This window comes from Bradyrhizobium sp. WBOS07 (assembly GCF_024585165.1).
GTDB lineage: Bacteria > Pseudomonadota > Alphaproteobacteria > Rhizobiales > Xanthobacteraceae > Bradyrhizobium > Bradyrhizobium japonicum_B.
The window spans coordinates 397,505-840,740 of sequence record NZ_CP029008.1 but is presented as its reverse complement, the minus strand read 5'-3'; the positions used below and the strand labels follow the sequence as shown (position 1 = coordinate 840,740).

At 65.1% G+C, this 443,236-nt stretch carries 438 protein-coding genes, 4 tRNA genes, 1 other RNA gene, 3 pseudogenes and 1 riboswitch (2 of these 447 cut by a window edge); of the genes and pseudogenes, 260 read left to right on the top strand and 186 right to left on the bottom strand.

The window, feature by feature from the left end:
* Positions 1-142: the 3' portion of a MarR family winged helix-turn-helix transcriptional regulator gene (locus DCM79_RS04010; RefSeq protein ID WP_257178741.1), read on the top strand. It extends 329 nt beyond the left edge of the window; 142 of the gene's 471 nt are visible here — the last part of the coding sequence; the start codon falls outside the window, past its left edge; it ends in the stop codon at positions 140-142.
* A gap of 51 nt (positions 143-193) precedes the next feature.
* On the opposite strand, the gene prfA is transcribed toward DCM79_RS04010, so the two are convergent.
* The 3 genes from prfA to DCM79_RS03995 all read right to left on the bottom strand — a co-directional run bounded on the left by prfA (position 194) and on the right by DCM79_RS03995 (position 5,129).
* Positions 194-1,279 carry a peptide chain release factor 1 gene (prfA, locus tag DCM79_RS04005; RefSeq protein WP_257178740.1) on the bottom strand — a complete coding sequence of 362 codons (1,086 nt, stop codon included), beginning with the start codon at positions 1,277-1,279 and terminating at the stop codon, positions 194-196.
* Between the two features lie 57 nt (positions 1,280-1,336).
* Positions 1,337-3,604 carry a phosphoenolpyruvate--protein phosphotransferase gene (ptsP, locus tag DCM79_RS04000; RefSeq protein WP_257178739.1) on the bottom strand — a complete coding sequence of 756 codons (2,268 nt, stop codon included), beginning with the start codon at positions 3,602-3,604 and terminating at the stop codon, positions 1,337-1,339.
* A gap of 268 nt (positions 3,605-3,872) precedes the next feature.
* On the bottom strand, positions 3,873-5,129 hold the full coding sequence (locus tag DCM79_RS03995; protein ID WP_257178738.1) for an aspartate kinase: 1,257 nt from the start codon (positions 5,127-5,129) through the stop codon (positions 3,873-3,875).
* Between the two features lie 149 nt (positions 5,130-5,278).
* Between DCM79_RS03995 and DCM79_RS03990 the strand changes: the two genes are divergently transcribed.
* The 3 genes from DCM79_RS03990 to DCM79_RS03980 all read left to right on the top strand — a co-directional run bounded on the left by DCM79_RS03990 (position 5,279) and on the right by DCM79_RS03980 (position 7,557).
* On the top strand, positions 5,279-5,746 hold the full coding sequence (locus DCM79_RS03990; RefSeq protein ID WP_257178737.1) for a PH domain-containing protein: 468 nt from the start codon (positions 5,279-5,281) through the stop codon (positions 5,744-5,746).
* A gap of 14 nt (positions 5,747-5,760) precedes the next feature.
* Entirely contained in the window at positions 5,761-6,528 is a 768-nt protein-coding gene (gene ubiG, locus DCM79_RS03985) for a bifunctional 2-polyprenyl-6-hydroxyphenol methylase/3-demethylubiquinol 3-O-methyltransferase UbiG (RefSeq protein ID WP_257178736.1), read from the top strand.
* A gap of 129 nt (positions 6,529-6,657) precedes the next feature.
* On the top strand, positions 6,658-7,557 hold the full coding sequence (locus DCM79_RS03980) for an EamA family transporter (protein WP_257178735.1): 900 nt from the start codon (positions 6,658-6,660) through the stop codon (positions 7,555-7,557).
* On the opposite strand, the gene DCM79_RS03975 is transcribed toward DCM79_RS03980, so the two are convergent.
* The 4 genes from DCM79_RS03975 to DCM79_RS03960 are packed head-to-tail and all read right to left on the bottom strand — an operon-like array spanning position 7,554 to position 10,028.
* The gene (locus DCM79_RS03975) at positions 7,554-8,036 is read right to left on the bottom strand and encodes a DUF1178 family protein (protein WP_257178734.1); all 483 of its coding nucleotides are present in this window, start codon (positions 8,034-8,036) and stop codon (positions 7,554-7,556) included. The two genes, DCM79_RS03980 and DCM79_RS03975, sit on opposite strands and share 4 nt — an antisense overlap.
* On the bottom strand, positions 8,033-8,911 hold the full coding sequence (locus tag DCM79_RS03970; protein ID WP_257178733.1) for a carbon-nitrogen hydrolase family protein: 879 nt from the start codon (positions 8,909-8,911) through the stop codon (positions 8,033-8,035). The genes DCM79_RS03975 and DCM79_RS03970 overlap by 4 nt, the downstream gene beginning before the upstream one ends.
* Positions 8,908-9,183, bottom strand: a complete 276-nt coding sequence (grxC, locus tag DCM79_RS03965; RefSeq protein WP_028139049.1) for a glutaredoxin 3 — start codon at positions 9,181-9,183, stop codon at positions 8,908-8,910. The genes DCM79_RS03970 and grxC overlap by 4 nt, the downstream gene beginning before the upstream one ends.
* Before the next feature lie 47 nt (positions 9,184-9,230).
* Positions 9,231-10,028: a ComF family protein gene (locus DCM79_RS03960; protein WP_257178732.1), complete on the bottom strand. Its 798-nt coding sequence runs from the start codon at positions 10,026-10,028 to the stop codon at positions 9,231-9,233.
* A gap of 199 nt (positions 10,029-10,227) precedes the next feature.
* Here DCM79_RS03960 and DCM79_RS03955 point away from each other — a divergent pair, with 199 nt between their 5' ends.
* Positions 10,228-11,097, top strand: coding sequence for a class I SAM-dependent methyltransferase (locus DCM79_RS03955; protein WP_257180687.1), 870 nt, complete (start codon positions 10,228-10,230; stop codon positions 11,095-11,097).
* A 110-nt stretch (positions 11,098-11,207) separates the two neighbouring features.
* On the opposite strand, the gene DCM79_RS03950 is transcribed toward DCM79_RS03955, so the two are convergent.
* Positions 11,208-11,618 (bottom strand): (deoxy)nucleoside triphosphate pyrophosphohydrolase, encoded by a 411-nt coding sequence (locus tag DCM79_RS03950; protein WP_257178731.1) that lies wholly within the window; start codon positions 11,616-11,618, stop codon positions 11,208-11,210.
* A gap of 132 nt (positions 11,619-11,750) precedes the next feature.
* Between DCM79_RS03950 and DCM79_RS03945 the strand changes: the two genes are divergently transcribed.
* The gene (locus DCM79_RS03945) at positions 11,751-13,103 is read left to right on the top strand and encodes a TadE/TadG family type IV pilus assembly protein (RefSeq protein ID WP_257178730.1); all 1,353 of its coding nucleotides are present in this window, start codon (positions 11,751-11,753) and stop codon (positions 13,101-13,103) included.
* A gap of 27 nt (positions 13,104-13,130) precedes the next feature.
* On the opposite strand, the gene argJ is transcribed toward DCM79_RS03945, so the two are convergent.
* Positions 13,131-14,390, bottom strand: coding sequence for a bifunctional glutamate N-acetyltransferase/amino-acid acetyltransferase ArgJ (argJ, locus tag DCM79_RS03940; RefSeq protein WP_257178729.1), 1,260 nt, complete (start codon positions 14,388-14,390; stop codon positions 13,131-13,133).
* 101 nt (positions 14,391-14,491) lie between these two features.
* Complete coding sequence (locus DCM79_RS03935; protein WP_028139043.1) at positions 14,492-15,418, bottom strand: peptidylprolyl isomerase; 927 nt, start codon at positions 15,416-15,418, stop codon at positions 14,492-14,494.
* 355 nt (positions 15,419-15,773) lie between these two features.
* Here DCM79_RS03935 and secA point away from each other — a divergent pair, with 355 nt between their 5' ends.
* Together secA and DCM79_RS03920 are read left to right on the top strand one after the other, a co-directional pair.
* On the top strand, positions 15,774-18,614 hold the full coding sequence (gene secA / locus DCM79_RS03930; protein WP_257178728.1) for a preprotein translocase subunit SecA: 2,841 nt from the start codon (positions 15,774-15,776) through the stop codon (positions 18,612-18,614).
* Positions 18,615-18,923: 309 nt separating this feature from the next.
* On the top strand, positions 18,924-20,411 hold the full coding sequence (locus DCM79_RS03920) for a sensor histidine kinase (protein ID WP_274069720.1): 1,488 nt from the start codon (positions 18,924-18,926) through the stop codon (positions 20,409-20,411).
* Here DCM79_RS03920 and DCM79_RS03915 read toward each other — a convergent pair.
* Complete coding sequence (locus tag DCM79_RS03915; RefSeq protein ID WP_257178727.1) at positions 20,362-20,772, bottom strand: response regulator; 411 nt, start codon at positions 20,770-20,772, stop codon at positions 20,362-20,364. The two genes, DCM79_RS03920 and DCM79_RS03915, sit on opposite strands and share 50 nt — an antisense overlap.
* Positions 20,773-20,940: 168 nt before the next feature.
* A pseudogene (locus DCM79_RS31765) lies at positions 20,941-21,069 on the bottom strand (MarR family transcriptional regulator); the annotation flags it as partial.
* 294 nt (positions 21,070-21,363) lie between these two features.
* On the opposite strand from DCM79_RS31765, the gene DCM79_RS03910 reads away from it, so the two are divergent.
* Positions 21,364-21,768, top strand: coding sequence for a DUF6006 family protein (locus DCM79_RS03910; RefSeq protein ID WP_257178726.1), 405 nt, complete (start codon positions 21,364-21,366; stop codon positions 21,766-21,768).
* Between the two features lie 46 nt (positions 21,769-21,814).
* On the opposite strand, the gene DCM79_RS03905 is transcribed toward DCM79_RS03910, so the two are convergent.
* Positions 21,815-22,258: a MarR family winged helix-turn-helix transcriptional regulator gene (locus DCM79_RS03905; RefSeq protein ID WP_257178725.1), complete on the bottom strand. Its 444-nt coding sequence runs from the start codon at positions 22,256-22,258 to the stop codon at positions 21,815-21,817.
* Positions 22,259-22,437: 179 nt separating this feature from the next.
* Here DCM79_RS03905 and DCM79_RS03900 point away from each other — a divergent pair, with 179 nt between their 5' ends.
* The 9 genes from DCM79_RS03900 to DCM79_RS03860 all read left to right on the top strand — a co-directional run bounded on the left by DCM79_RS03900 (position 22,438) and on the right by DCM79_RS03860 (position 32,539).
* Positions 22,438-23,622 carry a substrate-binding domain-containing protein gene (locus DCM79_RS03900; RefSeq protein ID WP_257178724.1) on the top strand — a complete coding sequence of 395 codons (1,185 nt, stop codon included), beginning with the start codon at positions 22,438-22,440 and terminating at the stop codon, positions 23,620-23,622.
* 165 nt (positions 23,623-23,787) lie between these two features.
* Positions 23,788-25,302: an amidase gene (locus DCM79_RS03895; RefSeq protein WP_257178723.1), complete on the top strand. Its 1,515-nt coding sequence runs from the start codon at positions 23,788-23,790 to the stop codon at positions 25,300-25,302.
* A gap of 36 nt (positions 25,303-25,338) precedes the next feature.
* Complete coding sequence (locus tag DCM79_RS03890; RefSeq protein ID WP_135171376.1) at positions 25,339-26,196, top strand: branched-chain amino acid ABC transporter permease; 858 nt, start codon at positions 25,339-25,341, stop codon at positions 26,194-26,196.
* A 4-nt stretch (positions 26,197-26,200) separates the two neighbouring features.
* On the top strand, positions 26,201-27,418 hold the full coding sequence (locus tag DCM79_RS03885; protein ID WP_257178722.1) for a substrate-binding protein: 1,218 nt from the start codon (positions 26,201-26,203) through the stop codon (positions 27,416-27,418).
* Between the two features lie 113 nt (positions 27,419-27,531).
* Positions 27,532-28,647 (top strand): branched-chain amino acid ABC transporter permease, encoded by a 1,116-nt coding sequence (locus DCM79_RS03880; protein WP_257178721.1) that lies wholly within the window; start codon positions 27,532-27,534, stop codon positions 28,645-28,647.
* Positions 28,637-29,368 carry an ABC transporter ATP-binding protein gene (locus DCM79_RS03875; RefSeq protein WP_257178720.1) on the top strand — a complete coding sequence of 244 codons (732 nt, stop codon included), beginning with the start codon at positions 28,637-28,639 and terminating at the stop codon, positions 29,366-29,368. The genes DCM79_RS03880 and DCM79_RS03875 overlap by 11 nt, the downstream gene beginning before the upstream one ends.
* Complete coding sequence (locus tag DCM79_RS03870; protein ID WP_257178719.1) at positions 29,361-30,056, top strand: ABC transporter ATP-binding protein; 696 nt, start codon at positions 29,361-29,363, stop codon at positions 30,054-30,056. Before DCM79_RS03875 ends, DCM79_RS03870 begins: the two co-directional genes overlap by 8 nt.
* 557 nt (positions 30,057-30,613) lie before the next feature.
* A complete protein-coding gene (gene bla / locus DCM79_RS03865; RefSeq protein WP_257178718.1) occupies positions 30,614-31,501 on the top strand; it encodes a subclass B3 metallo-beta-lactamase in 888 nt (295 codons plus the stop codon).
* A gap of 12 nt (positions 31,502-31,513) precedes the next feature.
* Positions 31,514-32,539, top strand: coding sequence for a DUF1254 domain-containing protein (locus DCM79_RS03860; protein ID WP_257178717.1), 1,026 nt, complete (start codon positions 31,514-31,516; stop codon positions 32,537-32,539).
* A gap of 172 nt (positions 32,540-32,711) precedes the next feature.
* On the opposite strand, the gene DCM79_RS03855 is transcribed toward DCM79_RS03860, so the two are convergent.
* The 4 genes from DCM79_RS03855 to DCM79_RS03840 all read right to left on the bottom strand — a co-directional run bounded on the left by DCM79_RS03855 (position 32,712) and on the right by DCM79_RS03840 (position 37,032).
* Positions 32,712-34,220 (bottom strand): murein L,D-transpeptidase family protein, encoded by a 1,509-nt coding sequence (locus DCM79_RS03855; protein ID WP_257178716.1) that lies wholly within the window; start codon positions 34,218-34,220, stop codon positions 32,712-32,714.
* A gap of 510 nt (positions 34,221-34,730) precedes the next feature.
* Positions 34,731-35,693: an acetyl-CoA carboxylase carboxyltransferase subunit alpha gene (locus DCM79_RS03850; RefSeq protein ID WP_257178715.1), complete on the bottom strand. Its 963-nt coding sequence runs from the start codon at positions 35,691-35,693 to the stop codon at positions 34,731-34,733.
* A 218-nt stretch (positions 35,694-35,911) separates the two neighbouring features.
* Positions 35,912-36,868 (bottom strand): site-specific tyrosine recombinase XerD, encoded by a 957-nt coding sequence (gene xerD / locus DCM79_RS03845; protein ID WP_257178714.1) that lies wholly within the window; start codon positions 36,866-36,868, stop codon positions 35,912-35,914.
* Positions 36,869-36,885: 17 nt separating this feature from the next.
* Positions 36,886-37,032: a histidine kinase gene (locus DCM79_RS03840; RefSeq protein WP_257178713.1), complete on the bottom strand. Its 147-nt coding sequence runs from the start codon at positions 37,030-37,032 to the stop codon at positions 36,886-36,888.
* A 187-nt stretch (positions 37,033-37,219) separates the two neighbouring features.
* Between DCM79_RS03840 and DCM79_RS03835 the strand changes: the two genes are divergently transcribed.
* From DCM79_RS03835 to DCM79_RS03825, 3 genes are all read left to right on the top strand, one after another.
* Positions 37,220-37,843: a shikimate kinase gene (locus DCM79_RS03835; RefSeq protein WP_257178712.1), complete on the top strand. Its 624-nt coding sequence runs from the start codon at positions 37,220-37,222 to the stop codon at positions 37,841-37,843.
* Entirely contained in the window at positions 37,840-38,982 is a 1,143-nt protein-coding gene (gene aroB, locus DCM79_RS03830) for a 3-dehydroquinate synthase (protein WP_257178711.1), read from the top strand. The genes DCM79_RS03835 and aroB overlap by 4 nt, the downstream gene beginning before the upstream one ends.
* Before the next feature lie 67 nt (positions 38,983-39,049).
* Positions 39,050-40,402 (top strand): hemolysin family protein, encoded by a 1,353-nt coding sequence (locus DCM79_RS03825; protein WP_257178710.1) that lies wholly within the window; start codon positions 39,050-39,052, stop codon positions 40,400-40,402.
* A 146-nt stretch (positions 40,403-40,548) separates the two neighbouring features.
* Here DCM79_RS03825 and DCM79_RS03820 read toward each other — a convergent pair whose 3' ends face one another.
* Positions 40,549-40,818, bottom strand: coding sequence for a BolA family transcriptional regulator (locus DCM79_RS03820; RefSeq protein ID WP_257178709.1), 270 nt, complete (start codon positions 40,816-40,818; stop codon positions 40,549-40,551).
* Between the two features lie 106 nt (positions 40,819-40,924).
* On the opposite strand from DCM79_RS03820, the gene DCM79_RS03815 reads away from it, so the two are divergent.
* Positions 40,925-41,557 carry a J domain-containing protein gene (locus DCM79_RS03815; protein ID WP_028139023.1) on the top strand — a complete coding sequence of 211 codons (633 nt, stop codon included), beginning with the start codon at positions 40,925-40,927 and terminating at the stop codon, positions 41,555-41,557.
* 178 nt (positions 41,558-41,735) lie between these two features.
* Here DCM79_RS03815 and DCM79_RS03810 read toward each other — a convergent pair whose 3' ends face one another.
* Positions 41,736-42,830, bottom strand: a complete 1,095-nt coding sequence (locus DCM79_RS03810; protein WP_257178708.1) for a citrate synthase/methylcitrate synthase — start codon at positions 42,828-42,830, stop codon at positions 41,736-41,738.
* Positions 42,831-42,909: 79 nt separating this feature from the next.
* On the opposite strand from DCM79_RS03810, the gene DCM79_RS03805 reads away from it, so the two are divergent.
* Positions 42,910-44,127, top strand: a complete 1,218-nt coding sequence (locus DCM79_RS03805) for a citrate synthase family protein (protein ID WP_257178707.1) — start codon at positions 42,910-42,912, stop codon at positions 44,125-44,127.
* Positions 44,128-44,550: 423 nt separating this feature from the next.
* Positions 44,551-45,057 (top strand): DUF6650 family protein, encoded by a 507-nt coding sequence (locus tag DCM79_RS03800; protein ID WP_257178706.1) that lies wholly within the window; start codon positions 44,551-44,553, stop codon positions 45,055-45,057.
* A 41-nt stretch (positions 45,058-45,098) separates the two neighbouring features.
* Here the strand turns inward: DCM79_RS03800 and DCM79_RS03795 are convergent, their stop codons facing one another.
* Both DCM79_RS03795 and DCM79_RS03790 read right to left on the bottom strand, forming a co-directional pair.
* Positions 45,099-45,317: a hypothetical protein gene (locus DCM79_RS03795; protein WP_257178705.1), complete on the bottom strand. Its 219-nt coding sequence runs from the start codon at positions 45,315-45,317 to the stop codon at positions 45,099-45,101.
* A gap of 73 nt (positions 45,318-45,390) precedes the next feature.
* Complete coding sequence (locus tag DCM79_RS03790) at positions 45,391-46,050, bottom strand: DedA family protein (protein ID WP_257178704.1); 660 nt, start codon at positions 46,048-46,050, stop codon at positions 45,391-45,393.
* Between the two features lie 313 nt (positions 46,051-46,363).
* On the opposite strand from DCM79_RS03790, the gene cobS reads away from it, so the two are divergent.
* From cobS to DCM79_RS03765, 5 genes are all read left to right on the top strand, one after another.
* Positions 46,364-47,347 (top strand): cobaltochelatase subunit CobS, encoded by a 984-nt coding sequence (cobS, locus tag DCM79_RS03785; protein ID WP_373568102.1) that lies wholly within the window; start codon positions 46,364-46,366, stop codon positions 47,345-47,347.
* A gap of 142 nt (positions 47,348-47,489) precedes the next feature.
* The gene (gene cobT, locus DCM79_RS03780; protein ID WP_257178703.1) at positions 47,490-49,391 is read left to right on the top strand and encodes a cobaltochelatase subunit CobT; all 1,902 of its coding nucleotides are present in this window, start codon (positions 47,490-47,492) and stop codon (positions 49,389-49,391) included.
* Positions 49,388-50,464, top strand: coding sequence for an esterase-like activity of phytase family protein (locus tag DCM79_RS03775; RefSeq protein WP_257178702.1), 1,077 nt, complete (start codon positions 49,388-49,390; stop codon positions 50,462-50,464). Before cobT ends, DCM79_RS03775 begins: the two co-directional genes overlap by 4 nt.
* Positions 50,465-50,762: 298 nt before the next feature.
* Positions 50,763-51,875 (top strand): NADH:flavin oxidoreductase/NADH oxidase, encoded by a 1,113-nt coding sequence (locus DCM79_RS03770; protein WP_257178701.1) that lies wholly within the window; start codon positions 50,763-50,765, stop codon positions 51,873-51,875.
* A 399-nt stretch (positions 51,876-52,274) separates the two neighbouring features.
* Entirely contained in the window at positions 52,275-52,682 is a 408-nt protein-coding gene (locus tag DCM79_RS03765) for a hypothetical protein (protein ID WP_257178700.1), read from the top strand.
* 253 nt (positions 52,683-52,935) lie between these two features.
* Here DCM79_RS03765 and DCM79_RS03760 read toward each other — a convergent pair whose 3' ends face one another.
* The 6 genes from DCM79_RS03760 to rpmB all read right to left on the bottom strand — a co-directional run bounded on the left by DCM79_RS03760 (position 52,936) and on the right by rpmB (position 59,344).
* A complete protein-coding gene (locus DCM79_RS03760; protein ID WP_257178699.1) occupies positions 52,936-53,187 on the bottom strand; it encodes a PilZ domain-containing protein in 252 nt (83 codons plus the stop codon).
* 506 nt (positions 53,188-53,693) lie between these two features.
* The gene (locus DCM79_RS03755; protein ID WP_257178698.1) at positions 53,694-55,022 is read right to left on the bottom strand and encodes a DUF2235 domain-containing protein; all 1,329 of its coding nucleotides are present in this window, start codon (positions 55,020-55,022) and stop codon (positions 53,694-53,696) included.
* Positions 55,023-55,135: 113 nt separating this feature from the next.
* The gene (locus DCM79_RS03750) at positions 55,136-55,819 is read right to left on the bottom strand and encodes a hypothetical protein (protein WP_257178697.1); all 684 of its coding nucleotides are present in this window, start codon (positions 55,817-55,819) and stop codon (positions 55,136-55,138) included.
* Between the two features lie 103 nt (positions 55,820-55,922).
* Positions 55,923-57,464 (bottom strand): hypothetical protein, encoded by a 1,542-nt coding sequence (locus DCM79_RS03745; RefSeq protein ID WP_257178696.1) that lies wholly within the window; start codon positions 57,462-57,464, stop codon positions 55,923-55,925.
* Positions 57,464-58,843, bottom strand: a complete 1,380-nt coding sequence (locus DCM79_RS03740) for a toll/interleukin-1 receptor domain-containing protein (RefSeq protein WP_257178695.1) — start codon at positions 58,841-58,843, stop codon at positions 57,464-57,466. Before DCM79_RS03740 ends, DCM79_RS03745 begins: the two co-directional genes overlap by 1 nt.
* Before the next feature lie 189 nt (positions 58,844-59,032).
* Positions 59,033-59,344 (bottom strand): 50S ribosomal protein L28, encoded by a 312-nt coding sequence (gene rpmB / locus DCM79_RS03735; RefSeq protein ID WP_257178694.1) that lies wholly within the window; start codon positions 59,342-59,344, stop codon positions 59,033-59,035.
* Positions 59,345-59,759: 415 nt separating this feature from the next.
* Between rpmB and DCM79_RS03730 the strand changes: the two genes are divergently transcribed.
* Together DCM79_RS03730 and DCM79_RS03725 are read left to right on the top strand one after the other, a co-directional pair.
* Positions 59,760-60,677: a sulfite exporter TauE/SafE family protein gene (locus tag DCM79_RS03730; protein ID WP_028134026.1), complete on the top strand. Its 918-nt coding sequence runs from the start codon at positions 59,760-59,762 to the stop codon at positions 60,675-60,677.
* Positions 60,674-61,444, top strand: a complete 771-nt coding sequence (locus tag DCM79_RS03725; protein WP_257178693.1) for a TIGR02186 family protein — start codon at positions 60,674-60,676, stop codon at positions 61,442-61,444. The genes DCM79_RS03730 and DCM79_RS03725 overlap by 4 nt, the downstream gene beginning before the upstream one ends.
* A 168-nt stretch (positions 61,445-61,612) precedes the next feature.
* On the opposite strand, the gene DCM79_RS03720 is transcribed toward DCM79_RS03725, so the two are convergent.
* Positions 61,613-62,524, bottom strand: a complete 912-nt coding sequence (locus DCM79_RS03720) for a DMT family transporter (protein ID WP_257178692.1) — start codon at positions 62,522-62,524, stop codon at positions 61,613-61,615.
* A 112-nt stretch (positions 62,525-62,636) separates the two neighbouring features.
* On the opposite strand from DCM79_RS03720, the gene DCM79_RS03715 reads away from it, so the two are divergent.
* A complete protein-coding gene (locus DCM79_RS03715) occupies positions 62,637-63,500 on the top strand; it encodes a LysR family transcriptional regulator (protein WP_257178691.1) in 864 nt (287 codons plus the stop codon).
* 20 nt (positions 63,501-63,520) lie between these two features.
* On the opposite strand, the gene DCM79_RS03710 is transcribed toward DCM79_RS03715, so the two are convergent.
* Positions 63,521-63,754 (bottom strand): hypothetical protein, encoded by a 234-nt coding sequence (locus DCM79_RS03710; protein ID WP_257178690.1) that lies wholly within the window; start codon positions 63,752-63,754, stop codon positions 63,521-63,523.
* Positions 63,755-63,948: 194 nt separating this feature from the next.
* Here DCM79_RS03710 and DCM79_RS03705 point away from each other — a divergent pair, with 194 nt between their 5' ends.
* The 3 genes from DCM79_RS03705 to DCM79_RS03695 all read left to right on the top strand — a co-directional run bounded on the left by DCM79_RS03705 (position 63,949) and on the right by DCM79_RS03695 (position 67,516).
* Entirely contained in the window at positions 63,949-66,474 is a 2,526-nt protein-coding gene (locus tag DCM79_RS03705) for a glycogen/starch/alpha-glucan phosphorylase (protein WP_257178689.1), read from the top strand.
* A 65-nt stretch (positions 66,475-66,539) separates the two neighbouring features.
* Positions 66,540-66,674, top strand: a complete 135-nt coding sequence (locus DCM79_RS03700; RefSeq protein WP_257178688.1) for a hypothetical protein — start codon at positions 66,540-66,542, stop codon at positions 66,672-66,674.
* A gap of 26 nt (positions 66,675-66,700) precedes the next feature.
* Positions 66,701-67,516: an acyl-CoA thioesterase II gene (locus DCM79_RS03695; RefSeq protein WP_257178687.1), complete on the top strand. Its 816-nt coding sequence runs from the start codon at positions 66,701-66,703 to the stop codon at positions 67,514-67,516.
* A 212-nt stretch (positions 67,517-67,728) separates the two neighbouring features.
* Here the strand turns inward: DCM79_RS03695 and DCM79_RS03690 are convergent, their stop codons facing one another.
* The 3 genes from DCM79_RS03690 to DCM79_RS03680 form a co-directional block, all read right to left on the bottom strand.
* On the bottom strand, positions 67,729-69,345 hold the full coding sequence (locus tag DCM79_RS03690) for a phosphoenolpyruvate carboxykinase (protein ID WP_257178686.1): 1,617 nt from the start codon (positions 69,343-69,345) through the stop codon (positions 67,729-67,731).
* A 287-nt stretch (positions 69,346-69,632) separates the two neighbouring features.
* On the bottom strand, positions 69,633-72,221 hold the full coding sequence (locus DCM79_RS03685) for a CHAT domain-containing tetratricopeptide repeat protein (RefSeq protein WP_257178685.1): 2,589 nt from the start codon (positions 72,219-72,221) through the stop codon (positions 69,633-69,635).
* 79 nt (positions 72,222-72,300) lie between these two features.
* Positions 72,301-73,035, bottom strand: a complete 735-nt coding sequence (locus DCM79_RS03680; RefSeq protein ID WP_257178684.1) for a HugZ family protein — start codon at positions 73,033-73,035, stop codon at positions 72,301-72,303.
* A gap of 242 nt (positions 73,036-73,277) precedes the next feature.
* Between DCM79_RS03680 and DCM79_RS03675 the strand changes: the two genes are divergently transcribed.
* The 5 genes from DCM79_RS03675 to DCM79_RS03655 all read left to right on the top strand — a co-directional run bounded on the left by DCM79_RS03675 (position 73,278) and on the right by DCM79_RS03655 (position 77,380).
* Positions 73,278-73,979: a response regulator transcription factor gene (locus DCM79_RS03675; protein WP_008542552.1), complete on the top strand. Its 702-nt coding sequence runs from the start codon at positions 73,278-73,280 to the stop codon at positions 73,977-73,979.
* A 204-nt stretch (positions 73,980-74,183) separates the two neighbouring features.
* Complete coding sequence (locus DCM79_RS03670; RefSeq protein WP_257178683.1) at positions 74,184-75,980, top strand: sensor histidine kinase; 1,797 nt, start codon at positions 74,184-74,186, stop codon at positions 75,978-75,980.
* A gap of 26 nt (positions 75,981-76,006) precedes the next feature.
* Positions 76,007-76,531 carry an HPr kinase/phosphorylase gene (locus tag DCM79_RS03665; protein WP_257180685.1) on the top strand — a complete coding sequence of 175 codons (525 nt, stop codon included), beginning with the start codon at positions 76,007-76,009 and terminating at the stop codon, positions 76,529-76,531.
* Positions 76,532-76,664: 133 nt separating this feature from the next.
* A complete protein-coding gene (locus tag DCM79_RS03660; RefSeq protein ID WP_028134014.1) occupies positions 76,665-77,066 on the top strand; it encodes a PTS sugar transporter subunit IIA in 402 nt (133 codons plus the stop codon).
* On the top strand, positions 77,063-77,380 hold the full coding sequence (locus DCM79_RS03655) for an HPr family phosphocarrier protein (RefSeq protein ID WP_257178682.1): 318 nt from the start codon (positions 77,063-77,065) through the stop codon (positions 77,378-77,380). The genes DCM79_RS03660 and DCM79_RS03655 overlap by 4 nt, the downstream gene beginning before the upstream one ends.
* Before the next feature lie 124 nt (positions 77,381-77,504).
* Here DCM79_RS03655 and DCM79_RS03650 read toward each other — a convergent pair whose 3' ends face one another.
* Positions 77,505-79,130 carry a glycosyltransferase family 39 protein gene (locus tag DCM79_RS03650; protein WP_257178681.1) on the bottom strand — a complete coding sequence of 542 codons (1,626 nt, stop codon included), beginning with the start codon at positions 79,128-79,130 and terminating at the stop codon, positions 77,505-77,507.
* A 113-nt stretch (positions 79,131-79,243) separates the two neighbouring features.
* Here DCM79_RS03650 and lepA point away from each other — a divergent pair, with 113 nt between their 5' ends.
* Positions 79,244-81,055, top strand: coding sequence for a translation elongation factor 4 (gene lepA, locus DCM79_RS03645; protein WP_061022830.1), 1,812 nt, complete (start codon positions 79,244-79,246; stop codon positions 81,053-81,055).
* Positions 81,056-81,309: 254 nt separating this feature from the next.
* On the opposite strand, the gene DCM79_RS03640 is transcribed toward lepA, so the two are convergent.
* A complete protein-coding gene (locus tag DCM79_RS03640) occupies positions 81,310-82,119 on the bottom strand; it encodes a hypothetical protein (protein ID WP_257178680.1) in 810 nt (269 codons plus the stop codon).
* Positions 82,119-82,628, bottom strand: a complete 510-nt coding sequence (locus DCM79_RS03635; protein WP_257178679.1) for a Panacea domain-containing protein — start codon at positions 82,626-82,628, stop codon at positions 82,119-82,121. The genes DCM79_RS03640 and DCM79_RS03635 overlap by 1 nt, the downstream gene beginning before the upstream one ends.
* A 219-nt stretch (positions 82,629-82,847) precedes the next feature.
* Here DCM79_RS03635 and DCM79_RS03630 point away from each other — a divergent pair, with 219 nt between their 5' ends.
* Positions 82,848-84,278: a hypothetical protein gene (locus DCM79_RS03630; RefSeq protein ID WP_257178678.1), complete on the top strand. Its 1,431-nt coding sequence runs from the start codon at positions 82,848-82,850 to the stop codon at positions 84,276-84,278.
* 162 nt (positions 84,279-84,440) lie between these two features.
* On the opposite strand, the gene DCM79_RS03625 is transcribed toward DCM79_RS03630, so the two are convergent.
* From DCM79_RS03625 to DCM79_RS03615, 3 genes are all read right to left on the bottom strand, one after another.
* Positions 84,441-84,851, bottom strand: coding sequence for an SRPBCC family protein (locus DCM79_RS03625; RefSeq protein ID WP_257178677.1), 411 nt, complete (start codon positions 84,849-84,851; stop codon positions 84,441-84,443).
* Positions 84,852-85,044: 193 nt separating this feature from the next.
* Positions 85,045-86,133, bottom strand: a complete 1,089-nt coding sequence (locus tag DCM79_RS03620; RefSeq protein ID WP_257178676.1) for a tetratricopeptide repeat protein — start codon at positions 86,131-86,133, stop codon at positions 85,045-85,047.
* Positions 86,134-86,143: 10 nt separating this feature from the next.
* Entirely contained in the window at positions 86,144-87,388 is a 1,245-nt protein-coding gene (locus tag DCM79_RS03615) for a serine hydrolase (RefSeq protein ID WP_257180683.1), read from the bottom strand.
* Between the two features lie 250 nt (positions 87,389-87,638).
* Between DCM79_RS03615 and DCM79_RS03610 the strand changes: the two genes are divergently transcribed.
* Positions 87,639-88,853, top strand: a complete 1,215-nt coding sequence (locus DCM79_RS03610; RefSeq protein ID WP_257178675.1) for an MFS transporter — start codon at positions 87,639-87,641, stop codon at positions 88,851-88,853.
* 69 nt (positions 88,854-88,922) lie between these two features.
* On the opposite strand, the gene DCM79_RS03605 is transcribed toward DCM79_RS03610, so the two are convergent.
* Positions 88,923-89,504 carry a DUF1349 domain-containing protein gene (locus DCM79_RS03605; protein ID WP_257178674.1) on the bottom strand — a complete coding sequence of 194 codons (582 nt, stop codon included), beginning with the start codon at positions 89,502-89,504 and terminating at the stop codon, positions 88,923-88,925.
* Positions 89,505-89,776: 272 nt separating this feature from the next.
* Positions 89,777-91,939: an EAL domain-containing protein gene (locus DCM79_RS03600; RefSeq protein WP_257178673.1), complete on the bottom strand. Its 2,163-nt coding sequence runs from the start codon at positions 91,937-91,939 to the stop codon at positions 89,777-89,779.
* Positions 91,940-92,400: 461 nt separating this feature from the next.
* On the opposite strand from DCM79_RS03600, the gene mepA reads away from it, so the two are divergent.
* The 4 genes from mepA to modC all read left to right on the top strand — a co-directional run bounded on the left by mepA (position 92,401) and on the right by modC (position 95,860).
* The gene (mepA, locus tag DCM79_RS03595; RefSeq protein WP_257178672.1) at positions 92,401-93,345 is read left to right on the top strand and encodes a penicillin-insensitive murein endopeptidase; all 945 of its coding nucleotides are present in this window, start codon (positions 92,401-92,403) and stop codon (positions 93,343-93,345) included.
* A 340-nt stretch (positions 93,346-93,685) separates the two neighbouring features.
* On the top strand, positions 93,686-94,486 hold the full coding sequence (gene modA / locus DCM79_RS03590; protein ID WP_257178671.1) for a molybdate ABC transporter substrate-binding protein: 801 nt from the start codon (positions 93,686-93,688) through the stop codon (positions 94,484-94,486).
* A gap of 13 nt (positions 94,487-94,499) precedes the next feature.
* On the top strand, positions 94,500-95,195 hold the full coding sequence (gene modB, locus DCM79_RS03585; RefSeq protein WP_257178670.1) for a molybdate ABC transporter permease subunit: 696 nt from the start codon (positions 94,500-94,502) through the stop codon (positions 95,193-95,195).
* A gap of 2 nt (positions 95,196-95,197) precedes the next feature.
* Positions 95,198-95,860 carry a molybdenum ABC transporter ATP-binding protein gene (gene modC / locus DCM79_RS03580; protein WP_257178669.1) on the top strand — a complete coding sequence of 221 codons (663 nt, stop codon included), beginning with the start codon at positions 95,198-95,200 and terminating at the stop codon, positions 95,858-95,860.
* 127 nt (positions 95,861-95,987) lie between these two features.
* Here the strand turns inward: modC and DCM79_RS03575 are convergent, their stop codons facing one another.
* Positions 95,988-97,781, bottom strand: a complete 1,794-nt coding sequence (locus tag DCM79_RS03575; RefSeq protein WP_257178668.1) for a potassium/proton antiporter — start codon at positions 97,779-97,781, stop codon at positions 95,988-95,990.
* 206 nt (positions 97,782-97,987) lie between these two features.
* On the opposite strand from DCM79_RS03575, the gene DCM79_RS03570 reads away from it, so the two are divergent.
* The 4 genes from DCM79_RS03570 to radC all read left to right on the top strand — a co-directional run bounded on the left by DCM79_RS03570 (position 97,988) and on the right by radC (position 102,296).
* A complete protein-coding gene (locus tag DCM79_RS03570) occupies positions 97,988-99,304 on the top strand; it encodes a mechanosensitive ion channel family protein (protein WP_257178667.1) in 1,317 nt (438 codons plus the stop codon).
* Between the two features lie 198 nt (positions 99,305-99,502).
* The gene (gene map / locus DCM79_RS03565) at positions 99,503-100,327 is read left to right on the top strand and encodes a type I methionyl aminopeptidase (protein ID WP_257178666.1); all 825 of its coding nucleotides are present in this window, start codon (positions 99,503-99,505) and stop codon (positions 100,325-100,327) included.
* Positions 100,328-100,500: 173 nt separating this feature from the next.
* A complete protein-coding gene (locus DCM79_RS03560) occupies positions 100,501-101,460 on the top strand; it encodes an MBL fold metallo-hydrolase (protein ID WP_257178665.1) in 960 nt (319 codons plus the stop codon).
* Positions 101,461-101,582: 122 nt separating this feature from the next.
* Entirely contained in the window at positions 101,583-102,296 is a 714-nt protein-coding gene (gene radC, locus DCM79_RS03555; RefSeq protein WP_257178664.1) for a DNA repair protein RadC, read from the top strand.
* A 5-nt stretch (positions 102,297-102,301) separates the two neighbouring features.
* Here the strand turns inward: radC and DCM79_RS03550 are convergent, their stop codons facing one another.
* The 6 genes from DCM79_RS03550 to DCM79_RS03525 all read right to left on the bottom strand — a co-directional run bounded on the left by DCM79_RS03550 (position 102,302) and on the right by DCM79_RS03525 (position 107,618).
* Positions 102,302-103,006: a tetratricopeptide repeat protein gene (locus DCM79_RS03550; protein WP_257178663.1), complete on the bottom strand. Its 705-nt coding sequence runs from the start codon at positions 103,004-103,006 to the stop codon at positions 102,302-102,304.
* 77 nt (positions 103,007-103,083) lie between these two features.
* On the bottom strand, positions 103,084-103,776 hold the full coding sequence (locus DCM79_RS03545) for a protease inhibitor Inh/omp19 family protein (protein WP_257178662.1): 693 nt from the start codon (positions 103,774-103,776) through the stop codon (positions 103,084-103,086).
* Positions 103,776-104,765 (bottom strand): 2-hydroxyacid dehydrogenase, encoded by a 990-nt coding sequence (locus DCM79_RS03540; protein WP_257178661.1) that lies wholly within the window; start codon positions 104,763-104,765, stop codon positions 103,776-103,778. The genes DCM79_RS03545 and DCM79_RS03540 overlap by 1 nt, the downstream gene beginning before the upstream one ends.
* Positions 104,765-105,583 carry an ABC transporter permease gene (locus tag DCM79_RS03535; RefSeq protein WP_257178660.1) on the bottom strand — a complete coding sequence of 273 codons (819 nt, stop codon included), beginning with the start codon at positions 105,581-105,583 and terminating at the stop codon, positions 104,765-104,767. Before DCM79_RS03535 ends, DCM79_RS03540 begins: the two co-directional genes overlap by 1 nt.
* On the bottom strand, positions 105,580-106,395 hold the full coding sequence (locus DCM79_RS03530; protein WP_257178659.1) for an ABC transporter ATP-binding protein: 816 nt from the start codon (positions 106,393-106,395) through the stop codon (positions 105,580-105,582). Before DCM79_RS03530 ends, DCM79_RS03535 begins: the two co-directional genes overlap by 4 nt.
* A 200-nt stretch (positions 106,396-106,595) precedes the next feature.
* Positions 106,596-107,618: an ABC transporter substrate-binding protein gene (locus tag DCM79_RS03525; protein WP_257178658.1), complete on the bottom strand. Its 1,023-nt coding sequence runs from the start codon at positions 107,616-107,618 to the stop codon at positions 106,596-106,598.
* A 152-nt stretch (positions 107,619-107,770) separates the two neighbouring features.
* Between DCM79_RS03525 and DCM79_RS03520 the strand changes: the two genes are divergently transcribed.
* The 3 genes from DCM79_RS03520 to DCM79_RS03510 all read left to right on the top strand — a co-directional run bounded on the left by DCM79_RS03520 (position 107,771) and on the right by DCM79_RS03510 (position 111,318).
* Positions 107,771-108,577, top strand: a complete 807-nt coding sequence (locus DCM79_RS03520; RefSeq protein WP_257178657.1) for a creatininase family protein — start codon at positions 107,771-107,773, stop codon at positions 108,575-108,577.
* 139 nt (positions 108,578-108,716) lie between these two features.
* Positions 108,717-108,980, top strand: coding sequence for a hypothetical protein (locus tag DCM79_RS03515; protein WP_257178656.1), 264 nt, complete (start codon positions 108,717-108,719; stop codon positions 108,978-108,980).
* A 373-nt stretch (positions 108,981-109,353) separates the two neighbouring features.
* Entirely contained in the window at positions 109,354-111,318 is a 1,965-nt protein-coding gene (locus DCM79_RS03510; RefSeq protein ID WP_257180682.1) for a carbohydrate porin, read from the top strand.
* 224 nt (positions 111,319-111,542) lie between these two features.
* Here the strand turns inward: DCM79_RS03510 and DCM79_RS03505 are convergent, their stop codons facing one another.
* Positions 111,543-113,618: a methyl-accepting chemotaxis protein gene (locus tag DCM79_RS03505; RefSeq protein ID WP_257178655.1), complete on the bottom strand. Its 2,076-nt coding sequence runs from the start codon at positions 113,616-113,618 to the stop codon at positions 111,543-111,545.
* Between the two features lie 241 nt (positions 113,619-113,859).
* On the opposite strand from DCM79_RS03505, the gene DCM79_RS03500 reads away from it, so the two are divergent.
* A complete protein-coding gene (locus DCM79_RS03500; protein ID WP_257178654.1) occupies positions 113,860-115,155 on the top strand; it encodes a hemolysin family protein in 1,296 nt (431 codons plus the stop codon).
* Positions 115,156-115,218: 63 nt separating this feature from the next.
* On the opposite strand, the gene DCM79_RS03495 is transcribed toward DCM79_RS03500, so the two are convergent.
* From DCM79_RS03495 to DCM79_RS03485, 3 genes are all read right to left on the bottom strand, one after another.
* Positions 115,219-115,458, bottom strand: a complete 240-nt coding sequence (locus DCM79_RS03495; protein WP_257178653.1) for a PilZ domain-containing protein — start codon at positions 115,456-115,458, stop codon at positions 115,219-115,221.
* 94 nt (positions 115,459-115,552) lie between these two features.
* A complete protein-coding gene (locus DCM79_RS03490) occupies positions 115,553-117,250 on the bottom strand; it encodes an FMN-binding glutamate synthase family protein (RefSeq protein WP_373568110.1) in 1,698 nt (565 codons plus the stop codon).
* Positions 117,251-117,581: 331 nt separating this feature from the next.
* Complete coding sequence (locus tag DCM79_RS03485) at positions 117,582-118,355, bottom strand: ferredoxin--NADP reductase (protein WP_028133978.1); 774 nt, start codon at positions 118,353-118,355, stop codon at positions 117,582-117,584.
* A gap of 384 nt (positions 118,356-118,739) precedes the next feature.
* On the opposite strand from DCM79_RS03485, the gene DCM79_RS03480 reads away from it, so the two are divergent.
* Positions 118,740-119,543, top strand: a complete 804-nt coding sequence (locus DCM79_RS03480) for a RimK family alpha-L-glutamate ligase (protein ID WP_257180680.1) — start codon at positions 118,740-118,742, stop codon at positions 119,541-119,543.
* 370 nt (positions 119,544-119,913) lie between these two features.
* Here DCM79_RS03480 and DCM79_RS03475 read toward each other — a convergent pair whose 3' ends face one another.
* A complete protein-coding gene (locus DCM79_RS03475; protein WP_257178652.1) occupies positions 119,914-120,114 on the bottom strand; it encodes a hypothetical protein in 201 nt (66 codons plus the stop codon).
* Between the two features lie 549 nt (positions 120,115-120,663).
* Between DCM79_RS03475 and DCM79_RS03470 the strand changes: the two genes are divergently transcribed.
* The 4 genes from DCM79_RS03470 (at position 120,664) to DCM79_RS03455 (ending at position 125,633) form a co-directional block, all read left to right on the top strand.
* Positions 120,664-121,665, top strand: coding sequence for an NADP-dependent oxidoreductase (locus DCM79_RS03470; protein WP_257178651.1), 1,002 nt, complete (start codon positions 120,664-120,666; stop codon positions 121,663-121,665).
* 153 nt (positions 121,666-121,818) lie between these two features.
* Positions 121,819-122,676: a cysteine rich repeat-containing protein gene (locus DCM79_RS03465; RefSeq protein ID WP_257178650.1), complete on the top strand. Its 858-nt coding sequence runs from the start codon at positions 121,819-121,821 to the stop codon at positions 122,674-122,676.
* A gap of 195 nt (positions 122,677-122,871) precedes the next feature.
* Positions 122,872-124,023 carry an FAD-dependent monooxygenase gene (locus DCM79_RS03460; protein WP_257178649.1) on the top strand — a complete coding sequence of 384 codons (1,152 nt, stop codon included), beginning with the start codon at positions 122,872-122,874 and terminating at the stop codon, positions 124,021-124,023.
* The gene (locus tag DCM79_RS03455) at positions 124,020-125,633 is read left to right on the top strand and encodes a benzoate-CoA ligase family protein (protein WP_257178648.1); all 1,614 of its coding nucleotides are present in this window, start codon (positions 124,020-124,022) and stop codon (positions 125,631-125,633) included. The genes DCM79_RS03460 and DCM79_RS03455 overlap by 4 nt, the downstream gene beginning before the upstream one ends.
* Before the next feature lie 147 nt (positions 125,634-125,780).
* Here DCM79_RS03455 and DCM79_RS03450 read toward each other — a convergent pair whose 3' ends face one another.
* Together DCM79_RS03450 and maiA are read right to left on the bottom strand one after the other, a co-directional pair.
* The gene (locus DCM79_RS03450) at positions 125,781-126,293 is read right to left on the bottom strand and encodes a MarR family winged helix-turn-helix transcriptional regulator (protein WP_257178647.1); all 513 of its coding nucleotides are present in this window, start codon (positions 126,291-126,293) and stop codon (positions 125,781-125,783) included.
* A complete protein-coding gene (gene maiA, locus DCM79_RS03445; protein WP_257178646.1) occupies positions 126,283-126,915 on the bottom strand; it encodes a maleylacetoacetate isomerase in 633 nt (210 codons plus the stop codon). The genes DCM79_RS03450 and maiA overlap by 11 nt, the downstream gene beginning before the upstream one ends.
* A gap of 204 nt (positions 126,916-127,119) precedes the next feature.
* Between maiA and gtdA the strand changes: the two genes are divergently transcribed.
* The gene (gene gtdA / locus DCM79_RS03440; protein WP_257178645.1) at positions 127,120-128,160 is read left to right on the top strand and encodes a gentisate 1,2-dioxygenase; all 1,041 of its coding nucleotides are present in this window, start codon (positions 127,120-127,122) and stop codon (positions 128,158-128,160) included.
* 124 nt (positions 128,161-128,284) lie between these two features.
* On the opposite strand, the gene DCM79_RS03435 is transcribed toward gtdA, so the two are convergent.
* From DCM79_RS03435 to DCM79_RS03420, 4 genes are all read right to left on the bottom strand, one after another.
* Complete coding sequence (locus tag DCM79_RS03435; RefSeq protein ID WP_257178644.1) at positions 128,285-129,103, bottom strand: ABC transporter permease; 819 nt, start codon at positions 129,101-129,103, stop codon at positions 128,285-128,287.
* Positions 129,096-129,869: an ABC transporter ATP-binding protein gene (locus tag DCM79_RS03430; protein WP_257178643.1), complete on the bottom strand. Its 774-nt coding sequence runs from the start codon at positions 129,867-129,869 to the stop codon at positions 129,096-129,098. Before DCM79_RS03430 ends, DCM79_RS03435 begins: the two co-directional genes overlap by 8 nt.
* Positions 129,870-130,155: 286 nt before the next feature.
* Positions 130,156-131,160, bottom strand: coding sequence for an ABC transporter substrate-binding protein (locus DCM79_RS03425; RefSeq protein WP_257178642.1), 1,005 nt, complete (start codon positions 131,158-131,160; stop codon positions 130,156-130,158).
* A gap of 32 nt (positions 131,161-131,192) precedes the next feature.
* Positions 131,193-132,557 (bottom strand): FAD-dependent oxidoreductase, encoded by a 1,365-nt coding sequence (locus tag DCM79_RS03420; RefSeq protein WP_257178641.1) that lies wholly within the window; start codon positions 132,555-132,557, stop codon positions 131,193-131,195.
* A 111-nt stretch (positions 132,558-132,668) separates the two neighbouring features.
* Between DCM79_RS03420 and DCM79_RS03415 the strand changes: the two genes are divergently transcribed.
* Together DCM79_RS03415 and DCM79_RS03410 are read left to right on the top strand one after the other, a co-directional pair.
* The gene (locus DCM79_RS03415) at positions 132,669-133,553 is read left to right on the top strand and encodes a LysR family transcriptional regulator (RefSeq protein WP_257178640.1); all 885 of its coding nucleotides are present in this window, start codon (positions 132,669-132,671) and stop codon (positions 133,551-133,553) included.
* Between the two features lie 211 nt (positions 133,554-133,764).
* Positions 133,765-134,022, top strand: a complete 258-nt coding sequence (locus tag DCM79_RS03410) for a hypothetical protein (protein WP_257178639.1) — start codon at positions 133,765-133,767, stop codon at positions 134,020-134,022.
* A 3-nt stretch (positions 134,023-134,025) separates the two neighbouring features.
* Here DCM79_RS03410 and DCM79_RS03405 read toward each other — a convergent pair whose 3' ends face one another.
* The gene (locus DCM79_RS03405) at positions 134,026-134,829 is read right to left on the bottom strand and encodes an enoyl-CoA hydratase-related protein (RefSeq protein WP_257178638.1); all 804 of its coding nucleotides are present in this window, start codon (positions 134,827-134,829) and stop codon (positions 134,026-134,028) included.
* A gap of 164 nt (positions 134,830-134,993) precedes the next feature.
* Here DCM79_RS03405 and DCM79_RS03400 point away from each other — a divergent pair, with 164 nt between their 5' ends.
* On the top strand, positions 134,994-135,968 hold the full coding sequence (locus tag DCM79_RS03400; protein ID WP_257178637.1) for a ketopantoate reductase family protein: 975 nt from the start codon (positions 134,994-134,996) through the stop codon (positions 135,966-135,968).
* A gap of 3 nt (positions 135,969-135,971) precedes the next feature.
* Here DCM79_RS03400 and DCM79_RS03395 read toward each other — a convergent pair whose 3' ends face one another.
* From DCM79_RS03395 to DCM79_RS03385, 3 genes are all read right to left on the bottom strand, one after another.
* Positions 135,972-136,649 carry an alpha/beta family hydrolase gene (locus DCM79_RS03395; RefSeq protein ID WP_257180679.1) on the bottom strand — a complete coding sequence of 226 codons (678 nt, stop codon included), beginning with the start codon at positions 136,647-136,649 and terminating at the stop codon, positions 135,972-135,974.
* Between the two features lie 105 nt (positions 136,650-136,754).
* Positions 136,755-138,311, bottom strand: a complete 1,557-nt coding sequence (locus DCM79_RS03390; protein ID WP_257178636.1) for a long-chain fatty acid--CoA ligase — start codon at positions 138,309-138,311, stop codon at positions 136,755-136,757.
* The gene (locus DCM79_RS03385) at positions 138,308-139,045 is read right to left on the bottom strand and encodes a TetR/AcrR family transcriptional regulator (RefSeq protein ID WP_257178635.1); all 738 of its coding nucleotides are present in this window, start codon (positions 139,043-139,045) and stop codon (positions 138,308-138,310) included. The genes DCM79_RS03390 and DCM79_RS03385 overlap by 4 nt, the downstream gene beginning before the upstream one ends.
* A gap of 88 nt (positions 139,046-139,133) precedes the next feature.
* Between DCM79_RS03385 and DCM79_RS03380 the strand changes: the two genes are divergently transcribed.
* The 5 genes from DCM79_RS03380 to DCM79_RS03360 are packed head-to-tail and all read left to right on the top strand — an operon-like array spanning position 139,134 to position 143,192.
* Positions 139,134-140,315 (top strand): lipid-transfer protein, encoded by a 1,182-nt coding sequence (locus tag DCM79_RS03380; RefSeq protein ID WP_257178634.1) that lies wholly within the window; start codon positions 139,134-139,136, stop codon positions 140,313-140,315.
* A gap of 8 nt (positions 140,316-140,323) precedes the next feature.
* Positions 140,324-140,779, top strand: coding sequence for a MaoC family dehydratase N-terminal domain-containing protein (locus DCM79_RS03375; protein WP_257178633.1), 456 nt, complete (start codon positions 140,324-140,326; stop codon positions 140,777-140,779).
* Positions 140,776-141,186, top strand: coding sequence for a MaoC family dehydratase (locus DCM79_RS03370; protein WP_257178632.1), 411 nt, complete (start codon positions 140,776-140,778; stop codon positions 141,184-141,186). The genes DCM79_RS03375 and DCM79_RS03370 overlap by 4 nt, the downstream gene beginning before the upstream one ends.
* 19 nt (positions 141,187-141,205) lie before the next feature.
* Entirely contained in the window at positions 141,206-142,033 is an 828-nt protein-coding gene (locus DCM79_RS03365; protein WP_257178631.1) for an SDR family NAD(P)-dependent oxidoreductase, read from the top strand.
* Between the two features lie 13 nt (positions 142,034-142,046).
* Positions 142,047-143,192, top strand: a complete 1,146-nt coding sequence (locus DCM79_RS03360; protein WP_257178630.1) for an acyl-CoA dehydrogenase family protein — start codon at positions 142,047-142,049, stop codon at positions 143,190-143,192.
* 16 nt (positions 143,193-143,208) lie between these two features.
* On the opposite strand, the gene DCM79_RS03355 is transcribed toward DCM79_RS03360, so the two are convergent.
* Entirely contained in the window at positions 143,209-144,189 is a 981-nt protein-coding gene (locus DCM79_RS03355; protein WP_257178629.1) for a helix-turn-helix domain-containing protein, read from the bottom strand.
* A gap of 141 nt (positions 144,190-144,330) precedes the next feature.
* On the opposite strand from DCM79_RS03355, the gene DCM79_RS03350 reads away from it, so the two are divergent.
* Complete coding sequence (locus DCM79_RS03350; RefSeq protein ID WP_257178628.1) at positions 144,331-145,056, top strand: alpha/beta fold hydrolase; 726 nt, start codon at positions 144,331-144,333, stop codon at positions 145,054-145,056.
* An 88-nt stretch (positions 145,057-145,144) separates the two neighbouring features.
* Here the strand turns inward: DCM79_RS03350 and DCM79_RS03345 are convergent, their stop codons facing one another.
* The 3 genes from DCM79_RS03345 to DCM79_RS03335 form a co-directional block, all read right to left on the bottom strand.
* Positions 145,145-147,133, bottom strand: a complete 1,989-nt coding sequence (locus tag DCM79_RS03345) for a tetratricopeptide repeat protein (protein WP_257178627.1) — start codon at positions 147,131-147,133, stop codon at positions 145,145-145,147.
* Positions 147,134-147,197: 64 nt separating this feature from the next.
* The gene (locus DCM79_RS03340; RefSeq protein ID WP_257178626.1) at positions 147,198-148,337 is read right to left on the bottom strand and encodes an amidohydrolase/deacetylase family metallohydrolase; all 1,140 of its coding nucleotides are present in this window, start codon (positions 148,335-148,337) and stop codon (positions 147,198-147,200) included.
* Positions 148,338-148,627: 290 nt separating this feature from the next.
* The gene (locus DCM79_RS03335; protein ID WP_257178625.1) at positions 148,628-149,158 is read right to left on the bottom strand and encodes a hypothetical protein; all 531 of its coding nucleotides are present in this window, start codon (positions 149,156-149,158) and stop codon (positions 148,628-148,630) included.
* Between DCM79_RS03335 and DCM79_RS03330 the strand changes: the two genes are divergently transcribed.
* The 4 genes from DCM79_RS03330 to DCM79_RS03315 all read left to right on the top strand — a co-directional run bounded on the left by DCM79_RS03330 (position 149,121) and on the right by DCM79_RS03315 (position 154,423).
* Positions 149,121-149,651 (top strand): Ig-like domain-containing protein, encoded by a 531-nt coding sequence (locus DCM79_RS03330; RefSeq protein WP_257178624.1) that lies wholly within the window; start codon positions 149,121-149,123, stop codon positions 149,649-149,651. The two genes, DCM79_RS03335 and DCM79_RS03330, sit on opposite strands and share 38 nt — an antisense overlap.
* Positions 149,652-149,977: 326 nt before the next feature.
* A complete protein-coding gene (locus DCM79_RS03325) occupies positions 149,978-151,681 on the top strand; it encodes a type I secretion system permease/ATPase (RefSeq protein WP_257178623.1) in 1,704 nt (567 codons plus the stop codon).
* The gene (locus tag DCM79_RS03320) at positions 151,678-152,991 is read left to right on the top strand and encodes an HlyD family type I secretion periplasmic adaptor subunit (RefSeq protein WP_257178622.1); all 1,314 of its coding nucleotides are present in this window, start codon (positions 151,678-151,680) and stop codon (positions 152,989-152,991) included. Before DCM79_RS03325 ends, DCM79_RS03320 begins: the two co-directional genes overlap by 4 nt.
* Positions 152,992-153,808: 817 nt before the next feature.
* Positions 153,809-154,423 carry a transglutaminase-like cysteine peptidase gene (locus tag DCM79_RS03315; protein ID WP_257178621.1) on the top strand — a complete coding sequence of 205 codons (615 nt, stop codon included), beginning with the start codon at positions 153,809-153,811 and terminating at the stop codon, positions 154,421-154,423.
* A 46-nt stretch (positions 154,424-154,469) separates the two neighbouring features.
* Here the strand turns inward: DCM79_RS03315 and DCM79_RS03310 are convergent, their stop codons facing one another.
* The 3 genes from DCM79_RS03310 to DCM79_RS03300 all read right to left on the bottom strand — a co-directional run bounded on the left by DCM79_RS03310 (position 154,470) and on the right by DCM79_RS03300 (position 157,412).
* A complete protein-coding gene (locus tag DCM79_RS03310) occupies positions 154,470-155,471 on the bottom strand; it encodes a methionyl-tRNA formyltransferase (protein WP_257178620.1) in 1,002 nt (333 codons plus the stop codon).
* A gap of 1 nt (position 155,472) precedes the next feature.
* Positions 155,473-156,435 carry a hypothetical protein gene (locus tag DCM79_RS03305; protein ID WP_257178619.1) on the bottom strand — a complete coding sequence of 321 codons (963 nt, stop codon included), beginning with the start codon at positions 156,433-156,435 and terminating at the stop codon, positions 155,473-155,475.
* Positions 156,436-156,533: 98 nt separating this feature from the next.
* Positions 156,534-157,412: a 2OG-Fe(II) oxygenase gene (locus tag DCM79_RS03300; RefSeq protein WP_257178618.1), complete on the bottom strand. Its 879-nt coding sequence runs from the start codon at positions 157,410-157,412 to the stop codon at positions 156,534-156,536.
* A 273-nt stretch (positions 157,413-157,685) separates the two neighbouring features.
* On the opposite strand from DCM79_RS03300, the gene DCM79_RS03295 reads away from it, so the two are divergent.
* Positions 157,686-157,907, top strand: a complete 222-nt coding sequence (locus DCM79_RS03295) for a hypothetical protein (RefSeq protein ID WP_257178617.1) — start codon at positions 157,686-157,688, stop codon at positions 157,905-157,907.
* A 55-nt stretch (positions 157,908-157,962) separates the two neighbouring features.
* On the opposite strand, the gene DCM79_RS03290 is transcribed toward DCM79_RS03295, so the two are convergent.
* Complete coding sequence (locus DCM79_RS03290; protein ID WP_211417469.1) at positions 157,963-158,307, bottom strand: H-NS family nucleoid-associated regulatory protein; 345 nt, start codon at positions 158,305-158,307, stop codon at positions 157,963-157,965.
* A gap of 928 nt (positions 158,308-159,235) precedes the next feature.
* Here DCM79_RS03290 and DCM79_RS03285 point away from each other — a divergent pair.
* A complete protein-coding gene (locus DCM79_RS03285; protein ID WP_257178616.1) occupies positions 159,236-159,922 on the top strand; it encodes a response regulator transcription factor in 687 nt (228 codons plus the stop codon).
* Between the two features lie 42 nt (positions 159,923-159,964).
* On the opposite strand, the gene DCM79_RS03280 is transcribed toward DCM79_RS03285, so the two are convergent.
* Entirely contained in the window at positions 159,965-160,216 is a 252-nt protein-coding gene (locus tag DCM79_RS03280; RefSeq protein ID WP_257178615.1) for a hypothetical protein, read from the bottom strand.
* A gap of 349 nt (positions 160,217-160,565) precedes the next feature.
* Between DCM79_RS03280 and DCM79_RS03275 the strand changes: the two are divergent.
* Together DCM79_RS03275 and DCM79_RS03270 are read left to right on the top strand one after the other, a co-directional pair.
* Positions 160,566-160,844, top strand: a pseudogene (locus tag DCM79_RS03275) (hypothetical protein); the annotation flags it as partial.
* A 380-nt stretch (positions 160,845-161,224) separates the two neighbouring features.
* Entirely contained in the window at positions 161,225-161,497 is a 273-nt protein-coding gene (locus DCM79_RS03270; protein WP_257178614.1) for a hypothetical protein, read from the top strand.
* Between the two features lie 29 nt (positions 161,498-161,526).
* Here the strand turns inward: DCM79_RS03270 and DCM79_RS03265 are convergent, their stop codons facing one another.
* The gene (locus DCM79_RS03265; RefSeq protein ID WP_257178613.1) at positions 161,527-162,306 is read right to left on the bottom strand and encodes a Crp/Fnr family transcriptional regulator; all 780 of its coding nucleotides are present in this window, start codon (positions 162,304-162,306) and stop codon (positions 161,527-161,529) included.
* 603 nt (positions 162,307-162,909) lie between these two features.
* Here DCM79_RS03265 and DCM79_RS03260 point away from each other — a divergent pair.
* Together DCM79_RS03260 and DCM79_RS03255 are read left to right on the top strand one after the other, a co-directional pair.
* Positions 162,910-163,278, top strand: a complete 369-nt coding sequence (locus DCM79_RS03260; RefSeq protein ID WP_257178612.1) for a DUF2200 domain-containing protein — start codon at positions 162,910-162,912, stop codon at positions 163,276-163,278.
* A gap of 241 nt (positions 163,279-163,519) precedes the next feature.
* Positions 163,520-164,827, top strand: a complete 1,308-nt coding sequence (locus DCM79_RS03255) for a sodium:proton antiporter (RefSeq protein ID WP_257178611.1) — start codon at positions 163,520-163,522, stop codon at positions 164,825-164,827.
* Between the two features lie 142 nt (positions 164,828-164,969).
* On the opposite strand, the gene DCM79_RS03250 is transcribed toward DCM79_RS03255, so the two are convergent.
* Both DCM79_RS03250 and DCM79_RS03245 read right to left on the bottom strand, forming a co-directional pair.
* Positions 164,970-165,434: a carboxymuconolactone decarboxylase family protein gene (locus DCM79_RS03250; RefSeq protein ID WP_257178610.1), complete on the bottom strand. Its 465-nt coding sequence runs from the start codon at positions 165,432-165,434 to the stop codon at positions 164,970-164,972.
* 10 nt (positions 165,435-165,444) lie between these two features.
* Positions 165,445-166,164 carry an SDR family oxidoreductase gene (locus DCM79_RS03245; RefSeq protein ID WP_257178609.1) on the bottom strand — a complete coding sequence of 240 codons (720 nt, stop codon included), beginning with the start codon at positions 166,162-166,164 and terminating at the stop codon, positions 165,445-165,447.
* Positions 166,165-166,277: 113 nt separating this feature from the next.
* On the opposite strand from DCM79_RS03245, the gene DCM79_RS03240 reads away from it, so the two are divergent.
* The 4 genes from DCM79_RS03240 (at position 166,278) to DCM79_RS03225 (ending at position 171,400) form a co-directional block, all read left to right on the top strand.
* Entirely contained in the window at positions 166,278-167,168 is an 891-nt protein-coding gene (locus DCM79_RS03240) for a LysR family transcriptional regulator (protein WP_257178608.1), read from the top strand.
* Positions 167,169-167,374: 206 nt separating this feature from the next.
* Positions 167,375-168,817, top strand: coding sequence for a cytochrome ubiquinol oxidase subunit I (locus DCM79_RS03235; protein WP_257178607.1), 1,443 nt, complete (start codon positions 167,375-167,377; stop codon positions 168,815-168,817).
* Positions 168,814-169,824, top strand: coding sequence for a cytochrome d ubiquinol oxidase subunit II (cydB, locus tag DCM79_RS03230; protein ID WP_257178606.1), 1,011 nt, complete (start codon positions 168,814-168,816; stop codon positions 169,822-169,824). The genes DCM79_RS03235 and cydB overlap by 4 nt, the downstream gene beginning before the upstream one ends.
* A gap of 319 nt (positions 169,825-170,143) precedes the next feature.
* Entirely contained in the window at positions 170,144-171,400 is a 1,257-nt protein-coding gene (locus DCM79_RS03225) for a serine hydrolase (RefSeq protein ID WP_257178605.1), read from the top strand.
* Between the two features lie 19 nt (positions 171,401-171,419).
* On the opposite strand, the gene DCM79_RS03220 is transcribed toward DCM79_RS03225, so the two are convergent.
* A complete protein-coding gene (locus DCM79_RS03220) occupies positions 171,420-171,770 on the bottom strand; it encodes an AraC family ligand binding domain-containing protein (RefSeq protein ID WP_257178604.1) in 351 nt (116 codons plus the stop codon).
* A 182-nt stretch (positions 171,771-171,952) separates the two neighbouring features.
* Here DCM79_RS03220 and DCM79_RS03215 point away from each other — a divergent pair, with 182 nt between their 5' ends.
* Entirely contained in the window at positions 171,953-172,615 is a 663-nt protein-coding gene (locus DCM79_RS03215) for an SRPBCC family protein (RefSeq protein WP_257178603.1), read from the top strand.
* Positions 172,615-172,977 (top strand): helix-turn-helix transcriptional regulator, encoded by a 363-nt coding sequence (locus tag DCM79_RS03210; RefSeq protein WP_257178602.1) that lies wholly within the window; start codon positions 172,615-172,617, stop codon positions 172,975-172,977. Before DCM79_RS03215 ends, DCM79_RS03210 begins: the two co-directional genes overlap by 1 nt.
* 146 nt (positions 172,978-173,123) lie before the next feature.
* On the opposite strand, the gene DCM79_RS03205 is transcribed toward DCM79_RS03210, so the two are convergent.
* The gene (locus DCM79_RS03205; protein ID WP_257178601.1) at positions 173,124-173,621 is read right to left on the bottom strand and encodes a peptide deformylase; all 498 of its coding nucleotides are present in this window, start codon (positions 173,619-173,621) and stop codon (positions 173,124-173,126) included.
* A 79-nt stretch (positions 173,622-173,700) separates the two neighbouring features.
* Here DCM79_RS03205 and DCM79_RS03200 point away from each other — a divergent pair, with 79 nt between their 5' ends.
* Both DCM79_RS03200 and DCM79_RS03195 read left to right on the top strand, forming a co-directional pair.
* A complete protein-coding gene (locus DCM79_RS03200) occupies positions 173,701-174,285 on the top strand; it encodes a TetR/AcrR family transcriptional regulator (protein ID WP_257178600.1) in 585 nt (194 codons plus the stop codon).
* A gap of 87 nt (positions 174,286-174,372) precedes the next feature.
* Positions 174,373-174,951, top strand: coding sequence for a DUF308 domain-containing protein (locus tag DCM79_RS03195; RefSeq protein ID WP_257178599.1), 579 nt, complete (start codon positions 174,373-174,375; stop codon positions 174,949-174,951).
* Positions 174,952-174,968: 17 nt separating this feature from the next.
* On the opposite strand, the gene DCM79_RS03190 is transcribed toward DCM79_RS03195, so the two are convergent.
* The gene (locus DCM79_RS03190; RefSeq protein ID WP_257178598.1) at positions 174,969-175,430 is read right to left on the bottom strand and encodes a cupin domain-containing protein; all 462 of its coding nucleotides are present in this window, start codon (positions 175,428-175,430) and stop codon (positions 174,969-174,971) included.
* A 262-nt stretch (positions 175,431-175,692) separates the two neighbouring features.
* Here DCM79_RS03190 and DCM79_RS03185 point away from each other — a divergent pair, with 262 nt between their 5' ends.
* Positions 175,693-176,913: an MFS transporter gene (locus tag DCM79_RS03185; protein WP_257178597.1), complete on the top strand. Its 1,221-nt coding sequence runs from the start codon at positions 175,693-175,695 to the stop codon at positions 176,911-176,913.
* 22 nt (positions 176,914-176,935) lie between these two features.
* Here DCM79_RS03185 and DCM79_RS03180 read toward each other — a convergent pair whose 3' ends face one another.
* A complete protein-coding gene (locus DCM79_RS03180) occupies positions 176,936-177,322 on the bottom strand; it encodes an ester cyclase (protein ID WP_257178596.1) in 387 nt (128 codons plus the stop codon).
* Between the two features lie 55 nt (positions 177,323-177,377).
* Positions 177,378-178,250 (bottom strand): bifunctional helix-turn-helix transcriptional regulator/GNAT family N-acetyltransferase, encoded by an 873-nt coding sequence (locus DCM79_RS03175; RefSeq protein WP_257178595.1) that lies wholly within the window; start codon positions 178,248-178,250, stop codon positions 177,378-177,380.
* Positions 178,251-178,458: 208 nt separating this feature from the next.
* Between DCM79_RS03175 and DCM79_RS03170 the strand changes: the two genes are divergently transcribed.
* From DCM79_RS03170 to DCM79_RS03155, 4 genes are all read left to right on the top strand, one after another.
* A complete protein-coding gene (locus DCM79_RS03170; RefSeq protein WP_257178594.1) occupies positions 178,459-180,123 on the top strand; it encodes an acetolactate synthase large subunit in 1,665 nt (554 codons plus the stop codon).
* Positions 180,124-180,405: 282 nt separating this feature from the next.
* Positions 180,406-180,753, top strand: a complete 348-nt coding sequence (locus DCM79_RS03165) for a Lin0512 family protein (protein ID WP_257178593.1) — start codon at positions 180,406-180,408, stop codon at positions 180,751-180,753.
* 4 nt (positions 180,754-180,757) lie between these two features.
* Complete coding sequence (locus DCM79_RS03160; protein WP_257178592.1) at positions 180,758-181,450, top strand: GNAT family N-acetyltransferase; 693 nt, start codon at positions 180,758-180,760, stop codon at positions 181,448-181,450.
* A gap of 62 nt (positions 181,451-181,512) precedes the next feature.
* Positions 181,513-182,697 carry a serine hydrolase gene (locus DCM79_RS03155; RefSeq protein WP_257178591.1) on the top strand — a complete coding sequence of 395 codons (1,185 nt, stop codon included), beginning with the start codon at positions 181,513-181,515 and terminating at the stop codon, positions 182,695-182,697.
* 75 nt (positions 182,698-182,772) lie between these two features.
* On the opposite strand, the gene DCM79_RS03150 is transcribed toward DCM79_RS03155, so the two are convergent.
* Both DCM79_RS03150 and DCM79_RS03145 read right to left on the bottom strand, forming a co-directional pair.
* Positions 182,773-184,113 (bottom strand): RtcB family protein, encoded by a 1,341-nt coding sequence (locus DCM79_RS03150; RefSeq protein ID WP_257178590.1) that lies wholly within the window; start codon positions 184,111-184,113, stop codon positions 182,773-182,775.
* 111 nt (positions 184,114-184,224) lie between these two features.
* Positions 184,225-185,550 carry a TROVE domain-containing protein gene (locus DCM79_RS03145; RefSeq protein WP_257178589.1) on the bottom strand — a complete coding sequence of 442 codons (1,326 nt, stop codon included), beginning with the start codon at positions 185,548-185,550 and terminating at the stop codon, positions 184,225-184,227.
* Between the two features lie 1,004 nt (positions 185,551-186,554).
* Here DCM79_RS03145 and DCM79_RS03140 point away from each other — a divergent pair.
* A complete protein-coding gene (locus tag DCM79_RS03140) occupies positions 186,555-187,220 on the top strand; it encodes a DUF429 domain-containing protein (protein ID WP_257180678.1) in 666 nt (221 codons plus the stop codon).
* Between the two features lie 5 nt (positions 187,221-187,225).
* On the opposite strand, the gene DCM79_RS03135 is transcribed toward DCM79_RS03140, so the two are convergent.
* Entirely contained in the window at positions 187,226-187,438 is a 213-nt protein-coding gene (locus tag DCM79_RS03135; RefSeq protein WP_257178588.1) for a hypothetical protein, read from the bottom strand.
* 152 nt (positions 187,439-187,590) lie between these two features.
* On the opposite strand from DCM79_RS03135, the gene DCM79_RS03130 reads away from it, so the two are divergent.
* The 3 genes from DCM79_RS03130 to DCM79_RS03120 all read left to right on the top strand — a co-directional run bounded on the left by DCM79_RS03130 (position 187,591) and on the right by DCM79_RS03120 (position 189,306).
* Positions 187,591-187,737: a hypothetical protein gene (locus tag DCM79_RS03130; RefSeq protein ID WP_257178587.1), complete on the top strand. Its 147-nt coding sequence runs from the start codon at positions 187,591-187,593 to the stop codon at positions 187,735-187,737.
* A 114-nt stretch (positions 187,738-187,851) separates the two neighbouring features.
* Positions 187,852-188,541 carry a glutathione S-transferase family protein gene (locus DCM79_RS03125; RefSeq protein ID WP_257178586.1) on the top strand — a complete coding sequence of 230 codons (690 nt, stop codon included), beginning with the start codon at positions 187,852-187,854 and terminating at the stop codon, positions 188,539-188,541.
* A 156-nt stretch (positions 188,542-188,697) separates the two neighbouring features.
* Positions 188,698-189,306 carry a cysteine hydrolase family protein gene (locus tag DCM79_RS03120; protein WP_257178585.1) on the top strand — a complete coding sequence of 203 codons (609 nt, stop codon included), beginning with the start codon at positions 188,698-188,700 and terminating at the stop codon, positions 189,304-189,306.
* Positions 189,307-189,317: 11 nt separating this feature from the next.
* On the opposite strand, the gene DCM79_RS03115 is transcribed toward DCM79_RS03120, so the two are convergent.
* The 4 genes from DCM79_RS03115 to DCM79_RS03100 all read right to left on the bottom strand — a co-directional run bounded on the left by DCM79_RS03115 (position 189,318) and on the right by DCM79_RS03100 (position 192,725).
* Complete coding sequence (locus DCM79_RS03115; RefSeq protein WP_257178584.1) at positions 189,318-190,490, bottom strand: DUF305 domain-containing protein; 1,173 nt, start codon at positions 190,488-190,490, stop codon at positions 189,318-189,320.
* Positions 190,487-190,666, bottom strand: a complete 180-nt coding sequence (locus DCM79_RS03110; RefSeq protein WP_257178583.1) for a CsbD family protein — start codon at positions 190,664-190,666, stop codon at positions 190,487-190,489. The genes DCM79_RS03115 and DCM79_RS03110 overlap by 4 nt, the downstream gene beginning before the upstream one ends.
* A gap of 301 nt (positions 190,667-190,967) precedes the next feature.
* Positions 190,968-191,537 (bottom strand): hypothetical protein, encoded by a 570-nt coding sequence (locus tag DCM79_RS03105; RefSeq protein WP_257178582.1) that lies wholly within the window; start codon positions 191,535-191,537, stop codon positions 190,968-190,970.
* A gap of 12 nt (positions 191,538-191,549) precedes the next feature.
* Entirely contained in the window at positions 191,550-192,725 is a 1,176-nt protein-coding gene (locus tag DCM79_RS03100) for a zinc-dependent alcohol dehydrogenase (protein WP_257178581.1), read from the bottom strand.
* 152 nt (positions 192,726-192,877) lie between these two features.
* Here DCM79_RS03100 and DCM79_RS03095 point away from each other — a divergent pair, with 152 nt between their 5' ends.
* The gene (locus DCM79_RS03095; protein ID WP_257178580.1) at positions 192,878-193,660 is read left to right on the top strand and encodes an SDR family oxidoreductase; all 783 of its coding nucleotides are present in this window, start codon (positions 192,878-192,880) and stop codon (positions 193,658-193,660) included.
* Positions 193,661-194,098: 438 nt separating this feature from the next.
* Here DCM79_RS03095 and DCM79_RS03090 read toward each other — a convergent pair whose 3' ends face one another.
* Positions 194,099-194,578, bottom strand: a complete 480-nt coding sequence (locus DCM79_RS03090) for a response regulator (RefSeq protein ID WP_373568090.1) — start codon at positions 194,576-194,578, stop codon at positions 194,099-194,101.
* A 323-nt stretch (positions 194,579-194,901) separates the two neighbouring features.
* Here DCM79_RS03090 and DCM79_RS03085 point away from each other — a divergent pair, with 323 nt between their 5' ends.
* From DCM79_RS03085 to DCM79_RS03075, 3 genes are all read left to right on the top strand, one after another.
* Complete coding sequence (locus DCM79_RS03085) at positions 194,902-196,674, top strand: sensor histidine kinase (RefSeq protein ID WP_373568089.1); 1,773 nt, start codon at positions 194,902-194,904, stop codon at positions 196,672-196,674.
* Positions 196,674-197,417: a Crp/Fnr family transcriptional regulator gene (locus tag DCM79_RS03080; RefSeq protein WP_257178579.1), complete on the top strand. Its 744-nt coding sequence runs from the start codon at positions 196,674-196,676 to the stop codon at positions 197,415-197,417. Before DCM79_RS03085 ends, DCM79_RS03080 begins: the two co-directional genes overlap by 1 nt.
* Before the next feature lie 315 nt (positions 197,418-197,732).
* Entirely contained in the window at positions 197,733-197,933 is a 201-nt protein-coding gene (locus tag DCM79_RS03075) for a hypothetical protein (protein ID WP_257178578.1), read from the top strand.
* Positions 197,934-198,089: 156 nt separating this feature from the next.
* Here the strand turns inward: DCM79_RS03075 and DCM79_RS03070 are convergent, their stop codons facing one another.
* Positions 198,090-198,374, bottom strand: a complete 285-nt coding sequence (locus DCM79_RS03070; RefSeq protein WP_257178577.1) for a hypothetical protein — start codon at positions 198,372-198,374, stop codon at positions 198,090-198,092.
* A gap of 242 nt (positions 198,375-198,616) precedes the next feature.
* On the opposite strand from DCM79_RS03070, the gene DCM79_RS03065 reads away from it, so the two are divergent.
* Genes DCM79_RS03065 through DCM79_RS03045 form a run of 5 tightly spaced genes read left to right on the top strand, consistent with a single transcriptional unit; the run spans position 198,617 to position 201,308 of the window.
* Positions 198,617-198,826: a hypothetical protein gene (locus tag DCM79_RS03065; RefSeq protein WP_257178576.1), complete on the top strand. Its 210-nt coding sequence runs from the start codon at positions 198,617-198,619 to the stop codon at positions 198,824-198,826.
* Positions 198,826-199,026 carry a hypothetical protein gene (locus DCM79_RS03060; protein WP_257178575.1) on the top strand — a complete coding sequence of 67 codons (201 nt, stop codon included), beginning with the start codon at positions 198,826-198,828 and terminating at the stop codon, positions 199,024-199,026. Before DCM79_RS03065 ends, DCM79_RS03060 begins: the two co-directional genes overlap by 1 nt.
* Before the next feature lie 60 nt (positions 199,027-199,086).
* A complete protein-coding gene (locus DCM79_RS03055; protein WP_257178574.1) occupies positions 199,087-200,163 on the top strand; it encodes a flavodoxin family protein in 1,077 nt (358 codons plus the stop codon).
* Positions 200,160-201,059: an NAD(P)/FAD-dependent oxidoreductase gene (locus DCM79_RS03050; protein ID WP_257178573.1), complete on the top strand. Its 900-nt coding sequence runs from the start codon at positions 200,160-200,162 to the stop codon at positions 201,057-201,059. Before DCM79_RS03055 ends, DCM79_RS03050 begins: the two co-directional genes overlap by 4 nt.
* Before the next feature lie 60 nt (positions 201,060-201,119).
* Positions 201,120-201,308 carry a hypothetical protein gene (locus tag DCM79_RS03045; protein ID WP_257178572.1) on the top strand — a complete coding sequence of 63 codons (189 nt, stop codon included), beginning with the start codon at positions 201,120-201,122 and terminating at the stop codon, positions 201,306-201,308.
* A 9-nt stretch (positions 201,309-201,317) separates the two neighbouring features.
* Here the strand turns inward: DCM79_RS03045 and DCM79_RS03040 are convergent, their stop codons facing one another.
* On the bottom strand, positions 201,318-201,575 hold the full coding sequence (locus tag DCM79_RS03040; RefSeq protein ID WP_049820053.1) for a hypothetical protein: 258 nt from the start codon (positions 201,573-201,575) through the stop codon (positions 201,318-201,320).
* 286 nt (positions 201,576-201,861) lie between these two features.
* Here DCM79_RS03040 and DCM79_RS03035 point away from each other — a divergent pair, with 286 nt between their 5' ends.
* On the top strand, positions 201,862-202,236 hold the full coding sequence (locus DCM79_RS03035) for a hypothetical protein (protein WP_028135867.1): 375 nt from the start codon (positions 201,862-201,864) through the stop codon (positions 202,234-202,236).
* Between the two features lie 3 nt (positions 202,237-202,239).
* Here DCM79_RS03035 and DCM79_RS03030 read toward each other — a convergent pair whose 3' ends face one another.
* Both DCM79_RS03030 and DCM79_RS03025 read right to left on the bottom strand, forming a co-directional pair.
* Positions 202,240-203,541 carry a polysaccharide deacetylase family protein gene (locus tag DCM79_RS03030; RefSeq protein WP_257178571.1) on the bottom strand — a complete coding sequence of 434 codons (1,302 nt, stop codon included), beginning with the start codon at positions 203,539-203,541 and terminating at the stop codon, positions 202,240-202,242.
* Positions 203,542-203,720: 179 nt separating this feature from the next.
* Positions 203,721-204,494 (bottom strand): polysaccharide deacetylase family protein, encoded by a 774-nt coding sequence (locus tag DCM79_RS03025; protein WP_257178570.1) that lies wholly within the window; start codon positions 204,492-204,494, stop codon positions 203,721-203,723.
* Positions 204,495-204,610: 116 nt separating this feature from the next.
* Here DCM79_RS03025 and mgtE point away from each other — a divergent pair, with 116 nt between their 5' ends.
* The 4 genes from mgtE to DCM79_RS03005 all read left to right on the top strand — a co-directional run bounded on the left by mgtE (position 204,611) and on the right by DCM79_RS03005 (position 208,526).
* Positions 204,611-206,032, top strand: a complete 1,422-nt coding sequence (gene mgtE, locus DCM79_RS03020) for a magnesium transporter (protein WP_257178569.1) — start codon at positions 204,611-204,613, stop codon at positions 206,030-206,032.
* A gap of 255 nt (positions 206,033-206,287) precedes the next feature.
* A complete protein-coding gene (locus tag DCM79_RS03015) occupies positions 206,288-206,605 on the top strand; it encodes a DNA-binding transcriptional regulator (protein ID WP_257180675.1) in 318 nt (105 codons plus the stop codon).
* 162 nt (positions 206,606-206,767) lie between these two features.
* The gene (locus DCM79_RS03010) at positions 206,768-207,586 is read left to right on the top strand and encodes an aldo/keto reductase (RefSeq protein ID WP_257178568.1); all 819 of its coding nucleotides are present in this window, start codon (positions 206,768-206,770) and stop codon (positions 207,584-207,586) included.
* 49 nt (positions 207,587-207,635) lie between these two features.
* On the top strand, positions 207,636-208,526 hold the full coding sequence (locus DCM79_RS03005) for a hypothetical protein (RefSeq protein WP_257178567.1): 891 nt from the start codon (positions 207,636-207,638) through the stop codon (positions 208,524-208,526).
* Between the two features lie 1,073 nt (positions 208,527-209,599).
* Here DCM79_RS03005 and apaG read toward each other — a convergent pair.
* On the bottom strand, positions 209,600-209,992 hold the full coding sequence (apaG, locus tag DCM79_RS03000; RefSeq protein ID WP_028138966.1) for a Co2+/Mg2+ efflux protein ApaG: 393 nt from the start codon (positions 209,990-209,992) through the stop codon (positions 209,600-209,602).
* 202 nt (positions 209,993-210,194) lie between these two features.
* Between apaG and DCM79_RS02995 the strand changes: the two genes are divergently transcribed.
* The 3 genes from DCM79_RS02995 to DCM79_RS02985 are packed head-to-tail and all read left to right on the top strand — an operon-like array spanning position 210,195 to position 213,232.
* Complete coding sequence (locus DCM79_RS02995) at positions 210,195-211,445, top strand: OpgC domain-containing protein (RefSeq protein WP_257178566.1); 1,251 nt, start codon at positions 210,195-210,197, stop codon at positions 211,443-211,445.
* Positions 211,445-212,227 carry an SGNH/GDSL hydrolase family protein gene (locus tag DCM79_RS02990; RefSeq protein ID WP_257178565.1) on the top strand — a complete coding sequence of 261 codons (783 nt, stop codon included), beginning with the start codon at positions 211,445-211,447 and terminating at the stop codon, positions 212,225-212,227. Before DCM79_RS02995 ends, DCM79_RS02990 begins: the two co-directional genes overlap by 1 nt.
* A gap of 12 nt (positions 212,228-212,239) precedes the next feature.
* On the top strand, positions 212,240-213,232 hold the full coding sequence (locus tag DCM79_RS02985) for an SGNH/GDSL hydrolase family protein (RefSeq protein ID WP_257178564.1): 993 nt from the start codon (positions 212,240-212,242) through the stop codon (positions 213,230-213,232).
* A 115-nt stretch (positions 213,233-213,347) separates the two neighbouring features.
* Here DCM79_RS02985 and DCM79_RS02980 read toward each other — a convergent pair whose 3' ends face one another.
* Complete coding sequence (locus DCM79_RS02980; protein ID WP_257178563.1) at positions 213,348-214,535, bottom strand: O-succinylhomoserine sulfhydrylase; 1,188 nt, start codon at positions 214,533-214,535, stop codon at positions 213,348-213,350.
* Positions 214,536-214,610: 75 nt separating this feature from the next.
* Positions 214,611-214,690: riboswitch (SAM riboswitch) on the bottom strand.
* An 80-nt stretch (positions 214,691-214,770) separates the two neighbouring features.
* Here DCM79_RS02980 and DCM79_RS02975 point away from each other — a divergent pair.
* The 4 genes from DCM79_RS02975 (at position 214,771) to DCM79_RS02960 (ending at position 219,216) form a co-directional block, all read left to right on the top strand.
* Positions 214,771-215,907, top strand: coding sequence for a 2'-deoxycytidine 5'-triphosphate deaminase (locus DCM79_RS02975; RefSeq protein WP_155253806.1), 1,137 nt, complete (start codon positions 214,771-214,773; stop codon positions 215,905-215,907).
* Between the two features lie 104 nt (positions 215,908-216,011).
* Complete coding sequence (locus DCM79_RS02970; protein ID WP_257178562.1) at positions 216,012-216,428, top strand: PAS domain S-box protein; 417 nt, start codon at positions 216,012-216,014, stop codon at positions 216,426-216,428.
* A gap of 104 nt (positions 216,429-216,532) precedes the next feature.
* Positions 216,533-217,585 carry a hypothetical protein gene (locus tag DCM79_RS02965; RefSeq protein WP_257178561.1) on the top strand — a complete coding sequence of 351 codons (1,053 nt, stop codon included), beginning with the start codon at positions 216,533-216,535 and terminating at the stop codon, positions 217,583-217,585.
* Positions 217,586-217,779: 194 nt separating this feature from the next.
* Positions 217,780-219,216, top strand: coding sequence for an MATE family efflux transporter (locus tag DCM79_RS02960; protein WP_257178560.1), 1,437 nt, complete (start codon positions 217,780-217,782; stop codon positions 219,214-219,216).
* On the opposite strand, the gene DCM79_RS02955 is transcribed toward DCM79_RS02960, so the two are convergent.
* The 5 genes from DCM79_RS02955 to DCM79_RS02935 form a co-directional block, all read right to left on the bottom strand.
* Positions 219,213-219,692 carry a hypothetical protein gene (locus tag DCM79_RS02955; protein ID WP_257178559.1) on the bottom strand — a complete coding sequence of 160 codons (480 nt, stop codon included), beginning with the start codon at positions 219,690-219,692 and terminating at the stop codon, positions 219,213-219,215. The genes DCM79_RS02960 and DCM79_RS02955 overlap by 4 nt on opposite strands.
* Positions 219,693-219,804: 112 nt before the next feature.
* Positions 219,805-220,206, bottom strand: coding sequence for an SRPBCC family protein (locus DCM79_RS02950; RefSeq protein ID WP_257178558.1), 402 nt, complete (start codon positions 220,204-220,206; stop codon positions 219,805-219,807).
* A gap of 147 nt (positions 220,207-220,353) precedes the next feature.
* Positions 220,354-220,713 carry a VOC family protein gene (locus DCM79_RS02945; protein WP_028138955.1) on the bottom strand — a complete coding sequence of 120 codons (360 nt, stop codon included), beginning with the start codon at positions 220,711-220,713 and terminating at the stop codon, positions 220,354-220,356.
* 56 nt (positions 220,714-220,769) lie between these two features.
* Entirely contained in the window at positions 220,770-221,609 is an 840-nt protein-coding gene (locus DCM79_RS02940; RefSeq protein WP_257178557.1) for a helix-turn-helix transcriptional regulator, read from the bottom strand.
* 10 nt (positions 221,610-221,619) lie between these two features.
* Positions 221,620-222,198, bottom strand: coding sequence for a methylated-DNA--[protein]-cysteine S-methyltransferase (locus DCM79_RS02935; RefSeq protein ID WP_257178556.1), 579 nt, complete (start codon positions 222,196-222,198; stop codon positions 221,620-221,622).
* A 174-nt stretch (positions 222,199-222,372) separates the two neighbouring features.
* Between DCM79_RS02935 and DCM79_RS02930 the strand changes: the two genes are divergently transcribed.
* The 13 genes from DCM79_RS02930 (at position 222,373) to DCM79_RS02870 (ending at position 233,201) form a co-directional block, all read left to right on the top strand.
* A tRNA-Gly gene (locus tag DCM79_RS02930) sits at positions 222,373-222,446 on the top strand.
* A 117-nt stretch (positions 222,447-222,563) separates the two neighbouring features.
* On the top strand, positions 222,564-222,794 hold the full coding sequence (locus DCM79_RS02925; protein WP_257178555.1) for a type II toxin-antitoxin system HicB family antitoxin: 231 nt from the start codon (positions 222,564-222,566) through the stop codon (positions 222,792-222,794).
* Between the two features lie 132 nt (positions 222,795-222,926).
* Positions 222,927-223,031 carry a type II toxin-antitoxin system HicA family toxin gene (locus DCM79_RS02920; protein ID WP_257178554.1) on the top strand — a complete coding sequence of 35 codons (105 nt, stop codon included), beginning with the start codon at positions 222,927-222,929 and terminating at the stop codon, positions 223,029-223,031.
* A gap of 289 nt (positions 223,032-223,320) precedes the next feature.
* A complete protein-coding gene (locus tag DCM79_RS02915; protein WP_257178553.1) occupies positions 223,321-223,902 on the top strand; it encodes a helix-turn-helix domain-containing protein in 582 nt (193 codons plus the stop codon).
* Positions 223,903-223,926: 24 nt separating this feature from the next.
* On the top strand, positions 223,927-224,391 hold the full coding sequence (locus tag DCM79_RS02910) for a GNAT family N-acetyltransferase (RefSeq protein WP_257178552.1): 465 nt from the start codon (positions 223,927-223,929) through the stop codon (positions 224,389-224,391).
* Positions 224,392-224,489: 98 nt separating this feature from the next.
* On the top strand, positions 224,490-225,545 hold the full coding sequence (locus DCM79_RS02905; RefSeq protein WP_257178551.1) for a LacI family DNA-binding transcriptional regulator: 1,056 nt from the start codon (positions 224,490-224,492) through the stop codon (positions 225,543-225,545).
* 71 nt (positions 225,546-225,616) lie between these two features.
* Positions 225,617-227,074 carry a xylulokinase gene (gene xylB / locus DCM79_RS02900; protein ID WP_257178550.1) on the top strand — a complete coding sequence of 486 codons (1,458 nt, stop codon included), beginning with the start codon at positions 225,617-225,619 and terminating at the stop codon, positions 227,072-227,074.
* A complete protein-coding gene (gene xylA, locus DCM79_RS02895) occupies positions 227,071-228,393 on the top strand; it encodes a xylose isomerase (RefSeq protein ID WP_257178549.1) in 1,323 nt (440 codons plus the stop codon). The genes xylB and xylA overlap by 4 nt, the downstream gene beginning before the upstream one ends.
* Before the next feature lie 13 nt (positions 228,394-228,406).
* Positions 228,407-229,165 (top strand): ATP-binding cassette domain-containing protein, encoded by a 759-nt coding sequence (locus DCM79_RS02890; RefSeq protein ID WP_257178548.1) that lies wholly within the window; start codon positions 228,407-228,409, stop codon positions 229,163-229,165.
* On the top strand, positions 229,165-230,247 hold the full coding sequence (locus DCM79_RS02885; RefSeq protein ID WP_257178547.1) for an ABC transporter permease: 1,083 nt from the start codon (positions 229,165-229,167) through the stop codon (positions 230,245-230,247). Before DCM79_RS02890 ends, DCM79_RS02885 begins: the two co-directional genes overlap by 1 nt.
* A 95-nt stretch (positions 230,248-230,342) precedes the next feature.
* Entirely contained in the window at positions 230,343-231,275 is a 933-nt protein-coding gene (locus DCM79_RS02880) for a sugar-binding protein (RefSeq protein WP_257178546.1), read from the top strand.
* Positions 231,276-231,377: 102 nt separating this feature from the next.
* The gene (locus DCM79_RS02875) at positions 231,378-232,355 is read left to right on the top strand and encodes an aldo/keto reductase (RefSeq protein WP_257180674.1); all 978 of its coding nucleotides are present in this window, start codon (positions 231,378-231,380) and stop codon (positions 232,353-232,355) included.
* A 3-nt stretch (positions 232,356-232,358) separates the two neighbouring features.
* Complete coding sequence (locus DCM79_RS02870; RefSeq protein WP_257178545.1) at positions 232,359-233,201, top strand: amidohydrolase; 843 nt, start codon at positions 232,359-232,361, stop codon at positions 233,199-233,201.
* A 208-nt stretch (positions 233,202-233,409) separates the two neighbouring features.
* Here DCM79_RS02870 and DCM79_RS02865 read toward each other — a convergent pair whose 3' ends face one another.
* On the bottom strand, positions 233,410-234,639 hold the full coding sequence (locus DCM79_RS02865) for an ABC transporter substrate-binding protein (protein ID WP_257178544.1): 1,230 nt from the start codon (positions 234,637-234,639) through the stop codon (positions 233,410-233,412).
* A gap of 116 nt (positions 234,640-234,755) precedes the next feature.
* Positions 234,756-235,682: a class I SAM-dependent methyltransferase gene (locus tag DCM79_RS02860; protein WP_257178543.1), complete on the bottom strand. Its 927-nt coding sequence runs from the start codon at positions 235,680-235,682 to the stop codon at positions 234,756-234,758.
* 63 nt (positions 235,683-235,745) lie between these two features.
* Here DCM79_RS02860 and DCM79_RS02855 point away from each other — a divergent pair, with 63 nt between their 5' ends.
* The 5 genes from DCM79_RS02855 to DCM79_RS02835 all read left to right on the top strand — a co-directional run bounded on the left by DCM79_RS02855 (position 235,746) and on the right by DCM79_RS02835 (position 241,097).
* Complete coding sequence (locus DCM79_RS02855) at positions 235,746-236,783, top strand: ligase-associated DNA damage response exonuclease (RefSeq protein WP_257180673.1); 1,038 nt, start codon at positions 235,746-235,748, stop codon at positions 236,781-236,783.
* Positions 236,780-238,441: an ATP-dependent DNA ligase gene (locus DCM79_RS02850; protein WP_257178542.1), complete on the top strand. Its 1,662-nt coding sequence runs from the start codon at positions 236,780-236,782 to the stop codon at positions 238,439-238,441. Before DCM79_RS02855 ends, DCM79_RS02850 begins: the two co-directional genes overlap by 4 nt.
* Positions 238,442-238,709: 268 nt before the next feature.
* Positions 238,710-239,015, top strand: a complete 306-nt coding sequence (locus DCM79_RS02845) for a DUF6460 domain-containing protein (RefSeq protein WP_257178541.1) — start codon at positions 238,710-238,712, stop codon at positions 239,013-239,015.
* A gap of 18 nt (positions 239,016-239,033) precedes the next feature.
* Complete coding sequence (locus tag DCM79_RS02840; RefSeq protein WP_257178540.1) at positions 239,034-239,768, top strand: MBL fold metallo-hydrolase; 735 nt, start codon at positions 239,034-239,036, stop codon at positions 239,766-239,768.
* 3 nt (positions 239,769-239,771) lie between these two features.
* Positions 239,772-241,097 (top strand): MATE family efflux transporter, encoded by a 1,326-nt coding sequence (locus DCM79_RS02835; protein ID WP_257180672.1) that lies wholly within the window; start codon positions 239,772-239,774, stop codon positions 241,095-241,097.
* Positions 241,098-241,246: 149 nt separating this feature from the next.
* Here DCM79_RS02835 and DCM79_RS02830 read toward each other — a convergent pair whose 3' ends face one another.
* Positions 241,247-242,344 carry a quinone-dependent dihydroorotate dehydrogenase gene (locus tag DCM79_RS02830; protein ID WP_257178539.1) on the bottom strand — a complete coding sequence of 366 codons (1,098 nt, stop codon included), beginning with the start codon at positions 242,342-242,344 and terminating at the stop codon, positions 241,247-241,249.
* Positions 242,341-242,685 carry a DUF952 domain-containing protein gene (locus DCM79_RS02825; RefSeq protein ID WP_028138933.1) on the bottom strand — a complete coding sequence of 115 codons (345 nt, stop codon included), beginning with the start codon at positions 242,683-242,685 and terminating at the stop codon, positions 242,341-242,343. Before DCM79_RS02825 ends, DCM79_RS02830 begins: the two co-directional genes overlap by 4 nt.
* A gap of 213 nt (positions 242,686-242,898) precedes the next feature.
* Between DCM79_RS02825 and DCM79_RS02820 the strand changes: the two genes are divergently transcribed.
* The gene (locus DCM79_RS02820) at positions 242,899-243,552 is read left to right on the top strand and encodes a helix-turn-helix transcriptional regulator (protein WP_257178538.1); all 654 of its coding nucleotides are present in this window, start codon (positions 242,899-242,901) and stop codon (positions 243,550-243,552) included.
* 139 nt (positions 243,553-243,691) lie between these two features.
* On the opposite strand, the gene DCM79_RS02815 is transcribed toward DCM79_RS02820, so the two are convergent.
* From DCM79_RS02815 to DCM79_RS02795, 5 genes are all read right to left on the bottom strand, one after another.
* Positions 243,692-245,335: a lysine--tRNA ligase gene (locus tag DCM79_RS02815; protein WP_257178537.1), complete on the bottom strand. Its 1,644-nt coding sequence runs from the start codon at positions 245,333-245,335 to the stop codon at positions 243,692-243,694.
* Between the two features lie 198 nt (positions 245,336-245,533).
* A complete protein-coding gene (locus DCM79_RS02810; protein WP_257178536.1) occupies positions 245,534-246,469 on the bottom strand; it encodes a transporter substrate-binding domain-containing protein in 936 nt (311 codons plus the stop codon).
* A gap of 239 nt (positions 246,470-246,708) precedes the next feature.
* On the bottom strand, positions 246,709-247,299 hold the full coding sequence (locus tag DCM79_RS02805) for an SCO family protein (RefSeq protein WP_257178535.1): 591 nt from the start codon (positions 247,297-247,299) through the stop codon (positions 246,709-246,711).
* Positions 247,300-247,323: 24 nt separating this feature from the next.
* On the bottom strand, positions 247,324-247,518 hold the full coding sequence (locus tag DCM79_RS02800; protein ID WP_257178534.1) for a hypothetical protein: 195 nt from the start codon (positions 247,516-247,518) through the stop codon (positions 247,324-247,326).
* A gap of 110 nt (positions 247,519-247,628) precedes the next feature.
* Positions 247,629-248,147 (bottom strand): hypothetical protein, encoded by a 519-nt coding sequence (locus tag DCM79_RS02795; protein ID WP_028138924.1) that lies wholly within the window; start codon positions 248,145-248,147, stop codon positions 247,629-247,631.
* 265 nt (positions 248,148-248,412) lie between these two features.
* On the opposite strand from DCM79_RS02795, the gene DCM79_RS02790 reads away from it, so the two are divergent.
* The 6 genes from DCM79_RS02790 (at position 248,413) to DCM79_RS02765 (ending at position 255,292) form a co-directional block, all read left to right on the top strand.
* Positions 248,413-250,071, top strand: a complete 1,659-nt coding sequence (locus tag DCM79_RS02790) for an FAD-binding dehydrogenase (RefSeq protein WP_257178533.1) — start codon at positions 248,413-248,415, stop codon at positions 250,069-250,071.
* Positions 250,072-250,185: 114 nt separating this feature from the next.
* Positions 250,186-250,536 (top strand): RidA family protein, encoded by a 351-nt coding sequence (locus DCM79_RS02785; RefSeq protein ID WP_027575148.1) that lies wholly within the window; start codon positions 250,186-250,188, stop codon positions 250,534-250,536.
* Positions 250,537-250,646: 110 nt separating this feature from the next.
* Positions 250,647-251,012 (top strand): nuclear transport factor 2 family protein, encoded by a 366-nt coding sequence (locus DCM79_RS02780; protein WP_257178532.1) that lies wholly within the window; start codon positions 250,647-250,649, stop codon positions 251,010-251,012.
* 252 nt (positions 251,013-251,264) lie between these two features.
* Positions 251,265-253,850, top strand: coding sequence for a ligase-associated DNA damage response DEXH box helicase (locus tag DCM79_RS02775; RefSeq protein ID WP_257178531.1), 2,586 nt, complete (start codon positions 251,265-251,267; stop codon positions 253,848-253,850).
* A gap of 42 nt (positions 253,851-253,892) precedes the next feature.
* A complete protein-coding gene (gene pdeM, locus DCM79_RS02770; RefSeq protein ID WP_257178530.1) occupies positions 253,893-254,564 on the top strand; it encodes a ligase-associated DNA damage response endonuclease PdeM in 672 nt (223 codons plus the stop codon).
* 296 nt (positions 254,565-254,860) lie between these two features.
* Complete coding sequence (locus DCM79_RS02765; protein ID WP_028138919.1) at positions 254,861-255,292, top strand: hypothetical protein; 432 nt, start codon at positions 254,861-254,863, stop codon at positions 255,290-255,292.
* A 159-nt stretch (positions 255,293-255,451) separates the two neighbouring features.
* Here DCM79_RS02765 and DCM79_RS02760 read toward each other — a convergent pair whose 3' ends face one another.
* Together DCM79_RS02760 and pyrE are read right to left on the bottom strand one after the other, a co-directional pair.
* A complete protein-coding gene (locus tag DCM79_RS02760; protein WP_257178529.1) occupies positions 255,452-256,231 on the bottom strand; it encodes a DUF2865 domain-containing protein in 780 nt (259 codons plus the stop codon).
* A gap of 310 nt (positions 256,232-256,541) precedes the next feature.
* A complete protein-coding gene (pyrE, locus tag DCM79_RS02755) occupies positions 256,542-257,105 on the bottom strand; it encodes an orotate phosphoribosyltransferase (RefSeq protein WP_028138917.1) in 564 nt (187 codons plus the stop codon).
* A gap of 183 nt (positions 257,106-257,288) precedes the next feature.
* On the opposite strand from pyrE, the gene DCM79_RS02750 reads away from it, so the two are divergent.
* Positions 257,289-257,915, top strand: a complete 627-nt coding sequence (locus DCM79_RS02750; protein ID WP_257178528.1) for a glutathione S-transferase family protein — start codon at positions 257,289-257,291, stop codon at positions 257,913-257,915.
* Between the two features lie 171 nt (positions 257,916-258,086).
* Here DCM79_RS02750 and DCM79_RS02745 read toward each other — a convergent pair whose 3' ends face one another.
* The 3 genes from DCM79_RS02745 to DCM79_RS02735 form a co-directional block, all read right to left on the bottom strand.
* Positions 258,087-258,722 carry a LysE family translocator gene (locus tag DCM79_RS02745; protein WP_257178527.1) on the bottom strand — a complete coding sequence of 212 codons (636 nt, stop codon included), beginning with the start codon at positions 258,720-258,722 and terminating at the stop codon, positions 258,087-258,089.
* 246 nt (positions 258,723-258,968) lie between these two features.
* Positions 258,969-262,046 (bottom strand): DNA polymerase I, encoded by a 3,078-nt coding sequence (polA, locus tag DCM79_RS02740; protein WP_257178526.1) that lies wholly within the window; start codon positions 262,044-262,046, stop codon positions 258,969-258,971.
* Positions 262,047-262,240: 194 nt separating this feature from the next.
* Entirely contained in the window at positions 262,241-263,305 is a 1,065-nt protein-coding gene (locus DCM79_RS02735; protein WP_257178525.1) for an acyltransferase family protein, read from the bottom strand.
* A 202-nt stretch (positions 263,306-263,507) separates the two neighbouring features.
* Here DCM79_RS02735 and DCM79_RS02730 point away from each other — a divergent pair, with 202 nt between their 5' ends.
* From DCM79_RS02730 to DCM79_RS02715, 4 genes are all read left to right on the top strand, one after another.
* Entirely contained in the window at positions 263,508-264,824 is a 1,317-nt protein-coding gene (locus DCM79_RS02730) for a UDP-glucose/GDP-mannose dehydrogenase family protein (protein ID WP_257178524.1), read from the top strand.
* A gap of 156 nt (positions 264,825-264,980) precedes the next feature.
* A complete protein-coding gene (gene hrpB / locus DCM79_RS02725; RefSeq protein WP_257178523.1) occupies positions 264,981-267,455 on the top strand; it encodes an ATP-dependent helicase HrpB in 2,475 nt (824 codons plus the stop codon).
* 251 nt (positions 267,456-267,706) lie between these two features.
* Entirely contained in the window at positions 267,707-268,219 is a 513-nt protein-coding gene (locus tag DCM79_RS02720; protein ID WP_257178522.1) for a TIGR02281 family clan AA aspartic protease, read from the top strand.
* A 188-nt stretch (positions 268,220-268,407) separates the two neighbouring features.
* Complete coding sequence (locus DCM79_RS02715; RefSeq protein ID WP_257178521.1) at positions 268,408-269,907, top strand: phosphomannomutase/phosphoglucomutase; 1,500 nt, start codon at positions 268,408-268,410, stop codon at positions 269,905-269,907.
* Positions 269,908-269,944: 37 nt separating this feature from the next.
* Here the strand turns inward: DCM79_RS02715 and DCM79_RS02710 are convergent, their stop codons facing one another.
* The 5 genes from DCM79_RS02710 to DCM79_RS02685 form a co-directional block, all read right to left on the bottom strand.
* Complete coding sequence (locus tag DCM79_RS02710; RefSeq protein WP_257178520.1) at positions 269,945-271,414, bottom strand: methyl-accepting chemotaxis protein; 1,470 nt, start codon at positions 271,412-271,414, stop codon at positions 269,945-269,947.
* Between the two features lie 469 nt (positions 271,415-271,883).
* Positions 271,884-272,393, bottom strand: a complete 510-nt coding sequence (locus DCM79_RS02700) for an Lrp/AsnC family transcriptional regulator (RefSeq protein WP_126260215.1) — start codon at positions 272,391-272,393, stop codon at positions 271,884-271,886.
* A gap of 70 nt (positions 272,394-272,463) precedes the next feature.
* Positions 272,464-273,414 carry a sugar kinase gene (locus DCM79_RS02695; protein ID WP_257178518.1) on the bottom strand — a complete coding sequence of 317 codons (951 nt, stop codon included), beginning with the start codon at positions 273,412-273,414 and terminating at the stop codon, positions 272,464-272,466.
* Positions 273,415-273,420: 6 nt separating this feature from the next.
* Positions 273,421-274,359, bottom strand: coding sequence for an NAD(+) diphosphatase (gene nudC, locus DCM79_RS02690; RefSeq protein WP_257178517.1), 939 nt, complete (start codon positions 274,357-274,359; stop codon positions 273,421-273,423).
* A 10-nt stretch (positions 274,360-274,369) separates the two neighbouring features.
* Entirely contained in the window at positions 274,370-274,789 is a 420-nt protein-coding gene (locus DCM79_RS02685; RefSeq protein ID WP_257178516.1) for an HIT domain-containing protein, read from the bottom strand.
* A gap of 209 nt (positions 274,790-274,998) precedes the next feature.
* On the opposite strand from DCM79_RS02685, the gene ffs reads away from it, so the two are divergent.
* From ffs to DCM79_RS02660, 5 genes are all read left to right on the top strand, one after another.
* Positions 274,999-275,095, top strand: an RNA gene (gene ffs, locus DCM79_RS02680) — signal recognition particle sRNA small type.
* A gap of 95 nt (positions 275,096-275,190) precedes the next feature.
* Positions 275,191-277,005 (top strand): DNA polymerase III subunit gamma/tau, encoded by a 1,815-nt coding sequence (locus DCM79_RS02675; RefSeq protein ID WP_257178515.1) that lies wholly within the window; start codon positions 275,191-275,193, stop codon positions 277,003-277,005.
* Positions 277,006-277,031: 26 nt separating this feature from the next.
* On the top strand, positions 277,032-277,352 hold the full coding sequence (locus DCM79_RS02670) for a YbaB/EbfC family nucleoid-associated protein (RefSeq protein WP_212084247.1): 321 nt from the start codon (positions 277,032-277,034) through the stop codon (positions 277,350-277,352).
* A 1-nt stretch (position 277,353) separates the two neighbouring features.
* On the top strand, positions 277,354-277,956 hold the full coding sequence (recR, locus tag DCM79_RS02665) for a recombination mediator RecR (protein WP_028138898.1): 603 nt from the start codon (positions 277,354-277,356) through the stop codon (positions 277,954-277,956).
* Positions 277,957-277,983: 27 nt separating this feature from the next.
* On the top strand, positions 277,984-278,418 hold the full coding sequence (locus DCM79_RS02660) for a hypothetical protein (RefSeq protein WP_028138897.1): 435 nt from the start codon (positions 277,984-277,986) through the stop codon (positions 278,416-278,418).
* A 137-nt stretch (positions 278,419-278,555) separates the two neighbouring features.
* Here the strand turns inward: DCM79_RS02660 and DCM79_RS02655 are convergent, their stop codons facing one another.
* From DCM79_RS02655 to DCM79_RS02645, 3 genes are all read right to left on the bottom strand, one after another.
* A complete protein-coding gene (locus DCM79_RS02655; RefSeq protein WP_257178514.1) occupies positions 278,556-279,911 on the bottom strand; it encodes an MFS transporter in 1,356 nt (451 codons plus the stop codon).
* Positions 279,912-280,084: 173 nt separating this feature from the next.
* Positions 280,085-280,387 (bottom strand): GIY-YIG nuclease family protein, encoded by a 303-nt coding sequence (locus tag DCM79_RS02650; RefSeq protein WP_257178513.1) that lies wholly within the window; start codon positions 280,385-280,387, stop codon positions 280,085-280,087.
* 134 nt (positions 280,388-280,521) lie between these two features.
* Positions 280,522-281,721 carry a DNA recombination protein RmuC gene (locus DCM79_RS02645; RefSeq protein WP_257178512.1) on the bottom strand — a complete coding sequence of 400 codons (1,200 nt, stop codon included), beginning with the start codon at positions 281,719-281,721 and terminating at the stop codon, positions 280,522-280,524.
* Between the two features lie 171 nt (positions 281,722-281,892).
* Here DCM79_RS02645 and def point away from each other — a divergent pair, with 171 nt between their 5' ends.
* The 3 genes from def to truA all read left to right on the top strand — a co-directional run bounded on the left by def (position 281,893) and on the right by truA (position 284,340).
* Positions 281,893-282,420, top strand: coding sequence for a peptide deformylase (gene def / locus DCM79_RS02640; protein WP_257178511.1), 528 nt, complete (start codon positions 281,893-281,895; stop codon positions 282,418-282,420).
* Between the two features lie 140 nt (positions 282,421-282,560).
* The gene (gene fmt / locus DCM79_RS02635) at positions 282,561-283,484 is read left to right on the top strand and encodes a methionyl-tRNA formyltransferase (protein ID WP_257178510.1); all 924 of its coding nucleotides are present in this window, start codon (positions 282,561-282,563) and stop codon (positions 283,482-283,484) included.
* Between the two features lie 118 nt (positions 283,485-283,602).
* Complete coding sequence (gene truA, locus DCM79_RS02630; protein ID WP_257180934.1) at positions 283,603-284,340, top strand: tRNA pseudouridine(38-40) synthase TruA; 738 nt, start codon at positions 283,603-283,605, stop codon at positions 284,338-284,340.
* Positions 284,341-284,502: 162 nt separating this feature from the next.
* Here truA and dapE read toward each other — a convergent pair whose 3' ends face one another.
* From dapE to rpmH, 11 genes are all read right to left on the bottom strand, one after another.
* Entirely contained in the window at positions 284,503-285,669 is a 1,167-nt protein-coding gene (dapE, locus tag DCM79_RS02625) for a succinyl-diaminopimelate desuccinylase (RefSeq protein ID WP_257178509.1), read from the bottom strand.
* Positions 285,666-286,382 (bottom strand): DUF805 domain-containing protein, encoded by a 717-nt coding sequence (locus DCM79_RS02620; protein WP_257178508.1) that lies wholly within the window; start codon positions 286,380-286,382, stop codon positions 285,666-285,668. The genes dapE and DCM79_RS02620 overlap by 4 nt, the downstream gene beginning before the upstream one ends.
* Positions 286,383-286,406: 24 nt before the next feature.
* Positions 286,407-287,252: a 2,3,4,5-tetrahydropyridine-2,6-dicarboxylate N-succinyltransferase gene (dapD, locus tag DCM79_RS02615; RefSeq protein WP_257178507.1), complete on the bottom strand. Its 846-nt coding sequence runs from the start codon at positions 287,250-287,252 to the stop codon at positions 286,407-286,409.
* Positions 287,253-287,438: 186 nt separating this feature from the next.
* Positions 287,439-288,134, bottom strand: a complete 696-nt coding sequence (locus DCM79_RS02610; RefSeq protein ID WP_257178506.1) for a pyrimidine 5'-nucleotidase — start codon at positions 288,132-288,134, stop codon at positions 287,439-287,441.
* 192 nt (positions 288,135-288,326) lie between these two features.
* A complete protein-coding gene (locus DCM79_RS02605) occupies positions 288,327-289,313 on the bottom strand; it encodes a DUF1036 domain-containing protein (RefSeq protein ID WP_257178505.1) in 987 nt (328 codons plus the stop codon).
* 197 nt (positions 289,314-289,510) lie between these two features.
* The gene (gene argB, locus DCM79_RS02600; RefSeq protein WP_028138885.1) at positions 289,511-290,398 is read right to left on the bottom strand and encodes an acetylglutamate kinase; all 888 of its coding nucleotides are present in this window, start codon (positions 290,396-290,398) and stop codon (positions 289,511-289,513) included.
* Between the two features lie 165 nt (positions 290,399-290,563).
* The gene (locus DCM79_RS02595; RefSeq protein ID WP_257178504.1) at positions 290,564-290,929 is read right to left on the bottom strand and encodes a DUF423 domain-containing protein; all 366 of its coding nucleotides are present in this window, start codon (positions 290,927-290,929) and stop codon (positions 290,564-290,566) included.
* Positions 290,929-291,582: a ribosome biogenesis GTP-binding protein YihA/YsxC gene (gene yihA, locus DCM79_RS02590; RefSeq protein WP_257178503.1), complete on the bottom strand. Its 654-nt coding sequence runs from the start codon at positions 291,580-291,582 to the stop codon at positions 290,929-290,931. Before yihA ends, DCM79_RS02595 begins: the two co-directional genes overlap by 1 nt.
* 160 nt (positions 291,583-291,742) lie before the next feature.
* A complete protein-coding gene (gene yidC / locus DCM79_RS02585; RefSeq protein ID WP_257178502.1) occupies positions 291,743-293,617 on the bottom strand; it encodes a membrane protein insertase YidC in 1,875 nt (624 codons plus the stop codon).
* 16 nt (positions 293,618-293,633) lie between these two features.
* Entirely contained in the window at positions 293,634-294,035 is a 402-nt protein-coding gene (gene rnpA / locus DCM79_RS02580; RefSeq protein ID WP_257178501.1) for a ribonuclease P protein component, read from the bottom strand.
* Positions 294,036-294,061: 26 nt separating this feature from the next.
* A complete protein-coding gene (gene rpmH / locus DCM79_RS02575; RefSeq protein ID WP_008542748.1) occupies positions 294,062-294,196 on the bottom strand; it encodes a 50S ribosomal protein L34 in 135 nt (44 codons plus the stop codon).
* A 363-nt stretch (positions 294,197-294,559) separates the two neighbouring features.
* Here rpmH and DCM79_RS02570 point away from each other — a divergent pair, with 363 nt between their 5' ends.
* The 5 genes from DCM79_RS02570 (at position 294,560) to DCM79_RS02550 (ending at position 300,056) form a co-directional block, all read left to right on the top strand.
* The gene (locus DCM79_RS02570; RefSeq protein ID WP_257178500.1) at positions 294,560-296,053 is read left to right on the top strand and encodes a HAMP domain-containing sensor histidine kinase; all 1,494 of its coding nucleotides are present in this window, start codon (positions 294,560-294,562) and stop codon (positions 296,051-296,053) included.
* 285 nt (positions 296,054-296,338) lie between these two features.
* Positions 296,339-296,415, top strand: a tRNA-Arg gene (locus DCM79_RS02565).
* Positions 296,416-296,497: 82 nt separating this feature from the next.
* Positions 296,498-296,854, top strand: a complete 357-nt coding sequence (gene queD / locus DCM79_RS02560; protein WP_257178499.1) for a 6-carboxytetrahydropterin synthase QueD — start codon at positions 296,498-296,500, stop codon at positions 296,852-296,854.
* 367 nt (positions 296,855-297,221) lie between these two features.
* Entirely contained in the window at positions 297,222-299,087 is a 1,866-nt protein-coding gene (locus DCM79_RS02555) for an adenylate/guanylate cyclase domain-containing protein (RefSeq protein WP_257178498.1), read from the top strand.
* 66 nt (positions 299,088-299,153) lie between these two features.
* Entirely contained in the window at positions 299,154-300,056 is a 903-nt protein-coding gene (locus DCM79_RS02550) for a hypothetical protein (RefSeq protein WP_257178497.1), read from the top strand.
* 10 nt (positions 300,057-300,066) lie between these two features.
* Here DCM79_RS02550 and DCM79_RS02545 read toward each other — a convergent pair whose 3' ends face one another.
* The gene (locus tag DCM79_RS02545; RefSeq protein ID WP_257178496.1) at positions 300,067-300,837 is read right to left on the bottom strand and encodes an IclR family transcriptional regulator; all 771 of its coding nucleotides are present in this window, start codon (positions 300,835-300,837) and stop codon (positions 300,067-300,069) included.
* 121 nt (positions 300,838-300,958) lie between these two features.
* Here DCM79_RS02545 and DCM79_RS02540 point away from each other — a divergent pair, with 121 nt between their 5' ends.
* From DCM79_RS02540 to DCM79_RS02530, 3 genes are read left to right on the top strand one after another with little or no spacing between them, the layout of a single operon-like run.
* Positions 300,959-301,750 carry an enoyl-CoA hydratase/isomerase family protein gene (locus tag DCM79_RS02540; protein WP_257178495.1) on the top strand — a complete coding sequence of 264 codons (792 nt, stop codon included), beginning with the start codon at positions 300,959-300,961 and terminating at the stop codon, positions 301,748-301,750.
* A gap of 3 nt (positions 301,751-301,753) precedes the next feature.
* Positions 301,754-303,841 carry an acetate--CoA ligase family protein gene (locus DCM79_RS02535; RefSeq protein WP_257178494.1) on the top strand — a complete coding sequence of 696 codons (2,088 nt, stop codon included), beginning with the start codon at positions 301,754-301,756 and terminating at the stop codon, positions 303,839-303,841.
* A 22-nt stretch (positions 303,842-303,863) separates the two neighbouring features.
* Positions 303,864-304,889 carry a tripartite tricarboxylate transporter substrate binding protein gene (locus DCM79_RS02530; protein ID WP_257178493.1) on the top strand — a complete coding sequence of 342 codons (1,026 nt, stop codon included), beginning with the start codon at positions 303,864-303,866 and terminating at the stop codon, positions 304,887-304,889.
* A gap of 104 nt (positions 304,890-304,993) precedes the next feature.
* On the opposite strand, the gene DCM79_RS02525 is transcribed toward DCM79_RS02530, so the two are convergent.
* The 4 genes from DCM79_RS02525 to DCM79_RS02510 all read right to left on the bottom strand — a co-directional run bounded on the left by DCM79_RS02525 (position 304,994) and on the right by DCM79_RS02510 (position 306,918).
* A complete protein-coding gene (locus DCM79_RS02525) occupies positions 304,994-305,353 on the bottom strand; it encodes a BA14K family protein (RefSeq protein WP_257178492.1) in 360 nt (119 codons plus the stop codon).
* A gap of 127 nt (positions 305,354-305,480) precedes the next feature.
* Positions 305,481-305,744, bottom strand: coding sequence for a hypothetical protein (locus DCM79_RS02520; RefSeq protein WP_257178491.1), 264 nt, complete (start codon positions 305,742-305,744; stop codon positions 305,481-305,483).
* Positions 305,745-306,002: 258 nt separating this feature from the next.
* Positions 306,003-306,443, bottom strand: coding sequence for a nucleoside diphosphate kinase regulator (gene rnk / locus DCM79_RS02515; protein ID WP_257178490.1), 441 nt, complete (start codon positions 306,441-306,443; stop codon positions 306,003-306,005).
* A 10-nt stretch (positions 306,444-306,453) separates the two neighbouring features.
* Positions 306,454-306,918, bottom strand: coding sequence for a GreA/GreB family elongation factor (locus DCM79_RS02510; RefSeq protein ID WP_257178489.1), 465 nt, complete (start codon positions 306,916-306,918; stop codon positions 306,454-306,456).
* A 113-nt stretch (positions 306,919-307,031) separates the two neighbouring features.
* On the opposite strand from DCM79_RS02510, the gene DCM79_RS02505 reads away from it, so the two are divergent.
* Positions 307,032-307,223: a hypothetical protein gene (locus DCM79_RS02505; RefSeq protein WP_257178488.1), complete on the top strand. Its 192-nt coding sequence runs from the start codon at positions 307,032-307,034 to the stop codon at positions 307,221-307,223.
* Here the strand turns inward: DCM79_RS02505 and DCM79_RS02500 are convergent.
* Positions 307,215-307,541, bottom strand: coding sequence for a hypothetical protein (locus DCM79_RS02500; RefSeq protein WP_257178487.1), 327 nt, complete (start codon positions 307,539-307,541; stop codon positions 307,215-307,217). The two genes, DCM79_RS02505 and DCM79_RS02500, sit on opposite strands and share 9 nt — an antisense overlap.
* Positions 307,542-307,774: 233 nt before the next feature.
* Between DCM79_RS02500 and DCM79_RS02495 the strand changes: the two genes are divergently transcribed.
* Together DCM79_RS02495 and DCM79_RS02490 are read left to right on the top strand one after the other, a co-directional pair.
* Positions 307,775-308,440 carry a class I SAM-dependent methyltransferase gene (locus DCM79_RS02495; protein ID WP_028138822.1) on the top strand — a complete coding sequence of 222 codons (666 nt, stop codon included), beginning with the start codon at positions 307,775-307,777 and terminating at the stop codon, positions 308,438-308,440.
* A 13-nt stretch (positions 308,441-308,453) separates the two neighbouring features.
* Positions 308,454-309,497 carry a zinc-binding dehydrogenase gene (locus DCM79_RS02490; RefSeq protein ID WP_257178486.1) on the top strand — a complete coding sequence of 348 codons (1,044 nt, stop codon included), beginning with the start codon at positions 308,454-308,456 and terminating at the stop codon, positions 309,495-309,497.
* Positions 309,498-309,599: 102 nt separating this feature from the next.
* Here DCM79_RS02490 and DCM79_RS02485 read toward each other — a convergent pair whose 3' ends face one another.
* Positions 309,600-310,484 carry an MBL fold metallo-hydrolase gene (locus DCM79_RS02485; protein WP_257178485.1) on the bottom strand — a complete coding sequence of 295 codons (885 nt, stop codon included), beginning with the start codon at positions 310,482-310,484 and terminating at the stop codon, positions 309,600-309,602.
* A gap of 94 nt (positions 310,485-310,578) precedes the next feature.
* On the opposite strand from DCM79_RS02485, the gene DCM79_RS02480 reads away from it, so the two are divergent.
* From DCM79_RS02480 to DCM79_RS02445, 8 genes are all read left to right on the top strand, one after another.
* The gene (locus tag DCM79_RS02480; protein ID WP_028138816.1) at positions 310,579-310,911 is read left to right on the top strand and encodes a helix-turn-helix transcriptional regulator; all 333 of its coding nucleotides are present in this window, start codon (positions 310,579-310,581) and stop codon (positions 310,909-310,911) included.
* 20 nt (positions 310,912-310,931) lie between these two features.
* Positions 310,932-311,258 carry a rhodanese-like domain-containing protein gene (locus DCM79_RS02475; protein WP_257178484.1) on the top strand — a complete coding sequence of 109 codons (327 nt, stop codon included), beginning with the start codon at positions 310,932-310,934 and terminating at the stop codon, positions 311,256-311,258.
* A 149-nt stretch (positions 311,259-311,407) separates the two neighbouring features.
* The gene (locus tag DCM79_RS02470; RefSeq protein ID WP_257178483.1) at positions 311,408-312,187 is read left to right on the top strand and encodes a sulfite exporter TauE/SafE family protein; all 780 of its coding nucleotides are present in this window, start codon (positions 311,408-311,410) and stop codon (positions 312,185-312,187) included.
* A gap of 215 nt (positions 312,188-312,402) precedes the next feature.
* A complete protein-coding gene (locus DCM79_RS02465) occupies positions 312,403-314,574 on the top strand; it encodes an exopolysaccharide transport family protein (protein ID WP_257178482.1) in 2,172 nt (723 codons plus the stop codon).
* Positions 314,575-314,576: 2 nt separating this feature from the next.
* Positions 314,577-315,719, top strand: coding sequence for a glycoside hydrolase family 5 protein (locus DCM79_RS02460; protein WP_257178481.1), 1,143 nt, complete (start codon positions 314,577-314,579; stop codon positions 315,717-315,719).
* Between the two features lie 81 nt (positions 315,720-315,800).
* Entirely contained in the window at positions 315,801-317,357 is a 1,557-nt protein-coding gene (locus DCM79_RS02455; RefSeq protein ID WP_257178480.1) for a hypothetical protein, read from the top strand.
* Positions 317,358-317,462: 105 nt separating this feature from the next.
* On the top strand, positions 317,463-317,681 hold the full coding sequence (locus DCM79_RS02450; RefSeq protein ID WP_257178479.1) for a hypothetical protein: 219 nt from the start codon (positions 317,463-317,465) through the stop codon (positions 317,679-317,681).
* A 10-nt stretch (positions 317,682-317,691) separates the two neighbouring features.
* Complete coding sequence (locus tag DCM79_RS02445) at positions 317,692-318,150, top strand: hypothetical protein (RefSeq protein ID WP_257178478.1); 459 nt, start codon at positions 317,692-317,694, stop codon at positions 318,148-318,150.
* 55 nt (positions 318,151-318,205) lie between these two features.
* Here the strand turns inward: DCM79_RS02445 and DCM79_RS02440 are convergent, their stop codons facing one another.
* The 5 genes from DCM79_RS02440 to DCM79_RS02420 form a co-directional block, all read right to left on the bottom strand.
* A complete protein-coding gene (locus DCM79_RS02440) occupies positions 318,206-318,634 on the bottom strand; it encodes a hypothetical protein (RefSeq protein WP_257178477.1) in 429 nt (142 codons plus the stop codon).
* A 23-nt stretch (positions 318,635-318,657) separates the two neighbouring features.
* Positions 318,658-319,011, bottom strand: a complete 354-nt coding sequence (locus tag DCM79_RS02435) for a hypothetical protein (RefSeq protein ID WP_257178476.1) — start codon at positions 319,009-319,011, stop codon at positions 318,658-318,660.
* A gap of 58 nt (positions 319,012-319,069) precedes the next feature.
* Positions 319,070-319,573, bottom strand: a complete 504-nt coding sequence (locus DCM79_RS02430) for a hypothetical protein (RefSeq protein WP_257178475.1) — start codon at positions 319,571-319,573, stop codon at positions 319,070-319,072.
* A gap of 243 nt (positions 319,574-319,816) precedes the next feature.
* Positions 319,817-320,209: a hypothetical protein gene (locus tag DCM79_RS02425; protein ID WP_257178474.1), complete on the bottom strand. Its 393-nt coding sequence runs from the start codon at positions 320,207-320,209 to the stop codon at positions 319,817-319,819.
* A gap of 62 nt (positions 320,210-320,271) precedes the next feature.
* Positions 320,272-320,616 (bottom strand): DUF1236 domain-containing protein, encoded by a 345-nt coding sequence (locus DCM79_RS02420; protein WP_257178473.1) that lies wholly within the window; start codon positions 320,614-320,616, stop codon positions 320,272-320,274.
* 308 nt (positions 320,617-320,924) lie between these two features.
* On the opposite strand from DCM79_RS02420, the gene DCM79_RS02415 reads away from it, so the two are divergent.
* Entirely contained in the window at positions 320,925-321,128 is a 204-nt protein-coding gene (locus DCM79_RS02415) for a hypothetical protein (protein WP_257178472.1), read from the top strand.
* Between the two features lie 65 nt (positions 321,129-321,193).
* On the opposite strand, the gene DCM79_RS02410 is transcribed toward DCM79_RS02415, so the two are convergent.
* From DCM79_RS02410 to DCM79_RS02400, 3 genes are all read right to left on the bottom strand, one after another.
* A complete protein-coding gene (locus DCM79_RS02410) occupies positions 321,194-321,655 on the bottom strand; it encodes a DUF2846 domain-containing protein (protein ID WP_257178471.1) in 462 nt (153 codons plus the stop codon).
* Between the two features lie 100 nt (positions 321,656-321,755).
* Entirely contained in the window at positions 321,756-322,778 is a 1,023-nt protein-coding gene (locus tag DCM79_RS02405) for an LLM class flavin-dependent oxidoreductase (protein ID WP_257178470.1), read from the bottom strand.
* Between the two features lie 122 nt (positions 322,779-322,900).
* A complete protein-coding gene (locus DCM79_RS02400) occupies positions 322,901-323,365 on the bottom strand; it encodes a hypothetical protein (RefSeq protein WP_257178469.1) in 465 nt (154 codons plus the stop codon).
* A 521-nt stretch (positions 323,366-323,886) separates the two neighbouring features.
* Here DCM79_RS02400 and DCM79_RS02395 point away from each other — a divergent pair.
* Positions 323,887-324,150, top strand: a complete 264-nt coding sequence (locus tag DCM79_RS02395; protein ID WP_257178468.1) for a hypothetical protein — start codon at positions 323,887-323,889, stop codon at positions 324,148-324,150.
* A 316-nt stretch (positions 324,151-324,466) separates the two neighbouring features.
* Complete coding sequence (locus DCM79_RS02390; protein WP_257178467.1) at positions 324,467-325,882, top strand: phospholipase effector Tle1 domain-containing protein; 1,416 nt, start codon at positions 324,467-324,469, stop codon at positions 325,880-325,882.
* A 399-nt stretch (positions 325,883-326,281) separates the two neighbouring features.
* Here DCM79_RS02390 and DCM79_RS02385 read toward each other — a convergent pair whose 3' ends face one another.
* From DCM79_RS02385 to DCM79_RS02370, 4 genes are all read right to left on the bottom strand, one after another.
* The gene (locus DCM79_RS02385) at positions 326,282-326,569 is read right to left on the bottom strand and encodes a hypothetical protein (RefSeq protein ID WP_257178466.1); all 288 of its coding nucleotides are present in this window, start codon (positions 326,567-326,569) and stop codon (positions 326,282-326,284) included.
* A 443-nt stretch (positions 326,570-327,012) separates the two neighbouring features.
* Positions 327,013-327,651, bottom strand: coding sequence for a cation transporter (locus DCM79_RS02380; RefSeq protein WP_257178465.1), 639 nt, complete (start codon positions 327,649-327,651; stop codon positions 327,013-327,015).
* A gap of 115 nt (positions 327,652-327,766) precedes the next feature.
* Positions 327,767-328,450, bottom strand: a complete 684-nt coding sequence (locus DCM79_RS02375) for a class I SAM-dependent methyltransferase (protein WP_257178464.1) — start codon at positions 328,448-328,450, stop codon at positions 327,767-327,769.
* Between the two features lie 25 nt (positions 328,451-328,475).
* Positions 328,476-328,934, bottom strand: coding sequence for an Rrf2 family transcriptional regulator (locus DCM79_RS02370; RefSeq protein WP_257178463.1), 459 nt, complete (start codon positions 328,932-328,934; stop codon positions 328,476-328,478).
* A gap of 347 nt (positions 328,935-329,281) precedes the next feature.
* On the opposite strand from DCM79_RS02370, the gene DCM79_RS02365 reads away from it, so the two are divergent.
* On the top strand, positions 329,282-329,575 hold the full coding sequence (locus DCM79_RS02365) for a DUF718 domain-containing protein (protein WP_257178462.1): 294 nt from the start codon (positions 329,282-329,284) through the stop codon (positions 329,573-329,575).
* A gap of 15 nt (positions 329,576-329,590) precedes the next feature.
* On the opposite strand, the gene DCM79_RS02360 is transcribed toward DCM79_RS02365, so the two are convergent.
* The 3 genes from DCM79_RS02360 to DCM79_RS02350 form a co-directional block, all read right to left on the bottom strand.
* Positions 329,591-331,612, bottom strand: a complete 2,022-nt coding sequence (locus tag DCM79_RS02360) for a YgiQ family radical SAM protein (protein WP_257178461.1) — start codon at positions 331,610-331,612, stop codon at positions 329,591-329,593.
* Between the two features lie 344 nt (positions 331,613-331,956).
* The gene (locus tag DCM79_RS02355) at positions 331,957-332,637 is read right to left on the bottom strand and encodes a GntR family transcriptional regulator (protein ID WP_257180933.1); all 681 of its coding nucleotides are present in this window, start codon (positions 332,635-332,637) and stop codon (positions 331,957-331,959) included.
* Positions 332,638-332,646: 9 nt separating this feature from the next.
* The gene (locus tag DCM79_RS02350; protein WP_257178460.1) at positions 332,647-334,059 is read right to left on the bottom strand and encodes an FAD-binding oxidoreductase; all 1,413 of its coding nucleotides are present in this window, start codon (positions 334,057-334,059) and stop codon (positions 332,647-332,649) included.
* Positions 334,060-334,238: 179 nt separating this feature from the next.
* Here DCM79_RS02350 and DCM79_RS02345 point away from each other — a divergent pair, with 179 nt between their 5' ends.
* From DCM79_RS02345 to DCM79_RS02295, 11 genes are all read left to right on the top strand, one after another.
* On the top strand, positions 334,239-335,123 hold the full coding sequence (locus DCM79_RS02345) for a dihydrodipicolinate synthase family protein (RefSeq protein WP_257178459.1): 885 nt from the start codon (positions 334,239-334,241) through the stop codon (positions 335,121-335,123).
* A gap of 235 nt (positions 335,124-335,358) precedes the next feature.
* Complete coding sequence (locus DCM79_RS02340; RefSeq protein WP_257178458.1) at positions 335,359-336,540, top strand: PepSY domain-containing protein; 1,182 nt, start codon at positions 335,359-335,361, stop codon at positions 336,538-336,540.
* A 71-nt stretch (positions 336,541-336,611) separates the two neighbouring features.
* Positions 336,612-337,844, top strand: coding sequence for a rhodanese-like domain-containing protein (locus tag DCM79_RS02335; RefSeq protein WP_257178457.1), 1,233 nt, complete (start codon positions 336,612-336,614; stop codon positions 337,842-337,844).
* Between the two features lie 149 nt (positions 337,845-337,993).
* Positions 337,994-339,238, top strand: a complete 1,245-nt coding sequence (gene serA, locus DCM79_RS02330) for a phosphoglycerate dehydrogenase (RefSeq protein ID WP_257178456.1) — start codon at positions 337,994-337,996, stop codon at positions 339,236-339,238.
* Between the two features lie 81 nt (positions 339,239-339,319).
* Positions 339,320-340,981, top strand: coding sequence for a tannase/feruloyl esterase family alpha/beta hydrolase (locus DCM79_RS02325; protein WP_257178455.1), 1,662 nt, complete (start codon positions 339,320-339,322; stop codon positions 340,979-340,981).
* 48 nt (positions 340,982-341,029) lie between these two features.
* Positions 341,030-341,512, top strand: coding sequence for a MarR family winged helix-turn-helix transcriptional regulator (locus tag DCM79_RS02320; protein WP_257178454.1), 483 nt, complete (start codon positions 341,030-341,032; stop codon positions 341,510-341,512).
* On the top strand, positions 341,509-342,279 hold the full coding sequence (locus DCM79_RS02315; protein WP_257178453.1) for an enoyl-CoA hydratase: 771 nt from the start codon (positions 341,509-341,511) through the stop codon (positions 342,277-342,279). Before DCM79_RS02320 ends, DCM79_RS02315 begins: the two co-directional genes overlap by 4 nt.
* Positions 342,280-342,402: 123 nt before the next feature.
* Positions 342,403-344,484: a methyl-accepting chemotaxis protein gene (locus DCM79_RS02310; RefSeq protein WP_257178452.1), complete on the top strand. Its 2,082-nt coding sequence runs from the start codon at positions 342,403-342,405 to the stop codon at positions 344,482-344,484.
* Positions 344,485-344,615: 131 nt separating this feature from the next.
* Complete coding sequence (locus DCM79_RS02305; protein ID WP_257178451.1) at positions 344,616-345,554, top strand: dihydrodipicolinate synthase family protein; 939 nt, start codon at positions 344,616-344,618, stop codon at positions 345,552-345,554.
* 300 nt (positions 345,555-345,854) lie between these two features.
* Positions 345,855-347,255 carry a selenium-binding family protein gene (locus DCM79_RS02300; protein ID WP_257178450.1) on the top strand — a complete coding sequence of 467 codons (1,401 nt, stop codon included), beginning with the start codon at positions 345,855-345,857 and terminating at the stop codon, positions 347,253-347,255.
* An 83-nt stretch (positions 347,256-347,338) separates the two neighbouring features.
* The gene (locus DCM79_RS02295) at positions 347,339-347,932 is read left to right on the top strand and encodes a hypothetical protein (protein ID WP_257178449.1); all 594 of its coding nucleotides are present in this window, start codon (positions 347,339-347,341) and stop codon (positions 347,930-347,932) included.
* Here DCM79_RS02295 and DCM79_RS02290 read toward each other — a convergent pair.
* From DCM79_RS02290 to DCM79_RS02280, 3 genes are read right to left on the bottom strand one after another with little or no spacing between them, the layout of a single operon-like run.
* Positions 347,910-348,635 carry a DUF1045 domain-containing protein gene (locus DCM79_RS02290; protein ID WP_257178448.1) on the bottom strand — a complete coding sequence of 242 codons (726 nt, stop codon included), beginning with the start codon at positions 348,633-348,635 and terminating at the stop codon, positions 347,910-347,912. The two genes, DCM79_RS02295 and DCM79_RS02290, sit on opposite strands and share 23 nt — an antisense overlap.
* A gap of 18 nt (positions 348,636-348,653) precedes the next feature.
* Positions 348,654-349,847 (bottom strand): alpha-D-ribose 1-methylphosphonate 5-triphosphate diphosphatase, encoded by a 1,194-nt coding sequence (locus DCM79_RS02285; RefSeq protein ID WP_257178447.1) that lies wholly within the window; start codon positions 349,845-349,847, stop codon positions 348,654-348,656.
* A complete protein-coding gene (locus tag DCM79_RS02280; protein ID WP_257178446.1) occupies positions 349,844-350,503 on the bottom strand; it encodes a chloramphenicol acetyltransferase in 660 nt (219 codons plus the stop codon). Before DCM79_RS02280 ends, DCM79_RS02285 begins: the two co-directional genes overlap by 4 nt.
* A gap of 173 nt (positions 350,504-350,676) precedes the next feature.
* Here DCM79_RS02280 and phnC point away from each other — a divergent pair, with 173 nt between their 5' ends.
* From phnC to phnE (DCM79_RS02260), 4 genes are all read left to right on the top strand, one after another.
* The gene (phnC, locus tag DCM79_RS02275; protein WP_257178445.1) at positions 350,677-351,486 is read left to right on the top strand and encodes a phosphonate ABC transporter ATP-binding protein; all 810 of its coding nucleotides are present in this window, start codon (positions 350,677-350,679) and stop codon (positions 351,484-351,486) included.
* 73 nt (positions 351,487-351,559) lie between these two features.
* Positions 351,560-352,495: a phosphonate ABC transporter substrate-binding protein gene (gene phnD, locus DCM79_RS02270; RefSeq protein WP_257178444.1), complete on the top strand. Its 936-nt coding sequence runs from the start codon at positions 351,560-351,562 to the stop codon at positions 352,493-352,495.
* 73 nt (positions 352,496-352,568) lie between these two features.
* Entirely contained in the window at positions 352,569-353,453 is an 885-nt protein-coding gene (gene phnE, locus DCM79_RS02265) for a phosphonate ABC transporter, permease protein PhnE (RefSeq protein WP_257178443.1), read from the top strand.
* On the top strand, positions 353,450-354,295 hold the full coding sequence (gene phnE, locus DCM79_RS02260) for a phosphonate ABC transporter, permease protein PhnE (RefSeq protein WP_257178442.1): 846 nt from the start codon (positions 353,450-353,452) through the stop codon (positions 354,293-354,295). Before phnE (DCM79_RS02265) ends, phnE (DCM79_RS02260) begins: the two co-directional genes overlap by 4 nt.
* A 180-nt stretch (positions 354,296-354,475) precedes the next feature.
* Here phnE (DCM79_RS02260) and phnF read toward each other — a convergent pair whose 3' ends face one another.
* Positions 354,476-355,204, bottom strand: a complete 729-nt coding sequence (gene phnF / locus DCM79_RS02255) for a phosphonate metabolism transcriptional regulator PhnF (protein ID WP_257178438.1) — start codon at positions 355,202-355,204, stop codon at positions 354,476-354,478.
* Positions 355,205-355,323: 119 nt separating this feature from the next.
* Between phnF and phnG the strand changes: the two genes are divergently transcribed.
* From phnG to DCM79_RS02210, 9 genes are read left to right on the top strand one after another with little or no spacing between them, the layout of a single operon-like run.
* Positions 355,324-355,788: a phosphonate C-P lyase system protein PhnG gene (gene phnG / locus DCM79_RS02250; RefSeq protein ID WP_257180932.1), complete on the top strand. Its 465-nt coding sequence runs from the start codon at positions 355,324-355,326 to the stop codon at positions 355,786-355,788.
* 4 nt (positions 355,789-355,792) lie between these two features.
* Positions 355,793-356,401: a phosphonate C-P lyase system protein PhnH gene (gene phnH / locus DCM79_RS02245; RefSeq protein ID WP_257178436.1), complete on the top strand. Its 609-nt coding sequence runs from the start codon at positions 355,793-355,795 to the stop codon at positions 356,399-356,401.
* Positions 356,402-356,404: 3 nt separating this feature from the next.
* Entirely contained in the window at positions 356,405-357,508 is a 1,104-nt protein-coding gene (locus DCM79_RS02240) for a carbon-phosphorus lyase complex subunit PhnI (protein ID WP_257178428.1), read from the top strand.
* Positions 357,505-358,401 (top strand): alpha-D-ribose 1-methylphosphonate 5-phosphate C-P-lyase PhnJ, encoded by an 897-nt coding sequence (locus DCM79_RS02235; RefSeq protein ID WP_257178426.1) that lies wholly within the window; start codon positions 357,505-357,507, stop codon positions 358,399-358,401. Before DCM79_RS02240 ends, DCM79_RS02235 begins: the two co-directional genes overlap by 4 nt.
* A complete protein-coding gene (gene phnK, locus DCM79_RS02230; protein ID WP_257178424.1) occupies positions 358,394-359,191 on the top strand; it encodes a phosphonate C-P lyase system protein PhnK in 798 nt (265 codons plus the stop codon). Before DCM79_RS02235 ends, phnK begins: the two co-directional genes overlap by 8 nt.
* Before the next feature lie 22 nt (positions 359,192-359,213).
* Positions 359,214-359,912 (top strand): phosphonate C-P lyase system protein PhnL, encoded by a 699-nt coding sequence (phnL, locus tag DCM79_RS02225; RefSeq protein WP_257178422.1) that lies wholly within the window; start codon positions 359,214-359,216, stop codon positions 359,910-359,912.
* Between the two features lie 11 nt (positions 359,913-359,923).
* A complete protein-coding gene (locus DCM79_RS02220; RefSeq protein ID WP_257178420.1) occupies positions 359,924-361,081 on the top strand; it encodes an alpha-D-ribose 1-methylphosphonate 5-triphosphate diphosphatase in 1,158 nt (385 codons plus the stop codon).
* Complete coding sequence (gene phnN, locus DCM79_RS02215; RefSeq protein ID WP_257178418.1) at positions 361,078-361,674, top strand: phosphonate metabolism protein/1,5-bisphosphokinase (PRPP-forming) PhnN; 597 nt, start codon at positions 361,078-361,080, stop codon at positions 361,672-361,674. Before DCM79_RS02220 ends, phnN begins: the two co-directional genes overlap by 4 nt.
* A 24-nt stretch (positions 361,675-361,698) precedes the next feature.
* Complete coding sequence (locus tag DCM79_RS02210; protein ID WP_257178409.1) at positions 361,699-362,310, top strand: pyridoxamine 5'-phosphate oxidase family protein; 612 nt, start codon at positions 361,699-361,701, stop codon at positions 362,308-362,310.
* 229 nt (positions 362,311-362,539) lie between these two features.
* Here the strand turns inward: DCM79_RS02210 and DCM79_RS02205 are convergent, their stop codons facing one another.
* From DCM79_RS02205 to DCM79_RS02185, 5 genes are all read right to left on the bottom strand, one after another.
* The gene (locus DCM79_RS02205; protein ID WP_257178407.1) at positions 362,540-363,271 is read right to left on the bottom strand and encodes an SDR family NAD(P)-dependent oxidoreductase; all 732 of its coding nucleotides are present in this window, start codon (positions 363,269-363,271) and stop codon (positions 362,540-362,542) included.
* A gap of 82 nt (positions 363,272-363,353) precedes the next feature.
* Positions 363,354-363,857: a DUF6496 domain-containing protein gene (locus DCM79_RS02200; RefSeq protein ID WP_257178399.1), complete on the bottom strand. Its 504-nt coding sequence runs from the start codon at positions 363,855-363,857 to the stop codon at positions 363,354-363,356.
* A gap of 69 nt (positions 363,858-363,926) precedes the next feature.
* Entirely contained in the window at positions 363,927-364,709 is a 783-nt protein-coding gene (locus DCM79_RS02195; RefSeq protein WP_257178397.1) for an alpha/beta fold hydrolase, read from the bottom strand.
* 4 nt (positions 364,710-364,713) lie between these two features.
* Positions 364,714-366,009: an O-acetylhomoserine aminocarboxypropyltransferase gene (locus DCM79_RS02190; protein WP_257178395.1), complete on the bottom strand. Its 1,296-nt coding sequence runs from the start codon at positions 366,007-366,009 to the stop codon at positions 364,714-364,716.
* Positions 366,010-366,273: 264 nt separating this feature from the next.
* A complete protein-coding gene (locus DCM79_RS02185) occupies positions 366,274-367,065 on the bottom strand; it encodes an IclR family transcriptional regulator (RefSeq protein ID WP_257178393.1) in 792 nt (263 codons plus the stop codon).
* Between the two features lie 130 nt (positions 367,066-367,195).
* On the opposite strand from DCM79_RS02185, the gene DCM79_RS02180 reads away from it, so the two are divergent.
* The 7 genes from DCM79_RS02180 to DCM79_RS02150 are packed head-to-tail and all read left to right on the top strand — an operon-like array spanning position 367,196 to position 373,523.
* Entirely contained in the window at positions 367,196-368,161 is a 966-nt protein-coding gene (locus DCM79_RS02180; protein WP_257178391.1) for a tripartite tricarboxylate transporter substrate binding protein, read from the top strand.
* Between the two features lie 3 nt (positions 368,162-368,164).
* Positions 368,165-368,782 (top strand): flavin reductase family protein, encoded by a 618-nt coding sequence (locus tag DCM79_RS02175; protein ID WP_257178389.1) that lies wholly within the window; start codon positions 368,165-368,167, stop codon positions 368,780-368,782.
* Between the two features lie 53 nt (positions 368,783-368,835).
* Complete coding sequence (locus tag DCM79_RS02170; RefSeq protein WP_257178387.1) at positions 368,836-369,696, top strand: fumarylacetoacetate hydrolase family protein; 861 nt, start codon at positions 368,836-368,838, stop codon at positions 369,694-369,696.
* 3 nt (positions 369,697-369,699) lie between these two features.
* The gene (gene hpaH, locus DCM79_RS02165) at positions 369,700-370,503 is read left to right on the top strand and encodes a 2-oxo-hept-4-ene-1,7-dioate hydratase (protein ID WP_257178385.1); all 804 of its coding nucleotides are present in this window, start codon (positions 369,700-369,702) and stop codon (positions 370,501-370,503) included.
* Positions 370,504-370,527: 24 nt separating this feature from the next.
* On the top strand, positions 370,528-370,923 hold the full coding sequence (locus DCM79_RS02160; protein ID WP_257178382.1) for a RidA family protein: 396 nt from the start codon (positions 370,528-370,530) through the stop codon (positions 370,921-370,923).
* Positions 370,924-370,935: 12 nt separating this feature from the next.
* Positions 370,936-371,811 (top strand): amidohydrolase, encoded by an 876-nt coding sequence (locus tag DCM79_RS02155; RefSeq protein WP_257178380.1) that lies wholly within the window; start codon positions 370,936-370,938, stop codon positions 371,809-371,811.
* 29 nt (positions 371,812-371,840) lie between these two features.
* Positions 371,841-373,523, top strand: coding sequence for a tannase/feruloyl esterase family alpha/beta hydrolase (locus tag DCM79_RS02150; RefSeq protein ID WP_257178378.1), 1,683 nt, complete (start codon positions 371,841-371,843; stop codon positions 373,521-373,523).
* Between the two features lie 27 nt (positions 373,524-373,550).
* On the opposite strand, the gene DCM79_RS02145 is transcribed toward DCM79_RS02150, so the two are convergent.
* Entirely contained in the window at positions 373,551-374,558 is a 1,008-nt protein-coding gene (locus tag DCM79_RS02145; RefSeq protein WP_257178376.1) for an LLM class flavin-dependent oxidoreductase, read from the bottom strand.
* Between the two features lie 379 nt (positions 374,559-374,937).
* Between DCM79_RS02145 and DCM79_RS02140 the strand changes: the two genes are divergently transcribed.
* From DCM79_RS02140 to mdoH, 7 genes are all read left to right on the top strand, one after another.
* Positions 374,938-375,441, top strand: coding sequence for a Twin-arginine translocation pathway signal (locus DCM79_RS02140; RefSeq protein ID WP_257178374.1), 504 nt, complete (start codon positions 374,938-374,940; stop codon positions 375,439-375,441).
* 12 nt (positions 375,442-375,453) lie between these two features.
* A complete protein-coding gene (locus DCM79_RS02135; protein WP_257178372.1) occupies positions 375,454-376,104 on the top strand; it encodes a ferric reductase-like transmembrane domain-containing protein in 651 nt (216 codons plus the stop codon).
* Between the two features lie 106 nt (positions 376,105-376,210).
* Positions 376,211-376,684, top strand: a complete 474-nt coding sequence (locus tag DCM79_RS02130) for a cyclic nucleotide-binding domain-containing protein (protein ID WP_257178364.1) — start codon at positions 376,211-376,213, stop codon at positions 376,682-376,684.
* Positions 376,685-377,676: 992 nt separating this feature from the next.
* Positions 377,677-378,321 carry a GDSL-type esterase/lipase family protein gene (locus DCM79_RS02125; RefSeq protein WP_257180931.1) on the top strand — a complete coding sequence of 215 codons (645 nt, stop codon included), beginning with the start codon at positions 377,677-377,679 and terminating at the stop codon, positions 378,319-378,321.
* Complete coding sequence (locus tag DCM79_RS02120; RefSeq protein WP_257178361.1) at positions 378,306-379,433, top strand: acyltransferase; 1,128 nt, start codon at positions 378,306-378,308, stop codon at positions 379,431-379,433. The genes DCM79_RS02125 and DCM79_RS02120 overlap by 16 nt, the downstream gene beginning before the upstream one ends.
* A 392-nt stretch (positions 379,434-379,825) precedes the next feature.
* A complete protein-coding gene (locus DCM79_RS02115) occupies positions 379,826-381,331 on the top strand; it encodes a glucan biosynthesis protein G (RefSeq protein WP_257178359.1) in 1,506 nt (501 codons plus the stop codon).
* A complete protein-coding gene (mdoH, locus tag DCM79_RS02110) occupies positions 381,319-383,445 on the top strand; it encodes a glucans biosynthesis glucosyltransferase MdoH (protein ID WP_257178357.1) in 2,127 nt (708 codons plus the stop codon). The genes DCM79_RS02115 and mdoH overlap by 13 nt, the downstream gene beginning before the upstream one ends.
* A 230-nt stretch (positions 383,446-383,675) precedes the next feature.
* Here mdoH and DCM79_RS02105 read toward each other — a convergent pair.
* Positions 383,676-383,750: transfer RNA gene (locus tag DCM79_RS02105), tRNA-Thr, on the bottom strand.
* A gap of 317 nt (positions 383,751-384,067) precedes the next feature.
* On the opposite strand from DCM79_RS02105, the gene DCM79_RS02100 reads away from it, so the two are divergent.
* From DCM79_RS02100 to DCM79_RS02045, 13 genes and pseudogenes are all read left to right on the top strand, one after another.
* Complete coding sequence (locus DCM79_RS02100) at positions 384,068-384,256, top strand: hypothetical protein (RefSeq protein ID WP_257178355.1); 189 nt, start codon at positions 384,068-384,070, stop codon at positions 384,254-384,256.
* A gap of 24 nt (positions 384,257-384,280) precedes the next feature.
* Positions 384,281-385,987 carry an FAD-dependent oxidoreductase gene (locus tag DCM79_RS02095; RefSeq protein WP_373568143.1) on the top strand — a complete coding sequence of 569 codons (1,707 nt, stop codon included), beginning with the start codon at positions 384,281-384,283 and terminating at the stop codon, positions 385,985-385,987.
* 230 nt (positions 385,988-386,217) lie between these two features.
* On the top strand, positions 386,218-386,526 hold the full coding sequence (locus DCM79_RS02090) for an EthD family reductase (RefSeq protein ID WP_028138744.1): 309 nt from the start codon (positions 386,218-386,220) through the stop codon (positions 386,524-386,526).
* Between the two features lie 294 nt (positions 386,527-386,820).
* The gene (locus DCM79_RS02085; RefSeq protein ID WP_257178354.1) at positions 386,821-387,330 is read left to right on the top strand and encodes a hypothetical protein; all 510 of its coding nucleotides are present in this window, start codon (positions 386,821-386,823) and stop codon (positions 387,328-387,330) included.
* Between the two features lie 127 nt (positions 387,331-387,457).
* The gene (locus tag DCM79_RS02080) at positions 387,458-388,282 is read left to right on the top strand and encodes an alpha/beta fold hydrolase (protein ID WP_257178353.1); all 825 of its coding nucleotides are present in this window, start codon (positions 387,458-387,460) and stop codon (positions 388,280-388,282) included.
* A gap of 138 nt (positions 388,283-388,420) precedes the next feature.
* Positions 388,421-388,495, top strand: a pseudogene (locus DCM79_RS31760) (epimerase); the annotation flags it as partial.
* An 81-nt stretch (positions 388,496-388,576) separates the two neighbouring features.
* A complete protein-coding gene (locus tag DCM79_RS02075; RefSeq protein ID WP_257178352.1) occupies positions 388,577-389,026 on the top strand; it encodes a DUF2948 family protein in 450 nt (149 codons plus the stop codon).
* A 158-nt stretch (positions 389,027-389,184) separates the two neighbouring features.
* Positions 389,185-390,480, top strand: coding sequence for a histidinol dehydrogenase (hisD, locus tag DCM79_RS02070; protein ID WP_257178351.1), 1,296 nt, complete (start codon positions 389,185-389,187; stop codon positions 390,478-390,480).
* Positions 390,477-390,974 (top strand): UPF0262 family protein, encoded by a 498-nt coding sequence (locus DCM79_RS02065; protein ID WP_126260326.1) that lies wholly within the window; start codon positions 390,477-390,479, stop codon positions 390,972-390,974. The genes hisD and DCM79_RS02065 overlap by 4 nt, the downstream gene beginning before the upstream one ends.
* A gap of 6 nt (positions 390,975-390,980) precedes the next feature.
* Positions 390,981-391,448 carry a low molecular weight phosphatase family protein gene (locus DCM79_RS02060; protein WP_028138738.1) on the top strand — a complete coding sequence of 156 codons (468 nt, stop codon included), beginning with the start codon at positions 390,981-390,983 and terminating at the stop codon, positions 391,446-391,448.
* 158 nt (positions 391,449-391,606) lie between these two features.
* Positions 391,607-392,236, top strand: coding sequence for a Maf-like protein (locus DCM79_RS02055; RefSeq protein ID WP_126260329.1), 630 nt, complete (start codon positions 391,607-391,609; stop codon positions 392,234-392,236).
* A 138-nt stretch (positions 392,237-392,374) separates the two neighbouring features.
* Positions 392,375-392,557, top strand: a complete 183-nt coding sequence (gene yacG, locus DCM79_RS02050) for a DNA gyrase inhibitor YacG (protein ID WP_257178350.1) — start codon at positions 392,375-392,377, stop codon at positions 392,555-392,557.
* A gap of 173 nt (positions 392,558-392,730) precedes the next feature.
* A tRNA-Phe gene (locus DCM79_RS02045) sits at positions 392,731-392,806 on the top strand.
* A 70-nt stretch (positions 392,807-392,876) separates the two neighbouring features.
* On the opposite strand, the gene DCM79_RS02040 is transcribed toward DCM79_RS02045, so the two are convergent.
* Genes DCM79_RS02040 through DCM79_RS02030 form a run of 3 tightly spaced genes read right to left on the bottom strand, consistent with a single transcriptional unit; the run spans position 392,877 to position 396,204 of the window.
* Positions 392,877-394,094 (bottom strand): cyclopropane-fatty-acyl-phospholipid synthase family protein, encoded by a 1,218-nt coding sequence (locus tag DCM79_RS02040; protein ID WP_257178349.1) that lies wholly within the window; start codon positions 394,092-394,094, stop codon positions 392,877-392,879.
* Between the two features lie 3 nt (positions 394,095-394,097).
* The gene (locus DCM79_RS02035) at positions 394,098-394,886 is read right to left on the bottom strand and encodes a DUF1365 domain-containing protein (RefSeq protein WP_257178348.1); all 789 of its coding nucleotides are present in this window, start codon (positions 394,884-394,886) and stop codon (positions 394,098-394,100) included.
* Positions 394,887-394,890: 4 nt separating this feature from the next.
* Complete coding sequence (locus DCM79_RS02030; RefSeq protein WP_257178347.1) at positions 394,891-396,204, bottom strand: NAD(P)/FAD-dependent oxidoreductase; 1,314 nt, start codon at positions 396,202-396,204, stop codon at positions 394,891-394,893.
* Positions 396,205-396,372: 168 nt separating this feature from the next.
* Here DCM79_RS02030 and DCM79_RS02025 point away from each other — a divergent pair, with 168 nt between their 5' ends.
* Complete coding sequence (locus DCM79_RS02025) at positions 396,373-397,176, top strand: DUF1295 domain-containing protein (RefSeq protein ID WP_257178343.1); 804 nt, start codon at positions 396,373-396,375, stop codon at positions 397,174-397,176.
* A 140-nt stretch (positions 397,177-397,316) separates the two neighbouring features.
* Complete coding sequence (locus DCM79_RS02020) at positions 397,317-397,718, top strand: DUF2177 family protein (protein ID WP_257178341.1); 402 nt, start codon at positions 397,317-397,319, stop codon at positions 397,716-397,718.
* Positions 397,719-397,781: 63 nt separating this feature from the next.
* On the opposite strand, the gene DCM79_RS02015 is transcribed toward DCM79_RS02020, so the two are convergent.
* From DCM79_RS02015 to DCM79_RS02000, 4 genes are all read right to left on the bottom strand, one after another.
* On the bottom strand, positions 397,782-398,084 hold the full coding sequence (locus DCM79_RS02015) for a hypothetical protein (RefSeq protein WP_257178340.1): 303 nt from the start codon (positions 398,082-398,084) through the stop codon (positions 397,782-397,784).
* Between the two features lie 19 nt (positions 398,085-398,103).
* Positions 398,104-398,688: an RNA polymerase sigma factor gene (locus DCM79_RS02010; RefSeq protein ID WP_257178338.1), complete on the bottom strand. Its 585-nt coding sequence runs from the start codon at positions 398,686-398,688 to the stop codon at positions 398,104-398,106.
* Positions 398,689-398,766: 78 nt separating this feature from the next.
* On the bottom strand, positions 398,767-399,408 hold the full coding sequence (locus DCM79_RS02005; RefSeq protein WP_257178337.1) for a ChrR family anti-sigma-E factor: 642 nt from the start codon (positions 399,406-399,408) through the stop codon (positions 398,767-398,769).
* Complete coding sequence (locus tag DCM79_RS02000) at positions 399,405-399,950, bottom strand: sigma-70 family RNA polymerase sigma factor (protein WP_257180929.1); 546 nt, start codon at positions 399,948-399,950, stop codon at positions 399,405-399,407. Before DCM79_RS02000 ends, DCM79_RS02005 begins: the two co-directional genes overlap by 4 nt.
* Before the next feature lie 298 nt (positions 399,951-400,248).
* On the opposite strand from DCM79_RS02000, the gene DCM79_RS01995 reads away from it, so the two are divergent.
* The 4 genes from DCM79_RS01995 (at position 400,249) to DCM79_RS01980 (ending at position 403,490) form a co-directional block, all read left to right on the top strand.
* The gene (locus DCM79_RS01995; RefSeq protein ID WP_257178334.1) at positions 400,249-400,497 is read left to right on the top strand and encodes a hypothetical protein; all 249 of its coding nucleotides are present in this window, start codon (positions 400,249-400,251) and stop codon (positions 400,495-400,497) included.
* A gap of 294 nt (positions 400,498-400,791) precedes the next feature.
* Positions 400,792-401,478: an FABP family protein gene (locus DCM79_RS01990; protein WP_257178332.1), complete on the top strand. Its 687-nt coding sequence runs from the start codon at positions 400,792-400,794 to the stop codon at positions 401,476-401,478.
* Positions 401,479-401,499: 21 nt separating this feature from the next.
* Positions 401,500-402,210 (top strand): dihydrofolate reductase family protein, encoded by a 711-nt coding sequence (locus tag DCM79_RS01985; RefSeq protein WP_257178324.1) that lies wholly within the window; start codon positions 401,500-401,502, stop codon positions 402,208-402,210.
* An 8-nt stretch (positions 402,211-402,218) separates the two neighbouring features.
* Positions 402,219-403,490, top strand: a complete 1,272-nt coding sequence (locus DCM79_RS01980) for an NAD(P)/FAD-dependent oxidoreductase (RefSeq protein ID WP_257178323.1) — start codon at positions 402,219-402,221, stop codon at positions 403,488-403,490.
* A gap of 58 nt (positions 403,491-403,548) precedes the next feature.
* Here the strand turns inward: DCM79_RS01980 and DCM79_RS01975 are convergent, their stop codons facing one another.
* On the bottom strand, positions 403,549-403,857 hold the full coding sequence (locus tag DCM79_RS01975) for a hypothetical protein (protein WP_257178322.1): 309 nt from the start codon (positions 403,855-403,857) through the stop codon (positions 403,549-403,551).
* A 337-nt stretch (positions 403,858-404,194) separates the two neighbouring features.
* Between DCM79_RS01975 and DCM79_RS01970 the strand changes: the two genes are divergently transcribed.
* Both DCM79_RS01970 and DCM79_RS01965 read left to right on the top strand, forming a co-directional pair.
* Positions 404,195-406,036, top strand: a complete 1,842-nt coding sequence (locus DCM79_RS01970; RefSeq protein WP_257178321.1) for a long-chain fatty acid--CoA ligase — start codon at positions 404,195-404,197, stop codon at positions 406,034-406,036.
* Positions 406,037-406,112: 76 nt separating this feature from the next.
* Positions 406,113-407,690 carry an oleate hydratase gene (locus tag DCM79_RS01965; protein ID WP_257180928.1) on the top strand — a complete coding sequence of 526 codons (1,578 nt, stop codon included), beginning with the start codon at positions 406,113-406,115 and terminating at the stop codon, positions 407,688-407,690.
* A 46-nt stretch (positions 407,691-407,736) separates the two neighbouring features.
* Here DCM79_RS01965 and DCM79_RS01960 read toward each other — a convergent pair whose 3' ends face one another.
* The 4 genes from DCM79_RS01960 to DCM79_RS01945 all read right to left on the bottom strand — a co-directional run bounded on the left by DCM79_RS01960 (position 407,737) and on the right by DCM79_RS01945 (position 411,590).
* Complete coding sequence (locus tag DCM79_RS01960) at positions 407,737-408,330, bottom strand: hypothetical protein (protein ID WP_257178320.1); 594 nt, start codon at positions 408,328-408,330, stop codon at positions 407,737-407,739.
* 173 nt (positions 408,331-408,503) lie between these two features.
* Positions 408,504-409,844 carry a tetratricopeptide repeat protein gene (locus tag DCM79_RS01955; RefSeq protein ID WP_257178315.1) on the bottom strand — a complete coding sequence of 447 codons (1,341 nt, stop codon included), beginning with the start codon at positions 409,842-409,844 and terminating at the stop codon, positions 408,504-408,506.
* 16 nt (positions 409,845-409,860) lie between these two features.
* Positions 409,861-410,871, bottom strand: a complete 1,011-nt coding sequence (locus DCM79_RS01950) for an aldo/keto reductase (protein ID WP_257178313.1) — start codon at positions 410,869-410,871, stop codon at positions 409,861-409,863.
* 293 nt (positions 410,872-411,164) lie between these two features.
* Positions 411,165-411,590, bottom strand: coding sequence for a PaaI family thioesterase (locus DCM79_RS01945; RefSeq protein ID WP_257180927.1), 426 nt, complete (start codon positions 411,588-411,590; stop codon positions 411,165-411,167).
* A 63-nt stretch (positions 411,591-411,653) separates the two neighbouring features.
* Here DCM79_RS01945 and DCM79_RS01940 point away from each other — a divergent pair, with 63 nt between their 5' ends.
* Positions 411,654-412,280: a CoA pyrophosphatase gene (locus tag DCM79_RS01940; RefSeq protein ID WP_257178311.1), complete on the top strand. Its 627-nt coding sequence runs from the start codon at positions 411,654-411,656 to the stop codon at positions 412,278-412,280.
* A gap of 55 nt (positions 412,281-412,335) precedes the next feature.
* Positions 412,336-413,517 carry a hypothetical protein gene (locus DCM79_RS01935; RefSeq protein ID WP_257178310.1) on the top strand — a complete coding sequence of 394 codons (1,182 nt, stop codon included), beginning with the start codon at positions 412,336-412,338 and terminating at the stop codon, positions 413,515-413,517.
* Between the two features lie 121 nt (positions 413,518-413,638).
* On the opposite strand, the gene DCM79_RS01930 is transcribed toward DCM79_RS01935, so the two are convergent.
* Complete coding sequence (locus DCM79_RS01930; RefSeq protein WP_257178308.1) at positions 413,639-413,956, bottom strand: hypothetical protein; 318 nt, start codon at positions 413,954-413,956, stop codon at positions 413,639-413,641.
* A 192-nt stretch (positions 413,957-414,148) separates the two neighbouring features.
* Between DCM79_RS01930 and DCM79_RS01925 the strand changes: the two genes are divergently transcribed.
* From DCM79_RS01925 to DCM79_RS01905, 5 genes are all read left to right on the top strand, one after another.
* Positions 414,149-414,628 carry a hypothetical protein gene (locus DCM79_RS01925; protein ID WP_257178306.1) on the top strand — a complete coding sequence of 160 codons (480 nt, stop codon included), beginning with the start codon at positions 414,149-414,151 and terminating at the stop codon, positions 414,626-414,628.
* Between the two features lie 218 nt (positions 414,629-414,846).
* Positions 414,847-415,794 carry a TAXI family TRAP transporter solute-binding subunit gene (locus tag DCM79_RS01920; RefSeq protein ID WP_028138712.1) on the top strand — a complete coding sequence of 316 codons (948 nt, stop codon included), beginning with the start codon at positions 414,847-414,849 and terminating at the stop codon, positions 415,792-415,794.
* A gap of 159 nt (positions 415,795-415,953) precedes the next feature.
* Positions 415,954-418,074 (top strand): TRAP transporter permease, encoded by a 2,121-nt coding sequence (locus DCM79_RS01915; RefSeq protein ID WP_257178304.1) that lies wholly within the window; start codon positions 415,954-415,956, stop codon positions 418,072-418,074.
* On the top strand, positions 418,035-418,448 hold the full coding sequence (locus DCM79_RS01910) for a DUF1850 domain-containing protein (protein WP_257178302.1): 414 nt from the start codon (positions 418,035-418,037) through the stop codon (positions 418,446-418,448). Before DCM79_RS01915 ends, DCM79_RS01910 begins: the two co-directional genes overlap by 40 nt.
* Positions 418,449-418,538: 90 nt before the next feature.
* Positions 418,539-419,345, top strand: coding sequence for an SDR family NAD(P)-dependent oxidoreductase (locus DCM79_RS01905; protein WP_257178300.1), 807 nt, complete (start codon positions 418,539-418,541; stop codon positions 419,343-419,345).
* Between the two features lie 60 nt (positions 419,346-419,405).
* Here the strand turns inward: DCM79_RS01905 and DCM79_RS01900 are convergent, their stop codons facing one another.
* On the bottom strand, positions 419,406-420,176 hold the full coding sequence (locus DCM79_RS01900; protein ID WP_257178298.1) for a hypothetical protein: 771 nt from the start codon (positions 420,174-420,176) through the stop codon (positions 419,406-419,408).
* Positions 420,177-420,376: 200 nt separating this feature from the next.
* Positions 420,377-420,547 (bottom strand): hypothetical protein, encoded by a 171-nt coding sequence (locus DCM79_RS31815; protein ID WP_257178297.1) that lies wholly within the window; start codon positions 420,545-420,547, stop codon positions 420,377-420,379.
* 77 nt (positions 420,548-420,624) lie between these two features.
* Between DCM79_RS31815 and DCM79_RS01890 the strand changes: the two genes are divergently transcribed.
* The 5 genes from DCM79_RS01890 to DCM79_RS01870 all read left to right on the top strand — a co-directional run bounded on the left by DCM79_RS01890 (position 420,625) and on the right by DCM79_RS01870 (position 426,590).
* On the top strand, positions 420,625-421,389 hold the full coding sequence (locus DCM79_RS01890; protein ID WP_257178296.1) for a hypothetical protein: 765 nt from the start codon (positions 420,625-420,627) through the stop codon (positions 421,387-421,389).
* A gap of 170 nt (positions 421,390-421,559) precedes the next feature.
* Positions 421,560-422,951 carry a tetratricopeptide repeat protein gene (locus tag DCM79_RS01885; protein WP_257178295.1) on the top strand — a complete coding sequence of 464 codons (1,392 nt, stop codon included), beginning with the start codon at positions 421,560-421,562 and terminating at the stop codon, positions 422,949-422,951.
* A gap of 293 nt (positions 422,952-423,244) precedes the next feature.
* Complete coding sequence (locus DCM79_RS01880) at positions 423,245-425,149, top strand: propionyl-CoA synthetase (RefSeq protein ID WP_257178294.1); 1,905 nt, start codon at positions 423,245-423,247, stop codon at positions 425,147-425,149.
* A 232-nt stretch (positions 425,150-425,381) separates the two neighbouring features.
* Entirely contained in the window at positions 425,382-425,651 is a 270-nt protein-coding gene (locus DCM79_RS01875) for a hypothetical protein (RefSeq protein ID WP_257178293.1), read from the top strand.
* Positions 425,652-425,843: 192 nt separating this feature from the next.
* Positions 425,844-426,590 carry an OmpW family protein gene (locus DCM79_RS01870; RefSeq protein WP_373568100.1) on the top strand — a complete coding sequence of 249 codons (747 nt, stop codon included), beginning with the start codon at positions 425,844-425,846 and terminating at the stop codon, positions 426,588-426,590.
* Between the two features lie 87 nt (positions 426,591-426,677).
* Here the strand turns inward: DCM79_RS01870 and DCM79_RS01865 are convergent, their stop codons facing one another.
* Positions 426,678-427,373, bottom strand: coding sequence for a DUF1013 domain-containing protein (locus DCM79_RS01865; protein WP_028138702.1), 696 nt, complete (start codon positions 427,371-427,373; stop codon positions 426,678-426,680).
* A gap of 262 nt (positions 427,374-427,635) precedes the next feature.
* On the opposite strand from DCM79_RS01865, the gene ispH reads away from it, so the two are divergent.
* Genes ispH through rnhA form a run of 3 tightly spaced genes read left to right on the top strand, consistent with a single transcriptional unit; the run spans position 427,636 to position 430,055 of the window.
* Complete coding sequence (gene ispH, locus DCM79_RS01860) at positions 427,636-428,604, top strand: 4-hydroxy-3-methylbut-2-enyl diphosphate reductase (RefSeq protein WP_257178292.1); 969 nt, start codon at positions 427,636-427,638, stop codon at positions 428,602-428,604.
* Between the two features lie 6 nt (positions 428,605-428,610).
* A complete protein-coding gene (locus DCM79_RS01855; RefSeq protein WP_257178288.1) occupies positions 428,611-429,594 on the top strand; it encodes a homoserine kinase in 984 nt (327 codons plus the stop codon).
* Positions 429,591-430,055: a ribonuclease HI gene (gene rnhA / locus DCM79_RS01850; protein ID WP_257178286.1), complete on the top strand. Its 465-nt coding sequence runs from the start codon at positions 429,591-429,593 to the stop codon at positions 430,053-430,055. Before DCM79_RS01855 ends, rnhA begins: the two co-directional genes overlap by 4 nt.
* Positions 430,056-430,203: 148 nt before the next feature.
* On the opposite strand, the gene DCM79_RS01845 is transcribed toward rnhA, so the two are convergent.
* The 6 genes from DCM79_RS01845 to DCM79_RS01820 form a co-directional block, all read right to left on the bottom strand.
* Entirely contained in the window at positions 430,204-430,689 is a 486-nt protein-coding gene (locus tag DCM79_RS01845) for a peroxiredoxin (protein ID WP_028138698.1), read from the bottom strand.
* Between the two features lie 108 nt (positions 430,690-430,797).
* Positions 430,798-431,370 (bottom strand): DUF924 family protein, encoded by a 573-nt coding sequence (locus DCM79_RS01840; protein WP_257178284.1) that lies wholly within the window; start codon positions 431,368-431,370, stop codon positions 430,798-430,800.
* A 12-nt stretch (positions 431,371-431,382) separates the two neighbouring features.
* Positions 431,383-433,068, bottom strand: a complete 1,686-nt coding sequence (locus DCM79_RS01835) for a long-chain fatty acid--CoA ligase (protein WP_257178283.1) — start codon at positions 433,066-433,068, stop codon at positions 431,383-431,385.
* A gap of 187 nt (positions 433,069-433,255) precedes the next feature.
* A complete protein-coding gene (locus tag DCM79_RS01830) occupies positions 433,256-434,788 on the bottom strand; it encodes a D-alanyl-D-alanine carboxypeptidase family protein (RefSeq protein WP_257178281.1) in 1,533 nt (510 codons plus the stop codon).
* A 189-nt stretch (positions 434,789-434,977) separates the two neighbouring features.
* A complete protein-coding gene (locus DCM79_RS01825) occupies positions 434,978-436,774 on the bottom strand; it encodes a glucan ABC transporter ATP-binding protein/ permease (protein ID WP_257178279.1) in 1,797 nt (598 codons plus the stop codon).
* Positions 436,775-436,860: 86 nt separating this feature from the next.
* Positions 436,861-437,913 (bottom strand): ABC transporter substrate-binding protein, encoded by a 1,053-nt coding sequence (locus DCM79_RS01820; protein WP_257178278.1) that lies wholly within the window; start codon positions 437,911-437,913, stop codon positions 436,861-436,863.
* A 228-nt stretch (positions 437,914-438,141) separates the two neighbouring features.
* Between DCM79_RS01820 and DCM79_RS01815 the strand changes: the two genes are divergently transcribed.
* The 7 genes from DCM79_RS01815 to DCM79_RS01785 all read left to right on the top strand — a co-directional run.
* Entirely contained in the window at positions 438,142-438,501 is a 360-nt protein-coding gene (locus tag DCM79_RS01815; RefSeq protein ID WP_257178277.1) for a hypothetical protein, read from the top strand.
* 117 nt (positions 438,502-438,618) lie between these two features.
* The gene (gene hisE, locus DCM79_RS01810; RefSeq protein WP_257178276.1) at positions 438,619-439,023 is read left to right on the top strand and encodes a phosphoribosyl-ATP diphosphatase; all 405 of its coding nucleotides are present in this window, start codon (positions 438,619-438,621) and stop codon (positions 439,021-439,023) included.
* A 45-nt stretch (positions 439,024-439,068) separates the two neighbouring features.
* Positions 439,069-439,671 (top strand): YqaA family protein, encoded by a 603-nt coding sequence (locus tag DCM79_RS01805; RefSeq protein WP_257178275.1) that lies wholly within the window; start codon positions 439,069-439,071, stop codon positions 439,669-439,671.
* A gap of 46 nt (positions 439,672-439,717) precedes the next feature.
* Positions 439,718-440,254: a hypothetical protein gene (locus DCM79_RS01800; protein WP_257180925.1), complete on the top strand. Its 537-nt coding sequence runs from the start codon at positions 439,718-439,720 to the stop codon at positions 440,252-440,254.
* A gap of 35 nt (positions 440,255-440,289) precedes the next feature.
* The gene (locus tag DCM79_RS01795) at positions 440,290-441,690 is read left to right on the top strand and encodes an aspartate ammonia-lyase (protein ID WP_257178274.1); all 1,401 of its coding nucleotides are present in this window, start codon (positions 440,290-440,292) and stop codon (positions 441,688-441,690) included.
* A gap of 263 nt (positions 441,691-441,953) precedes the next feature.
* Entirely contained in the window at positions 441,954-442,922 is a 969-nt protein-coding gene (locus DCM79_RS01790; protein ID WP_028138687.1) for a nitronate monooxygenase family protein, read from the top strand.
* Positions 442,923-443,105: 183 nt separating this feature from the next.
* Positions 443,106-443,236, top strand: the start of a protein-coding gene (locus DCM79_RS01785) for a thioesterase family protein (RefSeq protein ID WP_257178272.1). Its footprint extends 643 nt past the window's final position; the window shows 131 of its 774 coding nt (coding positions 1-131); it begins with the start codon at positions 443,106-443,108; the stop codon falls past the right edge of the window.

The following is a 443,236-nucleotide window of genomic DNA, read 5'->3' as shown; positions in this document are numbered from 1 at the left end:
CGCGAGGCGCGTTCTCGTCAAACTGACGGCGAAAGGCGAGCAGAAGCTGCGATCGCTTTCGCGCATTCACCTGGACGAGCTGAGCGCCGCCGCGCCCGCCTTGGCCAAGATCCTGCGATCGTTCCGGGCCAAATCGCGCTGAAAGAGGCGCGCCAGACGAAGGCGCGTGGACTAAGGACGCTGACGTGCGGCGTCACGCCGCCGCGCCTTGTGCGGCGAGCTGCGCGGCCTGGTGCTCGGTGGTCAGCGCGTCGATCAACTCGCCGAGCGCTTCGCCTGCGATCACCTGCGGCAGCTTGTAGAGCGTCAGATTGATGCGGTGGTCGGTGACGCGTCCTTGCGGAAAATTGTAGGTGCGGATGCGCTCGGAGCGGTCGCCGGAGCCGACCTTCTCCTTGCGTTCGGCGGAGCGCGCGGCGTCGACGCGCTGCCGCTCGGCATCATAGATGCGCGAGCGCAGGATGTTCATGGCGGAGGCGCGGTTCTTGTGCTGCGAGCGGCTGTCCTGCATCATCACCACGATGCCGGTCGGGATGTGGGTGATGCGGATCGCCGATTCGGTCTTGTTGACGTGCTGGCCGCCGGCGCCCTGCGCGCGCATGGTCTCGATGCGCAGATCGTCGTTCTTGATGTCGACGTCGACGTCCTCGACCTCCGGCAGCACGGCGACCGTCGCCGCGGAGGTGTGGATGCGCCCCTGCGTCTCGGTGTCGGGAACACGCTGGACGCGATGCACGCCGGATTCGAACTTCAGCTTGGAGAAGGCGCCGCGGCCCTGCACCTCCGCGATGATTTCCTTGTAGCCGCCGACGGTGCCTTCGCTGGCCGAGATCACCTCGACCTTCCAGCCCTGCAGGGCCGCGAAGCGTTCGTACATGCGGAACAGATCACCGGCGAACAGCGAGGCCTCGTCGCCGCCGGTGCCGGCGCGGATTTCCAGCACCACGTTGCGATCGTCCATGGCGTCCTTGGGCAGCAGCGCCACGCGGATCTTCTGGACCAGCTCCTCGATCTTCGGCGCCAGCTCGTCGCGTTCGGCTTCCGCCATGGCCCGCATCTCGGCGTCGGTCGCGGGATCGGCGATCAGCGCCTCGGTGTCGGCGAGCTCCTTGACGGCGGAACGATAGGCCTTCACCGCTTCGATCAGCGGCGTGATCTCGGCGAGCTCGCGCGTGATCTGCACGTAGCGCTCGGAAGCCAGCTGCCCCAAGGATTCGGCCTCGAGCGAGGCGTGATGGGCAAGCAGGACGTCCAGTTTGGCTTCGGGGAGTGACGACATCGGTTCGGTCTCAAATGGCGGAAAGAGGCAAGGCGGCAGGAAGCGGCGACAGGCCCGCTACAAGGCCAGGCCTTCGGCCTCGGCAAATTCCGTCAGCTTCTGCCGGATCGAGACGCTGCCGGCCGGCGCGTCAAGCAGCGGGCCGAGCATGGCTTCGGCCTTCTTGGCGTCGACATCGAGCACCATGGCCTTGACCGGGCCGAGTGCGGTTGCCGACAGCGACAGCGAGCGATAGCCGAGCGCAATCAGCGCCAGCGCGCCGATCGGCTTCGACGCCATTTCGCCGCAGAGCGAGAGCGACTTCTTTGCGGCATGGCACTTGTGCGCGATCTGGCGCAGCGCGCGCAGGATCGGCGCCGACATGGTGTCGAAGCGTTCGGAGACCTTGGCATTGCCGCGATCGACCGCGAACAGGAACTGGAACAGATCGTTGGAGCCGACCGAGATGAAGTCGACTTTCCGCAAGAGCTCGTCGAGCTGATAGAGCAGGGCGGGCACCTCGACCATGGTGCCGATGTCGATTCGTTCAGGCAGCGTGTGGCCGTGCTGGCGCAAGTAAGTGAGCTCGCGCTCGACCAGCGCCTTGGCCGCGTCGAATTCGGCGACCTCCGAGATCATCGGAAACATGATGCGCAGCGCGCGGCCGCCGCCAGCGCGCAGCAGCGCCCGGATCTGGCCGCGCAACAGGCCGGGGCGGTCGAGCCCGAGCCTTATCGCGCGCCAGCCGAGCGCGGGATTCTCCTCGATCACCGCTTCCATGTAGGGCAGCGCCTTGTCGCCGCCGATGTCGAGCGTGCGGAAGGTGACGGGCTTGCTGCCGGCGGCATCCAGCACGGTGCGATAGAGCGCCAGCTGGTCGCTGGTGCGCGGCAGGCTCTGGCCCACCATGAATTGCAGCTCGGTGCGGAACAGGCCGATGCCGGCGCTGCCGGTGTCCTCGATATGCGGCAGGTCGATGGCGAGCCCCGCGTTGATCATCAGCTCGACCTTCTGGCCGTCCTTGGTGACGCAGGGCCGGTCGCGCAGCGCCAGATATTGTGCCTGGCGGCGCGCGCGGAAGCGCACGCGCTCGGCGAAGGCCGCTTCGACCTCCTGCGAGGGACGCACATAGATCGAGCCGGAGGTGCCGTCGACGATGATGGCGTCGCCGGGATCGGCGATGCCGGGCGCGTTCGGCACTTCGCCGACCGCGGGGATGCCGAGCGCGCGCGCCACGATCGAGACGTGGGAATTGGCGGTGCCTTCCTCCAGCACGATGCCGCGCAGGCGCTTGCGGTCGTAGTCGAGCAGCGCCGCCGGGCCCATCGCGCGCGCGATGACGATGGCGTTGTCGGGCAGCTGCTCGCGTGAGGGCGCGTGGTCCTGGCCGACCAGCTGCCGCATCAGACGGTAGCCGAGATCTTCCAGATCATGCAGGCGGTCGCGCAAGTAAGGGTCGGTCGAGCGCAGCATGCGCGCGCGGGTGTCGGACTGCACGCGCTCGACCGCGGCTTCCGCGGTGAGGCCGGTGGCGACCGCCTCGTGCAGCTTGTGCGACCAGCCCTGGTCGTTGGCGAACATGCGGTAGGCTTCCAGTACCTCGCGATGCTCGCCGCCCTCGGCGACGTCGCCGCGCTCCAGCATGCGGTCGAGATCGGCGCGCAGCTTGGCGAGCGCGGTGTCGAGCCGCTTGATCTCCTTCGGCAGGTCCTCGGCGATGTAGTCCTTGATGACGACGCGGGGCTCGTGCAGCACGACATGGCCGAGCGCGATGCCTTCCGACAGGATGGCGCCGACCTTCTGCGCGGAATGGCGCGCTGCGGGCTCCTGGCCCGGCTGCGCCAGCGCGGAGAGCTCGCCGGAGGCGATCAGCTCCGCCAGCACCATCGCGGTGGTCTGCAGCGCTTCGAGCTCTTCCTCGACATAATTGCGCTTGGCGCGGTTCTGCACCACCAGCACGCCGAGCGTGTTGCCGGCCCGCAGGATCGGCACGCCGAGGAAGGAATGGTAGATCTCTTCGCCGGTCTCGGGGCGGAACGAGAAGGCCGGGTGGCTCTGCGCGTCGCTCAAATTGAGCGGCGTCGCCTCGCTGGCGACGAGGCCGACCAGGCCCTCATGGGCGCTGAGCACGGTGTGGTGCACCGCCTCGCGGTTGAGGCCTTCGGTGGCGTAGAGCTCGAGCGTGTTGTCGATGCGCAGCACATAGACCGAGCACACCTCGGCCACCATGTTGGCGGCGATCAGCACCACGATCTTGTCCAGCCGCTCCTGGGCCGAGACCTGCTCCGCCATGGTTTCGCGGAGCCGTCTCAACAAGACGCGGGGACCTCCCGACGCGCTCCGCATGAACCGTCAATCTCCTCCGTCTGCCGGGGCCGAAAGGGGCCGCGGCTGCTCGCCCAGTATCCAGAAAAACAACAAGTTTGCTCGTCCGGCGCCGGCTCAGGCGGTTGCCTCAGCCGAATCAGCACCGCCTGAACTGGGGCACAGTTTCCGGCAGCCCACCCTGTTCGCCGTATAGCGAATTGGGGCTTGTTTTGCCAAGCAAAACGCCTGCCAAACGCGAAAGTGTGGACACCTCCGCGTTTGCTGCGACCGCTAAGAGAAAATTCGCCTAAGCTTGGTCGAGACCGTAGAGCGTGTGCAGCGTGCGCACCGCCAGCTCGGTATAGGCGGCGTCGATCAACACCGAGAACTTGATCTCGGAGGTTGTAATGGCCCGGATGTTGATATTCCGCCCCGCGAGGGCCGAGAACGCCTGGGCGGCGACGCCGGCGTGGCTGCGCATGCCGCTGCCGATCACCGAGATCTTGGCGACGTCAGTGGCGGTATCGAGCCGCGCATAACCGATCTTGCCCTTGGCGGCGGTAATCGTGTCCTTGGCGCGGGTATAATCTGCCGCCGGCACCGTGAAGGTGAGGTCGGTGGTCTTGCCGTCCTCGGACACGTTCTGCACGATCATGTCGACGTTGATGTTGGCATCCGCCAGCGGGCCGAAGATCGAGGCGGCAACGCCCGGCTTGTCCTCGATCTGGCGCACCGAGATCTGGGCCTCGTCCTTGGAGAAGGCGATACCGGTGACGACGTGGCTTTCCATGATCTCCTCCTCGCTGCAGATCAGCGTGCCGGGCGGCTGGTTGGCATGCGGGTCGATATCCTCGGGCTTGTCGAAGCTCGAGCGGACGAAGATCGGCATGTTGTGGACCATGCCGAGTTCCACCGAGCGGACCTGGAGCACCTTGGCGCCCTGCGAGGCCAGTTCCAGCATGTCTTCGAACGCGATCTTGTCGAGCCTCTTGGCCTTCGGCACGATTCGCGGGTCGGTGGTGTAGACGCCGTCGACGTCGGTGTAGATGTCGCAGCGGTCGGCCTTGACGGCGGCGGCGACCGCCACGGCCGAGGTGTCCGAGCCGCCGCGGCCGAGCGTGGTGATGCGACCCGTCTTGGGCTCGATGCCCTGGAAGCCGGCGATGACCGCGACCTCCTTGCGTTCCTTGAAGCGCTTGATGATCTCGCTGCCGTCGATGTCCTCGATCCGGGCCGAGGCATGGGCGTCGCTGGTCTTGATCGGAATCTGCCAGCCCTGCCAGGAACGGGCCTGGATGCCCATGCCCTGAAGCACGATGGCAAGGAGGCCCGAGGTGACCTGCTCGCCCGAGGCGACGACGGCGTCGTATTCGCGCGCATCGTGCATCGGCGAGGCCTCGGTGCACCAGGCCACCAGTTCGTTGGTCTTGCCGGACATCGCCGAGACGACCACGGCCACCTCGTGGCCGGCGTCGACCTCACGCTTCACATGGCGTGCGACGTTGCGGATACGTTCGATGTTGGCGACGGATGTGCCGCCGAATTTCATCACGAGGCGGCTCATGACGACGCGTGCATTCCTTCATAAGGATCAGTATGGTGGCCCGCACTGGACGGGCCTGGCGGACACCGACCGCGCGTATACAGAGGGGCGGGGCCGGGGGCAAGCGGGTTCCTGCTCCGGCCAATCCGGGCAATGGGTTAATCGAGGTCATGGCGCGCTATATCGACGAGATCCTGCAGCCGGGCGAGCGGGTGCTGTATTCGACCAATGCGCACTGGATCTTCTATCTTCCGGCCATTCTGGCCTGGGTCGTGGCCCTGGCGCTGTTCGTGTTGTCCCGGCAAACCATTGTCGAGGGGCTCATCCTGCTCTGTCTCGTCGCGTCCGGCCTGGTGGCGCTGGCCGCCCTGTACTGGACGGTGAAGGGCTGGTTCCATCGCTTCACCACCGAGACCGACGTCACCAATCTCCGAGTCGTGCACAAGACCGGCTTCATCAAGCGCCGCACCTTCGAAATGGCGCTGGACAAGGTCGAGAGCGTCGACGTCGACCAGACCATTCTTGGACGTATTCTCAACTACGGCGACGTGACGATTCGCGGCGTCGGCGAGGGCATCGAGACGATCAGGACCATCGCCTCGCCGCTCGCCTTCCGTAGTTCGATCACCACGCGGTAGGACCGCGCGCAACCATGAGCATGCAGCAAAATACTTCCGTCTCCGCCCAGCCGGGCTCGACCGTCGACGCCGCCGAGATCGCCAAATTCTCGAAACTCTCGGCGGAGTGGTGGGACCCCAATGGCAAGATGGCGCCGCTGCACCGGATCAACCCGCTGCGGCTCGGCTATATCCGCGATGCCGCCTGCCGCAAGTTCGAGCGCAATGTGCGCAGCCTCAACTGCCTCGCCGGCCTGCGCGTGCTCGACATCGGCTGCGGCGCCGGCCTGTTGTGCGAGCCGCTGTCGCGCCTCGGCGCGCAGGTCATCGGCGTCGATCCCTCCCAGAGCAACATCGCCGCGGCGAAGCTGCATGCCGACAAGAGCCATCTTGCCATCGACTACCGCTGCACCACGGTCGAGGAGATCGACCCGCGCGAACGCTTCGACATCGTGCTGGCGATGGAAGTGGTCGAGCACGTCGTCGACGTCGGCGTCTTCCTGAAGCGCTGCGCGGCGATGCTGAAGCCGAACGGCCTCATGGTTGTCTCGACGCTGAACCGCAACTGGAAGAGCTTCGCACTCGCCATCGTCGGCGCCGAATACGTCCTGCGCTGGCTGCCGCGCGGCACCCACGAATGGAACAAGTTCGTCACCCCGGACGAGCTGACGAAATATCTGCTCGACAACCGTCTCGTCATCACCGAGCAAACCGGCGTCGTCTACTCGCCCTTCGCCGACAAATGGTCGCTCTCGTCGGACATGGACGTCAACTACATGGTGGTCGCCGAAGCGATGGTGTGACGGCGCTCCTGCGTTCGCAGGGCCGACACTGAATTTGTGGCCAGAGCATCGCACCCATGACGCCCATGTGGTTGACCGCGGGAGCCTCAGCTTGCAGGTTGGCCGCAGTCATTTCCCGCTAGTGCCCCCATGCTCACCGTCGCCAGCCTCTGGATTCCCTTCACCATCATTGCTGCGCTCGGGCAGGTCGCGCGCAATGCGATGCAGCGATCGCTGACGAAGCCGCTGGGGACCTGGGGCGCGACCAATATCCGCTTCCTGTTCGGGTTTCCGTTCTCGGTGCTGTTTCTGGGCGTGGTTCTGGTTGCGACCGGCGACCATCTCGGCATGCCGCCGACTGTATTCTGGCCGTGGCTGCTGCTGGGGGCGCTGAGCCAGATCGTCGCCACCGGTCTGATGCTGCTCGCGATGAACGACCGCTCCTTCGTGGTGACGACGGCCTACCTCAAGACCGAGGCGATCCAGACCGCGATCTTCGGCTTCGTCTTCCTCGGCGATCACCTGACCTGGCTGAAGGTGCTGGCGATCGTGATCGCGACCATCGGTGTCGTCATCACGGCGCTGCGGCCGGGCGGCGAGAAGGGCTTTGCGGAATTGAAGCCGACCATCACCGGCCTGGTGGCGGCGGCGGCCTTCGCGCTCTCGGCGGTCGGGTTTCGCGGCGCCATCATCAATGTGCCCGGCGTCTCCTTCGTGACCGCGGCGTCGGTCACGCTGGTGCTCGGCCTGTTCGTGCAGACGCTGATCCTGACGATCTACCTGCTCTGGCGCGCGCCGGACGTGCTGCGGGGAATCCTCAATTTATGGCGGCCCTCGATGCTGGCGGGCTTCACGGGCGCCTTCGCCTCGCAATTCTGGTTCCTGGCGTTCGCGCTGACGGCCGCCGCCAATGTCCGCACGCTTGCTCTGATCGAGGTGCTGTTCGCGCAAGCCGTGGCGTATTATTCGTTCAAGCAGCCGATCGCGCCGCGCGAGCTTGCGGGCATCGCGCTGATCGTGATCGGCGTGGCGGTGCTGGTGGGAGCTTAGTTCCTGTCTTCCGGCAGCGCCGGCAGCGGCGAGACCTCGATGCCCTCGTCGATCAGCGATTTCGCCTCTTCCGGCGAGGCCTCGCCGTAGATCGGGCGGTGCTCCTTGTCGCCGTAATGCATCGCGCGGGCTTCGTTGGCGAAGCGCTCGCCGACATTGTCGGCGTTCTTGACGATGTGATCGCGCAGCTCCTTCAGCTTGGCGCGCAGCTCTTTCTCCTGCGCCATCAGCAGCGAGGTCGGACCTGACGGCGCGGCTTCGGGCGCGGGAGCAGCAATTGCTTCCGGCGGCGGCGTCGCCCGCCCGCGGCCCTTCTTGCCGACGATGCGCGGGGCCATGATCGCCTTCTCGACCTTGGCCGAGCCGCAGATCGGGCAGGTCACGAGCTTGCGCTTGACCTGCTGGTCATAGGCCGCCGAGCTCTGGAACCAGCTCTCGAAGTCATGGTCCCGGTCGCAGCGGAGCGCGTAGCGGATCATGCCGATCCCCGCACGAGGTGCAGATGGTCCGGCCCCGCCTTGGGGTCGGACACGCCGAAACGGCGGCCATGCTGGAGCGAGGGAATCGCGCGGCGCGCGGTCTCGACCTTGGCCGGATCGATCTTGGCCATGATGATGCCGGGCTCGACGTCGCCCTCGGCGAGGATCTCGCCCCAGGGATCGATGATCAGCGAATGGCCGTAGGTCTCGCGCTTGTTCTCGTGCAGCCCGGCCTGGGCGGCCGCGAAGATGAAGCAGCCGGTCTCGATCGCGCGCGCACGCAGCAAGATATGCCAATGCGCTTCGCCGGTCTTGCGGGTGAAAGCCGAGGGCACGGTGATGAAATAGGCGCCACTCTCGGCCAGCGCGCGATAAAGCGCGGGGAAGCGCACGTCGTAGCAGATCGTGAGGCCCACCCGGCCCCAGGGCAGGTCGGAGATCACCGCGGTCTCGCCCGGCTGGTAATTGGCGGATTCGCGGTAGCTCTCCCCGTCCGGCAGCTCGATGTCGAACATGTGGATCTTGTCGTAGCTCGCGAGCACATTGCCCTCGGGCCCGATCAGGAAGGAGCGGTTGACCGCCTTTTCGGCTGAGAAGCGCAGTGCCAGCGAGCCGACATGAAGATGGATCTTCAGCTCCTTGGCGAGCGCCCGGTAGGCCTTCAGCGAGGTGTCGTCTTCCTCGCTCTGCAAATGTTCGAACAGCGCCTTGCGGTTCAGCTGCATCATGTTGCTGACCTCGGGCGTCTGCACGTAATCGGCGCCGTTGGCTGCCGCCTGCCGGATCAGCCTGGTGGCCTGTTCGAGGCTCGGCCCCGGCATCAGGCCGGTGCGCATCTGCACCATCGCGGCGGTGAACGTGCGGTTCTCGCTCATGAGCTGGCCTTCACGCCTTCGAGCATGCCGTCGAGCTTGCCTTCGCGGTCGAGTGCATAGAGGTCGTCGCAGCCGCCGACATGGGTGCCGCCGATCCAGATCTGCGGGAAGGTCGAGCCCTGGCCGGCGCGGTCATACATCTCGGCCCGCCAGGAGGGGTTCTTGGCGACGTCGAATTCGGTGAAGGCCGCCTTCTTGCGGGTCAGCAGCGACTTGGCGGCGGAACAATAGCCGCAGCCCGGCCTGGTGTAGATCTCGACAGCAGCGTTCATCTCGTCTGGCGCTCTCATGTCATGAATTCATTGAATTATATGGGACTTTACCTGACCTCCACAACCCGGGCGAAGACCAGCACGTCGACCTGGGCGGCCTTGGCTCGCAGCAGGGCCCGCGCGCAGGCATCCAGCGTTGCGCCCGATGTCAGGACATCGTCGATCAGGACAATGCGGCGGCCCTGGACCTCAGCCTGACGGTCGGAAGATACCTGGAATGCGCCCTGCACATTGGTGGCGCGCTGGGCCCGCGACAGGCCGATCTGCTGCTCGGTCGCGCGCACCCGGCGCAGCACCTCGCCCTGCACCTTCACCCCGCTCTGCCGCGCGATGATGCGCGCCAGCGCCCCGGACTGGTTGTAGCGGCGGCGCCAGGCCCGCCGCCAGTGCAGGGGCACCGGCACCAGCATGTCGGCGCCGGCCAGCAGCTCGCCACCCGCCCGCGCCATCCAGCGCCCCATGGCGGGCGCCAGATCGGTGCGGTCCTGGTATTTCAGCGCATGTACCAGCGTGCGCGCGACGTCGTCATAGCGCACCGCTGCGCGGGCGCGCTGGTAGGCCGGCGGGCTCGCGATCGCCTCCATCGACAGCATGTCGGGGCCGGGATCATAGACGAAGGGAATGCCGAGCCGCGGGCAATAGGGCCGCTCGATGAACGACAGCCGCGCCCAGCACGAGGCGCAGACGCCCTCGCCGTCGACCGGCTCGCGGCAGGACACGCATAGCGTCGGCAGCGCGATGTCGAGCGCGAGCCGAGCTGCCCGCGACAGCACGTGACGGCCGGCCGCCCACGCGGCACGAACGGGCGCGGCGATGGAGCGGGTCGGGGCGGCGTCGGCTTCCATGCCGGGAGGCTAGCGTTGCCCCCCGGATTGCTCAAGTCATGGTCTCGTGCCCCGGACGCAGCGCAGCGCCTCCGGCGATGCGCTGCAGAGCCGGGGCCCAGAGAGCCGCGCGCACAGATCCATGGGTCCCGGCTCTGCGCAGCAGCGTTGCACGCTGCAGCGCGTCCGGGACACGAGAGAGGAGATTGCAATGTCCAGCATGATCGGCGTAACCAGCGGCATGGCGCCGACCCCGCAAATCCCGCCCGCATTGTTCGATCGCGCCCTGCTGCATGCGCGGCAGCGGCGTGCGCAGGCGCAGGGGCCCGTGAGCTTCCTGCTCGATCGCGTAGCGGAGGACATGTCGGACCGGCTGGCTGCGGTGATGCGGGAATTTCACGCGCCGGCCGATCTCTGGACGCCCGGTGAGGGGCTTGCGGATTTGCACGCGCGCCTGCCCTCGCTCCGGCACATCGCGCTCGACGCAGCCGGCGCGGAGAAGCTGCCGATCTCTCCGGAAAGCCTCGATCTCGTCGTCTCGGCGCTGGCGCTGCAATTCGTCAACGACCTGCCGGGCGTGCTCGCGCAGGTCCGCCGCGCGCTGAAGCCGGACGGGCTGCTGCTCGCCGCCATGATCGGCGGCGACAGCCTCACCGAGTTGCGGCAGGCGTTTGCCGCCGCCGAGGCCGAATGCGAGGGCGGCGTGTCGCCGCGCGTGGCGCCGTTCGCCGATCTGCGCGATATCGGCGCGCTGTTGCAGCGGGCGGGCTTTGCGCTGCCGGTCACCGACGTCGATCGCGTCGTGGTGCGTTACGCCAATGCGTTCGCCCTGATGCAGGATCTCCGCCGCATGGGCGCGGCCAACGTGCTCATAGAGCGGCGGCGCTCGCCGTCGCGGCGCGCGACGTTGCTGCGGATGGCCGAAATCTATGCCGAGCGCTTTGCCGATGCCGACGGCCGCATCCGGGCGACGTTCGACATCATCTGGCTCTCCGGCTGGGCCCCGCATGCGAGCCAGCAGCAGCCGCTGAAGCCGGGATCGGCGAAGGCGAGCCTGGCGGACGCGGTGAAGAAGGCGGGGAAAGAGTGACGTGTCCCGGACGCTGCAGCGTTCTTACGCTGCTGCGCAGAGCCGGGATCCAGTCTGCGGCTTCTGGGCCCCGGCTCTGCAGCGCTTCGCGCTGCGTCCGGGGCGCGCCGTCACATCAATAAATCGATCAAATGCGGGATCAGCGGAATGTCCGCCGGCGGCATCGGGTAATCGCGCAGCTTGTTGGCGCGGACCCAGGCCAGGGCCTGGCCCTCGCGGGCCGTCACGATCCCTTCCCAGCGCCGGCAGATGTAGAGCGGCATCAGCAGGTGGAAGCTCTCATAGGCGTAGCTCGCGAAGGTCAGCGGCGCGAGGCACGGCTCGGCGACAATGATGCCGAGCTCCTCGGAGAGCTCGCGGATCAGGCTCTGCTCCGGCCGCTCGCCCGGCTCACACTTGCCGCCGGGAAATTCCCAGAGGCCGGCCAGCGCCTTGCCCGCGGGGCGCTGCGCGATCAGGACGCGCTTGTCGGCATCCACGAGGGCGCAGGCCACCACCAAGGTCAGTTCGAGATCGGCCATGCCTGGATTGTCGCTCGCTGAGGTCGTTCGCAAGGATTCGTTAATCCCTTTGAGGGGACTGACTCCCATAAGTCATATTTAATCAACGGTTCCTAGAGTGGGAACATATTTAAACCAATCCGGGCCCATTTTATGCGCGCTGTGCTTCGCACCACCCTCCGCCGATTCCAACGCGATCGGCGCGGCAACATCGCGGTGATCTTCGCACTCGCCTGCGTCCCCCTGATCACGGCGGTTGGCTGTGCGGTCGATTATTCCCGCGCCACGCAGATGCAGGCCAAGCTTCAGGCCGCTGCCGACGCCGCCAGCGTCGGCGCGGTCGCCAAGGCATCGCCGGCCTTCAAGGCGGCGGGCACGATGAACTCGGACGGTGCGATCCCGGCGGGCGTCACCGACGCGAGGAACATCTTCAATGCCAACGTCGCCAATCTGACCGGCTATACGCTCGACAGCGTCACGCCGAAAGTGGTCAAGAACGGCTCGACGGTCACCTCGTCCGTCACGTTCAAAGGCACCATCAACACCATGTTCCTCGGCGTGATCGGCAAGTCCGCGTTGAGCGTCACCGGTTCGTCGACCGCGACGGCGAGCATGCCGCTCTATGTCGATTTCTACCTCTTGCTCGACAATTCGCCGTCGATGGGCGTGGCGGCGACGCCGGCCGACGTGACCAAGCTGGTCAACGCGACCACCGGCAACAGCTTCAAGCCCGATGACCAGTGTGCCTTCGCCTGCCACGACTACAATGATTCCAACAATTACTACAATCTGGCCAAGAGCATTGGCGTCACCACGCGAATCGACGTGCTGCGCAGCGCGACGCAATCGCTAATGGACACGGCTGCCGCGAGCCAGACCTATCCGAACCAGTTCCGCATGGCGATCTACGATTTCGGCGCGGCGTCCAAGACGATCGGCTTGCGTGCGCTCTTCCCGTTATCTTCGAATCTGTCGAGCGCGAAGACGGCGGCCGGCAACATCGACCTGATGGGCGTCTACGGTAACAACGACACCTATACCAAGGACCAGGACACACCGTTCAGCACCATCCTGCCGGCGATCGACAAGGAAATTCCCAATCCCGGAAGCGGCAAATCCAACGCGCCCCTGAAGTATCTTTTTTTCGTCTCCGACGGTGTCGCCGACGAAAGCAATACGGGTTGCCTGAAGCCGCTTTCGGGCTCGTCGCGGTGCCAATCGCCGATCAACGCCTCGCTCTGCAAGACGATGAAGGACCGGGGCGTCAAGGTGGCCGTGCTCTACACGACCTATCTCGCGCTGCCCACCAACAGCTGGTACATGAAATGGATCGATCCGTTCAATGCCGGCCCCTATGGCCCGTCGCCGAACAGCGAGATCGCGCAGAACATGCAGAGCTGCGCTTCGCCAGGGCTGTTTTTCGAGGTGAGCCCGACCCAGGGCATCTCGGACGCGATGAACGCGCTGTTCAAGAAAGCGGTCGCGGATGCCCGGATCTCGGGGTGATGCGGTTTTGCGGGTCAGCCGCGGAGCCTACGACCTGTAGTCCCCGTTGATCGCCACATATTCCTTGGTGAGGTCGCAAGTCAGCACGCGGTCGCGGCCCTTGCCGAGGCCGAGCGAAACCAGAATTTCGATCTCCGGCGCCTTCATCGCCTCCGACACTTGCGCCTCGTCATAAGAGGGATCGCGCGCGCCGCTCTTGGCGACGCGGATGCCGTTGAACGAGATCGAGAGCTTGTCGCGATCGGCCGGCTCGCCGGCCTTGCCCACCGCCATCACCACGCGGCCCCAATTGGCGTCCTCGCCGGCGATCGCGGTCTTCACCAGCGGCGAGTTGGCGATCGACATCGCGATCCTGCGCGCCGAGGCCTTGGTCTTGGCGCCCTCGACAATGATCTCGACCAGCTTGCGCGCGCCCTCGCCGTCGCGGGCGACCTGCTCGGCGAGGTTGGCGAGCACCTGGTTGAAGGCCTTGACGAAGGCTTTCAGGCGCGGATCGCTGGCGCGGCTGATCTTTGGTGCGCCGTGCGCGGCGGCAGCGCCGGTGGCGAAGGCCAGCAGCGTGTCCGAGGTCGAAGTGTCGCCGTCGATCGTCACCGCGTTGAAGGTGTCCTCGACACCGGCCTTGAGCAGCGCCTGCAACGCCGCCGGCGCGATCGGCGCGTCGGTGAAGATGAAGGACAGCATCGTCGCCATGTCGGGAGCGATCATGCCGGCGCCCTTGGCCATGCCGTTGATGGTGACCTTGGCCTTGCCGAGCTTGACGGTCGCGGTCGCGACTTTCGGGAAGGTGTCGGTGGTCATGATCGCCTTGGCCGCGGCGAGATAGTCGCCGGGCTCCGCGGTCTCGGCCAGCCGGCCGAGCACGCCGTCGAACTTGGTCGCATCCAGCGGCTCGCCGATCACGCCGGTCGAGGCCAGGAAGATCTCGCCCTCGCTGCACCCGACCGCCTTGGCGGCGATCTTCGCGGTCAGCGCGGTGGAGGCGCGGCCGGTCTTGCCGGTGAAGGCGTTGGCATTGCCGGAATTGACGACGAGGGCGCGCGCCAATCCTTTTTTAGAAGATCCGCCACCCTTCAGCTTGGCGCGGCACCATTCCACCGGCGCGGAGGGGCATTTCGATTTGGTGAAGACGCCGGCGACCGCGGTGCCCTTGTCCATCACCGCCAGCAGCACGTCGGTGCGGTTCTTGTAACGGATGCCGGCCTCGGCGGTCGCCAGGCGGACGCCCGCGATCACGGGCATATCGGGGACGGTCTTCGGGGCGAGCGGGGAAACGGAGGAGGACATCGCGGAGCGCCTTGGTGGGGTCTGGACATGCAGATGGCCGGGGGATCCCCGGCCATTGCGACGTTAGATACTATCGGCGTCCGCGAAGTGACAGCGAATTCTTACTTCTTCGCTGGCGGCGCCATCTTGCTGTCGGACGGCTTGGCCGGGTCGGCCGGTTTGGCATCGGACTTGGCGCCTGCCGCCGGCTGGTCCAGCCGCTCGACCTTGGCTTCGGTGCGCAGCTTGGCGACATACTCGGCCTGGGCCTTGCGGGTCACATATTGCTCGATCTGCGCCTTGACCTGCTCGAAGTCCGGCGCCTTGCGGTTGCGCTTTTCCTCGACCTTGATGATGTGCCAGCCGAACTGCGACTTCACGGGGTCGGAGACCTTGCCCGGCTCCAGCGCGAAGGCGACGGTGGAGAATTCCGGCACCATCTGCTCCTTGGTGAAGAAGCCGAGGTCGCCGCCATCGGCCGAGCCCGGATCCTTGGACTTCTTCTTGGCCAGCTCGGCGAAATCGGCGCCCTTGTCGAGCTCGGCCTTGACCGCCTTGGCCTCGTCCTCGGTCTCGACCAGGATGTGGCGGGCGCGCACCTCCTGCTCGCCGGTGATCTGCTTGGAGGCCTCCTCGTAGACCTTCTTCATGGCGTCGGGGGTGGTGGCGGCCTTGCCCTCATTGGCGAGCAGGCTGTCCATCAAGAGCCGGTTACGGGCGAATGCCAGGCGCTTCTTGAACTCCTCGCTGTCGGCGACCTTCTTGTCCTCGGCAGCCTTGCTGACGATCTTCATGTCGATCAGGAACGACAGGACGTTCTCGTCCTTCGTCGCGGGGTCCATCTGGGCGAGGCTCGGCCCTAGCTCCTCCTCGGCCATGGCGACGTCGCTCTTCCTGATTTCCGCGCCATTGACCTTCGCCAGCACCGGATCGTCGGCGGCCCGGAGCGGGCCCGCAAACGCCAGCGACAGCGCCAGGGCAAGGCTGCCAGCCAGGGCGGTCGCAAGGCGGAAACGCTGGCCGGTGGTTACCGGGAACGAGCTGGTCATGGAAAATCCTTATGTTGAAGCAGGGGGCTGCTCGAAGCGGGGCGGACACTCGCCCAATTCAGGGGGGCTTGGCAACGCGAAAAGTCTGTCAAAATGATGAATTAGCCGCAATGCGCCCGCCGTTGACAAGGCCCCGACCGGGCCATATCTCTGCCCGGTCGCGACCATGGCGATGGCGTTTATTTTGCTGCGTTTTTGGCCGTTGAACCCAGGCTTGCCCAATTCCCACCCATATGGCGGACGACCCCGCAGTCCGGGCCGACGGTGCCATCAGGCGTCACGGTGAGTTGATAGGCAGGCGGGTGACAACTTTCTCGGGCCCAACGCGGTTAAATCGCGAACACAGGAACTAGGCATGATCGGCGCGCTCGCCCGCAAGTTTTTCGGCTCCGCCAACGACCGGCGGGTGAAGGGATATCAGTCCCGCGTCAACGCGATCAACGCGCTGGAACCCGAGGTTTCCAAACTTTCCGACGAGGCGCTCAAGGCCCGCACCGCCGAGTTCAAGAAGCAGCTTGCCGAGGGCAAGACGCTGGACGATCTCCTGGTGCCCGCCTTCGCCACCGTGCGCGAGGCCGCCAAGCGTACCCTCGGCCAGCGCCATTTCGACGTCCAGCTGATCGGCGGCATGGTGCTGCACGAGGGCGACATCGCCGAGATGAAGACCGGCGAAGGCAAGACGCTGGTGGCCACCCTTGCGGTCTACCTCAACGCGCTCGCCGGCAAGGGCGTCCACGTCGTCACCGTCAACGACTATCTCGCCCGCCGCGACTCCGGCTGGATGGGCCAGATCTACGGCTTCCTCGGCATGACCACCGGCGTGATCGTGCACGGCCTCGACGATGCCGAGCGCAAGGCGGCCTATGCCTGCGACATCACCTACGGCACCAACAACGAATACGGCTTCGACTATCTTCGCGACAACATGAAGTACCGGCTCGAGGACATGGTCCAGCGCCCGCACTTCTTCGCCATCGTCGACGAGGTCGACTCCATCCTGATCGACGAGGCGCGCACGCCGCTGATCATCTCCGGCCCGCTCGACGACCGCTCGGATTTCTACAACACCATCGATTCGTTCCTGCCCAAGCTCGACAAGTCCGATTACGACGTCGACGAGAAGCAGCGCACGGTGACGCTGACCGAAGGCGGCATGGAGAAGATCGAGACGCTGCTGCGCGATGCCGGCCAGCTCAAGGGCGAGTCGCTCTACGACGTCGAGAACGTCTCCGTCGTGCACCACATCAACCAGGCGCTGCGTGCCCACACGCTGTTCACCCGCGACAAGGACTACATCGTCCGCGACGACGAGGTCGTCATCATCGACGAGTTCACCGGACGCATGATGCCGGGCCGCCGCTATTCGGAAGGCCTGCACCAGGCGCTGGAGGCCAAGGAGCACGTCCAGGTCCAGCCCGAGAACCAGACGCTGGCCTCGATCACCTTCCAGAACTATTTCCGCATGTACGAGAAGCTGGCCGGCATGACCGGCACGGCCGCGACCGAAGCGGACGAGCTGTTCGACATCTACAAGCTCGAGGTCGTGGAGATCCCGACCAATCTGTCGGTTGCCCGTCTCGACGAGGACGACGAGGTCTACCGCACCCAGCAGGAAAAATACCAGGCGATCCTCGCCGAGATCGAGCGCGCCAATTCGCGGCTGCAGCCGGTGCTGGTCGGCACGGCCTCGATCGAGAAGTCGGAAGTGCTCGCCGAGTTCCTCAGGAAGAACGGCTACAAGCAGATCGACTTCGGCAAGGAGCACGCCCTCGACAAGCTCTATGCGGCGGCCCGCGCCGGCAAGCCGGCGAAGCTGTTCGCGGTGCTGAACGCGCGCTTCCACGAGCAGGAAGCCTATATCGTCGCCGAAGCCGGCGTGCCCGGCGCGATCACGATCGCCACCAACATGGCCGGCCGCGGTACCGACATCAAGCTCGGCGGCTCCCTGGAGATGCGCATCCAGCAGGAGACCGCCGGGATCACCGACGAAGCCGAGAAGGCCAGCAAGATCGAGCAGATCAAGGCCGACATCGAGACCTTCCGCAATATCGTGCTGAAGGCCGAGGAGACCGTCGAGATCGAGCCGGCGAAGGGATCCAAGCCGGCCAAGACCGTGAAGAAGCCGGGCGGGCTCTACATCATCGGCTCCGAGCGTCACGAATCCCGCCGCATCGACAACCAGCTGCGCGGCCGCTCCGGCCGTCAGGGCGACCCCGGCCGCTCCAAGTTCTTCCTGTCGCTGGAAGACGACCTGATGCGCATCTTCGGCTCGGACCGTCTCGACAGCATGCTGCAGCGTCTCGGCCTGCAAGAGGGCGAGGCCATCATCCATCCCTGGATCAACAAGGCGCTCGAGAAGGCGCAGCAGAAGGTCGAGGCGCGCAACTTCGACATCCGCAAGAACCTGCTCAAGTTCGACAACGTCCAGAACGACCAGCGCAAGGTGATCTTCGACCAGCGCGTCGAGCTGATGAAGGACGAGAGCGTCGCCGAAACCGTCGCCGACATGCGCCACGCCTTCATCGACGATCTCGTCGCCAAGCACGTGCCCGAGCATGCCTATGCCGAGCAGTGGGACGTCGCGGGCCTGAAGGACGAGTTGAAGCGCGTGCTCGATCTCGACCTGCCGGTCGACGAATGGGCCAAGGAAGAGGGCATCGCCGACGAGGAGCTGCTCTCCCGCATCGAGACCAGGGCCGACGAGCACATGGCGGCCAAGGTCGCGCAATGGGGCCCCGACGTGATGCGTTACGTCGAGAAGACCATTTTGCTCCAGACCCTCGACCATCTCTGGCGCGAGCATCTGATCATGCTCGACCATCTGCGCCAGGTCATCGGCCTGCGCGGTTACGGCCAGCGCGATCCCTTGCAGGAGTACAAGACCGAGGCCTTCAATCTCTTCCAGGAGATGAGCGCTCACTTGCGCGAGGCGGTCACGGCGCAGTTGATGCGGGTCGAGATCGTCCCGCCGGAGCAGGAAGCCCCCGTCCTGCCGCCGATGGAGGCGCACAAGTTCGATCCCAACACCGGTGAGGACGAGATGGCGCTCGCGAGCGTCACGCTCGGAGCGCAGGCCTCCGACGCCGCGCTGCGCGATCCCAAGAACCCCGCCAGCTGGGGCAAGGTCGGCCGCAACGAGGATTGCCCGTGCGGCTCGGGGAAGAAGTACAAGCACTGCCACGGACGGTATGCGTAGCCGGGGACAGTCGGCCGGCTCGCCTTGGCGTTTCAATCGTGGCCCGGTCGGTGCTCTGGGCACGGCCGGAACTCCGATTAACATTTGTTGTTATGATGTCATCACCTTGTGGGTGTGCGCTCGCCCTCAAGGCGGGACAATGTTGTCCGCCGGTGCCTGACCGTGTGACGATCGGAATGCAAGTCGGGACGGCTTAACGTGGGGAGGCGGCCGCATGACGAGCTGTATTGCTCGACGATGGCTGCGCCGGAGCCGGGGTTAAGGCCGTTCATGAGTTCCTTAGACGATTTTCCGCTATCCCGAAATGAGATGATCGAGGCGCTTGACCTCGAAGGTCTTGCCGATGAAGCGAGCTTCGGTGAATTGACCCGCTTCACTGCGGCGCTGTGCGAGGCGCCGATCTGTCTGATCAGCGTGGTCGGGGACACGATGCAGCGCTTCGTGGTCAAGCACGGCCTTCACGTATCCGAGACGCCGCGGGAATCTTCTTTCTGCGCGCACGCCATGCTGGGGTCGGATCTGATGGTCGTGCCCGATGCTGCCGTGGACCCAAGGTTCGCGGACAATCCCTTGGTCACGGGCGATCCTTTCATCCGCTTTTACGCCGGTGCGCCGCTGCTGACGGATGACGGCTTTCCGCTCGGCTCGCTCTGCGTCATCGATCGCGCGCCAAGGCTTGGTCTGACTCCGTTGCAGGAGCAGGGCCTGCGTGTCATGGCCGGCCAGGTTGTGGGTGCGATGGGTCATCGCAAGACCACGAAGAGGCAGCAGGCCAGCGAGGCGGTTGCGAAGCAGGCGCTTTCTGAAACCGAGCGGAAGTTTCGTGTACTGGCCGACACCATGCCCCAGATGGTGTGGTCGACGCTGCCGGACGGGCATCACGATTACTACAATGCCCGATGGTATGAGTTTACGGGCGTGCCGGAGGGCTCGACCGACGGCGAGGGCTGGAACGGCATGTTTCATCCCGAGGACCAAGACAGAGCTTGGGAGCGGTGGCGGCATGCTTTGCAGACCGGCGAACCCTACGAAATCGAATACCGTTTGAGGAATGCCGAGGGCAATTATCGCTGGACCCTCGGACGCGCATTGCCGATGCGGGATGCCGACGGCAACATCACCCGTTGGTTCGGAACCTGCACCGACATCCACGAGCAGAAGCTGCTGATGGATCAGCGCGAGATGATCAGCCAGGAGCTGAGCCATCGCATCAAGAACATCTTCTCGGTGATCAATGGTTTGATCGGCCTGTCGACCCGTACGCATCCGGAGCTCAAGGGACTTGCGGACGAATTGCGGTCACGCATCATGTCGCTTGCGAAGGCGCATGATTTCGTGCGTCCGCACAGCGCCCGCTCGCGGCCTACTTCGACCCAGGCAACGCTGAAGGGTCTTCTGGAGCAACTCTTGTCGGCCTATCAGTCGGAGGCCAAGCGGGTGCTCATCACGGGCGATGATGTCACGATCGACGATCGCTCCGCCACCCCGCTCGCTCTGTCCTTCCACGAACTTGCAACCAACGCCGCCAAGTACGGCGCATTCTCGACGCTAGCAGGGCGCGTCTCCGTTGACGTCAGCGAAGCCGATGATGATGTCGTCGTTGCGTGGACGGAAATTGGCGGTCCGCAAATCAGGTCGGCGCCGGCGGCTGAAGGCTTCGGCTCCAGGCTGATCGCCTTGAGTATGTCCAGTCAGCTCGGTGGGAAAATCGCCTACGATTGGAGACCGGAAGGGCTCCGGGCCGTGGCTATGATTCCGAAGACGTCGATGAGCCGCCCGCAGCCGCAAAGAACGTGACGTCCGGAGAGCGCAGCGCTTCCGGCACGCCCGCTGCGTGCTGGACCGCCGTCAGGATCGCCTCATCACTAAAGGGCTTGCGGATGAAGCCGATTGCAGTGCCCGCCCTCGGCTCGATCTGCGCAGGATTTGCCGTGACGTACACGATCTTGGTGCCATAGTTCCGCGCAAGGTCCAGCGCGATCTGCGGTCCAGTCGAGCCGTCCCGTAGGTTGACATCTACCAGCGCAATTTGCGCCTGCGGACCTGCCTCCAAGGCCTCCTTGCGGTCCGTCGCGATCCCCGCGACGCGATAGCCTGCGTCTTCCAGAATGCGAGCGATGTCGCTGGCGACGAAAATCTCGTCTTCGACAATCAACACGGAAGGGGGCATCTGCTACGTCGTGCTGGGTTGAACAATCAGGAGCGGCTCGGCGGACGCGCTCTCCACGGCCGTATGAGCCGAGAACAACGTCAAGTTCCGCTTTTTGTTCCCGAGTCTCGGCGCTGTCAAGTTCCGCAACACACGCGCAGCTCTCTCTCCGAAGATTCAATTCGAGCTGTCGATCAAACTCTCCCGCAACCGCTTGAGCTCGCTGGTCGACTTGTCGCCGTAGCTCTCCAGGATGTGCTCCTCCTAGTCCACCGCGAGCGAGGTGAGCTTCTTGCACAGCGCCTCGCTGACACGCTGCCGAGGAATGCCGAACCGACATTCCAACGACAAGACACTTCGGTGCGACATGAACGCTCGGCACGGCCATCGTCGAATGCGCGGTTGAGCAAGGCGTGAAGCCCAGCATCGCGCGCAGCTGAAGGGCGTTCGGGCAAAGCGCGGGATCGTGTCTCGGAGAACCTGCCGGGCAAACCACCCCATCTTTGCCGTTGCTCTTTGTGAACTGGATCACCGCAGCAAAGCTCGATCCGTGTTCTGATCGAGACGCATCACGCGGCCCGACAAAATGGAGCCTGGACAATGTCTAAACGTGCGCTGCCAACTGCCTTTTGTTTTCTTGCATTCAGCTTTTACGCCTGCGGTTCGGCCCCTGCGAGCCAGGTCGCCGGATGGTGGGGCGGAACATGGTCTTGCAACATCGACGGCCGGCCGGCCCGGATGAAATGGGCCGCCGTTGACGACACTCAGACAAGCTGCGACGGCGACACTTGCACCAGCAGCTCGGGAGCACGCTGGGCAGGTAGCTTCTCAGACAATGGCTCGCGATGGGTGAAGTTGACAAATCCACGCAGCGGAACGAAGGGCGGCCTGTATTTCAACCATGCCGATGGCAATAAATGGTATTTAGCCAAACCGGTCAGCAACAAGGCCGCTGGCTGGACGACATGGAACGGCCAACGCTATCGCCTCTCGTGCTGGCGATGATGCAAATGCGGCGCCTGCTCATCTCAGCCTGGCCTCGAGGGCGAGCCTAATTGGAGCTGTCGATCAGGCTCTCGAGCAGCCGCTTCAACTCGCTGGTCGACTTGTCGCCGTAGCTCTCCAGGATGTGCTCCTCCTGGTCCACCGCGAGCGAGTTGAGCTTCTTGCACAGCACCTTGCCGCGGTCGGAGATGAACATCAGGACCTTGCGGCGGTCGTTCGGATCCTGCACGCGATAGACCAGCGTGTCCGAGACCATGCGGTCGATCATCTTGGTCAGCGTCGGATGGTTGAGCAGCACGGCCTCTGCGAGCTCGCCCATCGAATGGCCGTTGCCGTCCGACAGCACCTTCAAAATGCGCCATTGCTCGACGGGAACCCCCTCCTTGCTCAACCGCAGTTCGAGCTGCCGGTTGATTTCCCGGTTGGCTTGCGCGAGCAGATAGGCGAGGTGTTCGGTGATCGGGGAGTTCTGTTTCGGCGGTTTTGCCACGGCTGAGACTTCGCCTTGACCCAAATGAGTGAATGTCTTGCAATCGATGCTGCATCTATATGCACTTCAATTCTTGAATATTCAATATTTTCAAAATAGGATCATTGCCCAACAAAGGGGCGGAAGCCGCGGCCGCTCGAAGAATGTGCTTTCAGGTCTGGTCTCAGACAGGAGTTGGCGTGCGCGCGACGGTGAACTTCCCGGCTCACGGCGGCTCGGCGTTGCCGCCGTTCTTGCTGTTCAGGAATTTGTCGTCTTCGGCGGCGGATTTCGACCTGTCGCCATATGACGCCCACGTCATGAGGCGCCGCGGCGCGCGCAACAAGCTGCGCATCGGCAATTTCCTCACCTTCACCGGCTCGCCCGGGATCTGGGGGCCGACCTCCACCAACAGCGCGATGCTGGCGGTCGCCGAGATCAACAAGCGCGGCGGCATTCTGGGCCGCGAGCTCGAGCTGTCGATCTACGATTCCGGCGGTCCGATCGAGGAGGTGGTGCGCCGCGCCGAGCAGGCGATCGCCTTCGACGAGGTCGACCTGATCATGGGCTCGCACATCAGTGCCGTTCGCGTCGCGCTCCGCAAAGTCACCGGCAACCGCATCCCTTACATCTACACCCCGGTCTACGAAGGCGGCGAGCGCACGCCGGGCGTGATGGCGATCGGGGAGACGCCGCGCTGGCAGAGCCGGCCCTCGATCCACTGGCTCGCCGACGTCAAGAAGGCGGCACGCTGGTACCTGATCGGCAGCGACTACGTCTGGCCCTGGCAATCGCATCGCGCGGTGAAGCGCTACATCAAGGAGGCGGGCGGCCAAGTGGTCGGCGAGGAGTTCGTGCCGGTCGGCGAGGACAATCACGAGCCGCATCTGGCGCGCATCCGTGCGGCAAGGCCCGACGTGGTGCTGATCTCGCTGATCGGCACCGACAGCATCACCTTCAATCGCGCTTTCGCGGAGGCGGGCCTCGCGACGTCGACGCTGCGGCTCGCGGGCGCGATGGACGAGACCGTGCTGCTCGGCATCGGCGCCGACAACACCGAGAATCTGTTCTGTGCGTCCGGCTATTTCAACTGCATGGCTTCGCACGCCAACGACGAGTTCCTCAGCGGTTACCAGGCCATGTTCGGGGCCAACGCGCCGCCGGTCGGCTCCGTCGGCCAGTCGAACTATGAGGGGCTGCGCTTCCTGGAATCGGTGGCCCATCGCGCAGGCTCGCTGGCCTTTCGTCCGCTGCTCAAGGCCGCGCGCAACACCGTCTATACGGCCGGCCGCGGTCCGGTGACGCTGCGCGACGGCCGCGCCGAGATGCCGATGTATCTCGCCGAGGCCGACGGCCTCGACTTCAGGATCCTCAAGACGCTCTGAGCGGCCCCTGCCGACGCGCCGCAGCGGTGTCGCGAAATAATACTTGAAAAGGAAAATATTTCCGTCTCTAGTAACGGAGTGAAGCCGGTTGGCCCGCGCCCTGCAAGGTGCGAGCGAGCGGCTTCCGTCCAGTGCCAGGGATCAAGAAGCCTCAAGGAGAGCGCCGTGACAGTTGCCCTTCCCACGCCAGCCCAGCTCCGCAGTGTCGCCGAGCAGTGCGGCCTTTCGCTCACCGATGACGACGTCGCCTCGTTTCGCGGCCTGATGCAGGGTTCGATCGAAGCCTACAATCTCGTTGCCACGATGCCGGACGAGCTGCCGGAAGTGAAATATCCGCGCACGCCGGGCTATCGCCCCTCGGCCGAGGAGAACCCGCGCAATGCCTGGTACCGCAAGTCGACCGTGAAAGGCGCCGCCAGCGGCAAGCTCAAGGGCAAGACCGTGGCACTGAAGGACAACATCATGCTGGCCGGCGTGCCCATGACCAACGGCTCCTCGACGCTGGAAGGTTTCGTGCCCGATTTCGACGCCACCATCGTCACGCGCATGCTGGATGCCGGCGCGGAGATCAAGGGCAAGGTGCATTGCGAGCATTTCTGCCTGTCCGGCGGCAGCCACACCAACTCCTACGGAGCGGTGCACAATCCGCACAAGATGGGTTACTCCGCCGGCGGCTCGTCGTCGGGCTCAGGTGTCGTGGTCGCGCTCGGCGAGGTCGACATGGCGATCGGCGGCGACCAGGGCGGCTCGATCCGCATGCCGTCCTCGTTCTGCGGCACCTACGGCATGAAGCCGACCTGGGGCCTCGTGCCCTACACCGGCATCATGCCGATCGAGATCTATGTCGACCATACCGGCCCGATGACGGCGACCGTCGCCGACAATGCGCTACTGCTCGAGGTGCTCGCCGGCGACGACGGCTACGATCCGCGCATCAAGGCGCCGAAGGTCGAGGAATACACCAAGGCGCTCGGCCAGGGCGTCAAGGGCATGAAGATCGGCATCGTCAAGGAAGGCTTCGAGCAGCCGGTCGCCGAGGCTGCTGTCAATGAAAGCGTGCGCGAGGCCGCCAAGCGCTTCAAGGATCTCGGCGCCACCGTCGAGACGGTCTCGATCCCGATGCACCTGTTGGGCGGCGCGATCTGGACCCCGATCGGCACCGAAGGCCTGACCCAGACCATGATGTTCGGCGACGGCTACGGCCTGTCCCGCGGCGATCTCTATTCGACCTCGCTGATGGATTTCCATCGCGGCTGGCGCCGGCAGGCGGATTCGCTGTCCGAGACCACGAAGCTGTTCATGATGCTCGGCACCTACATCAACAACAATTTCGGTCCGCGCTTCTACGGCAAGGCGCTCAACATCTCGCGCCGGCTGACCGCCGCCTACGACAAGGCGTTCAAGGACTACGACCTGCTGCTGATGCCGACCACGCCGATGAAGGCGACCAAGCTGCCGGAGCCCAACGCCAGCCGCGAGGAATACGTCGCCCGTGCGCTGGAGATGATCTCCAACACCGCGCCATTCGACATCACCCATCATCCCGCGATGTCGCTGCCCTGCGGCATGGTCGACGGCCTGCCGGTCGGCCTGATGCTGGTCGGCCGCATGTTCGAGGAATCCACCATCTATCGCGCCGCCCACGCCTTCGAGCAGATCGGCGACTGGAAGAAGATGTGAGCGGAGCATCGATGCAGGTCGCCGGAAACGCCACGCATGGCTAACGCGTTCGTCGCAGCGTTCGAGATCCTGAGCTTCGGCGCGATCATCGTCCTGATCGTGCTGGGGCTCGGGATCATCGCCAGCATGATGGGCATCTTCAACTTCGCGCAGGGCGAGTTCGTCCTGCTCGGCGCCTACATCACCTATCTCGCCTACGCCAAGGGCATGCCGATCTGGGCCGGCATGGTCGCGGCGCCCTTCGTGGTCGGCGCGCTCGGCTTCGCGCTGGAGGCGCTGATCATCCGCCGCTTCTACGCCGCGCCGATCGTCGCCATGCTCGGCACCTATGCGCTCGGCCTGATCATCCGCGAATCCGTGCGCGGGCTGATCGGCGGCTTCTACCTCACCGTGCCCGAGCCGATCGGCGGCTCGATCGACATCGGCGCCATGCACATCTCGGCCTGGCGCTTCACCATCATCGTCATCACGCTCCTGGTGATGGCGGGCTGCTATCTGCTGCTGTCGCGCACCAGCTTCGGCCTGCGCATGCGCGCGACGCTGGAAAACCCCTCGCTGGCGCGGGCCTCGGGCATCTCCACGCCGCTGATGTACGGCGCCACTTTCGCATTCGGCTCCGCACTTGCGGGGCTCGCCGGCGCGCTGATCGTCCCGGTGTTCAGCCTCTATGCCGATCTCGGCCTGCGCTTCCTGATCCAGGGCTTTGTCGCGGTCATGGTCGGCGGGGTCGGCTCCTTCATCGGGCCGGTCGCGGGCGCCGGCGTCATCGGCACGCTCAGCGCCGCGCTGCCATGGATCATGGCGCCCGTCGTCGCCGACGTGCTCGTCTTCGTGCTCGCCATTGTCTTCATCAAATTCCGCCCGCAGGGCCTCATCGCTGGAAAAGGGGTTTAATCACATGTTCGATCGCACGCAACTCTCACGCCGTCGCTTCCTCTCCAATTTCGCCTTTGCGTCCGGTGCGGTCGCAACCGGGGTCGGCAGCTGGGTGATCCCGGCGCCCTGGGCCAATGCGGCCGAGGCCCCGATCAAGGTTGGCATCGCCACCGACCTCACCGGTCCGATCGCCTATGCCGGCAATGCCGACGCCAACGTCGCCAAGATGGTGATCAAGGAGATCAACGCCGCCGGCGGCCTGCTCGGCCGTCCGCTCGAGCTCTATATCGAGGATACCGCGTCGAACGAGTCGGTTGCGGTGGGTAACGTGCGAAAACTGATCCAGCGCGACAAGGTCGACATGGTGCTCGGCGGCATCACCTCGTCGATGCGCAACGCGATCAAGGATCCGATCGTGGCGCGCGGCAAGACGCTCTACATCTATCCGCAGCTCTACGAGGGCAAGGAGTGCACGCCCTATTTGTTCTGCACCGGGCCGACGCCGGCGCAGCAATGCGACGAGTTCATCCCCTGGCTGATCAAGAACGGCGGCAAGAAGTTCGCGCTGCCGAGCGCCAATTACGTCTGGCCGCACACGCTCAACGTCTACGCCCGCAAGGTGATCGAGGCGAACGGCGGCGAGGTCGTGTTCGAGGAATATTACCCGCTCGACCAGGTCGACTTCTCCGCGACCGTCAACCGCATCATCTCCAACAAGGTCGACGTCGTCTTCAACACCGTCATTCCGCCCGGCGTCGGCCCGTTCTTCAAGCAGCTCTACGAAGCGGGCTTCCTCAAGAACGGCGGGCGTCTCGCCTGCGTCTACTACGACGAGAACACGCTCAACATCAATCAGGCCGCCGAGATCGAGGGCCTCGCCAGCTGTCTCGACTATTTCAAGGTGCTGACCAAGGAGAACCCGTTCGACGCAAAAATCCAGGCGGCGTACGAGAAGGATTTCCCCGGCAACTTCCTGTTCGCGGCCGGCAGCGCCGCGACCGGCACCTATCGCGGCCTCAAGCTGTGGGAAGCCGCGGTCAAGGAAGCCGGCAAGATCGACCGCGAGTCGGTTGCCGCCGCGCTCGATCATGCCAAGATCGCCGAAGGTCCGGGCGGGCCTGCCGAGATGGTGCCCGGCAAACGGCACTGCAAGATGAAGATGTACACCGCGGTCGCCAAGGGCGGGAATTACGAGATCGTCGCCCGCAGTAGCGGCCTCGTCGATCCCAAGGAATGCTGATCTTCACCTCTCCCGCAGGGAGAGGTCGGATCGCATCGCCAGGCGCAATCCGACTTCTGCCCGCTGGGGAGAGGTGAACCAACGCGGACTGACTTCTCAATGCTTAACGTGGAATGCTGAGGCCGATGAGTGTGGTAAGAGAAGCCATCGCCACCGACATGGGCGACGAAGCGGGCGGTGCGATGGCTGAGGGCGCAGCGGCGGGGCAGGCCAGGGACCGCGTCAGGGCGGGACGGAAGATCCTGCCGATCGTCGAGGCCGTCGTGCTGGTCGCGGCGCTGCTCGCGCCGCTGGTGCTGCAGGATTATCTCACCGTGTTCGCGACGCGCGTGATCATCCTGGCACTGTTCGCGCTGTCGTTCGACCTGGTCTGGGGCTATGCCGGCATCATGAGCTTCGGCCAGGCGCTGTTCTTCGGCTCGGCTGGGTATGGCGTCGCACTGCTCGCGCGCGACCTCAACGTCACCAACATCTTCCTGGTGCTGCCGGCGGGCACGCTGATCGGACTTGCCTTCGCGCTGCTGCTCGGCGGCTTCCTGCTGCTGGGACGGCATCCCTCCAGCGTGATCTTCGTCTCGCTCGGCACGCTCACGGGCTCCTACGCCGCAGATCGGCTGGCGCGCGGCTGGTATTATCTCGGCGGCCAGAACGGCATCCCCTCGATCGCGCCGATGTCGCTGGGCAGCTACGATTTCACCGAAGGTCCGGCGTTCTATTATCTCGTGCTCGGCATTCTCGTCGCCGTCTACCTGCTCTGCCGCTTCCTGGTGCGCTCGCAATTCGGCCTCGCGCTGGCGGGCCTGCGCGAGAACGAGCAGCGCATCGCCTTCTTCGGCTACAAGGTGCAGCACCTCAAGGCGATCATCTTCACCATCGGCGGCGCTGTCGCCGGCCTTGCCGGCAGCCTCTATGCCTTCCACGAAGGTTTCGTCTGGCCCAACATGGTCGGCGTCGTGGTCTCGACGCAAGTGGTGCTCTACGTGCTGTTCGGCGGCTCCGGCACGCTGATCGGCGCCGTGATCGGTGCCGTGATCGTCGAGGGCGTCAGCTTCTGGCTCTCGGACAACTACCGCGACATCTGGCCGATCATTCTGGGACTGCTGCTACTGCTCGTGATCCTGTTCCGCCCGCTCGGCCTGATCAGCTTCCTCCTTGGCGAGCGCGAACGGGTCGGCAACTTCGGCGCGAGACCCAAGGAAAACGTCAAGGAGACGCGCGATGCTCCTTGAAGCCGCCGGCATCAAAAAGGTCTTCGGCAAGCTCACCGCGCTCGACGACGCGGCGCTCAGCGTCGGCGAGAACGAATTCCACGGCCTGATCGGACCCAACGGCTCCGGCAAGAGCACGCTGATGAAGTGCATCGCCGGCGCCGAGGTGCCGACGCAGGGCAAGGTCTCCTTCGTCAACACCGACATCACCGCGTATACGCCGACCGAGCGCGCGCGCGCCGGCATGAGCCTCAAATTCCAGATCACATCCGTGCTGCCGTCGCTGACGCTGTACGACAACATCCTGCTTGCGTTGCAGGCGCAGTCCTCGTTGTTCGACCTGGTGTTCTCGCGCACCAGGGGCGCGCTGCACGACCAGGTCATGACCATGCTGACGCAGTTTCGCCTGGCCGATCGCGCCTTCGAGGCCGCAGCCGCGCTGTCGCACGGCCAGCAGCAATGGCTGGAGATCGCGATGGCGCTCGCCGGCAAGCCCAAACTTCTTTTGCTCGACGAGCCCACCGGCGGCATGAGCCTGGAGGAGCGCCGCGTCACCGGCGAGCTGCTGCAGCCGATCAAGCAGCATTGCTCCCTCGTCATCGTCGAGCACGACCTCGATTTCATCCGCGACATCTGCGATCGTCTCACCGTGCTCGACCAGGGCAGGGTGCTGGCCTCGGGCACCGTGTCCGAGATCCAGGCCAACAAAGCCGTCCAGGAGATCTATCTGCGCCGTGCCTGAATTTTTGGACATCAAGCATCTCGACGCCGGCTATGGCCGGAGCCAGGTCCTGTTCGACGTCACGCTCGGCATTCCCTGGCGCGGCGGCGTCGCCGTGCTCGGGCGCAACGGCGCCGGCAAGACCACGCTGATGAAGACCATCGTCGGCGAGCTGCCGGCGTGGAAGGGCGAGGTCGCCTTCGACGGCCGCGACATCAGCCGCAGAGCCACCCAGGAGCGCGTCCGCGCCGGCATCGGCTACGTGCCGCAGGAGCATTCGGTGTTCGCCCGCCTGTCGGTGCGCGACAATCTCGCGGTCGGCTCGCTGGCGAAGAAGGATGCTTCGGCGGTCGATCGCGTGCTGACGATCTTCCCGAAGCTCGGCCAGCGCCTCGACCAGCCCGCCGGCACGCTCTCCGGCGGCGAGCGCAAGATGCTCGCGATCGGCCGCGCCATGCTGGGCGATCCCAAGCTGCTGCTGCTGGACGAGCCGACCGAAGGCGTCTGGATCGGCGTGATCGAGGAGATCACCGAGCGCCTGATCGAGCTCGCCAAGGAGATCGCCGTCATCATCGTCGAGCAGCATCTCGATTTGGCGCTCCGCGTCGCCGATTACGCCTACGTGCTCGACCGCGGCCGCGTCGCGCTGCAAGGCGAGGCGGGGCAGGTGCGGGGCAATCCGGAACTGATGCGGTATCTGGCGCCGTAGGACGTCGCGCGGTGTAAAGTGCGGGTACTCTCACTCCGACCTCAATTGTCATGCCCCGCGCAGGCGGGGCATCCAGTACGCCGCGGCCTCACGGTTTAATCACTGCTGTCTCTGGAATACTGGATCCCCCGCCTGCGCGGGGAATGACACGGAGGCTGCGGCGGCATCACGTCCTTGCTTCAATTGTCAGACAGCTGACGCGACATCGCGATCCCGCGGCGTCATTCGCCCGGGTTTTGCTTTGCTTCTGGCGCCCCAACAAAATCGGAAGGGCGCAGGGAAGGCCGGGTACCGGCTGGCACCCGCGAGCCCCTGTGCAATGATGCGTGGATAGACGCGCTCACAGGGGGAGACACAGGTGCAGCCCGATAGCCGGCCTTCCCTGCGCGCACCCGGTCGCGGGCTTTAACCGCTACAGCTCCGAAATACCTTCCATTAGCCATTATTCAGCTTATGCTTGAACAAGCGGATACCAATTCCGTGGGGTTGAAATGGCTTCGCCAACTCGAATTGGTGCAATTCTGAGCGCTGCTGCTCTTCTCGCATCGACGCATGCGATGGCCCAAGCGCTCCCTCCTGATCTGCCGACGAAAGAGCAACTGGCCAACAACAACAACCTCTTCATCACGCTGGCGAAGAAGGCGCTGAAATGGGAGGAGCCGGCCGAACCCGTCAGGATCGTTGGACCGATCTACTTCGTCGGCACCAAGGGACTGGGGGTTTTCCTCTTTACCACGTCCCAGGGCAGCATCCTGATGAACACCGGCATGCCGTCGTCGGGGCCGATGATCGTAGAGTCGATCCGCAAGCTCGGCTTTAAGCCGGAAGACGTCAAGATCATGATCAACGGCCATGCCCACATCGATCATGCCGGGGCCTTCGCTTTCATGAAGAAGCTGACGGGAGCGCAATTGGCCGTCATGAAAGACGATGTCGCAGCGATGGAGAGCGGCGACCGCGACGACTTCAAGTACGGCAACGATCTGACTTATGAAGGCGTGAAGGTCGACCGCGTCCTGCGCGACGGCGACACCGTCAAGCTGGGCGACGTGCTGCTGACGGCCTACCACACCCCTGGCCACACCCGGGGCGCCACCACCTGGATCGCGAACCTGGTCGTCGACGGCAAGGCCTACGTGGTGGCGTTTCCGGACGGCGCAGGCTTCAACCCCGGCTACCGCGTGGCGAAGAACCCTTCGTACCCCGGCATCACCGAGGACTACCGCAACACGCACCACGCGCTCGAGATGATCAAGCCCGACATCTGGCTGGCGCAGCACAACGAGTATTACGACCTGGAAGGCAAGCAGAAGCGGGCGGAGACCGAGGGCATCAACGCCTGGATCGATCCGGAGGGCTACAGACGCTTCATCGCCGGCAAGAAGCGCGCGTTCGAGGACGAGGTCGACGAGGAGCTCGGCGTCCCCAAGGCGCCGTCAAAGTAGGAGTCGTTGGCGATGAAATCTCCGCTAGGTCCGATATTTGCCCTGGCACTGCTGGCCGCTGCAACCGCGGCAATCGCTCAAGCTGCCAAACCCAACGCGGTCAACGTCCACAACTTCGTTCGGGCGGAGACAGACCTCTATTTCCGGAAGGCCGCAATGGACGACGGCGCCTTCGGCAAGCTCAGGCACCGGCGCGAAATGGCTTCGATCGACAAGCAGGATGTGGTGCGCATGAACCGCGACACGCTGTACTCCTCCGGCGTGTTCGACCTGGATGCCGGACCGCTCACCATCAAGTTGCCGGACGCCGGCAAGCGCTTCATGTCGATGCAGGTGGTTTCGCAGGATCACTACACGACCGAGGTGGCCTACGCGCCCGGCACTTTCAGCTACGACAAGACCAAGGTCGGCACCCGCTACGTCTACGTCATCATCCGCACGCTGGCCAACTCGGATGACCCTCAGGACGTGAAGGCCGCCAATGTTGTGCAGGACGCGATCGAGGTGCGGCAGGCAGGCATGGGCAAGTTCGAGGTGCCGAATTGGGACCGGGCTTCGCTGGCCAAGGCCAGGTCCGCGCTCGAAACCCTGGGCTCGTTGGGCAGCGTCGTCGATCGCTTCGGCAGGAAGGACGAGGTCGACCCGATCGACCATCTCATCGGCACGGCGATCGGCTGGGGCGGCAACCCGCGCTATGCGGCCGATTACCAGAGCTTCTACCCGCCGAAGAACGACGGCAAGACGGTCTATCGCCTCACGCTCAAGGACGTACCGGTCGACGGCTTCTGGTCGATCAGCGTCTACAACGGGAAGGGATTCTTCCAGAAGAACGAACTCGGCGCCTACTCATTCAACAACCTGACGGCCAAGCCGGATGCGAGCGGCGCCTACGTGATCCAGTTCGGCGGCTGCGGGAAGGCGACACCGAACTGTCTGCCGATCGTGGCTGGCTGGAACTTCACGATGCGCCTGTACAGGCCCCGCAAAGAGATCCTGGACGGAAGCTGGAAGCTGCCGGAGGCGCAACCGGCATCCTAGGAACGCGGCCTGCGGGCCGAATACGACATTTGATGCGGTTGCCCGAACAAACTTTACAATTTCCTCAGCGCCCGGCTCGCCGCCGCCAGCGATCTAGGATGAAGATCAAGCCATGTGAAACCGGACGCGGCCTCGGGGCCGCTGACACAGCGGGAGTAAGCCTCCCGCCCGCCTATTTCACCGCCGAGAACCGGCTGTCGAACGAGTTCGATGACACTATCGGCGCGGCGCCCATGATCTGCGTGGCTTCACCGGCACCGTCGCTCACCGACGGCTTCAGCGCCGGCCGCGTCTGGGCGAGGCGCGTGTCGGGCTTGGCCGGCTCGGCGGGCTTGGCGGCGGCAACAGTCGGCTTCGGCGCGTCCTTCGCGGCATCCTTCTTGTCGCTGCCCGGCACGAACCGGCTCACGGCGGCCTTCAGCCGCGACGCCGCGGTCGTGGGTGTCGTCGTCGTGGCGGCCGGGGCGACGGATGCGGTGGCCTGCGGCGGCGGTGTGGTCGCCGTGGTGTCGGATGCGCCGATGCCCATCTTGCGGCCGAGGTTCGAGAAGAAGCCGCCGGATTTCTCTTGAGGCTTTTCAGTCGTCGGGGCGGCCGAGGCGACGCGGGTGCTCGCGGGCACGGCCACCGGCTCTTCCTGCGGCGCCGGCGCCGACGCCACCGCGTCGAGGTTCGGCTTCGGCGGATTGACGTGGCTGGGGATCGTGCCAGGCGCCTTGGCCATCGCCAGCATCTGCAGCGTGGTGCCTTCGGCGCCCTCGGACAGGCCGGTCGAGCCTTCCGGAATCTTGGCGGCGAACACCTTGTTCATGCCGCCGTCGATGCCGGTGTTCATGCGCGCCACCGGCGTGCCCTTGGCGACGAGCTTGGCGTATTCGGCCTCGTCCTTGGCCTGCTTGCCCCGCACCGCGGCGACGATGTCCTCGGGGATGACATAGGCCGGGCATTTGGCCGAGGCGTCGAACACCGGGTCGCGCTTGGCGTCCGCCGGCTTCGCCGCGTCGAAGACGTACTTCTTCTCGCAGAAATCGACCTTCGGCTCCTGCCGCGTCACCTCGAAATGATCATAGCCTTCCTTGATCATCTTCCAGAACGGCATGTTCGGATTGTTGCGGTGCCTGGCCATGTTCACCGGCGTCATCTTGAACGGATAGGCCTGGAGCTGGAACGCCTTCTGGCCGCCGAAGAAGGATTCGCGGCCGAGCGAATAGATCTCCGCGATCTGCTCGTCGGTCATGGCGTAACAGCCGCGCGAGGAGCAGTCGCCGTGCACCATCAGCTGCGAGCCGGTGCGGCCCAGCGCCTTGTCGAACGCGTTCGGATAGCCGGTGTTGAAGGAGAGGTAATACGCCGATTGCGGATTCATCTGGCTCGGATTGATCGAGTAGAATCCTTCCGGCGCCTGGCGATCGCCTTCGCGCACCTTGGGGCCGAGGTCGCCCGACCAGCGGCAGATCGGATAGGTCTTGAGCAGCGCGAACTGGCCGGAGCGGGTCTGCTTCCAGATCTCGAGCTCGGCCTCCTGCTTGAACAGGCGCACCAGGATCGGCGATTGCAGATCCATGTCCTTCTCGGCCATCGCGGCGATCAGCTTCGGCGGCACCGGCTGATTGGCCTTGGCATTGGTCGCGAGCGAGACCTGGTCGGTGTTGCAGCCGGCCAGCAGACCGCCGGCCGTCATCAGCGCAACCGAAGCCAAGAGCGCGCGAGCAAGCGAACGAGAAATCAAGATGGACCCCACACCGTGCCGGGCATTGATGCGCGAACCCCAATTCGTTTGGCGCATGATCCGACCGGCGAACCGGACCCGTCGGTAACGGGCTTTTTCAGCTCACGCCCCAGCGCTTGTGCCCTGAAGCCATTGATTAAAATTCTAACCTCTGGGTCATGTGGTCGCAACCCGAGCGGGGATCACGAGGGCGTTGGCCCAAAGGTGTGGTCAACAGAGACTTAAACTGGGCCGGAACTTGGACCGTGCGGCCAGACCAGCACAGAGATCGCCGATTTGGGCAAAAAAAGGGTTAATGCGGGGTTACCGGCTCGCTCTTCACCTCCCCCGCTTGCGGGGGAGGCCGGGAGGGGGCTCGCGCCGCAATGGGAGTGTCGCGAGAGGAGACAACCCTCTCCCCAACCCTCTCCCGCAAGCGCGGGAGGGAGCGCACCGCCATTACGGCACCAGAATCGAGCCGAATCAGCCCAGTTTCCGGCCGATATCGAGGAATTTCTGCCGCCGCTGCTTGCGGATGGCGTCGCCGTCGAGGCCGCGCAGCTCGTCGAAGGCCTTGGCGATGGCCTCACCCGTGGTGGCGATCATGGCGGCGGGGTCGCGGTGGGCGCCGCCGACCGGCTCCTTCAGGATGTGGTCGATCACCCCGAAGCGGAGCATGTCCTGGGCGGTGATCTTCATGTTGTTGGCGGCTTCCTGCGCCTTGGTGCCGTCGCGCCAGAGGATCGACGACGCCGCTTCCGGCGAGATCACGCTGTAGATCGCGTGCTCCAGCATCAACACCCTGTTGGCGGTGGTGATGGCGATGGCGCCGCCCGACATGCCCTCGCCGGTGATGATGGCGACGTTCGGCACGCTCAGCGCCAGGCACGCGTCGGTCGAGCGGGCGATGGCTTCGGCCTGGCCGCGCTCCTCGGCGCCGATGCCGGGATAGGCGCCGGCGGAATCGGCGAGCGACAGCACCGGCAGGCCGAACCGCTCGGCCATCTCCATCAGCCGCACGCATTTGCGATAGCCCTCGGGCCGCGCCATGCCGAAATTGTGCCGGATCCGGCTCTCGGTGGAATCGCCCTTTTCCTGGCCCATCACGCAGATCGGCTCGCCGCGGAAGCGGCCGAAGCCGGCGACCAGCGCCTCGTCCTCGCCGAACTTGCGGTCGCCGGCGAGCGGGGTGAATTCGGTGATCAGGCCCTTGATGAAGTCGTTGAAATGCGGCCGCTGCGGATGCCGCGCCACCAGCGTCTTCTGCCACGGCGTCAGGTTCTGATAGAGGTCGGCCAGCGCCTGCGCCGCCTTGTCCTCGATCCGCCCGATCTCGTCAGCGATATCCGTGCCGGAGGCCGCCAGCGTCCTGAGCTCGTCGAGCTTGGAATCGAGCTCGGCGACCGGCTTTTCGAAGTCGAGATAGCTGCGCATCTGGTCTTGCATCAACTCAATATAGGGGGACGGGGCTAAGAGGCGAAGCGAGGTCGGGGCCGTGGGAAGAAGTGCAGCGTTGTCAATGGTTTGGCTTGTGCGCTCCTGGCGCGCCGCCAAATCATGCGAGAGGCCACGGCTCTTTCTGCGGAGATGTGGCCGAAGTCAAGGCGGTTTCATGGGTCGTCCCGGTCCGGCTCTCGTGTCCCGGACGCGCTACAGGGCAGTACCTACTTCTCCGCCAGCGGGTGCAGGTCGCGCACCAGGCTCTTCAGCCGCTCCTCGACCACATGGGTGTAGATCTGGGTGGTGGAAATATCGGTGTGGCCGAGCAGGGTCTGCACGATGCGCAAATCCGCACCATTGTGCAGGAGGTGGCTGGCGAAGGCATGGCGCAGCACGTGCGGGGACACCAGCCGAGCCTGCAGGCCCGAGGCGATTGCGAGCTCCTTGAGGTCGCGGGCGAAATGCTGCCGCGTCAGGTGTCCGCTCTCGCCGAAGGAGGGAAACAGCCATTTCGAGGCGGCCACGCTGTTTTTCTTGTCCGCCTTTGCAGCTTCCGTCGCCGCAAGGTAATCCGTCATCGCCTGCCGCGAGGCCTCGTTGAGCGGCACCAGGCGTTCCTTGTTGCCCTTGCCGCGCACCACGATCATGCGGGCATCGCGCTTGGCCGCCGAGCGCGGCAGCGCCACCAGCTCGGAGACGCGCAGGCCCGTGGCGTAGAGCACCTCGAGCAGGCAGTAGAGCCGCAAGGCACGCAGCCGTTTCGCCGGCGAGGCATCCTCCGCCTCGCTCAATTCCTTGGCGCGGCGAAGCATGCGGTCGACATCGGAGATCGACAGCACTTTCGGCAGGCCGCGGCCGCGCTTGGGGCCCGACAGGATCGCGGCGGGATCCTCGGCTCGGATGCGCTCGTTCAGCAGGAAGCGATAGAGATGCCGCAGCGCCGACAGCCGCCGCGCCACGCTGGTGGATTTGAAGCCGCGGCTGTCGAGATCGGCGAGATAATCGCGCAGCGTCTGCGTCTCGGCATCGGCAAAGCTGCGGCCGACGCGGCCGAGAAACTCCGAGAAATCGGTGAGGTCGCGGCGATAGGCGTCGAGCGTATTGGGCCCGGCGCCCTGTTCCGCCGCGAGCATGTCGAGGAACAGGCCGGTGAGCCTGGCGTCTGAGGGCTGGTTGCGCATGCCCGTCAGGCTAGCTCCTATTTCTTGAGAAATTTATCCGGCGGAATCGTCACCGTCATTTCCCGCGACTTGGGCGTGACGAAGTTGGCCAGTGCGAAGACCACGCCATAGACGATGCCGGCGAGCACGGCGACGACCGTCAGGAAGCGGAACAGGCTGGGCATCGGGCAAGGTCTCGGGAGAAGGTCTTGGAAGTAGGTCTTGGGCGGCCAAATTAACCAATGAAATCATCCAACATGTTCGCCGTTTCGTGGCAAGAGTCCTCTGGCGAGGCCCCTTCCGGGGTCGTATAGGTGGCCGAACCGGTGCCGCCTTGGGCGGCAGATCGAGCGGGATCCAATCGAGCAAGACATGTCCGACGCCGCGTTGCCGATACCAGCTTCGCCCGAAGCCGACATCCTGTCGGCGCTGGGATCGCGCTCGATCGTGCTCGTCGGTATGATGGGAGTGGGCAAATCCACCATCGGCCGTCGCATGGCGCTCAGGCTCAAGCTGCCCTTCGTCGATGCCGACACCGAGATCGAGACGTCGGCCCAGATGACCATCCCGGAGATCTTCGAGCGCCATGGCGAGGCCTATTTCCGCGACGGCGAGGCGCGGGTGATCGCGCGGCTGCTCGACGGCGGGCCGGTGGTGCTGGCGACCGGCGGCGGCGCCTTCATGCGCGAGGAGACGCGCAAGCGTATCGCGGCAAAGGCGGTGTCGATCTGGCTCAAGGCGGACCACGACGTCATCATGCGCCGCGTGCGCCGCCGCGCCGACCGCCCGCTGCTGCAGACCGCCGATCCCGAAGGAACCGTGACGCGCCTCCTCACCGAGCGCGAGCCGGTCTATGGCCATGCCGACCTCACCATCGCCTCGCGCGACGTGCCGCACGACAGGATCGTCGAGGAATGCATCGAGGCGCTGCGCGCCCATCTTTGCGGCGAACAGGCCGCTCCCCCATCTGCCGACGTGGCGAGTGCGTTGAGATGACTGCGCCGTTGAAACATTCCGATCCCGTCAAGGTCGAGGTCGCGCTGGAGAACCGCGCCTACGACATCGTCATCGGCCGCGGCGTGCTGGCTTCGCTCGGCGAGCGCGTGGCGCGTTTGCGTCCCGGCGTGCGCACCGCGATCGTAACGGATCGCACGGTGGCCAAGCACTGGCTCGAGCCGACCGAGGCCTCGCTCGCGGCGAGCGGCATTCCGACCTCGCGCATCGTCGTCGAGGAAGGCGAGATCTCCAAGACCTATGCCGGCCTGGAGAAGGTCAGCGAAGCCCTGATCGCCGCCAGGATCGAGCGCAACGATCTCGTCATCGCGCTCGGCGGCGGCGTGGTCGGCGATCTCGCCGGCTTTGCCGCGGCGATCCTGCGCCGCGGCGTCGATTTCGTGCAGGTGCCGACCTCGCTGCTGGCGCAGGTCGATTCCTCCGTCGGCGGCAAGACCGGCATCAACTCTCCGCAGGGCAAGAACTTGCTCGGGGCCTTCCACCAGCCGGTGCTGGTGATCGCCGACACCGCCGTGCTCGACACGCTGTCGCCGCGCCAGTTCCGCGCCGGCTATGCCGAGGTCGCCAAATACGGCGTGCTCGGCGACGAGGCCTTCTTCGCCTGGCTGGAAAAGAACCATGCCGACATCGTCAAGGGCGGCTCCGCGCGCGAGCACGCGATCGCGACCTCCTGCCGCGCCAAGGCCGGCGTGGTCTCTCGCGACGAGCGCGAGACCGGCGAGCGCGCGCTGCTCAATCTCGGCCACACCTTCGGTCACGCGCTGGAAGCGGCAACCGGCTTCTCCGACCGCCTGTTCCACGGCGAGGGCGTCGCGATCGGCATGACGCTGGCGGCGCAGTTCTCGGCGACGCTCGGCATGATCGGCGAGCAGGACGCCGCGCGCGTCGAGCGGCATCTGATCGAGGCCGGCCTGCCGACCCGCCTGCAGGACATCGCGGGCTTTGCGCAGGAAGGACTTGCCGATGCCGATGCGCTGATGGCGCTGATGGCGCAGGACAAGAAGGTCAAGCGCGGCAAGCTCACTTTCATCCTGCTGGAGGCCGTGGGACGCGCGGTGATCGCCAAGGACGTCGAGCCGACCTTGGTGCGCGATTTCCTGCAGTCGAAACTGTCGCAGTGATGGCGGGACCGTTCAGGCCGGCCGCCCGCGCAACGGCGGGGAATGCCGGAGCGGTTGCGAGGCAAACATGAATTCGATCTCGATCAATCTGCTGCTGGCGGTGCTCCTGCTCGCCGCCAACGCGTTCTACGTGGCGGCGGAATTTGCGCTGGTGAAGAGCCGCGGCTTTCGCGTCAAGGCCATGGTCGAGCAGAACTGCTTCGGCGCGCGCCTGCTGCAGACCATGATGGGAAACATCGAATCCTATCTCGCCTGCTGCCAGCTCGGCATCACCATGGCGTCGCTCGGTCTTGGCTGGATCGGCGAGCCGACCGTGTCGGCGCTGCTGAGCCCGATCCTCGAGCCGCTCGGTCTGTCGGAGGCTACGCTCCACTTCGTCTCGTTCGTGGCGGGTTTCCTGGTGTTCTCGTCGCTGCATATCATCATCGGCGAGCAGGTGCCGAAGACGCTCGCGATCAGGGAACCGATGCCGGTGTCGCAGTGGATCGCCTATCCGCTGCATGTTTCCTACCTGGTGTTCTATCCGCTCAGCTGGTGTCTCAACGCAGCGTCGAGCGCGATCCTGCGTCTGATCGGGGTCCAGGAGTTTTCGCAGCACGAGATCCTGACGGATTCCGAGATCGAGGGCCTGGTCGAGGAATCGGCCGTGCACGGCAAGATCGAGAGCGGCGAGGCCGAATACATTCACAACGTCTTCCGCCTCGGCGAGCTGGCGGTGTCCGACGTGATGGTTCACCGCACCGCCATGGTGATGATCAACGCCGACCTGCCGCCGGAGGAACTGGTGCGTGAGGTGCTGGCCACCGAATACACCCGCATTCCGCTGTGGCGCGACAAGTCGGAGAACATCATCGGCATCCTGCACGCCAAGGATCTGTTGCGGGCCATCCGCGCCTCGGAGGGCGACACCTCGCGCATCGACGTCACCACCATCATGCTGCCACCCTGGTTCGTGCCGGAAATGCGGCCGATCTCCCAGCAGCTCAAGGCGTTCCGCCGTCGCAAGACCCATTTCGCGCTCGTCGTCGACGAGTACGGCGAGGTCGAAGGCCTCGTGACGCTGGAAGACATTCTGGAGGAGATCGTCGGCGACATCTCCGACGAGCACGACGTGGTGGTCGCCGGCGTGCGCCGTCAACCCGACGGCTCGGTCGTGGTCGACGGCTCGGTGCCGATCCGCGATCTCAACCGCGCGCTCGACTGGCACCTGCCCGATGAAGAGGCAACGACGGTCGCCGGCCTCGTCATTCACGAGGCGCGCTCGATCCCCGACCGGGGCCAGAGCTTCACCTTCCACGGCTTCCGCTTCCGCGTGCTCCGCCGTGAGCGCAACCGCATCACCGCGCTCCGTATTTCGCCGGTCGCACGCGAGGCGGAGCTGGAAGAGGCGAAGCCGAGACGGGCGGGGACGTCGTTTTGACGTATGGCAACTGTCATCGTCCGCGAAGGCGGACGATCCAGTACGCCGCGGCGGCTCGCTTCTAGCCGCACTGTCTCGGAGTACTGGATGCCCCGCCCCCGTGCGCAATTGCGCACTAGGCGGGGCATGACAGCGGAGTTTTGCGGCTAGCCTTCCCCCGGCGCCTTGGCCTGGATCGCCAGCGCGTGCACGCGGCCGGCGAGTTCCGCGGCCAGCGCCGAATTTATCATGCGATGGCGCTCGACCCGGCTCTTCCCTTTGAAGGCCGCAGACACGATATAGACGCGGAAGTGTGTCTCACCGCCCGGCCGATGGCCGGAATGGCCCTCATGCAAATGTGACTCGTCGACGACTTGCAGGCTTTCCGGCGTGAAAGCTTCCTGCAACTTGTTGCTGATAGTGTCGCGCATAGCCATGTTGTGCCATTCGGGTGCGGAGATCTCGCCCCGTTAATTGCCGGGTTTGCGGCGAATTGCAATGTCAAGACTTGAACGTTTTTGCATTGCGTAGTCAAAGTCAGCCATGCCGATCGATTCATCAAAATTCTTCGACTCCATCCGCGTCAAGCCGCGGGGCAAGCAGCCGGACGTGAAGCCGCGCGACACCGCCGTCGGCTGCGAGTGGGCGGGGTGCCAGAACAAGGGCGCGCATCGTGCGCCCAAGGGCCGCGAGAACCAGCGCGAGTACTGGCACTTCTGCCTGGATCACGTGCGCGAGTACAACCAGAACTACAATTTCTTCTCCGGCATGAACGCCGACGCCGTCGCGCGCTACCAGAAGGATGCGCTGACCGGTCACCGCCCGACCTGGAAGATGGGCGCCAATGGCGGCAAGAAGGGCGCGGAAGCCGAGATCGACATGGCGTCCGATCCGTTCAGCATGTTCAGCGAGATCAACGGCCGCGCCAGCTGGCGCAAGGGCCCGGAAGCTGCGCCCAAGGCCGAGACGCGCAAGGTGATGAACGCCGAGCGCAAGGCGCTGCTGGTCATGGGCCTCGGCCCCAGCGCCACGCTCGCCGACGTCAAGACCAAGTACAAGGCGCTGGTGAAGCAGCACCACCCCGACGCCAATGGCGGCGACCGCTCCACCGAGGATCGCCTGATCGAGATCATCAAGGCGTATAATTATCTGAAGACCGTGGTGCGCGAGGCGTAAGCCTCTTCTTCCTTCTCCCCTTGTGGGAGAAGGTGGCGCGAAGCGCCGGATGAGGGGTTGCTTCCGCATATTCCAACTCATGAGGGTACTCGCGGAGAGAACCCCTCACCCGTCTCGCCGCTGCGCGGCGAGACACCCTCTCCCACAAGGGGAGAGGGGAAGAACGCTCAGCGATATCTCACGCCTCCGGCATCGCCCCGACATACGATGAGCTCGGCCGGATCAGCCGCCCGGTGCGCTGCTGCTCGCGCGCATGCGCGGTCCAGCCAGCGGCGCGTGCCACTGCGAAGATCGGCGTGAACGCCTGTCGTGGGATCGCCAGCGCATCGAGCAGGATCGCGGTGAAGAACTCGACATTGGTCTCCAGCGGCCGCTCCGGATTCTTCTTGCGCAGCGCGCTGCGGATATAGGCCTCGACCTCGCCGGCGAACGGCAGGTCGGCGCCATCAGCCGAGAGCCGCTCGATCGCCGCCTTCAGCACGTCGGCGCGCGGATCGCGCACGCGATAGACGCGATGGCCGAAGCCCATCAGCCGCTCGCCGCGGGCCAGCGCCGCATCGACCCACGGCTTGATCCGCTCGTTCGTGCCGATCGCGTCGAGCATTTCCAGCACCGGCTCCGGCGCACCGCCGTGGAGGGGGCCGGTGAGTGCGCAATAGCCAGCGGTGACGGCGGCGAACAGATCGGCCTGCGTGGAGGCCACCACGCGCGTGGCGAAGGTCGATGCGTTCATGCCGTGATCGCAGACCGTGACGAAATAGGCGTCGAGCGCGGCGACCTCGCGCGGTTCAGGCGATGTGCCGCGCAGCATGCGCAGCGTATCGGCGGCATGGCTCGCATTCGGGTCGGGTGCGACCGGATCGAGCCCCTTGGCGCGGCGGACCAGCGCGCCGGCGATCACCGGAAACGCGCCGACGATGGTGGCTTCATGCGCAAGGCCATGCTCGGCGCGAAGCCCCGCGACCGCGGCGCGAAATCCGTCGATGATGCCCATGCCGCGCGTGGGCGGCAGCAGGTCCGGCAGGCGTGCGAAGGCGCGCTCGCGCGCCGCGCCCAGGCTCGCGCGCACGTTGGCTTCGCTCAAGCCGGTCTTGCTGGCGCCGTTCCAGAGCCGTGCCGTGACGCCCTCGAAGCTCGACTGGCTCGCCAGCCGGCCGACATGCTCGCCGGCAATGATCAGCTCGCCGCGCTCGCCATCGACATGGCTCAGCACGGTCTCGGCCGCGGGAACGCCGTCCAACCCGATCTGGCTCTTGGTGAGGTGGATATTCATGGCCCAAATCTCCTGTTCACGGGAGCAGCTAAGGTCAGGCCTCTCGACACATTGATCAATCTTGATTACATCAATCAATATGAAAAATCCGGAAGGACTCTATCTCTCCGCTCGGGAGGCCGCGGCCGAGCTCGCGATCTCGCCGGCCACGCTCTACGCCTATGTCAGCCGCGGTTTGATCCGCTCCGAGCCGACGCCGGATTCGCGGAAGAACCGCTACCGCGCCGAGGATGTCCGGGCGCTGAAGGAGCGCCGGGTGCCGTCGCCGGAGCCGCGCGGCCTGCGCAGCTTCGATGCCGACCTGCCGGTGATGGACACCGAGATCTCGACCATCACGGAGGAGGGCGCGATCTATCGCGGCGTCAACTGCGTCGATCTCTCCGAGAACGGCACGCTGGAGCACGCCGCGACGCTGCTCTGGGATGTCTCCGACGTCGATCCTTTCGCCGCCGACAACCAACCTGAGCTCTCCGAGGAGATGCGTGCGATCGCCGCGGCCGCACGCCGCGCGGCGCCGATCGACCGCGCCATCGCCGTGTTCGCGCTGGCCGCCAGCGCCGATCCCCGCGCCTTCACCCGCGCGCCCGACGGCCGCGCCATGGTGGGCGCGCGCATCGTCCGGCTGCTGGTGGCGACCATGCTCAATGCCGAGCCCTCGGCCGAGCCGTTGCATCAGCAGGTCGCAACCGCCTGGGCGCCGGACCACAAGCATGCGCCCGACCTGATCCGCCGCGCCCTCGTCCTGCTCGCCGATCACGAGCTGAACGCCTCGACCTTCACCGCGCGCTGCGCGGCCTCGACCGGCCTCAACCTGTACGATGCCGTCATCGCCGGCCTTGCCGCGTTGAAAGGGCCGCAGCATGGCGGCGCCGGCGTGCTGGCCTCGCAACTCGTCAAGACGCTGATCGACCGCGACGTCGAGCCCATGGTGCGCGAGCGCGTCGCGCTCGGCGAGCGTTTTGCCGGCTTCGGCCACGGCGTCTACAAGCGCGGCGATCCGCGCGCGCAGTCGCTGCTGAACGCACTGACGCGCGCCGGCGCGCCGCGCAAATTCACCCGCGAGGTGCCGGAGCGCATCGCGGAAGCCACCGGCGAGTTCGTCAACATCGACTATGCGCTCGCCGTGCTCGTGCACGCCCTGCGCCTGCCAGGAGGCAGCGAGCTCGCTCTGTTCGCGATGGCCCGCAGCGTCGGCTGGATCGCCCATGCCAGCGAGCAATTGCAGTTCGGGAAGTTGATCAGGCCAAGGGCCAGGTATGTCGGGCCGGCGCCGGGGCGGAGGGTGGGGGGCTCCTGACCTCTCCAGCTTGCGAGCTTTTTACGTAAAGCTTGCTGATGCCCCTCTACAATCCTGACTCATTATTTCGGGGCCTTTATGAGTCGCCCTCGCTTCGTCGCCGTGAGACAAAGGGGTCTGATCGCGGTTGACGCCGCCCGGGCTCACTTAACATCGCGCTTCGGTATGTCGGTTCGACAGGCGTCGGCCGATGATGAGCATCTAGAAGCGCTTCTTAGAGACCCACCATGTCAACCAGACGAAACCGCCTAGTGGTGAGGATATTCCGGTTTGTCGAGGGGGAGGCCGAAGGCCCGCTCGGCATTTCGGCTTTCGTCATCATCATGCTGGCCGTACTCGGTTTGGCGGCCTGGGGGCTCCGTCCTTGATCGTCGACTTCTTCGTCGGAGGCGGGGTATTCTACCTCGGGTTGGAGGCGGAAGCATGAGAGCCAAACGCGCTAAGGTGCAGTCACAGTCGCTGGTCAGTCGCATCGCCGGTATTTCCGCGCTCGGCTTCGGGATGAGCTGGAAAGCCCCCGAACCGGAACGCGTGGTCGTACGGGACATCATCACGGCTCTTGAGGACAAGCGAGCCTTGTACTCGCAAGCCGTCTGGGAAGAACCCAGCCACGTCGTCCAATCACTCCTCAAAATCCGAGACGAGCTGACAAACGGCCTCAAGCGGGTCGGTGACAATTCACCTGCGAAAGACGCTTTGCGCATTATGCGAGCGTCATGCCGGGATTTCCTAACGCTCACCAGTGCAAAGGCTTACGAAAACGACCGAGGAATGATGCGAGGCGACTATATCTGGGAGCAGGAGCAGTTCTTCATTGAATTGGGAAAACTCCGTGCCGTCTTCGGCCAGCAGCTTGCGCTGCTCGGATACCTGTATGGTGTGGATATAGAAGAAAGCCTAGCAACTATTCTCCCACCGGAAGCGTCTTAGCGCCAAACACAAGCTTGCCAGAGTCGCCGGTCCCAACCACGTCACCGCGTTGCATCTGCATCAAACTCGGAGACCTGCTCGATCCACTGGAGCGCGTCGAGCTCGCGTTCGGAAGCGAGGCTGGCAACCTGCTTCGCCACTCGCCGCTGAACTGATCGCGAACGGGCATCGGCCAACACGAGGCGCACTTCGCGCAACTCCCTCGTGCGCCGCCGTTGGTGCACCATTTTCATCCTTTTTGCGGACGCGTCATCGGACATGTCCCCGGCGTGATGGGTTACACTGTATCGCATTATAGGTCCGGCGATAAGATGCAGGGGCTTCTTGATGCCGTTACCCCCGCGGCTTCGCCTCTGCGACGACGCCATTCTGCCGCCGGCGATAAATCCACACCGCCATCCCCAGGACGGCCGCCACCCCAACCACGGTCAGCATCCAGACGTGCTTGCCGACATGCCCATGATAATGCAACCCGGCATATTCGTGCAGCGCCGACACCGCCAGCACGCCCGGCAGCACATGGGCGGGCGCCCAGGCCAGGATCGCCGGGATGTTCACCGCGTAGAACCTCGCGGGCGTCATCCCCAGCGCGCCGGCCGTGACCGGCACGAAGGCACGGATCGGCGGCACGAAGCGGGCGAAGAACACGGCCCAGGTGCCGAAGCGGTTGAAGAAGCTCTCGCTCTCGGCGACCACGCGCGGGTAGTTGGTCAGCGGCCAGGTGTTGAGGATCTCGCGCTGGCGCCGGTGACCGATCCAGTAGGCCGAGCCGTCGCCGAGCACTGCGCCGAGCGCGGCCGCCAGCAACACCCATTGCAGCTTGAGTTCGCCGCCCGGCACCAACGCGCTCAGCGCCAGGATGATGGTCGAGCCGGGGATCACCGAGCCCACCACCGGGACGGCCTCGAGCAGCGCCGCCAGGAACAGGGTCAGATAGGCCAGCCACGGATGGGCGGAGACGAAGGAGATGAGGGGATCGAGAAAGGACGTCACGTCGTCTCTGGCGGGCTGGAGCACGGGGCTTTCCGACCCTACATAAGTAGGGGCGCGCGGCCAAAGCGCCATTCGCGTGGGCGGGTCACCCGCGAACCCGCCTGAATTTGGGCATGATTCGCAAGGCAGACCTCCAAAAACTGCGATCCTTGCCTATCTAAATGAAAAGACAACGGAACTTTGATTGGCGGGCGGGCTTCTGCCGGCCATCTGTCTCTGCTAGGTTGAGTTTCAGCACCCAGCCGCAGCCAACGTGCGAATAACCGGTTTCGGGACCGCCCGGGACCTCGGAGGATTGATGACGACCGCCGCCATGTCCAAAGTTGAGGAAGTTTCCGGTCTGCCCGACATGAAGGTGTCGGTGCGCCAGGTGTTCGGGATCGACAGCGATCTCGAAGTCCCCGCCTATTCCGAAGTCGATCCTCATGTGCCCGAAGTCGATTCCGATTACCGCTTCGACCGCGCCACCACGCTCGCCATTCTCGCCGGCTTTGCCCGCAACCGCCGCGTCATGGTGACCGGCTATCACGGCACCGGCAAATCCACCCATATCGAGCAGGTCGCAGCCCGCCTGAACTGGCCCTGCGTGCGCGTCAACCTCGACAGCCACATCAGCCGTATCGATCTCGTCGGCAAGGATTCCATCGTGGTCCGCGACGGCAAGCAGGTCACCGAATTCCGCGACGGCATCCTGCCCTGGGCGCTGCAGCACAACGTCGCGCTGGTGTTCGACGAATACGACGCCGGCCGCCCCGACGTGATGTTCGTGATCCAGCGCGTGCTGGAGGTCTCCGGACGCCTGACGCTGCTGGACCAGAACAAGGTGATCAAGCCGCATCCGGCGTTCCGCCTGTTCGCCACGGCGAACACGGTCGGTCTCGGCGACACGTCGGGCCTCTATCACGGCACCCAGCAGATCAACCAGGGCCAGATGGACCGCTGGTCGATCGTCACCACGCTGAACTATCTCAGCCATGACGAGGAGGTGGAGATCGTGCTGGCCAAGGCCAAGCACTATCGCACCAGCGAAGGCCGCGACATCGTCAACAAGATGGTGCGCCTTGCCGATCTCACCCGCAACGCCTTCGCCAACGGCGACCTGTCGACGGTGATGAGCCCGCGCACGGTGATCACCTGGGCGGAGAATGCCGACATCTTCGGCGATATCGGCTTTGCGTTCCGCGTCACCTTCCTCAACAAGTGCGACGAGCTCGAGCGTCCCCTGGTCGCCGAGTTCTACCAGCGCTGCTTCAACGCCGAGCTGCCGGAATCGGCGGTCAACGTGGCGCTGAGCTGAAGTTCTCTCGGTGTGTCGTCCCGGCGAACGCCGGGACCCATACCGCGTGATGTCTCGATTGAAACGACGCTGATAGTTTCCTGACACAAGAGCGGCCGGTGGTTATGGTCCCGGCGTTCGCCGGGACGACAGATAGGGTCAGATGACCACCTCCAACTCCAAATTCCGCAGCAGCAAGGAAGCGCCGACCGAGCCGTTCAAGCGCTCGGTCGCCTCCTGCCTGAAGGCGATCGCCAAGGCGCCGGAGCTCGACGTCTCCTTCGCCGCCGAGCGGCCGGGCCTCGCGCCCGGCAAGGCGCGGCTGCCCGAGCCGGCGCGCAAGATGACCAAGCGCGATGCCGCGATCGTGCGCGGCCATGCCGATTCCATCGCGCTCAAGCTCGCCTGTCATGACGCCAAGCTGCATCGCAAGCTGATGCCGGGCAATCCGCAGGCGCGCGGCGTGTTCGAGGCGGTGGAGCAGGCGCGGGTCGAGGCGATCGGCGCGCGCCGCATGGCGGGCGTGGCCAAGAACCTCACCGCGATGCTCGACGACCATTTCCATCGCGGCAAGTTCGACGAGATCACCGACCGCGCCGACGCCCCGCTCGCCGACGCGCTGGCGATGCTGGTGCGCGAGCGCCTGACCGGCATGGCGCCGCCGACCGCTGCGAAGAAGATGGTCGATCTCTGGCGTCCGATCCTCGAAGACAAGATCGGCAAGCGGCTCGACCGGCTCGATACGCTGGTCGAGGACCAGACCAGGTTCGGCGATGCCGTGCATGACCTCCTGACCGCGCTCGAGCTCGGCGACGAGCGCAACGCCGACAGCGAGGATGACGAAAACGACGACGAGAACCAGGACGGCGACAACGACCAGTCCGGCGCGGAAGGGTCGCCCGATTCCGATGCCGCGCAGGAGATGAGCGCCGACCAGGCCCAGGCGACATCGGAGGAGATGAGCGAGAGCGCGATGGAAAGCGCGCAGGCCTCGACCTCCGACAGCTTCGACGACGGCGAGCTCGGCGATGACGAGACGCCGGGCGAGGCGACGCGTCCAAACCAGCACGGCAAGAACGAGCCGCGCGGGCCGGAATACCACGCCTTCGCACCCAAATTCGACGAGGTGATCGCCGCCGAGGACCTCTGCGACCATGACGAGCTGGAGCGGCTGCGCGCCTATCTCGACAAGCAGCTCGCGCATCTGCAGGGCATCGTCGCCCGCCTCGCCAACCGCCTGCAGCGCCGCCTGATGGCGCAGCAGAACCGCGCCTGGGAGTTCGACCTCGAAGAGGGCATTTTGGACCCCGCGCGCCTGTCGCGCGTCGTCACCGATCCCTATCATCCGCTGTCCTTCATGCACGAGAAGGAGGCGACGTTCCGCGACACCGTGGTGACGCTGCTGCTCGACAATTCCGGCTCGATGCGCGGGCGCCCGATCACGGTCGCGGCCACCTGCGCCGACATCCTCGCGCGCACGCTGGAGCGTTGCGGGGTCAAGGTCGAGATCCTCGGCTTCACCACGCGCGCCTGGAAGGGCGGGCAATCGCGCGAGGCGTGGCTTGCCGCCGGCAAGCCGGCCAATCCCGGCCGCCTCAACGATCTGCGCCACATCATCTACAAGTCCGCGGATGCGCCGTGGCGCCGTGCGCGAAAGAATCTCGGCCTGATGATGCGCGAGGGTCTGCTCAAGGAGAACATCGACGGCGAGGCGCTGGACTGGGCGCACAAGCGCCTGCTCGGCCGGCCCGAGCAGCGCAAGATCCTGATGATGATCTCGGACGGTGCGCCGGTCGACGATTCCACGCTGTCGGTCAATCCCGGCAATTACCTCGAGCGGCACCTGCGCCACATCATCGAGGAGATCGAGACCCGCTCGCCGGTCGAGCTGATCGCGATCGGCATCGGCCATGACGTGACGCGCTACTATCGCCGCGCGGTAACGATCGTGGATGCCGAGGAGCTCGGCGGCGCCATCACCGAGAAGCTCGCCGAGCTGTTCAGCGAGACCGCCACGGCGCCCACGCAAGCACCCGCTCGCCCGCGACGCAAACTGCATTCGTGAGCACGCATTCATCCCGCCGCAGCTTCCTCGGGCTTGCTGCGGCGGGATTCTCCACTCTCGCAGCCTCCCGCATCGCGCTGGCGCAAGCTGCGGCCGAGCCGCCGCCGCGCCCGCTTCAGATCGAGAACGCCGTCACCGATCCGGTCAGCGTCGAGGTCAATGCGCGCGCCATTCCCAATTTCGAGCCGCGCGACCGCACGCGCACGCGCTTCGGCTCGCTGGAGTACCGCAGCGGCCTGGTGCTGACCTCGGCCTATCGCGGCTTCGGCGGCCTGTCCGGCATCCGGCTCGACGCCAGGGGCGAGCGCTTCCTCGCGGTCTCCGACCAGGGCGGCTGGTTCACCGGCCGCATCCGCTATGCCGACGGCAAGATGACCGGTCTCGACGAGGTCGAAGCCGCGCCGCTGTTAGGGGCCGAGGGCCGGCCGATCACCGAGAAGCGGCTGTGGTGGGATTCGGAAGCGATCGCGCGCGACGGCAGCCTCGTCTATGTCGGGCTTGAGCGCGTCAACCAGATCCTGCGCTACGATTTTGCCAAGGGCGGCACGCGCGCCCGCGGCGAGGTGATGCCGGTGCCGGCGGGCGTGCGCAAGCTGCCCTCCAACAAGGGGCTGGAGGCGCTGGTCGTCGTGCCCAAAGGCAAGGACCAGGCGCTCGCGGGCACCCTGATCGCCTTCTCCGAGCGCGGCCTCGACGCCGACGGCAATCTGACGGCATTCCTGATCGGCGGCCCCACGCCCGGGCAGTTCAGCGTGCGCCGCATCGACAAATACGACATCAGCGACGCCGTGCTGCTGCCTTCCGGTGAGCTGCTGATCCTCGAGCGCAAATTCTCCTGGTTCACCGGCGTCAACATCCGCATCCGCTCGATCCCCCTGAAGGCGATCGCGCCGGGCGCGCTGGTCGACGGCCCCGCGCTGTTCGTCGCCGATCTCGGCCACGAGATCGACAACATGGAAGGCATCGACGCCCACGTCACGCCCGAGGGCGAGACCGTGCTGACGCTGATCTCCGACGACAATTTCTCGATGCTGCAGAGGACGCTGCTGCTGCAATTCACGCTGGCCGAGTAGGGCACGCTGTCGTCCCGGGACGCGCGCAGCGCGAGCCCGGGACCCATACCCACAGGCGGAAGTTTTGCGATAACTCCGAGTGGGAGCTCGCTCCACGACTCCATCCTGTGGCTATGGATCCCGGGCTCGCGCGAGGCGCGCCCCGGGATGACGGCCGGAGTTCGCAGCGTCGCCTCGCCACCCAACGATTGCCGGAATGCATGCCGATGCGACCCGCCATTCCCGCGCCCCGCTGGCATTCCGCGCATCCGTCACTACACTGATCCCATCTCCCTCTCATCCCCCGGAACTCCCCCGCATGTCCGTCCTGTTCTCCCCGATCAAGCTGCGCGGCCTGACCTTGAAGAACCGCCTCGTGGTGTCGCCGATGTGCCAATATTCGGCCCATGACGGCGTCGCCAACGACTGGCACTTCACCCACATCAACAATCTCAGCCTGTCGGGCGCGGCGATGTTCTGCATCGAGGCGACCCATGTCGAGGCGATCGGCCGCATCACGCCGGGCTGTCTCGGGCTCTACAGCGATGCCTGCGAGGCCGCGCTCGCGCCGATCCTCGCCTCGGTGCGCAAGCATAGCTCCACCGCGATCGCGATGCAGCTCGCCCATGCCGGCCGCAAGGCCAGCAGCGCGCGGCCCTGGGACGGCGGCCAGCTGATTCCGGAAAGCCAAGGTGGCTGGCAGACGGTGGGCCCGTCCGCCGTGCCGCACAAGGAGGGCGAGGCCGCCCCGCTCGCGCTCGATGCCGCGGGCCTGAAGCGCATCCGTGAGGCCTTCGTCGACAGCACGAAGCGCGCCGCGCGCCTCGGCATCGACGCCATCGAGGTCCATGGCGCGCACGGCTATCTCATGCATCAATTCCTGTCGCCGATCTCCAACAAGCGCACCGACGAATATGGCGGCAGCCTGGAGAACCGCATGCGCTTTCCGCTCGAGGTGTTCGACGCGGTGCGCGCCGCCTTCCCCGCGGACAAGCCGGTCGGCATGCGGGTGTCCTCGACCGACTGGGTCGAGGGCGGCTGGGACCTTGCGCAGACCATCGCCTTCGCCAACGCCTTGAAGGCGCGCGGCGTCGACTGGATCGATGCCTCCTCCGGCGGCGTCTCGCCGCTGCAGAAGATCCCGCTCGGCCCCGGCTATCAGGTGCAGTTTGCAGAAGCGATCAAGCGCGAGACCGGCCTTGCCACCATCGCCGTCGGCCTGATCACGGAAGCCGGGCAGGCCGAGGAGATCGTCGCATCCGGGAAGGCCGACATGGTCGCGCTCGCCCGCGGCATGCTCTACGACCCGCGCTGGGCCTGGCACGCCGCCGCCGAGCTCGGCGGCGAGGTCGAAGCCCCGCCGCAATATTGGCGCTCGCAGCCCTCCACGCAAAAGGCGCTGTTCGGCAAAACCAATTTCGGGGCGCGGTAGCTTCTTCACCTCTCCCCGCTTGCGGCAGGGCAGTCGCAAATGGTGTGCACGATGCGGTGGCATTGGCAGTCGGCTCCCTCTCCCGCTTGCGGGGGAGGGCTGGGGTGGGGGCTGTCTCCGCACTGGGATTGCCAGGAACTGCGGAGGATGTCCCCGAGTGGTGAGAACCCTCACTCGCCGCGCGCGGGACGATGCTTTGCATCGCCCGGGGCGCGTCGGCCTCTCCCGCAAGCGGGAGAGGCGGAGCAAGCCCGCGGTCCTCGTGAAATCCATATGCGCGATGGCCCTGCCGCTTGCGGAGAGAGGGAGTTCACCGGCTGTATCCGTAACTCTCCTCAGCTTCCACGCCGCGTAAATCTGGCCTAACCTCCGTCTCACGATGCATCACGGAGGCCCGACATGCGTTATCCTGTCCGCAAAACGGCTCATATCTTCGAGCGTGTCGGCCTCGCGATGGCGGGCGCCGCGTGCGGGCTGTTCGTCGGCGCCTATGTCGGCGCCGCGATTCCGATGTTGACCACGCAGGGCTTCCTGCTGCTGATGATGCTGCTCGGCGCCGTCGGCTTCTATCTCGGCATCGACACGCCGCAGATGCCGTTCGACGACGCGCACAGCCAGATCGACGCCGCCGAATTCATGAGCTCCGCCGGCACGTTGTTCGCCACGCTCACTGCCTTCGTCTCCGTCGCCGTCATCGTGCTCCGGCTCGATCCGCACATGGGCTGGACCTGGCTCGTCTTCATCGGTTGGATCGCCGGCGTCGCCATGCAGATCATCGCCGGCGCCAAGGCCAGGATGCGGAAGTAGAGTATCTTCACCCTCCAGGGCAGGGCAATCGCATATGGGAGCGATTTCGCCTGTGGCCATCCTTCGAGACGCCCGCCGTTGGCGGGCCCTCAGGATGAGGACCAGGTGCGCGACACAAGTTTCAACGAGCACCAATGCTGCTTAGCCTCATCCTGAGGAGACCGCGAAAGCGGTCGTCTCGAAGGACGAGGCGCGCGCTCAGGTCTCGCAAAGCGCCATATGCGATAGCCCTGCCTTCCAGGGGAGGGTAAGCCTAAAACACCACGCCCACCCTTGTGCCGCGCTTCCAGGCGATGCGGCAGCGTTTCCTGGTGTTGACGTGCAGCAGCTCGAAGCGGTCGGGGATGTTGACCTGGCCGCCGAGATCGACGCAGGCCCCGCCGGGCGAATAGTCGATCAGCGTGCAGGGGATCACCGGCGCGCGCGCATCGGTGATGATCTTGGCCTGGCGCGACACCAGCCCGGCCGGCTTCACGCGGGCATATTTGCGTGGGAATTGCGGCACGTCTCCTCCAGCTCCGCTCGCGGCATGATCCGGAAAAGTGTGAAGCGGTTTTCCGGAAAGATCATGCCGAACCACAAGTTTCGTGGCGTGTTCGAGAGGCCATGATGGGCAGGAGATGATGCGATCAAGCTAAGCCGCGCGGGAGAATTTTAATGAAAAGTGTCGGCGACGGAAGAAAGCGAAGGTAGCGGGGTGCGGTGCGCCGCAGACACCGCTGTCGTCCCGGCGAACGCAGGGACCCATACCGCGTGATCTCTCGGTTATCCGTGGTTGGAGTACCGAACGTCGAATCTTCGCCAAACCACTCCCTGTGGTTATGGGTCCCTGCGCCCGTGCGCAATTGCGCACTAGGCAGGGACGACAGCTGAGGGTGTGGCACGAGCCTGCCTCAACCCGCCCTTTGCGAGCGCAGCGAAGCAATCCAGAACTGTATCCGCGGCGTTAGTCTGGATTGCTTCGTCGCAAGGGCTCCTCGCAATGACGCGGGTGAGAGCAGTGCGCTCCCATCACCCCGTCACGCTCTCCCCCGCCGGCTCCACCCGCGGCGGCACCGGCATCGGCACCGTCACGTAGTCCTTCGGCATGTTCACCGGCCGATACTCCGGCTCCACCGCCATCCGCTTCAGCACGCTCTCGTGCACATGCGCGCCGTCGGGAATGAGGCGCGGCTCGCAATCGGGGATGTAGAAGCCGAGCACCACCTTCCGCTCCGGCCACTCCCGGTACTTCGCGCTCTTCGGAATGTACTCCAGCAGCCGCCAGGCGGCCGTCATCGAATTGTGCAGCTCGCCGGTCTTGCCGGCATAGGCCGGCGCGACATAGTGAAACGGCGAGTTCTTGCGCGGGATGCCCCAGGCCAGCTGCTTGATGGTCGCGGGGTTGAAGTTCAGCCCCGCCTTCTCCGCCTCATCCAGCATCCACAGCAGCGGATATTTGGACTCGCCGCTCTCGGCCTCGGCATAGCCGCCGCCGACGTCGCTGTGCACGCCGGCGAACCACACCTGCAGGATGTCCTGCGGCACCTTCTTCTCATCAGGCACGTAGCGGTTGCTCCAGAACTCCTGCGGCTCCCAGTACTTCTTGAGGCGGAACATGCAGCGCCGCTCGTCGATCGCGATTGCCTGCCGGAAAATCCTGACGCTCGGGTTGCGCAGCGTGAAGGCGAGCTCCTCCAGGCTCGGCCAGAACAGCCGGTCGGCGCGCGGCACGATCACGCTCGCGACCGTGTCCCACACGCCGATGAAGTGGATGGTCGGCCAGCGCGTCGAGGTGATGCGCGCGAACTGCGCGGCGAGATCGAACGCGTCCTTCGGCAGCGGCCCGCTCTCGTCGAACGCGACGTCGCTGAGATCCTCGACGTCGTTGCCGCGCCCGGTGCCGGAATATTGCTTGTAGGCGACGAGGCCGCTCCCAGCGAGGTTCGCCTGCTCCGGCCTGATCAGGCCGATCTTGTGGATCAGCCCCGCCAGCACGCGCACGGTGTAGGCGCCGCGCGAAAAACCGAACAGATAGATCTTGTCGCCCGGCGCGTAATGCTCGACCAGGAAGCAATAGGCCGAGAGCACGTTGTCATCGAGCCCGTAGCCGGTGGCGAGCCCCAGCACCAGGTTGACGTTGGCCTTGAGGCGGTGCCACGTCGTCGGCTCCGTCACCGTGCCTACCCCGGGATCGTAAAACACCATCTGCCGCGGCTGCGTCCTGTCGGTCTTGCGCAGGCAGCGATACAGCTTCAGGACGTTGGAGATGTTCTCCGAGATCTCGTTGCCAGTGCCATCACAGCAGATGACGAGGTTCTTGGGGGAGGGGTGGGGGTCGGGGGTGTGCGCGGTGTCCATCGGATGCGCCTCGGGGGGATGCTACCGGGGCGAGTATAGCGGAAAATCGGGCTTAGGATAACGCTATGCTGGATTGGATGCTTCGAGGTCGTATAGCTTTCCTCGCTGACAACTTACACCGATTTCGAAAATGACAGTTCCGATCTAAGAATTTGTATTTCTGATAAGAAGGGCCTGACGTCGCTTGATGGTAAGGGAAGAATAAAGGTGAATTTGTTTCCAAGGCCGTTGAAAGACGTTCCGATCGAATACGCTTCAAGAGAGTCCTTGATCCAAACGCGATCATGGATGTCTTCCGTTTTGTAGATCCTCACTCTAATATCTCTGCGACGAAACATTTGGTTTAGTCGATCCGCAATATCCTTGTTTCGTACGCCCCGTTTCGAGAAAATCTCAACGGCTCTCAGCGTCTGCGGTAGAGCGCTCTCGATTCCATTCACATACTCTTCGGATGATATGCGTCCTGGCGAACTTAGAAGATAGGGATCACATATCGTCAAATGTCGAGCTCCGCCCAAGCTGTCGTTCAAGTGGGCTAAGGCCTGCTGTCTCGCGCCAGAGCCCAGCCCCACAATCAACTTTGCGTGTGCGTTGTCCTCGGTTTCGGCAAGCTGGCAAAATGGCCGATCAAGTCTACGAATTATACTGTCGAGCTTCTGATCTATCTCAGAGAGCCGTTGTGCCGAAATATGACGGGCGCCTTCAAGTATTTGGCTGGTGATCTCGTCGATCTCGCCATGTGCTGTTTCGTTGAGGAGATGCAAGAGAACGCGAATTACCTCGGCGCGGCTCGGCATATGAACTCCCATTTTTACGTGTCGCCCAAGTAGCTAAAATTCTGAGCGTAGAGTCGATCCAACGGAATTTGCTGCCAAGGTCGACTTAGATCAGCCCCTGCCGCTAGATGTAATATTTGAACGCTAGCTTGGGCTCACTTGTCTGGGGCGCCGCAAGGATCACTTCACCCACGGCATCGGCGAACCTTATGGTTACAGGCAGACGATCATTGTGCAGGCACGAATTGAAGTTGATCTTTGTAAGGCTCATCACGTCCTCAAGGATCGTTTCTAGTTCGCAATTTCCTCGCTGTCGTCTTACCAACAAGGGATTAGGTGTTTCGGGGCCCAGATAAGTATCGAGCCGGGGGGCGTATCCAGATGTCCAGACATAGGCCTCGCTTTCAGAAAGGAGTAGCGCCGTTCCCCGCAGGACTGGATACTTACCGGGCCTAAATAGCTTAAGCGCGTCTTGCGCGTCTGAGATTTGTACGCCGACGACATTGGTTTCGGGAGGCGCGCCACTAGCGAAGCCGCTCCATTCTTCGTCGGAGAAGTGAGATTTAGCGTGCAGGAATGATTCTTTTGGCGGTTGATTGTTGTGCTGATCGCGATATTCCTGAACCACCATTTCGATCAAGCGCTTCGCTGCTGGCTCGTCAATGTGGAATTGTTTTGTGTCCGAGTTGTACCAAGGACCCAATGCGCCTCTGAAGACGATGCCCTCGCCGCTTGAGAGGAACATCTGAGCTGCGCAGCAGGCGAAGCCGTCATCTGCTGTCGCTTCTCGCCTCTTGTACGCCAAGCCTACGTAGCATACGCCCTCTCGAACGCCGGCTAATTGCCAAGGTCTGCCTCCGGCCTTGTAATAGGATCCCGTCGTCAGTTTCCATGCAACGGTCGCGTTGTCCTCAATGCGTCTCTTTCGTTGACCATCGCTCCTTAGGAAATCGTCGGGTGTAAGAGTTGTCTCTCGAACAATTTGGGTCACTATCTTGGGAGACAAGAGTCGAGCTTTCAGTTGTCTCCTAAAGTGAGTTGCGTACTTGTAAACATCGGCTTCGGCCTCTTCCAACCCAAATAAAGTCGGCTGATTGTCAAGCTTTAATGCCTCCGCCCTTGAGATGCGGGTTTTGCCTGGAATCTTCTCCTTTGTTGGGATGCGAGAAAGTGGGCGGCCAAGGTCGTAAACTTCTTCGGGAATAACTACGAACCAAAAGCTCGGCGCATCTTCAATTCGGTCGCATCGGGCCACTAAGGCGTTCACATACAGATCCACTGCAGCTTTGATTGCTTCGTTTCGATTCGAAATTCTGAGCGCTTTAGAAAGCGCTGCAGAGTCGATAGTGTCGATTACTGTCTTCGGGTAAACAGGCCAGTTCGAGTTGAATGCCGCTGAGAATCCGGGAAACGGAATATGTTGAGGCTCGATCGCTTTAGCGCCCTTGCGGGGTGGTGGAATATCGACAAACCCGGCCACAGCTTTAGCCCAGCGCCCGAGCCGCTCAACCCCACTCTTCGTTCCTATCGCGCCATAATGAATACTGGGCCGTCCACCATCCACGGGGCCGTAGAGGTAAAGTCCGTCCCTAGGGTAGACTAAGGTCTGTCCGTATTTGAATTCTAATTGAGGTTCCGCAAGTCTGATGAGGTTCAAGGTTTTCATTAGTCAACCCCATCCCCTTCTTCGCTATCGTCTGTATCGTCGTCATAGTCAGTTAGCAGATCATCGTCCTGATCGTCTTGAAGTGCGTCGGACGGAGAGCTTATCCCAAATGGCGCTGTGAAAAGGTGAGGAGGAAGACTTAGACGCATGGCGTTTCCTTCGCCAAGTGCAATGTCTAGGAATTCTGCTCCATCGCTCATCCAATACCAGAACGCGAGAAGTAGATCTCGCCACTTGTCATTTCTCCATCCCTTGCAGAATGTGCGCCGCATCCGGTGTAGGCGACGGGTATCTCCAATGAGGTCAGAGCCATTTGAGGTAAATACTACTCGCCCGGTAACGCGGACGTGACGCAACGGATTGGTTCGCGCTATGCAATTGACGGCATAGTGCCAGTAAAAGCCTCGCTTCTCGGATCGGCCAACAAGCTGTCGCCTTCCCCTAAGCGAGTCCCACGCGAAAGTGTGTTGATCTAGCGTAGCGTGACGTGCGGTTGCCCACCACGCAAGTCGACCGCTGGCGTACTCAAATGACCTTAATCCCTTAGAACTGAAGTGAGCGTCGAGCGCTCGGCGAACTATGTCGGTAAATTTGGGACGGCAATCTTTCGGCGCGAGATGTTGCGAGTGCCATCCTTTGGAGAGAAACGTGTCTATGTCGCAAGTATCGATCACTTCGATGGGAAGGTTAGGGCCAAAGTACTCTTGCAACTGGTGCAGCGGTGCAAAGCTGAGAAAGCCACGGTTGTGAAGCGCGATGGGAAGCGGACAATCTGCTCGCGCCTTTTGTGCTGATCCTAGAGCGATGCCGCTTTTGAAATCGAAGAATGCAATTGACGTCGGCAAAGATGTTACTTTTAACCAATTGGAGACGAGTTGCTCAGGGCCGTTAGTTATGGATCTTGCATCTTTGAGCTGAAGGCTTTGCCAAGCCTTTGTCTCCTCTGGAGCGGTGTGCTTAGGAACGTTTGCTTCTTCGAGCAGCGGCAACAGTTCAGCGAGACCCTGAGCCCAACCCTTTTCGAAGTTTATGTACTGAGTCTGCGCAATCTGTAGCGGTGGTGGATAAGCAGCGAGCCGGAGCGGTACAATGAAGCCGCCATCCCCAATCTTTTTAGCGGTTTCGACCGCCAGATTAATCTCGTTCCGAACTCCTTGCTTTTGAATGCCGCCTGGCGTCGCAACGAGTAGAAAGCGCTTGGCGCGTTGTCGGATAGCGTCCTCGAGAATGCGTTCCCAATCGTCTCCGCCTTTGAGGCGAAGTATGTCGGCGAATACGTGATAGCCCAAAGCGGTTAGGCGCCCTCCGAGCCAAAGAGTGAAAGCGTTATCTTCAGGAGTAGCGTGACTAATAAATACAGAGTCACGGAGCGCCACCATCTGACGTCCTTTCGACCGCGAGCAATCTTGGGATTTTTGCGCGATTCGCGGGCAACGATCGATACCTTAGGTTGTCGCTCCCCAAAAACAAAAGCGGCCGGATCTTCCGATCCGGCCGCAACGCAAACTCTTACTCGGCTAAGCCTACGCCACGCGACGCAACCTAGCCCCCGCCCAATTCCGTAAAACTCAGCTCGCCTTCTTCGCCGGCGCGGTCGACGGGCCGACCTTCTTCTGGATGGCGCGCTTCAGCTCGAGGGCGCGCGGGGAGAGCGCGTCGGCGTTGGCCTTGAGCAGGTAGGCATCGAGGCCGCCATTGTGGTCGACGCTCTTCACCGCGTTGGTGGAGACACGCAGGCGCACGTTGCGCTCCAGGGCTTCCGAGATGAACGTCACGTTGACGAGGTTCGGCAGGAAGCGGCGCTTGGTCTTGATGTTGGAGTGGCTGACCTTGTGGCCGACGAGGGGGCCCTTGGCCGTCAGTTCGCAGCGGCGAGACATGGTAGAAATCCTTATGCTTCGAACCCCCAACGGGTGCGGCCGCCATTTTGGGCGCCACGGGGGCAAATTCTTTTGTCCTTGCAGGGAGCGGGCGGACGTATAGGGGGGAAGGGGCGGGCAGTCAAGGTTTTGGGCGGTCTTTTGGGCCGCCCCGGGCAGGGGTGGGGGCTCTCTCCTCTTGGGGAGTCCCACTGCGGAGATACCCTCTCCCCAACCCTCCCCCGCACGCGGGGGAGGGAGCGCAGATTTCGTTGTGGTGACGATCGCGATATCACCACTCACGCCTCCATTCACCACGCCGGAATTCTGGGGTCCCTCCCCGCGCCGAATTCCGCTATTGAGGGACGCGGCAATCGTTCCGACCGTCCGGCGGGCATTTGCGCAATCGTCCGTCTCGCCGGAGCGTGGCCCTTCGATGCAGCTTTATCTCCCGATCGCCGATCTTCCCGTCAACGTCTTGCTGGTGCTGGCGATGGGGGCCGCGGTCGGCTTCGTCTCGGGCATGTTCGGGATCGGCGGCGGCTTCCTGATGACGCCGCTGCTGATATTCATCGGCATCACGCCCGCGGTCGCGGTCGCCTCGGTCACCAGCCACATCGCGGCCTCCTCGTTCTCCGGCGCGCTGTCCTATTGGCGGCGTCGCGCGATCGATCCGGCGCTGGCGAGCGTCCTGCTCTGCGGCGGCGTGACCGGCACGGCGCTCGGCGTGTGGACCTTCACCCAGCTGCGTGCGCTCGGCCAGCTCGATCTGATGATCGCGCTCTCTTACGTGGTGCTGCTCACCACCGTCGGCAGCCTGATGTTCTCGGAAGGCCTGCGCGCGCTGATGCGGACCCGGCGCGGCGCGCTGCCGCCACGCCGCACGCACAATTGGATCCACGGCCTGCCGCTGAAGATGCGGTTCAAGCGCTCGAAGATCTATCTCTCGGTCATCCCGGTGGTGGTGGTCGGCATCGTGATCGGCTTCATCGGCGCCATCATGGGCATCGGCGGCGGCTTCATCCTGGTGCCGATCATGATCTATCTCTTGCGGGTGCCGACCTCGACGGTGATCGGGACCTCGATGGTGCTGACGCTGGTCACCATGCTGTTCGCGACCATGCTGCACGCGGCGACCAATCACCTGGTCGACGCCGTGCTGGCGCTGATCCTGATGATCGGGGGCGTCACCGGTGCGCAGTTCGGGGCCCGCGCCGGGCAGAAGATCCGCGGCGAGCAGCTGCGCCTGCTGCTCGGCCTGCTGATCCTCTCGGTCGGCATCCGCTTCGCGATCGAGCTGGTGATCCAGCCCTCGGACCTCTTCACCATCCGCGAGCTCGGAGTGAGCGGATGATGCGCACGCTTCTCGCCATCCTTCTCGTCCTGCTGCTCGGCGGCGCCGCACGCGCCGAGCGGCTGATCGTGTCGGTCTCCAACCACCGCGTCACGGTGACGCCGAACTATTCCGGCGAGGAGCTGGTGCTGTTCGGCTCGGTGGAGAAGGATGCGACGACGCCGGCGGACCGCACCGCCTACGATCTCGTCGTCACCGTGATGGGCCCACGCGCCGACATGGTGACGCGGCGGAAGGAACGTACCTTCGGAATCTGGATCAACACCGACTACCGTCAGTTCCTGCAGGTGCCGAGCTATCTGGCGCTGTTCGCCAACCGTCCCTTCGAAACGATCACCTCGCCCGAGATCGCACGGCGGCAGCAGATCGGGCTGAACAACGTCCTGCTGACGCAACGGGTCAGCGGCGACTTCGCCGACGTGGTGCCGAACGACGCGTTCCGCTCGGCCTTCATCCGCCTGCGTACCCAGCGCGGGCTCTATCGCGAAGACGGCAGCGCGGTCACGTTCCTGACCCCGACGCTGTTCCGGACCGGCATTCCGCTGCCGGCGGAGGTGCCGATCGGGACCTACGAGGTCGAGATCAAGCTGTTCGCGAACGGCGCGTTCATCGGCAAGACCGAGACCGCGTTCGAGATCGTCAAGATCGGCTTCGAGCAGTTCGTCGCCACGACCGCGCGGCACAACGGGTTCCTGTACGGCCTCGCCACCGTGGCGATGGCGCTGATGACGGGATGGATGGCGTCGATCGTGTTCAGGAAGGATTGAGGGCGCGTCACTCCGTGCGCATCCCTCTCCGCTCGTCATCGCCCGGCTTGACCGGGCGATCCAGTATTCCAGAGGCCTTCGTCGGAGAACTCGCTCACAACAACCGCCGCGGCGTACTGGATGCCCCGGTCGAGCCGGGGCATGACAGTTGAGGTTGTGGCGCCCTGCTCACGCCGACACCCTCGCCGGCCGCGTCACCAGATAGATGCCGAGCGCGACAGGAACGATGCCGAGCAGATCGCGCGCCTCGATGTGCTCGCCGAGGACGAGATACGCGAACAGCATGCCGAGCGGCGGCATCAGGAAATGATAGGCGCTGGCGGCGGTGGCGCCGCTCACTTTCAGCAGATGAAACCAGAGCCAGTAGGCCAGGATCGAGCCGCCGAGCACGAGGAAGGCAAAGGCGCCGATCAGGCTCGGCGTGACGTCAATGGCGTGGATGTCGGCGAAAGTGAGCGCGACCGGCGTCAGCACGATGCCGGCGACGACGTTCTGCACGCCGTTGCCGATCCACAGGGAGCCCTTCGGTGCGAGCAGCTTGAACAGGATCGTGCCGGCGACGAGCGAGGCCAGTGAGGCCAGCGTGAAGGCGATGCCGTGCAGGCTGTCGGTGCCGACCGACAGGCGGTGCCAGACGATCGCCGTCACGCCGACGACGCCGAGGACGAGGCCGCTTGCCTTGCGCCAGGTCATGCCTTCACCGAGCAGCAACGCTGCCAACGCGGCTGTGAATACCGGATTGGCCGAGACGATCAGGCCGCCGAGGCCGGCGGAGACCGATTGCAGGCCGGTGTAGCCGAGACCGAGATAAAGCGCGTTGTTGGCGATGCCGAGCACGGCGAAGATCGCGGCATCGCGCCAGGAGAGTGACCAGGCAGCGCCGCGGATCAACGTTGCGCCCAGGATCAAGATGCCGGCGAGCGAGAAGCGCGCGGCGAGCAGGATCAGTGGCGGGCAATGGGTGACGCCGATCTTGCCGGCGACGAAGGCGTAGCTCCAGAGCAGGCAGAACAGGCCGATGGCGAGCGGCAGCGTGTTGAAGCGGGTGCCTGGGACCGAAATCGAGGGGGCGAGCGACATGAGGGGCATTCTCGGGATGTTCTTGTTCCGGCCCTCGATCTAGGGACGCCGCTTGTCATTTGGAAATTAAATGATTAACTTCCGATCAGTTGATTTTCGAATGGAAGCGGCAATGCTGGATCTCGAGCTGCTGCGCAGCTTCGTCTCGGTGGTCGAGGCCGGCGGCTTCACCCGCGCCGGCGAGCGCGTCCACCGCACACAATCGACCGTCAGCCAGCAGATCAAGCGGCTGGAGGACGACATCGGCCAGGTGCTGCTGCATCGCGACGGCAAGAGCGTGCGGCCGACCGAGGCCGGCGAGCGGCTGCTCTCCTATGCGCGCCGTCTGCTCTCGCTGGCCGAGGAGGCGCGCGACGTGCTGCGCCGCCCGGGTGGCGAAGGCGCGGTCCGGCTCGGCATCCCCGAGGATTTCGCGGCGTACCGGCTGACCAAGCTGCTCGGCGCATTCGCGCGCTCGCATCCGGGCCTGCGGCTCGACGTGCGGGCCGACCAGAGCAAGCATCTGGCGCGCGATCTCGAGCGCGGCGAGCTCGACCTTGCGCTCTACAAGCGCGAGGCCGGCGCGAACGGCGCGATCGCGGTGTGGCCGGAGCGGGTGCACTGGGTCACCAGCAAGAGCCATCCCGTCGATGTCGACGTTCCCTCGGTGCCGTTGATCGGCTTTCCGCTCGGCTGCATCTACCGCGCCGGCGCGATCCATGCGCTGGAAAGCGCCGGCCGCGCCTGGCACACCGCCTATACCTCGTCGAGCCTCGCCGGCATCCAGGCCGCGGTCGCCGCCGGCATGGGGCTGAGCATCCTGTCGGAGATGTCGATCCAGTCCGATCACCGCGTGCTGACGGCGAAGGAAGGTTTTGCACCGATCAACAAGACCGAGGTCGCATTGATGGCTGCGCCGGATGCGAGCCCGGCCACGCTGCGGCTTGCGGATCGTCTCGCCGAATTTTGCGATGCGGTGCAGGCGAAGGCGGCTTGAGCCCGCTCGAGGTCAGGCGCTCAATTCGCCGCCGACAGCAGTTTATCCCCGCACGCATTCGCATAGAACTTGCCGCCGCATTGGCGCTTGATCGCAGCGCAGCGAGCCGCGGGCGACGCCTTTTGCGGGGCCGTGAAGCCGCAGCTGAGACCATCGGCGCTGCGGCCGGATTTGCCGGCGGCAAACGCCACGCCGGAGGCGCTGATGCAGAGGACGAGCAGGGCCGCAGTGGCGATGTCGATCAGCAGTCTCATCGTCGTCTCCTCTCCACACTGATGGCTGAATCTTTCGTAATCTAGCACCGAATCTGCGGTTTCTCCGTGCTCACCCGGGTTCCCAATTCGGCCCGTTCCTTGCATAAATTAGCGCCAGCGCAATGCACGGCCACCGGCGGCAGTTCTGGGTGCAAGGGCACGACGCGCAGATTGGTAAGAGTTCGACCTAGGAAATGACGGCTTTGCAGGATTCATCGTTCCAACCCAGTTTTCCGGCCCCGGGGCAGCCCATCGACGAACTCGCGCTGGCCGAGATCAAGGGCGCAATCCTGGCGAAGCTGCGGCTTGCCATCGGCAAGGATGCCGGCATGGCAACCAAGCACGACTGGTATCAGGCCGCAGCGCTCGCGCTGCGCGATCGCATCGTGCATCGCTGGCTCACCGCGGAGAAGCACAGCTACGACGCCGGCCGCAAGCGCGTCTATTATCTCTCGCTCGAATTTTTGATCGGCCGCCTGTTCAGCGACGCGCTCAACAACATGGGCCTTTTGAAGATCTTCGAGGTCGCGCTCGGCGATCTCGGCGTCTCGCTGCCGGAGCTGCGCAAATGCGAGCCGGACGCCGCGCTCGGCAATGGCGGCCTGGGCCGCCTCGCCGCCTGCTTCATGGAGAGCATGGCGACGCTGTCGATCCCCGCGATCGGCTACGGCATCCGCTACGATTACGGCCTGTTCCGCCAGATCATCAATCAGGGCTGGCAGCAGGAATATCCGGACGAATGGCTGAGCTTCGGCAACCCCTGGGAATTGCAGCGGCCCGAGGTGATCTACGACATCAATTTCGGCGGCGGCGTCGAGCATGTCGACGACAAGGGACGCGACCGCGCGATCTGGCATCCCGCCGAGACGGTGCAGGCGATCGCCTATGACACGCCGATCGTCGGCTGGCGCGGCCAGCACGTCAACGCGCTGCGGCTGTGGTCGGCGCGCTCGCCCGATCCGCTCAAGCTGGATGCCTTCAACAAGGGCGATTATGTCAGCGCCAGCGCCGAGCAGTCGCGCGCGGAGGCGATCTGCAAATTCCTCTATCCGAACGACGAGAGCCCGGCGGGCCGCGAGCTGCGGCTGCGCCAGGAATATTTCTTCGTCTCGGCCTCGCTGCAGGACCTGGTGAAGCGGCATCTCGCCTCCGACGGCCAGCTGCGCAGCCTGTCGTCCAAGGTCGCGGTGCAGCTCAACGACACCCATCCGAGCCTTGCCGTCACCGAGCTGATGCGCATCCTCGTCGACCTGCACAATTTCCGCTGGGACGAGGCCTGGAAGATCACCGTCGCCACGCTGTCCTACACCAACCACACGCTGCTGCCGGAGGCGCTGGAGACCTGGCCGGTCGAGCTGTTCGAGCGGCTGCTGCCGCGGCACCTCGAGATCATCTACCGCATCAACGTGCAGCACCTCGCGCTCGCCGAGGCGCGCTGCCCCGGCGACATCGACTTCCGCGCCTCGGTCTCGCTGATCGACGAGAAGAGCGGCCGCCGCGTGCGCATGGGCCAGCTCGCCTTCGTCGGCTCGCACCGCATCAACGGCGTCTCGGCGATGCATTCCGACCTGATGCGCGAGACCGTGTTCCACGACCTCAACCATCTCTATCCCGGCCGCATCACCAACAAGACCAACGGCATCACCTTCCGCCGCTGGCTGATGCTGGCCAACCCGAAGCTCACCGACCTGTTGCGCGAGAGCTGCGGCGAGGCCGTGCTCGACGATCCCACCCAGCTCGCGCTGATCGAGACCCGCGCAAGCGACGTCGAATTCCAGAAGAGGTTCCGCAGCGTCAAGCTTCACAACAAGACCGCCCTCGCCCGCCTGATCGGCGAGCGGCTCGGCATCAAGGTCGATCCGACCGCTTTGTTCGACGTGCAGATCAAGCGCATCCACGAGTACAAGCGCCAGCTCCTGAACGTCATCGAGACGGTCGCGCTGTACCAGGCGATCAAGGACGATCCCAACGGCAATTGGGTGCCGCGGGTGAAGATCTTCGCCGGCAAGGCGGCGGCGAGCTACCGCTACGCCAAGCTGATCATCAAGCTGATCAACGACGTCGCCGAGGTCGTCAACAACGACCCCGCGATCGCCGGCAAGCTCAAGGTCGTGTTCCTGCCCGACTACAATGTCAGCCTCGCCGAGGTGATCATTCCCGCGGCCGACCTCTCCGAGCAGATCTCGACCGCCGGCATGGAAGCGTCCGGCACCGGCAACATGAAGCTGGCGCTGAACGGCGCCATCACCATCGGCACGCTCGACGGCGCCAATATCGAGATTCGCGACCATGTTGGCGCCGAGAACATCGCGATCTTCGGCATGGAGGCCGGCGACGTGATGATCCGCCGCAAGCAAGGGCTCGACGCCTCCGACGTGATCCGCAATTCGCCGAAGCTGCAGCGCGCCATCAACGCGATCGGCGGCGGCGAGTTCTCGCCCGGCGATCCCGGCCGCTTCGAATCCATCGCGCACGCGCTGCGCTATCTCGACCACTACATGGTCAGCGCCGATTTCGATTCCTATTATGAGGCGCAGCGCGCGGTCGACGCGCGCTGGCAGGTGACGCCGGCCTGGACCCGCGCCTCGATCCTCAACGTCGCGCGCATGGCCTGGTTCTCGTCGGACCGCACCATCCGCGAATACGCCGAGGAGATCTGGAACGTGCCGGTGAACCCGACCACGCCGCTACTGCCGGACCTGCGGAACGTCGCAGGCTGATTTTCCGCGGCATGGAAGCGGGATTACCTGCGAGGTTATTTGCATCTCGCAAGGCGGATGATGATATGACTGCCATCATCCCCAAGGCGGAGTCGGTGAACCGACGCCGCCACCTCAAACGCCGTCATTGCGAGCGCAGCGAAGCAATCCAGAATCTTTCCGCGGAGACAGTCTGGATTGCTTCGCTGCGCTCGCAATGACGGGTGGGGCGACACCGAGGACTCCCATGCACGCCAAGCTCCCGCACCCCTTCGACGACGCGACCCGCATCACCGCGGGTGACAGCAGTTGGCAGGGACACACCAGCGACGATTACTGGGCCTTTGTCGGCCCGTTCGGCGGCGCCACGGCCGCGACGATCCTCCGCGCGCTGATCGAGCATCCGCAAGCCGCCGGCGATCCGCTCGCGCTCACCGTCAATTATTGCGCGCCGATCGCCAAGGGCGCGTTCGATCTCGACGTGCGGCTGGTCAAGGCCAACCGCTCCAGCCAGCACTGGTGCGTCGAGCTCAGCCAGGGCGGCGGCGAGGTCGCAACGCTCGCCACCGCGGTGTTCGCCGAACGGCGGCCGTCCTGGGAGCACCGGGTGGCGCAATATCCCGAGGCCAAGCCGTTCGAGGAGACCATGCCGTTCCCGAAGATCGCGGCGTCCTGGGCCAACCAGTACGAATTCCGTTTCGTCGAGGGCGAGATGCGGATCGGCCCGCAGCAGGCCGAGCCCGCCAGCACCTATTCGAAAATCTGGATCAGCGACCGCACGCCGCGCAAGCTCGACATGCTGTCGCTGACGTCGATGTCGGACGCCTTCTTCGGCCGCATCTTCCACGCAAGGCGCGAGATGGTGCCGTTCGGCACGGTGTCGCTGACGACGTATTTTCACACCGACAGCGCAGAGCTCGCGAGCGAGGACATCACCCGCGTGCTGGCGACGGCGGATTCCAAGATCATGCACAAGAGCTACGCCGACCAGAACGCCGAGCTGTGGTCGCCGAACGGCCGGCTGCTCGCGACCACGACGCAGATCGCGTATTTCAAGGCGTAGCTGTTTCTCCCCTCTCCCCTTGTGGGAGAGGGGGGCTCGCCGCGCAGCGGCGAGACGGGTGAGGGGTTCTCTCCGCGGGCACTTCTCTTACACCTGAGTTTGCGGACAGAACCCCTCATCCGGCGCTTCGCGCCACCTTCTCCCACAAGGGGAGAAGGAAAGAAAAAAGGGCGGCCCTGCGGCCGCCCTTGTGCATTCAAGGAAACGGAGCCTCACTCCGCCGCGAGCTTCACGTCCGGGGCTGCCGCACGCACGTCGGCGTCGACCTGGGCTTCGAACTTGGCGAAGTTCTTCTGGAACATGCCGACCAGCGCGCGGGCGGTCTTGTCGAACTCGTCCTTGTCCTTCCAGGTGTTGACCGGGTTGAGGATCTCGCTGGGCACGCCGGGCAGCGCGGTCGGGACCGCGAAGCCGAAATACTTGTCGGTGCGGAATTCGACGTTGCGCAAGCTTCCGTCGAGCGCGGCGGTGAGCAGCGCGCGCGTCACCTTGATCGGCATGCGCGAGCCGACGCCGTACTTGCCGCCGGTCCAGCCGGTGTTGACCAGCCAGCAATCGACATTGTGCTGGGCGATGAGGTCGCGCAGCATGTTGCCGTAGACGCTGGGGTCGAGCGGCAGGAAGGGCGAGCCGAAGCAGGTCGAGAATTCCGGCTGCGGCTCGTTGCCGAGACCGCGCTCGGTGCCCGCGACCTTGGCGGTGTAGCCGGACAGGAAGTGATACATCGCCTGCGCCGGCGACAGCTTCGCGATCGGCGGCAGCACGCCGAAGGCGTCGGCGGCGAGCATAACCACGTTCTTCGGCTGCGGCGCGCGGCCGGTGCGCGAGGCGTTCGGGATGAAGTCGAGCGGATAGGCCGAGCGCGTGTTCTCGGTCTTGGAGCCGTCGTCGAAATCCACGATCCGGGTGTCCTCGTCGAGCACGCAGTTCTCGAGCACCGCGCCGAAGCGGGTCGAGGCCGCGAAGATCTCGGGCTCGGCTTCCTTCGACAGCTTGATGCACTTGGCATAGCAGCCGCCCTCGAAATTGAAGACGCCGTTCGGGCCCCAGCCGTGCTCGTCGTCGCCGATCAGGGTGCGGTTGGGATCGGCCGACAGCGTGGTCTTGCCGGTGCCCGACAGGCCGAAGAAGATCGCGGTGTCGCCCTTGGCGCCGACATTGGCCGAGCAATGCATCGGCATCACGCCGCGCTCGGGCAGGTAATAGTTCAGCGTGGTGAAGACCGACTTCTTCATCTCGCCGGCATAATAAGACCCGCCGATCAGGACGATCTTGCGGGTGAAATCGATCGCGACCACGTTCTCCGAGCGGCAGCCGTGACGTTTGGGATCGGCGCGGAAGCTCGGCATGTCGATGATGGTGAGTTCCGGCACGAAGGTCGACAGCTCGATCGCCTCGGGGCGGATCAGGAGAGTGCGGATGAACAGCGAGTGCCAGGCGAGCTCGGTGAAGACGCGCGTCTTGATCCGGTAGGCCGGGTCGGCGCCGCCGTAGAGGTCCTGCGCGAACAGCTTCTTGCCTTCGGCGTGCTTGAGGAAATCTTGATAGAGCGTCTCGAACTGCTCCGCGGTGATCGACTGGTTGCCGGCCCACCACATCTTCTTGTCGGTGGTGGCGTCACGCACCGTGAACTTGTCCTTCGGGCTGCGCCCGGTGAACTCGCCGGTGTCGGCGCAGAGTGCACCGTCGGCGGACAGCACCGCCTCGCCGGCCGCGAGCGAGTATTGATAGAGTTGCGGCGCACCAAGATTCCAGTGAACCTGCTTGAGATTCTTTAAGCCGAATTTGTCGGCGCCGAAGGCACCGTTGCGCACGCCCGTCTCTTGCACGAAAAAATCCTCCTAGAACCCGCGACACCCTGCGCGACCAAGTTTGGACGCCATCGCAGTCACCGTGATGAATGGGCCATTCGGCCTCGGCTGAACGACCTAATAATCATGAACGCTGGCGTTGCCAAGCTGATCCCGCAGGATTTGGTTTATTCAAGGACCGCGCCAAACGTCGCGCATGTCAGCTCTGAGCAGGGGCAACCAGAAAACACAAATGATCGCGCAACCAAATGCGTGTTTGCGCGTTACGTCAGGTTATTGCGACGCACAATCCCTGAGGAATCGTTTCATTTTACCTCGCCTTCGCCGATCAGCGCGAACGGTCCCCACATGGCTGGGTAGGCGTTGCGCGGCGAAGTGGCGTCGTCGACAAACGTTAACATCGCGCGGCGCAAGGCTTCGGCACGACCGATCCTTGGTTCGTTCTTGAGCAGCTCGAATGTCGACGTGGTCAAGCGGGTGGCGGCCTCCGAATCCACGGCCCAATGCGAGACCAGGAGCGCGCGGGCCCCTGCGTAGAAGAACGAGCGCGCCAATCCCGACAGTGCCTCGGCGCCCGGCTTGTCGCCGGCGATGGTGTTGCAGGCGGACAGCACCACCCAATCGGCGTTGAGCTTGAGCTGCGCCACCTCGCTCGCGGTCAGAAGACCATCGTCGAACTCCGACGGCTGATCGGGAATGGACAACGCGAGGGAGGGCTCGGCCAGTCCCTTGATGTCGCCGGCGACGAGACCGTGGGTGGCAAAGTAGATGATGCCGTATTGAGCAAGCGCTGCACGCTTCAGCGTCGTCTCGCTGGCATCGCGCCCGAGATGGATGTCGGCCTTGGCCGCGCCGACGTCCCTCGCCACCGCGTTCAGCTCGTCGGCGGTATCGGGCAGTTGCGGCAGCGCCTGCGCCAGCCGCGCGCGATCGACGCCGGCGCCGCGCCAGAAATCGGTGTAGGCGATCGTCGCAATGCTGCGCGCGGCGACCTTGTCGCCGGCTGCGCGACGGTCGGCCGGCCCTTCGGCCGCGGGATTGAAGACGGGATCGCCGAAGCCGGTCATCGGCTTGACGCTCTGATCCTTGCGGGCAGAGGCACGCAGCGATTTCAGGGAGATCACCGACGGCAACACCGAGACGGCCTGACGCCGCAGCAGCCAGGCGGCATCGCGATAGCCCTCGAGCCGGTCCGGAATCGCAGCCTGCGGCTTCTCCGTCACCAGCAGATGAAACGGCAACGCCGTCAGCGCCGCCGAGGGCACCACCAGCAAATTGCGCTTGTCCTTCGTCAGCGCCTCGACCGGGCCGAGCAACGCCGCATGGAGCTCATGGGCCAGCGCAAGGTCGAACAGGCCCGACTTGCCGGAGGCATCGCGCGCCTTGCCGACATCCAGCCCCTTGCGGAAGGCGGCGACCTTCTGCGTCACCGCATCCGCGCCGAGCGGGATCTCCTTCCACTCGGCGCCCTCGCGCGTGATCGCGATGACATGGCTCTGCCTGTCGACGACGGAATAGATCACCATCGCTTCGTCCGCCGACAGCAGCGGCTGGATGTCCTTCACTGCCAGCGGCAGCGGGTTGGAGAGCGAGGCATAGTCGGGAAACTCGAGCGTGAGGGTCTTCTGCAAGCCCGCACGCTCGTTCGCGATCGTGGCGATCCGCGTGCGACTGCGCTGCTCGACCGCGCGGTCGCGCTGCGTAGATGGCTTCGACACCGCCGCGACGATGGCCTTGTCGAGCGCCTCGGACTCGGCGGCGAGATCCTGATCCTGGCGCACGAGCTCGGCGAGCCGGTCGCTGCCGGCGGCCATCCGCACCGCGAGCTTGTTCACGGCAGCGGCGGCGGAGGATTGCGTGCCGCGCTGGACCGCGGCCAGCGCCTTGTCGAGCGCCTTGTCGTCGGGCAGCAGATGCTGCTGCCGCGCGGACAGCAGGATCGGCAGCACGATGCGCAGCTGCGCGCGACCGCTGGCAAGCGTCTTGTCCGCGAGCGGCAAAGCATCGGCGGTGCGCCCGGAGACGTAGAGGAAATAAGCAAGATTGCCGGTCGAGATCAGGGTATCCGGATGGTCCGCCCCGAGCGCGCGTTCGCGGATGGACAGGGCACGGCGATAGAGCGGCTCGGCCTCGGCATAGCGCTGCTGATGCTCGTAGAGGCCCGCGAGATTGTTCAGCGAGCGCGCGACATCGGGATGATCGGCCCCCAGCACCTTCTCGCGGATCGCCAGCGAGCGCTTGATCGGCGCCTCGGCGTCGGCTTTGCGGTTGAGGTCGCGATAGACCTGGCCGATGTTGTTCAGGACGGTCGCGACCGCGGGATGCTCGGGCCCGGCGGCCTTTTGATAGATCCCGAGGGCCCGCTGGAATAGCGGCTCGGCGTCGGCCGGGCGCTGCTGCTTGGCGTAGAGCGTGGCGATATTGTTGAGGGACTGACCGACGTCGGGATGTTCGCGCGGCAGCGCTTTCTCGCGCACGGCCAGTGCACGCTTGAACAGCGGCTCGGCCTCTGCGAAGCGACTTTGCCGCTGATAGAGCGCGGCGAGATTGGTCAGCTCGGCCGCAACCAATGCGTTGTCGAGGCCGAGCGATTTTTCCATGAGCGCGATCGCGCGCTTGTAGAGCGGCTCAGCCAGATCGTCTCGCCCCTGAGCGGCATGGACCTGGCCGAGATTGTTCAACGCGCCGGAGAGATCGCGGCCGTTGTCCTTCTCGAGGCCAGCGACCATCGCCTGCGCGAGCGGCAGCGCCTCCGAATATTTTCCGGCGCGGATGAGCGCGCTGAGCCGCGCGCTCTCGGCGGCAAGACCCTTCTGCCCGAGGCAGGGGGTCACCAGCGATGCGGTGATCGCGAGCGCCAGACCTGCGACCAGCGTCAAACGACGACGTGTCATGAACCCCTCTCGCGGCCGACCTCGAACCATACCGGTGTTGGGTCGCCGCGGCGGAGGAGAGCGTTCAAAGCGTTGCGCTTCAGTCCATCTTGCTGCGCGCTTCGCCAGCAAGACGCACCAGCATCTTGCGCAGCGACGTGCCGTCGGTCACCCGCTCCGGGAAATCCAGCCGCAGCGCGATCTGGCCGTCCTGCATGTCGAGGCCTTCCGGATCGCAGCCGGTGCAGCGCCAATCACCCGCGCCGGCACCCAGGAGCTTCGTCGCATAGAGGCCCATGGTCTCCCGATGGTCGGCGTTCATATGCGCGACGGCGCCCTCCTCCGCCGCCAGCAGATCCTCGGCCCCGGTGAGATCCGTGAGAAACCGCTCGGGCTGGAGATCGACGATCCGGCCGAAACCGGCGACCAGATGGGTTCCCGTGGGGCGGATCCGGAAGAACGAGAAATCTTTAAAAGAAACAAAGTTTTCCGCCGACGGATGGGCATTGAGATACCGCCGCTGGAGCAGATCCCTTTCGGCCCCGGCCTGCTCCGCCCGGCCGGACAGCATGATCCGGGCGCCTTCCAGCGGATCGCCTTCCGCCCGCTCGTCCAGCATCAGCGAGACCCGGCTGTCGGCAAGGATATTCCTTGTATGCACGGCAAGGCTTGAGATCAGCAGAATGGGCGAGCCGTCGGGATGGCTGGCCAGATTGATCAGGGAACAATAGGGATCGCCGCTGCCGACCATCAGGGTTGCCAGCGCCCCCTGGCGCGATCGTCGCAGCAGGGATTTGGCGAGCTTTGCGGGGTCGAAATCAGGGGTCGGTTGCATCGGCTTTCTCGGCTCAGGTGGTTGCAAGGGAGGCCTTTTTTCGGGTAAACGGGGGCCTGGTTATGGGTCGACATGCGGCGAATCTGCCGTGTTTCGTGGAACTTGGTCACACTTCAGCCCAGCTTGCATTGCTCGGTGACAAGGTTCGAACGCCGACTTCGGCACCCATGTATGCGGCGCATCAGTGGATTGCTCGCCGTTTCAAGCCACGACCCAAAACGGAAAGCAGAAAGCAGAGGCTCATGCCCACAATCGCTTTGGTCGACGACGACCGCAACATTCTCACATCCGTCTCGATCGCGCTGGAAGCCGAAGGCTACCGCATCATGACCTACACCGACGGCGCCTCCGCGCTGGACGGTTTCCGCACCACCCAGCCTGATCTGGCCATCCTCGACATCAAGATGCCGCGCATGGACGGCATGGAGACGCTGCGCCGCCTGCGGCAGAAATCCGATCTGCCGGTGATCTTCCTGACCTCGAAGGACGAGGAGATCGACGAGCTGTTCGGCCTCAAGATGGGCGCCGACGATTTCATTCGCAAACCGTTCTCGCAGCGCCTCCTCGTCGAGCGTGTCAAGGCGGTGCTGCGCCGCTCGGCGCCGAAGGACCCGACCGTCGCGCCGAAGGAGAACGACGCCAAGGCGCTCGATCGCGGCCTTCTGCGCATGGACCCCGAACGGCATACCTGCACCTGGAAGAACGAGCCGGTGACGCTGACCGTCACCGAATTCCTGATCCTGCAGGCGCTGGCGACCCGGCCCGGCGTGGTCAAGAGCCGCAACGCGCTGATGGACGCCGCCTACGACGACCAGGTCTATGTCGACGACCGCACCATCGACAGCCACATCAAGCGGCTGCGCAAGAAGTTCAAGGTGGTCGACAACGAGTTCGAGATGATCGAGACGCTGTACGGCGTCGGCTATCGTTTCAAGGAAGCCTGAGGCGGCAGGCAGCTTCACGAACGGACTACGAGCATCGCCGGTTCTGATTGCATCGGGACCGGGATCGCTCCAGAGCGCGATGAGATCATCGTGCTCGGTTTGTTTCTCGAGCATGATCCTTTCGGAAAACCGCTGCACACTTTTCCGGATCATGCTCTAGAATGTGGGGACCTTCTCAACGCCGTCTGAACACGGGCGTAAGCATTGCTGGACCGAACGCAGCCTGATCCCAACCAGAGCGCCGGCGACGTCGCATCCGACGGCGTTCAGGAGCCATTTGCCGAAGCCAGGCCGCAGGGCTTCCGGCCGCTGAACTGGCTGAAGCGCGCCGGGCAGTTCTTCTTCGCGCTGTCCTTTTCCAGCCTCACCCGCCGCATCGTCTCGCTCAACCTCGCCGGCCTCGTCGCGCTGGTCGCCAGCATCCTCTATCTGTCGCAATTCCGCGCCGGCCTGATCGACGCGCGGGCGCAGAGCCTGCTGGTGCAGGCCGAGATCATCGCCGGCGCGATCGCGGCCTCGGCCACGGTGCAGACCAACGCCATCACCATCGATCCCGACCGGCTGCTCGACCTCAAGCCGGGCGAGACCTATGGCGGCCCGGACGAATATTCGCCGCTGGATTTCCCGATCAATCCGGAGCGGGTGGCGCCGGTGCTGCGCACGCTGATCTCGCCGACCAAGACGCGCGCCCGCATCTACGATCCGAACGGCAGCCTGCTGGTGGACAGCCGCAACCTCGAAAACGTGCTGCGCTACAATCTGCCGCCGCCGGCCGAGAAGCCCGGCATCGTCGAGCGCGGCATGGTCGCGGTCCGCACCTGGCTGAACCGCGGCGACCTGCCGCTCTATCGCGAGCTAGGGCCCGAGAACGGCAACGGCTATGCGGAGGTGGGCGATGCGCTCCAGGGCCAGAAGCGCTCGATGGTGCGGGTCAATGCCCGCGGCGAGGTGATCGTCTCGGTCGCGGTCCCCGTGCTGCGCTCGCGCGCGATCCACGGCGCCTTGATGCTGTCGACGCAAGGCGACGACATCGACCAGATGGTCACTGCCGAGCGCCTCGCCATCCTCAAGGTCGGCGGCGTCGCGGCCGCCGTCATGATCATGCTGTCGCTGCTGCTCGCGAGCACGATCGCAGGTCCGGTGCGCCGGCTCGCCGACAGCGCCGAGCGCGTCCGCCGCCGCATCAAGGCCCGCATCGAGATTCCGGATTTCACCCGCCGCCGCGACGAGATCGGCCATCTCTCGGGCGCATTGCGCGACATGACGAGCGCGCTCTACAGCCGCATCGAGGCAATCGAGATGTTCGCCGCCGACGTCGCCCACGAATTGAAGAACCCGCTGACCTCGCTGCGCTCGGCGGTCGAGACGCTGCCGCTGGCGCGCAACGAGACCAGCCGCGCGCGCCTGCTCGAGGTGATCGAGCACGACGTCAAGCGGCTCGACCGCCTCATCTCGGACATCTCCGACGCCAGCCGCCTCGATGCCGAATTGCAGCGCCAGGATGCGATCCCGGTCGATTTGCGCCGCCTGCTGACGACACTGGTGTCCGTCGCCAATGAAACGAAGCTCGGCCATGACGTCGCGGTCGAGACGCGCTTCGAGGGCCGCAGCCCGAGCGACACCTTCGCCGTCAGCGGCCATGATTCGCGGCTCGGACAGGTGGTCTCCAACCTGCTCTCCAACGCACAATCGTTCTCGGAAGCCGGCAACAAGGTGCGCCTCACCTGCCGCCGCGTGCGCTCCGAGATCGAGATCGTGGTCGACGACGACGGCCCCGGCATTCGCGACGACGCACTGGAGCGCATCTTCGAGCGCTTCTACACCGACCGTCCGCATCAGGGTTTTGGCCAGAACTCCGGCCTTGGCCTGTCGATCTCCAAGCAGATCGTCGACGCCCATGGCGGACGCATCTGGGCCGAGAACCGTGCCGGCCCGCCGGACGACGAGGGCATCCCGACGGTCGCAGGCGCGCGCTTCGTGGTCAGGCTGCCGGCGCTATGAGCCAGGGCCGATTGAACGACGGCGGCTTGAACGAGGGCGGCCCGAGCGTTCACGCCTCCGCGGTCAAGGTCGGGCCCGTGGCGGTGCTGATCCGCGGGCCCTCGGGCTCGGGCAAGTCGCGCCTTGCCTTCGATTTGATCATGGCGGGACGCGCGGGCGTGGTCGATAGGGCCGTTCTGGTCGGGGATGACCGTGTCCATCTGGCGACAGTCGGCGATGAAATTGAGGTCCGCCCGGCGCCGCGCCTCAAGGGCCTGATCGAGATCCGGGGCCTCGGAATCCGCGGCTGCGACTTCGTGGAGCATGCGACCGTCGGTCTCGTGGTAGACCTCGACGCCGCGGACGCCGAGCGCCTGCCGCCGCCCGAAGCCCTGAAAACCAGCATTTCTGGTGTCGAAATACCGCGAATTCCGGTGGGCCGCGACCATTCACCCCTCCCCTTGGTTGTCGCCGCCTTGACCACTACCAAGAGTTCATCTTCCGTTAACCCTTCAGGCGATTGTTTGAAGGGAAATGGTAACCATATGAACCCCACTATCGCGACCGAATAGACCGGCGCAGCTCCCCTCATCCATCCGTCTAGATTCAGGGAGATACGCAACATCCCCTCTTGCGCGGGGGCTCTGGATGGTCAAAGTGGCGCGTTCGTGCGGTGCACCAAAAGCGCCCGCGAGGAGTTTTCCGATGATTGGTCTAGTACTTGTGACCCACGGGCGCCTTGCCGACGAATTCAAGGCAGCGCTTGAGCATGTCATGGGCCCACAAAAGCAAATCGAGGCGATCACGATCGGCGCCGAAGATGATTCCGATCTGTGCCGAAGCGACATCATCGAGGCGGTTAACCGCGTCGATTCCGGCGACGGCGTTGCGATCCTCACCGACATGTTCGGCGGCACGCCGTCGAACCTTGCAATATCCTGCATGAGCCGGCCCAAGGTCGAAGTGCTCGCAGGCATCAACCTGCCCATGCTGGTGAAGCTCGCCAAGGTGCGCGAGGAGCGCACGCTGCCCGACGCGATCGCGATGGCACAGGAAGCCGGCCGCAAATACGTCACCATCGCCAGCCGCGTGCTCGCCGGCAAATGACCGGCGAGGCGTCACAAGCGGGGGCAGGCGTGCCCGCGGGCGCGATCTCCAAGGATCTCCTGATCATCAACAAGCGCGGCCTGCACGCCCGCGCCTCGGCAAAATTCGTCCAGGCGGTCGAACGCTTCGACGCGCAAGTGTGGGTGACGCGCGGCGGCGAGACCGTCGGCGGCACGTCGATCATGGGTCTGATGATGCTCGCCGCGGGACCCGGCACCACCATCACGGTCGCCGCCGCCGGCCCCGATGCCGAAGCCGCGCTCGCGGCGATCACCGAGCTCGTTGAAAGCAAGTTCAACGAGGAAGGGATTTAGCTCTCTCCAGCGCACGCAGTGCCGTAGGGTGGGCGAAGCGAAGCGTGCCCACGCATCTTTTCGCGACCGAGAGAGATCGTGGGCACGGCGCAAGTGCGCCTTTGCCCACCCTGCGACAGCTCGGTCATTTCCCCGGCGGTACGATGTAGACATTCCAGCTCATCGACGGGCCGGGCTTGCCGTGGGTGAAGCGGCGCGTGGTCATCACGATGCGCTCGGCGTTCGGCGCGGTCTCGGAGATCCATTTCTCGAACTTGGGCAGGCGTTCGTCGCTGGCATCGACCACGCCGATGAAGCCGTAGCGCTTGACGTCGTCGAGCGAGGTCAGCCCGGAGGCCCAGGCTTCGTTCGGCGTGAACGGGCTTGGGTGATCGGCACTGTAGAACACCATCGGCTGGATCGTCTCCATCGTGCCCGCAACGACGGCCCAGCGCGAGGCGAAGCGCGCGTGCCAGGCCTGGGTCAGCTCGCGCGCGAGCTCCGAGCGCGCGCCATAGGTCGCGGTGTTGCCGGCATTGGCCGTCATCTCGCGCGCGGCAATCCAGGGCGAGGCAATGAGCGTCGCGACGCTGAGCACGAGCCAGATCGCGGCGATGTTGAACAGGCTCGCGCTCTGCACGCGCAAGGTGGGGATCGCGACCAGCGCCAGCGGCACCAGGAAGAATAGCGAGATGCCCCAATCGGTCTTCATGTAGATGCTGAAGACCAGAGCTCCCAGCGGCGGGCCGAACGCGACGACGATCTGGATGATCCAGACGTTCAGCGCCTGCGAGACGTTGACGCCCGAATTGGCGCCGCGCCGCCACGCCCGCGTGACGATGCGCGCAGGCGCGCGCACCAGCAGCGTCAGCCACGGCGGCACCAGCGCCATCGCCAGCCCGGCGAGCGCCACCGGCAAGGCCAGCAAGCCGAAATTATGCAGGAGGTAGCCGGCGACGAGCTGATGCACCTGGCTCTTGTCCTGGAGGCTGTAGGTGTCGCCGGCATAGGTCAGCGGCACGAAATGCGCCTCGGCCAGCCACACGATGTGCGGGATCATCGCCAGCGCCATCGTCACGATCGCCACCCATGGCGCCGGCGAGAGCAGGAATCTCATCCGCTCCGGATGGATCAGCGCGGCAAGGCCGATGGCGCCGATCATGGTCAGCACCCAATATTTGGTCATCAGCGCCAGCGCGCCGGCGAGCCCGAGCAAGACGCCGGACTGCCAGCTCCGCTTCTCGAACGCGTTGAGATAAGCAAGCACCAGCAGCGGCAGCGTGACGAGCTGCAGCAGATCCGGGTTGTACTTGAAGCCCTTGAAATTGAAGATCGGGTAGAGCGCCACCATCACCACGACCAGGAAGGCGCGGCGCGCATCCACCACGCGCAAGGCCACCAGCCAGCAGATCACCATGCCGACGCCGACGGTCGCCATCGCCAGCGCATAGGTCGCCCAGTCCGCCGCCGGGAACGCGCTGAACCAGAGACCGGCCACCCAGCCCGACAACGGCGGGTGCTTGCCGTAGCCCCACAGGAATTTCTGGCCCCAGCCATAGGCTTCCGCGACGTCCATGTGAACATCCTGCGCCGCCTTGAGATTGATCAGGATGAAGGTCCAGAGCACCGCATGCAGGATGGCGAGCTGGATCACCAGCCACAATCTCGCCTCGGGGCGGACCGCGCAGGCCACCAACCAGGCCCGGACGCGGGTCAAGCTCAGGCGGGAATTCGCGCGCACCCTGTGGGTGGGAAGAGACGTGATCGACATGGGCCGTTGCTAGCGCGTTTTGGGCGATCGTGGAATCAGCTTGGCGTGAACAAAGGCCCTGAAATTACAGCAATATGGTTGCCGCACGGGGATGTGAGTGGTATCCCGCGCCCATGACGACCGTCCCCATTTCCAACATCCGCAATTTCTCCATCGTCGCCCATATCGACCATGGAAAATCGACGCTGGCCGACCGCCTGATCCAGATGACGGGCGGGCTCTCCGACCGCGAAATGGCGGGCAAGGAGCAGGTGCTCGATTCCATGGACATCGAGCGCGAGCGCGGCATCACCATCAAGGCGCAGACGGTGCGCCTGTCGTACCGCGCCAAGGACGGCAAGGATTACATCTTCAACCTGATGGACACGCCCGGCCATGTCGACTTCGCCTACGAAGTCTCGCGGTCGCTGGCGGCCTGCGAGGGTTCCCTGCTGGTGGTCGACGCCAGCCAGGGCGTCGAAGCGCAGACGCTCGCCAACGTCTACCAGGCGCTCGACAACAATCACGAGATCGTTCCGGTCCTGAACAAGGTCGACCTGCCCGCGGCCGAGCCCGAGAAGGTCAAGCAGCAGATCGAGGACGTCATCGGCATCGACGCCTCCGACGCGGTGATGATCTCGGCCAAGACCGGCCTCGGCGTCCCCGACGTGCTGGAGGCCATCGTCACCCGCCTGCCGCCGCCGAAGGGCGACCGCGACGCGACGCTGAAGGCGCTGCTGGTCGACAGCTGGTACGACGTCTATCTCGGCGTCGTCGTTCTGATCCGCGTCGTCGACGGCGTCATGAAAAAGGGCCAGCGCGTGCGCATGATGGGCACCGGCGCGGCCTACGACGTCGAGCGCGTCGGCTTCTTCACGCCGAAGATGCAGCAAGTCGACGAGCTCGGCCCCGGCGAGATCGGCTTCATCACCGCCGCGATCAAGGAAGTCGCCGACACCCGCGTCGGCGACACCATCACCGACGACAGGAAGCCTGTCACCGAAATGCTGCCGGGCTTCAAGCCCGCCATCCCCGTCGTGTTCTGCGGCCTCTTCCCGGTCGACGCCGACGACTTCGAGACACTGCGCGCCGCGATGGGCAAGCTGCGGCTGAACGACGCCAGCTTCTCCTTCGAGATGGAGACCTCGGCCGCACTCGGCTTCGGCTTCCGCTGCGGCTTCCTCGGGCTTCTTCACCTCGAGATCATCCAGGAGCGGCTGTCGCGCGAGTTCGATCTCAACCTGATCGCGACCGCGCCGAGCGTCATCTACAAGATGAAGCTCACCGACGGCAGCGAGCTCGAGATCCACAATCCCGTCGACATGCCCGACGTGGTCAAGATCGCGGAGATCCAGGAGCCCTGGATCGAGGCGACGATCATGACGCCCGACGAATATCTCGGCAGCGTGCTGAAGCTGTGCCAGGACCGCCGCGGTTCGCAGAAGGAGCTCACTTACGTCGGCTCCCGCGCCATGGTGAAATACGATCTGCCGCTCAACGAAGTGGTGTTCGACTTCTACGACCGCCTGAAGTCGGTCTCCAAGGGCTACGCCTCGTTCGACTATCATCTCACCGACTACAAGCCGGCCGACCTCGTCAAGATGCAGATCCTGGTCAATGCCGAGCCGGTCGACGCGCTCTCGATGCTGGTGCATCGCACCCGCGCCGAAGGCCGCGGCCGCGCCATGGTCGAGAAGATGAAGGAGCTGATCCCGCCGCACATGTTCCAGATCCCGATCCAGGCGGCGATTGGCGGCAAGGTGATCGCCCGCGAGACGGTGCGCGCGCTGCGCAAGGACGTCACCGCGAAATGCTACGGCGGCGACATTACGCGTAAGCGCAAGCTTCTGGAGAAGCAGAAGGAAGGCAAGAAGAAGATGCGGCAGTTCGGCAAGGTCGACATCCCGCAGGAAGCCTTTATTGCCGCGCTGAAGGTGGACAGCTGAGGCGAGGCTCGGCACGGTCGGTCCCCTCTTCGGGGTCAGCCAACAAAAATTGCGAAAACAACCCCATGCACAGTAGCCGCCCCCTTGGCGGCATTGCGCTTTTTCGAGTTTTGCGAATCCGATTTGACCCGTCGGGCGAAACAGGGGCATAATGCCATCAGCAGTCGTGATCGACAAACCGGAAAAGCACAAATCGACGGGTTGAAGCACCATCGAGAAACATACCGCGTCCAGAGTGAACAAGCTGGAGCGAACTATTTCTTATGGAAGAGATCTTCCAAAGAAGGGCCTACTTCATCGACCGCATTTTCGGCTTTCATCCTGTTCCTAAGCTCATCAATCTCGCTTTGGAGAATCGATCGCGCTTGTTCCCGGGCCAATGCAAATATCTCCACGCAATCGCTGAGCTCCGCTTTTGACAGCAAGTCGTAATCACCGCGGCGCCACAACTCTATCTCGCGACAATTTTCGTTTGCTTCCTCTTGCTTTCTAGCTTCGCTCTGCGGAAAAAACAGCACTTCGCCAGGTGACGCTTGATAGTCCGTCAAGGAGAAGAAAGCATCCTCATAAACTGTCATAAGGAGACGTCGCTGGAGCAACCGCAGTGGATTATTCGCCCATCCGCAGACGAACAGAGGAACGAACTTACCCTTCTCGCGAATGATTGAAAGCGGCGCTACCGGCACAAGCACATCCCTCGAAACGCGAAAGAATTCCTTCTCGAATTCAATCGGGTTTGACGACGAATACCTACGCGTCTCATCGTAGTCGAAAAACGCCTCGACCAATTGCTTATTCTGGACCCTGCCAGCCGGCGCCCCCTTGCTAGCGGCCACCTTGATAGCAGCGTCGAGCCCAATACCAAGTTCTAGCCTGTCCTTTATCGCACGGTAACCTGGTTGATAGCCGAAAGCCGGTTGACCTTTCGCAAAGCTAAGAATTGCTTTTGCGGTCGGTCGCACATCATCAAAAATAAACCGAACCCAGTTTGGCCCAGCAGGTGGAAAATCCAATTTCCGAAGAATTTTGAGACGCTTCACGATTTCAGCGCTGTATTCGATCATCAGTGCCTCGCAGCTTTAGCGTACCAACTCACGATCAGATCGTCTGATATTTGCATAGAAGGGTTCGCCTTGGAGCTATGATTCCAAACCTGATCCCAAGGCCCGCCAGCTTCATGCGACATTGACACGAGAGAACTAGCCGAAAACGCAACAAACTTCTGGCCTACTTCCTCTACGAATAGGCGCTCCTGTTCGGGCAAGAGCGCCTCACAAAGCTCCCGTTCACCCGTACGCGGATTGATTCGGTGAGCCCGCGCGTTGATCGGCTTATCACCACACGACTTAAACTCGCGATACAGCTCTCGAAATACTGGGCCATATTCCCATGCTTCAATCTTCGCTGAAACCAATGGCTTTCCAAATCGAGCAAGAAAGAAAGCATGCAGAAAGAAAACGATCTTATTGATGCTTAAGTTCGAGACCTGCCGACCGCGCTGATCAGCAAGATCTAAAACCAAATTTGCGATAGCACGGACATCATTAGACATAGCGCAGAATAGAATATTCACGTTTTGTTCGCAATAAGCCAAACGCTATTTTCCACTGATTCGGAGCATCGAGTCCTACCGACAAACGTACCCGCTCCGCCCCGCTCTTTAGCCCAATACTGGGGCCGCCCCCCACCAGACGTCCGTTAAACGATGCGATCGTCCAACTTCGCCAAAACAACTTGGAGTTACATCTAAAGGTCTGCTTTATTGTGGGCATGACAGGGAGGGAGACCGTCAATGTTGGACAAAGCTGGCCTACTAAAGGAGTTTGAGCTCTTCAGCGGCAACGGCGGCGGCATCGAAGCCTGGTTCTCGGAAACGATGCCCGACGTCGTTGCGAACCATCTCTGCAATTGCGAGGTGCGGAACATCCCTTTCGAAATCCTCAACCAGCTCCTAATTCTCTCGCACGAAGCCGGCATGTCCTACGGCTTTTTCAACTTTTACTTTCTGTCCAATCCGCACCCTGTTGGAGCCTATTGGTACGACCCAAAGAAGCTGCCTGAGTTCGACGAGAAGTTCTTAGAGGCTAGTGCAATCATCAACCTATCCCACCTGAAATGGGGATTGCACCGCCTCTACACCGATGGACTACTCTATTTCGGCAATATCCGCGAGTGTTACCGAAGCCTCCGAGGCCTTTCGAAGGCGCAGTTAGAAGACTTTTTCCGCGCCAGGATTCACGACACCAACGATCTCACGAGCCGCAGCGACTATCTGCCTTTAAATCACATCGCGAAAGACGAGCGATATTTGATCGCTGAGGTCGCTTGCAAGACATACGCGCCGGCGGACCGGTCTATGCCCTCGCTTCTCGAATACATACAGCGACGCTACGAACAACTCTCTGAAGCAGGACAGAAACGACTCACGGTAAAGAATCTAATCTCGGACAGTCGGTCACAAGAAGACAAATACGATGAATATCAGCTTTCGTTCTCGCTTGACGAAGCGATAGACAAAGAAGTTTCAAGCGCGGCCGATCTTGAGAAAACTATTGGGCCGCTTGTTGCCAAGTTCGAACGAGCTCGGGAAAATGCGTTGAAGAATACAAGCCTCTATCTTTCGATGATCTCTGACCTAGACGTGTATGTTGCTACTAGCATGCGCAATCGGGATGATTTCCGCACCATGGCAGAATTCTGCGAAGATGTATTTGGCGACCCCAAGATCAGCGCTTTGAGATTGAGATATTTCGATCCGACGATGAGCGCAGCTGACAACCACGAAGACAAGGGGCTAATCGAATGTTTGATGGTCAAATGCTCGAAAATGTTGATCTACAACGCCGGGAAATCTGACAGTTACGGAAAGGATGCTGAGGCCGCGATGGCCCTGAGCTTGGGCAAGCCCGTAATTTTCTTCTGCGATACGGAGACTAAGCAGAAATTGTTCAAAGACATTCATCCGCTCGCTCGCCTGATCAACTTCCACAACGGCGTCGCCGTTGGTTCGATTGTGATGGACGACCGACGCGAGGTCGCAGAGATGGTTCGACGCATCTTCTATAACGATATGGAGTTCCAACTGACTAAGAAGAAGGATGGATATTTCCTATTGCAAGAAAAACTCACTGGGTCGACGGTGAGGGTACAGTCAAACAACTCTCTCCTTCGCGAAACATTCTGGAACTACTACCATCGGGAGCCTCCCTTTCGGAGAGGGTGAATACGGCACCTCCGGCGACAACTTAGTTCACCATCATTTTCTCTCCACCCTTGCAGAAGGCAAATCGTACGCGCGTAGCCGCCCGCCTTGCTCTGCGGATGGTGGCAGCATCTCAGGGCGCGTGATGCCAGCAACGCATCAGCACGCACGCCGCCCGAACGATCACACTTTCTTCGCCTCGACGTACCTCGCGAAATTGTCGAGGATCGCCTGCCAGCCACTCCGCTGCTGCTCCTCCGAGTGCGTCGTCTCGCCATCGAAGACGACACGGACGACAACGCCCTTCGGGCCCGGCACGAATTCGACCTCGGCCCTCCGGTCGCCGAACGCATATTCGATCCGCTTGTGCTCGACGATCCCAGTGTAGGTGCCGGCGAAGTCGAAGCCCATGCTGCCGTCCTTTGCCTCCATCCGGGACGAGAAGGCGCCGCCTTCCCGCAAGTCAACCGTCGCCCTGGTCGTGTGCCAGTCGTCGGACGCCGCATTCCACTTCACGATGTCGGCTGGCGTCGTATAGGCCTGCCAGACCTGATCGATCGGGGCAGCTACGCTGGTTTCGACGGTGATCCTCATGGGCATTGCTCCAGTACGGCTTTGACGGCTCGAGTTGACGGAATCTCGTTTCATGTGCCGGGTCCATTCCAGCACGTCCGCGACGTGTCGACCCAAGGACGATCGAGACCGGCCCATGCCGACATGGTCCGGCGTCAATGTGCCAAAAAAGTTGGAGAAGTCGTGGTGTGGGCAAACGCCCTACCATCCTGGTTCAGATCGGCCTTGTCTTCGCTCGGATGGCCATCGACCGTTTCAGGACCTGCTGGGCATCGGCATGGCGGCCTTGGTACTTGTAGAGACCAGCGAGGTTATCCAGAACGCCGGCGAGATCCGGATGATTGGGGCCGAGGGTTTTCTCGAAAGTGGCCGCCGACCGCTTGAACAGCCGCTCGGCCTCCGCATTGCGGCCCTGACGCCCGTAGAGAGCAGCCAGATTGTTCTGTGCCTGCGCGATGTCGGGATGATCGGGGCCGAACGCCTTTTCGGTCACTGCCATTGACCGCTTCAGCAGCCGCTCGGCATCGGCATAGCGATGCCGATTAGTATAAGCGTCCGCCAAATTGTTCATCAGCACCGTGGCTTCGGGATCGTCGGGACCGAGCGCCTTCTGCAGCACCGCGAGGCCTCGCTTGAACAGCGGTATGGCCTGATCGTATCGGCCCTGATGGCTGTAGACGGCGCCAAGATTGCTCAACGCCATCACGATCGATGGATCATCGCTTTTCTCGTGAATTGCGATCGCCCGCTTGAGCAGCGGCTCCGCTTCGGCGTAGCGCTCTTCCGCGCGATAGAGATCGCCGAGATTGTTCAGCACCATCGCGACTTCGGAGTGATTCGGGCCTAGCGTCTTCTCCTCGATGGCCAGCGCGCGCTTGTACAGCGGTTCGGCAACGGCGTATTGGCCAAGATTGTAGTGGATCGTGCCGAGGTCGTTCAGCGGCGTCGCGACTTGCGCATCATCAGGGCCGAACTCCTTCTCGCGAAGGGCCAGCGACTTCTGCGCCAACGGCAGCGCTTCCATGTACTTCCCGGCCCGATAAAGCTGCTTCATCTGCCGGGTCAGCGTGCCCGCCTCGTCCTCCTCGGCATGGGATGGCGCGCCGAAGGACAGGCTCAAGGCGAGCGCCGTGACTGCAACACAGATGGATGCTTTCAGAGCCTTCATCGCGCCTTCCCTCGTCGCTGACATCAGGGACCTACGCGCCGTTGGTGCTCCCGGAAGCCGGACAGGTTCAATGCAGCCGCGGCTGTCTGACGCGACCGACCGCGCCGGGCGCGGCTGTATGCCATTGGCAGGCATCAGCAATTCATCAGTGCCCGAGCTGCTGAAGCACGGCGGACCATAGCGCCAGCGGCTCCCTGAGGCCACCGGGCTCGGTCGGCTTCTTGCGGACGGCGGTGTGCACCATGACGAGCTTGGAGGCGGGATCGACCAGGATGATTTGGCCGCGGATGCCGAGCAGGGCGAATCTGCGCTGCTCGCCGGGGAGGAGCCACACTTGATAGCCGTAACCGAGAAAGGGCGTGGCAACGCGCGGCGCGAGATGACCATCCTCTGGCCTGACGGTCGTTGCATCGAGCAGCCATTGCCGGGGGATCAGCTGCCGCCCCTCCCAGGCGCCGTCATGCGCGAGCAACCGGGCCAGGCGCGCATAGTCGCGCAAGATGGCGTTGAAGCAGCAAAAGGCGACCTCCTGCCCGCTGCCGTCGATCGCCCACGAGGCATCCGCTTCGGTGCCGATGGGATCCCAGATCCGGTCGTGGAGATAGTCGGCAACCGGCGTGCCGGTGGCAGCGCGCAGGACCAGGCCGAGGATTTCCGTTTCAACGCTGGCATAGTGCCATCTGGTCCCCGGCGGTGCGGTTCGGGTATTGAATTGCGCGACGATTGCGGCGGGGTCCTTCGGCTCGTCGACGAACAGGGCCCGCCCGAGCCGGGCGATGTCGTCCTTGCCGTCGTAGACTTCCGAGAACGCGACGCCCGACGACATGTTCAGCAGGGCACGGATGGATGTGTTTCCATATTCCGTTCCTGCAAGGCCGGGAACGTAGGTCGAGACGAGGTCGTCGATCGACTTGATCCGCCCTTCCGAGACCGCGATCCCGACCAGCATGGCCACCAGCGTCTTGGCCATGGATTGCGAGACAAAGCGGTGGCGGTCGGTCCGTGCATATTGATAGTGCTCGAACAGGATGGTGTCGTCCCGGGCGATCAGGAGTCCCGTTACTGGATTGCGCTTGAGATACTCCGCGATGCTCAGCCGCTGGCTATCGAAGCTATAGGCAATCGGCGGCTCCGGCGCGCGCTTGAATGACCAGGTCACCGCCGCGCGGCGAACCGGGCGCGAGCGATAGAGCTCGTCGTAATGGCTGTAGGCCCCGACCAGCTTGTCAAGCTGGGGGGCGCCCCCGCGTGTGCCGACCGGATAGCCCTCAGCCGCGCCGTAGAGCTCGGCATCCGGGCCGCTATCCGAAAACACCGGCCCCGGCTCGCGGGCGGAGCTGCGGCCGTCGTCTGCGCAGGCTGGAGATGCCGCGACCGCGGCGGCGAGCATGACTGACAAGACAAGCCCGCGGCAATTGCGCGGCCTGCAGAGCGCTTCCCATGTCATTGGACTTGCCTCCTCACGCGTTCTTGCGGATGCGTTAGTGAGAACAACAAAGCAGGCCGGTGGCGAGCGGCACGCTATCATGACGGGCAGGCGGTGTCAGCCGTGCGCCCGGCGCGCCTTGCTCTCCGGAAGCGGATGGGCCACCATCCCTCCACGCGCAGCATCAACAAGAGCAACAGCGCCGAGGAAACGCATGAGCAAGCCGTCACGCTTCGACTATGGCTGGGTCGTTGTCGCCGCAGGCGCGCTGATGACATGCGTCGGATTCGGCACGATGCTGTCGCTGGCGGTGTTCCTGCAGCCGATCTCGGACGCCATGGGCTGGTCGCGCGCCGGCGTGTCCGCGGCGGCGACGCTGGATTTCCTCTTCATGGGATTTGCCGCGTTCCTGTGGGGCGCGCTGTCGGACCGGTTCGGCACCCGCATTGTGGTTCTGGCGGGAAGCCTGCTGCTGGGGCTTGGCCTCGTCACCGCGAGCCAGGCGACCAGCCTGTGGCAGTTCCAGCTCTGCTTCGGCGTGCTGATCGGCATTGCCGCCGGCAGCTTCTATGCGCCGATGATGGCGCTGGCGAGCGCCTGGATCGAGAAGAACAGAAGTCTGGCCGTGGCGCTGGTTTCGGCCGGCATGGGCGTGTCGCCGGTGACGATCGCACCGGCTGCAAGCTGGCTCATCACGGCCTACGACTGGCGCACTGCCATGCTGGTGATCGGCTGTGCCGCCTGGGCGCTGCTGATCCCCGCCTGCTTTCTGGTGCGTCCGGCGGCGGCGGTCGACGCGAGCGCAGACGCGGCGCCGGAGGTCGAGCTGACCGCGGCGCAGGCGTTGCGCACGCCGCAATTCATCGCGCTGGCGGCGGCGCATTTCGCCTGCTGCGCGGCGCATTCCGGCCCGATCTTCCACATGGTCTCGTACGCGATGGTCTGCGGCATCGCTCCGCTCACGGCGGTGACGGTCTACAGCGTCGCCGGCGTCTCGGGCCTCGGCGGCCGCCTGCTGCTGGGCGCGCTGGCCGATCGCATCGGCGCCAAGCCGGTGCTGGTCGGCGGGCTCCTGGTGCAGGCGATCTGCATCGCGACCTATCTTGCGGTGGCGCTGCTCGGCGAGTTCTACGCGCTCTCGGTCGTGTTCGGCCTCGCCTATGGCGGGGTGATGCCGCTCTATGCCGTGCTGGTCCGCGAGTTTTTCGGCGCCCGCATCATGGGGACGGTGTTCGGTGCGGTGTCGGCCTTCGCCAGCCTCGGCATGGCGCTCGGCCCATGGGCAGGCGGGCTCGTGTTCGACAGCTTCCAGCAATACACGTGGCTGCATGCCGGCTCGTTCGCGATCGGCCTCGCCGCCGTCGCGGTGGCGCTGAGCTTCCCGACCAGGCGCGGGCCATCGCTCGCCCTCGGCCGCGCCGCGGCCTGATTTCAACGAGCGAGGACATCGCCAGTTTGCCTTGGCGGGCGGACGTCAACCCGCTTTCGCTTGTGCTCCTCATCCCAGATCATGAAGCGCCTTGCCAAGCGGCGGCCCCAGCCGAAAATCGGAAAAGGCGACCGCTAATCCCGACCGCTCCGGCGTGCAAGCCATGGGGCCAACGAGATAGGAAGAACTCTCCGCGAATGGCGCGAGCCGCATGAGAGGCCACATCTTTCCATCGGTCGAGGCCTGCAAACGAAGAACACCATGCGCAACCGTGACACGCAATCGGAAGTCACTGGCGTCGTGCTCATAGTGGGCTGTTACCCAGTCCGATTGCCCCGCAGTCAGCACGCTCGACAGCATGGCGCGCCCGTCCGAAAACTCGATCCCCGCCTTGAGCCAGCGACGTTCGTCTATACGCACCATCAGGCCCGCTTGATCGTAGAGCGCCTTGAAATCAGCCCGGATGCGAAGTTCGGCCGTGAACGCATCTCCCGTCTCAAAACCGAGGAAATGTCCGCTATCGCGGATAAAGCCGTAATGTGTCTCGCGCCAAAAGTCAGTGGCCTGGTCCGTTATCAGTTCAAGGAGGTTTTCCTTTTCGGACCATGACTTCGGCTCGTTCAACCAAGTGCCGCCAGACCTACCAAACATTCGTCGTGCTCCCTCTGAACCGGACGCCCCCTTGTCCAACAACCAAGCGCGCAGAGAAAGAATTTTGTGCTCGGCACATGGGTGGGGACACCTTCTCCTGGAGCACAACTCGGCTGGCCGACCTCAGGTCCGCCATTGTCGAAGGCTTTGCGTCAGCAAGCCGGCGTCATGAGTCCGCCCCTTGGTCGGACTTCGAGTTTCGGCCTCGTGTTGCGACGTTGGAGAAAGCGGCGCGTCCCTTTACATCGGCATCGCCAGGCGGCGACCGCCGCTCACGCCACCAGCGCGGCGTCATCGCCGTCGATGCCGCGCTGTGCGGCGAGCAGGCTGACGATCTCGACATTGGGCCGGGCCTTGCTGAACAGAAAGCCCTGGCCTTCGTGGCAGCCTTCCGCGCGCAGGCAGCTCAGCTCGGCTTCGGTCTCGACGCCTTCGGCGGTGATGGTGACGCCCAGGCCTTTGCCGAGGCTGACGATGGAGCGGATGATGGCCTGCGCCTCGCGATTGGCGCCGAGATCGCGAACGAAGGACTGATCGATCTTGATCTTGTCGAAGGGGAAGCTGCGCAGATAGCTGAGGCTGGAATAGCCGGTGCCGAAATCGTCCATCGAGATGCGCACCCCCAGCGCGCGCAAGGCATGCAGCGTCGCCAGCACCTGCGCGCTCTTTTCCAGGAGCAGCGTCTCGGTGATCTCGAGCTCGAGCCGGCGCGGCGTCAGGCCGGCCCCCTTGAGCGCCTCCGTGACCATCGAGAGCAGATTGCCGCTGCGGAACTGGAGTGGCGACAGATTGACGGCGACGCGGACGTCGTCCGGCCAGGCCGCGGCATCGAGGCAGGCCCGGCGCAGCATCAGCCCGCCGAGCGGATTGATCAGGCCGGTGTCCTCGGCGACCGGAATGAACTCGGCGGGCGAGACCATGCCGCGCTCGGCGTGCGGCCAGCGCACCAGCGCTTCGAAGCCGGTGATGCGGCCGCTCTGGAGGTCGATCAGCGGCTGATAATACGGACGCAGCACGTCGTTCTGGATCGCGTCGCGCAGCTCGACCTCGATCTTGCGGCGGCTCTGCGCTTTCGCATCCAAAGCGGCCTCGAAGAAGGCGAAGCTGCCGCGCGCGTCCTGCTTGGCGCGTGACAGCGCCATGTCGGCGCTCTTGAGCAACTTCTCGGAATCGTCGCCATCGCCCGGCGCCATCGCGATGCCGATCGAGGCGCCGATCACCACGGAATGACCGTCGAGCAGATAGGGATCGGCGATGGCCTCGAGCAGGCGCTTTGCCAGCCCGACCGCGTCCTCGGGCCGCATCAAGCCGCTCTGCACGATCGCGAACTCGTCCGAGTTGAGCCGCGCCAGCGCGTCTTCCTCGCGCAAGGTCGAGCGCAGCCGCTTGGCGACGCCGCGCAGCAGCTTGTCGCCGACCGCGTGTCCGAGCGTGTCGTTGACCGCCTTGAAATTGTCGAGTCCCAGCATCAGCAGCGCGACCTTCTCGGGGCTGCGCCGCGTGTGCAGCAGCATCTCGTCGGTCTGCTGGCGCAGCAAGGCGCGGTTGGGCAGGCCGGTCAGGGAGTCATGCTGGGCCATGAAGGCGAGCCGCGCCTCGGCGCGCTTGCGTTCGGTGATGTCCATCAGCGCCAGCAGCACCGCGGGCCGGTCGGCATAGGTCAATTCGCGGAAATAGATCGCAAGGTCGATCAGCGCGCCGTCGGCCTTGACGTGCTTCCAGGTGCGGCCGGCCTGCTCCTCGCTGGAACGATCGGCGGTCCAGGGCGGCTCGCTGTCGAAGGCCTGCAAGGAGCGGATCTTCAGCCGCTCGAACTCGGCGCGGCTGTAACCGTAATGCGCGACCGCGGCATCGTTGACGCCGAGGATGCGCTCGTCGTCCAGCGCGCAGACGATCATCGGGACGGGATTGCCGTCGAACAGCAGGCGGAACGAGGCTTCGCGCTGCTTCAGCTCGGTGATGTCGACGCGCAGGCCGACCACGCCGCCGTCATCGGTCAAGCGCTCGTCGATCAGAATGACGCGGCCGTCCGACAACATCTGCTCGTGCCGCGCGCCGGGCTGATAGAGTTTTTGCAGCCGCTCGGCGATCCACGCGTCCTCCTGGCCCACAGCCTCCGGGTAATCGCCGCGGGCAACGCCGATGCGCAGCGTGTCTTCGAGACGTGCGCCCTCTTCGAACAGATCGGCGGTCTTGCTGTAGATCTCCGCGTATTTCTTGTTCCAGAGGACGTAGCGGCCCTCGGCATCGAGGAACACGATGCCCTGCGGCAGGATGTCGATGGCCTGGCGCAGCCGCTCATGCGATTTGCGCGCGTCCGCGATCGCGGCCTCCGCCTCGGCGCGACTGCGCAAGACCTCGTCGCGTTCGGACAGGGGTCGCGGTGCGCATGCGAAGCGCGGCTTGCGCGGCGAGCGGCCGGCCCGGGCAGGCAAGCCTTGCCTTCGCTTTTTTGCTTTTCGAGACTTCAAACCCAACTTCACTCGTTCCCGTCGCGCCCGCCCGCGCAAGTCCTGAATGAAAAAGTCTTGGGGCAAGTGTCTGAAAAAAAAGTAATCTCGCCCGGCCGCGGTCCGCGCGATGCGGACCTTGCTGCCTGTTTGCGCGGCGTGGCTATGGCGGCAGGCGCGGTCACATTGTGTCTGGAGCCGCAATCGTTGGTCGGCCTGATGCAAAATTGCGCGCGCGCTTGTATCAGTTCCGAAATCAGGCGCGATTGCATGCGAGCCGCGGATTTTCCTCGCGCTGCGCACGAATTTTGGTCAATGCAGGATACGGTTATTGCCGCCTTAAGAAACCCGGCCCGAGACGCGATTTAACGAGCAGCGCCGAGCCGGCGGCCGGCTCCAGCCTCATTCTTACCCCTGATGCAGCATTGGGCTATAAGGACATCTGCATGAGTCGCCGCGGCATCATCCTCCTCCTGCTCTGGTTCGTCCCCCTGGCCGCCGGCACCGCGCTGGCCCAGGACAAGGGCAGCGTGAATCCGAAGCCGCTGCCGCCGCTCGCCAATCCGAACGACCCGGATCTGGCCGCCAAGGAGCTGTTCGCGCGCAAGCTGCTGCCGTCCAAGGGACCGGCCCATGTCATCGGCTCCTACACCAAGGGCTGCATCGGCGGCGCGGAGCAGATGCCGCTCAACGGCGATCACTGGCAGGTGATGCGGCTGTCACGCAACCGCAGCTATGGCCACCCCGAGATGATCGCGCTGATCAAGCGGCTCGCGGCCAAGGCGCACAAGGACGCGCGATGGCCGGGCATCCTGGTCGGCGACATCGCGCAGCCGCGCGGCGGCCCGGCGCTGTCGGGCCATGCCAGCCACCAGATCGGTCTCGACGCCGACATCTGGCTGACGCCGATGCCGGACCGCCGCCTCTCGCGCGAGGAGCGCGAAGACATGTCGGCGGTGATGATGGTGCGCCAGGACCGGCTCGACATCGATCCGAAAGTGTTCACGCCGGGCCATGTGCTGGTGCTGCGCGATGCGGCGCGGGAGCCGGCGGTGCAGCGCATCTTCGTCAACGCCGCGATCAAGAAGGCGCTGTGCCGCGAGGCCAAGGGCGACCGCGCATGGCTGTCGAAGATCCGCCCCTGGTGGGGCCACGACTACCATTTCCACATCCGCATGCGCTGCCCGGCCGGCGCCGGCGAATGCGAAGGCCAGCCCTCGCAGGCCGAGGACGAAGGCTGCAAGCCCGCCGATCTCGCCTATTGGTTCTCCGACGCGGTGCTGCACCCCAAGCCGCCGCCGGAGCCGCCAAAACCGAAGCCGCCGATGACGCTGGCGCAGATGCCGGCGGCCTGCAGGGCGGTGCTGCACGCGGGCGATGCGAAGCCGTAGGATACGCTGTCCCCTCGCCCACCGCTGTCATCCCGGGGCGCGAAGCGAGCCCGGGATCCATACCCCCAAGAAGTGGTCATGACGCGAGGCGGCCACTCCGAGTCTTCGCCAAACACAATCCTGTGGCTATGAATCCCGGGCTCGCGCTACGCGCGCCCCGGGATGACGCGCCCGGTTTGACCTTCCGACCTGGCCTGCTATCTTCGCTGCTGCGATATCCCACGCTGGCCGTAAGCCAAAGTGGAGCCGTGGAACGGCGCGTCCGCCCGTCGCATCTGACCCAATCAACGCCAGATTTGCGTGCGCCGCCTGCGCGCGCGAGCTCGCACGGAGCGCATCCATGTTTCGCCAGTCCGGACTTCTCACCGCCTTCGTGATCCCCGCCTTCGTGATCCTTGCCGCCGCCCCCCTCTCGCCGGCCGCAGCCGAGGACAAGACCATCACCGTGTTCGCCGCCGCGTCGATGAAGAACGCGCTCGACGAGGTCGATGCCGCCTACACCGCAAGGACCGGCGTCAAGTTCTCGGTCAGCTATGCCGCGAGCTCGGTGCTCGCCCGCCAGATCGAGCAGGGCGCGCCGGCGGACGTGTTCGTCTCCGCCGACACCGACTGGATGGATTACGCGATCGCCAGGAAGACCATCAACGAGCCTTCCAGAGTCAATCTGCTCGGCAACAGCCTCGTGCTGATCGCGCCGAAGGATTCCAGGATCGACAACGTCGCGATTGCCGGGGGCTTCGACCTCGCCAAGCTCGCCGGCGACGGCCGGGTCGCGACCGGCGACGTCAAGTCGGTGCCCGCAGGCAAATATGCCAAGGCGGCGCTCGAGAAGCTCGGCGCCTGGCAGGCAGCCGAAGCGAAATTCGCGATGGCCGAGAGCGTGCGCGCCGCGCTGACGCTGGTGGCGCGCGGCGAGGCCAATCTCGGCATCGTCTATGCCACCGACGCCAAGGTCGAGCCCGGCGTCAAGATCGTCGGCACTTTCCCGGCGGACTCGCATCCCGCGATCATCTATCCGGTCGCCGCGACCACGATCGCGAAGGCCGGGACCGGCGACTATCTCGCCTTCCTGCGCTCCTCGGTGGCCAAGTCCATCCTGGAAAAATACGGCTTCAAGTTCCTGGTTAGCCCGACAATCTGATATTCAGCACTTGATGTTCGAGATCTCTCCCGCCGAATGGACCGCGATCCTGCTCTCGCTCAGGGTCGCGGTCATCGCCACGCTGGTCGCGACGCCGTTCGGCATCGCGCTGGCATGGCTGCTCGCGCGCAGGGATTTCTGGGGCAAGTCGGTGCTGGATGCCGTGGTGCATCTGCCGCTGGTGCTGCCGCCTGTCGTCACCGGCTATCTGCTGCTCCTCAGCTTCGGCCGGCGCGGCCTCATCGGCGGCTTCCTCGCCGACCATCTCGGTATCGTGTTCTCGTTCCGCTGGACCGGCGCGGCGCTCGCCTGCGGCGTGATGGCGTTTCCGCTGCTGGTGCGCCCGATGCGGCTGTCGATCGAGGCGATCGACCGCCGGCTGGAGCAGGCCGCCGAGACGCTCGGCGCCGCCCCCTGGAAAGTGTTCTTCACCGTGACGCTGCCGCTGGCGCTGCCCGGCGTGCTCGCCGGCATGGTGCTCGGCTTCGCCAAGGCGATCGGCGAGTTCGGCGCGACCATCACCTTCGTCTCCAACATTCCCGGCGAGACCCAGACGATCTCGTCGGCGATCTATTCGCTGATCCAGACGCCGGACGGCGACGCCGCGGCGGGCCGGCTGGTGATCGTCTCGATCGCGCTGGCGCTGGGCGCGCTGATATCCGCCGAATGGTTTGCCCGCCGCGCCACCGCGCGACTGCACGGGAATTGACCATGCTGCGCGTCGATGTCGAGAAGAAGCTCGGCGAGTTCTCGCTTCAGGCGTCCTTCACCAGCGAAGGCCGCGTCATCGGCCTGTTCGGCGCGTCGGGCGCCGGCAAGACCTCGCTGGTCAACATGATCGCAGGATTGTTGCGGCCCGACCGCGGCACCATCGTGATCGACGGCGAAACCGTGGACGACATCGCGGCCGGAATCCACGTGCCGACGTATCGCCGCCGCATCGGCTACGTGTTTCAGGACGCGCGGCTGTTCCCGCATCTCGACGTCGCGCAGAATCTCGACTACGGCCGTCGCATGAACGGCCTAGCGCTCGATCCCGCCCAGCACAGGCGCATCATCGACCTGCTCGACATCGGCGCCCTGCTCGATCGTCGTCCCGGAAAACTCTCCGGCGGCGAGCGCCAGCGCGTCGCGCTCGGACGCGCGCTGCTGTCACGGCCACGCCTGCTGCTGCTCGACGAGCCGCTCGGCGCGCTCGACGAGGGCCGCAAGCTCGAGATCCTGCCCTACCTGGTGCGGCTGCGCGACGAGGCCAACGTGCCGATGGTCTATGTCAGCCACGACGCCGCCGAGCTGCGCCAGCTCGCCACCCAGATCGTGATGCTGAAGCAGGGGCGGGTGACGAGTTTCGGCGGGGTGAAGGTGCTGGCGTAGCAACTCCGTCGTCGTCCTTGCGATCGCTTTCGTAGGGTGGGCAAAGGCGCCCTTGCGCCGTGCCCACCAACTCTTTCGATCGCAACAAATGCGTGGGCACGCTTCGCTTTGCCACCCTACGGCGGCGTCAGACCCCCGCCACCGAGGCCCACATATCCGAGAGCTTCTTCCGCAGCGCCTGCGCGCGCGTCAGCGGCGGGGGCGTCTCGTCTTCTTCCGGCAGGCGCAGGCCGACGACGCTGACGCGGCCGCCGGAGATGCTCCGCGCGACCAGCACGATCTCGTCCAGCGGCAGCTCGGCGCCCTCCTTCGGCGCGTGGTCGAGATGGATGTCGAAAAAATCGGCGAGGGTCAGCTTGCCCTCGTCCTCGCCGATCCGGACGCCGTAGATCTCGGCGAGCTCGGCCAGCGTGTGCTCGCCGGAGACCATGAAGTCGCCGAGCAGATGCGGATCCGGCGCCGAGCTCGGCTGCATGTCGACGAAGAAGCGGTCGAGCGATTCGGCCTTCTCCGGTGGCGCCAGCAGATAGATGTAGTCGCCGGGCGCGATCGGATCGGCCTCCAGCGGCGTCAGGATGTTCTCGTTGCGGATCACCAGCGTCGGCTTGGACCAGGACGGGATCAGGCCGCGGCGGAAATACAGGCTCTTGGGCCGCACCGGATAGCCGACCAGCTGCTGCTCGAGCTGGCCGGGCAGATCCAGTTCGACGCGGCGCGGACCGCGCTCGGCGCGCGGCAGCGCCACGTGCAGCTTGCGCGCGGCCGGTGCAAGGGTCCAGCCCTGCAGCAAGAGCGAGATGATGACGACGACGAAGGCGACGTCGAAATAGAGATAGGCCTTGGACAGGCCGACCAGCATCGGGATCGAGGCCAGGAAGATCGCGACCGCACCGCGCAGGCCGGTCCAGGCGATGAAGATCTTTTCGCGCCAGTTGAAGCGGAACGGCGCGAGGCAGATGAACACCGCGATCGGCCGCGCCACCAGCATCAGCACCAACGCGACGGCGACCGCCGGCACGATGCTGTCCCCTAGCCGGCTCGGCGAGACCAGCAGGCCGAGCAGCACGAACATCACGATCTGCGCCAGCCAGGTCGCGGCATCGAGGAAGGCCACGACGTGGTTATGCGCGCGCGTCGGCCGGTTGCCGATGATGATGCCGGCGAGATAGACCGCGAGGAAGCCGGAAGCATGCATCATCTGCGCACCGCCGAAGATCACCAGCGCGGCCGTGGTCACGAAGGGTGCATGCAGGCCCTGCGGCAGCGCCACCTGGTTCAGCGCGATGACGACGAGGCGTCCGCCGATGAAGCCGACGATGGCGCCCAGCACCGCCTCCCGCATGAACTCCATCAGCACGTGGCCGGGCGAGCTCGAGCCGACCGAGATGTACTCGACCAGCATCAAGGTGAGGAAGATCGCGAAGGGGTCGTTGGTGCCGGATTCCGCCTCCAGCGTCGCGCCGACGCGCGGGCGCAGGCGCAGGCCCTGGGTGTGCACCAGCAGGAATACCGCCGCGGCATCGGTCGAGGCCACCACGGCGCCGACCAGCAGCGATTCCGTCCAGTTGAGATCGAGCGCGAATTTGGCGAACGGCGCCGTGATCAGCGCGGTCAGCAGCACGCCGGCGGTCGCGAGCACCACGGACGGCGCGAGCACAGTGCGGATGCTGGCAAAGCGCGTCCTGAGGCCGCCATCGAACAGGATCAGGGCCAGCGCCACCGAGCCGACCAGATAGGTGGTGCGGACGTCGTCGAACTGAAGCTGGCCGGGACCTGAATCGCCGGCGAGCATGCCGACCGCAAGGAAGACCAGCAGCAGGGGCGCACCGAAGCGGAGCGCGAGCAGGCTCGACAGGATACCGGCCATGACGAGGACGGCGCCGAGCAATATGGCGAGGCTGACGGAGTCGAGGGAAGCCATCCACCTTCCGGGTTAAAACAGCTGGAATGGCATCCTTATCGTCGGCAGACTCACGCGCCAACCCATTTTCTCATCTCGCGGCAATCTGCCCGTATTTTACGGCCTTAACGTCCATCACATGCCGGTGTATCGATGGCCCGGCCGTGCCCTTTGTGGGATTCTGCGGCTCCCTCGAATCAAATCCTCCCCGCTTGCCGACGAGACCGATGGACATGGACCTCAAGGACTTCATGGAGTTCGTGCAGACCACCGCGCGCAGCGTCGGGGCGGAGATCTCCTCGCCCTGGTTCTACCTGCAATTCGGGCTCATTCTGGCCGCCGCCGGCATCGCCTATGCGGCGGAGGCCGGCATCCGCAACCGGGTCGACATGACCGCGCTGACGATGCGCTGGCCGCTGCCGCTCCGGCACTTCGCCCGGGTAATGGTCTCCAGCGCCTCGACGGCGGTGTTCACCTTGCTCGTGATCGTCTCGCGCCTCGTGATGTACCACGCGACCTGGCCGAGCCGCTCCTATCTGCTGATGGTCGCCGCCAAGCTCGGGCTGGCCTGGCTTGCGATCCGGCTGCTGACCTCGGTGCTGCGCAATGCCTTCATCGTCAAGCTGGTGTCGATCACGGCCTGGTTCGTCGCCGCGCTGTCTATCCTCGGGCAGTTCGATGCGACCGTCGAGTTGCTCGATGCCTATGCGATCGTGCTCGGCGGCCTCCGGCTGACCCCGCTGCTGGCGATCAAGGCCGGCGCGCTCCTCCTCATCGCGCTCTGGGCCACCAACATCGCCAGCAATTTCGCCGAGAGCCGGATCAACGCGACCACCGACCTGACGCCGTCGGTACAGGTGCTGCTGGTCAAGATCATCCGCATCGGGCTTCTGGCCGTCGCCATCGTCATCGCGCTCGGCGCGGTCGGCATCGACCTGTCCGCGCTCGCGGTGTTCTCCGGCGCGGTCGGCGTCGGCATCGGTATCGGCCTGCAGAAGATCGTCGCCAATTTCATCTCCGGCATCATCCTGCTCGCCGACAAGTCGGTGAAGCCCGGCGACCTCGTCACCATCGGCGACAATACCGGCCGCATCAGCGCGATGAAGACGCGCTATATTTCCGTCGCCGCCGGCGACGGCCGCGAGTTCCTGGTGCCGAACGAGGATCTGGTGACGCAGAAGGTCGTCAACTGGACCTATACCGACAAGAACACGCTGGTGAAGATCGCCTTCGGCACCAATTACGACGCCGACCCGCGGCTCGTCTGCAAGCTCGCCGCTGAGACCGCCGCCGCTCATCCCCGCGCGCAGAAGGGCAAGCCGCCGAACTGCATTCTGACCGAGTTCGCGGAGGCCGGGATGAAGTTCTCGCTCACCCTTTGGCTCGCGGACCCCGACGGCATGGACACCGTCAAAAGCGACGTGATGCTGGCGCTGTGGGACGCCTTCAAGCAGGAGGGCATCCGGGTTCCCTATCCGGTCCGCGAAATCCGCATCCGCGGCGGCGCCCTGCCCGTGGAAACCACCGTAGAAGTCCCGAATTAGGTCGCTTTCGCCGCCAAGGCCGGTCAGGCTCTTGTTTTGACGCGTGTTCTTCACACGAACCGGTAGCCACTTCGCTCGAAAACACTCTGCCTCGGCTTGCATGAAGGCTCGCAATCATTAAATTGGGGCCTGAAATCAAGCCTTTCCGCCGATAATCGCGATCAGCCCGGACGACCGCCCAAGGAAGACTGCACAAGCATGAGCTACGTCGAAGCCACCGATACCTCGCTGCGCAAGACCGGACAGATCAAGCTGCACGGGCCGGCCGCCTTTGCCGGCATGCGCAAGGCGGGCGCGCTGGTGGCGAAGTGCCTGGACGAGCTCACCGACATCGTCGGGCCCGGCGTGCCGACCGAGCGCATCGACCAGTTCGTCCGCGACTTCGCCTTCAGCCACGGCGCCTATCCGGCGACGCTGATGTATCGCGGCTATCGCTATTCGACCTGCACCTCGCTCAACCACGTGGTCTGCCACGGCATGCCCGGCGACCGTCCGCTGAAGGAAGGCGACATCGTCAATATCGACGTCACCTTCATCGTCGACGGCTGGTACGGCGATTCCAGCCGGATGTACGCGGTCGGCCCGATCGCCCGCAAGGCGGAGCGGCTGATCGAGGTGACGTATGAGGCGATGATGCGCGGCATCGCCGCGGTGAAGCCCGGTGCCACCACCGGCGATATCGGTCACGCCATCCAGAGCTTCGTCGAGCCGCAGGGCATGAGCGTGGTGCGCGACTTCTGCGGCCATGGCCTCGGCCGCATGTTCCACGACGAGCCGAACATCATCCATATCGGCCGTCCGGGCGAAGGCGTGCAGCTCAAGCCCGGCATGTTCTTCACCATCGAGCCGATGATCAATCTCGGCAAGCCGCATGTGAAGATCCTCTCCGACGGCTGGACCGCCGTCACCCGCGACCGCTCGCTGTCGGCGCAGTTCGAGCACTCCGTCGGCGTCACCGCCACCGGCGTGGAGATCTTCACGCTGTCGGAGCGGCACGGCGAGAAGCAGATCGCGGTCGCGTAAGCGCAACCCTTGTTGCAAATCGCTCTCAATACAGCAGCCTGCCTGCGTCATCTTGCCGTTCCCCGCGTGACAATCGCCAGGGAATAGGCAACGCATCCCGGTGTCGAACCATCGCGGGCGTTTTCAACCGGTGTGAAGCGCCCTCCGAGGATTCACTCAAAGGGAGCACCACAATGTTCGAGGTTTCACGTCGCGATCTGGTCCTCGGGAGCACGGGGGCAGCGCTGGTCTTCGGTCTCCAGGGGCCCGTGTCCTTCATCGGTGCCGCCTCGGCACAGCGCGCCGCCGATAGCCTTACCTACAAGGTCGGTGACATCGAGGTGTTCAGCCTGCATGAGGGCTCGATCGAACGGCCGGTGACCGAGGGCATAGTCAAGAATGCCGGGCTCGACGACGTCAAGAAGGCGCTGACCGCGGCCGGTCTCGGACCCGACAAGATCGACAATCCCTTCACGGTCACCGCGATCCGTACTGGCGGCAAGGTCGTCCTGTTCGACACCGGTTTCGGCGGCAACGGTCCGGCCAGCGTCGGCAAGCTCGCCGGCAACATGAAGGCGGCCGGTCTCGATCCGGAGAAGGTCTCGACGGTGGTGATCTCGCATTTCCATCCCGATCACATTTCGGGTCTGTGGGTGAAAGAAACCAACGCGCAGGTGTTTCCGAACGCGGAAATCATGATGCCCGAAACGGAGTACAAGTTCTGGACCGATGCGGCCCTGGTGGAGAAGGTGCCCGAAGCCAACCGCGCCCACGTCAAGCGGATTCAGGCAACCTTCCCGACCTGGAAGAACATCAAGCAGTATGGCGACGGCGCCGACCTGGCGCCCGGCGTCAAGGCCATCGCCACGCCGGGCCACACGATCGGCCACATGTCATTCCTGGTGGCCTCCGGCGGGCAGCAGCTCTTCATCCAGAGCGACGTCACCGGCATCCACCAGCTGTTTGTCAGGAATCCCGGCTGGTTCTCCGGCTTCGACAGCGACGGACCGAAGGCGGAAGCCACGCGGCGCGCCTTCTTCGATCGCGTCATCGCCGAAAAGGGCATGATCGCCGGCTATCATTTCGGCTTTCCGAACGTCGGCACGCTGACCAAGGACGGCAACGGCTACGCCTTCGCCGCCGTCAAGGCCTGATCGCGCCGCACGCCCTGAATGAGGCGCCGCGTTCGCGCGGCGCCTTTTTTCTTTGCCATTGCCGGGTCATCACCCAACACTTCAGAGTTGCAAAAACCGCCCGGCGCGGCATGCTTGCGCCGATGCCACGCAAGAATGACCAGCCAGACGCTCCATCCGCCGACGCGCCGCATTATCACGGCCATCGCGAGCGGCTGCGCGAGCGCTTCTACAGCGCGGGCGCGGATGCGCTCAGCGATTACGAGCTGCTGGAGATGGCGCTGTTTCCGGCGCTGCCGCGGCGGGACACCAAGCCGCTGGCGAAGACGCTGATCAAAACCTTCGGCTCGTTCGCCGAGGTCGTGCATGCGCCGGTGGCGCGGCTGCGCGAGGTCGAGGGCATCGGCGAATCCGCGATCAACCAGCTCAAGCTGATTGCCGCCGCGGCGAGCCGCGTGACCAAGGGCGAGGTCAACAGCCGCAACGCGCTGTCCTCCTGGAACGAGGTGATCGATTATTGCCGCTCCAGCATGGCGTTCGCCGACAAGGAGCAGTTCCGCCTGCTATTCCTCGACAAGCGCAACCAGCTGATCGCCGACGAGGTGCAGCAGACCGGCACCGTCGACCACACCCCGGTCTATCCCCGCGAGGTGATCAAGCGCGCGCTGGAATTATCGGCGACCGCCTTGATCCTGGTGCACAATCATCCTAGCGGCGATCCCTCGCCCTCGCAGGCCGACATCCAGATGACGAAGGCGATCATCGACATCGCCAAGCCGCTCGGCATCGCCGTGCACGACCACATCATCGTCGGCAAAAGCGGACATGCGAGCCTGCGCGGGATGCGGTTGATCTGACCAGATCAGAACGCCTGGTTCTTGGCGACCTTCAAATGCTCTTCAGCGGCCCTGAACCCGCTGAACGCCTTGAGCGTCAAGGCGGTCGGTTGCGGCTTCCATTCGGCAACGAGCTTCTCGGCCTTCTCCAGCTCGGGCTTGGACAACATCGACGCCATCTCTTTCACATTCCTGGCCGGCGCCACCTTCGACAGCTTGAAATACGCATACGATAGGGACAAATCTCTCGGCGTCCCCTTGCCGGCCGAATAGGCGCGAGACAGGCTGAAGAGGGCCTCCGGAAGCTCCTGATCGGCAGCCGTCCTCCACCATTTCAGCGCTTCTTCCGAATTGCCTTGTCGGTCATACATCAGGGCAACGTCGTGCTGAGCGCGCGCATAGCCGGCCCTGGCGGACACGAGCTTGTATTTCAGTGCTTGATCCGCATCGCTTGCAACAATGCCGGCACCTTGCCCGTCATAATAACAACCGAGCTTATAGGCCCCCAGGGGGTCGTTGCCGGCGGCCGATTTCTGAAACCACTCGAATGCCTGGCTGCGGTCCTGCTGCGTGCCGATGCCATTGTTGTGCATCATGCCGACATGATACTGCGCCTCGGCATCTCCGCGATTGGCCAACGCGACCATCGCATCGAAGGTGCGCGTGTCATTCGCGCTGGCGGGCATCGCGAGCAGCAGAAGGCACGAAAAAGCCAGGGCAACGAGTTTCATGTCAAAGCCCGTAGAGTTTGAGCGCTTCCTGTCTTGGTCTCTCCAGATGCGAAAAAAGTTCGAACTCGGCCGACGCCCTACTGCCGCAGCATGATCAGGGGATCGGCGGTGTCGGGGACGCGGCGCCATTGCGCGTTGTCGTCGGCCTCGAACTGCCAGGCATCGCCCGATTTCGACATCAGGATGATCTGGCCGCGCTCGAGCCGCCATTGCGCCGGATTGAACTGGGCGATGGCGGCGTCGCATCTCGGCTTGAGGAAGACCTGGAAATTGTCGGGGCTCGCCTCGGTGTTGGTCAGCGTCAGCCCGCACACCGGCTGGCCGTTGCCGCGCACCATCGCCCAATCGCCGATCATCTGGTCCATCGACTTGGCCATCGAGCGGGCCGCGGCGAGATCCTGCAGGATGTAGACGCCCTCGCCCTGGCGCAGGCCCTCGAAGATGCCGGCCTCGACCTCGGTGAAGTCGATTACGGCTTCACCGGCCGCATCCTGCAGGCGCACGATGTCGAGGCCCCTGACGCTCCAGGCGACGATGTCCTTGGTGAAAGGCAGCGCGGTCTTGCAGGCCGGCTCCAGCTCCAGCTTGTAACCCTGGCCTGCGGCATCGCCCTTCATCGTGACGACGCAGGTCTTGCTGCGCTCGGTGGTCGAGAGCTCCCACTGCCCGGGCATCGATTTCTTCAGGCTCGCCGCATCCTGCGCATGCGCAACGCCGATCGCGGCCAAAGAGGCCGCGACGGCGAGTGCAACGGCCCGAAGACTTCGCATCAGCGTCCCTTGAACGGCGTTTCCGCAACCGGCGTCAACGGCGCCTTGCCTGAGAACCATGACTTGAGGTTGTCGACCACGAGCTGGTCCATCGCGTTGCGCGTCACCACCGAGGCCGAGCCGATATGCGGCAGCAGCACGACGTTCTGCATGGCCTTGAGCTCGTCCGGCACGTTCGGCTCGGCCGCGAACACGTCGAGGCCTGCTGCGAGGATGGTGCCCGATTTCAGCGCCTGAACCAGCGCCGGCTCGTCGACCACGGAGCCGCGCGCCACGTTGATCAGAACGCCGCGGGGGCCGAGCGCCTTGAGCACCTCGGCATTGATCATCTTGTTGGTCGAGGCGCCGCCGGGCACGATCACCATCAGCGTGTCGACCGCCTTCGCCATCTCGATCAGGTCGGGATAGTGCTTGTAGGAGACGTCCTTGGACGGGTTGCGCGAGTGATAGACCACCGGCACCAGCGAGGCATCGAGCCGGCGCGCGATGGCCTGGCCGATCCGGCCCATGCCGACGATGCCGACCTTACGGTCGCGCAGCGAGCCGACGCTGAGCGGATAGTTCTGCGTCTGCCACAGCCCGGAGCGAACGTAGCGGTCGGCCTTGATGAACTCGCGCAAGGTGGCGATCAGAAGGCCCATCGCGACGTCGGCGACCTCCTCGGTCAGCACGTCCGGCGTGTTGGTGACGATGATGTTGTGCTCGGCGGCGTATTTGGCATCGACGTGGTCGTAGCCGACGCCGAAGCTCGCCACCATCTCGATCTTGGGCAGTTGCGACAGTGCCCCCCTGTCGGCCCGCACGGTGTGATAGGTCACGGCGACGCCGCGGATCTTCTCGCGGATCGCCGGCGTCAGCCGTTCGAGGTCGCCGTGCGTCTCCGCCTTGTGCACGACGAAATGATCGGAAAATCCGTTCTCGAGGATCGGCCGCACCGGCCCATAGATCAGAAGGTCGATCTTTTCGGACGAAATCGAACCGGCAGCCATCAGTTTTCCTCTCCAAGCGCGCTCTCGTGCCAGCGCCGTAAAACGAGGTGCGAAACTAGCGCCAGCACCCCATAGATGACAATCCCGGCCAGCGACAACAGCAGCAGCGCTGCGAACATGCGGGGTATGTTCAATCGATAGCCTGATTCCGCGATCCTGTAGGCGAGGCCGGAGCCGGCGCCCGCGGTTCCCGCCGCGATCTCGGCCACGACCGCGCCGATCAGCGACAGGCCGCCTGCGATGCGCAGGCCGCCGAGAATATAAGGCAGCGCCGCCGGCAGCTTGAGGAAGCGCAGCGTCTGCGGCTTCGATGCGCCATAGAGCTGGAACAGGCCGGCGAGGTTGCGATCGACCGAATTGAGCCCGAGCGTGGTGTTGGACAGCACCGGAAAAAAGGCGACGATGAAGGCACAGACCACCACCGCCGTCTGCTGTTCCAGGTAGATCAGCAAGAGTGGCGCGATCGCGATCACGGGGGTGACCTGGAGCACGATCGCGTAGGGAAACAGCGAGTATTCCACCCATTTCGACTGGTTGAACAGCAGCGCCAGCGCGATGCCGCCGATGCTGGCCGCGACAAACCCTTCGAGCGTGGTCAGCAGCGTGGTCGCGAGCGATTGCGACAGCACCTGCCAATCCTTGATCAGCGTCAGAATGATGATCGAGGGCGCCGGCAGCACGTAAGGCGGGATCTCCTTGAGGCGGACCACCAGCTCCCAGGCGATGAGGCCGGCCGCGAACACGATGACGGGAAGCACCAGGCGCAGCGCACGCTGCGCGCCTCGCGGCCTGGAAATGCTCTCGGGCGGGACGCTCATAGCAGTGGCCGCCCCGAATAGGACGGCGCCAGCGCGCCGGAGACCCTGCGGCAATAGTCGCCGTAAGCGGTCGACGTGCGGAATTCCTCGCCGCGCGGCTCGACCGTCTCGATGCGGATATCGGCCTGGATGCGGCCCGGCCGCGCCGTCATCACCACCACACGCTGCGACAAATAGACGGATTCGAACACCGAATGGGTGACGAAGATGACGGTCTTGCCGAGAGCCCGCCACAGCGCGAGCAGATCGTTGTTGAGGCGGAAGCGCGTGATCTCGTCGAGCGCGGCGAACGGCTCGTCCATCAGCAGGATGTCGGGATCGGTGACCAGCGCGCGCGCCAGCGACACCCGCATCTTCATGCCGCCGGAGAGCTCGCGCGGAAAGGCATCGGCGAAATCGGCAAGGCCGACGCTGGCCAAGACGGCGTCGGCCCGCGCGCGCCCCTCGGCCTTCGCCACGCCGCCGAGCTTCAGCGGCAGCCGCACGTTCTCGCGCACGCTGGCCCAGGGCATCAGGGTCGGCTCCTGGAACACGAAGCCGATGCCGTGACCCGGCTGCAGCTCGCCCTCGCGGCGCGCCACCCGCACGATCCCGGAGGACGGCGCGCTGAGCTCCGATATCAGCCGCAGCACCGTCGACTTGCCGCAGCCGGACGGGCCCAGCAGCGAGATGAACTCGCCCTTGCGCACCGCGAGGTCGCACGGGCCGAGCGCCATCACGCCGTTGTCATAGGTCTTGGTCACGCCGCGCAGGCTGACGGCAAGAGCCGTCAGGCTGGCCTCGACGGCGGACGAGGTGATGCGCTCTACCATTGCGCGCAGGCTGCCGCGTTTCGGGCGTCCTTTACCTCTTCCCAATGGGGAGAGGTCGCGCCGCAGGCGCGGGTGAGGGGGAACAGGTCCCCCGAGAGAGCGTAACCCCTCACCCGCATCGCATCTGGCGATGCGATGCGACCTCTCCCTTCGGGAGAGGTGAGCCCGAGCCGCACCGGCGTGCCAAATCTCGACATGGGTTACGGCTTGTTCGGACGCAGCTCGAGGCCGACGCCCTTGTTGACGAAGCGGAGCGTGTAGGATTTGCGGAAGTCGAGATCCGCCTTCACGACGCCGGCCTTGACCATCTTGTTGAAGAACGAGCTGTAGCGCTCGTCGCTCATCGCGCCGATGCCTTTCTTCAGGGAATCGCCGGAATCGACGATGCCGTGCTCCTTCATCTTGGCGACGGAATAGGCGAGCAGATCGTCGGTCATCTCGGGGTTGAGCTGCTTGATCATGGCGTTGCCGGCGGAATTGTCCCGATAGAGGTAATTGTACCAGCCGACCATGGAGGCATCGACGAAGCGCTGGACCAGATCGGGCTTCTTCTCGACGATGTCGCGGCGGGTCTCGATCAGGGTCGAATAGGTGTTGAAGCCGTAGTCGGCCAGCAGCAGCACGTTGGGCTTGAAGCCCGCCGCCTTCTCGACCGCGAAGGGCTCGGAGGTGACGTAGCCCTGCATCGCGCTCTTGGGGTTGGCGATGAAGGGCTGCGGATTGAAATTATAAGGACGAACATTCTTCTCGCTGAAGCCGTATTCGGACTTCAGCCACTGGAAATAGCTGCCCATGCCCTCCTTGGAGACGAACAACGTCAGCGGCTTGAGATCCTCGAGCTTGCCGACCTTGGCGTCCGGCTGCGTCAGCATCACCTGCGGATCCTTCTGGAAGATCGCGGCGATGGTCACGACGGGGACGTTGTTGGCGACCGCGTCGAACGACATCAGCGTGTTCGCGGCCATGAAGAAATCGATCTTGCCGGCGATCAGCAGCATCCGGTTGTTCTCGTTCGGACCGCCGGGGACGATGGTGACGTCGAGGCCATATTTCTTGTAAGTGCCGTCGGCGACCGCCTGGAAGAAGCCGCCATGCTCGGCCTCGGCGACCCAGTTGGTGCCGAAAGTGACCTTGTCGAGCGTCTCGGCCCGCGCCGGTGCGAGAGCGAGGAGAGCGGCGAAGAGGCCCGCCGTGAGCGTCCGCCGCAGATGAAAATGGGTCATAATGGCACTCCGTCGTTCGCTTGAAGCCCAATCGCGTCTGGCTCATATGAGCGCAACGCGATAGAACCGCATGACATCAGGGGACGCGAGCCGGCCGGGTCCGCATCCCCTGATACCCAAATTACGTGACAAATTCGGGCAAAGAAACCTTGATGACGCCGTCCCGCGACTGGACCGAGATCCGCTGGGCCGGTGTGCCCCCGGCGGAGACGGCGCGCTGGATCGCGGTGCTGCCGCTGGCAGCGACCGAGCAGCACGGCCCGCATCTGCCGCTGACGACAGACGTGCTGATCGCGAACGCCTATCTGGCGCGCACGCGCGAGCTGTTGCCCGGAAGCGTCCCGGTGACGTTCCTGCCCGTTGAGCCGGTCGGGATCTCCACCGAGCATATCGACTATCCGGGCACGCAGACGCTGCCGACCGAGGTCGCGCTGAAGCGATGGACCGGAATCGGCGAGGACATCGCGCGGCGCGGCGTGAAGAAGCTCGTCATCATCACCAGCCATGGCGGCAACAGCGCGGCGATGATGCTGGTCGCGCAGGATCTTCGCGCGCACCAGAAATTGTTCGTGGTGACGACGTCGTGGTCGCGGCTGTCGGGCGCCGACAGGCTGTTTCCGGCGGAGGAAGTGCGCCACGGCATTCATGGCGGCGCGATCGAGACCTCGATCATGCTGTCGCGCTATCCCGATCAGGTGCGTCAAGCCGCGATCGCCGATTTTGCCGCGAGCAGCATCGCACTGGAAAAGCAATATCGCTGGCTCTCGACGCAGCGGCCCGCGCCGTTCGCCTGGCAGGCCCAGGATCTCAACGCCAGCGGCGCCATCGGCAACGCGACATTGGCCGAGCCGGCGAAAGGCGAGCAGTTGCTTGACCAGGGCGCGCGCGCCTTTTGCGAGCTGCTGAGCGAGGTCGATAACTTCGACGTGAACAGGCTCGCCAAGGGGCCCCTCGGCTAGCCACTATAATCCTGGAATCATTCAGGAAAGGTCTCGGCTCCGGCAGCGGATCTGCTGCTTTCGAACCGGACGCGAGGAGCCTCCGTCCAACTGGGCACGCGGGCCACAACGGACCGCCTCAACCCGGATGGAGTTTCTCATGTCGATCAAGACCAAGCTTGCCGCCGCCGCTCTCGCCACGCTCGCCCTGACCGGCAGCATCGTGTCCACCACCTCGCAGGCCGAAGCCAAGCAGCCCGGCTGGGTCTGGGGTGTGGGCGCCGGCATCGCCACCGCCGCCGTCGTCGGCTCCGCGATCGCCGCCACCAACGACCCCTATTACCACGGCTATCGCCGCTGCGGCTGGGTCGCCCAGTACAACGCCTTCGGCCAGTACGTCGGCCGCGTTCGTACCTGCTACTAATTTGAGTACCTGAGGCCGATCTCACGTGGATCCTGCGTCCGACACGGGCGCCTCATCCACCCCGTGTCGTGCCCGGGCGGGGTCATTCATGTTGAAGCCCGCTGGATTGTTGCAGTCTCGTCATACAGCGGTGCGATCCATCCTCGGGGGCGATCCAGATTTAGTTGCTATTGCGAATTAGTAGCAATAAGACTTGTCGCAGGGTCAGGAGCTTGGGACGAAGTCGGCTCGGGCCGGGGTCATCTCGGCGGCGCGCAGGCGCCCAAGACTGATGACAGGGCCGCCGCGAATCGGCAGGGATGTCGCGGTGGATGGATGACATTCGCGTTTGGGGGCGTGCGTTTTGACGTTGAGAGATCACCGCTACAGGACCTTGCGGACGGCCGCGGCGATTGCCTCGGGCGTGCTGGCTTTTCCCGCAACAGGCCGCGCGGCCGATCTGCCGCTCAAGGCGCCGGCGCTGAAGGCGGTCTACGACTGGACCGGCCTCTATATCGGCGCGCATGCCGGCGTCACCCGCGGCACGTCCGCCGCGACGCTGACCGATCCCACATTCGCAACCGACAACAACGTCTTCACCGGCGCGACCGGCGGCGTCCAGGCCGGCTACAATTGGCGCCTCGCTTCGGGCCTGCTGCTCGGCGTCGAAGGCGACATCTCCTTTCCGAATTATCTGCCCTCCAACCACGTCGTGTCGTCGACGGGGACCGCGCTGTCCTTCGCGGAGGAACGCTGGGACTATGTCGCGAGCCTGCGCGCGCGGCTTGGCTATGCCAGCGGCAATTGGCTGGTCTATGCCACCGGCGGCGCGGCCTTCACCGGCGAGCGCTTCCTCTCGACGCCGAACGGCGGCACTGAAGAGAAAGTGCTGCACACGCGGTTCGGCTGGACCGCGGGCGGCGGCGTCGAATACGCCTTCGCGCCGCATTGGACCACCCGGCTAGAATATCTCTACAGCAAATACGACAACGCCAGCGTCACCTTCCCCTCGGGCGGGCAATATTCCTCGTCGATGGATCTTCACAGCCTGCGGCTCGGCCTCAATCGCAAGATCGACTGGCCCGGCGTGCCGACCTACAATCCGAAGTCGGATGTGACCGACACCGAGTCCAGCCGCTGGGAGATTCACGGCCAGTCGACCGCGCTGGGCCAGGGCTACCCCGCGTTCCGCGCGCCCTATACCGGACCGAACAGCCTGCTCCCGTCGCCCGATTTTCAGCAGACGTGGAGCAATTCGCTCTATCTCAATGCGCGGCTGTGGGACGGCGGTGAGGTCTACTTCAACCCCGAGCTGCTGCAGGGATTCGGTTTCAACAACACGACGGGCGCCGCCGGCTTCCCCAACGGCGAAGCGCAGAAGTCCGGCTTCCCCTATCCGCACTTCAACGCCTCGCGGCTGTTCGTGCGACACACCTTCGGTTTCGGCGGCGAGCAGGAGCAGCTTGCCTCCGGCCAGCTCCAGCTCGCGAGCAAGGTCGATGTCTCGCGCCTGACCCTGCAGGTCGGCAAGTTCTCCGTGGTCGACGTGTTCGACGGCAATTCCTACGCGCACGATCCGCGCAAAGACTTCATGAACTGGTCGATCTGGGCCTCCGGCGCCTTCGACTACGCCGCCGACAAGCTCGGCCTCGGCTACGGCGCCACGGCCGAATTGAACCAGAAGCAATGGGCCCTGCGCGGCGGCTATTTCCTGATCGGCGCGGAATCGAACTCCAGTAATTTCGACATGAATGTCGGTCGCCGCGGCGAGTATGTGGCGGAGCTCGAGACCCGCTATTCGCTGTTCGGCCAGCCCGGCAAGCTGCGCGTGCTCGGTTTCGTCAACAGCGCCTTCTCCGGCAGCTATCGCGAGACGCTGGACAATCCCGCGTTCGGGGTCGATATCAGCCAGACCCGCCGCGGCCGCATCAAATACGGTTACGCGCTCAACCTCGAACAGGCGATCGCCGCCGACATCGGCGTGTTCGGCCGCTGGAGCTGGAACGACGGCCGCAACGAGATCATGGCCTTCACCGACATCGACCGCAGCCTGTCCGGCGGCGTCTCGGTGAAAGGCACGAGATGGGGCCGGCCCGACGACGTCGTCGCCATCGCCGGCGCCGTCAACGCGCTGTCGCAGGACCATCGCGACTTCATCGCCGCCGGCGGCCTCGGCCCGCTGATCGGCGACGGCCGGCTCAACTACCGCAGGGAACGCGTGCTGGAGACCTATTACGCCTATGCTCTGAACAAGAGCATCACGCTCACCGCCGACTACCAGCTGATCGTCAACCCCGCCTACAATGCCGACCGCGGACCGGTGTCGGTATTCTCAGGACGGCTGCACGGCGAGTTCTGAGCAGCGACTTGTGGCGCCATCTGAGCGCGCGCCTCGTCCTTCGAGACGCCTGCTTGCGCGGGCTCCTCAGGATGAGGCTACGCAACATCCGTGCTCGTTGAAACTGCAGCCGCACGCTCCGCCCTCATCCTGAGGGCCCGCCAACGGCGGGCGTCTCGAAGGATGGCCACGGGCGAGATCGCTCCCATATGCGATTGCCCTGCCCGCGAGCGGGAGAGGTGAAGCTACGCCGCGCGGATCGCGTCCAGGAACTTGCCGACCTCGACCTTGAGACGGCTGCTCTCGCCGGACAGCGATCTCGCGGACGTGAGCACGTTGGCGGAGGCCGATCCGGTCTGGCTGGCGCCGCGCTGCACGTCGACGATGCTGGCGGAGACCTGCTGGGTGCCGCGCGCGGCCTGTTGCACGTTGCGGGAGATTTCCCGCGTCGCCGCGCCCTGCTCCTCGACCGCCGAGGCGATCGCGGAGGCGATCTCCGACATGCGGGTGATGGTGTCGCCGATCGCCTTGATGGCGCCGACGGACTCCTCCGTCGCGGTCTGGATTCCGGAGATCTGCTGGCTGATCTCGCCGGTCGCCTTGGCGGTCTGCTCGGCGAGCGCCTTGACCTCGGAGGCGACGACGGCAAAGCCGCGCCCGGCCTCGCCGGCACGCGCCGCCTCGATGGTGGCGTTGAGGGCGAGAAGATTGGTCTGGCCCGCGATCTGGCTGATCAGCTCGACGACATCCCCGATCCGCCCTGCAGCCTTGGCGAGCTCGCCGACATGGTCGTTGGTCCGCCCCGCCTGCTGCACCGCCTCGCCGGCGATGCGCGCGGAATCCTGCACTTGGCGGCTGATCTCGTCGACCGACGAGGCCATTTCCTCGGCCGCCGCGGCAACGGTCTGCACGTTGGTGGAGGCCTGCTCGGAAGCGGCCGCGACGGTTGCGGTGACCTTCTCCGATTGATCGGCCGTGCTCGTCAGCGTGCCCGCCGATACTTCGAGCTCGGACGAGGCCGACGACACCGTGTTGATCACATCGCCGATCATGGCTTCGAACTCGCGCGCGATCTGATCCATGCGCTGGCTGCGCCGCAGCTTCGCCTCGGCCTCGGCCGCAGCAGCCTCGTCGGCGGCCTTCTTGGCGAGCAGCGAATCCTTGAAGTGCTGCAGCGAGCCCGCCACCTGGCCGATCTCGTCATCGCGGCCGGTCGTGGGAATCTCGACCTCGTGCCGTCCGGCGGCGAGCGTTCCGATCACGTCCGCGATCCGGCCGAGCGGGGTCACCACGCGCTTGCGCAGCATCATGGTCACGCCACCGAGCGTTCCGAGCAGGGCGAGCACGGCGACGCCGGCCAGCGCGAGCATCGCGAGGGCCCCGTTGCGCGCAGCCGTGGCGCGCTCGGCAGCTTCCGCAATCGCGGCATCGCGCACGCCGTAGAACATCTGGATGGCGGGAACGATGACCTTCGCCAGATCCTCGGCGGTCGCGCCGTACTTGCCGTCACCGCGGGCTGCAGGGAGCTCCTTGTCCACGGCAACCGCGGCTTGTCCGAAATAGGAGTCCGTTGCCGCCTTGAACGCGGCAATGATGCGGGCGGGATTACCGAGCTGCTCGATACCGGCTTCGATGCGCTCGCGGTCAGCCTCCACGCGTCCCTGCATGCGGTCCATCAGCGACAGCTCGGCGGCGTTGAGTGGGCGACGTGCCGACAGCGCCGGGGACAACGTGGCGGCGCGGCTACCAGCCGAAACGCGCAGATCCTGTGCGGTTCGCGCCAGGCCCAACAGCGCCGCAAGCGAGGAATCGGCGTTGATGACCTTCGCCTCGAGCCGGTTCATGACCGGTTCGATGTGGCCGATGACCTCGGCAACACCGGGAAGGAAGCCCTTGGTCGCGGCGCTGTCGCGCGCCGCCAGGGGAACGCCCATCGCGCGATCGGCGGCATTGGTGACCTCCTTCAGCCGCCGCGCCGCACGGTCGAGATTCTCCGCGATCGCGCCGCCGTCATCCAGCACCATGACGGCGCGCCGTGCGGCCTCGAAGCCCGCCTCGGCGGCTTTCGCAGCCTTCGTAGCAGCTTCGAGCTGTGCCTGCGTTGCGGCGCCTTCCTGGAAGATCGGTCCGATATAGGGGGCACGAAGGCTGGCGACATGCTGGCTGGCCATCAGCGTCGCACCAAAGGCATCGACGGTCTTGATGGCGTCGGAGCGGTTCGTGAAGATGCGTGTCTGCGGAATCAGCACCTCGGCGCCGAGGATGACTGCGAACACCGTCACCGTCAGCATCGACAGCGCAAAAAGTTTCCCGATTCGCATCTTGGGGTCTCCGAATAGATTTCTGCTATGGCGAAAACTTAGCTGCCGGCCATGAAGGGGGCGTTAAGCATCGATCCGTAGTTCCGCGGAGTGTCAGGGCGTCGCGGATGCCCCGGGGATTCGTCACCTATGGGTTCCGTCGGGCGGCGGATGCGGCAAGATTGACGGCATTTCCGCTCTGAATACCTATATCGAGGCAGGTGCCGTTCATGCGGCCACACTCCCTTACCTCGGAATCTCAATGCTCTCGGTCGAACTCGTCATCGTCGTCGTCCTGATCGTGATCAATGGCCTCTTGTCCATGTCCGAGCTGGCCGTGGTCTCGTCGCGTCCGGCGCGGCTGTCGCTGCTGGCGGCCAAGGGCGTGCGCGGCGCCGAGCGGGCGCTGACGCTGGCGGCCGATCCCGGCAAATTCCTCTCGACGGTGCAGATCGGCATCACGCTGGTCGGGGTGCTCTCCGGCGCGTTCTCGGGCGCGACGCTCGGGCAGCGGCTGACGCAATGGCTGCTCGAGCTCGGCCTCTCCAAGGGCATTGCCGACATCGTCGGGGTCGGCCTCGTCGTCACGCTCATCACCTACGCCACCCTCATCGTCGGCGAGCTGGTGCCGAAACAGGTGGCGCTGCGCGACCCCGAGAGCATCGCGGTCCGCGTCGCGCCGGCCATGCACGTGCTCGCGAAGGTCTCGCTGCCGCTGGTCTTTCTGCTCGACGTCTCCGGCAAGCTGATCCTCACCCTGCTCGGCCGCGGCGGCAAGGCCGGGGAAAAGGTCTCCGAGGACGAGATCCATCAGCTTGTCAGCGAAGCCGAGAATGCAGGCGTGCTCGAGCCCGGCGAGAAGGAGATGATCGCCGGCGTGATGCGGCTCGGCGACCGGCCGGCCGGCGCGGTCATGACGCCGCGCACGGAGGTCGACGAGATCGACCTGAACGCCCCGCCTGAGGAGATTCGCGAGATCATCGCCAACAGCCCGCACTCGCGCTTTCCCGTCTCCGACGGCGACCGCGACAAGCCGATCGGCGTGCTCCAGGCCAAGGACCTGCTGGTCGCCTATATGAACGAACGCAACCCCGACCTGCGCGCGCTGGTGCGCGAAGCACCCGGCATCCCGGCGTCGGCGGACGCGCGCGACGTGCTGACGATTCTGAGGGCCGCTCCGGTTCATGTCGGTTTCGTCTACGACGAATACGGTGGCTTCGAGGGCATGGTGACGGCCACCGACATCCTCGAGTCGATCGTCGGCGCCTTCCATTCCGAGGCGGGTCCGCCGGAGCCGGCCTATGTCAGGCGCGCGGACGATTCGCTCCTGATCTCCGGCTGGATGCCGGTCGACGAATTCGGCGATCTGCTCGGCATCGAATTGCCGCCGCACCGCTACAACACGGTGGCGGGCCTCGTGCTGCAACAATTCAGCGCGCTGCCGAACGCCGGCGATGCCTTCGACTTCGGCGATTGGCATATCGAGGTGGTCGATCTCGACGGGCGGAGGATCGACAAGATCCTGGCGAGCCGGTTGAGTGAGGTCGAGACGGGGTGAATTGAGCGATAGCGCGCGTGCGCGCCGATTTGGCCCCTGCGCGAGCTTACCTGAACACAACCCTCATCCGAACCTCACGCCGATCCGCTTCTCCTTGCGCCAGACCACGGTGCATGACAGATGCGCTGCATCCGCCGGAACGAACAGGATGAAGCGCTCGGGAATGCCGAGCGGGCTGGTGACGTCGAGCGCGGCGCCGGTGTCGGACAGGTTGCGCACGGTGCAGTCGATCGCGCCGCCGCCGAACTCGATCGATCCGGCCTTCAGCACGCGATGCCTTGCCTTGTCGCGCCGTTCGTCCATGGGCGCAATTTACACCCAAAGTTGAACCAACCGTTAAAAGCCCGCCGCGCTCCCGCCGCGTCTTGCGCACGCCGGTATCGCGGTGGGGCAACTGCTACAGCGCCGGCTGGAACGTGTCCGCCCGTGCCATCCGCCAGGCGTCGCTGAAGCGCGGGTCCGCGGTGCCTTCGAGCAGCTCGCCCGGACGCAGCTCCGGATAGAGCTGGGCAAAGGATCGCACCTGGGTCGTCGAGGTCCGCTGGCTGAAATGGATCGGGCGCAGCTGCTGCGGATGCTCAAGACCGGCCGCGGCGATCAGCTCGGTGAGCGAATGCAGCGTCGCGTGGTGATAATTATGCACGCGGTCGATCTTCAGCGGCACGTAGAGCGCGCGCGCGCGTGTCGGATCCTGCGTCGCCACCCCGGTCGGACAGCGGTCGGTGTGACAGCTCAGCGACTGGATGCAGCCGAGCGAGAACATGAAGCCGCGCGCCGAGTTGCAATAGTCTGCGCCGATCGCCATCGCGCGCGCCATGTCGAAGGCGGTCGCGATCTTGCCGGATGCCCCGATCTTGATGCGGTCGCGCGCATTGATGCCGATCAGCGCGTTGTGGACGAAACTGACGCCCTCGCGCATCGGCATGCCCAGATGATCCATGAATTCCAGCGGAGCCGCACCGGTGCCGCCTTCATTGCCGTCGACGACGATGAAGTCCGGGTAGATGCCGGTCTCCAGCATCGCCTTGCAGATCGCCAGGAATTCCCAGGGATGGCCGATGCAGAGCTTGAAGCCGGCCGGCTTGCCGCCCGAGAGACGGCGCATCTCGGCGATGAACTGCATCATGCCTGACGGCGTGGAGAACGCGCGGTGCGAGGCCGGGGAGATGCAGTCTTCGCCCATCGCGACGCCGCGGATCTTGGAGATCTCCTCCGAGACCTTTGCCGCCGGCAGCACGCCGCCGTGGCCGGGCTTGGCGCCCTGACTGACCTTGAGCTCGACCATCTTGATCTGGTCGTCGCTCGCGACGCGCGCGAACGCCTCGGGATCGAAGGTGCCGTCGAGATGGCGGCAGCCGAAATAGCCGGAGCCGATCTCCCAGATGATGTCGCCGCCCATCTCGCGGTGATAGGGGCTGACGCCACCCTCCCCGGTGTCGTGCGCGAAGCCGCCCTTCTTGGCACCGGCATTGAGCGCCCGCACCGCGTTGGGGCTGAGCGCGCCGAAGCTCATCGCGGAGATGTTGAACACCGAGGCCGAATAGGGCTTCTCGCAATCGGGACCGCCGATGGTGATGCGGAATTTTTCCTGGGCATGCGTCTTCGGCGAGACCGAATGGTGCATCCACTCATAGCCCTCGCGGTAGACGTCCTCCTGGGTGCCGAACGGACGCTTGTCGAGCTCCATCTTGGCGCGCTGATAGACCACCGCGCGGGTGTCGCGCGAGAACGGCATGCCGTCCTTCTCGCTCTCGAAGAAATATTGCCGCATCTCGGGCCGTATCTCTTCGAGCAGGAAGCGGATATGCGCGGAGATCGGGTAATTGCGCAGCACCGCGTGGCTCTTCTGCAGGAGATCGCGGACGCCGAGCAGCGTCAGCGCGCCGAAGATCAGGATCGGCACCAGCATGATGTCGAAGATCTTGCGGTCGGCGAGGCCGATACCGATCAGGAGCGCGGTGACGACCGCGCAGATCGTCAGCACGATGAAGCGCGGCGAGAACGGCAGCAGCAGGGTCTCCATGATCCCCTCTTCCGCCAGCGGCAGGCGTTTGGGGGCTTGCTGCGTCTTGTTGTCCTCGGCCACGATTCCCATCCTCTCGCCAGCATGAGGCGGTACGATACGCCTTCGCCTGTCATACGGATATGACGCGGCCCTTGTTTCAGGCTAGCGAATTCGGCCGAGACAAATCAATCAGCCTGACGGCCGGGTATTGCGGTGCAGCAGAGGGGGTGAATTGATGAGGGGCCTGGAACGGCCGCAAATGAGCCGTGTCCCGGGCAAGCGCAAGCGCAGACCCGGGACCCAGACTGCAACAGCACACGATGAGTGAGATGGGCCCCGGCTCTGCAGCGCATCGCACCGGACGATGCTTCGCATCGCCGGGGGCGCTGCACTGCGTCCGGGGCACGAGAGCGTGACGAGCTTACCGCTCGACGAACGCCTTCTCGATCACGAAATGGCCGGGCTTGTTGCCGCTGCCTTCGATGAAGTCGCGGCTCTCGAACATCACCTTCAGCTCCTCCAGCATCGCCGGGCTGCCGCACATCATGATGCGGTCGGTTGCGATGTCGAGCGGCGATTGCCCGATGTCGTTGAAGATCTGCTCGGAGCTGATGAGGTCGGTGATGCGGCCGCGGTTCTTGAACGGCTCGCGGGTCACGGTCGGATAGTAGACGAGCTTGTCTGCGAGCAGCTCGCCGAACAGCTCATCCTCGCGCAAGGTGGCGACGAGCTTCTCGCCATAGGCGAGCTCGGAGACCTGGCGGCAGCCGTGCACCAGCACGATGGACTCGAACTGCTCGTAGACCTCGGGGTCCTTGATCAGGCTCGCGAACGGGGCAAGGCCGGTGCCGGTCGAGAGCAGCATCAGCCGCTTGCCGGGAAGGAGGTTGTCGGTGATCAGAGTGCCGGTCGCCTTGCGGCCGACCAGGATGGTGTCGCCTTCCTTGATCTTCTGCAGGCGCGAGGTCAGCGGGCCGTCCTGCACCTTGATCGAGAAGAACTCGAGCTCTTCCTCGTGGTTGGCGCTCGCCATGCTGTAGGCGCGCAGCAGCGGCCGGCCGTCGACTTCGAGGCCGATCATGGCGAACTGGCCGTTCTGGAAGCGGAAGCCGGTGTCGCGCGTGGCGCGGAAGCTGAACAGCGTGTCGGTCCAGTGCTGAACGGAAAGAACCTTCTCTCGGTAAAACGCGCTCATGATTTTCGATATTCCGAATTATTGCGGTTTTCGGGCAACAGCGTTGCCCGGCCCCGAAAACAGGGCGGACACCATTGCCATGGCGGAGGATTTCGCGTGTGTGATCTACGCCATTGAGACCAATAATCAACCTCGTTTCGGCTGCAATTGATGCCGATCAAACCGGCATTCGCGGCGGAATTGGACCATCATTAATGAATCTGCTGCCTCGCCCGCCGGACAGGCAATTTCTTTTCCCTCCAGGGCTCGATTGCAGCACTTAATTTCCGTCGCGCTCGCGAGAATTTCATTAAGAATAGCTCTGATTTTCCGCGCGATTGACGCCGTTGCCCGCATTTTTGCGGCTTTCGGCGACGGGGAACGACAAGAGACATGACAGGCGATTTGGCAGGCGGCGAGCGAATCTTCGTGCGGGCGATCCGGCGCTATTGCGCGGACCACGGCATCGCCGTCGATGTCCGCGCCGGCGGCTGGCTGATCGCGATGCGCCGGGGCCAGATGCGCCGCTTCGCCTTCGGTTACGACATCGGCCTCAACAGCGCGATCGCGCACCGTCTCGCCAACGACAAATCGGCCACTGCCGAGGTGCTGACGCTGGAGCGCGTCCCCTGCATTCCGCACCAGCTCTTCCTCAATCCGAAGCTGGGCAGCAACGTGGTCGGCGCCGGCTGGCGGGAGGCCATGCTCGAGCTGCTTGGCGACAATCCGCAAGGGGTGGTGGTGAAGCCGAACGAGGGAACATCGGGCCGCTCGGTGTTCAAGGTGACGACCGAGGCAGAACTCGATCGCGCGGCCGGCGAGGTCTTCTCGATGAGCACCGGACTCGTGATCTCGCCCTATGTCGCGATCGAGGACGAGGTGCGTGTGGTGCTGCTGGATGACGCGCCGCGCGTCGTCTACAGCAAGCGGCGCGGCACGGATTGGCGACACAATCTCGATGCCGGCGCAAGGCCGGTGCTGCTGGAGGATGGCGATGTCCGCACGGCCTGCGTCAAGCTCGCGGCCGACGCCGCGCGCGCCATCGGCATTGTCTTTGCGTCGATCGACGTGGTTCGCGTCGACGGTGCATGGCGCGTGCTCGAGATCAATTCCGGCGTGATGATGGAGGCCCTGGCGAAGCTGCATCCGGAGCTGGTGCAAGCGACGTACGACGCGGCGCTGGACCGGGTGTTCGAGCCAGAGCACTGAGCCGCCAGCGCTGGCGCCGATATCCTGCGACAGCCAATCGGCAAAATGGAACGAGGCCCGGAGTACCGAGCCTCGTTACCCCGGCAACTGCATCGAGTTTCAGAGAGAGCCGCCAGGCTCCAAGACGTTATCGCACGTCCTGCTCGTGTCGGTTGCGCCAGCGCAAACAACAAAGAGATACGGCGGCGCGCACGCTGCAATTCTCGCAGGACCGCATCGGCCGCCGACAGGCTCCCGGCCCGCTAGATCAGGCAGGCGAGATAGACGACCGCCCCGCCGAGGACGACTGCGACGGACCAAAACGCCGGGTCAAACGGCTCGGTGGCAACGCCGCTCTCGATTCTGCTCACTCGCATCGCGGATCCTCGGGTCAGGGAGCGGCAACGATGGACAAACCGCTCAGAACCACCGGCTTGCCAGGCTTGAACACGGCGGTTCTCTCGACGGATACGGTTCTCGCGCTGGCGTGGAGGGAAACGGCAAGACCAGCGACGGCCGTAGCAACCAGCAGCGCGACGATGACGATCCTCGCGTGAGTGGCGCGGTCGGCGCTATAAATCGAATGATTCATTGGGCTCTCCGAACTCTGTTCCGCAAGGCATTGTTAAACGGAACCGCCGGGCCGCGCGATTGCGCGGCTTATCTTAGGGCGAGTCCCCTAAGTAGTCTGCCGGAGAGAATTCAACCTCCGAAGCTGTGCAAATCAACGTCGCACCGTCCGCTTCGCAACTAGAAATCCGCGGCTCCCATCTTTCGGACTGCGGACAGGAACGAAGCGCACCAATTGGCTCTGGCGATGCTCGTCCTCGCCTGCACGGCCGTGACAATGGTGGCGGGGCAGCTTTACATGCAGCAGCGCATGGAGTTGCGGACTTTCACGGCCAGACACGTGACGGCGCGATCGCTGGGTGTTTGGCCGGCTGCGGCGATGCGCGGGTGATGCAAGACCAGATTTCGTCGGCACGAGGCGGCCCTGGCGTCCAGCCGTTGGCAGGATGTTCCCGTTGTGAAATCGAACGCGGCGCTCTAGCCTTCGTGCGGCGCACAACACATGCGGCTCGCACGTCTCGTTTGCGGCGGCTGCATCAATAATCGTCAAGACATCAATGAGGAAAACGCCATGAGCGGCAACGCCAATCGCCAGATCCTGCTGGTCGAAAAACCCGGCGGCAAGCTCGGCCTCGAGCATTTCAAGATGATCGACGGCGCAATGCCGGAACCGAAAGACGGCGAGGCCCTGCTGCGCGTGCGGTACATTTCACTCGACGCCGCCAACCGCGCCTGGATGCACGGCGCGACCTATCGCTCCGCGGTCGAGGCCAACAGCGTGATGGCCGGCGGCGCCATTGCCGAGGTCGTCAGCTCGAAGGCGCCCGAGCTTGCGCCCGGCGACATCGTGTTCGGCGACACCGGCTGGCAGGAATATGCGGCGGTGCCGGCGAAGCATCTCACCAGGATGCCGAAGCTCGAACCGATGACGCATCTGCTCAGCGTGTTCGGCATCGCCGGCCTCACCGCCTATTTCGGCCTGCTCGAGATCGGCAAGCCCAAGGAGGGGGAGACCGTGGTGGTCTCGGCGGCGGCGGGCTCGGTCGGCTCGATCGTCGGGCAGATCGCCAAGATCAGGGGATGCCGCGTCATCGGCATCGCAGGCGGCGCTGAGAAGTGCAGCTGGCTGACCTCCGAGCTCGGCTTCGATGCCGCGGTCGACTACAAGGACGGCGCATTGTTCAAGGCGCTGCGTGCGGCTGCTCCTGATGGCATCGACGTCTATTTCGACAATGTCGGCGGCGACATTCTCGAAGCCTGCCTGCCGCAGATGAACAATTACGGCCGCATCGCCTGCTGCGGCGCGATCTCGCAATATGACGGCGTGCCCGCAGCGCACGGCCCGCGCGGCGTGCCGGGACTGATCGTGGTGAAGCGGCTGGTCATGCAGGGCTTCATCGTGATGGACTACATGAAGGAGAGCCAGCGCGCGCTCGCCGATCTCCAGGCGTGGGTCAAGTCCGGCAAGCTGAAGGTGCAGGAAGACATCATCGCCGGCCTCGAGAACACGCCGAAGGCGCTGATCGGATTGCTCGCGGGCGAGAACCGCGGCAAGCGCATGGTCAGGCTCTGACCACGCCGGCACATCGTCATCGCGCCGGCACAATCTGCTTGCGGTAGCGGCCGAAGCGGCCAATGATATCGCTCGCGAAGCATCACTCGCGACGATTGCGCGCGACCTTGATGAAGCGTCGAACAATATCGACAGGGGCAGGAATTCATCCGGATGGTCAACACGTTGAAACAAGTCGCAACGCGCAAGGCGTTGCTGGCGGCGGCACTGTTCGCAACTGCAACAGGCGCGTTCGCGCAGGCGCCGACCGACGCCCAGAAGAGCGCCATCAGGTCCGCGTGCCGCTCGGACTTCATGGCGCATTGCTCGAGCGTGACGCCCGGCGGCACGGAAGCGTTTCAATGTCTGCAGAAGAACGTGTCGAGCCTCTCGCCGGGATGTCAGACCGCGGTTCGCGCGATCGCTCCGCCGGCGGCGCCGAAAGCCGAGGCTGCTCCCACCCCGCCGAAGACCGAAGCTGCACCCAAGGAAACGGTCAAGGAAGCGGCCCCCAAAGCCGAGCCGGCGCCGGCACCTGCCGCACCGAAGGCTGAATCCGCTCCCGCTGCGAAGCCGGCCGCGGCGCCGAAGGCCGCCGCGCCCAAGCAGCCCAGCAGCGCGCAGCTTGCTGCGATCAAGAGCTCCTGCCGCAGCGATTATCCCAAGGTCTGCGCCAGCGTGCCGCCGGGCGGAACGGCCGCGCTCGAATGCCTGGAGAAGAACAAGGCGAAGGTCTCGCCAGCCTGCGAGAAGGCCGTCAGCGCTGCGACCGGCGCTGGCGCGGCGGCTCCCGCTGCGCCGCCGGGAGCCGCTGCAGCCGCGCCTGCCGCGGCGCCGACCGTGCTCGTGCTGCGCCCCTTGCGGCCGCGCGAACAGCTGTTCGTCGCCCAATCGGCCTGCGGCGCCGACATCCGCACCATCTGCGCCGGCGTCGAGGCCGGCGGCGGCCGCATCATTCAGTGCCTGGCCAGCAATGTCGCGTCGCTGTCACCGGCGTGCAGGGACGTGCTGGCGCGATTCGCGGCGCGATAGCTTGTCTGACCCGCGAATAGCCAAGCCGGCGCGGTTTGGCTATGATTCGGACTGACGGTTGGATGCGCGCAAAACGTGTGTCCGACGATGAGTTTCGGTGCCCGCGCTCGGCGGATAATTCCGCTGGCGCCGGACGCCGGAGCACATTAGTCTACCCCTAGATAGTAAGTATACTGTCAATTAGGGAGGCAGACGTTGCGGATCGCCGTGATTGGCGGGGGCCCCGCTGGGCTCTATTTCGCCTATCTCTGGAAGAAGCGTCACCCCGAGGATCAGGTCGACCTGTTCGAACAGAACCCGGCCGACGCGACCTGGGGCTTTGGCGTCGTGTTCTCCGACCAGGCGCTGGAATTCCTGCGCGCCGACGACCCCGAGACGGTCGACGCGATCGCGCCGCACATGGAGAGCTGGGAGAACATCACGCTGAACCTCGGCGGCGACAGCGTCGCCATCGACGGGGTCGGCTTCTCCTCGATCGGGCGGCTGGAGCTGCTCCGATTCCTGCAGCAGCGCGCGCTCGACGTCGGCGTCACGCCCCGCTTCGATACGCAGATCCACGCCATCGACCAGCTCCATGGCCACGATTTGATCGTCGCCGCCGACGGCCTGAACTCGCTGGTGCGCCGCGCCTATGAGGGCGATTTCGGCACCTCGCTGTCCTATTCCTCCAACAAGTTCGTCTGGTACGGCACCTCGAAGCGCTTCGACACGCTGTCGCAGACCTTCGTGAAGACCGACCGCGGCGCCTTCAACGCCCATCATTACCGCTACTCGCCGGCCATGAGCACCTTCCTGGTCGAATGCGACCACGCGACCTGGCAGGCCTATGGCTTCGCCTACAAGGACGTCGAGCAGTCCAAGGGCGTCTGCGAAGAAGTGTTCGCGGACACGCTGGGCGGCCATTGCCTCGTCTCCAACAAATCGGTTTGGCGCAACTTTCCCTGGGTCTGGAACGAACACTGGTCGTTCAAGAACATGGTGCTGCTCGGGGACGCCCTGCACTCGGCGCATTTCTCGATCGGCTCGGGCACGCGGCTTGCCATCGAGGACGCCATCGCGCTGGTCAAGGCGCTGGAATCGGATGCGCATCTTGCGACCGCCCTGCATCGCTACCAGGCCGCGCGCAAGCCGGTGGTGCAGAAGCTCGTCAATGCCGCGCGCACCTCGGCGTTCTGGTACGAGCACTTTGCCGAGCACATGAAGCTTCCGCTGATGGATTTCGCCTACAGCTACATCACCCGCTCGGGCCGGATCGACGATTCCCGGCTGCGCGCAATGTCGCCGGCCTTCATGGCCCGCTACGAGGCGGCCAGGGGTGATGGAAACGACGGCGGAGACGAGGCATGAGCGACGAGATTCGCGACCGGGTGCCCGCCGACAGCGCGGGAGCGCGCGAGATCGGCTTTGCCGTTCCCGAGCTCTACAACGCCAGCCGGGTGCTGTTCGACAACCTCGCCAAGGGCCGCGGCGACAAGCTGGCGCTGTTGGGCCCCGCGGGCACGCGGACCTATGCCGAGCTGTGCGCGGAGGCCTGCCGCTGGGGCAACGGCTTTGCTTCGCTCGGCCTGAAGCGCGGCGACCGCGTGCTGCTGTTCCTCGACGACACGCCGGCCTATCCGGCCGCGTTCTTCGGCGCGGTGCGCGCCGGCTTCGTGCCGCTGCTGATCAACACGCTGACGCCGCCCGACCTGCTGCAATTCTATCTCGCCGATTCCGGGGCGGAAGTTGCGGTGGCGGACGCCGAATTCTGCGCGCGCTTCAATGCGGAGGCCTGCAAGGACACCAGGCTGCATACGCTGATCGTCGCCAACGGCGCGGCGGGCGATCACGCGGTGCCGAGAGCGGTTGCGGCAGCCGACTGGCTGGCGCAATTCCCGGCCCAGCTGGCCGAAGTCTCCACGCATCGCAACGAGATGGCGTTCTGGATGTATTCCTCCGGCTCAACCGGCCGGCCCAAGGGCATCGTGCATCTCCAGCACGACATGGCCTATAGCGATCTCGCCTTCGCGCAGAACATCCTGAAGCTGACGCCTGACGACATCTGCTTCTCCGTGCCGAAGATCTTCTTCGCCTACGGCTTCGGCAATTCCGTCACCTTCCCGTTCTCGGCGGGAGCTGCAACGCTGCTGCTGCCGGGCCAGCCGAAACCCGCGGCGATCTTCGCAGCGATCGCGCAGCACAGGCCGACGGTCTTCTTCGGCCTGCCGACGCTGTATACGGCGCTGACCAAGGCCGAGGGCGCGGACAAGACCGACTTCTCGTCACTCCGCATGTCCCTCTCCGCCGCCGAAGTGCTTTCGGCCGAGGTCTTCAACGGCTGGAAGACGCTCACCGGCCTTGAGATCGTCGAAGGCCTCGGCTCCACCGAGGTGCTGCACATCTATCTCTCCAACCGGCCCGGGCAGAAGAAGCTCGGCGCCGCGGGCCTGCGCGTCCCCGGCTACGAGGTCGCGCTGCGCGACAAGGACGGTCGCGAGGTCGGCGACAACGAGGAAGGCATCCTGTGGGTCCGCGGCGATTCCAACACGCCGCTGTACTGGAATCGGCCGGACAAATCCGCCGAGACCATCCGCGAGGAAGGGTGGATCTACACCGGCGACCGCTTCGTCAGGGATGCCGACGGCTTCCACTTCTTCCGCGGCCGCGCCGATGATCTGATCAAGATCTCCGGCCAATGGGTCTATCCGCTCGAGGTCGAGCTGTGCCTTGCCGACCACCCCGATATCCGCGAATGCGCGGTGTTCGCCGCCGAACTGCCGGACCGCCGCATGACGCTGAAGGCGGTGGTGGTGATGAACAACCGCGCGGCCAACCAGGGTGAGACGACGCGGCGGCTGCAGGATTACGTCAAGGGCAGGCTGCTGCCCTACAAATATCCGCGCGAGGTCATCTTCATCGACGAGCTGCCGAAGACCGGCACGGGGAAGATCGACCGGCAGGCCTTGCTGCGGATGTGAGGCGGAGATCCACGCACTGCAATTGTAGGGTGGGCAAAGCGGAGCGTGCCCACGACTTCGGATCCGTTTGAGAGAGATCGTGGGCACGGCGCTTTGCGCCTTTGCCCACCCTACGAGATCTCGCGCTGGGCTCGCCGTGGCGCCCCCTCATCCCGTCTTGCCCAGATGCTCCAGCGCATCCTCGGCCCGCAGCGGCACGCGTGAGGCCTCGTTGTTGAGGTCGACGAGCTGCGACAGGAGCCCCATCAGCGTCTTGCGGTCCGCCGGCTTCAGCGGCTCCAGCATGCGCAGCTGGGCGCGCTCGACGGCGGGGATGATCTCGCGCAGGATCGCGGCGCCAGACTTGGTCAGATAGAGCAGCTTGATGCGCTTGTCCTCGGGCGCCGGCTTGCGCTCGACATAGTCCTTGGCCTGCAGCCGCTCGATCACGCTGCCGAGCGTGGAGCGGTCGAAGGCGATCACCGCCGACAGCCGAGTGGCGTCGATGCCGGGATGGGTGTGGATCGCGATCAGTGCCGCATATTGCACCGGGGTCAGGTCGAACGCCTTGCACTCCTCCATGAAGATCGAGACCGCGATCTGCTGCATGCGCCGGAACAGATAGCCCGGCGCGGCATAGACGGCGTCGATCGTGATCGGAGCGGCAGGCTTACTCGGCATCGGGCTGCTTCTCCGGCGCAGCTTCGGCGAACGCCGGCAGCGCCTTGGCGGCGGCTTCGGCCTCCAGCAGGCGCGGATAGGCCGAGACGTCGACGCCGAAACGGCGCGCATTGGCGAGCTGCGGCACGAGACAGAGATCGGCCAGCGTCGGCGCGTCGCCAAAACAGAACGGGCCCGGCTCGTCCTTGATCAGGATCTCGCAGGCCGCCAGGCCTTCGCGGTTGACCCAGGCGGCCCAGTCCTGGACCTTGTCCTCGGCCAGGCCGAGCTCGCGCAGCCGCGCCAGCACTTTCAGGTTCTGCAGCGGATGGGTGTCGCAGGCGATCGCCAGCGCAAACGCCCTCACCTTGGCGCGCTGCAGCGCATCCTTCGGCAGCAGCGGCGGACGGGGATGCGTCTCGTCGAGCCATTCGATGATGGCGACCGATTGCGTCAGCACCGTACCGGCATCGTTCTCCAATGCCGGCACCAGGCCTTGCGGGTTGATGGCGAGATAGGCGGGCGCGCATTGCTCGCCCTTGCGCAAATGATGCGGCAGATGCGCGGCCTTGAGGCCCTTCAGGTTCAGCGCGATCCGCACCCGATAGGCGGCGCTGGAGCGGAAATAGCCGTGCAGCTTCATTGGGACCCTCCCTCGTGATTTCTGTCATTCCGGGGCTCGCGCAGCGAGAGCCCGGAATCCATACTCCCGATCGTGGTTATGGATTCCGGGCTCGACGCTGGCGCGTCGCCCCGGAATGACAGCGACCTTGTAGGCCCTTAGCCACATTGACGCTACCCAGATCGTCAGTATACTGTCAATCAGCAAACGATCGGGAGCGCCGCCATGGAAGCCGTGACCAAGACGCCGGAACGCGAGGCGTTCTACAAGAAGATCGACGGCGAAAACCTCACCGCGCTGTGGACGGTGATGAGCGATCTGATCACGCCGGAGCCGAAGAGCGCCTGCCGGCCGCATCTGTGGAAATTCGACGTCATCCGCGACTACATGATCGAAGCCGGCAAGCTGATCACCGCCCGAGAAGCCGAGCGGCGCGTGCTGGTGCTGGAGAATCCCGGCTTGCGCGGTCAGTCCAAGATCACGACCTCGCTCTATGCCGGCGTGCAGATGGTGGTCCCCGGCGACGTCGCGCCTGCCCATCGTCACAGCCAGTCGGCGCTACGCTTCGTGCTCGAAGGCAAGGGCGCGCACACCGCCGTCGACGGCGAGCGCACCGCGATGGAGCCGGGCGACTTCATCATCACGCCGTCGATGACCTGGCACGATCATTCCAACGAGACCGACCAGCCGATGTTCTGGCTCGACGGCCTCGACATTCCCATGGTGCAGTTCTTCGACTGCTCGTTCGCGGAAGGTTCGAAGGAGGACCAGCAGAAGATCACCAAGCCCGCCGGCGACAGCTTTGCGCGCTACGGCCACAATCTGCTGCCGGTCGACGTGAAGCGCACATCGAAGACCTCGCCGATCTTCAGCTATCCCTATGCCTATACGCGCGAGGCGTTGGAGAAGGCCAGGACCAGCCAGGAATGGGACGCCTGCCACGGCCTGAAGCTGAAGTTCAGCAACCCCGAGACCGGCGATTTCGCGATGCCGACCATCGGCACCTTCATCCAGCTGCTGCCCAAGGGCTTCAAGACCGCGCGCTATCGCTCGACCGATGCCACCGTGTTCTGTCCGATCGAGGGCAAGGGCCGCAGCCGCATCGGCGATGCCGTGTTCGAATGGGGCCCGCGTGATCTGTTCGTGGTGCCGAGCTGGCAATGGGTGACGCACGAGACGGACGACGATGCGGTGCTGTTCAGCTTCTCGGATCGCCCGGTGCAGCAGAAGCTGGACCTGTTTCGCGAGGACCGCGGCAACGCGTGAGGGGTCTCGTGGCTCTCGTAGGGTGGGCAAAGGCGCACTTGCGCCGTGCCCACGTCTTCTCGTGATCGTGAGAGGTGGTGGGCACGCTTCGCTTTGCCCACCCTACGGCAGCGGTCAAGTTTCGCTACCGCCAGTGCAACAACCGCATCTCCAGCCAGCCGATCACCTTGCCGATCGCAAGGCCGAACACCGACAGGATGACGACGCCGGCGAGCAGTTGATCGGTCTGCATGAGATTGCCGGCCTGGAGCACGAAGGCGCCGATGCCGTATTGGGCGCCGATCATCTCGGCGCTGACGACGAGCAGCAGCGCGACGGAGGCGGTGATGCGGAAGCCGGCGAGGATCGCGGGCAGCGCGCCGGGCCAGATCACCTTGCGCACGATGGTGGCGAAGGGAACGTTGAAGCTCTGCGCCATGCGGATCAGGTTGCGCGGCACCGCGTCGACGCCGCTATAGACCGAGATCGCGGTCGAGAAGAACACCCCGAGCGCAATGGTCGCGATCTTCGGCTCTTCGCCGATGCCGAGCCAGAGGATCAGCAGCGGCAACAGCGCGATCTTCGGGATCGGGAACAATGCCGAGATGAAGGTGATGCCGACACTGCGCGCCAGCCGCGACAGGCCGATGGCGAAGCCGACGGCAACGCCGGCGGCGGTGCCGAGCAGCCAGCCGACGCCGATGCGCAGCAGCGAGGCGGACACATGCTGCCAGAGCGCCCCCGAGATCGCGAGCTGATAGATCGCCCGGACGATGGCAGCGGGCGTCGGCAGAAACAGCGCATTGACGAGCCCGGCGCTGCCGGCGGCCTGCCAGATCGCAATGACGAGGGCGAGCGCGATCCACCCGCCGTAGCGGCTGCTCGCGGGCACGAAGCCGGCGCCGCGGAAACCGACGCGCCGCGTCGCTTCGTCCTGTGCAGGGAGGCCCGCGCGATCAAGCATGCTGGACCTCGCGCTCGGCGTCGATCGCCTCGTTGCGGATCAGCGACCAGATCTGGGTCTGCACCGCCAGCAGCTTCTCGCGCGCGGCGGCTTCGCCGCGCTCGGTGCGCGTCATCGGCACGGTCACGACCTCGCGGATGCGGCCGGGCCTGCGCGACAGCACCACGATGCGATCGGCGAGCCGCGCCGCCTCTTCGAGATTATGCGTGACATAGACCGCGCCCATGCCGCCATCGGCGAGCAGGCGGACGAAATCCTCCATCAAGAGCTCGCGGGTCTGCGAATCCAGTGCCGACAGCGGCTCGTCCATCAGCAGGATGGCAGGTCTCACCGCCAGCGCGCGCGAAATGCCGACGCGCTGGCGCATGCCGCCGGAGAGCTGCTTCGGATAGGTCTTGCGGAAATCGGTCAGGCCGGTGCGGTGCAAGGCATCGTCGACCAGCGCGCGGCGCTGCGCCGCCGAAAGCTGGGCATGCAGCAGCGGGAATTCGACGTTCTGCTCGACCGTGGCCCAGGGCAGCAGAGCGAAATCCTGGAACACGAAGGTCAGCGGATTGAGGCTGTCCGCCGGCGGCGAGCCGCGCAATTCGGGCGCGCCGGACGAGGGCTGCAGCAGCCCGCCGAGGATCGACAGCAGCGTGCTCTTGCCGCAGCCCGAGGGCCCGACGATTGCTACCACCTCGCCGGCGCCGACGATGAAGGAGACGTCATCGAGCACGGCGAGATCGCCGAAACAATGGGAGATGTGGCTGGCGATCAGGTCCATGCAGTGGACCTGCTCTTTTCATCCTCCCCTGGAGGGGAAGGGTCGGCTCGCATGTAGCGAAGCGAAATGCGAGCCGGGGTGGGGTGACGGTCTATCCACGATTGCGCTGACAATGCCCGCCCTCGAACTTTCCGCGTGTGCTCGGGGCGAATGACGGACGGACCGCCGCCCTGGCTCACCCCACCCCGCTCGCGCCGGACGATGCTGCGCATCGTCGGTGCGATCGACCCTCCCCCTCCAGGGGAGGGTGGCAGGTTGCCCGTCGCGAGTGTCCGCATCGTCAGCATCAATCCGCCTTCACGAATTCCTTGGCGATGATCGCATCCGCGTCAAAACCCTTGTCGGCGAAGCCCTGCTCCTGCAGCCATTTGATCTGGTTGTCGACGTTCTTCACGTCGAGCTTGCCGTCGGGATCGATATAGGCGCAATTGCCGACCACCTGCTCGACCGGCAGATTGGTGTACTTGGCGATGATCTCGAGCAGCGGCTTGGTCTTGTCGTTGATCGGCGCGACACCGTCCTTCATCGCCGCCAGGATGACGTCGTAATATTCGCGGTCGGCCTTGGCCAGGGCGCCGAGCAGCTTTGTCACGAGCGCCTTGTTGGTCAGCGTCTTCGGCGAGGCGAACACCGCGCCCAGCTGCCAGGGCGTCTCGTCGCCGACCCAGCCCAGGAATTTCGCGCCGCCTTCGTCCATGAGCTTGCGCGCGGTCGAGATCGGCAGCAGCGCCGCATCGACGGTCTCGCCCTTCAGCGCCGCCGCCGCATTCGACAGCGATTGCAGCGGCACGATCTTCACGTCCGCGAGCTTGAAGCCGTATTTGTCGGCGAGCAGGCCGAGCGAATAGTGAAAGCTCGATCCGACCTGCGTCATCGCCACGCGCTTGCCGGCGAGGTCCTTTGGCGTCTTGAGGCCAGCCGCATAGGCGTTGTTGCTGGCGAAATAACCGATCAGGGGATAGCCCGCCTTCTCGCGGCTCATGCCGCCGATCACCTTCAGCGTGCCCTTGCCGGCGAGATTGTAGAGACCCGCGGTGAAGGCGGTGATGCCGAAATCGACGTCGCCCGAGGTGGTCGCGACCGCAATCGGCTGGGCCGCGTCGAAGAATTTCAGCTCGACCTCGAGGCCGGCCTCGCGGAAATAGCCCTTGTCCTGCGCGATGAAGACGGGCGCGGAGGAGGACAGGCGGAGCACGCCGATCCTGGCCTTCAGCGCGTCCTCGGCCCTTGCACCGCCCATCGCCGTGATCGCCAGAAGGCCCGCGAGTGCGAGCCGCGCCATTCCGATCATCCGTTTCCTCCGCTTTGTTCTCTTGCCGCCCGTCACAATCCTTCCGGCACCCTTTGGTCCCGGCCGATGAAGGCACCCTGTTGTTTCAACGTTTCCTGCAATTTTTCAATGGGGATTTCGCGTGGAATCCGGTTTCCTGAGAGCGCCAGCGCGGCGGCCGAGCCGGCGGCCTCCCCCATCGCGAAGCAGGCCCCGGACACCCGCGCCGCGGACTGGCCCTCATGGGTCATGGAGGCGCAGCGGCCGGCAACCAGCAGGTTGTCGACGCCTTCGGGCACCAGCATCCGGTAGGGTAGCTCGTTATAGCCGCGGGATTGCGGGATCGGCGGGAAGGTGAAGACGACGTCGCCGGACACATGGGCCTCGATCGGCCAGCCATTGACGCCGATGGAATCATCGAACGAGGCGCAGCCGAGCACGTCCCCGCCGCTGAGCTGATAGCCGCCCGTGATGCGGCGGGTCTCGCGGATGCCGAGCTGCGGCGGCAGGTCCACGATGTAGGACTTTTCGAAGCCCGGCACGGTGCGCAGGAACTCGAACGCGGCGAGCGCCTGCTTGCGACCCTCGATCTCGCCGCGGGTGAGATCGTCGGGCTCGACGCCATTGATGGCGTGGCCGTCCTCGCGCGCCACTTGCGTGAAGTTCACCCGCCATTCGATGCCGGACTTCTGCGGCCGCACGATCGCGCTCTTGCGCGGAAATTGATGCGTGCCGGCCGCAATGGCCTTCTCCATCAATTGCGGAATGGTCCGCCAGGCTTCGCCCGCCCGCGCAGGATCGATGCCGTTGAGACGGAGCATCATCGAGGGGTACATCGGATGACCGTGCGCATCGCCGATCTCGAACGGCGCGCCGGCCCAGACCGCGAGATCGCCGTCGCCGGAGCAGTCGATGAAGATCTCCGCGCGCACCGCCTGCCGGCCGGCCTTGGTCTCGACCAGCAGCGCGTCGATGCGGCTGCTGTCGCCCATCACGACGCCGGCGCCGAGCGCGTGGAACAGGATGTGCACCTTGTGGCTGGCGAGCAGCTCGTCGGCCGCGATCTTGTAGGCGGCGGTGTCATAGGCCTGCGCAAACACCTTGCCGAGGATCAGGTGCGGCGCGTTCAGGCCGTTCAGATGGTCGATCCGCGCCAGCAGCTCGGAAGCCATGCCCTGCACCAGCCGCCGGTGCTCGCCATGGACATTGCCATGCAGGCCGCAGAAATTGGTGACGCCGGCCGCCGTGCCCATGCCGCCGAGGAAACCGTAGCGCTCGATCAGAAGCGTCTTGCGCCCGGCGCGCGCGCTTGAAGCCGCCGCGACGATGCCGGCGGGACCGCCGCCGAGCACGACGACTTCATACTCGCCATAGAGCGGCACCTGTCGTGCCGGTTCTTCGATCGTCACGGCCCGCATGGCGCGTCCCTTCCCGGAATTCCTTGCTTGCGGGCGACTATGAATTAACGCGGAGCAGGATACAATCTATCAAAATATGCGATCAGCTTTCGTGAATCGAGAAAGGTCGACATGGACATCCTGGTGAATCTGCAGGCCTTCCTCGCCACCGCGGATTCCGCCGGCTTCTCCGCCGCCGCGCGAAAGCTCGGCGTCTCGACCTCGGTGGTCGCCAAGCGCGTCACGCAGCTGGAGGCGCGGATCGGCACGCCGCTGTTTCACCGTTCCACCCGGCAATTGCGGCTGACCGAGGCCGGGCAGCGCTACGTGCATCGCGCGCGCGGCGTGGTCACGGACGCCAACGATCTGCTTTCGCGCATGGGCGAGAAAGGCCACGATCTCGTCGATCACTTGCGCATCAAGGCGCCCACCTCGCTGACGGTGGCGCGGCTCGCCGATGTTTTCAGCGCATTCCAGACCCAGAACCCGAAGCTCAAGCTCGAGATCGTGCTGATCGATCGGCCGGTCGATCCCGTCACCGAAGGCTTTGACATCGCCATCGGCGCCTTCCCGCATTCCTTCGGCGGCGTGGTCGATGAGCCATTGTGCGCGCTGAAGCGGCTGCTCTGCGCCTCGCCCGCTTATTTGAAGAAGCACGGCACGCCAAAGCATCCGCGGGATCTGGTCGAGCATCGCTGCCTCAGCTTTCTGCCGACCGGCCCGGAATGGCTATTCGACGGGCCGCGCGGCCGCATCAGCATCCAGGTCAGTCCTCTGCTCTCCTCCAACGAGGGGCACGTGCTGGCGCGCAGCGCCATCGCCGGCAATGGCATCGCGCTGCTCTCACATTATCTCGTCGTCGATGCCCTGCACGACGGGACGCTGAAGCCGGTGCTTCGCGACTTTCCGATTCCGGAATTGTGGGTGAAGGCCGCAATCCCCGAGCGGCGCCGCAACGCGGCCGCGGTACAGGCGCTGCTGACATTGCTGAAGACGTCACTGGCGCGGTCGCTGTAGGCGGCGCCGCGTCGTATCACAGGATGGCGGTTGCTTCCGGACGATGGACCTGAGAGAAGGATCGCCAACCTCCGCTGTCATCGCCCGGCCTTGACCGGACGATCCAGTATTCCAGAGACGCCAAACGTCTACGGAAAAGCCACAGCGTACGGGTCGCCCGGTCGAGCCGGGCGACGACAAGCAACTTGGTTCACAAATGGATTCGACGCTTTTGAAATTCGCCCTCCCCGCCCTGCTCGCGCTCTCGCTCGCTGCGACTCCCGCCACTGCAATCGAGCAGAGCTGCCGCTTCATCCAGGCCAAGCCGGAACGCGAAGCCTGCTACAAGCGGCAGGAGGACGAGCTCGCGGCCAGGCGCAAGCCTGCGCCCGCGACCGACGCGAGCAACACGCTCGAAACGCTGCGCCAGATGCGGCAGGACGACGACGCCGTCTATCGCAGCATCAACAACATCTGCCGCGGTTGCTGACGTTCAGCTCTTACCACCGCCCCACCTCCCCGCCCGCTTCTCCGCGAACGAGGCCAGTCCCTCCGCCGCCTCCGCGCTCTGCCGCTTGAGCGAATGCAGCTGCACGAGCCGGGCGTAGGCGGCATCGTCCACCGCCATGCCGCCGAACGAGCTTTCCAGTGCGAGCTTCTTGGTCTCGGCCATCGCTTCCGGGCCGTTGGCGAGCAATTGCTCGACCACCTTGCTGCCGGCAGCTTCGAGCTCGGCCAGCGGCACCACCTCGTGGACGAGGCCAATGCGGCGGGCGTCCTCGGCGCCAAAACGTTCGCCGGTGAGCGCGTAGCGGCGGACCTGGCGGACGCCGATGGCGTCACAGAGCTGCGGGATGATGATCGCCGCGGTCAGGCCCCAGCGCACCTCGGTGATCGAGAACAGGGCATTGTCCGCGGCGATCACGACGTCGCAAGCCGCGATCACGCCGGTGCCGCCGCCGAAGCAGCCGCCCTGCACCAGCGCAACGGTCGGTATCGGCAGCGTGTTGAGCCGCTGCACCGCCTCGAAAGTCGCACGCGAGGCCGCTTCGTTCGCTTCGGCCGATTGCGGCCGAACGCCGTTGATCCATTTCAGATCGGCGCCGGCCTGAAAGTGCCTGCCGTTGCCCTTGAGCACGACGACGCGCAGGTGAGGCTTCGTCCCCAAATCGTCCATCGCCGCGAGCACGCCCGCGATCAACGCGCCGTCATAGGCATTGTTGACCTCGGGGCGGTTCAACGTAACGGTCGCAACCCCACGCTCATCGAGGGTCCACAGGACGGGGCTGGCAGTCATCGGCGATCCTCCGGTCGTTTGATTGGCGTGCACTATGGCCGAGGCGATGCGTCCCGATCCATATCTTTCCAGCGTGGGGCGGTCGCGCCCATCGCATGGCGGCTTGTGCCATGCTGCTACCCGGGTGGCGCCAAGGGATAGGCAAGGGACAGGACAGAATTATCATGCGCATCTGCATTTTCGGCGCGGGCGCCGTCGGCAGCCACATCGCGGTCCGGCTCGCCCGCGCCGGCCATGACGTTTCCTGCGTGATGCGGGGCGCGCATCTGGAGGCGGCGCGCGCAGGCGGCCTCAAGCTGAGGGTCGGCGATTCCGAGGTCGGCGCCAAGGTGAACGCGTCGGGTGATCCGGCCCAGCTCGGCCCACAGGACGTCGTGATCTCGACGCTGAAGGCGACCGCACTGCCCGGGCTGGTGTCCAGCATCAAGCCGCTGCTGCAGGACGATACCGCCATCGTGTTCGCGCAGAACGGCATTCCCTGGTGGTACGGCATCGGCCTGCCGCCGCGGCATCCGACGCCACCGGATATCTCCTTCCTCGACCCCGGCGGGCGCCTGCGCGCCTGCATCCCGAAGGAACGGATCATCGGCGGCGTCGTCTTCTCCTCCAACGAGGTGACCGCGCCGGGCGTCGTGCACAACCTCACGCCGGACCGCAACCGCCTCCTGATCGGCGAATGCGACGACCGTCATAGCGAACGCATCTCCAGGCTGCGCAATGTCTTCAACGACGCGCGGCTGGAATCGCCGCCGGTGGCTGATATTCGCGAGGCGATCTGGTCAAAGCTGCTGACCAACATGTCGCTGTCGGTGCTGTGCCTGCTTACCGGCCAGACCGCGCGTGGCGTGCGCGACGACCCCGCTTTCGCCGAGGTCATCCCGCGCATGCTGAACGAGGCCAACGACATCGCCCAGCATTTCATCCCCGAGGTCAAGCGCGTGACCCGCAGCGGCCCCGCCCCCAATCACAAGCCTTCGCTGCTCCAGGATTACGAGCTCGGCCGCGCCATGGAGATCGACGTGCTGGTTCGGGCGCCCGCCGCCTTCGCGCGCACCGCCGGCTTGTCGACGCCGACGCTCGACCTGATCGCCGCGCTGGCGATCCAGAAAGCGCGCGACAAGGGACTTTATGCGGCGTGAGCTTCAGGTGACTTGGTCGATCCAGGCCGCGAGCGTGTCCAGCACCTCGGTGAGCGCCTCGTCGTTGGTGCGGCCGGACTTCTTCAGCACCGCAAACGAGTGATCCCCGCCTTCGACCTGATGCAGCGTCGCCTTCGCTCCGAGCTGCGCGATGACCGGCGTGAGGTGGCCAAGATCGGCAAGCTCGTCACGCGTGCCTTGCAGGAATAGCATCGGGACGGTGATGCCGGCGAGATGCTCGGCGCGCTCGGAGGACGGCTTCTTCGCGGCATGCAGGGGGAAGCCGAGGAAGGCGAGACCTCTCACGCCTGGCAGCGGAGACTTCGACTGCGCTTGCGAGGTCATGCGGCCACCGAACGACTTTCCCCCCGCGACGAGCTTCGATTCCGGGCACAGCCGCGCCGCCTCCTCGACTGCCGCCCGAATGGCGGCATGCGCGACAGCGGGCTGGTCGGGACGCCCCAGCTTCTTCTCCATGTAGGGGAAATTGAAGCGGAAGGTCGCGATGCCGCGGTTCGCAAGCCCCTCCGCGACCCTCTCCATGAAGGAATGGCGCATATCGGCCCCGGCGCCATGCGCCAGCACGTAGCAGGCACGCGCACGGCCCGGCTGCCTCAGGATCGCAGAGACCGTGCCGATGCGTTCGATGTCAAGCTTGAGCTCGCGCGTCTCGACCAAGATTGGATGTTCCCGATGAGTCCCGCAAGAGATACCCGCGCGACCGCGATGTGGAAACATGAAACTTCGCACGCACCCACGGCGGCACGCCTTAACGCGTGGGAGCCGTCAGCTGACCCGCCGTTCCCGGCCTTCCCAGAACGGCCTGCGCAGTTCGCGCTTCAGCACCTTGCCGGCGCCGGACAGCGGCAGCGGTGCCTCGGTGATCTCGATGCTGCGGGGACATTTGTAGCCCGCAATCAACGTCTTCGTGAACTCGATCAGTTCGCCGGGCGAGACCTCGACGCCGCTGCGTCTGACCACGACGGCGTGGACCTGCTCTCCCCATTGCTCGTTGGGAATTCCGATGACGGCGCATTGCAGCACCGACGGATGCTGCGCCAGCGCGTTCTCGACCTCGACCGAGTACACGTTCTCGCCGCCAGAGATGATCATGTCCTTGACGCGGTCGACGACATAGATGAAGCCGTCCTCGTCCATGTAGCCGCCGTCGCCCGTATGCATCCAGCCGTCGATGACGGCGCGCGCGGTCTCCTCCGGCCGCTCCCAATAGCCCATCATCACGGTGTCGCCGCGCACCACGATCTCGCCGACGGCGCCTGCCGGCACGGGTTGGTCGTTCTCATCGACGATCCGCACCTCGCAGCCGAGCGTGGCGCGGCCGGCGCCGCGATGACGTCCCTTCCTGCGCCCCTCCCCGACATGCTCGTTCGCATGCAGCAGCGTCGCGATCGGCGACAATTCGGTCATGCCATAGGCCTGGGTGAAACGCACATGCGGCAGCGCGCGCGCGGCGCGGTCGAGCACCGCCTCGCTGATCGGCGAGGCCCCGTAGATGATGTGCTGGAGCGACGACAGGTTGTACTTTCCGATCGCGGGATGGTCGACCAGCATCTGGATCATCGTGGGCACCAGCAGCACGTCGGTGACACGCTCGTTCTGCATCGCAGCCATCACGCCTTCGGGCGTAAAACCCTGAACGATCACGTTGGAGCCGCCGGAGAGCAGCAGCGAATACATCGCCGCGCCGTTGGCGAGGTGAAACATCGGCGCCGCATGCAGATAGGTCGTGCTCGCCGGAAACAGTCCTTCGCCAAGGGCATTGAGCGCATTGGCCATCAGGTTCTGGTGGCTGAGCATCACGCCCTTGGACCGCCCGGTGGTACCGCCGGTATAGAAGATGCCGGCGAGATCCTCGCCCTTGCGCATGGCATCGGCAACGGGAGCACTGCCCGCGACCAGATCCTCATAGCTCTCCATCCCCGCCGGCACCACGCCGTCGTCGGCATAGACCAGATTCAGCGCGGGAATGGCCTGGGCAAGCTGCGCGCCAACCTGCGCGAAGGCCTTGTCGACCAGTAGAACGGAGGCACGGCAGTCGCGCAGCGCATCCTCGTTTTCGAGGGCGCTCCAGCGGATGTTGAGCGGCACGATCACGCCGCCTGCCCAGCCGGTCGCCAGATACAGCTCGAGATAGCGGTCCGAGTTGAATGAAAGGACGGCGACGCGGTCGCCGTCCGCGACGCCGCGCGTGCGCAGGCCGCCGGCCAGCCTGGCGACGCGTTCGCCGAGCTCGCCCCAGTTGCGCCGCCGCTGGCCATAGACCGTCGCCAGACCCTTTGGATTGATCTGCAGCGCGCGCCGCAATCCGTGCGTGATGTTCATCCCACTCTCCCTCCCGTTCGTTTCTTCCCGGTCGTTTTGCGTCCTGAGTTGCGCCGTTGCGGCGCTCTCGGCGTCTTCTTTGTCATCTGCTGCCGGCCCGCGGTCGCCAGGCCTTCCGTCAGCCGAACCGTGAACTCGTCGGCGATTTCGCTCGGCGACAGCCCGCCGTCACGGCGATACCAATGGCCGATCCAGTTGAGCGCGCCCGCGATCGCGAACGCTGCAAGCTTGGGATCGCACGGCCTGATCGAGCCGTCGTCGATGCCCCCGGAGATATACTTCCGGAACGTGGTGTCGATGCGCTTCTTGGCGGCACGTGCGACGGCGGCGTTCCGCTCGGCCAGATCGCGCAGATCGAAACGCACCAGGCTCGCGCCGAAATCGGTCGCCATCAGCGCGGCATAGGCGTGCACCAGCTTGCGCAGCTTGGACAGGCCCGAACCGCCGCCGGCGTTGATCTCGGTAATCACGCTGTCGACGAGCTCGGCGCCCATCGACCAGCATTCGAACAGGATCTCGTCCTTGCCCCGGAAGTAATTATAGAGCGCGGGCTTGGTGATGTTCAGCCGCTCGGCGACCTCGTTCAGCGTCACGCGATGATAGCCCTGCTCCAGGAACAGCTGCACGGCGGCGCGCAGCACCGCCTCGCGCTTTTCGTCGCGGGCGCGGCGGCGGCTCTCGAACGGCAGCCAAGGCGACGGCGACGAGGGCGGAACGGGCGGCGCGGAATCCATGCTGGCTCGGTTGACTCTCGTGGGCATCGACCGATATATTACCCATGGGTAATAAAAAGTCCAACGGGTAATTTATTGGGAGGAAGCGATGTCTGACGTCATCGTCGCAGGGGTCGGCATGATCCCGTTCGCCAAGCCGGGCGCCAGCGCGCCCTATCACGAGATGGGAACGGAGGCGATCAAGCTGGCGCTCGCCGATGCCGGCCTCGGTTACGACAAGGTGCAGCAGGCCTACGCCGGCTACGTCTACGGCGATTCCACCTGCGGGCAGCGCGCGCTCTACCATGTCGGGATGACCGGCATCCCCATCGTCAACGTCAACAACAATTGCTCGACCGGCTCCACCGCGCTGTTCATGGCGCGGCAGATGATCGCGAGCGGCGCGCTGGACTGCGTGCTGGCGGTCGGCTTCGAGCAGATGAAGCCGGGCGCGCTTGGCAGCGTCTACACCGATCGCCCGAGCGCGTTCGAGGAGTTCGACGCGGCTGCGGACCAGCTGATCGACGCGCCCGGCATTCCGCTGGCGCTGCGTTATTTCGGCGGCGCAGGCCTCAGCCACATGAAGAAATACGGCACACCGCTTGATGCCTTCGCCAAGGTGCGCGCCAAGGCGAGCCGTCATGCCAGGAACAATCCGCTCGCGCTGTTCCGCAAGGAAGTCACGGCCGAGGACGTCATGAACGACCAGGTGATCTGGCCGGGCGTGATGACGCGCCTGATGGCGTGCCCGCCGACCTGCGGCGGCGCCGCGGCCGTGCTGGTGTCGGAGCGGTTTGCGGACAAGCACGGCATCGGCAAGGAGGTGCGCATCGCGGCGCAGGCCATGACCACCGACACGCCCTCGACCTTCAAGGCCGGCGACATGATGCAGCTGGTCGGCTACGACATGGCTAAAGAAGCGGCGAGCCGCGTCTATGAAAGCGCCGGCATCGGGCCCGACGATCTCGACGTCGTCGAGCTGCACGACTGCTTCGCCCACAACGAGCTCATCACCTACGAGGCGCTGGGTCTCTGCGGCGAGGGTGAAGCCGGCAAGTTCATCAATGACGGCGACAACACCTATGGCGGGCGGATCGTGACCAATCCGTCCGGCGGATTGCTGTCGAAGGGCCATCCGCTCGGCGCTACCGGGCTTGCGCAGTGTTACGAGCTGACACGGCAGTTGCGCGGCACGGCGGGCTCGACGCAGGTCGACGGTGCGAAGGTCGCGCTTCAGCACAATCTCGGTCTCGGCGGCGCCTGCGTCGTCACGCTCTACCAGCGGCACTGATATCGGCCATGGTCGACCAGTCCGCCGTAGGGCGCAGCTTCACGCCGGTCACCGCGCGCGTGGAGCCCGGCCGTCTCCGCTACTTCCTCAACACGTTGGGTGAACAGAATCCGGTCTACCGCGACGCGGATGCTGCCCGGGCGGCCGGGTTCACCGGCATCCCGGTGCCGCCGACCTATTTGTTCTGCCTCGAAATGATGGACGTCGACGACCCCTTCGAGATGTTCACTGCACTCGGCATCGACCTCGCCCGCGTGCTGCACGGCGAGCAGAGCTTCGTCTATCACGCGCCGGTGCTGGTCGGGGACACGCTGACGTTTCGACCGCGCGTGGCCAGCGTGACGGACAAGAAGGGCGGCGCAATGACGCTGATCGGCATCCGATGCGAGGTGACGAACCAGGACGGCGTGCATGTCGCCGACACCACGCGCACCATCGTCGTCCGCAACGAGGTGGCATCATGACGGTGTCCACAGACATCAAGGCCGGCGATCGAATCGTCCACAAGGCCTTTCCGCCGATCACCCGTCACACCCTCGCGCTCTATTGCGGCGCATCGGGCGATCACAATCCGATCCACGTCGATATCGACTTCGCCAAGGCGGCCGGATTTCCCGACGTGTTCGCCCACGGCATGCTGGTGATGGCCTTCCTCGGCCAGGCGCTCACGGATGCGGTGCCGCCGTCGAAGCTCCGCAGCTTTGCGACCCGGTTCGTCTCGATAACCCAGCTCGGCGCCAGGCTGACTTGCGAGGGAACGGTGACCGAGCTCTTCGCCGAGGCTGGCGAGCGCCGCGCAAGGCTGGCGCTCATCACCAGGGACGATCGCGGCGAGGTGAAGCTCGAAGGTAGCGCGATCATCGCGCTGTGACAGCAAGAGGACACATGCAATGGCAAAGTTACAAGGGAAGGTCGCGCTCGTCACCGGCTCGGGCCGCGGCATCGGACGCGCGATCGCGCTCAAGCTGGCGCGCGAAGGCGCCAGGGTCGTCGTCAATGACCTCGACGCCGAGCCGGGCGACGCGGTGGTCGCGGAGATCAAGGCGCTCGGCAGCGATGCCGCTGCCGTGAACGGCAGCGTCTCGGAAACCGGTTTCGCCGACCGCTTCGTCGGCGCTGCACTGGACAAGTTCGGCGGGCTCGACATCATCGTCAACAATGCCGGCTACACCTGGGACTCCACCATCCAGAAGATGACGGACGAGCAGTTCCAAGCCATGCTCGACGTCCATCTCGTCGCCCCGTTCCGGCTTCTGCGCGCGGCCGCCGAGCCGATTCGCGTCTTCGCCAGGAAGGAGGCCGAGGAGGGACGCGAGGTATTCCGCAAGGTCGTGAACATCTCCTCGATCGCAGGCCTCTACGGCAATGCCGGACAGGCCAGCTATTCCTCCGCCAAGGCCTCGCTGATCGGCCTGACCCGGACCATGTGCAAGGAGTGGGGCCGCTACAAGGTCAACGTCAATTGCGTCGCCTTCGGTCTCATCAACACCCGTCTGACCCAGCCGATCGAGGCGCAACAGAAGACCATCGACGTCGCCGGCCGCGACATCAAGGTCGGCGTTCAGCCGCAGATGCTGGAGGCGATGTCGCGCATGATCCCGCTCGGACGCGGCGGCAAGCCGGAAGAGGCGGCCGACGCCGTCTATCTGTTCTGCAGCCCGGAATCCAATTATATCAGCGGTCAGGTGGTGGTCGCCGGCGGCGGCCTGATTGTCTGAGAGCGAGGCGCTGATGCAATACCGATCGTCGTGGATGACCGAAGAGCTGGACACGTTTCGCGACCAGTTCCGGAAATATCTTGCCAAGGATCTGGCGCCGCATGCCGAGAAATGGCGCGAGCAGAAGATGGTCGACCGCTTCGCCTGGCGCGGGCTCGGTGAGATGGGCGCGCTGCTCGCGAGCGTGCCGGAGGAATATGGCGGCCTTGGTGCCACCTTCGCCTACGACGCCGCGGTGCTGGACGACCTCGAAAGCACCGTGCCGGAGCTGACCACCGGCGTCTCCGTGCACAGCGCCATCGTCGCGCATTACATCCTCAATTACGGCTCGGAGGAGCAGAAGAAGCGCTGGCTGCCGAAGATGGCCTCCGGCGAGATGGTCGGCGCCATCGCCATGACCGAGCCCGGCACCGGCTCGGATCTGCAGGCCGTCAAGACCACGGCGAAGAAGCAGGGCAATTCCTACGTCATCAACGGCCAGAAGACCTTCATCACCAATGGCCAGGCGGCCGATCTCGTCATCGTGGTCGCGCGCACCGGCGAAGCTGGCGCAAAGGGCATCTCGCTGATCGTGGTCGAGACCGCGGGCGCCGACGGCTACAAGCGCGGGCGCAACCTCGACAAGATCGGCCTGCATGCCTCCGACACCTCGGAACTGTTCTTCGACAACGTCACGGTGCCGCCGGAGAATTTGCTCGGCAAGGAGGAAGGCCAGGGCTTCGTCCAGCTAATGCAGCAATTGCCGCAGGAGCGCCTTGCGCTCGCGGTCGGTGCCGTCGCCGCGATGGAGCGCGCGGTCAAGCTGACCACCGACTACACCAAGGAGCGGAAGGCCTTCGGCAAGCCGCTGATGGACTTCCAGAACACCGCCTTCAAGCTCGCCGAGCGCAAGACGGAGGCGATGATCGCGCGCGTCTTCGTCGACTGGTGCATCGAGCGCCTGGTCGCCGGCGATCTCGACACCGTCACGGCGTCGATGGCGAAATATTGGTGCTCGGAGAAGCAGGTCGAGACCGCCGACGAGTGCCTCCAGCTGTTCGGCGGCTACGGCTATATGCAGGAATACCCGATCTCGCGCATCTTCATCGATTCCCGCATCCAGAAGATCTATGGCGGCACCAACGAGATCATGAAGCTGTTGATCGCCAGATCCTTGTAGATCAGGTCGCTGTCAATCATCGCGCGCGCCAGTCGCGCGGCCGGCAGCCGAAGCGCTGCTTGAAGCGCCGCGTGAAGTGGGAGAGGTCCGAGAAGCCCCAATCGAACGCGATGGCGCCGATCGCACGATCCGCCATCGCGGGATCGCTGAGATCCCTGGCCGCGCCGTCGAGCCTGTTGTCGATGACGTACTCGGTGAAGCTGGAGCCTGATCGCGCCAGCAGCTTGTGCACGTAGCGCTCGCTGATACCCACGGCGCCGGCGACATCGGCGACCGCAAGGCCGGGCTCGCGGAGCCGCCGGTGAATGGCGCGCTTCAATGCCAGCGTGGTTGCATCGGCGAGACCCTCAGTCTCCGCAGCACCGGCTCGGCCACGCCGCGACAGGCTTACGGCGACCAGCTCGATCAGCGCCCGGAACAGCCGCACGCCCTCGTCCTCGGTCATGCGCAGCGCGCCGTCGCTGAGCGTGCGCGCGGTCTCGACGATGAGGTGGCCGACGACGGCATCGTCGGAGACCCGCGCCGCAGCGACGTCGAACGAAGCCGGCAGCCGTTCGCGCAAGGCCTCGGACGGTACCCAGAACGAAGCGACGCGCAATTGCGGACCGCGGTCGTGCAGAAGCGCAAACTGCCGATCGCTGTCGAAGATGCCGACCTGTCCGGGCGCCAGGCTGATCTCCCGGCCGTCCTGTTGAATGCGGCAGCGGCCGGCTAGCTTCAGGTTGAGGTAGAAGCAGCTGCGGTCGGATGCCGCGATGTCGGCCGCAGAGCGCCGCACCACGTGCTCGGGAAAGCTGACGCGGTTGATCGCGGCCTCGCCGAGACGGACGTGCTCGACGCTGGCGGGAAAGCCGGGTGCGGCCGCCGGCTCCGGCGTCAGATTCATGAAGGCCTGGCAGATCGCCTCACGATAATAGGCAAATTGCTCAGCCGGCCGGACGCCAGCAGTATCCCAGGCCGATTGGCGTGACGGCATGGCGTGCTCGATCTGCTGCATCGGTTCACTCCGAGACCAATCCGGTTCGCTTCCAGCCAAGCGGCGCATCCGCCGCTGGTCCACAATCGACGCGCGGCAGCACCGCTGCCGGCCAAAGCGGCGCGGCGTCAATCTAATCACAGTCTCGGGAGGAGCCACAACATGTCGACCTACGTCCTCGTCCACGGCGCCTGGCACACCGGAGCCGAGTTCGAACCTGTCGCCACACCGATCCGGGCGGCCGGCCATCAGGTCCATACCCCCACCATCAAGGGCAACCGTCCGGGCGATGCCAAGACGACAGGGTTGAAGGAGGCGATCCAGTCGATTGCCGAATACCTTGCCGAGAACGATCTGAAGGACGTGATCCTGCTCGGCCATTCCTATGGCGGCATGATCATCACCGGCGTTGCCGACCTTGCGCCCGATCGCATCCGCCGTCTCGTCTACTGGAATGCCTTCGTACCCAACAATGGCGAATGCCTCAACGACATGGTGCCGCCGCATTATGTCGGGTTGTTCGACGCCATCGCCGCCGAACGCGGCGACGGCTCGGTCGTGTTGCCATTCCCGATCTGGCGCGAGGCCTTCATCAACGACGCTGATCTGGAGACGGCGCAACGCGCCTACGACCTCCTCAACCCGCATCCGCTGGCGACCTTCACCGACAAGATCACGCTCAAGAGCAATCCGGCCGAGATGCCGCTGGCCAAGTCCTACATCAACTGCACGGAAGATACTGCGCTGCCGCACAGCCATGGCTGGCATCCGCGTCTATCGGAGAAGCTCGGCCTGTTCCGCCTGGTGCAGGTGCCGGGAAGCCACGAGCTGTGCTTCTCCGATCCGGCGCGCCTTGCCAAGGCGATCATGGAGGCGGGACGCGACTGATCCGCGCGCAGGACCGCCATGGCCGCGATGCCGTCCGCGCCAGAACGACGTCTTCGGAGACGATCTCGCCCCGATCAGGTGCCCGTCATCATTTGCTGACAAAGAAGAAATCCTCCCTGCCCGGCAGTGATCCATAAGTGTAGGGCTCTTGCCGTCCCGCGGTCGCTTCCAATACATCGTCGCGGACGAGCCGGAAGACCTTGTTCATTTCCACGCCGGGCGTTGCAATGCGCTGAACCAGCGCTATTGCAAAGGGCGAATTCCGTCCTTCCCCGTCAAGGGCAGTCTGGCCATGCTTTGCCGCGAAAACGACGAGCGAAGCGCCCTTTACCTTGATTTCGCCAAGTCCCCGCCCAACCGCGCGAGTTCCGATCTCGCCGACGTTGCTCGCATCGAGCGTCACGGCTTCGCGCGGTCCCGTTCGCTTGATTGTGTCCGCGAATGGGTTGTTGCGGCAGGCGTCCAGCACGATCAGCTTCAACTTGCGCGCACCGTCGATCGATGCCATCACTTGATCAACGGGCACCGCTTCGAACTGCACGTCTCGGTCAGTCCTCAGCACAACGTCGATGGGAAGCAGATAGTTTCTTCCCGCCATCTCGATGCCGTGGCCCGAATAGTAGACCACGGCCCAATCGGCAGCGTCGGAAGCGCGCGCGAACCCCTGGAGGGCCGCCGTAAGTCGCTCCTTCGTCGTATCCGTCGCCACCATCACTTCGTCGAAACCAATATTTCGAAGGGCGGCGGCAACAGCTTCGGAATCGTTCAGGGGGTTCTTGAGAACTCCGGCTTTTTGATAGGCGGCGTTACCGATGACGAGCGCGACCCGCCGGCCCTGGCGTTCGGGACCGGGCGGCAAACGGGGAGCGGTCAATACTGGCGCAATCAGGGGCGACGTGGTGACCGAAAATGGGGCCACAGGCTTGCCGGTCGTGACGGGTATGACGGGCTGGGCTTCACCCGAATCCAACGCCGCAAGCCTCGCTCTCGCGGTTATTTGCGCTTCGAGATTGGTGTCATATTGCTGCGCGGGAAATCCAAGGGCTTTTTCGAAATCACTCCGGGCCCTCTTCAGATCGCCCATCCGCTCATAGGTTAGCCCGCGACCAGTATAAGCGGTAGCAAAATCGGCCCGCGAACTGATCGCTCTATCAAAATCCTCGAGTGAGCGAGAAAACTCCCCCCGAAATCGGAAAAGGTCTCCGCGCGCGCAAAGTGCGATAACCGGCTCGACCTTGTTTTTCTCGAACAATGCAATCGACCGAGTGAGATCCGTGAGCGCGGACTCCAGATCCCCGCCTTTCAAGTGATACTTGCCGCGATGAGCTAACGGCCCCGCCTGGCCTTCCGGATCAAGTTTGAGTCTCGTATTGATGTCTTCGATGGCGCGGCCGTGTTCTCCCTTGCCACTGAAGGCTACAGCCCGGTTGCCATAAGCCTCTCCGCTCTTCGGATTAAAGGCGATGGCGCTGTTTGCATCGCGAATGGCGCTGTCGAAATCTCCGAGACCGTTAAAGACGCTTGCGCGGTTGTTGAAAGCAACGTCCTTCTTGTCCGCCAGATCGATCGCTCGCTGCAGATCTCTGAACGCCTGATCGAAATTCCTGGTCTGGATGTAGATGAGGCCGCGACGGTTATACAGGTCGGTCTGATTTGGATAGACCGCCATGGCTTCTTCGACGACCGAGAGCGCCTTGTCGTAGTCCAGAAAGCAAAAGAGATAGATCTCGATCTTTCCCAGGAACCCGTGCATTCGAAAGAATTGCCGATCCTCCCCGCTCATCTTCTTGCGTGCGACGAGTGGATCATTGAGAAACAGGCGAATGGATTCGTTTTCGTCAGTCAGGGCTCGCACGCAATCCTGCTTCGCAAGCCAGGCTTTTGAACGGACGTGAAGATGGACGAAGCTGTCCCAGCTCCGCTTTTGCAGAAGGTCTGTACAAGCCTGGATTATTCCATCGGCGTCGTAGCCCTTGTCTCTGCAATTGTCGCGAGATTGCGATGCGGCCCAGCAACTCGGCACGAGCGGCAACGAGGCGATGCAGGCGAGCAGAGTGAATGCCGCAGCCCTTCGCATCAGTCTCGTAGTCGAAGGAACGAAAGAGGCCTGACCGATATCTCTCACTGCCGCCTCACATGCTTCAATTCGGATGCCACCAGCGGCCGCCGATGACGACGCCCTCCGAGACGATCTTGCGGTCGCCAATCAGATGCTCGCCGACCACGTCCTCATAGTCGAACTGGCCTTGCTTCACTGTGATAAGCGTGGCGTCGCCGACGCTGCCGGGCTTGAGGCTGCCGAGCTCGGGGCGGCGCAGCGCCATCGCCGCATTCACCGTCGAGGCCGCGATCACGTCGGACAGCTCCATGCCCATGCACAGGAATTTCGACAGGGTCGTGACCTGGTCGAAGGCCGGGCCGTCGATGCAGAGCTGATGGATGTCGGAGGAGATGGTGTCGGGATAGAAACCATTGGCGAGCATCGCGCGCGCGGTCTTGAAGGCGAACGAGCCCTTGCCGTGGCCGATGTCGAACAGCACGCCGCGCTCGCGCGCCTCCAGCACCGCCTTCTTCACCGTGCCTTGCGCGGTCGCCGGCGTGTTCGGGAACGGGCGGAACGCGTGGGTCAGCACGTCGCCGGGCCGCAGGCGGGCCAGCACCTCCTCATAGCTCGGCGGCGGATGGTCGATATGCGCCATCAGGGGCATGCCGACCTCGTTCGCAACCTCGAGCGCGATGCCGAGCGGCACCGCGCCTGATGTCCCCGAGGAATGCAGTCCGACGCGGACCTTGATGCCGACGATGAGGTCGCGATTGGCATCGGCCACCTTGGCCGCCTCGATCGGGTTCATCAGGCGCAATTCCTCGCTCTCGCCGACCATGATCCGGTGCGAGAAGCCGAAGATGCCGGCATGCGAGACGTGCAGATAGGCGAGGATGCGGACCTGGCTCGGCTCGATCACGTGCTTGCGGAAGCCGGCGAAATTGCCGGGCCCGGCGCTGCCGGTGTCGACCGCGGTGGTGACCCCGGAGAGCCGGCAAAACTCCTCGGCATCGATGCCGAGCGAGGTGCCGCCCCAGTAGACATGGGTGTGCAGATCGATCAGCCCAGGCGTGACGATGAACTGCGAGACGTCGCGTACCTCGGTCGCCGGATCGGCCTTCAGCGCGCTGCCGACCGCCGCCACCTTGCCGCCGGCAAAGGCGACATCGGTCACGGCATCGAGTTTCTGCGAGGGGTCGATCACGCGTCCCCCGCGCAGGATCAGGTCAAAGGGCATCGTCGTCTCCGGATGAGGCAGCGCGGTGCTGCGGCATGGCAGCCCCGCCAGCGAGGAAGGAAGCCATCCGTTTCTAGCAATTTTCGCGCCGAATGGCGCGGCAAACCATAACTCTTGCCTATGAAAAATGGGGATCCGGAAGGCTCGAACTTCCGACATGCGTTCTGGAAAGCCGTTGGCGGAGGGATTATCACCCGCCGTCCAACTCTAGTCATGCCTATGTCGGGGGATTCCCCAAGAGATCCCCCGACACAGCTGTTAAGTATTAGTTTGTGTGGCCGACCCGTCCCCTACGCGAAGTGGAAGTCGTGGCTGTTCAGCTTGTCGAGCTGCGTGTTCTTCAGCGTGAGAGTGTCGCTCCCCGTCGCGATGACGACGTCGTGGCCCGACTGGGCCGCGTGGGAGAGAACGCTAGCAAAACTGTCGAACACGCTTTTGCTGAACTCGATCGTGTCGTGACTAGGTCCGCGGGCAGCGAAGTCCTTGATGACGTCCTGGCCGAAGTTCGACGCAAACTGGAACGTATCCGCTCCCGCTTTGCCAACCATGAAATCGTTGCCGGTGGTGCCAGTCAACGTGTCGCTGCGGCCCGAGCCGATCATCGCCCCGCCCGAGCTGGTTCCGACCACGTGGTCTGTGGTGTCGACCTGCGCCGCGGTAAAGGCGTGGGACTTACCCGACAGGTCGGAGGTCTGGAAGCTCCACTTGCCGTCGGCGTCCGTCGTGGACGAACCGACCGAGGTCGTGCCGTCATACAGCTTGATCTCGCTGTTGGGATCGGCCGTGCCCTTGATCGTTGCCGCGGCAACGATCAAGGGCACGGCCGATCCCAACAGCGAGATCAAGCTGTATGACGGCACGACCTCGGTCGGTTCGTCCACGACGGACGCCGACGGCAAGTGGAGCTTCCAGACCTCCGACCTGTCGGGCAAGTCCCATGCCTTCACCGCGGAGCAGGTCGACACGACAGGCCACGTGGTCGGAACCAGCTCGGGCGCGGCGATGATCGGCTCGTGCCGCAGCGACACGCTGACTGGCACCACCGGCAACGATGTCATGGTTGGCAAAGCGGGGGCAGATACGTTCCAGTTTGCGCCGAACTTCGGCCAGGATGTTATCAAGGACTTCGCTGCCCGCGGACCTAGTCACGACACGATCGAGTTCAGCAAGAGCGTATTCGACAGTTTTGCGAGCGTTCTCTCCCACGCCGCCCAGTCAGGCCACGACGTCGTTATCGCGACGGGGAGCGACACTCTCACATTGAAGAACACGCAGCTCGACAAGCTGAACAGCCACGACTTCCACTTCGCGTAGGGGACGGCTCGCCAGACAAAAACTGGTACTCAACAATTGCCTCGGGAGATCTCGCAGGGGATCCCCCGCATAGGCATGACTAGAGGGCAGGTGTCATGACTGATACTGGACGGCGGGGGGTAATTCCCCCGCCTGCGAATCTTTATCGAATCCCAATTATGCATTTGTCAGGACTATGGTCGGCCGGGCGCCGGCTGGCGAATGAAGCCGAACCGCCGACGTCGCGGCTCGTAGGCTGGGCAAGGCGCGTGGTTGAAGCCCTTCGGCAACGGATATTCGTCGGTCGTTTCCGGCCGACGGAGAACTATGAGGAGCCGCAGTCAGAGATGTCCGCATTCCTGCGGTCTTGCCGCAGGATATTCTGGGCGCTCGCGGCCTTCAGCGGCATGAGCAATCTCCTCATGCTCACCGGCTCGTTCTTCATGCTGCAAGTCTATGATCGCGTGCTGCCCGGGCGCAGCATACCGACTTTGGTCGCCTTGATGGTTCTGGCTACGGTCCTTTACCTGTTTCAGGGTGGGCTCGACTTCGTCAGGAGCAGGATCAGCGCGCGGGTCGGCCGGTATTTTGATGAACGGCTCGGCATTCGCATATTCGATGCGCTTGTTCGCCTGCCTTTGAAGACCAGAGCCGATGGCGACGGCTTGCAGCCGGTGCGGGATCTTGATCAGGTCCGCAGCTTCCTGTCGAGCGGCGGGCCGACGGCGCTCTTCGATCTGCCCTGGATGCCAATCTATCTCGGCGTTTGCTTTCTTTTTCACTTTTGGATCGGCGTCACCGCGTTGACCGGCGCGCTGGTGCTCGTTGGCATCACGATGCTCACGGAGACTCGGACGCGCGGGCCGGCAAGGGCATCCTCGCGTCTCGCAGTTTCGCGAACGGCATTGGCGCTCGAGGGCCGACGTAATGCCGAGGTTCTGCAAGCCATGGGCATGCGGCAGCAGGCGGCGCTGCGGTGGCGGGATGTCAACGCGAAGTATCTCGCAGCCCATGAGCGCGCCAGCGATGTCGCAAACAGCCTCGGAGGCGCCTCCAAGATCTTCCGGGCGATCCTGCAATCGCTGGTTCTCGCCGTTGGCGCAGTCCTTGTCATCAACCAGGAATCGACGGCCGGCATCATCATTGCCGGCTCGATCCTCAGCGCGCGGGCCTTGGCGCCCGTCGAACTGGCCATTGCGAACTGGAAAGGGTTCGTCGCCGCGCGGCAGTCGGGACAACGGCTAGATGCTTTGTTGAAGCTTTTGCCTAGCGAGGAAGAACGGCTGGCACTGCCTCCTCCTGTTGAAGCCCTCACCGTTGAGCATCTCTCTATTGGCGCGCCGAACTCGGAGAGGCCCACCGTCCATGAAGTGTCGTTCGAACTGCGGAGCGGGCAGGCTGTCGGAATCATTGGACCGAGCGGATCCGGAAAATCGACGCTCGTCCGAGCGCTGGTGGGGGTATGGCCGTGCATTCGAGGCCGGATACGGCTGGACAACGCCGCGCTGGAGCACTGGTCTTCTGACGCCCTCGGCAAGCACATTGGTTACCTTCCTCAGGATGTCGAATTGTTCGACGGCAGCATTGCGATGAACATCGCGCGGTTCGATCCGCAGGCGACGGCCGCCGCTGTGCTGGAGGCCGCGCATGCCGCGGGTGCGCACGATCTTATCCTTTCGCTTCCGGATGGGTACGGCACGAAAATCGGCGAGGGGGGATTGGCGCTGTCGGCGGGGCAGCGGCAGCGTATCGGGCTCGCACGTGCCTTCTACGGCAAGCCGTTCCTGGTCGTGCTCGATGAGCCCTCGTCAAATCTCGATGCCGAGGGCGAAGAGGCGCTGACCGAGGCGATCCTAAACGTGCGTCGCCGTGGCGGGATAGTCGTCGTTGTCGCCCATCGTCCAAAGGCGCTTGAAGCCGTAGACCATGTCTTGTGCCTCGGGGAGGGCAGGGTTCAGTCCTTCGGAAAGAGAGAGGAGGTCCTCAGGAAGGTCTTGCGGAATCCCGTGCCGCTCAAGGTGGTGGCGGAAGCTCAAGGAGGCAGCCGATGAGCGGCCAGGTGGCGCCGGCGATGCAATCGATCCAGCGTTACATGATCGTCGGTATGATCATGTTGGGTCTGGTCACTTTCGGGATCGGCGGTTGGGCAACGACAAGCCAATTGTCGGGCGCGGTGATCGCTCAGGGCGTCGTCGTGGTGGATTCGAGCGTCAAGAAAGTTCAGCACGCCACTGGCGGAATCGTGGGTGAGTTGCGCGTGCGCCAGGGCGATCGGGTCAAAGCGGGCGACGTTTTGATCCGCCTCGACCAGACGCAGACGCTCGCAAATGCGACGATCGTCACCAATAGCATCGATGAGCTGCTGGCGCGACAGGCGCGCCTCGAGGCCGAACGCGATGGTGCCGAGCAGGTCGTGTTTCCAAAATTGCTGCTCGACCGGGCCAGGGATAGCAACTCCGAGGCGAGCCGTGCGATCACCGCGGAGCGAAAGCTGTTCGACCTTCGCCGTCAGGCGAGGAGCGGCCAAAAAGCGCAACTGCAGGAGAAAGGCGCGCAGCTGGAAAACGAAATCAAGGGTTATACGGGTCAGACCGAGGCCAAGCAGAAGGAAGTCGAATTCATCCGCCAGGAGCTGGAGGGTGTGCGCAGCCTCTGGCAGAAAAATCTGGTGCCGATCACGCGGCTCAATTCCCTCGAGCGCGACTCCGCCCGCATCGAAGGCGAGCGCAGCCAGCTCGCAGGAATGATCGCTCAGTCGAAGGGCAAGATCTCCGAAATCGGACTCCAGATCATTCAGATCGACCAGGACCTCCGAACGGAGGTCGGCAAGGACCTGATCGAAACGCGCTCGAAACTCTCCGAGCTGGGCGAGCGCAAGACAGCGGCGGTCGACCAGTTGAATCGCGTCGATATCAGGGCGCCGCAATCCGGCCGTGTCCATGAGCTCAGCGTCCATACGGTCGGAGGGGTGATATCTCCTGGCGAGCAAATCATGCTGATCGTCCCCGATGCGGACTCGCTCGCGGTCGAGGTCAAGATCGCACCGAAGGATATCGACCAGGTCTATGTGGGGCAGACTGCGACAATGCGCTTCGCAGCCTTCAACCAGAAGACCACGCCCGAAATCGATGGCGAGGTCAGCATGGTCTCGGCAGACATCACGCAGGATCAGCGTGCCGGCACGAGTTACTACACAGGCCGCGTCCTGCTGAAGCCGGAAGCGCTGGCGGAGCTCGGGGCCGCAAAGTTGCTGCCCGGCATGCCAGTCGAGGTCTTCATCAAGACGGCAGGCCGGACCGCGCTTTCATACCTGCTCAAGCCGCTGCAGGATCAGGCCGGGAGGGCGTTTAAGGAGCGCTGAGTTGGTGCAAGATGGCAGCAGCGCTCGACTGTATGGATCCGGGACCGGCGTGTTTTTCCTGCGCGTCGGTGTTGCGACCAGCCGAAGAAGGCACGGCCGGGCGGTCGCAAGCACCGAGGACGGGCGCGCCGGCCCGACGCGCGCACGTCTGAAGCCGGACCGGCGATGGCGCTCTGGTTTGAAGGAGCCGTAGCAGAATTGTGGCTATCGGCGCGCTGTAGAAAATCCGGTGGAACGAGCGTAATGAGATCGTCCACCTCCCGGTCAACCGCGGTAAATCGCGGAGCTTTCGACGGAGCGACCGCGCTGGATGTCGTTTCTCTCCCCGCGAGACGATGGGGCGCTCGAATGATCGTCCGCTCAGGACGTCCATTCGCCTGGCATGCAGCCTCATTGTGGCTACGAAGCCCAGTAGCAAAGCTTCAGCTCCGAGAATGACGAGTAGTTCGACCGGCATGTGACTGGTCCCGCCCGAGATCGCCCGTTTGATGGTTTGACTCCGGTAATTATTCAAATCAACGATTAAATCGCATTGGTGGCAAACAATTATTGCGCCGCTGTGCGGAGCGAGTCCTGCGCGGCGCGCCGCTTCAACACCATTCACCCGAATATACGGCCCCGATCGAAGCGGTGTCGTTCCCTTTCTCCTCGCGTCAGTTGAAGCGGTGGCACAGTTGCGCGTCGCGCATGAGTGGGAATTTAATATTTATGGCTATTTAAATATAATGGAATATAATGTATTAAATATCGATTATGTGGGTCGGTCGTTTGCGCCGGCTGAACCGACACGGTTTGACGCACGGAGGGGGATCGGCAGATGCATCGAACCTCGGGCCCGGTCATCGCAGCGGCTATAGCAATTGTCATCGGAGGCGTTCAGTGGGCGCGAGCGGCTTTGCTGGTTGCGCCGAGAGTCCCCCAGGCGGATTCTGCGCACATCGAGCTGGGGCGCCCGGCTCTGCCGCCCCTTACTTACACGGTGTTTTGCCTGCGCTATCAGGCCGAATGTCGCCCGCGACGCTCCTTTCGAGGCGGCCCGATCCGGTTGACCGAGAAGCGATGGGCAGACCTGCGGGAGATCAATCGTACCGTCAATCTGGCGATAGAACCGGTCCGCAACGAGCTTGGTCTTTCGGGCGAGGTATGGACTATCCACCCCGCGCGTGGCGATTGCAACGATTACGCGGTGAGCAAGCGCCACGACTTGCTTCGGCGCGGCTGGCCCTCGCGCGTCCTCCTATTAGGCGAAGTCGTCGTCAGTTCCGGTGAACATCATCTGGTGCTTCTCGTGCGTACCAGAAGCGGCGATCTGGTCCTCGACAATCTCACGTCACAGATCAAGCCGTGGTCGCGGACGTCCTATCGTTGGGTTCGCGTGCAGAGCCCGGGCCGTGACGGGCTGTGGGCCACGGTTGGACGGGAAGGGGTATGAGACAGGAGCTAATGCTCTGAGCCTTCCCTGGCCTGAACGGTTGTGCTTACTCGGGAGCGCATTTGAGCTGCTCCAGCGAGGCGAGCCTATCTTCAAGCGCGACGATCCGGTGGAGAAGGTCGAGACGCGACAGCCCGAGGGTCGCTCGCGTCGATCCGATGACGGAAGCGGCAGCACACGGCCGCTCGGAATTGGGAGGAAGGACGCTGAACAGGCGCAGCACGCCGTCGCCAGTCAACACATCCACCCAGCCATCGGTAGGCGACCGCCCGACGATCCGGCCTGGCACGCGGCCGATATAGCAGGGCGCGTCAACCCGAGGTGAAGCGTTGGCAATGATGAGCCGATGGCCGCCAAGATGGGTGAAGGCACCAGGAAATGGCGGCGTTAAGCCGCGGATCAGCCGGTCGATGGTATCGGTAGGTTGCCGCCAGTCTATCTCTCCATCTTCCGGAACACGGGCGCAGCCATAGGAGGCCTGGTCGGTATTTTGAGACGTGCCCTGGTAACCGGTGATCGCTCGTACCACGACCCCGCCGAGTTCACGTTCCTGAATCGCGTTGAGGCGCTCGTAGAGCGCGGTGACCGTGTCATCCGTGCCGATCGGGATAGCCTGCTGAAACAGCAGATTGCCGCCGTCGAGCTCCGGAATGACGAGATGAATGCTGATGCCGGCAGTCGTCTCGCCATTGATGATCGCCCAGTTGACGTTGGCGCGACCGCGATATTGCGGCAAAAGTGAATAGTGGACGTTGACGAAGCGGCACAATGCGAGAATGTGCGGCGGGATGATCCTATCGAACGAAGAAATCACAACGGCCGCCGGGCGCGCGTCCGCGATCACTTTCCGAAGTTGCGCCAGTTCCTGCAGCTCCGCGATCGGGATGTCGCGATTGTTCGCAAATGACCTTAGCGCGCCCGCCTCGGGCTGGTCCGGTTTCCGGAAGATCTGCACTACGCGGCACCGCGCCGCCAATGAGCGAAGCGCCGTGAAGCCGGTCGGTCCGTCCGCGAGGAGTACGACGTCGGGCAGGAGCTGCTCTGTCATGTCACCCCTGCCATGGTACGAGCTGGGCGAATCCATCTCGCGTCAAGGCGCCGCCGCGACGAACCCATTCGGCCGCGCGCAAGCCGCCCGTTTGCAATCGTACGATCGGCTCGGGACCGATCTCGGACAGAAGAATGCCCATGTGGCCCTGTCCGACAGATTGCATGGGCCAGACCGCGAGACCATTGGCTTGCAGTGCCGCTCGATCGATGTCGCCCCAGAACTGCACCACAATCGCGCCGGCAGGGGCGCATGCAGCCAGATGCGCAGCCTCTCCCTGGCCGATGCGCGGCGAGTCCGCGGGCCGCAACGCGACGACGAAGGCGTCCCACGCGCCGGGATGGACCGCCGCAACGCTGTTGAACGCCTCGACGTTTGCGCCCAGGCGTTGAAGCCCGTTCTGCACCGGGGCAAGGAAGTCATTGTCGCAGAGCAGGCCGATTCTGTTGCCGAGGACCGCCAGACCACAGTCGTGCAACTGTTTCACGGCGAGCGGGCCCAGGAACGAGAAGACGTCGACAGCGGGGTGCCGCTCGTTGACGCCGACCACCGGGATCTTGCGCCGTGCGCACGCTTCGATATCGAGGTCCTCATGACGAAATTCCCAAGCCTCGAACATCAAGGCAATCACGGCGTCATCCCGCAGTTGGGCGATCAGCTCGGCTGTAAGAGGACGAAGGTGGCCACTGTTGGTTAAGATGTCGACGCTGTAGAGGACCTCAGGACTTATCGTGCCCAGAATCTCGATGCGATCAGCGACGCCCAGCGGGGCTGCGAGCTCCAAAGTCTCCCGCTTGGCGTCGGACGCGGTCCCATGGCGGCCAGATTTCGTGAACGCGTAGACGTGCTTGGCTCCTGCCATTGCAGCAAGCACCGGGGTCACGGCATACGCGCCGGTCGCGGCTTCGGTCAGCACAGTCATTCCCGACATATCCAGCCCGGTGTCCGCGAGGGCGAGCTTCATCAGCGTTCGCAGTCGAACGGGCGAGAAGCCCGGCCTGCGAAGAACCCTCGTTTCCGCATCGCCATCTCGCAATTGCACGGTCGTCGTTCGGTTCCCGGTCATTGATCGATCCTGCTGTTGCCGCTGAAAGAGGCCAGCTTTGGTTCTTTCGACCGGCGCACTCCGGATATCCGATCGCGCGCTGACCGGAGCACGTTGTAGAGTGGGTCGGGTATGAGCGTACGAAGGTGATCCTGCCAACACATTCGCTCGATCGCTTGATCCTCGCCTGGTCGCGCGGCCCAATACCGGACGCGGCGTTCGCCCGACGCGGCGACGCGGCGCGTCGTCGTGTAGTAATAGGATGCGACTGAAAGGCGCATTCGATCAGGCGGGCAGGTGACCGGATCCGGAAGGCCGTGGAGGGTGGCGCCGTGCGTCTCCCAGAGGATCATGGTGTTGAACCGCGGGAAGATGCGGCATCCAAGCGCGGACATATCCGCAGGCCACAATTCGAGGCTGCCGCCGTAAGCTTCGGGCCAATCCCGATTGAGATAGACGAGCAAATTGACTCGGTGGAATAGCCCGGTCGTCGGGTGAACTTCGAAATCGCGGTGAATCTTCGTGAAGCCCCCTGGAGGCGTTCGATGTATTCCCGCAAATTTGTGTGTCGGATCGCAAAGAAGATCGCGAACGCCCGTGACCGCCGAAATGAATTCTCGGAAGCGGGCACTGTCCACCAGGTTCAGCAGATGCTGGGTGGCCGTCCCCAATCCATCCGATATCTCCTGCTTCACCAGGCAATCAGTGTTCGTGGTAATCAGACGCGCCTCTTGGAGGGCGGTGCATTCGGCCGCGGCCATGTCCAACAGCCGCTCGGGAAAGGCGTCGTTGACGACGATGTGGGGCCAAGGTTTGGCGGCTACATATTCGTCGCGCAGAGAGTCGACGCGGGCAAAGAGGCCGCTCAGCGAGTGAAGCTGGAAATCAGCATGCAATTCCGCAGACTCCGACTGTGCCTGGGGACGCCATCCCCGGGCTGTCGACTCCTCTCAGATTAAATACAATATTAAATCCTCAAAAATTAAATGTCAAAAGTAAATACATCGGAATCTGAGTTCGGGCGCAATAGGGTGTCATCGAAGTTGCGTTGGATCCCGGCGCAAATATGATCCGCCGAAATTAAATCATCAAAGCTATCATATTTAATTTGCCCGCTGGTGAGCCGCGGTCTATCTTGAATGGGGCTGGGATTGGAGTAGGACGAGCTCATGACTCATCTCGATGCAGAAGGCGACGATCGTCGTGAATTCCTGAAGAGCTGCGGCAAGTTTGCCGCCGTGACCCCTCCCGCCGTGACGCTGTTGCTTTCCACCTCGCTGACCTCGGCTGCGATAGCCAGTTCAGGCGGTCGCATTGTGCGGGGCAACAATGGCTTCGGCAATGGCGGCGGTGACGGCAGCCCCAACGGGAAAGAAGATCACAACCGGTAATTCTGCGGTGCAATAGGCAGCCGCGGCTGCGTAGGCTGCCGCAGCGGGGCCGGGCTCAACCGGTCCGGCGGCGCCTTTGTGCGGACGAGCGATCGATCAGGAGATCATGCAGCTTCTTACCGGCTCGAAGCTGAGCCTTCAGCCATCGGGGCTGCTTACCGCGACCCGACCATGTTTCCGAGGGATTCTTCGGGTTCTGGTATTTCGGCAGCACTGGGGGGTAGGGGCGGCGAGAACGTTCCTCGTTCTGGGCCGCAGCGGCCGTCCCCTCAATCCTGCGAAGCCGTTCTTCGAGTTTGGCTTTCTCCGCGGTCATCCTGCGGCCAAGAACAGTCGTGACCTCATCGTAAAGTCGCCACAACTCGGCTGTGGTCATGGACGCCCAGTCGTCGTTCTCCATGGAAGCCGTCCCCCAATACCCCCGAACCGAAACAGAGGGGGATTATCAGGTCCAGCGGGGGTCCGGCAAGCGCGATCCACTTGCGCGCGCCCGTGCCGATTTCAAGGTGGCGGTGGGAGTTACCGGCCGGGCCCGTGCCTTCGAATGCGCAATCGCCTTCCAAGCGCCCGCCTCTGGGATCGCCGCCTGGGCGCGAGCAACCGCTGCTCGGCCATCGAGACGCGACTACGTAGGTTCTGCAATTCAGTGAATTGAATGATCAGGGCTTGATGAGTTTGACGCAAAACGGCCGAAGAATACATGTGAACACCTACTCATTGTCGACGATGCCCCTGCGACCCGCCCATTGAAGGTGCTGAATTGAGGAAATGCAGCTCCAACGTGGGGTGAGCAGCTTTCATCAGTGCTGGGGCGAGCCGCGAAAAGACGCAGTAGCATTTTCGCAATTACTTGCCCGGCTCTGTTTTGATGAATAGTATTACTTTTCTCCCTTTCAGAGGCGAGGCCTTCGAAGGCCTCGCTTTCGCTAAAACTTCGTCGAATGTTAGATTTGAATCGTGAAGGCCCCAATATATCATTCGTAATAACGACGCCAACGAAGTTAATTGGGTGTTGACCATAATGCCAGGCAACCAACCGGCGCGCCGACGACATTTCTGAGAGAATTTCCCGGTCCATTCTGCCCTAAGTTGTCGAGGACGCGGTCCTTACGTTCGAGATTTAAGGGCCGAAGTTTTGCGGAAAGCACCGCATTCTTACGGTGCTGCGCGCATTCGCTGCGCAAGTTACGGTGGCGCGCCATAGATGTTGCCGGGCAGGCCAAGACTTGACGGCGCGGCGTTACGGTCGAGCGGACTGGCTATCCTCGCGAACAGAGTGTTGGAATAAACGGCTGCACGGGGGGTTATCAGCAATAGGCAGGGGCAACATGCGCCGCATCAGAATTGTCATTGCGGATCGACATCCGATCGTCTTGCAAGGCATCAAGAGCGTTCTTGCGATGCACCGTGATTTCACGGTCGTCGCGTCTTGCAGCGATGGTGCGAGCTGCATCGAGGCCATCCGATCTCTTGTGCCGGACATCGCGCTTGTCGACGCTGCGCTGCCCGACGTCAGTCCGCAGCAGATCCTCGCTCCCGCGAGCGCTGTGCGCCCGGGCCTGCCGATCATCTTCTTCGCCGTTACCACGGGCGACCGTGACTTACAAAGGCTTGCCCTGGACGGCGCCTGCATCGTCCTTCCGAAAGACGCGGATCCGGAGATGCTGGTCGCGACCCTGCGGGAGGCTATGCAGGACCAAGCAGCGGTCTCGCCGAGCGCCGAGCAGGCCAGCGAGGAGCGCCGCGCCGGTGATCAGGCCCTGACGCTACTCACGGGCCGGGAGCGTCAGATCGTGCGGCTCGTGTCGGAGGGTCTATCGAATAAAGCAATTGGGCGTCGGCTGAATCTTGTCGACGGGACGATCAAGGTCCACCTCCATCACATTTTCCAGAAGCTGGATGTGAGCAACCGTACACTGCTCGCTGCATTGGCGATTTCGCGGAGCGAGCCGCACGCAGCGTCAGGTGAGCTCAATCCTCGTGCTCTGTTGCAGCAGGATCCGGTCGAGGACTAACGGGGGTGCCTTGCGGTCCGGAGCGTGAGCAAAGCGGCGGGCTTATCGCGGTGCCAGATGCCCAATTGCGGTGCGGCAGGCCCCTTCGGCCTCGGCTAGCGTTCGAAACGGCGAGCCGCCAATCTTGATTGCAGCTTGGTTCTTGTAGAGCGGGCGCCAGCTTGCCAAGTAGCCGGTGCGGCCGTGAAAGCCGGGACCTCCGGGGCTTCCGAAACTGATGACGAACGAGAAGCCGTCGCTGCTCGCGCTCCAGATTTCCATGTCGCCCAGGGACCGATGGAATTGCAGTGGCATCGCAATGATCCAACATAGTCAAATATCGCATCTGTATTGAATCGCATTAAATTGATAATAGCAATATTAAATTGCGAGAGCAGTTCGAAATGGCGCGGGAGCGACAGGGGGCGTCGGAAAGTGGAAGCGGCGAGCCCGAAAATTGCCGACGATCGTACGACTGCGCACGTTCGGCGGCGCCATTCGGGGTAAGAAATTCCTGGTTGAAAAGTTATTTAATATATAATAGCCTTGATTGAAATATTTAAATCGAGGAGTGCGTATCGTGACCCGGAACGGCACCGAAGACGACGACCGGCGGGCGTTTTTGAAAACCTGCGGAAGATTTGCGGCCGTGACACCCCCAGTAATGACCCTTCTTCTATCCACATCTCTGACCTCCAGAGCCATTGCAAGTTCGGGCGGACTGCGTGGAGTGACACAGAACGACCGGGGGCCGTCGGTCTTCGATAATGATCGGCCGTCCGCGGCGGGGTCGGGGAGTTCCAGCGGCGGGTCATCGGGAGGTGGCGGAGCGTCGGGCGGTCCCTCTACTGGATCGTCTCGCGCCGGAGGGACATCTCGCAAGGATGGCGCATCCGGTGGCGGCGGCGGATCCGGTGGCGGCGGATCCGGTGGTGGAGGCAAAGGGCCTTTCGCAACCGGCGGCGGTTCCGGAATTCCAACCGCTGATGGCGGGGTCGATTGCGCCGACGAAGAGAACGAGGAAAGGCGCAAGGCGGACTGCCCCGGAGCTAGTACTCGGATTTCCATCGTAACCGAAACGGGCCGGTAGGAGCGTTGTCAACGGTACGCACCTCCGTGGGCGGCTGGACGGCGAGGCAATGCTGGGCCCTTGGCGCCGGCGCGCCGGACGCAAGCATACTGACAGCGAAGCGGCCTCTCGATGCACCGCCGCAGCCTCACGAGCGCAATATGACAAATGTTAGTGCAGTTTTCCGAGGATTGCATATTTTTCCCGACTCTCGAAAGTAGGCGAGTTCTAAGAGCTCGATCAGGAGGCGCGTCATGAATAGCCCCGTTCAAGCCGGCGATCCCCGGGCTCTGCTTCGACAGCGTCTCGAAGCGCTTGTCACCGAACTCGCGGAGCTTGAGGAGCTCAGAGAATGGGTGAGTCGAGAGGAGAATCGCCAGCGCGAGCTGCGGAAGGTGGGCAGGTTGCGTATTCCAGCCCGGACCGCGAGCGGTCGTCGTAGCTTCGCAGAGGCAAAGCTCGTGCCCGCGCTGCTTGGTCGCAATAAGGCCGGTTATTGTAACGAGCGCCGCAAGGCGAATGAATGAGGGGCTTGATGCCTATAGGCAAACGGGCTCTATGAGCTTGTGCCGGCTCTTCGGCTGCCAGGCAAGTGGACGGCACCCCGCGTCCCATGAACCGGTCCAATCGCGCCCCGTGAAACTATTCGATCAATTTCGCAGCTCATGACTTTGTAGCACTCGCATGCCAACGCTTCGAGCCGTGGCCGATCAATCTCGAGCTGGCCGCGCCGATTGGATTTCAGTGCTTGCGATGCGCGCATTGTGCTCACGACATGTGTGACTGTGGTGCGGCGGACGCCCAGCAATTCCGACAAGGTTTCCTGGGTCAGCGGGAGCAGTTCGCCGCCATTCGCTCGATCGTTAATGTGAAGCAGCCAGCGCGCCAGGCGGGCTTCGACGGAATGCAGTGCATTGCATGCCGCTACGTGCTGGAGTTGCGTCAGCAACGACATCGTGAAGACCTGCACCATGGATGCGATTGCAGGGCTGCGATGTTGCGCTGCCAGAAATTGTGCGCGAGAGATCTGCAGCGCGGTCCCTGGTATGCGAACGACCGCCGTCGCAGGTGAGGCGGACGCGCCTAACGATGCCGTCAAACCCACAGCCCCCTCGTGCCCGATGATCGCCGTGGCGACGGTCTGCCCGTTCGGCAACCCCGTGATAGCGGCGATCGCGCCGGTGAGCGGAAAAAAGAGATGTTCGATCCGATCGCCCGATCGGACGAGCACGGAATCGCGTTGGATCACGACACTACGCAGATGAGGCGCAAGCAAAGCAAAATCTGTTGGCGGCAGCAGTGCTAACAAGAGATTGTTGACTGCGTGTTCCATCATGGGATTGTCTCCCGACGGATGCTCGGCACTAACTCACGCCGGCGTATGGGCTGCTCTGCAGGGCCAGCCTAACCGCAATCCAACCGACCACCACAGATATGGTTCCCTGATCTATGGCTCGCGTGCCAGCTCGAGAATCGTACGCTCCGGTGAAGATGCTGTGCCTATCGTGCCATCGCGGCTGCGCTCGTGACTTGCAGCGATCGATCCTACGGGCCCGATCTGGCGCGCAGCATGTTCGCTGGGCGGGCGGCAAGCTCGCGCAACTGCAAATGCTGCTGCCTTATAGAGGAACGGCCAGGGCGTCGTCCGCGTTGCGTTGTTGCTTGTCGGCCCGCCACATCGACGGTATTGCAAAGCAGGGCACTGACAGGGACCAGCGCGCGCCTGCTCAAGTTGGCTCAGTCAATCGACGTCGATCCTTGCTGAAACCATCGACGCTCCAAAGCGAGCAAATTTGTCTGTGGATTCAGGAGCTCTGGTCTTTTACAGACCGGTTAGCGGCATTTGGCCGCCAACGCCGCCGACTTGTCGTTACCAGTCAGCGTCTTACGGTCGCTTTGAACAATCGAGTGGGAGTAGGGGCAAACACTTCGAGGACGGATGGCGCACAAGATCTACACAATGAGTTTTGCGAGCGTCTATCCGCACTATGTTGCGAAGGCGGAGAAGAAGGGCCGCACGAAGGCGGAGGTCGACGCGATCATCTGCTGGCTGACCGGACACACGCAGAAAACACTGGACAAGGAACTCGCGAAGAAAACCTCCTTTGAAGATTTCTTCGCTCACGCCCCTCGGATGAATGCCTCGCGTTCGCTCATCACGGGCATGATCTGCGGCGTCCGCGTCGAGACCATCGAAGAACCGCTCATGCGGGAAATCCGCTATCTCGACAAGCTGATCGATGAACTCGCCAAGGGCAAGGCGATGAAAACCATCCTGCGTGGCGAAGTGCCTGGCGGGTCGAACTGAGTGGTTGATCAAGGATTGTCCGCACGCTGGAGCCGTCCGTATGGGCGGTTTTGGCCCCTGTAGAGCCGGCCAGCCGGATGAGAGTCGAGATCGTCGTGTCGATCCGGAAGATATGACAGTGCTTCGCCGGGCAGTTGGCTCGACCATGGTCATTCATGGATTGCCGAATTAATAGTGTCGACAGCCCGCAGAATCATCGTCCGCGTGTGAACCGTTCTCAGCTTTGCGGCGTTGAAGCACGGTGCAGGACTCCTCCTTTGCCCCAGAACCATACATCCTGATCCTGACGGGAGCGGGTCTGCTGATCGCGCTCGTCGCGTGGCTGCCGCTCGCCCTGAAGCGGCTGCCGCTGTCTCTGCCGATCGTCTGCATTGGGATCGGTGCTGCGATCTTTTCGCTGCCGGCGGTCACGCTGCGGCCATTGCCGCTCGATTATCCCGAGATCACCGAGCGTTTCACCGAGTTCGTCGTGATCATCGCACTGATGGGGGCCGGCTTGAAGCTCGATCGCCCGTTCAGTTGGCGCAAGTGGAGCGTCACCTGGCGGCTGCTGGCGATCACGATGCCCATCGGAATCCTGGCAATCACGGCCTTGGGCGGGTGGATGCTGGGCCTGTCCTGGATCGCGGCGCTGCTGTTGGCGGCAAGCCTGGCGCCGACCGATCCGGTGCTGGCGTCCGACGTTCAGGTCGGGCCTCCGAAGACCGGCGAAGAGGATGAGGTTCGCTTCGGCCTCACGTCCGAGGCCGGTTTGAACGACGGCTTCGCCTTTCCGTTCGTGCATCTTGCGATCGCCCTCGGCCTGGCGGCGACGACGGGGGAGCCATGGGCGGGGAAGTGGCTGCTCCACAACGTGCTGTGGGAGATTGGCGCCGGCCTGATCGGTGGCTGGCTCATCGGCCGGCTGTTCGGCTGGCTCACGTTCCACGTCCCCGCCGACACGAAGCTGGCGAAGACGGGAGACGGTCTCATCGCGATCGCCGCCACATTCGTTTCTTACGGTGTCACCGAGCTGATCCATTGCTACGGTTTCCTCGCCGTCTTCGTCACCGCGCTGACGCTACGGCGATCGCACCGCGATCACGAATTCAACCGGCAAATGCACGACATCACCGAGCAGGTGGAGCGCCTGGCCATGATGGTCCTGCTGCTGTTGTTCGGGGGAGCGCTGGTCAGCGGTTTGCTCCGCCCGCTTCATTTGGTGGACGTGGCGGCCGCGTTGGCGATCCTGCTCATCATCCGGCCGATCGGCGGGCTGATCGCGCTGGCTGGATTCAAGGCTCGCTTCTCGGAGAAGATGACGCTGGCCTTCTTCGGAATCCGAGGTGTGGGCTCGTTCTACTATCTGGCCTATGGGCTCAACCATATGGAGCTGACGGTCGGCGAGCGGCTGTGGGCGATCGTTGGCCTCGTCGCGCTGTTCTCGATTCTGCTTCACGGGCTGACGGTCACGCCAGTCATGCGACTGCTCGACAGGAGCCAGGGACGCGATCCAGACGCCGACGCGGAAGCTCCGCCGCCCAGCGAGAAGAGACCGGCGTCGGCGTAGGATGAGGGGAGCAGCATTCGGTTGTCTATCGCGGCATCTGACGCGATAGATGCGATCAGGCCGAGCCGCGACGCCGCAGGCTCGCCCCGGGACGTGCGCTTGCCGATGCCGCGGTATTCGCACGCCCCTCGAACAGCTGAGGCTACCTCCGTATCTGCGCCGCCCGCCTTTCCGCAAATAGCTCCGACAAAGCTTGCGAAGCGGCGATCGCGCGCGGGAAGCCGGCGGTGACCGTCGTCAGGTAGACGATCTCCTTGAGTTCCTCCTCGCTCGCGCCGAGGTTCAGGGCATAGCCCGCGTGAACCTTGAGGAAGGCGGGCTCGCCCATTGCCGCGAATACGGCGACGGTTGCGAGCTGGCGTGTCCGGTTGTCGAGCTGCGGCCGCGACCAGACGTCGCCGAGCGCATAGCCCTGCGTCGCCTCGGCGAGGAACGGGAACTCCTGCCGCATGCCGTCGAGCACCGGCTGCGACTGGCCGTTGTTGAGCCGTCGGACGACAGCGTCGCCCCGCGCCTGCCTCTCTTCCGCGGTTTGCGCATGGACGGCCGTCTGGAGCACGACAGGCAGGAGCAGTGCGGCTGCGATGCAGCGAAGCCGGGTTCCCATCGCTCCCTCCTCAGACGCTTGCTGTCGGTCGGACGACGATCTCGCTGACATCGACATCGTCCGGCTGCTCGATCGCGTAGCGCACGGCGCGGGCAATCGCGTCCGGCCTCAGGGCGATAGCGCGGTAGGTCACCATCGCTTCGGCGGCCACCGGGTCGGTGATCGTGTCGGCCAGCTCGCTTTCGACCACGCCTGGATGGATGCAGGTCACCCGGATCTTGTCGTTCTCCTGCCGCAGGCCGTCCGAGATCGCGCGCACCGCATATTTGGTCGCGCAATAGACGGCGGCGGTGGGCGAGACGCTCAGCGCGCCGATCGAGGCGATGTTGATGATGTGGCCGGAGCCGCGCGCCGTCATCTCCGGGAGCACCGCGGCGATGCCGTAGAGCACGCCCTTGATGTTGACGTCGACCATCCGGTCCCATTCGTCGACCTTGAGCGAGGCCATGAGTGACAGCGGCATGACGCCGGCATTGTTGATGATGACGTCGACACGGCCGAATTCCCCGCGCGCGGCCTCGGCAAATGCCGCGACGTCGGCGCGATCGGTCACGTCGAGGCGCCGGATGCGCACCGCGCCGTCCGCCAACCTTATTTCTTCGGCAAGCGCTTCAAGCCGGTCGGTGCGGCGGGCGCCGAGCATCAACTTCGCGCCGGCGGCGCCGAGTTCGCGGGCAATGCCCGCACCGATACCGCTCGAGGCGCCGGTGACGAGGACCACCTTATCCATGCTGTGTCTCCCTTCCGTCGCAACACTCCGCTGCGATTGCGAGCAATATGAACTCGCCCTATTGTCGCGATAAGTCCTCCATTCATTGACAGCTTGGAAAGTTGATCTAACCAATGCAGCCCGATCTCAACGCTCTCGCTGTGTTCGCGCTGGTGGCCGAGGAGCGCAGCTTTCGCGCTGCCGCGGACCGGATGGGGGTGACGCGTTCCGCGGTCAGCCAAGCCATTCAGCGGCTCGAGGAGACGCTGGGCACTGCGCTTGTCCGGCGGACGACGCGCAGCGTCAGCCTGACCGAGGCGGGCGAGCACCTCTATGCGCAAACGGCGCCCGCGATCGCCGACATGCACGCGGCCGTTGAGGCGGCAGGCAGTCTGGGCGGTCGCCCGCGCGGGCAGTTGCGGCTGGCCGTCTCGTCGATCGCCGAACGCTTCCTGGCGGGACCGTTCCTGGCGAGCTTCGCCGAAGCCAATCCTGAGATTCAGATCGACGTCACCGTGACCGGCGAGGACTTCGACATCTTTGCCCAGGGTTATGACGCGGGCGTGCGGCTGGGCGAAGCGATCGAGCAGGACATGATCGCGGTTTCGGTGGCGGGGGACGAGCGGCAGCTCGCGGTCTGCTCGCCGGGCTATCGCGACAAGTTCGGCACGCCCGTGCATCCGCGCGAACTGGCCGCGCACCGTTGCATCGGTTGGCGGCCCGCACCGAAGGTGGCGCCCTATCGCTGGGAATTTTCGGAGCGGGGGCGCGAGTTCAGCGTCGATGTAGCCCCGGAGATCACGACCAACGACATGGCGCTGATGATCAAGCTCGCCGTCGCGGGCGCCGGCATCACGTTCGGCATGGAGGAAAGCTTCTGCCCCTGGTTCGCCCGGGGCGAACTCGTACCGATCCTGGAAGACTATTGTCCCTACTTTGCCGGCTTTTATCTCTACTATCCGAGCCGGCGCAATCTTGCGCCCAAGCTGCGCGCGCTGGTCGAGCATCTGCGGCGTTCACGGTGATATGCGCCGCATGGCACGGCGCTCGCCCGCTGCAGAGCGTGCGAGGGTAGGACATTCAGGCCTATTGAGACCGTCATGTGCCGACGATACCCTTCAAGGACAGTGCCTGCAGAATGCCTGAAGCCCTCGACATGATCGAGGCAGCTGGAACCCGCGCAGGTTGAAAGCGTTACCTGCGGGCCGCAATTGATGTCGGGGGCGGAGCTATGTCCGATTTACTGCCCAGCGCGTTGGATCTTGCGCGCTTCCAGTTCGCCTTCACGGTAGTCTGGCACTTCCTGTTTCCCGCCTTCACCATCGGATTGGCGAGCTATCTTGCCGTGCTCGAAGGCCTGTGGCTGTGGACGGACCGCGGCGCCTATCTCGATACCTATCGCTATTGGCTGAAGATCTTCGCTGTCGCTTTCGCCATGGGCGTCGTGTCGGGGATCGTCATGTCGTACCAGTTCGGCACCAACTGGTCGGTGTTTGCCGACAAGACATCGCCGGTGCTCGGGCCGCTCCTTGGCTACGAAGTGCTGACGGCATTCTTTCTCGAGGCCGGCTTCCTTGGGGTGATGCTGTTTGGCCTTGGCCGCGTCGGCCCACGCCTGCATTTCGTCGCGACCTGTTTCGTCGCGGGCGGCACCTTGCTCTCGGCCTTCTGGATTCTGGCGGCGAATTCCTGGATGCAGACGCCGACGGGACATGCCACGGGGGCGGACGGCCAGTTCATTCCCGAGAGCTGGCTCGCGATCATCTTCAACCCGTCATTCCCCTATCGGTTCGCCCATACGGTGACGGCGGCTTACCTGACGACCGCGATGATCGTGGGCGCGGTCGGCGCCTGGCATCTCCTGCGGGACAGGATGAACGAGCGCGCCCGCATCATGTTTTCGATGGCGATGTGGATGGCCGCGATCGTGGCGCCGATGCAGCTCCTGATCGGGGATCTGCACGGCGTGAATTCGTATCACCACCAGCCTACCAAGGTCGCCGCCATGGAAGGTCATTTCGAGACCGAGCGCCGCGCGCCTTCCATCCTGTTCGGCATGCCGGATGCCGATGCCGGCGTGACCCGCGGCCAGATTGCCATTCCCGGCTTCGCGAGTCTCTACCTCACGCACAGCCTCGATGGAGAGGTCAAGGGGCTGAAGGCGTTTCCGAAGGACACTTGGCCCACCAATATTCCGCTCGTGTTCTGGGCGTTCCGCATCATGGTCGGTCTGGGCATGCTGATGATCGCGCTGGGCGTGGCCTCGCTCATCCTGCGTTGGCGCGACAATCTCTATGACTCGCCATGGCTGCACCGCTTTGCGGTGGCGATGGGACCGTCCGGGCTCGTCGCGGTGACCGCCGGATGGACCGTGACAGAGGCTGGCCGACAGCCTTTCACGGTTTATGGATTGCTGCGGACGGCCGATAGCGTCGCGCCGATCGCCGCGCCGGCGGTGGCCGCGTCGCTCGCTGCATTCGTCGTGGTGTATTTCGTCGTGTTCGGCGCCGGCATCGCGTATCTGTTTCACCTCTTCCGCCAGGCGCCTGAAGCCGGCGAGCACGGACCGCCGCAAGGTCAGCCGGTGCGCACGGCCGGCATCACGCCGGCGCCAGGGCTTGTCAATCGCGAGACGCACGGAGCAGAACCAAGGCAGGCGGGGATCAGGCCATGAGCATCGACCTCACACTGATTTGGGCGCTGTTGATCGCCACGGCCGTGTTGCTCTACGTGGTGATGGACGGCTTCGACCTTGGCGTCGGCATCCTGTTTCCGGCCGAGGCGGCAAGAGCCGAGCGCGACGTCATGGTCAATTCCGTGGCGCCGGTCTGGGACGGCAACGAAACCTGGCTCGTGCTGGGCGGCGGCGGATTGTTCGCGGTGTTTCCGCTGGCCTACGCCACGATCTTTCCCGCGCTTTACATGCCGCTCATTCTGATGCTGCTCGCCTTGGTGTTTCGCGGCGTCGCCTTCGAGATGCGGTTTCGGGCGCGGACATCCGCCGGTGAGACCTGGTGGGACCGCGCATTCTCGTGGGGCAGCTTTGCCGCGGCCTTCCTGCAAGGCGTCTGCCTCGGCGCCATCGTGCAGGGCATTCGCGTGGAGGGGCGTGCCTACGCCGGCGGTTGGTGGGATTGGCTCACTCCTTTCTCGGTGCTGACCGGAGTTGCCCTGGTTGTCGGTTACGGCCTGCTCGGCGCGTGCTGGCTGATCTGGAAGACGGACGGCGCCCTTCAGGCACGCTGCCGCAACTATGCACGCGTTCTCGGCTTTGCGACGCTCGGCTTCATCGCCGTCATATCCTTGATGATGGTCATCCAAAGCGCGGCCTTTCGCGAGCGATGGCTGACGCTGCCCAACATGCTTTACGCAGCGCCTGTGCCGGTCCTTCTGGCTCTGCTGGCATGGCGCTTTCACCGCGCGCTCGCAAAGGGTGAGGACGGGATGCCGTTCCTGTGCGCGCTGGGCTTTTTCCTGTTGTCCTATGCCGGGCTGGGGATCAGCATGTGGCCGATGATCGTGCCGCCTTCCGTCACGATCTGGCAGGCGGCCACGCATCCCAGCAGCCAGTTGTTCCTGCTCGTCGGCGCAGCGGTGCTGGTGCCGGTGATCCTTGTCTACACGGGCTACGTCTACTGGATCTTCCGCGGCAAGGTCCGTCACGGCGAGGGCTATCACTGATGCAGCGCGCATCCCGGACCTGGAGGCAACTGCTATGGTTCGTGACGCTGTGGGCCGCAGGTGTCACGACGCTTCTCGTGATCGCATTGCCGATCCGGTGGTTGCTCAGGACGGGATGAGGCGTCCGGAGCGCGCAGGATCGGCAGGGCTGTCGCTCCTCTTTCGGCATAGCGCGGCGCCGCGAGGCGCTCGCGTGCACGCTTGGCCAGTGATTGGCCACGTCATCCCGACTATGCGTAGCTACCCGGCATAAACGTCGGATGCCCCGGCCTGTGCTCCCGTGATACGACATCCGCGTCGTCTTCAAGGAGCCCGCTTCATGTCCGTCGCGACTGCCGCCAGCCAGCAGCCCGCTGCCGCTGAGACCGATCCCGAAGCCCTCGGCTGGATGCGGGGCTTTCCGCCGTCCCCCGACCGCACCATCACCTTCCAGGACGGCTCATTCCGCAGCTTCCCCGAATTGCGCTGGGCCTGGAGCAACATCCGCCAGCTGGTGCCCACCGTGAATGTCTGGCGCGGGGCAGGACCTGCATCGGTGTTGCCACGCGAAGATCACGATATCGGCGCGGTGCCTTCCATCACGATGGACGGGCGGCCCATGACCTTCGCAAAAATGCTGGAGGAGACGTATACCGACGGCATCGCCGTGCTGCACCGGGGCAGGCTGATCTATGAGCGCTATTTCGGCGCCTTGAAGCCGCACAAGCCGCATATCGGAATGTCCGTGACGAAGTCGTTCACCGGCGTGCTCGCCGGCATTCTGGCCGCCGAGGGCAGGATCGATCCGCAGGCGCTCGTGACGGACTATGTGCCGGAGCTGAAGGCCAGCGGGTTCGGCGATGCGCGTGTGCACGAGGTCATGGATATGACCACGGGGCTCGCCTACACCGAAATCTACACCGACAAGAACTCGGACGTGTGGGCCCTTCGGCGCGCCAACGGCATGGCGCCGATCCCGCCGGACTATGACGGCCCGACCACCATTTTCGATTTCCTGATCGCGCAGAAGAAGCAGGGCGAGCACGGCAAGGCCTTCGCCTACAAGACCGTCAACACCGACGTGCTGGCGTGGATCATCCGGCGCGTCAGCGGCCTGACGCTGTCCGAGCTCTTGTCCGAGCGGATCTGGCAGCCGATGGGCGCGGAGGAGGACGCGCATTATCACGTCGACCGCATCGGCACCGAGAGCGGCGGCGGCGGTCTCTCCACGACGCTGCGCGATCTCGCCCGCTTCGGCGAGACCATGCGCAATCACGGCCGCTTCAACGGCCGCCAGATCGTGCCGTCGCAAGTGGTCGAGGACATCGCGCGCGGCGGCGATCCTGATAAGTTCAAGCCGGCCGGCTACACCACGCTGCCCGGCGCGTCCTATCGCAACCAGTGGTGGGTCACGCACAACGCGCACGGCGCCTACATGGCGCGCGGCGTCTACGGCCAGGGCATCTACATCGATCCCAAGGCCGAGATGGTGATCGCGCGCTACGCCTCGCATCCGATGGCCGGTAACGCCGCCAACGATCCGGTGACGCTGCCGGCCTACATGGCGCTGGCGAAGGCGCTGATGGCGGGCGGGTAGGGCGTCGCGCGCTCGCGCCTCACTCACGCGCCTCCTGCCAATGCGGGTAGGTGACGTAGGCGGTGAGGGCGCCTTGCTCGTGCGAGCGGATAGTGACCTTCTCGCCCTTCGGCATGTAGACGATCTCGCCGGGACCGGCGGTGACGGTGTTGCCATTGCTCGCAACCGAGAGCTTTCCTTCCAGGACGAGCATGACATCGTCGACCGCGAGCGTCTCGTCGAGGCTCTGGTTCGGGGCGTAGCGGCCGTAGCCGATCGTGATCGGCCCGCCGTGACGCTGGTCGATCACATTGCCGGCGAAGATATCGCCGTCCTGTCCCGGCGAGCGTTCGAGCGAGGCATCGGTGATGGCGAATTTGCGAACTTTCATGAGTTCCGTCCGTTGCAGAGGGTTTGGTGGAGAGGGCATCGATAGACGCCCGGGCAGGTTGTTTGGTTTCGCGTCGGCTCGCGAGGCGGTTTGACGCAGCGGGTCTCGGAATATAAGGATTGACTTATATTAGTGCTGATTGATATTCCCTGCCTCGCAGGAAGCGAGACGGAGAAGCGCAGATGGAGATCGACGTCGCCAGGGTCCTCGGGCTCGTGACACGTTCAGTGAAGAATTTCGACAAGGATGGGAGACCGGCGAGCGTCGTGACCCTGACGCGGCTTTACGACACCAGCGTCGACGATCTCTGGGACGCCGTGACGAGCAAGGAGCGCATTCCGCGCTGGTTCGCGCCGGTCGAGGGCGACCTCCGGCTCGGCGGACGCTATCAGGTCAAGGGCAATGCTGGCGGCACCATCACGTCCTGTACGCCGCCGACCCATTTCGCCGCGTCATGGGAGTTCGGCGGCGCGACGAGCTGGATCGACGTCAGGCTGGCGGCGGAGCGGCAGCAGGCGCGTTTGACGCTTGAGCACACCGCGATCATCGAGGATCATTGGAATCAGTTTGGCCCGGGTGCGGTCGGGGTCGGCTGGGATCTCGCGCTCGCGGGGCTGGAGCGATATCTTGTGACCGGGGCATCGGTCGATCATGAGACGGCGGAGGCGTGGATGGGCTCGCCGGAGGGCAAGGACTTCATGACGACCAGCGGCGAGGCCTGGCGTGCGGCGCATGTCGCAAGCGGTGTCGATCCGGACGATGCGAAGCAGCGCTCGGACCGCACCATCGCGTTCTATCGCGGCGAGATGCCGCCGGACATCGCCCATCCCGGCACGGGAAGCTGATGCACGTCTTCGAGGTCCTCGCCGATCCCGTGCGCCGCCGCATCCTCGAGCTGCTCGGCCAGAACGAAATGGCGTCCGGCGAGGTCGTCGCAGTGATCGGCGCCGAGTTCGGCATCACCCAGGCGGCCGTCTCGCAGCACCTCAAGGTGCTGCGCGAAAGCGGCTTTGCGATCGTTCGCGCCGAGGCGCAAAGGCGCCTCTACTCGGTCGACATTGCCGGGCTGCGCGCGGTGGATGCGTGGATCGATCAGTTCCGGAACTTCTGGGAGCCGAAGCTCGATGCGCTGGCGACCGAGATCGCGCGCGGCAAACGCGAGCGCCGCAACGCGCCGATCACCAAGCGGAGCGGGAAGAGGGCGTGAGAGCCGTAGCCCGGATGGAGCGCAGCGTAATCCGGGGTGGTCCCAAGCAGGCAGTTGCGCGAACCGGTTGGTCTGTCCCGGATTGCGCTGCGCTCCATCCGGGCTACGGGAATTCACATCGGCGGATTACGCTCCGCTCATCCGCCCTACGATCGCCCCATCTTCTCGAACTTCTTCACCAGCCGCTCCCGCTTCAGCCGCGACAGCCGCTGAATCCAGAACATGCCGTCGAGCTGGTCGATCTCGTGCTGATGGCACACGGCGCGCAAGCCCTCGGAGTCCTCGGTTCGAGAGTTGCCGTCGAGATCCTGATAGCTGATCCGAACCCGCGCGTGGCGCTGCACCTCGTCGTTGACGCCGGGCATCGAGACGCTGCCCTCGCGGTGCAGGATCATCTCGGGTGAGGCCCATTCGATGACCGGATTGACGTAGGTCTGCGGGCCCTCGCTGTCGCCGAGCTCGAGCACGACGAGCCGCAAGGGGACGCCAATATGCGGCGCGGTGATGCCGATGCCGGGCGCGGCGCGCATGGTTTCGAGCAAATCATGTGCGAGCGCGCGCAGCTCGTCGTCGAAAGTGGTGACGGGGCGGGCAGGCAGCGCGAGCCGGCGGTCGGGATAACGCACGATCGGTCGGATGGTCATGTAGGCTCCTACCACTCGCTCACGGATCATTGAAGCATCCGAGGTTGACGATCTACCTACTGGAAGGTAGCTAGACGTCATGACCCCTACTTCCTCGACCGCCGACGACATTCTTGCCTGCGCGCGCACGCTGATCATCGCGGGTGGCTATAACGGCTTCAGTTACGCCGACATCGCCGATGTCGTCGGCATCCGCAAACCCAGCATCCATCACCATTTCGCCAGCAAGGTCGATCTGGTCCGCACCCTCGTGTCGCGCTATCGCGAGGAGGCCCAGGCGGGACTGTCGGCGCTGGAACGCAACGTCGCTGATCCCGCCGAGCAGCTCAGAAACTACGCTGGGTATTGGGAGGCGTGCATCAAGGACGCGACGGCTCCCTTCTGCGTCTGTGCGCTCCTGGCCAGCGAGCTTCCGATCCTGCCTGAGGAGGTGGCGCTCGAAGTCCGTGCGCATTTCCGCGCCCTCTCGTCCTGGCTGGCTGCGGTGATGGAGCGCGGCAAGCGGCAGGGCCGGCTCCATCTCTCCGGCACAGCGCGGGTCGAGGCGGAGGGATTCATGGCGACCGTTCACGGCGCGATGCTGTCGGCGCGCGCTTATGGCGATCCGAAGATGTTCGGAACCATCATCCGGCCGCTGCTGGACCGGCTTTCCACCAGGCACTGACGAGGTCGACACAAGCCTATGCTGCTCAGGGCGGATCGGCGTTTCGCGTCGTTCAAAAACTACCAACTAGTAGGTAAGGAGAAGGATATGAAGAATCGTGAGATCGCTTTGGAAGCGGCCGACCAGGCGCAATGGCTGAAGCAATACTACTTCCTGCGTGCCGCGTTTTCCGTCGCCTGGGTCATTGCGGCCTTCGTGATCGCGCCAACGTCCGCGGCGATCGCAGCGGCGTTGCTCGTCGCCTATCCGGCCTGGGACGCCGCCGCCAACTATTTCGACGCGCTTCGAAGCGGCGGCTTGAACCAGAACCGCACGCAAGGCCTGAACGTGCTGGTCAGTCTGGCGACCACCATCGCGGTCATCCTGGCCTTGCAGGTGAGCATGAACTGGGTGCTCGGAATCTTCGGGGCCTGGGCGATCCTGGCCGGATTGCTCCAGCTCGGCACGGCCGTGCGCCGCTGGAAGCGTTTCGGCGCGCAATGGGCCATGGTGCTCAGCGGTGGCCAGTCGGCGCTCGCCGGCGGCTTCTTCATCTTTCAGGCCGCCATGCCAGCAATCCCGTCGATCGCGAACGTCGCGGGCTATGCCGCGGTCGGCGCGCTCTACTTCCTCGTCTCGGCGGTCTGGCTCACCGTCAGCACGGGGCGCCGTGGCGCAGCCCTCTGAGGTTTTATTGCGGACGTTCACTTGTCTGGATACGGCGTGCCGTCCTTGTGCAGGAAGCGGCCGTCCGAGGCCGGGCTCATCATGTCGATGTCGGAGCAGGTGATGAGATCTTCCTGCGAGCGCGAGCCGATTTCGAGATAGACCGCCGTCGCATTCGACCTGTTGATCATATGATGGCCGTTGCCGCTCGCCTTGGGGAAGGCCGCGCAATCGCCCGCGCGCAGCACGGTTTCGCCGCCATCCTCGATCAGCGTCACCTCGCCTTCGAGGATGTAGACGAACTCGTCCTCATGCGAATGCCAGTGCCGCTGGCTCGACCAGCCGCCGGGCGGCAGGCGCATCAGGTTGACCCCGAAATCCCCGAGGCCGCCGGCATCGCCGAGACGCTTGCGGATACGTTCGGCGCAAGGTGCATCGAAGGGGGCGGGGTAGCCGGATCCCTTGCGGGCCGGCACCGTGGCGATGTCGATCTTTGGCATGGATATTTTCTGGTCTCCGTAGCGGGTGATTGGAAATAGCGCGTCGCGCTGTTTTGCCCGGCACGTCAAATCGCTCCCTGGGTTTCGCAAAGCACAGGGCTCGCAAGTCCTTGATCCCGTTGAGGCAGCGTACTGTGCATGGGGTTGTTTTTCGACATTTCTATTGGCGGATGACAAAGGCCTCGGCAAAAATGTCGTTCCATTGTCGGCCGAGGTGGTTCCCATTCGTCTTCTCCCCAGACAGATCTCACGGGAGACCCAAATGACCCAATCCCCCTATCGCTGGGTGATCGTCGCGGCCGGCGGCCTGCTCGGCTGCGTCGCGATCGGCGGCATGTTTTCGCTGCCGGTGTTCCTGCAGCCGATCGCCAAGGACACCGGCTGGTCGGTGACCGGCATCTCCAGCGCGATGACGATCGGCTTTCTGGCGATGGCCTTTACCAGCATGGCCTGGGGCACGCTGTCGGACCGGTTCGGTCCGCTGCCGGTGGTGCTGACGGGATCGACCGTGCTGACGCTCAGCCTGTTCGCCGCGAGCCAGGCGACCTCGCTTCTGGTGTTCCAGATCGTGTTCGGCCTTCTGACCGGCGCGGCCTGCGCGGCGATCTTCGCGCCGATGATGGCGGCTGTCACCGGCTGGTTCGACACAAATCGCAGCCTCGCGGTGTCGCTGGTCTCGGCCGGCATGGGCATGGCGCCGATGACGATGTCGCCGTTCGCGGCCTGGCTCATCTCCGGCCACGACTGGCGGACCTCGATGCAGATCGTGGCGCTGGTGGTCGGCGCCATCATGATCCCGGTCTCGTTCCTGGTGCGCCGTCCGCCGGCGCTCGCGCAAGGCCCGGCCGCGCCCGCCGGCGAAGCCGCCGGACAAAACGAGATGTCGGTGGGCGAGGCGCTGCGCTCGCCGCAATTCATGGTCCTGCTCGCGACCAATTTCTTCTGCTGCGCCACCCATTCCGGCCCGATCATCCACACCGTCAGCTACGCCGTGAGCTGCGGCATCCCGCTGATCGCGGCGGTGACGATCTACAGCATCGAGGGGTTCGCCGGCCTCGGCGGCCGCATCGCCTTCGGCCTGATGGGCGACCGCTTCGGCGCCAAGCGCGTGCTGGTGTCGGGCCTGCTGCTGCAGGCATTCGGCGCGCTCGCCTATGTGTTCGCGAACCAGCTCACGACGTTCTATGCCGTCGGCGCCATCTTCGGCTTCATCTATGCCGGCACCATGCCGCTCTATGCCGTGCTCATCCGCGAGAACTTTCCGCTTCGGATGATGGGCACGGTGATCGGCGGCACGGCGATGGCCGGCAGCCTCGGCATGGCGACCGGCCCGCTCGCCGGCGGCCTGATCTATGACGCGTTCTCCAGCTACGCTTGGCTCTACATCGCATCCTGGGCGATGGGCCTCGGTGCCTTCCTGATGGCGATGACGTTCAGGCCGTTCGCAAAGCCGCAAGGGCAGGCGGCGCCGGCGGCGGCGTGAGCTTAGGTGTCGAGGCGCAGCGTCAGAGCTGCGCCTCGATCGCGGCCTTGTCGATCACCGACCAGACCTGCTGGATCCGGTCATTGCCGAATTCGTAGAACACATTCTCGCAGAAAGAGACGCGCCGGCCATTGACGGCAAGTCCCAGGAACGTCCCGACCGGTGTGCAGTCGAACTGCAGCCGCGCCGCGATCCTCGGCGGGTCCGACATCAGCAGCGCGATGTCAAAACGCAAATCCGGAATCTCGCGAAAGTCCCGCTCCAGCATCGCGCGATAGCCGGACAGGCCGAGCGGCCGGCCGTTGTGAACGACATCGTCATGCACGAACCGGCCGAGCGAGGGCCAGTCCTGCCGGTTCAGGCAGGCGATATAGGCCCGGTAAGTCTCGGCGAGGTCGTCTCGTGTCATATCGAAGCTCCGTGCGGCCTCGACCCTAACGCCCAGACATCGCGACCGGTCCAGCTCAGAGCCGCTTTTCGAAGAACAGGTCGGGATAGGGATCGTCGTTGAAGCGGGGGATCTCGCGCCAGCCCGTGCTGCGATAGAGCTGGCCGGCCTCGGGCAGCGCGCTATTGGTGTCGAGCCGCAGCAACGCGATGCCGAGCTCGCGCGCGGCATCCTCGACCGCCTCCATCAGCCGCCGGCCGAGCCGCAATCCGCGTGCGGCGGGCGCGACCCACAGCCGCTTGATCTCGGCATAGCCGTGATCGGTTCCCTTCAGGCCCACGCAGCCGATCGGCAGCGTGTCCGACATCGCGACGATGAAGGTGCCACGCGGTCGGCGCATGTCCTTGGCGTCGGGGTCGCGCGACTGCGAGACGTCAAAGCCGTGTTTGAAGCGGCGGCCGAGCTCGGCATAATACTCGCCGAGGCAGTGGCGAGCTTCCTCGGATCGCGGATCCATCTCGTCCAGCGCGATGCGCTCGCGCGTCAGGGTGGAGGCGACGAGGTCCATCGCCGCCAGCAGCGCCTCGCGTTGCGAATGCTGCGCCAGGAAACCTTCGGCCTGCGCGTTCGACAGCGCCTCATAGGCCGCGAACTCGCGCCGGCCCGAGCGGGTCAAGGTCGCGACGCGCCGCCGCGCATCGTCCTCATGAGCTTCGGTCTCGACCAGCCCTTCGTCCTCGAGGCTGCGCAGCAGGCGGCTCATCAATCCGGAATCGAGACCGAGATAGTCGCGGATCTCGGCCACGTCCGTACGCCCATGCCCGATCGCGTTGAGCACGCGCGCCGCGCCGAGCGGCCGGCCGCGGCCCAGGAAGGAGGTGTCGAGCGCGCCGACCGCCGAGGTGACGGCGCGGTTGAAGCGGCGAACGCGCGAGATCGGGTCTAGCATGATGTCTGACTATAGTCAGACATCATGGTCTGTCAATCGCGACGATCGCGATGGAACATGGAGGAAAGCCGCTGCTCCGTACCGTCGCCTTGCGGTCGCAATGACGAGGTTGATGCGGCCGCGCCTTTCTTTGTGAGTTGTGCCGAAGCCGCGAGCCGCTACGATGCGCGGACTGCCGTGGAACACGGGAGCGAGCACGGGAGGCGGCATGAGCGGGCAGGAACGCAAGGCGAAAGGATCGGACCTGTTTGTCGCCGCGCTGGAGAATGAAGGCGTCGATCGCATCTTCGGCGTTCCCGGCGAGGAGAATCTCGATCTGGTGGAATCGCTCCGCACCTCCAGAATCGAGTTGGTCCTGACCCGCCACGAGCAGGCCGCCGCGTTCATGGCCGCCACCTATGGCCGGCTGACCGGCAAGCCCGGCGTCTGTCTGTCGACGCTCGGCCCGGGTGCGCTCAACCTGTCCACCGGGGCGGCCTATGCGTATCTCGGCGCGATGCCGATGATCCTGATCACCGGCCAGAAGCCGATCATGAGCAGCCGGCAGGCGCGCTTTCAGATCGTGGACGTGGTCGCGACCATGAAGCCGCTGACCAAGCTGTCGCGGCAGATCGTCAGCGCCTCCAGCATTCCGACCGTGGTGCGGGACGCTTTTCGCGTCGCGATGGAGGAGCGGCCCGGACCGGTGCATCTCGAGCTGCCCGAGGACATCGCCGGCGACGAGGTGCCTGCCGTGCCCGTGATTCCCGTGCACCCGATCGAGATTCCGGTCGCCCATCGCGCCGCGCTCGACCGTGCGGCCGAGATGATCTTGGCCGCGAAGCGCCCGCTGGTGATGATGGGCGCGGCCACCAGCCGGCCGCGCTCGACCCACGGCATCGCGAGCTTCGTCCGGCGCACCGGCATTCCGTTCTTCACGACGCAGATGGGTAAGGGCACCGTGCCCGGCGGCACCAATCTCTACATGGGCACCGCCGCGCTGTCGGAGCGCGACTACGTGCATGATGCCATCGACGCCGCCGATTTGATTGTCGCGATCGGTCACGACCCGATCGAGAAGCCGCCCTTCATCATGGGCCCGTCGGGGCCGAAGGTCATTCACGTCAGCTACACCTCGGCCAGCGTCGAGCAGGTTTATTTTCCGGACGCCGAGGTGATCGGCGATGTCGGCCCGAGCCTGGAGCTGCTTGCCGACCGGCTCGAAGGCAAGCTGCCGCAGGCCGCCGCGCTGCTGCCGTTGCGTGAAGAGATCCTGGGGCACATCGCCGATCGCGCCATCGAGGCGCGCTGGCCGCCGACGCCGCAGCGCATCGTGCACGACATCCGCCAGGTGATGCCCGAGAACGGCATCGTCGCGCTCGACAACGGCATGTACAAGATCTGGTTCGCACGCAACTACCGCACCCGTCTCGCCAACACGCTGCTGCTCGACAATGCCCTGGCGACCATGGGGGCCGGCTTGCCGTCGGCGATGATGGCCGCGATGCTCTATCCCGATCGCCGCGTGCTCGCGGTCGCAGGCGACGGCGGCTTCATGATGAACAGCCAGGAAATGGAGACCGCCGTCCGCCTCAAGCTCAATCTCGTCGTGCTGGTGCTGGAGGACAACGCCTACGGCATGATCCGCTGGAAGCAGGCCGTCGATCACTTCGCCGATTACGGCATGACCTTCGGCAACCCCGACTTTGCGCTTTACGCGAGGGCTTACGGGGCGAAGGGCCATCGCATCGAGAGCATTGACAGTTTTGGCCCGACGCTCGACGCCGCTTTCAAGCAGGGTGGCGTGCACCTGGTCGTGGTCCCGATCGACTATTCGGAGAATGTGCGGGTGCTGGTCGATGAGCTGCGCGCGCACGAGAAGGCGAAGGGGTGACGACAGCGGCCTCTTGCCCCGGACGCAGCGCAGCGCTCCCCCGGCGATGCGAAGCATCGTCCGGTCAGCGCTGCGCTGCAGAGCCGGGGCCCATGCATCAGCGAACTCTGTGGCTTCCTGGGTCCCGGCTCTGCGCAGCAACGCCATAGCGCGTCGAAGACGCGCGTGAACGCGCTTTTGAGCGTTGCAGCGCGTCCGTTACACGGGAGAAGCGGCAACACTTGTCTCGCGCGCCCCGATCGCCGACACTCGCAATCACCACACCAACCACAGGAATATCAAATGACCCGCGTTCGTTGTGTCACCGAGATGGGCATGGGCGTCGACGTCCACGGCAGGGACGCCACCAAGGCGGCGAAGCGGGCGGTGTCGGATGCCATCCGGCATTCCAGCCTCGGATTCTTCCGGATGATCGGCAAGACCGCGAACGACATGTTCGTCGATGTCACGATCGGCGTGCCCAACCCTGAAGCGGTGGACAAGGAGGCCGTGGCCAGGGAGCTTCCTTACGGCACCGTGACCGTTACCGCGGTCAAGGGTGGGCTGGAGATCCCCTCGGCCGCGGAAGTGGCCAACGACCCCATCCTCATCGCCAATGCCGCTGTCATCGTCAGCTTCGACAAGGATTAGACCGGTGTCCGACAGCGATAAGGTGCTGCTCGATCGTCCGATCTGGAGCGCGCTGACGACGAGCCAGAAGCATCTGGCCGAGGGTGGCCCGCTCGCGCGGCGCTATCCCGTCGACATGACGCCGTTCGCCGACATGGTCGACATGTCTGCGGCGAGCTTTGCCGCGCTCCGCGATCTCCTGTCGGGCACGCAGGTCGCCGCGCTGTTCACGCCGGAGCCGGTCGAAGTTCCCGGCGGCTTCAAGGTGGTGCTCGCTGATACGGGCGAGCAGATGATCGGCTCGCCCGCCGACAGCCCGCTGCGCGATGCCGAGATCGTCACGCTGGGAGCGGCCGACGTGCCGGCGATGATGGCACTGACGGAGCTGACCAAGCCCGGGCCGTTCGCGCTGCGCACCCACGAACTCGGCACGTTCCTCGGCATTCGCGCCGGCGGCGAGCTGGTCGCGATGACGGGCGAGCGGATGAAGCCGGGCAAGTTCGTCGAGATGACGGCCGTCTGCGTCCATCCCGATTATCGCGGGCGCGGCTATGCGCAGGCGTTGCTGGCTGCGGTCGCGCGGCGGATCGAGGCGCGCGGCGAGATTCCGTTCCTACACGTGTTTTCAAGCAATACCTCCGCGATTGCGCTGTACCAGCGGCAGGGCATGCGGATCCGGCGTCGGCTGTACGTGACGGCGTTCATGAGAGAAGAATAAGCACCCTTCATTTCCCTCGAATTTTCGCTATACCCGTCCCAACCACAAATTCGGGGAGACGCATGGACGCCAGGACGACAGATTTTTCCGCCGCGCGGACGGCGATGCAGCGCTACGTCGATCAGGAGATCATTCCGGGCGCGTCCTGGGCCGTGCTGCGCGGGCGCGAGGTGGTCGACCAGCAATGCGTCGGCTTTGCCGACCGCGAGGCGAGCACCGCGCTGCGGCCCGATCATATCTTCCGCGCGTTCTCCAACACCAAGATCTTCGTCACCTGCGCGATCATGCTCCTGGTCGAGGAAGGCCGCATCGGGCTCGATGATCCGATCGAGACCTTCCTGCCGCAGCTCGGCCATCGCAAGGTGCTCAAGCACGACGCTTCGAGCCTTGCCGATGTCGAGCCCGCAAGGAGCCCGATCACGATCCGCCAGCTCCTGACCCACACCGCGGGGCTCAGCTACGGCATCTTCGATCCCGGCACGGTGCTGTTCAAAGGCTACAACGAGGCGCGCGTGCTCAATCCGCTGACGCCGCTCTCCGATTTGATCGACAAGCTGGCCGATCTGCCGCTGTCCTATCATCCCGGCACGGCCTGGGAATACTCGGTTGCCACCGACGTGCTCGGCCGCGTCGTGGAGGTGGTCTCGGGTCAATCTCTCGATGCCTTCCTCAAGTCGCGCATCTTCGATGTCCTCGGCATGACCGACACCGGATTCCACGTGCCCGAGGCGCAGCAGGGCAGGCTGGTCGCGCTCTACAATGGCGCCGACGTGTTCGATCCCATGAAGCCGGGCCTGACGCGCGCCGACAACCTGCCGTTTCCGCAAGCCTATCGGCGGCCGTTCCCGCGGCTCTCGGGCGGCGGCGGTCTGGTCTCGACCCTGCCGGACATGCTCGCGCTGGTCCGCGCGCTGCTGCCGGGTTCGGATGCTCTGCTGAAGCCGGAGACGCTGCGGCAGATGATGTCGAACCAGCTGCCCGCAGGGCAGACCATCCGCTTCGCCACTCTCGGCCCGATGCCCGGCAAGGGGTTCGGCCTCGGCGGCGCCGTCACCTTCGCGCCGACGCCGTTCGATCCGCCGAACTCGACCGGTGAGTTCCAGTGGGGCGGCCTTGCCGGGACCCATTGGTGGATCTGCCCTGAGGCCAACACCGCCGGCGTGCTGATGACCCAGCGCTATATGGGCTTCTGGAATCCGTTCTTCTTCGAGTTCAAGCGCCTGGCCTATCAGGCCGCCGGAGGCTGACGCGGCCGGCGGTCCCGCTTTCCAAAACCGAAGCGAAGCGGGCGGGAGGCATCACCTCCCGCCCGCGGTTTCGCGTCAGTCCTTCCACGGATCGAATTCGCCTTCGCCGGCCATGGCGACGGCGAACGGCCGTAAGGTGTGCAGCACCTTCACCGTGCCGGCGTGCTGCGCCAGCACGTCGGGCAGGCGGCGATAGGCCATCGGGCTCTCGTCGAGGTCGGCACCGATCAGGGTGACGCCGCGCTCGTTGAGCCACCGGTCCATCTGTTCACGCGAGAAGCGCCGCTTCGCCTCCCGTCGTCCGAACAGGCGGCCGGCGCCATGCACGGTCGAGTAGAGCGAGGCCTTGGCTTCCGGGCTGTCGACGCCTTCGAGGATGACGGCGTCGTCGCCCATCGAGCCGCCGACGAATCCCTTCTGGCCGGGAAACGCCGGCGTCGCGCCCTTGCGCACCACCCACAGATCGCGGCCCGCGTGGGTCTCACGCCAGGCATAGTTGTGGTGGTTGTGCACGCTCTCGGTGACGCTGCCGCCGATGATCTGGCGGACGCGCTCGACGACCCACTCGCGGCCCGCATAGGCATAACGCCCGGCGAGCTGCATCGCCGCGATGTAGCGGCGGCCGAGCTCGCTGTCCTCGTCGACCACGGCGGGCGGGACGTTCATGCCGTCCTTGCCGCCGGCGGCCTTGAGGTAGCGCGTCGCGGAGGTGTGTCCGAGACCGCGGCTGCCGAAGTGGACGCCGATCCAGACGAAACCGTCCTCGTCGCGCATGAGGTCGACATAATGGTTGCCCGAGCCGACCGTGCCGAGCTGGCTCACCGCCTTGTTGCGGTAGGACTCCATGTCGCTCTCGCGCCAGGCATCGCCGTCGTCGAACAGGTCGTGCTCGGCCCGCTCGGCGTTGGCGCGGCCGACGCCGAACGAAATCGTCCTGGCGACGTCGCGAATGATCGTGGGCACGCGGCTTGCGATGTCGTCGAAGCGCGTGTCGAGCCGGGCCGCCATGTTGCCGCAACCGATGTCGAAGCCGACGCCGGAGATGCTGATCTGCTTCTCATAGGCGATGACGCCGCCGACCGGCTGCGCATAGCCGAGATGGCCGTCGGCGCAGATCACGCCGGAGACGACGTTGCCGACCGCCATGCAGTTGCGCATCTGCGCGATCGTCGCGTCCTCGTGCGGGCCGAACACCTTCAGCGGCGCATTCTGGAAGCGGGCGTCCTGCATCCGGAACTCGGCGATCGAGCTCGCGGTTGCATTGGCCTCGCGGGCCAGATGCTCCTTGCGGGCGGCGTCCTTGTACAGGCACCAAGCCGGCTGGCCGCGTCCTTCGCCGACACGCGAGTCGGGATCGACGCCGGCGGCGAGGCAGAGTTCGCGGGCGCGTTCCATGTAGGGATCGGGTCGTCGCATAGTCGTAGGTCCTTGTCATTCCACCCGCACCCTAACCGGACCGGGTGGATCATTTAAGAATTTCGCAAGGCCCCGGGCGCGTCTTGCGTCCGGGGCCGCTGTCGTTGCGCATCAGTTCAACGCCGTTTCCGACGCCGCGATCCACGCGACCACGGCCTCGGAGAAGCCGTTGACGCGGGTCCAGGCGCCGTGACCGACACCGTGCTGATACGAGGCCACGTTCACCATGGTGCCGCGTGCCTTGGGCTCGGGCACCTGGTCGTGGCTCTGCTCGTCGGTGAAGACGATGAGGCGATCGCCCTTGCGGTCGATCTCCGTCACGGCCTTGCCGAGATAGGTTCCGCCATGCGGCTGCGAGTTGATGATCGCGTCCCTGAGCGCGAAGCCGCGGCGGGGCGGGACCTTCACCACCTCATTGCTGAAGGTGAAGATCTCGACCTCGTCGCAGATCTCGCGCGCGAGGATGGCAAGGCCGCAAGCCGCCTCCGCACGCGTCATTTCCGACTGCGCGGAGAGGGTTGCGAACATCGAGCCCGACACGTCGATCAGGAGCCGCGTCCGGCCCGGAAGCCGCACATGGTCCTTGACCGACTTGAGCATCGCAGCCTCGAGCTCGGGCTCGAGGTCCGGCGCATAGCGCGCCGCCGTGATGAAGCGATAGGGCAGGATGCGATCCGTCCGCATCGCCTCGATCGCGCCTGCGATGGTCTCGCGCGGGACCTGCGCGTTCTGCATCAGCCGCAGATTGCGCAGCAGCGCCAGGCCGCCGAGTTTGCGCTCGGCGATCAGCCGCTCGAAGGTCTCGCGCTTGCTCTTGCCGGCCGAGAGCGAAACCTCCCAGGTGTCGGGAGAAGCGAGCTCGCCGTCGACGAGCTGCTTCCACACCTTCTCCTGCTCGGCATCCCTAGGCTTGGCGTGGACCAGGAACAGCACGTCCCTGATCCGCACCGCGCCGTCGCGGTCCCACTTGGCAAGCTGATAGGCGTCGAACTTGGTCAGCGCGTGGGCAAGGCCCTTCTTGACCTGTGCCGAAACCGGCTGACGCTTGCGCTGCTGCTGAGGGCCCAGCGCATCCGCCCAGTAGATCGCGAGCAGCTCCGTCATCTCCTCGGGGCGCTGGATCACCTTGTGAAGCGTGTCCGCGACGAGGGCGCGGTGCTTCTCGTTCCGCGCCATCTCGCGGATGACCAGCAGCGGTGCGTGCCGCAGCTTCATCACCTCGCGTGCCTCGATCGCGAGCTGCGCGACCTTGGCGGGCGCGACCTTGGGCACGAGCGCCTTGATGCGATCGGCGATCGCGACGCCGTCCTCGTAGAACTGGTCCTCCCACAGGAGGCAGTTCATCAGCGCGCGCTTCAGCTCCATCTCGGGCGTGAAGCGCACCGCGCGCGCGCCCTCTCGCGTGAAGGCGCGACCGATCTTGTTGAGCCTGACCATGATGGCCTCCTCTTGAGTTGATGGGGGATGGAAACGGGTGCCGGGGAACAGGCGAGGCTGTACTGCCCTTGCGGGCAAGTCACATGCTCTACCGCTGAGCTACGGACTTTCGTCCGGAAGGATTCGAACCTTCGACATTGCGATCCGAATTAACAGCGCTCTTCACCACCGGCGGTGGTTAGGGGGACACGATCCGGGAACAGGCGATTGCTGTGACCCGACGAGCGAAGCTCGCCGGAAAGCGCTCTATCCTCTGAGCTACCGGTGCATGGGACACCGGGCGGGATTCGAACCCGCGACCTCTCGCGTTGCAGGCGAAGTAACAGAAATCTTCACCACGGACCGTGATGGGATTGGCGGGGAACGATCGATGCTGTTGCTGCCCTTGCGGGCGAACCGCCTTTCGGCGCGCAGGGCTCGAACCTGCTCGGCGCTTTCGCGCCTTTACCACGAAGTAACAGACATCTTCACCACCGCCAGGCCGGTGCTTGCGCATCGGCTGTAGTACGTACAAAAATTCTATCGCGGCGCTGTCGACGCGCCGCATGTTGCGAACCTCTGGGTTCGCTCTGCCATCGGTGTCCGGCTCATCGCCTCGTTCCCTCCGGCAGGCCCCGCGCGCTTGGGCACGCGCCTCTCCAGCGCGAGCCCCGAGATCCGGGTCTCTCGTTCCGGCGATTGCCGGATTGTTCGGTTGGGCCGCGCGGCGGGCAATAAAAAACCCTCCGGAGCGGCTGGCTCGGGAGGGTCCGTGAGAAGCGGACGATCGATCTTGCGGTCAGGCAAGATCGCTCCCATGAGCCGGGCATGCGACATCGAATAGCTTTGGGCTATTCGGCATGCGGACAATTCTTTCGTAGCGGTTCAGCATCGCTCGGTTCATGGTGTTTGTCGCAAGCGGAAGTGCTTGCGAGGGCGCGGGACATACGCCCGCGACTTGCGGATGTCAAGCGAGGTGCGTGTGAAAATTGCAGGACGGCGACGACAAGACACGGATTCATGACGTGCCGAACTATCTCGGCCTCGATGGTTTTCGCTTCGGCTGGGTCGCGGCCTGGATCGACGCGCGCGGCGATCACGGCTTTGATTATTCACCTCGCCTGACGCGCCTGCTCGCGCTGCCGCATGCGCGCGCGATGATCGACATGCCGATCGGACTGGATCCGAGTGGCTATCGCGCTTGCGATCTGCGCGCCCGCGAGCTGATTGGCCCCGCCGTGTTTCTCGGCGCGCGCCGCGACCTCTGGACGTTCCCGGACATGGCGGCGGCCAATCGGCATTATTGGGCGCACGAGGGCAAAGGCAGGGGCGTGTCGGCGCAGCTCTGGAATATCAGGGACAAGATCAGGGAGGTCGACGAGGTCATGACGCCGGCACGGCAGGCGACGATCGGCGAGGCGCATCCGGAATTGGTGTTCTGGAATCTGGCAGGGCGCGTGCGGCTCGCGCCGAAGACGTCGCCAAGAGGCCGCGAGCAGCGCGTTGCGCTGCTGAGAGACCGCGGCTTCACCAAGCTGGAGAGATGGCTGACGCTTCGCCATGGCACCGGCATCGGTCGCGACGATCTCATTGATGCCTGTGCCTGCGCGGTCGCAGCGCGCGACAGCACCCAGCGTGTGGGTAGCGAGGACCTCGATCCGCGCGGCTTGCGGATGGAGATCAATTATTGAACCGATCAATTTTGCCGATCGCCTGTATCGGCAAGGCGGCTGCGCTCGTGACGGTCGGGCTCCGGGGAGCCGTCCTCGTCGTCCAATCCTGCTGCTCGCGCCTCGTAGACATCGGCCATTGCTCGTAGCCGCCGCGCGGCTTCGCGATGGGCGAGATCGTCCGCGACGCTGCGACAGCGTTGCGCGTGGTCGAGCAGGGCACGCTTCTCGATGTTCATCCCCTCACAACGCGCAGGGCTGCTCGATGGTCCCACAAAACAAAGCAATGTCTCGTCTGTGAAATCGGGAAAAACTGGCAAAATTTTCCTGCGACCTCGGAACACGGCGCGTGAGCTTGGCGTTTAGCCGAAGGAGTTGAGGGACAAAGGCCATGTACGACGTCTGCCAATGGGCGACCGCGACGCTCGCGGCTGCCTTCACGGCCGCGCTGCTGATCACAGGAGATTGGTTCATCCAGTATCGACTGCAGCATGAAACCATGACCCCGATCGTCAGGATGGCAACGCTGCCGCCTTAGTCGCTTCAAGCACAGTGCGGCTGTTCTCCGCCATCTTCCAGACGATTGGCCGACCTTGCGTCGTTCGTCCGCTCGCCTAGACTGCGGCATCTCACACGAGGAGCCGGAGTGCCGATGTCCGATCTATCCGCTTTTCCCATCACCAGGCGTTGGCCGGCCAGGCGTCCCGAGCTGCTTCAACTCTACTCCCTGCCGACGCCGAACGGCGTCAAGGTCTCGATCATGCTGGAGGAGATCGGACTTCCCTACGAGGCGCATCGGGTCGATTTCGGCAAGGACGATCAGAAGACGCCTGAATTCCTCTCGCTCAATCCGAACGGCAAGATCCCTGCGATCCTCGATCCCAATGGTCCGGGCGGCAGGCCGCTGCCGCTGTTCGAGTCCGGGGCGATCCTGCAATACCTCGCGGAGAAGACCGGCAAGCTCCTGCCTGAGGATCCCGCCCGCCGCTACCAGACCATCCAGTGGCTGCATTTTCAGATGGGCGGCGTCGGGCCGATGTTCGGCCAGCTCGGCTTCTTCCACAAATTCGCCGGCAAGGATTTCGAGGACAAGCGGCCCCGGGACCGCTACGTCGCTGAGGCCAGGCGCCTGCTCGGCGTGATGGAGACGCATCTTTCCGGCCGGCAATGGTTCATGGATGACGACTACACCATTGCCGACATCTCCATGCTCGGCTGGGTGCGCAATCTCATCGGCTTCTATGACGCCGGCGATCTCGTCGGGTTCACAGAGTTCAAATCGGTCGGCGCCTGGCTCGAGCGCGGCCTCGCGCGTCCGGCGGTGCAGCGCGGGCTGGCCTGAGCCCGCGAACCTCAAGGACCCCCCGGCCTCGGGGCGAGGCCTCATCTGCCGGATCAGCGGCCGCACCGATGCGGAACGATGGCCGCCGCAGCCGCATTTTCTGTCGGTAAGCCCGCCGCGGACGTGCCGCGGTCATGCATTCGCCGGTGGAAGACCATGAGAGACAGCGCGTCGGATGTTGCCGAGATCAGGAACGCCGTTCACCTCTGCATCGACATGCAGAACATCTTCGCGCCCGGAGGTCTGTGGGCGACGCCCTGGATGGAGCGCGTGCTGCCGACGATCGCCTCCATCGTTGCGCGTTATCAGGCCAGAACGATCTTCACCCGCTTCATCACGCCGCAGGATCCGGAAGATCGTGCCGGGCAATGGCAGACCTATTTTCGCCGCTGGCACCAGGCGACCCGCAAGCATCTTCCGCCATCGGCGCTCGAGCTCGTGCCAGCCTTGAGCAAGTTCGTGCCGCCGGCTGCCATGATCGACAAGCCGGCCTATTCCGCCTTCAGCAATCCCGGCCTTGCGGGCCGGCTGGTCGACAAGAAGGTCGGCACGGTCGTGATCTCGGGCGCCGAGACCGATGTCTGCGTGCTTTCGACCGTCCTCAGCGCCGTCGATTTCGGCTTCAGGGTCGTGATCGTCGAGGACGCGCTGTGCAGCTCCTCCGACGTCGGGCACGACGCGCTGATGACGATGTACCGCACCCGCTTCCACGGCCAGGTCGACCTGGTGACCGCGGAGGAGCTGACCGAGTTCTGGCGCGAGTAGCTGCTGCGTGCTCAATTGACGTTGTCGCCGAACATGTTGCGGAATGCCGTGGCGACGGCTGCAACGCCGTCCACGTCCCGCATCAGCGCGATCTCGCCCTGCTGCCCGTGGCGAATGGCATGCGCCATGATGCGCAGCCGTAGATCGCCGCGGCTCTGCCACATCCGGTCGGCCATCCTGACCGCGCCGGAATGATGCCTGCTCATGGCCTCGATGAAGACCGGGTCGAACTGGTCGGACGGCGCGGCCTTGACCGCTCGCATCTCGGCCGGCGCCAGGTAGCCGGGCATGGCAGCGCGTTCCTCCGTGCTGCAATCGGGCATCTCGGTGTCGAACCAGCTCAGCCACCAGTTCTCGAAGATCCTGATCTCGCCGGCCTGGCTCGCGACCATCAGCATCGCGAGCTTGCGCAGATGCGGGTCCTGGGCGCGCTCTGCGCCGATCCGCGCCAGCTCGACGCCCTGGGCGTGATGCGCGGTCATGTGACGGATATAGGCCTGGTCCGCATCCCTGTCGCGGCCCATCCATGCCGGCTCGTAGCCGTGGCTGCCGAACCATGCGACCGCGCCGAGCAGCACGATCACGGCAACCGCGCCGGTCGCCCAGGCATTGGTGAAGCGGATGTCGCGCGCCGGCGCATGGCCGCGCGCCCAGCGCAGCCGCGCGAACAGGGGATACATCACGGCAGAGGCGCCATGGACCAGCAGCCCGATCCAGTAGGGTTGTTGCAGCGTGAACAGCGGCTGCCAGAACGGAAACAGCGGCACCAGCACGAACCATTCCAGGCTCGAGGAGAACACCGCCCACGGCAGCGCGAGCAGCAGGATCGTTCGCGGCCGCAAGTCCGCGGTCCAGCGCCCGAGCACGCCGAAGAACACCAGCGCCCAGGAAAAGTCCGCCCATTGATGAAAGGCGATGCCGGCGAGGATCGCGCTCCACGATGGCTCTGCACTGAGCGCCCAGTCCCGCGCGGGAATGGCGGCGACCGTCATCCAATCGACCGCGGCGTCGCGGCCGATACGAGCGGCGAACAATTGGCTGACGAGGGTCGAGAACGTGCTGCTGATCAGGCCGAGCTCGGCGGCGGCGATCCAGCGCGAGCGTCGTTGCCGTGCGAGCCGCGACGCGCCTCCGCCGGCGTACCGTGCCGTGTCGGAGAGCGTTGGTCGCGGCTGCGCGTTCACGTCAGCTGCTTGAGCTTCTTCAGCGGATTGAGCTCGCTCGGCTGGTCCTGCTCGTCGCGGCCGCGCTCGGCCTGCGCCTTGCCGTCATCGTGGAGATCCTGGTCGCCGATGATCTCGCCGACGGCCTGCCTGGTCTTGCCGACGATCCGCTGTTGAAGACCCTTCGTCTTGCCCATGCTGCCTCCCTTGACGCCTCTCCCTTGACGCCTCTCCCTTGGCCTGCCGCCTGGCTTGGTGCCGCAGGCCCCGGCGCCTGAGGCGGCGAGCGCCGGGGCCGCGGTTCGCGCAGTCCGCCTCCGCAGGGGGGATGTCGGAGGCGTTGATCAGACGCGCTGGCGCGCCGATGGTTCCTGCGGTCACCGCGCCTCGATTGCGATGATCACGCCTTCATTGCCGCGGAGCAAGACCGTCGCCGTTGGAGTCCTGGAAGGAGATCAGTGCATCTCGTAGATGACGGGGGATTCCCACGCAGATTGGTCAGGGAACGGGGCGCTCATCAGCTTGCTTCACTTGGTTCTGCCCGGCCTGGGCTGCGATCTGCCTTGCCGCGGTTCGGACGCTGTCGATGCCCCTGGGGAAACCGCTGCGGCTCGGATAGAGCTTGCGCCGCGCATCGCGCGCCGGCCGGCGCGGCTTGGTCGCCTGCGCGGTACGGTAATCCAGCATGGCAATGCCGCCGACCATCAGCAGCGCCAGCGCGATGTTGCCCTTCTTGGGATTATCAGGCGTCAGCCCCGACAGCAGCGCCGCGGCATCGAGGCCGTCGCCGCCGACGCGGGCCCACAGGCCGGCGTTCTTCTCGACCGACAGCGTCATGATCCCGGCCATGATCTCGCGGACGCCGAAGGACCGCACCAGCGTCTCATGGCCTTCCATGCCCAGCGTCTCCGTGACGCGCCGCGGCGCGAACAATTCGACGACCCCGAGGCCAATGCTGAACCAGCCGAGCGCGCGGGCGAGCTGGTCCATCGGCTGCTTCAGGCTCGGCCCACCCTCAATGATCTTCGGGTCGCCCTTGGTGCGCACGATGTTGGAGAAATGAAACATGATCTGGCTCCTTCAGGGCTTCAGCACGACCTTGACGCAGGAATCGCGCTTGTCGCGAAACACCTGGTACATCTCCGGTCCCTGTTCGAGCGGGACGGTGTGGGTGATGACGAAGGACGGGTCGATCTCGCCGTCCTCGATGCGGCGCAGCAGATCGTCGGTCCAGCGATTGACGTGGGTCTGGCCGGTGCGCATCGTCAGCCCCTTGTTCATGAACGCGCCCATCGGCAGCATGTCGGACAGGCCGCTGTACACGCCCGGCACCGAGATGATGCCGCCGGGACGGCAGACATAGATCATCTCGCGCAGCACGTGGGGCCGGTCGCTTTCCGCCGTCACCATCTGCTTGGCGCGGTCGAGCAGGGTGTCGGGCAGCGATGCCATCACATGCGATTCCATGCCGACGCAATCGATGCATTTTTCCGGGCCCTTGCCGTCGGTCAGCTCCTGGAGCCGCTCCACCACGCTCTCGGTCTCGAAATTGATCGTGGTGGCGCCGCCGGCCTCCGCCATGCTGAGCCGCTCGGGCAGGCAGTCGATCGCGATCACCTGGTTGGCGCCGAGCAGGATGGCGCTGCGGATCGCCATCTGTCCGACCGGACCGCAGCCCCAGATCGCGACCGTGTCGGTCGGCTCGATGTCGCATTGCACCGCGGCCTGCCAGCCGGTCGGGAAGATGTCGCTGAGGAATAGCAATTGCTCGTCGGGAATGCCCGCGGGCACCTTGATGTGGGTGGCGTCGGCATACGGCACGCGCAGATATTCGGCTTGGCCGCCGGGATAGCCGCCGGTCAGGTGGGTGTAGCCGAACAGGCCGGCGGTGGCGTGTCCGAACACCTTGTCGGCGAGATGACGTTTGCGGTTGGTGGTCTCGCAGACGGAAAAATTGCCGCGCTTGCACTGATCGCATTCGCCGCAAATGATGGTGAAGGGCACCACGATCCGGTCGCCCTTCTTCAGCTTGCCGTCGACGCCGGAGCCGACCTCGACCACTTCGCCCATGGTCTCGTGGCCCATGATGTCGCCGGGCAGCATGCCCGGAATGAAATTGTGGAACAGGTGCAGGTCGGAACCGCAGATGGCGCAGCTCGTGACCTTGATGATGGCGTCGCGCGGGTCCTGGATCTCGGGGTCAGTGACCGTGTCGCAGCGAATGTCCTCCTTGCCGTGCCAAACCAGCGCCTTCATCTTCCGTCCTCTCGGCTGAACCAGTTGGCACTTAAGTCGAGGAATGAACGATGGTTGCTAGGCGTTGTGCATTTCTTCGCAAGCGCACCCGATAGGAACGAGATGGCGGCGGCGTGATTGGGCGTCATCATCCCCACTCAAGGACATATGCCATGCCCGCCAACCAACTCGCCGTCGTCACCGGCGCCTCCACCGGTATCGGCTTGGAACTCGCGCGCTGTTGCGCCCAGGACGGATTCAATCTCGTCATCGCCGCCGATGAACCGCAGATCGACCGCGTCGCCGTCGATCTGCGCCGACTTGGCGTCAACGTCGAGTCGGTCCAGGCCGACCTGTCCACCACCGAAGGCGTCGACAAGCTCTGCGCCGCGGTCGGCGACCGGCCGATCGATGCGCTGCTCGCCAATGCCGGGATCGGCCTCGGCAAGGCCTTCCTTGACCAGGACTTCGCCAGGGTGAAGCACCTGATCGACACCAACATCACCGGCACGCTGTACCTGATCCACCGCGTCGGCAACGAGATGCTCCGCCGCAACGCCGGGCGCATCCTGATCACCGGCTCGATCGCCGGCTTCACGCCGGGCAGCTTCCAGGCCGCCTACAATGGCAGCAAGGCGTTTCTGGACTCGTTCTCGTTCGCGCTGCGCGAGGAGCTGCGCGACAGCGGCGTCACCGTCACCTGCCTGATGCCGGGCGCCACCGACACCGAGTTCTTCCGCCGCGCCGGCATGATGGACACAAAGGTCGGCAGCGAGACGAAGGACGGCGCCTACGACGTCGCCAAGGCCGGTTTCGATGCGATGCTGCGCGGCGAGGCCGACATCGTCACCGGGCTGAAGAACAAGCTCCAGACCACGATCGCCAACGTCACGCCGAACGAGATTTTGGCCAAGCAGCATCGCAAGATGGCCGAGCCAGGCACGGCGAAATCGTGACGAGACTCCATTGCAATCTGCGGACACGCGAGATCGTCATGCCCGGGCTTGTCCCGCCTGCGCGGCCGAAGCCGCTTCGGCGCGGCGAAGGCCCGGGCATCCACGTTCTTCGTGCTGCGGGCGAGGCGTGGATGGCCGAGACAGGCCCGGCCATGACGGTGTGGAGATATCGTGGCCCGAATTGCTCGCCCAGAATGTGCGGCCTGACGCTAAGGGAGACACCGATTCACATAGCCTAATGCGCGGCGGTTCCGAACCGGTCACATTTCCCGAGCTGGAAAGGGGCTGTGGTGGCGATGGACCGTATCGAACAGGCCTTTATCGCGACTGCCGTCACGGGCTTTCTTGTCATGATGGCGGCAATCGTCTGGATGATAATGAGCTGACTCGAGGGAGCTGGCCGTCTTGCGCGTCGCGCTACCTTACGCCGCGGTTATCCTATGCCTGGCCGTCACCGCCTGGTTTGCTTTCGTGCACCTGTTCTGATCGGTGGCGAGGCTGCGGGGAATTATGCGGTTGACCGCGGACGAGGCCCGCAAGGTTCTGGGCCATGGCGACGATGTTGATCGGCTTCTCCCAGAGCGGTACGTCCCGGAATTCCGTTTCGATGCTGAGCCTCTCGTAGCCTGTGGTGAACACGAAGGGCACCTGCCGTGCCCTGAGCTCACGGGCGATCGGAAAGATCGGCTGGGCGCGGATGTTGACGTCGAGGACCGCCGCGTCGAGAGCGCCGCCATCGTGCAGCATCTCGACCGCATCGTCGATGTGGCCGACGGGACCGGCGATCTCCGCGCCAAGCTTGCGCAGCGCGTTGGCGATGTCATCGGCGAGAAAATATTCGTCCTCGACCACGAGGATGCGGCGACCCATCAGCACCGTGGCTTGATGAGACGGCGTGGGCTTGAGCGATACCGACATGATCCCTCTGGCGCCGCCTCGGGCAGATCGGGCCCGAGGCGCTTCGGAGAACGATGCAACCGAAGGCAGGTTCCATGAGCCACCGCGATATTGGCATCATCGGCAGGCTCGGCCTGTGCCACCCAGCCCAAACCGGGGCAGCCATCAGCCGCCTGACCTACGCGTTGAGAGCGAAGATGCGACCGAACCGCTCCTTGATGCCGCCTCGCCGGAAGAGGCTGGTTCGGAAATCGAATCACGGTCTGGACGTTTTTCTCTTTGATCTGTTGGGATAATATCAATTCCTGCGATTTGCAGGGCCGCGTGCCCGTTGGCCCCGGTCAGTGAAGAAAGCTGCCAGCGCCATGCATGAAGTCGGCGACCAGCCCGTTGGTGGAGAGCGTCGGACGAAAGGCCCGCTGATCGTCGGCGTGGGCGCCTCGCCGGGTTCGCTGGGCAGCATCGCGCGCTTTTTCGCCAAGCTGACGGTCGGTACCGATCTGACCGTCGTGCTGACGCTTCAGCATCACCGGGCCTTCGACGAGGTGCGCGAGGCCGTGCGCGATTCCAGCTGCGGCAAGGTCGCCGAGATCGCCGATGGCCACGCCATCGAGGGAGGCACGATCTATCTGTGTCCGCCGGCGATGATCACCACCATTCGAAACGGCCGGTTCGCGGTTCGAAAGGCCGGGCAGTCGCCGGGCGAGCGCGCCATCATCGACAGCTTCCTGGTGTCGCTCGCGGAGGAACGCGCCGAGCAGTCCGTCGGCGTCCTCCTTGGCGGCACCGGCGGTGACGGCACGCTGGGCACTGCGACCCTGAAGGATCATGGTGGTCTCGCCATTGCTGAAGGAGTCGCGAGCCCGGAGCAAGCCGCACACCTTGCCGACGGCAACGCGCCGGCTTCCATCGCCGATTTCGTGCTGCCGCCGGAGGAGATCCCCGCGTACATCAAGGTCTATGCCCGCCATCTGCGGCGCCTGGAGCGAAAACCCTCCAACGCGCGATTTGACTCGCTCAACAAGGAGCTTCAGTCGGTCAATGAGGAGCTTGAAACCTCGCGCGGAGAGTTGCAGTCGGTCACCGAGGAATTGACGACGGTCAGCGGCGAGCTGGCGCATCGTGTCCGGGAATTGACGCGCACCAGCAGCGACCTCAAGAACTTCATCGAGAGCACGCAGATCGCCACCTTGTTTCTCGACAGCGATCTGCGCGTGATGAACTTCACGCCAGCGATCACGCAGATCCTGCACCTCGTCGAGGCCGATACGGGCCGCCCGATCGCCCAGATCAAGGCCCACGTGCCGATCGAGGAGCTGTATGAGGACGTCCGCCGTGTGCTGCGCACGCTCACGAGCGTGGAGCGCGAACTGAGCGCGACGGACAGCGGCACGCGCTACATCGTGCGCATCCTGCCTTACCGCAGCACCGACGATCTGATCGCCGGCGTGGTCATCACTTTCATCGACGTCACCGCGGTCACCCGCGCCGAGGGGCGCCAGCGTCTGCTGCTGGCCGAGCTCCAACATCGTGTCCGCAACACGCTCGGTGTGGTGCGCTCGATCGCCCGCCGCTCCGCGGAGACGAGCTCAACGGTAGAGGAATACGCCTCCCATCTCGACGGCCGGCTCAACGCATTCGCCCGCACCCAGGCGCTGGTGACCCGCGATCCCGAGGGCGGTGTCGACCTTGAGTTTCTCGTGGTCGAGGAGCTGCTCGCCTATAACGCCCGCGAAGGCGAGCAGATGCGGGTGTCCGGCCCCAGGGTGCGCTTCCAGGCCAAGGCCGCCGAGACGTTTGCGCTCGCGATCCACGAGTTGGCGACCAACGCGCTGAAGTACGGTGCCCTGAGCCGGCCCGACGGACGTGTCGAGATCACCTGGCGCCTCGAGAAGGGCAGGGATCCTGCCGTGCTGCTGTTCGAATGGCGCGAGCGCGGCGGGCCGCAGGTCGAGCCGCCGCCGCGAAAGGGTTTTGGGACCGAGCTTCTGGAGCGTACGCTGGCATTCGAGCTCAAGGGGCACACCGCCTTGGCATTCGATCCTGCGGGATTGGAATGCTCCATCGCCATTCCCCTCAGCAAGCGCACGTTCCACACTCCGGTGGTGGATGGCTGATGCCGTTGTCGACGTCCGATCGCAGCGTGGTGGAGCCGGCCATTCGCCGGCTGAGCGCGCTGAGGCCGTTGTCGGCGGAGGCCCGCGCTTCGCTCGACTATGCGATGCTCGAGGGGTTGCAACGCGCCGGCTCGGGTGAGGACCTTCTCGCGGAGGGGGATCCCGTTGACAGCGTCCGTATCCTGCTGTCGGGCTGGCTCTGCCGCTACAAGACGCTCGTGGACGGGCGGCGCCAGATCGTCAATTTTGCTTTTCCCGGCGAAAGCTGTGACGCCCATGCGTACCTGCTTCCGGTGATGGACCATTCCATCGCGACGCTGACGCCGGTGGTCTACGCCGAGATCAAGCGCGCCCGTTTCGAGGGCCTTCTGGCCGGCGACCGCTCGCTCGCGGAGGCGTTCTGGTGCGAGACGCTGGTCAACAACGCGATCCAGCGCGAATGGGCCGTCAATCTTGGAAGGCGCACGGCCTTGGAGCGCGTGGCGCATCTGTTCTGCGAGATCTTCGAGCGGCTGCGTCCCGTCGGAATGATCGAGGGAAATTCCTGCATCATGCCGGTGACGCAAACGGATCTCGCCGACGCGACGGGTTTGTCGGTGGTCCATCTGAACCGCACCGTCCAGGATCTGCGCGCGTCGGGCCTGATCGTGCTGCGCGATCGCATTCTGACCATCAACGATCTCGCCGCGCTCAAGGATGCGGCGCTGTTCTCGCCGGGCTATCTGCAGCTCTACCGGCGCTGAACTGCGACGAGGCCTCGTGGGGCGGCCGCGGTCGGACCCGATCGGTCATTCAACCCTCGGCGGCATGTGCGTCACCTTGACCTTCAGCCGGGTCAAGCCGCTCCTGGGATATGGCTACAGGAACCGTGCGCCACGACCTTCTGATTGGCAGAATGAGCCACTGGCTAATTTTACTCATGTTGCGATTTCCAGCGGTCGAGGCCCCCTCGCAACCGTTCCGGCTCTGGAACGTTGTAGAGGCATCGCCTGTGCGCGATCATCTCAATCGGTAGGGAGGCAACGGCGCGCTCCGACCATGATCAGGGAGAACGCCTGATGACGACGCGACATCGGTTCAAGCATGCTGAGACTTTGGAAACGCGGCTCGCCGCCGAAGCGGAGCGACTGCGCGAGGAAGCCAACTCGCTTCCGCCCGGCGCAGCCCGCGACGAGATGCTGCGCAAGGCGCGCCAGGCGGAGACGGGGTCGCAAATGAGCGAATGGCTGAGGTCGCCGGGCCTGCAGCCGCCGAACTGAACGGTGCAGCGCGCGCAGCTGTCAGGCTGCACCGCCGGGAACGGGTTAGATGTCGGCGCGTACCGATGCGCTGATGTCGTGGGCAGAAACCGGAAAAATGAGCGCCACGTCCATCGTTCCCCATTGCGTCCGGTTGTCACCCGGCGGTGCGGATCGTCAACGCCGCTTCGCTGCTTTGGTTCGGCGGTTGTAGGGCGAGCGGTTGGCGGGCCGCAGCGAGATGCCTTCGCGTTGCGCCTTGCTGCGAATGGCTGCGACCGGGCGCTGAAGCTTGATGCTCATCACGCCGGTGGGCGTGTTGCCTTTCGCAAGCTGCTTCAACTTGCTCACGTCCGCGGGCGTCCAGGGCTGCCGCGCGCGGCGCTTGTAGGCGGGATTGGCCTTGCGCGGTCCCTTGCGGCCGATCGGTGAGCCCGGCCGCTTCCATGCTGCTTTCGCCATGATGATCCTCCTTCAGGTCATCCTTGAACATACGAATCAGCATTTCGGTTCCGGCGCAGGCTGAGCGTGCGAGAACGTTTGCCCTCTCGCTTCTGCAAAATCGTGCAGCGTTAACTTATGGAAATGCCGGAACCGCAAGTCGCAGCGGAAGCTGACGCACGTCACCGCCAACGACTTGGGCCCCGGCGCCCAACCTCCCGCCGGGGCCGGCTTCTTCAATCCAGATCCAGCGTGAAAGTCCAATGACCGCCAAACGTAACCGCAGGAAACAGACCCAATCGCTTCAGGAGCGGCTCGCCGCCTTCGCCGAAAGCGCCCGCGAGCGCGCGTGCAGCCTGCCACCCGGTAGGGAGCGCGAGATGCTGCTGCGACGCGCCAAGCAGAACGAGATCACCTCGAACCTGACGGACTGGCTGAGTGCACCGGTCTCGCCAAGACGAGGACCACCCTAGTGGGCAGCCTCAAGCATTATCGCGCCTTCCAGATCGATCCGGACGGGCACGTGTTCGGCTGCATCAATCTCGTCTGCGACGACGACGAGCAGGCCAAGCGCCAGGCCGCCGCGCTCGTGCTGGTGCATCGCATCGAGCTGTGGCGGCTGGACCGGCGCATCGCCAAGTTCGATGCGCCACGGGACATCGTTCGGCAGTAGCGGAAGGAACCGCGCGCAGTGCGCCGGGTTGGTCGGACAGCCGACTTTGCCGGAGCACGCATGAGCGACGCCGAAATTCGCAAGGGGATGCCGCCCGTCAAGCTGTCGCGCGATGAGTTCGAGCGGCGCTACAAGGCGCAGTTCGTCGATCCCGTCTTTGCGCCGCTCGGGCGCGAGCTCGATGCCGTCACCGCGGCGGCCTGGGACGCCTACAGCGATTCCCGCAAGGCGCCGCTGACGCGGAAGGCGGGCCCGGGCTTCTCCGATCCCGACTACGATATCGCCGTCGACTGGCTCGATACGCGCGCAAAAATCCTGGAAGCGCAGCGACGGCACGACGGCGCGGACGAGACGCCGCGCATCCTCGTCATCAACGGTTCGGCGCGCAGCGAGCACACCTGTCCCGGCGAGATGTCCAAGACCTGGCGGCTGGTCAAGCTGACCGAGCCTGTCTTCACCGGGATGGGGTTTGCCGTCGACATCCTCGATCTGTCGCGCCTCACCTCGGAGTTCGGCAAGACGATCCATCCCTGCAAATCCTGCGTCAGCACCGCGATGCCGCTCTGCCACTGGCCGTGCAGCTGCTATCCGAATTATTCGCTGGGGCAGACCCACGATTGGATGAACGAGATCTATCCGCTGTGGGTCGCCGCTCACGGCATCCTGATCGTGACGCCGGTGAACTGGTATCACGTGCCATCCGGCCTCAAGGCGATGATGGACCGCATGGTCTGCGCCGACGGCGGCAATCCCGATCCGACCTCGACGCATGGCAAGAAGGCCGACGAGGCCAAGGCGATCGAGCTCAAGGGGTGGCCCTATCCGCGCCATCTCGCCGGCCGTCATTTCGGCATCGTCGTGCACGGCGATGCCGTCGGTGCTGAGAATGTGCGCCGCGTCCTGTCGGACTGGCTGACCGATATGCAGCTGATCTCGGCGGGACGCTTCGCCGAGCTAGACGGTTATGTCGGCTACATGGAGCCATACGCCACCTCGCACCACGAGCTCGATGAAGACCAGGAATTCCAGCAGGAGGTGCGCAACGCGGCGCAGGCGCTCGGCAACGCCGTCCGGCTGGCAAGGAGCGGGCACCTTCAGGATCCAGGCGAGGGTCTTGCGGATCCGAACCCCAAATGAAGCCGGCGCAGTTCGATTGCCTGATCGTCGGCGGCGGCCCCGCCGGATTGATGGCCGCAATCTATCTGGCGCGCTTCCGCCGCAACGTCTGCGTCGTCGATGCCGGCGCGAGCCGGGCCGCGCTGATCCCGCGCAGCCACAACGTTCCGGGCTTCGTCCACGGCCTGTCAGGCGCGGAGCTGATCGAGAGGATGTCGGCGCAGCTGGACGAACTCGCGGTCACGCGCGTGGCGGCCGAGGTCACGGCGTTGCGGCGGCTTGATCATGGTTTTGAGGCGAGCTGGAACGGCGAAACGCGCGCCGCCGCCACCGTCATTCTTGCCAGCGGCATCGTCGACACGCATCCGCCATTCCGGGAATGGCGTGCTGCGGTCGCGGACGGGGTGCTGCGCTATTGTCCGGTCTGCGACGCCTACGAGGCGACCGGCCGCCGCATCGGCATCGTCGGTCCGCTTCAGCGGGCCGCTAGCAAGGCGCTGTTCCTGCGCGGCTATTCGCGCGACGTGACGCTGCTCGCAACCGCAGGCGATGACGAGCAGGGCGCAACCGCTGAGCTGCTGGATGCCGGCGTCGAGGTCGTGGCCGCGCCCGACCTGCATCTGCGGCGGAGCGGCGAGGGCATCGCGGCCGTCTTCGCCGACGGCCGGACGCTGCAATTCGACACGATCTATCCTGCGATGGGGGCCGAGGTGCGCTCGCAGCTCGCGGTGGCGCTCGGCGCCGCGCATGTCGAGGAAGGCTGTCTGAAGGTCGATGACCACCAGCGCACCTCCGTCCGCGGGCTCTACGGCATCGGCGATGTCGTCACCGATCTGCACCAGATCTCGGTCGCGTTCGGCCACGCCGCGGTCGCCGCCTGCAACATCCATCAAAGCTTGCCGCGGCGGCTTGCGTGAGGGAACGAAGGGCGCGGCTTTGCCTTGAGTGAGAGGATCGCGCGCGAAGGACGAAAGCTCATGCTGGAAGAGAAGCTCAAGGACGCCATCATCGGCGAGCTGCAACGGCAGGCCGCCAACCGGCCGCAGGCGCTGACGATCGCGGGCGCCAAAGACGCGAAAGGCTCTGAAGAGCTGACCGTCAACGGCAGGATCGATCTCGGCGCGCTGGTCATGGCGATAGCGGGATCGGTTGCGGGCGGCCCTTAAGCCGCCGCGTTAGCCGTATTCGTCGCCGATGCCGTATTCCCGGTAGATCTCCAGCGGATCGAGCTCGGGAAACAGGCGGCATTTGGCCTGGGCAAGGTGCAGGCTCACCGCCGCCGGCTCCTTGCCGCTCGAGAGCATCTTGCGGATGTCGTCCATGTGGGCGTTCGGCTGGTGCTTTGGCTCGAGCTGCTCCAGCGCGACCAGGGCGGTCGCGAGGGCCTCGGTCAGAACCCAGTCGTCGTGGCCGGTGATTCCCTTCTTCGACATCGGCAGACCCCGGATGTGGCAGCGCCAGCCCAGTCTATCGCGACTTCCGCCAAATCGCCATCGAGCCGCTGCGGCTGTCCTGCGGGGCTACGCCTCGGCCTTGCTCCGGCTTGCCTTATGTCCGGGGCAGGCTAAAAGGCGGCGAGGTGCGGGGCGACAGTATTCTTGTTGAAACGAACTTGGCGTAGACGGGGCGCTACCGCATCCAGGCTGGCCGTTCCGGTCTGGGTCCCCGATCCCGAATTTGCAGCACGATTTGCTTGCACTCCCCAAGGTTCGAGCCAGCATGGGCATTCTCAGCTTCGTCTACCGCTTCCTCACCAATTTTGCCTTCATGGCGGTGGTCTATTTCAGCCTGAACTTCATGGAGAAATATCCGAACCGGGCGACACTGGCGATCCTGGTGCTGGTTTATGCCGCCATGCGCGGGGCATCGACGCTGCGCGCGTTTTACTTCTTCCAGAAGATCGAGAGACTGGAAGCCGAGACACGGCGCCTTCAAGGCCCGATCAACGACGGCTCCGGAGGGACGAACACGCGCAGGCAGGTCGTCACCGACGTGGCCCGGCTGCGGCGCGACGGCGAGCTCAAGTCCTACATGGACCTGTTCTTCCTGGCGCTGATCGTGCTGCTCTGCGTCGCCGCCATCCTGCGGCCGTAGAGCTCAGGCGCGCTTCTTCAGGCTGGCGACGCGGGTCGGGCGCGGCGTGGCGCTCTTGACCTGGGCGGCATGGTTCGGGTCGGCCGGTGCCGCATGCGCGGTGTGCCGAGCCTGGGGCTTGGCGGCCTTGCCCTTTGCGACCTTGTCTTTTGCAACCTTGCCCCTGGCCGCATGCGGCGTCTGGGCCGCCATTGCCAGCCGCGTCGCGGCACGCCGCGACAATGTCGTCGACAGCAGCACCTCGACCGAGCCTTCCGGAATCGCGAAGAGTGCACGGCCGGGCACGGGCAGGGTGGATGCGATATCGATCTGTCCCTTGGTCCGGCGCGGCAGCAGCGGCTGATGCTCGGTCTGAGCGTTGAGGTCGGCGAGCGAGGGCGCCGGAAGCGTCCTGGTCTCGGCGAACACGAAGTGCGGGACAGCCGGCCAGCGGGCGATCGGCACGGTCTCGGTCGGCGGATGCAGCAGCCACTCCACCGCCTGGGTCGGCGTTGCGGGCCGCTCGGCAGTCGCCGGCACCACGTGCACGATGCGATAGCCGCGCGCCTTGAGGTCGCGGATGATCTTCGGCAGCGCCGCCACGGTGCGGGCCTGGATGTCGTGCAGCAGCAGGATGCCCTTGCCCTTGGCCTCCAGCCGCTGCATCGCGAGCTGATAGACGCGGTCGGACGAGACATGGCGCCAGTCGTCGGCCGGGAAGTCGGCGCTCCAGATCTGGATGCCGCGCGAGATCAGGTAATTCTCGACGCCGTCGGCGCGCATCAGGCCGGGGATGCGGAAGAACGGGGCGAGCTGGGACGGATCGGTCATCGCGGCCGAGGTCCACTCGATGCCGCCGTTGATCTCCGGCTCGAACTTCTCGTTTGGCATCCGGTCGAACGTCAGCGGATGGTCCATGCTGTGGGTGCCGACAGTATGGCCCGCCGCGATCAGCTTGCGCACGCCATCGGGGTTCGCCTTGGCCTGCTGACCGACGATGAAGAAGGTCGCCTTGATGCACTCGTCGGCCAGGATCTTGAGCACCTGGTTGGAATATTTCGGCAGGGGACCGTCGTCGAAGGTGAGGACGACCTCGTGGTCCTTCAGCGGCAGCGTCTCGCGGTACTGCATGGTGCCGATGCGCGGATGTTCGCGCGGATCGACCACGAGGGTGCGGGAGGTCCCGAGCGCGTCCGGATGGCCCGGACAGTCGGCTGCGAGCGCCGGCGATCCGACGGCCGAACAGCCAAGGAAACCACCGAGAAAACCACTGAGGCAAAGGACGATCCACGATCGCGTCCGCACAACAACGCTACTTCCGATCATGAACCCCGTCTGCCCTCATCCGCGATGGCCGCCATAGTAGGTCGGAGACGGCAGGAAACGGTTCAGGCGCGAAGAACCCTTCCCATGGCGACGTCCTCATCCATTTTCAGGGGGTAGCATGAACAGAGTGTTAATAGGACCCAAATCACCCCATTTTGCGCCAGCGTGACATTCCGGCATCAGCGCGCATCGGCGCTCTTCTGTGGCGTGCCCGATGGTACGATATGCACGATCCGGTAGCCGTTCTCGCGCAGATATCGCAGGAAGGCCGGCATCATTGCGGCCGTGCGTGTCTTGTTGTCATGGAACAGGATGATGCCCTTGCCGCTCGCGGCGAGACGTTCGGTGACGAGCTTCAATTGCTGCTCCGGCGTCATCTCCTCCCAGTCGCTGGCCCACAGATCGGCCCCGAACACAACGATCCCGCGCGACTGAAGCAGGTCGAGCTGTGCCTGGGTCGACTCGAAATAGGGAAAGCGGAAGAACGGCGTCGAAGGTGTGGTCGTCGAAACTCCGCGCAGCGCCATTTCGTCTGCGGCGATGCCCCGGTCGATGTCAGCCACGGCCTTCTCGAACGGAATACGCCCCATAAATGGATGCGAGAAGGAGTGATGGCCGACGGTGTGGCCCTCGCGGGCGATGCGCTTGACCATGTCGGGATATTCGGCGGCATGCTGGCCGATCAGGAAGAAGGTCGCGCGCACGCACTCCTGCGCCAGGGCCGCCAGCACTTTCGACGTCGTCGGCGGGAACGGTCCGTCGTCGAAGGTCAGCACGACCTCGCGATCGGCCAGCTGCAGCGTCTTCGGAAAGCTCTTCAGGCCCACGCGCGGCGTCGTCCTGGCATCGACGCTCAGCACGCGGGAGGTGCCGAGCGCGTCCTTGCGCGGGCACTCGGCGGCATCAGCCGCAGCGATGCCGGCGAGCGCCGCAACGGCCGCGCCGAGCGACATCGAAGTCCACCTCAGTCGAAGCATCTTTGTCATTGCGCTCGCAGTTGCCTTGTGGGTATTGCCTGAACCATCAGCTCAGACCACTGGTTCCAACCTGTCAACCGGCGAGGCGCGCCATGGATGAACATATGGACGTTGCCCCGCCCGCTGCGGATTCGGTACTCGACCACGTGCCGATGCGCAATGAAGATGGCGATATCAGGCACGAATTCGTCGAAGAGATTGCCCGGGCCATCGAGGCCGGCGACAGCGCATCGCTGCGCGCCTGCGTCGCCGAGCTGCACGAGGCCGATCTCGGCGATCTGATCGGCGCCCTGGAGCCCGACGACCGTGTCCGCCTGGTCGAGCTCACCGGGGCCGACTTCGACTTCTCCGCGCTGAACGAGGTCGACGAGGCCGTCCGCGAGGAGATCCTGGACGAGCTGCCGCCGGAGACGGTTGCCGAGGGCGTCCGCGAGCTCGAATCCGACGACGCGGTCGAGCTGCTGGAAACCCTCGATGCCGCGGACCAGGAGGAGATCCTCGAGAAGCTGCCGCTGAAGGAGCGCGTCGCGCTCGAGCGCAGCCTGCTCTATCCGGAGAACTCCGCCGGCCGCCGCATGCAGACCGAGTTCATCGCGGTGCCCCAGGATTTCACCGTGGGCCAGGCGATCGACTACATGCGCGAGACGCCTGATCTGCCCGACCGCTTCTACGAGATCTATGTCGTCGACAAGGACCAGCATTGGCAGGGCGCAGTCCCCCTCGACGTGCTGTTGCGGGCGCGCCGGCCGATCGCGCTGACCGAGCTGACCGACGAGGATCGCCGCCGCGTCTCCGTCCTGGAGGACCAGGAAGAGGTTGCGCGCATGTTCGGCAAGTACAATCTGGTCGCAGCCCCCGTGCTCGACACCCAGGATCGCCTGGTCGGCGTCATCACCGTCGACGACGTCGTCGACGTCATCGAGGAGGAGGCCGACGAGGACCTCAAGGCGCTCGGCGGCGTCACCAGCGACGAAGAGCTGTCGGACACGTTCCTCACCATCGCCCGCGCCCGTTTCAACTGGCTGCTGGTCAATCTTGCCACCGCGTTCCTGGCGTCCTCCGTGCTCGGCCTGTTCGAGGGCCAGCTCGAGAAGATGGTGGCGCTCGCCGTGCTGGCACCGATCGTGGCGAGCCAGGGCGGCAATGCCGCCACCCAGACCATGACGGTGGCGGTGCGCGCGCTGGCGACGCGCGAGCTCGGCGCCTCCAATGCCTGGCGCGTGGTGATGCGCGAGGCCCTCGTCGGCCTCGTCAACGGCCTCGCCTTCGCGGTGATCACGGGCATCGCCGCGGTGGCCTGGTTCAAGCTTCCGGGCCTTGGCATCGTCATCGGCCTTGCGATGGTCTGCAACCTCATCGCCGGCGCGCTCGGCGGCATCCTGATCCCGATGGCGCTCGAACGTGTCAGGGCCGATCCGGCGGTGGCCTCCGGCACCTTCGTCACCACGGTGACCGACGTCGTCGGCTTCTTCTCCTTCCTCGGCATCGCAACGCTCTGGTTCGGGTTGAGATAGGGGGCGGTTTGAGCCCCGCTCTCTCCACGTCATTGCGAGCGCAGCGAAGCAATCCAGAGTCTCTCCCGCGGGGGCAGTCTGGATTGCTTCGTCGCAAGAGCTCCTCGCAATGACGGAGTAGGCAGCGCGGGTGCCCTCACTCTTGTGTCCCGGCCGCGCTGCGGCGCTTAGCGCTGCTGCGCAGCGTCCGGGGCGCGCCATCATCTTTAATCCGAACTTAAGCGACCTGCCGCATCATCGCCGGCGCTTGGGGGACTGGACATGCGGTTGCGGCTGAAGGCGGACGGACGGGTCGTCGAGTTGCGGGACGGACAGGAATTTCCGGTCCAGCCGTCTGCGGTCGAGCCCACGACCCCAGCCGCGCCCGCCGACACCTCTTCGCTCGCGGTGCGCGATTTGCGCCGCCGCGCCTGCCTGACCCAGATGGAGTTCGCCGCCAAGCTCGGCGTTCCCGTCGAGACCATCCGCAACTGGGAGCAGGGCAAGCGGGCTCCGCGGGGGCCGGCCCGCGCGCTGCTCGCGGTGATCGCGCACGCCCCGGAAACGGTATTTCAGGCGCTTGCCAAAGCCTGACGTGACGGCCTGACGGACCGACCAGCGTTGACGCGAACCTCCCGTTAGTGTTGCGCCAAATATCCCGCCGAACTGCCACGGCTTCCGTTGGCAGCGTCCTGGGCCGGGTCCATAATGGCCTCTGATGGCGTTTGGGGCTGCCGCAACTGAAGAGGAATCCTCATGCTGTTCGTCGAGGCCAATGGCGCACGAATCCCGGCAATCGGGCTCGGGACCTGGGAGCTGAGTGGAAGGCTTGCCGCGCGCGTGGTCGAGCAGGCGTTGCGGCTCGGCTATCGCCACATCGACACCGCGCAGGTCTATGACAATGAACGGGAGATCGGCGACGGCCTGCGCGCCTCGGGCGTGCGGCGCGACGACGTCTTCCTCACCACCAAGGTCTGGACCAACCATTTCGCGCCTCACGATCTCGAGCGCTCGGTCAAGGAGAGCCTGGCGCGCTTGCGGCTTCCCTCCGTCGATCTGTTGCTGCTGCACTGGCCCAATTCGCACGTGCCGCTGGCAGAGACGCTCGGCGCGCTGTCGCATGCGAAGACGATGGGCCTGACCCGCCACATCGGCGTCTCCAATTTCACGGTGGCGCTGATCGAACAGGCTGTGGCGGCCTCGCCCGAGCCGCTCGTCTGCAACCAGGTCGAATTCCACCCTTATCTCGACCAGGCGAAGGTGAGGGCGGCCTGCGACCAGCATGGCCTTGCCCTGGTCGCCTACAGCCCGATCGCCAAGGGGCGCATCAAGACCGACCAGACGCTGGCCGAGATCGGGCGCGCCCACCACAAGACGCCGGCGCAGGTCTGCCTGCGCTGGCTGGTGCAACAGAATGTCGCTGCGATCCCGCGCACCTCGCGCATCGAGCGCCTGTCCGAAAACATCGAGATCTTCGATTTCGAACTGTCGGACGACGAGATGAGCCAGATCGCCGCGCTCGCCAGCCCGAAGGGCCGCCTGACCGACTTCGGCTTCGCCCCGAAATGGGATTGAGGGGAGACCGCGGTATGCTAACAGCAGGGCGGCAATCCAAGATCTGGCGATGGAACTGCGGACAATCATACGGACGGACGTTGCTGCGTCGGCGATCGCCCATCTGACGCTGGTGGCGCTGATCATTCTGATCAGCGAAGTCCATCCGTTCCGCGCGACGCCGCCCGAAACCGTCACGGTGGACATCGTCACGCCCGAGGAGGTGAAGCAGGAGGAGGCCAGAGCGGACGAGAACGTCAAGGAAGAGGTCAAGCAGAAGACCCCGGAGCCGCTTTCCGATCTGAAGCTGCCGAAGCTGGATGTCACCGACAAGGCCCCCGAGGCGTCGAAGCCTGCGCCCCCGCAGCCGGCCGCATCGCCGACGCCCGAACCGCAACGGCCGGCGCAGCAGCAACCGCAGCAACCGCAGCAACAGCCTTCGCCGAAGCCGCGCGAGGCCAACGCGCAGCCGCAGGCCCAGCCAATGCCGCCGCCACAGCCACAGGCCGCGCCGCCGCCGGCCTATCAGGCGCCGCAGCCTGACGTCACCGTCAGGTACGGCGTCATGCTGGGGCTGCCGCCTGAATTGCCGCTGCCGCTGTCGAAAGACGGCCCCAAGGACGATGGCGGCGGCGCCACGGACTCGATCGCCGCGAAGCTTCCGGCCGAGGTCATTGCCGCGCTTCGCAGCCATTTGCGCAGCTGTGCCAAATTGCCGGCCGGGCTTGCGCCGACCGACAACGTTCACATCAAGCTGCGCACGGTGTTCGCGACCGACGGCACGCTGGCGCGCGAGCCGATCCTGCTCGAAGCCCCGCCCTCGGCAAAAGGGGTCGCTCTCGTGAAGTCCGCAACGAGCGCGCTTCAGAACTGTCAACCTTACAAGATGCTGCCCGCCAATCTGTACGAGGAATGGAAGGTGCTCGACCTGCCGTTCAGCCCGCGGGATCTGGGCAGCTAGCTTTTGTAGCCCGGATGGAGCGAAAGCGTAATCCGGGGCCGCCCGCCCGGCATCTCGCACCGTCCCGGATTGCGCTGCGCTCCATCAGGGCTACGCACCGTGCCTGTGTCGCCCTCTGTCAATCCCGCTCGTCAAAAATATTCCACTTTACCGAAATTCGGAAATGACGTATGTGTCGTCCATCCCGGCTCAACCAGGAGGGGCGATCTCGAGGTCGTCTTGATCGCGAGCCGGGCTTGCGGTGGACGCGGCAGCGTCGGCACGAGATGGGACGGGCAGGGCGGGTAGTCCCTGTGAGCCTGAACCCCGCGTGCGACGAACGGCGCTGCTAGGCTTTGTCTCGTCTGTAAGTTTCCGGCTCCGTCGACAGTGTTGGAAATACTGCGGCGACATGGCGGGCCGTGCGTACGGCAAAACCGTGTGGTCCTGGCCGTCGTTGCTACGGTCAAGCTTCCGCGGAGGTGCGAGCGAGCCCAACCGGGCGGACTGCATCATCCAATTCGCGGGGCGAGGGAGGCCAGAAGGAAAGTTCGGCTCCCGGGAGAGCACGGCATAAGCCGTCCGACCATCGCGCAGGGAAGGCCGAGTGATCGGCACCACCTGTATGCTGCTGTGCGGTTCTTCTGCGTGTGCATTTTGCGCAGCGGACCGCGGGTGCGTTGTCAGCACCCGGCCTTCCCTGTGCCCTCTTGGATTTAGAGGGTGGAGACGCAAGCAAAGCTCGGGCGAATTTGCGCCGCGAGGCCGAAAAGGCATGCCCGTCGCCAAACACGCGCTGTCATCGCCCGCGAAAGCGGGCGATCCAGTATTCCAGAGACGCCAGAGATCAATCCGAGAAGCCGCGGCGTACTGGATTCCCCGCCTTCGCGGGGAATGACAGCGTCATTGGAGAACCAGCTCTCGCCTCATACTCCGTCATTGCGAGCGCAGCGTCCCCGGCGATGCGAAGCATCGTCCGGTGCGGTGCGCTGCAGAGCCGGGGCCCATGGCGCCGCATCGTGCCGTGTCGCCTGGGTCCCGGCTCTGCGCCGCAACGCTTGCGCGTTGCGGCTTGTCCGGGACACGGCGGGCTCCTAATTCAACACGCGCTTGCTGTCCGGGCTGTCCAGCGAGAACGCCGGCACGTCGATCTCGAAGCGCTCGCCGCTTTCGCTGACCATCTGGTAGCGACCGGTCATGAAGCCGGAGGCGGTCGAGAGCGGGACCCCCGAGGTGTATTCGAAGCGCTCGCCGGGGGCCAGGATCGGCTGCTCGCCGACCACGCCCTCGCCCTTCACCTCCTGCTGGCGGCCGGAGGCGTCGGTGATGATCCAGTGCCGCGTCTTGAGCTGCACGGTCTCCTCACCCGAATTGGTGATGACGATGGTGTAGGACCAGAAGTAGCGGGAGCGATCGGCCGACGACTGCTCCGGAACAAAGTTCGGCTCGACGGTCACTTCGATGTGGCGGGTCACGGCGCGGTACATGGCTGCTACCATAGCGAAATCCGGCTCCGGAACCAAACGCCGCGGACGGCTTTGGCGACATCGTCCCGCCAGAATTCGAAGGGAATGACACCCCAGGGAAGGCACCGGCAAACCCCCATGGCACCCGGCCGCTTTGTGGGGCGACGACCGGACCGGTACACTCCTTGACACGCCGCGATTTGCGGAAGGTTTTTGCGCCCCGATGACCATTGCCGACCAAGTGACGGGATCGACGATCACGGGAACTGCCGCATCCGAGGGGGCGAAGCCGCGCGCGAGGGCGCCGGCCATCACGCTGCCCGCCATCGGCGAACGCGAGCTCCGGCTCGACCTGTTCCGCGGGCTCGCGCTGTGGCTGATCTTCATCGACCATCTGCCGCCCAGTGTGCTGACCTGGTTCACGATCCGCAATTACGGCTTCAGCGACGCCACCGAGATCTTCATCTTCATCTCCGGCTACACCGCCGCCTTCGTCTACGGCAGGGCGATGCTGGAGAGCGGCGTCGTCATCGCCACCGCGCGCATCCTGCGCCGGGTCTGGCAGATCTACGTCGCCCACGTCTTCCTGTTCACGATCTTCCTCGCCGAGATCTCCTACGTCGCGACCAGCTTCGAGAACCCGCTCTACACCGAAGAGATGGGGATCATGGATTTCCTCAAGCAGCCCGACGTCACCATCGTGCAGGCGCTGCTGCTCCGCTTCCGTCCCGTTAACATGGACGTGCTGCCGCTCTATATCGTGCTGATGCTGGCGCTGCCCTTGATCCTGTGGTCGATGAAATGGCGGCCCGACGTCACGCTCGCCCTCTCGGTCGTGCTCTACGCGGTGACCTGGGAGTATGATCTGTATCTGTCGGCGTATCCGAACGGCTTCTGGGCCTTCAACCCCTTCGCCTGGCAATTGCTGTTCGTGTTCGGTGCATGGTGCGCGCTTGGAGGGGCGCGCCGCATGTCGCGCATTCTGTCGTCACGGGTCACGATGTGGCTGGCGATCGCCTATCTCATCGCGTCGTTCTACGTGACGCTGACCTGGTACGTGCCGCAGCTCTCCCAGTTCATGCCGAAGCTGGTCGAGCAATGGATGTATCCAATCAACAAGACCGATCTGGACGTGCTGCGCTTCACGCATTTCCTGGCGCTGGCGGCGCTCACCGTGCGCTTCCTGCCCCGGGACTGGCCGGGCTTGAAATCGCGCTGGCTGCGACCATTGATTCTATGCGGGCAGCATTCCCTCGAGATCTTCTGCCTCGGCGTCTTCCTGGCCTTTGCTGGCCATTTTATCCTCGCCGAAGTCTCCGGCGGCGCGGCCATGCATGCGCTAATTAGTCTCTCCGGGGTGCTGATCATGTGGGGCGTAGCCTGGGTGATTTCGTGGTACAAGCGCGTGGCTGACAAGAGCGGTACGAAGACCAAGAACGCCGTCGGCAACGCCGATCTGGCGGGAGGGGGCTGATGAAGGCGAAGGTTCTCCTGAGCCTGATCCTGCTATGCGGTAGCCTCGCCGCGCCCCTGGCGCGCGCGGGCGATGCTGTGCCTGCCGCCACCAATAATGCGCCCGCAGCCTGTGATCTGCCGTCCTATCTGCTCACCAGCGAAAGCCGGCTGACAAAGGTCGCCGATGCGCTCAAGGCCGGCAAGCCGCTCGACATCCTGGTCATCGGCAGCCGCTCGACCACGATTCCATCCTCGGAGAGCAGCTCCTATCCGGCGCGAATGGAGGCGATCCTCAAGGAGAAGCTGCCCGCGTCCGAGGTGGTGCACGTCTCCGTAGAAATACAGAGCAAGAAGACGGCAGAGGAGACCGCGTCCACCTTCGTTAAGCTGATGGAAGCAAAAGCGCCTACTTTGGTGATCTGGCAGACCGGGACCGTGGATGCTATCCGATCCATCGATCCCGACGAATTTCGTAGCGCGGTGACCGAGGGGGTTGTTGCGCTGCAAAATGCAGGGGCTGACGTCGTCTTGATGAACTTGCAATACAGCCCGCGTACGGAGACCATGATCTCGGCGCCGCCTTACCTCGACAACATGCGGGTGGTGGCGCAGGAGCACGACATTCCGCTGTTCGATCGCTTCGCGATCATGCGGCAGTGGAATGACCAGGGTCAGTTCGACCTGTTCAGCCCGTCCCGCGGGCCCGAGCTGGCGAAACAGGTCCATGATTGCCTTGGCCGGGCGTTGGCACAGTTCGTGATCGACGCAGCCCGTGGGGAGCCGGCCCAGCAGCAAAATTGAGGTCTAGCGTTAATGAGTTCTCTCCGCCCTTTTTGCCTGACGGCATGGCTGGCCGCGCCTGCAGCCGCAGTGCTGCTGTCGCTGCTGCCGGCCCCGCAATCGCATGCCCAGACGCCGGCCGTCCAGGCGACACCCGCCCCCGCGCAGTCGGCTGAAATCGCTCCCGCCTCGCCCTCCCAGACCGCCGTCGCCGCGACCTCGCCCGAGCAGCGCGGCATCACGGCGCGCGCCATCGACAAGGTGAAGCAGGCCGCCAAATCTGCCAGCGACATCTTCAACCGCGTGCCCTGCCAGCCGCCGAAGGGCGGTTCGAAGGCGATGGGCTCGCTGCCGCACGTCGCGGGCAAGCTCGTCGCCGGGCTGCCCGTCGTCATCGTCGCGTTCGGCTCGTCCTCGACTCAAGGATTCGGCGCGAGCTCGCCGGAGTTCAATTACCCCAATCGTCTCGCCGCTCAGCTGCGCCGGCACTATCCGACCGCCGACATCAGCGTCATCAATGCCGGTGTCGGCGGCGAGGACGCGCCCGAGATGATGAAGCGCCTTCAGACGCAGGTGATCGACATGCATCCGGATCTCGTGATCTGGCAGGTCGGCACCAACGCCGTGCTGCGCAATCTCGATCCCGGCGAAACCGCCAAGATGGTGGAGGACGGCATCAGCCGTATCCAGGCCGCGGGCGGCGCCGACATCGTGCTGGTCGATCCGCAATATTCGCCGGCCGTCAACCAGCGCGCCGAGAGCGCCGGCAAGATGGTGAAGCTGCTCAGCAAGGTCGCCGAGCTCCGTCACGTCGGAATCTTCCCGCGCTTCGAGGTGATGCGTGACTGGCACGAGAAGCAGGCCATTCCGGTTGAGGGCTTCGTGATCGCCGACGGCCTGCACATGAACGATTGGGGCTATGCCTGCTTCGCCCAGCTGCTCGGCGACGACATCATCCGCTCGGTCGGCCAGATCAAGCTCGGGGTGAACGTGCCGGCCGACGTGCGGACGTACCGGCCGATGTGAGAGGGTGCGTAGGGTGGGTTAGGCGAAGCCGTAACCCACCACTGTCTGTCTCCGCGGATGCAGAAGAGGTGGATTACGCCTTCGGCTAATCCACCCTACGAGACCTCGCCTCGCTTCACGCCTTCTCCAGCGCCGCGGTCAGGTCCTCGATCAGATCGTCGGCATGCTCGAGCCCTGCCGAGAAGCGAATGAAGCCTTCGCCGATGCCGAGCGCGGCGCGGTCTTCCGGCTTCAGGCGCTGATGCGTCGTGGTCGCCGGATGCGTGACGAGGCTCTTGGCATCGCCGAGATTGTTTGAGATCCTCGCAAGCTTCAGCGCGTTGAGCACGCGGAACGCGGCTGCCTTGCCGCCCTTGACCTCGAAGCCGACCAGGGTCGAGCCGCCGCGCATCTGCTTTTTCACCAGTGCGGCCTGCGGATGATCGGCGCGGCCGGGATAGACCAGCCGCGAAATCTTCGGGTGGCTCGCCAGCACCTCGGCGATGCGCGAAGCGGTCTCGGTCTGCGCGCGCACCCGCACGCCCAGCGTCTCCAAGCCCTTGAGCAGGACCCAGGCGTTGAACGGCGAGATCGACGGCCCGGTCTGGCGCATGAAATTGTGGATGTGCTCGGCGATGAAGGCTTCCGAGGACAGGATGATGCCGCCGAGGCAGCGGCCCTGGCCGTCGATGTGCTTGGTCGCGGAATAGACCACGACGTCGGCCCCGAGCGCGAGCGGGCTCTGCCAGATCGGGGTTGCGAACACGTTGTCGACGACGAGCCGCGCACCGCCCTTGTGCGCGATCTCGGCGATCCCGGGAATGTCGAGCACGTCGAGTGTCGGGTTGGTCGGGCTCTCCAGGAAGAACGTCTTGGTGTTGGGCCGCAGCGCGCGCTGCCATTGGTCGAGATCGAGCCCGTCGACCAGCGTGGTCTCGATGCCGTAGCGCGGCAACAGGTCCTGCACGACGTAGAGGCACGAGCCGAACAGCGCGCGGGAGGCAACGACGTGATCGCCGGCCTTGAGCGGCGCCAGGATCGCGGTCGTCACCGCGGCCATGCCTGTTGCCGCCGAGCGGGCGGCCTCGGCGCCTTCGAGCTCGATCATGCGGCGCTCGAACATCGCGATGGTGGGATTGGAATAGCGCGAATAGATGAAGCCGGGGTCCTCGCCCTTGAACCGCGCCTCGCATTGCTCGGCGCTGTCGTAGACATAGCCCTGGGTCAGGAACAGCGCCTCCGAGGTCTCGCCATATTGCGAGCGCAGGGTGCCGGAATGAACCAGGCGGGTTTCGGGGCGGTAGTTGGCGGTCGACTTCGACATAGGGTACCTCCGACATGACCGCCTCGTCGAAAGCGGTCACAAAAAAACCGGCCTGGATATCTCCACGGGCCGGGATCACAGAGGTCCCCGGCCTGTTTAGCGACTTATTTAACGTGGCTGCAAGCCGGCCGGCTCAAATCACCACGGGATAAGTGATGCTCATATTCGGCAATGCCCTTTCCGTCAAGGCGTCCATCGGATAGCCGTAAAAGACCTGTATTTCCGGCATGTCCGGATGCATCTGACCCCTGATGAGGACCCCCGGTTGACGTTCACGGTCGCGCCCGACGCCAATGGTATCCTGCCCGACCGCATGATCGCGGCGATGGCGGAGGCGGGGCTCATCCGGCCCGCCTACGACTTCGTCGAGAGCCAGATCCAGCCGGCCAGCCTCGATCTGCGTCTCGGCGACATCGCCTATCGCGTCCGCGCCAGCTTCCTGCCGGGCCCCGGCGCCACCGTGGCCGAGCGCATCGACGAGTTGAAGCTGCACGAGTTCAGCCTCGCCGACGGCGCGGTGCTGGAGACCAACTGCGTCTACATCGTGCCGCTGCTGGAAAGCCTCGCGCTGCCGCCGGAGATCGTCGCCGCCGCGAATCCCAAGAGCTCCACCGGCCGGCTCGACGTCTTCACCCGCGTGATTGCCGACGGCACCCGCCGCTTCGACATGATCGGCGCCGGCTATCACGGTCCGCTCTATGCCGAGATCAGCCCGAAGACGTTCCCGGTGCTGGTGCGCGAGGGCTCGCGCCTCAGCCAGGTGCGCTTTCGCACCGGTGATGCCATCCTCAACGCCGACGAGCTCGACGGCTTGCACGCCGCCGAGCGTCTGGTCGATGTCGACGATGCCGATCTCTCCGGCGGCGTTGCCGTCTCAGTCGACCTGTCCGGCGAGAAAGCGGGCGGCTTCGTCGGTTATCGCGCCAAGCGCCACACCGGCGTCGTCGACGTCGATCGCCGCTCCGGCTACGCGGTGGAGGATTTCTGGGAGCCGATGTCGGCCCGTCCCGACGGCAGCCTGATCCTCGATCCCGGCGAGTTCTACATCCTCGCCTCCAAGGAAGCCGTGCAGGTGCCGCCCGACTACGCCGCGGAGATGGTGCCGTTCGATCCCCTGGTCGGCGAGTTTCGGGTGCATTACGCCGGATTCTTCGATCCCGGCTTCGGCTATGCCGGCGCCGGCGGACAGGGCGCGCGCGCCGTGCTGGAGGTGCGCTCGCGCGAAGTGCCGTTCATCCTCGAGCACGGCCAGATCGTCGGCCGTCTCGTCTACGAGAAGATGCTGGCCCGTCCTGATGCGATGTACGGCCAGCGTATCGGTTCCAACTACCAGGCCCAGGGCCTCAAACTATCGAAGCATTTTCGGGTGTAGCCCGATCCTGTAGCCCGGATGGAGCGAAGCGAAATCCGGGGCGGTTGCACTTGTGGCACGATCCCGGACTACGCTGCGCTTCATCCGGGCTACGAGGTGACCACATGACCAATCCATCCGAACTCGATGCAAGGATCGCCGAAGGCGTCGCGGATGCGCTGATCTATTCGGATCGCTCGGGAACGATCATGCGCTGGAACGGTGCCGCGGCGGCCCTGTTCGGCTTCTCCGCTGCGGAAGCGCTCGGCCAGAATCTCGACCTGATCATTCCCGAGCATTTGCGCGCCGCGCACTGGAAGGGCTTCGAGGCCGCGCTCGCCAGCGGCAGCATGAAGCTTGCGGGCAAGCCGACGCTGACCCGCGCGCTGCACAAGAGCGGACGCAAGCTCCACATCGAGATGACGTTCGCCCTGGTGCGGGATTCCGCCGGCAACGTCCTCGGATCCGTGGCGATGGCGCGCGATGTCACCGAACGGGTCGAGCGTGAGCGCGCGGCCAAGGCGCCGCCGCAAACTTCGTGATGCGGAATTGACGGGCAATCGCGCAGGGCGCTCTGCACGGGCGTGATGTTGCCTGCCGCGGGGTGCGGTGACACACTCGATCGAAACAACGATCGGGAGCGAACATGGCCGCCGCTGTAGACGCCGCGCAGGAAGCCCAATGGAAGCGCTGGCGCGCGGTCGCCGACCTCTATCACGCTTTTTTCACCGGGCTCATCCTCACCGTCGTGACGCGGCGCGGCACCGCCGACGCTGCCGAGTTCGTTTTCCGCGTGTTTCGCCGCCAACAGCAGGAGCGCTTCCTGCCGGGCCTGAAGAAGCTCGGGATCGATCATCTGCCGCCGGCGGTGGCGGCCGCGCAATATCACTATCTCTCCAACTGGATCGGCGGCGTGCATGTCGAGTACATGTACGAGAGCGACGCCAAGGCCTGGATCCGCTATCCGCCGCCGCGCTGGATCTGGAAGGGCACCGCGATCTGCGGCGTGCCGGGCGAGGTCTCGCGCGCGATGCTGCGCGGCTGGCACGCCAACAATGGCGCAGCCCTCGGCGATCTCAGGCTCGGCTTCGTCTGCACCAAGCAGAGCGTCGACGGCCAGGACGGGCTGGAAGGCTACTATCACCAATACGATCATCCGCTCGAGCCGGACCAGCGGCTGGTGTTCGCGCGCCACCTCGAAGCGCCGCTGTTCGATGCGAAGACCGCGCCGGCGCTTCCCGTGGCGAGCTGGCCAAAACCGCGTCTGGAAAAAGCCTATCGCAATTACGCGATGGAATATGTGCGCACCGCGGCGCCTGTCATGGTGCAGCTGTTCGGTCCTGAAGATGCCGGCTACCTGCTGCGCCTCACGGGCAAGCTGATCGGGATGCAATATTTCGATGACGTCGCAGCCGCGCTGGCGATGAGCCGCGGCGGGGCAGGTGAATTCGCCGCGTTCCTGAACGCGCTGCTTGCCGCGCAGGATGATGCGGCTGAGAGTACGACGTCTGAAGGCAGCTCCGAAATCCGCCAGCAGAGCTGGAAGTTGATGGACGACATTGCCGACTATCATCCCGCTTGCGCCAGAGTGCTGGAGGGACTGTTCGAAGGCCTCGCCGCAGGCTGCGGGCGGCATATCGCCGTCCATCTGCGCCCCGCCGCGGGCGGCCGCCCGCCGCTGGTCTGGACGATCGGGTAGGCCACGCTGCCGCCGGGGAGAGGGAGAAAAACGATCCATCGAAATGCGCTGCCGCAGGGCACGCCTGCATCCGGCGCAGGAGGAATCGGCCATGGCCGTGCTAACAAGCCGCCCGGCGCGCCCCGCGCGAACAAATTGATTGCCATACCCAAGCATTGCCGCGCCGCAAAGGGCGCCCCGAGCCCGGAGAGGACATGTCCGACATCGCCGAGATCCCGGTCGATGAGCAAGAGCGTCCGCTGCCGCCGCCGGTGCGAAGCGCGCTTGTAGACGGGCCGATCTTGCGCACGCTGCTCGGCCTTGCCTGGCCCAACGCGATCGCGCTGTCGGCCGGCACCTGCACGGTGATCGCGGAAACCTCCTATATCGGCCGGCTCGGCGTCGAGGCGCTGGCGGCGATGGCGCTGGTGTTCCCGGCCATCATCCTGACCATGACGATGTCGGGCGGCGCCATGGGCGGTGCGGTGGCGTCCGCCATCGCACGCGCGCTCGGTGCCGGCGATCGCGAGCGCGCCGGCACGCTCGCCGCGCATGCGATGCTGATCGGCATCTGCTTCGGCCTCGTCTTCATGCTGGGCATGCTGATCTTCGGCCCGAAAGTGCTGGAGATGCTCGGCGGCCGCGGCGATGTGCTGACCCATGCGGTCGCCTACACGCAGGTGTTTTTCGGCGGCGCCGTGCTGCCCTGGCTGCTCAACACCATGGCCGGCGTGCTGCGCGGCACCGGCAACATGAAGCTGCCCTCGTTCCTGATCATCAACTCCGCGGCCTGGCAGATCGTGCTCGGCGGCACGCTCGGCCTCGGGCTCGGGCCGGTGCCGCAGTTCGGCATGCACGGCGTCGCGGCCGGTGCGCTGATCGCCTATTCCATGAACATCTGCATCATGGGCTGGTACCTGTTCTCCGGCCGCGCGCGCGTCACACCGAAGCTGCGCGGCCTGCGCATCCAATGGGCGATGTTTTTCGACATCCTCAAGGTCGGCGCCATCGCCTGCTTCTCGCCGCTGCAATCGGTGCTGACGATCTCGATCTTCACGCACATGCTGGCGCAGTTCGGCACCACGATCCTCGCCGGCTACGGCATCGGTGCGCGGCTCGAATTCCTGCTGACCTCGATCGCGTTCTCGTTCGGCATCGCCTGCGTGCCGATGGTCGGGATGGCGATCGGCGCAGGCAACATCGCGCGCGCCCGGCGCATCGCCTGGATCGCCAGTGCGGCTGCCTTCGTCGCCGTCGGCGCACCGGCCTGCGTCGTTGCGATGTTCCCCGACCTCTGGATCGACATCTTCACCGACAGCGCGGAAGTGCGCGCGGCGAGCCATCAATATCTCTCGACGGTCGGACCGTTCTACGCCTTTTTCGGCATCGCCACGGTGATGTACTTCTCCTCGCAGGGCGCGGCCAAGGTGATCGGGCCGGTGCTGGCGCAGACGGCGCGGCTGGTCTACATCTCGGCCGTCGGCTGGTGGCTGTCGACCCATGAGGCCACCGCGCAGAGCTTTTTCTGGCTGGCCGCGAGCTCGATGGTCGTGCTCGGCCTGCTCTCATCCTCCAGCGTCGTGCTGACGCGCTGGGGACCGCGCGGCAGCAAGCCTGCGATCAGGCCAGCGCTGTCGGGTGCGTCCGACTAGCGATGCTTATGGCGGCGATGGCCACTGCCGCCGCCGGTATTGGCGAGCCGCATCAATTGCGGGATCATCGCCATCATGTCGCCGCCACCGGCGCCGCCGAGCATGCCCATGATGTCGCCGCCGCCCATGCCGCCGAGCCCGGTCGGCACATAGCCGCTTCCGCCCACCGGCGCGTAACCGCCGTAATTCGGCGCGCCGAAGCCGCCGCCGCCCATCATGCCACCAAGTCCGCCGCCGCCGTTCTCCATCATGCGGCTCATCATCGGGCCCATGGTCTGCATCATCATGGCGAAGCGGCGCTTGCCCATCTTCGCCTTCATCATCTCCAGCATCGGCGCCATCTGGGTCATCATGTCCTCGCCGCCGGCACCGCCTCCGCCGAATCCGGCGAACTGCGCCTTCGCCGGCGTGCTTGCGGCGGAAAACAGCAGCAGCACGGCGGCCGCCTGGCAGATCACCTTGTCCGCACCTCTCATGGCATGCTCCTCGCGTGCGCAGCCCGCCGGGACAGCGGAGCCAACCGGACGCACGCCGCGATGGTTACGGCCGGCGAGGGCGGAGCTCTGTGCGAAAACTCACAGAGTGCGGTCAGGCCGCGGCAGCCGGAAACGCCTTGTGCAGGGCGATGACGGCGTCTTTGGTCTGTTCCTGGACGTAAGCTGCAAGCTCGTTCGGCAGCATGTCGATGGTCCACACCAGGCGACATCTCCGCTCGCCGTCGGCGATCACCTGCACCGCGGCGCTGTAGTGCTTCAGCCGTTCGTTGCTGATGGCGTAGACGAGACGCCGGCGCGCATCGTCGCAATCGACCAGCACCTCGCGTGCCACCGAACCGTTGGCGAAGGTGACGATGCGCGCATCGCCGTCGAGCGTGCAGGCGGTGACGAAGCCGGGCACCAGCCGTTCATGCAGCGCGCCGAAATCGCGCACCGCGTCCCAGACGTCGTTCGCCGCGGCGGGTAGGGGGATATCGTTGTGGATGGAGGCCATGAAGCTCCCCTTGATGTTGTCAGGAGGTTGCCACACATGCCGTCATTGCGAGCGCAGCGAAGCAATCCAGCGATGTTTCCGCGGAGACAGTCTGGATTGCTTCGTCGCAAGAGCTCCTCGCAATGACGGAGCCGGCGGTTGGAGCGCTTAGCTACAAACCGCCTCGACATTGTTGCCATCAGGATCGATCAGGAAGGCCGCGTAATAGGTCGGGCTGTAATCCTTGCGCGGTCCGGCGCCGCCATTGTCGCGGCCGCCGCTCTTCAGCCCTTCGCTGTGGAACGCCTTGACCGCGTCATGGCTGCCGGCGCGAAACGCGATGTGCGCGCCGTCAGCCTTGCGGCCCTTGTTCAGGTGCAGCCACAGCGCCGGCGCGTCCTTCGGCCCGAAGCCGGCATAGCCGTCGCCGCTGGAGCACAGCACGTAGCCGAGCGGCGCCAGCACCGCGGTGTAGAAGCGCGTCGCGGCGTCGAGGTCGGCAACGCGAAGTCCGATGTGGTCGTACATGTTCGTCTCCATGTGCAAAGCGCGCCGAAAGTGGCGCGCGCCGGAGACGAAGCTAGTCAATGGAGGGCAAGCTGCTCTTGGAGAATCTTGCGCATCCCCTTCGAGGCCTGGCGAAACCTGGTCGGCGATACGCCGGCGGCGCGGTGGAAGGTGCGGACGAAGTTGGAGAGATCGCCGAAGCCGACGTCATAGGCGACGTCAGTGACCGCGATGTCGTCGTCGGCGAGCAGCCGTGCCGCGTGCCGCAGCCGCGAGCGCACCAGATATTGATGCGGGGTGACGCCGAGCACGCTGGAGAACAGCCGCAGGAAGTGGAACGGGCTGAGGCCCGCCTGCCTGGCGGCCTGTTCGAGATCGATCTCTTGATGCGAATTGTCGTCGATCCACAGCGCGGCCTCCACTGCCCGGCGGCGGTCGCGCGCATTGGGCGTGGCCGGCTTGCGCGGCCTGCCCGAGACGATTTCGACGAACCGGCCGGCCAGGATCTGGCCGACCTCGTCGAGGCCGATGTCGCTGTTGCCATCTGCCGCCGTCTGGGCAAGCTCGCCCAGCACCATCAATTCGGGCAGCGGCGGCGTGGCGCCGATCTGCCAGACCTCGCGCCGCCCATTGAGGCCATCGACCATGTCGTCGCTGAGGAAGAACGACAGGCAGACGTCGCCGCTGACATGCTCATGGGTGCAGGTGTATTCCTCGCCGGGCGCGCCGACCAGCATCGAGCCCGCCACCAGCTCGAAGAACCCGGCGCGACAATTGCAGCCGAAGCTGCCCGAGCGGACATAGGCGATGGAATGCCCGGTGCGGCATTCGGCAAACGGTGTATCGTCCGGTCCCGCATCGCAGCGAAACTCGCAGACCGTGATCGATTGTGTCGTCAGCAATGTAGTCGCGTCCATGCCGCCTTATCTAGGTGGACGGCCTCGGCGGAGCAACGGGCAGCAGCACCTCGAACAGCGTCTTGCTGGCGACGGGGTGGGCGCCCTCCAGCGCCAGCAGCCGCCGCTTGGAGATCACCCCGCCATAGGGCGAGAGCCGGTCGGTGTAATTGCCGGCCTCCAGCACCCGGTGGCAGGGCACGATCAGCATGTAGGGATTTTTGGCGATCGCCTGCGCCACCGAATGCGCCGCGCCTGAGGCGCCCAGCGCCTTGGCAACCTCGTGATAGGTGCGTGTCTCGCCGCGCGGAATCGAGCAGGCGAACTCATAGACGCGCCGGTTGAAGCCGGGCACGCCGCCGGCATCCAGGCTGACCTCGGAAAAATCGGGATCGCGGCCCTGCAGCAGGGCCGTGATGCCCTCGATCGCAAGCTCGGCATTTTCGCACGGCCGCTGCTCGCGCGCCTCGGGATGGACCTGAAAGATCCGGCGGCGGGTGTCGATCTCCCGCGCCTCCGGCAATTGCACGGCGACGACGCCGGTGCCGCTCCAGATGATGCCGCAGCGGCCTATGGCCGTGTCGAATATGGAATAGCCGCGCCCCACCATGCACACGCCCCACTCAGTGCACGTTTCTCCCCAGACATTCGATCATAACACCGCCACAATCCGACGCACCCAAAATCTTGCCAAAACGTTAAGAAGCGTTCTGCCTGGCACGCCAAACCGCTTGGCGGCAAGCGCCGTCTCGGCTAATCAGGAGGCGCGCGGCTTCGCGCATCCGCGGGCGTAGTTCAATGGTAGAACGGCAGCTTCCCAAGCTGCATACGAGGGTTCGATTCCCTTCGCCCGCTCCAACGCGACGTCTGAATAAAGCGCGCTACCGATATCCGTTGATTTGACCGGCGACCTCGGTCTGGTACGATAAATGATGTCGTTTCCGTCCAATTTTCATGGGCAGTAGGAGCTACATCATGGCGGCAAGCTACAGCTATTCCGTCATTCTTGAGCCCCAGGAGGGCGGTGGCTTTACCGTGCTTGTCCCGGCCTTGCCCGAGGTCGTGACCGAGGGCGATACCGAACAGGAAGCGCTCGCCAATGCCGAGGAGGCAATCCGTGCAATCCTGGAATATCGACGGGAACAGGGAATGGCGCCTCCGTCCGATGCTCATCCCGAGATTCGCCACGTAACGGTGGCCGCCTGATATGGGCGGTGGACGTCTGCCTGCCGTCAACGGCAAGCGCGTCATCCAGGCACTGATGAAAGCCGGTTTCGTCGTCAACCGGATTGTTGGGAGTCACCACGTTCTTGTTTTCCTGGAGACCCGACACGAACGGTGACTGTTCCGGTTCATGCCGGGCGAGACTTGAAACCCGGCACGCTGCGCTCGATCATTCGACAGACCGGCCTGACCGTGGAGGAGTTCACAGAACTTCTGTAGAATCATCGACCGCTTCACCGAACGCATAACCGCCGATCGATGAGATGACGGCAGATTACGCCTTCCGCTCGTAAGCGCTCGACGACATTGAACAGCGTTGGGACCACTAAGCTGAAGCGGCCGCCGAGGCGCGCCGCTTGCCCCGTCGCGCCCAAGCTCGGCGTCCGGCCCCCGGCAAAGATTCTAATATGTTAGCCTGCCGCTCCCGGCACGCCCGCCTCGCCCGCCTTAAGCTTCTCTCGCCCGGCGGATGCGGTCCCTGCGCCGGGTGATGTCTGGATGAGAGCCGATGGACCAGCAGAAACTCGACCGTGCGATCGGTCGCCGCTTGAAGACGCTGCGGACGCAGGCGGGGATGACGTTGAACGAACTTGCAACGCGCTCCGGGGTCAGCCGGGCCATGATCGGGCGGGTCGAGCGGGCGCAGAGCAGCGCTACGGCCTCGCTGCTCGGCAGGCTCTGCGCCGCGCTCGACGTCTCGCTCAGCGATGTCGTCGCGCTCGCCGAGAAGCCGCCGGAGCGGCTGGTGCGGCTCGCCGACCAGCCGCACTGGCGCGATCCCGACAGCGGCTATCGAAGGCGGCACGCCTCGCCGACGGATGCGGCGAGCGGCATCGAGATCATCGTCGTCGATCTGCCGGCCGGCGCGCGGGTGCCGTACAGCCCCTGGGGCCGCAACGCGTTCACCCAGCAATTGCTCATGCTGGAGGGCGCGATCGCCGTGTACATCGACGCCAAGACGGTGCGCCTGCGCGAGGGCGATTGCCTGGATTTCGACGTGATGCGTGCGGTGACCTTCGAGAACGAAACCAGGCAGGACGCGCGCTACGTCATCATCACGCGGCGCGGCACCTCCTACGGGAAGATGTGAGATCATGGAGTGGAGACCCTGACGATGCAGATCCGCACCGGCGACACCTTCGATCCGCGCGTCGTCGCGCTGCTCGATCATCACGTCACGTCGGCGCGGGCGCAGACCGCGCCGGGCAGCGCACATGCGCTCGACCTCGCGGGCCTTCGCGCCGACGATGTCGCGTTCTGGACCGGCTGGGACGGCGAACTGCTCGTTGCCACCGGGGCGCTGAAGACGCTTTCGGCCGTCCATGGCGAGGTGAAGTCGATGCACACGCTTCAGACCACGCGGCGGCGCGGCTTCGGCGGCCAGATGCTCCGCCACATCATCGCGGAGGCCCGCGCGCGCGACTTGAGGCGGCTCAGCCTCGAGACCGGTTCATGGGATTATTTCAAGCCGGCGCATGCGCTCTACCAGGCCCACGGCTTTGTCCTCTGCGGCCCGTTCGAGGGTTATCGCGATGATCCCAATAGCCTTTTCCTGACGCTCGATCTGACGCAAGGCTGACTATCGGCCGGGGGCTTCGGCCAGTTCGCGCACGGCACTGCATTCCCGTCCGACAAAATGAGTTGCGTACCTCAAAACACCTCTGCTAGCCTTCAGCCATGGCCGAGACCCTGACCGCGAGCGCGCTGACGCTGAAGGACATCGCCCGCGAGGCGGGCGTCAGCCTCGCGACGGTGGACCGCGTCCTGCACAATCGGCCGGGCGTGCGGCCCGAGACGGTGCGGCGCGTCAAGGCGGCGATCGAGCGCAATTCGTTCCAGCCCCATGTCGCCGCCGCCGAGCTTGCCCGCGGCCGCGCCCGCCGCTTTGCCTTCGTGATGCCGTCGGGGCCGAACCCGTTCATGCAGCAGATCGAGGCCTATCTCGGCGAGATGTCGGGCTGGCTCTCGGCCCGCCGCCTCAGCGTCGAGATGGTCGCAACCGACGTGTTCGATCCCTCCGTGCTTGCGGCCTCGCTCGAGGCGCTCTCCGGCGATTACGACGGCGTCGCCGTGGTGGCGCTGGATCACCCCACCGTTCGCGCCGCGATCAACGACCTCGTCGACGCCGGCACCCAGGTGGTGACGCTGGTGTCGGACGTGCCGTCGTCGCGCCGCCACCATTATGTCGGCATCGACAACATCTCGGCGGGCCGCACCGCCGGCGCGCTGGTCGGACGACTGGTCGGCCAGAAGTCCGGCAAGGTCGCGATCGTCGCGGGCTCGCAGGGCCTGCGCGACCATGCCGAGCGCATCTTCGGCTTCAACCAGGTGATGGCCTCGGAATTCCCCGGTCTCAGCGTGCTGCCGGTGCTGGAAGGGCGCGACCAGGACGATCGCTCCGAGCAGGTGTTGGCGCGGCTGCTCGCCAAGCATGCCGACATCGTCGGCCTCTATAATGTCGGCGCCGGCACGCAAGGTGTCGCCAAGGCACTGAACGACAAGGCGTTGAGCGATGCCGGCCGCGACAAGGTGGTGTTCGTCGGTCACGACGTCACCATGCTGACGCGCCGCCTGCTGCTGCAGGGCGTGATGGATGCCGCGATCTCGCAGAACCCCGGGCATGAAGCGCGCGCCGCCGTGCGCGTGCTGCTCGCGCTCGCCCGCGGCGAGCCGATCTTGCGCGAACAGGAGAAGATCAGGATCGACATCGTGATGCGGGACAACCTGCCCTAGCTATCGAATGGGCCGTGGCGAAAAGCGCGACATCAAGATCGTGCAGCGCAATGAGGAAAGAGGAGGACGATTTGTATCTCGGACTGGACATCGGCACGTCCGGCGTGAAAGCGGTGCTTGTGAGCGAAGCCGGCGCGATCGTCGCGACCGCCGCGCGCGAGCTCGCGCTGTCGCATCCGGCGCCGCTGTGGTCCGAGCAGGACCCCGATGCCTGGGTCGATGCGGCGATCGGCGCGGTCGACGATCTCGCAAGCCGCCATCCGCGCGAAGTAGCGAGAGTTCGCGGCATCGGCCTGTCCGGCCAGATGCATGGCGCGACGCTGCTCGATGAGGACGGCAAGCCGCTGCGCCCGGCGATCCTCTGGAACGACGGCCGCTCGCAGGCCGAATGCGCGGTGCTGGAGCGGCGCTGTCCGTCGCTGCACGCGATCGCCGGCAACCTCGCCATGCCCGGCTTCACCGCGCCGAAGCTGCTATGGGTGGCGCGGCATGAGCCGAAGATTTTCGAGCGCGTCGCAAAGGTGCTGCTGCCCAAGGCCTATGTGCGTTATCGCCTCACCGGCGAGATGGTCGAGGACATGTCCGATGCCGCCGGCACGCTGTGGCTCGATGTCGGCGAGCGGCGCTGGTCGGCCCTGCTGCTGCACGCCACCGGGCTCGACCTCCATCACATGCCGCGCCTCGTCGAGGGCAGCGCGGCGAGCGCAATGCTCGCGCCGGATTATGCGCAGCGCTGGGGCATGAGGAAGGACGTCGTGGTCGCGGGAGGCGCCGGCGACAATGCCGCGAGCGCGATCGGGCTCGGCGCGATCGCGCCCGGCGATGCCTTCCTGTCGCTGGGGACATCAGGCGTTCTGTTCCGCGTCACCGATCGCTTCGCATCGGCGCCGGCCTCGGCCGTGCACGCGTTCTGCCACGCACTGCCCGGCCTCTGGCATCAGATGGGCGTGATGCTGTCGGCTGCGGCTTCGCTGGCTTGGCTCTCCGGCGTGATGGAGGTGCCGGCCGCAGCGCTGCTGGCGCCACTCGGCGAGCGCGTCGATGCGCCGAGCCCGATCAGATTTCTGCCCTATCTCGACGGCGAGCGCACGCCGCACAACGATGCCGCCGCGAGCGGCGCCTTTGTCGGCCTGCGCGGTGCCACCGGCCGCAGCCAGATCGTCCAGGCCGTGCTCGAAGGCGTCGCCTTTGCCGCGCGCGACAATCTGGCGGCGCTGAGCGCGGCGAGCGGGCCCATTGCCGAGCTCGATCTCGTCGGCGGCGGCTCGCGCTCGCCGCTATGGGCGCAGATCTGCGCCGACGTGCTCGGCATTCCCGTTCACCGCGTCGAAGAGGGCGAGGTGGGAGCGGCCCTCGGCGCCGCGCGGCTCGGCCGGCTCGCTGCCACCGGCGAGAGCCCCGAGACGGTCTGCACCCGGCCGCGGCGGCTCGCGAGCTTCACGCCCCGCACCTCCGTCGCTGCGGCCTATGACGAAGCCTATCGGCGATGGCGCGAGCTTTATCCCGCATTGAAGGAGTCCCTGAAGTGAACGCGTCAGCCAAATTCTTCGATGCGAGCGCACCTGTCGCCTTTGCCGGCCAGGACGCGGGACCGGCGCCCGCGTTTCGCTGGTACGACAAGGATCGCATGGTCCACGGCCGCAGGCTCGAGGATCACTTGCGCTTTGCGGTCTGCTATTGGCATTCGTTCTGCTGGCCCGGCGGCGATCCCTTCGGCGGCGAGACGTTCCTGCGGCCCTGGCATCACGGCAGTGATGCGATGGCGCAGGCGCGGGCCAAGGCCGATGTCGCGTTCGAGCTGTTCCGCCTGCTCGACGTGCCCTACTTCACCTTCCACGACGTCGACGCGGCGCCGGAGGGCGCTTCGCTCGCCGAGTCCGTCGCCAATCTCAACGCGATCGCCGATCTGTTCGAAGCGAAGATGGCATCAGCCAAGGTCCGTCTGCTCTGGGGCACTGCGAACCTGTTCACGCATCGCCGCTACATGGCGGGTGCGGCGACCAATCCCGACCCCGAGATATTCACCTACGCGGCCGGCCAGGTCCGCGCCGCGCTGGAGGTGACGCACCGGCTCGGCGGGCAGAACTATGTGCTGTGGGGTGGGCGCGAGGGCTATGAGACGCTGCTCAACACCGATCTCAAGCGCGAGCTTGATCAGCTCGGCCGCTTCGTCTCGCTCGTCGTCGAGCACAAGCACAAGATCGGATTCAAAGGCCCGGTCCTGATCGAGCCGAAGCCGAAGGAGCCGACCAAGCATCAATATGATTTCGACGTCGCCACCTGCTACGGCTTCCTCGAACGTTACGATCTGCTGAAAGACGTCAAGCTCAACATAGAGCAGAACCACGCCATCCTCGCCGGCCATTCCTTCCACCACGAGGTCGCGCTGGCCGAGGCGCTCGGCGTGTTCGGCTCGCTCGACATCAACCGCGGCGACGATCTGCTCGGCTGGGATACCGACCAGTTCGCGATGAACGTGCCGGAGCTGGCGCTGGTGTTCCACGAGATCCTGAACCGCGGCGGCTTCACCACGGGCGGGCTGAACTTCGACGCCAAGATCCGCCGCCAGTCGATCGATCCCGACGATCTGATCCATGCTCATGTCGGCTCGATGGATGCCTGCGCGCGAGCCTTCCTCGCCGCCGCCGACATGGTCGACGCCGGCACGCTGAGTGCGCCGCTTGCAAAGCGCTACGAGGGGTGGGCGGGCCCAGAGGGCCGCGCCATTCTCGGCGGCCAGCGTTCGCTCGCCGATCTCGCCGACCGTGCCATGTCTCCCGACTTCGATCCGCAGCCGCGCTCGGGCCGTCAGGAATATCTGGAATCCCTGGTCAACCGCTATGTCTGAGGAAACGCCGCTGATGACGAAGACTGACGCGACACCGGTGCTCGCACTCACCGGCATCGGCAAGGAATTCGGCGCCATCCGCGCGCTGCACGAGGTCGACCTGCAGGTCATGCCGGGGGAGGTGGTCGGCCTGATGGGCGACAACGGCGCGGGCAAGTCGACCCTGGTCAAGATCATCGCCGGCAATTTCCGTCCCAGCCATGGCGAGATCCGTTTTGCCGGCAGCGCGGTCCATTTCAGCCGGCCCGTCGATGCCCGCGCGGTCGGCATTGAGGTCGTGTATCAGGACCTCGCGCTGGCCGACAATCTGACGGCGGCGGCCAACGTGTTCCTCGGCCGCGAGCTGAAGCGCAAGTTCGGGCCCGTCGCGCTGCTCGATCACAAGGCGATGGCGGCGCGGGCGCTGGAGCTGTTCGGCGAGCTGCGCTCGGAGACGCGCCCCGACGATCTCGTCAAGCAGATGTCCGGAGGCCAGCGCCAGGCGGTTGCGATCGCGCGCACGCGGCTCTCCAACGCGCGGCTGGTGATGATGGACGAGCCGACCGCCGCGATCTCGGTGCGTCAGGTCGAGCAGGTGCTCGGCCTGATTCACCGGTTGAAGGAGCAGGGGGTTGCCGTGATGCTGATCTCGCACCGCATGCCAGACGTGTTCGCAGTATGCGACCGCGTCATCGTCATGCGCCGTGGCGAGAAACGCGCCGACAAGCCGATCCACCAGACCTCGCCGGAGGAAGTCACCGCCCTCATCACCGGCGCGAAGGAGGCGGCATAATGGCCATGCCCATGGAATCTCCGATCAGCTTCACCAATGTGGGCCGGATCAAATGGTGGCAGCGCGGCATCTTCGCCTCGCAGACCGGCTACGTGCTGCTCGCGCTCGCGGTGCTGCTGGTGATCATGCATTTCGCCAGCCCGTATTTCTTCACCGAAGGCAACATGCAGAACGTGGCGAAGAACTTCTCCTTCATCGCCATCGCCACGCTCGGCGTCACCTTCGTGATCATCACCGGCGGTATCGACCTCTCGGTCGGCTCGATGATGTGCTTCTCCGCCATGATCACCTCGATGGTCATGACCGAGCTGTCGTCGCCCGGCTCGCCCGCAGGCGCCTTGTTCGTGCACATGGCGGCAGACGGCAAGACCGTGCTCGCCAACGTGCCCGGGCTGATCCTGCTGGTCTCGGTCCTGGCCGGTCTCGGCGTGGCGCTGATCGCCGGGCTCGTCAATGGCTTCTGCATCGCCGTGCTTGGCCTGTCGCCCTTCGTCACCACGCTCGGCATGCTCTCGATCGTGCGCGGGCTCGGCTATGTCGTCTCCAACGGCCGCGGCAGCTTTCCGGGCGGGCCCGACGCTGATTATTTCTACGCCGCGACCTCGGGCGACGTGCTCGGCGTGCCCGTGCCGTTCATCTATCTGATGGTCCTCGCGCTGACGATGGCCGTGGTGCTGCACCACACCGCGTTCGGCCGCCACGTCTTCGCGCTCGGCGGCAACGAGAAGGCGGCCGAGCTGACCGGCATCCCGGTGGTGCGGGTGAAGATCGAGGTCTACGTGATCTGCGCGCTCGCCGCCGGCCTGCAAGGCATCATCATCTCGGGCTGGCTCGGGTCGGCGCCGGCCAACATGGCGACGTCCTACGAGCTCAACGTGATTGCGGCCGCCGTCATCGGCGGCGCCAACCTTGCCGGCGGCATCGGTGGTCCGCTCGGCGCCATCGTCGGCTGTGTGCTGCTGGAGGTGATCCGCAACGGCCTCGTGCTGGCGCAGGTCTCGTCCTACTGGCAGCAGACGCTGGTCGGCGTGATCATCATCCTGGCCGTGCTGGTCGACCGCATCCGCTCGCGGATGACTTGAATTGACGTGGTTCTCGGGAAGGCAACGAAAACGCCGCCCGTCCGCTTCCCGGACGATCTGAAAAGGACGGGCACCAAACAAGAGTGGAGGAGACGATGAGGAAACTTCTTCTGGCCGGCATCGCGGTTGCGATGATGGCGACGCCGGCATTCGCCGCGAACTACCGCTTCGTCATCGTGCCGAAGGCGATGAACAACCCGTTCTTCGACTTCGCGCGCGACGGCTGCCTGAAGCGGGCCAAGGAGCTCGGCAACATCGAGTGCATCTACAAGGGACCGGTCGAGCACGAGCCGGCGACGCAGGCGCAGATCATCCAGGACTTCGTCACCCAGAAGGTCGACGGTCTCGCCATCTCGGTCGCCGACGTCGCGGCCATGACCAAGTCGATCGAGGCGGCGACCGCCGCCGGCATCCCCGTCATCACCTTCGATGCCGACGCACCCGGATCCAAGCGTCTCGCCTATATCGGTACCAACAACAAGGAGTTCGGTGTCGCGCTAGGCAAGCAACTCTTGAAGATGCGGCCTGACGGCGGCAAATACGCCATGGTCTCGGGCGGACCCGGCGCCAAGAATCTCGCCGAGCGCGTCGACGGCGTGCGCGAGGCGTTGAAGGGCTCGAAATGGGCCGAGGTCGCGGGCTCCCCGACCTTCTGCAACGACGATCCCGCGCTGGCGGTGCAGCAGATGACTGATATGCGCACAGCGACGCCCGATCTCGCCGCGATCGTGCCCATCGGCGGCTGGCCGATGTTCGCTCCCGAAGGCTTCAAGGCCTTCGCGTCCAGGAACAAGAAGGACATCGATTCCGGCAAGTTCACCCTGGTCGTCGCCGATACGCTGAAGATGCAGCTCGAGCTTCTGCGTGACGGCTATGCCAATGCGCTGGTCGGCCAGCGTCCGTTCGAGATGGGCGAGAAGGCGATGGATACGCTGCTCGCCATCAAGAAGGGCGAGAAGGTGCCGGAGATCGTCTACACCGGCCTCGATCTCGTCACCAAGGACAACGTCGCGCAGATGTTGAAGTAGGAGCGCCCGCCAGCCCCGCGTTCCTGCATGCCTCTCCCGCTTGCGGTTTCCGCAAGCGGGAGAGATGATTTGGACTGTTGGAATGAAGACAAGGCCATGGGAATGAAACGATCGCGGCTCGGCTCGCTCGACGTCACCTCAATCGGCCTCGGCTCCGCGCCGCTCGGCGGTTTGTTCAGTCCTGTGAGCGATGCCGATGCGGAGGCGACGATCGCGCGCGCCTGGTCGCTCGGGGTACGATTCTTCGATACCGCGCCGCTCTACGGCTTTGGCCTCGCCGAGCGGCGGCTCGGGGCCTTCCTGCGGCAACAGCCGCGCGAGTCCTACGCCATCTCGACCAAGGTCGGCCGCCTGCTGCGCGTGCCCGAAGGCGCGGCCGCCGAGGACGAGCACTACAAGGGCACGTCGCGCGAGCGGCCGGTGTTCGACTTCAGCTATGACGGCGTGATGCGCTCGGTCGAGGAAAGCCTTCGCCGGCTCGGGCTCGACCGCGTCGACGTCCTGCTGGTGCACGATCCCGACGATCATTATGACGAGGCCGTCACAGGTGCCTTCCGCGCGCTGCAGCGGCTGCGCGAGGATGGCACGGTCAAGGCGATCGGTGCCGGCATGAACCAGTCGGAGATGTTGGTTCGGTTCGCGGAAGCCGTGCCGGTCGACTGCTTTCTGCTCGCCGGGCGCTACACGCTGCTCGACCAGGGCGCGCTGGATGCGCTGTTCCCGGTCTGCACGGCCAAGAACATCGGCATCCTGCTCGGCGGCATCTACAACAGCGGCATTCTCGCCGATCCGCATACGAGCGCGAAGTTCAATTATCAGGACGCCAATGCCTCACTGGTGGCGCGGGCGCTGGAGCTCGAGGCGCTCTGCCGCAAGCACGGCACCGAGCTGAAGGCCGCCGCGCTCCAGTTCTGCATGGCGCATCCGGCGGTCACTGTCGCCGTGACGGGCGCGCGCAACGCCGCCGAGGTCGCCGACAACATCGCGATGTCGGAGAAGACCGTGCCCGCCGCGTTCTGGCAGGAGCTGCGTGCGCGAAACCTCGTCAATGCGCGCTCGCCGCTGCCGACGGGAGCGTAAGGCATGATCATCGATGCCCACCAGCATTTCTGGGATCCGGCGCGCGCCGACTATCCCTGGATGGCGGCGGACGAGCTCGCGCCGATCCGCCGCGCGTTCGGCCCGGCTGATCTGGCGCCATTGCTGAAGGCGAACGGCATCGATGCCAGCATCGTGGTGCAATGCCGCTCCTCGCTCGAGGAGACCGAGGAATTCTTAGCGATCGCCCATGCGACGCCGTCGGTGATCGGCGTCGTCGGCTGGGCCGACCTGACCGACGGGGCGCTCAGCGATACGCTCGCCCGGCAGCGCGGCTTGCCGGGCGGAGACAAGCTGGTCGGCATCCGCCACCAGGTGCACGATGAAGCCGATCCCGATTGGCTGCTGCGCGAAGACGTCCAGCGCGGACTCACGGCATTGTTCGCGCATGATCTTGCCTACGATTTCCTCGTCCGCACCCGCGAGCTGCCCGCCGCGATCGCAACCGCGCAGGCTTTTCCGCAAGCGCGTTTCGTGCTCGACCACGCGGCCAAGCCGCCGATCGCCGACGGCGGCAGCGCCGAATGGTCGGGCCACATCAAGGCGCTCGGGACCTGCGGCAATGTCTGGTGCAAGATCTCGGGCCTTGCGACCGAGGCAGTTTGGAACGACTGGGATGCGGAGCGCCTGCTTCCGTTCGTGGCGCACGCCGCAAGCTGTTTCGGCGAGGACAGGCTGATCTTCGGCTCGGACTGGCCGGTGTGCCTGCTTGCGGGAAGCTACGGCGAGATCAAGGACGCGCTGGAAGCCTGCCTGGCGAAACTTGGTCCGCAGGTGCGGGACAAGGCTTTCGGCGTGAATGCCAAGGCTGCGTATAAGTTGGGCTAATTGCAATGTATGCGGCGCTTTTACCCTCTCCCCTTGTGGGAGAGGGTGGCTCGCCGCGCAGCGGCGAGACGGGTGAGGGGTGTCTCTCCGCGAGTCACCCTTCACATGTGAGTTTGCTGAAGCACCCCTCATCCGGCGCGCTTCGCGCGCCACCTTCTCCCACAAGGGGAGAAGGGAAGAGCGTCGTCGCTCGCCTCGCGCCCAAGCCCTACTCCGACATCGGCTTGTCGGAGATGTCCCAGTCCTTGCCGGTGAAGGTGGAGATGAAGAGCGTCTTCATCGGTGTGTAATCCTCCGGCGTGTAGCTGTAGGTGACGCCGTCGAGGAAGTAGGGCGAGTGGAAGCCCTTGAGGTTCGAGGCCTGCTTCAGCACGTTGGCGCGGGTGAGCTCGTCGCCGCAGCGGCGCAGGATCTCGCCCATGGTCACGGCCTGGCCGTAGCCGGCAAAGGCGATGGTGTTGTCGGGGTCAATGGCCGGAGTGTATTTCTTGCGCAATTCCTCGAACGCCATCACGTCGGGATCCTTCTCCCATTTCGGCAGGCCGACCTCCTTGTTGTAGCGGATGGCGACGATGCCGGTGGCGTTCTCGAGGCCCGCCGCGCTGAGGATCGAGCGCCCGGTCGAGCCGGCCGACAACAGCTGCAGCGGCTTCCAGCCGAGCTCGGCGACTTTGCGGATCGACTGTGACGAGGCCTTGCCGGTGGAGATGTTGTAGAAGACGTCGGCGCCCGACTTCGACAGGTTGATGAGCTGGGAATCGACGGTCGGTTCAGTGAGATCGTAAGTCTGCTCCATGATCACTTGCGCGGTGCCGCCGGCATCCGCCAGCACCTTCTTGAAGGGACCGAGGAAGTCGCGGCCGAAATCGTCGTTCTGGTAGAGGATGCCGATCTTGGCGTTCGGCTTCACGGCAACGACGTGCCGCGCGAGGATGCGCGCCTCGGTCGGATACAGCGGCAAGCCCGCCATCGTCCATTTGAACTCTTTCGGATTGTTCCACTTCGACGCGCCGGTGTTGAGCAGCAGCTGCGGCACGCCCTTGGAGTTCAGGTATTTGTGCACGGCGGTCTGCGGCGCGGTGCCGAGCGAGCCGTACAGCGCGAGCACCTCCTCCTGCTCGACCAGGCGCCGCGTCGCCTCGACGCATTTCGGCGCGCTGTAGGCATCGTCCATGGTGAGAAACTTGATCTTGCGCCCGTTGATGCCGCCCTTCTCGTTCAGCATCTGGAAATAGGCTTCGCCGATGCGCCCGAGCACGCCGTAGAGCGAGCCGGGGCCGGAATGCGGCACGGTCTGTCCGATCTTGATCTCGGTGTCGCTGGCGCCCGCATCGTATTTCTTCTCCGCGGCCCAGACGTAGGGCGCGGGCAAGGTGGATGCGGCGATGGTGGCAAGCGCGGCGGCGTTGAATTCGCGCCGCGATGGATTCTTCTTCATTGCTTGTTTCTCCCTGGTGCGCGCATTGTGCTGGCAACGCAGCACGGCTCGCAAGTGGGAAGTCGCTTCTTTGCGACGCAATGACGCTTAAATCGCGTGGCGCCCAGCGCCTAGACTCAAGTTTTCTCGGCGACGACGACGAGACCGCGCACCGGCTCGTTGTTCTCGTTGCGCGGCGAGGCCGGCTCCAGCGTCAGCAGCTTCAGGCCCGCCTTGGCGATGGCGCCGCGGACATATTCCGCCGGATGGGCATAGCGCAGGCCCTCGCCGAGAACGATGCCGCTGCCGTCATGCGTTTCCAGCGTGAAGGCGAGCACGCCGCCTGATGCGAGCACGCGGCTCGCTTCGTCGAGCACCGGCGCGAGATCGGCGAGATAGACGAACGCATCCGCTGCGACGATGAGGTTCGCGCTCGCGTCATGCTTGGTGCGCAAACCCTCGATCATGTCGGCGACTTCGAGCTCGGCATAGAGGTTGGTAGCGCGCGCCTGCTTGATCATGCCGGGCGACAGATCGATGCCGATGAAATGATCGACCTGCTTGGCGAAGGCGGCGGCCGCAAGGCCGGTGCCGCAGCCGAGATCGATGGTGCGCTTGAAGTAGGCCGGCTTCTTCGCGGCAACGCGCGCGGCCAGCACCGCCTTGAAGATCAAGCTGGGCGCGCGGTAGCCGAGATCGTTGATCAGCGCGTGCTCGAAGCGCGGGGCGTACTGGTCGAACAGCGCCTGCACATAGGCCTTCGGCATCTCCGCCATCTCGGCATCGCCGAGCCGCATCAGGTGCAGCCCGGCGCCGTGCTGGTCGCCGGGGTCGCACCTCCGCGCTTCTCGAAACGCCGCGATCGCCTGGTCGCGCTCGCCGAGCTGCTGCCGGATTTCGCCCAGCGTGAACCAGGCCGAGGTGAAGTCGGGCGCCAGCTCGATCGCCTGCTCCAGCAGATCGGCGGCCGCGGGCAGATCGCCCTTGAGCTGGAGGTCGCGCGCGAACTCGAAGCGGCGGTCGGCCATGAGATCGCCGGAAGTCAGGAACAGGCGGAGGGGCATGGGAACCAGGAAGTGTAGGGCGGAATGACTCGAAGCGACGGTAACGCGGCCTATATATCAGGCATGCGACCTCAAGACATCCTGTTGCCAGCTGTTGCCGGCCTGTGCTGCAAGCCCGGCGGTTTCCATATCGACCCCGTCCGCCCGGTCGAGCGGGCCGTGATCACCCACGGCCATTCCGACCATGCCCGCGCCGGCCATGGCGCGGTGCTGGCGACGCAGGAAACGCTCGACATGATGCGGCTGCGCTATGGCGAGAATTTTGCCGGCTCGACCCAGGCGATCGGCTATGGCGAGGAGATCCGGCTCGGCGATGTCCGCGTGAAATTCCACCCGGCCGGCCACGTGCTCGGCTCCGCGCAGATCGCGGTGACGTGCAAGGACACCTGCATCGTGGCATCCGGCGACTACAAGGACGCGCCGGACCCGACCTGCACGCCGTTCGAGCTGGTGCCCTGCGACGTCTTCATCACCGAGGCGACGTTCGGGCTGCCGGTGTTCCGGCATGGCGATGCGGGCGACGAAGTGAAGAAGCTGCTGGCTTCCGTCGCGCTGTTTCCCGAGCGCGCGCATCTCGTCGGCGCCTATTCGCTCGGCAAGGCGCAGCGCGTGATCAAGCTGCTGCGGCAGGCCGGTTACGATGCCCCGATCTACCTGCATGGCGCCATGGAGACCATCACCGAATATTATCAGAGCCGCGGCATCGAGCTCGGCGAGCTCAGGCCGGCGAAGGGTGTGAAGAAGGCGGCGCTGGCCGGCACCATCACGCTGGCTCCGCCCTCGGCGACGTCAGATCTGTGGACGCGGCGCTTTCCCGATCCGGTCACCGCGTTCGCCTCGGGCTGGATGCGGGTGCGCGCCCGGGCGCGGCAGCGTGGCGTCGAGCTGCCGCTGGTGATCTCCGATCATGCCGATTGGGACGGCCTCACCGCCACGATCGGCGCAACCGGCGCCGGCGAGATCTGGGTCACCCACGGCCAGGAAGATGCGCTGGTGCATTGGTGCCGAAGCAAGGGCCTGAAAGCGCAGCCGCTCGATCTCGTCGGCTATGGCGACGAGGAGGAGAGCGAGACGCCGGTCACGGGTGAGACTGAGGCATGAACCGCTTCGCCGAGCTCCTGGACCGTCTCGCCTACGAACCTGGCCGCAACAACAAGCTGCGGCTGATCACCGGCTATTTCCGCGAGGTCGGCGATCCCGACCGCGGCTATGCGCTGGCCGCGCTCACCGGCGCGCTCAGCTTCAAGCACGCCAAGCCTGCCCTGATCCGCGACCTCATTGCGGCGCGCACCGATGAGGTGCTGTTCGGGCTGAGCTACGATTACGTCGGCGATCTCTCCGAGACGGTGGCGCTGATGTGGCCGAAGGCGGCGTTCGCTGCCCACAACAACCCGCCGCCACCGAGTCTCACCGAGGTCGTCACCACGCTGCGCACGCTCGGCAAGACCGAGCTGCCGAAGCAGCTCGAGCGCTGGCTCGACGAGCTGGACGAGACCGGCCGCTGGGCCCTGTTGAAGCTCGTCACCGGCAGCTTGCGGATCGGCATCTCGGCGCGCCTTGCCAAGACTGCGGTGGCCGCGCTCGGCGAGAAGGATCCGCATGAGGTCGAGCTGATCTGGCCGGGCCTCGCACCGCCTTATCTCGACCTGTTCGCCTGGCTGGAAGGCCGCGGCGACAAGCCGGTCAACCGTGATCCCGCGCCGTTCCGGCCAGTGATGCTGGCGCATGCGATCGAGGACGGCGATTTCACCGCGCTCGATCCCGCCGACTACATCGCCGAATGGAAATGGGACGGCATCCGCGTGCAGGCCGTCGCCGGCCGCGACGAGCGCGGCCACGTCACGGCGCGGCTCTATTCGCGCACCGGCGAGGACATCACGGGCAGCTTTCCGGACCTCGTGCCGTCGCTGCATTTGCCGGGTGCGATCGACGGCGAGCTGCTGATCCTGCGCCAGGGGCGCGTGCAGAGCTTCAACGTCCTACAGCAGCGGCTCAACCGCAAGGTCGTCTCGCCCAAGCTGATCAAGGAGTTTCCGATCCACCTGCGCGCCTACGACCTGCTCGGCGACGACGAGAACGATCTGCGCGAGCTGCCGTTCGCGGAGCGGCGCGAGCGGCTGGAGAGCTTCATCACGAAGCTCGGCGATCCCCGCATCGACCTGTCGCCCACCGTGCCTTTCGCAAGCTGGGACGCATTGACCGCCGCGCGTGCCGATCCCGCGAGCGCCGGCGCCGGAGAAGATGCCGACGCCGTCGAAGGCGTGATGCTGAAGCGGCGCGATGCGCCCTATCTGCCGGGACGGCCGAAGGGCCAATGGTGGAAGTGGAAGCGCGATCCGCACATCATCGACGCCGTGCTGATGTATGCGCAGCGCGGTCACGGCAAACGCTCGTCCTATTATTCCGACTACACCTTCGGCGTCTGGACCGCGGGCGAGGGCGGCGACGAACTGGTGCCGGTCGGCAAAGCCTATTTCGGCTTCACCGATGAGGAGCTGTTGCAGATCGACCGCTTCGTTCGCCGCAACACCACGGAGAAGTTCGGTCCCGTGCGCCATGTCGTGCACGAGGGCGACAAGGGGCTGGTGCTGGAGGTGGCGTTCGAGGGCTTGCAGCGTTCGCCGCGGCACAAATCCGGCGTCGCCATGCGCTTCCCCCGCATCAGCCGCCTGCGCTGGGACAAGCCGCCGCGCGAGGCCGACCGGCTGGAGACGTTGGAGCGGATGCTGAAGGCGGAGGCGGCGGAGATCGAGGTGTGAACTGTTGCCACGACGGCAGTGCGCTCCCTCTCCCGCGTGCGGGAGAGGGGTGGGGAGAGGGCTGTCTCCGCATTGGGTATCCCCCAGAGGAGAGAGCCCTCACCCGCGCCTTCGGCGCGACCTCTCCCGCAAGCGGGAGAGGTTGGCAACCCGCGGCACGCGTCTGCCCGAATTAAACTCCGGTAACCCGATTGACGCGCCGATCCGGGTTCCCCATGTGCCTCGCCGTGCCCTATAATGGGGTCGAATCCTTCTCGAGGAGTTTGCGATGGTCCAAGACGTCAGAGATTTGCCGGCCGGCCGCAGCGATGGGCTGAACCGCTTTCTCGGCGGCTCGCCGCTGGCGGTCGCGTTCCGGCTGGTCCTGCTCTCGATCCTGGTCGGCGTCGTGCTGGCCGCGATCGGATTTGATCCCTGGAACATCATCACCAGCATCCGCCTCCTGTTCCAGCGTCTGTGGGATCTCGGCTTCGATACCATCAACTGGCTGTGGCGCTATTTCCTGCTCGGCGCGGTGATCGTGATCCCGATCTGGCTGCTCTCGCGCGTGTTCGGCGCGCCGCACGGCCGGTAGGCTGGGAGTCCGCAGCCGATGCAACTGCGTTTCGTCGGCTGCGGCGACGCCTTCGGCTCCGGCGGCAGGCTCAACACCTGCTTCCATGTCTCGGGGCGCGAGGCCAACTTCCTGATCGATTGCGGCGCGTCGGCCTTGCCGGCGCTGAAGCGGCTCGAGATCGCGTGCGACGAGATCGATCTGATCCTGATCACGCATTTCCACGGCGACCATTTTGCCGGGCTGCCGTTCCTGCTGCTCGACGCCCAATTCTCGCGGAGGGTGCGACCGCTGACGATCGCGGGCCCGCAAGGCATCGAGAGGCGGCTGCGTGAGGTGATGGAGGCGCTGTTCGAGCACTCCTCGAAGACGAAACAGCGCTTCGAGCTCGATGTTACCGAGCTCGCGCCCGGGCAAAGACGAACGTTCGGCGCCGTGACGGTGACGCCCTATCCCGTCGTGCACGGCGAATCCGGTGGTCCTTTCCTCGCCTACCGTGTCGAGGCCGAAGGCCGCACGTTCGCCTACAGCGCCGACACCGAATGGACGGAGACGCTCATTCCGCTGGCGCATGGCGCGGATCTTTTCATTGCCGAGGCCTACATGTACGCGAAGGTGGTCAAGAACCATCTCAGCCTGAAGACCTTGGAACAGCATCTGCCCGCGATCGGCGCCAAACGGCTCGTCCTCACCCATATGAGCGACGACATGCTGTCGCGCCTGGGCGAGGTCGAGCATCTCGCCGCCGAAGACGGCATGGTGCTCGTGTTCTGAATGATGCACGCACCGGTCCATCACCGCGTCGGCAGCCGGCAGGTCTTCGCTATCGCGGGACCCGCGATGGTCGCGAACCTCACCACGCCGCTGATCGGGGTGGTCTCGACCACCGCGATCGGACGGCTCGACGATGCCGCGCTGCTCGGCGGCGTCGCGATGGCCTCCGTGATCTTCGACTGCCTGTTCTGGCTGTTCGGCTTCCTGCGCATGAGCACCCTCGCCTTCACCGCGCAGGCGCTCGGCGCCGGCGAGACGCGCGAGCAGACCGTGATCCTGATGCGCGGCTTCATCGTCGCCGGCCTGATCGGCGCGGCGCTGATCGTGCTGCAGCTGCCGCTGGCGAGCCTACTGTTCGACCTGATGGGCGGCAGCGATGGCGTGACGCGCGCCGCCAAGACCTACTTCATGATCAGGATCTGGTCCTCGCCTTTCGCCTTCGCCAATTACGTCATCCTTGGTTGGCTGGTGGGACAGGCCCGTGCCAATCCGGCTCTTGCGCTCCAGGTCGTCATCAACCTCGTCAACATGGTGGCAACTATCCTGCTGGTGCTGGTCTACGACACCGGCATCGCCGGCGCGGCGATCGCCGCGCTCGTGTCGGAGACGATCGGCTTCATGCTCGGCGTAATCGTGTGCAGGCGCCATGCGGTCGGCGGTTTTACGGTGCCTCGCGCAACGCTGTTCGATCGCGCCAAGCTGATGCGCCTCCTGGCAGTGAACACCGACATTCTGATCCGCACCGCGGCGCTGATCGCGGTGTTCTTGTTCTTCACCGCCAAGGGCGCGCGTGCCGGCGACGTCACGCTGGCGGCGAACTCCGTGCTCAACAATTTCCTCCTGGTCAGCGCCTTCTTTCTCGACGGCCTTGCCAACGCGGCCCAGCAGCTCTGCGGCCGCGCCTTTGGCGGCCGCGACGCCAAGGGATTTGCGGATTCGACCAGGCTGGTGCTGACGTGGGGGCTCGGCTTCGCAATCGCCGTCGCCGTGCTGTTCGCGGCGTTCGGAACCGATATCATCAACGTCATGACTGCGAGCGAGGAGGTTCGCCGCGCCGCGCGCGAGTTCCTGCCGTTCATCGTGCTCGCTCCGATCCCCGGCGTGTTCGCCTTCGGCTTCGACGGCATCTATGTCGGCGCGACCTGGGCGCGGGAGATGCGCAATCTGATGCTGGCCTCGCTCGCGATCTTCTTCGCGGTCTGGCTGGCGCTGCAAGCATTCGGCAATGCCGGGCTGTGGAGCGCGCTGATCGCGTTCTACGTCGCGCGGGGCGGCTTGCAGGGGGCGAGATATCCGGCGCTGTATCGGGCGACGTTTGCCAAATCATAGCGTCCGTGTCCCGGACGCGCTGCAGCGTGAAACGCTGCTGCGTAGAGCCGGGACCCATCTCTGCCCGAAGTCGCTGCCATATGGGCCCCGGCTCTGCAGTGCACCACGCCGAAGACGGCGTGCTGCTGCGTCCGGGGCAGGCGACTGCCTTACAACCCCGGCCAGTCTTCCGCCGTGAGCGTCGCGGCATCCGCTCCGACGATCTCGGATAAGGAATCCCGCCCGGTGCGGAGCAGCGTCGAGGTGAGGTCGCGCTTGATCTCGTCGACGAGGCCGAGGCCCTTGTAGACCAGCGACGAATAGAGCTGGATCAGGCTGGCGCCGGCGCGGATCTTGGTCAAGGCGGCGCCGCCGGAATCCACGCCGCCGACGCCGATCAGGGGGAACGCGCCCTCGACGCGCACATAGGTCTCCGCAACCATCCGCGTCGACAGGCGGAACAGCGGCCGGCCCGACAGGCCGCCTTGCTCCTTGGCCCGCGTCTCCTCCCGCAGCGTGCTCGGCCGGGAGATCGTCGTGTTCGACACGACCATGCCGTCGACCCGGCGCGAGCGCGCGACCTGCACGACGTCGTCGAGCTGGGCGAGGCTGAGATCCGGCGCGATCTTGAGCAGCACCGGCGTGTCGCCGGCCTTCTGCCTGACACGCTCGCGCGCGTCGATCACCCGCGCGAGGAGATCGTCGAGCAGCGCGCCTTCCTGCAGATTGCGCAGGCCCGGCGTGTTCGGCGAGGAAACGTTGACGGTGAAGTAGCTCGCGACCGGCGCAAAGGTCTCGATCAGCTTGACGTAATCGGCGACGCGATCGACTGAATCCTTATTGGCGCCGACATTGACGCCGACGATGCCGCCGTGCTGCGCCCGCGCGGCGAGCCGGCGCAAGGCGACGTCCGCGCCGTCATTGTTGAAGCCCATGCGGTTGATGATGGCCTCGTCGCGCTCGAGCCGGAACAGCCGCGGCCGCGGATTGCCCGCTTGCGGCTTCGGCGTCACCGAGCCGATCTCGACGAAGCCGAAGCCGAGCCGCAGCAGCGCGTCCGGCACCTCCGCGCTCTTGTCGAAGCCGGCGGCCATGCCGATCGGATTGGGAAAGTTGAGCCCGAAGGCACGCATCGCGAGCTTGGGGTCGTCGGCGCGCGGCTTGACCGGCGGCAGGAAGCGCAGGCCCTGGATCGCCAGGCGATGCGCGTCTTCCGGATCGAGCCAGCGCAGCACCGGCAGGGAAAAGGCGTCGAAAGCGCGGATCACGGGGCAAGCTCCGGAACGTCGTGGCCGCCGTCGGAGCGGATGTTGAGGTTCATCACCGTGATCACGGCGCCGAGATCGAGCTCGCCATAGAGATGCGGAAACAGCTCGTCATTGCGCGAGCGCTCCCAGCGCAGTTCGCCGCCGAGCGCGTCGCCGTCGACCTCCACCAGGAACAGCGCGCGCTGCCCGAAATAGTGCTTGCGCAGGGTCTCGGGAACCTGATCGGCGGTCGAGAAATGGATGAATCCGTCGCGCGCATCGTCGGCGCTGCCCCGGTAGACACCCTGCCGTTCCGCCTCACGCCAGGCCGAGGCCGGACAGATTTTGTAGATCTTGACCACCGCTTGCGCAGCCCTGTTTGCTCTTTGAGTCTTTTGGGTTTTTTCGTCTCGTGCGGGTCTGCAAGAACCCCGGCGCGACCGTAAAGGCCACCCCTGCCGAACTCAAGACCTCAAGCCTTTCCGGTCCGGTGAAATCGCCGCCACTTGCGCGAAAAGCGGAAAACCGGTTGATTTGAGGACAGTTTTCCTGAGTTGCGACGGGCTGGACCTTGCATGGTCAGGCAGGCCAAAGCGCAGAGGATACTCACTCACGACCAGATCTGGATCGCGCTGGATCGGCTGGCGGCGCGCGCCGGTCTGTCGCCGTCCGGCCTCGCCAAGCGCGCCGGGCTCGATCCCACCACCTTCAACAGGTCCAAGCGCGTCACCTCGGACGGCCGCGAGCGCTGGCCCTCGACCGAATCGATCGCCAAGGCGTTGGCGGCGGCAGACGCTTCGTTCGACAGCTTTGCGCGGCTGGTCGACGATGACGCGGGCGACGGCCGCTCGGTACCGCTGCTTCGTTTCGCGCTGGCCGGCGGGAGCGGCGCCTTCGACGAGTCCGGCCTTCCCGCTGGCAAGGGCTGGACCGAAACTGCACTTCCGGCCACCGGGGACAGCCACGGCTTTGCGCTGGAGATCTCCGGCGATGAGCTTGCCCCCGTTTACCGCCACGGCGACATCGTCCTGGTCTCGCCGGGCGCGCCGATCCGCAAGGGCGATCGCGTGGTGGTGCGAAGCAGGACGGGCGAGGTGACGATCGCAACGCTGAGGCGCCGCACCGCGAAGGCCCTGGAGCTGCAATTGCTCAACGCATCGCAAGCCGTGCGCACGATGGCGGCGGGCGAGGTGGCGTGGATCGCGCGGATCGTGTGGACGAGCCAGTGACTGCGGGACCGCGTATCGCCGCGTTCGTAGTTGCGCTTACGTCGGTACAAGGACCGCCTCTCTCCGATAGATCACGCGGTATGGGTCCCGGCGTTCGCCGGGACGACAGCCGCGTGTGGAGCGAAGGGCAACGCGTTTCTCACGCGCTCCGCGCCAGCGCGCCGTCGATCATGTTCACCGCGTTCTGCACGCCGTAGACCGCGACGAAGGAGCCGAAGCGCGGGCCCTTCTCCTGGCCGAGCAGCACCTGGTAGAGCATGTTGAACCAGTCCAGCGTGACGCCGGGACGGCCGTCCTTGCCCTTCTTGACCTGGTCGAGGAACGGTTCGCGGCGGCCGATCTCGTAGACGACGTTCTGGATGTCCTCGGCCGAGGCGTCCGCCGGAAGCTGCGACAGCGCATCGCGCAGGTCCTGCAGCGCCGCGCGCTCGGTGTCGGTCGGCACGCGGAACTGCTTCGTCGGCGCGACGAAGTCGCGGTAATAGTTGATGGCGTAGCCGACCATCGCGTCCAGCTTGGGATGCGTCTGCGGGCTCACGCCGGGACGATAGCGGCCGATGAAGCCCCACAGCGTCTCGGCATTCTCCGCGTTCGACGACGACACCAGCGTCAGCAGCAGCTGGAAGGTCACGGGCATGTCGCCCTTCGGCGGCTTGCCGTTGTGGATGTGCCAGACCGGATTGCCGAGCTGCTGCTTGCCGTCCTGCTTGGCAAAGCCGTCGATGAACTGCTGATAGTCGTCGACGTTGCGCGGAATGACGTCGAAATACAGCCGCTTGGCCGCCTTCGGCTCGCGATACATGAACAGCGACAGCGATTCCGGCGAGGCGTAGCGCAGCCACTCGTCGATGGTGAGGCCGTTGCCCTTCGACTTCGAGATCTTCTGGCCCTTCTCGTCGAGGAAGAGCTCGTAATTGAAGCCTTCCGGCGGCGTGGCGCCGAGCGCCCTGGCGATCGCGCCTGAGAGCTTCACGGAATCGATCAGGTCCTTGCCGGCCATCTCGTAGTCGACGCCGAGCGCGACCCAGCGCATCGCCCAGTCGGCCTTCCACTGGCACTTGACGTTGCCGCCGGTGACCGGCGTCTCGACCTCCTGGTTGGTATCGGGGTCGACATAGGTCACGGTGCCGGCCGCGACGTCGCGGCGGATCATCGGCACCTGCAGCACGATGCCGGTGGTCTTGCTGATAGGGAGGAACGGCGAATAGGTGGCGCGGCGGTCGGGGCCCAGCGTCGGCAGGATGATCTCCATCACCTTGTCGTAGGCGGCGAGCATCTTGAGCAGCGTCGCGTCGAAGCGGCCCGACGTGTAGTAATCGGTCGAGCTCGCGAACTCGTAGTCGAAGCCGAAATGATCGAGGAAGGCGCGCAGCCGCGCGTTGTTGTGGTGCCCGAACGAGGGGTACTCGTTGGAGAACGGATCCGGCACCCGCGTCAGCGGCTTGCCGAGATGCGCGGCCAGCATCTCCTTGTTGGGGACGTTGTCGGGCACCTTGCGGAAGCCGTCCATGTCGTCGGAGAAGGCAAGCAGGCGGGTCTTGACCTTGTCCTCGGTCAGCACGCGGAAGGCGTGCCGCACCATCGAGGTGCGCGCGACCTCGCCGAACGTGCCGATATGCGGCAGGCCGGACGGCCCGTATCCGGTCTCGAACAGCACCTCGTCCTTCGGGCTCTTCTTCAGCCGCGCGACGATGGCCTTGGCCTGCTCGAACGGCCAGGCGTTGGATTGTTCGGCGAGCGCACGCAGATCGCTCGGGCTCATGCTGGGATCGATAACGGACATCAAGAAGGGCCTCCGGGCCGCGGAAAATAGCGATTTCCCGCCAGAATGCAAAAGTTGCGGGGCGAACAGCCACCTCCGCCGTCATTGCGAGAATCGTAGGGTGGGCAAAGCGAAGCGTGCCCACCGTTCATAAGACGTGGGCACGGCGCTTGCGCGCCTTTGCCCACCCTACGGCAGCTTGCTCGCTGCACGCAGAATCTAGAACGGGCTCACCGAGAAATAGCGCAGCCACAGATCGGTGTAGCGGCCCTTTTCCCAGACCCGGAACAGCGCCCAGTTCAGGGCTTGGCGCAGCACGTCGTTGCCCTTGCGCACGGCGATGCCGATGCCCTCACCGAAGAAGCGGCTCTCGACGAAGGGGCCGCCGGAGAAGGCGCAGCAATCGCCGGAATCGGTGCCGTTGATCCAGAACGCCAGCGAGATGGCGTCGCCGAAGATGAAATCGACCTCGCCCTTGCGCAAAGCGGCGCGCATCGCCTCGTCGCTTGGATAGGCGTGCAGCTCCGCGTCGGTGAACATGGCCTTGAGATAGGCCTCGTGCGCGGAGCCGGCGATGACGCCGACCTTCTTGCCCTCGAGATATTCGGGCCGGATTTCCGGCATCACCGCGTCCTTGCGGGAGACGAAGCGCGCCGGCACGCGGTAATAGGGATCGGTGAAGTCGACCCGGGCGCGCAGCTGCGGGCTCACCGCCATCGAGGCGATGATGGCATCGCCGCGGTTGGAGGTGAGCGCGTCGACCAGCGTCTCGAAGCGGCGCATCTGCACCGTGCAGGTGACCTTGATCTCCTCGCACAGGCTGCGGGCGAGATCGACGTTGAAGCCGGCCGGGTTGCCGTCGGCGCCGGTGTAGTTGAACGGCGGATAATCGGTCTCGGTCAGGAAGCGGATCACGGTCAGGCGCGACAGGTCCGGCCGTTCCGGCCGCCGCCGCGGGTCCCAGAACCCGGGCACGGCCTGCGGGGCGGCCTGGGGCGCGACCTGCGGCGTGGCCTGGGGTGCCGCCGGAGGCTGCTTGGCCGGAGCCTGGGCCTCGGCGGCGGGCAGGCTCGCGAGCAGGCACGCGACAGCCGCCAGCCCGGTCAGCAAGCTACGGGCAGATTTGGTCGATTTCGCCTGTTGCGATGGAGCCATCGGCCGGAAATGAACGAATTTCGTTGGGATCGGAGGGCGTTATAGACCATCCCGCCGGGAACGCGAGCGCGGAATGCGGCCAAGGTGCGCTCCCTACCCGGCTTGCGGGGGAGGGCGGGGGAGAGGGTGTCTCCACTGGGCGAGAACCCTCGAGGAGAGAGCCCTCACCCTCGCCTTCGGCGCGACCTCTCCCGCAAGCGGGAGAGGTGCAGCGGTGCGCGCCGCCCCAACGGAGGCCTTCAAAGATACTTCTTCAACTCCGCCGCCGCCTCTTCCGGCGTCCGCTTCAGATTGAACGGCGAGACGAAGCGGCCGTCGCGGTCCATCAGGTAGATCAGCGCGGTATGGTCCATGGTGTAGTCGCCGTCCTTGGTCGGGATCTTCTTGGCGTAAACCCGGTAGGAGGTGATGACCTTGGCAGTCTCGGCGGGATCGCCGGACAGGCCCTGAAGATGCGGATCGAAGCTCGACAGATAGTCCTTCAGCGCTGCCTGCGTATCGCGCTCGGGATCGACCGAGATGAAGACGGCATTGAGCTTGTCGGCATCCTTGCCCATCACGCGCAGCACTTCCGAGATCTCGAACAGCGAGGTCGGGCAGACGTCGGGGCAATGGGTGTAGCCGAAGAAGATCAGGGTCGGCTTGCCCTTGAGGCTCTTGTCGGTGACGGCCTTGCCGTTCTGGTCGGTGAGCTGGAACGGGCCGCCGATCGCAGCCGGCTGCGCCACCTTGCTGATCCCGCCCATGGCCCAGAACATGATCAGGAGCCCGACGATGAGGCTTGCGGCGAAGGCGGTCGCGATCACCAGCGGACGGGTGGCGGAGCTCATGAGCGGGAAACTTCCTGTCGGAGATCAGAAGCAGGCGGCGAAGCCGGTCCTGATCATTTCGAAGAACATCTGCGTGCCGTAGTGGAACCACAGCGCCAGCGCGCCGAGCACGAGCAATCCAAAGGTCGCCGCGCCCGCCCACAGCAGCACGGACGGCGTCCGGCCGGCAGTGGACGAATTGTCCTGTAACGGATGCGTCGGGTGCAGGGGTTGAGCCATGACAATGATCGAGGGCGAAGGCCCGGTTTCCAGGCCTTCAGATAGGCTTTGGCCCGCCCGCGGGCAAGGCGCCGCCGGCGGGCCAGAACGATCCGGTCAGGTCGAGAACGTCAGCGCAGCTGGCCGCGGGCGGATTCGATCTGGTCCGCTTGCGGAAGAGAGCGGCGCGACGGCTTGATGGTCGAGGCCTGCGCGTCCATGTAGCAGGGCTTGTACATGGCCTGGAGCTGCTTGCCCCTCAGGAACAGCATCTGCGGGGTGAGGCCGCCGCGCTGGCTGATCCAGCGCTTCACCTGCGAGGGGTACATCGCATAGAGCATCTGGGTCGCCTCGGGATTGGTGACGGCGCGCCCATTGCGGCCGAAATCCCAGGCGGCGTGGAAGCCGAGCGTCGCGCTCGAGGTCACGCAGATGCGGTCATGCGGGATGGCCCCGAGGACGATGGTACAGGCGGAAGCGCACAGGCCGTCGATGATGACGGTCTCGCCTGATTGACGCAGATCCTGGTACTTGTCGACGTAGGTTCCAATCCGGCCACCGCGGTCATCCGCGATCCGAACCACCGCGTGAGAAGCCCCCATGCCAGCGATCAGCAGAACCGCCGCAAGCAACCCCGTCAGAAACTTCATTGGCCCCCGCCCCAGTCGAATTCGAATCTGCGTGTCAGGTGGTGATGCACGGCTAGCGTCCGTCGTAACCGAGGTTTTGTCTAGGCAGGCCGGCTGGCTCAAAACAAATTCAAATCCAGTGTTGCGTCCGCGCTGCACTCGGAGGCTCTCTATCCCAAAGTGGAACAAGTTAACGAGGTCTTACGCGCGGCACCCTTGATCTCAGGTACAACCGCCGGCTTCAATCCGGGCAATTACAGGGGGGGAACTATGGAGGGGGACATGCATGGCTGAGGAAACAGACGTCATCATCGTCGGGGCGGGACTGTCGGGCCTCGTGGCCGCCACCGAGATTGCCGACGCGGGCAAGCGCGTCATCGTGGTCGACCAGGAAGGCGAGCAGTCGATTGGCGGCCAGGCGTTCTGGTCGTTCGGCGGCCTGTTCCTGGTCGATTCGCCGGAGCAGCGCCGGCTCGGCATCAAGGATAGCTTCGACCTCGCCATGCAGGACTGGATCGGCGCTGCCGGCTTCGACCGCGACGACGATTTCTGGCCGCGGCAATGGGCCGAGGCCTATGTCGCCTTCGCGGCCGGCGAGAAGCGCGCCTGGTTGCGGGCGATGGGCCATCGCTTCTTTCCCGTGGTGGGCTGGGCCGAGCGCGGCGGTTACGACGCGATGGGGCACGGCAATTCGGTACCGCGCTTTCACGTCACCTGGGGCACCGGGCCCGGCATCGTCGAGCTGTTCGAGCGCCGCGCGCGCGAGGCGATGAAGAGCGGCCGGCTGAGCTTCAGGTTCCGCCACCGCGTCGACGCGCTCTCGATCAGCAACGGCACGGTGGACGGCGTCAGCGGCGCCGTCCTCGCCCCCGACGCTGTCGAGCGCGGCAAGAGCTCATCGCGCAATGTGGTCGGCGAGTTCGCGCTGAAGGCGCAGGCCGTGATCGTGGCCTCCGGCGGCATCGGCGGCAATCACGAGCTGGTCCGGCAGAACTGGCCGAAGCGGCTCGGCGATCCCCCGAAATTCATGATCTCCGGCGTGCCCGAACATGTCGACGGCCGCATGATCGGCATCACAGAAAAGACCGGCGCGCGGCTGATCAACCGCGACCGCATGTGGCATTATGTCGAGGGCATCCAGAACTGGAATCCCATCTGGCCGCGCCACGGCATCCGCATCCTGCCCGGGCCCTCCTCGATGTGGTTCGACGCCACCGGCACGCGGCTGCCGGCGCCGCTCTTCCCCGGCTCCGACACGCTCGGCCAGCTCGAATACATCATGTCGACTGGCTATGATTATTCCTGGTTCATCCTGACCCAGAGCATCATCAAGAAGGAGTTCGCGCTGTCGGGCTCGGAGCAGAATCCCGACCTCACGGGAAAGAGCTGGCGCATGACCTTGCGCCGCGCCACCAACAAGGGCGCGCCGGCGCCGGTGGAGGCGTTCAAGCGCCATGGTGTCGACTTCATCGTGCGCGACAAGCTCGAGGATCTCGTTGCGGAGATGAACAAGCTCGCCGGCAGCGACCTCCTCAGGCTCGACCATATCAGGACGCAGATCGAGGCGCGCGACCGCGAGATCGCCAATCCCTACGTCAAGGACGCGCAGGTGATGAACATCCACAATGCGCGCCGCTATATCGGCGACAGGCTGATCCGCACCGCCTCCCCGCACCGGATCCTGGATCCCGCGCAGGGACCGCTGATCGCGGTCAAGCTCAACATCCTCACCCGCAAGACGTTGGGCGGCTTCGAGACCGACCTCGACTCCCGCGTGTTCGGCGGCGAGGGCAGCGTCATTCCCGGCCTCTATGCGGTCGGCGAAGCCGCCGGCTTTGGGGGCGGCGGCGTGCACGGCTATCGCTCGCTCGAAGGCACCTTCCTCGGCGGCTGCCTGTTCTCGGGCCGCAATGCGGGCCGGTCGGCAGTAAAGGCGGTAGGCTGAACCGCCCCTGCGTTGCCCCCGCGCATGCGTGCCGGGCAACGCATGCGTGCCGGGGGTGGCAGAGCGCGGGGTGCTGGGCTAGACAGGGCCGCCATTCCAGTGAGGAGATCCCCAATGAGCATCCAGCGTTTCGAAACCGGCCCACGCATGAGCCAGGTCGTCGTGCACGGCAACACCGTCTATCTCGCCGGTGTCGTCGCCAACAAGGCCGCCGGCGAAAGCGTTACGAAGCAGACCCAGGACATCCTGGCGACCATCGACGGTCATCTCGCCAAGGCCGGCACCGACAAGTCGAAGCTGCTGTCGGCCACGATCTACATCACCGACATGAAGACCTTCGGCGAGATGAATGCGGTGTGGGACGCCTGGGTGTCGCCCGGCAACACCCCGGCCCGCGCCACGGTCGAAGCCAAGCTGGCGGCGCCGCAATACACCGTCGAGATCATGGTGACTGCCGCGAAGTAACTTTCGCGAAAACTTCACGCGCGTTGATGACCTTCGAGGTAATCGATCAACGCGCGTAAACCTTCGATGATGACGGTCAGCCGAACACGGCTTCATCGAAGGAGAGCATCATGACCGATCCCACCACCATCGCCCGCCGCTACATCGAGCTCTGGAACGAGCGCACGGCCGGCCGGCGCCGCGAGCTGCTCGGCGAACACTGGACGAATGATGCGAGCTACGTCGATCCCTTGATGAAGGGCGACGGCCGCGACGGCATCGAGGCCTTGATCGCCGGCGTGCAGCAGCGCTTTCCCGATTTCAAATTCCAGCTGATCGGCGAGCCCAACGGCTTTGGCGACCACATTCGTTTTTCCTGGGGCCTCGGTCCCGACGGCGCGGACAGCCCGATCAAGGGCACTGATTTTGCGGTGCTGAAAGACGGCCGCATCAGCAGCGTCACCGGATTTCTCGATGAGGTGCCGGCCGGGGCGTGAGAGGGCGCCGCTGCGGCCATCCTTCGAGACGCCCGCCGTTGGCGGGCCCTCAGGATGAGGGCGGAATGCGTGGCAGCAGCCTCAACGGGCGCACTGCTGCTTAGCCTCACCCTGAGGAGACCGCGAAGCGGTCGTCTCGAAGGGCGAGGCGCGCGCTCGAAGCGCGTAAAATGCCTAAGCGATAGCTGTCCTCGTGCAGGCGGGAGACGCCACCCCTCGACGAAGCCATCCCTACGGCTTACCTGTCATGTTGTGCCGCCCCGTATCCTCCAGACATCGGCCGAGCCCGCCGCGCTGCTGCCAAGCCGCTTCCAGCAATGGTTCGCAGGCCGCGGCTGGTCGCCGCGTGCGCATCAATTGGCGCTGCTAGAGAAGGCGCGCGAGGACCGCTCGGCCCTGCTGATCGCGCCGACCGGTGCCGGCAAGACGCTGGCGGGATTCCTGCCGACGCTGGTGGAACTGTCGATTCAGCCCATCGATCGCGAGGCAAGTCCGAAGAAAAGCCTCGTCTCCACCGGCCGCAGCGTGCAACGTTCCGGCGGCCTGCACACGCTCTACATCTCGCCGCTGAAAGCGCTCGCCGTCGATATCGCACGCAATCTGGAGCGGCCGATCGCCGAGATGGCGCTGCCGATCAAGGTCGAGACCCGCACCGGCGACACGCCGGTGTCGCGGCGGCAGCGGCAGCGGCGCTATCCGCCGGACGTGTTGCTGACGACGCCGGAGCAGCTTGCGCTGCTGCTGTCCTCCGACGACGCGCCGTTCCTGTTCTCGTCCCTGAAGCGCATCGTGCTCGACGAATTGCATGCGCTGGTGACGTCCAAGCGCGGCGATCTGCTCGCGCTCGGCCTCGCGCGGCTGTGGCGGCTGGCGCCGCAGCTGCGCGCGATCGGCCTGTCGGCAACCGTGGCCGAGCCGGAGCAGCTCGCACGCTTCCTGGTGCCGCAGCCGGGCGGCGAGGAGCGAGCCGCCGACATTGTCGTCGCCGGCGGTGCCGCGCCGCCCGAGGTCGAGATGCTCGACACGCGCGAGCGCCTGCCCTGGGCCGGCCACAGCGCGCGCCACGCGCTCCCCGAGATCTACGAGCTGATCAAGGCGAACAAGACCACGCTGGTCTTCGTCAACACCCGCAGTCAGGCCGAGATGCTGTTCCAGAATCTCTGGAGCATGAACGACGACGGCCTTGCGATAGCGCTGCATCACGGCTCGCTCGACGTTGCCCAGCGCCGCAAGGTCGAGGACGCGATGTCGGCAGGAAAGCTGCGCGGCGTCGTCTGCACCTCCTCGCTCGACCTCGGCGTCGACTGGGGCGACGTTGATCTCGTCGTCAATATCGGCGCGCCCAAAGGCTCCTCGCGCCTGATGCAGCGGATCGGCCGCGCCAACCACCGCCTCGACGAGGCGTCGCGCGCGGTGCTGGTGCCGGCCAATCGGTTCGAGGTGCTCGAGTGCCGCGTCGCGATCGACGCCATTGCCGAGAACGCGCAGGACACGCCGCCCTTGCGCACCGGGGCGCTGGACGTGCTGGCCCAGCATGTGCTCGGCTGTGCCTGCGGCGAGCCGTTCCTTTCCGACGAGCTTTATGCCGAGGTTCGTACCGCCGCGCCCTACGCCGAGCTGTCGCGGCAGGATTTCGACGACGTCGTCGATTTCGTCGCCTCCGGCGGCTACGCCCTGAAGACCTACGAGCGCTTCGCCCGCATCAAGCAGGACAAGGAGGGGCGCTGGCGCGTCGCCAATCCCAAGGTGCGGCAGAGCTACCGCATGAACGTCGGCACCATCGTCGAGGACGACATGCTGAAGGTGCGGCTGGTGCGCTCGCGCGGCGGCAGGAGCGGATCGACCGGCGTGATCGCCCGCGGCGGCCGGCTGCTCGGCGAGATCGAGGAGGCCTTCATCGAGGGCCTCAGCCCCGGCGACACCTTCGTGTTCTCGGGCGAGGTGGTGCGCTATGAGACCCTGGTCGAGGACCAGGTCTACGTCTCGCGCGCGCATGACAAGGATCCGAAGGTGCCATCTTATATGGGCGGCAAGTTTCCGCTCTCGACCTATCTTGCCGAACGCGTGCGCCGCCTGCTCGACGACAGCCGCGCGTGGGGCGGCTTGCCGGAGCAGGTGCGCGACTGGCTGTCGCTGCAGAAGGACGCCAGCAAAGTGCCTGGGGTGCGCGAGCTGCTGGTCGAGAGCTTCCCACGCGCCAACAAGCATTATCTGGTCTGCTATCCCTTCGAAGGCCGGCTTGCGCACCAGACCCTCGGTATGCTGCTGACGCGGCGGCTGGAGCGCGCCCGCGCCCGGCCGCTCGGCTTCGTCGCCAATGAATACGCCATCGCGGTCTGGGCGCTCGGCGACATGTCCTTCATGATCCGCGACGGCCGCATCGACCTCGACGCGCTGTTCGACCCCGATATGCTCGGCGACGATCTCGAAGCCTGGCTCGCCGAATCAGCCTTGATGAAGCGCACCTTCCGCAATTGCGCGATCATCTCCGGCCTGATCGCGCGCCGCCACACCGGCGAGGAGAAGAGCCGCCGCCAAGTGCTGTTCTCGACCGATCTCGTCTATGACGTGCTGCGCAAGCACCAGGCCGATCACGTCCTGCTGCGCGCCGCGCGCGCCGATGCGGCCACCGGCCTGCTCGATCTGCGCCGCCTCAGCGACATGCTGATGCGCATCCAGGGGCGCATCACGCTCCGGGAACTCGACCGCGTCTCTCCGCTGGCGGTGCCGGTGATGCTGGAAATCGGCCGCGAGTCAGTTTATGGCGAAGCTGCAGACGAGCTCTTGGCCGAAGCCGCCGATGAGCTCGTCAAAGAGGCGATGGATAGAAGCGGGTAAGACGTGACGGCAGGCGCGCAGGTTTCGGGGGATATCGACGACATGCGCGTGTCCACAGTTGCGATCAGCGATGTGACCTTCGCTGCCGATCTCTCCGGCGCGCTGTTCTGGGAAGAGCAGCGCCTGCTGGTCGTCTCCGATCTGCATCTGGAAAAAGGCTCCAGCTTCGCCACCCGCGGCGTGCTGCTGCCGCCCTACGATACGCTGGCGACGCTGAGCCGTCTCGCTGCTGTCATCTCCCGCCATGACCCTCGCATTGTCATCGCGCTCGGCGACAGCTTTCACGACCGCACGGCGCATGAACGGTTGTCGCCGGACGATCGGGACGCCGTCGCCGCGCTGCAGACCGGCCGCGACTGGATCTGGATCTCCGGCAACCACGATCCGATGCTGCCGCCTGATCTCGGCGGCACCGTCGCCGAGGAGGTCGCGATCGGCCCGATCACCTTCCGCCACGAGCCGACCGGCGCGCACGGCGAGATCGCCGGCCATCTTCATCCCAAGGCGCGCGTCTCCGCGCGCGGCCGCTCCATGGAGCGCCGCTGCTTCGCCTCCGACGGGATGCGCGCGGTGATGCCGGCGTTCGGCGCCTATGCCGGCGGCCTCAGCATCCGCGACGCCGCATTTGCGAAGATCTTCCCGGCCAATGGCTTCGTCGCCCATCTGCTCGGCGACCGCCGAGTCCATGCCATTGCGGCCTCGCGCTGCTATTGAGCCGGCCGAAATTGGACAGCATTACATTCAGTAGTTTTCCGGAATCGCCCAAGCCTGTTGCCGGCTCTAACGTCACGCTTGCCGGGGCTGGCATTTCTGATCCCGAACAAGATTGTAACCGGCAAGGGGCCGCTGCGAGGCGGCCCCTTTCGATTCCGGCGCGCCCAGGCAGGGCAGGGGATCATTACTGACCTTAGAACAAATTAAGAACACTTTAGCAAGTCTTTGATATATCATTGTGATTCGGCGCACCGCCGGCACAATATCTAGCGTCTGTCAGACTTTGCGAGGACTAGATGTCCACCATCGCCTTCGATCAATTTGCCCTCACCCGGATCGCCGATTTCGCGCGCTCGCTGTCGCGGCTGCATCAGGCGGCGCGGCGCCAGCGCATCGACGACGACCAGTTCGACCGCGAGTTCAACGCGGTGTGCCAGTCGATCTGGGGCTACACCATCGACGACGTCAGCGACGACCTGTTCTCGGCCGAGGATCATCTGTTTCTGGACACGCTTGACGAAGCGCAGGCGCGCATCTTCGCGGCCGAGCAGGGCTACGATCTCGTCGGCGATCAGGGCATGCTGACGGATTGGTGGGGATTCTGCTGGATGATCCTGGCCGAGAAGCGCGGCCTCCTAACGCCGGACAACCGCGCCGCCGCGCGTGCGGCGATCGAGGAGAAATATCTGGCGGCGCCGAACGTGATCGGGGTGATTATCGGGAGGTGACTGTTTCGTGCCCCGGGCGCAGCGCAGCGCTCCCCCGGCGATGCGAAGCATCGTCCGGTCAGCGGTGCGCTGCTGAACCGGGGCCCATGGCTTGCGGCATTCTGGGTCCCGGCTCAGCGTCGCATCGCTTCGCGCGGCGCCGCCGTCCGGGACACGGGATCAATCCAGCCCCGCCCGCTTCGCCGGCTTCTGCGCCGTCGTCTTCGGCACCGTCACATCCGGCAGCGGCTCACGCACGATCTCCGCAGCCGGGGCGTCCGCCGACACTGTTTCCGCGCGCACCGGCGCCACTTTCATCTCGCCGAGGCGGGCGCGGACCTGGGCGGTGAGGCCGGGATAGGACGCAACCGGGGTGAAGTCCGCTGCCTGGTCGTTGCCGACGCGGATGCCGGTATAGGCGACGAGGCCGTCGGTGGTGGCGATCACGTCGCCCGCCTTCAGCGAGGAATCCAGCGCCAGATCGACCGGGGCAAGGCCGACCGGTTCGCGGCCGTTGCAGGTGCAGTCGGCGCGCAGCGCCTTACGGTAGGCGAACGCGTTCTCGCTGTCGGCGTAGCGCTCGCCGGCCTGCGAATGGGCTCCGTCGATCGAGGAGCCGAAATAGACCTTGGTCGCGCTGGCAGGACAGAACGCCTGACACATCTGCGCCGGTGAGACGAGGCCGCGCATCAGCGGAAAATATTTGCCGTCGCAGCTGCGCACGCAGAAGGCCGGACCGGAGCCGCCGGCGGCCGCCGCGCGGGTCGGCGGCACATATTGCGGCGTTCCGCCGCTCTGTTGCCCGGTGAAGGGATCGACGTAGGGGCTCGCCTGCTGCGGCACTTCGCGCTGCGGCCGCTGCTGCTGCATGCCGCCGAAGAGGAAGTCGAACAGGCCTTCGGCAGAAACCGGTGCGGGAGCCGCAAGCAGCGGCGCTGCAAGGATGGCGGCTGCAAGCATCGCGCGACGCCGCGGGCGCGCATGGGACCGGACTGTACGCAAACGCTCACTCCACCCGACGCTACTGAACCGGCCGGGACCGCAGGGGGTCTCAGCACATGATTCACCATAAGCCCGGATGGTAAATGAGCGGTTGAAGGGGAGTTGGCCTCGTGCCCGGGCGCGCAGCGCAGCGCTCCCCCGGCGATGCGAAGCATCGTCCGGTCAGCGGTGCGTTGCAGAGCCGGGGTCCGTGCCGATGGTGAGCAAGCTGGGTCCCGGTTCGGCGTCGCACCGCTACGCGCTGCGCCACGCCCGGGACACGAGAACTCTAGGCCTTCAAGAATTCCGAGGCCTTGTACAGCGAGCGGAACGGCAGGCCGGCCGCCGCGAAAGTGTCGGTGGCGCCTTCCTCGCGGTCGACCATGGTCAGCACCAGCACCACATTGGCGCCGGTCTCGCGCACGGATTCCACCGCCTTCATCGCCGAGCCGCCGGTCGTGGTGACGTCCTCGACGATCACGACGCGCTTGCCGGCAAGCGTCTCGCCCTTCGGCAGGCCCTCGATCGCGAGCTTGGCGCCGTGCTCCTTCGGCTTCTTGCGCACGAAGAACGCCGCGATCGGATGCCCCTTGATCCAGGAGATCTGCGCCAGCGCACCGGCGAGCGGCACCGCGCCCATCTCGAGGCCGCCGATGAAATCGAGATTATCGTCCTTCAGCGCCTCGTAGGTCAGTTCGGCGAGCAGGGTCGCCCCCTCCGGGTCGAGCATGGTCGGCTTGAGGTTGAAGTAGAAATCGCTCTTGCGGCCCGACGCGAGCGTCACCTCGCCGCGGCCGAATGAGCGCCGGCGGATGATTTCGAACAGGCGGGCGCGGGAGGCAGATTTCGACACGGCGGTCCCTCGAACAGCTTTTTGGAGGAGGCGCAATTTATCCGCGACGGGAGCGACATTCCAGAGGGGGCGTCCCTCGTCAACAGGGATCGGCCATCCCCCGGGGGCCGGTTGTGGGGCTGCGACCTTCTGGAGTAGTGAGAGCCCGGATCGGGCGCGACGCCTCTTGGGTAAGGACACGGAATGACCATCGAGCTGCACACCTGGAACACGCCGAACGGCCGCAAGATCTCGGTCGCGCTGGAGGAGATGGGGCTGCCCTACAAGGTGATCCCGGTGAACATCACCAAGGGCGAGCAGATGGCGCCGGAATTCCTCAAGCTGTCCCCGAACAACAAGATCCCCGCGATCGTCGACCCCGAGGGGCCCGACGGCAAGCCGGTCAGCATCTTCGAATCCGGCGCGATCCTGCTCTATCTCGGCGAAAAGACCGGCAAATTCCTGCCGAAATCGCTTCGCGAGCGGATCCCCGTCTACGAATGGCTGATGTGGCAGATGGGCGGCTTCGGTCCGATGCCGGGCCAGGTGCACCATTTCATCGCGCTCGAGAACGAGCAGGACCGCGCCTACGGCCTGAAGCGCTATATGGCCGAGACCCGCCGGCTCTACGGCGTGCTGGACCGCCGCCTCGAGGGGCGCGACTTCGTCGCCGGCGAGCTCTCGATTGCCGATTTTGCCATCCTGGGCTGGGCCTGGCGCCACCCTCGCCACAAGGTTGATCTGGCCGACTTCCCCAACGTCAAGCGCTGGTACGAGGCCCTGATGGCCCGTCCGGCGGTGAAGCGGGGCATGGAGGCGAAGCTGGATTAGTCAGCCAGCGGCCTCGTGCCCCGGACGCAGCGCAACGCATAAGCGGTGCGCTGCAGAGCCGGGGCCCATGCCTCTGCGATCTCGTTCTTGGCCTTCTTGGTCCCGGCTCTGCGCAGCAGCGCAAGAGCGCTGCAGCGCGTCCTGGACACGGAGAGCGCCTGGCGGCGTCGGCTACACCTTCTTCGCTTCCACCGCCATCCGCACCGCGAGCCCGGCCAGCACGGTGCCCATCAGCCAGCGCTGCACCAGCATCCAGCTCGGCCGGTTCGCCAGGAACAGCGCGATCGAGCCGGCCGCGAGCGCGATCATCGCATTGACGCTGACGCTGATCGCGATCTGGATCGCGCCCAGCATGATCGACTGCGTCAGCACGCTGCCGGCGGCGCGATCGATGAATTGCGGCAGCAGCGCCAGATACAGCATCGCGATCTTCGGATTGAGCAGGTTGGTGACGAAGCCCATCGCGAACAATCTGCGCGGGCTGTCGATCGCGAGCTTCCGGACCTGGAACGGCGATCGCCCGCCCGGTCTCACCGCCTGCCAGGCGAGCCAGAGCAGATAACCCGCACCGGCAAAGCGCAGCGCGTCATAGGCAAAGGGAATGGCGAGCAGCAGCGCGGTGATGCCGAACGCGGCGCACAGCATGTAGAACACGAAGCCGAGCGCGACGCCGCCGAGCGAGACGATGCCGGCCGCGGGCCCCTGCGTGATCGAGCGCGAGATCAGGTAGATCATGTTCGGTCCCGGCGTCAGCACGAGACCGAGGCTGACGAGGGCAAAGCCGAGCAGGGCGGAGGTGTGGGGCATGGCGGGGCCGGTGCGGGAGACGCACTGGTTCTAATATGCGAGGGCGTGCCCGGCCATCGCGCAATTGCACGGAGGACAATTGATCTCTCGTGTCCCGGGCGCGGCGCAGCGTTCCCGGCGATGCGAAGCATCGTCCGGTACGGTGCGCCGCAGAGCCGGGACCCAGTGGTACGACATGGACCCCGGCTCAGCAGCGCATCACGCCGCGAAGGGCGGCGCGCTGCGCAGCATCCGGGGAACGCAGCCTCAATGCGCCTCGTCCCAATTGCTCGCCGCGCGCGCATCCACGTGCAGCGGCACCGAGAGCAGCACCGCCGGGAACGGCGCGTCCTGCATCACGTGCTGCACGACCGGCAGCGTCGCCTCGACCTCGGCGTCGGGCACCTCGAAGATCAACTCGTCATGCACCTGCAAGAGCATCTGTGCCGACAGCTTCTTCGCGGCGAGCGCGTCCTCGACCCGCGTCATGGCGCGGCGGATGATGTCGGCGGCGGTGCCCTGGAGCCGCGCGTTGATCGCAGCGCGCTCGTTGAAGGCGCGCACCGAGGCGTTGGAGGCCTTGATGTCGGGGTAATGGCATTTGCGGCCGAACAGCGTGGTGACGTAGCCGTGGCTGCGGCAGAAGTCGCGTGTCTCGTCCATGTAGGCGCGGATGCCGGGGAAGCGCTCGAAATATTTCTTGATGTAGGCCGACGCTTCCTCGCGCGCGATGCCGAGCTGGTTGGCGAGGCCGAACGCCGAGATGCCGTAGATGATGCCGAAATTGATCGCCTTGGCGCGGCGGCGGATTTCGCTCGGCATGCCCTTGATCGGCACGCCGAACATCTCCGACGCCGTCATGGCGTGAATGTCGAGGCCGTCGCGGAACGCCTGCTTCAGCACGGGAATGTCGGCGATCTCGGCGAGCAGCCGCAGCTCGATCTGCGAATAGTCGGCGGAAACCAGCTTGTGTCCGGGCGTCGCGATGAAGGCGCGGCGGATCTTGCGGCCGTCCTCGGTGCGAACAGGGATGTTCTGCAGGTTCGGCTCGTTCGAGGACAGCCGGCCCGTCGTGGTCGCGGCCAGCGCGTAGGTCGTGTGCACGCGATGGGTCTGCGGATTGACATAGGTCGGCAGCGCGTCGGTGTAGGTCGATTTCAGTTTCGAGACCTGGCGCCATTCCAGAATCTTCTTCGGGAAGTCGTGGCCCTGCTCGGCGAGCTCGTCCAGCACTTGCGCGGTGGTCGACCACGCGCCGGTCTTGGTCTTGGTGCCGCCGGGTAGCCCCATCTTGCCGAACAGGATGTCGCCGATCTGCTTGGGGCTGCCGACATTGACCGGCTCGCCCGCGATCTCCTGGATCTCGGCCTCGACGCGCGCGGCGGTCTGGGCAAAGTCGCCGGACAGCCGCGACAGCACCTGGCGGTCGATCGAGATGCCGCGCCGCTCCATGCGCGCGAGCACCGAGACTAGCGGGCGCTCCAGCGTCTCGTAGACGGTGGTCATGTGCTCGGCGACGAGGCGCGGCTTCAGCACGCGCCAGAGCCGCAAGGCGACGTCGGCGCCTTCGGCCGACAGCGCGGCGGCCTTGTCGATCGGCACCTGATCGAAGGTGATCTTGCCCTTGCCGCTGCCGAGCAGCTCGCTCTCCTTCATCATGGCATGACCGAACCAGCGCTCGGACAGCGATTCCAGCGCTTGCGAGCCGCGGCCGGCATCGAGCACGTAGGAGATCAGGAGCGCATCGTCGATGTTGCGCAGGGTGATGCCGTGCTGCGCCAGCATCACGGCACTGAATTTGACGTCGAAGCCGATCTTGAGGATGCCTGCCGATTCCAGCACCGGCCGCAGCGCCTCGATCGCATCCGCATGCTTGACCTGGTCGGGCGCAAGGCCCGCGTCGAACAGGCCGGCGCCGCCGCCGGACTGCTTGTGCGCCAGCGGCACGTAGCAGGCATCGTTCGGCGCCAGCGCCAGCGCGATGCCGCAGAGATCGGCCTGCATCGGATCGATGGAGTTGGCCTTGATCTCGATCGCGACATGGCCGGCATTGTGGACGCGGGCGATGAAGGCGTTCAGCTCTTTGAGCGTCTTGATCGCCTGGTACTTGCTGCGATCGACCGGGAGCTTGCGCAGCGCCTCCTCGCGCGCCGCGGCGAGCGAGATCGGCGCGCCCTTCGGGCTCGCAGCCTTGTCCTCCTTGCTTGCCGACTTGTTGGGACGGCTCGGAGCGGCTTGCGCCGGTGTGCCGGTCCCCGGTGCGGCCACGACGTCCGAGGACGGCAGCGGCGTGAACACGCTGGCGCCGCTCGAATAGCCGGGGTCGGCATCGACATTGGCGGGATCGATCTGCGCATATTCGGCGACGCGCCGCGTCAGCGTGGTGAACTCCATCGCCTTGAGGAAGGCGATCAGCTTGCGCGCGTCCGGCTCGTGGACGGCGAGATCGTCGAGCGGCACCTCGAGCTCGACCTTGTCGTCGAGCAGCACGAGCTGCCGAGAGATGCGGGCCTTCTCCGCATTCTCGAGCAGCGCCTCGCGGCGCTTGGGCTGCTTGATCTCGCCGGCACGGAACAGCAATTGGTCGAGATCGCCATATTCGGTGATCAGCTGCGCCGCGGTCTTGACGCCGATGCCGGGCACGCCGGGCACGTTGTCGGTGGAATCGCCGGCCAGCGCCTGCACCTCCACCACCTTGTTCGGGGGCACGCCGAATTTCTCGATCACCTCGGGGATGCCGATGCGGCGGTCCTTCATGGTGTCGTACATGGTGACGCAATCGGTCACCAGCTGCATCAGGTCCTTGTCGGAGGAGACGATGGTGGCGCTGGCGCCGCGCTCGCAGGCCTGCCGCACATAGGTCGCGATGAGATCGTCGGCCTCGAAGCCGGCCTGTTCCAGGCAGGGCAGGTCGAAGGCGCGCACCGCCTCGCGGATCAGCGCGAATTGCGGGATCAGGTCGTCGGGCGCCGGCGGCCGGTGCGCCTTGTATTCGGGATAGATCTTGTTGCGGAACGTGATCTCCGACTTGTCGAAGATGATCGCCAGATGCGTCGGCCGGTTGTCCTCGGGCATCTCGCGGAGCAGCTTCCACAGCATGTTGCAGAAGCCGAGCACGGCGTTGACCTGCAGCCCGTCGGACTTGCGGTTCAACGGCGGCAGCGCGTGGTAGGCGCGGAAGATGTAGGAGGAACCGTCGACCAGGAACACGTGGTCGCCCTTGCCCGCGGCCTTGGCCGCAACCGGCTTGGCAGCAGCTGGCGCAGCGGGCTTGGTCTCGGCGGCGGCCTTGGAGGTGACCTTGGTGTCGGCTTTGGCGGTGGTCTTCGGCGATGTCTTGGGCATGGCCGCAATGTATGAATTTTTGCGGGCTTTGACAGCCTTGAGGGGGGGATTTTTGGCTCGGTGCGGCCACTATCCCCACTGTCATTCCCCGCGAAAGCGGGGAATCCAGTACGCCGCGGCGCATCGGTCAATAATTGCTATCTCTGGAATACTGGGTCGCCCGGTCGAGCCGGGCGACGACAGCGGGATCGCAGCTACTCCGCCGCCTGCAACACCGGCGCCTTCTTCGGTGCGATCCAGAACGCAGCCGGTCGCTCGAACAGGAAGCGCGCGTTGAAGCGCAGCGCAACCTGCCAGATCGCGAGCGCACCGAGCACGCCGGCGACGGTGACGACCAGCGACACCGTGCCGATGTCGGGGATGATGCCGGTGCGCAGCAGCAGCGTCCGGGTCGCCGCCATCGGCAGGAAGAAGGCGAGATAGATCACGATCGAATGCTCGCCGCAGAAGCGCAGGACGTTCATCCATTGCGCGCGTGCGAGCAGCGTGCCCGTCGTGATGATGGCGCAAGCGCCGGCAAAGCCGAGCACCAGCGAGACCAGTTTCCGTTCGCTGGCCCCCGACACGACGAGGCCGGCATTGGCAAGCGCCCAGGTCGCGAGCGCCAGGAGCGCGAGCGCCGGATGCTTCCGCGCGCGATCCGAGAGCGCGAACACGTAAGGCGCGAACAGATAACCCGAATAGAAATAGACGAAGCGGGCGCAGAACTCGTCGATGACGGTCCAGCCTGTCGTGATGCGGGCCGTCTCGAGCGCGGCGGCGACGAGCCAGATCGCCAGCGGCGGGAGCTTGTGTGTCAGTTTTGTGACGACGAAGAAGATCGGCAGCAGATAGATGAACCACAGCGTGCCGAACGGCTCGACGAAGGATTCGAGATACAAGAGGCCAACGTGGTGCCAGCCCGTCTCCGCCGCGAAACCGGGCGCCTTGAAGCCGAACTGGATCGTCACCCAGACGACATAGAAATAGGCGAAATGCACCACCTTGCGGTCGAGATAGGTCCGCCAGTCCCGGTCGATCACGAGCGCCAGGAACAGGCCCGAGATCAGGAAGAAATCCGGCATCCGGAACGGTTTTGCGAACGCTACGAGCACGTGCATGAAGCCGGTCTCGCCGGCGGCGAGCTCGACCCCCAGCACCGAATGCATCATCACGACCATGATGATGCAGATGCCCTTGGCGTAGTCGACCCAGTCGACACGTGCGGCAGCCGTGGCCGCAACGCCTCCACTGCCTGCGATTGTGCCTGATGGTGCCATGGTGTCTCTTTTCGAGGCGTGTTCCGCCCCGTCCTGTTCGGGGGTGGGTCAGTGTGGGGCCGCTACGGTTTCCCACTTCTTTACCGATTCACTTCCCGTGCCGCTTTTTTCGCTGCGGACTGTTCCTTCCCTGCGAGAAAATGCTAAACCGCCCCGCGCCGGGGTTACATTTTCGTTAACCAATCTAAAAACAGGGATTTTCATGCGTATCGCGATGATCGGCACGGGCTATGTGGGACTGGTGTCCGGCGCCTGCTTTGCCGATTTCGGTCACGACGTCACCTGCGTCGACAGGGACGAGAAGAAGATCGCGGCGCTCCACCGCGGCGAGATCCCGATCTACGAGCCCGGCCTCGACGAGCTGGTTGCGACCAACGTCAAGGCCAAGCGGCTCGACTTCACCACCGACCTGAAGCAGCCGGTCGCAGACGCCGATGCCGTGTTCATCGCGGTCGGCACGCCCTCGCGCCGTGGCGATGGCCACGCCGATCTGTCCTACGTCTACGCCGCCGCGAAAGAGATCGCGCAGTCGCTTTCCGGCTTCACCGTCGTGGTGACGAAGTCGACCGTTCCGGTCGGCACCGGCGACGAGGTCGAGCGCATCATTCGCGAGACCAATCCGAACGCCGACGTCGTGGTCGCCTCCAACCCCGAGTTCCTGCGCGAGGGCGCCGCGATCCGCGACTTCAAGTTTCCTGACCGTATCGTGGTCGGCACCTCCGACGAGCGCGGCCGCAAGGTGATGGGCGATATCTATCGCCCGCTGTCGCTGAACCAGGCACCGCTGATGTTCACGGCGCGCCGCACCGCCGAGATGATCAAATACGCCGCCAACGCGTTCCTGGCGACCAAGATCACCTTCATCAACGAGATCGCCGATCTCTCCGAGAAGGCCGGCGCCAACGTGCAGGAGGTCGCGCGCGGCATCGGCCTCGACAACCGTATCGGCACCAAGTTCCTGCATGCCGGTCCCGGCTTCGGCGGTTCCTGCTTCCCCAAGGACACCAAGGCGCTGATCAAGATCGCGCAGGATTATGACGTGTCCTTGCGCATCGTCGAATCCGTGCTGGCGGTGAACGAAAACCGCAAGCGCGCGATGGCACGCAAGGTGAGCCAGGCGCTCGGCGGCAATCTGCGCGGCAAGACCGTCGCCGTGCTCGGCCTCACCTTCAAGCCCGACACCGACGACATGCGCGATGCGCCGTCGATCCCGCTGGTCACCGGCCTGATCGACATGGGCGCGAAGGTCAAGGCGTTCGATCCCGTCGGCATGGAGCAGGCCAAGGGCGAGCTGCCGGACATCACCTATTGCGAGGACGCCTATTCCTGCGCGCAAGGGGCCGATGCGCTCGTCATCGTCACCGAATGGGTCCAGTTCCGCGCGCTCGATCTCGACCGGCTGAAGAGCGTGATGGCGCAGCCCGTCGTCGTCGACCTCCGCAACATCTACCGGCCCGAGGACATGGAAGCCGCCGGCTTCGTCTATGAGAGCGTCGGCCGCCCGCCGGTGCAGGGCTGATCACAATACATTCTCTTTGAACGAAGCCGTCATGGCCGGGCTTGTCCCGGCCATCCACGTCTTGTTCACTGCCAGATGAAAGAACGTGGATGCCCGGCACTTTTGTGCGAAGACGCGCTTCGCGCTTTTGCCCGGGCATGACGACGGGATGATGCCTTGCCCCGCAGTTTTGACACGCCCCTGCCGATCGATGCCGTGCTCGACGAGCTCTCCCGCACGCTGGAGGCTAACAATGCCGCCGTGCTGGTGGCGCCGCCCGGGGCCGGCAAGACCACGCGCGTGCCGCTGGCCTTGCTCGATGCGCCCTGGGCCAGGGGCAAGAAGATCATCGTGCTGGAGCCGCGCCGTATCGCGGCGCGCGCCAGCGCCGACCGCATGGCCAAGTCGCTGGGCGAGCGCGCCGGGGAGACGGTTGGCTACCGCGTCCGCTTCGGCTCGAAGATCTCGCGCGCCACGCGCATCGAGGTGGTGACCGAAGGCATCTTCACCCGCCAGATCCTCGACGACCCTGAATTGTCCGGCGTCGCCGCCATCCTGTTCGACGAATTCCATGAGCGTTCGCTCGACGCCGACATGGGCCTCGCGCTGGCGCGCGATGCGCAAACCGGTCTGCGCGAAGACTTGCGCATCCTCGTGATGTCGGCAACGCTCGACGGTGCGCGCGTGGCCAAGCTTCTGGGCGATGCGCCCATCGTCGAGAGCGAGGGCCGCGCCTTTCCGGTCGAGACGCGCTATCTCGGCCGCAAGGCGGATGCGCCGATCGAGCGGCAAATGGCGGACGCGATCGCATCCGCGCTGCGCGCCGACAGCGGCTCGGTGCTGGCTTTCCTGCCGGGCGCCGCCGAAATCCGCCGCACCCAGAATTTCCTCGGCGAGCGCGTGCAGGACGCCTCGATCGAGATCGTGCCGCTGTTCGGCGCGCTCGACGCCGCCGTGCAGGATCGTGCCATCGCGCCGGCGCCCAAGGGCACGCGCAAGGTGGTGCTGGCGACCTCGATCGCGGAGACCTCGCTGACGATCGAGGGCGTGCGCATCGTGGTCGATTCCGGGCTCGCCCGCGTGCCGCGCTACGAGCCTGACATCGGCCTGACGCGGCTCGAGACCGTGCGCGCCTCGCGCGCGGCGGTGGACCAGCGCCGCGGTCGCGCCGGCCGTACCGAGCCCGGTGTCTGCTACCGGCTCTGGGACGAGCCGCAGACGGCTTCGCTTGCGCCCTACACCCAGCCGGAAATCCTCAGCGCGGATCTGTCCTCGCTGGTGCTCGATCTCGCGCAATGGGGCGTCAGCAACCCTGCCGCGCTGTCGTTTCTCGATCCGCCGCCGGGGCCGGCGTGGAAAGAAGCGAAGAGCCTGCTAACCGAGCTCAACGCGCTCGATGACGATGGCCGCATCACCGCGGAGGGAAAAAGCCTGCGCGCGCTGGCGCTGCCGCCGCGGCTGGCGCGGATGATCGTGGATTCGCACCGTGCGGGCGAAGGCGAGGCCGCCGCCGAGATCGCGGCCATCATCACCGAGCGCGGCCTTGGCGGCGACAGCGTCGATCTCGAGCATCGCCGCGACCAGTTCCGCCGCGATCGCTCGCCGCGCGCGTCAAGCGCGCGCGACCTCGCGCGGCGCTGGGCCTCGCAGGTGGCGGCTTCCGAGAAGGCCGGGCCGCCGGAGGAGCTCTCGACCGGTTTGATGCTGGCCTATGCCTTCCCGGACCGCGTTGCGCGCAACCGGGGCAATGGCAGCTTCGTGCTGGCGAACGGCCGCGGCGCGTCCGTCGAGCAGACCTCCTCGCTCGCGCGCGCGCCCTATATCGCGATCGGCGAGATGACGGGCACGGCGGCGAGCGGGCGGATCCTGCTGGCCGCGCAGATCACCGAGGGCGAGATCGAGCGGCATTTTGCCGAGCACATCGAGACCGCCGACGAGATCTCGTTCGACCGCGGCGCGATGGCGCTGCGGGCGCGGCGCAAGCGCGTGCTGCACGCGATCACGCTGTCGGAAGCGACCCTTGCCGTATCACCATCCGAGGACACCGCCCGCATTCTTGCCGATGGGTTGATCGCCGCGGGGCTCGACCGGCTGCCGTGGTCGAAAGCCGCCAAGCAGTGGCGCGACCGTGTCATGTTCCTGCGCAAGGCCGAGGGCGACAGTTGGCCGGATCTGTCCGACGCCGGGCTGATCGCCCGGCGCGACGACTGGCTGGTGCCGGCGCTCTACGACAAGATCGCGCTCAAGGACATTTCGCCGGGCGACCTCTCGGACGCGCTGATGGCGCTGCTGCCCTGGGAGATGCGGGCGCGGCTCGACCGCGAGGCGCCGACGCATTTCGAGGCGCCTACCGGGAGCGTGCTCGCGATCGACTACGAAGCCGAGCAGGGGCCGACCATCGCGGTGCGGCTGCAGGAATTGTTCGGCCTCAACACCCATCCCTCGATCGCGGCCGGCAAGGTGCCGCTGGTGCTGGAGCTGCTGTCGCCGGCACAGCGCCCGGTGCAGGTGACGCGTGATCTCCCAGGCTTCTGGCGCGGCAGCTACAGCGCGGTGCGCTCCGACCTGCGCGGCCGCTACCCGCGCCACCCCTGGCCCGACGACCCGGCCAATGCACTGCCGACCCGGCGGGCGAAGCCGCGCGGGACGTGATGTGGTCGACCCTCATGGTGAGGAGCGCGGAACGCGCGTCTCGAACCATGCAGGCCCGGATCTCGCGTGCGGCCATCCTTCGAGACGCCGCTTCGCGGCTCCTCAGGATGAGGACCTGGGGTCGCCGTGACACCATCGCATTAACCGTCCGCTCATCCTTTTCGTCAAAATAGCGGCGCTCCAACGGCGGCTCCGCTCGCGGTCGGGCGTGCTGCGTGGTGAAATCGGGCTTTCGGCTCGGAAGTGGTGTGATGCGTAACATTATGATCATCGCGGCCGTCATGATCGGCCTCGGCACCTTCATGGCGCAGATGGCGGACAAGATGAGCTCGGCTTCCGCCACCTCAGCGCCGCGCACGACGGTCGCGGTTGCGTCGACCGCGCCGACCGGCGGCCGCAGCCTCGCCATTTCCCGCGACGGCCGCGGTCATTTCCAGACCGAGGGCCGGATCGACGGCCAGCGCATCGGCTTCATGATCGATACCGGCGCATCCGTGGTCGCGCTCAATGAGACCTCGGCGGCACGCTTTGGCCTGCGTCCCTCGCGCAGCGAGTACAACGCCACCGTCTCTACCGCCAACGGCACCATCAAGGCCGCCCGCGCCCGCATCGCCATGCTCGACGTCGGCGGTCTCATCGTGCGCGACGTCGACGCCATGGTGCTGCCCGACGCGGCGCTGTCGGAGAACCTGCTCGGCCTCTCCTTCCTGTCCCGCCTGAAGCGGTTCGAATATGCCAACGGCCAGATGGTGCTGGAGCAATAGGCAGAGCTGTTGCAATCAGCCGCAGTTCATTTCAAAGACATTTCTTTGTCTCGACCGCCCCGGCGGTAACGTTTCTTCGTTACCAAACTGCCGCAATTATCGGCCATAAGCCTGCATTCCCGCCTTCCGCTGTGGCCTGGCATTCGCTAAGGCTGCCTCATTCCCTGCCCATTCACGAGACCGTCTCAATGTTCCCGAAGCCGAAATCCGTATTGTTGCCCAACACCTACGCCTTCGAATCCGAGCCGATGGTGAAGCCGACGGGGTTTCGCGAATACGATGCGCGCTGGTTGTTTCAGAAGGAGATCAACCTGATGGGTGTGCAGGCGCTCGGCATGGGGCTGGGCGCGCTGATCGCCGAGCTCGGCGTCAAGCAGGAGATCGTCACCGGCCACGATTTCCGCGGCTATTCGGCCTCGATCAAATATGCGCTGATCTCCGGCCTGATGGCGGCGGGCTGCAAGGTGCACGACATCGGTCTTGCGGTGACGCCGATGGCCTATTTCGCGCAGTTCGATCTCGACGTGCCCGCTGTCGCCATGGTCACGGCCTCGCACAACGATAACGGCTGGACCGGCGTGAAGATGGGCGCCAACCGTCCGCTCACCTTCGGTCCCAACGAGATGACGCGGCTGAAGGAGATCGTGCTCAATGCCGAATTCAAGAACAAGGCGGGTGGCTCCTACCAATTCCACGAGAACTACCCGGCGCGCTATATCGCCGATCTCACCTCTCGTCCGAAGCTGACGCGCAGGCTGAAGGTGGTCGCGGCCTGCGGCAACGGCACCGCCGGCGCCTTCGCGCCGCAGGTGCTGGAGGCGATCGGCTGCGAGGTGATCCCGCTCGACACCGAGCTCGATCACACCTTCCCGAAATACAATCCGAATCCGGAAGACATGGAAATGCTGCACGCGATCCGCGATGCGGTGCTGCACCACAAGGCCGACGTCGGCCTCGGCTTCGACGGCGACGGCGACCGCTGCGGCGTCGTCGACAATACCGGTGAGGAGATCTTCGCCGACAAGGTCGGCGTGATGCTGGCGCGCGACATGTCGGCGATTCACAAGGACGCGCAGTTCGTCGTCGACGTGAAGTCGACCGGCCTGTTCGTCACCGATCCGGTGCTGCAGAAGCAGGGCGCAAAGGTCGCCTATTGGAAGACCGGCCATTCCTACATGAAGCGGCGCACCAACGAGACCGGCGCGCTCGCGGGCTTCGAGAAGTCCGGCCATTTCTTCTTCAACAAGCCCTATGGCCGCGGTTATGACGACGGCCTGGTCTCGGCGCTCGCGATCTGCGACATGCTCGACCGCGCGCCCGGCAAGTCGATGGCCGATTTGAAGAACGCGCTGCCGAAGACCTGGTCGTCGCCGACGATGTCGCCGCATTGCGCCGACGAGACCAAATACGGCGTGATCGACAAGGTGGTGAAGCACTTCGAGGGCCTGCAGGCCAAGGGCGCGAAGATCGGCGGCCAGTCGATCCGCGATCTCGTCACCGTCAATGGCGTGCGCGTTACGGTCGAGGACGGCAGCTGGGGCCTGGTGCGCGCCTCCTCCAACAAGCCCGAGCTCGTCGTGGTGGTGGAGAGCCCGGTCTCCGAGCAGCGCATGCACGACATGTTCGAGATGGTGAACAGCGTGCTGCGCACGCATCCCGAGGTCGGCGAGTACAACCAGAAGATTTGAGCGGAGGCTGGCGCTGCGGTGTTTGCCGCAGCCCGCCTCATGCCGTCCGCAGCGAGCCGAGGAAGCCGTCGACCTCGGCCTTGAGGCGCTCGGATTGTGATGACAGTCCGGCGGCAGCCTGGTGCATCTTCGAGGCGGCCTGGCCTGCCTGCTCGGACGCCTTGCTGACTCCGACGATATTGTTGTTCACCTCGCGCGTGCCGGTGGCAGCTTGCTGCAGGCTCCCCGCGATCTCGCGCGTCGCCAGGCCCTGCTGGTCGACCGCGGAGGAGATCTGGCCGGAGATCTGATCGATCTCCGCGATAGTTGCGCCGATCGCCTGGATCGCGTTGACCGCGTCGCTGGTTGCGCTCTGGATGCTCTGGACTTGCGCCGAGATCTCCTCGGTCGCCTTCGCGGTCTGGTTTGCCAGCGCCTTTACTTCACTCGCGACGACAGCAAAACCCTTGCCGTGTTCGCCGGCACGGGCCGCTTCGATGGTGGCATTCAGCGCCAACAGATTGGTCTGGCTGGCGATGGTCTGAATCAGCGTGACGACTTCGCCGATCTTCTGGGTGCCGCTGGCGAGGCCCTCGACCACCTCGTTGGTCCGGCGCGCTTCGCTCGCGGCCTTAGCCGCGATCTCTGCGGAGCGGGAAACTTGCTGCGTTATGCTGCTCACCGACGCAGTGAGCTCTTCGGTGGCAGCCGCCACAGTCTCGACATTTCGAGAGGCCTGGTTCGATGCCGAGGCCGCGGCGGCGGTCTGGCGCGCGGTATCCGCGCTGTTGTTGCTCATCGCCGATGACAATTGCTGCACTTCGCCGGCGGCGATCGCCACCGCCTGTACGATGCCGCCGATGCTGCGCTCGAAATTGCTGGCGAGCCGCTGCTTGGCTGCCTCACGTTCCTCCTTGGCGCGCTGCTCGATCTCGTGGCGCTCGCTGTTGGCCCGCGCTTCCGCAGCCATCGCGGTTCGAGCCTCGGCCGTCTTCACGGCCGTGGTCTCGAACAGCTCCTGGAGTTTGAGCGCGAGCGCGATCAACACGCCGGCTTCGATCAGCAGGATCACGGCATGCAGCACGACGCGCCCGAAGTCTGAGCCGCCGGGATAGATCGCCGCGGGCAGCAGAAAGTTCAGCGCGATGTGATGCAGAGCGACCGCAATTGTCGCGGCGACAATCGGTCTGTAGTCGCAATAGGCCACGATGCAGGCCAGAGCCGCGAAGAAGTACATGTGCATGTCGATCTGCCAGGGATGCCCCTCGAGCTGCCAGGTGAACGTCGACACGTCACTCATCAGCGCGACGGCGAACACGAGCCGCGTGGAGAGGCCGTTGCCCGACATGCGCCAGGACAGCGTCGCCGCGAGTGCGAAGATCGTCATGAAGATTGCGGGGAGGAGCCAGGCCTTGCCGAGCACGAGGCCGATGATCACGCTGATCGGCACGTGCAGCCAGAGCACTGCGGCAAGGACCTTGCTGGTGGTCTGGCGCAGTGATTCCAATCCATCATTCTCGACAATCATTTCGTCTTCCCCGGGGCTATCTGCCAAAGCATGCTGAAACCGCTTGCGCGTCCATCACGAACCAGGCGCCGGCCTCGTGCAGGCGGCTCAGTCCGTCATGGTCATCCGGGCGGACGACGAGAAGAGTGGGGAGGGCAGTTGCCCTGACGATCCCTGCTTGCGCCGATCCCGCGGCCTGAAACACCTGTTGCGTGCTCCACCAAGGCGGAAACGCAACTGCGACGATTGTCGCGCCCGGACGAACCTGTAAGGTGAGGATTGCAAGCGCAGTCCACCCTGCGATCAGCAACGCTGCCGAATTCGCCCAGGCAGGCCACCGCCGCGACGGAATCGCTGCTCTCCCCTCCATGCCGCAAGGCTAGGTGTGTGCCACTAATTCCCGGTTAATGCTTGCTTACCAAGATACCGAGAAGCATGCTGAGAGGCGATAAAGACGCGTTGCCAAATGCCCTTGACGTTGGATGGCAACCTAAGCCGCCACCACCGCGGGAATCGGCAATGCGGTGACGGACTTGATCTTCTCCATCGCGAAGCGCGAGGTGACGTTCTTCAGCGGCACCGCGCTGATCAGCTTCTTGTAGAACACGTCATAGGCCTGCATGTCCGCGACCACGACGCGCAGCATGTAGTCGACGTCGCCGGCCATGCGATAGAACTCCATCACCTCGGGCATGGCGCTGACGGCTTCGGCGAATTTTTTCAGCCAGGCGTCGGAATGATCGGAGCTTTCGACCGACACGAACACGGAGATGCCGAGGCCGATCTTGTTCTGGTCGACGAGGGCGACACGCTTGATGATCACGCCGTCGGCCTCCAGCCGCTGGATGCGCTTCCAGCAGGGGGTCGAGGACAGGCCGACGCGGTCGCCGATCTCGGCGACGGACAGCGAGGCATCCTCCTGGAGCACCATCAGGATCTTGCGGTCGATGGCGTCGAGGCGGCGGCTGGTCTCGGGAATCTGGACGGCAACATCGGTCATTTGAAGAACTTTGTTCCATTTCAGGGGTACATTTCCCTGATATAGAGAAAATATTTCTAGAGCAAGCCCATTATCGCGACGCCCCTCCGGGCCCCAGCATTCGGGCGCGGCGCAAAAGCTCTTCAACTTCAATACGTTGCGGGGCGGCCAGGCCGCCGCCGTGGCGGGTGCATTTCAGCGCTGCGGCAGCCGCGGCGAATCGCAGCGCCTCCCGCACGCCCTCACCCTCGGCCAAGCCTAGCGTGAAGGCGCCATGGAAGACGTCGCCGGCGCCAAGCGTATCGACCGCCTGGACCGCGAAGGCCGGCGTCTCCTCGAGCGCGGCTGCCTCGTTCAGCCAGATCGTGCCATCCGGACCGCGGGTCGCGGCGAGGAAAGCGGGCGTCAGGGCGGCCAGGCGCCTCAAGGCCCCGCCGTCGTCGGCAATGCCGGCGGTCTCCTGCACCTGCTCGCTGGCGAACAGCAGATGCGATGCCGCCGTGAGCAGGCCGTCTTGCAACGACATCACGCGGTCGACGCCGACGACGACGGGAATGCCGCGCCGGCGTGCCTCGGCGCAGAGGGAGATCGCGAACGCGGCGCAGCGGCTTTCGACCAGCAGGGCCCGGCAATCGGCGAGCAATTTCTCGGCGTCAGGCAGCTTCACGGTCCATAGACGGGGATCGCGATAGATCGTGAGCGTCCGCTCGCCCGAAGGCTCGATCATGATCGCGGAGACCGGCGTGGTCACATCGGGCATGCGCACGATGTGCGTGGTGTCGATGCCCTCCTGCGCCATCTGCGCGAGGATGAAGCTGCTCGATGTCTCGCGAACGTCACCCATCGGTCCTGCAAAGGCGACGCGGCCGCCGAGTCGCGTGATCGCGATGGCGGCATTGAGCGCATTGCCGCCGCAGATCTCGGCGAGATGCGTGGCGTTGGCCTTGCTGCCGCGCGCGGGCACGGCCGCGACCCGAAAGGTGAGGTCGCGCACGGGAATGCCGATGCAGAGGATGCGCGGCGCGGCCTTAAGTTGCGCCATCGGCGGTCAGCTCTTGTCGTGGACCCAGCGGCCGAGCAGGTGGTGGGCGATGGCGAAAGGATGCGGGCCGGCGAGTCCGTCCGGATGCGTCCGCGTCAGCATCAAGGCGGCCTCCTCGCGCGTGAACCAGCGCGCGTCCTCCAGCTCCATGCGATCGACCACGATGTCCTCGCTCACGGCCCGCGCGCTGCAACCGATCATCAGCGACGACGGATAGGGCCAGGGCTGGGTCATGTAATATTGCACGTCGGTGCAGCGAATGCCGGATTCTTCCAGGATCTCGCGGCGCACTGCGTCCTCGATGGTCTCGGCGGCCTCGACGAAGCCGGCGAGACATGAATACATGCCGGGCGGAAACTGCTTCTGGCGGCCGAGCAGGCACTTGTCGCCGGACGCCACCAGCATGATCACGACCGGGTCGGTGCGCGGAAAATGCTCGGCCTTGCAAGCCGGACAGTCGCGCTTCCAGCCGCCTTCCTTCATCGCGCTGCGCGCGCCGCAATTGGCGCAATAGCCGTGTCGCTGGTGCCAGCTCACCATCGACTTCGCCATCGCGATCGCCGAGAGCTCGCCGGGCGGGATCGCGCCCTGCATCGCCATGCCGCGCAGCTCGGTCAACGTGTAGTCCTCGCGTCCCACCAGCTTCTCGGCGGCGGCCTGCGACAGGCCCATGCCGAACATCGCGGCGTCGTCGCGAAGCCCAAGGAAGATCGTGCCGGGATTGGCGCCGCATTTCAGCGCCTCGTCGATCGAAAGCAGTGCGCGGACCTTGTCGCCCTCGCGTCTCACCAGCAGCGAGTCGCGGTAGACGACATAGGCGCGCGAGGACGGCTTCTGCTCCATCGCGAACAGCTTCTCCTCGTCGCGGCGCAGATGCGCGGCGCGGTCGAGGATGTTGGTGACGAAGGCCGGCTGCCCCAGCGGAAATGCGTCGAATGCTGACATTATCGATCTTTCAACCCAACCAGATCTTGCGGCGAAGCACACTGATGAAATTCTGAACCTCTGCGGCGTCGTGCGCCAATGGCGGCATCACGCCCCAGACCGGCCGCGGCCAGGCGGCGTCACTGGTGCGGCGCGCGATGATGTGAACGTGCAGCTGCGGCACCAGATTGCCGAGCGCCGCGATATTGAGCTTGTCGCATTTGGTAATCTCCTTCAGCGCGCGCGAGACGCGGGAGATTTCCGTCATCAGCTGCGCCTGCTGCACCTCGTCGAGGTCGATAATCTCGACCGCATCTGGCCGCCGCGGCACCAGCAGCAGCCAGGGATAATGCGCGTCCTTGATGACCAGCACCTTGGACAGCGGCAAATCGCCGATGTCGATGGTGTCCTCTTTCAAGCGGGAATGCAGCGACCAGGCGGGTTCGGGCATGAAGGCTTCTCTGGATTGATTCTTACCGTCGCAGAGACCACGCCCCCAGACAACATGCGTATGCGCCGTGGTCCTTATGCGCCGGACCGGAAGGGCGGGCCGTTCGAGGGCGGAACGGTGCGATTCGGGCCTGATAGTCCCCGAACGGCCGCCGGAACAGCCGTAGACCCCGCTTGCTTTCCGCTCCCTTTGGCCCCAAATAGGGACCGGGAGATTGGCGGTGGACGAGCCACTCGCCAACCGGGTCAGGTCCGGAAGGAAGCAGCCCTAACGAGGTCCGGATCGGGTCGCTCGTCAGTCTCCTACCTGTTTTTCGAGCGAACCAGCGCCGGCGGCAGCAGCCGCCAGCGCGCTCCTTTCCGCAAAAGCCGGCCAAGAGACATATCATTGCGGATCGACCGATGACCGACGCTGGCGCCCCTTCCAATCCCGATAGCGCCGGTGCGGCCGGCAACGCGCCTTACCGGGTGCTGGCGCGCAAATACCGTCCGTCCTCATTCGACGATCTAATCGGCCAGGAGGCCGTGGTCCGCACCGTCTCCAATGCGTTCGAGACCGGGCGGATTCCGCAGGCCTGGATCCTCACCGGCGTCCGCGGTGTCGGCAAGACCACCACCGCGCGCATCCTGGCCCGCGCACTCAACTACGAGATGCCGGATGGCTCTGTGAAGGGCCCGACCATCCACATGCCGACGCTGGGCGTGCATTGCCAGGCGATCATGGAAAGCCGGCACATGGACGTGCTGGAGATGGACGCGGCCTCGCATACCGGCGTCGACGACGTCCGCCAGATCAATGACAGCGTGCGCTATGCCCCCGCCAGCGCCCGCTACAAGGTCTACATCATCGACGAAGTCCACATGCTGTCGACGGCGGCGTTCAACGCCTTCCTGAAGACGCTGGAAGAGCCGCCAGAGCACGCCAAATTCGTGTTTGCGACGACGGAGATCCGCAAGGTTCCGGTCACCGTGCTGTCGCGCTGCCAGCGTTTCGACCTGCGCCGCGTCGACGCCGATGTGCTGATGAAGCACCTCGCCAACATCGCCGCGAAGGAAAACGTCGAGATCGAGCCGGAGGCGCTCGGCATCATCGCCCGCGCCGCCGAAGGCTCGGTGCGCGATTCGCTGTCGCTGCTGGATCAGGCGATCGCGCATGCGGCAGGCACCGTGAAGGCCGATGCGGTCAGGCAGATGCTGGGGCTCGCCGACCGCACCCGCGTCATCGACCTGTTCGAGCAGCTGGCGCGCGGCGACATCGCGGCTGCCTTCAAGGAGTTCCGCGACCAGTACGACGTCGGCGCCGATCCGATCGTCGTGCTCTCCGATCTCGCCGAATTCGTCAATTTCGTCACCCGCGTGAAGATCGTGCCGGCGACCGCCGACAACGTCGCTTACGGCGAGACCGAGCGCGTGCGCGCCAAGGATTTCGCCTCCAAGATCTCGATGCGCGTGCTGTCGCGGATGTGGCAGATGCTGCTCAAGGGCATCACCGAGGTGCAGGCCGCGACGCGGCCGGCGGCGGCCGCAGAGATGGTGCTGGTGCGCATCGCCTATGTCGCCGACCTGCCGACGCCGGATGAAGCCATCAGGATGCTGGAGCAGAACGGCGGCGGCTCGCCGGTCGTGAGCGGCGGCAGTGCGGCGCGCAGCAGCGCGCCGGCCGCGCCCGCGGCGCCGGTTCGCATGCCGACCTCGTCGCCGCCTTCGTTCGGGGGCGGTGGAGCGCGGCCGCAGATGGCGGCGCCGGCACCGGATCCGCAAGCGGCGGCGCCGCAACTGCGCATCACGAGCTTCACCCAGCTCGTTGCCCTGGCCGGGCAGAAGCGCGATCTCATCACCAAGGGCGCGCTCGAAGGCGATATGCGCCTCGTCCGTTTCGAGGAGGGCCGGCTCGAAGTCGCGCTCGAGCCGAATGCCTCCAAGACCATGATCTCGGAGCTTGCGAAGAAATTCGAGCTGTGGACCGGCCGGCGCTGGACCATCGTCGTCTCCAACGAGCCGGGCCAGCCGACGCTGCGCTCGGTGAACCAGGCCGCCAAGCAGCAGCATGCGCGTACCGCCGAGGCCGATCCGCGCGTGCAGGAGGTGCTGTCGCGTTTCCCCGGCGCCAAGGTCGTCGAGGTCCGCAGGCTTGCCCCCGAGACGCCGGAATCCGATATAAACACCGACTACGGCAGTGACGATCCGCCCGACGGTTCCGACGGCGACGATCTCTGAGCCGAGCTTTTCAAGGACAGACACCGATGGCTGATTTTCTCGGCATGATGAAGCAGGCGGCGCAGCTGCAATCCAAGATGCAGGAGATGCAGGAGCAGCTCGCCAACGTGGAAGTCGAGGGCATCTCCGGCGGCGGCCTCGTCGCCGTGCGCATGACCGCGAAGATGGACGTCAAGGCTGTCAAGATCGATCCCTCGCTGATGAAGCCGGAAGAGCGCGAAGTGCTGGAAGACTTGCTCGTCACTGCCATGGGCGATGCGCGCCGCAAGGCGGAGACCGCGATGCAGGAGAAGATGCAGGCTCTCACCGGCGGGCTCGGCCTGCCGCCGGGGTTGTTCGGCCAATAATATGGGCGCTGTTGCAGGTCCTGAGATCGAGCGGCTGGTCCAGCTGCTTGCACGGCTGCCGGGCCTCGGTCCGCGCTCGGCGCGGCGCGCGGCGCTGCATCTGATCAAGAAGCGCGAAGCGTTGATGATGCCGCTGGCCTCGGCCATGCAGGTGGCGCTGGACAAGGTCCAGGTCTGCAAGACCTGCGGCAACATCGACACGCAAAATCCCTGCACCGTCTGCACCGATCCGAAGCGCGATCCCGCCATCATCGTCGTCGTCGCCGACGTCGCTGATCTTTGGGCGCTGGAGCGGGCCAATGCGACTCAAGGGCGCTATCATGTGCTGGGCGCGACATTGTCGCCGCTCGACGGCGTCGGCCCGCAGGATCTGACCATCGACGCGCTGGTCGCGCGCGCCCATGATTCGCAGGTGCACGAGATCATCCTGGCGCTGAATGCGACGGTCGACGGTCAGACCACGGCGCACTACATCACCGACCTGCTTCAGGACGCCAATGTGAAGGTGACGCGGCTCGCCCATGGAGTTCCCGTCGGCGGCGAGCTTGATTATCTCGACGAAGGTACGCTATCGGCAGCGATGCGGCAGCGCACCCTGTTCTAGCCATTCACAGATCACGGAACGGACGACATGACGAAACTTTTCGCCACACGATTGGCTTTGGTCGCGACGATGGCGATGCTGGTGACCCCGGCCATCTCCGCGCAGCCGGGTGACGAGGCCCCGCCGCCGTCGAAGCCCGGCAAGCCGATCAACAATGGCGACGTGCTGTCGGGCGAGCTGAACGCCATGAAGGTGCGCGACGGCAAGAACGGCAAGCGGGTTCCGATGTATCAGATCACCTCCGAGCCGCGTCGCCTGCCGGCGCCGAACGGGCTGTGCAATCTCGAGACCGGCCCCGAGACCTTCCAGCTCGTCACCTCCAGCGACGCGCAGGCCACGCAGCTGAAATCCTTCGTTGGCAAGGAAATCTCGGTCAAGGTCGACGAGATCGCCTGCGCCAGCGATGCCGGCCAGATGAGCGAAGCCGTGATCACGAAGTGGAGCATCATCAAGAAGCAGTAGGGGGCGACTTAGCTTTCGCAATTTCGGTGTCGTCGCCCGGCTTGACCGGGCGACCCAGTACGCCGCGGCGTCTCGACTCATCCCTGCTGTCTCTGGAATACTGGATGCCCCGCCTTCGCGGGGCATGACAGGGGTGCCTACACCCGCACCTGCTCCAACGATTCGAAATGCCCACGCTTCTGCAAGTACGCCAGCAGCATCAGGCTCGGAATGGCGACGAGGACGGAGATCGCGAAGAACATCGGCCAGCCCGTCGCCTTCGCCAGGTAGCCCGCACCCGATGACAAATAGGTGCGTCCCACGGCGGCGAGCGCCGTCAGCAGCGCATACTGGGTCGCAGTATGCAGCGGGTTCTGGCACAGCGCCGACAGATAGGCGACGAAGATCACGGTGCCGATGGCGTTGCAGAAATTGTCGGAGGTGATGGCGAGGGTCAGCGCCCATTCGTTGACGCCGACCAGCGCCAGCCACGAGAATGACAGGTTGGACATCGCCTGGACGATGCCGCCGATCCACAGGCTCGTGGCCAGCGAATAGCGCCGGGCCACGAAGCCGCCGGCAAAGCCGCCGGCCAGGGTCGCCACGATGCCGACGCCCTTGACGATCACGGCATAGTCGTTCCGCGTAAAGCCGATGTCGATCACGAACGGCACGGTCATGTTGCCGGAAAACGCGTCGGTGAACTTGAACAGCACGACGAAGGCGAGCACGACCCATGCTTCCTTGCGTCGCAGGAATTCCGAGAACGCGCCCAGCGCCGCATGAAATACCCGCGTGAGCGCGTCCTCGTCCCGCGTGGCGGCTTCGGCGCGCCCGGATTGTGCGGGCTCGGTGGCGGCCAGGGCCGTCGCCGTGCCGATCAGCACCAGCGCCGCCATCACCACATAGCCCCACATCCAGGCGGCGCCACGAGGGACGATCGCCTCGAAGCCGGTGACGATGAACAAGGCGCCCGCGGTCGATATCAGCATGCCGATGCGATAGGCGGCGACATAGGCCGCCATCCCGGCGGCCTGCTCGCTTTCGGGCAGGCTCTCGACGCGGAAGGCATCGACCACGATGTCCTGCGTCGCGGACATCGTCGCGACCAGGAGCGCCCCAAGCGCGACGAACAGCGGCGAGCGCGCCGGATCGGTCAGCGCCAGCAGCAGGATCGCGCAGATCAGCAGCAATTGCGAGAACACCAGCCATCCACGCCGGCGGCCAAAGCTGCGCGTGAAGAACGGGACATGCAGGGCATCGACCAGAGGCGCCCACAGGAACTTGAGCGTGTACGGCGTTCCAACCAGTGCAAAGAGCCCGATCGTTCCGAGATCGACCCCGGCTTCGGCCATCCACACCAGCAGCGTCGAGCCCGACAGCGCCAGCGGCAACCCCGAGGAGAAGCCGAGAAACAGCACGATCAGCACCCGCGGCTGCAGGTAAACGGCAAGGCTGTCGCGCCAGGAGGTTGCAGGAGCGTCAGCGGGCGAAGTCGCGTCGGGTGCGGTCATGGGGTGGTGTTAGCAGATTCTGGGGGAAAAGACTCGCGGCGAGGCGAGAGAAGCCTCAACACCCTCGGTGTCATCGTCCGCGAAGGCGGACGATCCAGTAATCACCAGCACCTCGGCTCAACAATGACTGTCACGGCGTACTGGATGCCCCGCCTTCGCGGGGCATGACAGCATCATGGTGGCCCGGCTATCCCGGGATACAGATCATCCCAGTTCGGGTTATGCTGCTCGATCAGTCGAACCTTCCATGCCCTGTTCCACTTCTTCAACCGCTTTTCGGGCTTGATCGCATTCTCTGGGTCATCGAACTGCTCGAAATAAACCAACCTTGCAACGTCATACTTCTCTGTAAAGCTCTCGATCACCTTTGACTTGTGCTCTGCCACCCGGCGAATGAGGTCGTTCGTCACGCCAATGTACAGAGTGCCGCCGATTTTGCTGGCGAGAATGTACACATAATAGTGGCGTGTGCCCATCTGTCGCCTCCCATTCTGCTGTCATCGTCCGCGAAGGCGGACGATCCAGTAGTCACCAGCGCTTCGGCTCATCACTGCTGCTGCGGCGTACTGGATGCCCCGCCTGCGCGGGGCATGACGGTGTGTCCTCAGACTCACTCCCCCGCCTGGAGCTTGCGCGGAAACAGCTCGCCTGCGGCCGTCGCCACCAGCCGCGGTCCCTCTGGGGCGTCGCTCTTGCTGAAATCGAGCTCCTCGATGCGTCCCGCGCGCTTCTCGATCTTGTCGGCGGAGATCAGCACCTGGCGGACGTCCTCGTTGACGTCGGCGAAATGCTTCTGCAGCTTCAGCACGCGGTCGCGCAGCCGGCCGAGATCGTCGCCGAGCTTGATCACCTCGGTGCGGATCTGGTCGGCGGCATCGCGCATGCGCGCATCCTTCATGATCTGCTGCATCACCTGGATCGCGAGCATCAGAAGCGAGGGCGAGACCAGCACGACGCGGGCGCGATAGGCTTTCTGGATCACGTCGTCGAAACCGTCATGGATTTCGGCGTAGACCGATTCCGACGGCACGAACATCAGCGCCATCTCCTGAGTCTCGCCGGCGACGAGATATTTTTCGGCGATGTCGCTGACATGCTTCATCACATCGCCGCGCAGCCGCTGCGTGGCGAGGCGCTTCTCCTCGTCGGTGCGGGCGTCGTGCAGCGCCGTCATCGCCTCCAGCGGAAATTTGGCGTCGATGCAGAGCGGGCGCTGGTCGGGCAGGAACACGACGCAGTCCGGCCGTTTTCCGGTCGAGAGCGTGAACTGGAACTCGTAAGAGCCTTTGGGAAGCCCGTCCTGGACGATCGCCTCCATCCGCGCCTGACCGAAGGCGCCGCGCGACTGCTTGTTGGCGAGCACGTCGCGCAAGGTGGTCACCTGGGTGGTGAGGTCGGTGAGGTTCTTGTGCGCGCTGTCGATGATGCCGAGCCGCTCGTGCAGCGCGCGCAGGCTCTCCATGGTGTTGCGGGTCGAATGTTCCATGGACTGGCCGACACGATGCGTCACCGAATCCAGCCGCTCGTTGACCGCCCGCGCCATCTCGGCCTGGCGGCCGGCCAGCGCCTGGGTCATGGCGTCGACCCGGCCGGAGGATTCGCTCTGGGCCCGCAGCACCTCGCTCAGGCGCTCCTCGAGCTCGTCGGCCCGGATCGCGTGCGCCATGGCGAGTTCCGCGCCGCGCCGCCCGGACCGCGCGATCACGACCGCAATCACCACCAGCAGGATGAGAACCAGGGCGCCGAAGCCGATCAGCGCGTCCACGACGCGCACCGGCCAGTCGCCGAGCATGAAAATGATGTCGTTCATGCCGACCGTTCTAGCCGATTCGCCCGGGCATACGAACGAATAGCGAACATCTATGGTGAATGCTCCGTTAATTTTTATGGTTAACGAAACCTGAAGTTTTATGGTTAGCGAGGGGTTAACGGGGTTCCTGGCCGCATTGACCGCATCGGGCATGGGGCTTAAATCGCGGCCATGGCCCTCAGAGAAATCATCATCCTGCCGGACAAGCAGCTGCGTCTGGTCTCCAAGCCGATCGAGAAGGTCACCTCGGAGATCCGCAAGCTTGCCGACGACATGTTCGAGACCATGTACGACGCGCCAGGCATCGGCCTCGCCGCGATCCAGGTCGCGCAGCCGCTGCGGCTGATCACCATGGACCTCGCCAAGCGCGACGAGAACGGCGAGACCAAGCCGCTGCCGCGCGTCTTCATCAACCCCGAGATCATCGCCGCCTCCGAGGAGCTGTCGACTTACGAGGAAGGCTGCCTCTCGATCCCCGAATATTACGAGGAGGTCGAGCGCCCGGCAAAGGTGCGCGTGCGCTTCACCGATCTCGACGGCAAGGTGCATGAGGAGGACGCCGAAGGCCTCTATGCCACCTGCATCCAGCACGAGATCGACCATCTCAACGGCGTGCTGTTCGTCGATTATCTCTCCAAGCTCAAGCGCGACCGCGTCATGAAGAAGTTCGAGAAGGCCGCCAAGCGCGCCGGCGAGTAGGCCACGTCCTCCGCCGTCATGCCCGGCGTTGTGCCGGGCATCCACGTTCTTTGCCGCTCCGAGCAGGAAGAACGTGGATGGCCGGGACAAGCCCGGCCATGACGAGTACCCTGCTCGTTGTTCGAGGATTGTCTCGTCACATGCCCCTCCGCCTGATCTTCATGGGCACGCCCGATTTCTCCGTGCCGACGCTGCTCGAGCTGGTCGCGCATGGCCACGAGATCGTGGCCGTCTACACCCGTGCGCCGAAGCCGGGCGGGCGGCGCGGGCTGCAATTGCAGCCGACCCCGGTCGAGGAAGCCGCGCGAAAGCTCGGCGTGCCCGTGCTGACGCCGAAGACGCTGAAGACCCAGGAGGCGCTCGATGAATTTCGTGCGTTCGAGGCGGATGCCGCCGTCGTTGTCGCCTATGGCATGATCCTGCCGCAGGCGATCCTCGATGCGCCGAAACTCGGCTGCTACAATCTGCATGCCTCGCTGCTGCCGCGCTGGCGCGGCGCGGCGCCGATCAACCGCGCGATCATGGCCGGCGATGCCGAGAGCGGCGTGATGGTGATGAAGATGGATGTCGGTCTCGATACCGGCGACGTCGCCATGGCCGAGCGGCTCGCGATCACGGACAACATGACGGCGGCGGAGCTGCACGATCGGCTCTCGCGTCTCGGTGCCGACCTGATGGTGCGGGCGATGGCCGCGCTCGATCGCGGCGGGCTCCAGCTCAGGAAGCAGAGCGAGGACGGCGTCACCTATGCCGCCAAGATCGACAAGGCCGAGGCGCGGATCGACTGGCGCAAGCCGGCGCGCGAGGTGCTGCGCCACATCCACGGCCTGTCGCCGTTTCCCGGCGCCTGGGCCGAGCTGGAGAACGCACGGATCAAGATCCTGCGTTGTCAGCTGGCGCAAGGCGCGGGCGAGCCGGGCGCTGTGCTCGACGATCAACTCACCATCGCCTGCGGCGCGGGCGCGATCCGCATCGTCGAGCTCCAGCGCGAGGGCAAAGGCCGGATGCAGGCCGCGGACTTCCTGCGCGGCGTGCCGTTGAAGGCGGGAGCCAAATTCACCTGACACTGTCATACCCCGCGCAGGCGGGGTATCCAGTACGCCGAGGTTCTCGGCTGAACGGATAGGCTGCGGAGTACTGGATTGCCCGCCTTCGCGGGCAATGACAGTGAAACTGGATAAAATGCCCCGCTACAAGCTCACCATCGAATATGACGGCGCGCCGTTCTTCGGCTGGCAGGTGCAGGACACGCTGCCCTCGGTGCAGGGCGCGCTGGAAGCGGCCGTGAAGGCGATGACGGGGGTGGATCTGCGGGTGCATGGCGCCGGCCGCACCGATGCCGGCGTGCATGCGCGCGGCCAAGTCGCGCATGTCGACGTCGACAAGCAGTTTCCGCCGGGCCGTTTTCGCGACGGGCTCAACGCGCATCTGCGCCCGCATCCGATCGCGGTGCTCGAGGCCGAGATCGTGCCCGACAGCTTCGAGGCGCGCTTCTCGGCGGTGAAGCGGCACTACCGCTATCGCGTCATCAACACCCGCGCCAATCTTGCGCTCGATGCCGGCCACGCCTGGCGCGTGCCGCGCAAGCTCGATGCCGAGGCGATGCACGTGGCAGCCCAGCGCCTGCTCGGCAAGCACGATTTCACCACCTTCCGCGATACCGAGTGCCAGGCCAAATCGCCGGAGAAGACGCTCGACCAGCTCGACGTCGAGCGCTGTGGCCGCGAGATCACCATCGTCACCTCGGCGCGCTCGTTCCTGCACAGCCAGGTCCGCTCGATGGTGGGATCGCTGGTGTGGGTCGGCGAGGGCCGCTGGACCGCCGACGATCTCTCCGCGGCCCTCGCCGCCCGCAACCGCGCCGCCTGCGGCATCGTCGCGCCGCCGGAGGGGCTGTACCTGATGAAGGTGGATTATTAAACGAGAGGCGCGCGCTCACGCGACACCCGCGCTGTCATGCCCGGCTTGACCGGGGCATCCAGTACGCCGCGGCTTCTCGGTTAAATCACTGTTGTCTGTGAAATACTGGATCGCCCGGTCAAGCTGGGCGACGACAGCGGAATGTGAGGCCGCAGTCGGGCCTCACCCAAAATACCTTGCCAAGATCCCGCGATACACCTTCGTCAGCTTCTCCAGATCGGCAACCGGCACGCGCTCGTCGACCTGGTGCATGGTCTGTCCGACCAGTCCGAACTCGATCACCGGGCAATAGCTGGAGATGAAGCGCGCATCCGACGTGCCGCCCGACGTCGACAGCTCCGGCTTGCGCCCCGTCACCTCCTCGATCGCGGCGACCGCGAGATCGGTGAACGGCCCTGGCTTGGTCACGAACACGTTGGAGTTCGAGGGCTCCCAGACGATGCGGGCCTTGATGCGGTTGCCGCAGGCCTTGGCGAGGCGCGTCTCCACCAACTCGCGCAAGCTCGCCTGGGTGTGGTTGTCGTTATAGCGGATGTTGAACCTGGCGCGGGCCTCGCCGGGGATGACGTTGAAGGCCTTGTTGCCGACGTCGACCGAGACGAATTCGAGATTGGAGGCCTGGAATTGCGCGCTGCCATGGTCGAGCGGCTCGTCGGAGATCGCCACGATCAGCCGCGAAATGTCCGGCACCGGGTTGGACGCCCGATGCGGATAGGCGACATGGCCCTGCACGCCGTCCACATAAAGCGTGCCCGATTGCGAGCCGCGGCGGCCGACCTTGATGGTGTCGCCGAGCGTCTCGACATTGGAGGGCTCGCCAAGCACGCAATGGTCGAACGTCTCGCCGCGCGCGGCGGCCCATTTCAGCAGCTTGATGGTGCCGTTGATGGAGACGTCTTCCTCATCGCCGGTGATCAGGAACGAGATCGAGCCCTTGCCATCGGCGCGCACTTTGCCGCCGTTCGCGGCCAGATGCTCCAGCACCGCCGCGACCGAGCAGGCGATGCCGCCCTTCATGTCGACCGCGCCGCGGCCGTGCAGGACGCCGTCCTTCACCTCGCCGGAGAACGCACCGACACTCCAGGCGCTCTCGTCGCCCGGCGGTACCACGTCGGTGTGGCCGGCAAAGGTGATGTGCGGAGCTTCAGTGCCGATCCGCGCATAGAGATTGTCGACATCGGCCGTGCCGGGCTCGCTGAAGGTCACGCGGTGGCAGGTGAACCCGGCGTCCCTCAGGACTTTTTCGAGCACCCCGAGCGCGCCGGCATCGGCGGGGGTGACTGAGGGGCAGCGGATCAGGTCGCGGGCAATGGAGAGAGCATCGGTCATGCGTCCCGCTTAACATGCATGCCGCCGGGTGGGCTAGCATGGGGCGGGACAATTTCGAGCGCGCCTTGCTGCTCCCAGCGTCTCGCAGGCGGCATCGGCAAGGAGTCGTTCTCGGCCAACGGATCCGGTCCGAACCGATTGGGCCCCCGGGTGCCGCGCAAAAAGCAGGTCTCGACGAAGCCGGCCAGGGGTAGGACGAAGCAGGCCAGCGCGATTGGCGCTATCCAGTAACTGTCTGGAAGTCGCTCTTCGAACTGCTTGAACAGACCGGGCATCACGAAGTAGGCGAGCAGCCACCAGGCGGACTTGCCGCGGTCGTGGAGACGCTTGACGAAGGTCGCGGCGAATACCCACGTGAACAATGGCGTGCCCATCAGCTTGGTCAGGATCAGCGGGAGATCGGCGCGCGACGGCGCGCCATAAGTGTCTGGGTCGAACACCTTGAAGATGTCGCTGATCGAAAAGGCGAACGAGCCGGCGCCGAACGCCACCGCGATTGCGGCCATGAAGACCATCCAGCAGAGGATGATCAGCCCGGCGAGCCAGAATTTGGCGCGGCCAATGCGGCCGTCGAAGCGGAAGAGGTACCAGGTCCAATCCATCGCGAAGGCTCCGGGCGGAACGGCCGCCCAGGAGTTGGTCGGGATGGATGGGAGGGGGGTTCGATGGCGGGGAGGCGAATGGCGAGTCGGGGCACAGGTCCCATTCGCCATTCACCACTCGCTATTCGCCTGGCGTCAATCCCGCAGCAGCTCGTTGATGCTGGTCTTGGAGCGCGTACGCTCGTCGACGCGCTTGACGATGACGGCGCAGGCGGTGCTGGGGCCGATCTGGCCGTTCTTCATCGGCTTGCCGGGCAGCGCGCCGGGCACCACCACCGAATATTCGGGGACTTCGCCCATGAAGACCTCGCCGGTCTCGCGGTCGACGATCTTGGTCGAGGCGCCCAGGAACACGCCCATCGACAGCACCGCGCCCTTGCGCACGATCACGCCCTCGGCGACCTCGCTGCGCGCGCCGATGAAGCAATCGTCCTCGATGATCACGGGCTCGGCCTGCAGCGGCTCGAGCACGCCGCCGATGCCGGCGCCGCCGGAGATGTGCACGCGCTTGCCGATCTGCGCGCAGGAGCCGACGGTGGCCCAGGTGTCGACCATGGTGCTCTCATCGACATAGGCGCCGAGGTTGACGAAGGACGGCATCAGGACGACGTTCTTGGCGATGAAGGCCGAGCGCCGCACCACGGCGCCGGGCACTGCGCGGAAGCCGGCATCGCGAAAACGGTTCTCGCCCCAGCCTTCGAACTTCGAGGGCACCTTGTCCCACCAGGTCGCCTTGCCCGGGCCGCCATTGATGACGCCCATGTCGTTGAGGCGGAACGAGAGCAGCACCGCCTTCTTCAGCCATTGATTGACCTTCCATTTGCCGTCGGCGCCGCGCTCGGCAACGCGCGCCTCACCCTTGTCCAAGGTCTCCAGCGCCTGATCCACGGCCTCGCGCACCTCGCCCTTGGTCGAGGTCGAAATGCCGTCACGCGCGTCGAAGGCGCTGTTGATGGTGGATTCGAGGGCGGACAGGGACATCGGGATTTCCTCTGGGAAACGGGAATTTTGATGGATTGAGACGCTTTTTCGGGATTTGGCGGGGCGGAGTCAAGCTTGGTTCGGTGTCATCACCCGCGAAAGCGGGTGATCCAGTACGCCGCGGCGGTGGTGATGAATCGAGATGGCGGTGATTACTGGATACCCCGCCTTCGCGGGGTATGACGGCTACTTGGGGTGGGACAGTCCGCCCAAGAACCCCGCCAGATCATCCGTGACGTAGTCGACATGGACGGCGTCCCGCCCCTCCAGTTCCCAGTCCTCGCGCACCACCTCTTTCGTGCCGTCCGGCACCACCAGCACCGTGGTCATGCCGAGCGCGTGCGGGACGGTGAGGTTGCGGGCGAGGTCCTCGAACATGGCGGCGCGGGTCGGATCGACCGAATGGTCGGAGAGGAATTTCCGATACGTCTGCGCCGCCGGCTTCGGCTCGAACTCGGCGGCGATGATGTCGAACACGCCGTCGAAATGGCTGGCGAAGCCGAGTCGCGCCAGCACCGCATCGACATGGTCGACCGAGCCGTTGGTCAGGATCAGCTTGCGCCCGGACAATCTTGCGATGGCTTCGCCGAGCGCCGGGTTCGGCTCCAGCGGCGAATGGTCGATCTTGTGGACGTAGGCGAGATAGTCGTCGGCGGAAACGCCATGCAGGGTCATCATGCCGCGCATGGTGGTGCCGAAGCGACGGTAGTAGTCCTTCTGGATGTTGCGTGCTTCTTCCGGGCCGACATTCAGCCAGTTGCACACGAACTCCCCGATCCGCGCATCGACCTGCTGCCACAGATTGACGTGATGCGGATAGAGCGTGTTGTCGAGGTCGAACACCCAGGTGTCGACGTGGTCGAAGGTGCGGGGGGAATTCATATCAACATTCTCGACTCGTCGTCCCGGGGCGCGCGAAGCGCGAGCCCGGGACCCATAACCACAGGGAGGCGTTGGGCGAAGACTCGGGGTTGCCAGCTTCGCGCCACAACCACTCCCTGGGGTTATGGGTCCCCGCCTTCGCGGGGACGACAGCGGAGCTTGTAGAAGCTTGCGGGCTTGTCATGACAGCCATCACGGCACCGCGAAGCGCAGCGTCTTGCCGCCGCTCGACATGTCGACCGCGCCAAAGCCCGTTGCCGCAAATCCGCGCGCGCCGCAATCGGTCTGCTCATTGGTCTCGAACTTGGTCTCGCGCGTGCACAGCTGCCGGTCGCCGCCCCAGTTCAGCGGCCTGTCCTTCAGCTTGACGGTGCGGTTGTCGGCGTCGACAGCCTCCGCGAAGCTGAAGATCTGTTTCGGCTGACCTGATACGTCGGGGTGCAGGCAGGTCTTGGGATCGATGCGATACCAGCCGCGGCTGGTCACGGACTTGCCGTCGTCGGTCGCGATCGCCGCCATCACCTTGTGCGGCGTGTCGTTGCACCAGGTGAGGCCGGCCGCAGACGGCGTCTGCACCGCATCGACCATGGTCTTGAAGAAGCTCGGCGAGCCCACGATGTCCGACGACAGGCCGCGGCTCTTCAGGAACGCGGCCAGCGCCGCTTGAGTCTTCGGTCCGTCGACGCCGTCGATCGGCGCAGCGTCATAGCCTGCGATCACCAGCAGGCGCTGGATGCCGGCGAGCCGCGCCTGCTCGTCGTCATATTCGGAATCCTCGGCGAGGTAGGCGACGAGGTGGCCGTCCGCCCCTTGCGTCGGTGTCACTTGCGTGAAGGCGGCTTGGGCCTGGCCGCTGCGGCATTGCCGGGCGGCCGCGATGACGAAATTGTCCTGGGCGACGCAGAGCATGTCGCGGCCGCTCTGCGGGATCGGGGAGGCGCCATAGACGCCGAGCGCGCGCGCGTTGAGCAGGATGCGGTCGGCGGTCAGCGTGCCCTGCACCACCACGCGGCAGGTGGCGGGATCGATCCTGAACCAGCCGCGCGTCGCGGTCGCCGCCTTGTCGTCGATGCCGATCGCGGCCTCGACCACATAGGACATGCGGTTGCAGATCTTGAGGTCGGCGAAGGCGGGGGCGGAGGAGAAGAAGAACGAGACGGCCGCGGCCGGCAGCGTCATCAGGAATCGGGTGAGGCGGGAGCGATGTGGATGACGCTCTCTCGCGTCGTCATGGCCGGGCTTGACCCGGCCATCCACGTCTTTGCCACGAGAAGAAAGGTCGTGGATGCCCGGGCCTTCGCCGCGCCGAAGCGGCTTCGGCCGCGCAGATGGGACAAGCCCGGGCATGACGGCTCTCGTGCGTGGCGTCTCCCGCATCACTTGTGGATCAGCGTTCCCGTGCCCTGGTTGGTGAACAGCTCGAGCAGCACCGCGTGCTGCATCTTGCCGTCGATGATGACGACGCCTTCGACGCCCTGCTCCAGCGCGTAGATGCAGGTTTCGACCTTCGGGATCATGCCGCCGGAAATGGTGCCGTCGGCGATCAGCTTGCGCGCATCCTTGACGGACAATTGCGGGATCAGCTTCTTCGACTTGTCGAGCACGCCCGGCACGTCGGTGAGCAGCAACAGGCGCTTGGCCTTCAGCGCGCCGGCGACCGCACCGGCAAAGGTGTCGGCATTGACGTTCAGCGTCTGGCCGTCCTTGGAAGTCGCGAGCGGCGCCAGCACCGGGATCAGCTCGTAGCCGATCAGCTGGTTGAGCAGCGTGAGATCGACCTTCTCGGGGTCGCCGACGAAACCGAGATCGATCGCCTTCTCGATGTTCGAGCCCGGGTCGACGATGGTGCGCGTCGTCTTCGACGCCTTCACCATGTTGCCGTCCTTGCCCGACAGCCCGACGGCCTTGCCGCCGGCCTCGTTGATGTAGCCGACGATCTGCTTGTTGACGGAGCCGGCGAGCACCATCTCGACGATCTCGATGGTCGCGGCATCGGTGATGCGCAGCCCGGCCGCGAATTCCGACTGAATGCCGAGGCGCTTCAGCATGGTCGCGATCTGCGGTCCGCCGCCATGCACCACGACGGGATTGATCGCGGTCTGCTCCAGCAGCACGATGTCGCGGGCGAAGTTCTTCGCGGTCTCCTCGTCGCCCATGGCATGGCCGCCATATTTGATGACGATGGTTTCCTCGTCATATTGCTGCATGTGCGGCAGCGCTTCGGACAGGATGCGGGCCTGGTCGAGCGGGGAGATGTCGGTCATGTCGCGGTCTCGCTGGCGGGACGGTCGGTGCGCGTTCTATCCGATTGGCGGGCGCGGCGCAAAGTGTGGCTGATATGTAGCCCGGATGGAGCGAAGCGAAATCCGGGATTCCTACCGCAGACACACCGGCCCCGGATTGCGCTTCGCTCCATCCGGGCTACGAGGTCAGCGCTTCGTCGTCACCGCCGCAAGCGTCAGCGCCAGCCAGCCCGCGATCATCACCGTTCCGCCGGTCGGCGCCGCATAGGGAAACAGCGCGTGTCCGGCATATTGCCGCAAGGTGAGGTCGCCCGCGAACAACGCGGCGCCGCTCGCGAGGCCGAATGCGGCGACGAGGCCAATTCCGCCATGCAGAAGGCCGCGCGCGAGCAGCGCCGTGGTCGCAAGGATGGCCGTTGCGTGAAACAGCAGCATGGCGCTCGCCGTGGCAAGCCGGCTCGCATCCGCGCCGTGCGCGGAGGCCGCGGCCAGCGCGACGCCGGCGGCGCCCATCAATCCGGCAAGCCCGATCAGGAGGCGATGGGCCGGCATTACTTGCTCCGCTCTTCCAAGAGCTTCGCCATCGCGGCGCGCAGGCTCTCCATGCCGGTCGAGCTGCGCGACGATGTCGCGAGCACGTTCGGGAACGCGGCCGGATGCTTGGCCAGCGCGGCCTCGGTCTCGGCGATGCGCGCCTGTAGCTCGGACGCCTTCACCTGATCGGCCTTGGTCAGCACGATCTGGTAGCTGACGGCGGAGCGGTCGAGCGTGTCCAGCACTTCGAGATCGACGTCCTTCAGTCCATGGCGCGCGTCGATCAGCACGTAGACGCGGGCAAGGCTGGCGCGTCCGAGCAGGAATTTGTGGATCAGCTCGGTCCAGGACGCGACCTGGCTCTTCGGCGCCTTGGCATAGCCGTAGCCGGGCATGTCGACGAGACGCAGGTCGGTCTTCCCGGGGACCTCGAAGAAGATCAGCTCCTGGGTGCGGCCCGGCGTGTGCGAGGTGCGCGCCAGCGCGTTGCGCCCCGTGAGCGCGTTGATCAGGCTCGACTTGCCGACATTGGAGCGGCCGGCAAAGGCGACCTCCAGCCCCGCCATCGGCGGCAGCGTCTGGATCGAGGGCGAGGCCCAGATGAACTGCCAGTCGCGCGCGAACAGCTTGCGCCCGGCCTCGATCAGCTTCGCATCTTTGTCGTCGGTCATGCGAAGACTCTATCCTTTCGTCATGGCCGGGCTCGTCCCGGTCATCCACGTCTTGTGACTGGGCGCGCTTCCAAAACGTGGATGCCCGGGACGAGCCCGGGCATGACGATGTGGAGGCATGGTGGCCGCATGACGTGAGCGGACACCTGCTGACGGAGACCTACGTCGCCTTCCGCGCGAACGTCGCCTTGAGATTGTCGAACAGCTCCACCTTCACGCCGTTGCGGCGCATGATGTAGCTCTGCTGGACCACCGAGAGCAGATTGTTCCAGGCCCAGTAGATCACGAGGCCCGCGGGGAAGCCCGCCAGCATGAAGGTGAAGATCAGCGGCATCCAGTTGAAGATGATCTGCTGCGTCGGATCCGGCGGCGTCGGGTTCAGCTTCATCTGGAACCACATCGTGATGCCCATGATGATCGGCCAGATGCCGAGCGCGAGGTAATGGCCGAACACCGGAATCGTGGTCGGATCGAACGGGATCAGTCCGAACAGGTTGAACAGGTTGGTCGGATCCGGCGCCGAGAGGTCCTTGATCCAGCCGTAGAACGGCGCGTGCCGCATCTCGATGGTGACGAACAGCACCTTGTAGAGCGCGAAGAACACCGGGATCTGGATCAGCACGGGCAGACAGCCGGCGACCGGATTGATCTTCTCCTTGCGGTAGATCTCCATCATCTCCTGCTGCTGCTTCACCTTGTCGTCGGGGTAGCGCTCCTTCAGCGCCAGCAGCTGCGGCTGGACCGACTTCATCTTCGCCATCGAGGCGTAGGACTTGTTCGCCAGCGGGAAGAACAACAGCTTCACGATCACGGTGACGAGCAGGATCGAGATGCCGAAATTGCCGAAGAAGCGGAAGAAGAAGTCGAGGCCGAGGAACATCGGCTTGGTGAGGAAGTGGAACCAGCCCCAGTCGATCAGCAAATCGAAATGGTTGAGGCCGAGCTCCTTGTTGTAGCCGCCATGGCCGGCGAGCGGGAAGTTGATGCCGACCACGCCGGCTTCCTTGGCGCCGGCGAACAGCCGCGCGTTCGCCGTCGCGGTGCCGCCGATCGCGACCGTGACGGGGTCGAGCAGATAGTCGGTCTGATAGGTGTGAACCTTGCCGACGGGGTTCGACGAGAACCGCGCCTGCAGGCGCGCATTGGTGTCGGGCAGCAGCGCCGAGGCCCAGTACTTGTCGGTGATGCCGAGCCAGCCATTGGTGACGTTGTTGAAGTTCACCTGCTTGGCTTCGTCGACCTGCTTGTAGGCATATTCCTTCAGCTTCTCGTCGCCGAGATAGCCGATCAGGCCTTCATGCAGGATGTAATAGCCGGAAACTTGCGGCGCGCCGTGGCGCGAGATCAGCGCGAACGGATAGAGCGTGACAGGCGCATTGCCGACGTTGTTGACCTCGTCCTTGACCGTGAAAAGATAATGGTCGTCGACGGCGATAGTGCGGCGGAAGGTGAGGCCGTCGCCATTGTCCCATTTCAGGAGCACGGGCGTCGACGGCGTCAGGCTGCCGCTGCCCTCCTGCTGCCAGACGGTCTGCGCATCCGGCATCTTCGCCGTCACGCCCGTCGCCGCAACCCAGCCGAATTCGGCGTAATAGGGCTCCGCCGTGCCCGAGGGCGAATAGAGGACGATCGGCGGCGATTTCGGATCGACCGTCTCGCGATATTGCACCAGCGCGATGTCGTCGATGCGGCCGCCCTTCAGCGAGATGCTGCCGACGATCCGCGGCGTCTCGATCTTCACGCGCGGGCTGGCTGCAATGGCGGTCTCGCGGGCGACGACCGGCTGGACCTGGTTCACCGCCGGCGTCGACGGCTGGGCCGCGCCGGGCTGCGGCGCGCTGCCGGGCGTCGCCGGCGCGCCGCCTGGCGTCGCGGACGCGCTCGGCTGGGGCGTGCTGCCTTTCTGCAGCTCGGCCTGCGTCTGCTGCTGGGCGCGCTGCTTCTCCATCTGCGGCACGTTGTAGAAATATTGCCACGCGATCAGCACAAGGCCGGACAGAATGACGGCGAGGATGGTGTTACGATTGTCGGTCATCTCGATTGTCTCGTCATCAATCTGGTTTGCGGCTGGTCGCTGCGGAGGGACCCGGCCTGTGGCCGCGCGCTTTGGCCGTATGCCGCGCGGGCTTCGTGAACGCTATGCGCAGATCGTCGAGCATGGTCGCGAAGGGGCGCGAGAGCGCGTCCCTTCGGCCGACCAGCACATAATCATGATGGGGTTGCATCGATACCGGATCGAGCCGCTTCACCAATTCGCGAAGCCGGCGCCGGATGCGATTGCGCTCGGGGGCGTTGCCGTTCTTTTTGGTGACGGTGAAGCCGATCCGGACCGGGCCGTCGTCATCGCGGGCAAGACTTCGACGGTCAAGGCTTTGCAGGACGAACGCAGGATTGTTCACCCGCGCGCCATTGGCAACGGCGAGGAAATCCGCCCGCTGCCTCAGCCGATCCATGATGAAATCCCAAAAGGGGGTCTGGCTCAGGCGCTCAGACGCTTGCGACCGCGCGCGCGGCGGGCGGCGAGAACCTTGCGGCCGCCGGCAGTGGCGAGACGGGCACGGAAACCGTGACGGCGCTTGCGCACCAGTTTGCTGGGTTGATAAGTCCGCTTCACGGGTTTTTCTCCGCTGACCGGGCAATTTGCCTGTAGAATTGATGGTAAAGTCCGGAAGATGCGGCCCAAAACGGGCCCTTTTCCGGCCCCAAGAGAGCCGCTCCCGGTGTCGCACCGGGTCATCGCGGACAATTTGCGCGGCTTATAAGCGAGCGCCTTGTTTTCGTCAACGCCGCACAAGCGCGCGATTTTCGTGAATATCGCTGTTTGTGCGGGGTTTTTAACCCTTGAGGTGGCGAGTAGCGATATCAGCGCCTACATCCCACCTCGGCAGATTAGCGATCTGTAATTTGACCGAACCGGGCTCGGGTCGCATCCTTCTACCGCCAATCCTTCACCCGCCAGGCAGCGAGGGCGATTTTCGTGGCAGCGACAGACCGCCAGCCGATCCAGGATCAGGATCAGCCGGAGCAGCCGGTGATGCGCTCCCGCGGCGGCCTCGGGCTGTCGGGCAAGCTGCTGCTCCTGACCGTTCCCCTGGTGATGATCGCGGCGGTCCTGCTCTATGTGCCCGCCATTGCCAATTTCTGGGTCAACCGGCTGAACGACCGCGTCGCGGCGGCCAACACGGCGGCGCTGGTGCTGGATGCCGCGCCGCTCGGCATGGTTCCCGATTCGCTGTCGCGCCAGATCCTCAAGAGCATCAATGCCCGCGCGGTTGCCATCAAGATGGGCCAGCAGCGCCGACTGCTCGCCAGCGACAACCTTCCCGCCACCATCGAGCATGACATCGACCTGCGCGACATGACGGCATGGGAGGCGATCACCGGCTCGTTCCGGATGATGCTGGAGACCGGCAACCAGGCCATCCGGATCGTCGGGCCCGGTGTCGGCACGGCCCAGTTCATGGAGGTCGTCACCGACGAGCTGCCGCTGCGGCAGCAGATGTACCGTTTCTCCCGCAACCTCGTGGTGGTCGCGCTGATCATCGCGGCGCTGACCGCCGGCCTCGTCTATCTCGCGCTTCATTATCTCTTCGTGCGTCCGATGCGGCGGCTGACCGCGAGCCTGGTCGGCTTCCACGAGAATCCCGAAAGCTCGGCGGGAATCATCGTGCCGAGCCAACGCAGCGACGAGATCGGGGTCGCCGAGCGTGAATTGTCGGACATGCAGCGCGATCTGATGTCGATGCTGCATCAGAAGAGCCGGCTCGCCGCCCTCGGTCTGGCCGTGTCCAAGATCAACCACGATCTGCGCAACCTGCTGGCCTCGGCCCAGCTGCTGTCGGACCAGCTCGCCAGCGTGCCGGATCCCCGGGTGCAGCGCTTTGCGCCCAAGCTGGTGCGCTCGCTCGAGCGTGCCATCGCCTTCTGCCAGTCCACGCTGTCCTACGGCCGTGCCCAGGAGGCCGCGCCCGACCGCCGCATGATCCTGATCGAGCCGGTCGTGCTGGAGGTGCGCGAGACCGCAGGCCTCGCCTCCGACGCCTCGATCGCCTGGGTTGCCGCAATTGAGCGCGGGCTGGCGGTCGATGCCGATCCCGACCAGCTGTTCCGGGTTCTGCTCAACCTCGTCCGCAACGCCGCCCAGGCGCTGGAAAGTCATTCCACCGGCGACGGCGGTCCGCAGCAGATCCGGATCACCGGAAAGCGCGAAGGCGCGGTGGCGATTCTCGAGGTCTCCGACACCGGTCCCGGCGTGCCCCCGAAGACGCGGGAGCGCCTGTTCGAGGCGTTCCAGACCTCGGGCCGCCCCGGCGGCAGCGGCCTTGGCCTTGCCATCGCCGCCGAGCTGGTTCGCGCCCATGGCGGCGAGATCCACCTGGTCGAAGGCACCATCGGCGCCACCTTCCGCATCGTCATCCCCGACCGCCCCGTGGAGCTGCTCTCCATCCGCAACGAGCGGCAGCGGGCCTAGTCGGCCAGCGGCCGAGTGGGCGGCAATTTCACTGCTTCCGTCATTTCGGGATGGCCCGAAGGGCCAGGCCCGGAATCCATAACCCCGGCTGGTGGTTATGGATTCCGGGCTCGCCGCTTCGCGTCGCCCCGGGATGACGGGAGATGAGTGAAGATCCGCAAAAATCTCCCCATCCCGGACCTTGCCAATCGGGACAAGAGCGGTTAGTCAGAGCGCTCTTTCGCACCCCCTCCGGCTCCGCCGGGGGCTGCGTCGCGGGCTATGCCCGCGCTGTTTGCGAAACACGCGCCCGTAGCTCAGCTGGATAGAGCATCAGACTACGAATCTGAGGGTCGGACGTTCGAATCGTTCCGGGCGCGCCATTCTTCGACGAAGGTCAGGACAAAGCAGCATCTGGTCGCCAGACGGGCCGAGACCGGATGGCTTCGCCGTGTGAGGAGCGGAATGAAGATATCGCAGGCGTTCAAGTTCGAGGCGGCGCATCGGCTGCCGAACGTGCCCGAGACCCATCGATGCCGCCGGCTGCATGGACATTCCTACCGGGTCGAGGTCCAGCTGGACGGGCCGGTCGACCCGCACACCGGCTTCGTCGCCGATTTCTTCGATATCGAAAAGTGCTTCGCCGACATCCTGGAGGCGCTGGACCACCGCTGCCTGAACGAGGTCAAAGGGCTGGAGAACCCGACCGCCGAGAACATCGCGATCTGGATCTGGGACCGGTTGCAGCCGAGCCTCTCGCAGCTCTCAGCAGTCCGCGTCTATGAAACGGCGGATTGCTGGGCCGAATATCAGGGGCAGTGACGTCGGCCCGGCGTTGATCCGGCGCCGGCCTCACCACCATGAGCTGCAGCCGCTCATTGTGTGGATGGAGCATCAACCTGCGCATATCGGCGGGGGACGTTCGAAGCGTTCCCCTGCGCGCCGCGTCGGTATGGAGCTGCGAACGTTAGCAGCCGCCGTTTCTCCTCCCTGGGAACCCGCAGGGAAACTCAGGATCAGCCGTATGCGCGGAGGGCCGCTGCCTGGACGCCGCCGGGAGGGGGCTCGTCACTCACGCACATATGAGCTGTGTTGATACCCGCATGCGGGTCGGACGGTTTAGTTTCAAGCTGGCGTCGAATGTCCGCAATGCCAGTTCGTGCTTGGCCCCTGCACAGGGAAACCGTTGATGGAACGCAAGCTCGCCGCGATCATGGCCGCCGACATCGTCAGCTACAGCCTGATGATGGCCGAAAACGAGGCCTCCACCTATAAAGAGCTGCGCACGGTCTTCGACAATCTGATCGAGCCCACGGTCGCGCAGCATGGCGGACGCATCTTCAAGATGACCGGGGACGGCTTTCTGGCAATGTTTCCCAGCGTCAACGAAGCCGTTGATGCGGGCACTGCCATCCAGCATGGGTTCGACAACGCCCCGTTTGAGCTGCGCATAGGCATCAACCTCGGTGATGTCATCGAGGATAATGGCGATATGTACGGCGACGGCGTCAATGTCGCCACACGGCTTGAGGCGATGGCCGATCCCGGCAGCATCTTTGTCAGCGGCGCTGTCGTCATGGCCGCAGACCGCAATCGCGGCGAGGTGTTCGCGCGTGTGGGCCGCAGGCGCGCCAAAAACATTCCCGAGCGTCTTAATGTCTACCGGGTACGGCGCGCGCAATCCTCGTGGTCTCGCTGGCGAAAAATCCCGCGCGTTCTACACGGCACCGCTGCGCGCTGGTCGTATGGCGTCGCCGCAATAGCCCTTGTCCTCATCGGCACCCAAATCCAACCGCTTTCCCTGGCGGCAATGGTCAGCCGGCTCCCGGCCGCCCTGTTGTTCGACCAGACCCGCGCCGACCCGCGGCCGTCAGTTGCGGTCATGCCCTTTGCGGCCATGGGCGGCGACCAGTCGTACTTTGCAGACGGGCTGACCGAGGATGTGACCACGGCGCTCGCAAGGAACTCCGAGCTTCAGATCATCGCGCGCGACTCCACCTATGCCGTGCGCGGGCAAGAAAGCGATATGCGCAAGCTCGGGGCAAAGCTGGGCGTTTCCTACGTGGTAGAAGGCAGCGCGCGCCGCGAGGGGGACCGGCTTCGCGTCTCGGCGCAGCTGATCGACGTGAAATCGGGCGCGCACCTTTGGTCGCGCAGCTTCGACAGGCAGGTTGCCGACGTCTTCACGGTACAAAGCGAGCTGACCACGGAAATCGTCGCCCAGCTCGCGCCGTATATCGGCCGAAGTGAAGCCATTGCTGCCGCGCAACGTCCGACCGACAACCTTCAGGCTTACGATCTTCTCCTGCGGGCTCGTCATCGATACCGGCATGGCGTCCAGGATGCGGAAGCACTTGTGGAGGCACGCGGCATGTATCAGCGCGCGCTGGAAATGGACCCGGCCTATGCCACCGCCCGTGCGGGCTTGGCTCTCACTTACATCGCGGATGTGGCCAGGAGGTCGAACGGCCGGGCGACAGCGCATGAGCTGGAACTAGGTCTCAGCGAAGCGCGCCAGGCTGTGCGCCTCGATCCCAATCTCTCGCTCGGCTATCAGGTGATCAGCTTCGGGCTGGCGGTGCAGGGCGACTATGCGGGCGGCTTGCAGGCCGCCAAGCGCGCCGTCGAACTGAATCCCAATGACCCGGATAGCATGATGGCATTGGCAAAAGCGCAAGTCCGTTTCGGGGACTACGCGGACGCCGTTGCCAATGCCGAGCGGGCACGTCGCCTTCATCCCATGGCGCCGGAATATTACGCCTATGTGCATGGCCAGGCCCTTTACGCCGCTGATCGTCGCGACGAGTCGGCCGCCGTGATCTCCGAATGCCTTGTAAGGGCGCCGCGCGATGCCAACTGCCTGCTCATCCAGGCTGCGCTATTAGGGCGGCGCGGCGACATCGCAGCGGCGCAGCTGACGATGGCAAACCTGGTAGCGGCCCAACCGACATTTTCGCTGGAGGCAGAGCGTTCCTATCGCCGGTTTGGCAACAAGCCGCTCATGGAGCAGTTCCTAATGGACCTGACGGTGGCGAAGGCACCGGGGGCTGCGTAACAGGATTTTGTGTAGCTTCTCAGTTTCATCTCGTCGGGCGCGCCGTTTCGATAGTAAGTTCGTCCGATGCGCACTATCCATCATCTCTTCTCCCGCCTCGTCTTGTTCCTTGGAATCGCAGCCGCTTCGCTGCTCCCCGCGCGCGCGGCGGAAACCTGCCCGTTCATCAGCGCCCAGGAGCTCGCCCGCGCGATGCCGGCGCTCAAATGGTCGCTGATCTCCAATCAGGACGGCCGCGGCTGCATCTACCAGGCCGGGCGCGGCGACACGATGATGCTCTCCGTGTTCCGCAATCCCGACAAAGACCGTGCCAGGGAATTGTACGCCACCTTCGTCAAGACGCTGGCCGAGCGCATGAAGCTGAGCGCAGTGACGGGGATCGGCGACGAAGGCCGGGGCGGTACGAGCGCCGCCGGCGCGGAGCGCCAGGAGGCCTCGGTCGTCGCCTTGTCGGGCGACTACATTCTCCAGCTCACCGTCTATCCGACCGGCCGGCGTGCCGACGATGCGCTGCTCGGACCGCTCACCGAAGCCGCGCGCATTGCCGTCGGAAGCGTGAGCAAGAGCAGCGAGCGCTTCGGCAATTGCGAGTGGCTCACGGCCGCCGATGCCGACGGCTTTCTCGACGCGAGCACGCTGACGGTGCAGCGGACCGGCGCGGGCAGCTGCATGATGTTCGACCGCGAGGCCAACACCATGACCATCGCGGTGATCGCGACCTCGCGCGACACCGCCATCGGCATGATGAAGCGCGCGGGTCCCTGCAAGCACGTGGCGATACCCGAGCTCGGCGCTGAAGCGTTCGGCGAGCATTCCTGCACCAAGGGCAACGGCAACGCCGTCAATATCTACGTCTGGAAGAACGGCAGGCAGGCTTCGATCCTGTTCGCGCCGGTCAAGCCGCATCCGGAGTCCGGCTCGGTCGAGCGCCTCAAGGCGGTCGCCGCGCGAGTCTATGGAAAGCTGTAGGGGCGTCGGTTCAGCCCGCCAGCACGTCCTTGCACTTCGCTGCAAAGGCGTTGAGGTACGCGCCGAGTTCGCTCGCCAGCGCATCGGACCGGTCGACATTCTGCAGGCTCATGTTGAGGGCGTAGACCGGAAGCCCGGGCAGCACGATGGGCGTTGCGACGGCGAGCACGGCGGGCTGCCAGGACACGGCGCAATAGCCGTCGCGTTCGACGGAGCCGATCGATCTCCTGACGTCCGCGAGCAGCGCCCTGGTGGCGGCCGTGCTGCGCCGCTTGAACTGCTTCAGCAACCGCTCGCGCTCGGCCTCTGCAATACCGGCGAGGTAGGCGCGGCCGAGCGACGTCAACTCCATCGGGACCTGCTGGCCGGCGACCACGTTGCGCAGCGCCGCGCGCGTGCTGTAGCGGATCGATTCCAGATAGACCATCATGGTGCGATCCGCGGTCGCTAGCCCGACGTTGAGCCGGCGCCTCGCCGATTCGGCCCGCATCATCGGCCCGATCGCGTTGAGAACGGGTGATCCCGTCCGCATCGCGTGGCCGATGCTGACGACCGACGCGGCCAGGCGGTAGGCCCGCTCGCTGCGGACTTCGTCGAGCATGCCGGAATTGACCAGCGTTCGTGTCAGCCGGCTGACCGTCGATCGCGGCAGGCCGCATCGCTCCGCGATCTCGCCGTTGCCCAGCGTGTCGACGCCGGGACGGAACGCCCGGAGGATCTCGATCCCTCGTTCGAGCGACCGGTTGCCGTCAACCCCGCCCGCATATCTGCGCGCCTGCATCTTGCCCAGCTCCGCCAACATTTCCACTGAGTGGAATTAAGCGGATGCTCCGGCGGGGGCAAGCCGCTATCAGCTGGGGGAAGAAGAATGCCCGGCCGCGCGGGCTTGACGAGGAAACGCCATGTCCTATCAGCTCATCGAATTTTCCGTCGAAGCCGCCATCGCGACCATCGCCTTCAACCGCCCGGAACGGCGCAACGCCATGAGCGACGAGATGCGCGCCGAGTTTCTCAGCGCGCTCGACACCGTGGCGCGCGACAGGTCCATCAAAGCTCTGGTGCTGACCGGACGCGGCAACGCCTTCTGTGCCGGCGGCGACATCAGCGGCATGAAGCGCCGGCTCGAGGCGCCGCAGGGTGAGGTCGCCTTTAACGGCTGGAGCCGCCAGCAGGGCGTGCACCACGTGCAGTCGTTGCTGCTCGGCCTGCCGAAGCCGACCATTGCCGCCGTCAACGGCGCCGCTGCGGGCTTAGGTGCGGATACCGCGCTGGCCTGCGACTTCGTCATGGCCACGGAACGCTCGAAATTCACCTGGTCCTACATCAAGCGCGGTTTGATCCCCGACGGCGGCGGGCTGTATTTCCTGCCGCGCCGGGTCGGGCTCGCGAAGGCCAAGGAGCTGATCTTCACGGGCCGAATCGTCGAGGCCGACGAGGCGCTCGCGCTCGGCATCGTCGATCGCAAGGTGGCCTCGGCCGAGCTGCTGCCGGCCGCGCAGGCCTGGGCGGCCGAGCTGGCTCAGGGGTCTCCCACCGCGCTGGCGCTGAGCAAGAAGATCTTGAACGAGACCTTCGAGCATTCCGCGCACGATATCTTCAATCTCGGCAGCCAGGCGCAGGCCATCTGCTACACCAGCGCGGAACACCGCGAAGCCGTGGCGGCGTTCCTCGCGCAATCCTCCGCGAAGGAGTGAGCGATGAGCGCGATCGAACGCCTGATCCGGCCGCGCAGCATCGCAATCATCGGTGCATCGGCGGATCCGACGAAGACGTCGGGCCGACCGGTGTCCTATCTCCAGAAGCACGGCTTTGCGGGTGAGATCTATCCCGTCAATCCGAAGGTCGGAGAGATCGGCGGCCTCAAATGCTACGCGGATGTCGCCTCGCTGCCTGATGTGCCTGACGTCGGCCTTGTTCTGCTCGGCGCCGAGCGCGCGCATATCGCAGTGCGCGAATTGTCCGAGCGGGGCGCTGCCGCGGCAATCGTTCTTGCCAGCGGCTTCACCGAAACAGGGGCAGAGGGTGCCGCGCGCCAGCATCAGCTCATGCAGGCCGCGGGGTCGATGCGGATCCTCGGGCCGAACACGATCGGCCTCGTCAATCTCACCGACAATATCGTGCTGTCGGCGTCGGGCGCGCTGGCGATGGATCGCTTCCCGGCGGGGGCCATCGGGCTGATCTCGCAAAGCGGGGGGATTCTCGGTGCGGTGTTGTCGCGCGCCGCCGCACGCGGAATTGGGTTGTCCAAGCTGGTGTCGACCAGCAACGAGGCCGATCTCGAACTTGCCGACTTCATCGACGTCCTCGCTGAAGACGATGCGACCAGAGTCATTGCACTCTACATCGAGGCGATCCGCAATCCGCTTCGCTTTCGGGAGGCGGTCCTGAGGGCGCGCCGCGCCGGCAAGCCCATCGTCGCCTTCAAGATCGGGCGATCGGAGGCGGGCGCGCAGGCGGCCGTCTCGCACACCGGCGCGCTGGCCGGCTCCGACCGCATGTACGACGCCTTGTTCCGGCAGCTCGGCGTGATCCGCGCCAGGACGTTCGAAGACCTGCTCGACATTCCCGCCGTCCTTGCCGCGGGACGGAAACTCTCCGGCCGGCGCGTTGCGATCCTCACCTCGACCGGCGGTGCCGGCACGATCGTATCAGACAGTCTCGGCGTCGCCGGTTTTACGACACCAGCACCCGATGCGGAGACGGCGGCGCAATTGCGGGCCTTGCAGTCGGGCTCGCACGCCAATCTCGATCGCAATCCGATCGACGTGACCCTGGCCGGCCTGCAGCCGGAGCTGCTGCGCGGCGCCATCCGCATCCTGCTCGCAAGTCCGTCCTATGACGCGCTGGTGGTCATTGCCGGCTCGTCGGCCGTGGGATCGCCGGCCCTGATGGCCGACGCCATCCACGACTGCCTGCCGCTCAGCGACAAGCCGGTCATTGCCTATGTCAGTCCCTATGCGCCCGAGGTCGTCTCCGTCCTCACGCGGCACGGTGTCCCCGCCTATACCTCCGCCGAGAGTTGCACCGCTGCGCTCGATGGGCTGTTGCGGGCCGCAAGGCCGGAGCAGGTCCAGACAGCCACCCCGTCCCTGACGATCGTTGATGCCGGCGATTTGCCGGCCGGATCGCTCGATGAAGCACAGGCCAAGGCGCTGTTCGCCCGCTTTGGGATTCCCGTCGTAGCGGAGAAAGTGGTCGCAACCGCGCGCGAAGCGGAACAGGCGGCGCGCAGCCTCGGTGACCGGGCCGTGCTCAAGATCCTCTCGCGCGAGATCGCGCACAAGAGCGATGTCGGCGGCGTCGCGGTCAATCTGACCACTGACGCGATCGGCGGCCGCCTGACGGCGATGGCCGATGACGTCGAGGCCAGGACCGGGAAGCGGCCCGATCAATTCCTGGTTCAGGAGATGATTTCAGGTGGCGTCGAAATCATTCTCGGAATGCATCGCGATTCGCTGGGAACCGCGATCCTTCTCGGCATGGGCGGCGTCGCGGCCGAATTGTTCAAGGACACCACGATGCGTCTGCTTCCGCCGAACGGCGGCCTCGATCTGTCCGAGGCGCGGGCGATGGCGCGCGATCTCGTCACATGGCCGTTGCTGGACGGCTTTCGCGGCCGGCCGGCATGCGATGTCGAAGCGCTCGCAGCCGCGGTCGTTGCGTTCTCGCGCATGGTCGCGCAGCTCGGTGATCGGCTTTCCGAAGCGGAGATCAATCCGGTGTTCGTGCTGCCGGCGGGCCAGGGCGTGAAGGCAGCGGACGGATTGGTTGTTCTCAATGTCTGAGCAAAACCGGAGGGATCTCCAGATGGCCATTGGCAATATCATCAAGCACGACGAAGCTGGTGGGAAAGCTCCCGCCGTGCGGCACTGGCGAGGTCTCGTCATTCTCTCCTGTGCGATCTTCGCAGGGCTCGGACTGACGCCGGCGCGCGCGGAATATCCCGACAAGATCGTCAAGATCGTGGTGCCCTTCGCGGCCGGCGGCGGCACCGACATCATGGCGCGAACCACAGCGCAGGAGATCCAGGGGGATCTCGGCAAGTCTGTCATCATCGAGAATAAGCCGGGCGCCGGGACCATTATCGGAACCCAGACGGTGGCGAGCAGCGAACCTGACGGCTATTCGCTGCTGATGGCGACTTTCGCCCACGCGGTCAATCCGAGCCTCTACAACAAGCTGCCGTTCGATCCGCACAAGGATTTCGCGGCGATCTCGCTGATCGCGCGCTCCTTCAACATCGTCGTGGTCAACCCGGCATCCAAGATCAACTCGATCTCGGATTTGATCGCGGAGGCCAAGGCCAATCCCGGCAAGCTCAATTTCGGAACCTTCGGCACCGGCACCTCGGCGCATCTCGCCGGCGAGCTGTTCAATGCGATGGCGAAGGTCAAGATGACGGCGGTGCCCTACAAGGGCGCGGCGCCGGCGATCAGCGATCTCCTGGGCGGGCAGATCGACGTGATGTTCACCACGGTGGCAAGTGCGGCCTCACTGGTGGCTGCAGGTCAGCTCCGGGCGCTCGCCGTCACATCCGCCGAGCGTTCAGCGGCGTTTCCGCAATTGCCCACCGTCGCCGAGGCCGGGGTGCCCGGCTACGCCGCCGAATCCTGGTACGGATTGTATGCTCCGGCCAGGACGCCCGCTCCGGTGATCGCGCGTCTCAATCAAGCCATCGCAAAGGCGGTTCAGTCCGGTGCCTTCAAGAAGCTGGAGGCGAACGAAGGCCTCATCATGGTCGGCAGCGCCCCGGAACAGCTCGATCGTTATGTCGCCCAGGAGGAGGAACGCTGGCGCAAGCTGATCAAGGACGCGAATATCGAGGTGCAATAGACGCGCGGGATGCGCTTGTTTCGCCTTTGAATGAATCGCAAGCCCTTGCCGAAGGTCGGCAGCCTCTCTCAGAGCGAGGAGGCTGCCGAAGGCTCATGCGCGCGTTACGGGCAGGGGTGACGCAGGCCGTCGTGACCCAGATAAGTTCCTGAGCCGGGATCGTAGGAGCGATAGCGCTGGGCACAGTAGGACGTGGCGTTGGCCTGAGCCTGGCTGCTGGCGATTGCGCCGCCGATGATTGCACCGGCCGCAAGGCCGCCGAGGACGGCTGCGCCGTTCCCACCGTGATGATGCCCGTAATGGCCATGCCGATGCCCGTGTCCATGCCGGTACTGCACCTGCTGCACGCCGGAGTCAGCACCCGGATTCGCGATCGGCAAGGGCGCCGCGAGCACCGGCGAAGCTGCTGTCGAGAGCATCGCTCCAGCGGCCGCGAGGGCGACGAAAGTTCTGCGCATTGTCATGTCGGGCTCCATGTTGTTGAGGATACCGGAGCAACGGCCGCTTGCCCGCTCCGTTCCTTCAGCGCGGGATCAGCGACAGACGGTCGCGGAAAATGAATAATGGGTAAGGATGATGGCCGACGTGCCGCTACTTGTCCTCGCCGTTCCGCCGGCGGAAGGGATCGGCGACATCATCGTGACCGCTGCGGCTGCTGAAGAACATCAGCGCCATCAGCCCGCAGCCGATCAGCAATGAGAAGAACGCTCCGAGGCCAAGCGCGATCCAGCCGTGCTTTCCCATCTCGACGCCGCTGCTGGAATCCCAGACCGAAAATCCCCAGACGCCCGTGAGGATCAACATGGCCCCGAGGGCAACCAGCAGAGCGATCTGACCGGCACTGATGTTCTTCATGGCTGTTTCCTTGTCGTGCCTGACGAGGGTCAATTGCGACGGGCGACGGGGGGTTCCCTGACGGCGCCGACCCCCTCGTCGCCCCCGTGAGTTCGCCTGCCGGAACATGGTAGCGAGGCTCGGAAGCGAATTCGTTGTGCTGCAGCAACTCCAGGAGCGACTTTGAGGAGCAACTTCCAGGTCGTCCGTCAATCCGTGCGGCAGGTCACCCTCGCAAAGGGGCGCATCCGGAGCGGCGCGCCCGCTATTTCGAGAGAATCATGCTCGATCGGGTCTGTCGATCATTTCTGATTCGGAGACAGCCAGGACGGTCAATCCTCTGATACGCTTGTCCGGCGTCTCGAACGCGATTCGCTGTCCCACCGAGAGTCCGATTAGCGCCGCCCCGACGGGAGTCAGGATCGAGATCCGGCTGAGCGCGATGTTGGCCTCGTGCGGATAGACCAGCACGATCTCGCGGCTCGCACCCTTGTCGTCGCGATAGGTCACTTTGGAGCCCATCCTGACCACGCCGCGCAAGTCGTTCTCTCCCGCGACCGTCGCGCGGTCCAGCTCGCGAGCCAGAAACTGGGCGACATTGGGAAACAGATCCATGGTCGAATTCGCCAGCGAGCTCAAACGCCGCGAATCGTCCTCTGCGATCCTGATCGGCGGCAACGCGGGCTGGTCTCGTCGAATCTCGGCTTCGAAATTGTGCATTTGATGTCTCCTAGGCTGCAGTGGGTCCGGGATCGTCGTCGAGCGGCGTGCTGCGCCGACCCGCCGGAAACAGATTGACCACGTTCGGGTTTGATCGCGTGACGCTCTGAACCCTGACGACGTTCAGGCACCCCGCGACGAGGTACGGCATGTGATCGCCGACCTGCAGGCCGATCAAAGCCGCTCCCAGAGATGACAGGATCGAGATGCGGGCGGGATCCGACCAGCACTCCTCGGGCCAGACCAGTTGCACGGTGCGGCGCGGAACGCCCCAATTGGTGCAAAAAGTGACCCATGATCCAACAGTCACGCGGGAATCGAGATCGTTCATTTCGTCCGGCACGATGTCGGCGCGGTTGATCTCGCCCAGGAGGAAGATCCCGTCCAGATCACCTCGTTGGGCGGCGTGGCGGGCGAGCTGTTCGAGACGGGGATAGTCCGATGCGGCGAGCGCGATTTTTGGAAGAGGCAGCACGGCACACTCCTTCTGCTTCAATACGACCTCGCAGGGAGAGGTCACGAAAGCTGGAAAAGAGCCCGGACGGCGCAAGCACCGTCCGGCTAACCGCCTGCTTGGAGGCGGCCGGCGTGAAGACCGAAGCGCGCGGTGCGCGCGTCTATGTCGACGACATATGCCATGACATGCCAGATATAATCACTTATTCCGCCGGAGACATTGCGGCGAAACCGCACAGCCGCGAGCGATTGGATCTTGCCACCAAGCGCCAATTTGGCGGCGATGTGAGCTTCAGATTCCCCAGCGCAATCTTTTTACCGTAGGCCCTGTTCATCGATCAGGATGCGGTGAATCTCGATGCGCTGCGGCAGCTCAATCAGGAACTCCGCATCGCGTGCGAGATGATGGACCTTGGTGGGCTCGCCCTTGGTGAAAGCCGTCATGGCTGCGATGTCCGCCCAATAGGAAATGGTCGTGAACCACGTCTCCTCGTCGCGGTCCTCGCGCAATTGCTGCACGCCGAGCGCGGTCTTGCGCAGTGGCGGAATGCCCTCGGCCTGCAGATAGGCCTGGTAGGCGTCGGCAAGCTCGCGGCGGGTTCGGCCGCGCCAGATGCGGGCGATGGTCGGCTTGGTCGGCATGACAGGCTCCCTTGCGGCGAACGCCGCGCCCCGCATTCTGTTCCATGCGTCTTCGTGTCGCCGCAGCGGCAGAAACCGCGGCCGGCTGCCGGCGCCGCGGGCGCCGGAGTCCACGTCATTGATCTGAAGCAATGATGATCGCGTCCCTAGATGCTAAAGCGATTCGCAAGTTGCGATCCGAGCCTCTCCGGCCAATCGCGACAATCGCAACGCGCCTGGAATCAGAGGACTCAATGGGACGACTCCTGAATATCGTGACGCCACTGCATACGGCGACCAAGCGCGACTACATGGCCCGCATGAACGACGACAAGATCGGCTGCTCGCTGAAGGCGAGGGAATACGAGGCCGATTATTGGGACGGCGACCGCCGCTTCGGCTACGGGGGATACCGCTTCATCGAGGGGCGCTGGGCGCCGGTCGCCAAGGCGCTGATCGAGACTTATGGTCTGAAGGACGGATCCAGCGTTCTCGACGTCGGCTGCGGCAAGGGCTTCCTGCTCTACGAGATGCAGAAGATCCTGCCGGGCTTGAAGGTCGTCGGTTTCGATATCTCCAAGCACGGTCTTGCCAATGCGCATGAGCAGGTGAAGCCCTACCTCTTCAATTATCGCGCCCAGGACATCTATCCGTACGGCGACGACAGTTTCGACCTCGTTATCTCGCTTGGCACCCTGCACAATCTGCGGCTCTACGAGCTCGAGGCGGCGCTCAAGGAGATCGAGCGGGTCGGCAAGAACAAGTACGTCATGGTCGAGGGCTACCGGACCGTCGCCGAACTGCACAACCTCGAATGCTGGGCGCTAACGGCGGAGTCCATTCTGCACACCTCGGAATGGATCTGGCTGTACGGCAAGCTCGGTTACACCGGCGACTACGAATTCATCTATTTCGAGTGATCGGGCGCTCCTCATGGACATCAAGACCGCCAAGGCGGCCATCCTCGTCGAATCGGGCAAGCCGCTGATCGTCGACGAGTTCAGCTTGCCGGACAGGCTCGAACACGGCCAGGTGCTCGCGCACGTGCATACGTCGAGCATCTGCGGCGCGCAGATCAACGAGATCGACGCGGTCAAGGGCGTCGACAAGTTCCTGCCGCACTTGTTGGGACATGAGGCACTGGCGACGATCGTCGAGACCGGACCGGGCGTGGTCTCCTGCAAGCGGGGCGACACCGTCGTCATGCATTGGCGGCCGGGCAAGGGCGTCCAGTCCAACACGCCGGTCTATTCCTGGCGCGGCAAGCGCCTCAATGCCGGCTGGGTCACCACCTTCAACGAATATGCCGTGGTGTCGGAAAATCGCGTCACGCCGGTTCCTGATACGATCGACCGCACCAGCGCGCCGCTGCTCGGGTGCGCCGTGACGACCGCGCTTGGCGTCGTCAACAACGATGCGCAGATCGCCATCGGCGAAGCCGTGGTGGTGTTCGGCGTCGGCGGGGTCGGATTGAACATCGTGCAGTTTGCCGCGATGGTCGGCGCCTATCCCGTCATCGCGATCGACCGCCTCGACAACAAGCTCGAAATGGCGAAGCAGTTCGGCGCCACCCACACCATCAACTCCGAGGCGGTCAAGGATGTCGCCGCCGAAATCCGGTCCATCACCGGCACTGAGGGACCCGACAAGGTGGTCGAGACCACCGGCGTCAAGAACCTGATCGAGCTCGCCTACGAGATCACCGCGAAGAAGGGCCGCTGCATCCTGGTCGGCGTGCCGCGCGAGAAGGCCGAGATCTACACGCTGCCGCTCCACTTCGAGAAAGTGCTGAAGGGCTCGGAAGGCGGGCAATGCCAGCCGGCGCGCGATATCCCGCGCCTCGTTCGCCTCAGCGACGCCGGTAAGGTGAACTACCGCGGCATCGTGACCCACCAGTTCGCGCTCGACGACGTCAACGACGCGCTGGACCTGATGCGCAGCGGCACGTCGGGGCGAATCCTGCTGAACATCAGCTGAGCGCGGCGGCGAGGACGCACGGCTTTAACGGCCGGCGTCTGAATTGTTGCGCGTCCGGCCTTCGCCTCTCGCTTGTCGAGAGGCGGCGTCAGGTGCGACCACCTACACGCAGGTCTGCGCGCCGCCCTTCAGCTTCACGGGGATCGTGAGATAGCGCACCCCATTGGCTTCGGCAGGCGGGAATTTGCCGGCGCGGATGTTGACCTGAATGGAAGGCAGCAGCAGCTTCGGTGCCGACAGTTTGGTGTCGCGCGCCTGCCGCATCGCCACGAATTCGTCTTCGGATACACCGTCTTTGACGTGGACGTTGTTCTCGCGCTGCTCGCGTACCGTGGTCTCCCACGCGAACGCATCACGGCCGGGGGCCTTGTAATCGTGACACATGAACAGCCGTGTTTCCGGCGACAGCGCCAGCAGCCGCTTGATCGAACGGTAGAGCTTGTGAGCGTCGCCGCCGGGGAAGTCGGCGCGCGCGGTGCCGTAGTCCGGCATGAACAGAGTGTCGCCGACGAAAACGGCGTCCTCGATCTTGTAGGCGATGTCCGCCGGGGTGTGCCCCGGCGTATAGAGAACCTCGACCTCAAGTTCGCCGATCCTGAAGCGCTCGCCGTCGCGGAACAGATGATCGAAGTCGCTGCCGTCGGTCTTTAGGTCGGTGGCGTTGAAGATCGGCCGGAAGATGCGTTGGACGTCCTTGATGTGCTCCCCGATGCCGATCTTCGCGCCGGTCTTCGCCTTGATGAACGGCGCGCCTGAGAGATGGTCGGCGTGCGCGTGCGTCTCCAGCACCCATTCGATGGCGTTGCCGGCATTTTCGGCGGCCTTCAGCATCGCCTCGACGGATCGCGTATCCGCCTCGCCCGAACTGTGGTCATAGTCGAGCACCGGGTCGATGATGGCGGCCTTCTTTGTTGCGGGATCGGCGACCAGGTAGCTCACCGTGTTGGTCGGTTCGTCGAAGAATGATTGGATGATGGGTCGTGACATGTCTGGAACCTCCCGATGTCAGCGTCAGATTGGTCTTGACGGATATATTAGCAAATTCTAAATAAGCAATATCTAAAGTAAGAGAGATGGACCGATGGCGTCCCCGACGTTTGATCCGGAAACTTTCGAGAAACAGGCCGTCGAGGTTGCCGGCATCTTGCGGGCGCTCGCCAATGAGCGCCGGTTGATGATTCTGTGCAGACTGGTTGAATTCGGCGAGGACAACGTCAGTTCCCTCGCTGAAGCCGTCGGCCTGTCGCAATCGGCCCTGTCCCAGCACCTTGCGAAAATGCGCGAGGAGGGGCTCGTCGCGTTCCGAAGGGAGAGCCAAACGCTCTGGTATCGCATTGCCGATCCGCGCATCGAGCAGCTCTTCGCCACGCTCTACAGGCTGTTTTGCGCGCCTGTCAGAGCTAAACGCCGCTAAATCAACAAAAGGAGCCAGGAATGTCGCTACCCTCGATCAATCCCGCACAAGCGCGCAATCTCGTCGAGAAAGGCGCGATCCTCATTGATATCCGCGAAGCCGATGAACATGCCCGCGAACGGATCGTGGGCGCTCGAAACTTGCCTCTGTCGAAGCTCGATCAGGCCGATCTTGCGGCGCATCAGGGCAAGCAGGTCATTTTCCACTGCAAGAGCGGCGCCCGTACACAGATCAACGCGTCGCGGCTCGCGTCGAAGCTGGACCGAAGCTGCGAAGCTTTCATCGTGGCAGGCGGGCTCGACGCATGGTGCAAGGCGGGGCTCCCGGTTGAAGGCGGTCGCCGTTGAGCCGCGGGATCAACGCCAAATGCAGGCCGGTGCCGGACCGATCGTCGCGGCGGTCGCCTCCCCGTTGCATGGCCGTCTAGCTGTGAGCGCCCCGGCATTGCCGGACTACCACGTGCCGTCGCTGCCTGATGGCAATTGAGGAACGCACGATGCTATCCCTGACCCAAGGCGCGCTTGGCGTCGCCTCCGGCTCGCTGGTCGGCTTCTCGCTCGGGCTGGTCGGAGGCGGCGGCTCGGTTTTGGCCGTCCCCCTCCTGATCTATCTGGTCGGGGTGGCGGATCCTCATGTCGCGATCGGGACCAGCGCCATCGCGGTGGCGGCGAACGCTGCCGCCAGTCTGGCGAACCACGTCCGCGCCGGTAACGTGAAGTGGCGCTGCGCCTCGGTGTTCGCGCTCGCTGGCATAGCCGGTGCCTTTCTTGGCTCCACTCTCGGCAAGATCATCGATGGTCAGAATCTTCTCGCCTTGTTCGCCATCGTCATGATGGTCGTCGGCGCGCTGATGCTGAGGGGCCGTTCCGGCGAGGGGGAGCCGTCGGTGAGACTCAATCGGGAAAATCTTCCGAAGCTCGTGGGCCTGGGCCTCGCCACAGGCGCCTTGTCCGGCTTCTTCGGGATCGGCGGTGGCTTCCTGATCGTGCCCGCGCTGATCGCTGCCACCGGCATGCCGATCCTGTACGCGGTTGGCTCCTCGCTCCTGGCGGTGACCGCGTTCGGGCTGACAACTGCGGCCAACTACGCCGTGTCCGGCCTTGTGGATTGGTCTCTCGCAGGGCTGTTCATCGTCGGCGGCGTTGTTGGAGGGCTTCTCGGCGCCCGCTCCGCAACCTCCCTTGCTGGCCGCAAGGGTGCGTTGAACACCGTATTTGCGGCGCTCATATTCGCAGTCGCTGTCTACATGCTGCTCCGTAGCCTGGGCTGGATTTGATCCATCGTTGGTGATTCTTCAGTGTCGCCTCGGCGCGGGGCGCGCCAAAATCGGCCTGCACCGACGGGGGTTCCGGGCGCCGTCGCCGCCGGCATGGCGGAGCCGCGCCTCCTGACGGCTTCGCGCCGCCGGCCGTAACGGGCGGTTAACCATGGATATTTACGGTGTCGCAAGCCTCTGAGCTATGACAGTCAGTTGATTTCGAGTCCAACCCCATGGCGTTCGGTAGCCGCCCATCTCCGCGAAGCATCGCCCCGACGGAGCCAGCGGCTTCGTGGGAAGCGCCGCAGGCTGCGCGGGCGAGGCCTGATGGCGCCGCGCCGGGGCTGATCAAGGGATCGCTGACCGTCTCCGGAGCACTCTCTTTCCTGCGCGAGAACGGCCGGCGCATCCTGACGCTGGCGCTGGCATTGTTCGCCCTCGGCGTCATCGTTCTCATGATCCTGCCGGTCCGCTATGCCGCGACGGCCCTGGTCGTGCTCGATCCCCGGGAGCTGCGCATCACCACGGAGCAGGACGTCCTGCCGGGCATCGGCCAGGACGCCGCGGCGCTTCAGAGCCAGATCGAGATCGCCAAATCGGACGGCTTTCTCCGTCCCCTGATCGAGCAGCTCAAGATCGCCGACGACGATGACATCGCGGGCGGCCATACCGACATGACGCGCCTGCTCGAAAAATTCCGCAGCCGCCTCGAGATCACGCGCCGCGGGCTCACCTACGTCATTGCGATTTCCTTCACCTCGAACCGCCCGGAACGCGCCGCCTCCTACGCCAACGCCATCGCCGAGGCGTTCGTCGCCAGCCAGGGCCGCGTCCGCACCGCGGCCACGGACGAGGCCGCCGACTGGCTCAAGGATCGGCTGAAGACGCTGAACGAGCGCCTGCGCGCATCGGAAGACGCCGTCGCCGCCTTCCGGCTCGAGCACAAGATCCTCAATGCCGGCAAGGATTCCACCACGCAGCAATTGCGGGTGACCGATCTCAATCAGCAGGTCTCCGCCGCGCGGCTTCGCACCGAGGAAGCCAAGGCGCGCTACGACCAGGTGCAGCGCGATCTCAAGGCCAATGTCGAAGGGCCGGTCAAGCAGGACCTGCTGAGCATGCTGCGGGCGCAGCGCTCGGCCTTGAATGACCAGATCGCGCAGAAGAAGGCGGTGTTTGGCGACCGCCATCCCGATCTCGCGATCTCCTACAGCCAGCTCGCCGATATCAACCGGCAGATCGAGGTCGAGCGGAAGAAGAACATCGAGACGGCGAAGTCCGAATACGAAGCGCAGCTGGAGCAGCAGAAGGCGCTGGAAAAGCAGCTGAAAGAGGTCGAGACCAAGATGCTGGTCGACGGCCAGGCGCTGGTGAAGCTGCAGGAGCTGCAGCGCGACGCCGATGCCAACCGGAACATCTACGAGCAGTTCCTGTCGCGGTTCAAGACCACCGACGAGCAGCGTCAGCTGCAGGCCTCGCAGACCAAGATCGCCTCGGCGGCCATTCCGCCGCTGCGCTCGACGCGCCCGCCGCTCGCGCTGCTGCTGGCGGCGCTGGCAATCGGCTCGCTGCTGACGTCGACCGCTGCCGTCGCGGTGACGACCAGCATGTCCGATCAGTCCGCACCGACCGAGGCTCCCATGCAGGCAGCCGTGGCGGAGACGCAGGCGCGGCAGCTCCAACCTCAGCTCCAGCCACAAGCCCCGCCGCAAGCCCAGCCTCCGGCCGCGGCCCGGCCGGACGCGATGCCGCGGCTTCCCGTCTGGGCCCGCATCCCCGATCTGTCGTCCACGACCACGGCCAGCACCGTCTGGCAGAAGCCGATTGCTTCTCCCGGCGAGCTTGATCTCGGTGCCCATCTGCGGCCGCTGCTCGAGCGGATCGATCGGGTGCCGGTGCGCGGCTGCAAGGTCGCCCTGGTGTTGTCGGTCGGCAAGCGCGCCGGCGGCAACACCGTTGCGCGCTCGCTGAATCGCGCCGCCGTGACGCGCGGCATGATGAGCGTCCTGATCCGGTTGCAGGGGGAATTCGCCGGCCACCAGCCGCCGGTGACGGAATGGAATGATGGGTCGACCACGGCGGGACTGCAGTCGATCGACGAACTCCTGAGCGCCGGCCGCAAGGCCGATGCGCGGCCTGAGGACGATATTCGATCGGAGTTCGATCTGATCATCGTCCATGCCGGCAATCTCGCCTTGCAGCCCGACGCCATCGCGCTGGCGGCGCATGCGGACCTGATCGTCCTGGTGGCGCGCGCCGGCGAGCTCGGTTCGGCGGCGATGCGCCGCGTGACCGCGGCGCTGTCGCGGTACGAGGCCGTGCCGACGGGGCTCGTCGTCAATCATGCGCCTGCCGGCTCGCAGGCGCCGCACCCCGAGGGCGGCGCATTGGGACTTGCGGTGTGACGATGGCAGGCTGGCGTGGTCGCCTGCTGGCCAGCGCGATGCTGCTGCTGTCGATCGCGTCGGGCCCGCCGGTCCTCGCCGGCGATTGCGTGCCCGTGCCGCAGACGGTCGCACCTGGCAGGCTCGCCGCACTGTCTCGCGGCTTCAATGCCGACGGCTGGATCAACGGTGCAGCCCCGAGCGCTGAATTGCTGCAGCAGCTGCGCAGGGCGGGAATGAGCCATGTCCGGCTGCCGGTGCCGGCAGAGCGCGTGATGCCTGGTTTCGCCGCGAAGGACGAGCGCGAGGCGACGCTGCGCGTGCTCGACAGGGCGCTGAAGCAGCTCACCACGCTCGGCTACGCCATCTCCGTCGATCTTCACCCCGGCGAGCGCTTCAACCGCCTGCACAAGGAAGATCCGGACGCGGCGTTGCAGCAAATGCAGGAAGCCTGGAGCGGTCTTGCCGGGGTCATCCGATCCTATCCGGCCGATCGCGTCTTCGCCGAGCTGCTCAACGAGCCCGATATCGCCGCCGACAAATGGCAGACCGAGGTCGAGGCGCTCGCCGCCTTCGTGCGCAAATTGCTTCCGGCCAATACCCTCATTGTCGGTCCGGTCAACTGGCAGCGGGCGGACTCGCTGCCGCGATTCCGCCCGCTGCCCGACCCTGATGTCGTCTATGCCATCCACTTCTATGATCCGATGGTGTTCACCCATCAGGCCCATTGGGACGCACAGGATCCGCTGCACGACATCATCGATCTGCCTTATCCAATCAATCCCGGCGATCCCAGGGTTCAGGCCCTGCGCAAGGATCTTGAGCTGAGGGGCGCGACCAAGGCGCTGGGCATGCTCGACGTCGCGATCGCCGCCGCCAGGAACAAGCCGACGGCCGATCGCTGGCTTGCGCCCGCGCTGCAATGGCAGCGGCAATTCGCACGGCCGATCATCGTCAACGAATTCGGCGTGCTGAAGGCCGGCGCGCCCAGAGAGAGCCGGTTGCGCTGGCTGGCGGAGGTCACCGCCTACGGCCGCGATCATTGCTGGGGCTGGGCGCATTGGGAGCTGGCGCAGGGCTTCGGCCTCGTCGATCGCAACACCGGCAGGCCCGATCCCGACGTGATGCGGGCCTTGCTCGGCGCGCCCCGGGCCGGCCGCCGCTGACGGCGCGGGTCCGCTATCGTTAACGCATCCTTACACATCGCCCCGCTATCGTGCCGGCCGCGCGATGCCAAGGGACGATCGATGAGCGCCGGGGATTCACCGCAGGTCGAGACGGCGCAGGCCGGCCCATCGCCGGCCTGGCGCGAGCTGGTCCTGATCTTCGGCCTGGCCACGGCAACGATCGGCTCCGCGCCGATCCTGCACCTCGCCAGTCCGATCCTCGGCATCGCCGTCGAGGTGCTCGTCGGCATCGCGATCGTCCTGGCGGTCCCGACCTATGCGCCGGCGATCGCGATCTTCGTCCTGTTTTTCCAGAACCTGTTCGTCTCGATCCTGTCGCCGCTGGTACCGCTACCGTCCGATCTCGACTTCATCAAGGGCTACAATTTCCTCGTCTGCTCCGTGATGTGGCTGGCGACGTTCGGCCTTTACGTGCTGGGCCAGAGGAATCAATCGGCCGAGGTGAACCGGATCATGCGCTGGGGTGTCGTCACCCTCGCCGTGGTGTCACTGTATTTCGCGATCGGCTTCATCCAGGACGGGCAGCCGGCGGCGGTCTATCTGCGCAACATCGTGTTGCCGCTGTTCCTTTTCCAGCTGTCGCTGCTGACGGCGGCGACCTATGAGGTGCGCATCACGCCGTTCCTGGTGACACTCGCGGTCATCCTCATGTTGTGCGGCTATGTCGAGCTCGTCTTTCGCGATGTCTGGCTGGCCATCACCAACGGTTACACGTTCTGGGGTTTCGACGAGCTCAAGGCGACCCATTCGGGCGTCTGGGAAGCCCAGATGCGCCAGACCGGAAACGTGCCGGTCACTCTCCAGGATCGCTTCAGTTTCGACTTCCTGAACACGCCCCTGCTCGAGGGGTTCGGCCTGTCGAAGATGCTGCGCATCAACGGTCCGAACATGCACCCGATCAGCTTCGCCTACGGAGTCGGTTTTTGCGCCCTGTTCCTGTTCTCGGTGGGACGGCCGCTGCTGGCGCTCGCGGCGTTGCCGCTGCTGGTCTTTTGCAGCGTGAAGGGTGCGCTCATCGTGGTGATCTTCGTGGTCGCGGCGTGGATCGCGACCCGGCTGCTCGGCGCCGTGGTGACGTTGCTGCTCGGCTTCCTGGGCCTGATCGCCTTTGCGGTTCTGGCGATCCGCGTCGGCCTGCAGATCGGCGATTATCACGTCATCGGGCTGATGGGCGGATTGGATGGATTCATGCAGAGACCCTTCGGCCGCGGTCTCGGCATCGGCGGCAATTTGTCGGACAGCTATTTCTCCATCGACTGGAGTGCCGCACAGGCGGCCGGAACGATCGACGGCGCGGTCGAAAGCGCGATCGGCGTGCTGCTGTACCAGATGGGTATCGCCGCCTTCGTGCCGCTGGGCTTCTATGTCGCGGTGGCGTTCAAGGCCTGGCGGCTCTACGCCACGTCGGGCTATCTGACGCAGGGTCTCGCCGGCTTCGGCGTCATGGTCGTACTGATCAACGGATTGTTCCAGGAAGAAGCCTTGTTCGCGCCGCTCGCGCTCGGTCTCATGCTCTCGCTCGCCGGGCTCGTCATCGGCAGCCATGTGAGAATGCAGAGCGTCGCGCGTGAGGACGTGGAATCGGAGCGCTTCATGCGCTACCAGCCCGCGACGTAGCGGCGGCACGCCGGCCGGATCTGCTTTCTCAGGCGCGCGACGATTCCAGGAACTTCCGGTTTTTCCCGGCGTTGACCGACGGCCCGCACCAAGGGCCGATGCGCGATGAAGAACTTTTCCAACGCCGAATTTTCTCCGGAAGTGATCGAGGTGATGACGACCGCCCTGGATGCCGCGGTTGCCACATTGCCGGAGCCCGTGCACGCCTCGCATGTCAACGCGCTCGCGGAATCCATCCTGCGCACGGCTGGGGCGGGCGAGCGCAACGTCGGGAATTTGCAGCGGATCGCTCTGCTGGAGCTGCAACTGGCGCCGCGCAAATGATGAGGCCGACATGAAGACGATGCTTGCTGCCGCCCTGGCGCTGTCTGTCACGCTCTCCGGCGCGAAAGCAGAGAGCTGGACGAGCTACCGGATTGCCGAGACAGGGACCTCGGTCGACGTTCCCGTCTCGGTCTTCACGGAATTGGCCGGCAAGCCCGATGGTTACGGCCAGCAATTTCGCAGCTCCGACGGCAGGGCCGATCTCACCGTCCAGGCCGTTTCCAACCGGCAGGGCCTTTCGCCGGCTGCGTTCCTGGCCAGGAAGAATCCGCCGTCCGGCATCATCTATCAACGGATCACGCCGAGATTCTTCGTGGTCTCCAGCATCAAGCGCGACAAGATCTGGTACAACCGCTGCAATTTCTCGCGCGGCTACGTGCACTGCGTGCTGATCAATTATCCTGCGGCCGAGAAGCGGCAATGGGACCGCATCGTCACGCGGATCAGCCACAGCCTGAGCGCCGGTTGAAGCGGTTTCAAGGAAAACAGCCGCCCGAGCAAGCTCGGGCGGCTGTTGGTGAGGGTTAGCGCGAGGTCGTCGACGTCGTCGACATGGTCGGCTTCGATCCCGGCACGTGCGACATGGTTTTGGTTGTCGAGCCCACCTCTTGCCCGGCCTTGACCTTGGTCCGCGTATGCGAGCGGCTGAACGTGCCGCCCTCATGGGCTTGCGCGCGGGCGTTGGAATTCAGCACCGGCCCGTTGCCCTTGTTCATGCTGACGCCGGTCTGCGTCTTGCCGTTCACCGCCGCAGCGCTGCCACCGGCCGCGATCGACGAGCCGGTGTTGCCCGTCGCCGAGGTGGACGTACCACCGGTGCCAACCGTCGAGGCCGAGGTGCCGCCCACGGCGGCCGAGCCGGCGCTTCCGCCGGTGATGCTTTTCTGGGCGAGCGCCGGTGAGGCGGCGGCGAGCAGCAGTGCGACCGCCGAGGTCGTAAGCAAAGTTCTCATGTTTTCGATCCTTTCGATCAATCTCAAGGTGACGAGGTCGAGATCGTGCAGCCGTTGAGGGTGATGGTGCTGGCGGTGGTGCTGCCAGGACCGCCCGCCGTCGACGAGGAGCTCGAGACGTTGCCGCCGCCCGCCTGCACGTGCACGGACGATCCGCCGGCCGAGCTCGAGCTCGACAGCGAACCGCTCGACGCTGTCGATCCCGTGGTGCCCGCACCCGACGAGCCGGCCGCGCTGATGCTGCCGTCTGCGTGCTTCACCACCGTGACCTTGCAGGTCTCGCCCGATGCCGTCTTGCCGGTCTTTTCCATAGTTTCCGCCGATGCAGCGCTACCCATCAGGGCCAGCGCCATGATCGCAACGATTGACTTGTTCATTGCGGCTCCTCCTCAACATGGACAAAGGGAGCGGCACGTGGCCGCTCCCGGGATCGGACTAGTTCTTGTCCTTCTTCCACTCGTCCTTGTTGTGGCCCTTGCCCTTTTCCATGCCCATGTCGCTGGCATGGCTGCCGGACTTGCCGTCGCCCATGCCGGGCGACTTCGAGGAGCCCGACTGGCCAACGGTCGAGCCACTGCCTGCGGCCGAGCCGCCGGTGCCGACGCTGGACGAGCTCTTGCCGCCGCCGGCCGATGAACCACCGGTGCCGAGCGTCGAGGCCGAGCCGCTGCCTGTGCCGCTACCCGCGGCCGAGCCGCCGGTACCCACGGTCGAGCTGCTGGTGCCGCCGCCGGCCGACGAGCCGCCGGTGCCGAGCGTCGAGGCAGAGCCCGACCCGCTGCCGCCGGCGGAAGAGCCGCCGGTACCGACCGTCGAGCTGCTGGTGCCGCCGCCCGCCGACGAACCGCCGGTGCCGACCGTCGAGCTCGACTGTGCCACGGCGAGCGCCGTGCCGGCGAGCAGCGCGGCCGCAGCCGCGGAAAGCTTCAGGATTCTCATGTCCATCTCCTCCAGGGGTTTCAAAAACAAATCGCCAAATCAGGCTCGGGATAAACTGGCAATCGCACAAACGTTCCTCATGTCGGACATGCTGACGCAATGAATCAGCAACAATGCGAAGTTCCTCGGCGCGAGGCGGCCTGGCACGCTTTCATTCATTGATTGTTCATGTGACCGATGCGCGAAGCTGTGCGCGTTGCGCGCCATCTACCGAGGTCTGCTTCTGTCAGAACGCTCCGACCATCACCTGACGATCGAAGATGCGGAAGACGCCGTACGCGCTGTCCGCTTCGAACGAAGGCTGGTTGCGCGAACAGCGTCGGGCGGAGGTGCGACAATGATTTTCGTGTCCGGCTGCTCCGGCGTCGCCGTCGCAAACGCTTGGCTGGCATGATCGTCCTGCCGCTCGGCTGCGAGCAAGGGCGAGGAGACGGCGATCGCGATCTGTGTGGACGTGTCGAGGACGATCTTTTCGGGCCAGGCGCGTGCCGAGTGGATGCGAATGACGCTGCGATCGACATCGGTCCCTGGAGACAGCTCGGCGAGCGGTGGCAGGGAGCGATCGAGTGCGAACAGCGCAGCCAGGATGAAACAGCTGGCAAACATGACATATCGAACGATCGGCATCAGGCGCACCGGGCAATCATGCAATTGGAGATGCACGGCGGGCCGCTCCTCCACGGCCCGCCGCGGCGGCGTTAGTCCACCTCTTGGACGACCATGCGGGTCTCGGGATCAACCAGCATCACGTGGCTGCCCGAATAGACGTAGCGATATTTGGTGAGCGACGGGCCCCAGTCGCTCGGAACGGTCGCGAGCTCGACGTCGCGCGGCACGGGCGAGCCGACCACGATCTTCTCGCGCGTTTCGACCGGGCGGATCTTGCGCTCGGTGACGTAGGACCGGATCTTGGTGCGATATTCCGGCTCGATCTGCACGGTTGCGCCATGCCCGGCGCCGGTCGTCGTCGTCACGGTGGTCTGCGCCATCGCGCTGGTCGACACGAGCAGGGCGGCGGCCGATATCAGCATGAATCTCTTCATCGCATTCTCCCTCGCCGCTGTATGCGGCGCTGCGATGAACTCGCCATCCACCTGCCTGTTCCGTTCGCGGCGGAACGTTTGCCATTTTTTCCCGTTGCCTCCCCAGGAGCAGCTGATCGGAAAAGAGGAAAATGCCCGTGCTGATTCTCTGGGCCGTGCCCGCCATCCTGGTCGTCGGCGGCGGCATCTATCTCATTGGCACCATGCAGTGAACGCCAAGGCCCGGTTTCGGTGATGAAAGCCGGGGCCGCGCAATCCCGGCTCACCTGTAATCTGGTTCACACGCAGGCCTGCTCCAATGACGCTAGATGAACCAGGGCCTGGCCTCCGCGCGGTCCTGGTCGGAGCTGGTGATGATGGCTTCATTGGCAAGGGCAATATCCCGCGCAATGCGAACGGATATCGACGCCGAAACTCTGAAGGTGCTCGCGATCTTCGCGGGCGCGGGCCTGCTGCTCTCGCTCGTTGTCGCGATGATCTACAAACAGGCATCCAGCGCGGCCTTGCTTTGAGCAGGCGCAGGATGATTTGCAGGCCAAGACGTCTCATCCGCGTGTCGGCAGCGGACCGCCTCAGATCACACCTTGCCACATGAGCTGTTGCTCTGATGCAAGCTGGCGACGTCTGCGCGGCCCTGGCTTTCCGTGACCTGAATCAACGTGATTGCACCGGGCGTGATGATTCCCATCTGCGGCTGGGCGGAGAGATAGGTGGTGCTGCCGGCGCGCAGATCGACGCTCACCTTCTCGCTTCCCTGCCCGAACAGATTGCTGCTCAGCGGAAGATTATTGACGGCAACCTCGTGACGGCCAGGAGGCAGGTCGCAGGCCAGGAAACACGCAGCCTGACTGCCTCCAACGGAGCGTCCGTCGACCGAATAGCTTGGCTGGATCGCGAAACCCAGCGCGGATGAGCGATAGACCACCAGCCTTGCAGTATTTGCCTTCACATTATCCGTCAGAGCCGTGCTGCCCATCGGTCCTGACGCACACCCCGCCAGCAAGAAAGCCACGACAAAGATCCCCGGACGCAAGCCCATTCCAACCCCCTGATTCAGTCCAACAGTCCCCGCGGGGATCATTGGCGGGGGTGGTGCGCGAAGTCAATCGCGACTTCTGGTCGTGCAGCGCCGGCTGATGTCAGCGCCATCCCAGCGCCGGCGCCACGTGCTTCAGGATAGCCTCGATCGCATGCGCGCAGTAATCGACGCCGAGCTGGTTCGGAATGGTCAGCAGCAAGGTGTCCGCCTCCGCGATCGCCTCGTCCTGCTTGAGCTGCTCAACCAGCGCGTCCGGCTCCGCCGCATAGCTCCGGCCGAAGATCGCCCTGGTCTGCGGATCGATGAAGCCGATCTGGTCCTCGCCGCCGCGCTCTCCGCCGAAATAGGCGCGGTCGCGATCGTTCATTAGCGCGAAGATGCTGCGGCTGACGGACACGCGCGGCTCGCGGGCATGGCCGGCTTCCTTCCACGCCGCGCGAAAGCTGCGGATCTGCGCCGCCTGCTGCACGTGAAAAGCTTCGCCGGTCTCGTCGTTCTTCAGCGTCGAGCTCTGCAGGTTCATGCCGAGCTTGGCCGCCCACACCGCGGTGGCGTTCGAGCCGGCGCCCCACCAGATCCGCTCGCGCAGGCCCTGCGCATGCGGCTCCAGCCGCAACAGGCCCGGCGGGTTCGGAAACATCGGGCGCGGATTGGGCTCGGCAAATCCTTCGCCGCGCAAGAGGTCGAGGAAGACCTCGGCATGGCGGCGTCCCATGTCGGCATCGCTCTGGCCTTCGGCCGGGAGATAGCCAAAGTAGCGCCAGCCGTCGATCACCTGCTCGGGCGAGCCGCGGCTGATGCCGAGCTGCAGCCGGCCGCCGGTGATGAGGTCGGCGCTTCCGGCGTCCTCCACCATGTAGAGCGGGTTCTCGTAGCGCATGTCGATGACAGCCGTGCCGATCTCGATGCGGCTCGTCTTGGCACCGACGGCGGCGAGTAGCGGGAAGGGCGATGCGAGCTGCCGCGCAAAGTGGTGCACGCGGAAATAGGCGCCGTCGGCGCCCAACTGCTCGGCCGCGACCGCGAGCTCAATCGATTGCAGCAGCGTGTCGCGGGCGGAGCGCGTCTGCGATTGCGGCGAGGGCGTCCAGTGCCCGAAGGAGAGGAATCCGATCTTTTTCATGCGGGCAATCTAGGGATGATCGGCAGAATTTGCGAGACGCCGGCCGAGGAAAGATCGGCGACAAGGCGCATGCCTGGCCGCCTCGTGAAAGCAGGCCCGGGCTTGGACTGCTTGTTGTGTCCTCAGATCTCGCAACCGGTCAAATTCAACGCCTTGAGCAAGCCGCCGAACGCCTTGAGCCGACAGGGCTCGGTCTCGCCGGCCGCTTTTGCACGTTGAGTATTGGCAGCTCGCTTGACGACGGTCACCTTTGGCTTGGCCTTGGGACGTTCGGCGGTCGTCTTCGTCTTGGCATCGTGCCGAAGCCGGACAATCGGTGCCGGCGCGGACGAGCCGACATGGACGTCCCGGGGAGCAACGGGGTTTTCGCCTGAAGCTGCCTCTGCCGGCGTCGCGATGCTCGCGGCGGCGATTTCGAGGCGATCGGCCTTCGCCAGCGCATCATGCGCTGCAGAGATGCCCGCGCTCTGCGCGGCAGGCCGCGGGACGATCGGGGCCGCGCGACGCGGTGGAGCGCTCAGTTCCATTGCCGACAGCATTCCCACGCTCAGCAGGATGACGAGGCCCAACAACGCCATTCTCAGCATACGCGCCTCTAACCTCGGTTAGTGCAGCTGAGAATTCTCCACGCCAATAAGGCAGCTTTGCCGACAGCGGCCGACCTGCGGCGAATCATTTGCCGACAGGGTTAACGGCGGAGATGCTCCCAGCGTACCGAATGTTGCACGAGAGCAACCGTGTCCACGCAAGATGGCCTGTTCGGCACCAAGCTGAACATCATACGAGACATCCTCATGTCTGCTGCCCGAGGCAAGCCGGACATCGCTTGATAGTCCGACAGCGGCTGTTGACCCGAAGCGCACGCGTGCCTCGTGAGAGGAGCATCCTCAAGGATCGTCTCCCGCTTAGTCACTCGAACGCGTTGGGGCATAGAGTTGTATTTGGGAACAGCCGGAACACATGAAGGACGGATTTGATAGCTGGCAATGCGCCACGCATTGGGTCACGGGTCCGAAAATTATCTCCGTGAAATGGGAGTGCCTAGCGCTGCGTGAATTCACTTCGTCGGAGAACAGCATCGGCATGGGCATTGCGATATGATCGCGTGATGAACGACCTCGATCTCAGCACTTCTTTGGTGTTGCTCGTAGCATTCGGCGGCTGTGTGCTGCTGTTTCGCGAAGTCTACGAGCAAGGCAATGGAATGACCGATGGCATGTATTTTGGCGCCGCGGCGGCATTGGCATTTCTTGTGGTCTGGATATCCGGCGCATTCTCTGCTGGGCCGTATTCGGCACTCGAACCGGTTATCCCGGGATCGCACTTCGGCCGTTTGGGGTTGGCCTCCCGTTGGTCATTGCTTGCTGCGTGATAGGATTTCTCGCCGATGGAACCAGAGGCAACCTTAAAAAAATGGCATTGTTGGTGTTGTGGAGTCGTCGCGCTATTCAAATACTCTGGCCTCTTTTTCCGATGGCTCATCGCCCGGTAAAAGGGCCCGCATCCAAAGGGGCTAGTCGTTGTTCAGCGGCTTCCGCCATTTCGTTCGGTTAGCGTCGCAAGCCGCACAAGAACGTGCATCCTTCTTGAGTGAGTTGATGCCCGTGGCTCCAGCGCCAACGAGAGATTTTGCGGTGGTATCTGCTGTGGCGCGAATCGGATAGTTTGTCCTCCGAGGGGAACCAGCCATGAAGAAGCGATTGGTTTTCTGTTTTGACGGCACTTGGAACAGCATTGATGCGAAGAATCCAACGAACGTGCTGTTGACGGCCGAAAGCGTCCTACCGTTGACGGAGGACTCAGCTCAATTCGTTCATTATGACCAAGGCGTCGGTACGGCAGGCGGCAAGCTTGACGAAATTAAGGGCGGTGTATTCGGCGACGGCCTCGTCCGAAACTTGGCTGAGGCGTACCAGAACCTCATTTTCAATCACACGCCGGGCGATGAGATCTATGCCTTTGGATTCTCCCGAGGGGCATTTACGGCAAGGAGTTTTGCCGGTCTCATTAGCAATTGTGGGATCCTGGATCGTCGGCATGCGTCGCAAGCGAAGAACGTTATCGAACTGTATCGAGGACGGGATGGCACTGCCGATTACGCGTCGAAGCTGATGGAGTTTCGTGCGGAGTATTGCTGCGACACTTGGCTTTCTGACGAGGAATGCGAGTGGCGGAAGACGAAGGAGCGTTACCCACTAGACGATTCGAGGCGAGTGAACATTACGTATCTAGGCGTTTGGGACACCGTGGGAGCGCTGGGCATCCCGAAAAATATAGCCTTCGCGAATAAGATCAATGCCAAGCATCAGTTCCACGACACGCGACTGTCGTCGTTTGTTCGGAGTGCACGGCATGCTGTTGCGATAGATGAGCGGAGGGATAGCTTCGAGCCGACATTGTGGGACAATCTGGCAGAACTTAATCAGAAAGCCGGTAGCCCTGATGACGCCTTCAGTGCTCCATATCAACAAATGTGGTTTCCAGGGGTGCATAGCTCCGTCGGCGGAAGTGCGGATTGGCGGGGACTATCTGACCAAGCACTTCATTGGGTTTGGCTCGGCGCAATGCGAATGGGTCTGCAATTCGATACGGAGCAGAATTCGAGAATCTTCGAACTGAGGCCGAAATTTACGGACAAGCTAGAGCATAGCGATGCGCCGGGATTTCAGTACCGCGCGATGAAAGGTCTTGGCGCATACCGAATGCCAGGACCCGAGAAGCTACACGAAGTAAGCTTCAGCGCACGGAGACGCTGGCATGAAGATCCAAAGTTGTTGCCAGAAGGCAAGCTCTACCGTCCAGCCACACTGAACCGAGTAGCCGCGCAGCTCAGAAAGGTGGACCCCGTGGAACTTGGTGTGACTGACGCTTATAGGTCAATTCTGGCGCAGAACGAGCACGAGATGTACGTGGTGCAGAAGAAGGATGTCCTGCGAGCAATTGCCAAACGATTCTATGGTAATGCGAATGATGCGACAAAGATTTTCGACGCAAATCGAGACGTGCTCGACAACCCTGATCTAATTTTTGCCAATCAGACGCTGAGGCTACCCAAAGACGGGATGCTAGTTCCCGACGATGGTCAAACTACTGTTGTCACTTAGGTCATTTTGGCATGGCTTCTTGGGCTGCAGCAGATGATTGACCACGTCACCACACCTGTCCGATATTGTCGGCGAGCCCCATTCGACGGCGGCGCGCTCGGCTTTGATGGTGCCGCCTCCGCGTCATGGTCCCCGTTCGCCTCGTCTATGGCGGCCTGTGTCTTGGTGATAGAATGCTCGCGGCTTGCCGCTCCTTGCGAAGCCCGATTTCCCGAAACTTCCTGTGACGTCGCGGCGATTACCCTGAGCCGCTAGGGGACGATTCCGAAATACCAAACTTAGAAGATCTACCTGACGCTGGCATGCTTTTCAGAAGACGCACAACAGGGTGGCGCCGGCGTGCAGGGCACCTAGTTGCCGCGCTCGCAGAGCCGCACAGTGCGATTGGGAGGCCCGGGATCAGGACAGCATCTCAATTCTTTTCCCATCCTCGCCCCGCCGCGCTTGCTTGATTGATTCAGCTCGCGCTCTGACAAATAGCAGCTTGCCGAAAGTCATGCTCCCTTCGCGCAGGGCAGCGTCGCGTGAGCCGCAGGAACTAGAACCAATTCGACGCAGCGCATGATCGCTTCTGCGACCGCGAAGCCTGCGACAAATCTCATAGGAACGTTTGCATGCGGCCTTGATTGGCATGTCATCGTCAACCGGAGTCTGAACAATGCGAAAGACAATCTTTTCAGTGGCCATGTGTGCGTTGCTTGCCGGCGCGTCGATCGGTTTCGCCCATGCACAGGCGGGCGGTGCAGGCGGCGCGGGTGGGGGCGCAGGCGGAGCGGGCGGCGCTGGTGCGAGCGCGGGAGCCGGAGGAACCGGCGCCGGCTCGGCGAGCGGAACGACGGGCGCGGCCGGACCAGGGCCGGGCGGTATCGGTGCCGGGGGCGGCGGATCCAGCGCTTCGTCCAGCGGGAATGGCCCGGGTGGCGCCGGCCTGGGCGGTCCCCAGACCACCCGTCCCGGCGGGACCAACGATCCGACCCGGCGGTAACAAGATCGTCGCCTTGTGATTGAAGAAGGGGAAGCTGCGGGTTGATCTCAGCAGCTTCCCCAGAAGTCTCGCCAGATGAAGTCGCCAGATGTGAAGGCCCATGATGTGAAGGCCCATGGCTGGCTTACGCACCTCCGGCAGGAGGCTACTCGGCGGGCGCAGCCGACGGTCGGCGCATCTCTTCCAGCGACTGACGGAGAATCTGCATCGCAGAGGAAAGGAACAGGCCCGCCATGAGGGCCGCGACAATCAGGTCGGGCCATTTCGAGGCCGTGAGCCAAACGGCTCCCGCCGCGATCATGACGGCGACGTTGCCGATGGCATCGTTCCGCGAGCACAGCCAGACCGACCTGACGTTGGCGTCACCATCCTTGTACTTCATGAGCAGGAGGACACTCGTGACGTTTGCCGCCAAGGCCAGGAAGCCGACGGCGCCCATGATCTCCGCTTGCGGAATGCCAAGGATCAGCACGTGATAGGCCGTCGATCCAAACACCCACAAGCCCATCAGGAACAGGGATAGGCCCTTGAACAAGGCTGCCTTGGCACGGGTCGTCGCCGAGGTGCCGATAGCGGCAAGGGTGATGCCGTAGGTCAGCGCGTCGCCCAGGAAATCCAGCGCGTCCGCTTGCAGCGCCTTCGAGCCGGCCAGATGGCCGCCGCCGGTTTCAACGATGAACATCCCAGCATTGATTCCGATGACCAGCCAGAGCCGTCGCCGGTAATCTGCGGAAAGACCCTCGAACCTTGCTTCACTGCCGCAGCAACCGCCGCAACCAGACATATGACGCCTCCGCTCTGGGCGAATATGGGAGGATTTGCCGCAACGTGCAATCGGCCAAGGGCCGTTACTGGCTCTGCCGTATGATGCCCGATCCGGTTGGCGAAGTCCTGCCGCCTCACGCGTAGGCCACCCAGCCGCGGAAGGCGAAGCCGGTATAGAACAGGGCCGGGTCGGAGAAGCCGGCCTCGCGCAGGATCGTCTCGTCCTGGGCCGGCGTGAGGATTTCCAGATGATTGGTGACGGCATCTCGCGCGGCGGCCGCCTTGTCGGGCTCGACGCCGGAAAAGGCCAGGAATGCGGAGTATCGCGACAGCCATCGCGGACGTTCCTCGAAGCCGTCGGGTGCGCTCAAATGCGCGACCACGAAGGGCGCGCGTGGTTTGAGCCTGCGGCGGACCTCCGAAGCAATGCGGCGCCGCTCCGCGATATCGACGAAGTGCAGCGTGAGCAGGCAGGTGGCGCCGTCGAACGGTCCCTCCGGGGCGTCATCGATATAGCCCTGGTGAAAGCGCGCGCGTGATGCGAGCTCTCCCAGAGTCTGCCCGGCCAGCGCGAGCATCGGTCCCGACGGGTCGACGCCGTCGAAGCGCCAACCGGGATGCGCCTGTGCAAAGGCCTTGAGCTCCAGGCCGCCGCCGGCGCCGAGGACCAGCACCTGCCCGTCGCTGGGGACGCTTTCGGCCAGCAGAATGGACGCCATGGACTGCATGGCGTCATAGCCCGGCACGAACCGCCGTGGCCCTTCGGTGTATCGGGCCACGAATTGCGGATCCGAGAATGCGGCTTGAATGTCGGTCATGATGTTGTCCCGTGATTGGAGCCGTTCACGCGCGATGCGCGCCGATGTCGTGATTCTTTCGAGAGCCGAGCCGCTTGCGCAGGTCCTCGCTCAGCATCGCCAGCGTCACCTCGCCGAGGCGCGCCAGCAGCAGCGCCTCCGCATCGCCAAAGGCCTGATCGAGCGCGGCATTGACGGCCTGCTCGACTAGGCAGCCGGGTGCTTCGGTGCGGTTGCCCATCGCCAGCAGCGAGGGACTGCCGAGCGCGGCATAGATATCGCGCAGCGTGACCTTCGACAGATCGCAGGCGAGCGTCCAGCCGCCGCCGTGCCCCTTCTCCGAGCGCACGTAACCGATCTCCCGCAGGCCCGCCATGATGCGGCGGATCACCACGGGGTTGGTGTCCATGGCTTTCGCCAGCGTCTCGGACGTGAACGGGCCCGGCTGCTGCGCCATGTGCAAGAGGACGTGCAGCACGCCGGATAATCGGCTGTCTCGCTTCATGTAACTTTATATGTTACATGATGGCGTAAAAGTCAACCAGGTGCGGAGCAGCGGCGCGGCGGCCCTGTTTTGCCCGACGACGCAACAGGTTCTTGCTCGGCACATCGGCCGCGTTGGATGAGCCGTAAGCCATTGATCCGGCTGGCGCGGCCTACTGTGCATGGGGTTGTTTTCGACATTTTTGTCTTGGCTGGCCTGAACCATCGCAGGCGGCCCGACATGCTGATTTGTCACGGTGACGGCCCCACGCGCGAGAGGCAACATTCGATCGGGGCGACGTATGGACATTTTCGTCCTGTCCCTCACACGGCGCCCGTTTTCATCCATCCATTTTTCGGAGGCGCGTCATGCAGGTTTACAACGTGGTGAAGTTCAAGGTGAAGCAGGGCGAGGCGGCCGCCTTTCTCGACGCGCATCGCAACGGCAAGGCCAAATGGCCCGGCCTCGAGCATGGCGTCATCATCAAGACCGGCGAGCAGACCTTCTGTCTGATCGGCACCTGGGCCAGCCAGGATGCGATGGTCGCGGCGCGTCCTGCGATGATCAAGACTCTCGACAGCTTCAGGTCGGTGCTCGAAGACCAGGGCAACGGACGCGGCGTAACCGACGCCGTGTCGGGCGAGGTCGTGCTGGATCTTTAGTACGCGAGCCAGCCGCTACTTCATCACCCGCAGGCCTTTGGTCGTGAACTTCTGCGTCCTGCCGCCGGGGCGCACCGGTCGCCGCGTGCCCGCGGCCTTGCCGGTGCCGGGCGGCTGATGTGCCGGCACGAGCTGGTGGGGCTGCGAGCCGATCAGGTCGCGGCGGCCCATCTCGATCAGGGCCTCGCGCAGCACCGGCCAATTGTCGGGATCGTGGTAGCGCAGGAAGGCCTTGTGCAGGCGGCGCTGGCGCAGGCCCTTGATCGCCTCGACCTTGTCGCTGCCGCCGTGGCGCACGCCGCGCAGGGGATTGACGCCGGTGTGGTACATCGCGGTCGCCGTCGCCATCGGCGAGGGCAGGAAGGTCTGCACCTGGTCGGCGCGGTAGCGGTTCTTCTTGAGCCAGAGCGCGAGGTTCATCATGTCCTCGTCGGTCGTGCCCGGATGCGCCGCGATGAAATAGGGGATCAGGTAATATTTCTTGCCGGCGCGTTCGGCCGCTTCGTCGAACATGCGCTTGAACTTGTCGTAGGCACCGATGCCTGGCTTCATCATCTTGTCGAGCGGGCCGCGCTCGGTGTGCTCAGGCGCGATCTTCAAGTAGCCGCCGACGTGATGGGTGACGAGCTCCTTGATGTATTCCGGGCTTTCGACGGCGAGGTCGTAGCGCACGCCGGAGGCGACCATCACCTTCTTGATGCCACGGGTCTCGCGCACTTTGCGATAGAGGCGGATGAGGTCGTCATGCGAGGTGTTGAGGTTCGGGCAGATCTCGGGGAAGACGCAGGACGGCCGCCGGCACGCCGCCTCGACCTTGGGGTCCTTGCACGCCATCCGGTACATGTTGGCGGTGGGGCCGCCGATGTCGGAGATCACGCCGGTGAAGCCCGGCGTCTTGTCGCGGATCTTCTCGATCTCGCGCAGGATCGAGCCCTCCGAGCGGTTCTGGATGATGCGGCCCTCGTGCTCGGTGATCGAGCAGAAGGTGCAGCCGCCGAAGCAGCCGCGCATGATCGTGACCGAGAACTTGATCATGTCCCAGGCCGGGATCTTCGCCTCGCCGTAGGACGGATGCGGCGCGCGCGCATAGGGCAGGTCGTAGACCGCGTCCATCTCCTCGCTGGTCAGCGGAATCGGCGGCGGGTTGAGCCAGAGATCGCGGTCGCCATGACGCTGCACCAGCGGCCGCGCATTGCCGGGGTTGCTCTCCCGGTGCAGCACGCGCGAGGCACGCGCATAGGCTTCCTTGTCCTGCTCGACCTGCTCCAGCGCCGGCAGCCGAATGACGGTCGCGCCCTTCTGGCGCGTTGCGCCCTCGTCGGCGGAATCGAGATCGTCGGCGTGCAGCTCGGTGTAATCCTCCGGAACTTTCCGGAACAGCGCGACGCCCCTGACGTCGTCGAGCGAACGCGGCGCTTCGCCGGCGGCGAGCCGATGCGCCACCTCGACGACGGCGCGCTCGGCATTGCCGTAGAGCAGCAGATCGGCCTTGGCGTCGGCCAGCACCGAACGGCGCACCTTGTCCGACCAATAGTCGTAATGCGCGATCCGGCGCAGCGAGGCCTCGATGCCGCCGAGCACGATCGGGACGTCCTTGAACGCCTCGCGGCAGCGCTGGGCGTAGACGACGGTGCAGCGGTCCGGCCGCTTGCCGCCCTCACCGCCCGCGGTATAGGCGTCGTCGCTGCGGATGCGTCGGTCGGCGGTGTAGCGGTTGACCATGGAATCCATGTTGCCGCCGGTGACGCCGAAGAACACTTTTGGCTTGCCCAGCGCCTTGAACGGCTCGGCCGAGTGCCAGTCCGGCTGCGAGATGATGCCGACGCGAAAGCCTTGCGCCTCCAGCAGGCGGCCGATGATCGCCATGCCGAAGCTCGGATGGTCGACATAGGCATCCCCCGTCACCAGCACGATGTCGCAGGCGTCCCAGCCGAGCGCATCCATCTCGGCGCGGCTCATGGGAAGGAACGGCGCCGGCTTGCGCGGCTGGGCCTGGGCCATCAGCGGCCTTGTGGCAGTGGCGATCTGGGTGTCCATGGCGGATACGCATAGGACCCCGGGCCCCCGAATACAACCGACGGAGGCGCGAAAGATCGCAGGTTCCGGGGTCGCCAGGAACCATCCGTCTCCGCGGACATTTGGATGGAGGGTTGCGGCGAGCCCGGGCTCGCGCGCGCCCGCGAACGTCCGCCTGTGGCGATGGGGGAGCTGTGAGCACGGTCATAGAGAACTTGCTGTTGCGGAAGCAGAAGCTCGTGGAACAGCTCGAAAAGGCGCCGTCGGTCGAGGATCGCGACAAGATCGAGCACCAGCTCGAGCAGATCAACACCGCGCTGGATTTCCTGGACAGGCCGAGCTCGAGGGACGCGAAATGATCGCGCTCAATCCGCTTTTGGCGTTTCCACCTTCAGGGCTCTGGCATAGACCACGCCCGAATTGGTGATGTGCGTGGTCATCAATTCCGCGAAGGCGGCGAGCTCGCCGCGTGCGAACAGATCGAGCAGCTTGCGATGCTCGTCGAACGAGGTGCGGGTCCGCACGTCGATCGGCGAGGTCAGGTTGGTGCGGAGCGCGGCGACGCGGCCGGAGACCAGCTGATAGGATTCGGCGAGATAGCGGTTGCCGCAATGGGCGAACAGCGCCTCGTGAAAGGCGGCATCCGCGCGCCCATAGGCGATGTTGTCCTTCGCCGCCACCGCCGGCTCCATCGCCGCGATCGCCTGGCTCATCGCGGCGATTGCGCCGTCGCGGTCGTGACGATAGGCCAGCTCGGCCGCCTTGGGCTCGAGCGCGATGCGGAAGGTGCAGAGCGCGTTGATGTCGTCCGCGCTCGGGGTGAACACGAAACTGCCGACCTGCGGCCGGATCATGACGAGGCCTTGCGCCTGCAGCTGGCCCATGGCCTCGCGCACCGGCGTGCGGCTGACGCCGAAGGAATTGGCCACCATCTCCTCGGAGATGGCGGCGCCAAGCGCGAACTCGCCGTCGATGATCGCCTGGCGCAGCCGCTGCATCACCCGCTGCGACAGCGATTTCGGCGCATCGAGCTTGAGCGAGCGCATCTGCATGCCTCAGATTACCTTGCCGGGATTGAGCAGCTGATCGGGATCGAGCGCCGCCTTCAGCGTCCGCATCAACGCGATCTCGGCCTCGCTCCGGGCATGGCCCAGCCATTGCTTCTTCAGCGTACCGATGCCGTGCTCGGCGGAGACGCTGCCGCCCATTTCGCGAACGAGACCGTAAATGATCGCGTCCATCTCGTCCTTCGGCTGCTGCGCGACCGACAGGCCGGTAACCCACGAGACCAGATGCAGATTGCCATCGCCGATATGGCCGTAATAGACGCTCTCGCAGCCCTTGATGCCGTCAGCGAGCGCCGCCTTGCAGCGCGTGACGAACTCGTCCATCCGAGCCACCGCAAGGCCGATATCGTAGGAGATGTGCGGCCCCAGCACCTGGCCGAACTCGGCGCAGATGTCGCGCACGCGCCAGAACGCCTGGGTCTGCGCCAGCGATTGCGCCACGGCGGCATCGGCCGGCAGCCCGTGCTCCATCAGCTCCTCGAGCCAGGCCTGGAAGCGCGGCGCGTCGACGCTCTCGTCGGTGCCTTGCGCCTCGACCAGCACGTAGAGGCCGTGGCCGGCGGCGACCGGCGGCTTCACGCCGGCGCGATTCGTGATCACGTCCCAATAGTCCGGCCACATCACCTCGAAGGCCGACAGCAGCGGGCCGAGCCCGCTGCGCGCCGCGCCGAGCAGCGCGACCACTGCGGCATAGTCCTTCAGCGCGCAGAGCGCCGCCATGGTCGAGCGCGGCTTCGGGAACAGTCTCAGCACCACGCGGGTGATGATGCCGAGCGTGCCTTCGGAGCCGATGAAGAGGTGCTTGAGGTCGTAGCCGGCGTTGTTCTTCATCAGCTTGTTGAGACCGGTGATGATGGTGCCGTCGGGCAGCACGACCTCGAGCCCGAGCACCAGCTCGCGCGTCATGCCGTAGCGGATCACGCGGTTGCCGCCGGCGTTGGTGGAGAGATTGCCGCCGATCGCGCATGAGCCGCGCGAGCCGAGATCGAGCGGAAAGAAGAAGCCGGCTTCATCCGCGGCCTTCTGGATCGTCTCCAGCGGCGTGCCCGCTTTCACCGTCATCGTCGCTGAGGCCGCATCGATCTCCTCGATGCCGGTCATGCGCTCCAGCGAAATCGCGACCCAGCCGGCTTCGGGCGAGGCGCCCCGGCACAGTCCGGTCAATCCGCCCTGCGGCACGAACGGCAGATGGGCCTGACGGCAGGTGGCAATCGCGGCGGCCACGCCTTGCGCGTCGACGGGACGGATCACCGCGAGTGGCGTCTGCGGCAGGCTCGCGCTCCAGTCGTTGCAATTGCGCGCCGGCACGTCGGTGCCGGTCAACACGGCAGCCGCGCCGAGCTTGTCGCGTAGCGCGCCGAGCAATTGCTCGGGTCGCTCGATCGGGCTCACCAGGTTCATGCGAGACCTCCTCGGAAGCCGGCCGCGCCACAGGCGCGCCTTCGCGGTGGAAAGGGTTTGCGTATGTCTTGTATGTAAGGTACAAGACGAAAAGTAAAGTAAAAACAAGGCCCGATTAAGCCTCGGAAGATCGTTGAAGATCAGCGGCTTAGTTCGAGCTCGAAGCAAAGGGAAGTGTGATGACCGAGGCAATTCGCGGCTTCTGGGTGGCATCGGCGACGCCGCTGGCGGCCGACGGCAGCGTGGATTCGGCAAAGCTCGCAGCTCACGCCAAACAGCTCTTCAGCAAAGGCGTCGATGGCGTCGTGTTGTTCGGCACCACTGGAGAGGGCACCACCTTCAGCGTCGCCGAGCGCATCGCGACCGTGGAGGCGATGCTCAAGGCCGGCGTTGCCGCCGACCGTATCGGGATCGGCGGCGGCTTTCCCGCCTTCTCAGACAGCATCGCTCTCTCACGCGCGGCGCTCAAGCTTGGCCTGCGTCATGTGCTGGTGCTGCCGCCTTACTTCGATCGCAACGTCACGCCTGACGGCATCGAGGATGCCTTCGCCGCGATCATCGACGGCATCGCCGACGAAAGGCTGCGCGCCTATCTCTATCACATTCCGCAGGTGTCGGGCGTCGCGATTCCGACCGGCGTCGCTGCCAGCTTGCGCAAGCGCTACGGCAAGGTGATCGCCGGCCTGAAAGATTCCAGCGGCGACTTCAAGCAATTCCAGGCCTTCCGGGCCGCAGCCCCCGAGCTCGCCATCACCGTCGGCAACGAGGCCGATATCGCCCGCGCGATCGCCGCCGGCGGGGCCGGCACCATCTGCGGCATGGCCAATGTCGTGCCCGAGCTGGTCAAGGCCATGGTCGACGGCAAGGACGTCGAAGCGCGCATGCAGGCCGCGATCGATGTCGTGCTGAAGACGCCGTCGTCCACCGCCGCTCTGAAAGCAATCCTTGCGGCACAGACCGGCGATGCAGCCTGGCTGCGGGTGCGTCCGCCGCTGCGCGCGTCATCCGACGGCGCTGCGTTGAAGCGCAAACTCGACGAGCTAATGGCTCCCGCTCTGGTGTGACATCGCGCAACACCGCGACATACTGCGGCGAATTCGCGGGGGCGCGTCGTGCAGTTCCCGGGTCGGTCTGCCGTTAGAACGATTCCACACTAGAGCGATTCAAGCACCGCTAGGGTTCTCCTCGATCCCGACGGCTGTTACACGCGCACACTTCAATTTTCCTGACTTGAGTTGGAATGAAAGTGCGCGCCTCCGTGGATGGCCTGTCGCTGTCGGCGACGGTGAAGTTCTAGCCATGGCGGCACGGACGGGACACACCATCAAGGCGGTCCTGTTCCAGGTCCATTCCGTCGCGGGCCTGATCCTCGCGCTGCTGCTGTCCGTGATCGCGCTGACCGGCGCGATCATGAGCTTCGAGGACGAGATCGTCGATCACCTCAATGCCGGCATCATGCAGGTCGCGCCGCGTCAGGCGCCGGCGCTGATGCCTGATGAGCTGGTGGCGCGGCTGACGGCAGGACAGGATCTCGGCAAGGTCTCGGCGGTCACGCTGTCGAGCGATCCGTCGGCGGCGGTCCATGTCCGCTTTGCGCGTGACGAACGGGGCGACCGGCCGACCTCGCTCTATGTCGATCCCTATGACGCGCGCGTACTGGGCTCGCCCCGCGGCGAGGCGTTCTTCGCGACGGTGCGCCGGCTGCATCGCTGGCTCCTCATCCCCGGCGACGGCAAGGGCTGGGGGCGGCCGATTACCGGCACCATTGCGCTCGGCCTGATCGTCATGCTGGTGTCAGGCCTGGCGCTGCGCTGGCCGCGCCGGGCAGGCAGCGTGAAGATGTGGTTGAAGCCGAACTTTGGACTCAGCGGCCGCGGATTGCATCGCTCGCTGCACACCGTGATCGGCACCTGGCTCCTGCCGGTCTATCTGACGATGACGCTCACCGGGCTGTACTTCTCCTTCGAATGGTACAAGGACGGCGTGACCTGGCTGCTGGCGCGTCCGCACGCCGCCGCAGCGAAGATGGCGACAAAGCCGCCGCGGCCGGACGGTCGCGGCGGGCCTGTCGCGATTGGATTTGATCGGGCCTGGATGACGTTCCAGCGCGAAGAGGGTGCCCGGTTCTCCCGGGCCTTGCTGACGCTGCCGGCGGGGGCGGGCACCACGATACGCATCCGCTCTTGGGGGAAGGCCTCGTTGCTCGAGACCACGCGCGACGAATTCCGCATCGACGCCGTCACCGGTCAGCTGGTCTCCGCGGAGCGCTTTGCCGACAAGACGTTCGGCGAGACGATCATCGCGGCCATCTACGACATCCATCGCGGCGAAATCCTGGGCTGGCCGGGCAAGCTCGCGTTCATGATCGCCGCGATCCTGATGCCGTTGTTCTCGGTCACCGGAATCCTGCTCTATCTGTCGCGCCGCAGGCTGCGCCGTTCGACGCCGTCACCGCTCGGGCGGCTCGTTCCCGGCGAGTGAGCCGACAAGGCTAGCCAAGGCGCTTGCAATCGGTCAAAAGCCCATGGCCTGTCTTCGCTAGGGTCCGTGCCATGAAGCTCCCGACCGTCACTCCCGCCGACATCCGCCGCGCACTGTTGCTGCGAGAGGAGATCGCGCTGCTCGATCTCAGATACGAGGCAGGCTTTGCGACCGGGCATCCGCTATTCGCGGCCAACATCGCCGTCGACCGGATCGCGATCGAGGCCGAGACCAGGCTACCGCGCAAGGACGTGCCGATCGTGCTCTATGATGATGGAGAGGAGCTGGTCGCGAGCGGCGCCGAGCGTCTTGCCGCGCTCGGCTATACCCATATCAGCGCGCTCGACGGCGGGCTGAAGGCGTGGCGCGCGGCGGGCTACGAGGTCTTCGCGGACGTCAATTCCTATTCGAAAGCGTTCGGCGAGCTGGTCGAATCGCGCAGGCACACGCCCTCGCTCAGCGCCGACGAGGTCGCCAAGCTGATCGCCGACGAGGCCAAAATCGCCATCCTCGACGTCCGCCGCTTCGACGAATATGCGACCATGAACATTCCGGGCTCGGTCAGCGTGCCCGGCGCCGAGCTGGTGCTGCGGGCAGGGCAGGCCGCGCCGGATCCTGACACCACCATCATCGTCAATTGTGCCGGCCGCACCCGCTCCATCATCGGCACCCAGTCGCTGATCAATGCCGGCGTGCCCAACAAGGTGCGCGCGCTGCGCAACGGCACCATCGGCTGGACGCTGGCGCGGCACAGGCTCGACCACGGCGCCGACAGGCGTGGCGAGATCGGGCCATTCGCCGGTGGCCCTGCCAATGCACGCGATGTCGCCTATCGCGCCGGCGTGCGCCACATCGGGGCGCGCGAGATGGCGGCGCTGGTCGCGCAGATGGATCGCACGCTGTACCGTTTCGACGTACGCGAGGCCGAGGAATACGCGGCCGGCCATCTCCCGGGCTTCCGGCATTATCCGGGCGGCCAGCTCGTGCAGGAAACCGACATGGCTGCTCCGGTGCGCGGGGCGCGCATTCTGCTCACCGACGACAGGAGCGTCCGGGCCGACATGACGGCGTCGTGGCTGGCGCAGATGGGCTGGGAGGTCTATGTGCTGGAAGGCGGCTATGACGCCGCGCTCGAGGTCGGCCCGCCGCTCGCGCTGCCCAGGCCCGATCCGGCCCACCGCTACCGCCGTCCCTATGAAGGCACCGATGTCGCGCAAGCCGCGATGCAGGCCTATCTCGATTGGGAATATGGCCTCGTCGAGCAGCTCCGCCGCGACGGCACGCACGGGTTCTACGTGATTTGATTCCGCCGGCCGTCGCGTGCAGATGATGGAGTTGGTGGGATGCCAGTTATCTCAAGCGCCGCCATCCTCTCCCGTATCCGCGCCCTATTGTGCTGCGCATCCTCCGCGGTCTATGTGCTCAGGCAAAGCTCATCATCTACGGAGACACCATGTCAGCCCCAGGCCAAGGCCCCGAGCGGAACGCCAAGGCGCTGCTGCTCGAAGGCGTCAATGATAGCGCTGTCGACCTTTTCAGGAGCGCGGGCTTCACCAATGTGGAGCGGCTGACCAAGGCGCTCGACGGCGCGGATCTGCGGCGGGCGCTCGACGGCGTCTCGCTGCTCGGCATCCGCTCGCGCACCCAGATCACCGATGAGGTGCTCGCCGCCGCCGACCAGCTGCTCGCGGTCGGCTGCTTCAGCGTCGGCACCAACCAGGTCGATCTCGCGGCGGCGCGCAAGCGCGGCATTCCCGTGTTCAACGCGCCGTTCTCCAACACGCGCAGCGTCGCCGAGCTCGTGATCGGCGAGATCGTGATGCTGCTGCGGCGGATCTTCCCGCGCTCGGTGTCGGCCCATGCCGGCGGCTGGGACAAGTCGGCGACCGGCAGCCGCGAGGTGCGCGGCCGCACGCTCGGCATCGTCGGCTACGGCAATATCGGCTCGCAGCTCTCGACGCTCGCCGAAGCCATCGGCATGCGCGTGATCTATTTCGATCGCACCGACAAGCTTCGCCACGGCAATACCGAGCCGGTCGAGCGGCTGGACGAGCTGCTGGCGCAGAGCGACGTCGTCAGCCTGCACGTGCCGGAGACGCCGGAGACTGCGGGCATGATCGGCGAGAAGGAGCTGCGGGCGATGAAGCCGGGCTCGTTCCTGATCAACAACAGCCGCGGCACCGTGGTCGATCTCGATGCGCTCGCGCGTTCTTTGCGCGACGGCCACCTCGCCGGGGCCGCCATCGACGTGTTTCCGGTCGAACCGTCGTCGAACGCGGACCGCTTCGAGAGCCCGGTGCAGGGCCTCGAGAACGTCATCCTCACCCCGCATATCGGCGGCTCCACCGAGGAGGCGCAGGAGCGCATCGGCGGCGAGGTCGCGCGCAAGCTGGTCGACTATTTCATCACGGGCTCGACCATGGGCGCGGTGAATTTTCCGGAAGTGCAGCTGCATTTGCGTCCTTCCGGGGCGCGCTTCAGCCATGTCCATCGCAACGTGCCCGGCATGCTGCGGCGGCTCAACGAGGTCTTCCTGCAGCGCGACATCAACATCGCCGCGCAATATCTGGAGACATCGGGCGATCTCGGCTACGTCGTGCTCGATGCCGATCTCGCGGGGCAGGATTCGGCCGCGCTGCTGCAGCAGATCCGCAGCCTCGACGGCACGATCGGCGCGCGGCTGGTGTTCGAGCACTAAAGCGTCATTGACGGTGAGCCGGAGGTCGCATTGAATGCGGCCTCTGGTGGATTGAATAACAACATAAACCGGGTGGAAACGATGACGCTGACAAGAGCGAAGCTGTGCGCATGGCTGGTGGGTACGGCGGCCGCCCTGAGCGCGAACGTCGCATCGGCCGCGACCCTGACAGCGGATGCAGAGACGGTCTGCAAGGGCCTCGTTGGCGGCGCCGATGCCGTGAAGATCGATTCCGCAACGCTGCAGGCGCCCTCACAGCTCATTGTCGCCGAACGCGGGCCGACGCCGTCGGCGCGTATCACGCCGGCCAACCCGGCCTTCTGCAAGGTGCTCGGCCATATCGACCCTACCGATCCCAAGGCGCCGCCGATCAGGTTCCAGGTCAACCTTCCCGTCGAATGGAACGGACGCTCGCTGCAATATGGCGGCGGCGGTTTCAACGGCGTGCTGATCACCGGCCTTGCGCTGCCGCCGGCCCATCCCTTCGACAAGCCGTCGCCGCTGGCGCGCGGCTTCGTCACCTACGGCACCGATTCCGGTCACGAGACCAAGCCGGGCGAGCCGCCGCAGGTCTTTGCGCTGAACGATGAGGCCTTCGAGAATTTCGCCCACCGCGCCTACAAGAGAGTGCGCGACGTTGCGGTTGCGCTGATGGAGCGCGCCTACGGCAGGAAGCCCGACAAGATGTACTTCATGGGCTCGTCCGAGGGTGGACGCGAAGGCCTCACCATGGCGCAGCGCTATCCCGATGACTTCGACGGCATCTTCGCCCGCGTTCCCGTCATCAACTGGGTCGGCCTGCAGCACGCCGGCACGCGGTCGGGTCTCGTCACCATGGGCGCGGGCTGGATCAATCCGGCGCAGGTGAAGCTCGTCGGCGAGGCGGTGCGGGCGGCCTGCGACAAGGCCGACGGCTCCGACGATGCGCTGGTGCAGAACCCCGTCGCCTGCAAGGCCGCCTTCAAGGTCGAGACGCTGCGCTGCGCGACCGGCCAAAGCGGCGACCGGTGTCTCTCCGATGCGCAGATCAAGGCGATCGAGACGCTGCACGCGACCTACAAATTTCCGTTCCCGCTCGAAAACGGCCTCGACGATTATCCGGGCTGGGGCGTCTCGGGCGAGGATATTCCGGCGATCGGCCCGACCGGCGGCTGGACCGCGTGGTGGCTCGGCACCGCGCCGCCGGCACAACCGCCCGCGCCCAACAACGGCATCGCCTGGATCTATGGCGCCGGCGGCATCCAATATGTGTTCGCGCGCGATCCCAAGCTCGACGTCACCACCTACAAGGTGGAGGAGCACAAGGCGCGGCTGCTCGAAGTGTCGAAGCTGATGGATTCGACCAATCCCGATCTCAGCCGCTTCCGCGCGCGCGGCGGCCGTCTGATCATGCTCGAGCACATGGCCGACTACGCCCAGAGCCCCTATGCCGGCATCCGCTATTTCGAGAGCGTCGAGCGCAAGCTCGGCAAGGCCGAAACGGCCGAGTTCGCGCGACTCTACACCGCACCCGGCGTCGACCATGTCGGCTCCGGCGCACCGGCCAATGTCGACATGCTCAGCGTGCTGGTCGACTGGGTCGAGAAGGGCAAGGCGCCGGGCGATCTCGAAGTGGCCGAGCAGAAGGTCGAGGCGCCCTCGTTCACGACGCTGCGTGCGCTGCCGCTGTGCCGCTGGCCCGCATGGCCGCACTATAAATCGGGACCGGTGACGGAAGCGGCGAGCTTCGCCTGCGCGCCGTAACCAAACGGCTCGTTTGACAACGACCTCGCGCTCAGCTAGATATTTCGCATGCGAAGTAATGGCGCCGACGCGCGGCATCATCGGCTGATCTACCTGCTCAGCGTCGCGCAGCGCCGGCTGCAGCGCTGGATGGCAGCGCGGCCTTCGAGCGAGGTGACGCCGGCGCAGGCGGGATTGTTGTTCATCCTCGGCAAGCAGGACGGCGTCCTGATGGGCGAGGCGGGCGCGGCGCTCGACATGGGCCCGGCCGGCATCTCCGGCCTCGTCGACCGCACCGAGGCTGCGAAGTTGATCGAGCGGCGGGCCGACCGCGAGGACGGACGCGCCTGGCGCATCTTTCTGACGCCGAAGGGACGCAGCGTGCTGGCGCAGGCGAAAGCTGGCGCGGCCGAGATCAACGCGGCACTGACGGACGGGTTCACGGCCGCCGAGATCGACATCGTCGCGCGCTGGCTGACCAGCATCCAGGACAAGTTTCCAAGGCCTTCGGACGACAAGGCCTTCAGACGAACAGAAGGAGCAAGCCCATGACCGAGCACATCCGCATCGAGACCAATGGCGGCATTCTCACCCTCACGCTGGCGCGTCCCGACAAGAAGAATGCGCTGACCGATGCGATGTACGGCAAGCTCGCCGACGCGATCGAAGCCGCCGAGCGCGATGCCTCGGCCCGCGTGCTCCTGATCCGCGGCGAGGGCGACATGTTCACCGCCGGCAACGACGTCGGCGAATTCGCCGCGGTCGCAACCGGCAAGTCCGAAGGCAGCCGCAACGTCATCCGCTTCATCCAGTCGCTGGCGCGCTGCACTCGGCCGCTGGTCGCGGCGGTGCAGGGCCGCGCCGTCGGCGTCGGCACCACGATGCTGCTGCATTGCGACCTCGTGGTGCTCGCCGACAACGCGCAATTGTCGACGCCTTTCGTCAGCCTCGCGCTGGTGCCTGAAGCGGCCTCCAGCCTGCTGATGCCGGCGCGCATCGGCCATGCCCGCGCCTACGAGATGTTCGCGCTGGGTGAGGCGGTGCCGGCGCAGGCGGCACTGCAATGGGGCATCGCCAACCGCGTGGTGCCGCTCGACAAGCTCGATGCCGAGGCGCTCGCACTCGCGCAGCGCCTTGCCCGGCAACCGGCCGGCGCCCTCACCGCCACCAAGCGCCTGATGCGCAATGGCGAGGTGCTGGTCGCGCAGATGCAGGCCGAAGGCGAGCAGTTCGCCCAACGCCTGCGCACCGCCGAGGCGCGCGAAGCATTCACGGCCTTCGCCGAGCGCCGCCCGCCTGACTTCACCAAGGTCGCGTGAGCGGACGCAGCCTGCCGGGAGGGACGGCGGGGTTCAACTGAAGGCCTTTGATTGAAGTCTTAACCAAACCTTGGCATGTCACGGTGCAAGGTGCCCGCTTGTGGAGAGCAGGTCCCTTTCGCCATGTCATTTTTTAAGAAATCGGTAAGCAAGCTACTTCTTGTCCTGATGGCGCTTTTGGCCGCCGGCGCGCTGGCCAGCACCGCGTTCCAGATGTTCGGGGCGTTCGGCCGCTACAGCGATAGCCTGGAGACCGAGCGGCTTGCGGCTGCCGACAAGGCGATCTTCCAGGGCGTGCTCGCATTGCGCAACAATCGTGGCGATGCGCAGAGCGCGCTGCTCGGCGAGGACGATCCGCGTGCCAAGCTCGGCGCCGCCGAGAAGGCCGAGCAGGCCGGCTATGATGCCATCGTCGCGGCGCTCTCCACCGTCGAGTTCGCCCGCCGCGACGAGCTCGCCAGCACGCTGAAGCAGCGCTGGAGCGAGGCCGCGCCGAAGTTCCAGCTTTTCTACGACGAGGCCAAGCTGCCGCGTGCCGAGCGCAAGGTCGAGCGTACCGCACCGTGGTATGATGGCGTCACCAAGGTGATCGAGACCGCGAATCTGGCATCCACCGCGGTGTCGAACCGCGCCTGGACCAACGATCCCTTCATCGCCCGCATGATCCAGGCCCGCCGCCTGGCCTGGCAGGTGCGCGACCGTTACGGCATCCAGTGCTCGACCCTCCGTCCCAACATCAACACCTCGAAGCCGCTCGACGAGACCCAGAAGCAGACCGTGGCCGGATGGAACGGCATCGTCACCGCCGGCTGGACCGGCCTGGAGGAATTGCTGGCCGCGCCCGACGTGACGTCAGACCTCGTCAATACCGCGAAGCAGGCCAGGGCCAAGACCGACGGCGTGCTCAAACAGATCGGCGATCTCACCAAAAATCTCGACGGCAGCGGCAAGCCGGCAATGCCCGCCTCGGAATGGAACGCGCTGTGCCAGTCGCCCTTCGCGCCGATCGTCGCGGTCGCCAATACGGCGCTCGACCAGTCGATCGCGCGTGCGGAAGCCGTCCAGGCCAAAGCCCTCACCAATCTCATCGTGCAGTCGTTCACGTTCCTGCTCGCGCTGGCCGTGACCCTGGCCGGCGTGTTCGTGGTGCGCAATCGCCTCATGCGGCCGGTACGCGCCATCCTCGATGCCATCGCCCGCATCAGTGCGCGCGACTATGCGACGCCGGTGCCGCAATCCCGGCATCCCGACGAGTTCGGCACCATGGCCGCCGCGCTCGAAAGCCTGCGCGAGAGCGCGGCCACCGCGGAACGGCTGGGCCGGGAACGTGAATCGCAGCAGGCGCTGCAGCTCGCGCGCTCCGGCACCGTCGATTCCGCCTGCCGCAGCTTCGACGACACGGTGCAGGCGGTCATCCAGAGCGTTGCGGCCTCGACGCGGGAGCTCGATGCCACCGCGACCGGCGTGCGCTCGCTGGTGTCGCAGTCGAGCAGCCAGACCGCGGCGGTCTCGTCCGCCGCCGAGCAGGCCACCAACAATCTCGAGACCATCGCCGCCGCGACCGAGGAGCTCTCCGCATCCGTCGGCGAGATCTCGGCGCAGGTGCAGTCCAGCGCCCGCGAGGCCCGCGAAGCCGTTTCGCAGGCCGAGCAGACCAACGCGACGGTCGAGATCCTCGACCAGACCGCAAGCCGCATCGGCGAAGTCGTCAAGATGATCAACGCCATTGCCGGACAGACCAACCTTCTGGCCTTGAACGCCACCATCGAAGCCGCACGCGCGGGCGAGGCCGGCCGCGGTTTCGCCGTGGTCGCCGGCGAGGTCAAGAGTCTCGCCTCCCAGACCGCGACCGCGACCGAAGAGATCTCGCGCCAGGTCGAGGAGATCCAGGCCGCGACGGGCCAGGCGGTTGCCGCCATCCGCTCGATCGGCGGCGCCATCAGCGGCATCGACGAGAAGATGACGGCGATTGCCGCCGCCGTCGAGCAGCAGCGCGCCGCCACCACCGAGATCTCGCGCAACTTCCAGCAGGCGGCGCAAGGCACCCGCGAGGTCACCGACACCATCGGCAGCGTCGCCAGGCTCAACCAGGAGACCGGCAATGCCGGCACGGTTCTGTCGGAATCCGTCAAGAAGATGTCGGCCGACGCAGATCGTCTCCGCGTCGCGGTCGAGGGCTTCCTGGGCGCGGTGAAGACCGCCTAGTTTCGCCTCATTCTTCCATTCTGAGATCGTGCGTTCGGCATTGCCGCCGGTCCGCGCGGCGGCTACATCTGTGCCGCCTCGCGCCGTGAGCGCTGCGCCGGACGTAAGACGTATCAGGGATGGAGAGTTCGATGCCGGTCACCCCCCACCAGGCCCAGCGCCCCTATCGCGGCGTGTTCCCGGTCGCGCCAACCATCTTCGACGAGCGCGGTGAGCTCGACCTCGAGGGGCAGCGCCGCTGCATCGATTTCATGATCGATGCCGGCTCGCATGGCATCTGTATCCTCGCCAATTTCTCCGAGCAGTTCGTGCTGACCGATGCCGAGCGCGAGAGCGTGATGCATGCGGTGCTGGAGCATGTGGCGGGACGGGTTCCCGTGATCGTCACCACCACCCATTTCAGCTCGGCCGTGTGCGCGGCGCGCAGCAAGCAGGCCGAGGCGGCGGGCGCGGCCATGGTGATGGTGATGCCGCCCTATCACGGCGCGACCTTCCGAGTCCCTGAGAAGGGCATCGTCGAGTTCTTCAGGGTGCTCTCGGACGCGATCGACATTCCGATCATGATCCAGGATGCGCCGGTGGCCGGCACGCCGCTCTCGGTCGAGCTGCTCGCACGGCTGGCGCGCGATTTTTCCAACATCCGCTATTTCAAGATCGAGGTAGCAGGTGCGGCCTCAAAGCTGCGCAGCCTGATCGAGGCGGGCGGCAAGGACATCGAAGGCCCTTGGGACGGCGAGGAGGCGATCACGCTGCTCGCCGATCTCGACGCCGGTGCCACCGGCGCGATGACCGGCGGCGGCTATCCCGACGGCATCCGCCAGATCATCGATCCCTATTTCGCCGGCGACCGCGACAAGGCAAAGGCCGCTTACGAACGCTGGCTGCCGCTGATCAATTACGAGAACCGTCAATGCGGCCTGATCGCCTGCAAGGTCATGATGCAGGCCGGCGGCGTGATCAAGTCGGATGCCGTGCGGCACCCGCTCCAGCCGCTGCATCCGGCGACCCGGGCGGGGCTGCTGGAGCTCGCCAAGGAGCGCGATGCGTTGGCCCTGCGGTGGGGGAAGTAGCGCCCAAGGCTCCACTGCCATAGGTGGGCAACGCGAAGCGTGCCCACCGCGGGTGGGGAAAGTTGCGCGGATATGCTCAACCGTCGTCCCGGACAAGCTCCGCGAAGCGGAGCGCTGATCCGCATTTCGGCCGAGGGCGTCGAATTAGCGCGGTTCGATCAGTTTCCCCGGGCACGGCGATGACATATTGTACGTTCGCCAACCGGCCTGGAGCATCTCAAGACATCGCGTAACACCTCTTCATTATGCCGTTATCCCGAGTCAGGTTGGCGCAAACCGACAGAACAGGGAGGCAGTGCCATGACGATGAGGCCCGATCCCACCTTTCACGCATCGCCCAAGCTTGCGATGGAAGCACCTGCGGAGAACTTTGCCTACACGTTGCTGCTCAGTCCGGACTTCTCGAAGCCGGATGCTCTCGCGGTCATCGACGTCAAGCCGGGATCGCCGACCTATAGCCGGATCGTCCACACCGTGACGATGCCCAACAAGGGCGATGAGTTTCATCATTTCGGCTGGAATGCGTGCTCCTCCGCTCTGTCGCCGCTCGCCGGACACGCCTTCATCGAGCGGCGCTATCTCATCATTCCCGGGCTACGCTCGTCGCGCATCTACATCATCGATACCAAGCCAGATCCGGCCCAAGCCAAGATCCACAAGATCATCGAGCCAGAGGAAGTCTTCAAGAAGACCGGCTACTCGCGGCCACACACGATCCATTGCGGACCGGACGGCATTTACGTCAGCACGCTGGGCGGCGGCGGCAAGGACGGCACCAACGGTCCTCCCGGTGTCTTCATCATGGATTGCGAGACCTTCGAGGTCCTCGGACGATGGGAGATCGACCGCGGTCCGCAGACGCTGCACTATGATTTCTGGTGGAATCTGCCGCGCGACTACATGGTGACGAGCGAATGGGCCTTGCCGCCGCAGTTCGAGAACGGGATCGTCCCGGAAGATCTGCTTGCGAACAAATATGGCCATCGTCTGCACTTCTGGGATCTTCGCGCCCGTCGCAACGTCCAGACCATCGACCTAGGTGCCAATCATCAGATGGCCCTGGAGGTGCGGCCGGCGCATGATCCGGTTCGCGAATACGGCTTCGTCGGCGTCGTGGTCGACACCACGAATCTCGAAGCATCGATCTGGACTTGGTGGCGAGAAGGCGGGCAATTCCATGCGGAGAAGACGGCGACGATCCCACCCGAGCCCGCGCCAAAGGAGCAGCTCCCGCCGTTGCTTCAGGGGTTTGGCGCCGTGCCGCCGCTGGTGACCGACATCGATCTGTCGATGGACGACCGGTTTCTCTATGTCTCGTGCTGGGGGACGGGCGAAATGCGCCAGTACGACGTCAGTGATCCGCGCAAACCGAAGCTTGCGGGTTCCGTCCATATCGGCGGTATCGCGCGCCGCACCCCCCATCCGAATGGCAAGGCCTTTGCGGCGGGCCCCCAAATGGTCGAGATCAGCCGTGACGGCAGGCGCATCTATTGGACCAATTCGCTCTATTCCACCTGGGACGACCAGTTCTATCCCGATGGGGTTCCGGGCGTGGAAGTCATGGCCAATGTCGGTCGCAACGGCGGCCTCGAGCTCGACAAGGATTACTTCGTGAGCTTCCCCGACGGATATCGTGCGCACCAGATCAGGCTCGAGGGCGGCGACTGTTCGACCGACTCCTTTTGCTACCCGTCGGTCTAGATGGGACCCATGCGAACCCGGCGCTCGGCTGGCTGTGGCTCGCGCTTGCGGCGAGCGGTCTCTACCATGGGATCAATCCGGGAATGGGATGGCCGCTCGCCGTGTCTGCCGGGCTCATGGACAAGAGCCCGCGCGCGCTCTTCCGCGCATTGTGGGCCTTGGCGGCCGGGCATCTCCTGGCAACATTTCTCGTGCTGCTGCCATTCGCGTTCCTGCTCGTGCTGGCCGAGTGGCAGCATCCGATCCAGATCGGTGCGAGCCTTCTCGTCATCGGCTTCGGGGTCTATCGGCTGATCGACCGGCGCCATCCGCGCGCGCTGGCACGAATTCCGCCAACGCAATTGGCGCTCTGGTCATTTGCCGTCGCCATTGCCCACGGCGCCGCCCTGATGCTCGTGCCGATCTATCTCGGTCTCTGCCGGGCCTTCGAGCTCGATGCCGGCCACGAGGCGGCGGGCGAGCTGATGAAGGCAAGTCTCGGGATGGCGGTGCTGGTGTCCGTGGTGCACGTTGCCGCCATGGTCAGCGCCGGCGGGTGTCTGGCGTGGCTGGTCTACCGTTATCTGGGGTTGAAGTTCGTCTCGCGAAGCTGGTTCAATCTTGACGCACTCTGGGCGACCAGCCTCGTCCTGGTTGGCGCGGTGGCGCTCGCCTTCAATCTCGTGAGCTGGCGCTGAGGTTCGCCGGCGCCAATCCCCACTCGCCGATGATGCGAAACCGGGCCCTTGCATCATCCTGCCTGAACAGCACGATGCGGTCGATCTGGAGTGCATCAAGCTTCAGCGCCGCAAACCGCGCCCGCAGCATCTCCAGGATCGGTCCGCGCCGCTCCGCATCGAGCCGCCCGGTCAGCGTCATGTGGAAGCGGAATTCCTCCATCACGTAGGGGTAGCCCCAGCGGTCGAGATAGTCGCGCTGCCGTTCGCTCAGCTTCTCCGGCTTGCGCCGCGCGCGATCCTCCGGGGTCAGCGCCGCACGGAAAGCGTCGAATTCGCGGACGCAATCGGCGGCGAGCTGCTGCAGGGCCTCGACCGGCCCGGCTGGAATGACGGCGATGAAGCCGCTGATGGCATCGACGACGGGCCGGATCGCGGGCCGCGGCCGCGTCTTGCCGGCGAAGGTCGCGCAGGCGGTCATCAGCTCGGCTTCGGTCCTGCCAGGTGCCAGCGCCATCGGCGCTTTCAGCGTGGCATGAAAGCCGTACTTGCGGGGATCGGCGCTGATGTCGCGCCAGTCAGGCGCGACATCCAGCGCCTCGCGCGGAAACGGCAGTTCGTTGCCGGTATAGGCGTCGTAGCCGAGCAACTCGGCGCCGAAGCGGGAGAGGGGGCTGTCGTTGCCTGCGGCAAAATAGATCGCGTAGCGGGGAAAGCCTGTCATCGCGCGAGCATAGCCGGTTTAGGCCGCGGCGACAGCTTCGCGCGGCATCGCCGCCGTACTCAGGAGCCGCGTCGCATCGGTGAGATGGACCAGCTTGCCGCCCGATATCACCGCGATCAGCCGCGGCCGCAGCGGCACATCGTCGTCGACCAGCAGAATGTCGGCGCGGCGGCCTTCCGCGAGCACGCCGCGATCGGTCAGGCCGGTCGCGCGCGCGGGGCCGGCAGAGACCAGATTCCAGGCCTCGGTCAGCGGAAGCACGCCGTCGGCGGCGAGCCGGAACGCGGCGAGCAGCTGGGCGGGATAGTAATAATCCGACGCCAGCACCGAGCAGAGCCTCTTGGCGATCATGTCGGAGGCCTTGGTCCAGCCGGTGTGGCTGCCGCCGCGCACGACGTTCGGCGCGCCGTAGACGATGGCATCGCCGTGGCTTGCCGCCGCCTGCGCGGTTTCCTCGTTGATCGGAAACTCGGCGATCAAAGCGCCGAGCTCGCGAAACTCGCGGCGCATCGACGGCGTCGCGTCATCGTGCGAGAGCATCCGCACCCCGGCCGCACGGGCCGCGGCGGCCAGACGCGCAACGGAAGCCGGCACCTCATCGGCGCGCGAGACCACCCGCTCAACCAGGCGGTCGAATTCCTCGCCCGACAACCCGGTGCGCTCCACCATGCGGTTGCGCTTGCGCGGCTTGGCCATGTCGGCGACCGTGCCGTCCATGTGGTCGTTGAAAGCGAACAGGTCGACGCGGCCTTCCATGAGCCACTGCGCGATCTCGGCCTCGGCGTCGAGATTGTAGGTTTCATGCCGCAGATGGAAGCGGGTGTCGGCGGCGAATTGCGAACGCTGCCGCTCGATCGCCTCCATCAGTCCGCGCGCATTGTCCGCGCTGCGCAGGCCCGGCTCCCAGGAGCAGGTGGTGGCGTGGAACACCGTGGTGATGCCGTTGCTGATGGCCTGGCGGTCGCTGTCGGCGAGCGCGACATCGATCGGGAAGTCGACACCGGCACGCGGCATCATCTGCCGTTCGAAGGCATCGCCGTGAAGATCGACGATGCCGGGCAGAACCAGCATGCCCCGTGCGTCGATCGCCAGGCGCGCCCGGCCGCGGGAGGCGTCTATCGCAGTGATGTCCTGCCCGGACACCGCCAATGACGTTTCGACGAGTTCGGTGCCGATCAGGGTCCGGCCGCCTTCAAGCAAGATGTCTGTCACGCGACCGCGCTTCGTTTGCTGGCAGGGAGAGTTGCCCGTGCTTCGTATGCCGCCAGAAAATCTTCAATCCCGAGCTTGCGGAAATCGGGCAGGGCCTCGCGCAATTTGTCGTGATCCCAGTCCCACCAGGCAAGCCGCGCGAGACGCCCGGCGATCTCCTCGGAGAACCGTCGCCGCACGATTCGGGCCGGATTGCCGGCGACGATGGTGTAGGCCGGCACGTCCTTGGTGACGATGGCGCCGGCCGCGATCACCGCGCCGGTGCCGATGTTGCGGCCCGGCAGCACGATCGCGCCGTGGCCGATCCAGACGTCGTGGCCGATCTGGACGTGATGCTGGCGCCGCCAGTCGAAGAAATCGGCATCGTCGCTCTCGCCGTCGAAATAGGCGCTCGAACGATAGGTGAAATGCGCCTGCGTCGCGCGGTGCATCGGATGGTTGCCGGGGTTGATGCGCGTCATCGCCGCGATCGAGCAGAACTTTCCGATCGTACTGTAGGTGATCTGCGAATCGTTCACGACATAGGAGTAATCGCCCATCGCCACTTCGTGCAGGATGGTGCGGGCGCCGACCTCGGTATAGGCGCCGAGCCGGGCCTCGTGCAGCTTGGCCGAGGGATCGATGGTCGGCTGAACTGAAAGAGCTTTGGCGGCCATGTCGAATCCGGAGTGCGAAGGCGGGCGTACCTCTTCAAACGGCTTGATGACGATGTCATGACACGGCGATGACAGGGGATGAGCTGTGCAGGATCGCCGCACCGCAACGTCGCTGTCACACAAGTGTTAAGCGCCGGCGTTAGCGATTGGCCCCAGTTAATCTGGAGCCCTGCATGCTGGTGGTGGATGGTCTGACGTGTCGCTTCGGCGCGAAAGCCGCGGTGGACGGTGCCTCGTTTCAAATTTCTCCCGGCGGCTTCGTCGGTGTGATCGGACGGTCCGGTGCCGGCAAATCCACCCTGCTGCGGAGCATCAACCGCCTGGTGAACCCGACCGAGGGACGCATCCTGTTCGACGGGATCGACGTCACCGCGCTGCGCGGCAAGGAGCTGCGGCAATGGCGGGCGCGCTCGGCCATGATCTTCCAGCAGTTCAACCTGGTCGGCCGGCTCGACGTCCTCACCAACGTGCTGATGGGGCGGCTTGCGACGATGCCGGCCTGGCGCTCGCTGTCGCAAATGTGGCCGGAGCAGGACAAGGCGCTGGCGATGTCCGCCCTCGAGCAGTTCGACATCGCTTCGCTCGCCGCCCAGCGCGCCGACCAGCTCTCCGGCGGTCAGCAGCAGCGCGTCGCGATCGCGCGCGCCCTGGTGCAGCAGCCCGACATCATCCTCGCCGACGAGCCGATCGCTTCGCTCGACCCGCGCAATACCAAGATCGTGATGGATGCGCTTCTGCGCATCAACAAGCATTTCGGCATCACCGTGCTCTGCAACCTGCATTCGCTCGACCTCGCCCGCAGCTATTGCGATCGTCTGATCGGCATGGCGCAGGGCCGCGTGGTGTTTGACGGCGCGCCGGCCGCGCTGACCGATCACGTCGCACGCGAGCTCTACGATCTCGAAGCTGCCGATGTCATGGGCGCCGTGCCTGCGCCGGCGCCCGCGGGCGTTCCCGCGCTCGGAACGGCGGCCGCCGCCTGAGCAGATCTGTTTCGTTGCAAGTCTTCCTTGCAAGTTTTTGCGTCAACCGACCCCAACCGATGAAGAGGGTATCATGATCACTCGCAGACTGGTCCTTGCTGGCGCCGCCGCGCTCGCATTCACGACTTCGGCCCTCGCCGCCGACTGGAAGGCGAAATATCCCGAGCTGACCTTCGCGGTCGTCCCGGCCGAGAATGCCTCCGGCGTCACCGAGCGCTGGGCGCCATTCGTGAGCTATCTCTCCAAGGAGCTGGGCGTGAAGGTCACGCTGCGCATCGCCAACGACTACGCCGCCGTGATCGAAGGCCAGCGCGCCGGCAACATCCACATCGCGAGCTACGGCTCGGCTTCGTTCGCCCGCGCCCGCCTGACCGGCGTCAAGACCGACGCCTTCGCCAACGACATCAACGCCGACGGCTCGACCGGCTATTATTCGGTGTTCTTCGTCAAGGCGAGCAGCCCCTACAAGACCCTCGACCAGCTCAAGGGCAAGAATCTCGGCCTGGTCGACCCGAACTCGACCTCCGGCAACAACGTGCCCCGCTTCGAGCTCGACAAATTGGGTATCCATGACGCCGACAGCTATTTCGGCAAGGTCGTCTTCACCGGCAGCCACGAGAACGCGATGCTGGCGCTGGCGCAAGGCACGGTCGAGGTTGCCGCCAACCAGTGGACCAGCGATGACGATTCGACGCTGGCGCAAATGCTGACCAAGGGCATGCTGAAGAATGCCGACGGCTCGGCGATGAAGAAGGGAGACTTCCGCATCGTCCATAAGTCGGCGCCGATCATCAACGGCCCCTATGCTTACAACTCCGACCTGCCGGAAGACGCCAAGGCCGCCATTGCGAAGGCGTTCTTCGACGCGCCGACCAAGGACAAGGCCGCGTTCGATCGCCTTTCCGACGGCCAGAAGAAAGGCTTCCATCCCGCCACCACCAAGGATTGGGATGGCACGATCGATCTGATCAAGTTCGTCGACGCCCTGCGTAAGAAGAAGGCGTCCTGAGTATCGGGACGATGCCACTGGAGCCGGGTCCATCGACCCGGCTCTTTCTTTGACGGGACTTCATCTCAAGCCCATGACAACAGCGGTTTCGATCCTTCCCGAGCAGCAGCTCGCCGTGCTCAACGCCGCCTATCGCCAGGCGGTGGCACGCAGGCGGCTCCGCCTCCTGTTCGGGGCCGCGATCTTCGCCGCGGCGCTGGTGCTCGCCGCGGTCGGCGCCGAAGTGAATCTGCGCACGCTGTTCAGCTATTTCGGCAACTTCGTCAGCTATTTCGACCGCATTTTCACGCTCGATAGCGGCCAGCGGGTCTGGACCGATGTCGGCGAGTGGCTCTGGGGCTGGCGCAAGTGGCTGAAGATGTTGGGCGAGACCCTGCTGATCAGCTACGTCGGCACGCTGATCGGCGCGACCCTCTCATTCGGCCTGAACTTCCTCGCCGCCGATAACACCTCGCCCGCACCCTGGCTTCGCTTCGTCGTCCGGCGCCTGCTGGAATTCGCGCGCACCGTTCCAGGCATCGTGTTCGCGCTGGTGTTCGTGATCGCCTTCGGGCTCGGGCCGATGGCCGGCGTGCTCGCGATCGCGATCCACTCCACCGGTGCGCTCGGCAAGCTGTTCTCGGAGATCGTCGAGAACGCCGACATGAAGCCGGTCGAGGGCATCCGCTCGACCGGTGCGAGCTGGCTGTCCTGCATGCGCTTCGCCGTGGTGCCGCAGGTGACGGCAGGGTATGCCAGCTACGCGCTGCTGCGTTTCGAGATCAACGTCCGCGAGGCTTCCGTCATGGGGTTCGTCGGCGCCGGCGGCATCGGTCAGGAGCTCGTCGTCGCCATTCGCAAGTTCTACTATTCCGACGTCAGCGCCATCCTGCTCACCATCATCGTCACCGTCTTCCTCATCGACATCAGCACCGGCTGGCTGCGCGGCCGCTTGTTCGGCAAGGAGGCGCGGACGTGACGCCGCACGAGGTCGATCCGCGAGAGCTTCGCGCCCGCTATCCCGACGTGTTCGACCGTCCCGCTTCGGCGCGGCTCGCGATGCCGGCGATGATTGTTGCGGCGTTCGCGATCCTGATCTACGGCCTGGTCGATCTCGACTTCTCGCCGTCGCGCTTCTTCGCCGGCCTCAGCCAGCTCGGCTGGATCACTTTGATGATGATCCCACCCGATCCCGGCTCCTCGCTGCCGGTCTATCTCAAGGCGCTCGGCGAGACGCTGTCGATCGCGCTGCTCGGCACGACGCTCGCCGCCGTGTTCGCGCTCCCCGTCAGCCTGCTCGCGGCGCGCAACGTAGTGCCGTCGGGTATCCTGCGATTTCCGGTTCGCCGCGTGCTGGATTCGATCCGCGGCGTCGACACCCTGATCTGGGCGCTGGTGTGGATCAATGTCGTGGGCCTCGGGCCGTTCGCCGGGGTGCTGGCGATCGCCGTGTCGGATTTCGGCGCGTTCGGCAAATTGTTCTCGGAGGCGATCGAGGGCGCCGACCAGAAGCAGGTCGAGGGCATCCGCGCCTCGGGCGGCAGTGCCCTGCACGAGATCCGCTTCGGCCTGATGCCGCAGGTGCTGCCCGTCATCGCCGGCCAGGTGCTCTACTACATCGAGTCCAACACCCGCTCGGCGACCATCATCGGCATCGTCGGCGCCGGCGGCATTGGCCTGCAACTCGCCGAGCAGATCCGCGTGCTGGAATGGCAGAAAGTGTCATTCCTGATCCTGATGATCCTGGTCGCGGTCGCCGCGATCGATTTCATCTCGGGCAAGCTGCGCTTTGCGATCATCGGAAGGCGCGCTATCGCCTGACCACAGGTGCCCACCACGAATTCCATTTCCTTCTCCCCTTGTGGGAGAAGGTGGCGCGAAGCGCCGGATGAGGGGTATGTCGCCCCGAACTTAGATGAGTATTTGCGGAGACATACCCCTCACCCGTCTCGCCGCTCCGCGGCGAGCCACCCTCTCCCACAAGGGGAGAGGGGAAGAAGCCTACGACTCCACCAGAAACTCCACCCGCTCCGCCGCGAAGCGCGAATGCTTGGTCATCAACGGCTTGCCCTGGAGATCGTGGTCGGTGGCGTCGACCACCAGGATCGGGCGTCCCAGCGCGAGATCCAGCCTGGCCGCGTCGGTGGCGTCCACGATGCCGGCGGTGATCCGGGTCGCGCCGCGGCGATAGTCGCGCACGCCGTAATGGGCGAGCAGCTTGGTCATCGAGCGCGTGGCCGCGAACACGGCGCCCGCATTCGGGAACAGCTCGGCCGACAGCCAGGTGGTGGAGACGCAGATCGGGGTGCGGTCGGCGAGGCGGATCGCCTCGATCCGCACCAGGGGCGCGCCGGCTTTCAGGCCCAGCTCGCGCGCCAGCTCGCGGGTGGCGACGTCGTCGGAGGCCTCGATCAGCTGGCCGCGCGGCTCGCGGCCGCCGGCACCGACGATCTCGGAGAACCGCGTGCGCGAGCGCAGGGGATAGGCGAGCTTCTGCGCCTCGACATAGGTGCCGCTGCCGCGCTCGGCGCGCACCAGGCCGCGCTCGGCGAGGGCGGCCAGCGCGCGCCGCACGGTGTGGCGGTTGACGCGATAGGTTTCGGCGATCTCCATCTCGCCTGGCAATTTGTCGCCGGCCGCGAAGCGGCCGTCGGCGATGCCGCGCTCGATGCCGTCGGCAACGAGGCGCCACAGCGCGACGCCGGACGACGCAGTGTCTTGCATGCTCATATCGCCGGTCAGCCTAGCCCAGAAATCACGCACTTGTCACGAAACAGTCATGGCGCGTCCGTATGAAGTTGTCTATTATCATAGACAACTTCGATGCGGCAAGTTCTGTCAAAGGTTCGGTGGACCAGGTGACCCAGCACAATACCCAGCAAGCCCAGCGCAAGGCCGCGATGGCCGTGCTGGCGCACGCGGAGGCGGGCGAGATCGCCGCCCGCCTCCGCGACTTCGCTCTTCCGGACCATCAGGATCTGCGCGCGCCGGAAAACGGCCTCGTCATGCTGCGCGGCCGGGTCGGCGGCGACGGCGCGCCGTTCAATCTCGGCGAAGCCACGGTGTCGCGCGCAGCGGTGAAGCTCGCCACCGGCGAGGTCGGTTTCGGCTACACGCTCGGGCGCGACGGCGAGAAGGCGCGGTTGATCGCATTGTGCGATGCGCTAGTGCAGTCCCGCGACTTCGGCGGCGCGGTGGAGCGGGATGTAATCGCGCCGTTGCGCGAGCAGCTTATGATTCGCCGCAAACAGGCCGCGGCCGAGACCGCCGCGACGAAGGTTGACTTCTACACCATGGTGCGCGGTGAGGGCTGAGATCATGACCACGATTGCCGAATTGCCGCCGGGATTCGCCGACAAGGTGCTGTCGGCGCAATCGACCTTTCGCTCGGTGATGGACGCGATGGCCCGGCCGGGCTCGGTCCAGCGCATCGTGCCGATGGCGGGGGCGCCTGATTCGGTGATGCGCGGCACCGCCGCGATCGCGCTGACGCTGTTCGACCACGACACGCCGCTCTGGCTCGACGCGCGGATGGCGGCGAGCCCGGACGCGGCGAAATGGTTGAAGTTCCACACCGGCGCGCCCTTGGTGCAGGATAGCTCGGTCGCGAGCTTCGCGCTGATCGGCGACGGCGCCGCGCTTCCGCCGCTCGAACGCTTCGCGCTCGGCACCAGCGAATATCCGGATCGCTCCACCACGATCATCCTCCAGGTGGAGAGCCTCGACGCGGGCCGCAGCTTCGAGCTGCGCGGTCCCGGCATCGACGGCGCCGCGAGGCTCGATGCGTCGATCAAGCCGTTCGATCTGTTCGAGCGCCTGCAGGTCAACGAGGCGCTGTTTCCGCGCGGCATCGATGTCGTGCTGGTCGCCGATGACGCATTGGTCGCGATCCCCCGCACCACGCGCGTCGTGAGCAAGGGAAGCTGAAGCATGTATGTCGCAGTCAAGGGCGGCGAACGCGCCATCGACAACGCCCATCGCCTGCTCGCCCACAAGCGGCGCGGCGACCAAAGCGTTCCGGAGGTCACCCTCGACCAGATCTCGCAGCAGCTCGGCCTCGCCGTCGACCGCGTCATGAGCGAGGGCTCGCTCTACGATCGCGAGCTCGCGGCGCTGGCGATCAAGCAGGCCCGCGGCGACCTGATCGAGGCGATCTTCCTGGTCCGCGCCTTCCGCGCCACGTTGCCGCGTTTCGGCGCCAGCGAGCCGGTCGACACCGGCGCGATGCGGGTGCAGCGGCGGGTGTCCTCGACCTTCAAGGATATTCCCGGCGGCCAGATCCTCGGCCCCACCTTCGACTACACTCACCGCCTGCTCGATCCCTCGCTCGCGCAGGGCTTTGCGCCGGAGGCACCGGCCACGGCCGACGCCTCCACGGCGCCGACGCCGCGCGTGACCGATATTCTCGGCCGCGACGGCTTGATCGAATCCTCGCCGCAGGCCGAGGACGGCGCCGGCGTCGGCGATCTCACCCGCGAGCCGCTGAATTTTCCGGCGGACCGCGACCTGCGGCTGCAGAATCTGGCGCGCGGTGACGAAGGGTTCCTGCTGGCGATGGGCTATTCCACCCAGCGCGGCTATGGCCGCAACCATCCCTTCGCCGGCGAGATCCGCTTCGGCGAGGTCGAGGTGGAATTCTCAGCGGAAGACGCCGGCTTCGTGGTGCCGCTCGGCGCGATCGAGCTGACCGAATGCCAGATGGTCAACCAGTTCAAGGGCTCCGCAACCGAGGCGCCGTGCTTCACCCGCGGCTATGGCCTCGCCTTCGGCCAGAGCGAGCGCAAGACCATGTCGATGGCGCTGGTCGATCGGGCGCTGCGTGCCCGCGAGCTTGGCGAGGAGGTGCGTGCCCCCGCGCAGGACGAGGAATTCGTGATGTCGCATTCGGACAACGTCCAGGCGACCGGCTTCGTCGAGCACCTGAAGCTGCCACATTATGTCGATTTCCAGTCCGAGCTCGGCCTGCTGCGCAAGCTTCGGAAGGAGTTCGCGGAGGTACAAACGCCCGATGCCATGAAGGAAGCCGCGGAATGAACGCGCCGGCCTATAATTTCGCCTATCTCGACGAGCAGACCAAGCGGATGATCCGCCGCGCCATCCTCAAGGCGATCGCGATCCCCGGCTATCAGGTGCCGTTCGCCAGCCGCGAAATGCCGATGCCCTATGGCTGGGGCACCGGCGGCGTGCAGGTGACCGCCGCGATCCTCGGGCCTTCCGACGTGCTGAAGGTGATCGACCAGGGCTCCGACGACACCACCAACGCGATCTCGATCCGGAAATTCTTCGCCAAGACCGCCGGCGTCGCCACCACGACGGCGACGGACGAGGCGACCGTGATCCAGACCCGTCACCGCATTCCCGAGGCGGCGCTGAGCGAGAACCAGGTCCTGGTCTATCAGGTACCGATCCCGGAGCCGCTGCGCTTCCTCGAGCCGCGCGAGACCGAGACGCGGCGCATGCACGCACTCGCCGAATACGGCCTGATGCACGTGAAGCTCTACGAGGACATCGCCCGCTTCGGCCATATCGCGACCGCCTACGCCTATCCGGTGAAGGTGAACGCGCGCTACGTGATGGATCCGTCGCCGACGCCGAAATTCGACAATCCAAAGATGGACAATTGCCCGGCGCTGCAGCTGTTCGGCGCCGGCCGCGAGAAGCGCATCTACGCGATCCCGCCTTATACGCAGGTCGTCTCGCTCGATTTCGAGGATCATCCGTTCGAGCCCTACCGCTTCAACGCGCCCTGCGCGCTGTGCGGCGCGGAGAATTCCTATCTCGACGAGATCGTCACCGACGACAAGGGCAGCCGCATGTTCGTCTGCTCCGACACCGATTATTGCGAGGGCCGGCAGGCCGCCGGCCATCACGGCAGCGAAAGTGCCGCGCCGTACAAGGAGAAGGCGCAAGGAGGCGCGAATGGCTGATCCAGAGCTGCGCGAGAACGACGAGCCCCTGCTTGTCGCGACATCCCTCAGCAAGTCGTTCGGCCGCATTGCCGCGTGCCGCGACGTCTCGTTCGCGCTCTATCCCGGCGAGGTGCTGGCGATCGTCGGCGAATCCGGCTCCGGCAAGTCGACGCTGCTCCAGCTGCTGTCGGGCCAGCTGGCGGCCAGCGGCGGCCACGTCTCCTACCGGATGCGCGACGGCATCACCCGCGATCTCGCCACGCTGGGCGAAGCCGAGCGGCGCTTCCTGTTCCGCACCGATTGGGGCTTCGTGCACCAGGATCCCGCGCAGGGCCTGCGCATGGCGGTGTCGGCCGGCGCCAATGTCGGCGAGCGGCTGATGGCGGTGGGCTGGAACCATTACGGTCGCATCCGCGACACCGCGTCAGACTGGCTCACCAGGGTCGAGATCGACGTCGCACGTATCGACGATGCGCCGCGCACCTATTCCGGCGGCATGCGCCAGCGGCTCCAGATCGCGCGCAACCTCGTCACCGAGCCGCGGCTGGTGTTCATGGACGAGCCGACCGGCGGCCTCGACGTCTCGGTGCAGGCCCGTCTGCTCGACCTCCTGCGCAGCCTCGTCGCCGAGCTGCATCTCGCCGTCATCATCGTCACCCACGATCTGGCGGTCGCGCGGTTGCTGTCTCACCGGGTGATGGTGATGAAGGGTGGCAGGGTCATCGAAACCGGTCTCACCGATCAGGTTCTCGACGATCCGCGCGAGCCCTATACGCAACTTCTCGTCTCCTCGATTCTGCCGCCATGAGTCTCTCGATATGGGTTTTGCAATGACCGCCATGATCGACGTCGCCGATGCCAACAAGACCTTCACGATGCACCTGCAGGGCGGCATCGAGCTGCCGGTCGTGCGCGGCGTGACCTTCCAGGTCAATCCGGGCGAGTGCGTGGTGCTGTCGGGTCCGTCGGGGGCCGGCAAGTCGTCGATTCTCAAGATGATCTTCGGCAATTACCGCTGCGATTCCGGTCGGATCGGCATCCGCCATCGCGGCGCGTTGATCGATCTCGCCAGCGCCGAGCCGCGGCAGGTGCTCAACGTCCGCCGCGCCACCATCGGCTATGTCAGCCAGTTCCTGCGGGCGGTGCCGCGCGTTGCCACCATCGACGTCGTCGCCGAGCCGCTGATCGTGAACGGCGCGGCCCGCGCCGACGCACAGGCCCGTGCCGGCGAGCTGCTGCATCGTCTCAACATCCCCGAGCGGCTGTGGCGGCTGCCGCCCGCGACCTTCTCCGGCGGCGAGCAGCAGCGCGTCAACATCGCGCGCGGCTTCATCTCGGACCTGCCGATCCTGCTGCTGGACGAGCCGACCGCCTCGCTCGATGCCGCCAACCGCGCTGTGGTGGTCGAGCTGATTGCCGAGAAGAAGCGCCGGGGCGTCGCCATGGTTGCCATTGTCCATGACGACGAAATCCGGCATCTGATTGCCGACCGCATCGTCGACGTCACCAGCTTTGCCGCCGCGGCCTGAAGGACATGGACATGAACGCCAAGCCGAAGGACATCGTGATCGCCAACGCCAGGATCGTGCTGGCCGAGCGGGTGATCGAGCAGGGCTGGCTCGCTCTCGCCGATGGCCGCATTGCCGAGATCGGCGAGGGTCGGGCGCCCGCAGGCGCCGAGGATGCCGGCGGCGACCTCATCATGCCGGGCCTGATCGAGCTCCACACCGACCATCTCGAAGCCCATTACGTGCCGCGGCCGAAGGTGTTCTGGAATCCGGTCGCGGCGGTGGTCTCCTATGACGGCCAGCTCGCCACGTCCGGCATCACCACCGTGTTCGATTCGCTCCGGGTCTGGCGCGAGGACGGCGCCGAGGAGGTCGACGGCCGCGCCGGCGTGCTTGCCGCCGCCATCACCACCGCGCGCGAGGCCAGCCTGCTGCGCGCCGATCACTTCCTGCATCTGCGCTGCGAGATCCCGATGCCGAGCGTGGTCGAGGAGGCCAGGGAGCTGATCGACCGTCCCGACGTCAAGCTGATGTCGCTGATGGATCACACCCCCGGCCAGCGCCAGTTCCGCGACGAGGTCAAGCTGCGCGATTATTATCGCGGCAAGGGCGGCGGCAAGACCGACGCCGAGCTCGACGAGCTGTTCGCCAAGCGCTTCGAGTATCAGAAGCTATACGCCGCAACCAATATGCGCGAGATCGTGGCGCTGGCGCATCGGTACGACATCCCGCTCGCCAGCCACGACGATACCACCGAGGAGAACGTCGCGGATGCCGTGCGCGACCGCGTCTCGGTCGCGGAATTCCCGACCACGCTGGAAGCCGCGCGTGCCTTGCACCAGGCCGGCATCGACATCCTGATGGGCGCGCCGAACGTCGTGCGCGGCGGCTCGCATTCGGGCAACATCGCCGCGGTCGATCTCGCCCGGGAAGGCCTGCTCGATATCCTGTCTTCGGACTACATCCCGTCGAGCCTCCTGATGGGCGCGCTGCAATTGCCCGACCATGTCCCGGCCATCAGCCTTCCCGATGCGATCCGCACGGTGACGAAGGCGCCCGCCGAGGCGGTCGGCCTCACCGATCGCGGCGAGATCGCGACCGGCAAGCGCGCCGATCTGATCCGCGTGCATGTTGCAGGAAACGTTCCCGTGGTCCGCAGCGTCTGGCGCGAGGGACACCGGGTCGCATGAGCGAGACCGCGACCACGGCCGAGGGCGAGGAGGGCGCGATCGGCCCCGGCCGGCTCGTGCTCGTGGTCGGCCCCAGCGGCGCCGGCAAGGACACGCTCTTGCGGCTGGCGCAAGCGGCCTGCGCCAATGATCTCAGCGTCGTGTTTCCGCGCCGGGCCGTGACGCGCGAATCCTCCGCTGACGAGGACAACGTCGCGCTGACGTCGGATGAATTCCGCCGCGCCCGCGAGCATGGCGAGTTTGCCGTGCACTGGGACGCACACGGTCATTCCTACGCGCTGCCGCGCGACATCGACGACCATATCAGCGCCGGACGCACGGTCGTCGCCAACGTCTCGCGCACGGTGATCGGCGGGTTGCGCCAGACCTATGTCAATGTCGTGGTGGTCGCGATCACGGCACCGCCGGAGGTGCTGGCGCAACGGCTCGCCGCACGGGCGCGGCAGAGCGATGGCGATCTCGCCGAACGTCTCACCCGCAGCATCGACGACACGACGGCGCAGGCCGATATAACCATCCTCAACGCCGGCAGCGCAGAGGATCACAGCCGCGAGCTCGTGCGCGTCATCAGGAGCGAAGGCCGGCAGGAATAGCCGGTCCACCACGGAGAGAACGGAATGTCGGTGATCGAAACGGTCGAGCAGCTAGAGGCAATCTACGGCGCCACCAATGACGCCTCGACCGTGAAAGTCGCCGACCATGTCACGCCGCTCTATAGCGTCTTCGTCGAGAAGGCACCATTCGCCGCGCTCGCCACCATCGGGCCGGAAGGCATCGACTGCTCGCCGCGCGGCGACCTGCCCGGCTTCGTCCGAGTCCACGATCCCAAGACGCTGATGCTGCCGGACCGCCGCGGCAACAACCGGGTCGATTCGCTGCGCAACATCGTGCGCGATCCCAGGGTGTCGCTGATGTTCCTGATCCCCGGCTCCGGCAACGCGGTCCGCGCCAATGGCCGCGCGCATCTCTCGATCGATCCCGAGCTCCTGGCCTCGTTCAAGGTCGAAGGCAAGGCGCCGCGCAGCGTCATGGTCATGCATGTCGACGAGATCTACTTCCAATGCGCCCGCGCCATCGTGCGCTCCGACCTCTGGAATCCCGACAAGCGCATCGACCCGAAAACTCTGCCGACGCCGGGCCAGATCCTCGCCGAGATGAGCGACAACAAGCTCGGCGGCGCCGAATATGACCGCATCTGGCCCGAACGCGCCGCCGCGACGATGTGGTGATTCTTCTCTCCTCTCCCCTTGTGGGAGAGGTTGGCTCGCCTCGATAGCGGCGAGACGGGTGAGGGGTTTGTCTCCGCAAGCACATCTCTCGCGATTTTACTTTGCGGATAGATACCCCTCATCCGGCGCCGTAGCCGAAGCTTCGCTTCGGCGTTCTTAAGAACGGCGGCCCAAGGCCGCCTATGCCACCTTCTCCCGCAAGGGGAGAAGGAAGAAGGCAGCATCTGCCCTAATTGAATGTCATCCCGCCGCTGAGCGCTACGGTCTGCCCGGTCATGTAGGCGTTGTCGACCAGCAGCATCACGGCTTTCGCCACCTCCTCCGCCGTGCCGAAGCGACCGAGCGGGATGCGGCTGACGAGTTGGGGCTGGCTGCTCATCATGTCGGTCTCGATCAGCGACGGCGCCACTGCGTTGACGGTAACGCCCTCCTTCACCAGCCGCGCGGCATAGCCTCGTGTGAGGCCTTCCATGCCGGCCTTGGACGCATTGTAGTGCGGGCCGATCGAGCCGGCACCGCGCGCCGCTCCCGAGGAGATGTTGACGATGCGGCCCCATTTCCTCGATCGCATCGACGGCAGCACGGCTTGCGTGCACAGGAAGGCGGATTTCAGGTTGACCAGGATGGTGCGGTCGAAATCGTCTTCGGTGAGATCGTCGATGCCGCGCGTGATGGCGATGCCCGCATTGTTGACGAGGATGTCGACCGGCCCGAGCCCGGCCATCACCCGCTCGACCATTCCGGCCACGGCCTCGCGCTGCGAGACGTCAGCAGCGACGACGATGGCACGGCCGCCTTGCCTGCCGATCTCGCCCACGAGCTTCTCGGCCTGCCCGATCCGCTCGCGGCAATTGATCGCCACGGCAGCGCCTGCTTCCGCCAGCGCGCGACAGACCGCGGCGCCGATCCCGCGCGAGCCGCCGGTCACGAGCGCGGTGCGCCCCTTCAGAGTCTCTGACATGCAAGCTCCGATTCATGCGATAGACGGCCGGATCGTCAGGCGGCAGCCGCTGGCATTCAACTCACAAGGTCGCTAGAGGGCATCAACTCCGGCGGCGCGCCCTGGTGCGCGCTGCCTTCTTTGCTGCGGCGGAGCGGACCTTGGCGCCCTTGGTGTGGCTCGCTTTCCGCGCGGCGGCCGAATGTGACGCCGCGGTTCGGCGGCTCGCGGCCCGCTTGCCCTGTTTCGACAGCGCGCTGCGCGATGCCGCCGAGCGCGGCTCCTTCTTCAGGACGTTCTCGACGGTGCGCGACACCTTCGGCCGGCGCTTCGGCGTGCGTTTGCCCTGGCCGACCTCATAGGCGTATTTGGCGCTGCGGCGCGTCGCCTTGCTGGTGCGCCCCTTGCGCGGCGGCGGCAGATCGACACCGGCTCGGCGTGCTTCGGACAGGCGGATCGCGATGGCCTGCTTGGTCGAGCGCGCGCCGTGCTTGCCCTTCCTGATCCTGTCGATCTCGTCCTTGACGAATTCGCCGGCCTGCGTGCTCGGCGACTTGCCGGCGCGCTTGTCCTGCCTGGCTTTGCGAATGATCTCAGGTCTTGGCATGGCTCGAGTTCCCTCTGAGGATCATAGGGATGTCTGACCGAAACGCATGACGCGAGCGATTGATCCTGTTCAGTTCCGCAAGGCCGCCAACAATTCATCAGGCCGTTCGGCCATGATCATGTGCCCGGCTCCCGGTACTACGATTGTCTTTGCATGCGGGATTGCCGCGGCGAGCGCCTTGCCCGCCTTCGCCGGCGTCATCATGTCTCGCTCGCCGAGGATCAGCGTTGTCGGCACCTTGACGCTCGCAGCGGCGGCAAGCGCATTCGTGTAGGAATTGCACGCGGACAGATCCTTGAACAGCACGCCGGGCTCGCACGCCTTCAGCACCGCCTGCGCGCCGCCATGCATCCACAGGCCCGGCGCGAGGCTGCCGCCGAGCTCGGCGTTGAAGCCGAGGCCCCAGATCGAGACCATGTCGTTGGCATCCTGCGAGTTGGCCTCGGCCGCCTTGAGCAGATCCGGGCCGACCGTCATGGTCGCGGCGGTGCCGATCAGGCTCAGCGCGGAGACCTTGTCGGGATGCCGGGCGGCGGTCTCCAGCGAGATCAGCGATCCCATGGAATGGCCGATCAGATGCGCCTTCGCAGCTCCTGCCGCATCGAGCAGCGCCGCGGTCCAGTCCGCCATCTCGGCGATGCTGCCGAGTGAAGGCCCGGCGGAGCGGCCGTGGCCGGGCAGATCGGGCGCCAGCACGGCAAAGCCGTGATGGGCGAACCAGCGCGTATGCAGCGCCCAGGTCGAATGGTCGAAGCCGGCGCCGTGGATGAACACGACCGCAGGCAGGGACTTGTCGAAGTCGCGGCCGCCGGTTGCGACGAACACATCAGCGCCGTTGACGGAGAGCTTCATGGTGTCAGACCTTCTGCGAGATGCGCAGCGCCTGCGCCAGATCGTCGATGATGTCGCTTGCGGTCTCGATGCCGACCGACAGCCGCACCAGCTCCTCGCCGATGCCGGCCGCCTTGAGCTGTTCGGCGTCCATCTGTTGATGCGTGGTCGAGGCCGGGTGGATCACCAGCGTCTTGGCATCGCCGACATTGGCGAGATGGCTGATCATGCGCAGGCTCTCGATGAATTTGCGCCCGGCGGGCCGTCCGCCCTTGATGCCGAAGGAGATGATCGAGCCGGCGCCGCGCGGCAGCAGCTGCTTGGCGAGCTGATAATCCGCATGCGTCTCCAGCGAGGGATGCAGCACCCAGTCGACCGCCTTGTTGGACTTCAGGGCTTCCAGCACCAGGTAGGTGTTCTGCATGTGGCGGTCCATGCGCACGCCCAGCGTCTCGACGCCCTGCAGCAGCTGGAATGCGTTGGTCGGCGACAGGCAGGCGCCGAAATCGCGCAGGCCTTCGGTCCGGGCGCGCATGATGAAGGCCGCCGTGCCGAACTGCTCGTCGAAGACGATGCCGTGATAGCCGCCATAGGGCTCGGTCAGCACGCCGAACTTGCCGGACGAGCGCCAGTCGAAGCGGCCGCCGTCGATGATCGCACCGCCGATCGCGATGCCGTGGCCGCCGATCCATTTGGTCGCCGAATGCATGACGATGTCGGCGCCAAGCTCGATCGGCCGGCTCAGATAGGGCGTGGCAAAGGTGTTGTCGATCAAGAGCGGAATCTTCGCGTCATGCGCGATCTGCGCGACCTTGGGGATGTCGAGCACTTCCAGCCCGGGATTGCCGATGGTCTCGCCGATGACGAGCTTGGTGTTCGGTTTGATGGCGCTGCGGAACGCCTCGAGATCGCGCGGCTTGACGAACGTGGTGGTGATGCCGAAGCGCGGCAGCGTGTGCGCCAAGAGATTGATCGTGCCGCCATAGAGCGAGCTCGACGCCACGATGTGATCGCCGGCATTGAGCAGCGTCGCGATCGCCAGGTGCAGCGCGGCCATGCCGCTCGCGGTGCAGATCGCGCCGACGCCGCCTTCGAGCGCGGCGAGCCGTTCTTCCAGCACGCCCGTGGTCGGATTGGAGATGCGCGTATAGATATGGCCGGCACGCTCCAGGTTGAACAGCGCAGCGGCGTGATCGGAATCCTGGAACACGTAGGACGTGGTCTGGTAGATCGGCACCGCCCGGGCGCCGGTCACGGGATCCGGATGCTGGCCCGCATGCAGGCTCAGGGTCTCGAAGGCAGGCGGTTTTGGCGCGGGCATGCATGGCCTCGTTGGTCGGTCGGCGGTGGGGGCGTTGTGCCACAAAACGGTGTACCAAGTCAGCCATTGACAGCGCCGCACTGGCGGTGCGCTCCCTCCCCCGCTTGCGGGGGAGGGTTGGGGAGAGGGTGTCTCCCGCGTTGGGGTTGTTGAGAAATTGCAGAGTAGGTCCCTGCGTGGAGAGAGCCCTCACCCGCCGCGCTCTGCGAGCGCGTCGGCCTCTCCCGCAAGCGGGAGAGGCGAAGAACCGGCACCGTCCGTGCCTTACCCCCCGATCGCCTGCTCGATGACCCGCGTCTCCCGCAACAAGATCTCCGCGACCTCCTGCTCGCGCCTTGGGCCGAGCCGCGTTCGCACCGCGGAGACGGTCATGGCGGCGGCGGGGCGGCCGTCCGGGGTCTTGATCCAGGTCGAGATCGATTTCGTGCCCTGCACGAGGCCGATCTCTCTCATGCCGTATCCCAGCCGCCGCGCGGCGGTGATCTCGCCGAGCACCGTCGCCGTATCGGTCCGGTAAGCCTCGAACCGCTTCTCGTTGGCCGCGACGATCTTTCGCGCCTCCTGCGCCGGCATCGCGGCCAGGATGGCGACGCCTGCGCTGGAGACGCCGAGCGGCCGCCGCGCGCCGACCTCGATCGACAGCACCTGGATCGGATAGATTCCGATCCTGCGGTCGACGCACAGCGTGTCGTTGCCGGTGCGCACGGTCAGGAACAGCGTGTCGCCGATCTCGGCGGAGGCGCGCCGCAGCGACGGATTGGCAGCAATCAGCAGCCGCGAGGGGCGCGGCCGCGCCAGCGCCAGCTCCGGCACCTGGTTGCCGATCGCGTAGCGGCCGCTGCGCGCGTTGCGCTCGACGATGCCTTCCTCGATCAGCACGTGGACGATGCGATGCACGGTCGGGCGGGTGAGGCCGGTCGCCTGCACGACCTCGGCCAACGGCACGCCGGCCTCGCGGCCTGCGGCAAGAATGCGCAACACGGCGAGCGCGCGCCGGATCGCCTGCGCGCCCTGCCGCGGCGGTGTCGTGTCGTGGACGAGCTTGGTTCTGTCCATAATATGGACAACAACGCCACAATTCACTCGACAGGTAAAGCGCCCATCTGGAGATTGCGGCCGAATCGAGTTGCCCTGCGGAACGGCAGGGCACTCGGCATGGAATTAAAGCGCTGCCCGGGAGGTTAACATGAGATTAATCTGGATTGCCATAGCTGCCGCTGCCGCGATGCTGACGGGGCCCGCGTCGGGCCAGCAATGGCCGGCGCGCAACGTCAAGCTGATCGTGCCTTATCCCGCCGGCGGCAACGTCGACAGCGCCGCGCGCATCGTCGCCGACAAGCTGCAGGAAAAGCTCGGCCAGCCCTTCGTCATCGAGAACAAGGCCGGCGCCGGCGGCATGATCGCGGGCGAAGCCTTCGCCAAGTCCGCGCCTGACGGCTACACGCTGTTCGTCGGCGCCAACGGTCCGGTGCTGTTCGCGACCGAGATCAACAAGCGCGACGCCTACAACTGGAAGAAGGATTTCCTGCCGATCTCGACCATCTCGATGACGCCGCTGGTGCTCGAGGTGCATCCGTCGGTGCAGGCGACCACGCTCAAGGAATTCCTCGATCTCGCCAAGCGCGAGCCCGGCAAGCTGACCATGGCCTCGCCCGGCCCCGGCACCACCAACCATCTGCTCAGCGAGCTGATGCAGTCGAACCTCGGCGTGCAATGGGTCACCGCGCATTATCGCGGCAATGCGCCGGCGATCAATGATCTGCTCGGCGGCCAGGTGCAGTTCGCGTTCGACCAGCTCACGGTCAGCCTTCAGCACATCAAGGCCGGCCTGTTCCGCGCGCTCGCGGTCACCAGCCCGCATCGGCTGAAGTCGCTGCCCGACGTGCCGACTTTCGCCGAACTCGGCTACAAGGATTTCGACGGCCAGACCTTTACCGGCCTGTTCGCGCCCGCAGGCACGCCCGCGCCGATCGTGGACAAGCTGCACGAGACGCTGGTCGCGATCCTGAAGGATCCCGCCGTGGTCGACAAGTTCGAGAAGCTCGGCGGCGAGGCCACGCCGATGAATCCGGCCGAATTCAAGGCCTATCTCGAGCGCGAGGACGCCAAGTGGATTCCGGTCGTGCGCAAGGCCAACATCAGGGCGGATTGATCGATGCGGATCGATCCCACCGAGCTCGGCGCGGAGCGCATCTACCGGCTGATGACCGGCATCGTGGTGCCGCGCCCGATCGCGTGGGTCACGAGCCTGTCAGGCAAGGGCGTGCTCAACCTCGCCCCGTTCAGCGCCTTCACCTTCGTCTCGCAGAAGCCGCCGATGCTCGCCATCAGCGTCGGCCGCAAGGGCGCCGACTACAAGGACACCGCGCACAACATCCTCGACACCGAGGAATACGTCATCCACATCGCCGATACCCCGCTGATGAATGCGGTGCACGACAGCTCGGTCGAGCATCCGCCTGAAATCAGCGAGGTCGAGCATCTCGGCCTGGAGACGCTGCCCTGCGATCGCATCAAGGTGTGCCGGCTCGCCGCCGCGCCCGTGGCGATGGAGTGCCGCTTCCGGCAATGCCTCGAATTCGGCGATGCCAAGAGCCGGCTGATCGTCGGCGAGGTCGTGATGTTCCATCTGCGCGACGGCCTCGTCAACGACGGCAAGGTCGAAACCAGGGCGCTCGATCCGATCGCGCGCATCGGCGGTCCCCGCTACGCCCGCCTCGGCGAGATCGTGACGCTGAACACCGTGTTCCAGACGCCCAAATCGAAAGACTGAGCGCGCGGGCCGGTCGCCGGCCAGGCCGCCTCGACATCATCGGAGAAATGACAATGCGACTACTGAGCTATCTCGTGGACGGAGAGCCGCGTTACGGCGCGGCCGTCGACGGCGGCGTCGTCGATCTCACCAGGCGGATTGGCCGCGACTATTCCGACGTCAAGGCGCTGATCGCGGCCAACGCGCTCGCCGATGCGCAGGAAGCCGTCGCCGGGCAGAAGCCGGACTACGCGCTGGACGAGCTCGTCCTGCTGCCGCCGGTGCTGGCGCCGGAGAAGCTCTGGTGCATCGGCGTCAACTACGCCGAGCGCAACGCCGAATACAAGGACAGTTCCGACCTGCCCAAATATCCCAGCCTGTTCGTCCGCAGCATGTCTTCGATGACCGGCTCCGGCCAGCCGATCGAGAAGCCTAAGGTTTCGGACCAACTCGACTACGAAGGCGAACTCGTCATCGTGATCGGGCAGGGCGGCCGCCACATCCCGCGCGAGAAAGCGTGGTCGCACATCTTCGGCATGACGCTATGCAACGAGGGCACGATCCGCGACTGGCTGCGCCACGGCAAGTTCAACGTCACGCAGGGCAAGAATTTCGACCGCTCCGGCAGCATCGGCCCGTGGATCGTCACGTCGGACGAGCTCGACCCGCGCGGACCGCATAACATCACAACGCGCGTCAACGGCGAGGTGCGGCAGCAGGACACGACCGAGCGGCTGATGTTCCCGTTCGACTTCCTGATCTCCTATCTCTCCACCTTTGCGACGCTCAAGCCCGGCGACATGATCGTCACGGGCACGCCGACCGGAGCAGGCGCGCGCTTCGATCCGCCGCGCTGGCTGAAGGTTGGCGACGTCGTCGAGGTCGAGTCGCGCCGCATCGGCGTGCTGCGCAACAAGGTCGTCGCGGAGAGCTAGATCATGCTGGACACTGCGACGATCGAACGTCTTGCCGCGCGCCTCGACGAGGCCGAGCGCACGAAATCGCTGATCCCGATGTTCTCGAAGGAGTATCCTGATTTCAGCATCGAGGATGCCTACGCGGTCCAGCGCGCCTGGACCAAGCTCCAGCTCGGCCGCGGCCGCATCATCAAGGGCCACAAGATCGGCCTGACCTCGAAGGCGATGCAGAACGCGGTCGGCATCTCCGAGCCCGATTACGGCGTGCTGTTCGCCGACATGTTCTATGCCGACGCGACGCCGATCCCGTTCGACCGCTTCCACGCGCCGCGCATCGAGGTCGAGCTCGCCTTCGTGCTGAAGGCGCCGCTGCGCGGGCCCGATTGCACCATCTTCGACGTGCTCAACGCCACCGACTACGTGACGCCCGCGCTGGAGATCCTGGAGACGCGCATGCACCGCGTCGATCCGGAGACCGGCAAGACCCGCAAGGTCATGGACACCATCTCCGACAACGCGGCCAATGCCGCGCTGGTGCTGGGCGGCCGGCCGATCCGCCCGATGGATGCGGATCTGCGCTGGATCGGCGCGCTGCTGTTCCGCAACGGCGAGGTCGAGGAGACCGGCCTTGCCGCCGGCGTGCTCAATCATCCCGCCAACGGCATCGCCTGGCTCGCCAACCGCCTCGCGCCGCATGACGAGCATCTCAAGGCCGGCGAAGTGGTGCTGGCGGGATCGTTCACGCGTCCGGTCGACATCCGCCGCGGCGACACGTTCCACGCCGATTACGGCCCGTTCGGCTCGGTGTCGTGCCAGTTCGTCTGAACCAACAATAAAAGGGAGCGCACCATGACAAGTCAGAAGCGGCGCAAGAGCATCCACATCGGCGGCTTCAAGCACGTCAATCCGATTCCGAACGCCTGCCGCATCGGCAATCTCGTGATGTCGGGCGTCATCCTCGGCCGCGACCCCGCGACCAATGCGATGCCCGAAAGCCTCGAGGCGCAATGCGCCAACATGTTCGCGCACATGAAGGCGACGGTGGAGGCCGCCGGCGGCAGCACGGACGACATCATCAAGATGACGGTGTGGCTGAAGGACCGCGGCAACCGCGGGCCCATCAACGTCGAATGGCTCAAGATGTTTCCGGACGAGCATTCGCGCCCGGCGCGCCACGCGTTGCCGATGGACAACATGGATGGCGGCGCGCTGGTGCAGTGCGACTTCACCGCCGTGATCGACTGAAGGAGCGCCTGCATGCCGACCTATCTGCCGTTCGATCCCAATCCCCGCCGCCCCGTGAAGGCGCCGCCGCCGAAGACCGTCGACAGCCAGTTCCACGTGCTGGGTCCGATCGACAAATATCCGGAGCGCCCCGGCGCGGCCTACCGGATGCCGAGTGCGACCTGGGAAGCGGCGCTGCGCATGCACAAGACGCTCGGCATCGAGCGCGGCATCATCGTGCAGACCACGACCTATGGCGCCGATCACGCCGTCGTGCTCGACGGGCTCGAAGCGATGGGCCCGAACTATCGCGGCTGCGCCAACGCGCTGGTGTTCGCCGAGGCAAACGATGCCTACCTCGCCAAGCTGCATGATGCCGGCGTGCGCGGCGCGCGCTTCAGCTTCCGCCAGGAGCTCGGCGCCGTGCTGTCGGACGCCGATTTCGCCCGTGCCATCGCGCGCATCCGCGAGCTCGGCTGGTACGCCAAGATCCAGCCCGAGAAGGACGGCATCATGTCGAGCGTCGCCAAATACGAGAACCTCGACGTTCCCGTGCTGATCGACCACATGGCGCGGCCTGACCCCGAGGCCGGCAGGAACGATCCCAACCTGCGCAAGATGCTCGAGTTGCTCAAGAAGGGCAATTTCTGGGTGATGCTGTCGCTCGGCGAGAAGACCTCGAAGACCGGCGCGCCTTACGACGACGTGATCCCGATCGCGCGCGCCTATATCGAAGCCGCAATCGACCGCTGCGTCTGGGCCAGCGACTGGCCGCATCCGGTCTCGGTCAAGCAGCCGCCGAACGATGCCGACCTGCTCGAGCTGATGTACCGCTACGCGCCGGATCAGGCCGAGTTGGAGAAGATTCTCGTGCACAATCCGGCGAAGCTGTTCGGCTTTGCGGATTAACCGGAGCGTCTGCGATCGGAGGTTGTCGGATGATCGTTTCGGTACGGAAAAGGCTGCATCGTCAGGTCTGGCAGGCCGCGCTTGGCTGCATCGCGGGCGTCGTCGCCATCGCGTCTCCGGCGGCCGGCGGCGACACGATTTCGCCCGTGACGGCATGCGACCGGCTCAAGGCGGAAGCCGGCGCGGCGGTGCGTGTCAGCGAGGCGCAACAGCGGCCGGCGGCGAGCGGCTTGCCCGCGCATTGCGAGGTGATCGCTCATCTGGACGAGCGAACCGGCGCCGACGGCCAGAAGTTTGCGATCGGCCTGCACCTCAGGTTGCCGGAGGCATGGAACGGCCGCTTCGTGTTTCAAGGGCAGGGCGGCACTGACGGCGTCCTCGGCAACGGAGACGCACAGCCCGGCGGCGGACAACCGAGCGCGCTCAACCAGGGCTACGCCACGGTCACGACGGATGCCGGCCACAGCAATGCGCCCGGTCCGCTCGGAGGCGCCAGCTTCGGCCTCGATCCGCAGGCGCGCATCGATTTCGGCTATCGGGCCGACGACGTCGTCACCCGGCGCGCGAAGCAATTTATCCAGACTTATTACGGTCGCTTGCCGCGCTATTCCTACTTCCTCGGCTGTTCTAATGGCGGGCGGCACGGCATGGTGGTGACGCAACGCTTTCCCGATCATTTCGACGGGGTCGCGGCGGGCGCGCCCGCTTTTCGAATGCCCGAGAAGGGCCTAGCAGGCGCTGCAGCGACGCAGGCCTTCGCGGCGATCTCACCCAAGGCATCGGACGGCCGTCCGATCCTGGCGCAGGCGTTGTCGCAGGCCGACATGGATCTGCTCTCCAGGGCGATCGTTCAATCCTGCGATGCAACCGACGGACTTGCCGACGGCATCATCGACAACGTGGCCGCGTGCCGTTTCTCCCCGCGCACGCTGCAATGTCCCGCCGACAAGACCGCGAGCTGTCTGTCCTCGGCGCAGGTCGCAGCGCTCGAAACCTATTTCGAGGGACCCACCAACGCACAAGGCCGCCGGATCTATGCGTCCTATCCCTATGATGCCGGCATTGCCACGGAGGGATGGCGGCGCTGGATTCTCGGCACGGCGCGTGACAGCCGCGTCAACGCCTTCAACGTGTCCTTTGGCGCAACCTTGGCCTACCTCTATATGACGCCGCCGCAAGCGCCCCTGGCCAACGAAGCGGAGGCCGTTTACGACTTCTATCGCTCCGTCGACGTCACGGAGGCCCATGCAAGAATCTTCGGCACCAGCGCGGCGATGCCCGAGAGCTCGGTGCAGACGATCTCCGCCAATTCGGTCGATCTTTCCGGCTTCCGTGCGCGGCGTGGCAAGCTGTTGCTTTATCACGGCGTCAGCGACCCCACTTTCTCCGCGCTTGATACCGTGGACTGGTACAAGCGCCTCACGAGCGCGGTGGACGGAGAGAGGGAGACGGCCGACTTTGCCCGGCTCTTCCTCGTGCCGGGCATGAACCATTGCTCGGGAGGCCCCGCCACCGACAGTTTCGACGTGCTGACACCGCTGGTCGCGTGGGTCGAGCAGGGACGCGCGCCCGAACGCATCGAGGCCCGCGCGGGTGCGAAAACGCCTTGGCCGGACCGCAGCCGGCCGCTGTGTCCCTATCCGCACTGGGCGCGCTATCTCGGCCACGGCAGCATCGAGCAGTCCGAGAACTTCACCTGCGCCGCGCCTTAGGCGGCCGCGAGGCGAGGCGGACCGGGCTCACGCGACCGGTTGTTTCGCGATCCGGTCCCGCACCTCGGCCGCGATCTCGAACGAGCGCAGCCGTGCGGCATGATCGTAGATCTGCCCGGTGGTGATCAATTCGTCCGCGCCGGTCTCGGCGATCAGCACCTTCAGCTTGGCTTCGACCACATCGGGCGAGCCGACCGCGGTGCAGGACAGCGACTGGCCGACCATGGCCTTCTCCGCCGGCGACCACAGCGCGTCCATGTCGTCGACCGGCGGCGGCAGCGGGCCCGGCGTGCCGCGGCGCAGGTTGATGAACGCCTGCTGCAGCGAGGAGAACATGCGCTGCGCCGCTTCGTCCGTGTCTGCTGCGAACACGTTGACGCCAATCATCGCATAGGGCTTGGCGAGCTGCGCCGACGGCTCGAACCGCGCGCGATATTCGCGCAGCGCCGGCATCATCATCTGCGGCGCGAAATGCGAGGCGAACGCGAACGGCAGCCCCAGCATCGCCGCCAGCTGCGCGCCGAAGGTGCTCGATCCCAAAATCCACAGCGGCACCTTGGTGCCCATGCCGGGCACGGCGCGGATCGCCTGGTTCGGCTGCACGTCGCCGAGCAGCGCCTGCAGCTCCAAAACGTCCTGCGGAAAATTCTCGGACGTGGTCGCAAGGTCTCGTCGCAGCGCCCGCGCGGTGAACTGGTCGGTGCCGGGCGCGCGCCCCAGCCCGAGATCGATCCGCCCGGGATAGAGCGATTCCAGCGTGCCGAACTGCTCGGCGATCACCAGCGGCGAATGGTTCGGCAGCATGATGCCGCCGGAGCCGACGCGGATCGTCCTGGTGCCGCCAGCGATGTGAGCGATCACCACGGATGTCGCCGCGCTCGCGATCCCCGTCATGTTGTGATGCTCGGCCAGCCAGAACCGCTTGTAGCCCCAGCCTTCCGCATGCCGGGCGAGGTCGAGCGAATTGCGGAACGCCTGCGCGGCATCGCCGCCCTGGCAAATCGGCGCGAGGTCGAGCACGGAGAAGGGGATCATGCGGGGGGTACCGGGTGGAGGGGCTGCCATCACATGTAGTGTCGGTGCGCCGGATCGGTAGGGCATTTGCGAAACCGATCGTCTCGTCGAACGAGCCAGACGGGTACCTCCGCTCGAGCCATCCGGCGAAGCCGTTCGAGCGGTCCGTGCCCGTTCACGACACTGTTATTGCGCCGGTCGTCGCAACTGGGCGTTTCCAGAGCTGCTACTATATCTTTTGCACAGCGATCGCACGGCAGTCGCGGGTCCCGGACGCGGTGCAGCGTGAAACGCTGCGCCGCAGAGCCGGGACCCAAGCCGCGATTGTGGGCCCCGGCTCTGCGGCGCATCACTGCGTGCTGCACCGCGTCCGGGGCACGTGAGTCCAGGAGGAATTGACATGACCATGGTCGCATTCAACCGCCGCAATCTCCTCGTCGCCGGCGGCTCCGTCCTGGCGAGCGGGGTTTTCGCGACCGGCGTTTCCGGATTGCTGGTGCCCGCCCATGCGAACGGCCTCGCGCCCACTGAATCGATGTCGGGCGGGGCGAACAATTACCGCAAGGGCGCGGCGATCGTCGATCGCATCGGCAAGGGCGGCTTCTGGATGAGCGGCACCGTGCGCCGCGCCGGCGACGGCGCGCCGCTGGCCGGCCAGCGCATCCAGATCTGGGCGCACACGGTCGAAGGCCGGGAGCACGAGCCGCACAGCCACGGCGCCACGCTCACCGACAAGGACGGCAAGTTCCGGCTGGAAATGCCGCAGATCATTCCGATCTTCGGCCAGCCGCACGGCCATCTCGCCTATGACAGCGGTGAGTTCAAAACCGTGTTCCTGCGGCCGGTGATGCGGAGCGCCAAGGACACCAGCCTCGAGGCGCATTTCGTGCTGCAGCCGGCCTGATCGGGCGCGCGGATGGCGGGATGGAAATCGGCACGGGCGATCCTGATCTGGGTCGCCCTGGCTTTGGCCATCGGCGTGCCGACTGCGCTGGCTGCGACCAGCGAGCAGCTCGCCTGGCGCGATCCGGTCTACATCCTCGCCGGCTTCGCCGGGATCATCGCGCTCGGTCTCGTGCTGATGCAGCCGCTGCTGATCGGCGGATATCTGGCGCCGCTGTCGGCCTATCGCGGCCGGCGGACCCACCGCTGGATCGGCGGCGCGCTGGTGCTGGCCGTCATGATCCACGTCGCCGGCCTCTGGATCACCAGTCCGCCCGACATGATCGACGCCCTGACCTATTCGTCGCCGACGCCGTTCTCGCCGTTCGGCGTGACCGCGATGTGGGCGATCTTCATTGTCGCGCTCCTCGCCCTGCTGCGCCGGCGGCTCGAGCTGCGGCCGCGCACTTGGCGCTTCATTCACATGCCGCTGGCGATCGTCATCGTCGTGGGCAGCGTGGTCCATTGCCTCCTGATCGAGGGAACGATGGAGACGTTCTCGAAGGCCCTGCTGTGCCTGCTGGTCGTCGCGGCAACCGTCAAGGTCATGATGGACCTCAAGGTGTGGCGCAAGCGACGGTCGCTGCGCGGCGAGAGCCGTAGCCCGGATGGAGCGCAAGCGTAATCCGGGACCGCTGTAGGCGCGGCCGACGGCCCCGGACTACGCTGCGCTCCATCCGGGCTACGTCGCTCAGCTTGTCCCGAATGACGACGGGGCGTAACCTCGCGTCATGAACGCCACGGCCCCAGATCTGAAAGCGTTCCTGCTCGCGACGCCGTTCTTCGGCGGCCTGTCGGACCCAGGCCTCGACCTCCTGGTGTCGATGCTGACCGAGCGCCGCTTCGAGCCCGGCGCGACCATCGTCGCGGAAGGCGAGCCGGGACGCTCGATGTTCATCGTCAAGTCCGGCCGGCTCGCGGTAAGCAAGCGGGCGAGCTCGGGCCGCGTCATCCCGATCTCCGTTCTCGAGCGCGGCGATTTCTTCGGCGAGATGACGCTGATCGAAATGCAGAATCGCTCGGCAACGGTGGTCGCGGAGGTGCCGACGGTGCTGTACGAGCTGACCGCTCACGATCTCTACGCCTGCTACAAGGCCGACATCCACGCCTATGTGATCGTCCTGCAGAACATCAACCGCGAGCTGTGCCGTCGCCTGCGCCGGTCGGACGAGCGGTTCACCGCGCGGCTGGTGAGTGACGGTTGATGGCGGGTCGTACATGGGATGGTTAGAGTCCGGCAGGGTTTTGGCTGGTTTCGCTTAGTGCGGCATCGGCAGTAGGCTCCCTCCCCCGCTTGCGGGGGAGGGTTGGGGAGAGGGTGGCTCCGCGCAGGGATTATTGAGAGCGACGGAGGGCGTCCCTGCGCGGCGAGAGCCCTCACCCGCCGCGCTCTGCGAGCGCGTCGGCCTCTCCCGCAAGCGGGAGAGGCGGAGCAAGCTCGCAAACAGTCCCCGTCTCATCCATACGCGATCGTCCTGCACCGTAGCGGCAGCGACCCGTCGGGCAAAACACCCAATACCCCGTCAAGCCCCCGCCGCGAAAATATTCTCCTTTACCGAAATTCGGCTTTGGCGTATGTGTCGCTCATCCCGGCTCACCAAGAGGGGCGATCTCGAGGTCGTCTTGATCGCGAGCCGGGCTTGCGGTGGACGCGGCAGCGTCGGCACGAGATGGGACGGGCAGGGCGGGTAGTCCCTGTGCAATTCGCGGGGCGAGGGAGGCCAGAAGGAAAGTTCGGCTCCCGGGAGAGCACGGCATAAGCCGTCCGACCATCGCGCAGGGAAGGCCGAGTGATCGGCACCACCTGTATGCTGCTGTGCGGTTCTTTCTGCGTGTGCATTTCGCGCAGCGGACCGCGGGTGCCTGTCGGCACCCGGCCTTCCCTGCGCCCTCTTCACTGGAGAGGGCGAAAGAGAGGAGCAAAACTCGGGCGTTTCGGGCCGCGAGAACGCCGATCCATGCGCGGTCGGCGCGAGGCGAATGATGCTACCGGACAGATGCACGCATTCATTCCATTTTGCATCAATTTGATCGCATTTTATTGGGCCGGCGATGTGATCTTGTGTGGCACTCCTGCGTGGCGCCGTTGACGTCGAAGAGCAGGCGATGCTCGGTCGACGCAGCCCAGCACGTCGAAATTCAACTTGGGCACGTTTCGAGCCGGTACATGAACAGGATACTTATCGGCTTGGCCGTCGTGCTGATCGGTGCTGTTGCGGCGGGAACCTCCGTCGCCAAGAAGCAGGCGTTCTTCGAATCGCATCGACGCAACCGCCAGATCATCCTTCATTATACGCTGGCCCGGGTCGACGATCCCATCATCGTTCTCGGTGACAGCCTGGTCGAAGCCGCAACGCTGCCGCGCGAGCACTGCGGTCATGCCATCGTCAATGCCGGTCTGGGCGGCGCATCCACCACCAGCGACCTCGGCAATTGGTTGATGGATGTGCTCGACGGCAGGCCTGCCGCTGCGATCGTGGTGGCCCTGGGTATCAACGACGCGCTCGGAGCTGCGCGCGATCTGCCGGAGTTCAAGGCGAACTACAGCGCGCTCTTGGCGAAGCTTTCGGAGACGAGAGCCCGCATTGTCGTGCTGGCGGTCCCCCCACTGGAGGTTTCACCGCCTCTGGCCGCCGAAGCGGAGGCGAAAGCGATGCGCCTGATCGAAAGCTACAATTCCGCCTTGCCCGAACTCGCCAGCCGTGGCGGCGCGACCTTTGCCGCGCTGCCGCCCATGCCGGTGCCGCACACGATCGACGGGGTGCATCTGAACGCTGCCGGGTATCAGCTGTGGAATCAAGCCGTCCTGCAGGGAGCATCCGTCGCATGCAAGGCGAGCTAACGCCGCCGATTGCTCCTGCGCGAGCGAACAAGCTGCTCGGATTGGAGCTGTTGCGCTTCCTGACGGCGTTCGCGATTCTGGTGTTTCACTATCGCCAATTCGCCTTCGTTGGCGACAGGGAAGTGGGGCTTCTCCAGGATCAACTGCCGCTCTATTGGCTGCTCGCCCCATTCTACGCGAGCGGGCCCTATGCGGTCCGCGTCTTCTGGTGCATCAGCGGCTTCATCTTTTTCTGGAAGTATCGCGACGTGATCGCCGACCGGGTGCTCGACGGCTGGAAATTCTTCGTCCTGCGTTTCTCGCGGCTCTACCCGTTGCACCTCGCCACGCTCCTGCTCGTGGCCCTGCTGCAGCCCCTCTACGCCGGGCTGCATGGATCGTCGTTCGTGTATCAGAACAACGATCTCGCGCATTTCGTGCTGCAGCTCGTGATGGCCGGCACCGCGACGTCGCAGGATGCGCTGAGCTTCAACGGCCCGATCTGGTCGGTGTCGGTCGAGGTGCTGGTCTATTTCGTCTTCTTCATGCTGTTGCTGGCGACCCGCTCCTGGTGGCTCAATGTGGCGCTGATCGCGGTCTGCCTGACGATTCCCGGAGAGGTCGCGGACTGCTTTACCTACTTCTACGTCGGCGGACTCGCGGCGATGGCGCGCCAATCCCTGCAATCTTCGCCCGCTCGTGCGCGGACGGCCGAAGGCACCGCCTGGCTCGCTGTCGTGGCCGTGGTCTGCGGATATTGGCTGATGGGCGGCCAGCTGCGATCGATCGGCTTGCTGCTGCTTCTGATCTGCACGCCGCTGCTGCTCTATAGTCTTTCGCGCGACATCGCTCTGCCGGCCCGGCTTCAACGAATCGTCGAGGCGGCGGGCAACGTGACCTATTCAAGTTATCTGCTGCATTTCCCGATCCAGCTGGCGGTGGTGCTGGGCTTTTCCCTGATGCAGGTCCCGATCCCGATCTACGACGACGCGTTCTTCGCAACCTTCATCGGCATCACGCTGCTGGCGTCGCATGTCACCTATCGCTATTTCGAAGAACCGGCGCAGCGGCTGATCCGTGCCTCGTTGCTGCCGCTGCGCGGTGAGGCTGTCCGCCGCCCCGCCATGGCGTGAGCACGCCGCGGTGTTCCGCAGGCCTACCCTCCCTCCGGCGCGAATGCGCGATAAATCAACGGTCACAGCAGGATGGATGGTGCTGCCAGACGGCATTGACCTATGAAAGTCAATGCTGTCTCGTCTTGATTCTATTGATGTTTTGGGTCCAGCGATCTGTCTCTGCGTGGCACCCTTGAGAGTCGCCGCGCGGCAACGTTTAGCACACAGTGCAAGGTCACCATGGAGGCCATGACCGCGCGGAATAGCCGATATCTGTCAATCTCGGTTGATTTCGAGGCGGATCAACAGGGCGAGTTGCTTTGCCTTTGCCCTGAGCTGTTTGCGAGCGCGTGGAACTCACGGGCGCGGTGGTCGTTGCTTGGCCGCGGCAGCAGTAGCGAGGAGTGCACGTGAACCGACGCCAGCTAGTCCAAGGGTCGGCGTTGCTGCCGGCTTTGCTGCTTGCTTCCCGACGCAGTTTGGCTGCCCCGCCGGACAATGCGTTCGGGCCGTCCACCGTGAGGGACCTGGCGCGGATGCTGGCGAGCAAGCCGTACGAGGGGCCGGACGAGAAGCTGCCGGGCGGCTTGAAGGACCTCGACTATGATCAGTACCGCTCGATCCGCTTCCTACCCGAGCGCGCGCTCTGGCGCGGCAAGAATCTTCCGTTCGAAGCGCAGTTCTTCCATCGCGGCTTCTTCTACAAGAACCGGGTGAACATCTTCGAGGTTGCGGACGGAAAGGCCAGCGAGATCAAATACCGCAAGGAAGACTTTTCCTTCGGCGAGAAGGTGGCGGCGTTCGAGGAGACCGATCTCGGCTTCGCCGGCTTCCGCATCCATGCGCCGATCAATCGCCCTGACTACTACGACGAGGTCTGCGTGTTCCTGGGCGCGAGCTACTTCCGCGCCGTCGCCAAGGGGCAGACTTACGGGCTTTCCGCCCGGGGGCTCTCAATCGATACCGGCGAAACCAAGGGCGAGGAATTTCCGCTGTTCAAGGCGTTCTGGCTCGAGCGGCCGGCGCCGGGTGCGACCTCGCTGGTGATCCATGCTCTGCTCGACAGCAAGAGCTGCGCGGCGAGCTATCGATTCACCGTTCGGCCCGGGGACACAACGGTGTTCGACGTCGAGATGTCGGTCTACCCGCGTGTCGAGATGCAGCGGGCCGGCCTTGCGCCGATGACCAGCATGTTCTTCTACGGCCCGAACGACCGCAACGACATCGACGATTTCCGTCCCTCTGTTCACGATTCCGACGGGCTCGCGATCTTCAACGGCAAGGGCGAAAGCCTGTGGCGGCCGCTCAGCAATCCCCGTGATCTCCAGATCAGCACCTTCCAGGATCTCAATCCGCGCGGCTTCGGCCTGATGCAGCGGGAGAGGAACTTCGCTGCCTATCAGGACATCGAATCCAGCTTCGAAAGGCGCCCAAGTCTCTGGATGGAGCCGATCGGGGACTGGGGCGAGGGCGGGGTCATGCTGTTCGAGATCCCGACCAAAGAGGAGGTCCACGACAACATCGCCGCGTTCTGGCGACCGAAGAACCCGCTGCAGGCCAGGGGTGAACACAACTACACCTACCGGCTGCATTGGGGGCCGGACAGCCCAAAGCCGCATTCACTCGCCCGCTTCACGCGCACAGGTATCGGCGCGAGGGGCGAAGACGCCCGCTTGTTCGTCCTCGATCTGGTCGGGGACAATCTGAAAGGCATCGATCCTGCGAGGATCAAGGGCGTGGTGACGGCGGAGAAGTCGGACGTGAAGAACATCGTCACGCAGCCCAATCCCTACACCGGTGGCTGGCGGTTGAGCTTCCAGTGCCAGGTCAAGGGCGAGCCGATCGAGCTACGGGCGTTTCTGACCGAAGGCGACAAGCAATTGTCGGAAGTCTGGGTCTATCGATGGGCACCTTGAACCCGGCACCGCGATCGATCGCCGGTGATATCGCGAGCCAACGCCTGCTGCCGCGCGAGGCCCCGCTTGCCATGGCTCCGGGCGATCTCAGGAAGAATCGGGTACCGGACCGTGTTCCTGCACCGGCTGCGACCACCATCGCTTGGCGGCGCGGCTTGATCCTGCTCTCGACGGCCGCGCTGACCGGGGCGGGCGGGTACGAGATGTATCGCGTGCTGCAGGTCGGCGGCGTCACCGTCCTCGAAGCCATGGTGCTGGCGCTGTTCCTCGTCCTGCTCGCCTGGGTCGCTTTTTCTTTCGCCTCCGCGGTGGCGGGCTTCTTCGTGCTGCTGACCCATCGTCCTGACGGGGATGCCTTCGCGCCTGGTGTGGAGCTGCCCGCGATCGCAAGCCGCACGGCCATGCTGCTTCCCACCTACAACGAGGATCCGCACCGATTGACGGCCCGGCTTCGGGCCATCATCGAATCCGTGGACGCGACCTCGCACGGAGAGCTGTTCGACTGGTTCGTTCTGAGCGACAGCACCGATCCCGACATCTGGGTCGCCGAGGAAAAGGCGCTGCTGGCATTGCGACAGGCGGTCGGAACGCCGCGGCTGTACTACCGTCACCGGGCCGACAACACGGCGCGCAAGGCCGGCAACATTTCCGAGTGGATCACCCGGTTCGGCGCCGTCTACGACTTCATGATCGTGCTCGACGCCGACAGTCTCATGAGCGGGCAGACCATTGTGCGGTTGGTCCATGCCATGGAGACCAATCCGACCGCGGGGCTGGTCCAGACGCTGCCCATGATCGTCAACGCGCGAAGCCTGTTCAGCCGCGTCCAGCAATTCGCCGGCCGCCTGTACGGTCCGCTGATCGCCGCCGGCGTCGCTTGGTGGCACGGCTCGGAAGGCAATTACTGGGGCCACAATGCGATCATCCGGGTGAGGGCGTTCGCGGAATCGGCCGCGCTGCCGCAGCTGCGGGGCCGGAAGCCGTTCGGCGGGCACATCCTCAGCCACGATTTCGTCGAGGCTGCGTTGATGCGGCGGGCTGGGTGGGGCATCTACATGCTGCCAGCGCTCGGCGGTAGCTACGAAGAGGTGCCGCCTTCGCTGCTCGATTTTGCGGCGCGCGATCGACGCTGGTGTCAGGGCAATCTTCAGCATCTGGCTGTCGTGCCAGCGCGAGGTCTCCATTGGGTGTCGCGCCTGCATTTCATGGTGGGCATAGGGGCATATCTGACAGCGCCCCTTTGGCTGCTGTTCCTGTTGCTGGGAATGCTGATCTCCCTCCAGGCCCGCTTCGTGCGTCCGGAGTATTTCCCAAAAGGCTTCTCGTTGTTTCCCACCTGGCCGGCCCAGGATCCCGTGCTCGCCATCTGGGTGTTCGTCGCCACCATGGGCCTGTTGCTGTTGCCGAAGCTGCTCAGCCTGATCCTCGTCTGGACGCGGCGATCGGCGCGCAGGCAGTTCGGCAGCGCATTGCGTATCTCGGCCGGAGTCTTGGCCGAGATTGTCGTGTCGGCGCTGATGGCGCCCGTGATGATGATCTTTCAGTCGATCGCGGTGGTCGAGATTCTGGCCGGCCGCGATGCGGGCTGGCAGACGCAAAGGCGCGACGACGGCACGGTGGAGCGCCGCGAACTCTATCGGAAATACGGCGTTCCAACCCTGTGCGGCGTTGCGATGGCCGCAAGCGCCTACGCCGTTTCGCTGCCCCTTCTGCTTTGGATGTCGCCGGTCATCGTCGGGCTGCTGTTCGCCGTTCCCATTGGCGCCTTGACCGCGATGCCCGCCTCGGAAAGATTGTTTGTCACTCCTGAAGACCGAGAGCCGCCACCGGTGCTGCGCCGGGCGAACGAATTGAGCGCCTCCGCGGAGGCAGGGCTCAAATCCGCGTTGGAGGAGCTGCGGGGAGATCCCGCGCTCCTGGCCTTCCATCTGGCGCAGCTGCCGCCTCCTCGCGTCGCCGGGCCCGACACGGTCGACGCCAACCTGGCGGTGGGCCGTGCCAAGATCGATGCGAGCGAGACTTTCGAGGAGGCCGCAGAGCATCTGTCCTCGCGGGAGATATTCTCGATCTTGAACGACGGGCCGGCGCTCTCGACCGTGTTGCAGAAGTGGTGAACGCGCAATGGCGCTTGGCGGACTCGGCTTGAGCTCGAGCCAAAGCGCCAATGGTGATGATCTTGATGCAGGCCGGCTCAGTCTGACGCGCGACAAGTGAAACGGGATCCACTTACTGCGCCAGCGCAAGTACGCTCTTTGGAGTCCAGGCGACTTCTTAGGGAGGCATTTCGGTTCTGTTGGCACTCAGAACCGAATGTCCAATAAATCAACGTTCACAGCAGGAGGAATGGTGCTGCCAGACAGGATTGAACTGTCGACCTCTCCATTACCAATGGAGTGCTCTACCACTGAGCTACGGCAGCATGTGCTGGTGAAGAATCGGGCGCCCGAAGGGCCCTGCCAAGCGGGCCGATATCTGCCACAAGCCCCCCTCCCGCGCAAGCTTGCTAGGCCGGTCAAATCGAGAAAATCGGGCCGATATCGGGGCCAAAATGCTCGTTTTGGCTCGAAACCACCGGCTTTCCGCCGATTTGAGGTCCGCTGATCCCCACCAACTGGCCAGGTGGCCAAGCGATCGGATTCGGTCCATTTCGAGTTTCGCACGATCGGATCGCAAGCAGCCTCTTGAGCTGCCGCAATCTCCGGGCATGCTATCGCCGATGGCCCGTATCGGATCCCCATGATTGACGAGAACGAGAAGAGCGCGCGCCAGGCGAAGACGGCCCGAGATGACCGGCTGAAATCGGCGCTGCGCGAAAACCTGAAGCGGCGAAAGCTGCAGGCGCGCGAACGCGCCGCCGGCGCTGAGCCCGCTCCAAACGACGATGGGTCCCTCGATGAGGGCACCGCAGGGAAAGCCGGCACTTGAGACATTGGAATGGCGAGAATGACGATGGGGCAGGACGGACGGCAAGGAAGCAATGGTGACGCGCTGATGTCGCGGTTCACCCGGCCCGAACAGACCTTTCCCGCGCTGACGCCGGCCGAGATCGAGCGGATCAGGCATTTCGGCGAGGTCCGCAGCTACGAGGACGGCGAGTTCCTGTTCGAGACCGGCAAGCCCGGGCCCGGCATGTTCGTGGTGCTGAAAGGCCATGTCGCCATCACCCAGCGCGACGGGCTTGGTCACGTCACGCCGGTCATCGACCAGGGGCCGGGGCAATTCCTGGCCGAGCTCAGTCAGCTCTCGGGCCAGCCGGCGCTGGTCGACGGCCGCGCCAAGGGCGATGTCGAGACCTTGCTGCTGCCGCCGGACCGGCTGCGCGCGCTGCTGGTCGCCGAGGCCGAGCTCGGCGAGCGCATCATGCGCGCGTTGATCCTGCGCCGCGTCAATCTGATCCAGGGCGGCATCGGCGGCCCGGTGCTGATCGGGCCGCCGCATTCGGCCGGCGTGGTGCGGTTGCAGGGCTTCCTCACCCGCAACGGCCAGCCGCATCATCTGCTCGATCCCGAACGCGATCGCGACGCCGCCGAAGTGATCGCGCGTTATTCGCCCAAGCCCGAGGACTGGCCACTGGTCGTCGCCGCCGATGGCGCAGTGCTGCGCAATCCCAGCGAGACCGAGCTTGCGCGCGCCATCGGCATGATCGGCGGCGCCAAGGATGACCGCATCTACGACGTCGCCGTCGTCGGCTGCGGGCCGGCCGGGCTCGCCACAGCCGTGTATGCTGCGTCGGAAGGGCTGTCGGTCGCCGTGCTCGACATCCGCGCCTTCGGCGGCCAGGCCGGCGCCAGCGCGCGCATCGAGAATTACCTGGGCTTTCCCACCGGCATTTCCGGCCAGGCCCTGACCGCGCGCGCCTTCACCCAGGCGCAGAAATTCGGCGCCGACATCATGATTCCGGTGACGGTGAAGTCGCTCGATTGCACGCGCAAGGACGGCGCGTTCGCGGTGGCGCTCGACGGCTGCGATCCCTTGCGCTCGCGTTCGGTCGTGGTTGCGAGCGGCGCGCGCTATCGCCGGCCCGAGATCGCAAACCTCGACAAGTTCGAGGGACGCGGCGTCTGGTATTGGGCCTCGCCGATCGAGGCGCGGCTCTGCGCCGGCGAGGAGGTCGCGCTGGTCGGTGCCGGCAATTCGGCGGGCCAGGCCGCCGTGTTCCTGTCGGGGCACGCCAGGCGCGTCCTGATGATCATCCGCGGCGGCGGTCTCGGCGCCAGCATGTCGCGCTATCTCATCGAGCGCATCGAAGCGACGCCGAACATCGAATTGATGTTCAACACCGAGATCACGGCGCTCGAGGGCGACGAGGCCTCGCTGCTGCGGCGTATCCATTGGAAGAGCCGGCTGTCCGACGACGTGGATTCCGCCGACATCCGCAATCTGTTTCTGTTCGTCGGCGCCGATCCCGCCACCGCCTGGCTCGACGGCTGCGGCGTGACGCTCGATCGCGGCGGCTTCGTCGTGACCGGCGCGCAGTCCGAGCAGAACCAGGGCCGCCTCGTGGCGCCGCTGGAGACCTCGGTGCCCGGCGTCTATGCCGTCGGCGACGTCCGCTCCGGCTCGGTCAAGCGCGTCGGCGGCGCCATCGGCGAGGGCGCCCAGGTCGTGGCCTCCCTGCACGGCTATCTCGGCGATGCCGCAAAACCGGCGCTTTAATAGCGTTTTCGAGCGAAGTGGATTCCGGTTCGCGTCAAGAAAACGCGTCAAAACAAGAATCTAGAGGTTCGTTCCGATTCCATCGGAAGCGGAACGAGGCTCTAGTCAAGGACAAGACAAGCAGATGGCAAGTCGAATGAGGCTTGCCATTGTGCCAGCAACTACAGACTATCTCCTCACCACGGGGATTTAAGACCGATAAACAAAACGCTGATTGACGGGAGGACTAAATGGCTGAAGTTGTCGTGCTCTATAAGACGCCCAAGGATGCTGCCGCCTTCGACAAGTACTATGCCGAGACGCACATTCCGCTCGCCAAGAAACTTCCCGGCCTGAAGAAGTACGCCGTCAGCAAGGGGCCGGTCGCATCCCCGACCGGGCCTTCCGGAATCCATCTCGTCGCCATCCTCACTTTCGACAGCGTGGCCGATATCCAGGCCGCATTCGGCAGCCCGGAAGGCAAGGCGACCGGCGCAGACGTGCCGAAATTCGCCAGCGGCGGCGCCGACCTCCTGATCTTCGACACCAAGGACGTGTGAGACTACGATTCAGCTCGTCGAAAGTCTCGTAGCCCGGATGGAGCGCAGCGTAATCCGGGATCTATTTGCTTGTGGCATGCACCCGGATTGCGCTGCGCTCCATCCGGGCTACGAAGCTCGAGGCATCATCTGCCGTCGTTTGTGACAGCGGTGCAAAAAATTCAGCCATGCGTTTGTCGATTCGCACGATGACGCATGGCTTCGCATATCCGTGCGACGACAACGCAGGTGGTAATCCGATGAGGACCGTAATATCATTCTCCTGAACCTCAATGGAGCGTAGGAGGAGATGTCATGGTCCTTGGCTTGAGCCTGTCCGCCTTCACGATGGTCCATGTCGTCATCAGCCTGATCGCCATCGCCGCCGGCCTCGTCGTGATGTTCGGCCTGCTCGGCTCGAAATCGATGCCGGGCCTCACCGCGATCTTCCTGGCTTTCACCATCCTCACCAGCGCCACCGGCTTCCTGTTTCCGTTCGAGAAGCTGCTGCCCTCGCACATCATCGGCCTCATCTCGCTGCTGTTGCTCGCGGTCGCCTGCGTCGCGCTCTACGGCATGAAGCTCGCCGGCATCTGGCGTCCGGTCTACATCGTGACCGCGATGATCTCGCTCTATTTCAACTGCTTCGTGCTGGTGATCCAGTCGTTCCTCAAGGTGCCGGCGCTGGCCGCGCTCGCGCCGTCCGTGCCGCCGGCGCCGCCGTCGGGTCCGGTGTTCGCGGTGGTGCAGGGCATCGTGCTGGTGTTCTTCGTGGTGCTCACCATCGGCGCTTGGCGCCGCTTCAAGCCGATGGCGTTTGCCTGATCGCCGACATCTCGTCATTCCGGGGCATCGCGCAGCGATGAACCCGGAATCCCGCACAGTTATCTCCAGATTCCGGGTCCGCGCTTCGCGCACCCCGGAATGACTCGAGCTTAAAAGGAGTCCCACAATGCCCACCATCACCACCAAGGACGGCGTCGAGATCTTCTACAAGGATTGGGGCAGTGGCCAGCCGATCGTGTTCAGCCACGGCTGGCCGCTGTCGTCGGACGACTGGGACGCGCAGATGTTGTACTTCGTCACGCGCGGCTACCGCGTCGTCGCCCATGACCGCCGCGGCCACGGCCGCTCGGCGCAGGTCGCCGACGGCCACGACATGGATCATTATGCCGACGACCTCGCGGCCGTCACCGCGCATCTCGACCTCAAGAACGCCATCCATGTCGGCCATTCCACCGGCGGCGGCGAGGTCGTGCACTACATCGCGCGCCATGGCGAGAGCCGGGTGGCGAAGGCGGCGATCCTCTCGGCGGTGCCGCCGCTGATGGTGCAGACCCCCGCCAATCCCGGCGGCCTGCCGAAGAGCGTGTTCGACGATCTCCAGAAGCAGCTCGCCGCCAGCCGCACGCAATTCTATCGCGACCTCCCCGCCGGCCCGTTCTACGGCTACAACCGCCCCGGCGCAAAACCGTCGGAAGCGGTGATCCAGAACTGGTGGCGCCAGGGCATGATGGGCGGGGCGAAAGCGCATTACGACGGCATCGTCGCGTTCTCGCAGACCGACTTCACCGAGGACCTCAAGAAGATCAACGTGCCCGTGCTGGTGATGCACGGCGACGACGACCAGATCGTGCCTTACGCCGATTCCGCCCCGCTCTCGGCCAAGCTCCTGAAGAACGGCATCCTGAAGACCTACAAGGGTTTTCCGCACGGCATGCCGACCACCCACGCCGACACCATCAACGCGGATCTGCTGGCGTTCTTCAAGGAGTGAGGGGAGCGCGCGCCTCTTGCCTTCTGCCCTCGTGGGATAGGGTGGCTGGCCGCGTAGCGGATGGGTGAGGGGTCTCTCTCCGCTAGAGCCTCCGGCAGTGAGCATGCGGACATAGACCCCTCATCCGGCGCTTCGCACCGCGCCATGATCCGCCTCGCCCGGGAGGGGTATCCGCGGAAGGTGCTGGAGATGGAGGATATCAATAGCCTCTAGCCGGCCGGTCCGTTAGTTTGTGCGGAAATTTCGCGGCCCGTGCGCGTTGAGCCGGTCCGTTCCGAAGGAGAAGCGCCGGCGATGTCGCCCCAGCTCAAACTGATCGCACTCGACGCCGACGATCTCGCCGTGATCTCGACCCATGTCCAGGACGCCCATGTCCAGGCCTCCGACATCATCTGGCGACAGAGCGAGAAGCGGCTTGTGGTCGGGATGAGTCGGCTGGATTGGGAGCAGACGCTGGAGGGCGAGGCCGAGCCGCGCCGGCTGGTCGCCGCGCTGCGCTTCGACCGCGTGCTCGCCTGCAAGTCGCGCAACATCGACCTGGCTGCCCCCGACAAAGTGCTGGACCTCGTCGGCATCGAGTTTCACCCGAGGGGCGGGCGCGACGAGGAGCCTGCCGGCAGTGCGCTGCTTTTGTTCGCGCAAGGCGGCGCCATCCGGCTCGATGTCGAATGCCTGGAATGCGAGCTGACCGATCTCGGGGCGGACGCACTGGGAACGGGGATGGAGATCGAGGGTGAGACCTGAGGCGGCCCGTATACCAGCCCCACCGCCCGAGGCCCTGAGGGGAGAACGGCACCCTACGAGGGTTGACGCCGTTGCCCCGCCGCGCCATTGAGCATGGGACCTGGTGCGCCAATCCGCCCCGGGACCAGCCAGAAGCCAAGCCAGACATCAAGCCAGACATGCCCGTTCGCCTCGACCGCAGCAGCGCCGATTTTGACCAGCGATTCGCGGCCTTCCTCGCTGCCAAGCGCGAGGCCTCGGCCGACGTCGAGGCTGCCGCGCGCGCCATCGTCGACGACGTCGCCAAGCGCGGCGACGCCGCCCTGCTCGAGGCCACCGCAAAGTTCGACCGCCTCGAGCTGGATGCCTCCGGCCTGCGCGTCACCGCCGCGGAGATCGAGGCCGCCACGAAGGCCTCCGATGCCGCCACGCTTGATGCGCTCAAGCTCGCGCGCGACCGCATCGAGACCTACCACCGGCGGCAATTGCCGCAGGACGAGCGCTTCACCGATGCGCTCGGCGTCGAGCTCGGCTGGCGCTATACCGCGATCGAATCGGCCGGCCTCTACGTGCCCGGCGGCACCGCGGCCTATCCGTCCTCGGTGCTGATGAACGCGGTGCCTGCCAAGGTCGCCGGCGTCTCGCGCCTCGTGATGGTGGTGCCGTCGCCCGACGGCAAGCTCAATCCGCTGGTGCTGGCGGCCGCGCATCTCGGCGGCGTCACGGAGATCTACCGCGTCGGCGGGGCGCAGGCCGTGGCCGCGCTGGCGCACGGCACCGCGACCATCGCGCCGGTCGCGAAGATCGTCGGCCCCGGCAATGCCTACGTCGCCGCCGCCAAGCGGCTGGTGTTCGGCAAGGTCGGCATCGACATGATCGCCGGCCCGTCCGAAGTGCTGGTGATCGCCGACGACACCGGCAATGCCGACTGGATCGCCGCCGACCTGCTGGCGCAGGCCGAGCACGATGCCAGCGCGCAATCGATCCTGATCACCGACTCGGCACGCCTTGCCGCCGACGTCGAAAAGTCGGTCGAGGCGCAATTGAAGACGCTGCCGCGCGCCGCGATCGCCGGCGCGTCCTGGGCTGATTTCGGCGCCGTCATCATGGTGAAGAATCTTGCCGACGGCATTCCGCTCGCCAATGCGATCGCCGCCGAGCATCTCGAGATCATGACCGCCGATCCCGATGCGCTTGCCGCGGAGATTCGCAACGCCGGAGCCGTGTTCCTCGGGCCGCATACGCCCGAGGCGATCGGCGATTACGTCGGCGGCTCCAACCACGTGCTGCCGACCGCGCGCTCGGCGCGATTCTCCTCAGGCCTGTCGGTGCACGACTTCATGAAGCGCACCTCGATCCTGAAATGCGGCCCGGACCAGCTTCGCGCGCTGGGACCCGCCGCGATGACGCTCGGCAAGGCGGAGGGGCTGGACGCTCATTCGCGCTCGATTGGATTGCGCCTCAATCTGTCATGACAAAGCCGCCCGAACAGGACGACTCCAACAATCGCATCGTCGGCGTCACGCTCGACGAGGAATCGATCGGCCGTTCCGGGCCTGACATCGAGCACGAGCGTGCGATCGCGATCTACGACCTGATCGAGCAGAACCTGTTCGCGCCCGAGGGCGCGGAAGGGAAGGGTCCGTTCACGCTGCATATCGGCATCACCGGCAACCGCCTGATGTTCGACATCCGCCGCGAGGACGGCACGCCCGTGGTCGCGCATCTGCTGTCGCTGACTCCGTTCCGGCGGATCGTGAAGGACTATTTCATGATCTGCGACAGCTACTACCAGGCGATCCGCACCGCGACGCCGGACAAGATCGAGGCCATCGACATGGGTCGTCGCGGCATCCATGACGAGGGATCGCGCACGCTGCAGGAGCGGCTGAAGGGCAAGGTGCGGGTCGATTTCGAGACTTCGCGCCGGCTGTTCACGCTCATTACCGTCCTGCACTGGAAAGGTTAAACACGGATGGCTGCGCCCCCACGCGCAAGCAATCCGCAGTCCGTGCTGTTCGCCTGCGCGATGAACAGCGTGCGCTCGCCGATGGCCGAAAGCCTGCTGCAGCACATGTTTCCGCAGGGGCTCTATGTGAAGTCGGCGGGCACCAGAAAAGGCGAGCTCGATCCGTTCGCCGTGGCCGTGATGGCCGAGCTCGGCCAGGACATCTCCGCCCACAAGCCGCAGACCTTCGAGGAGCTGGAGGACTGGGAGGGCCTGAATTTCGACCTCATCATCACGCTCTCGCCGGAGGCGCACCACAAGGCGCTGGAGCTGACGCGGACGCTCGCGGCCGAGGTCGAATATTGGCCGACGCAGGATCCCACCACCATCGAGGGCAGCCGCGACCAGAAGCTCGCTGCCTATCGCGACGTCTGCGACCAGCTGTTGATGCGCATCCGCAGGCGCTTCGCCAAGGTGGGGGCGGCGAGCGGCTAGCTGGCAAGCGGTGTTCGTAACACCGGCGTCATAGACCGCAGGCACAGCCATGTCGAAAGCCTCGAATCACCAAAGCCCGGGTTCCCGGGTTGTGAAATCAGCCCCCTTCCGATAGGTTCCGCGCACAATTCACCCCCGCTTCATCCCCAAATCACCTGATGCTTGGCCGCCCCAAATTCGTACTTGCCTCCGGTTCGCCGCGGCGCCTGTCGCTGCTCAACCAGGCCGGCATCGAGCCGGATGCGCTCCGGCCGGCCGACGTCGACGAGACGCCGCGGCGGGGAGAGCTGCCGCGCGCCTGCGCCAATCGGCTGGCGCGGGCCAAGGCCGACGCGGCGCTGAAATCGGTGCAGCTCGACGACGAGCTGCGCGGCGCCTTCATCCTCGCCGCCGACACGGTGGTCGCGGTCGGCCGCCGCATCCTGCCCAAGGCGAATCTGGTCGACGAAGCGGCGCAGTGTCTGCGCCTGCTGTCGGGCCGCAACCACCGCGTCTATACCGCGATCTGCCTGGTCACGCCGCGCGAAGCCTTCCGCCAGCGCCTGGTCGAGACCCGCGTCCGCTTCAAGCGCCTCTCGGAGGACGACATCCAGGCCTATATCGGCTCCGGCGAATGGCGCGGCAAAGCCGGCGGTTACGCCGTGCAGGGCATCGCCGGCTCCTTCGTGGTGAAGATGGTCGGGTCCTACACCAACGTCGTCGGCCTGCCGCTCTACGAGACCACCACGCTGCTCGGCGGCGAGGGTTTTCCGATCCGCTTCGGCTGGCTCAATTCCACCGCCGTGTGAGCAGGCCAGCCGCGGCCTGACAGAATCGCGAAAACAACCCCATGCACAGTAGAATGTCCGATGGGGCATATGCCGTCGTCGGGAACCCGTTCGCCGACAGGCTCTTGAACCCTTTAACCCGCGCAAGCTGCCGACATCATGGACGACCAGGTCAAAAAGCCCGCCAGCCCACTCAAGACCTGCCCGATCTGCGGCAAGCCGCAATCGGAAGCCACCCGCCCGTTCTGCTCCTCGCGCTGCCGCGACGTCGACCTGAACCGTTGGCTGAAAGGCAGCTACGTCATCCCCGGCCGCGACGACGACGTCGATGACGGGGAATAAGAATAATATCAATCAGTTAGTTGGCCGCCCGCCCCGCCGCGCGCCAGCCGCGGCAGCTTGTGCACAGCCGGGCCGCGCCCGGCGAAGCCTCTTGGCGAAGCCGGGTGGACAGGCCGCTTCCGGCCCACTATAACCCGCCCGCTCGATGGGCTTTGGCCCCTCTCTTGGAGCACGCCCAGGTAGCTCAGTTGGTAGAGCATGCGACTGAAAATCGCAGTGTCGGTGGTTCGATTCCGCCCCTGGGCACCACTCCTCGCGGACACATCTACAGCCTGGCATGGCTTGGCCGAGCGCGAGGGCCGCTGCGACCCGAACCTACTCACCCCCGCCGCGCAAACACCAGCTGCCCGACGTCGATCTTTCCGGCCCTGAACCCGGCCTCGCAATAGCACAGATAATATTCCCACAGCCGGCGGAAGGGCTCGTCGAACCCGAGCGAGGTCAGGTCGGTCCAGGCTTGGCTGAAATTGTCGCGCCAGAGTGAGAGGGTCCTTGCGTAGTCCTGTCCGAACAGGCGCTCGCGAATGACGGGCAGCTCGAAGCGTTCGCCGAGCGCGCGCAGGATGTTCGTCGACGGCAGCATGCCGCCCGGAAAGATGTATCTCTGGATGAAGTCCACACGCTGCCGATAGCTGCCAAAGAGCTCGTCGCGAACCGTGATGGCCTGGATGCCGGCAAGCCCCCCGGGCTTGAGCCGCTGCTTCAGCTGGTTGAAATAGGCAGGCCAGAACTGCTCGCCGACGGCCTCGATCATCTCGATGGAAGCAATGCGGTCGAAGCGACCGTCCTGGTCGCGATAATCCTGCAATCGAACCTCGACCTTTTCGGCGAGCCCGGCCTCGTAGATCCGGCGACGGGCGAATTCATGCTGCTCCTTGCTGATGGTGAGGGCCAATACGCTGGCGCCGTAAGTCTTGGCGGCGAATTCGGCGAAACCGCCCCAGCCGCATCCGATCTCGAGCACGCTCTGGCCGGGCTGCAATTCGATAGCCTGCGCCAGCTGTTCGTATTTGTGCTGTTGAGCGGCGGGAAGGTCGGCGGTCTCGGCCGGGAACAGCGCCGATGAGTAGGTCATGCTGGAATCGAGCCACGCGGCGAAGAACTCATTTCCGAGATCATAATGCTTGTGGATGTTGTGCCTCGATCCCTCCTTGGTATTCCGGCGCAGGCGATGAAGCGCCCGCCGGCACAGGCGAACCAGCATGTTTCCGGCAAAGGCGCTGTCGACCAGGTCTTCGTTGAGACAGAACACGTAGAGAAGCTGGGCAAGATCGGGCGTGGACCAATCGCCTCGAACATAGGCCTCGGCCATGCCGATATCGCCGCCGATGACGAGGCTGCGGGCGAACCTGTAATTGTTGAGCTCGATCGTGGCCGACGGACCCGGAAGCTGGCCACGCAACGTGACCATTCTCTGGTCGGGAAGGCGCACGTGGATGGTGCCGCAGCGAAGTTGCGATGCAAGGCGCAGAGCCAGGCGGGCAAAGAACGGAACGCCATCAAAGTGAAGGTCCTGATGGGTGGCTGCCAGGTCCATGGTTCAGATCTCGCGTTGTTTCAAACGAGGCACGTAGGGAACACCCTTCAACCAGAGCCGCATCGCTTCCCAGTGGATGGCTGCGATCACCTTGATGGTCAGGAAAGGCAAGGCGAACAGCGCCGCCAGCAGGGAGTGGCTGGTCAGAGCACGACGTCGTCCGCTGAATGCCGCCGCAAACATCGCGCCTTGTTTGCTGCTCTGCACGATTCTGACCTTCACATCCTGTTGCGGGGGAGAAACGCTGAAGCGGTAATGCGTTTCCATCTCCATGAAAGGAGAAACGTAGAACTCCTTCGTCTGGCTTTGGCGTATGGCGCAGCCCGGCTCCGCCCCCTGCACCGGAAGGACGTAGGAATGCATCTCTCCGAACGTGTTGCGGACTTCGTAGATCAACAGCGCGAGATTGCCTGCAGCGTCATGGCAAAAATAGATCGAAAGCGGGTTGAACACGTAGCCCAGGACCCTGGGATAGCAGAGCAGCAGAACGCGGCCTCCGGTGAGGTCGATGTCGCGTTCCGCTGCGATGCGTCTGACGTATTGGCTGAGGCCCGCGTTGTTGCCGTCACCGTGATCCTGCTCGTGAAAGCTGAAGGGTGCCGCGCGATTGATGCCGAACAGCCAGGACTGGTGATCCGCTTCCGTCAATTGGTCGAGATCAATCAGCAGGTTCATCACGCGGTAGGTGAACCTGTGCTGCACGGGGCGCCACCGCGCGTGCATCACCTTCCCCCAATAGAGTGCGGCGGGCGATGTCGTATCCTCCGCTCTGGTCGGTGTCGTTCGGGCCATCGTGCTACTCGGCAGCTTCGGCCAGCAATGGGACCGGTTGACGCCATGGAGCCTCGCTGCCGAGCGCCTCGGCAACGGAGATGCCGGCCTGCAAGCCATCCTCGTGAAAGCCGTAGCCGGTCCAGGCGCCGCAGAACCAGGTTCGCCGACGCCCTTGAATCGTGGGCAGTCGCCGCTGCGCCGCGAATGCAGCCATGTCATATTGCGGATGGGCGAAGCTGAATTTTCCAAACGTCAGATCGGCCGCCGGCTCGAAGGGAGGGTTGAGGCTGACGAACAACGGCTTGCGCTTGTCGATGCCCTGGAGCCGATTCATCCAATAGGTCACCGCGACATCGTTCTGGGCGGGGGTTTGCCGCGGCCACCGCAGGAAGTTCCAGGATGCCCATGCCTGACGCCGGCGGGGCATGAGACGGGGATCACGGTGCAGATAGACGGTGTTGGGGGCATATCTGATCGCCCCGAGAATCGAATGCTCCTGGGCGTCGGCATCCGACAAGGCCGCCAAGGCCTGATCGCTGTGACAGGCCATCACAACGGCATCGTAACTTTCCACACCGCCATGACTGTCGCGGACGGTCACGCCAGACCCAGCTCGGTTGATCGATGTCACCGCACAGCCTAGCCGAATGTTGTGCTTGAACAAAGCGGTCAGCTTGTCGACATAGCGCCGGCTGCCCCCCTCCACGGTCCGCCAGCGCGGTCGATCGAGGTGCAAGAGCCGGTGATTGTTGAAGAAGGCGACGAAGTTCTCCGCCGGAAAGGACTGAATGTCATCCGATGAGGATGACCAGATGGCGGCCCCCATCGGGCCGAGATAGTCGGAGAACAGGCGCGAACCGAATGATTCCTTGCGCAGATACTCGCCGAGCGTCAGGTTGTGCAGCCGGCCGGCGTGCAGATCGGCCACGCTCTGCCGGTTGAACCGCATGACCTCGGCCAGCATGCGAAAGTAGGATGGCGATGCGAGGTTGCGCGGTTGCGCAAACAGGCCGCAGGCCGTTTGCAACGCGGTCTCGCCGCCGCCACGCCATTCGAATCGGCCATGATCGACGGACATGGCGAAGCTCATGCAAGTCTCGATGGTCTTCACGCCGAGATGCGTGAACAGCGAGGTCAATTGCGGGTAGTTCGCCTCGTTGAACACGATGAAGCCGACGTCCACATCGATCGGCTCACCGTCATAGTGGATACGAACGGTATGACTATGTCCCCCCGGCTGTAGCTCACGCTCGTAAACAGTGACGGCGTAACGTTTCGACAGGAGCCACGCGGCGGCATTGCCGGCAATTCCCGTCCCGATCACGGCCAAACGCATTCTCTGTCGCCCCCACTGCGGTACCGTCAGCGACGGTGCTCGAAACAATCGTCAGGGAACGCTTGGCGAGATGGCGCAGATCACTTTGCTGGCCGTCCGGCGCCCCGCCACCGACCGAAACCGGCGCGCCCAGCGGCCGTATCCAGAGAGGTCGATTGCGGTGAGGGTATGATTCTTCTGCACATTCAGGCGATAGGCGGCATTGCTTTGGCCCTCTGCCTTTTGATGGCCCTGGCCTGGGTCGTTCAGCAGCGCACCGGCAATTCCGGCTGGGTCGACGCGATCTGGTCCTACGCGACCGGTCTCGTTGGCGCAGGTGCAGCTTTGTGGCCGCTCGACGGCGGTTCCCCGGCTCGCCGGTTCCTGGTCGGAGCGCTGGTGCTGCTTTGGTCGGTGAGGCTTGGGACGCACATTGCGCGCCGCTCCGCAGCGGGGATCGACGACCCACGCTATGCGAACTACGCGCGGCAATGGGGAGCTGCGGCGCCTCGCCGGATGTTCCTGTTCCTGCAGTCGCAGGCGCTGGTCTCGGTGCCGCTGCCGTTCGCCGTCTTCCTCGCGGCGCACGCGCCGGCGCCTGAACTGCGCCTGCAGGACTATGCCGGGATCGTCATCATCCTGATTGCCGTCGCCGGCGAGGCATTGGCGGACCGGCAGCTGCGGCGCTTCAAGCTCAGCCCATCCAACGCCGGGCTCGTCTGCGATGTCGGTGTATGGCGCTGGTCGCGTCATCCGAACTATTTCTTCGAATGGCTGGGGTGGCTGGCTTACCCGGTCATCGCGCTGTCGCCCGGATATGCATGGGGTTGGGCCAGCCTGGCGGCGCCAGCGATCATGTACTGGATCCTGGTCCATGTGACGGGAATACCGCCGCTCGAGGAGCAGATGCTGAAATCGCGCGGCGAGCGATATCGTCAGTACCAGGCGCGCACCAGCGCATTCTTCCCATGGCCGGTGCGACAGGTTGTGTGATCATGTTCTCGCGATTGCGGACCGCTGACTGGGCGCAAAGGCAAGCGACTTGCCGATGTGATCCGTCACGGCTTGCGGGTCGTTAACCTGACGATCGGCGCGACGAGCCGGTCAGATGCAGCCGGACTGGGAACGCGGGCATGAACCTTTTCTTGACCTATCTTGCGGTGGCCGTGACCTTCGTTGCGATCGACATGGTCTGGCTCACGCTCATGGTCGAGAGGCTGTATCGGCCGGTGCTGGGCGATATGTTGCGGGCTCAGCCCAACCTGGCGGCCGCGGCCGCGTTCTACCTGTTGTATCCCGTCGGCCTGATCTGGTTTGCCGTGCTGCCCGCGCAGCAGGATGGCGGCGCGCTGCGCGCGTTTACATCCGGCCTGCTGCTCGGCTGTTTCACCTACGCGACCTACGATCTGACCAACCAGGCGACGCTGCGCAACTGGTCGACCGGCCTGACCCTTGCGGACGTTTGCTGGGGATCGTTTCTCGCCGGCATCAGTGCCTGGATCGGATTCGTTGTCGCGCAGAAGCTGGCGCACTGATCCCGCGCAACCAAGGCTTGGCTCAAGCAAGATCTGGCGCGACAGAGCCGGCTTGACCTCGCGTCAGGTCTGCTTGCGGTCTCCGAGCTGCCCGAACGCTTCGCGGGTTTCCGCGATCTTGTCGGACAGGGATTTAAACGCCCTCTGAGCTTGCAGCTTCGACTCCTGGTCGAGCAAAAGGCCTGCGAGATCGACCAGTCGATCGCCCATGCGCTCCATCATTGCGAGCAGCCGATCGGCGTCGGCTGCAGGCTCGTCGGATGCGATACTTTCGACTTCTCGCACAATCGCTTCGAGCCTTGCCGTCGCGGCGACAAGTCGGTTCTCGCGTCCACGCTCGGGAAATTCAATGATCTCGGCGTCCATGCACGGGCTCTTGCCGGCTTCAGGCCGCGGCCGATGCGGCAAGGCAATCCTTGCGCACCGTCAACATGGTCCGGTGCAGCCAGGTCTTGATGGTGCCGACCGGCACGCCGAAGCGCTGAGACAGGCTCGCGCGGCTCTCACCTTCGAGATAAGCCAGAGCGACCAGCCTGCGGCGATCTGCCGGCAGGCGAGCCAATGCTCCCAAGGCAATGGGTTCGGCGCCGGCGTAATCGAAATCCTCGGTCGGCGATGGCCCGGCTGCCGTCGGGACCATGAGCGCCTTGTCCAGTTCGAGACTTGGCTGTCTTCTGATCCGCAGATGATCGATCGCGGTGTTTCGGACGATTGCGGACATCCAGGTCATGGCCGATGCCCGACGGGAATCGAACCGAGCGGCGTTGCGCCAGATCTTCAAGAAGCTTTCCTGGAGGATGTCGTCGGCATCGTGCGGCGAGGCGCCAACGGTCAGCGCGATCCTGCGCAGTCTGCCGCGCGTCAGCGTATGGAGCTCTGCGAAGGCGCGTGGCTCGCCTGCGGAGACGCGGGCCAGCACTTCCTGCAACCTCTCGCTCGGCACCTGACTTGCCGGACTCGAACAGGCCATGTCCTGTCTCCCTTGCGTTTCCTACGAAACGCTCCGGGCGCAGGCGCGGATCACCCGGCGGGAGAAGGGCGAGGCAGGTTACAGACGCACGAAGGGCCCAATCAGTCGGCCGAGCAAGCCGTTCATGCGCAGGTCGCCGGTCATCGCGACCAGGCAGAGGCAGGGGCCTTCGGTGCCGACGATGGGACGATGATCGATCTCGTCGTCGCCGTAGTCGAAATCCCCAGGGCCAAAGCGTCCGCCCTCATGGCTGAAGCTGCCCTCGAGCACGAGCGTCAACTCGGTGCCGGTGTGGGTGTGTTCGAGCATGCGCGAGCCTGGCGCTGACCGAAGCAGGAAAGCACGGGCCGTGCCTGAGCCGGACAGCTCGATCGGGCGCAGGCTGAGACCCGGCGCGACACGCCTGCGCTTGCCGATGCGATATTTTCGCAGTGCCGGCGGAATATCATCATCCGTGTCGGACGTGAGGGGCGCCGCGGCTGTATGTGCCGGAGCGTCGTGAATTCGCGACATCACGCGATCGAACGCATCCGGTGCGGTGGGCACCGGCTCGACATCCTCCAGCGCGGCGCCCGCGAGCTGCTCGATGGCCTGCACGAAGCGGGCGCAGCGCGCGCAGCCTGCCACGTGCACCCCGACGACCAGGTGATGGGCCTCTTCCAGCCTGCCGGCCGCGAAATCGGCCAGAAGATCTTCCGGCGGATGATGGCTGATCGTCATGCTTCTTCGTCCAAAATGTCGCGTAACCGGTTCATCGCCAGCCTGATCCGTGACTTGACCGTCCCGAGCGGAATCCCGAGCGCGCTCGCGATTTCCGGATGCGGTCTTTCCTCGATGAACGATAGCTTCACCACCGTGGATTGCTCCGCCGAGAGTTGCTTGATGGCTGATGCGATCCGTGCGGCTTCCTGCCCGCGCGAAATCAGGATATCGGCCGGTTCGGCTTGATCCGCTGCATCAGGCAGCTCAGATCCGGCTTCCAGGCGGTCGAGCCGGGCCCGGCGGCGGAACAAATCGATCCGCAGATTGCGCGCGATCGTGAAAATCCAGGCCGGCGCGCCGGCTGTCGCAGGGTCGAACTGGTGCGCCTTCCGCCATACGGCGATCATGCTGTTTTGGGCGATCTCTTCCGCCTCGTCGGGGCTGCAGCCGGCTTTGAGCATCAGCCCCTTGATGCGGGGCGCGAAATGCTCGAACAGCCGCTTGAAAGCCTCCCGGTCGCCGTCAGAGGCGACGCGTCCGATCAAATCAGCCCAATCCACCTTTGTCTTCGGCCCTTTGCTCGCACCAATCGACAGCCGCCCCGCAACCCTCCGGGGAAAACCAGCCTCAGCCCGGATTGGCACATTCAAAGCCCGGATAGCAGCGATCATAGCGCCTCGACAAGCGACCTCTTGGGCTGAAAACGACCGGGGCCGGCCGCCGGATCACTGCGGAACAGGGATTCTTGCGAGTTCCGGAAGGTCAGCGGACGTGGCCGTCGGCTTTGGCACTCTGCTTGCTCAGTCCTGACCAAAGCCGGGCCTCGGCGGAGAGGCCCGTTTCAGGTTGAGGCAAGCGATGCAAGAAGTGTCCCGTACTGATACTGCCGGCGAGCTCCGGCTCGATGCGTTGATCGCCGATCTGTGGTGGCGCGTTCGGCTCTTGAATACGGATATTCTCGAAGTGGAGGCCAAAGCCGGGGTGTTTGACGCGCAGCAGCCGACCTATCCGCTGCTCGCGCTTAACCTTCGCGCGCGGCGGGACAATCTGGTCGCCACGATCGCCATGCTCGAGCAGCGCGCGAAATCGCTGTCGGAAGCGGCTTGAGAACGGCTGTCGCCGACATCGGAAGCGATGTCGCGCGCCTGGCGAGATCGACGCATCGACCGTCAGCGCGTGACCAGTTGAACGAACAGGTTCGGCACCGTTCCGCCTGAGGCAGGCCATCCGTCGTATTGTCCGAGAACGCTACCGCGACAGGCAATGCACGGTCTTCCTCAAAAGCCCGGCGATCGCCCCGCGCGCAACGCCGATGTCCATTCGCGATTGTGAGGCGTGAGCACACGCCAGGTTCGCGCCGCCATGCTATGGCTGTTCCCGCAACCTGCCGCGAGGACGTTCATGCTTCCCATTCCCGCCGACATCTTCACCGAGCCGGAAGACGTCTCGCCGGACGGCCTTGCCAATCTCGGTCCGCTGCGCCGCCTCGCCGGCCGTTGGCAGGCGGACAAGGGCATCGACATCAATCCGAAGGCGGACGGGCCGGAACGACGGACCTTCATCGAGCGCATCCGCATGGACCCGATCGATCCGCAGGCGAATGGCCCGCAGCTGCTCTACGGGCTGCGCTATCACATCCACATCAACACGCCCGAGGAAGACATCACCTTCCACGACCAGGTCGGCTATTGGCTGTGGGAGCCCGCGACCGGGCTGATCATGCAGACGCTGGCGATTCCGCGCGGGCAGGTGCTGCTGGCCTCGGGCAAGGCCGCAGCCGGCGACAAGACCATCTCGGTCACCGCCAGGCGCGGCGACACCGCTTATGGCATATGCTCGACCGATTTCCTGGAACAGGCGTTCCGCACCGATTCCTATCGCTGCGACATCACCTTCAACGACGACGGCAGCTGGACCTATCTGATCCAGACCGAGTTGTTCGTGCGCGGCGCGCCGTTCAATCATCGCGACACCAACACGCTGCAGCTGGTCGCGCTGCCAGAGCCCAATCCGCTCGCAACGATCGTTAGCGATCGCGCCAAAGGCGAAGACAAGGGCGATGACAAGGGCGACCGGCCCACGGTGTAAAACGCATTTCCGGAGAGTTGCATGAAGCCCTACGTGATCTGTCTGATGCACTCCAGCCTGGACGGCCGCACCCATCCCAGCCGCTGGCGTCCGAAGGGCGCGGGCACCGACTGGTTCGAGACGATCCATGAGGAGCTCGGCGGCGATGCCTGGGTCATCGGCCGCGTCACCGGGTCGGAGTTCGCCAAGGGCAAGCCGTACCCGACCGAGACGCGCGAGACATTTCCGCGCCAAAACTGGTTCGCTCGGCGCGACGCGAAAGCCTATGGCGTCGTGCTCGATGCGCAGGGCAAGATCGGCTGGGGCCGCTCGGACATCGGCGGCGACCCGATCGTCGTCGTGCTGACCGAGAGCGTGCCGGATTCGCATCTCGCAGGGCTGCGCGGCGAGGGCGTGTCCTATATCTTCGCCGGCAAGTCGGAAATCGACCTGGCGCTGGTGCTGGACATCCTCCACCGCGAGCTCGGCGTGAAGCGTCCCCTGGTCGAGGGCGGCGGCGTTGCCAATGGCGCGTTCCTGCGTGCCGGCCTGATCGACGAATTCAACCTGATCCTCAGTCCCGCAATCGACGGCGCCACCGGCGCGCCCTTCGTATTCTCCTCGACGGAAGCTGACAGCGACAAGCGTGCGCCGATCGCGGCGATGACGCTGGAGAGCATGCGCGAGCTAGGCGGCGGGGTCCTGCTGCTGCGCTACCTGATCAGGAACGATCCGCCGGCCGCAGGCCGGTGATGCCGGCCATGTCCGATACGTCCAAGCACATCGTCATCGTCGGCGCCGGTGCCGCGGGCCTGATGGCGGCGCGCGAGCTGGCGCGGGCCGGCCGCAAGGTGACGGTGCTGGAAGCGCGCACGCGCTGCGGCGGCCGCATCCACCCGCTGCCGGCCTCGGAGTTCGGCTATGCCGCCGAGGGCGGCGCCGAATTCGTCCATGGCGAGGCACCGCTTACGCGTCGACTGCTGCGCGAGGCCGGGCTGTCGCTTCAGGCGATCGAAGGCGAGCAGTGGAGCTTCGACGGGACGACGCTCTCGCGCGAGCGGCAGGACGACGCCCACGAGGCCGAGCTGCAAGCCGTGCTGAGGGATTTGCAGGACGATCTCCCCGTTGCCGAATTCCTGCGCCGGCATTTTGCCGGGGACGATTATGCGCCGATGCGCCATTCGATCGAGCGGATGGTCGAGGGCTACGACGCGGCCGACCCCGAGCGCGCCTCGACCCTGGCGCTGCGCGAGGAATGGATGGATGGCGGGCATGCTCCGCAGGCGCGCATCGACGGCGGCTATGGCGGGCTGGTCGATTTCCTGGCGGCTGACTGCCGCAGGCACGGCGTCGCCATCCGTCTCGGCTGCGTGGTGACGGCGATCGAGGAGGGCGGTCGCGAGGTTGTCGTTCGCTGCGCCGGCGGCCAGGGACATGGCTGCGACCGGGTGATCCTCACGGTGCCGCTGCCCTTGCTGCGCGAGATCGCCCTGCCGGCGAGCGCGCGTGCGAAGCTTGCCGCCACCAACGACATCGGCTTCGGCAATGTCATCAAGATCCTGCTTCGCTTCGCGCGGCCATGGTGGCGCGAGCGGCAACGGGATCTCGCAGGCATGACCTTCCTGCTGTCAGACGAGAGGATCCCGGTGTGGTGGACGCAATATCCGAGCCGGCATGCGATACTCACCGGCTGGTTCGGCGGCCCGCGCACCGCGGAACTGGACGGCCTCGATTCGCAAGGACTGATCGAGGCCGGACTCGATTCGCTCGCCGCCATCTTCAGGCTGCCGCGCGAGGACGTCGCGGGCGAGCTCGTGGCGGCGGCGGCCACCAACTGGGCGCACGATCGCTTTGCCCGCGGCGCCTATTCCTGGGCGACACCGCGCACGCGCGCGGCGCAGGCGATGCTGGCGCGCGCCGATGGGAGGGTGCTGTTCTCCGGTGAGGCGCTCTATCGCGGGCCCGACATGGGCACGGTCGAAGCGGCGCTGGCGAGCGGCCTGGAGACCGCCGGGAACATTCTGCGAGAATAAAGCCGGGATCATCCGGGCATGAAAAGAGAGAGGCCCGCATTGCTGCGGGCCTCCTGTCTCACCAGCGTCCGCCGCCGAAGCTGAACGTCACGCCGGGGCCGCCGCGATAATATCCGTACGGCCCGCCGCCGTAATAGCCGTGATGGCGCGGGTAATAGCCGTAGCTTTGGTAGTACGGCCGGTAGTGGCTGTGCCGCCAATGATGATGGTGGCCATGCCAGCGATGGTGCCTGCGGTGCGCGCTGATGTCGGTGGTCTGACTTTCCTGCACGCCCTGCTTGGCGCTCGAACTGCCGGCCGCGTTCGCCGCCGATCCACCGGCAAGCGCCGCAGCTCCGACCGCCATCGCGACAATGAGATACTTCATGTCATCACTCCAGTTGAATGTCGTGACACAACGGGCGTGCGCACGCCGCGTTCCGGCGTCGAAACGACGCAGACACTGGTTCCGATGAACGTACGTTAACGTTCGTGAACGAGACAACGTTGCGCGATCGATTGTCGCGCCCTCTCTGCCTTAGTATTGCCCCATCTCACGCTGCGACGATTCGATGCGATCATCTCAGTCCTCGACATCCGAGGGCCGCAGAAGCAGTCGGTCGCGCGTCATGAGCCGCTCCAACGCATGGCCGCCTTGCTGAGGATCAAAGCGGCGAGGATTGGCCGGTCTAGTATCGAAGCACCACATGTCGGGAATCGATGCGATGCAAGAGAGCGCTATGCCGGGGCCGGCGGGTCAACCGGGCGGCCTTGCCGAGATCAGGACGTTGCCGCAGCTGCTGCGCTGGCGCGTCAAGGCGACGCCGGCGGCGGAGGCCTATCGTCATTTCGACGCGGCCGCCCAGCGCTGGGTCAGCCAGTCCTGGCGCGAGATCGATGCGGAATTCGAGCTGTGGCGGCGGGCGCTCGCCGCGGAGGCGCTCGCGCCGGGCGAGCGTATCGCCATCCTGATGCCGAACGGTGTCGCGCATATCGCCATGGACCAGGCGGCGCTGTCGCGTGGCCTGGTGCCGGTGCCGATGCACGCCGTCGACAATCCCGACAGCATCGCCTACGTCCTCGCCGATTCCGGCGCGCTGGTCCTGTTCATCGATACGCTGGAGCGCTGGCAGGCGATCGTGGCGACCGGCCAGCCGCTCGACCATCTCAAGCGCGTCGTCTGCGCGGATGCAGGCGGGCTCATCACGCCGGATGCGCGCATCGTCGGGCTCGACCACTGGCTGGCGCAAGCACCTGGCGCGACCGCGCCGCTGCCCGATGTCGCGATCGAGCCGGACGATCTCGCTGCGATCGTCTACACTTCGGGGACCACGGGGCGGCCGAAGGGCGTGATGCTGTCGCATGGCAACGTGGTCGCCAACGTGAAGGCGATCGCGCGCCGCGTCAAAGCCGAGCCGCACGACGTCTTCCTGTCCTTCCTGCCGCTCTCGCACACGTTCGAGCGCACCGGCGGCTATTACTACCCGATCGCGATCGGCGCCTGTGTCGCCTATGCACGCTCAGTGCCGCAGCTCTCGGAGGATCTGCAGCATGTACGGCCGACGGTGCTGGTCTCGGTGCCGCGGATCTACGAACGGATCTACGCGCTGATCCTGCAGCATCGCGCATCGGCGGGCTGGATCGAACGCACGCTGCTCGACCTTACCATCGCCGTCGGCGGGCGGCGCTTCGATGCGCGGCAGCGGCATGACGTACCGTCGCTGCTGGACCGGCTGGCTTGGCCGCTGCTCAAGCGCCTCGTCGCCGACAAGGTGCTGGCGCAGCTCGGTGGCCGCCTGCGCGTCGCGGTCTCCGGCGGCGCACCGATCGCGGAGCCCGTCATCGGCCTGTTTCTCGCGCTCGGGCTCGACGTGCTCCAGGGCTACGGCATGACGGAGACCTCGCCGGTGGTCTCCGTCAATACTCCCGACGACAACGATCCGCATTCGGTCGGCCACGTCCTCGACGGCGTCGAGGTCAAGCTGGGTGAGAACGACGAATTGCTGGTGCGCGGCCCCAGCGTGATGCTGGGCTACTGGCACAAGCCGGAGGAAACGCGCCGCGCCAAGGACATCGACGGCTGGCTGCACACCGGCGACCAGGCCCGCATCGAGGATGGGCGCATCACCATCACCGGCCGCATCAAGGACATCCTGATCACCTCCACCGGCGAGAAGATCGCGCCGGTGGATCTGGAGACCGCGATCCTCGCCGATCCCTTGTTCGAGCAGGCGCTGGTGGTCGGCGAGCAGCGGCCGTTCCTCGCCGCTCTGGTCGTGCTGAATGCCAAGGCCTGGGTCGAGGAGAAGGAACGGCTGGCGGCGCGCGGCCAGCAAGGCGGCGCGGCGGAGCGGGCGGCGCTGCTGGCCAGGATCGCCGCGGCCGTGAAGGCCTATCCGTCCTACGCGACGCCGCGCGCGGTGTGGTGGACACTGGATCCGTGGACCATTGCGGCGGGCCTGCTCACGCCGACGCTGAAGAACAAGCGGCCCGCGATCGAGCGCCGCTTCGCGGACGAGATCGAGCACATCTACGCGAAGAAGCCGAGCTCGATAACGTCGACGTGATTGCGCTTCGCCTCCCCCTTGATCCAGCGCAACTTTGGGTGCCGCCACACCGTGCAATCTTGCCGCGACATTCGAACTGCAATCGAGGCAAGTCATGAAGGCGTATTTCATCGGCGGTGGCATTGGATCGCTCGCAGGCGCGGCGTTCCTCGTTCGCGATGCGCAGCTGCCGGGGCGCGACATCGTGATCTACGAGGCGCAGCCGCTGATCGGCGGCAGCCTCGACGGCGCGCAGCTCGCGAACGGCGCCTATTCGCTGCGCGGCGGGCGCATGCTCACCACCGACCATTACGAATGCACCTGGGACCTGCTCTCGAGCATTCCCTCGCTCGAGCATCCCGGCCTCAGCGTGCGCGACGAGACCATCGCCTTCAACGTGGAGAATCCGGCGCACTCCAGGGCACGTCTGGTCGACCGCAACCGCTTCAAGATCGACGTCTCGCATATGGGCTTTTCCGCGCGCGACCGGCTGGAGCTGCTGCGGCTCACCGAGGCCTCGGAAGAGGCGCTCGGCAACAGCCGCATCACCGACTGGCTGTCGCCCGGATTCTTCGAGTCCAATTTCTGGTACATGTGGCAGACCACCTTCGCCTTCCAGCCCTGGCACAGTGCGGTCGAGCTGAAGCGCTATCTGCATCGCTTCATGAGCGAATTTCCGCGCATCGAGACGCTCGCCGGCGTCAAGCGCACGGTCTACAATCAGTACGACGCGATCGTGCGGCCGCTCGCCGACTGGCTCAAGCGCCAGGACGTGCAGTTCGTGCGCGGCACGCGCGTCACCGACATGGCGTTCGAGGCCGAGGGCGCGCGCCTGCGCGTGCGCCAGCTCACGCTCGACCGCGACAGTCGCACGGCCAATGTCCGGCTCGAGGACGACGACATCGTCTTCTTCCAGAACGGCTCGATGACGGACGCCTCGAGCCTCGGCTCGATGACCGAGCCGCCGCCGCGCCTGACCAAGAAGGACAGCCAGGGCTGGACGCTGTGGGAGACGATCGCGCAAGGACGTCCCGATTTCGGCAACCCGTCCGTGTTCAACAGTTCGATCCCCGAATCCTACTGGCTGTCCTTCACCGTCACCTGCCGCGATCCACGGTTCTTCGACCGGATGGAAGCGTTCTCGGGCAACCGGGCCGGCACCGGCGGTCTTGTCACGTTCAAGGATTCCAACTGGCTGATGTCGGTCGTGCTCTATCACCAGCCGCACTTCACGGGGCAGCCGAGCAACGTGCAGGTGTTCTGGGGCTATGCGCTGCATCCCGACCGCGTCGGCAATTTCGTCGCCAAGCCGATGTCCGATTGCGGCGGTGCCGAGATCCTGAAGGAGCTCTGCGGCCACCTGAACTTCGACGCGAGCGTGCTGGAGGATGCGATCTGCATCCCCTGCCGCATGCCCTACATCACCAGCATGTTCATGCCGCGCAACCTGGCCGACCGGCCGCTCCCGGTGCCGAAGAATTCCGTCAATCTCGCCTTTGTCAGCCAATTCGTCGAAATCCCTGACGACGTCGTGTTCACCGTCGAATATTCGGTGCGTGCGGCGCAGATGGCGGTCTACCAGCTCATGAAGGTCGATCGCCCGGTGCCGCCGGTGACGCGGCACGACAAGTCGCTATCGGTGATCTTTGCGACGCTGGAGAAAGCGTTCGCGTGAAGCCGCTTCTCCCTCGCCCCGTTCTCACGGGGAGAGGCGAGAAGAGCTACTTGAACGGGTCCTGGATCGACGGTGCCGATTGGCGGATACGGCGCACGCTGACCGGCGTGCCGTCGGAGACGAACAGCAATTCGTAGCGCCGGCCCTCGCTGTCGGTGGCGGAGCAGGTGACGTCGTTCACCTTCCTGGCGGCGAAATTGCCGGTCTGGCGGCAGAGGCCGGTGGAGGTCTGCTCGGCCGGCACCGGCAGGCCGTCGACCTTGGGACGGTGCTTGGAGTTGAGCAACATGCGGTCGATCCGCAGCTCGTAGGAATTGTCGTCGGCACGCTTGCCGTTCTCGCCGGAGAACGACACGACGTGGCTGTCGTCGGCGGGATCGTCGACCGCGACCGCGAAATTGACCCGGCCTTTGTCGCCATGGGCGTAGGCCACCGTCTTGCAGGCAAAGGTGCGGCCGGCGACCTTGAACGTCTTGCAATGGCCGGACATCAGCGCCAGCAGGTCGATGAAGGCATTCTGCTGCGCCGGCGGATTGTTGACCGGGATCGGGTTGGAAGTCTCGGCAAAACAAGGACTTGCCAAGCCCACGACCCAGCCCATGGTCAAGGCGACGGCGAGGACCGGTCGGCGAAGGCGCATCGTCGGGCTCGTATGCCGGAGGGCCGTGGCGGCGGAAAAGTTCCGCAGCATGACCATCGAACCGCAAATTGGTTGCGATCCCGTTTGTTCTGCAAGACCCGTCTGGAATACCACCGCGCCACCCCGACGGCGATTCGCTTGACATCGCCAACCCGTCCGCCCGGCACTTGCCGTCAGGCCGGTGTTTTTTTCGTGGCAAAACTAGCCATCGCCGTCTGCCAGCGCCGATCCCGAAGGGATGGCCGGCGGTGCAGGCGGGCGTCCAGCAGGGCGCGGGCGCGGGGCAGCTCGCCGCTGCGCATCAGCGCGACGATGAAAGTGTCCTCGATCAGCTCGCGCTGCGCGTGGCTGCCGCCGATCCGCACGACCTCGGTGAGAACAGGCGCGAGCGTCTGCACACAAGAGGTGTAATCCTCGTCGGCAAAGGCCGCCAGCGCACGGACGATGGCCGGCACGACGGGGCCGGCCGGCAGCTTGCCCTCGGCGAGCCGCTGCTCGATGGTCGCAAGGCGCGCGGCCAGCGCCGCGTGGTTCTGCGTCGCCGCCGCGAACAGCGCCATGTGGACGTCGGCGAAGGACAGGCTCGACTTCGGAAACATCTTCTGCGCGGCGGCGTCGGCGTCCTGCCACAGCGTGTCCGGCACGGTGTGGCCGTACGCCGACAGGCGCCAGAGCAGCGAGGCGGCGTCGGTGATGACGTTGAGCGGCGGCGCCTGGGTGACCGCCGGTTGAAGCACGTCGGCATAGATCGCGAGCGCGCGTGCCGAATCGTCCTGCTCGAGCGCGCCGAGCGCCTGGTGCCAGCGAATATGGCCGTGCAAGAGGCCGGTGCGGTCGTAGGTCGGAATCCAGTCGTCGACGAGGCGATCGGCCGCCTCGATCGAGCCGTCCTCGAACATTGCGTGCAACACCGCATGCGCGGCATGGGCGTTCGCCCGGCGCAAATTGAAGCCGCGCTCGGTGACGGCGCGGCCGCGGGCGACGTCGCCATTCTCGGTCATTGCCCAGCCGGCCATGGTCAGGAACCACCAGTCCTCGCCATAATGCTGCGCGACGCGCCCGCACAGCTCGTGCCGCGCGCGGTCGTGGTCGGCCATGCCGGAGAAGGCGAACAGGCCGAACGCACCGAGCGGCAGCGACAGCACCAAGGCATCGCGCGGCCAGCTCTCGATGTGCCTCAGCGTCGATGCGATCGCCTCGGGCAGCCGGCCCTCGATCGACAGCGCCAGCGTCTCGACATGCGAGCGCTCGCGCTCGGTGCCGCGCCTGGCCACCAGCTCGCGTGCGAGCGCCGCCTTGCTCCGCGCCTGATCGCCTTGCTGGTAGAAGGCGTGCACGCGGGCACGGGCGATATGGGCGAGCGCGAAATCCGGGTCGGCCGCAATCGCGCGCTCCAGCGTCTCCGCCATGCCGGTCCACCCCGACAGCATGAGGTCGACGCCGTCGCGATAGGCGCCGGCAGCCACGTCGGATGCGGTGGAGAGCGGCAGGCCGTAGCGGTCTTGATGCGCCATCGTCGTCTCCGCGAGGTCATGCCGTCCGGGCGCGGCGGCCTTCGATCGGGTAGGCGGGATCGTTGTAGCCCGGCGTCGAGGGATGGCCCGGGGTGACCAGCCGGTCGATCAGCGCCTCGTCCTCCGCGGTGAAGCGATAGTCGAGCGCGCCGATGTAGCCGTCCCATTGCTCCTCGGTGCGGGGACCCGCGACGATCGAGGAGACGAAGGCGGAGTTGAGCACCCAGGCAACCGCGAACTGGCCGGCGGTGATGCCCTTGCTCTCGGCGTGCGCCTTGATCTCCTGCGCAAGCTGAAGCGATTCCGGCCGCCATTCGGTCTGCATCATGCGGGTGTCGTTGCGCCCCGCGCGGGTCTCCTTGTCGGGGGTGGCGTCCGGCTTGTACTTGCCGGTGAGCACGCCGCGCGCCAAAGGACTATAGGGGACGATGCCGAGGCCGTAATAAGAGCAGGCCGGGAAGTGCTCGACCTCGGGCATGCGGTTCATGGCGTTGTAATAGGGCTGGCTCACCGCGGGACGGTCGATGCCGAGCCGGTCGCAGATGTTGCAGATCTCGGCGACGCGCCAGGCGCGGTAGTTGGAGACGCCGAAATAGCGAACCTTGCCCGCGCGGATCAGGTCGCCCATCGCACGCACCGTCTCCTCCAGCGGCGTCGAATGGTCTTCCTTGTGCAGATAGTAGATGTCGATGTGGTCGGTGCCGAGCCGTTTCAGGCTCTCGTCAGCGGCCTGCAGCACCCAGCGCCGCGACAGGCCGACACGGTTGGGATCATCGCCCATCGGGTTGGCGAGCTTCGTCGCGAGCACCCAGGCGTGCCTGTCGCCGGCAATGGCGCGGCCGACGACCTGTTCGGATGCGCCTTTCGAATAGGCGTCGGCCGTATCGATGAAGTTGATGCCGGCCCCGCGTGCCTTGTCGATGATCCGCTTCGAGGCGGCTTCATCGGTCGGCCCGCCGAACATCATGGTGCCCAGGCAGATCGGCGACACTTTCAGGCCGGAGCGGCCGAGTTGGCGGTAGTGCATGGACTATCCTTGCTGCTTCCTCTGTATGAGCATAGCCGCCCAGTTCCGTTATTGCGAGCGCAGCGAAGCAATCCAGAAATGTGTCCGTGGAGGGATTCTGGATTGCTTCGCTGCGCTCGCAATGACGGCGGGCACGCTCATGCCGCATATTCGGTGTCATCGCCCGACTTGATCGGGCGATCCAGTATTCCAGAGACGGTTGTGATGGAGCCGAGAAGCCGCAGCGTACTGGGTCGCCCGGTCAAGCCGGGCGACGACAGCGGTGGGTGTGGTTAGCACAGCCTAACGCGAGCCTACCCCGGTCCCTTCAGAATCTTGAACACGCCGTTCGCCATCACGATGCAGCGGTCGTCGACCGTCACCTCGGTGCTCATGAAGATCAGGCTGCGCGTCGAGCGCACCACGCGCGGGCGCGAGATCAGGATGTCGCCGATCTGGCCGGCCTCGACGAAATGGGTGTCGAGCTGCACCGTCGCCATGAACTCCTTGCCGGAGACGTAGCGGGCGGTCATGCCGCAGGTGCGGTCGGCGAAAGTCATCATCACGCCGCCCTGGACCATGCCGCGGCGGTTGTGGTGCTTGTCCTCGGTCGCGAGCGCGAACTCGTATTGGCTGTCGACCTTGCGCTCCCACAAGGGGCCGACCAGGTGCATGAAGCCGGTGGTCTCGAGGATGCTCCAGCCCTCTGATTTCAGCCTTGCCGCGGCCTTGTTGGTCATCTCGTCCATTCCTGTGCTTGCATCCTCGTTTCATCGAGGCGGGACGTGGTGTAGTCAAGCACCATGAGACCTTTCGGCGATGCCACCCGGCGGAATATCGCAGAGGCCTGCGCGTCCTTCGCGCGGCTGCCCGACGAGGCCATGCCGTCGGCGTTGAAGCGCGCCGCGGTGGTGCTGGCGCTGACCGAATCCAGCGACGGTGGCGACACCGCCTTCCTGCTCACCAAGCGTGCCTCACACCTGCGCGCGCATCGTGGCCAATGGGCGCTGCCCGGCGGACGCTGCGATGCCGGCGAGACGCCGGTCGAGGCGGCGCTGCGCGAGCTCGACGAGGAGCTCGCGCTCAAGCTTCCGGCCGAGGCGGTGCTCGGCCTGCTCGACGATTATCCGACCCGCTCCGGCTATCTGATCACGCCGGTCGTGGTTTGGGCAGTCGACAGTGCCGCGATCATTCCGAATCCGGACGAGGTAGCCTCCGTCCATCGCATCGCACTCGACACGATCGAACGCGACGAGGCCTTCGATTTCACGGCGATTCCCGAAAGCACGCGCCGCGTGATCCGGTTCCATCACCAGATGAGCCTGATCCACGCGCCGACGGCGGCGCTGATCTACCAGTTCCGCGAGGTGCTGGCGGGGCGGCACACCCGCGTCACCGAGCTGGAACAGCCGGTGTTCGCATGGAAGTGACATGGTAAACGGCGCGTTAACGTGACGGTTACCGGATGCCTGCTAAGAGGGCGGCATGCATCGATCGATTCGAAACACATTGGCGCTGGTTCCACTTGCGCTTGTCCTGATCGCACCGTCCGTCCGCGGCGCCAACGCCCAGCTGCTGTCGCAATTCTTTGCGCAAGGCGCCGGGGCTTCGCCGGCCGTGCTCGAATATCGCCGCAAGCTCGCCGAATATCAGGCCGCGCGCGCGGCCTTCGACGCCGAGGCAAGCGCCTATTGGAGCCAGATCTCGGAGAAGCGAAAAGGGCGCAATGCCAAGCGGCGCAGCGGGCAGCAGGTGACGCTCGACGATTACGTGCTGCAGCATCCGCCGCTCTACAATGGTCCGAAGAAGCCGGTGAATCCGGAGCCGGAGGAAACGCCGGAGCGGCCGCCCCGCAAGCCCATTCCCGTGGTCGCCGATTTCCTGCGCGCGGCGCAGGAGCTCTACCAGTTCACGCCGCAGCGCCCGTCCAGCGAGGCCGAGTTCAAGCGCGCCTATGCGCGCTACGCGCTCGCCTCCGGGCTGACGCGCGAGCAGGCCGTGCGGGTCTACGCCTTCGAGACCGGCGGCACAGGCAGCCACGACGTGCAGGCGGGAATCGAGCATGGCGGCAAGCGCGCGATCTCGACCGCGATGGGGTACAACCAGCTCCTGACCACCAACAGCGTCGAGCTGCTGGCGGAGCAGGGACACGAAATCATTCGCGCGTTGTCCGAGAAGGTGGCGCGGACGTCAGGGCCGGCGCGGCATGCGCTCGAGCACAAGCTCGCTGTCCTGAAGAAAATGGTGGCGCACGCCAAATCGGTGCCCGACACCTGGTCGGAGCACGAGAAGATGGGCAGCACTCCCCAAGGCTGGGCCATGCATGCGATGGTGCTCGACATCGATATCGGGCCGATGCTGCAGACCCACAAGCTGCTGACGTCGGTGCATTTCGCCCGGGCCAAGGGACACACGCGCCCGCTCTCCGCGGCTGAGCTCGAGATGATGAACCTCACCGGCGACGGCACCGGGCTCGATATGGTGACGATGCCGCAGGCCATGCGCGAGCAGGTGCCGACCTCGAACTTCTTCCAGCGCGGCGGCTATGAGCGCAATCCGGTCGCGATCCGCCACAACACGGTGGCCAAGCTGCTGGCGGTGACGGACGATCGGATGGACGTGAACAGCGGCAAGCCCGGCGCCAGGGAATTGGCGGCGGCGTTTTAAACGCTGGCGAGCTGTCGTAGGGTGGGCAAAGCGAAGCGTGCCCACCACCTTCGATGCGGTGACAGATGGTGGGCACGGCGCGCGAAGTGCGCGCCTTTGCCCACCCTACGGCACCTTGCCCCTACTGATCCGGCCCGAACTTGAACTTGCCGTCGCCTTCGAGGTAGGGGCCGCTGCGCATGTAGAGCTGGCCGTTCTGGCCGATGAAGAACAGCGTGCCCTTCGGCACCTTCTTGGCGCCCTTCAGCAGCTCGCCGGCATTGCTGGTGCCCATCTTGTAGGAATAGGTCTTGCCGTCCCTGTCATACGCATAGCCCATGTCGGGCTTGAGCTCCCAGGGCGTTGCCGTCGATTGCGCGCATGCGGGCGCGGCGAGCGCGCCGAGCAGCGCTACCAAGGCGCCCGAAACAAGTGCAAGTGTCTTCGTTGAAAACGCCATGTCCCATCCTCCCCGTCGTGGGCATCAATCTTGAACAAATCACGAACAATGTATCCAGGTCAATTTGCGAAAGCGCCGCAGCGCATCACGTCTTGTCCCGCAGTTTGTGATTTTCCCTCCGTCCCCTCGCGACTATGTTCCGCTTTCCGTCTAGAACGCAACTCGACAAAATTTTCGATAGGGATGATTCGGATGCGCCATGTGATCAAACTTTGCTGGGCTGCTGCATTGTCGTTGACGGCGCTGGCGCCGGCCGCCCGGGCCGATGATTACCAGCTCAGCCACAACCAGCGCATTTCGTGCAGCCGCGGCCTTGCCCCGGGCAAGCTGAACACGGCGACATGCAAATCCTACACCTATCTCTTCAACACCAAGACCTCGGAATATTTCCGCTGCCAGGTCTCGCTGGCGCTGACCCGCGACAACAAGGAAGTCATCAACGTCCAGACCGACGGCGGCTGCATCAAGAAGCCGCGCATCTTCGAGACCGACGGCAAGTATGATTTCGATGCGACCGAGACCGAGCCGCCGAACACCAACTCGTTCTTCGGGCCCGGCGGCTATTCGGCCTGGGCCGCCGACGTCGGCGCGCAGAAGGTGCGCGGCTGCATCACCATCTCCTCCGGCCTCGGCTCCGACATTTCGAAGTGCCTGGACATGACGTTCCAGTAGAGTGCCAGCGACGGTGTGCTCCCTCCTCGCTTGCGGGGGAGGGCTGGGAAAAGGCTGTCTCCGCATTGGGACAATCCCTGGAGGAAAATCCCCGCAACCGCCGGGTTCCCGAAAAATCAAGCCGGATCTTTACCGCACGCCTGTTTTGTCTTTTGGATGGGTTGACCCGCATGCCTCATCCAGCCAATTTCGCGACTGGTTTGGGGAGAACAACAACCATGAAACGGACCATTTTCGGCGTTGCCGCGGCTCTTGCTCTGGCGGCGTCGGCACCTTGCGCGCAGGCGCAATCCTTCATCAACGTGCTGACCGGGGGCACCTCCGGCGTGTATTATCCGCTCGGCGTCGCGATCGGAAAGATCTACGGCGACAAGATCCCGAACGTGAAGACGCAGGTGCAGGCCACCAAGGCGTCGGTCGAGAACCTGATCCTGCTGCAGCAGGGTCGCGGCGAGCTGGCTTTCACGCTGGGCGACTCGCTGAAAGCCGCCTGGAACGGCGAGGAGGAAGCCGGCTTCAAGACCAAGCTCGACAAGCTCCGCACCATCGGCGCGATCTATCCGAACTACATCCAGATCGTCGCGACCGCCGACAGCGGCATCAAGACGCTGGCCGACCTCAAGGGCAAGAGCCTCTCTGTCGGTGCGCCGAAGTCGGGCACGGAGCTGAATTCGCGCGCGATCCTGGCGGCGGCCGGCATGAGCTACAAGGATCTCGGCAAGGTCGAGTATCTGCCGTTCGCCGAATCCGTCGATCTGATGAAGAACCGGCAGCTCAACGCGACGCTGCAATCGGCCGGGCTTGGCGTCGCCTCGCTGAAGGACCTGTCGACCTCGAGCCCGATCACGGTGGTGTCGGTGCCGAAGGAGACGGTCGACAAGATCGGCCCGCCCTTCGTCTCCGCGATCATTCCGGCCAACACCTATACCGGCCAGGACAAGGACGTGCCGACGGCGGCGGTGATCAACTATCTCGTCACCAGCTCCGCCGTGTCGGACGATCTCGCTTATCAGATGACCAAGCTGGTCTACGAATCGCTGCCAGAGCTCGTGAACGCGCACGCCGCCGGCAAGGAGATCAAGCTCGAGACGGCGGCCAGCGGCAGCCCGGTTCCGCTGCACCCCGGCGCGATCCGCTATTACAAGGAAAAAGGGCTGATCAAGTAATCAGGTCTCGGTATCGGACGGCATGGCCGGGCTTGTCCCGGCCATCCACGTTCTTAGGCTGGGCGAGAAAGCTCGTGGATGGCCGGGACAAGCCCGGGCATGACGGTCTGGAGACGCTGTGCAATGTTATAAGCGCTGGACGGTTGGGGACGGATTGAAATGCTGGAAAAGGCAGAGGGCACGGCGACGGCGCCCGAGAAGGTCAAGGTCGAGTTCGACAATTTCGAGCATGGCTTTCCGGAAGGCTTCGGCCCGCGCGGCTGGGGCGCGCTCGCCTATTGGATCGGCATCGCCTTCGCAATCTTCCAGCTCTATGTCGCCGCCTTCAACTATCTGCCGAGCCAGGTGGTGCGCGGCGTCCATGTCGGCTTCCTCGTTCTGCTCACGTTCGGCCTGATCGCCAACTTCACGGCGAGGAGCAATGCCGGCCGCGCGTTCGGCTGGGTGATCGGCGGTGCCGGCTTCCTCTGCGGGCTCTACCAATGGATCTTCTACGCCGACCTGATCGCGCGCGACGGCGACCCGACGCGGCTCGATCTCGTGGTCGGCACGCTGCTGGCGGTGCTGATCTTCGAGGGCACGCGGCGCCTGATGGGTCCGGCGCTGCCGCTGATGTGCGGCGCCTGCCTCGTCTACTGGTTCTTCGGCCAATATCTGCCCTCGCCGCTCAACCATCGCGGCTACGGCTTCGACCAGATCGTCACGCACCTGTCGTTCGGCACCGAAGGCTTCTACGGCGTGCCGATCTACGTCTCGGCCACCTACATCTTCCTGTTCATCCTGTTCGGCTCGTTCCTGGAGCGCGCCGGCATGATCCAGCTGTTCACCGACGTCTCGCTCGGCCTGTTCGGCCGCACCCGCGGCGGCCCGGCCAAGGTCGCGGTGTTCGCCTCAGGGATGATGGGCACGATCTCAGGCTCGGGCGTCGCCAACGTCGTCACCGTCGGCCAGTTCACCATCCCCTTGATGATCAGGTTCGGCTACCGCCGTGCCTTCGCCGCCGGCGTCGAGGCCACGGCTTCGATGGGCGGGCAGATCATGCCGCCGGTGATGGGTGCGGTCGCCTTCATCATGGCCGAGACGCTCGGCGTGCAATATTCGGAGATCGTCAAGGCGGCCGCGATCCCGGCGATGCTCTATTTCGCGTCCGCGTTCTGGATGGTGCATCTGGAGGCCGGCAAGCACGGCCTCGTCGGCATGAAGCGCTCGGAGATTCCGAGCGCGTGGAAGGCGCTGGTGACGCGCTGGTATCTCGTGCTGCCGCTCGCAGCCCTGATCTACATGCTGTTCGAGGGCTTCACGCCGCTCTATGCCGGCAGCATGGGCCTGGCGCTGACCGTGGCGCTGATCCTTGGCACCAGCATCACCGCCGGCGTCTCGGCAACAATCATCCGCTACATCTTCTGGATCGGGCTCGCGCTCGTCGTCGCCGCGCTGTCGCGTGACGGCCTCCAGATTGCGCCGGTGGCGAGCGTGGTCGTCGGATTGATCGTGATCACCGCCTTCGTCCGCGGCGGCTTTGCGGCGCTGCGTTCCTGCCGCGACGCACTGGCCGAGAGCGCCAAATCCGCCATCACCGTCGGCATGGCCTGCGCCATCGTCGGCGTCATCATCGGCATGATGTCGCAGACCGGCGTCGGTACCATCTTCGGCGGCTGGGTGATCGGGCTCGGCGAGAAGAGCCTGTTCCTGGCGCTGATCATGACCATGCTGTTGTCGATCCTGCTCGGCACCGGCATCCCGACCATCCCGACCTACATCATCACCGCCGCGCTCGCCGCGCCGGCCCTTGCCAAGCTGGGAGTGCCGCTGATCGCGAGCCACATGTTCGCGTTCTATTACGGCATCATGGCCGACCTCTCGCCGCCGGTGGCGCTGGCTGCGCTCGCGGCAGCCCCGATCGCCAAGGAGAACCCGGACAAGATCGGCTGGGAGGCGATGCGCATCGCGCTCGCCGGCTACGTCATCCCCTTCATCTTCGTCTATTCTCCCGCGTTGATGCTGCAAGGTGGCGATCCCATGGCAGCCCAGCTCGGCTTCTACGGTGCGGTGGCGCTGGCGGCCTTGAAGGCACTGGTGGCGATCGGCCTGTTCGGCATGGCCGCGATCGGCTTCCTGTTCACGCGGCTGACGCTCATCGAGCGTCTGGTCGCGCTCGGTGCGGCGTTCTGCCTGCTCGGCGAATTCCCGTTCAGCGATACCGCCGGCTTCGTGCTCGCCGCGGCGCTCGCACTGTGGCAATGGCGGCAGCGTCCGCCGGCGCCGGTCGAGGCGGTGTGAGCCTCTGCTTCGCCACGGCGTTGGGCGTGAAGGCGCTGGCGCTGTCCGCCTTTACGCTGGTCTGGACGCATTCGGTCGCGAAGGTCGACTGGCAGGAGGATTGGCGCGTCACCGCCGCCGGCCTCGAGCTGGTGCAGGCCCGCGTCAAGGGCACCGGCCCCGGCATGGAGCCGCCGCCGGAGGCACGGCTGGTCGACGGCTGGTTTCAGTGGCAGCCGAAGCGCGCCGCCATGCAACAGGTCGTGCTCGGCAATTCCGGCGCGGCCGGAGAATGGCGGCTGTGCCATGACGGACAATGCCGGACATTGTCGGAGATTGTCGGGCATCCCATTGGTGCTAACGTGACCACGATGAAGGTCTGCGACAACCCGTAGCCCGCATGAGCGGAGCGACGTGCGGGACAATGGTCCCCGGATGTCGCCGCGCTCATCCGGGCTACAAGAACAACAAACGGGAGACATGCGATGGATCGGCTCAAGGGCAAAGTTGCGATGGTGGTGGGGGCCGGCTCGATCGGGCCCGGCTGGGGTAACGGCAAGGCCACCGCGGTGACCTTCGCGCGCGAGGGCGCCCAGGTGTTCTGCATCGACCGCAACGGCGCTGCGGCCGAGGAGACCGCGAAGATCATCACCGGCGAGGGCGGCAAGGCGACGGCGTTCACCGCCGACGTGTCCCGCGCGAGCGAGATCGAGGCGATGGTCGCGGCGTGCTTGAAGGCCTATGGCCGCATCGACGTGCTCGACAACAATGTCGGCATCGCCGAGATGGGCAGCGTGGTCGAGGTCACCGAGGAAAGCTGGGACCGCGTCTTCAGCGTCAATCTCAAGAGCGCCTATTTCGCCATGAAGCACGTCATTCCCGTGATGGTGAAGCAGGGCGGCGGCTCGATCATCAACATCTCCTCGATCGCCTCGATCCGCCACATGGGCATTTCCTACGTCACCTACGGCACCTCGAAGGCGGCGATGAACCAGATGACGCGCACCACCGCGATCGAGTTCGCGCGCCACCATGTGCGCGTCAATGCGATCCTGCCTGGCCTGATGAAGACGCCGATGGTCGAGCATTCCGCAGGCCTCGCCGCCAGCTACGCCAAGGGCGACGTCGAGGCGATGTGGCGCGCCCGCGATGCGCAGGTGCCGATGGGGCACATGGGCGATGCCTTCGACGTCGCCAATGCGGCCCTGTTCCTGGCGTCGGACGAGTCGAAATACGTGACGGGGATCGAGCTCGTGGTCGATGGCGGCATCACCTGCAAGGCGGGCGCGTAGCCTCAAACTCCGCTGTCGTCCCGGGGCGCGCAAAGCGCGAACCCGGGACGACACCGAGAGCTACTGCGCCAGCGCCAATATCCCGCCGGCGAACGAATGCCACGCCGCGCTCTCGCTGACCGGCCAGTTCAGCATCTTCACCGCCAGCAGCGCCACCGTGCCGTAGATATAGACCGGATGCACGCGGCCTTCGGCGCGCCAGTCGCGCACCATGGCGACGACGAGCAGGAGCGAGGCGACGACGGCCGGCGGGATCGTGACCGGCACCGGCGGCGGGCCGGGAGGGCCGGGAGGCGCCAGGAAGGTGAGGAACCAGCGCGCGATGGCGGCGTCGAGGATCGAGACCGCAGCAAGCAGCATCAGCCGCTTGTGAACCTCGGGCCTGCGCGTGTTCACGATCGCGAGCACGAACACGATCGCGAAGAACGCGATCCCGCTCATCGGCACGATCGAGAAACCGATGCCGGCCTCGCGCTGCCCGAGCGCGGCTGAATGCTGCATCACGTGCACGGAGGCGAGGAAGCCGAAGATCGTCATCGCGGTGGCGAGCGACACGCCGGCGATGCCGAGCGAGCGGTGATTGACCACACGCCCCGAGGCCGCGAGCCAGCTCTGCAGCACGAAATAGAGAGACCAGGTGAAGAACAAGAATCCGTGAAAATGAATCACGGGGCTTGCGGACAACGTCCGGTGCGCGAGCGGCACCCAATAGGTCGGCGCGAAACCGAGAAACGCGGTGGCCGCGCAGGCCAGGGACATATGCAGATAAAAGTATCGTGCGGGCGACGCATCACGCGCGCGCACACGACGGTCGTCGGTCAGGGTCGTCATCACGAGTGAGTCTGGGATGGTGGGGTTTGGTTCAACGTGGCCGTTCACCCTCCGCTGTCGTCCCGCACAAGCGTGAGCGCTCAGTTCTGCGCGATCGCAACGAGGTGTCGAATCCGGCGTCGAGCAGGACCGGTGCGACAAAAAGGCCAGCGCGAGGTTGCGCTCCAGCGTCCTGTTCGGACTGGACGGCACGAAGGCGATCAGCGCGCTGCCGACGGCGTGAAACGCCGGATAGGGGACTTGATCCGCCGCGTCAGCGCCGATAAGGCCAATGGCGCCGAGCAGAACGCGATGATCCGTTCGAATATCGACACGATGATGCCGGAACCGATGTGCGCGGTGCCACAAGCTAGCACCGATTCGGCCGTCATGGATTGTGCGGTCCCGAGGCAAGGCGTAAGGCAAGACCGAAGCAAGACCGAAAGCAAGATTTCCGACTGCAACGAGCATGCGCGTTCAGAAACTCATCCAATCGTCAGGTGCCGTGTTGCTCTGCGCGCTGTCGCTCGGCGCCGCCCAGGCTGCGACCGGCGGCGAGCCGGCTGCGGTGATCAAGATTGATGTCGAATCATGCCTCGCGGCGGCCGCGGCCGACGAGATGGACAGGGCCGCCACGGCCTGCGCCGCCGTGATCGACAATGAGAAGACTGCCAAGGAGGACCTGATCAAGGTGCTGGTCGCGCGCGCGGCGCTCTATGCGCGGCACGATCAGGTCGACCGCGCCATCGCCGACGACAGCCGCGTTCTCCTGCTCGATCCCACGCTTGCCGACATCTTCAATGCGCGTGGCGAGCTCTGGCTCAGGAAGGGCGACAGGCCGAGGGCGGTGCAGGATTTCGCCGCAGCCCTGAAGATCGATCCAAACCACGAGAAGGCCAAGGCCAATCACAAGGCGATGGCGCGCGAGCTCGAGCGCATCGGCGCGCAGATGGCCGTCGCCGGCAAGCCCAGCTTCAACTGCCGGAATGCGGTCCGGGCCGTGGAGAAGGCGATCTGTCGAAATCGCGAGCTGGCCGATCTCGACCGCGAGATTTTCGGGTCCAACGCGCGCGCGATCCGGGAGGCGCGCAACCCGGCGGATGCCAGGAAGCTTCAGCGCGAGCAGGACGAGTTCATCGCCCGCCGCAACGCGGCGTACGGCCGGCCGGGCTACGATTTGAAGAAGGCAATGCAGGAGCGGCTGCAACAGATCAACGGGGCGGACGGGTATTGAGGTCACGTCCGGCTTGTCCCGCCTGCGCGGCCGAAGCCGCTTCGGCGCGGCGAAGGCCCGGGGCATCCACGTTCTTCGTGCCGAGAGTAAGGCGTGGACAGACGCGAATTGAACCCATCCCGTGCCCGCCGCGACAATGGTGAAAACCTGACGTCACGGAGCAGACTGCCATGTGCGGCACGCATCATCCCGCGCAAGCGCTTTGGGTTGCCAAAAGTTCGTTTCGCGCCTTCTTCCTCAGCGCTGCCATGAGCCTCGTCCTCGCCGCGCCGGCCTCGGCCGGGACCGACTGCGTGATGGGCAGCAAGGCTGCTCCAGCGGAGCTGATGGCCGCTTGCGCGACCATCATCGACCAGGCCGCCAATCCCGCCTCCGATCGCGCCGCGGCTCTGCTGGTCCGCGCCGATGCCCATGCCCGGACTTCGGGCGGCCTCACCCAGGCCCTGCGGGACATCGACCGCGCCATTGCGCTCGACGGCAGGAATGCAAGGGCCTGGCGCCTGCGCGGCGACCTCCTGCGCGAGGCCGGCGGCGACCTCAACCGCGCCGCGGCCGACCTCAGCAAGGCGATCGAGCTCGACCCCGCAGACGCAGAGGCCTACGAGCTGCGCGGCGTCGTCTACACCAATCAGCGCCGGCTCGACCGCGCGCTCGCCGACTACGACCAGGCGATCAAGCTGAAGCCGGACTATGCGCAGGCCTGGTCCGACCGCGGCGTGGCCCACTATCTCGGCGGCGACAACGAGAAGGCGATCAAGAACTTCGACGAGGCCCTGCGGCTCGACCCCGACCGGCCCCGCACCTATACCAATCGTGGGGCGGCCTATAAGAAGCTCGGCCAGCTCGACAAGGCGGTCGCCGATGACGGCGAGGCGATCAGGCGCGATCCCAAGGTGCCGGAGTACTACGACAACCGCGGCCTGACCTATGCCGCGATGGGCGAGTACGACAAGGCCATTGCCGACTACGACCTCGCGATCCGGCGGGAGCCGCGCGCCAACTTCCTGACCAACCGCGGCGATTCCTATCAATTCAAGGGCGAGCTCGGGGCCGCGCTGAGCGACTACGAGGCCGCGCTGAAGCTCGATCCGAACTTCGCAAAGACCTACAACAACCGCGCCGTGCTCTACAAGAAGATGGGCGAGCGTAAGAAGGCGCTGGCGGACTACGAGATGGCGCTGAAGCTCGACCCCGGCAACGAGAACGCAGCGAATGGCCGCCGGGCCATGATTGCCGAGATCGCGAAATTCGGCGCGGCGTCCCCGGGCCCCATGCATGCGCGCTCGCCCGACGACCGCGGTCCGTCATTCGATTGCGCCACCGCAAAGCGCGAGGTCGAGCAAGTGATCTGCGCCGATCCGCAGCTTGGCGTGCTCGACCGCCAGATCGCCGAGGCCTACGCGCGTGTGCTGAAATCCGCAAGCAAACGCGCGGCGGATGGCCTGCGCAAGTCCCAGCGCGATTTCCTCGTCACGCGCGATGCGAGCTTCCGTCGCCCCGGCTATGACCTGAAGAAGGTCATGCAGGATCGCTTGCTGCGGCTGAACGCGATGGAGAGCTAGCCTGTCTTCGCCTTTCCCCGCGGGGAGAGGCCGGAATTTGCGGGCAAATTCCGGGTGAGGGGGAGTCTCCACGAGTCCAGCTCTCACCGTGACTGTGGATGCAGCCCCTCACTCCGACCCTCTCCCCGTAAGAACGGGGAGAGGGAGAAATGACCCATCCTTTTCAGCTTGAACCGCGGCCCGTTCCCGGGAAAATGGCCCTCAAACAAGGCCGGCATTGATCCTGGTCATGGCGGGGCGTCGATCCTGCCACGAGGTTCGGGGCCAGGCGATAAAGGGAACGGGAGCGCGCAATGAACGGTAAAAGTCGTTATCACGAGGTCTATGCGCGCTCGCTCGCCGACCCCGAAGGCTTCTGGGCCGAGGCCGCCAAAGACATCGACTGGATCGAGCCGCCCAGGAAGATCTTCGACCCCGGCCAGGGAACCTACGGCCGCTGGTTCACCGGCGGTGTCGTCAATACCTGCTACAATGCGCTCGACCGCCATGTCGCGGGCGGCCGCGCCGACCAAGTCGCGCTGATCCACGATTCGCCGCTGACCGGCAGCGTCACCAGATTGACCTATGCCGAGCTGCTGAGCGAGGTGCAGGCGCTCGCCGCCATCATGCAGGATTTCGGCGTCACCAAGGGCGATCGTGTCATCCTCTACATGCCGATGGTGCCGGAGGCCGTGGTCGCGATGCTCGCCTGCGCGCGGATCGGGGCGGTGCATTCCGTGGTGTTCGGCGGCTTCGCCGCGAAGGAGCTCGCCACCCGCATCGACGACGCGCAGCCGAAGCTCATTCTCTCCGCAAGCTGCGGCATCGAGCCCGGCCGCATCGTGCAGTACAAGCCGCTGCTCGACGAGGCGATCAAGCTTGCCGGCAGCAAGCCGAAAGCCTGCATCGTGCTGCAACGTCCACAGCTCACCTGCGATCTGACGCCGGGCCGGGACTACGATTGGGCGAGCCTGCGCCGCAAGGCGCTGAACGAGGGCAAGAAGGCGCCTTGCGTGCCCGTTGCGGCGACCGATCCGCTCTACATCCTCTACACCTCGGGCACCACGGGCATCCCGAAGGGCGTCGTGCGCGACAATGGCGGCCATCTCGTCGCGGTGAAATGGTCGATGTTCAACCTCTATGGCGTCAAGCCGGGCGAGGTGTGGTGGTGCGGCTCCGACATCGGCTGGGTGGTCGGCCACAGCTACATCGTCTACGGCCCGCTGCTGCACGGCGCGACCACGATCATGTACGAGGGCAAGCCGGTCGGCACGCCCGACGCCGGCGCGTTCTGGCGCGTGATCTCAGAGCACAAGGCGGTTGCGTTCTTCACCGCGCCGACCGCGTTCCGCGCGATCCGGAAGGAGGATCCGGAAGGAAAGTTCATCCGGCAATACGACCTCTCGAAATTCCGCACGCTCTTTTTGGCCGGAGAGCGCGCCGATCCGCCGACGGTCGAATGGGCGGAAGCGCAGCTGAAGGTGCCGGTGATCGACCATTGGTGGCAGACCGAGACCGGCTGGTGCATCGCCGGCAATCCGGTCGGGCTCGGCATGCTGCCGGTGAAGCACGGCTCGCCCACGGTGCCGATGCCGGGCTACCAGGTCGACGTGGTCGACGAGGCGGCCAAGCCCGTGGGGCCCAACACGATGGGCTCGATCGTCATCAAGCTGCCGATGCCGCCGGGCTGTTTGCCGACGCTGTGGAATCAGGATGCGCGCTTCAAGGAAGCGTATTTGAGCGAATTCCCCGGCTATTACAAAACCTCGGATGCCGGCTACAAGGACGAGGACGGCTACGTCTTCGTCATGGGCCGCACCGACGACATCATCAACGTCGCCGGCCATCGGCTCTCCACCGGCGGCATGGAGGAGATCCTGGCCTCGCATCCCGATGTCGCCGAATGCGCCGTGCTCGGCGTCAAGGACGCGATCAAGGGCGAGGTGCCCTGCGGCTTCCTGGTGCTAAAGGCCGGCGTGAAGCGCGCACCGGCCGAGATCGAGAAGGAGATCATTGCGCTGGTGCGCGACAAGCTCGGCCCGGTCGCCGCCTTCAAGCTCGCGATCACCGTCGGCCGCCTGCCCAAGACGCGCTCCGGCAAGATTCTGCGCGGCACCATCAAGAAGATCGCCGACGGCGACTCCTGGACCATGCCGGCGACCATCGAGGATCCCAAGGCGCTCGACGAGATCGGGGAGGCGCTGAAGGGGCGGGTGTGAGGTTTGCTCTGACAGTCGTGCCAGTAAGGCGCGAGGCCGTCTCTCCAACCGCAACTTTCATCACCCGCGGAAGCGGATCCAGTACGCTGCGGCGATTGTGTGAGCCAATGACCGCCGCGGCGTACTGGATTCCCCGCCTGCGCGGGGAATGACAGCGTGCGTGGGACGGCGTCCGGGGACTTACATTCTCCTCATTCCCGGCTAAACAGGGGCGGTCAACAAGGGACCCTCGATGCCACTCGCCGCCGCGCCACGCCTGCTGACCGTCTTGGCTCTCGCCGTCGTTCTCTCCGCCTGCTCCGCGCGCTACCAGAATGCGGTGGCTGTGGGCGGCGACGATGACGACGCGGTGTGCCAGGGCCGCGGCTATGCGCAGGGTTCGCCGGAATACGTGACCTGCCGCAAGGACCGCGACGTCCAGCGCAACGCCGCCACCGCGCGCGCCGACCGTCGCCAGCGCGACCTCGGCGAATACATGCTGAACCATCCCGAGCGGCCCTGACGCGGGATGCGGCACCATGTTGCCGCCTGGCGCGTCTCGCCTTCGTGCATTTCGTGACACATCTGCAACGCCGTGGCCAAATCGTGGCGGCCTTCGCCTGAATTGATCGGGATCAAATCCTCCAGCGGCCCCTTTCTGCTCTGACGCTCATGTCGCGCAACGATGCGCGGGAAATGGCTGAAGGGGATTGAAATGCAGAGAACGACAAGAAACCTGGCGCGGCTTGCGACTTTTGGCGCGATGCTCGTGGGCACGTTTGCATCGGTGCAGGCCGCCGATTTGCCGGTTTACAAGAAGGCGCCGCCGCCGGTGGAGGCATTCAATCCGTGGATGATTCGCCTGCGCGTGCTCGGCGTGCTGCCGGATGGCGGCGGCTCGACCGTCAATGTGGCGGGCGTGCCCTCGCTGTCCTCGCCGAACTCCGGGCTCTCGATCAGCGACCAGGTCGTCCCCGAACTCGACATCAGCTATTTCTTCACCAAGAACATCGCGGCCGAATTGATCCTGGGCGTGACCCGGCACTCGATCACCGGCACCGGCTCGCTCGCGAGCCTGCCGATCGGCAAGACCACGCTGCTGCCGCCGACGCTGACGCTGCAATATCACTTCGACCAGTTCGGCGCGTTCAAGCCGTATGTCGGCGCCGGCGTGAACTACACCGTGTTCTTCAATAATTCGGCGGCCAATGCGCCCGCTGCCATCGCCGGTCCGCCCGCGATCGTCGCCACCACTACCAACCTGCACGTCAGCAACGCCTGGGGCGGCGCCGTCCAGTTCGGCTTCGACTACATGATCGACCGGCACTGGGGCCTCAACGTCGACGTCAAGAAGCTCTGGCTGCGCCCGGATTTCAGCGCGACCGTCTCCGGCCTGCCGGTCACCGGCACCGCGCATATCGATCCGTGGCTGGTCGGCGCCGGCGTGACGTACAAGTTCTGATCCGACGCCCAGCTCGGGCGCAAAAACAAAAGCGCGGCAGGTTTCCCTGCCGCGCTTTTGCGTTTGCAGCGAGCGAGAAGAGAGGACCTACTCCTCCTCGTCGTCCTGCTTCTTGCCGCCGAGCGTCTTCAGCTTGGCGAATACGGCATCGACGTTGAGGTCGTCGCTGGACTTCTCCGCGGACTCGTATTCGTCCTTGCGGGTGGTCTCTGAGGCCGGCAGCAGCGTAGCGCCGCCATAGGCTGCGTCGATCGGCTTTTCCTTCGCGGCGCGCTGCACCTCGAAATCGAGCTCGATCTGCGAGCAGAGGCCGAGGGTGACAGGATCGATCGGGGTGAGCTGCGACGTGTTCCAGTGGGTGCGGTCACGGACGCTAGCAATGGTGCTCTTGGTGGTGCCGACCAGACGCATAATCTGGGCGTCCTTGAGCTCGGGATGGCTGCGCAGCAGCCAGAGGATGGCGCTCGGACGCTCGTGGCGGCGCGACACCGGGGTGTAGCGCGGGCCCTTGCGCTTGGGCTGCGGCGGCAGCACCACCTTGCTCTCCTGGAGGCGGAGCCGGTAATCCGGGTTCTTCTCGCCCTTCTCGATCTCCTCGCGGGTGAGCTGGCCGTTGGAGAGGGGATCCATGCCCTTGATGCCCTGGGCCGCATCGCCGTCGGCGATCGCGCGCACCTCGAGGGGATGCATTTTGGTGAAATCGGCGACCTGGTCGAAGGTCAGCGCGGTGTTGTCGAGCAGCCAGACGGCGGTCGCCTTGGGCATCAGAGGTGCGTTGCTCATGGCAAATCTCCTTTGTGCTTCGCCCACCCCTCTGGAGGCGAAACCGGTGGTCATCAGCGATGACAGGGAATTCGGGCTATATAAGCCGGGAGGGGGTGGACACGCAATGGTTCTGCTATAGATAGTGCCTTGACAGCCCCCGGAAGGGGGCCCCAATTCGTTTGAACCGCCGTCCGGTTCAAGCCGACCCTTTTAAGCCTATCCACCCATCGACCGCCCCCGCCAGAAGGCGAAACGGGTGATTCGGTCCCGAGATCGCTCAATGTCAGCCAAACCAGACCTCAAGATCGTGCTTTGTTCTCCCCGCGGCTTCTGTGCCGGGGTGGTCCGGGCGATCGACACCGTGGAACGGGCGCTCGATAAATATGGCGCCCCCGTCTATGTTCGCCACGAGATTGTGCACAACAAATACGTCGTCGACGGGTTGAAGAAGAAGGGCGCCATCTTCGTCGAGGAGCTCGCCGAAATCCCGGAGAATACGTCCGCGCCGGTGGTGTTCTCGGCCCATGGCGTGCCGAAATCGGTTCCGGCCGACGCCCAATCCCGCAATCTGTTCTCGCTGGATGCGACCTGCCCGCTGGTGACCAAGGTCCATCGCGAGGCCGCGATCCATTTCAAGCGGGGCCGCGAGATCTTCCTGATCGGCCATTCCCATCACCCCGAGGTGGTCGGCACGCTCGGCCAGCTTCCGGCCGGCGCCGTGACCCTGATCGAGACCGCCGAGGACGCCAAGACCATCGCGCCGAAGGATCCCAACAACCTCGCCTTCGTGACCCAGACCACGCTGTCGATCGACGACACCGCGGAGATCGTGGCGCTCTTGAAGGAGCGCTTCCCCAACATCAACGGCCCGCACAAGGAAGACATCTGCTACGCCACCACCAACCGCCAGCTCGCGGTGAAGAAGGTGGCGCCGGTGGTGGACGCGCTCATCGTCGTCGGTGCCCCCAATTCGTCGAACTCGCAGCGCCTGCGCGAGGTCGCCGAGCGCGAGGGCTGCAAGATCGCGGTGCTGGCGCAGCGTGCCGCGGACATCGACTGGGACAAGTTCGGCAATCTCACGAGCCTCGGAATCACCGCGGGCGCCTCCGCGCCTGAGGTGATCGTCGAGGAGATCATGGACGCCTTCGCCGAGCGCTACACGCTGCATGTGGAGACGGTCTCGGCCGCGGAAGAGAACGAGTTCTTCCCGCTGCCGCGTCAGGTACGTCCCGAAGCTGCCGCCGAGTAGACCTTGATGGCGGTCTATACCGACGTCGCCGCCGACGAGCTTGCGGATTTCCTGAAGCAGTATGAGCTCGGCGAATTGCTCTCCTACAAGGGCATCGCCGAGGGCGTCGAGAACACCAACTTCCTGCTGCATACCAGTCAGGGGTCGTTCATCCTCACGCTCTACGAGAAGCGCGTGGCAAAGAACGATCTGCCGTTCTTCCTCGCGTTGATGACGCATCTGGCCGAGCACGGCGTCAACTGCCCGCTCCCGGTGAAGGGGCGCGACGGCGAGGCGCTGCGGGAGCTGTCGGGGCGGCCTGCGGCCATCATCACCTTTCTCGAAGGCATGTGGCCGCGCAAGCCGAGCGTGGCGCATTGTGCCGGGGTGGGCGAGGGGCTGGCGAAGATGCATCTGGCCGGGGCGAACTTCGGGATCAGGCGCGCCAACGCGCTGTCGGTCTCCGGCTGGCGGCCGCTGTTCGATGCGGCCTCACACCGCGCCGACGAGGTGCAGCCGGGCCTGCGCGCCTTCCTCGCGGCCGAGCTCGATCATCTCTCGAGCGGAATCTGGCCGACCGATCTGCCGGAAGGCGTGATCCACGCCGACCTCTTCAACGACAACGTCTTCTTCCTCGGCGACAAGCTGTCCGGGATCATCGACTTCACCTTCGCCTGCAACGACATGCTGGCCTACGACGTCGCGATCTGCCTCAACGCCTGGTGCTTCGAGCCGGACCATTCCTTCAACGTCACCAAGGCGAGGGCCTTCCTCAACGCCTATGGCCGGGTGCGAAAGCTCTCCGAGGCGGAGGAGGCCGCGCTGCCGCTGCTGGCGCGCGGAGCGGCGATCCGCTTCCTGCTGACGCGGCTGGTCGACTGGCTCAACGTGCCGCCCGGTGCGCTGGTGAAGCCGAAGGATCCGCTGGAATATGTCCGCAAGCTGCGCTTTCACCAGGGCGTCGGCAGCGTGCGCGACTACGGGCTGATGCCCTCGGGGCTGGTGGCGTGAGCGAGCGTCCGAATGTCACGATCTATACCGACGGCGCCTGCTCGGGAAATCCCGGGCCGGGCGGCTGGGGCGCGATCCTGAGGTTCGGCGACAAGGAAAAAGAGCTGAACGGCGGCCAGCCGCACACCACCAACAACCAGATGGAGCTGATGGCGGCGATCTCGGCGCTCGAAGCGCTGAAGAAGCCGTGCATCGTCGATCTCTACACCGACAGCCAGTACGTCCGGCAGGGCATCACCGGCTGGATCTTCGGCTGGAAGCGCAACGGCTGGCGCACCGCCGACAAGAAGCCGGTGAAGAATGTCGAGCTATGGCAGCGCCTCGACGCCGCGCTGAAGCAGCACGAGATCCGCTGGCACTGGGTCAAGGGCCACGCCGGCCACCCCGAGAACGAGCGCGCCGATCAGCTCGCCCGAGACGGCATCGTGAAGGCGCGGTTGCAGCAGCGGGTGCGGGAGTAGGCTGTCATCGCCTCACCCTCAACTGTCATCGCCCGCGAAGGCGGGCGATCCAGTATTCCAGAGGCGGGGGTGATTGAGCCGAGAGGCCGCGGCGTACTGGATGCCCCGGTCAAGCCGGGGCATGACAGCGTCTGTTGTCGCGACGCGCTTACAGCTGCCCGAGCAGCGTATCGCCGCCGGAGACCTCGACCTTGCCGGGCATCGCTTCGAGGTTCAGCTTCTTGACCACGCCGTCCTCGACCAGCATCGAATAGCGCTTGGAGCGGATGCCGAGGCCGTTGGCGGAAGCGTCGAGCTCCATGCCGATCGCCTTGGTGAAGTCGGCGTTGCCGTCGGCGAGGAAGGTGGCCTCGTCGCGCTGGTCCGTGTCCCGCTTCCAGGCGTTCATGACGAAGGCGTCGTTGACGGAGACGATCGCGATGCTGTCGACGCCCTTGTCCTTCATGGCATAGGCGTTGAGGAAGATGCTCGGCAGATGCATCTTGTGGCAGGTGCCGGTGTAGGCGCCGGGCACGGCGAACAGCGCCACCTTCTTGCCCTTGAAGATATCGTCGGTGGTCTTCACCTGCGGGCCTTCCGCGGTCATCACGCGGAATTTCGCCTCGGGCAGCTTATCGCCAATCTGGATCGCCATGGTCAGTCTCCCTGAAAATCGGTCCCGCTTTTTAGACCGTGCGGGGAAGCTGCACAATATTGCCGGCGGTGAAAGCGGCGTAGGCGGCGGTCCTTCACCTCGATGTCATCAGCCGGCAAAACCGCCACTGTCGAGGAAGGCCTGCTCTTCCGCCGTGGACGAACGCCCGAGGACGCGGTTGCGGTGAGGGAAGCGGCCGAAGCGGCGGATGATGTCGGCATGCTCCCGGGCGTATTTCAGGTTCTCGGCATTGTCGGCCTTGTCAGCATTGCCGGCGCCTTGGAACAGCGCGACGCAATGCAGCTGGTCGGGCAGGTGCTCCGAATGCATGAAGGGCAGATAGAGGAATTCGCGCAGGATCGGATCGACCCTGGCATCGACACCCCGGTCGATGGCGCGGCGGGCGACCTCGCGCGCCAGCGCGTCGCTGGCAAAGGCCTCGGGCGTGCCGCGAAACATGTTGCGGGGAAATTGGTCGAGCACGATGACGAGCGCAAGGGCGCCTGCGTCACTGTCTTCCCATGATGCCAGTTCGCCGGCGGCCGCCTTCTGCCACAGCGCAAGAAAGCGGCGCCGGATCTCCGCGTCGAAAGCGTCGTCGCGCTCGTACCAGCGCTCACGGCCGGCTTCGCGCCAGAAGGCAAGAAGGCCTGATGGCGCGATGTCACCGACGTCGGTCATCAGCGGAGCAGCTTACGCCGCCTCGGCCTTCTTCTCGTCGCGCAGCTGCCGCCGCAGGATCTTGCCGACATTGGTCTTGGGCAGGTCGGTGCGGAATTCGATCTGCTTGGGCACCTTGTAGCCGGTGAGCTGCTCTTGACAGAACTTGATCACCGCCTCGGCGGTGAGGTTGGGATCCTTCTTCACCACGAAAGCCTTCACCGCTTCGCCCGACTTGGAATCGGGGATGCCGATCACGGCACATTCGAGCACGCCCGGATGGCCCGCGATCACTTCCTCGACCTCGTTCGGATAGACGTTGAAGCCGGAGACCAGGATCATGTCCTTCTTGCGGTCGACGATCTTGGTGTAGCCCTTCTCGTCCATGATGCCGATGTCACCGGTGCGGAAATAGCCGTCCGCGGTCATCACCTTGGCGGTCTCCTCCGGCCTGTTCCAGTAGCCCGACATCACCTGCGGACCCTTGGCGCAGATCTCGCCGGCCTGCCCGAGCGGGACCTCGTTGCCGTCGTCGTCGCGGATCGAGATCCAGGTCGACGGCACCGGGATGCCGATCGATCCCGTGAATTCGGTTGCCGTTGCCGGATTGCAGGTCAGCGTCGGCGACGTCTCCGACAGGCCGTATCCCTCGGCGATGAAGCAGCCGGTGACCGCCTTCCATTGATCGGCCACGGGACGCTGCACCGCCATGCCGCCGCCGTTGGAGATCTTCAGCTTGGAGAAGTCGAGCTTCTTGAAGTCGGGATGGTGCATAAGGCCGTTGTAGAGCGTGTTGACGGCCGGGAAGCTGTTGACCTGGTATTTCGCCAGCTCCTTGATGAAGCCGGGGATGTCGCGCGGGTTGGGGATCAGCAGATTGCAGCCGCCGGCGCGCACCGCGAGCAGGTAGCAGGCCGTCAGCGCGAAGATGTGATAGAGCGGTAGCGCGCAGACGATCATGAGCTGATCGACATGCGGCGGCGCGGCCAGCGCCGGCTGCAGCCAGGCATCGTTCTGCAGCACGTTGGCGACAATGTTGCGATGGAGCAGGGTGGCGCCCTTGGACAGGCCGGTCGTGCCGCCGGTATATTGCAGGAAGGCGACGTCGCCCGGCGAGAGCTTGGGCTTGCTGAAGGTCATGCCGCGGCCGGCGGACAGCGCGTCGTTGAAGGAGACCGAGCCCGGCAGCGACCACGCCGGCACCATCTTCTTGACGCGGCGAACGACCAGGTTGACGATCACGCCCTTGAAGCCGAGCAGGTCGCCCATGCTGGCGACGATGACATGCTTCACCGCCGTCCTGGCGATCACCTGCTCGACGGTGTGGGCGAAATTCTCCAGCACGATGATGGCTTCGGCGCCGGAATCCTTGAGCTGGTGCTCGAGCTCACGCGGGGTGTAGAGCGGGTTGACGTTGACGACAGCGAAGCCGGCCCGCAGCACCGCAGCGGTTGCGACCGGATATTGCAGCACGTTCGGCATCATGAGGGCGACGCGGGCGCCACGCTGCAGTCCGCGGCCCTGCAGATAGGCCGCGAGCGCGACCGACATCTGGTCGAGGTCGCGGTAGCTGATCGACTTGTCCATGCAGATGAACGCCTTGCGGTCGGCGAACTTGGTGAAGCTCTCCTCCAGCAGGTCGACCAGCGATGCGTATTGAGTCGGCTCGATATCGGCGGGCACGCCGGGCGGATATTGCTTGAGCCAGATGCGCTCCATGGAAACTCCCCTCATTGACCAGAGCCCGTTGTGTCTCGGGCTTGCCGCATTGCCGCCAGTATCGAGCCTGCCGGAACCGGTGGCAAGCCGTCGACGCTTAGGGCAAAGGTCGGGAAGTGGCTACTGGAATCGTCGCGAACGGCTGTCGCAGGTGCGAAGCCGGGCCGGATCGGCCCGGGGTTCGCCGTTAACTGTTGTTGGCCGGCTTGGCCGCGGGCTTGGTCGCGGCCTTGGGCTTGGCGGGCTTCGGATCACCGCCGGCCGCAGGCTTCTCGGCGGGTTTAGCCGCCGCATCAGGCTTGGCGGCATCAGGCTTGGCGGCAGCATGCTTGGGCGCTGCCGGCTTCGCCGCAGGCTTGGGGTCGCTCTTTATGTCGCTCTTTGCGTTGTTCCCACCGTTGTTCTTGACCCCAGCCGGCTTGGCATCCGGCTTCGCCGCCGCGGTCTTGGTGTCCTTGCTGGTGTCCTTGGCCGCGTCTTTCGGCTTCTCGGCCGCATCCGGCTTCTTGGCTACGCGCGACTTCTTGCCACGCGGCTTGGAGGACGCCGCCTGCTGGTCGGCATCGGCCGCGACCGCCGCGATCAGGGCGGTGCCGGTGCGGGTCGGGCCGGTGTAGACCAGCACGGGCTCGGTCGGCGCCGGCGCCGAGGCCATCAGCTCGGAGGCCTTCATCAGGGGCGGCTGCAGGCCGGCGGTGAAGAAGGTCACCTGGGCTTCGCCGCCGGTCGCGGACGCCGATCCGGTGGCGCCGCCATTGGCGGCAATCAGCGCATCGTCGTCGTCGCTGGCCGGCCGCTTGCGGTGGGGCCCGCACATCTCGTCGCGCAGGTTCGGCGGCGAGGCGTCGACCGGCACGAGGTTATCGACCGTGCCGAGCGAGGGGCGAAGCCATGTCAGAGTGTCCTGGCTGAAGCCGCGCTCCAGCAGCTGCGCGGCCTTCACCGCGCGCGCGGTGCCGGAGCTCGCGCCCAGCACCACCGCGATCAGCCGGCGGCCGTTGCGCGTGGCCGAGGCGACGAGATTGTAGCCGGAGGCGCAGATGAAGCCGGTCTTGAACCCGTCGGCGCCGGGATAGCGGCCGATCAGCTTGTTGAAATTACCGGTAACGCGCTTGCCGAAGCGGATCGCCGGGATGTGCACGAAATATTCGTATTCCGGCAGGTCGCGCAGGAACGCGCGCGCGAGAATGCCGAGGTCGCGCGCCGACGTGATCTGGCCTTCGGCGGGCAGGCCGTTCGGATTGACGTAGCTGGTCTGCGTCATGCCGAGCTTCCTCGCGGTGTCGTTCATGATCGCGGAGAAGCCGTCGACCGAACCGCCGACACCTTCGGCGAGCACCACGGCCATGTCGTTCGCCGACTTGACCATCACCATCTTCAGCGCGTTGTCGACGGTGAGCTGCGTTCCCGGACGGAACCCCATCTTCGAGGGCGATTGCGAGGCAGCGACCGGCGAAACCGTGAGCAGCGTGTCGAGCGTCAGTCGGCCTTCCTTGACCGCCTTCAGCGTCACATAGGCGGTCATGATCTTGGTGACGGAGGCCGGATACCAGGGAATGGTCGCGTTGTCCGCCTGCAGCACCTTGCCGCTGTCGGCCTCGATCAGCAGCAGCGCTTCGGCGCTCGCCCCGCGCGGCGGCGCTAGCAACGCGGCACATGCGAGACTCGCAGCGAACAGGTTGAACAAGGATTTGCGAAGCAGCGGGCGTAGGGCGTGCACTATCCGATTCCGGTCCTTGGAGGCCCGCCGGTTCCCGGCGGCTCTCGTGATCTGATTGTCGGTTCTGAAATCCAGCGCCGCCGCTTGCGGCGCAGCGAACCTATACCGGCTGATGCGTCGAGAATAGGGGGCCGGGTGCGGTATTCCGCAATGAAATAGGCCGAATTTCGACGGCGCTGTGGGGACTTGCTAGGGGGATTTGACGGCCGTCGCGGCAACCTCAGAGGCCGTCACGCTGGCCCGTGCGTTTTCCTGCACCATGAACTGAGCCCTGGCGAGCTCGGCAAAATGGCCGCCTTTGGCCACGAGTTCATCGAAAGTTCCGCTTTCGGTCACGCGGCCGTTCTCGAACACCAGGATCCGCGTGGCGTTGCGGATGGTGGAGAGGCGATGGGCGATTACGAAGGTGGTCCGGCCCTTCATCACTTCGTCGAGAGCGGCATTCACCTTGGCCTCGGTGACGGCGTCGAGCGCCGAGGTGGCTTCGTCCAGGATCAGGATCGGCGGGTCCTTCAGCAGCGCGCGGGCGATCGACAGGCGTTGCCGCTCGCCGCCGGACAGCATGCGGCCGCGCTCGCCGGCATTTGTCTCGAAGCCGCCGCTGCGCTCGATGAACTCGAGCGCCTGCGCGCGCGCCGCCGCCTGGCGCATCTCGGCCTCGGTCGCATCCGGCTTGCCGACGCGCAAATTCTCCGCGATCGACCGGTTGAACAGCAGCGCTTCCTGGAACACGACGCCGATGTTCCGCCGCAGCGAGGTCAGCGTCACGCCGCGCACGTCCATGCCGTCGATCTTGATGACGCCGGATTGCGGGTCGAAGGCGCGATGCAAGAGCGCGATCGCGGTCGATTTGCCGGCGCCGGTCGGGCCGACCAGCGCGATGGTCTGGCCGGGCAGCGCGGTGAAGGTGAGATCCTCGATCGCCGGCCGCTTGCCGTCATAGGAGAAGGTGACGTCGTTGAACTCGACGAGGCCGGACAGCCTGCCGGCGTCGATCGCGTCGGACCGGTCGCGCACGGCGGGCACGGCGTCGAGCACATTGAAGAACTCGCGCAGGCGCGGGGCTTCCATGAACACGTTGTTGATGAAGCTCACGACCTGTTCCAGCTTCTGGATCAGCATCGTCGCGAAGCTCACGAACATCACGATCTCGCCGACCGAGGTCAGTCCCTGGGCGTGCAGCGCGATGCCGAACGTGAAGATCGCCAGCACCGTGATGGTGGTGGAGGCGCGCGTGATGACGGTGACCAGCGCCCACCACGACAGCACCGGCATCTGGGCTTCGAGCAATTGATCGGCGACGGAGCGCAGCCCCTTCACCTCGGCCTCGACGCGGACGAAGCTCTGCACCAGCGCGACGTTGCCGAGCGCGTCGGAGGCCCGCGCCGAGAGCTCGCTATATTGCTCCTCGACCTCCATCTGCATGCCGAAGGTCTTGCGCACCACGAAAGTCGTCAGTGCGGTGAAGACGATGCAGAGCACGAACAGCAGGATGGCGAGCCGCCAGTTCAGGTAGAGCGACAGCGGCAGCAGCACCACGACCGAGAGGATCGCGGCAAAATGCTCGCGGAAGAAGCCGAGCCACAGCCGCCACAAGGCGTCGGTGCCGTTGAGCATCACCTTCATCAGCCGGCCCGAATGAGTGCCGGAGTGGAAGGTCAGCGGCAGTTGCAGGATGTGCTCGAAATAGTCGGTCAGCACCGCCTGGCGCTGGCGGTGCGAGAGCCGGTCGGCTTGCAAGGCCACGATCGCGCTGCACAGGATGGTGAAGAGCCCGAACGCGACCCAGGCGGCCAGGAACGGCCAGGCCGAGTTCGAGCCGGCCACGGTCTTGCCGGAGAGCACGTCGACGATCCGGCCGAACAGCACGGGTTCGGCGAATTGCGAGCCCGCCAGCAGGAGATTGGCGACCGCGAGCAGCCAGCCCAGCCGCGCCTCGCTGCCGAGCAATTCGAGAACGCGGGTATAGAGACGGAGGATGGACATGCGGATGACGAAGCTCGAGCGGACGACGGAGCCCGTATTCTAAGCCGGGATCGCGCGCGAGATATAGCGGAAGCCGCCGATTTTTCTCAATTGATCAGCCGTTCGGCGACCGGCGGCAGGAATTGGTCGTCGAAGACGTCGCCCGGGGTCGGCCGCTTGCGGAATTTGAAGTCCTGCGCGATCTGGTCGATCGAGCGCTCCAGGCGCCGTGGCTCGATGCCGCCGAGACCGTTGCGCTTGACCTCGTCGGTCAGGACGTTGTCGGCAAGGACGGTGCGCAGGCGTTGCAGCTCCAGGTCGCGGTCGCCGCCGTCGATGCGGTTCGCGGCGTCGTCCGCCGCACGCGCCGGCTCCTTGACGGTCGCGGCGATGCCGGCGATCAAGGCGCGGACGAAGCCTTTCACGGCGTCCGGCTTTGCTGCGGCGAAGGCGGCATTGACCGCCACGGCGAAGCCATAGGCCTCGCAGCCGTAATCGGCATAGCGCAGCACCACGAGATCGGCGCCGGGCACGCCGCGGTCGCGCAGGTTCACCGCCGAGAGGTGGCTGAAACCCGCGACGGCATCGACCTGTCCCGCGGAGAGGATCGGCTCGCGCACCGCCGCGCTGATCTTGTGGAATTTGACGCGCGATGCCTTGATGCCGTTCTGCTGCGCCAGCGCCGGCCACAGCCGCATCGACAGATCGGCCTCGGCAACGCCGACGGTCTTGCCGTCGAGATCGGGCAACAGATGGATGCCGCGGCTCCTGCGCGCCATGATCGCGTAGGGCGCGCGGTTGAACAGCACGAACACCGCCTTGACCGGCGCCGCATCCTCCTTGTCGCGAAACCGGATCAGCTCGTTGATGTCGACGAGCGCAAGCTCGCTGGCGCCCTTGGCGACGCGGGCGAGTGCCTCCGGCGACCCGGCCGCGCTGCTGAAGGACACGTTCAGACGCTCGGCGCCGAACCTGCCGTCCTTTGCCGCAAGGAAGAACGGCGCCATGCTTGCGTCGGGCGGGCGGTCGAAGCTGAAGTGAATGGCAATTGAGGACGGCGCAGGCGTCTCGGCCGCGCTGACACCGCGTGGAATCAGTGTCGCAAGCGAGATCGTGAGGGCCAGCAGGCAACGAAGCGCGATCGTCTTGAATTCCGACATCAGTTGCGCCGGTCCCGCATTGTTATGGTTTCGTGACGCTCGCAGCGCCGGCCGGCGACACCGTGCGCGCGCCAACATGAACGGCGGATGAGCGACGGTTGCGTCACGATTACGCAACCCCGTTCAGCTTGTGTTGGGGTTGGGGAACCCAACTTAGGTCATGCGGGTTTGAATGCATGAGCCTGTCCGCAGGCATCCATTCCCAGGTCCCAAAGGAGGGCCCAAGACATGTTCGACCGATTCTCCAAGATTGCGGGCCGCAAGGCCATTCTTGCTACCGCCGCCGTGGTGGCTCTGACCGCCGCTGCACCCACCGCCTCTTACGCGGGCGGTCGTCATTGGCATGGCGGTGGTGGCGGCGCCGCCGCTGCAGCGATGTTCGGCCTGGCCGCGACTGGCCTGGCGATCGCAGCCAGCCGCGATGCCTACGCCTATCATCCGGGTCCGGGCTACTACTACGACAGCGGCCCGGTCTACTACAGCAGCCCCGGCTATGGTTCGTATTATTACGACTCGAGCAGCCGCTACACCTATGGCGGCTACAAAAACCCCTGCGCCCACGGCTATTCAGGCTACAGCTGCTATTAACTGATCGGCCCTGCGGCATCGGAGAACAGGCCGTCGCGCTTCCGCGCCGGCCTGTTTTCTGCTTTTATTGCCGAGCGTTAACACGCCCGCCATTAGTTTAGAGTAGTTTTGAGTACCATGAGTGATTCGCTTGAGCGGCTATATCTGGCTGTGCTCGCGGCCAGGGATCTTGATCCGGCAACATCGCGGACCGCCCGGCTGTTTCAGCGCGGGCCCTCGAAAATGGCAAAGAAGCTCGCCGAAGAGGCCATCGAGGTCGTGATCGATGCCGTCAATGGCGACACCGAGGCCGTGATCCGGGAAAGCGCCGACCTCTTGTACAATCTCACCGTGCTCTGGGCCTCTGCCGGCGTGCGCCCCGAGGACGTCTGGCGCGAGATGACGCGGCGGGAAGACATGCTCGGCATCGCCGAAAAGCTGCCGAAATCCTCGATGAAGCTCCCCAAGGTCGCGTCACCGCGCGTGGCCGCCAGGCGGCCAATTGTCGCGCTCGAGGGTCGCGCCGCGCGCAAGCGCCACTAGAAACCTCACAATTCGCCCCAATCTCGGCATGGACAAATCCGTCCCATGGTGCTTCATCGCGGCGCCATGCTGAAACGTATTTACGACTGGTGCATCGACGCCGCCCACAAGCCATACGCGCTCTGGATCATGGGTGCCGTATCCTTCGCCGAGAGCTCCTTCTTTCCGGTCCCGCCGGACGTGATGCTGATTCCGATGTCGCTGGCGCGCCCGCAGCGCGCCTGGCTCTACGCCGCAATCTGCACCGTGACCTCGGTGCTCGGCGGCGTGGTCGGGTATGCCATCGGTGCGCTGCTGTTCGACTCGGTCGGCCAATGGCTGATCCAGGTCTACGGCCTCGCCGACAAGGTCGACGCCTTCCGGGCCTCCTATGCGGAATGGGGTGCCGTCATCATCCTGCTCAAGGGGCTGACGCCGATTCCCTACAAGCTCGTCACCATCACCTCGGGCTTTGCCGGCTACAACATCCTCCTGTTCATCCTGTGCTCGATCGTCGCGCGCGGCGGACGCTTCTTTGTCGTCGCGATCCTGCTCAACCGCTACGGCGACTGGATCCGGGTCAGGATCGAGCGGCATCTCGGACTCTGGGTCGCCCTCGGCGCCATCGTCCTGGTGCTCGGCTTCGTGGTGGCGATCAAGCTGATCTAAACCTCCGCGCTTTGCCGTCACCTCCGGTTCGGCTACGGTTGTGGTCATGACGGATCGATCCGGCAAACAGGTCATGCGACCGGCCACGCTGATTCTCGCGGTGCTTTCGCTCCTGCTCGGTGGCGGGACCGCGTTGACGCAATCTGCGCCGCCATCGCTCGGCTTGCAGGCGCCGGGCGCGCAGGCCGCGCCGCCACCGTCGACACCCGCTCCATCGGCGCCGCCGGCGCAAGAGGAAAATCCCGGGCTGATCAATGAAATGGGCAAGCTGTTCGACAAGCTGCCCTCGATCCTGCCGCCGATCAAAAGCCCCAGTGAAACCATGAATGACCTGTCACGGCTGGCCAAGCCCTCTACCATGGTGTCGGGGCGCGTGGCCTGCCCGGTCTCGTCGAACGGCGCGCCGGACTGCAAGCAAGCCGCCGACCAGCTCTGCCAGGGCAAGGGCTACAAGGAGGGCAAGAGCCTGAATGCCGATTCCGCGGAAAAATGCTCGGCCAAGGTCTTGATCCCCGGCCGGCAACGCAAACCGGACGACTGCCGCACCGATACTTTCGTGACCAGCGCGCTGTGCCAGAACTGACGTGATGGTCCGCGCGCAAGCAACAAGGATCGCCCATGAGCCGGACGGAGCAGGACTTCCTCGGACAGCGTGAGATCGCCGACGACATCTACTACGGCGTCCAGACCATCCGGGGTAAGGAGAACTTCCACATCACCGGCATTCCGATGAACCAGGAGCCTTACTTCGTGAAGGCGCTCGGTTACGTCAAGAAGGCCGCCGCCATGGCCAATCGCGATCTCGGCGTGCTCGACGCCAGGGTCGCGGACGCGATCATCCTCGGCTGCGACCGCGTCATCGCCGGCGAGATGATGGATCAGTTCGTCACCGATTTCATCCAGGGCGGTGCCGGCACCTCCACAAACATGAACGCCAACGAGGTGATCGCGAATCTCGCGCTGGAATCGCTCGGCTTCGGCAAGGGCGACTATCAGCACGTCAGCCCCAACGACCACGTCAATTACGGCCAGTCGACCAACGATACCTATCCGACCGCCTTTCGCCTCGCGCTGATCTTGCGGCTCGAGAGCTACATGACCGCGCTGCGCCAGCTCCAGGAAGCTTTCTTCGCCAAGGGGCGCGAGTTCGACCGGGTTCTGAAGATGGGCCGCACGCATCTGCAGGATGCCGTGCCGATGTCGCTCGGGGCGGAATTCCGGGGCTGGGGCACCACGATCGGCGAGGAGGTCGAGCGCATCTCGGAAGCGCGTGCGCTGCTGCGCGAGATCAATCTCGGCGCCACCGCGATCGGCACCTCCGTCACGGCCGCGGTCGGTTATCCCAGGCTCGCGGTCCGGCATCTGAGCGCGCTCACCGGCGTCGACTTCGTCCTCGCCGGCGATCTCGTCGAGGCGACCTCCGACACCGGCGCCTATGTGCAGCTCTCGGGCGTGCTGAAGCGCACCGCCAGCAAGCTGACCAAGATCTGCAACGACATCCGCCTGCTCGCCTCCGGCCCGCGCGCCGGCTTCAACGAGATCAACCTGCCGCAGCTGCAGCCGGGCTCGTCGATCATGCCCGGCAAGGTCAATCCCGTGATCCCCGAAGTGGTCAACCAGACCAGCTTCCTCGTCATCGGGCTCGACACGACGGTGACGCTGGCGGCCTCGGCGGGCCAGCTCCAGCTCAACGTGATGGAGCCGGTGATCTCGTTCGCGCTGTTCTTCTCGATCCGCACCATGGAGCGCGCGGTCAACAGCCTGCGGGAAAATTGCGTGGTCGGCATCACAGCCAACGAGGAGCACACCCGCAACATGGTGCTGAACTCGCTCGGCATCGTCACGGTGCTGAAGCCGCTGCTCGGCTACAAGCAATGCGCCGAGATCGCGCGCGAGGGCTACAAGAGCGGCAAGTCGCTGCACCAGATCGTGGTGGTCGAACGCCAGCTGCTGACCCAGGAGAAGTGGGACGAGATGTTCTCGTTCGAGCGGCTGATCAATCCGGATTTGATCGGGTAGGAGCTGGTCTGTCCTCTCGTCATTCCGGGGCGCGCGAAGCGCGAACCCGGAATCCATTTCACCGCGCGTACTGACGCCCGATGGATTCCGGGCTCGCGCCTTTCGGCGCGCCCCGGAATGACGCCGAGAGAATTCCACGCCTTGGAATAGTATCGCTGGCGCCTCCGCCACGGCGTCAAAACGCAATACTTGACAGTGGAAAGATTGCCTTGTTGGTATGGCGCCCAACCTTCCATGACCGGCCAACAGAGGATCGTCTCGCAATGTCCATGCCTGCCTTGTTCAAGGGGCGCCTGTCGATCCCCGTGATCGGCTCGCCGCTCTTCATCATCTCGGTGCCCGATCTCGTGATCGCGCAGTGCAAGGCGGGGGTGGTCGGCTCGTTTCCGGCGCTGAACGCGCGGCCGCCGGAGCTGCTCGACGAATGGCTGGCACGGATCACCGAGGAGCTCGCGGCCTATGACCGCGCCCATCCGGAACGGCCGTCGGCGCCGTTTGCCGTCAACCAGATCGTGCACAAGTCGAACAACCGGCTCGACCACGACATGCAGCTCTGCGCCAAGTACAAGGTGCCGATGATCATCTCCTCGCTCGGTGCCCGCGAGGAGCTGAACCAGGCGGTGCACGGCTGGGGCGGCATCGTCTTCCACGACGTGATCAACCAGAAGTTTGCGCACAAGGCGATCGAGAAGGGCGCCGACGGCCTGATCCTGGTCGCGGCGGGAGCCGGCGGCCATGCCGGCACCATCTCGCCGCTTGCCTTCGTAGCCGAGACGCGAAAATGGTTCGACGGTCCGATCGCGCTGTCGGGTGCGATCGGCAACGGCAAGGCGATCCGCGCCGCGCGCATCCTCGGCGCCGACTTCGCCTATATCGGCTCGGCCTTCATCGCCACCAAGGAAGCCAACGCGGTCGAGCGCTACAAGGAGATGATCGCGGGCTCGAGCGCCGACGACATCGTCTATTCCAACCTCTTCACCGGCGTGCACGGCAATTATCTGAAGCCCTCGATCCTGGCTGCCGGCATGGATCCGGACAACCTGCCGACCTCCGATCCCTCCAAGATGAATTTCGGCACCGACGCCTCCGGCGAACGCGCCAAGCCGAAGGCCTGGAAGGAGATCTGGGGGAGCGGCCAGGGCATCGGCAGCATCGACAAGGTGGTGCCCGCAGCCGAGCTGATCGCGCGCTTCAAGAAGGAATATGACGAAGCGATCGATCCGCCGTTGTAGGAAACTGTCGTCCCGGACAAGCGCGCCTTAAGCGCGCGCAGATCCGGGACCCATAACCACAGGAAGGAATTTGACGAAGATTCGTGGTTGCGACTCTCGCGCAACAACTTCTCGCTGGGGTTATGGGTCCCTGCGACACTTTTTGCTAAGCTTCGACATTCAAAGCCAACAGAGATTTGAGTGATGACCGCCATCTACCGCGTCGACGGCGACAGCGTCGTCACCAGCCCGGATGCCGCCGGTCCCTGGGATCGGCGCATGCAGCACGGTTCGGCGCCGGCCTCGCTGGTGACGTGGGCGGCCGAGCGCATCCC

What these genes read in the sequence shown, in the direction of transcription:
- prfA (WP_257178740.1), bottom strand. Translation starts at nt 1,279, where the DNA reads ATGTCGTCACTCCCCGAAGCCAAACTGGACGTCCTGCTTGCCCATCAC.
- ptsP (WP_257178739.1), bottom strand. Translation starts at nt 3,604, where the DNA reads ATGCGGAGCGCGTCGGGAGGTCCCCGCGTCTTGTTGAGACGGCTCCGC.
- DCM79_RS03995 (WP_257178738.1), bottom strand. Translation starts at nt 5,129, where the DNA reads ATGAGCCGCCTCGTGATGAAATTCGGCGGCACATCCGTCGCCAACATC.
- DCM79_RS03990 (WP_257178737.1), top strand. Translation starts at nt 5,279, where the DNA reads ATGGCGCGCTATATCGACGAGATCCTGCAGCCGGGCGAGCGGGTGCTG.
- ubiG (WP_257178736.1), top strand. Translation starts at nt 5,761, where the DNA reads ATGAGCATGCAGCAAAATACTTCCGTCTCCGCCCAGCCGGGCTCGACC.
- DCM79_RS03980 (WP_257178735.1), top strand. Translation starts at nt 6,658, where the DNA reads ATGCTCACCGTCGCCAGCCTCTGGATTCCCTTCACCATCATTGCTGCG.
- DCM79_RS03975 (WP_257178734.1), bottom strand. Translation starts at nt 8,036, where the DNA reads ATGATCCGCTACGCGCTCCGCTGCGACCGGGACCATGACTTCGAGAGC.
- DCM79_RS03970 (WP_257178733.1), bottom strand. Translation starts at nt 8,911, where the DNA reads ATGAGCGAGAACCGCACGTTCACCGCCGCGATGGTGCAGATGCGCACC.
- grxC (WP_028139049.1), bottom strand. Translation starts at nt 9,183, where the DNA reads ATGAACGCTGCTGTCGAGATCTACACCAGGCCGGGCTGCGGCTATTGT.
- DCM79_RS03960 (WP_257178732.1), bottom strand. Translation starts at nt 10,028, where the DNA reads ATGGAAGCCGACGCCGCCCCGACCCGCTCCATCGCCGCGCCCGTTCGT.
- DCM79_RS03955 (WP_257180687.1), top strand. Translation starts at nt 10,228, where the DNA reads ATGATCGGCGTAACCAGCGGCATGGCGCCGACCCCGCAAATCCCGCCC.
- DCM79_RS03950 (WP_257178731.1), bottom strand. Translation starts at nt 11,618, where the DNA reads ATGGCCGATCTCGAACTGACCTTGGTGGTGGCCTGCGCCCTCGTGGAT.
- DCM79_RS03945 (WP_257178730.1), top strand. Translation starts at nt 11,751, where the DNA reads ATGCGCGCTGTGCTTCGCACCACCCTCCGCCGATTCCAACGCGATCGG.
- argJ (WP_257178729.1), bottom strand. Translation starts at nt 14,390, where the DNA reads ATGTCCTCCTCCGTTTCCCCGCTCGCCCCGAAGACCGTCCCCGATATG.
- DCM79_RS03935 (WP_028139043.1), bottom strand. Translation starts at nt 15,418, where the DNA reads ATGACCAGCTCGTTCCCGGTAACCACCGGCCAGCGTTTCCGCCTTGCG.
- secA (WP_257178728.1), top strand. Translation starts at nt 15,774, where the DNA reads ATGATCGGCGCGCTCGCCCGCAAGTTTTTCGGCTCCGCCAACGACCGG.
- DCM79_RS03920 (WP_274069720.1), top strand. Translation starts at nt 18,924, where the DNA reads ATGATCGAGGCGCTTGACCTCGAAGGTCTTGCCGATGAAGCGAGCTTC.
- DCM79_RS03910 (WP_257178726.1), top strand. Translation starts at nt 21,364, where the DNA reads ATGTCTAAACGTGCGCTGCCAACTGCCTTTTGTTTTCTTGCATTCAGC.
- DCM79_RS03890 (WP_135171376.1), top strand. Translation starts at nt 25,339, where the DNA reads ATGGCTAACGCGTTCGTCGCAGCGTTCGAGATCCTGAGCTTCGGCGCG.
- DCM79_RS03885 (WP_257178722.1), top strand. Translation starts at nt 26,201, where the DNA reads ATGTTCGATCGCACGCAACTCTCACGCCGTCGCTTCCTCTCCAATTTC.
- DCM79_RS03880 (WP_257178721.1), top strand. Translation starts at nt 27,532, where the DNA reads ATGCTGAGGCCGATGAGTGTGGTAAGAGAAGCCATCGCCACCGACATG.
- DCM79_RS03875 (WP_257178720.1), top strand. Translation starts at nt 28,637, where the DNA reads ATGCTCCTTGAAGCCGCCGGCATCAAAAAGGTCTTCGGCAAGCTCACC.
- bla (WP_257178718.1), top strand. Translation starts at nt 30,614, where the DNA reads ATGGCCCAAGCGCTCCCTCCTGATCTGCCGACGAAAGAGCAACTGGCC.
- DCM79_RS03860 (WP_257178717.1), top strand. Translation starts at nt 31,514, where the DNA reads ATGAAATCTCCGCTAGGTCCGATATTTGCCCTGGCACTGCTGGCCGCT.
- DCM79_RS03855 (WP_257178716.1), bottom strand. Translation starts at nt 34,220, where the DNA reads ATGACGGCCGGCGGTCTGCTGGCCGGCTGCAACACCGACCAGGTCTCG.
- DCM79_RS03850 (WP_257178715.1), bottom strand. Translation starts at nt 35,693, where the DNA reads ATGCAAGACCAGATGCGCAGCTATCTCGACTTCGAAAAGCCGGTCGCC.
- xerD (WP_257178714.1), bottom strand. Translation starts at nt 36,868, where the DNA reads ATGCGCAACCAGCCCTCAGACGCCAGGCTCACCGGCCTGTTCCTCGAC.
- DCM79_RS03840 (WP_257178713.1), bottom strand. Translation starts at nt 37,032, where the DNA reads ATGCCCAGCCTGTTCCGCTTCCTGACGGTCGTCGCCGTGCTCGCCGGC.
- DCM79_RS03835 (WP_257178712.1), top strand. Translation starts at nt 37,220, where the DNA reads ATGTCCGACGCCGCGTTGCCGATACCAGCTTCGCCCGAAGCCGACATC.
- aroB (WP_257178711.1), top strand. Translation starts at nt 37,840, where the DNA reads ATGACTGCGCCGTTGAAACATTCCGATCCCGTCAAGGTCGAGGTCGCG.
- DCM79_RS03825 (WP_257178710.1), top strand. Translation starts at nt 39,050, where the DNA reads ATGAATTCGATCTCGATCAATCTGCTGCTGGCGGTGCTCCTGCTCGCC.
- DCM79_RS03820 (WP_257178709.1), bottom strand. Translation starts at nt 40,818, where the DNA reads ATGGCTATGCGCGACACTATCAGCAACAAGTTGCAGGAAGCTTTCACG.
- DCM79_RS03815 (WP_028139023.1), top strand. Translation starts at nt 40,925, where the DNA reads ATGCCGATCGATTCATCAAAATTCTTCGACTCCATCCGCGTCAAGCCG.
- DCM79_RS03810 (WP_257178708.1), bottom strand. Translation starts at nt 42,830, where the DNA reads ATGAATATCCACCTCACCAAGAGCCAGATCGGGTTGGACGGCGTTCCC.
- DCM79_RS03805 (WP_257178707.1), top strand. Translation starts at nt 42,910, where the DNA reads ATGAAAAATCCGGAAGGACTCTATCTCTCCGCTCGGGAGGCCGCGGCC.
- DCM79_RS03800 (WP_257178706.1), top strand. Translation starts at nt 44,551, where the DNA reads ATGAGAGCCAAACGCGCTAAGGTGCAGTCACAGTCGCTGGTCAGTCGC.
- DCM79_RS03795 (WP_257178705.1), bottom strand. Translation starts at nt 45,317, where the DNA reads ATGTCCGATGACGCGTCCGCAAAAAGGATGAAAATGGTGCACCAACGG.
- cobS (WP_373568102.1), top strand. Translation starts at nt 46,364, where the DNA reads ATGTCCAAAGTTGAGGAAGTTTCCGGTCTGCCCGACATGAAGGTGTCG.
- cobT (WP_257178703.1), top strand. Translation starts at nt 47,490, where the DNA reads ATGACCACCTCCAACTCCAAATTCCGCAGCAGCAAGGAAGCGCCGACC.
- DCM79_RS03770 (WP_257178701.1), top strand. Translation starts at nt 50,763, where the DNA reads ATGTCCGTCCTGTTCTCCCCGATCAAGCTGCGCGGCCTGACCTTGAAG.
- DCM79_RS03765 (WP_257178700.1), top strand. Translation starts at nt 52,275, where the DNA reads ATGCGTTATCCTGTCCGCAAAACGGCTCATATCTTCGAGCGTGTCGGC.
- DCM79_RS03755 (WP_257178698.1), bottom strand. Translation starts at nt 55,022, where the DNA reads ATGGACACCGCGCACACCCCCGACCCCCACCCCTCCCCCAAGAACCTC.
- DCM79_RS03750 (WP_257178697.1), bottom strand. Translation starts at nt 55,819, where the DNA reads ATGCCGAGCCGCGCCGAGGTAATTCGCGTTCTCTTGCATCTCCTCAAC.
- DCM79_RS03745 (WP_257178696.1), bottom strand. Translation starts at nt 57,464, where the DNA reads ATGAAAACCTTGAACCTCATCAGACTTGCGGAACCTCAATTAGAATTC.
- DCM79_RS03740 (WP_257178695.1), bottom strand. Translation starts at nt 58,843, where the DNA reads ATGGTGGCGCTCCGTGACTCTGTATTTATTAGTCACGCTACTCCTGAA.
- rpmB (WP_257178694.1), bottom strand. Translation starts at nt 59,344, where the DNA reads ATGTCTCGCCGCTGCGAACTGACGGCCAAGGGCCCCCTCGTCGGCCAC.
- DCM79_RS03730 (WP_028134026.1), top strand. Translation starts at nt 59,760, where the DNA reads ATGCAGCTTTATCTCCCGATCGCCGATCTTCCCGTCAACGTCTTGCTG.
- DCM79_RS03725 (WP_257178693.1), top strand. Translation starts at nt 60,674, where the DNA reads ATGATGCGCACGCTTCTCGCCATCCTTCTCGTCCTGCTGCTCGGCGGC.
- DCM79_RS03720 (WP_257178692.1), bottom strand. Translation starts at nt 62,524, where the DNA reads ATGTCGCTCGCCCCCTCGATTTCGGTCCCAGGCACCCGCTTCAACACG.
- DCM79_RS03715 (WP_257178691.1), top strand. Translation starts at nt 62,637, where the DNA reads ATGCTGGATCTCGAGCTGCTGCGCAGCTTCGTCTCGGTGGTCGAGGCC.
- DCM79_RS03710 (WP_257178690.1), bottom strand. Translation starts at nt 63,754, where the DNA reads ATGAGACTGCTGATCGACATCGCCACTGCGGCCCTGCTCGTCCTCTGC.
- DCM79_RS03705 (WP_257178689.1), top strand. Translation starts at nt 63,949, where the DNA reads ATGACGGCTTTGCAGGATTCATCGTTCCAACCCAGTTTTCCGGCCCCG.
- DCM79_RS03700 (WP_257178688.1), top strand. Translation starts at nt 66,540, where the DNA reads ATGACTGCCATCATCCCCAAGGCGGAGTCGGTGAACCGACGCCGCCAC.
- DCM79_RS03695 (WP_257178687.1), top strand. Translation starts at nt 66,701, where the DNA reads ATGCACGCCAAGCTCCCGCACCCCTTCGACGACGCGACCCGCATCACC.
- DCM79_RS03685 (WP_257178685.1), bottom strand. Translation starts at nt 72,221, where the DNA reads ATGACACGTCGTCGTTTGACGCTGGTCGCAGGTCTGGCGCTCGCGATC.
- DCM79_RS03680 (WP_257178684.1), bottom strand. Translation starts at nt 73,035, where the DNA reads ATGCAACCGACCCCTGATTTCGACCCCGCAAAGCTCGCCAAATCCCTG.
- DCM79_RS03675 (WP_008542552.1), top strand. Translation starts at nt 73,278, where the DNA reads ATGCCCACAATCGCTTTGGTCGACGACGACCGCAACATTCTCACATCC.
- DCM79_RS03660 (WP_028134014.1), top strand. Translation starts at nt 76,665, where the DNA reads ATGATTGGTCTAGTACTTGTGACCCACGGGCGCCTTGCCGACGAATTC.
- DCM79_RS03655 (WP_257178682.1), top strand. Translation starts at nt 77,063, where the DNA reads ATGACCGGCGAGGCGTCACAAGCGGGGGCAGGCGTGCCCGCGGGCGCG.
- DCM79_RS03650 (WP_257178681.1), bottom strand. Translation starts at nt 79,130, where the DNA reads ATGTCGATCACGTCTCTTCCCACCCACAGGGTGCGCGCGAATTCCCGC.
- lepA (WP_061022830.1), top strand. Translation starts at nt 79,244, where the DNA reads ATGACGACCGTCCCCATTTCCAACATCCGCAATTTCTCCATCGTCGCC.
- DCM79_RS03640 (WP_257178680.1), bottom strand. Translation starts at nt 82,119, where the DNA reads ATGATCGAATACAGCGCTGAAATCGTGAAGCGTCTCAAAATTCTTCGG.
- DCM79_RS03630 (WP_257178678.1), top strand. Translation starts at nt 82,848, where the DNA reads ATGTTGGACAAAGCTGGCCTACTAAAGGAGTTTGAGCTCTTCAGCGGC.
- DCM79_RS03625 (WP_257178677.1), bottom strand. Translation starts at nt 84,851, where the DNA reads ATGAGGATCACCGTCGAAACCAGCGTAGCTGCCCCGATCGATCAGGTC.
- DCM79_RS03620 (WP_257178676.1), bottom strand. Translation starts at nt 86,133, where the DNA reads ATGCCTGCCAATGGCATACAGCCGCGCCCGGCGCGGTCGGTCGCGTCA.
- DCM79_RS03615 (WP_257180683.1), bottom strand. Translation starts at nt 87,388, where the DNA reads ATGCTCGCCGCCGCGGTCGCGGCATCTCCAGCCTGCGCAGACGACGGC.
- DCM79_RS03610 (WP_257178675.1), top strand. Translation starts at nt 87,639, where the DNA reads ATGAGCAAGCCGTCACGCTTCGACTATGGCTGGGTCGTTGTCGCCGCA.
- DCM79_RS03605 (WP_257178674.1), bottom strand. Translation starts at nt 89,504, where the DNA reads ATGTTTGGTAGGTCTGGCGGCACTTGGTTGAACGAGCCGAAGTCATGG.
- mepA (WP_257178672.1), top strand. Translation starts at nt 92,401, where the DNA reads ATGAGTCGCCGCGGCATCATCCTCCTCCTGCTCTGGTTCGTCCCCCTG.
- modA (WP_257178671.1), top strand. Translation starts at nt 93,686, where the DNA reads ATGTTTCGCCAGTCCGGACTTCTCACCGCCTTCGTGATCCCCGCCTTC.
- modB (WP_257178670.1), top strand. Translation starts at nt 94,500, where the DNA reads ATGTTCGAGATCTCTCCCGCCGAATGGACCGCGATCCTGCTCTCGCTC.
- modC (WP_257178669.1), top strand. Translation starts at nt 95,198, where the DNA reads ATGCTGCGCGTCGATGTCGAGAAGAAGCTCGGCGAGTTCTCGCTTCAG.
- DCM79_RS03575 (WP_257178668.1), bottom strand. Translation starts at nt 97,781, where the DNA reads ATGGCTTCCCTCGACTCCGTCAGCCTCGCCATATTGCTCGGCGCCGTC.
- DCM79_RS03570 (WP_257178667.1), top strand. Translation starts at nt 97,988, where the DNA reads ATGGACATGGACCTCAAGGACTTCATGGAGTTCGTGCAGACCACCGCG.
- map (WP_257178666.1), top strand. Translation starts at nt 99,503, where the DNA reads ATGAGCTACGTCGAAGCCACCGATACCTCGCTGCGCAAGACCGGACAG.
- DCM79_RS03560 (WP_257178665.1), top strand. Translation starts at nt 100,501, where the DNA reads ATGTTCGAGGTTTCACGTCGCGATCTGGTCCTCGGGAGCACGGGGGCA.
- radC (WP_257178664.1), top strand. Translation starts at nt 101,583, where the DNA reads ATGCCACGCAAGAATGACCAGCCAGACGCTCCATCCGCCGACGCGCCG.
- DCM79_RS03550 (WP_257178663.1), bottom strand. Translation starts at nt 103,006, where the DNA reads ATGAAACTCGTTGCCCTGGCTTTTTCGTGCCTTCTGCTGCTCGCGATG.
- DCM79_RS03545 (WP_257178662.1), bottom strand. Translation starts at nt 103,776, where the DNA reads ATGCGAAGTCTTCGGGCCGTTGCACTCGCCGTCGCGGCCTCTTTGGCC.
- DCM79_RS03540 (WP_257178661.1), bottom strand. Translation starts at nt 104,765, where the DNA reads ATGGCTGCCGGTTCGATTTCGTCCGAAAAGATCGACCTTCTGATCTAT.
- DCM79_RS03535 (WP_257178660.1), bottom strand. Translation starts at nt 105,583, where the DNA reads ATGAGCGTCCCGCCCGAGAGCATTTCCAGGCCGCGAGGCGCGCAGCGT.
- DCM79_RS03530 (WP_257178659.1), bottom strand. Translation starts at nt 106,395, where the DNA reads ATGGTAGAGCGCATCACCTCGTCCGCCGTCGAGGCCAGCCTGACGGCT.
- DCM79_RS03525 (WP_257178658.1), bottom strand. Translation starts at nt 107,618, where the DNA reads ATGACCCATTTTCATCTGCGGCGGACGCTCACGGCGGGCCTCTTCGCC.
- DCM79_RS03520 (WP_257178657.1), top strand. Translation starts at nt 107,771, where the DNA reads ATGACGCCGTCCCGCGACTGGACCGAGATCCGCTGGGCCGGTGTGCCC.
- DCM79_RS03515 (WP_257178656.1), top strand. Translation starts at nt 108,717, where the DNA reads ATGTCGATCAAGACCAAGCTTGCCGCCGCCGCTCTCGCCACGCTCGCC.
- DCM79_RS03505 (WP_257178655.1), bottom strand. Translation starts at nt 113,618, where the DNA reads ATGCGAATCGGGAAACTTTTTGCGCTGTCGATGCTGACGGTGACGGTG.
- DCM79_RS03500 (WP_257178654.1), top strand. Translation starts at nt 113,860, where the DNA reads ATGCTCTCGGTCGAACTCGTCATCGTCGTCGTCCTGATCGTGATCAAT.
- DCM79_RS03495 (WP_257178653.1), bottom strand. Translation starts at nt 115,458, where the DNA reads ATGGACGAACGGCGCGACAAGGCAAGGCATCGCGTGCTGAAGGCCGGA.
- DCM79_RS03490 (WP_373568110.1), bottom strand. Translation starts at nt 117,250, where the DNA reads ATGGGAATCGTGGCCGAGGACAACAAGACGCAGCAAGCCCCCAAACGC.
- DCM79_RS03485 (WP_028133978.1), bottom strand. Translation starts at nt 118,355, where the DNA reads ATGAGCGCGTTTTACCGAGAGAAGGTTCTTTCCGTTCAGCACTGGACC.
- DCM79_RS03475 (WP_257178652.1), bottom strand. Translation starts at nt 120,114, where the DNA reads ATGAATCATTCGATTTATAGCGCCGACCGCGCCACTCACGCGAGGATC.
- DCM79_RS03470 (WP_257178651.1), top strand. Translation starts at nt 120,664, where the DNA reads ATGAGCGGCAACGCCAATCGCCAGATCCTGCTGGTCGAAAAACCCGGC.
- DCM79_RS03465 (WP_257178650.1), top strand. Translation starts at nt 121,819, where the DNA reads ATGGTCAACACGTTGAAACAAGTCGCAACGCGCAAGGCGTTGCTGGCG.
- DCM79_RS03455 (WP_257178648.1), top strand. Translation starts at nt 124,020, where the DNA reads ATGAGCGACGAGATTCGCGACCGGGTGCCCGCCGACAGCGCGGGAGCG.
- DCM79_RS03450 (WP_257178647.1), bottom strand. Translation starts at nt 126,293, where the DNA reads ATGCCGAGTAAGCCTGCCGCTCCGATCACGATCGACGCCGTCTATGCC.
- maiA (WP_257178646.1), bottom strand. Translation starts at nt 126,915, where the DNA reads ATGAAGCTGCACGGCTATTTCCGCTCCAGCGCCGCCTATCGGGTGCGG.
- gtdA (WP_257178645.1), top strand. Translation starts at nt 127,120, where the DNA reads ATGGAAGCCGTGACCAAGACGCCGGAACGCGAGGCGTTCTACAAGAAG.
- DCM79_RS03435 (WP_257178644.1), bottom strand. Translation starts at nt 129,103, where the DNA reads ATGCTTGATCGCGCGGGCCTCCCTGCACAGGACGAAGCGACGCGGCGC.
- DCM79_RS03430 (WP_257178643.1), bottom strand. Translation starts at nt 129,869, where the DNA reads ATGGACCTGATCGCCAGCCACATCTCCCATTGTTTCGGCGATCTCGCC.
- DCM79_RS03425 (WP_257178642.1), bottom strand. Translation starts at nt 131,160, where the DNA reads ATGATCGGAATGGCGCGGCTCGCACTCGCGGGCCTTCTGGCGATCACG.
- DCM79_RS03420 (WP_257178641.1), bottom strand. Translation starts at nt 132,557, where the DNA reads ATGCGGGCCGTGACGATCGAAGAACCGGCACGACAGGTGCCGCTCTAT.
- DCM79_RS03415 (WP_257178640.1), top strand. Translation starts at nt 132,669, where the DNA reads ATGGACATCCTGGTGAATCTGCAGGCCTTCCTCGCCACCGCGGATTCC.
- DCM79_RS03405 (WP_257178638.1), bottom strand. Translation starts at nt 134,829, where the DNA reads ATGACTGCCAGCCCCGTCCTGTGGACCCTCGATGAGCGTGGGGTTGCG.
- DCM79_RS03400 (WP_257178637.1), top strand. Translation starts at nt 134,994, where the DNA reads ATGCGCATCTGCATTTTCGGCGCGGGCGCCGTCGGCAGCCACATCGCG.
- DCM79_RS03390 (WP_257178636.1), bottom strand. Translation starts at nt 138,311, where the DNA reads ATGAACATCACGCACGGATTGCGGCGCGCGCTGCAGATCAATCCAAAG.
- DCM79_RS03385 (WP_257178635.1), bottom strand. Translation starts at nt 139,045, where the DNA reads ATGGATTCCGCGCCGCCCGTTCCGCCCTCGTCGCCGTCGCCTTGGCTG.
- DCM79_RS03380 (WP_257178634.1), top strand. Translation starts at nt 139,134, where the DNA reads ATGTCTGACGTCATCGTCGCAGGGGTCGGCATGATCCCGTTCGCCAAG.
- DCM79_RS03375 (WP_257178633.1), top strand. Translation starts at nt 140,324, where the DNA reads ATGGTCGACCAGTCCGCCGTAGGGCGCAGCTTCACGCCGGTCACCGCG.
- DCM79_RS03370 (WP_257178632.1), top strand. Translation starts at nt 140,776, where the DNA reads ATGACGGTGTCCACAGACATCAAGGCCGGCGATCGAATCGTCCACAAG.
- DCM79_RS03365 (WP_257178631.1), top strand. Translation starts at nt 141,206, where the DNA reads ATGGCAAAGTTACAAGGGAAGGTCGCGCTCGTCACCGGCTCGGGCCGC.
- DCM79_RS03360 (WP_257178630.1), top strand. Translation starts at nt 142,047, where the DNA reads ATGCAATACCGATCGTCGTGGATGACCGAAGAGCTGGACACGTTTCGC.
- DCM79_RS03355 (WP_257178629.1), bottom strand. Translation starts at nt 144,189, where the DNA reads ATGCAGCAGATCGAGCACGCCATGCCGTCACGCCAATCGGCCTGGGAT.
- DCM79_RS03350 (WP_257178628.1), top strand. Translation starts at nt 144,331, where the DNA reads ATGTCGACCTACGTCCTCGTCCACGGCGCCTGGCACACCGGAGCCGAG.
- DCM79_RS03345 (WP_257178627.1), bottom strand. Translation starts at nt 147,133, where the DNA reads ATGCGAAGGGCTGCGGCATTCACTCTGCTCGCCTGCATCGCCTCGTTG.
- DCM79_RS03340 (WP_257178626.1), bottom strand. Translation starts at nt 148,337, where the DNA reads ATGCCCTTTGACCTGATCCTGCGCGGGGGACGCGTGATCGACCCCTCG.
- DCM79_RS03325 (WP_257178623.1), top strand. Translation starts at nt 149,978, where the DNA reads ATGTCCGCATTCCTGCGGTCTTGCCGCAGGATATTCTGGGCGCTCGCG.
- DCM79_RS03320 (WP_257178622.1), top strand. Translation starts at nt 151,678, where the DNA reads ATGAGCGGCCAGGTGGCGCCGGCGATGCAATCGATCCAGCGTTACATG.
- DCM79_RS03315 (WP_257178621.1), top strand. Translation starts at nt 153,809, where the DNA reads ATGCATCGAACCTCGGGCCCGGTCATCGCAGCGGCTATAGCAATTGTC.
- DCM79_RS03310 (WP_257178620.1), bottom strand. Translation starts at nt 155,471, where the DNA reads ATGACAGAGCAGCTCCTGCCCGACGTCGTACTCCTCGCGGACGGACCG.
- DCM79_RS03305 (WP_257178619.1), bottom strand. Translation starts at nt 156,435, where the DNA reads ATGAAGCTCGCCCTCGCGGACACCGGGCTGGATATGTCGGGAATGACT.
- DCM79_RS03295 (WP_257178617.1), top strand. Translation starts at nt 157,686, where the DNA reads ATGACTCATCTCGATGCAGAAGGCGACGATCGTCGTGAATTCCTGAAG.
- DCM79_RS03290 (WP_211417469.1), bottom strand. Translation starts at nt 158,307, where the DNA reads ATGGAGAACGACGACTGGGCGTCCATGACCACAGCCGAGTTGTGGCGA.
- DCM79_RS03285 (WP_257178616.1), top strand. Translation starts at nt 159,236, where the DNA reads ATGCGCCGCATCAGAATTGTCATTGCGGATCGACATCCGATCGTCTTG.
- DCM79_RS03280 (WP_257178615.1), bottom strand. Translation starts at nt 160,216, where the DNA reads ATGCCACTGCAATTCCATCGGTCCCTGGGCGACATGGAAATCTGGAGC.
- DCM79_RS03270 (WP_257178614.1), top strand. Translation starts at nt 161,225, where the DNA reads ATGAATAGCCCCGTTCAAGCCGGCGATCCCCGGGCTCTGCTTCGACAG.
- DCM79_RS03265 (WP_257178613.1), bottom strand. Translation starts at nt 162,306, where the DNA reads ATGATGGAACACGCAGTCAACAATCTCTTGTTAGCACTGCTGCCGCCA.
- DCM79_RS03260 (WP_257178612.1), top strand. Translation starts at nt 162,910, where the DNA reads ATGGCGCACAAGATCTACACAATGAGTTTTGCGAGCGTCTATCCGCAC.
- DCM79_RS03250 (WP_257178610.1), bottom strand. Translation starts at nt 165,434, where the DNA reads ATGGGAACCCGGCTTCGCTGCATCGCAGCCGCACTGCTCCTGCCTGTC.
- DCM79_RS03245 (WP_257178609.1), bottom strand. Translation starts at nt 166,164, where the DNA reads ATGGATAAGGTGGTCCTCGTCACCGGCGCCTCGAGCGGTATCGGTGCG.
- DCM79_RS03240 (WP_257178608.1), top strand. Translation starts at nt 166,278, where the DNA reads ATGCAGCCCGATCTCAACGCTCTCGCTGTGTTCGCGCTGGTGGCCGAG.
- DCM79_RS03235 (WP_257178607.1), top strand. Translation starts at nt 167,375, where the DNA reads ATGTCCGATTTACTGCCCAGCGCGTTGGATCTTGCGCGCTTCCAGTTC.
- cydB (WP_257178606.1), top strand. Translation starts at nt 168,814, where the DNA reads ATGAGCATCGACCTCACACTGATTTGGGCGCTGTTGATCGCCACGGCC.
- DCM79_RS03225 (WP_257178605.1), top strand. Translation starts at nt 170,144, where the DNA reads ATGTCCGTCGCGACTGCCGCCAGCCAGCAGCCCGCTGCCGCTGAGACC.
- DCM79_RS03220 (WP_257178604.1), bottom strand. Translation starts at nt 171,770, where the DNA reads ATGAAAGTTCGCAAATTCGCCATCACCGATGCCTCGCTCGAACGCTCG.
- DCM79_RS03215 (WP_257178603.1), top strand. Translation starts at nt 171,953, where the DNA reads ATGGAGATCGACGTCGCCAGGGTCCTCGGGCTCGTGACACGTTCAGTG.
- DCM79_RS03210 (WP_257178602.1), top strand. Translation starts at nt 172,615, where the DNA reads ATGCACGTCTTCGAGGTCCTCGCCGATCCCGTGCGCCGCCGCATCCTC.
- DCM79_RS03205 (WP_257178601.1), bottom strand. Translation starts at nt 173,621, where the DNA reads ATGACCATCCGACCGATCGTGCGTTATCCCGACCGCCGGCTCGCGCTG.
- DCM79_RS03200 (WP_257178600.1), top strand. Translation starts at nt 173,701, where the DNA reads ATGACCCCTACTTCCTCGACCGCCGACGACATTCTTGCCTGCGCGCGC.
- DCM79_RS03195 (WP_257178599.1), top strand. Translation starts at nt 174,373, where the DNA reads ATGAAGAATCGTGAGATCGCTTTGGAAGCGGCCGACCAGGCGCAATGG.
- DCM79_RS03190 (WP_257178598.1), bottom strand. Translation starts at nt 175,430, where the DNA reads ATGCCAAAGATCGACATCGCCACGGTGCCGGCCCGCAAGGGATCCGGC.
- DCM79_RS03185 (WP_257178597.1), top strand. Translation starts at nt 175,693, where the DNA reads ATGACCCAATCCCCCTATCGCTGGGTGATCGTCGCGGCCGGCGGCCTG.
- DCM79_RS03180 (WP_257178596.1), bottom strand. Translation starts at nt 177,322, where the DNA reads ATGACACGAGACGACCTCGCCGAGACTTACCGGGCCTATATCGCCTGC.
- DCM79_RS03175 (WP_257178595.1), bottom strand. Translation starts at nt 178,250, where the DNA reads ATGCTAGACCCGATCTCGCGCGTTCGCCGCTTCAACCGCGCCGTCACC.
- DCM79_RS03170 (WP_257178594.1), top strand. Translation starts at nt 178,459, where the DNA reads ATGAGCGGGCAGGAACGCAAGGCGAAAGGATCGGACCTGTTTGTCGCC.
- DCM79_RS03165 (WP_257178593.1), top strand. Translation starts at nt 180,406, where the DNA reads ATGACCCGCGTTCGTTGTGTCACCGAGATGGGCATGGGCGTCGACGTC.
- DCM79_RS03155 (WP_257178591.1), top strand. Translation starts at nt 181,513, where the DNA reads ATGGACGCCAGGACGACAGATTTTTCCGCCGCGCGGACGGCGATGCAG.
- DCM79_RS03150 (WP_257178590.1), bottom strand. Translation starts at nt 184,113, where the DNA reads ATGCGACGACCCGATCCCTACATGGAACGCGCCCGCGAACTCTGCCTC.
- DCM79_RS03145 (WP_257178589.1), bottom strand. Translation starts at nt 185,550, where the DNA reads ATGGTCAGGCTCAACAAGATCGGTCGCGCCTTCACGCGAGAGGGCGCG.
- DCM79_RS03135 (WP_257178588.1), bottom strand. Translation starts at nt 187,438, where the DNA reads ATGAACATCGAGAAGCGTGCCCTGCTCGACCACGCGCAACGCTGTCGC.
- DCM79_RS03130 (WP_257178587.1), top strand. Translation starts at nt 187,591, where the DNA reads ATGTACGACGTCTGCCAATGGGCGACCGCGACGCTCGCGGCTGCCTTC.
- DCM79_RS03125 (WP_257178586.1), top strand. Translation starts at nt 187,852, where the DNA reads ATGTCCGATCTATCCGCTTTTCCCATCACCAGGCGTTGGCCGGCCAGG.
- DCM79_RS03120 (WP_257178585.1), top strand. Translation starts at nt 188,698, where the DNA reads ATGAGAGACAGCGCGTCGGATGTTGCCGAGATCAGGAACGCCGTTCAC.
- DCM79_RS03110 (WP_257178583.1), bottom strand. Translation starts at nt 190,666, where the DNA reads ATGGGCAAGACGAAGGGTCTTCAACAGCGGATCGTCGGCAAGACCAGG.
- DCM79_RS03105 (WP_257178582.1), bottom strand. Translation starts at nt 191,537, where the DNA reads ATGTTTCATTTCTCCAACATCGTGCGCACCAAGGGCGACCCGAAGATC.
- DCM79_RS03100 (WP_257178581.1), bottom strand. Translation starts at nt 192,725, where the DNA reads ATGAAGGCGCTGGTTTGGCACGGCAAGGAGGACATTCGCTGCGACACG.
- DCM79_RS03095 (WP_257178580.1), top strand. Translation starts at nt 192,878, where the DNA reads ATGCCCGCCAACCAACTCGCCGTCGTCACCGGCGCCTCCACCGGTATC.
- DCM79_RS03090 (WP_373568090.1), bottom strand. Translation starts at nt 194,578, where the DNA reads ATGTCGGTATCGCTCAAGCCCACGCCGTCTCATCAAGCCACGGTGCTG.
- DCM79_RS03080 (WP_257178579.1), top strand. Translation starts at nt 196,674, where the DNA reads ATGCCGTTGTCGACGTCCGATCGCAGCGTGGTGGAGCCGGCCATTCGC.
- DCM79_RS03075 (WP_257178578.1), top strand. Translation starts at nt 197,733, where the DNA reads ATGACGACGCGACATCGGTTCAAGCATGCTGAGACTTTGGAAACGCGG.
- DCM79_RS03070 (WP_257178577.1), bottom strand. Translation starts at nt 198,374, where the DNA reads ATGGCGAAAGCAGCATGGAAGCGGCCGGGCTCACCGATCGGCCGCAAG.
- DCM79_RS03065 (WP_257178576.1), top strand. Translation starts at nt 198,617, where the DNA reads ATGACCGCCAAACGTAACCGCAGGAAACAGACCCAATCGCTTCAGGAG.
- DCM79_RS03055 (WP_257178574.1), top strand. Translation starts at nt 199,087, where the DNA reads ATGAGCGACGCCGAAATTCGCAAGGGGATGCCGCCCGTCAAGCTGTCG.
- DCM79_RS03050 (WP_257178573.1), top strand. Translation starts at nt 200,160, where the DNA reads ATGAAGCCGGCGCAGTTCGATTGCCTGATCGTCGGCGGCGGCCCCGCC.
- DCM79_RS03045 (WP_257178572.1), top strand. Translation starts at nt 201,120, where the DNA reads ATGCTGGAAGAGAAGCTCAAGGACGCCATCATCGGCGAGCTGCAACGG.
- DCM79_RS03040 (WP_049820053.1), bottom strand. Translation starts at nt 201,575, where the DNA reads ATGTCGAAGAAGGGAATCACCGGCCACGACGACTGGGTTCTGACCGAG.
- DCM79_RS03035 (WP_028135867.1), top strand. Translation starts at nt 201,862, where the DNA reads ATGGGCATTCTCAGCTTCGTCTACCGCTTCCTCACCAATTTTGCCTTC.
- DCM79_RS03030 (WP_257178571.1), bottom strand. Translation starts at nt 203,541, where the DNA reads ATGATCGGAAGTAGCGTTGTTGTGCGGACGCGATCGTGGATCGTCCTT.
- DCM79_RS03025 (WP_257178570.1), bottom strand. Translation starts at nt 204,494, where the DNA reads ATGTCGCTCGGCGCGGCCGTTGCGGCGCTCGCCGGCATCGCTGCGGCT.
- mgtE (WP_257178569.1), top strand. Translation starts at nt 204,611, where the DNA reads ATGGATGAACATATGGACGTTGCCCCGCCCGCTGCGGATTCGGTACTC.
- DCM79_RS03010 (WP_257178568.1), top strand. Translation starts at nt 206,768, where the DNA reads ATGCTGTTCGTCGAGGCCAATGGCGCACGAATCCCGGCAATCGGGCTC.
- DCM79_RS03005 (WP_257178567.1), top strand. Translation starts at nt 207,636, where the DNA reads ATGGAACTGCGGACAATCATACGGACGGACGTTGCTGCGTCGGCGATC.
- apaG (WP_028138966.1), bottom strand. Translation starts at nt 209,992, where the DNA reads ATGTACCGCGCCGTGACCCGCCACATCGAAGTGACCGTCGAGCCGAAC.
- DCM79_RS02995 (WP_257178566.1), top strand. Translation starts at nt 210,195, where the DNA reads ATGACCATTGCCGACCAAGTGACGGGATCGACGATCACGGGAACTGCC.
- DCM79_RS02990 (WP_257178565.1), top strand. Translation starts at nt 211,445, where the DNA reads ATGAAGGCGAAGGTTCTCCTGAGCCTGATCCTGCTATGCGGTAGCCTC.
- DCM79_RS02985 (WP_257178564.1), top strand. Translation starts at nt 212,240, where the DNA reads ATGAGTTCTCTCCGCCCTTTTTGCCTGACGGCATGGCTGGCCGCGCCT.
- DCM79_RS02980 (WP_257178563.1), bottom strand. Translation starts at nt 214,535, where the DNA reads ATGTCGAAGTCGACCGCCAACTACCGCCCCGAAACCCGCCTGGTTCAT.
- DCM79_RS02975 (WP_155253806.1), top strand. Translation starts at nt 214,771, where the DNA reads ATGCATCTGACCCCTGATGAGGACCCCCGGTTGACGTTCACGGTCGCG.
- DCM79_RS02970 (WP_257178562.1), top strand. Translation starts at nt 216,012, where the DNA reads ATGACCAATCCATCCGAACTCGATGCAAGGATCGCCGAAGGCGTCGCG.
- DCM79_RS02965 (WP_257178561.1), top strand. Translation starts at nt 216,533, where the DNA reads ATGGCCGCCGCTGTAGACGCCGCGCAGGAAGCCCAATGGAAGCGCTGG.
- DCM79_RS02960 (WP_257178560.1), top strand. Translation starts at nt 217,780, where the DNA reads ATGTCCGACATCGCCGAGATCCCGGTCGATGAGCAAGAGCGTCCGCTG.
- DCM79_RS02955 (WP_257178559.1), bottom strand. Translation starts at nt 219,692, where the DNA reads ATGAGAGGTGCGGACAAGGTGATCTGCCAGGCGGCCGCCGTGCTGCTG.
- DCM79_RS02950 (WP_257178558.1), bottom strand. Translation starts at nt 220,206, where the DNA reads ATGGCCTCCATCCACAACGATATCCCCCTACCCGCCGCGGCGAACGAC.
- DCM79_RS02945 (WP_028138955.1), bottom strand. Translation starts at nt 220,713, where the DNA reads ATGTACGACCACATCGGACTTCGCGTTGCCGACCTCGACGCCGCGACG.
- DCM79_RS02940 (WP_257178557.1), bottom strand. Translation starts at nt 221,609, where the DNA reads ATGGACGCGACTACATTGCTGACGACACAATCGATCACGGTCTGCGAG.
- DCM79_RS02935 (WP_257178556.1), bottom strand. Translation starts at nt 222,198, where the DNA reads ATGGTGGGGCGCGGCTATTCCATATTCGACACGGCCATAGGCCGCTGC.
- DCM79_RS02925 (WP_257178555.1), top strand. Translation starts at nt 222,564, where the DNA reads ATGGCGGCAAGCTACAGCTATTCCGTCATTCTTGAGCCCCAGGAGGGC.
- DCM79_RS02915 (WP_257178553.1), top strand. Translation starts at nt 223,321, where the DNA reads ATGGACCAGCAGAAACTCGACCGTGCGATCGGTCGCCGCTTGAAGACG.
- DCM79_RS02910 (WP_257178552.1), top strand. Translation starts at nt 223,927, where the DNA reads ATGCAGATCCGCACCGGCGACACCTTCGATCCGCGCGTCGTCGCGCTG.
- DCM79_RS02905 (WP_257178551.1), top strand. Translation starts at nt 224,490, where the DNA reads ATGGCCGAGACCCTGACCGCGAGCGCGCTGACGCTGAAGGACATCGCC.
- DCM79_RS02890 (WP_257178548.1), top strand. Translation starts at nt 228,407, where the DNA reads ATGACGAAGACTGACGCGACACCGGTGCTCGCACTCACCGGCATCGGC.
- DCM79_RS02885 (WP_257178547.1), top strand. Translation starts at nt 229,165, where the DNA reads ATGGCCATGCCCATGGAATCTCCGATCAGCTTCACCAATGTGGGCCGG.
- DCM79_RS02880 (WP_257178546.1), top strand. Translation starts at nt 230,343, where the DNA reads ATGAGGAAACTTCTTCTGGCCGGCATCGCGGTTGCGATGATGGCGACG.
- DCM79_RS02875 (WP_257180674.1), top strand. Translation starts at nt 231,378, where the DNA reads ATGAAACGATCGCGGCTCGGCTCGCTCGACGTCACCTCAATCGGCCTC.
- DCM79_RS02870 (WP_257178545.1), top strand. Translation starts at nt 232,359, where the DNA reads ATGATCATCGATGCCCACCAGCATTTCTGGGATCCGGCGCGCGCCGAC.
- DCM79_RS02865 (WP_257178544.1), bottom strand. Translation starts at nt 234,639, where the DNA reads ATGAAGAAGAATCCATCGCGGCGCGAATTCAACGCCGCCGCGCTTGCC.
- DCM79_RS02860 (WP_257178543.1), bottom strand. Translation starts at nt 235,682, where the DNA reads ATGCCCCTCCGCCTGTTCCTGACTTCCGGCGATCTCATGGCCGACCGC.
- DCM79_RS02855 (WP_257180673.1), top strand. Translation starts at nt 235,746, where the DNA reads ATGCGACCTCAAGACATCCTGTTGCCAGCTGTTGCCGGCCTGTGCTGC.
- DCM79_RS02850 (WP_257178542.1), top strand. Translation starts at nt 236,780, where the DNA reads ATGAACCGCTTCGCCGAGCTCCTGGACCGTCTCGCCTACGAACCTGGC.
- DCM79_RS02845 (WP_257178541.1), top strand. Translation starts at nt 238,710, where the DNA reads ATGGTCCAAGACGTCAGAGATTTGCCGGCCGGCCGCAGCGATGGGCTG.
- DCM79_RS02840 (WP_257178540.1), top strand. Translation starts at nt 239,034, where the DNA reads ATGCAACTGCGTTTCGTCGGCTGCGGCGACGCCTTCGGCTCCGGCGGC.
- DCM79_RS02835 (WP_257180672.1), top strand. Translation starts at nt 239,772, where the DNA reads ATGCACGCACCGGTCCATCACCGCGTCGGCAGCCGGCAGGTCTTCGCT.
- DCM79_RS02820 (WP_257178538.1), top strand. Translation starts at nt 242,899, where the DNA reads ATGGTCAGGCAGGCCAAAGCGCAGAGGATACTCACTCACGACCAGATC.
- DCM79_RS02815 (WP_257178537.1), bottom strand. Translation starts at nt 245,335, where the DNA reads ATGTCCGTTATCGATCCCAGCATGAGCCCGAGCGATCTGCGTGCGCTC.
- DCM79_RS02810 (WP_257178536.1), bottom strand. Translation starts at nt 246,469, where the DNA reads ATGGCTCCATCGCAACAGGCGAAATCGACCAAATCTGCCCGTAGCTTG.
- DCM79_RS02805 (WP_257178535.1), bottom strand. Translation starts at nt 247,299, where the DNA reads ATGAGCTCCGCCACCCGTCCGCTGGTGATCGCGACCGCCTTCGCCGCA.
- DCM79_RS02800 (WP_257178534.1), bottom strand. Translation starts at nt 247,518, where the DNA reads ATGGCTCAACCCCTGCACCCGACGCATCCGTTACAGGACAATTCGTCC.
- DCM79_RS02795 (WP_028138924.1), bottom strand. Translation starts at nt 248,147, where the DNA reads ATGAAGTTTCTGACGGGGTTGCTTGCGGCGGTTCTGCTGATCGCTGGC.
- DCM79_RS02790 (WP_257178533.1), top strand. Translation starts at nt 248,413, where the DNA reads ATGGCTGAGGAAACAGACGTCATCATCGTCGGGGCGGGACTGTCGGGC.
- DCM79_RS02785 (WP_027575148.1), top strand. Translation starts at nt 250,186, where the DNA reads ATGAGCATCCAGCGTTTCGAAACCGGCCCACGCATGAGCCAGGTCGTC.
- DCM79_RS02780 (WP_257178532.1), top strand. Translation starts at nt 250,647, where the DNA reads ATGACCGATCCCACCACCATCGCCCGCCGCTACATCGAGCTCTGGAAC.
- pdeM (WP_257178530.1), top strand. Translation starts at nt 253,893, where the DNA reads ATGCGCGTGTCCACAGTTGCGATCAGCGATGTGACCTTCGCTGCCGAT.
- DCM79_RS02765 (WP_028138919.1), top strand. Translation starts at nt 254,861, where the DNA reads ATGTCCACCATCGCCTTCGATCAATTTGCCCTCACCCGGATCGCCGAT.
- DCM79_RS02760 (WP_257178529.1), bottom strand. Translation starts at nt 256,231, where the DNA reads ATGCTTGCAGCCGCCATCCTTGCAGCGCCGCTGCTTGCGGCTCCCGCA.
- DCM79_RS02750 (WP_257178528.1), top strand. Translation starts at nt 257,289, where the DNA reads ATGACCATCGAGCTGCACACCTGGAACACGCCGAACGGCCGCAAGATC.
- DCM79_RS02745 (WP_257178527.1), bottom strand. Translation starts at nt 258,722, where the DNA reads ATGCCCCACACCTCCGCCCTGCTCGGCTTTGCCCTCGTCAGCCTCGGT.
- polA (WP_257178526.1), bottom strand. Translation starts at nt 262,046, where the DNA reads ATGCCCAAGACATCGCCGAAGACCACCGCCAAAGCCGACACCAAGGTC.
- DCM79_RS02735 (WP_257178525.1), bottom strand. Translation starts at nt 263,305, where the DNA reads ATGGCACCATCAGGCACAATCGCAGGCAGTGGAGGCGTTGCGGCCACG.
- DCM79_RS02730 (WP_257178524.1), top strand. Translation starts at nt 263,508, where the DNA reads ATGCGTATCGCGATGATCGGCACGGGCTATGTGGGACTGGTGTCCGGC.
- DCM79_RS02720 (WP_257178522.1), top strand. Translation starts at nt 267,707, where the DNA reads ATGCGTAACATTATGATCATCGCGGCCGTCATGATCGGCCTCGGCACC.
- DCM79_RS02715 (WP_257178521.1), top strand. Translation starts at nt 268,408, where the DNA reads ATGTTCCCGAAGCCGAAATCCGTATTGTTGCCCAACACCTACGCCTTC.
- DCM79_RS02710 (WP_257178520.1), bottom strand. Translation starts at nt 271,414, where the DNA reads ATGATTGTCGAGAATGATGGATTGGAATCACTGCGCCAGACCACCAGC.
- DCM79_RS02700 (WP_126260215.1), bottom strand. Translation starts at nt 272,393, where the DNA reads ATGACCGATGTTGCCGTCCAGATTCCCGAGACCAGCCGCCGCCTCGAC.
- DCM79_RS02695 (WP_257178518.1), bottom strand. Translation starts at nt 273,414, where the DNA reads ATGGCGCAACTTAAGGCCGCGCCGCGCATCCTCTGCATCGGCATTCCC.
- nudC (WP_257178517.1), bottom strand. Translation starts at nt 274,359, where the DNA reads ATGTCAGCATTCGACGCATTTCCGCTGGGGCAGCCGGCCTTCGTCACC.
- DCM79_RS02685 (WP_257178516.1), bottom strand. Translation starts at nt 274,789, where the DNA reads ATGCCCGAACCCGCCTGGTCGCTGCATTCCCGCTTGAAAGAGGACACC.
- DCM79_RS02675 (WP_257178515.1), top strand. Translation starts at nt 275,191, where the DNA reads ATGACCGACGCTGGCGCCCCTTCCAATCCCGATAGCGCCGGTGCGGCC.
- DCM79_RS02670 (WP_212084247.1), top strand. Translation starts at nt 277,032, where the DNA reads ATGGCTGATTTTCTCGGCATGATGAAGCAGGCGGCGCAGCTGCAATCC.
- recR (WP_028138898.1), top strand. Translation starts at nt 277,354, where the DNA reads ATGGGCGCTGTTGCAGGTCCTGAGATCGAGCGGCTGGTCCAGCTGCTT.
- DCM79_RS02660 (WP_028138897.1), top strand. Translation starts at nt 277,984, where the DNA reads ATGACGAAACTTTTCGCCACACGATTGGCTTTGGTCGCGACGATGGCG.
- DCM79_RS02655 (WP_257178514.1), bottom strand. Translation starts at nt 279,911, where the DNA reads ATGACCGCACCCGACGCGACTTCGCCCGCTGACGCTCCTGCAACCTCC.
- DCM79_RS02650 (WP_257178513.1), bottom strand. Translation starts at nt 280,387, where the DNA reads ATGGGCACACGCCACTATTATGTGTACATTCTCGCCAGCAAAATCGGC.
- DCM79_RS02645 (WP_257178512.1), bottom strand. Translation starts at nt 281,721, where the DNA reads ATGAACGACATCATTTTCATGCTCGGCGACTGGCCGGTGCGCGTCGTG.
- def (WP_257178511.1), top strand. Translation starts at nt 281,893, where the DNA reads ATGGCCCTCAGAGAAATCATCATCCTGCCGGACAAGCAGCTGCGTCTG.
- fmt (WP_257178510.1), top strand. Translation starts at nt 282,561, where the DNA reads ATGCCCCTCCGCCTGATCTTCATGGGCACGCCCGATTTCTCCGTGCCG.
- truA (WP_257180934.1), top strand. Translation starts at nt 283,603, where the DNA reads ATGCCCCGCTACAAGCTCACCATCGAATATGACGGCGCGCCGTTCTTC.
- dapE (WP_257178509.1), bottom strand. Translation starts at nt 285,669, where the DNA reads ATGACCGATGCTCTCTCCATTGCCCGCGACCTGATCCGCTGCCCCTCA.
- DCM79_RS02620 (WP_257178508.1), bottom strand. Translation starts at nt 286,382, where the DNA reads ATGGCGAATGGGACCTGTGCCCCGACTCGCCATTCGCCTCCCCGCCAT.
- dapD (WP_257178507.1), bottom strand. Translation starts at nt 287,252, where the DNA reads ATGTCCCTGTCCGCCCTCGAATCCACCATCAACAGCGCCTTCGACGCG.
- DCM79_RS02610 (WP_257178506.1), bottom strand. Translation starts at nt 288,134, where the DNA reads ATGAATTCCCCCCGCACCTTCGACCACGTCGACACCTGGGTGTTCGAC.
- DCM79_RS02605 (WP_257178505.1), bottom strand. Translation starts at nt 289,313, where the DNA reads ATGACGCTGCCGGCCGCGGCCGTCTCGTTCTTCTTCTCCTCCGCCCCC.
- argB (WP_028138885.1), bottom strand. Translation starts at nt 290,398, where the DNA reads ATGACCGACATCTCCCCGCTCGACCAGGCCCGCATCCTGTCCGAAGCG.
- DCM79_RS02595 (WP_257178504.1), bottom strand. Translation starts at nt 290,929, where the DNA reads ATGCCGGCCCATCGCCTCCTGATCGGGCTTGCCGGATTGATGGGCGCC.
- yihA (WP_257178503.1), bottom strand. Translation starts at nt 291,582, where the DNA reads ATGACCGACGACAAAGATGCGAAGCTGATCGAGGCCGGGCGCAAGCTG.
- yidC (WP_257178502.1), bottom strand. Translation starts at nt 293,617, where the DNA reads ATGACCGACAATCGTAACACCATCCTCGCCGTCATTCTGTCCGGCCTT.
- rnpA (WP_257178501.1), bottom strand. Translation starts at nt 294,035, where the DNA reads ATGGATCGGCTGAGGCAGCGGGCGGATTTCCTCGCCGTTGCCAATGGC.
- queD (WP_257178499.1), top strand. Translation starts at nt 296,498, where the DNA reads ATGAAGATATCGCAGGCGTTCAAGTTCGAGGCGGCGCATCGGCTGCCG.
- DCM79_RS02555 (WP_257178498.1), top strand. Translation starts at nt 297,222, where the DNA reads ATGGAACGCAAGCTCGCCGCGATCATGGCCGCCGACATCGTCAGCTAC.
- DCM79_RS02550 (WP_257178497.1), top strand. Translation starts at nt 299,154, where the DNA reads ATGCGCACTATCCATCATCTCTTCTCCCGCCTCGTCTTGTTCCTTGGA.
- DCM79_RS02545 (WP_257178496.1), bottom strand. Translation starts at nt 300,837, where the DNA reads ATGCAGGCGCGCAGATATGCGGGCGGGGTTGACGGCAACCGGTCGCTC.
- DCM79_RS02540 (WP_257178495.1), top strand. Translation starts at nt 300,959, where the DNA reads ATGTCCTATCAGCTCATCGAATTTTCCGTCGAAGCCGCCATCGCGACC.
- DCM79_RS02535 (WP_257178494.1), top strand. Translation starts at nt 301,754, where the DNA reads ATGAGCGCGATCGAACGCCTGATCCGGCCGCGCAGCATCGCAATCATC.
- DCM79_RS02530 (WP_257178493.1), top strand. Translation starts at nt 303,864, where the DNA reads ATGGCCATTGGCAATATCATCAAGCACGACGAAGCTGGTGGGAAAGCT.
- DCM79_RS02525 (WP_257178492.1), bottom strand. Translation starts at nt 305,353, where the DNA reads ATGACAATGCGCAGAACTTTCGTCGCCCTCGCGGCCGCTGGAGCGATG.
- DCM79_RS02520 (WP_257178491.1), bottom strand. Translation starts at nt 305,744, where the DNA reads ATGAAGAACATCAGTGCCGGTCAGATCGCTCTGCTGGTTGCCCTCGGG.
- rnk (WP_257178490.1), bottom strand. Translation starts at nt 306,443, where the DNA reads ATGCACAATTTCGAAGCCGAGATTCGACGAGACCAGCCCGCGTTGCCG.
- DCM79_RS02500 (WP_257178487.1), bottom strand. Translation starts at nt 307,541, where the DNA reads ATGCCGACCAAGCCGACCATCGCCCGCATCTGGCGCGGCCGAACCCGC.
- DCM79_RS02495 (WP_028138822.1), top strand. Translation starts at nt 307,775, where the DNA reads ATGGGACGACTCCTGAATATCGTGACGCCACTGCATACGGCGACCAAG.
- DCM79_RS02490 (WP_257178486.1), top strand. Translation starts at nt 308,454, where the DNA reads ATGGACATCAAGACCGCCAAGGCGGCCATCCTCGTCGAATCGGGCAAG.
- DCM79_RS02485 (WP_257178485.1), bottom strand. Translation starts at nt 310,484, where the DNA reads ATGTCACGACCCATCATCCAATCATTCTTCGACGAACCGACCAACACG.
- DCM79_RS02480 (WP_028138816.1), top strand. Translation starts at nt 310,579, where the DNA reads ATGGCGTCCCCGACGTTTGATCCGGAAACTTTCGAGAAACAGGCCGTC.
- DCM79_RS02475 (WP_257178484.1), top strand. Translation starts at nt 310,932, where the DNA reads ATGTCGCTACCCTCGATCAATCCCGCACAAGCGCGCAATCTCGTCGAG.
- DCM79_RS02470 (WP_257178483.1), top strand. Translation starts at nt 311,408, where the DNA reads ATGCTATCCCTGACCCAAGGCGCGCTTGGCGTCGCCTCCGGCTCGCTG.
- DCM79_RS02465 (WP_257178482.1), top strand. Translation starts at nt 312,403, where the DNA reads ATGGCGTTCGGTAGCCGCCCATCTCCGCGAAGCATCGCCCCGACGGAG.
- DCM79_RS02460 (WP_257178481.1), top strand. Translation starts at nt 314,577, where the DNA reads ATGGCAGGCTGGCGTGGTCGCCTGCTGGCCAGCGCGATGCTGCTGCTG.
- DCM79_RS02455 (WP_257178480.1), top strand. Translation starts at nt 315,801, where the DNA reads ATGAGCGCCGGGGATTCACCGCAGGTCGAGACGGCGCAGGCCGGCCCA.
- DCM79_RS02450 (WP_257178479.1), top strand. Translation starts at nt 317,463, where the DNA reads ATGAAGAACTTTTCCAACGCCGAATTTTCTCCGGAAGTGATCGAGGTG.
- DCM79_RS02445 (WP_257178478.1), top strand. Translation starts at nt 317,692, where the DNA reads ATGAAGACGATGCTTGCTGCCGCCCTGGCGCTGTCTGTCACGCTCTCC.
- DCM79_RS02440 (WP_257178477.1), bottom strand. Translation starts at nt 318,634, where the DNA reads ATGAGAACTTTGCTTACGACCTCGGCGGTCGCACTGCTGCTCGCCGCC.
- DCM79_RS02435 (WP_257178476.1), bottom strand. Translation starts at nt 319,011, where the DNA reads ATGAACAAGTCAATCGTTGCGATCATGGCGCTGGCCCTGATGGGTAGC.
- DCM79_RS02430 (WP_257178475.1), bottom strand. Translation starts at nt 319,573, where the DNA reads ATGAGAATCCTGAAGCTTTCCGCGGCTGCGGCCGCGCTGCTCGCCGGC.
- DCM79_RS02420 (WP_257178473.1), bottom strand. Translation starts at nt 320,616, where the DNA reads ATGAAGAGATTCATGCTGATATCGGCCGCCGCCCTGCTCGTGTCGACC.
- DCM79_RS02415 (WP_257178472.1), top strand. Translation starts at nt 320,925, where the DNA reads ATGAACCAGGGCCTGGCCTCCGCGCGGTCCTGGTCGGAGCTGGTGATG.
- DCM79_RS02410 (WP_257178471.1), bottom strand. Translation starts at nt 321,655, where the DNA reads ATGGGCTTGCGTCCGGGGATCTTTGTCGTGGCTTTCTTGCTGGCGGGG.
- DCM79_RS02405 (WP_257178470.1), bottom strand. Translation starts at nt 322,778, where the DNA reads ATGAAAAAGATCGGATTCCTCTCCTTCGGGCACTGGACGCCCTCGCCG.
- DCM79_RS02400 (WP_257178469.1), bottom strand. Translation starts at nt 323,365, where the DNA reads ATGCTGAGAATGGCGTTGTTGGGCCTCGTCATCCTGCTGAGCGTGGGA.
- DCM79_RS02395 (WP_257178468.1), top strand. Translation starts at nt 323,887, where the DNA reads ATGAACGACCTCGATCTCAGCACTTCTTTGGTGTTGCTCGTAGCATTC.
- DCM79_RS02390 (WP_257178467.1), top strand. Translation starts at nt 324,467, where the DNA reads ATGAAGAAGCGATTGGTTTTCTGTTTTGACGGCACTTGGAACAGCATT.
- DCM79_RS02385 (WP_257178466.1), bottom strand. Translation starts at nt 326,569, where the DNA reads ATGGCCACTGAAAAGATTGTCTTTCGCATTGTTCAGACTCCGGTTGAC.
- DCM79_RS02380 (WP_257178465.1), bottom strand. Translation starts at nt 327,651, where the DNA reads ATGTCTGGTTGCGGCGGTTGCTGCGGCAGTGAAGCAAGGTTCGAGGGT.
- DCM79_RS02375 (WP_257178464.1), bottom strand. Translation starts at nt 328,450, where the DNA reads ATGACCGACATTCAAGCCGCATTCTCGGATCCGCAATTCGTGGCCCGA.
- DCM79_RS02370 (WP_257178463.1), bottom strand. Translation starts at nt 328,934, where the DNA reads ATGAAGCGAGACAGCCGATTATCCGGCGTGCTGCACGTCCTCTTGCAC.
- DCM79_RS02365 (WP_257178462.1), top strand. Translation starts at nt 329,282, where the DNA reads ATGCAGGTTTACAACGTGGTGAAGTTCAAGGTGAAGCAGGGCGAGGCG.
- DCM79_RS02360 (WP_257178461.1), bottom strand. Translation starts at nt 331,612, where the DNA reads ATGGACACCCAGATCGCCACTGCCACAAGGCCGCTGATGGCCCAGGCC.
- DCM79_RS02355 (WP_257180933.1), bottom strand. Translation starts at nt 332,637, where the DNA reads ATGCGCTCGCTCAAGCTCGATGCGCCGAAATCGCTGTCGCAGCGGGTG.
- DCM79_RS02350 (WP_257178460.1), bottom strand. Translation starts at nt 334,059, where the DNA reads ATGAACCTGGTGAGCCCGATCGAGCGACCCGAGCAATTGCTCGGCGCG.
- DCM79_RS02345 (WP_257178459.1), top strand. Translation starts at nt 334,239, where the DNA reads ATGACCGAGGCAATTCGCGGCTTCTGGGTGGCATCGGCGACGCCGCTG.
- DCM79_RS02340 (WP_257178458.1), top strand. Translation starts at nt 335,359, where the DNA reads ATGGCGGCACGGACGGGACACACCATCAAGGCGGTCCTGTTCCAGGTC.
- DCM79_RS02335 (WP_257178457.1), top strand. Translation starts at nt 336,612, where the DNA reads ATGAAGCTCCCGACCGTCACTCCCGCCGACATCCGCCGCGCACTGTTG.
- serA (WP_257178456.1), top strand. Translation starts at nt 337,994, where the DNA reads ATGTCAGCCCCAGGCCAAGGCCCCGAGCGGAACGCCAAGGCGCTGCTG.
- DCM79_RS02325 (WP_257178455.1), top strand. Translation starts at nt 339,320, where the DNA reads ATGACGCTGACAAGAGCGAAGCTGTGCGCATGGCTGGTGGGTACGGCG.
- DCM79_RS02320 (WP_257178454.1), top strand. Translation starts at nt 341,030, where the DNA reads ATGCGAAGTAATGGCGCCGACGCGCGGCATCATCGGCTGATCTACCTG.
- DCM79_RS02315 (WP_257178453.1), top strand. Translation starts at nt 341,509, where the DNA reads ATGACCGAGCACATCCGCATCGAGACCAATGGCGGCATTCTCACCCTC.
- DCM79_RS02310 (WP_257178452.1), top strand. Translation starts at nt 342,403, where the DNA reads ATGTCATTTTTTAAGAAATCGGTAAGCAAGCTACTTCTTGTCCTGATG.
- DCM79_RS02305 (WP_257178451.1), top strand. Translation starts at nt 344,616, where the DNA reads ATGCCGGTCACCCCCCACCAGGCCCAGCGCCCCTATCGCGGCGTGTTC.
- DCM79_RS02300 (WP_257178450.1), top strand. Translation starts at nt 345,855, where the DNA reads ATGACGATGAGGCCCGATCCCACCTTTCACGCATCGCCCAAGCTTGCG.
- DCM79_RS02295 (WP_257178449.1), top strand. Translation starts at nt 347,339, where the DNA reads ATGGGATGGCCGCTCGCCGTGTCTGCCGGGCTCATGGACAAGAGCCCG.
- DCM79_RS02290 (WP_257178448.1), bottom strand. Translation starts at nt 348,635, where the DNA reads ATGACAGGCTTTCCCCGCTACGCGATCTATTTTGCCGCAGGCAACGAC.
- DCM79_RS02280 (WP_257178446.1), bottom strand. Translation starts at nt 350,503, where the DNA reads ATGGCCGCCAAAGCTCTTTCAGTTCAGCCGACCATCGATCCCTCGGCC.
- phnC (WP_257178445.1), top strand. Translation starts at nt 350,677, where the DNA reads ATGCTGGTGGTGGATGGTCTGACGTGTCGCTTCGGCGCGAAAGCCGCG.
- phnD (WP_257178444.1), top strand. Translation starts at nt 351,560, where the DNA reads ATGATCACTCGCAGACTGGTCCTTGCTGGCGCCGCCGCGCTCGCATTC.
- phnE (WP_257178443.1), top strand. Translation starts at nt 352,569, where the DNA reads ATGACAACAGCGGTTTCGATCCTTCCCGAGCAGCAGCTCGCCGTGCTC.
- phnF (WP_257178438.1), bottom strand. Translation starts at nt 355,204, where the DNA reads ATGAGCATGCAAGACACTGCGTCGTCCGGCGTCGCGCTGTGGCGCCTC.
- phnH (WP_257178436.1), top strand. Translation starts at nt 355,793, where the DNA reads ATGACCACGATTGCCGAATTGCCGCCGGGATTCGCCGACAAGGTGCTG.
- DCM79_RS02240 (WP_257178428.1), top strand. Translation starts at nt 356,405, where the DNA reads ATGTATGTCGCAGTCAAGGGCGGCGAACGCGCCATCGACAACGCCCAT.
- DCM79_RS02235 (WP_257178426.1), top strand. Translation starts at nt 357,505, where the DNA reads ATGAACGCGCCGGCCTATAATTTCGCCTATCTCGACGAGCAGACCAAG.
- phnK (WP_257178424.1), top strand. Translation starts at nt 358,394, where the DNA reads ATGGCTGATCCAGAGCTGCGCGAGAACGACGAGCCCCTGCTTGTCGCG.
- phnL (WP_257178422.1), top strand. Translation starts at nt 359,214, where the DNA reads ATGACCGCCATGATCGACGTCGCCGATGCCAACAAGACCTTCACGATG.
- DCM79_RS02220 (WP_257178420.1), top strand. Translation starts at nt 359,924, where the DNA reads ATGAACGCCAAGCCGAAGGACATCGTGATCGCCAACGCCAGGATCGTG.
- phnN (WP_257178418.1), top strand. Translation starts at nt 361,078, where the DNA reads ATGAGCGAGACCGCGACCACGGCCGAGGGCGAGGAGGGCGCGATCGGC.
- DCM79_RS02210 (WP_257178409.1), top strand. Translation starts at nt 361,699, where the DNA reads ATGTCGGTGATCGAAACGGTCGAGCAGCTAGAGGCAATCTACGGCGCC.
- DCM79_RS02205 (WP_257178407.1), bottom strand. Translation starts at nt 363,271, where the DNA reads ATGTCAGAGACTCTGAAGGGGCGCACCGCGCTCGTGACCGGCGGCTCG.
- DCM79_RS02200 (WP_257178399.1), bottom strand. Translation starts at nt 363,857, where the DNA reads ATGCCAAGACCTGAGATCATTCGCAAAGCCAGGCAGGACAAGCGCGCC.
- DCM79_RS02195 (WP_257178397.1), bottom strand. Translation starts at nt 364,709, where the DNA reads ATGAAGCTCTCCGTCAACGGCGCTGATGTGTTCGTCGCAACCGGCGGC.
- DCM79_RS02190 (WP_257178395.1), bottom strand. Translation starts at nt 366,009, where the DNA reads ATGCCCGCGCCAAAACCGCCTGCCTTCGAGACCCTGAGCCTGCATGCG.
- DCM79_RS02185 (WP_257178393.1), bottom strand. Translation starts at nt 367,065, where the DNA reads ATGGACAGAACCAAGCTCGTCCACGACACGACACCGCCGCGGCAGGGC.
- DCM79_RS02180 (WP_257178391.1), top strand. Translation starts at nt 367,196, where the DNA reads ATGAGATTAATCTGGATTGCCATAGCTGCCGCTGCCGCGATGCTGACG.
- DCM79_RS02175 (WP_257178389.1), top strand. Translation starts at nt 368,165, where the DNA reads ATGCGGATCGATCCCACCGAGCTCGGCGCGGAGCGCATCTACCGGCTG.
- DCM79_RS02170 (WP_257178387.1), top strand. Translation starts at nt 368,836, where the DNA reads ATGCGACTACTGAGCTATCTCGTGGACGGAGAGCCGCGTTACGGCGCG.
- hpaH (WP_257178385.1), top strand. Translation starts at nt 369,700, where the DNA reads ATGCTGGACACTGCGACGATCGAACGTCTTGCCGCGCGCCTCGACGAG.
- DCM79_RS02160 (WP_257178382.1), top strand. Translation starts at nt 370,528, where the DNA reads ATGACAAGTCAGAAGCGGCGCAAGAGCATCCACATCGGCGGCTTCAAG.
- DCM79_RS02155 (WP_257178380.1), top strand. Translation starts at nt 370,936, where the DNA reads ATGCCGACCTATCTGCCGTTCGATCCCAATCCCCGCCGCCCCGTGAAG.
- DCM79_RS02150 (WP_257178378.1), top strand. Translation starts at nt 371,841, where the DNA reads ATGATCGTTTCGGTACGGAAAAGGCTGCATCGTCAGGTCTGGCAGGCC.
- DCM79_RS02145 (WP_257178376.1), bottom strand. Translation starts at nt 374,558, where the DNA reads ATGATCCCCTTCTCCGTGCTCGACCTCGCGCCGATTTGCCAGGGCGGC.
- DCM79_RS02140 (WP_257178374.1), top strand. Translation starts at nt 374,938, where the DNA reads ATGACCATGGTCGCATTCAACCGCCGCAATCTCCTCGTCGCCGGCGGC.
- DCM79_RS02135 (WP_257178372.1), top strand. Translation starts at nt 375,454, where the DNA reads ATGGCGGGATGGAAATCGGCACGGGCGATCCTGATCTGGGTCGCCCTG.
- DCM79_RS02130 (WP_257178364.1), top strand. Translation starts at nt 376,211, where the DNA reads ATGAACGCCACGGCCCCAGATCTGAAAGCGTTCCTGCTCGCGACGCCG.
- DCM79_RS02120 (WP_257178361.1), top strand. Translation starts at nt 378,306, where the DNA reads ATGCAAGGCGAGCTAACGCCGCCGATTGCTCCTGCGCGAGCGAACAAG.
- mdoH (WP_257178357.1), top strand. Translation starts at nt 381,319, where the DNA reads ATGGGCACCTTGAACCCGGCACCGCGATCGATCGCCGGTGATATCGCG.
- DCM79_RS02100 (WP_257178355.1), top strand. Translation starts at nt 384,068, where the DNA reads ATGATTGACGAGAACGAGAAGAGCGCGCGCCAGGCGAAGACGGCCCGA.
- DCM79_RS02095 (WP_373568143.1), top strand. Translation starts at nt 384,281, where the DNA reads ATGGGGCAGGACGGACGGCAAGGAAGCAATGGTGACGCGCTGATGTCG.
- DCM79_RS02090 (WP_028138744.1), top strand. Translation starts at nt 386,218, where the DNA reads ATGGCTGAAGTTGTCGTGCTCTATAAGACGCCCAAGGATGCTGCCGCC.
- DCM79_RS02085 (WP_257178354.1), top strand. Translation starts at nt 386,821, where the DNA reads ATGGTCCTTGGCTTGAGCCTGTCCGCCTTCACGATGGTCCATGTCGTC.
- DCM79_RS02080 (WP_257178353.1), top strand. Translation starts at nt 387,458, where the DNA reads ATGCCCACCATCACCACCAAGGACGGCGTCGAGATCTTCTACAAGGAT.
- DCM79_RS02075 (WP_257178352.1), top strand. Translation starts at nt 388,577, where the DNA reads ATGTCGCCCCAGCTCAAACTGATCGCACTCGACGCCGACGATCTCGCC.
- hisD (WP_257178351.1), top strand. Translation starts at nt 389,185, where the DNA reads ATGCCCGTTCGCCTCGACCGCAGCAGCGCCGATTTTGACCAGCGATTC.
- DCM79_RS02065 (WP_126260326.1), top strand. Translation starts at nt 390,477, where the DNA reads ATGACAAAGCCGCCCGAACAGGACGACTCCAACAATCGCATCGTCGGC.
- DCM79_RS02060 (WP_028138738.1), top strand. Translation starts at nt 390,981, where the DNA reads ATGGCTGCGCCCCCACGCGCAAGCAATCCGCAGTCCGTGCTGTTCGCC.
- DCM79_RS02055 (WP_126260329.1), top strand. Translation starts at nt 391,607, where the DNA reads ATGCTTGGCCGCCCCAAATTCGTACTTGCCTCCGGTTCGCCGCGGCGC.
- yacG (WP_257178350.1), top strand. Translation starts at nt 392,375, where the DNA reads ATGGACGACCAGGTCAAAAAGCCCGCCAGCCCACTCAAGACCTGCCCG.
- DCM79_RS02040 (WP_257178349.1), bottom strand. Translation starts at nt 394,094, where the DNA reads ATGGACCTGGCAGCCACCCATCAGGACCTTCACTTTGATGGCGTTCCG.
- DCM79_RS02035 (WP_257178348.1), bottom strand. Translation starts at nt 394,886, where the DNA reads ATGGCCCGAACGACACCGACCAGAGCGGAGGATACGACATCGCCCGCC.
- DCM79_RS02030 (WP_257178347.1), bottom strand. Translation starts at nt 396,204, where the DNA reads ATGCGTTTGGCCGTGATCGGGACGGGAATTGCCGGCAATGCCGCCGCG.
- DCM79_RS02025 (WP_257178343.1), top strand. Translation starts at nt 396,373, where the DNA reads ATGATTCTTCTGCACATTCAGGCGATAGGCGGCATTGCTTTGGCCCTC.
- DCM79_RS02020 (WP_257178341.1), top strand. Translation starts at nt 397,317, where the DNA reads ATGAACCTTTTCTTGACCTATCTTGCGGTGGCCGTGACCTTCGTTGCG.
- DCM79_RS02015 (WP_257178340.1), bottom strand. Translation starts at nt 398,084, where the DNA reads ATGGACGCCGAGATCATTGAATTTCCCGAGCGTGGACGCGAGAACCGA.
- DCM79_RS02010 (WP_257178338.1), bottom strand. Translation starts at nt 398,688, where the DNA reads ATGGCCTGTTCGAGTCCGGCAAGTCAGGTGCCGAGCGAGAGGTTGCAG.
- DCM79_RS02005 (WP_257178337.1), bottom strand. Translation starts at nt 399,408, where the DNA reads ATGACGATCAGCCATCATCCGCCGGAAGATCTTCTGGCCGATTTCGCG.
- DCM79_RS01995 (WP_257178334.1), top strand. Translation starts at nt 400,249, where the DNA reads ATGCAAGAAGTGTCCCGTACTGATACTGCCGGCGAGCTCCGGCTCGAT.
- DCM79_RS01990 (WP_257178332.1), top strand. Translation starts at nt 400,792, where the DNA reads ATGCTTCCCATTCCCGCCGACATCTTCACCGAGCCGGAAGACGTCTCG.
- DCM79_RS01985 (WP_257178324.1), top strand. Translation starts at nt 401,500, where the DNA reads ATGAAGCCCTACGTGATCTGTCTGATGCACTCCAGCCTGGACGGCCGC.
- DCM79_RS01980 (WP_257178323.1), top strand. Translation starts at nt 402,219, where the DNA reads ATGTCCGATACGTCCAAGCACATCGTCATCGTCGGCGCCGGTGCCGCG.
- DCM79_RS01975 (WP_257178322.1), bottom strand. Translation starts at nt 403,857, where the DNA reads ATGAAGTATCTCATTGTCGCGATGGCGGTCGGAGCTGCGGCGCTTGCC.
- DCM79_RS01970 (WP_257178321.1), top strand. Translation starts at nt 404,195, where the DNA reads ATGCAAGAGAGCGCTATGCCGGGGCCGGCGGGTCAACCGGGCGGCCTT.
- DCM79_RS01960 (WP_257178320.1), bottom strand. Translation starts at nt 408,330, where the DNA reads ATGCGCCTTCGCCGACCGGTCCTCGCCGTCGCCTTGACCATGGGCTGG.
- DCM79_RS01955 (WP_257178315.1), bottom strand. Translation starts at nt 409,844, where the DNA reads ATGGCGCATCAAGACCGCTACGGCCTGCCGCTCTCCACCGCATCCGAC.
- DCM79_RS01950 (WP_257178313.1), bottom strand. Translation starts at nt 410,871, where the DNA reads ATGCACTACCGCCAACTCGGCCGCTCCGGCCTGAAAGTGTCGCCGATC.
- DCM79_RS01945 (WP_257180927.1), bottom strand. Translation starts at nt 411,590, where the DNA reads ATGACCAACAAGGCCGCGGCAAGGCTGAAATCAGAGGGCTGGAGCATC.
- DCM79_RS01940 (WP_257178311.1), top strand. Translation starts at nt 411,654, where the DNA reads ATGAGACCTTTCGGCGATGCCACCCGGCGGAATATCGCAGAGGCCTGC.
- DCM79_RS01935 (WP_257178310.1), top strand. Translation starts at nt 412,336, where the DNA reads ATGCATCGATCGATTCGAAACACATTGGCGCTGGTTCCACTTGCGCTT.
- DCM79_RS01930 (WP_257178308.1), bottom strand. Translation starts at nt 413,956, where the DNA reads ATGGCGTTTTCAACGAAGACACTTGCACTTGTTTCGGGCGCCTTGGTA.
- DCM79_RS01925 (WP_257178306.1), top strand. Translation starts at nt 414,149, where the DNA reads ATGCGCCATGTGATCAAACTTTGCTGGGCTGCTGCATTGTCGTTGACG.
- DCM79_RS01920 (WP_028138712.1), top strand. Translation starts at nt 414,847, where the DNA reads ATGAAACGGACCATTTTCGGCGTTGCCGCGGCTCTTGCTCTGGCGGCG.
- DCM79_RS01915 (WP_257178304.1), top strand. Translation starts at nt 415,954, where the DNA reads ATGCTGGAAAAGGCAGAGGGCACGGCGACGGCGCCCGAGAAGGTCAAG.
- DCM79_RS01910 (WP_257178302.1), top strand. Translation starts at nt 418,035, where the DNA reads ATGGCGGCAGCGTCCGCCGGCGCCGGTCGAGGCGGTGTGAGCCTCTGC.
- DCM79_RS01905 (WP_257178300.1), top strand. Translation starts at nt 418,539, where the DNA reads ATGGATCGGCTCAAGGGCAAAGTTGCGATGGTGGTGGGGGCCGGCTCG.
- DCM79_RS01900 (WP_257178298.1), bottom strand. Translation starts at nt 420,176, where the DNA reads ATGACGACCCTGACCGACGACCGTCGTGTGCGCGCGCGTGATGCGTCG.
- DCM79_RS31815 (WP_257178297.1), bottom strand. Translation starts at nt 420,547, where the DNA reads ATGACGGCCGAATCGGTGCTAGCTTGTGGCACCGCGCACATCGGTTCC.
- DCM79_RS01890 (WP_257178296.1), top strand. Translation starts at nt 420,625, where the DNA reads ATGCGCGTTCAGAAACTCATCCAATCGTCAGGTGCCGTGTTGCTCTGC.
- DCM79_RS01885 (WP_257178295.1), top strand. Translation starts at nt 421,560, where the DNA reads ATGTGCGGCACGCATCATCCCGCGCAAGCGCTTTGGGTTGCCAAAAGT.
- DCM79_RS01880 (WP_257178294.1), top strand. Translation starts at nt 423,245, where the DNA reads ATGAACGGTAAAAGTCGTTATCACGAGGTCTATGCGCGCTCGCTCGCC.
- DCM79_RS01875 (WP_257178293.1), top strand. Translation starts at nt 425,382, where the DNA reads ATGCCACTCGCCGCCGCGCCACGCCTGCTGACCGTCTTGGCTCTCGCC.
- DCM79_RS01870 (WP_373568100.1), top strand. Translation starts at nt 425,844, where the DNA reads ATGCAGAGAACGACAAGAAACCTGGCGCGGCTTGCGACTTTTGGCGCG.
- DCM79_RS01865 (WP_028138702.1), bottom strand. Translation starts at nt 427,373, where the DNA reads ATGAGCAACGCACCTCTGATGCCCAAGGCGACCGCCGTCTGGCTGCTC.
- ispH (WP_257178292.1), top strand. Translation starts at nt 427,636, where the DNA reads ATGTCAGCCAAACCAGACCTCAAGATCGTGCTTTGTTCTCCCCGCGGC.
- DCM79_RS01855 (WP_257178288.1), top strand. Translation starts at nt 428,611, where the DNA reads ATGGCGGTCTATACCGACGTCGCCGCCGACGAGCTTGCGGATTTCCTG.
- DCM79_RS01845 (WP_028138698.1), bottom strand. Translation starts at nt 430,689, where the DNA reads ATGGCGATCCAGATTGGCGATAAGCTGCCCGAGGCGAAATTCCGCGTG.
- DCM79_RS01840 (WP_257178284.1), bottom strand. Translation starts at nt 431,370, where the DNA reads ATGACCGACGTCGGTGACATCGCGCCATCAGGCCTTCTTGCCTTCTGG.
- DCM79_RS01835 (WP_257178283.1), bottom strand. Translation starts at nt 433,068, where the DNA reads ATGGAGCGCATCTGGCTCAAGCAATATCCGCCCGGCGTGCCCGCCGAT.
- DCM79_RS01825 (WP_257178279.1), bottom strand. Translation starts at nt 436,774, where the DNA reads ATGTCCATCCTCCGTCTCTATACCCGCGTTCTCGAATTGCTCGGCAGC.
- DCM79_RS01820 (WP_257178278.1), bottom strand. Translation starts at nt 437,913, where the DNA reads ATGTCGGAATTCAAGACGATCGCGCTTCGTTGCCTGCTGGCCCTCACG.
- DCM79_RS01815 (WP_257178277.1), top strand. Translation starts at nt 438,142, where the DNA reads ATGTTCGACCGATTCTCCAAGATTGCGGGCCGCAAGGCCATTCTTGCT.
- hisE (WP_257178276.1), top strand. Translation starts at nt 438,619, where the DNA reads ATGAGTGATTCGCTTGAGCGGCTATATCTGGCTGTGCTCGCGGCCAGG.
- DCM79_RS01805 (WP_257178275.1), top strand. Translation starts at nt 439,069, where the DNA reads ATGGTGCTTCATCGCGGCGCCATGCTGAAACGTATTTACGACTGGTGC.
- DCM79_RS01800 (WP_257180925.1), top strand. Translation starts at nt 439,718, where the DNA reads ATGACGGATCGATCCGGCAAACAGGTCATGCGACCGGCCACGCTGATT.
- DCM79_RS01795 (WP_257178274.1), top strand. Translation starts at nt 440,290, where the DNA reads ATGAGCCGGACGGAGCAGGACTTCCTCGGACAGCGTGAGATCGCCGAC.
- DCM79_RS01790 (WP_028138687.1), top strand. Translation starts at nt 441,954, where the DNA reads ATGTCCATGCCTGCCTTGTTCAAGGGGCGCCTGTCGATCCCCGTGATC.